This window comes from Sphingomonas trueperi, assembly GCF_040545665.1.
In the GTDB taxonomy this organism is placed as follows: Bacteria; Pseudomonadota; Alphaproteobacteria; order Sphingomonadales; family Sphingomonadaceae; genus Sphingomonas; species Sphingomonas trueperi_B.
On sequence record NZ_JBEPMH010000001.1, the window covers coordinates 961,198 to 1,405,069 of the forward strand.

At 66.7% G+C, this 443,872-nt stretch carries 441 protein-coding genes, 11 tRNA genes, 1 other RNA gene and 3 pseudogenes (2 of these 456 running past the window's edge); 228 read left to right on the forward strand and 228 right to left on the reverse strand.

All coding sequences use genetic code 11. The features are described 5' to 3' along the window. From moaA to ABIC65_RS04355, 3 genes are all read left to right on the forward strand, one after another. Window positions 1-61: the 3' end of a GTP 3',8-cyclase MoaA gene (gene moaA / locus ABIC65_RS04345; protein ID WP_354307039.1), read on the forward strand. 956 nt of this gene lie to the left of the window's left edge; the window shows 61 of its 1,017 coding nt (coding positions 957-1,017); its start codon lies off the left edge, out of view; the stop codon is at window positions 59-61. Next, window positions 58-834 carry an NAD kinase gene (locus tag ABIC65_RS04350; RefSeq protein ID WP_354307041.1) on the forward strand — a complete coding sequence of 259 codons (777 nt, stop codon included), beginning with the start codon at window positions 58-60 and terminating at the stop codon, window positions 832-834. The genes moaA and ABIC65_RS04350 overlap by 4 nt, the downstream gene beginning before the upstream one ends. Window positions 835-918: 84 nt before the next feature. Beyond that, window positions 919-993, forward strand: a tRNA-Asn gene (locus ABIC65_RS04355). Window positions 994-1,246: 253 nt separating this feature from the next. Here ABIC65_RS04355 and ABIC65_RS04360 read toward each other — a convergent pair. Both ABIC65_RS04360 and ABIC65_RS04365 read right to left on the reverse strand, forming a co-directional pair. Next, window positions 1,247-1,678 (reverse strand): hypothetical protein, encoded by a 432-nt coding sequence (locus ABIC65_RS04360; RefSeq protein ID WP_354307043.1) that lies wholly within the window; start codon window positions 1,676-1,678, stop codon window positions 1,247-1,249. Window positions 1,679-1,843: 165 nt separating this feature from the next. Then, window positions 1,844-3,949: a hypothetical protein gene (locus ABIC65_RS04365; protein ID WP_354307045.1), complete on the reverse strand. Its 2,106-nt coding sequence runs from the start codon at window positions 3,947-3,949 to the stop codon at window positions 1,844-1,846. A 280-nt stretch (window positions 3,950-4,229) separates the two neighbouring features. On the opposite strand from ABIC65_RS04365, the gene ABIC65_RS04370 reads away from it, so the two are divergent. The 3 genes from ABIC65_RS04370 to ABIC65_RS04380 all read left to right on the forward strand — a co-directional run bounded on the left by ABIC65_RS04370 (window position 4,230) and on the right by ABIC65_RS04380 (window position 6,492). After that, on the forward strand, window positions 4,230-5,246 hold the full coding sequence (locus ABIC65_RS04370) for an adenosine deaminase (RefSeq protein ID WP_354307047.1): 1,017 nt from the start codon (window positions 4,230-4,232) through the stop codon (window positions 5,244-5,246). Continuing rightward, window positions 5,246-5,761 (forward strand): phosphoribosyltransferase, encoded by a 516-nt coding sequence (locus tag ABIC65_RS04375; RefSeq protein WP_354307048.1) that lies wholly within the window; start codon window positions 5,246-5,248, stop codon window positions 5,759-5,761. Before ABIC65_RS04370 ends, ABIC65_RS04375 begins: the two co-directional genes overlap by 1 nt. A 131-nt stretch (window positions 5,762-5,892) precedes the next feature. Further along, window positions 5,893-6,492: a CC0125/CC1285 family lipoprotein gene (locus ABIC65_RS04380; protein WP_354307050.1), complete on the forward strand. Its 600-nt coding sequence runs from the start codon at window positions 5,893-5,895 to the stop codon at window positions 6,490-6,492. A gap of 228 nt (window positions 6,493-6,720) precedes the next feature. On the opposite strand, the gene secA is transcribed toward ABIC65_RS04380, so the two are convergent. Next, window positions 6,721-9,465 (reverse strand): preprotein translocase subunit SecA, encoded by a 2,745-nt coding sequence (gene secA / locus ABIC65_RS04385; RefSeq protein ID WP_354307052.1) that lies wholly within the window; start codon window positions 9,463-9,465, stop codon window positions 6,721-6,723. Between the two features lie 126 nt (window positions 9,466-9,591). Continuing rightward, complete coding sequence (locus ABIC65_RS04390) at window positions 9,592-9,852, reverse strand: hypothetical protein (RefSeq protein ID WP_354307054.1); 261 nt, start codon at window positions 9,850-9,852, stop codon at window positions 9,592-9,594. Window positions 9,853-10,112: 260 nt separating this feature from the next. Here ABIC65_RS04390 and argJ point away from each other — a divergent pair, with 260 nt between their 5' ends. Further along, a complete protein-coding gene (gene argJ / locus ABIC65_RS04395; protein WP_354307055.1) occupies window positions 10,113-11,339 on the forward strand; it encodes a bifunctional glutamate N-acetyltransferase/amino-acid acetyltransferase ArgJ in 1,227 nt (408 codons plus the stop codon). Window positions 11,340-11,344: 5 nt separating this feature from the next. Continuing rightward, entirely contained in the window at window positions 11,345-12,139 is a 795-nt protein-coding gene (locus ABIC65_RS04400) for an inositol monophosphatase family protein (protein WP_354307057.1), read from the forward strand. A gap of 49 nt (window positions 12,140-12,188) precedes the next feature. Here ABIC65_RS04400 and trxA read toward each other — a convergent pair whose 3' ends face one another. The 9 genes from trxA to ABIC65_RS04445 all read right to left on the reverse strand — a co-directional run bounded on the left by trxA (window position 12,189) and on the right by ABIC65_RS04445 (window position 26,023). Beyond that, on the reverse strand, window positions 12,189-12,509 hold the full coding sequence (trxA, locus tag ABIC65_RS04405) for a thioredoxin (RefSeq protein WP_354307059.1): 321 nt from the start codon (window positions 12,507-12,509) through the stop codon (window positions 12,189-12,191). An 84-nt stretch (window positions 12,510-12,593) separates the two neighbouring features. Further along, window positions 12,594-15,998 (reverse strand): double-strand break repair helicase AddA, encoded by a 3,405-nt coding sequence (addA, locus tag ABIC65_RS04410; RefSeq protein ID WP_354307061.1) that lies wholly within the window; start codon window positions 15,996-15,998, stop codon window positions 12,594-12,596. Between the two features lie 105 nt (window positions 15,999-16,103). Next, window positions 16,104-19,043 (reverse strand): double-strand break repair protein AddB, encoded by a 2,940-nt coding sequence (addB, locus tag ABIC65_RS04415; RefSeq protein WP_354307063.1) that lies wholly within the window; start codon window positions 19,041-19,043, stop codon window positions 16,104-16,106. A gap of 102 nt (window positions 19,044-19,145) precedes the next feature. Next, complete coding sequence (locus tag ABIC65_RS04420) at window positions 19,146-19,898, reverse strand: nucleotidyltransferase family protein (RefSeq protein WP_354307065.1); 753 nt, start codon at window positions 19,896-19,898, stop codon at window positions 19,146-19,148. Next, complete coding sequence (locus ABIC65_RS04425) at window positions 19,895-20,866, reverse strand: aminoglycoside phosphotransferase family protein (protein WP_354307779.1); 972 nt, start codon at window positions 20,864-20,866, stop codon at window positions 19,895-19,897. Before ABIC65_RS04425 ends, ABIC65_RS04420 begins: the two co-directional genes overlap by 4 nt. Beyond that, window positions 20,863-21,321 carry a tRNA (adenosine(37)-N6)-threonylcarbamoyltransferase complex ATPase subunit type 1 TsaE gene (tsaE, locus tag ABIC65_RS04430; RefSeq protein WP_354307067.1) on the reverse strand — a complete coding sequence of 153 codons (459 nt, stop codon included), beginning with the start codon at window positions 21,319-21,321 and terminating at the stop codon, window positions 20,863-20,865. Before tsaE ends, ABIC65_RS04425 begins: the two co-directional genes overlap by 4 nt. Next, on the reverse strand, window positions 21,318-23,657 hold the full coding sequence (locus ABIC65_RS04435) for a sensor histidine kinase (RefSeq protein WP_354307069.1): 2,340 nt from the start codon (window positions 23,655-23,657) through the stop codon (window positions 21,318-21,320). Before ABIC65_RS04435 ends, tsaE begins: the two co-directional genes overlap by 4 nt. 127 nt (window positions 23,658-23,784) lie before the next feature. Continuing rightward, window positions 23,785-25,203, reverse strand: a complete 1,419-nt coding sequence (ahcY, locus tag ABIC65_RS04440) for an adenosylhomocysteinase (RefSeq protein WP_354307780.1) — start codon at window positions 25,201-25,203, stop codon at window positions 23,785-23,787. A gap of 259 nt (window positions 25,204-25,462) precedes the next feature. Next, window positions 25,463-26,023, reverse strand: coding sequence for a YqgE/AlgH family protein (locus ABIC65_RS04445; RefSeq protein ID WP_354307071.1), 561 nt, complete (start codon window positions 26,021-26,023; stop codon window positions 25,463-25,465). A gap of 114 nt (window positions 26,024-26,137) precedes the next feature. On the opposite strand from ABIC65_RS04445, the gene ABIC65_RS04450 reads away from it, so the two are divergent. Both ABIC65_RS04450 and dcd read left to right on the forward strand, forming a co-directional pair. Continuing rightward, window positions 26,138-26,620, forward strand: coding sequence for a peroxiredoxin (locus tag ABIC65_RS04450; RefSeq protein ID WP_354307072.1), 483 nt, complete (start codon window positions 26,138-26,140; stop codon window positions 26,618-26,620). A 96-nt stretch (window positions 26,621-26,716) separates the two neighbouring features. After that, window positions 26,717-27,271 (forward strand): dCTP deaminase, encoded by a 555-nt coding sequence (gene dcd / locus ABIC65_RS04455; RefSeq protein ID WP_010543264.1) that lies wholly within the window; start codon window positions 26,717-26,719, stop codon window positions 27,269-27,271. 173 nt (window positions 27,272-27,444) lie between these two features. On the opposite strand, the gene ABIC65_RS04460 is transcribed toward dcd, so the two are convergent. From ABIC65_RS04460 to ABIC65_RS04475, 4 genes are all read right to left on the reverse strand, one after another. Next, window positions 27,445-28,470, reverse strand: coding sequence for an aspartate-semialdehyde dehydrogenase (locus ABIC65_RS04460; protein WP_354307074.1), 1,026 nt, complete (start codon window positions 28,468-28,470; stop codon window positions 27,445-27,447). Between the two features lie 224 nt (window positions 28,471-28,694). Further along, complete coding sequence (locus tag ABIC65_RS04465) at window positions 28,695-30,044, reverse strand: DUF418 domain-containing protein (protein ID WP_354307075.1); 1,350 nt, start codon at window positions 30,042-30,044, stop codon at window positions 28,695-28,697. A 74-nt stretch (window positions 30,045-30,118) separates the two neighbouring features. Then, window positions 30,119-31,981: a methyl-accepting chemotaxis protein gene (locus tag ABIC65_RS04470; RefSeq protein WP_354307077.1), complete on the reverse strand. Its 1,863-nt coding sequence runs from the start codon at window positions 31,979-31,981 to the stop codon at window positions 30,119-30,121. 129 nt (window positions 31,982-32,110) lie between these two features. Then, window positions 32,111-34,288, reverse strand: a complete 2,178-nt coding sequence (locus tag ABIC65_RS04475; protein WP_354307079.1) for a S9 family peptidase — start codon at window positions 34,286-34,288, stop codon at window positions 32,111-32,113. A gap of 259 nt (window positions 34,289-34,547) precedes the next feature. On the opposite strand from ABIC65_RS04475, the gene ABIC65_RS04480 reads away from it, so the two are divergent. Then, a complete protein-coding gene (locus ABIC65_RS04480) occupies window positions 34,548-34,958 on the forward strand; it encodes a hypothetical protein (protein ID WP_354307080.1) in 411 nt (136 codons plus the stop codon). Between the two features lie 22 nt (window positions 34,959-34,980). Here ABIC65_RS04480 and ABIC65_RS04485 read toward each other — a convergent pair whose 3' ends face one another. Next, a complete protein-coding gene (locus ABIC65_RS04485) occupies window positions 34,981-35,349 on the reverse strand; it encodes a GAF domain-containing protein (protein ID WP_354307081.1) in 369 nt (122 codons plus the stop codon). A 413-nt stretch (window positions 35,350-35,762) separates the two neighbouring features. On the opposite strand from ABIC65_RS04485, the gene ABIC65_RS04490 reads away from it, so the two are divergent. Next, on the forward strand, window positions 35,763-36,071 hold the full coding sequence (locus ABIC65_RS04490) for a hypothetical protein (protein WP_354307085.1): 309 nt from the start codon (window positions 35,763-35,765) through the stop codon (window positions 36,069-36,071). 170 nt (window positions 36,072-36,241) lie between these two features. Here the strand turns inward: ABIC65_RS04490 and rplS are convergent, their stop codons facing one another. The 5 genes from rplS to ABIC65_RS04515 are packed head-to-tail and all read right to left on the reverse strand — an operon-like array spanning window position 36,242 to window position 38,421. Beyond that, window positions 36,242-36,628, reverse strand: coding sequence for a 50S ribosomal protein L19 (gene rplS / locus ABIC65_RS04495; RefSeq protein WP_064309669.1), 387 nt, complete (start codon window positions 36,626-36,628; stop codon window positions 36,242-36,244). A gap of 1 nt (window position 36,629) precedes the next feature. Then, window positions 36,630-37,364: a tRNA (guanosine(37)-N1)-methyltransferase TrmD gene (gene trmD, locus ABIC65_RS04500; RefSeq protein ID WP_064309670.1), complete on the reverse strand. Its 735-nt coding sequence runs from the start codon at window positions 37,362-37,364 to the stop codon at window positions 36,630-36,632. After that, window positions 37,361-37,735 carry a type II toxin-antitoxin system VapC family toxin gene (locus ABIC65_RS04505; protein ID WP_354307087.1) on the reverse strand — a complete coding sequence of 125 codons (375 nt, stop codon included), beginning with the start codon at window positions 37,733-37,735 and terminating at the stop codon, window positions 37,361-37,363. Before ABIC65_RS04505 ends, trmD begins: the two co-directional genes overlap by 4 nt. Then, complete coding sequence (locus tag ABIC65_RS04510; protein ID WP_354307088.1) at window positions 37,728-37,997, reverse strand: AbrB/MazE/SpoVT family DNA-binding domain-containing protein; 270 nt, start codon at window positions 37,995-37,997, stop codon at window positions 37,728-37,730. The genes ABIC65_RS04505 and ABIC65_RS04510 overlap by 8 nt, the downstream gene beginning before the upstream one ends. A gap of 55 nt (window positions 37,998-38,052) precedes the next feature. Next, window positions 38,053-38,421 carry a PIN domain-containing protein gene (locus ABIC65_RS04515; protein ID WP_354307090.1) on the reverse strand — a complete coding sequence of 123 codons (369 nt, stop codon included), beginning with the start codon at window positions 38,419-38,421 and terminating at the stop codon, window positions 38,053-38,055. 56 nt (window positions 38,422-38,477) lie between these two features. Between ABIC65_RS04515 and ABIC65_RS04520 the strand changes: the two genes are divergently transcribed. Further along, window positions 38,478-39,380, forward strand: coding sequence for an NAD(P)/FAD-dependent oxidoreductase (locus ABIC65_RS04520; protein ID WP_354307092.1), 903 nt, complete (start codon window positions 38,478-38,480; stop codon window positions 39,378-39,380). On the opposite strand, the gene ABIC65_RS04525 is transcribed toward ABIC65_RS04520, so the two are convergent. From ABIC65_RS04525 to ffh, 5 genes are all read right to left on the reverse strand, one after another. Further along, a complete protein-coding gene (locus ABIC65_RS04525; protein ID WP_354307094.1) occupies window positions 39,377-40,198 on the reverse strand; it encodes a TIGR04222 domain-containing membrane protein in 822 nt (273 codons plus the stop codon). The two genes, ABIC65_RS04520 and ABIC65_RS04525, sit on opposite strands and share 4 nt — an antisense overlap. A gap of 3 nt (window positions 40,199-40,201) precedes the next feature. Next, entirely contained in the window at window positions 40,202-40,786 is a 585-nt protein-coding gene (locus tag ABIC65_RS04530; RefSeq protein ID WP_354307096.1) for a glycine-rich domain-containing protein, read from the reverse strand. Window positions 40,787-40,825: 39 nt separating this feature from the next. Then, window positions 40,826-41,326: a ribosome maturation factor RimM gene (gene rimM, locus ABIC65_RS04535; RefSeq protein WP_354307098.1), complete on the reverse strand. Its 501-nt coding sequence runs from the start codon at window positions 41,324-41,326 to the stop codon at window positions 40,826-40,828. A 63-nt stretch (window positions 41,327-41,389) separates the two neighbouring features. Then, window positions 41,390-41,776 (reverse strand): 30S ribosomal protein S16, encoded by a 387-nt coding sequence (gene rpsP, locus ABIC65_RS04540; protein WP_354307099.1) that lies wholly within the window; start codon window positions 41,774-41,776, stop codon window positions 41,390-41,392. Window positions 41,777-41,824: 48 nt separating this feature from the next. Continuing rightward, window positions 41,825-43,306: a signal recognition particle protein gene (gene ffh / locus ABIC65_RS04545; protein WP_354307100.1), complete on the reverse strand. Its 1,482-nt coding sequence runs from the start codon at window positions 43,304-43,306 to the stop codon at window positions 41,825-41,827. Between the two features lie 236 nt (window positions 43,307-43,542). On the opposite strand from ffh, the gene ABIC65_RS04550 reads away from it, so the two are divergent. Continuing rightward, a complete protein-coding gene (locus ABIC65_RS04550) occupies window positions 43,543-45,141 on the forward strand; it encodes a putative bifunctional diguanylate cyclase/phosphodiesterase (protein WP_354307102.1) in 1,599 nt (532 codons plus the stop codon). Here the strand turns inward: ABIC65_RS04550 and ABIC65_RS04555 are convergent. Then, complete coding sequence (locus ABIC65_RS04555; RefSeq protein WP_354307104.1) at window positions 45,116-45,694, reverse strand: DUF924 family protein; 579 nt, start codon at window positions 45,692-45,694, stop codon at window positions 45,116-45,118. The two genes, ABIC65_RS04550 and ABIC65_RS04555, sit on opposite strands and share 26 nt — an antisense overlap. Here ABIC65_RS04555 and mtaB point away from each other — a divergent pair. The 4 genes from mtaB to ABIC65_RS04575 are packed head-to-tail and all read left to right on the forward strand — an operon-like array spanning window position 45,694 to window position 50,233. Continuing rightward, window positions 45,694-46,920, forward strand: a complete 1,227-nt coding sequence (gene mtaB / locus ABIC65_RS04560; protein ID WP_354307105.1) for a tRNA (N(6)-L-threonylcarbamoyladenosine(37)-C(2))-methylthiotransferase MtaB — start codon at window positions 45,694-45,696, stop codon at window positions 46,918-46,920. The two genes, ABIC65_RS04555 and mtaB, sit on opposite strands and share 1 nt — an antisense overlap. After that, on the forward strand, window positions 46,917-47,852 hold the full coding sequence (gene ftsY, locus ABIC65_RS04565) for a signal recognition particle-docking protein FtsY (protein WP_354307107.1): 936 nt from the start codon (window positions 46,917-46,919) through the stop codon (window positions 47,850-47,852). The genes mtaB and ftsY overlap by 4 nt, the downstream gene beginning before the upstream one ends. Beyond that, entirely contained in the window at window positions 47,845-48,468 is a 624-nt protein-coding gene (locus ABIC65_RS04570) for a septation protein A (protein WP_354307109.1), read from the forward strand. Before ftsY ends, ABIC65_RS04570 begins: the two co-directional genes overlap by 8 nt. A gap of 7 nt (window positions 48,469-48,475) precedes the next feature. Further along, window positions 48,476-50,233 (forward strand): chloride channel protein, encoded by a 1,758-nt coding sequence (locus ABIC65_RS04575; RefSeq protein WP_354307111.1) that lies wholly within the window; start codon window positions 48,476-48,478, stop codon window positions 50,231-50,233. A 40-nt stretch (window positions 50,234-50,273) separates the two neighbouring features. On the opposite strand, the gene ABIC65_RS04580 is transcribed toward ABIC65_RS04575, so the two are convergent. From ABIC65_RS04580 to ABIC65_RS04605, 6 genes are all read right to left on the reverse strand, one after another. Continuing rightward, window positions 50,274-50,897, reverse strand: a complete 624-nt coding sequence (locus tag ABIC65_RS04580) for a superoxide dismutase (protein ID WP_354307113.1) — start codon at window positions 50,895-50,897, stop codon at window positions 50,274-50,276. Between the two features lie 102 nt (window positions 50,898-50,999). Beyond that, window positions 51,000-52,349, reverse strand: a complete 1,350-nt coding sequence (locus ABIC65_RS04585; RefSeq protein WP_354307115.1) for a family 43 glycosylhydrolase — start codon at window positions 52,347-52,349, stop codon at window positions 51,000-51,002. Beyond that, entirely contained in the window at window positions 52,346-53,884 is a 1,539-nt protein-coding gene (locus tag ABIC65_RS04590) for an alpha-N-arabinofuranosidase (protein ID WP_354307782.1), read from the reverse strand. Before ABIC65_RS04590 ends, ABIC65_RS04585 begins: the two co-directional genes overlap by 4 nt. Further along, complete coding sequence (locus tag ABIC65_RS04595) at window positions 53,884-57,135, reverse strand: glycoside hydrolase family 2 TIM barrel-domain containing protein (RefSeq protein WP_354307117.1); 3,252 nt, start codon at window positions 57,133-57,135, stop codon at window positions 53,884-53,886. Before ABIC65_RS04595 ends, ABIC65_RS04590 begins: the two co-directional genes overlap by 1 nt. Window positions 57,136-57,215: 80 nt before the next feature. Beyond that, a complete protein-coding gene (locus ABIC65_RS04600; protein ID WP_354307119.1) occupies window positions 57,216-58,721 on the reverse strand; it encodes a tryptophan halogenase family protein in 1,506 nt (501 codons plus the stop codon). 102 nt (window positions 58,722-58,823) lie between these two features. Beyond that, window positions 58,824-61,610 (reverse strand): TonB-dependent receptor, encoded by a 2,787-nt coding sequence (locus ABIC65_RS04605; protein WP_354307121.1) that lies wholly within the window; start codon window positions 61,608-61,610, stop codon window positions 58,824-58,826. Window positions 61,611-61,794: 184 nt separating this feature from the next. Here ABIC65_RS04605 and ABIC65_RS04610 point away from each other — a divergent pair, with 184 nt between their 5' ends. The 3 genes from ABIC65_RS04610 to ABIC65_RS04620 all read left to right on the forward strand — a co-directional run bounded on the left by ABIC65_RS04610 (window position 61,795) and on the right by ABIC65_RS04620 (window position 65,411). Beyond that, on the forward strand, window positions 61,795-62,502 hold the full coding sequence (locus ABIC65_RS04610; protein ID WP_436286699.1) for a FadR/GntR family transcriptional regulator: 708 nt from the start codon (window positions 61,795-61,797) through the stop codon (window positions 62,500-62,502). Between the two features lie 63 nt (window positions 62,503-62,565). Beyond that, entirely contained in the window at window positions 62,566-63,933 is a 1,368-nt protein-coding gene (locus ABIC65_RS04615) for a glycoside hydrolase family 27 protein (RefSeq protein ID WP_354307124.1), read from the forward strand. Next, entirely contained in the window at window positions 63,930-65,411 is a 1,482-nt protein-coding gene (locus ABIC65_RS04620; RefSeq protein WP_354307126.1) for a glycoside hydrolase, read from the forward strand. The genes ABIC65_RS04615 and ABIC65_RS04620 overlap by 4 nt, the downstream gene beginning before the upstream one ends. Before the next feature lie 196 nt (window positions 65,412-65,607). Here ABIC65_RS04620 and tig read toward each other — a convergent pair whose 3' ends face one another. Both tig and ABIC65_RS04630 read right to left on the reverse strand, forming a co-directional pair. Continuing rightward, the gene (gene tig, locus ABIC65_RS04625; protein ID WP_354307128.1) at window positions 65,608-67,218 is read right to left on the reverse strand and encodes a trigger factor; all 1,611 of its coding nucleotides are present in this window, start codon (window positions 67,216-67,218) and stop codon (window positions 65,608-65,610) included. A gap of 57 nt (window positions 67,219-67,275) precedes the next feature. After that, a tRNA-Leu gene (locus ABIC65_RS04630) sits at window positions 67,276-67,360 on the reverse strand. A gap of 112 nt (window positions 67,361-67,472) precedes the next feature. Here ABIC65_RS04630 and ABIC65_RS04635 point away from each other — a divergent pair. From ABIC65_RS04635 to ABIC65_RS04645, 3 genes are all read left to right on the forward strand, one after another. Further along, a complete protein-coding gene (locus ABIC65_RS04635; RefSeq protein ID WP_354307130.1) occupies window positions 67,473-67,655 on the forward strand; it encodes a hypothetical protein in 183 nt (60 codons plus the stop codon). Window positions 67,656-67,671: 16 nt separating this feature from the next. Further along, window positions 67,672-67,860: a hypothetical protein gene (locus ABIC65_RS04640; protein WP_354307132.1), complete on the forward strand. Its 189-nt coding sequence runs from the start codon at window positions 67,672-67,674 to the stop codon at window positions 67,858-67,860. Window positions 67,861-67,932: 72 nt separating this feature from the next. After that, on the forward strand, window positions 67,933-68,652 hold the full coding sequence (locus ABIC65_RS04645) for a Crp/Fnr family transcriptional regulator (RefSeq protein ID WP_354307134.1): 720 nt from the start codon (window positions 67,933-67,935) through the stop codon (window positions 68,650-68,652). 6 nt (window positions 68,653-68,658) lie between these two features. On the opposite strand, the gene ABIC65_RS04650 is transcribed toward ABIC65_RS04645, so the two are convergent. After that, window positions 68,659-69,291, reverse strand: a complete 633-nt coding sequence (locus ABIC65_RS04650; protein ID WP_354307136.1) for a peptidylprolyl isomerase — start codon at window positions 69,289-69,291, stop codon at window positions 68,659-68,661. A gap of 13 nt (window positions 69,292-69,304) precedes the next feature. Then, window positions 69,305-70,816 carry an Asp-tRNA(Asn)/Glu-tRNA(Gln) amidotransferase subunit GatB gene (gatB, locus tag ABIC65_RS04655; protein ID WP_354307138.1) on the reverse strand — a complete coding sequence of 504 codons (1,512 nt, stop codon included), beginning with the start codon at window positions 70,814-70,816 and terminating at the stop codon, window positions 69,305-69,307. A 255-nt stretch (window positions 70,817-71,071) separates the two neighbouring features. Here gatB and ABIC65_RS04660 point away from each other — a divergent pair, with 255 nt between their 5' ends. The 3 genes from ABIC65_RS04660 to ABIC65_RS04670 all read left to right on the forward strand — a co-directional run bounded on the left by ABIC65_RS04660 (window position 71,072) and on the right by ABIC65_RS04670 (window position 74,990). Then, entirely contained in the window at window positions 71,072-72,031 is a 960-nt protein-coding gene (locus tag ABIC65_RS04660; protein ID WP_354307139.1) for a glycosyltransferase family 2 protein, read from the forward strand. Window positions 72,032-72,160: 129 nt separating this feature from the next. Next, window positions 72,161-73,630 carry a hypothetical protein gene (locus ABIC65_RS04665; protein ID WP_354307140.1) on the forward strand — a complete coding sequence of 490 codons (1,470 nt, stop codon included), beginning with the start codon at window positions 72,161-72,163 and terminating at the stop codon, window positions 73,628-73,630. Between the two features lie 58 nt (window positions 73,631-73,688). Next, entirely contained in the window at window positions 73,689-74,990 is a 1,302-nt protein-coding gene (locus tag ABIC65_RS04670) for a hypothetical protein (RefSeq protein WP_354307141.1), read from the forward strand. A 59-nt stretch (window positions 74,991-75,049) separates the two neighbouring features. Here the strand turns inward: ABIC65_RS04670 and gatA are convergent, their stop codons facing one another. Together gatA and gatC are read right to left on the reverse strand one after the other, a co-directional pair. Beyond that, window positions 75,050-76,531 (reverse strand): Asp-tRNA(Asn)/Glu-tRNA(Gln) amidotransferase subunit GatA, encoded by a 1,482-nt coding sequence (gatA, locus tag ABIC65_RS04675; RefSeq protein ID WP_354307143.1) that lies wholly within the window; start codon window positions 76,529-76,531, stop codon window positions 75,050-75,052. After that, complete coding sequence (gene gatC / locus ABIC65_RS04680) at window positions 76,528-76,815, reverse strand: Asp-tRNA(Asn)/Glu-tRNA(Gln) amidotransferase subunit GatC (protein ID WP_354307144.1); 288 nt, start codon at window positions 76,813-76,815, stop codon at window positions 76,528-76,530. Before gatC ends, gatA begins: the two co-directional genes overlap by 4 nt. Before the next feature lie 148 nt (window positions 76,816-76,963). Here gatC and ABIC65_RS04685 point away from each other — a divergent pair, with 148 nt between their 5' ends. The 6 genes from ABIC65_RS04685 (at window position 76,964) to ABIC65_RS04710 (ending at window position 82,328) form a co-directional block, all read left to right on the forward strand. Continuing rightward, window positions 76,964-78,067: a DUF3089 domain-containing protein gene (locus ABIC65_RS04685; protein WP_354307146.1), complete on the forward strand. Its 1,104-nt coding sequence runs from the start codon at window positions 76,964-76,966 to the stop codon at window positions 78,065-78,067. A gap of 54 nt (window positions 78,068-78,121) precedes the next feature. After that, window positions 78,122-78,583 (forward strand): Holliday junction resolvase RuvX, encoded by a 462-nt coding sequence (gene ruvX / locus ABIC65_RS04690; RefSeq protein ID WP_354307148.1) that lies wholly within the window; start codon window positions 78,122-78,124, stop codon window positions 78,581-78,583. Between the two features lie 88 nt (window positions 78,584-78,671). Continuing rightward, a complete protein-coding gene (locus ABIC65_RS04695) occupies window positions 78,672-78,959 on the forward strand; it encodes a hypothetical protein (protein WP_354307150.1) in 288 nt (95 codons plus the stop codon). 161 nt (window positions 78,960-79,120) lie between these two features. Beyond that, window positions 79,121-80,059, forward strand: a complete 939-nt coding sequence (locus tag ABIC65_RS04700) for a flagellin (RefSeq protein WP_354307152.1) — start codon at window positions 79,121-79,123, stop codon at window positions 80,057-80,059. A 62-nt stretch (window positions 80,060-80,121) separates the two neighbouring features. Beyond that, window positions 80,122-81,111, forward strand: a complete 990-nt coding sequence (locus ABIC65_RS04705) for an aspartate carbamoyltransferase catalytic subunit (protein ID WP_354307154.1) — start codon at window positions 80,122-80,124, stop codon at window positions 81,109-81,111. Then, a complete protein-coding gene (locus tag ABIC65_RS04710; protein ID WP_354307156.1) occupies window positions 81,108-82,328 on the forward strand; it encodes a dihydroorotase in 1,221 nt (406 codons plus the stop codon). The genes ABIC65_RS04705 and ABIC65_RS04710 overlap by 4 nt, the downstream gene beginning before the upstream one ends. A gap of 4 nt (window positions 82,329-82,332) precedes the next feature. Here ABIC65_RS04710 and ABIC65_RS04715 read toward each other — a convergent pair whose 3' ends face one another. Genes ABIC65_RS04715 through ABIC65_RS04725 form a run of 3 tightly spaced genes read right to left on the reverse strand, consistent with a single transcriptional unit; the run spans window position 82,333 to window position 84,601 of the window. Then, window positions 82,333-83,565 carry an SPOR domain-containing protein gene (locus tag ABIC65_RS04715; RefSeq protein WP_354307158.1) on the reverse strand — a complete coding sequence of 411 codons (1,233 nt, stop codon included), beginning with the start codon at window positions 83,563-83,565 and terminating at the stop codon, window positions 82,333-82,335. Further along, the gene (locus tag ABIC65_RS04720) at window positions 83,562-83,882 is read right to left on the reverse strand and encodes a hypothetical protein (RefSeq protein WP_354307160.1); all 321 of its coding nucleotides are present in this window, start codon (window positions 83,880-83,882) and stop codon (window positions 83,562-83,564) included. Before ABIC65_RS04720 ends, ABIC65_RS04715 begins: the two co-directional genes overlap by 4 nt. Before the next feature lie 5 nt (window positions 83,883-83,887). Beyond that, window positions 83,888-84,601 carry a ParA family protein gene (locus tag ABIC65_RS04725; RefSeq protein ID WP_354307162.1) on the reverse strand — a complete coding sequence of 238 codons (714 nt, stop codon included), beginning with the start codon at window positions 84,599-84,601 and terminating at the stop codon, window positions 83,888-83,890. 132 nt (window positions 84,602-84,733) lie between these two features. On the opposite strand from ABIC65_RS04725, the gene ABIC65_RS04730 reads away from it, so the two are divergent. Together ABIC65_RS04730 and ABIC65_RS04735 are read left to right on the forward strand one after the other, a co-directional pair. Further along, entirely contained in the window at window positions 84,734-85,630 is an 897-nt protein-coding gene (locus ABIC65_RS04730) for an SPOR domain-containing protein (protein ID WP_354307164.1), read from the forward strand. A gap of 14 nt (window positions 85,631-85,644) precedes the next feature. Further along, window positions 85,645-86,439, forward strand: a complete 795-nt coding sequence (locus tag ABIC65_RS04735; RefSeq protein WP_354307166.1) for a MipA/OmpV family protein — start codon at window positions 85,645-85,647, stop codon at window positions 86,437-86,439. Between the two features lie 4 nt (window positions 86,440-86,443). Here ABIC65_RS04735 and serB read toward each other — a convergent pair whose 3' ends face one another. Continuing rightward, window positions 86,444-87,322, reverse strand: coding sequence for a phosphoserine phosphatase SerB (gene serB, locus ABIC65_RS04740; RefSeq protein ID WP_354307168.1), 879 nt, complete (start codon window positions 87,320-87,322; stop codon window positions 86,444-86,446). Here serB and miaA point away from each other — a divergent pair. The 10 genes from miaA (at window position 87,321) to ABIC65_RS04790 (ending at window position 96,925) form a co-directional block, all read left to right on the forward strand. Beyond that, on the forward strand, window positions 87,321-88,247 hold the full coding sequence (gene miaA / locus ABIC65_RS04745) for a tRNA (adenosine(37)-N6)-dimethylallyltransferase MiaA (protein ID WP_436286714.1): 927 nt from the start codon (window positions 87,321-87,323) through the stop codon (window positions 88,245-88,247). The two genes, serB and miaA, sit on opposite strands and share 2 nt — an antisense overlap. Window positions 88,248-88,341: 94 nt before the next feature. Then, complete coding sequence (locus tag ABIC65_RS04750) at window positions 88,342-90,087, forward strand: acetolactate synthase 3 large subunit (protein ID WP_354307171.1); 1,746 nt, start codon at window positions 88,342-88,344, stop codon at window positions 90,085-90,087. A 46-nt stretch (window positions 90,088-90,133) separates the two neighbouring features. After that, window positions 90,134-90,649 carry an acetolactate synthase small subunit gene (gene ilvN / locus ABIC65_RS04755; RefSeq protein WP_084581822.1) on the forward strand — a complete coding sequence of 172 codons (516 nt, stop codon included), beginning with the start codon at window positions 90,134-90,136 and terminating at the stop codon, window positions 90,647-90,649. A gap of 58 nt (window positions 90,650-90,707) precedes the next feature. Next, window positions 90,708-91,727: a ketol-acid reductoisomerase gene (ilvC, locus tag ABIC65_RS04760; protein ID WP_116468850.1), complete on the forward strand. Its 1,020-nt coding sequence runs from the start codon at window positions 90,708-90,710 to the stop codon at window positions 91,725-91,727. Between the two features lie 96 nt (window positions 91,728-91,823). Continuing rightward, window positions 91,824-92,423 (forward strand): YceI family protein, encoded by a 600-nt coding sequence (locus ABIC65_RS04765; RefSeq protein WP_354307174.1) that lies wholly within the window; start codon window positions 91,824-91,826, stop codon window positions 92,421-92,423. A 200-nt stretch (window positions 92,424-92,623) separates the two neighbouring features. Next, the gene (locus ABIC65_RS04770; RefSeq protein WP_354307176.1) at window positions 92,624-93,223 is read left to right on the forward strand and encodes a TMEM175 family protein; all 600 of its coding nucleotides are present in this window, start codon (window positions 92,624-92,626) and stop codon (window positions 93,221-93,223) included. Between the two features lie 76 nt (window positions 93,224-93,299). After that, window positions 93,300-93,920 (forward strand): GTP cyclohydrolase I FolE, encoded by a 621-nt coding sequence (gene folE, locus ABIC65_RS04775; RefSeq protein ID WP_354307177.1) that lies wholly within the window; start codon window positions 93,300-93,302, stop codon window positions 93,918-93,920. After that, window positions 93,920-94,693 carry an SDR family oxidoreductase gene (locus ABIC65_RS04780; RefSeq protein ID WP_354307179.1) on the forward strand — a complete coding sequence of 258 codons (774 nt, stop codon included), beginning with the start codon at window positions 93,920-93,922 and terminating at the stop codon, window positions 94,691-94,693. Before folE ends, ABIC65_RS04780 begins: the two co-directional genes overlap by 1 nt. Further along, window positions 94,686-95,051, forward strand: a complete 366-nt coding sequence (locus ABIC65_RS04785) for a dihydroneopterin aldolase (protein WP_354307181.1) — start codon at window positions 94,686-94,688, stop codon at window positions 95,049-95,051. The genes ABIC65_RS04780 and ABIC65_RS04785 overlap by 8 nt, the downstream gene beginning before the upstream one ends. A 110-nt stretch (window positions 95,052-95,161) precedes the next feature. Continuing rightward, a complete protein-coding gene (locus ABIC65_RS04790) occupies window positions 95,162-96,925 on the forward strand; it encodes a methyl-accepting chemotaxis protein (protein ID WP_436286700.1) in 1,764 nt (587 codons plus the stop codon). A 45-nt stretch (window positions 96,926-96,970) separates the two neighbouring features. Here ABIC65_RS04790 and leuA read toward each other — a convergent pair whose 3' ends face one another. Further along, a complete protein-coding gene (leuA, locus tag ABIC65_RS04795; RefSeq protein WP_354307184.1) occupies window positions 96,971-98,629 on the reverse strand; it encodes a 2-isopropylmalate synthase in 1,659 nt (552 codons plus the stop codon). Window positions 98,630-98,913: 284 nt separating this feature from the next. Here leuA and ABIC65_RS04800 point away from each other — a divergent pair, with 284 nt between their 5' ends. Together ABIC65_RS04800 and ABIC65_RS04805 are read left to right on the forward strand one after the other, a co-directional pair. Then, complete coding sequence (locus tag ABIC65_RS04800; protein ID WP_354307185.1) at window positions 98,914-99,309, forward strand: BLUF domain-containing protein; 396 nt, start codon at window positions 98,914-98,916, stop codon at window positions 99,307-99,309. Between the two features lie 261 nt (window positions 99,310-99,570). After that, on the forward strand, window positions 99,571-99,828 hold the full coding sequence (locus ABIC65_RS04805) for an SWIB/MDM2 domain-containing protein (RefSeq protein ID WP_116468858.1): 258 nt from the start codon (window positions 99,571-99,573) through the stop codon (window positions 99,826-99,828). A gap of 111 nt (window positions 99,829-99,939) precedes the next feature. On the opposite strand, the gene ABIC65_RS04810 is transcribed toward ABIC65_RS04805, so the two are convergent. Next, on the reverse strand, window positions 99,940-100,740 hold the full coding sequence (locus ABIC65_RS04810; RefSeq protein WP_354307187.1) for a universal stress protein: 801 nt from the start codon (window positions 100,738-100,740) through the stop codon (window positions 99,940-99,942). Window positions 100,741-100,819: 79 nt separating this feature from the next. After that, window positions 100,820-101,554 carry a Crp/Fnr family transcriptional regulator gene (locus ABIC65_RS04815; RefSeq protein WP_354307189.1) on the reverse strand — a complete coding sequence of 245 codons (735 nt, stop codon included), beginning with the start codon at window positions 101,552-101,554 and terminating at the stop codon, window positions 100,820-100,822. A gap of 178 nt (window positions 101,555-101,732) precedes the next feature. Between ABIC65_RS04815 and ABIC65_RS04820 the strand changes: the two genes are divergently transcribed. Beyond that, complete coding sequence (locus ABIC65_RS04820) at window positions 101,733-102,407, forward strand: OmpW/AlkL family protein (protein WP_354307191.1); 675 nt, start codon at window positions 101,733-101,735, stop codon at window positions 102,405-102,407. 107 nt (window positions 102,408-102,514) lie between these two features. Here ABIC65_RS04820 and ABIC65_RS04825 read toward each other — a convergent pair whose 3' ends face one another. Both ABIC65_RS04825 and ABIC65_RS04830 read right to left on the reverse strand, forming a co-directional pair. Continuing rightward, window positions 102,515-103,600, reverse strand: coding sequence for an acyltransferase family protein (locus tag ABIC65_RS04825; RefSeq protein WP_354307193.1), 1,086 nt, complete (start codon window positions 103,598-103,600; stop codon window positions 102,515-102,517). Between the two features lie 456 nt (window positions 103,601-104,056). After that, window positions 104,057-105,034 (reverse strand): right-handed parallel beta-helix repeat-containing protein, encoded by a 978-nt coding sequence (locus ABIC65_RS04830; RefSeq protein ID WP_354307194.1) that lies wholly within the window; start codon window positions 105,032-105,034, stop codon window positions 104,057-104,059. Window positions 105,035-105,556: 522 nt separating this feature from the next. On the opposite strand from ABIC65_RS04830, the gene ABIC65_RS04835 reads away from it, so the two are divergent. The 3 genes from ABIC65_RS04835 to ABIC65_RS04845 all read left to right on the forward strand — a co-directional run bounded on the left by ABIC65_RS04835 (window position 105,557) and on the right by ABIC65_RS04845 (window position 109,352). Continuing rightward, the gene (locus tag ABIC65_RS04835) at window positions 105,557-106,801 is read left to right on the forward strand and encodes a DUF6161 domain-containing protein (protein WP_354307195.1); all 1,245 of its coding nucleotides are present in this window, start codon (window positions 105,557-105,559) and stop codon (window positions 106,799-106,801) included. A 353-nt stretch (window positions 106,802-107,154) separates the two neighbouring features. Beyond that, entirely contained in the window at window positions 107,155-107,712 is a 558-nt protein-coding gene (locus tag ABIC65_RS04840) for a hypothetical protein (protein WP_354307196.1), read from the forward strand. A gap of 341 nt (window positions 107,713-108,053) precedes the next feature. After that, complete coding sequence (locus tag ABIC65_RS04845; protein ID WP_354307197.1) at window positions 108,054-109,352, forward strand: hypothetical protein; 1,299 nt, start codon at window positions 108,054-108,056, stop codon at window positions 109,350-109,352. Here the strand turns inward: ABIC65_RS04845 and ABIC65_RS04850 are convergent. From ABIC65_RS04850 to ABIC65_RS04885, 8 genes are all read right to left on the reverse strand, one after another. Continuing rightward, window positions 109,329-110,423, reverse strand: a complete 1,095-nt coding sequence (locus ABIC65_RS04850) for a hypothetical protein (RefSeq protein WP_354307198.1) — start codon at window positions 110,421-110,423, stop codon at window positions 109,329-109,331. The genes ABIC65_RS04845 and ABIC65_RS04850 overlap by 24 nt on opposite strands. Then, a complete protein-coding gene (locus ABIC65_RS04855; RefSeq protein ID WP_354307199.1) occupies window positions 110,416-111,066 on the reverse strand; it encodes a hypothetical protein in 651 nt (216 codons plus the stop codon). The genes ABIC65_RS04850 and ABIC65_RS04855 overlap by 8 nt, the downstream gene beginning before the upstream one ends. Next, a complete protein-coding gene (locus ABIC65_RS04860; protein ID WP_354307200.1) occupies window positions 111,066-113,039 on the reverse strand; it encodes a hypothetical protein in 1,974 nt (657 codons plus the stop codon). The genes ABIC65_RS04855 and ABIC65_RS04860 overlap by 1 nt, the downstream gene beginning before the upstream one ends. A gap of 430 nt (window positions 113,040-113,469) precedes the next feature. After that, window positions 113,470-113,546 (reverse strand) — tRNA-Arg (locus ABIC65_RS04865). Window positions 113,547-113,580: 34 nt separating this feature from the next. Next, the gene (locus tag ABIC65_RS04870) at window positions 113,581-114,018 is read right to left on the reverse strand and encodes a DUF1178 family protein (RefSeq protein ID WP_354307201.1); all 438 of its coding nucleotides are present in this window, start codon (window positions 114,016-114,018) and stop codon (window positions 113,581-113,583) included. After that, window positions 114,015-114,839 carry a carbon-nitrogen hydrolase family protein gene (locus tag ABIC65_RS04875; RefSeq protein WP_354307202.1) on the reverse strand — a complete coding sequence of 275 codons (825 nt, stop codon included), beginning with the start codon at window positions 114,837-114,839 and terminating at the stop codon, window positions 114,015-114,017. Before ABIC65_RS04875 ends, ABIC65_RS04870 begins: the two co-directional genes overlap by 4 nt. Next, window positions 114,836-115,093, reverse strand: a complete 258-nt coding sequence (grxC, locus tag ABIC65_RS04880) for a glutaredoxin 3 (protein ID WP_354307203.1) — start codon at window positions 115,091-115,093, stop codon at window positions 114,836-114,838. The genes ABIC65_RS04875 and grxC overlap by 4 nt, the downstream gene beginning before the upstream one ends. 35 nt (window positions 115,094-115,128) lie before the next feature. Then, a complete protein-coding gene (locus ABIC65_RS04885) occupies window positions 115,129-115,833 on the reverse strand; it encodes a ComF family protein (RefSeq protein WP_354307204.1) in 705 nt (234 codons plus the stop codon). A 69-nt stretch (window positions 115,834-115,902) separates the two neighbouring features. Here ABIC65_RS04885 and ABIC65_RS04890 point away from each other — a divergent pair, with 69 nt between their 5' ends. Next, complete coding sequence (locus ABIC65_RS04890) at window positions 115,903-116,730, forward strand: methyltransferase domain-containing protein (protein ID WP_354307205.1); 828 nt, start codon at window positions 115,903-115,905, stop codon at window positions 116,728-116,730. Window positions 116,731-116,747: 17 nt separating this feature from the next. Then, the gene (locus tag ABIC65_RS04895) at window positions 116,748-117,332 is read left to right on the forward strand and encodes a class I SAM-dependent methyltransferase (protein ID WP_354307206.1); all 585 of its coding nucleotides are present in this window, start codon (window positions 116,748-116,750) and stop codon (window positions 117,330-117,332) included. A gap of 224 nt (window positions 117,333-117,556) precedes the next feature. On the opposite strand, the gene ABIC65_RS04900 is transcribed toward ABIC65_RS04895, so the two are convergent. The 3 genes from ABIC65_RS04900 to ABIC65_RS04910 are packed head-to-tail and all read right to left on the reverse strand — an operon-like array spanning window position 117,557 to window position 120,227. Beyond that, on the reverse strand, window positions 117,557-118,279 hold the full coding sequence (locus ABIC65_RS04900; protein WP_354307207.1) for an NTP transferase domain-containing protein: 723 nt from the start codon (window positions 118,277-118,279) through the stop codon (window positions 117,557-117,559). Continuing rightward, a complete protein-coding gene (locus tag ABIC65_RS04905; protein ID WP_354307208.1) occupies window positions 118,276-119,373 on the reverse strand; it encodes an inositol-3-phosphate synthase in 1,098 nt (365 codons plus the stop codon). The genes ABIC65_RS04900 and ABIC65_RS04905 overlap by 4 nt, the downstream gene beginning before the upstream one ends. Continuing rightward, complete coding sequence (locus tag ABIC65_RS04910) at window positions 119,373-120,227, reverse strand: CDP-alcohol phosphatidyltransferase family protein (RefSeq protein ID WP_354307209.1); 855 nt, start codon at window positions 120,225-120,227, stop codon at window positions 119,373-119,375. The genes ABIC65_RS04905 and ABIC65_RS04910 overlap by 1 nt, the downstream gene beginning before the upstream one ends. 300 nt (window positions 120,228-120,527) lie before the next feature. Between ABIC65_RS04910 and ABIC65_RS04915 the strand changes: the two genes are divergently transcribed. Both ABIC65_RS04915 and ABIC65_RS04920 read left to right on the forward strand, forming a co-directional pair. Next, window positions 120,528-121,493 (forward strand): MlaA family lipoprotein, encoded by a 966-nt coding sequence (locus ABIC65_RS04915; protein WP_354307210.1) that lies wholly within the window; start codon window positions 120,528-120,530, stop codon window positions 121,491-121,493. Continuing rightward, window positions 121,490-122,968, forward strand: coding sequence for a lipopolysaccharide biosynthesis protein (locus ABIC65_RS04920; protein ID WP_354307211.1), 1,479 nt, complete (start codon window positions 121,490-121,492; stop codon window positions 122,966-122,968). The genes ABIC65_RS04915 and ABIC65_RS04920 overlap by 4 nt, the downstream gene beginning before the upstream one ends. A 42-nt stretch (window positions 122,969-123,010) precedes the next feature. Here ABIC65_RS04920 and ABIC65_RS04925 read toward each other — a convergent pair whose 3' ends face one another. Beyond that, a complete protein-coding gene (locus ABIC65_RS04925) occupies window positions 123,011-123,412 on the reverse strand; it encodes a (deoxy)nucleoside triphosphate pyrophosphohydrolase (protein WP_354307783.1) in 402 nt (133 codons plus the stop codon). Window positions 123,413-123,507: 95 nt separating this feature from the next. On the opposite strand from ABIC65_RS04925, the gene ABIC65_RS04930 reads away from it, so the two are divergent. The 3 genes from ABIC65_RS04930 (at window position 123,508) to ABIC65_RS04940 (ending at window position 124,235) form a co-directional block, all read left to right on the forward strand. After that, window positions 123,508-123,693: a Flp family type IVb pilin gene (locus tag ABIC65_RS04930; protein ID WP_354307784.1), complete on the forward strand. Its 186-nt coding sequence runs from the start codon at window positions 123,508-123,510 to the stop codon at window positions 123,691-123,693. Window positions 123,694-123,819: 126 nt separating this feature from the next. Then, on the forward strand, window positions 123,820-123,987 hold the full coding sequence (locus ABIC65_RS04935; protein WP_141985854.1) for a Flp family type IVb pilin: 168 nt from the start codon (window positions 123,820-123,822) through the stop codon (window positions 123,985-123,987). An 80-nt stretch (window positions 123,988-124,067) separates the two neighbouring features. Then, a complete protein-coding gene (locus ABIC65_RS04940; protein WP_354307212.1) occupies window positions 124,068-124,235 on the forward strand; it encodes a Flp family type IVb pilin in 168 nt (55 codons plus the stop codon). 61 nt (window positions 124,236-124,296) lie between these two features. Here the strand turns inward: ABIC65_RS04940 and ABIC65_RS04945 are convergent, their stop codons facing one another. The 4 genes from ABIC65_RS04945 to ABIC65_RS04960 all read right to left on the reverse strand — a co-directional run bounded on the left by ABIC65_RS04945 (window position 124,297) and on the right by ABIC65_RS04960 (window position 128,150). Then, complete coding sequence (locus tag ABIC65_RS04945) at window positions 124,297-125,244, reverse strand: acetyl-CoA carboxylase carboxyltransferase subunit alpha (protein WP_354307213.1); 948 nt, start codon at window positions 125,242-125,244, stop codon at window positions 124,297-124,299. A 74-nt stretch (window positions 125,245-125,318) separates the two neighbouring features. Further along, complete coding sequence (locus tag ABIC65_RS04950; protein ID WP_354307214.1) at window positions 125,319-126,230, reverse strand: tyrosine-type recombinase/integrase; 912 nt, start codon at window positions 126,228-126,230, stop codon at window positions 125,319-125,321. Then, a complete protein-coding gene (locus ABIC65_RS04955) occupies window positions 126,227-128,032 on the reverse strand; it encodes a hypothetical protein (RefSeq protein WP_354307215.1) in 1,806 nt (601 codons plus the stop codon). The genes ABIC65_RS04950 and ABIC65_RS04955 overlap by 4 nt, the downstream gene beginning before the upstream one ends. Beyond that, a complete protein-coding gene (locus ABIC65_RS04960) occupies window positions 128,013-128,150 on the reverse strand; it encodes a hypothetical protein (RefSeq protein ID WP_164521922.1) in 138 nt (45 codons plus the stop codon). The genes ABIC65_RS04955 and ABIC65_RS04960 overlap by 20 nt, the downstream gene beginning before the upstream one ends. A 74-nt stretch (window positions 128,151-128,224) precedes the next feature. On the opposite strand from ABIC65_RS04960, the gene ABIC65_RS04965 reads away from it, so the two are divergent. Next, window positions 128,225-128,764 carry a shikimate kinase gene (locus tag ABIC65_RS04965; protein ID WP_354307216.1) on the forward strand — a complete coding sequence of 180 codons (540 nt, stop codon included), beginning with the start codon at window positions 128,225-128,227 and terminating at the stop codon, window positions 128,762-128,764. Then, the gene (aroB, locus tag ABIC65_RS04970) at window positions 128,761-129,858 is read left to right on the forward strand and encodes a 3-dehydroquinate synthase (protein WP_354307217.1); all 1,098 of its coding nucleotides are present in this window, start codon (window positions 128,761-128,763) and stop codon (window positions 129,856-129,858) included. Before ABIC65_RS04965 ends, aroB begins: the two co-directional genes overlap by 4 nt. Window positions 129,859-129,979: 121 nt before the next feature. Here the strand turns inward: aroB and ABIC65_RS04975 are convergent, their stop codons facing one another. Beyond that, window positions 129,980-130,951, reverse strand: coding sequence for a methyltransferase (locus ABIC65_RS04975; protein WP_354307218.1), 972 nt, complete (start codon window positions 130,949-130,951; stop codon window positions 129,980-129,982). Window positions 130,952-131,069: 118 nt separating this feature from the next. Between ABIC65_RS04975 and ABIC65_RS04980 the strand changes: the two genes are divergently transcribed. From ABIC65_RS04980 to ABIC65_RS04995, 4 genes are all read left to right on the forward strand, one after another. Further along, on the forward strand, window positions 131,070-132,947 hold the full coding sequence (locus ABIC65_RS04980) for a M1 family metallopeptidase (RefSeq protein ID WP_354307219.1): 1,878 nt from the start codon (window positions 131,070-131,072) through the stop codon (window positions 132,945-132,947). A 4-nt stretch (window positions 132,948-132,951) separates the two neighbouring features. Further along, on the forward strand, window positions 132,952-133,095 hold the full coding sequence (locus ABIC65_RS04985; RefSeq protein ID WP_354307220.1) for a DUF2256 domain-containing protein: 144 nt from the start codon (window positions 132,952-132,954) through the stop codon (window positions 133,093-133,095). 363 nt (window positions 133,096-133,458) lie between these two features. Further along, complete coding sequence (locus tag ABIC65_RS04990; RefSeq protein ID WP_141985865.1) at window positions 133,459-134,229, forward strand: enoyl-CoA hydratase/isomerase family protein; 771 nt, start codon at window positions 133,459-133,461, stop codon at window positions 134,227-134,229. Between the two features lie 57 nt (window positions 134,230-134,286). Continuing rightward, window positions 134,287-135,141: an alpha/beta fold hydrolase gene (locus tag ABIC65_RS04995; RefSeq protein ID WP_354307221.1), complete on the forward strand. Its 855-nt coding sequence runs from the start codon at window positions 134,287-134,289 to the stop codon at window positions 135,139-135,141. A 115-nt stretch (window positions 135,142-135,256) separates the two neighbouring features. On the opposite strand, the gene ABIC65_RS05000 is transcribed toward ABIC65_RS04995, so the two are convergent. From ABIC65_RS05000 to ABIC65_RS05020, 5 genes are all read right to left on the reverse strand, one after another. After that, a complete protein-coding gene (locus tag ABIC65_RS05000; protein ID WP_354307222.1) occupies window positions 135,257-135,616 on the reverse strand; it encodes a hypothetical protein in 360 nt (119 codons plus the stop codon). Beyond that, window positions 135,613-135,954 (reverse strand): DUF423 domain-containing protein, encoded by a 342-nt coding sequence (locus tag ABIC65_RS05005; protein ID WP_354307223.1) that lies wholly within the window; start codon window positions 135,952-135,954, stop codon window positions 135,613-135,615. Before ABIC65_RS05005 ends, ABIC65_RS05000 begins: the two co-directional genes overlap by 4 nt. Window positions 135,955-135,969: 15 nt before the next feature. Further along, window positions 135,970-137,751 (reverse strand): cation:proton antiporter domain-containing protein, encoded by a 1,782-nt coding sequence (locus tag ABIC65_RS05010; protein ID WP_354307224.1) that lies wholly within the window; start codon window positions 137,749-137,751, stop codon window positions 135,970-135,972. Further along, on the reverse strand, window positions 137,751-138,185 hold the full coding sequence (locus ABIC65_RS05015) for an iron-sulfur cluster assembly scaffold protein (protein WP_354307225.1): 435 nt from the start codon (window positions 138,183-138,185) through the stop codon (window positions 137,751-137,753). The genes ABIC65_RS05010 and ABIC65_RS05015 overlap by 1 nt, the downstream gene beginning before the upstream one ends. Window positions 138,186-138,281: 96 nt before the next feature. After that, window positions 138,282-138,863 carry a CvpA family protein gene (locus ABIC65_RS05020; protein ID WP_354307226.1) on the reverse strand — a complete coding sequence of 194 codons (582 nt, stop codon included), beginning with the start codon at window positions 138,861-138,863 and terminating at the stop codon, window positions 138,282-138,284. A gap of 104 nt (window positions 138,864-138,967) precedes the next feature. Here ABIC65_RS05020 and radA point away from each other — a divergent pair, with 104 nt between their 5' ends. Continuing rightward, window positions 138,968-140,347, forward strand: a complete 1,380-nt coding sequence (radA, locus tag ABIC65_RS05025; protein ID WP_354307227.1) for a DNA repair protein RadA — start codon at window positions 138,968-138,970, stop codon at window positions 140,345-140,347. Window positions 140,348-140,883: 536 nt separating this feature from the next. On the opposite strand, the gene ABIC65_RS05030 is transcribed toward radA, so the two are convergent. Continuing rightward, on the reverse strand, window positions 140,884-141,348 hold the full coding sequence (locus tag ABIC65_RS05030) for a hypothetical protein (RefSeq protein WP_354307228.1): 465 nt from the start codon (window positions 141,346-141,348) through the stop codon (window positions 140,884-140,886). 6 nt (window positions 141,349-141,354) lie between these two features. Between ABIC65_RS05030 and ABIC65_RS05035 the strand changes: the two genes are divergently transcribed. Then, a complete protein-coding gene (locus ABIC65_RS05035; RefSeq protein WP_354307229.1) occupies window positions 141,355-141,978 on the forward strand; it encodes a L,D-transpeptidase family protein in 624 nt (207 codons plus the stop codon). 198 nt (window positions 141,979-142,176) lie between these two features. Here the strand turns inward: ABIC65_RS05035 and ABIC65_RS05040 are convergent, their stop codons facing one another. Both ABIC65_RS05040 and ABIC65_RS05045 read right to left on the reverse strand, forming a co-directional pair. Continuing rightward, window positions 142,177-142,563, reverse strand: a complete 387-nt coding sequence (locus tag ABIC65_RS05040; RefSeq protein WP_354307230.1) for a hypothetical protein — start codon at window positions 142,561-142,563, stop codon at window positions 142,177-142,179. A gap of 295 nt (window positions 142,564-142,858) precedes the next feature. Next, window positions 142,859-143,488 (reverse strand): CAP domain-containing protein, encoded by a 630-nt coding sequence (locus ABIC65_RS05045; RefSeq protein WP_354307231.1) that lies wholly within the window; start codon window positions 143,486-143,488, stop codon window positions 142,859-142,861. A gap of 274 nt (window positions 143,489-143,762) precedes the next feature. On the opposite strand from ABIC65_RS05045, the gene ABIC65_RS05050 reads away from it, so the two are divergent. Both ABIC65_RS05050 and ABIC65_RS05055 read left to right on the forward strand, forming a co-directional pair. Continuing rightward, complete coding sequence (locus ABIC65_RS05050) at window positions 143,763-144,263, forward strand: GNAT family N-acetyltransferase (RefSeq protein WP_354307232.1); 501 nt, start codon at window positions 143,763-143,765, stop codon at window positions 144,261-144,263. Between the two features lie 85 nt (window positions 144,264-144,348). After that, complete coding sequence (locus tag ABIC65_RS05055; protein ID WP_354307233.1) at window positions 144,349-145,839, forward strand: S10 family peptidase; 1,491 nt, start codon at window positions 144,349-144,351, stop codon at window positions 145,837-145,839. Window positions 145,840-146,019: 180 nt separating this feature from the next. On the opposite strand, the gene ABIC65_RS05060 is transcribed toward ABIC65_RS05055, so the two are convergent. Next, entirely contained in the window at window positions 146,020-146,241 is a 222-nt protein-coding gene (locus ABIC65_RS05060; protein ID WP_354307234.1) for a DUF2945 domain-containing protein, read from the reverse strand. 95 nt (window positions 146,242-146,336) lie between these two features. Here ABIC65_RS05060 and ABIC65_RS05065 point away from each other — a divergent pair, with 95 nt between their 5' ends. Together ABIC65_RS05065 and ABIC65_RS05070 are read left to right on the forward strand one after the other, a co-directional pair. After that, window positions 146,337-147,488, forward strand: coding sequence for a glycosyltransferase family 4 protein (locus ABIC65_RS05065; protein WP_354307235.1), 1,152 nt, complete (start codon window positions 146,337-146,339; stop codon window positions 147,486-147,488). Between the two features lie 202 nt (window positions 147,489-147,690). Beyond that, window positions 147,691-150,204, forward strand: coding sequence for a TonB-dependent receptor domain-containing protein (locus ABIC65_RS05070; protein WP_354307236.1), 2,514 nt, complete (start codon window positions 147,691-147,693; stop codon window positions 150,202-150,204). A 58-nt stretch (window positions 150,205-150,262) separates the two neighbouring features. Here ABIC65_RS05070 and ABIC65_RS05075 read toward each other — a convergent pair whose 3' ends face one another. From ABIC65_RS05075 to ubiM, 3 genes are all read right to left on the reverse strand, one after another. Next, complete coding sequence (locus tag ABIC65_RS05075; protein WP_093293156.1) at window positions 150,263-150,586, reverse strand: DUF2218 domain-containing protein; 324 nt, start codon at window positions 150,584-150,586, stop codon at window positions 150,263-150,265. Window positions 150,587-150,658: 72 nt separating this feature from the next. Next, window positions 150,659-151,273, reverse strand: coding sequence for a PadR family transcriptional regulator (locus ABIC65_RS05080; RefSeq protein WP_354307237.1), 615 nt, complete (start codon window positions 151,271-151,273; stop codon window positions 150,659-150,661). Between the two features lie 200 nt (window positions 151,274-151,473). Then, the gene (gene ubiM, locus ABIC65_RS05085; protein WP_354307238.1) at window positions 151,474-152,646 is read right to left on the reverse strand and encodes a 5-demethoxyubiquinol-8 5-hydroxylase UbiM; all 1,173 of its coding nucleotides are present in this window, start codon (window positions 152,644-152,646) and stop codon (window positions 151,474-151,476) included. Between the two features lie 252 nt (window positions 152,647-152,898). On the opposite strand from ubiM, the gene ABIC65_RS05090 reads away from it, so the two are divergent. From ABIC65_RS05090 to nagE, 8 genes are all read left to right on the forward strand, one after another. Next, window positions 152,899-154,218 (forward strand): replication-associated recombination protein A, encoded by a 1,320-nt coding sequence (locus ABIC65_RS05090; RefSeq protein WP_354307239.1) that lies wholly within the window; start codon window positions 152,899-152,901, stop codon window positions 154,216-154,218. Then, complete coding sequence (locus ABIC65_RS05095) at window positions 154,211-154,558, forward strand: MmcQ/YjbR family DNA-binding protein (RefSeq protein ID WP_354307240.1); 348 nt, start codon at window positions 154,211-154,213, stop codon at window positions 154,556-154,558. Before ABIC65_RS05090 ends, ABIC65_RS05095 begins: the two co-directional genes overlap by 8 nt. Beyond that, entirely contained in the window at window positions 154,501-155,415 is a 915-nt protein-coding gene (locus tag ABIC65_RS05100) for a hypothetical protein (protein ID WP_354307241.1), read from the forward strand. Before ABIC65_RS05095 ends, ABIC65_RS05100 begins: the two co-directional genes overlap by 58 nt. A 45-nt stretch (window positions 155,416-155,460) precedes the next feature. After that, a complete protein-coding gene (locus ABIC65_RS05105) occupies window positions 155,461-156,195 on the forward strand; it encodes a copper homeostasis protein CutC (RefSeq protein WP_354307242.1) in 735 nt (244 codons plus the stop codon). A 67-nt stretch (window positions 156,196-156,262) separates the two neighbouring features. Beyond that, window positions 156,263-157,312, forward strand: a complete 1,050-nt coding sequence (locus tag ABIC65_RS05110) for an SIS domain-containing protein (protein WP_354307243.1) — start codon at window positions 156,263-156,265, stop codon at window positions 157,310-157,312. After that, window positions 157,309-158,442: an N-acetylglucosamine-6-phosphate deacetylase gene (gene nagA, locus ABIC65_RS05115; RefSeq protein WP_354307244.1), complete on the forward strand. Its 1,134-nt coding sequence runs from the start codon at window positions 157,309-157,311 to the stop codon at window positions 158,440-158,442. Before ABIC65_RS05110 ends, nagA begins: the two co-directional genes overlap by 4 nt. Window positions 158,443-158,528: 86 nt before the next feature. Further along, window positions 158,529-161,009, forward strand: a complete 2,481-nt coding sequence (ptsP, locus tag ABIC65_RS05120; protein WP_354307245.1) for a phosphoenolpyruvate--protein phosphotransferase — start codon at window positions 158,529-158,531, stop codon at window positions 161,007-161,009. Further along, complete coding sequence (nagE, locus tag ABIC65_RS05125) at window positions 161,006-162,724, forward strand: N-acetylglucosamine-specific PTS transporter subunit IIBC (protein WP_354307246.1); 1,719 nt, start codon at window positions 161,006-161,008, stop codon at window positions 162,722-162,724. Before ptsP ends, nagE begins: the two co-directional genes overlap by 4 nt. A gap of 120 nt (window positions 162,725-162,844) precedes the next feature. On the opposite strand, the gene ABIC65_RS05130 is transcribed toward nagE, so the two are convergent. Further along, window positions 162,845-163,264 carry a VOC family protein gene (locus ABIC65_RS05130; protein WP_354307247.1) on the reverse strand — a complete coding sequence of 140 codons (420 nt, stop codon included), beginning with the start codon at window positions 163,262-163,264 and terminating at the stop codon, window positions 162,845-162,847. A gap of 88 nt (window positions 163,265-163,352) precedes the next feature. On the opposite strand from ABIC65_RS05130, the gene ABIC65_RS05135 reads away from it, so the two are divergent. Next, window positions 163,353-164,270, forward strand: a complete 918-nt coding sequence (locus ABIC65_RS05135; RefSeq protein WP_354307248.1) for a LysR family transcriptional regulator — start codon at window positions 163,353-163,355, stop codon at window positions 164,268-164,270. Here the strand turns inward: ABIC65_RS05135 and ABIC65_RS05140 are convergent, their stop codons facing one another. The 6 genes from ABIC65_RS05140 to ABIC65_RS05165 all read right to left on the reverse strand — a co-directional run bounded on the left by ABIC65_RS05140 (window position 164,271) and on the right by ABIC65_RS05165 (window position 171,275). Next, window positions 164,271-164,663: an STAS/SEC14 domain-containing protein gene (locus ABIC65_RS05140; RefSeq protein WP_354307249.1), complete on the reverse strand. Its 393-nt coding sequence runs from the start codon at window positions 164,661-164,663 to the stop codon at window positions 164,271-164,273. 411 nt (window positions 164,664-165,074) lie between these two features. After that, window positions 165,075-166,235, reverse strand: coding sequence for an IS30 family transposase (locus ABIC65_RS05145; RefSeq protein ID WP_354307250.1), 1,161 nt, complete (start codon window positions 166,233-166,235; stop codon window positions 165,075-165,077). Between the two features lie 84 nt (window positions 166,236-166,319). Then, window positions 166,320-166,637, reverse strand: coding sequence for a DUF6968 family protein (locus ABIC65_RS05150; protein WP_354307251.1), 318 nt, complete (start codon window positions 166,635-166,637; stop codon window positions 166,320-166,322). 90 nt (window positions 166,638-166,727) lie between these two features. Continuing rightward, entirely contained in the window at window positions 166,728-167,498 is a 771-nt protein-coding gene (locus tag ABIC65_RS05155) for a J domain-containing protein (RefSeq protein ID WP_354307252.1), read from the reverse strand. Between the two features lie 116 nt (window positions 167,499-167,614). Continuing rightward, window positions 167,615-170,500: a beta-galactosidase GalA gene (gene galA / locus ABIC65_RS05160; RefSeq protein ID WP_354307253.1), complete on the reverse strand. Its 2,886-nt coding sequence runs from the start codon at window positions 170,498-170,500 to the stop codon at window positions 167,615-167,617. Between the two features lie 37 nt (window positions 170,501-170,537). Continuing rightward, on the reverse strand, window positions 170,538-171,275 hold the full coding sequence (locus tag ABIC65_RS05165) for a GntR family transcriptional regulator (RefSeq protein ID WP_354307785.1): 738 nt from the start codon (window positions 171,273-171,275) through the stop codon (window positions 170,538-170,540). A gap of 253 nt (window positions 171,276-171,528) precedes the next feature. Between ABIC65_RS05165 and ABIC65_RS05170 the strand changes: the two genes are divergently transcribed. The 10 genes from ABIC65_RS05170 (at window position 171,529) to ABIC65_RS05215 (ending at window position 191,141) form a co-directional block, all read left to right on the forward strand. Further along, on the forward strand, window positions 171,529-173,850 hold the full coding sequence (locus ABIC65_RS05170) for a beta-N-acetylhexosaminidase (RefSeq protein ID WP_354307254.1): 2,322 nt from the start codon (window positions 171,529-171,531) through the stop codon (window positions 173,848-173,850). After that, a complete protein-coding gene (locus ABIC65_RS05175; RefSeq protein ID WP_354307255.1) occupies window positions 173,847-176,435 on the forward strand; it encodes a beta-mannosidase in 2,589 nt (862 codons plus the stop codon). Before ABIC65_RS05170 ends, ABIC65_RS05175 begins: the two co-directional genes overlap by 4 nt. Continuing rightward, a complete protein-coding gene (locus tag ABIC65_RS05180; protein WP_354307256.1) occupies window positions 176,435-178,996 on the forward strand; it encodes a glycoside hydrolase family 3 C-terminal domain-containing protein in 2,562 nt (853 codons plus the stop codon). The genes ABIC65_RS05175 and ABIC65_RS05180 overlap by 1 nt, the downstream gene beginning before the upstream one ends. An 8-nt stretch (window positions 178,997-179,004) precedes the next feature. Then, window positions 179,005-180,432, forward strand: coding sequence for a glycoside hydrolase family 125 protein (locus ABIC65_RS05185; protein ID WP_354307786.1), 1,428 nt, complete (start codon window positions 179,005-179,007; stop codon window positions 180,430-180,432). Beyond that, the gene (locus tag ABIC65_RS05190; protein WP_354307787.1) at window positions 180,432-182,753 is read left to right on the forward strand and encodes a GH92 family glycosyl hydrolase; all 2,322 of its coding nucleotides are present in this window, start codon (window positions 180,432-180,434) and stop codon (window positions 182,751-182,753) included. The genes ABIC65_RS05185 and ABIC65_RS05190 overlap by 1 nt, the downstream gene beginning before the upstream one ends. After that, window positions 182,753-184,957 carry a hypothetical protein gene (locus ABIC65_RS05195; RefSeq protein WP_354307257.1) on the forward strand — a complete coding sequence of 735 codons (2,205 nt, stop codon included), beginning with the start codon at window positions 182,753-182,755 and terminating at the stop codon, window positions 184,955-184,957. Before ABIC65_RS05190 ends, ABIC65_RS05195 begins: the two co-directional genes overlap by 1 nt. Then, window positions 184,954-186,876, forward strand: a complete 1,923-nt coding sequence (locus tag ABIC65_RS05200; protein ID WP_354307258.1) for an alpha-L-fucosidase — start codon at window positions 184,954-184,956, stop codon at window positions 186,874-186,876. The genes ABIC65_RS05195 and ABIC65_RS05200 overlap by 4 nt, the downstream gene beginning before the upstream one ends. Window positions 186,877-187,121: 245 nt before the next feature. After that, on the forward strand, window positions 187,122-188,120 hold the full coding sequence (locus ABIC65_RS05205; RefSeq protein ID WP_354307259.1) for a N(4)-(beta-N-acetylglucosaminyl)-L-asparaginase: 999 nt from the start codon (window positions 187,122-187,124) through the stop codon (window positions 188,118-188,120). A 24-nt stretch (window positions 188,121-188,144) separates the two neighbouring features. Beyond that, window positions 188,145-190,880: a TonB-dependent receptor gene (locus ABIC65_RS05210; protein WP_354307260.1), complete on the forward strand. Its 2,736-nt coding sequence runs from the start codon at window positions 188,145-188,147 to the stop codon at window positions 190,878-190,880. Window positions 190,881-191,068: 188 nt separating this feature from the next. Next, window positions 191,069-191,141 (forward strand) — tRNA-Thr (locus ABIC65_RS05215). A 17-nt stretch (window positions 191,142-191,158) separates the two neighbouring features. Here ABIC65_RS05215 and ABIC65_RS05220 read toward each other — a convergent pair. The 29 genes from ABIC65_RS05220 to ABIC65_RS05360 form a co-directional block, all read right to left on the reverse strand. Continuing rightward, window positions 191,159-191,353, reverse strand: coding sequence for a hypothetical protein (locus tag ABIC65_RS05220; RefSeq protein WP_354307261.1), 195 nt, complete (start codon window positions 191,351-191,353; stop codon window positions 191,159-191,161). After that, a complete protein-coding gene (locus ABIC65_RS05225) occupies window positions 191,350-191,709 on the reverse strand; it encodes a hypothetical protein (RefSeq protein ID WP_354307262.1) in 360 nt (119 codons plus the stop codon). Before ABIC65_RS05225 ends, ABIC65_RS05220 begins: the two co-directional genes overlap by 4 nt. Window positions 191,710-191,768: 59 nt before the next feature. After that, window positions 191,769-192,536 carry a tyrosine-type recombinase/integrase gene (locus ABIC65_RS05230; RefSeq protein WP_354307263.1) on the reverse strand — a complete coding sequence of 256 codons (768 nt, stop codon included), beginning with the start codon at window positions 192,534-192,536 and terminating at the stop codon, window positions 191,769-191,771. 38 nt (window positions 192,537-192,574) lie between these two features. Further along, complete coding sequence (locus ABIC65_RS05235) at window positions 192,575-192,895, reverse strand: helix-turn-helix domain-containing protein (RefSeq protein ID WP_354307264.1); 321 nt, start codon at window positions 192,893-192,895, stop codon at window positions 192,575-192,577. Continuing rightward, the gene (locus tag ABIC65_RS05240; RefSeq protein WP_354307265.1) at window positions 192,892-193,248 is read right to left on the reverse strand and encodes a hypothetical protein; all 357 of its coding nucleotides are present in this window, start codon (window positions 193,246-193,248) and stop codon (window positions 192,892-192,894) included. Before ABIC65_RS05240 ends, ABIC65_RS05235 begins: the two co-directional genes overlap by 4 nt. Beyond that, entirely contained in the window at window positions 193,238-193,543 is a 306-nt protein-coding gene (locus tag ABIC65_RS05245; RefSeq protein WP_354307266.1) for a hypothetical protein, read from the reverse strand. Before ABIC65_RS05245 ends, ABIC65_RS05240 begins: the two co-directional genes overlap by 11 nt. Next, on the reverse strand, window positions 193,536-193,955 hold the full coding sequence (locus ABIC65_RS05250) for a hypothetical protein (RefSeq protein WP_354307267.1): 420 nt from the start codon (window positions 193,953-193,955) through the stop codon (window positions 193,536-193,538). Before ABIC65_RS05250 ends, ABIC65_RS05245 begins: the two co-directional genes overlap by 8 nt. A 378-nt stretch (window positions 193,956-194,333) precedes the next feature. Further along, window positions 194,334-194,606, reverse strand: coding sequence for a hypothetical protein (locus ABIC65_RS05255; protein WP_354307268.1), 273 nt, complete (start codon window positions 194,604-194,606; stop codon window positions 194,334-194,336). Further along, a complete protein-coding gene (locus ABIC65_RS05260) occupies window positions 194,603-194,824 on the reverse strand; it encodes a hypothetical protein (protein ID WP_354307269.1) in 222 nt (73 codons plus the stop codon). Before ABIC65_RS05260 ends, ABIC65_RS05255 begins: the two co-directional genes overlap by 4 nt. Next, the gene (locus tag ABIC65_RS05265; protein ID WP_354307270.1) at window positions 194,821-195,153 is read right to left on the reverse strand and encodes a hypothetical protein; all 333 of its coding nucleotides are present in this window, start codon (window positions 195,151-195,153) and stop codon (window positions 194,821-194,823) included. The genes ABIC65_RS05260 and ABIC65_RS05265 overlap by 4 nt, the downstream gene beginning before the upstream one ends. Continuing rightward, window positions 195,146-195,412 carry a hypothetical protein gene (locus ABIC65_RS05270; RefSeq protein ID WP_354307271.1) on the reverse strand — a complete coding sequence of 89 codons (267 nt, stop codon included), beginning with the start codon at window positions 195,410-195,412 and terminating at the stop codon, window positions 195,146-195,148. The genes ABIC65_RS05265 and ABIC65_RS05270 overlap by 8 nt, the downstream gene beginning before the upstream one ends. Continuing rightward, on the reverse strand, window positions 195,405-195,617 hold the full coding sequence (locus ABIC65_RS05275) for a hypothetical protein (protein ID WP_354307272.1): 213 nt from the start codon (window positions 195,615-195,617) through the stop codon (window positions 195,405-195,407). Before ABIC65_RS05275 ends, ABIC65_RS05270 begins: the two co-directional genes overlap by 8 nt. A gap of 357 nt (window positions 195,618-195,974) precedes the next feature. Continuing rightward, on the reverse strand, window positions 195,975-196,874 hold the full coding sequence (locus ABIC65_RS05280) for a hypothetical protein (RefSeq protein ID WP_354307273.1): 900 nt from the start codon (window positions 196,872-196,874) through the stop codon (window positions 195,975-195,977). Next, on the reverse strand, window positions 196,867-197,067 hold the full coding sequence (locus tag ABIC65_RS05285) for a hypothetical protein (RefSeq protein WP_354307274.1): 201 nt from the start codon (window positions 197,065-197,067) through the stop codon (window positions 196,867-196,869). Before ABIC65_RS05285 ends, ABIC65_RS05280 begins: the two co-directional genes overlap by 8 nt. Further along, window positions 197,064-197,192 (reverse strand): hypothetical protein, encoded by a 129-nt coding sequence (locus ABIC65_RS05290; protein ID WP_354307275.1) that lies wholly within the window; start codon window positions 197,190-197,192, stop codon window positions 197,064-197,066. The genes ABIC65_RS05285 and ABIC65_RS05290 overlap by 4 nt, the downstream gene beginning before the upstream one ends. An 84-nt stretch (window positions 197,193-197,276) precedes the next feature. Further along, complete coding sequence (locus ABIC65_RS05295) at window positions 197,277-198,038, reverse strand: prohibitin family protein (protein WP_354307276.1); 762 nt, start codon at window positions 198,036-198,038, stop codon at window positions 197,277-197,279. Window positions 198,039-198,043: 5 nt separating this feature from the next. Then, a complete protein-coding gene (locus ABIC65_RS05300; protein WP_354307277.1) occupies window positions 198,044-198,271 on the reverse strand; it encodes a hypothetical protein in 228 nt (75 codons plus the stop codon). 1 nt (window position 198,272) lies between these two features. Beyond that, window positions 198,273-198,575: a hypothetical protein gene (locus ABIC65_RS05305; protein ID WP_354307278.1), complete on the reverse strand. Its 303-nt coding sequence runs from the start codon at window positions 198,573-198,575 to the stop codon at window positions 198,273-198,275. Next, window positions 198,575-199,462, reverse strand: coding sequence for a recombinase RecT (locus ABIC65_RS05310; RefSeq protein ID WP_354307279.1), 888 nt, complete (start codon window positions 199,460-199,462; stop codon window positions 198,575-198,577). The genes ABIC65_RS05305 and ABIC65_RS05310 overlap by 1 nt, the downstream gene beginning before the upstream one ends. Window positions 199,463-199,477: 15 nt before the next feature. Beyond that, window positions 199,478-199,750: a hypothetical protein gene (locus tag ABIC65_RS05315; RefSeq protein ID WP_354307280.1), complete on the reverse strand. Its 273-nt coding sequence runs from the start codon at window positions 199,748-199,750 to the stop codon at window positions 199,478-199,480. Continuing rightward, a complete protein-coding gene (locus tag ABIC65_RS05320) occupies window positions 199,750-200,682 on the reverse strand; it encodes a YqaJ viral recombinase family protein (protein ID WP_354307281.1) in 933 nt (310 codons plus the stop codon). Before ABIC65_RS05320 ends, ABIC65_RS05315 begins: the two co-directional genes overlap by 1 nt. Continuing rightward, window positions 200,679-200,906: a hypothetical protein gene (locus ABIC65_RS05325; protein WP_354307282.1), complete on the reverse strand. Its 228-nt coding sequence runs from the start codon at window positions 200,904-200,906 to the stop codon at window positions 200,679-200,681. The genes ABIC65_RS05320 and ABIC65_RS05325 overlap by 4 nt, the downstream gene beginning before the upstream one ends. Continuing rightward, complete coding sequence (locus tag ABIC65_RS05330) at window positions 200,903-201,127, reverse strand: hypothetical protein (RefSeq protein WP_354307283.1); 225 nt, start codon at window positions 201,125-201,127, stop codon at window positions 200,903-200,905. Before ABIC65_RS05330 ends, ABIC65_RS05325 begins: the two co-directional genes overlap by 4 nt. Then, window positions 201,124-201,249: a hypothetical protein gene (locus ABIC65_RS05335; RefSeq protein ID WP_354307284.1), complete on the reverse strand. Its 126-nt coding sequence runs from the start codon at window positions 201,247-201,249 to the stop codon at window positions 201,124-201,126. Before ABIC65_RS05335 ends, ABIC65_RS05330 begins: the two co-directional genes overlap by 4 nt. Next, window positions 201,246-201,395, reverse strand: a complete 150-nt coding sequence (locus ABIC65_RS05340; protein WP_354307285.1) for a hypothetical protein — start codon at window positions 201,393-201,395, stop codon at window positions 201,246-201,248. The genes ABIC65_RS05335 and ABIC65_RS05340 overlap by 4 nt, the downstream gene beginning before the upstream one ends. Window positions 201,396-201,421: 26 nt before the next feature. After that, window positions 201,422-201,601 (reverse strand): hypothetical protein, encoded by a 180-nt coding sequence (locus tag ABIC65_RS05345; protein WP_354307286.1) that lies wholly within the window; start codon window positions 201,599-201,601, stop codon window positions 201,422-201,424. Then, window positions 201,598-201,786, reverse strand: coding sequence for a hypothetical protein (locus tag ABIC65_RS05350; protein WP_354307287.1), 189 nt, complete (start codon window positions 201,784-201,786; stop codon window positions 201,598-201,600). Before ABIC65_RS05350 ends, ABIC65_RS05345 begins: the two co-directional genes overlap by 4 nt. Before the next feature lie 59 nt (window positions 201,787-201,845). Beyond that, window positions 201,846-202,157, reverse strand: coding sequence for a hypothetical protein (locus ABIC65_RS05355; RefSeq protein WP_354307288.1), 312 nt, complete (start codon window positions 202,155-202,157; stop codon window positions 201,846-201,848). 297 nt (window positions 202,158-202,454) lie between these two features. Next, window positions 202,455-203,159 (reverse strand): helix-turn-helix domain-containing protein, encoded by a 705-nt coding sequence (locus ABIC65_RS05360; protein ID WP_354307289.1) that lies wholly within the window; start codon window positions 203,157-203,159, stop codon window positions 202,455-202,457. Between the two features lie 347 nt (window positions 203,160-203,506). Between ABIC65_RS05360 and ABIC65_RS05365 the strand changes: the two genes are divergently transcribed. The 55 genes from ABIC65_RS05365 to ABIC65_RS05635 all read left to right on the forward strand — a co-directional run bounded on the left by ABIC65_RS05365 (window position 203,507) and on the right by ABIC65_RS05635 (window position 239,320). Beyond that, entirely contained in the window at window positions 203,507-203,674 is a 168-nt protein-coding gene (locus ABIC65_RS05365) for a hypothetical protein (RefSeq protein ID WP_354307290.1), read from the forward strand. Next, window positions 203,674-204,138 (forward strand): hypothetical protein, encoded by a 465-nt coding sequence (locus tag ABIC65_RS05370; protein ID WP_354307291.1) that lies wholly within the window; start codon window positions 203,674-203,676, stop codon window positions 204,136-204,138. Before ABIC65_RS05365 ends, ABIC65_RS05370 begins: the two co-directional genes overlap by 1 nt. Further along, entirely contained in the window at window positions 204,135-204,836 is a 702-nt protein-coding gene (locus tag ABIC65_RS05375) for a hypothetical protein (protein WP_354307292.1), read from the forward strand. Before ABIC65_RS05370 ends, ABIC65_RS05375 begins: the two co-directional genes overlap by 4 nt. Further along, a complete protein-coding gene (locus ABIC65_RS05380; protein WP_354307293.1) occupies window positions 204,833-205,126 on the forward strand; it encodes a hypothetical protein in 294 nt (97 codons plus the stop codon). The genes ABIC65_RS05375 and ABIC65_RS05380 overlap by 4 nt, the downstream gene beginning before the upstream one ends. Next, window positions 205,123-205,395 carry a hypothetical protein gene (locus tag ABIC65_RS05385; RefSeq protein WP_354307294.1) on the forward strand — a complete coding sequence of 91 codons (273 nt, stop codon included), beginning with the start codon at window positions 205,123-205,125 and terminating at the stop codon, window positions 205,393-205,395. The genes ABIC65_RS05380 and ABIC65_RS05385 overlap by 4 nt, the downstream gene beginning before the upstream one ends. Then, window positions 205,392-205,532 (forward strand): hypothetical protein, encoded by a 141-nt coding sequence (locus tag ABIC65_RS05390; protein WP_354307295.1) that lies wholly within the window; start codon window positions 205,392-205,394, stop codon window positions 205,530-205,532. The genes ABIC65_RS05385 and ABIC65_RS05390 overlap by 4 nt, the downstream gene beginning before the upstream one ends. Beyond that, a complete protein-coding gene (locus ABIC65_RS05395; protein WP_354307296.1) occupies window positions 205,529-205,888 on the forward strand; it encodes a hypothetical protein in 360 nt (119 codons plus the stop codon). Before ABIC65_RS05390 ends, ABIC65_RS05395 begins: the two co-directional genes overlap by 4 nt. After that, window positions 205,885-207,264 carry a DEAD/DEAH box helicase gene (locus tag ABIC65_RS05400; RefSeq protein ID WP_354307297.1) on the forward strand — a complete coding sequence of 460 codons (1,380 nt, stop codon included), beginning with the start codon at window positions 205,885-205,887 and terminating at the stop codon, window positions 207,262-207,264. Before ABIC65_RS05395 ends, ABIC65_RS05400 begins: the two co-directional genes overlap by 4 nt. Then, the gene (locus tag ABIC65_RS05405) at window positions 207,261-207,590 is read left to right on the forward strand and encodes a hypothetical protein (RefSeq protein WP_354307298.1); all 330 of its coding nucleotides are present in this window, start codon (window positions 207,261-207,263) and stop codon (window positions 207,588-207,590) included. The genes ABIC65_RS05400 and ABIC65_RS05405 overlap by 4 nt, the downstream gene beginning before the upstream one ends. Then, window positions 207,580-208,773 carry a virulence-associated E family protein gene (locus ABIC65_RS05410; RefSeq protein ID WP_354307299.1) on the forward strand — a complete coding sequence of 398 codons (1,194 nt, stop codon included), beginning with the start codon at window positions 207,580-207,582 and terminating at the stop codon, window positions 208,771-208,773. Before ABIC65_RS05405 ends, ABIC65_RS05410 begins: the two co-directional genes overlap by 11 nt. A 304-nt stretch (window positions 208,774-209,077) precedes the next feature. After that, a complete protein-coding gene (locus ABIC65_RS05415; RefSeq protein WP_354307300.1) occupies window positions 209,078-209,269 on the forward strand; it encodes a hypothetical protein in 192 nt (63 codons plus the stop codon). Beyond that, window positions 209,266-209,421, forward strand: a complete 156-nt coding sequence (locus tag ABIC65_RS05420; RefSeq protein ID WP_354307301.1) for a hypothetical protein — start codon at window positions 209,266-209,268, stop codon at window positions 209,419-209,421. Before ABIC65_RS05415 ends, ABIC65_RS05420 begins: the two co-directional genes overlap by 4 nt. Continuing rightward, the gene (locus ABIC65_RS05425) at window positions 209,421-209,738 is read left to right on the forward strand and encodes a hypothetical protein (RefSeq protein ID WP_354307302.1); all 318 of its coding nucleotides are present in this window, start codon (window positions 209,421-209,423) and stop codon (window positions 209,736-209,738) included. The genes ABIC65_RS05420 and ABIC65_RS05425 overlap by 1 nt, the downstream gene beginning before the upstream one ends. Beyond that, window positions 209,735-210,232 carry an HNH endonuclease gene (locus tag ABIC65_RS05430; RefSeq protein ID WP_354307303.1) on the forward strand — a complete coding sequence of 166 codons (498 nt, stop codon included), beginning with the start codon at window positions 209,735-209,737 and terminating at the stop codon, window positions 210,230-210,232. The genes ABIC65_RS05425 and ABIC65_RS05430 overlap by 4 nt, the downstream gene beginning before the upstream one ends. Beyond that, window positions 210,229-210,741, forward strand: coding sequence for a terminase small subunit (locus ABIC65_RS05435; RefSeq protein ID WP_354307304.1), 513 nt, complete (start codon window positions 210,229-210,231; stop codon window positions 210,739-210,741). The genes ABIC65_RS05430 and ABIC65_RS05435 overlap by 4 nt, the downstream gene beginning before the upstream one ends. Next, window positions 210,738-211,400: a DNA-methyltransferase gene (locus tag ABIC65_RS05440; protein WP_354307305.1), complete on the forward strand. Its 663-nt coding sequence runs from the start codon at window positions 210,738-210,740 to the stop codon at window positions 211,398-211,400. The genes ABIC65_RS05435 and ABIC65_RS05440 overlap by 4 nt, the downstream gene beginning before the upstream one ends. Then, on the forward strand, window positions 211,397-212,734 hold the full coding sequence (locus ABIC65_RS05445) for a phage terminase large subunit (RefSeq protein WP_354307306.1): 1,338 nt from the start codon (window positions 211,397-211,399) through the stop codon (window positions 212,732-212,734). The genes ABIC65_RS05440 and ABIC65_RS05445 overlap by 4 nt, the downstream gene beginning before the upstream one ends. 42 nt (window positions 212,735-212,776) lie before the next feature. After that, on the forward strand, window positions 212,777-214,201 hold the full coding sequence (locus ABIC65_RS05450) for a phage portal protein (protein ID WP_354307307.1): 1,425 nt from the start codon (window positions 212,777-212,779) through the stop codon (window positions 214,199-214,201). 3 nt (window positions 214,202-214,204) lie between these two features. Next, on the forward strand, window positions 214,205-215,059 hold the full coding sequence (locus ABIC65_RS05455) for a phage minor head protein (protein WP_354307308.1): 855 nt from the start codon (window positions 214,205-214,207) through the stop codon (window positions 215,057-215,059). Between the two features lie 362 nt (window positions 215,060-215,421). Beyond that, window positions 215,422-215,841 carry a hypothetical protein gene (locus ABIC65_RS05460; RefSeq protein ID WP_354307309.1) on the forward strand — a complete coding sequence of 140 codons (420 nt, stop codon included), beginning with the start codon at window positions 215,422-215,424 and terminating at the stop codon, window positions 215,839-215,841. 175 nt (window positions 215,842-216,016) lie between these two features. Next, window positions 216,017-216,244, forward strand: a complete 228-nt coding sequence (locus ABIC65_RS05465) for a hypothetical protein (protein ID WP_354307310.1) — start codon at window positions 216,017-216,019, stop codon at window positions 216,242-216,244. A gap of 43 nt (window positions 216,245-216,287) precedes the next feature. After that, window positions 216,288-217,397, forward strand: a complete 1,110-nt coding sequence (locus ABIC65_RS05470) for a DUF2213 domain-containing protein (protein ID WP_354307311.1) — start codon at window positions 216,288-216,290, stop codon at window positions 217,395-217,397. 12 nt (window positions 217,398-217,409) lie between these two features. Then, the gene (locus tag ABIC65_RS05475) at window positions 217,410-217,862 is read left to right on the forward strand and encodes a structural cement protein Gp24 (RefSeq protein ID WP_354307312.1); all 453 of its coding nucleotides are present in this window, start codon (window positions 217,410-217,412) and stop codon (window positions 217,860-217,862) included. Window positions 217,863-217,874: 12 nt separating this feature from the next. Next, window positions 217,875-218,840: a DUF2184 domain-containing protein gene (locus tag ABIC65_RS05480; RefSeq protein WP_354307313.1), complete on the forward strand. Its 966-nt coding sequence runs from the start codon at window positions 217,875-217,877 to the stop codon at window positions 218,838-218,840. A 15-nt stretch (window positions 218,841-218,855) separates the two neighbouring features. Next, entirely contained in the window at window positions 218,856-219,161 is a 306-nt protein-coding gene (locus tag ABIC65_RS05485; RefSeq protein WP_354307314.1) for a hypothetical protein, read from the forward strand. Window positions 219,162-219,279: 118 nt separating this feature from the next. After that, the gene (locus ABIC65_RS05490) at window positions 219,280-219,768 is read left to right on the forward strand and encodes a hypothetical protein (protein ID WP_354307315.1); all 489 of its coding nucleotides are present in this window, start codon (window positions 219,280-219,282) and stop codon (window positions 219,766-219,768) included. A gap of 578 nt (window positions 219,769-220,346) precedes the next feature. Continuing rightward, window positions 220,347-220,583: a hypothetical protein gene (locus ABIC65_RS05495; protein WP_354307316.1), complete on the forward strand. Its 237-nt coding sequence runs from the start codon at window positions 220,347-220,349 to the stop codon at window positions 220,581-220,583. A 42-nt stretch (window positions 220,584-220,625) separates the two neighbouring features. Beyond that, complete coding sequence (locus ABIC65_RS05500) at window positions 220,626-221,015, forward strand: DUF4054 domain-containing protein (protein ID WP_354307317.1); 390 nt, start codon at window positions 220,626-220,628, stop codon at window positions 221,013-221,015. Further along, window positions 221,012-221,389, forward strand: a complete 378-nt coding sequence (locus ABIC65_RS05505; RefSeq protein WP_354307318.1) for a hypothetical protein — start codon at window positions 221,012-221,014, stop codon at window positions 221,387-221,389. The genes ABIC65_RS05500 and ABIC65_RS05505 overlap by 4 nt, the downstream gene beginning before the upstream one ends. A 10-nt stretch (window positions 221,390-221,399) precedes the next feature. Continuing rightward, on the forward strand, window positions 221,400-221,804 hold the full coding sequence (locus tag ABIC65_RS05510; RefSeq protein ID WP_354307319.1) for an HK97-gp10 family putative phage morphogenesis protein: 405 nt from the start codon (window positions 221,400-221,402) through the stop codon (window positions 221,802-221,804). Continuing rightward, a complete protein-coding gene (locus ABIC65_RS05515; RefSeq protein ID WP_354307320.1) occupies window positions 221,804-222,241 on the forward strand; it encodes a DUF3168 domain-containing protein in 438 nt (145 codons plus the stop codon). Before ABIC65_RS05510 ends, ABIC65_RS05515 begins: the two co-directional genes overlap by 1 nt. Continuing rightward, window positions 222,238-222,483 (forward strand): hypothetical protein, encoded by a 246-nt coding sequence (locus ABIC65_RS05520; protein WP_354307321.1) that lies wholly within the window; start codon window positions 222,238-222,240, stop codon window positions 222,481-222,483. The genes ABIC65_RS05515 and ABIC65_RS05520 overlap by 4 nt, the downstream gene beginning before the upstream one ends. Continuing rightward, complete coding sequence (locus ABIC65_RS05525) at window positions 222,480-222,752, forward strand: hypothetical protein (protein ID WP_354307322.1); 273 nt, start codon at window positions 222,480-222,482, stop codon at window positions 222,750-222,752. The genes ABIC65_RS05520 and ABIC65_RS05525 overlap by 4 nt, the downstream gene beginning before the upstream one ends. A 47-nt stretch (window positions 222,753-222,799) precedes the next feature. Continuing rightward, window positions 222,800-223,243 (forward strand): hypothetical protein, encoded by a 444-nt coding sequence (locus tag ABIC65_RS05530; protein ID WP_354307323.1) that lies wholly within the window; start codon window positions 222,800-222,802, stop codon window positions 223,241-223,243. Next, the gene (locus tag ABIC65_RS05535; RefSeq protein WP_354307324.1) at window positions 223,240-223,737 is read left to right on the forward strand and encodes a GTA-gp10 family protein; all 498 of its coding nucleotides are present in this window, start codon (window positions 223,240-223,242) and stop codon (window positions 223,735-223,737) included. The genes ABIC65_RS05530 and ABIC65_RS05535 overlap by 4 nt, the downstream gene beginning before the upstream one ends. 120 nt (window positions 223,738-223,857) lie before the next feature. Beyond that, the gene (locus ABIC65_RS05540) at window positions 223,858-225,966 is read left to right on the forward strand and encodes a phage tail length tape measure family protein (protein ID WP_354307325.1); all 2,109 of its coding nucleotides are present in this window, start codon (window positions 223,858-223,860) and stop codon (window positions 225,964-225,966) included. A 114-nt stretch (window positions 225,967-226,080) separates the two neighbouring features. Beyond that, a tRNA-Ile gene (locus tag ABIC65_RS05545) sits at window positions 226,081-226,155 on the forward strand. Between the two features lies 1 nt (window position 226,156). Then, a tRNA-Phe gene (locus ABIC65_RS05550) sits at window positions 226,157-226,231 on the forward strand. 1 nt (window position 226,232) lies between these two features. Then, window positions 226,233-226,307, forward strand: a tRNA-Gln gene (locus ABIC65_RS05555). Between the two features lie 76 nt (window positions 226,308-226,383). Further along, window positions 226,384-226,459: transfer RNA gene (locus tag ABIC65_RS05560), tRNA-Cys, on the forward strand. Between the two features lie 50 nt (window positions 226,460-226,509). Beyond that, the gene (locus ABIC65_RS05565; RefSeq protein ID WP_354307326.1) at window positions 226,510-227,067 is read left to right on the forward strand and encodes a hypothetical protein; all 558 of its coding nucleotides are present in this window, start codon (window positions 226,510-226,512) and stop codon (window positions 227,065-227,067) included. Beyond that, window positions 227,064-227,441 (forward strand): DUF6950 family protein, encoded by a 378-nt coding sequence (locus ABIC65_RS05570; protein WP_354307327.1) that lies wholly within the window; start codon window positions 227,064-227,066, stop codon window positions 227,439-227,441. The genes ABIC65_RS05565 and ABIC65_RS05570 overlap by 4 nt, the downstream gene beginning before the upstream one ends. Then, on the forward strand, window positions 227,434-230,268 hold the full coding sequence (locus ABIC65_RS05575; RefSeq protein ID WP_354307328.1) for a hypothetical protein: 2,835 nt from the start codon (window positions 227,434-227,436) through the stop codon (window positions 230,266-230,268). The genes ABIC65_RS05570 and ABIC65_RS05575 overlap by 8 nt, the downstream gene beginning before the upstream one ends. 41 nt (window positions 230,269-230,309) lie before the next feature. Beyond that, window positions 230,310-231,002, forward strand: coding sequence for a hypothetical protein (locus ABIC65_RS05580; protein WP_354307329.1), 693 nt, complete (start codon window positions 230,310-230,312; stop codon window positions 231,000-231,002). Continuing rightward, window positions 230,992-231,339 (forward strand): hypothetical protein, encoded by a 348-nt coding sequence (locus ABIC65_RS05585; protein ID WP_354307330.1) that lies wholly within the window; start codon window positions 230,992-230,994, stop codon window positions 231,337-231,339. The genes ABIC65_RS05580 and ABIC65_RS05585 overlap by 11 nt, the downstream gene beginning before the upstream one ends. Continuing rightward, complete coding sequence (locus ABIC65_RS05590) at window positions 231,336-233,156, forward strand: glycosyl hydrolase family 28-related protein (protein ID WP_354307331.1); 1,821 nt, start codon at window positions 231,336-231,338, stop codon at window positions 233,154-233,156. Before ABIC65_RS05585 ends, ABIC65_RS05590 begins: the two co-directional genes overlap by 4 nt. 22 nt (window positions 233,157-233,178) lie before the next feature. Further along, entirely contained in the window at window positions 233,179-233,373 is a 195-nt protein-coding gene (locus ABIC65_RS05595) for a hypothetical protein (protein ID WP_354307332.1), read from the forward strand. Beyond that, window positions 233,373-233,936 carry a hypothetical protein gene (locus ABIC65_RS05600; RefSeq protein WP_354307333.1) on the forward strand — a complete coding sequence of 188 codons (564 nt, stop codon included), beginning with the start codon at window positions 233,373-233,375 and terminating at the stop codon, window positions 233,934-233,936. Before ABIC65_RS05595 ends, ABIC65_RS05600 begins: the two co-directional genes overlap by 1 nt. Continuing rightward, window positions 233,933-234,265, forward strand: a complete 333-nt coding sequence (locus ABIC65_RS05605; protein WP_354307334.1) for a hypothetical protein — start codon at window positions 233,933-233,935, stop codon at window positions 234,263-234,265. Before ABIC65_RS05600 ends, ABIC65_RS05605 begins: the two co-directional genes overlap by 4 nt. Further along, the gene (locus ABIC65_RS05610) at window positions 234,262-234,597 is read left to right on the forward strand and encodes a hypothetical protein (protein WP_354307335.1); all 336 of its coding nucleotides are present in this window, start codon (window positions 234,262-234,264) and stop codon (window positions 234,595-234,597) included. The genes ABIC65_RS05605 and ABIC65_RS05610 overlap by 4 nt, the downstream gene beginning before the upstream one ends. Continuing rightward, window positions 234,594-235,136 carry a glycoside hydrolase family 108 protein gene (locus ABIC65_RS05615; protein ID WP_354307336.1) on the forward strand — a complete coding sequence of 181 codons (543 nt, stop codon included), beginning with the start codon at window positions 234,594-234,596 and terminating at the stop codon, window positions 235,134-235,136. Before ABIC65_RS05610 ends, ABIC65_RS05615 begins: the two co-directional genes overlap by 4 nt. Continuing rightward, window positions 235,133-235,390, forward strand: coding sequence for a hypothetical protein (locus tag ABIC65_RS05620; protein WP_354307337.1), 258 nt, complete (start codon window positions 235,133-235,135; stop codon window positions 235,388-235,390). The genes ABIC65_RS05615 and ABIC65_RS05620 overlap by 4 nt, the downstream gene beginning before the upstream one ends. After that, window positions 235,387-235,755, forward strand: coding sequence for a hypothetical protein (locus ABIC65_RS05625; RefSeq protein ID WP_354307338.1), 369 nt, complete (start codon window positions 235,387-235,389; stop codon window positions 235,753-235,755). Before ABIC65_RS05620 ends, ABIC65_RS05625 begins: the two co-directional genes overlap by 4 nt. Before the next feature lie 204 nt (window positions 235,756-235,959). After that, a complete protein-coding gene (locus ABIC65_RS05630) occupies window positions 235,960-238,350 on the forward strand; it encodes a hypothetical protein (RefSeq protein WP_354307340.1) in 2,391 nt (796 codons plus the stop codon). Between the two features lie 13 nt (window positions 238,351-238,363). Continuing rightward, complete coding sequence (locus ABIC65_RS05635) at window positions 238,364-239,320, forward strand: right-handed parallel beta-helix repeat-containing protein (RefSeq protein ID WP_354307342.1); 957 nt, start codon at window positions 238,364-238,366, stop codon at window positions 239,318-239,320. Here the strand turns inward: ABIC65_RS05635 and ABIC65_RS05640 are convergent. The 5 genes and pseudogenes from ABIC65_RS05640 to ABIC65_RS05660 all read right to left on the reverse strand — a co-directional run. Further along, the gene (locus ABIC65_RS05640; RefSeq protein WP_436286701.1) at window positions 239,308-239,568 is read right to left on the reverse strand and encodes a peptide chain release factor-like protein; all 261 of its coding nucleotides are present in this window, start codon (window positions 239,566-239,568) and stop codon (window positions 239,308-239,310) included. The genes ABIC65_RS05635 and ABIC65_RS05640 overlap by 13 nt on opposite strands. Beyond that, window positions 239,558-239,836: a hypothetical protein gene (locus ABIC65_RS05645; protein ID WP_354307343.1), complete on the reverse strand. Its 279-nt coding sequence runs from the start codon at window positions 239,834-239,836 to the stop codon at window positions 239,558-239,560. The genes ABIC65_RS05640 and ABIC65_RS05645 overlap by 11 nt, the downstream gene beginning before the upstream one ends. Then, a complete protein-coding gene (locus ABIC65_RS05650; protein ID WP_354307344.1) occupies window positions 239,823-240,032 on the reverse strand; it encodes a hypothetical protein in 210 nt (69 codons plus the stop codon). The genes ABIC65_RS05645 and ABIC65_RS05650 overlap by 14 nt, the downstream gene beginning before the upstream one ends. Window positions 240,033-240,034: 2 nt before the next feature. Next, on the reverse strand, window positions 240,035-240,214 hold the full coding sequence (locus tag ABIC65_RS05655; RefSeq protein WP_354307345.1) for a hypothetical protein: 180 nt from the start codon (window positions 240,212-240,214) through the stop codon (window positions 240,035-240,037). A gap of 184 nt (window positions 240,215-240,398) precedes the next feature. Next, window positions 240,399-240,542: pseudogene (locus tag ABIC65_RS05660) on the reverse strand (ClpX C4-type zinc finger protein); the annotation flags it as partial. 2,596 nt (window positions 240,543-243,138) lie between these two features. Between ABIC65_RS05660 and ABIC65_RS05665 the strand changes: the two are divergent. From ABIC65_RS05665 to ABIC65_RS05675, 3 genes are all read left to right on the forward strand, one after another. Beyond that, the gene (locus tag ABIC65_RS05665) at window positions 243,139-243,597 is read left to right on the forward strand and encodes a hypothetical protein (protein WP_354307347.1); all 459 of its coding nucleotides are present in this window, start codon (window positions 243,139-243,141) and stop codon (window positions 243,595-243,597) included. 448 nt (window positions 243,598-244,045) lie between these two features. Continuing rightward, the gene (locus ABIC65_RS05670) at window positions 244,046-244,744 is read left to right on the forward strand and encodes a glutathione S-transferase (protein WP_354307349.1); all 699 of its coding nucleotides are present in this window, start codon (window positions 244,046-244,048) and stop codon (window positions 244,742-244,744) included. Window positions 244,745-244,904: 160 nt separating this feature from the next. After that, the gene (locus tag ABIC65_RS05675) at window positions 244,905-245,156 is read left to right on the forward strand and encodes a hypothetical protein (RefSeq protein ID WP_354307350.1); all 252 of its coding nucleotides are present in this window, start codon (window positions 244,905-244,907) and stop codon (window positions 245,154-245,156) included. Here the strand turns inward: ABIC65_RS05675 and ABIC65_RS05680 are convergent. The 3 genes from ABIC65_RS05680 to ABIC65_RS05690 all read right to left on the reverse strand — a co-directional run bounded on the left by ABIC65_RS05680 (window position 245,149) and on the right by ABIC65_RS05690 (window position 248,295). Beyond that, window positions 245,149-245,649: a DUF1543 domain-containing protein gene (locus tag ABIC65_RS05680; RefSeq protein ID WP_354307351.1), complete on the reverse strand. Its 501-nt coding sequence runs from the start codon at window positions 245,647-245,649 to the stop codon at window positions 245,149-245,151. The genes ABIC65_RS05675 and ABIC65_RS05680 overlap by 8 nt on opposite strands. 22 nt (window positions 245,650-245,671) lie before the next feature. Continuing rightward, window positions 245,672-247,315 carry an FAD/NAD(P)-binding protein gene (locus ABIC65_RS05685; RefSeq protein WP_436286715.1) on the reverse strand — a complete coding sequence of 548 codons (1,644 nt, stop codon included), beginning with the start codon at window positions 247,313-247,315 and terminating at the stop codon, window positions 245,672-245,674. A 248-nt stretch (window positions 247,316-247,563) separates the two neighbouring features. Next, a complete protein-coding gene (locus ABIC65_RS05690; protein WP_354307353.1) occupies window positions 247,564-248,295 on the reverse strand; it encodes an SDR family oxidoreductase in 732 nt (243 codons plus the stop codon). A gap of 190 nt (window positions 248,296-248,485) precedes the next feature. Between ABIC65_RS05690 and ABIC65_RS05695 the strand changes: the two genes are divergently transcribed. The 5 genes from ABIC65_RS05695 to ABIC65_RS05715 all read left to right on the forward strand — a co-directional run bounded on the left by ABIC65_RS05695 (window position 248,486) and on the right by ABIC65_RS05715 (window position 256,541). Next, the gene (locus ABIC65_RS05695) at window positions 248,486-249,379 is read left to right on the forward strand and encodes an AraC family transcriptional regulator (RefSeq protein ID WP_354307354.1); all 894 of its coding nucleotides are present in this window, start codon (window positions 248,486-248,488) and stop codon (window positions 249,377-249,379) included. 1,010 nt (window positions 249,380-250,389) lie between these two features. Beyond that, window positions 250,390-250,926: an RNA polymerase sigma factor gene (locus ABIC65_RS05700; protein WP_354307356.1), complete on the forward strand. Its 537-nt coding sequence runs from the start codon at window positions 250,390-250,392 to the stop codon at window positions 250,924-250,926. After that, entirely contained in the window at window positions 250,910-251,854 is a 945-nt protein-coding gene (locus tag ABIC65_RS05705) for a FecR family protein (RefSeq protein WP_354307358.1), read from the forward strand. Before ABIC65_RS05700 ends, ABIC65_RS05705 begins: the two co-directional genes overlap by 17 nt. 131 nt (window positions 251,855-251,985) lie before the next feature. Further along, a complete protein-coding gene (locus ABIC65_RS05710) occupies window positions 251,986-254,898 on the forward strand; it encodes a TonB-dependent receptor (protein ID WP_354307360.1) in 2,913 nt (970 codons plus the stop codon). Window positions 254,899-254,909: 11 nt separating this feature from the next. Beyond that, window positions 254,910-256,541: an FAD-dependent oxidoreductase gene (locus tag ABIC65_RS05715; RefSeq protein ID WP_354307362.1), complete on the forward strand. Its 1,632-nt coding sequence runs from the start codon at window positions 254,910-254,912 to the stop codon at window positions 256,539-256,541. A 376-nt stretch (window positions 256,542-256,917) separates the two neighbouring features. Here ABIC65_RS05715 and ABIC65_RS05720 read toward each other — a convergent pair whose 3' ends face one another. From ABIC65_RS05720 to ABIC65_RS05740, 5 genes are all read right to left on the reverse strand, one after another. Next, complete coding sequence (locus ABIC65_RS05720; RefSeq protein WP_354307364.1) at window positions 256,918-257,172, reverse strand: hypothetical protein; 255 nt, start codon at window positions 257,170-257,172, stop codon at window positions 256,918-256,920. 3 nt (window positions 257,173-257,175) lie between these two features. Continuing rightward, window positions 257,176-257,319 (reverse strand): S1/P1 nuclease, encoded by a 144-nt coding sequence (locus ABIC65_RS05725; protein WP_354307365.1) that lies wholly within the window; start codon window positions 257,317-257,319, stop codon window positions 257,176-257,178. An 88-nt stretch (window positions 257,320-257,407) separates the two neighbouring features. After that, on the reverse strand, window positions 257,408-257,896 hold the full coding sequence (locus ABIC65_RS05730; protein WP_354307366.1) for a GlcG/HbpS family heme-binding protein: 489 nt from the start codon (window positions 257,894-257,896) through the stop codon (window positions 257,408-257,410). A 94-nt stretch (window positions 257,897-257,990) separates the two neighbouring features. Next, the gene (uraH, locus tag ABIC65_RS05735) at window positions 257,991-258,383 is read right to left on the reverse strand and encodes a hydroxyisourate hydrolase (RefSeq protein ID WP_354307368.1); all 393 of its coding nucleotides are present in this window, start codon (window positions 258,381-258,383) and stop codon (window positions 257,991-257,993) included. Next, window positions 258,380-259,609 (reverse strand): amidohydrolase family protein, encoded by a 1,230-nt coding sequence (locus tag ABIC65_RS05740; RefSeq protein WP_354307370.1) that lies wholly within the window; start codon window positions 259,607-259,609, stop codon window positions 258,380-258,382. The genes uraH and ABIC65_RS05740 overlap by 4 nt, the downstream gene beginning before the upstream one ends. A 101-nt stretch (window positions 259,610-259,710) precedes the next feature. Here ABIC65_RS05740 and ABIC65_RS05745 point away from each other — a divergent pair, with 101 nt between their 5' ends. Then, window positions 259,711-260,547, forward strand: a complete 837-nt coding sequence (locus tag ABIC65_RS05745; RefSeq protein WP_354307372.1) for a LysR family transcriptional regulator — start codon at window positions 259,711-259,713, stop codon at window positions 260,545-260,547. Window positions 260,548-261,260: 713 nt separating this feature from the next. Here the strand turns inward: ABIC65_RS05745 and ABIC65_RS05750 are convergent. From ABIC65_RS05750 to kduD, 6 genes are all read right to left on the reverse strand, one after another. Beyond that, entirely contained in the window at window positions 261,261-261,638 is a 378-nt protein-coding gene (locus tag ABIC65_RS05750; RefSeq protein WP_354307374.1) for a hypothetical protein, read from the reverse strand. 166 nt (window positions 261,639-261,804) lie between these two features. Continuing rightward, window positions 261,805-263,424: a family 43 glycosylhydrolase gene (locus tag ABIC65_RS05755; protein ID WP_354307375.1), complete on the reverse strand. Its 1,620-nt coding sequence runs from the start codon at window positions 263,422-263,424 to the stop codon at window positions 261,805-261,807. Continuing rightward, window positions 263,424-264,422 carry an alpha/beta hydrolase gene (locus ABIC65_RS05760; protein WP_354307377.1) on the reverse strand — a complete coding sequence of 333 codons (999 nt, stop codon included), beginning with the start codon at window positions 264,420-264,422 and terminating at the stop codon, window positions 263,424-263,426. Before ABIC65_RS05760 ends, ABIC65_RS05755 begins: the two co-directional genes overlap by 1 nt. Before the next feature lie 23 nt (window positions 264,423-264,445). Continuing rightward, window positions 264,446-267,346 carry a TonB-dependent receptor gene (locus ABIC65_RS05765; protein WP_354307378.1) on the reverse strand — a complete coding sequence of 967 codons (2,901 nt, stop codon included), beginning with the start codon at window positions 267,344-267,346 and terminating at the stop codon, window positions 264,446-264,448. A 323-nt stretch (window positions 267,347-267,669) separates the two neighbouring features. Further along, window positions 267,670-269,223: a carboxylesterase/lipase family protein gene (locus ABIC65_RS05770; protein ID WP_436286702.1), complete on the reverse strand. Its 1,554-nt coding sequence runs from the start codon at window positions 269,221-269,223 to the stop codon at window positions 267,670-267,672. Beyond that, window positions 269,220-269,975 (reverse strand): 2-dehydro-3-deoxy-D-gluconate 5-dehydrogenase KduD, encoded by a 756-nt coding sequence (gene kduD, locus ABIC65_RS05775; RefSeq protein ID WP_354307381.1) that lies wholly within the window; start codon window positions 269,973-269,975, stop codon window positions 269,220-269,222. The genes ABIC65_RS05770 and kduD overlap by 4 nt, the downstream gene beginning before the upstream one ends. A gap of 200 nt (window positions 269,976-270,175) precedes the next feature. Between kduD and ABIC65_RS05780 the strand changes: the two are divergent. Together ABIC65_RS05780 and ABIC65_RS05785 are read left to right on the forward strand one after the other, a co-directional pair. Beyond that, a pseudogene (locus ABIC65_RS05780) lies at window positions 270,176-271,177 on the forward strand (ATP-dependent helicase C-terminal domain-containing protein); the annotation flags it as partial. A gap of 11 nt (window positions 271,178-271,188) precedes the next feature. Next, window positions 271,189-271,470 (forward strand): ETC complex I subunit, encoded by a 282-nt coding sequence (locus ABIC65_RS05785; protein ID WP_354307383.1) that lies wholly within the window; start codon window positions 271,189-271,191, stop codon window positions 271,468-271,470. Between the two features lie 9 nt (window positions 271,471-271,479). Here ABIC65_RS05785 and ABIC65_RS05790 read toward each other — a convergent pair whose 3' ends face one another. From ABIC65_RS05790 to ABIC65_RS05810, 5 genes are read right to left on the reverse strand one after another with little or no spacing between them, the layout of a single operon-like run. Next, the gene (locus ABIC65_RS05790; protein ID WP_354307385.1) at window positions 271,480-272,010 is read right to left on the reverse strand and encodes an NUDIX hydrolase; all 531 of its coding nucleotides are present in this window, start codon (window positions 272,008-272,010) and stop codon (window positions 271,480-271,482) included. 10 nt (window positions 272,011-272,020) lie between these two features. Continuing rightward, window positions 272,021-272,692 carry a TPM domain-containing protein gene (locus tag ABIC65_RS05795; RefSeq protein ID WP_354307387.1) on the reverse strand — a complete coding sequence of 224 codons (672 nt, stop codon included), beginning with the start codon at window positions 272,690-272,692 and terminating at the stop codon, window positions 272,021-272,023. A 2-nt stretch (window positions 272,693-272,694) separates the two neighbouring features. Then, window positions 272,695-273,570, reverse strand: coding sequence for a TPM domain-containing protein (locus tag ABIC65_RS05800; RefSeq protein ID WP_354307388.1), 876 nt, complete (start codon window positions 273,568-273,570; stop codon window positions 272,695-272,697). Then, window positions 273,570-274,046 carry a TPM domain-containing protein gene (locus ABIC65_RS05805; RefSeq protein WP_354307390.1) on the reverse strand — a complete coding sequence of 159 codons (477 nt, stop codon included), beginning with the start codon at window positions 274,044-274,046 and terminating at the stop codon, window positions 273,570-273,572. The genes ABIC65_RS05800 and ABIC65_RS05805 overlap by 1 nt, the downstream gene beginning before the upstream one ends. 26 nt (window positions 274,047-274,072) lie before the next feature. After that, window positions 274,073-274,663 (reverse strand): LemA family protein, encoded by a 591-nt coding sequence (locus ABIC65_RS05810; RefSeq protein ID WP_141987642.1) that lies wholly within the window; start codon window positions 274,661-274,663, stop codon window positions 274,073-274,075. A 145-nt stretch (window positions 274,664-274,808) separates the two neighbouring features. Here ABIC65_RS05810 and mscL point away from each other — a divergent pair, with 145 nt between their 5' ends. After that, window positions 274,809-275,267 carry a large conductance mechanosensitive channel protein MscL gene (gene mscL / locus ABIC65_RS05815; protein ID WP_354307392.1) on the forward strand — a complete coding sequence of 153 codons (459 nt, stop codon included), beginning with the start codon at window positions 274,809-274,811 and terminating at the stop codon, window positions 275,265-275,267. On the opposite strand, the gene ABIC65_RS05820 is transcribed toward mscL, so the two are convergent. Beyond that, a complete protein-coding gene (locus tag ABIC65_RS05820) occupies window positions 275,264-275,695 on the reverse strand; it encodes an RrF2 family transcriptional regulator (RefSeq protein WP_066721336.1) in 432 nt (143 codons plus the stop codon). The genes mscL and ABIC65_RS05820 overlap by 4 nt on opposite strands. 58 nt (window positions 275,696-275,753) lie before the next feature. Here ABIC65_RS05820 and ssrA point away from each other — a divergent pair. Next, window positions 275,754-276,099: a transfer-messenger RNA gene (ssrA, locus tag ABIC65_RS05825) on the forward strand. 49 nt (window positions 276,100-276,148) lie between these two features. On the opposite strand, the gene ABIC65_RS05830 is transcribed toward ssrA, so the two are convergent. Continuing rightward, entirely contained in the window at window positions 276,149-277,300 is a 1,152-nt protein-coding gene (locus ABIC65_RS05830) for a glycosyltransferase family 4 protein (protein ID WP_354307394.1), read from the reverse strand. Window positions 277,301-277,477: 177 nt separating this feature from the next. Between ABIC65_RS05830 and ABIC65_RS05835 the strand changes: the two genes are divergently transcribed. Beyond that, window positions 277,478-278,182 (forward strand): fatty acid desaturase CarF family protein, encoded by a 705-nt coding sequence (locus tag ABIC65_RS05835; protein ID WP_354307396.1) that lies wholly within the window; start codon window positions 277,478-277,480, stop codon window positions 278,180-278,182. Here ABIC65_RS05835 and ABIC65_RS05840 read toward each other — a convergent pair. The 6 genes from ABIC65_RS05840 to mnmA form a co-directional block, all read right to left on the reverse strand. Continuing rightward, window positions 278,179-279,432 carry a capsule biosynthesis protein gene (locus tag ABIC65_RS05840; protein WP_354307398.1) on the reverse strand — a complete coding sequence of 418 codons (1,254 nt, stop codon included), beginning with the start codon at window positions 279,430-279,432 and terminating at the stop codon, window positions 278,179-278,181. The two genes, ABIC65_RS05835 and ABIC65_RS05840, sit on opposite strands and share 4 nt — an antisense overlap. Next, window positions 279,429-281,057 (reverse strand): capsular polysaccharide export protein, LipB/KpsS family, encoded by a 1,629-nt coding sequence (locus ABIC65_RS05845; RefSeq protein WP_354307399.1) that lies wholly within the window; start codon window positions 281,055-281,057, stop codon window positions 279,429-279,431. Before ABIC65_RS05845 ends, ABIC65_RS05840 begins: the two co-directional genes overlap by 4 nt. Beyond that, a complete protein-coding gene (locus ABIC65_RS05850; protein WP_354307400.1) occupies window positions 281,057-281,881 on the reverse strand; it encodes a 3-deoxy-manno-octulosonate cytidylyltransferase in 825 nt (274 codons plus the stop codon). The genes ABIC65_RS05845 and ABIC65_RS05850 overlap by 1 nt, the downstream gene beginning before the upstream one ends. Window positions 281,882-281,883: 2 nt before the next feature. Further along, a complete protein-coding gene (locus ABIC65_RS05855) occupies window positions 281,884-282,852 on the reverse strand; it encodes a KpsF/GutQ family sugar-phosphate isomerase (protein ID WP_354307401.1) in 969 nt (322 codons plus the stop codon). 125 nt (window positions 282,853-282,977) lie between these two features. After that, the gene (locus ABIC65_RS05860; RefSeq protein ID WP_354307403.1) at window positions 282,978-283,991 is read right to left on the reverse strand and encodes a phytanoyl-CoA dioxygenase family protein; all 1,014 of its coding nucleotides are present in this window, start codon (window positions 283,989-283,991) and stop codon (window positions 282,978-282,980) included. Between the two features lie 149 nt (window positions 283,992-284,140). After that, on the reverse strand, window positions 284,141-285,250 hold the full coding sequence (mnmA, locus tag ABIC65_RS05865; protein ID WP_354307404.1) for a tRNA 2-thiouridine(34) synthase MnmA: 1,110 nt from the start codon (window positions 285,248-285,250) through the stop codon (window positions 284,141-284,143). Window positions 285,251-285,406: 156 nt separating this feature from the next. Between mnmA and ABIC65_RS05870 the strand changes: the two genes are divergently transcribed. The 3 genes from ABIC65_RS05870 to ABIC65_RS05880 all read left to right on the forward strand — a co-directional run bounded on the left by ABIC65_RS05870 (window position 285,407) and on the right by ABIC65_RS05880 (window position 286,419). Beyond that, window positions 285,407-285,634 (forward strand): hypothetical protein, encoded by a 228-nt coding sequence (locus tag ABIC65_RS05870; protein WP_354307406.1) that lies wholly within the window; start codon window positions 285,407-285,409, stop codon window positions 285,632-285,634. A gap of 105 nt (window positions 285,635-285,739) precedes the next feature. Beyond that, a complete protein-coding gene (gene sciP, locus ABIC65_RS05875; protein WP_066721323.1) occupies window positions 285,740-286,039 on the forward strand; it encodes a CtrA inhibitor SciP in 300 nt (99 codons plus the stop codon). A gap of 122 nt (window positions 286,040-286,161) precedes the next feature. Further along, entirely contained in the window at window positions 286,162-286,419 is a 258-nt protein-coding gene (locus ABIC65_RS05880) for a GlsB/YeaQ/YmgE family stress response membrane protein (RefSeq protein WP_064310489.1), read from the forward strand. Window positions 286,420-286,489: 70 nt separating this feature from the next. Here the strand turns inward: ABIC65_RS05880 and ABIC65_RS05885 are convergent, their stop codons facing one another. Further along, window positions 286,490-287,215 carry an SIMPL domain-containing protein gene (locus tag ABIC65_RS05885; RefSeq protein WP_354307408.1) on the reverse strand — a complete coding sequence of 242 codons (726 nt, stop codon included), beginning with the start codon at window positions 287,213-287,215 and terminating at the stop codon, window positions 286,490-286,492. 270 nt (window positions 287,216-287,485) lie between these two features. On the opposite strand from ABIC65_RS05885, the gene ABIC65_RS05890 reads away from it, so the two are divergent. The 3 genes from ABIC65_RS05890 (at window position 287,486) to ABIC65_RS05900 (ending at window position 293,093) form a co-directional block, all read left to right on the forward strand. Next, complete coding sequence (locus ABIC65_RS05890) at window positions 287,486-288,667, forward strand: efflux RND transporter periplasmic adaptor subunit (RefSeq protein WP_354307410.1); 1,182 nt, start codon at window positions 287,486-287,488, stop codon at window positions 288,665-288,667. 12 nt (window positions 288,668-288,679) lie between these two features. Next, window positions 288,680-291,847 (forward strand): efflux RND transporter permease subunit, encoded by a 3,168-nt coding sequence (locus ABIC65_RS05895; protein ID WP_354307412.1) that lies wholly within the window; start codon window positions 288,680-288,682, stop codon window positions 291,845-291,847. A gap of 247 nt (window positions 291,848-292,094) precedes the next feature. Continuing rightward, window positions 292,095-293,093: an LLM class flavin-dependent oxidoreductase gene (locus ABIC65_RS05900; RefSeq protein WP_354307414.1), complete on the forward strand. Its 999-nt coding sequence runs from the start codon at window positions 292,095-292,097 to the stop codon at window positions 293,091-293,093. A gap of 44 nt (window positions 293,094-293,137) precedes the next feature. Here ABIC65_RS05900 and ABIC65_RS05905 read toward each other — a convergent pair whose 3' ends face one another. The 4 genes from ABIC65_RS05905 to ABIC65_RS05920 all read right to left on the reverse strand — a co-directional run bounded on the left by ABIC65_RS05905 (window position 293,138) and on the right by ABIC65_RS05920 (window position 296,352). After that, a complete protein-coding gene (locus ABIC65_RS05905) occupies window positions 293,138-293,701 on the reverse strand; it encodes a hypothetical protein (RefSeq protein WP_354307416.1) in 564 nt (187 codons plus the stop codon). Window positions 293,702-293,867: 166 nt separating this feature from the next. Further along, window positions 293,868-295,175, reverse strand: coding sequence for a sensor histidine kinase (locus ABIC65_RS05910; protein WP_354307788.1), 1,308 nt, complete (start codon window positions 295,173-295,175; stop codon window positions 293,868-293,870). Between the two features lie 121 nt (window positions 295,176-295,296). Further along, on the reverse strand, window positions 295,297-295,965 hold the full coding sequence (locus ABIC65_RS05915; RefSeq protein ID WP_064310484.1) for a response regulator transcription factor: 669 nt from the start codon (window positions 295,963-295,965) through the stop codon (window positions 295,297-295,299). A 42-nt stretch (window positions 295,966-296,007) separates the two neighbouring features. Further along, window positions 296,008-296,352 (reverse strand): hypothetical protein, encoded by a 345-nt coding sequence (locus ABIC65_RS05920; protein WP_183049286.1) that lies wholly within the window; start codon window positions 296,350-296,352, stop codon window positions 296,008-296,010. A gap of 117 nt (window positions 296,353-296,469) precedes the next feature. Between ABIC65_RS05920 and ABIC65_RS05925 the strand changes: the two genes are divergently transcribed. Further along, window positions 296,470-298,254 (forward strand): ABC-F family ATP-binding cassette domain-containing protein, encoded by a 1,785-nt coding sequence (locus ABIC65_RS05925; protein WP_354307418.1) that lies wholly within the window; start codon window positions 296,470-296,472, stop codon window positions 298,252-298,254. Window positions 298,255-298,384: 130 nt separating this feature from the next. Here ABIC65_RS05925 and ABIC65_RS05930 read toward each other — a convergent pair whose 3' ends face one another. The 5 genes from ABIC65_RS05930 to ABIC65_RS05950 all read right to left on the reverse strand — a co-directional run bounded on the left by ABIC65_RS05930 (window position 298,385) and on the right by ABIC65_RS05950 (window position 302,446). Next, window positions 298,385-299,011 (reverse strand): PEPxxWA-CTERM sorting domain-containing protein, encoded by a 627-nt coding sequence (locus ABIC65_RS05930; protein WP_354307420.1) that lies wholly within the window; start codon window positions 299,009-299,011, stop codon window positions 298,385-298,387. A gap of 361 nt (window positions 299,012-299,372) precedes the next feature. Continuing rightward, window positions 299,373-300,182 carry a DUF815 domain-containing protein gene (locus ABIC65_RS05935; RefSeq protein ID WP_354307422.1) on the reverse strand — a complete coding sequence of 270 codons (810 nt, stop codon included), beginning with the start codon at window positions 300,180-300,182 and terminating at the stop codon, window positions 299,373-299,375. Between the two features lie 186 nt (window positions 300,183-300,368). Further along, the gene (locus ABIC65_RS05940) at window positions 300,369-301,241 is read right to left on the reverse strand and encodes an LOG family protein (protein ID WP_354307424.1); all 873 of its coding nucleotides are present in this window, start codon (window positions 301,239-301,241) and stop codon (window positions 300,369-300,371) included. 39 nt (window positions 301,242-301,280) lie between these two features. Further along, a complete protein-coding gene (locus tag ABIC65_RS05945) occupies window positions 301,281-301,976 on the reverse strand; it encodes an extensin family protein (protein ID WP_354307426.1) in 696 nt (231 codons plus the stop codon). A 68-nt stretch (window positions 301,977-302,044) separates the two neighbouring features. Then, window positions 302,045-302,446, reverse strand: a complete 402-nt coding sequence (locus ABIC65_RS05950) for an acyl-CoA thioesterase (RefSeq protein WP_354307427.1) — start codon at window positions 302,444-302,446, stop codon at window positions 302,045-302,047. Window positions 302,447-302,514: 68 nt separating this feature from the next. Here ABIC65_RS05950 and ABIC65_RS05955 point away from each other — a divergent pair, with 68 nt between their 5' ends. After that, window positions 302,515-302,721: a hypothetical protein gene (locus ABIC65_RS05955; RefSeq protein WP_354307429.1), complete on the forward strand. Its 207-nt coding sequence runs from the start codon at window positions 302,515-302,517 to the stop codon at window positions 302,719-302,721. On the opposite strand, the gene ABIC65_RS05960 is transcribed toward ABIC65_RS05955, so the two are convergent. The 4 genes from ABIC65_RS05960 to ABIC65_RS05975 form a co-directional block, all read right to left on the reverse strand. Beyond that, the gene (locus ABIC65_RS05960; RefSeq protein WP_354307431.1) at window positions 302,722-303,354 is read right to left on the reverse strand and encodes a hypothetical protein; all 633 of its coding nucleotides are present in this window, start codon (window positions 303,352-303,354) and stop codon (window positions 302,722-302,724) included. 55 nt (window positions 303,355-303,409) lie between these two features. Beyond that, window positions 303,410-303,814 (reverse strand): ExbD/TolR family protein, encoded by a 405-nt coding sequence (locus tag ABIC65_RS05965; RefSeq protein ID WP_354307432.1) that lies wholly within the window; start codon window positions 303,812-303,814, stop codon window positions 303,410-303,412. A gap of 109 nt (window positions 303,815-303,923) precedes the next feature. Next, complete coding sequence (locus ABIC65_RS05970) at window positions 303,924-304,265, reverse strand: DNA primase (RefSeq protein ID WP_354307434.1); 342 nt, start codon at window positions 304,263-304,265, stop codon at window positions 303,924-303,926. A gap of 79 nt (window positions 304,266-304,344) precedes the next feature. Then, window positions 304,345-305,580, reverse strand: coding sequence for a multidrug effflux MFS transporter (locus ABIC65_RS05975; RefSeq protein ID WP_354307436.1), 1,236 nt, complete (start codon window positions 305,578-305,580; stop codon window positions 304,345-304,347). Window positions 305,581-305,684: 104 nt separating this feature from the next. Here ABIC65_RS05975 and ABIC65_RS05980 point away from each other — a divergent pair, with 104 nt between their 5' ends. The 3 genes from ABIC65_RS05980 to ABIC65_RS05990 all read left to right on the forward strand — a co-directional run bounded on the left by ABIC65_RS05980 (window position 305,685) and on the right by ABIC65_RS05990 (window position 308,647). After that, window positions 305,685-306,170: a hypothetical protein gene (locus tag ABIC65_RS05980; protein ID WP_354307438.1), complete on the forward strand. Its 486-nt coding sequence runs from the start codon at window positions 305,685-305,687 to the stop codon at window positions 306,168-306,170. Window positions 306,171-306,269: 99 nt separating this feature from the next. Further along, window positions 306,270-307,220 carry an isopenicillin N synthase family dioxygenase gene (locus ABIC65_RS05985; RefSeq protein ID WP_354307440.1) on the forward strand — a complete coding sequence of 317 codons (951 nt, stop codon included), beginning with the start codon at window positions 306,270-306,272 and terminating at the stop codon, window positions 307,218-307,220. A gap of 134 nt (window positions 307,221-307,354) precedes the next feature. Beyond that, window positions 307,355-308,647, forward strand: coding sequence for a homoserine dehydrogenase (locus ABIC65_RS05990; protein ID WP_354307442.1), 1,293 nt, complete (start codon window positions 307,355-307,357; stop codon window positions 308,645-308,647). A gap of 16 nt (window positions 308,648-308,663) precedes the next feature. On the opposite strand, the gene ABIC65_RS05995 is transcribed toward ABIC65_RS05990, so the two are convergent. Continuing rightward, on the reverse strand, window positions 308,664-308,993 hold the full coding sequence (locus ABIC65_RS05995) for a hypothetical protein (RefSeq protein WP_354307444.1): 330 nt from the start codon (window positions 308,991-308,993) through the stop codon (window positions 308,664-308,666). A gap of 79 nt (window positions 308,994-309,072) precedes the next feature. Next, a complete protein-coding gene (locus ABIC65_RS06000; RefSeq protein WP_354307445.1) occupies window positions 309,073-309,429 on the reverse strand; it encodes a hypothetical protein in 357 nt (118 codons plus the stop codon). Between the two features lie 157 nt (window positions 309,430-309,586). Here ABIC65_RS06000 and glpX point away from each other — a divergent pair, with 157 nt between their 5' ends. Then, a complete protein-coding gene (gene glpX, locus ABIC65_RS06005; protein WP_354307447.1) occupies window positions 309,587-310,555 on the forward strand; it encodes a class II fructose-bisphosphatase in 969 nt (322 codons plus the stop codon). 81 nt (window positions 310,556-310,636) lie between these two features. Then, a complete protein-coding gene (locus tag ABIC65_RS06010; protein WP_354307449.1) occupies window positions 310,637-312,487 on the forward strand; it encodes a CocE/NonD family hydrolase in 1,851 nt (616 codons plus the stop codon). A gap of 132 nt (window positions 312,488-312,619) precedes the next feature. On the opposite strand, the gene ABIC65_RS06015 is transcribed toward ABIC65_RS06010, so the two are convergent. The 5 genes from ABIC65_RS06015 to ABIC65_RS06035 form a co-directional block, all read right to left on the reverse strand. After that, window positions 312,620-313,390 (reverse strand): ABC transporter permease, encoded by a 771-nt coding sequence (locus tag ABIC65_RS06015; protein ID WP_354307450.1) that lies wholly within the window; start codon window positions 313,388-313,390, stop codon window positions 312,620-312,622. Beyond that, the gene (locus tag ABIC65_RS06020; protein ID WP_354307452.1) at window positions 313,387-314,313 is read right to left on the reverse strand and encodes an ABC transporter ATP-binding protein; all 927 of its coding nucleotides are present in this window, start codon (window positions 314,311-314,313) and stop codon (window positions 313,387-313,389) included. The genes ABIC65_RS06015 and ABIC65_RS06020 overlap by 4 nt, the downstream gene beginning before the upstream one ends. Window positions 314,314-314,556: 243 nt before the next feature. Next, window positions 314,557-315,321 carry a DsbA family protein gene (locus ABIC65_RS06025; RefSeq protein WP_354307454.1) on the reverse strand — a complete coding sequence of 255 codons (765 nt, stop codon included), beginning with the start codon at window positions 315,319-315,321 and terminating at the stop codon, window positions 314,557-314,559. Next, window positions 315,321-316,700, reverse strand: coding sequence for a M48 family metalloprotease (locus ABIC65_RS06030; protein WP_354307456.1), 1,380 nt, complete (start codon window positions 316,698-316,700; stop codon window positions 315,321-315,323). The genes ABIC65_RS06025 and ABIC65_RS06030 overlap by 1 nt, the downstream gene beginning before the upstream one ends. 106 nt (window positions 316,701-316,806) lie before the next feature. Next, complete coding sequence (locus ABIC65_RS06035; RefSeq protein WP_354307458.1) at window positions 316,807-319,437, reverse strand: Rne/Rng family ribonuclease; 2,631 nt, start codon at window positions 319,435-319,437, stop codon at window positions 316,807-316,809. 493 nt (window positions 319,438-319,930) lie between these two features. Here ABIC65_RS06035 and ABIC65_RS06040 point away from each other — a divergent pair, with 493 nt between their 5' ends. The 7 genes from ABIC65_RS06040 to ABIC65_RS06070 all read left to right on the forward strand — a co-directional run bounded on the left by ABIC65_RS06040 (window position 319,931) and on the right by ABIC65_RS06070 (window position 329,374). After that, window positions 319,931-320,833 carry an N-acetylmuramoyl-L-alanine amidase family protein gene (locus ABIC65_RS06040; protein ID WP_354307460.1) on the forward strand — a complete coding sequence of 301 codons (903 nt, stop codon included), beginning with the start codon at window positions 319,931-319,933 and terminating at the stop codon, window positions 320,831-320,833. Between the two features lie 65 nt (window positions 320,834-320,898). Continuing rightward, window positions 320,899-323,397 (forward strand): penicillin-binding protein 1A, encoded by a 2,499-nt coding sequence (locus ABIC65_RS06045; RefSeq protein WP_354307462.1) that lies wholly within the window; start codon window positions 320,899-320,901, stop codon window positions 323,395-323,397. An 81-nt stretch (window positions 323,398-323,478) separates the two neighbouring features. After that, the gene (prfB, locus tag ABIC65_RS06050) at window positions 323,479-324,606 is read left to right on the forward strand and encodes a peptide chain release factor 2 (protein ID WP_354307464.1); all 1,128 of its coding nucleotides are present in this window, start codon (window positions 323,479-323,481) and stop codon (window positions 324,604-324,606) included. 2 nt (window positions 324,607-324,608) lie between these two features. Continuing rightward, a complete protein-coding gene (locus ABIC65_RS06055; protein WP_354307466.1) occupies window positions 324,609-325,376 on the forward strand; it encodes a class I SAM-dependent methyltransferase in 768 nt (255 codons plus the stop codon). A 173-nt stretch (window positions 325,377-325,549) separates the two neighbouring features. Then, the gene (locus ABIC65_RS06060; RefSeq protein ID WP_354307468.1) at window positions 325,550-328,447 is read left to right on the forward strand and encodes an isoleucine--tRNA ligase; all 2,898 of its coding nucleotides are present in this window, start codon (window positions 325,550-325,552) and stop codon (window positions 328,445-328,447) included. Beyond that, entirely contained in the window at window positions 328,447-328,968 is a 522-nt protein-coding gene (lspA, locus tag ABIC65_RS06065) for a signal peptidase II (RefSeq protein WP_354307470.1), read from the forward strand. Before ABIC65_RS06060 ends, lspA begins: the two co-directional genes overlap by 1 nt. Continuing rightward, entirely contained in the window at window positions 328,961-329,374 is a 414-nt protein-coding gene (locus tag ABIC65_RS06070; protein WP_294251084.1) for a DUF3035 domain-containing protein, read from the forward strand. Before lspA ends, ABIC65_RS06070 begins: the two co-directional genes overlap by 8 nt. Window positions 329,375-329,643: 269 nt before the next feature. Here the strand turns inward: ABIC65_RS06070 and ABIC65_RS06075 are convergent, their stop codons facing one another. The 4 genes from ABIC65_RS06075 to ABIC65_RS06090 form a co-directional block, all read right to left on the reverse strand. Beyond that, complete coding sequence (locus ABIC65_RS06075) at window positions 329,644-330,435, reverse strand: TorF family putative porin (RefSeq protein ID WP_354307471.1); 792 nt, start codon at window positions 330,433-330,435, stop codon at window positions 329,644-329,646. 230 nt (window positions 330,436-330,665) lie between these two features. Continuing rightward, complete coding sequence (locus tag ABIC65_RS06080; RefSeq protein ID WP_354307472.1) at window positions 330,666-331,130, reverse strand: RidA family protein; 465 nt, start codon at window positions 331,128-331,130, stop codon at window positions 330,666-330,668. A gap of 42 nt (window positions 331,131-331,172) precedes the next feature. After that, a complete protein-coding gene (locus ABIC65_RS06085; protein WP_354307474.1) occupies window positions 331,173-331,784 on the reverse strand; it encodes an HAD family hydrolase in 612 nt (203 codons plus the stop codon). After that, on the reverse strand, window positions 331,781-332,035 hold the full coding sequence (locus ABIC65_RS06090) for a DUF3572 domain-containing protein (protein ID WP_436286703.1): 255 nt from the start codon (window positions 332,033-332,035) through the stop codon (window positions 331,781-331,783). Before ABIC65_RS06090 ends, ABIC65_RS06085 begins: the two co-directional genes overlap by 4 nt. Before the next feature lie 46 nt (window positions 332,036-332,081). Here ABIC65_RS06090 and ABIC65_RS06095 point away from each other — a divergent pair, with 46 nt between their 5' ends. Beyond that, on the forward strand, window positions 332,082-332,459 hold the full coding sequence (locus tag ABIC65_RS06095) for a response regulator (protein WP_093298388.1): 378 nt from the start codon (window positions 332,082-332,084) through the stop codon (window positions 332,457-332,459). An 88-nt stretch (window positions 332,460-332,547) separates the two neighbouring features. Here the strand turns inward: ABIC65_RS06095 and rpmG are convergent, their stop codons facing one another. Then, window positions 332,548-332,715: a 50S ribosomal protein L33 gene (rpmG, locus tag ABIC65_RS06100; protein ID WP_010125625.1), complete on the reverse strand. Its 168-nt coding sequence runs from the start codon at window positions 332,713-332,715 to the stop codon at window positions 332,548-332,550. A 252-nt stretch (window positions 332,716-332,967) separates the two neighbouring features. On the opposite strand from rpmG, the gene ABIC65_RS06105 reads away from it, so the two are divergent. Then, entirely contained in the window at window positions 332,968-333,462 is a 495-nt protein-coding gene (locus ABIC65_RS06105) for a Dps family protein (RefSeq protein ID WP_125976885.1), read from the forward strand. Window positions 333,463-333,512: 50 nt separating this feature from the next. Here the strand turns inward: ABIC65_RS06105 and ABIC65_RS06110 are convergent, their stop codons facing one another. Both ABIC65_RS06110 and ABIC65_RS06115 read right to left on the reverse strand, forming a co-directional pair. Continuing rightward, a complete protein-coding gene (locus ABIC65_RS06110) occupies window positions 333,513-333,818 on the reverse strand; it encodes a hypothetical protein (RefSeq protein WP_354307478.1) in 306 nt (101 codons plus the stop codon). A gap of 79 nt (window positions 333,819-333,897) precedes the next feature. Continuing rightward, window positions 333,898-334,734: a metallophosphoesterase gene (locus tag ABIC65_RS06115; protein ID WP_354307480.1), complete on the reverse strand. Its 837-nt coding sequence runs from the start codon at window positions 334,732-334,734 to the stop codon at window positions 333,898-333,900. Window positions 334,735-334,854: 120 nt separating this feature from the next. Between ABIC65_RS06115 and ABIC65_RS06120 the strand changes: the two genes are divergently transcribed. After that, window positions 334,855-336,432 (forward strand): cisplatin damage response ATP-dependent DNA ligase, encoded by a 1,578-nt coding sequence (locus ABIC65_RS06120; protein WP_354307482.1) that lies wholly within the window; start codon window positions 334,855-334,857, stop codon window positions 336,430-336,432. 72 nt (window positions 336,433-336,504) lie between these two features. After that, complete coding sequence (locus ABIC65_RS06125) at window positions 336,505-337,293, forward strand: helix-turn-helix domain-containing protein (protein WP_354307484.1); 789 nt, start codon at window positions 336,505-336,507, stop codon at window positions 337,291-337,293. An 18-nt stretch (window positions 337,294-337,311) separates the two neighbouring features. Here the strand turns inward: ABIC65_RS06125 and ABIC65_RS06130 are convergent, their stop codons facing one another. Next, window positions 337,312-337,929, reverse strand: coding sequence for a DJ-1/PfpI family protein (locus ABIC65_RS06130; RefSeq protein ID WP_354307485.1), 618 nt, complete (start codon window positions 337,927-337,929; stop codon window positions 337,312-337,314). 85 nt (window positions 337,930-338,014) lie between these two features. Next, entirely contained in the window at window positions 338,015-338,827 is an 813-nt protein-coding gene (locus ABIC65_RS06135) for a cold-shock protein (RefSeq protein WP_354307487.1), read from the reverse strand. 346 nt (window positions 338,828-339,173) lie between these two features. Here ABIC65_RS06135 and ABIC65_RS06140 point away from each other — a divergent pair, with 346 nt between their 5' ends. The 6 genes from ABIC65_RS06140 (at window position 339,174) to ABIC65_RS06165 (ending at window position 344,297) form a co-directional block, all read left to right on the forward strand. After that, complete coding sequence (locus ABIC65_RS06140; RefSeq protein ID WP_354307789.1) at window positions 339,174-339,794, forward strand: ribonuclease D; 621 nt, start codon at window positions 339,174-339,176, stop codon at window positions 339,792-339,794. A 53-nt stretch (window positions 339,795-339,847) separates the two neighbouring features. Further along, a complete protein-coding gene (lptC, locus tag ABIC65_RS06145) occupies window positions 339,848-340,492 on the forward strand; it encodes an LPS export ABC transporter periplasmic protein LptC (protein ID WP_354307489.1) in 645 nt (214 codons plus the stop codon). Then, window positions 340,492-341,034 carry an LptA/OstA family protein gene (locus ABIC65_RS06150; protein ID WP_354307491.1) on the forward strand — a complete coding sequence of 181 codons (543 nt, stop codon included), beginning with the start codon at window positions 340,492-340,494 and terminating at the stop codon, window positions 341,032-341,034. Before lptC ends, ABIC65_RS06150 begins: the two co-directional genes overlap by 1 nt. A gap of 125 nt (window positions 341,035-341,159) precedes the next feature. Further along, window positions 341,160-341,942: an LPS export ABC transporter ATP-binding protein gene (gene lptB, locus ABIC65_RS06155; RefSeq protein ID WP_066721231.1), complete on the forward strand. Its 783-nt coding sequence runs from the start codon at window positions 341,160-341,162 to the stop codon at window positions 341,940-341,942. A gap of 4 nt (window positions 341,943-341,946) precedes the next feature. Then, window positions 341,947-343,455: an RNA polymerase factor sigma-54 gene (rpoN, locus tag ABIC65_RS06160; protein ID WP_354307493.1), complete on the forward strand. Its 1,509-nt coding sequence runs from the start codon at window positions 341,947-341,949 to the stop codon at window positions 343,453-343,455. Beyond that, window positions 343,455-344,297 carry an endonuclease/exonuclease/phosphatase family protein gene (locus ABIC65_RS06165; protein ID WP_354307495.1) on the forward strand — a complete coding sequence of 281 codons (843 nt, stop codon included), beginning with the start codon at window positions 343,455-343,457 and terminating at the stop codon, window positions 344,295-344,297. Before rpoN ends, ABIC65_RS06165 begins: the two co-directional genes overlap by 1 nt. A 6-nt stretch (window positions 344,298-344,303) precedes the next feature. Here ABIC65_RS06165 and ABIC65_RS06170 read toward each other — a convergent pair whose 3' ends face one another. From ABIC65_RS06170 to ABIC65_RS06180, 3 genes are all read right to left on the reverse strand, one after another. Further along, window positions 344,304-344,771 (reverse strand): hypothetical protein, encoded by a 468-nt coding sequence (locus ABIC65_RS06170; RefSeq protein ID WP_354307496.1) that lies wholly within the window; start codon window positions 344,769-344,771, stop codon window positions 344,304-344,306. Window positions 344,772-344,970: 199 nt separating this feature from the next. Beyond that, window positions 344,971-345,576, reverse strand: a complete 606-nt coding sequence (locus tag ABIC65_RS06175; RefSeq protein ID WP_354307498.1) for an SOUL family heme-binding protein — start codon at window positions 345,574-345,576, stop codon at window positions 344,971-344,973. Window positions 345,577-345,589: 13 nt separating this feature from the next. Next, window positions 345,590-346,585, reverse strand: a complete 996-nt coding sequence (locus ABIC65_RS06180) for a ligase-associated DNA damage response exonuclease (protein ID WP_354307500.1) — start codon at window positions 346,583-346,585, stop codon at window positions 345,590-345,592. A 93-nt stretch (window positions 346,586-346,678) separates the two neighbouring features. Between ABIC65_RS06180 and gyrB the strand changes: the two genes are divergently transcribed. Then, complete coding sequence (gene gyrB / locus ABIC65_RS06185) at window positions 346,679-349,171, forward strand: DNA topoisomerase (ATP-hydrolyzing) subunit B (RefSeq protein WP_354307502.1); 2,493 nt, start codon at window positions 346,679-346,681, stop codon at window positions 349,169-349,171. A 199-nt stretch (window positions 349,172-349,370) separates the two neighbouring features. On the opposite strand, the gene ABIC65_RS06190 is transcribed toward gyrB, so the two are convergent. Continuing rightward, window positions 349,371-349,640, reverse strand: a complete 270-nt coding sequence (locus tag ABIC65_RS06190) for a hypothetical protein (RefSeq protein WP_354307504.1) — start codon at window positions 349,638-349,640, stop codon at window positions 349,371-349,373. Further along, window positions 349,637-349,924, reverse strand: coding sequence for a DUF1488 family protein (locus ABIC65_RS06195; RefSeq protein WP_354307506.1), 288 nt, complete (start codon window positions 349,922-349,924; stop codon window positions 349,637-349,639). Before ABIC65_RS06195 ends, ABIC65_RS06190 begins: the two co-directional genes overlap by 4 nt. A 172-nt stretch (window positions 349,925-350,096) precedes the next feature. On the opposite strand from ABIC65_RS06195, the gene ABIC65_RS06200 reads away from it, so the two are divergent. Beyond that, complete coding sequence (locus tag ABIC65_RS06200) at window positions 350,097-350,831, forward strand: SDR family NAD(P)-dependent oxidoreductase (RefSeq protein ID WP_354307508.1); 735 nt, start codon at window positions 350,097-350,099, stop codon at window positions 350,829-350,831. A 37-nt stretch (window positions 350,832-350,868) separates the two neighbouring features. After that, window positions 350,869-352,131, forward strand: coding sequence for a DUF445 domain-containing protein (locus tag ABIC65_RS06205; protein WP_354307510.1), 1,263 nt, complete (start codon window positions 350,869-350,871; stop codon window positions 352,129-352,131). Window positions 352,132-352,247: 116 nt separating this feature from the next. On the opposite strand, the gene ABIC65_RS06210 is transcribed toward ABIC65_RS06205, so the two are convergent. Continuing rightward, window positions 352,248-352,466 carry a hypothetical protein gene (locus tag ABIC65_RS06210; protein WP_354307511.1) on the reverse strand — a complete coding sequence of 73 codons (219 nt, stop codon included), beginning with the start codon at window positions 352,464-352,466 and terminating at the stop codon, window positions 352,248-352,250. A 38-nt stretch (window positions 352,467-352,504) separates the two neighbouring features. Further along, window positions 352,505-353,494, reverse strand: a complete 990-nt coding sequence (locus ABIC65_RS06215) for an SDR family oxidoreductase (protein ID WP_354307513.1) — start codon at window positions 353,492-353,494, stop codon at window positions 352,505-352,507. Between the two features lie 149 nt (window positions 353,495-353,643). Here ABIC65_RS06215 and ABIC65_RS06220 point away from each other — a divergent pair, with 149 nt between their 5' ends. Further along, a complete protein-coding gene (locus tag ABIC65_RS06220; protein ID WP_354307515.1) occupies window positions 353,644-354,474 on the forward strand; it encodes an amidohydrolase family protein in 831 nt (276 codons plus the stop codon). Between the two features lie 60 nt (window positions 354,475-354,534). Further along, on the forward strand, window positions 354,535-355,542 hold the full coding sequence (locus ABIC65_RS06225) for a zinc-binding alcohol dehydrogenase family protein (RefSeq protein WP_354307517.1): 1,008 nt from the start codon (window positions 354,535-354,537) through the stop codon (window positions 355,540-355,542). Window positions 355,543-355,557: 15 nt separating this feature from the next. On the opposite strand, the gene ABIC65_RS06230 is transcribed toward ABIC65_RS06225, so the two are convergent. After that, on the reverse strand, window positions 355,558-355,902 hold the full coding sequence (locus ABIC65_RS06230) for an L-rhamnose mutarotase (RefSeq protein WP_354307519.1): 345 nt from the start codon (window positions 355,900-355,902) through the stop codon (window positions 355,558-355,560). Window positions 355,903-356,034: 132 nt separating this feature from the next. Here ABIC65_RS06230 and ABIC65_RS06235 point away from each other — a divergent pair, with 132 nt between their 5' ends. After that, window positions 356,035-357,072: a LacI family DNA-binding transcriptional regulator gene (locus tag ABIC65_RS06235; protein WP_354307521.1), complete on the forward strand. Its 1,038-nt coding sequence runs from the start codon at window positions 356,035-356,037 to the stop codon at window positions 357,070-357,072. 3 nt (window positions 357,073-357,075) lie between these two features. On the opposite strand, the gene ABIC65_RS06240 is transcribed toward ABIC65_RS06235, so the two are convergent. Further along, window positions 357,076-358,383, reverse strand: coding sequence for an ATP-binding protein (locus ABIC65_RS06240; protein ID WP_354307523.1), 1,308 nt, complete (start codon window positions 358,381-358,383; stop codon window positions 357,076-357,078). After that, entirely contained in the window at window positions 358,380-359,051 is a 672-nt protein-coding gene (locus ABIC65_RS06245) for a response regulator transcription factor (protein WP_354307525.1), read from the reverse strand. The genes ABIC65_RS06240 and ABIC65_RS06245 overlap by 4 nt, the downstream gene beginning before the upstream one ends. A 111-nt stretch (window positions 359,052-359,162) precedes the next feature. Here ABIC65_RS06245 and ABIC65_RS06250 point away from each other — a divergent pair, with 111 nt between their 5' ends. After that, window positions 359,163-359,810: a hypothetical protein gene (locus ABIC65_RS06250; protein ID WP_354307527.1), complete on the forward strand. Its 648-nt coding sequence runs from the start codon at window positions 359,163-359,165 to the stop codon at window positions 359,808-359,810. Window positions 359,811-359,957: 147 nt separating this feature from the next. On the opposite strand, the gene ABIC65_RS06255 is transcribed toward ABIC65_RS06250, so the two are convergent. After that, window positions 359,958-360,044, reverse strand: a tRNA-Leu gene (locus ABIC65_RS06255). Window positions 360,045-360,191: 147 nt separating this feature from the next. Between ABIC65_RS06255 and ABIC65_RS06260 the strand changes: the two genes are divergently transcribed. From ABIC65_RS06260 to gltB, 5 genes are all read left to right on the forward strand, one after another. Next, window positions 360,192-361,127, forward strand: coding sequence for a complex I NDUFA9 subunit family protein (locus ABIC65_RS06260; protein ID WP_354307529.1), 936 nt, complete (start codon window positions 360,192-360,194; stop codon window positions 361,125-361,127). Window positions 361,128-361,194: 67 nt separating this feature from the next. Beyond that, window positions 361,195-362,001, forward strand: a complete 807-nt coding sequence (locus tag ABIC65_RS06265) for an undecaprenyl-diphosphate phosphatase (protein WP_354307530.1) — start codon at window positions 361,195-361,197, stop codon at window positions 361,999-362,001. 122 nt (window positions 362,002-362,123) lie between these two features. Continuing rightward, window positions 362,124-363,590 (forward strand): NAD(P)-dependent oxidoreductase, encoded by a 1,467-nt coding sequence (locus ABIC65_RS06270; protein WP_354307532.1) that lies wholly within the window; start codon window positions 362,124-362,126, stop codon window positions 363,588-363,590. Further along, window positions 363,587-364,309: a DUF2059 domain-containing protein gene (locus tag ABIC65_RS06275; protein WP_354307533.1), complete on the forward strand. Its 723-nt coding sequence runs from the start codon at window positions 363,587-363,589 to the stop codon at window positions 364,307-364,309. Before ABIC65_RS06270 ends, ABIC65_RS06275 begins: the two co-directional genes overlap by 4 nt. 49 nt (window positions 364,310-364,358) lie before the next feature. Continuing rightward, window positions 364,359-368,879, forward strand: coding sequence for a glutamate synthase large subunit (gene gltB, locus ABIC65_RS06280; protein ID WP_354307534.1), 4,521 nt, complete (start codon window positions 364,359-364,361; stop codon window positions 368,877-368,879). Between the two features lie 130 nt (window positions 368,880-369,009). Here the strand turns inward: gltB and ABIC65_RS06285 are convergent, their stop codons facing one another. Continuing rightward, complete coding sequence (locus ABIC65_RS06285) at window positions 369,010-369,396, reverse strand: type II toxin-antitoxin system VapC family toxin (protein WP_354307535.1); 387 nt, start codon at window positions 369,394-369,396, stop codon at window positions 369,010-369,012. Further along, on the reverse strand, window positions 369,393-369,665 hold the full coding sequence (locus ABIC65_RS06290) for a type II toxin-antitoxin system VapB family antitoxin (protein ID WP_354307537.1): 273 nt from the start codon (window positions 369,663-369,665) through the stop codon (window positions 369,393-369,395). Before ABIC65_RS06290 ends, ABIC65_RS06285 begins: the two co-directional genes overlap by 4 nt. Before the next feature lie 100 nt (window positions 369,666-369,765). Between ABIC65_RS06290 and ABIC65_RS06295 the strand changes: the two genes are divergently transcribed. Next, window positions 369,766-370,437 (forward strand): glutathione S-transferase family protein, encoded by a 672-nt coding sequence (locus ABIC65_RS06295; RefSeq protein WP_354307539.1) that lies wholly within the window; start codon window positions 369,766-369,768, stop codon window positions 370,435-370,437. Between the two features lie 58 nt (window positions 370,438-370,495). After that, complete coding sequence (locus ABIC65_RS06300) at window positions 370,496-371,110, forward strand: YbhB/YbcL family Raf kinase inhibitor-like protein (RefSeq protein WP_354307540.1); 615 nt, start codon at window positions 370,496-370,498, stop codon at window positions 371,108-371,110. Window positions 371,111-371,128: 18 nt separating this feature from the next. On the opposite strand, the gene ABIC65_RS06305 is transcribed toward ABIC65_RS06300, so the two are convergent. From ABIC65_RS06305 to ABIC65_RS06325, 5 genes are all read right to left on the reverse strand, one after another. After that, window positions 371,129-371,986, reverse strand: a complete 858-nt coding sequence (locus tag ABIC65_RS06305) for a glucose 1-dehydrogenase (RefSeq protein WP_354307541.1) — start codon at window positions 371,984-371,986, stop codon at window positions 371,129-371,131. A gap of 98 nt (window positions 371,987-372,084) precedes the next feature. Beyond that, window positions 372,085-372,213 (reverse strand): hypothetical protein, encoded by a 129-nt coding sequence (locus ABIC65_RS06310; protein ID WP_294250972.1) that lies wholly within the window; start codon window positions 372,211-372,213, stop codon window positions 372,085-372,087. Between the two features lie 270 nt (window positions 372,214-372,483). Then, complete coding sequence (locus ABIC65_RS06315) at window positions 372,484-373,545, reverse strand: GGDEF domain-containing protein (RefSeq protein WP_354307542.1); 1,062 nt, start codon at window positions 373,543-373,545, stop codon at window positions 372,484-372,486. Window positions 373,546-373,800: 255 nt separating this feature from the next. After that, window positions 373,801-374,352 (reverse strand): peroxiredoxin, encoded by a 552-nt coding sequence (locus ABIC65_RS06320; RefSeq protein WP_354307543.1) that lies wholly within the window; start codon window positions 374,350-374,352, stop codon window positions 373,801-373,803. Between the two features lie 54 nt (window positions 374,353-374,406). Continuing rightward, window positions 374,407-375,474, reverse strand: coding sequence for a phospholipase A (locus ABIC65_RS06325; RefSeq protein ID WP_354307545.1), 1,068 nt, complete (start codon window positions 375,472-375,474; stop codon window positions 374,407-374,409). A 64-nt stretch (window positions 375,475-375,538) separates the two neighbouring features. On the opposite strand from ABIC65_RS06325, the gene hisN reads away from it, so the two are divergent. Next, a complete protein-coding gene (hisN, locus tag ABIC65_RS06330; protein WP_354307546.1) occupies window positions 375,539-376,321 on the forward strand; it encodes a histidinol-phosphatase in 783 nt (260 codons plus the stop codon). 9 nt (window positions 376,322-376,330) lie between these two features. Here the strand turns inward: hisN and ABIC65_RS06335 are convergent, their stop codons facing one another. Both ABIC65_RS06335 and ABIC65_RS06340 read right to left on the reverse strand, forming a co-directional pair. Then, window positions 376,331-377,446: an acetylxylan esterase gene (locus tag ABIC65_RS06335; RefSeq protein WP_354307548.1), complete on the reverse strand. Its 1,116-nt coding sequence runs from the start codon at window positions 377,444-377,446 to the stop codon at window positions 376,331-376,333. A 41-nt stretch (window positions 377,447-377,487) separates the two neighbouring features. After that, on the reverse strand, window positions 377,488-379,623 hold the full coding sequence (locus ABIC65_RS06340) for an AsmA family protein (protein ID WP_354307550.1): 2,136 nt from the start codon (window positions 379,621-379,623) through the stop codon (window positions 377,488-377,490). Window positions 379,624-379,775: 152 nt separating this feature from the next. Here ABIC65_RS06340 and rpmI point away from each other — a divergent pair, with 152 nt between their 5' ends. The 7 genes from rpmI (at window position 379,776) to ABIC65_RS06375 (ending at window position 385,211) form a co-directional block, all read left to right on the forward strand. Further along, the gene (gene rpmI / locus ABIC65_RS06345) at window positions 379,776-379,979 is read left to right on the forward strand and encodes a 50S ribosomal protein L35 (protein WP_066721148.1); all 204 of its coding nucleotides are present in this window, start codon (window positions 379,776-379,778) and stop codon (window positions 379,977-379,979) included. A gap of 14 nt (window positions 379,980-379,993) precedes the next feature. After that, a complete protein-coding gene (gene rplT / locus ABIC65_RS06350) occupies window positions 379,994-380,359 on the forward strand; it encodes a 50S ribosomal protein L20 (RefSeq protein WP_066721145.1) in 366 nt (121 codons plus the stop codon). A 90-nt stretch (window positions 380,360-380,449) separates the two neighbouring features. Further along, on the forward strand, window positions 380,450-381,067 hold the full coding sequence (locus ABIC65_RS06355; protein ID WP_436286716.1) for a LysE family translocator: 618 nt from the start codon (window positions 380,450-380,452) through the stop codon (window positions 381,065-381,067). Window positions 381,068-381,138: 71 nt separating this feature from the next. Next, a complete protein-coding gene (gene pheS, locus ABIC65_RS06360; protein WP_354307554.1) occupies window positions 381,139-382,230 on the forward strand; it encodes a phenylalanine--tRNA ligase subunit alpha in 1,092 nt (363 codons plus the stop codon). Beyond that, entirely contained in the window at window positions 382,227-384,650 is a 2,424-nt protein-coding gene (pheT, locus tag ABIC65_RS06365; protein WP_354307556.1) for a phenylalanine--tRNA ligase subunit beta, read from the forward strand. The genes pheS and pheT overlap by 4 nt, the downstream gene beginning before the upstream one ends. A 4-nt stretch (window positions 384,651-384,654) precedes the next feature. Next, window positions 384,655-385,071, forward strand: coding sequence for a hypothetical protein (locus ABIC65_RS06370; RefSeq protein WP_354307558.1), 417 nt, complete (start codon window positions 384,655-384,657; stop codon window positions 385,069-385,071). A 63-nt stretch (window positions 385,072-385,134) separates the two neighbouring features. Further along, window positions 385,135-385,211, forward strand: a tRNA-Arg gene (locus ABIC65_RS06375). A gap of 101 nt (window positions 385,212-385,312) precedes the next feature. Here the strand turns inward: ABIC65_RS06375 and purD are convergent. Next, window positions 385,313-386,578 (reverse strand): phosphoribosylamine--glycine ligase, encoded by a 1,266-nt coding sequence (purD, locus tag ABIC65_RS06380; RefSeq protein ID WP_354307560.1) that lies wholly within the window; start codon window positions 386,576-386,578, stop codon window positions 385,313-385,315. Here purD and xseA point away from each other — a divergent pair. The 4 genes from xseA (at window position 386,577) to ABIC65_RS06400 (ending at window position 392,428) form a co-directional block, all read left to right on the forward strand. Then, window positions 386,577-388,085, forward strand: a complete 1,509-nt coding sequence (xseA, locus tag ABIC65_RS06385; RefSeq protein ID WP_354307562.1) for an exodeoxyribonuclease VII large subunit — start codon at window positions 386,577-386,579, stop codon at window positions 388,083-388,085. The genes purD and xseA overlap by 2 nt on opposite strands. 40 nt (window positions 388,086-388,125) lie before the next feature. Then, window positions 388,126-388,326 (forward strand): DUF2093 domain-containing protein, encoded by a 201-nt coding sequence (locus ABIC65_RS06390; protein WP_066721469.1) that lies wholly within the window; start codon window positions 388,126-388,128, stop codon window positions 388,324-388,326. Then, entirely contained in the window at window positions 388,323-389,156 is an 834-nt protein-coding gene (locus ABIC65_RS06395) for a M23 family metallopeptidase (protein ID WP_354307564.1), read from the forward strand. The genes ABIC65_RS06390 and ABIC65_RS06395 overlap by 4 nt, the downstream gene beginning before the upstream one ends. A gap of 263 nt (window positions 389,157-389,419) precedes the next feature. Further along, window positions 389,420-392,428: a TonB-dependent receptor plug domain-containing protein gene (locus ABIC65_RS06400; RefSeq protein WP_354307566.1), complete on the forward strand. Its 3,009-nt coding sequence runs from the start codon at window positions 389,420-389,422 to the stop codon at window positions 392,426-392,428. Between the two features lie 76 nt (window positions 392,429-392,504). On the opposite strand, the gene clpB is transcribed toward ABIC65_RS06400, so the two are convergent. Next, window positions 392,505-395,084, reverse strand: coding sequence for an ATP-dependent chaperone ClpB (clpB, locus tag ABIC65_RS06405; RefSeq protein ID WP_354307568.1), 2,580 nt, complete (start codon window positions 395,082-395,084; stop codon window positions 392,505-392,507). 261 nt (window positions 395,085-395,345) lie between these two features. Between clpB and ABIC65_RS06410 the strand changes: the two genes are divergently transcribed. After that, a complete protein-coding gene (locus ABIC65_RS06410; protein ID WP_436286704.1) occupies window positions 395,346-397,655 on the forward strand; it encodes a TonB-dependent receptor domain-containing protein in 2,310 nt (769 codons plus the stop codon). A gap of 166 nt (window positions 397,656-397,821) precedes the next feature. Here the strand turns inward: ABIC65_RS06410 and ABIC65_RS06415 are convergent, their stop codons facing one another. Genes ABIC65_RS06415 through ABIC65_RS06425 form a run of 3 tightly spaced genes read right to left on the reverse strand, consistent with a single transcriptional unit; the run spans window position 397,822 to window position 399,271 of the window. Next, complete coding sequence (locus ABIC65_RS06415) at window positions 397,822-398,049, reverse strand: hypothetical protein (protein ID WP_010543862.1); 228 nt, start codon at window positions 398,047-398,049, stop codon at window positions 397,822-397,824. After that, window positions 398,049-398,999: an aldo/keto reductase gene (locus ABIC65_RS06420; RefSeq protein WP_354307571.1), complete on the reverse strand. Its 951-nt coding sequence runs from the start codon at window positions 398,997-398,999 to the stop codon at window positions 398,049-398,051. The genes ABIC65_RS06415 and ABIC65_RS06420 overlap by 1 nt, the downstream gene beginning before the upstream one ends. A gap of 38 nt (window positions 399,000-399,037) precedes the next feature. Beyond that, entirely contained in the window at window positions 399,038-399,271 is a 234-nt protein-coding gene (locus ABIC65_RS06425) for a hypothetical protein (RefSeq protein WP_354307573.1), read from the reverse strand. A 116-nt stretch (window positions 399,272-399,387) separates the two neighbouring features. Here ABIC65_RS06425 and ABIC65_RS06430 point away from each other — a divergent pair, with 116 nt between their 5' ends. The 4 genes from ABIC65_RS06430 to metH all read left to right on the forward strand — a co-directional run bounded on the left by ABIC65_RS06430 (window position 399,388) and on the right by metH (window position 405,171). Then, window positions 399,388-400,338: an ArsR/SmtB family transcription factor gene (locus tag ABIC65_RS06430; protein WP_354307575.1), complete on the forward strand. Its 951-nt coding sequence runs from the start codon at window positions 399,388-399,390 to the stop codon at window positions 400,336-400,338. A 14-nt stretch (window positions 400,339-400,352) separates the two neighbouring features. After that, entirely contained in the window at window positions 400,353-401,252 is a 900-nt protein-coding gene (gene metF / locus ABIC65_RS06435) for a methylenetetrahydrofolate reductase (protein ID WP_354307578.1), read from the forward strand. 127 nt (window positions 401,253-401,379) lie between these two features. Continuing rightward, complete coding sequence (locus tag ABIC65_RS06440) at window positions 401,380-402,426, forward strand: homocysteine S-methyltransferase family protein (protein WP_354307580.1); 1,047 nt, start codon at window positions 401,380-401,382, stop codon at window positions 402,424-402,426. Window positions 402,427-402,570: 144 nt separating this feature from the next. Next, window positions 402,571-405,171 carry a methionine synthase gene (gene metH / locus ABIC65_RS06445; RefSeq protein ID WP_354307582.1) on the forward strand — a complete coding sequence of 867 codons (2,601 nt, stop codon included), beginning with the start codon at window positions 402,571-402,573 and terminating at the stop codon, window positions 405,169-405,171. Between the two features lie 51 nt (window positions 405,172-405,222). On the opposite strand, the gene ABIC65_RS06450 is transcribed toward metH, so the two are convergent. The 9 genes and pseudogenes from ABIC65_RS06450 to mdh all read right to left on the reverse strand — a co-directional run bounded on the left by ABIC65_RS06450 (window position 405,223) and on the right by mdh (window position 417,431). Continuing rightward, on the reverse strand, window positions 405,223-407,172 hold the full coding sequence (locus ABIC65_RS06450; RefSeq protein WP_354307584.1) for a TonB-dependent receptor plug domain-containing protein: 1,950 nt from the start codon (window positions 407,170-407,172) through the stop codon (window positions 405,223-405,225). A gap of 243 nt (window positions 407,173-407,415) precedes the next feature. Then, window positions 407,416-408,600, reverse strand: coding sequence for an NAD(P)/FAD-dependent oxidoreductase (locus ABIC65_RS06455; RefSeq protein ID WP_354307586.1), 1,185 nt, complete (start codon window positions 408,598-408,600; stop codon window positions 407,416-407,418). Window positions 408,601-408,828: 228 nt separating this feature from the next. Further along, entirely contained in the window at window positions 408,829-410,223 is a 1,395-nt protein-coding gene (gene lpdA, locus ABIC65_RS06460) for a dihydrolipoyl dehydrogenase (protein WP_354307588.1), read from the reverse strand. Between the two features lie 172 nt (window positions 410,224-410,395). Further along, window positions 410,396-410,661, reverse strand: a pseudogene (locus ABIC65_RS06465) (GIY-YIG nuclease family protein). Window positions 410,662-410,790: 129 nt separating this feature from the next. Then, window positions 410,791-412,014, reverse strand: coding sequence for a 2-oxoglutarate dehydrogenase complex dihydrolipoyllysine-residue succinyltransferase (odhB, locus tag ABIC65_RS06470; RefSeq protein WP_354307589.1), 1,224 nt, complete (start codon window positions 412,012-412,014; stop codon window positions 410,791-410,793). A gap of 2 nt (window positions 412,015-412,016) precedes the next feature. Continuing rightward, window positions 412,017-414,947, reverse strand: coding sequence for a 2-oxoglutarate dehydrogenase E1 component (locus ABIC65_RS06475; RefSeq protein ID WP_354307790.1), 2,931 nt, complete (start codon window positions 414,945-414,947; stop codon window positions 412,017-412,019). Window positions 414,948-415,011: 64 nt separating this feature from the next. Further along, the gene (sucD, locus tag ABIC65_RS06480; RefSeq protein WP_064310390.1) at window positions 415,012-415,896 is read right to left on the reverse strand and encodes a succinate--CoA ligase subunit alpha; all 885 of its coding nucleotides are present in this window, start codon (window positions 415,894-415,896) and stop codon (window positions 415,012-415,014) included. After that, complete coding sequence (locus ABIC65_RS06485; RefSeq protein ID WP_354307591.1) at window positions 415,897-416,499, reverse strand: hypothetical protein; 603 nt, start codon at window positions 416,497-416,499, stop codon at window positions 415,897-415,899. Beyond that, entirely contained in the window at window positions 416,469-417,431 is a 963-nt protein-coding gene (gene mdh / locus ABIC65_RS06490) for a malate dehydrogenase (RefSeq protein WP_354307592.1), read from the reverse strand. Before mdh ends, ABIC65_RS06485 begins: the two co-directional genes overlap by 31 nt. Window positions 417,432-417,698: 267 nt before the next feature. Here mdh and ABIC65_RS06495 point away from each other — a divergent pair, with 267 nt between their 5' ends. Next, window positions 417,699-418,049: a hypothetical protein gene (locus ABIC65_RS06495; RefSeq protein ID WP_354307593.1), complete on the forward strand. Its 351-nt coding sequence runs from the start codon at window positions 417,699-417,701 to the stop codon at window positions 418,047-418,049. Further along, the gene (locus ABIC65_RS06500) at window positions 418,049-419,188 is read left to right on the forward strand and encodes a glutathionylspermidine synthase family protein (RefSeq protein ID WP_354307594.1); all 1,140 of its coding nucleotides are present in this window, start codon (window positions 418,049-418,051) and stop codon (window positions 419,186-419,188) included. Before ABIC65_RS06495 ends, ABIC65_RS06500 begins: the two co-directional genes overlap by 1 nt. Window positions 419,189-419,194: 6 nt before the next feature. Here ABIC65_RS06500 and ABIC65_RS06505 read toward each other — a convergent pair whose 3' ends face one another. Genes ABIC65_RS06505 through rsmI form a run of 4 tightly spaced genes read right to left on the reverse strand, consistent with a single transcriptional unit; the run spans window position 419,195 to window position 421,966 of the window. Then, window positions 419,195-419,782, reverse strand: a complete 588-nt coding sequence (locus ABIC65_RS06505; protein WP_354307595.1) for a DedA family protein — start codon at window positions 419,780-419,782, stop codon at window positions 419,195-419,197. A gap of 15 nt (window positions 419,783-419,797) precedes the next feature. Beyond that, a complete protein-coding gene (gene gshB / locus ABIC65_RS06510) occupies window positions 419,798-420,751 on the reverse strand; it encodes a glutathione synthase (RefSeq protein WP_354307597.1) in 954 nt (317 codons plus the stop codon). A gap of 31 nt (window positions 420,752-420,782) precedes the next feature. Then, a complete protein-coding gene (locus ABIC65_RS06515; protein WP_116467619.1) occupies window positions 420,783-421,136 on the reverse strand; it encodes a YraN family protein in 354 nt (117 codons plus the stop codon). Next, window positions 421,133-421,966: a 16S rRNA (cytidine(1402)-2'-O)-methyltransferase gene (gene rsmI, locus ABIC65_RS06520; RefSeq protein WP_354307598.1), complete on the reverse strand. Its 834-nt coding sequence runs from the start codon at window positions 421,964-421,966 to the stop codon at window positions 421,133-421,135. The genes ABIC65_RS06515 and rsmI overlap by 4 nt, the downstream gene beginning before the upstream one ends. Window positions 421,967-421,977: 11 nt before the next feature. Between rsmI and ABIC65_RS06525 the strand changes: the two genes are divergently transcribed. Further along, complete coding sequence (locus ABIC65_RS06525) at window positions 421,978-423,177, forward strand: penicillin-binding protein activator (RefSeq protein WP_354307600.1); 1,200 nt, start codon at window positions 421,978-421,980, stop codon at window positions 423,175-423,177. 127 nt (window positions 423,178-423,304) lie between these two features. On the opposite strand, the gene hemW is transcribed toward ABIC65_RS06525, so the two are convergent. The 6 genes from hemW to ABIC65_RS06555 form a co-directional block, all read right to left on the reverse strand. Beyond that, complete coding sequence (gene hemW / locus ABIC65_RS06530) at window positions 423,305-424,447, reverse strand: radical SAM family heme chaperone HemW (RefSeq protein ID WP_354307601.1); 1,143 nt, start codon at window positions 424,445-424,447, stop codon at window positions 423,305-423,307. Between the two features lie 11 nt (window positions 424,448-424,458). Next, a tRNA-Gly gene (locus ABIC65_RS06535) sits at window positions 424,459-424,532 on the reverse strand. Window positions 424,533-424,570: 38 nt separating this feature from the next. Then, complete coding sequence (locus ABIC65_RS06540) at window positions 424,571-426,103, reverse strand: efflux transporter outer membrane subunit (RefSeq protein ID WP_354307602.1); 1,533 nt, start codon at window positions 426,101-426,103, stop codon at window positions 424,571-424,573. Beyond that, a complete protein-coding gene (locus ABIC65_RS06545) occupies window positions 426,100-429,300 on the reverse strand; it encodes an efflux RND transporter permease subunit (protein WP_354307603.1) in 3,201 nt (1,066 codons plus the stop codon). The genes ABIC65_RS06540 and ABIC65_RS06545 overlap by 4 nt, the downstream gene beginning before the upstream one ends. 6 nt (window positions 429,301-429,306) lie before the next feature. Beyond that, window positions 429,307-430,545: an efflux RND transporter periplasmic adaptor subunit gene (locus ABIC65_RS06550; RefSeq protein WP_354307604.1), complete on the reverse strand. Its 1,239-nt coding sequence runs from the start codon at window positions 430,543-430,545 to the stop codon at window positions 429,307-429,309. A 186-nt stretch (window positions 430,546-430,731) separates the two neighbouring features. After that, complete coding sequence (locus ABIC65_RS06555; RefSeq protein ID WP_354307606.1) at window positions 430,732-431,658, reverse strand: Gfo/Idh/MocA family protein; 927 nt, start codon at window positions 431,656-431,658, stop codon at window positions 430,732-430,734. A gap of 102 nt (window positions 431,659-431,760) precedes the next feature. Here ABIC65_RS06555 and ABIC65_RS06560 point away from each other — a divergent pair, with 102 nt between their 5' ends. Then, window positions 431,761-433,557, forward strand: coding sequence for an IlvD/Edd family dehydratase (locus ABIC65_RS06560; RefSeq protein ID WP_354307607.1), 1,797 nt, complete (start codon window positions 431,761-431,763; stop codon window positions 433,555-433,557). 141 nt (window positions 433,558-433,698) lie between these two features. On the opposite strand, the gene ABIC65_RS06565 is transcribed toward ABIC65_RS06560, so the two are convergent. Then, window positions 433,699-434,079 carry a winged helix-turn-helix transcriptional regulator gene (locus ABIC65_RS06565; RefSeq protein WP_354307608.1) on the reverse strand — a complete coding sequence of 127 codons (381 nt, stop codon included), beginning with the start codon at window positions 434,077-434,079 and terminating at the stop codon, window positions 433,699-433,701. Window positions 434,080-434,178: 99 nt separating this feature from the next. Here ABIC65_RS06565 and ABIC65_RS06570 point away from each other — a divergent pair, with 99 nt between their 5' ends. Then, on the forward strand, window positions 434,179-435,240 hold the full coding sequence (locus ABIC65_RS06570) for an SDR family oxidoreductase (RefSeq protein WP_354307610.1): 1,062 nt from the start codon (window positions 434,179-434,181) through the stop codon (window positions 435,238-435,240). A 204-nt stretch (window positions 435,241-435,444) separates the two neighbouring features. Here the strand turns inward: ABIC65_RS06570 and ABIC65_RS06575 are convergent, their stop codons facing one another. Then, window positions 435,445-436,188, reverse strand: coding sequence for a FadR/GntR family transcriptional regulator (locus ABIC65_RS06575; RefSeq protein WP_354307611.1), 744 nt, complete (start codon window positions 436,186-436,188; stop codon window positions 435,445-435,447). A 192-nt stretch (window positions 436,189-436,380) separates the two neighbouring features. On the opposite strand from ABIC65_RS06575, the gene ABIC65_RS06580 reads away from it, so the two are divergent. From ABIC65_RS06580 to ABIC65_RS06590, 3 genes are read left to right on the forward strand one after another with little or no spacing between them, the layout of a single operon-like run. Further along, a complete protein-coding gene (locus ABIC65_RS06580; RefSeq protein ID WP_354307613.1) occupies window positions 436,381-438,000 on the forward strand; it encodes a sodium/sugar symporter in 1,620 nt (539 codons plus the stop codon). Continuing rightward, window positions 437,991-438,869: a 2-dehydro-3-deoxygalactonokinase gene (locus ABIC65_RS06585; RefSeq protein ID WP_354307614.1), complete on the forward strand. Its 879-nt coding sequence runs from the start codon at window positions 437,991-437,993 to the stop codon at window positions 438,867-438,869. The genes ABIC65_RS06580 and ABIC65_RS06585 overlap by 10 nt, the downstream gene beginning before the upstream one ends. Beyond that, window positions 438,866-439,489 (forward strand): 2-dehydro-3-deoxy-6-phosphogalactonate aldolase, encoded by a 624-nt coding sequence (locus ABIC65_RS06590; RefSeq protein WP_354307615.1) that lies wholly within the window; start codon window positions 438,866-438,868, stop codon window positions 439,487-439,489. Before ABIC65_RS06585 ends, ABIC65_RS06590 begins: the two co-directional genes overlap by 4 nt. A 208-nt stretch (window positions 439,490-439,697) precedes the next feature. Here the strand turns inward: ABIC65_RS06590 and ABIC65_RS06595 are convergent, their stop codons facing one another. The 3 genes from ABIC65_RS06595 to ABIC65_RS06605 form a co-directional block, all read right to left on the reverse strand. Then, window positions 439,698-440,750 (reverse strand): ribonucleotide-diphosphate reductase subunit beta, encoded by a 1,053-nt coding sequence (locus ABIC65_RS06595; RefSeq protein ID WP_354307617.1) that lies wholly within the window; start codon window positions 440,748-440,750, stop codon window positions 439,698-439,700. Window positions 440,751-440,956: 206 nt separating this feature from the next. Continuing rightward, window positions 440,957-441,178, reverse strand: a complete 222-nt coding sequence (locus ABIC65_RS06600; RefSeq protein WP_354307618.1) for a hypothetical protein — start codon at window positions 441,176-441,178, stop codon at window positions 440,957-440,959. Continuing rightward, complete coding sequence (locus ABIC65_RS06605; protein ID WP_354307620.1) at window positions 441,175-441,510, reverse strand: hypothetical protein; 336 nt, start codon at window positions 441,508-441,510, stop codon at window positions 441,175-441,177. Before ABIC65_RS06605 ends, ABIC65_RS06600 begins: the two co-directional genes overlap by 4 nt. Before the next feature lie 98 nt (window positions 441,511-441,608). Here ABIC65_RS06605 and ABIC65_RS06610 point away from each other — a divergent pair, with 98 nt between their 5' ends. Further along, window positions 441,609-441,872, forward strand: a complete 264-nt coding sequence (locus tag ABIC65_RS06610) for a DUF2171 domain-containing protein (protein WP_354307621.1) — start codon at window positions 441,609-441,611, stop codon at window positions 441,870-441,872. Window positions 441,873-442,042: 170 nt separating this feature from the next. Here the strand turns inward: ABIC65_RS06610 and ABIC65_RS06615 are convergent, their stop codons facing one another. Beyond that, the gene (locus ABIC65_RS06615; protein WP_354307622.1) at window positions 442,043-442,534 is read right to left on the reverse strand and encodes an endonuclease domain-containing protein; all 492 of its coding nucleotides are present in this window, start codon (window positions 442,532-442,534) and stop codon (window positions 442,043-442,045) included. A 9-nt stretch (window positions 442,535-442,543) separates the two neighbouring features. After that, a protein-coding gene (locus tag ABIC65_RS06620) for a ribonucleoside-diphosphate reductase subunit alpha (RefSeq protein ID WP_315380127.1) crosses the window boundary here: on the reverse strand, window positions 442,544-443,872 show its 3' portion. The gene runs 561 nt beyond the window's last position; 1,329 of the gene's 1,890 nt are visible here — the last part of the coding sequence; its start codon lies beyond the right edge, outside the window; the stop codon is at window positions 442,544-442,546.

Consider the following 443,872-nt stretch of genomic DNA (forward strand, 5'->3'; position numbering starts at 1 on the left):
CCGCATCGAGGCCGGCGCCGCGCCTGCCGTCTCGCGCCACATGAGCGTCACCGGCGGATGAGCGTGGGCAAGCCGCGCGCATTGCTCGCCTCGCCCACCGCCCCGGCGCAGACCGCGGCGGAGGAATTGCGCCAGGCCTATGACTGGGTGCCCGTCGAGGAGGCCGAGGAAGTGGTCGCGCTCGGCGGCGACGGTTTCATGCTGCAGACGCTCCACGCGATGCTCGAGCGGCGGAGGCTGCTGCCGGTGTTCGGGATGAATCTCGGCACGGTCGGCTTTCTGATGAACGACTGGGGGCTGACTGGGCTCACCGAGCGGCTGGAGCGCGCCCGGCCCTTCCGCGTCGCCCCGCTGGCGATGACCGCGACGACGGTGGAGGGCGAGACCTGCGTGCTTCCCGCGATCAACGAGGCCTCGCTGCTCCGCGAGACGCGGCAGACGGCCAAGCTCGAAGTCACCATCAACGGCCGGGTCGTGATTCCCGAGCTGGTGTGCGACGGCATCCTCGTCGCGACGCCGGCGGGATCCACCGCGTACAACTTCTCCGCCCAGGGCCCGATTCTCCCGCTCGGCTCGGCGCTGCTCGCACTCACCCCGATCAGCCCCTTCCGCCCTCGCCGCTGGCGCGGCGCGATCCTGCCCGAAAAGACCCGCATCGATATCCGCGTGCTGGAGGCCGACAAGCGCCCGGTGAGCGCGGTGGCCGACCAGCGCGAAATCCGGGAAGTCTGCAGCGTCCATGTCGAGATCGACCGCATGCGCGACCTCACGCTGCTGTTCGATCCGGAGCATGCGCTGGACGACCGGATAACGATGGAACAATTTATTGCATAAAACCCCTTGCGCGTTCCGAAAACCCGGTGCTAAAGGCGCGCCTCCCGACGCGGTGACCCACCGCCGAGGGGTTGACCAGAGTGGTCCCCGATAGCTCAGCGGTAGAGCATTCGACTGTTAATCGAATGGTCGTAGGTTCGAATCCTACTCGGGGAGCCATCTGCTGTTGTCGGGACCGGTTACGACCGGTCCCGCCCCAACTTCCAATAGCAGCATCACTGATCGATCAGGATGGCAACCGTAGTTCGGTGCGTCCTACCTCGTGAGCTGACCTGGCAGCCGCTCACCTGAATCTCGGCGTCACAGGCTGCAGCATCCCTGGCCGACAAGGATCGTCCGAACGAACGCCGATACCGAAAACAGCAAAAAGGGAGACGACCGAAGTCGCCTCCCCTCACTGGTGCCGATTGGCTCAGTCCTGCGAAGTGCTGTTCATGCGGAAGATTACGACGCTGCCATATCTCTCCGCCGAGCAGGCCGGAAGGCTCGTCCAGCGCGCCGAACCGACGGTCACGTCGCCACGATACCCAATAGTAACCGAGTAGTAGCAGGTCTGCGTAACGCCATTTTCTTTGGTGATGTTGGCCTTGAAACTGAACGACCCATAGCTGTCGGAGCCGACAGTCTTGTACGTCCCGTCCTGTTGCTTGCCGGGCTGAACTGTTCCCTCGATCCGCGGGTAATAGGATCCGCTCCAGTTGATATCGGAAATCGTGACGACATACTTTGGATCGTCATTGAAGAAGCTCGGGTACAGGTAAACGCTTTGCGCAGCTGCAGGCGCGCTCCCGAACAACGCAGCGGCCGTACCCGCGACTGCAAGAACCGACATCAGCTTCTTCATATCAACCTCCCAGTTGTTGCGTAGCATTCCTATGCTCAAAATCACGTCCGAGCGATGCCGAATATATGAAGAAAATATCCTAAGTATATGATTTTATTTGATTGTAGATTTACCATTTATTAAATGATGAATCTCCAACCTGAACTATCGGACTATCCAGAGCGATCACCCCAGTGTCGCTCGAACGGAGAGTCGAATGGTTCTGCCCAGGGGGTCGAGATTTGCGGGCAGCAACGCGAAGGGCGTAGGCCGATCCGGGAATACCACCGCCGGTCGGTCATTCATCAGGTTCTCTACCGATAGATGGACACGAATCGTCGGCTTGCCGCCCGAGCGGTCCGCACTGGCCTTGAGGTTGAAGTTCGTGTCGAGCCCGAACAGGACGGGTTGGCTGTAGGTCCCATCGCGAGCGCCGCCCTGCCCGAGGACGGTCGACGCGCTCATCCAGTCGGCCCGTAGCTGAACTCCAAAGCGCGCATTTGCGACACCGGCCTGCCCGTTGAACGAGTCGCGGCCGCCTGCGCCGGGGCCGATCTGGGCAGCGCTTAGATCCAGTACCGGTCCACCTGGGGTCAGTTGCAAGCGTTCGGAGAGACGACGAGTGTAGCTCAGGTTCAACGTCCACCGCGTGCCCATTGCCGCCCCCCCGCCTCGCCGCTGGGGATGACGAAGACCGCCGGACGCGTTCGCCGCCAGGCTAAGGCTGGCGTTGCTTTGCCGGAAGGCGTTAAGCGGCCGCACGTCGATCCGGGTGAGTGTGCCGGCGACACGGACGAAACGGTCCGGAAATGCCTGCTCTAGGAGGAGGCTCGGCGAGGGCGTGAGGATAGGGTCGTCGGTCCGATTGCGCGTGTAGTAGATGGACGCTCCATAGCTAGTCCCGCCCATCCGCTGGTTGTAGTTCACACGGAGAGCGCTGCGCCTTTGCTTCGGTATGCGCAGATCGGGATTGCCGCCCCGGACCTGGACGACACGAACCGATGCCTGGGCCAGCGGGTCGAACACGAGGACATCCGAATCGATTGTCGATGGCACCAACTCCCGGTTTGCACCCACGGCCTGGTTGCCGGTGCTCCATTCCGCGCTCAGGCCATGCAGCGGCGACCAGCCGAGCGTTTGCTCATAGCCCTGCACGGCCCCGCTGCCGGTAGCGCGGGCGAATTGCGCCTGGGTGCGGATGAACACATCGCCGACCCGTCCCCACCCCGCGCCCCTTTTCAGAAGTGGGATACTGAGACCAAGTTGCGCGTCCCTCGATCGCCGCACGCTTGCCAACGTACCGGTGCGGTCCAGGCCTTGGGAAAGCCTGTCACGGCCCAGCGAGCCGCTGGCATTATACTGCATGGAGCCGGCGGGAAGGCGCACTACCGATCCTGAGGCGGTCGCGCTGATGCTAACTGTCGTAGTAGCTGAGCTGCTGTCGACCGCGCCAATGCCGCCACGCGTGCCGCTGTCGAAGGTCGAGGTTGCCGCATTCGCCAGCAACGACCAGAAGTGATGCCCCGCAACCCCGGTCAGCGTCGCCGAGCCGCCGAAGCCCCGGCTATTGGTGCGCAGCACGCCGCGCCCCTCTTCCAGCACGCGCGCGCTGCGGTTCAAGTTGCCGTTGCCCGATAGCGAGAGTTGCTGCCGTCCGACAGGCAATGCCGCACCGGCCAGCAAGGTCAGCTGCTGCCCGGAGGGCCGGAGGCTCGCAGTCCCGTTGGGGACTCCCCCCTCGGACAGCGCGGCTGGGCTGAAGCGATCTTGATAGCGTAGCGGGCCTTGCAATCCTCCCGATAGGGTCGTGTTCAAACGCTTGTCGCCGCGCAGCAGCGTGTGCCCCACCTCCAGCCGTGCCGCTTCTCCACCACCGTCGGTGGCAAGGGTGCCGTTGGCGTTCGCCTGTAACGCGCGGAAATGCTTCTTGAGGACCACATTGACCACCGGCGCGCCACCGCCGAATCCCTGCCGCGCGCCCGCCGATGGCGGCAGGATCTCGACCTTTTCGATTGCCTCCGGCGGGAGCCTGGAAATGTCGCTGATGTCCCCCAACCGCCGGCCATTAACGAAGACGTCCCTAGCCCCGCCGGCGACGCGGCGCTGGGCAGCCGTAATCACGTCCCCCACCGTCTCAGCGGCAAACGTATCGATCTCCTCGCTGGCTATCGTTTGGAGAGGGGCATCGGGATCGGCGGGGCGCCTGCCGGTCACTACAATCTCGGAAGATGCCGGGGCAGTCTGCTCCTGCGCGAAGGCGGCATATAGTCCGACGCCCAGCATGAACGGCATCAGCGTGCGCGCCTTGAGTTCGCCTGGAACGAGAATGCCATCGGTGCTGTCGATCTTTCACGATGCAGTGCCGCAGCCCGCACAAAGGAAAACCCGAGCGATCTGCTTAGATACCTGGCATAGATTGCTGTCGTTAAAGATATTTTATGCCGCACGTTCCGGACCGGGTGCGCTGGCCCCATCGCGATGCCCCCGGGGTGCGTCAGCAGGTGCACGGAACGCAATCTACCTGTCCGGCCTTGCGCTTGCGACTCGCCGGTGCCGCTGCGATGCTGGGGCGATGGAAAATTTGGACGCTTTCATCGCCGGCCTGCCCAAGGCCGAACTCCATCTCCACATCGAAGGCAGCCTCGAGCCCGAGCAGATGTTCGAATTCGCCCGGCGCAACGGCGTGGCGATCCCCTATGACAGCGTCGAGGCGGTGCGCGCCGCCTACCAGTTCTCGAACCTGCAGGACTTTCTCGACATCTATTATGCCGGTGCCGACGTGCTGCGCACCGAGGCCGATTTCCGCGACCTGGCGCTGGCCTATTTCGAGCGCTCGGCCGCGGACGGCGTCCGCCACGCCGAGATCTTCTTCGATCCGCAGACCCACACCCATCGCGGCATCGCGATGGGTACCGTGGTCGAGGGGCTCCTCGCGGGCATGGCCGAGGCCGAGACGCGCTTCGGCATCACCTCGCAGCTGATCCTCTGCTTCCTGCGGCACCTCGACGAGGAAGATGCCTTCAAGACACTCGCCGAGGCCGAGCCCTGGCTCGATCGCATCGCCGGCGTGGGTCTCGATTCGTCCGAGCTTGGCCATCCGCCGTCAAAGTTTGCCCGCGTCTTCGCCGCCGCCGCCGAAAAGGGCCTGAAGCGCGTCGCCCATGCCGGCGAGGAAGGCCCAGCCGCCTATGTCCATGAGGCGCTGGACCTGCTGCGGGTCGACCGGCTCGACCATGGCAATCGCAGCCTCGACGACCCCGCGCTGGTCGCCCGGCTGGCGCGCTCGAGCATGACGCTCACCGTCTGCCCACTGTCCAACGTCAAGCTGTGCAATGTCGAGACGATCGACGCGCACCCGATCGACCGGATGCTCGAACTCGGCCTGCGCGCGACGGTGAATTCGGACGACCCCGCCTATTTCGGCGGCTATGTCGGCGAGAATTACCGCGCCGTCGCGTACGGCCGCGGCCTCAGCAAGCAGCAGCTCGCCACCCTCGCCCGCAACAGCTTCCTGGGTTCCTTCCTGCCCGATGAAGCGGTGGCGACCCACCTTGCGGCGATCGACGCCTGGGTGGCGGAGGCGGCGTGATGGGCGACATCCTCTTCACCCACTTCACCCATGACCAGCTGGTCGCGGGCGTCCACGCGATTGCAGGCGCCGTGATGGACTGGTCCCCCACCCTGCTGGTCGGCGTCGGTCGCGGCGGGCTGACGCCCGCGGTGTATCTCTCGCACCGGATCGGGCTGCCGCTCGTCTCGATCGACTATTCGACCCACATCGCCCAGTTCGCCGGGGAACTGGTCGGGGTGCTCGCGAAGCGGACCCGCAACGGCGAGCGGCTGCTGTTCGTCGAGGACATCAACGACAGCGGCAAGACAATCGGTGAGCTGCGCGCCGCGCTTGCCGCCGAAGACGCGGTGGCCGAGCAGGTGCGCTTCGCCGTGCTGCTCGACAATGTCCAATCGTCGCAGCGGGTGGAATATTGCGCCGAGACGATCGACCGCGCGGTGCAGAAGGACTGGTTCGTCTTCCCCTGGGAGGCGATGGCGCCGCAGACCAGCATCGATGCCGATGCCCGCGAGGTACCCGATCGGCTGGCTTGACAGCTGCCGTTCAGCAACCGTCAATCGCACTCATGCCACGCCTCATCGCGTGAACGCACGGGAGAGTTTCGCCGGCTCGCGCGTTCGAGGGGCATTCGGCGACGTTACTGTTTGGAAGTGTCGGAGGAACAATGCCAATTTCATCACAGAAGGGCCGGCGGCTGGCAGCACTCGGCCTGATGGTCGCGGGCAGCCTCTCGCTCGCATCGTGCATGACCGCCACGCCGTACCAGCCCGCTTCGGCGAACGGTTCGGTGCGCAACGGCTATTCGGACGAGCAGATCGAGGATAATCGGTTCCGGGTGAGCTTTTCGGGCAACAGCCTGACCTCGCGCGAGACGGTGGAGCGTTACCTGCTCTATCGCGCGGCCGAGCTGACGCTGCAGAGCGGCTATGACTATTTCCTGCTCGCCAATCGCGACACGGAAAAGAAGACCCAGACCTATGCGACGCCGGGCGTCGGCGGCGCCGGCTTCGGCGGCCCCTGGGGCTATTGGAACCCGTACTGGCGCTATTACAGCCCGCGCTGGGGCTGGCGCAGCTGGGATCCCTTCTGGGGCGATCCCTTCTTCGACCGCAACGTCGATATTCGCACCGTCGACCGCTATGAGGCGATGGCTGAGATCGTGATGGGCAAGGGCCCCAAGCCCGCCGACAACATCCGCGCCTTCGATGCGCGCGAGGTGAAGGAGCGGCTGGGCCCGAAAATCCAGATGCCGCAGACCCGCTGATCGCGGGCACGCGAGGAAACAGAAAGGGCGGCGTCGGGGATACCGGCGCCGCCCTTTTCTTTTGCGAGGTAGAGGCGACGCTCTCAGCCGTCATCCCGGCGAAAGCCGGGATCCATTGGGGTCTCCGGTTTGGCTCTAGCTGCCGCCGAGAGGCGACTGAATCCCGGCTTTCGCCGGGATGACAGCTGGGGGCATCCCTCCCGCAAGCGGGAGGGGAACCAACAGCCCTTACGCCACCTGGCCGTGGCAGTGCTTGTACTTCAGCCCCGAACCGCACGGGCACGGCGCGTTGCGGCTGACCACACCCTCCCATTGCGACGGATCGGTACCATAGTCGTCGCCCGCCGGCTGCGGGATGCCGAGCGGTGGCAGGCGCGTGGTGACCAGCCCCGCCGAACCGCCGTCCCAGTCGTTGGTGTTGTCCATGCCGGTCAGCGGATCGATGTGCGTCGTCAGGAAGGCCGGCAGCTCGGGGAGTTCCGGCGGCGGCGCCATGCGGAACTGGGCGAAGGCCATGGTGCGCGTCACGTCCTCGCGGATCGTGTCGAGCATCCGCTGGAACATCGAAAACGCCTCGTGCTTGTATTCGTTGATCGGCGTCTTCTGCGCATAGGCGCGCAGGTGGACCACCTGGCGCAGCGCGTCGAGCATCGCGAGATGCTCCTTCCAGTGATGGTCCAGGTTCTGGAGCAGGATCGACTTCTCGATCGAGGTCCAGGTCTCCGGCTCGAGGTCCGCGGCCTTCTCGGCGATCGCGGCATCGGCCGCTTCGCGGATACGCTCTTCCAGGATTTCCGGATCGATCGCTTCCTCGTTCTTCACCCATTCGTCGACCGGCAGGTCGAGGTTGAGCGTGTCGGCGAGACGCTCCTTGAGCCCGGCGACATTCCACTGCTCGGGATAGCTGTTCGGCGGGCAGGCCTCGCCGACGATCGCATTGACCGTCTCGTGGCGCATGTCCTCGACGACATGGCCGACGGTGTCGGCATCCATGATGTCGGCGCGCTGCTCGTAGATCACCTTGCGCTGGTCGTTCATCACGTCGTCATATTCGACGACCTGCTTGCGCACGTCATAGTTGCGCGCCTCGACCTTGCGCTGCGCGGTCTCGATCGCCTTGCTCAGCCAGCGCGACGGCGGCATCGCCTCGCCGTCCTCCAGGCTGGAGCGCATCATCCGCGAGAACAGGGTGTTCGAGCCGAAGATGCGCAGCAGGTCGTCGTCGAGGCTGAGATAGAAGCGGCTGAGGCCCGGGTCGCCCTGGCGGCCCGAGCGGCCGCGCAGCTGGTTGTCGATGCGGCGGCTTTCGTGGCGCTCGGTGCCGAGCACGAACAGGCCGCCCGCGGCCTTCACCTGCTCCTTCTCGGCGGCGACCTCGGCCTTGATCCGCTCGATCGCGGCGTCGCGCTCGGGGCCGTCGGGCAGGTCGCGCAGCTCGTCGGCGATGCGGAACTCGACATTGCCGCCCAGCTGGATGTCGGTACCGCGGCCGGCCATGTTGGTCGAGACGGTGACCATGCCCAGGCGGCCCGCCTGCGCGACGATATGCGCTTCGCTCTCATGGAAGCGCGCGTTGAGCACCTCGTGCTTCACGCCTTCACGGTGGAGGAATTCGGAGAGCAGCTCGGACTTCTCGATCGAGACGGTGCCGACCAGCACCGGCTGGCCGCGCTCGGCATGCGCCTTGATCGTCTTGGCGATGCCGGCAAACTTGTCCTCGGTTGACTTGTAGAAGGTGTCCTCCTCGTCGACGCGCTGCACCGGCAGGTTGGTCGGGATGGTGACGACGTTCATCTTGTAGATGTCGTAGAACTCGGCCGCCTCGGTAGAGGCGGTGCCGGTCATGCCGCCGAGCTTCGGGTACATGCGGAAATAGTTCTGGAAGGTGATCGAGGCGAGCGTCTGGTTCTCGGGCTCGATGTTGACGCCTTCCTTGGCTTCCACCGCCTGGTGCAGGCCGTCCGACCAGCGGCGGCCGTCCATCATGCGGCCGGTGAACTCGTCGATGATGACGATCTTGCCGTCCTTGACGATGTAATCGGTGTCGCGCTTGAACATCACGTTCGCACGGAGTGCCTGGTTCAGGTGGTGGACCACCTGGGTGTTCTCGAAATCATAGAGGTTCGCGCCGACCAGCACGCCGGCATCCTCGAGCAGCCGCTCGACCGTCTCGGTGCCTTCCTCCGTCAGCACGATCGTACGCTGCTTCTCGTCCTTCTCGTAGGTCGAGGAATCGAGCTGCTTCACCACCGCGTCGACCTTCATGTAGAGCTCGGAGCGGTCGTCGGTCGGGCCCGAGATGATCAGCGGGGTGCGCGCCTCGTCGATCAGGATCGAGTCGACCTCGTCGACGATCGCGTAGGCGAAGGGCCGCTGGACCATGCTGGCGCGATCATATTTCATGTTGTCGCGCAGATAGTCGAAGCCGAACTCGTTGTTCGTGCCGTAGGTGATGTCCGAGGCGTAGGCGTCGCGGCGCTGCTGGTCGGAGAGGTTGGGCACGATCACGCCGGTGGTGAGGCCGAGGAAGCCATAGACCTGCGCCATCCATTCGGCGTCGCGGCGGGCGAGATAGTCGTTGACGGTAATGACGTGGACGCCGTCGCCCGGCAGCGCGTTGAGATAGGTGGCGAGCGTCGCCACCAGCGTCTTGCCCTCGCCGGTGCGCATCTCGGCGATCTCGCCGCGGTGGAGCACGATGCCGCCGATCATCTGCACGTCATAGTGGCGCTGGCCGATCACCCGCCGCGCCGCCTCGCGCACCGTGGCGAAGGCCTCGGGCAGCAGGTCGTCGAGCTTGGCACCGTTGGCCAGCTGCTCGCGGAACTTGATCGTCTGCTGGGCGAGCGCGTCGTCGCTCATCGCCTGGAGCGTCGGCTCGAAGCTGGCGATCTTCTGGACGATCGGGTTGAGCGACTTGACGTAGCGATCGTTGGACGAACCGAAAAGCGACTTGGCAATACCGCCGAACATGCGAATTCCTGACCTGTTTGGATGGGATGCGCGACGGCTGCCGGACGAAGCGGAGCCATCACGGGCGCACCGCGCACGCGCGCGGCAACGAAGGGAAGAAGGGCCCGAGCGCGCGGGCCGGAAAGGCTATTCGCGCCGCTGCTCGAAGGCGAGGCGAAGCGCAGGCCGCGGTGCGGCGGCCAGATGGAACACCGGGATCGCGACGACCCGCACCAGCGCCGGGAGCACCGCCGCAGCGGCGACGATATGGCGCGAGGGGGCAACCGCCGCCTGCGCCGCTTCGGCCACGCGCACCACGGCCACGCCCTGGATCGGGCGCAGCCCACGCTCGCCCGACACGCCGGTCAGGCTCGCGAAAAGCGCAGTGAGGAGCAGCAGCAGTTCCAAGCGAAACCCTGTGGTACACGGTGGTGATGTCGCAACCGACGGGCGGCAACGCACGACACATAGGGATCGACGCACGGTTCGTCTAATCAAAAGCTAGGGCTTGGCGGGTGCATCGGTGCGGAATGAGACGGTGTGCCTTCCGTCTTCGCGATCGGGCGAGCGCCTCCTCGCAGCGGCAACAGCGGCGCCATCACCAAAAGCATTGATCTTTGCCCCCCCATGCACGAAGCACGCGCCGCATTCTAACCCGAGGCCTGCCCATGTCCACCAGCACCTCCCCGCTCGCGCTGCCCTTCCCCACTTTGCCCGCAATTCCCGGCGTGACGCCGCGCGTCGCTCGGGCACGGTACAAGAACTGGGACCGCTGCGACCTCACCTTCGTCACCCTCGACGAAGGCACCAGCGTCGCGGGGGTGCTGACCAGCAGCAAATGCCCCTCGCCCGAGGTGGAGTGGTGCCGCAAGGCACTGGTGCTCGGCAAGGCCCGCGCACTGGTGGTGAATGCGGGCAATTCCAACGCCTTTACCGGCAATCGCGGCCGCGCGGCCGTCGAAGCGATCGCCGCCCGTACCGCGCAGCATCTCGGCTGCGATCCCTCGGACGTGTTCGTCGCCTCCACCGGGGTGATCGGCGTGCCGCTGCCGATCGACAAGGCCGAGGCCGGACTCGACGCGGCCTACACCGCCGAAGTCTGCAGCTGGGAAGACGCCGCCGCGACGATCATGACCACGGACACCTTCGCCAAGGGCGCGGTGACCACCGCGGTGGTGGACGGCCGCACGGTGACGCTGGCCGGGATCATCAAGGGGTCGGGGATGATCGCGCCGGACATGGCGACGATGCTCGGCTTCATCTTCACCGATGCGGCGGTCGACCCGGTGTTCCTCCAGCACGCATTGCGCGATGCCAATGGCGCCAGCTTCTCCTGCATCACCGTCGACGGCGACACCTCGACCAGTGACACCGTGCTCGCCTTCGCCACGGGCAAGGCCGGCAATGCGCCGCTGACCGGCGACGAGGACGCGGGCGCCGACGCCTTCCGCGCCGCGCTTGCCGACCTCTGCCGCCAGCTCGCGCTGCTCGTGGTGCGCGACGGCGAAGGCGCGCAGAAGCTGATCGAGATCACCGTCGAAGGCGCCGAAAGCGACCGCAGCGCGCACCGCATCGCCATGTCGATCGCCAATTCGCCGCTGGTGAAGACCGCGATCGCCGGCGAGGACGCCAATTGGGGCCGTGTGGTGATGGCCGTCGGCAAGGCCGGCGAACCCGCAGAGCGCGACCAGCTCGCCATCCGCTTCGGCACCACCCAGGTGGCGCGCGACGGCCTCGCGGTGGAAGGCTATGACGAAGCACCGGTCGCGACGCATCTCAAGGGGCAGGAAATCGAGATCGGCGTCGATCTCGGCCTGGGCGAGGGTCGCGCGACGGTTTGGACCTGCGACCTCACCCACGGCTATATCTCGATCAACGCCGACTACCGGAGCTGACGCGCATGCATCGCCACCATGCCGCCGTCTCCGCGCTGATGCGCACCGTGGCCGAAACGGTGGTGATGCCCCGCTTCCGCAATCTCGCGGCCGAGGAGGTACTGGAGAAGACGCCCGGCGAACTGGTCACCATCGCCGATCGCGAGGCAGAGGAACGGCTGACCGAAGGGCTGGCGACGATCGACCGCGACGCAGTGATCGTCGGCGAGGAAGCATGCGCGGCGGATCCGGCGCTGATGGACCAGGCGACCGCCGCGCGTGCCTGGATCATCGATCCTATCGATGGCACCGCCAACTTCGCCGCCGGCCAGCCCCCGTTCGGGATCATGATCGCACTCGTCGAAAACGGCGTGGCGCAGGCGGGCTGGCTCTACGATCCGGTTGCCGACCGCATGTGCCATGCCGCGCTGGGCGGCGGCGCCTTCATCGGCGATGCACCGGTCCGCGCCCGCGCAAGCGGAGCAGCCAGGCCGCTGGCGGCGGTCTCAAAAGTTGGGCAGTCCGCGGAAGAACACGCCGCCCGCGCCGCGCGTTTCGGATCGGCATTCGAGCTGGTGCCGCTGCCCCGCTGCGCCGCCGAGAATTATCCTCGGCTGGTGCTGGGCCAGAACGACATCGCGGTCTTTCGGCGGACTCTCGTTTGGGATCACGCGCCGGGCGTGCTGTTTCTCACCGAAGCGGGCGGCTATGTCGGCCGCTGGGACGGCAGCCCCTATCGGATCGGCGACGAAGGTATCGGCATCGTCGCGGCATCGACGCCGGAACTCGGCAAGCGCGCGACGGAATTGCTGTTCGATTGAAGCCCGCGCTCCCCACCCGCGACAGGGTGAGGAGCCGAGCGCAACGCGATCAGATCTCGCGTTCGATCCACTGCTTGATCGCGCTCTTGGGCAGCGCGCCGACCTGCGTGGCGGCCTGCTGGCCGTTCTTGAACAGGATCATCGTCGGGATGCCGCGCACGCCGTACTTGGTCGGCGCATCGGGATTGTCGTCGATGTTGATCTTCACGATCTGTACCTGCTCCGCCAGCTCCTCGGCGAGCTCTTCGAGCGCCGGGGCGATCATGCGGCAGGGGCCGCACCATTCCGCCCAGAAATCGACGAGGACGGGCTTGTCCGCCTGCAGCACGTCGGTTTCGAATTTGGCGTCGGTGGTCGCCACAGTGGCCATGTCGGTATCTCCTGAACTTCGTGTTGGTCGGCTATCTATGATCGCCGGGGCCATTGCTCAAGCGCAGGACCCAAAGCTTTGCTCCTACCCCACGTAGCCCGGCTTGTGCGCGGCGAGAAGGGCCTCGGGCAATGCGTAGAGCACCGGACCGGCGGAATACAGCAGCGCCGCCTCCACCTCGCGGTCCGGGAAGATCACGCGCAGCGCGGCGACATAGGCCGCCATCTGGCGGAGGTGATAGGGTGGCACGTCGGCGAGCGACGCCGGCGCGCGGCGGCCGGTCTTGAAGTCGACCACGCGCACCCGTTCGGGCGCCACCACCAGCCGGTCGACTGTGCCGGAGACCACCACCCCGTCCGCTACCACCGCCGCGATCGGCGCCTCGCCCAGCGCATCGGGCCCGAACAGCTCGGCGAAGCGGGGGTCTTCGGTGACGGCCAATGCCGCATCGATCAGCGCGGTCCGCTCGGCGGCATCGGCGAGTCCCCCCGCCCCCGCCAGCCAGCGATCGGCGGCCGACCGCCGCGTCTCCGGGACGACGCCGGGCAACCGCTCGAACAGGGCGTGGAGCAGCCGCCCGCGCTCGGCAGCGGCGCGCAGCGCGGGCCCTGGCGGCGGATCGGCGACCCGGTCATCACCGAGAGACGAAGGCGCGAGCGGCCGCGGCGGGCGGGCTTCCTCCGGCGCGCGCGTGTGCAACCAGTCGGGCAGTACCGGCGCGGGTGCGGCTGTCACGCGTGCCGGTGCCGCGACCGCTCGAACCGGCGCCTGCGGGACGACGCCGTGAAACTCCCGCACACCGGCTTCGTCCAGCGGCACGCCCAGCGCATCGAGCGCGGCGGCGCTCGCGGCATACCAGCTCGCCTTGGGCGGCTCGCCCCTGGCCTGGGGACCGAGCGCGCCGGCGATCACCAGCCGCTCCTCGGCTCGGGTAGCGGCGACGTAGAACAGCCGCCAATGTTCCTGCAACTCGCGCGCATCGGCCTTTTCCAACGCCTCGGCCAGGACGCCGTCGCGCTCGGCACTGCGGGGACGAAAGATCGGGAAGGCATCCTGATCTTCCTCCGGCGCCCATTTGAGGAAGCTGCGCGGGCTGCGCGTGGGGTCCACCGTCGCGTCCGCCAGGATCACCAGCGGCGCCTGGAGGCCTTTCGATCCGTGCGCGGTCATCACCCGCACCGCCGGCTGCGGCTGCGCGGCATCGCGAACGATCTCGACATCGCCGCGATCGAACCAGTCGAGGAAGCGCTGCAGCGACGGCGTCGCCCGCGTCTCGAAGGTTAGCGCGGCGTTGAGCAGCTCCTCTATCGGGTCGCGCGCTTCCTCGCCCAGCCGCAGCAGCAGCTTGCGCCGCCCCTGCATCGGCCCGGACAATATCTCCTCGAGGAAGCGATAGGGCGTGGCGAGGTCGGCGCGGCGCAGCAGGTCGTAGAGCGGCGCCAGCTTCTCGGCGGGCTGGCGCTCGCGCAGGTGGCGCCACAGCCCGCCGCGCTCGCGCACCGCCGCCGCCATCAGCTCCTCCTGGCTCCAGCCGATCAGCGGGGATACCAGCAGCGCCGCCAGCGACAGATCGTCCTCCGGCTGGAGCGCGAAGCGGATCGCGGCGAGCAGGTCCTGCACCGCCAGCGGCGCGTTCAAGCGCAGCCGGTCGACACCCGCCACCGGCACGCCCTCGGCATAGAGCCGCGCGACGATCAGCGAGGCGAGTTCCCCGCGCCGCTTGACCAGCACCATCACGTCGCCGGGGGCGAGCATCCGCCCCTTGCTGGTGAGCGGCAGGCTGCCCACCCAGCCCTTGATCTGCCGGGCGATGCGGGCGGCGAGCGCGCGGGTGGCGTCACCGATCCACTCCTCCTCGTCCGCCTCGCTGCCGCCCTCGATCACCGGTGGCCACAATGTCACCGTACCGGGACCCGGCACTTCACTGGCGTGCGGCTCGCTGTCGCTCATCGGGCCCATGCCGGGCTCGGGGAGCAGGCCCAGCGCGGTGTCGACGAACTCCAGAACCGGGCGGGTCGAGCGGAAGCTATGAGTCAGCGACAGCGATTCCAGCTCCCGCGCTTCCACTTCATAGTCCGGGCGGAAGTTGGCCAGCCGCTTGAACCGCTCGAACGCCGCCTGGAAGAAGATCGGGTCGGTGCCCTGAAAGCCGAAGATCGCCTGCTTGTAGTCGCCCACGGTGAACAGCGTCCGCAGCCGCTCGCCGCGCGCGCCTTCGCCGGCGAAGAACTCGTCGGCCATGGCCGAGACGATCGCCCATTGCCGGGGGTTGGTGTCCTGCGCCTCGTCGATCAGGACGTGCTCGGTCACCTGGTCGAGCTTGTAGCGCACCCATTCGCCCATGCCCTCCTGGCGGAGCAGCGCGATGGTGCGGCCGATCAGATCATCGAAGTCGACCGCGCCCAGCCGGCGCTTGGCAGCGGTATAGGCACGGGCATATTCCCGCCCCGCCTCGAGCCCGCGCGCGAGCAGATCAACATATGCGGCGCGCACCCGCATCGCGAGCAATTCGCCGCAGCGGCCGTGCAGCCGCATCGCCGCTTCGGCATAGTCGGGATCCTGCGGCGCCTGCCCCTTGGCGAAGCTGCGCGGATCGCCCTTGGCGGTCGCCCAGACGAGGTGGAGATCGGCCAGCGTTTCCGCGCGTTGTTCCGGCGAGCGCGCCAGCCAGGCGGCGATGATGTCCGCCCGCTCCAGCCCGCGCACGGTGCCCCAGGCGGCGTTGGCAGAGGCGATATTGCGTAGCGTTTGCAGGTCGAAACTGTCGTCGCTGCAGCTTGTTGCGAGCGATTCCGCGATGTCGCCCGCCGGCAGGTCGAACGCCCGCCGCAGCCAGGGCTGGATGCCGCCGGGCAACGCCTCCAGCGCCTCGCCGGCGCGGGCGCATTCCTGCAGGAACCCTTCCGCCCCACCCTCGCCAAGCCGCAGGCTGAGCGCGCCGATCGCATCGATCACGCCCTCGCGGCCTTCGCGACGCGCCTCGACCAGCATCTCGGCGAGCGTCTCGTGGGCCAGCACGGCCTCCTCGCGCGCTTCCAGCGGGCGGAAGCCGGGCACCAGCCCCGCCTCGATCGGAAAGGCGGAAAGCAGCGACTGGCAGAAGCTGTGGATCGTCTGGATGCGGATGCCGCCGCCGGGCGCATCGAGCACCTTGGCGAACAGCGTTCGCGCGGCCGCCCGGCTCTCCGGCCCGATGCTCTCGCCCAGCGCCGCGAGATCGGCGGCGAGTTCCTCGTCCTTGGCGCGCACCCAATAGGCGAGCCGGCCGGTGATCCGCTCGGACATCTCGGCCGCACCCGCCTTGGTGAAGGTGAGGCACAGGATCGCCGAGGGATCGGTGCCGGCGAGCAGCAACCGCCACACGCGGGCGGCGAGCACCTGCGTCTTGCCGGTGCCGGCCGAGGCCGACAGCCAGATATGCCGCGTCGGATCGCTGGCGCGCTTCTGATTGCCCTTCAACGGGTGAAGCTTGGCGGGGCTGCGGCTCATGGGCGCGTCCTTCCTAGCCGTGCCCCTGCGAAAGCAGGGGGCCAGGAGTCGCGAGGGATGCCCGTGTGGCCCTGGGCTCCTGCGTTCGCAGGAGCACGGTAATGCTCACTCACGCCCATACCATTCATCCCGGCGCATCAGCTGGTCATATTCCGCATAGGGGGCGTACTCGGGCACCAGCTTGGCGGTAAACGGGCGCTCGGCGGTCAGCCACTCGCCCGCCGCCGCGGCGAAATGCTCGGCGGCGATGCTGACGAAATCCTCCGCCGGCACCGGTTCGCGCTTCTTCGGGTCGACCGGCGAATCGACATAGCCGAACCCGCCGCTCCTCGGATTGCGCGCCAGCGACCAATATTCGAAGGCCCGCGCAGCACCCTCGATACCCTCGAACCCGCCCCGCTCGACGATCAGGCCGAGCAGCCCGAGCTGGAGGCTGAACCCCGCCTTCACCGCGCGGGTGCTCGGCGGCTGGCCGGTCTTGTAGTCGACGATCGCGAGCGCGCCGCCCTCCAGCCGGTCCACCCGGTCGAACTTGCCGCGCAGCGTCACGCCCGCGAAGTCGATCGAGCCGTCGCGCTCGACGGCCAGCACCTTGCGCCCCTTCAGGCCCTGCTCGACCAGCTCCCCGGCGATCCAGTCGATCGCCTCGATCAGTCGCGGCTGCCACAGCGCGCGGATCAGCGGGTGGGTGCGGGTGTCCGCCAGCATCGCCTCGGCGCGAGCGCGGAGCAGGTCGGGGCGGCAATCATCCTCCTCGAACCAGCGCTGCAGCACGTCGTGCACCGCCGTCCCGCGCCACGCCGCGCTGGGATCGGCATCGACCGGATCGAGCGGCATCAGCCGCAGCATCCGACGCGCGTAGAAGGCATAGGGATCCGCCTTGAGGCGATCGACTTCGGTGACCGAGATAACCTTGGGCCGGTCCTTGGCCGGCGGCGACGGCTCGGGCCGCTTCACCGGATCGAACGCCCCCGGCGCATCGATCGCCGCCATCCATGCGGCAAGGTCGTCCGCCCGCTCCAGACCGCCAGACAGCGCCTCCAGCCGCAGCCAGAAGCGCGAGGCGATGGTCGGCGCGCTCGCGTCGCGACGCGCGCGGGTGAGCAGCACGTCCTTCGCGCCCAGCCCGATGGCGAGATCGTGCGCCGAGACGCCGATCCGCCGCTCCAGCCCCGGCAGCCCCAGCTCGGCGCGGATGCGCGGCGCGAGCCAGGGGTCGGGTGCGGGCAGGCCCGGCCAGATGCCTTCGTTGAGACCGCCCAGGATCATCAGGTCCGCGCTGTGCAGCCGCGCCTCGATCAGGCCGAGGATCGCCAACCGCGGATGGCCGCCCTGCGGCGGCCGTACCGCGACTTCGTCCATCAGCGTGCGCAGCATCGGCGCGAGGCTATCGGGCTCGGCCAGCGCAGGCCCATGCGCGGCCTCGCGTTCGAGATCGTCGAGCAGCAGCGCGGCGGCGCGACCGTCCTCGCGGCTCCACAGCATATCACCGCCCAGTGCCTGCGCAGCCTCGCGCAATGCGGCGACCAACCCGGCGAGCGGCTGCGCGCCCCGGGCGAACACCGCCTCCAGCGGCGCGAGCAGCGGTCGTGCCGTTTCCCACCAGCCCGCGGCGGTGCGGCGGAGCGCCCCTTCCCGCCCGCTCTGGTCGGCGAGATGCGCGTCGATACCGCCAAGTCCCGGCGCCGGGCGCGGCCCGCGCAACGCGAGGTCGAGCGCGCGGGCGCCGTCCAGCCAGACCGCGCGATCGTTCGGCTGCACCAGCGGGTGTTTGAGCAGGGTCAGCAGCGGCATCGGCGCGAACGCCTGTGCGGCTGCGTCGGCAAGCGCCAGCAGCAGCGTGCCCGGCGGGGTCAGCGACAGCGGCTGACCGGCGGAATCGTCCACTGCGATGTTCCAGCGCGCGCAATGCGCGGCAACCCGGCGGGCAAGCGCGCGATCGGGGGTGACCAATGCGGCGGTACGGGCGGGCGTCTCCAGCGCCTCGCGCAGCGCCAGTGCAATCGCCTGCGCCTCCTCCGCGGGGGTCGCCAGTTCGAGCGCGCGGACGCCGTCCAGTCGCCGCTCGCCGGCGGGCAGGTCGGTCCAGCGATGGGTTAGCTCGGGGGGCTGCATCGCCGAGGCGATCGCCTTGCTGCGCGCGGGCGGCGCGTCGAGCTCGCTGGCGACGCGCCATTGCTGGAACTCGCCGCGCGCCACGCCCATCCGGTCGAGCAGCAGCTTGAGGTGGAATTGCGGGTGCGTCTCGAGGGCGCGGCGGCGGCGCCCGGTAGTCGGGTCCGGCTTGTGCGGCCCGAGCGACTCCCATTCGTCGTCCCCCATTGCGGTGGCGAGCGCAGGCAGCACAACCATCCCCTCGGACAGCCCCGCCACGACCCGCAGCAGCCGCGCGATCGCGGGCGCCGCCGTGGTGATGCCGGCGGCGCAGACGAAGCCCGACGGTGCCGCGGCCGTCCACCGGGCAGAGACGCGATCGAGCAGGCGCCGTCGTCGCTCGGGCAGGTCAACGCGGCCCAGCGCCCCCAATTCCTCGGGCCAACGGGTCAGCACGATCTCGAACAGCGCGAGCGAGCGCTCCCAGTGCGCCGACAGTTCGGGGCCAAGTTCGAGGTCGCGGAGCCGCTTGGGCGCGACTTCCTCTACCAGCAGCTGGTCGAGCGTCGCGCCGAGATCGCCCGCCAGCCGCACCGCCTCGGCCGCGTCGAGCCGCGCGTCGTGCCCCTGGAGCAGCCGCGCGAGGATCATCCGACGCTGGAGCGGATCGACCGCGGGCGGCACCGGCTCGGCATCGTCGACCGTTTCGAACACCGCTTCGTCGAGTTCGGGATCGCCGATCGCCACCAGCCGGGGGAGCAGCAGCCCACCGCCGCTCTCGCGCACGAAGGCGTCCTGCATCGCGCGCTTGGCGCGGTTGTTCGGCAGCAGCACCACGCCGCGCGCCAGCCGCAGCGGGTCCGCGCCGAAGCGGCGGATCAGCCCGATCGCCAGCGCATCGGCAAAGGCCCGGTGCGGCGGGATCGTGTAGAGATGCAGGGCGTGCGACATGCGGCTCGGCAAAAGGGGAACGGAGCGCGAACCCTAGCGGGGTTGGAGCAACGAGTGCAACCTTCCCTTATCCTCCCCCGCCAGGGGGAGGATCGAAAGGGCTTACAGTTCCGCGAGCGCCAGCTCGGTCGCGTGGATCGCCTTGGGGGAGCCGACGTCGAACCACAGTCCCTGGTGGACCGCCCCCCAGAGACGCCCGGCCTCCATCGCGCGGTTCCAGAACAGGTTGGTCGAGAACGGCCCTTCCGGCCAGTCGCGGATCACGCGCGGCGACAGGATCTGGACGCCGGTGAACACGAAGGGCGCCAGCCGCCCGGGCTTGCGCCGCTCGGTGATCCGCCCGAACGCATCGAGCCGGAAGTCCCCCTGCCCGCCATGGCAGGTCGCGCGGGCGAGCGGAACCAGCAGCAGCAGCGCGTCCATCTTGGCATCGTCCCATTGCGACGCGAGCAGCCGGATGGCGTCGGTGGGGCCATCGACCCACAGATTGTCGCTGTTGACGCACAGGAAGGGTGCGTCGCCCAGCAGGTCGCGCGCCTGGACGAGACCGCCGCCGGTCTCCAGCAACTGCTTGCGCTCGTCCGAGACCAGCAGCTCCATCCCTTTCACCCGCGCGCGCAGATGCGCCTCGAGCTGGTTGGCAAGGTAATGGACGTTGACCACCGCACGCTCGATCCCGGCCGCCGCCAGGCGATTGAAGACATGGTCAATCAGCGGCTTGCCGGCCACCTCGATCAGCGGCTTGGGGCGGCTGACGGTGAGTGGGCGCATCCGCTTGCCGAGGCCGGCGGCCATCACCATCGCGGTCTTGGGCACCGGCGCCGCCGGCTGCGGGCGGAGCGAATAGATCGTCATGCCGCCACCTGCATCGGATCGCCGCGCTTTTCAGCCGGCACGTTGGCGGCGAACCAGTCCGCCACCGGCTTCAGCGCCGGATGGGCGAGGTCCCGTTCGAGATAGGCCCAGACGCGCGGGCAGAGCGCGGGGTAGCGCGGCTTGCCGTCGCGCTTCCACAGCCGGGTGAAGATGCCGAGGATCTTGGCGTTCCGCTGCGCGCCGAGGACATGATAGGCGATGTCGAACGCTTCCCCCGCGCCGGTCGCATCGTGATAGCGGGCAAGCATCGTCGCCTCGGTCGCTTGCGGCACGTCGCGGCGTGCATCCTGCAGCAGCGAGACCAGGTCATAGGCAGGGTGCCCGGCGAGTGCGTCCTGGAAGTCGAGCAGTCCCAAGCCTTCGCCACCTTCGATCAGCATCAGATTCTCGGCATGGTAGTCGCGCAGCACCGTGACGGGGCGATGACCATCGAGCAGCGGGGCCAGCACCGCATCCCAGGCGTCGCGATAGCCGGCGGCATCGACCTCGAGACCGACGGCGGGGCAATACCATTCGACGAACAGCCCCGCCTCGCGCTGGTAGACGGCGAGGTCGTAGGGCGCCTCGACGCCGGCGGGTGCGCCGTGGAGCCGAACCAGCAGGTCGACCGCCGCGCCGTAGAGGCCCAGCTCGCGCGCGGGCTCGGCATCGACGGTCTCGCGCAGCCGGATGTTGCCGAAATCCTCGAGCAGCACCAGTCCCTGTGTCAGGTCCTCGTGGAGGATGGCGGGCGCGGCAAAGCCATGGTCGGTCAGCCAGCGCGCCACGGCGAGGAACGGGCGCGGATCCTCGTGCGGCGGCGGCGCGTCCATCAGGATCGCGCTGCGGTCGCCCTCGACGACGCGAAAATAGCGGCGGAACGAGGCATCGCCGGCGACGGGGAGGATATCCGCCCCCGCCCAACCGGCGGAAGCGAGAAAAGCGGGCGCCGAGCCCGGCGGAGTCATGTCAACGGCCATCGGCCTTCCCATGCCTTCGGCACGCGCGCTGTCAAGCTACGGGTGCCGTCCGCCGCGACCGTCAGCGTCAGCCACAAGGCATCGTGCCATGCCGCTGCGGGCAGCCGCTCGGGCCATTCGACGAGCAGCAGCGCATCGTAGCGCGCGTCGTCCAGCCCCAGCTCCTCGGCCTCGTCCGGATCCTCGATCCGGTAGAGATCGACGTGCAGCACCGGCAGCCGCACTTCGGGCACGTCATAGGGCTGGACGATCGCGAAGCTCGGCGACGGTGCCTCCCCCTCCAGTCCGAGGGCGGCGAGCAGCCCGCGGGCGATGCTGGTTTTCCCCGCACCCAGGGGCCCGGACAGCGCAATGACGTCGCCCGGACCCACGACGGCCGCGAGCTTGGCACCGAGTGCCAGCGCCTCGTCCAGCGAGGCAAGCACCATCGTGTCTTCGGTCATCCGCGCGGCAACTCCACCGTGACGAGCGTCCCCTGCCCCGGCTCGGAGATCAGCTCGATCCGCCCGCCATGCGCCTCGACGAACTGCTTGGCGAGCGGCAGCCCGAGCCCCAGCGCGCGATCGCCGCCGCGCGAGGTGCCGACCTGCGCGAACCGGTCGAACGCCCGCGCCACCGCTTCCGGCGGCATGCCGGGGCCGTCGTCGCTGACGATCACCCGCGCCACCCGCGCATTGCCGTCGAGATGGAGCAGCACGCGGCCGCCCTCGGGCGTATGCGAAACCGCGTGGCGCAGCAGATGCTCGACCGTCTGCCTAATCCGCCGGGCATCGCCCTGCACCACCCCGGCGGTGCCGGCATCCTCGATCACCAGCTCGATCGCCTTGCCCTTGGCGAGCGGCGCGATCGCGTCGGCCGCGCTGGTGGCGGCGAGCTCGACGTCCACCGTCTCGCGCTCGATCGGCTGGCCTTCGCTCTGGGTGAGATCCAGCACGTCGTCGATCAGCCCGCCCAGGCGATCTACCGACATCAGGATGGCCTCGACATATTCTTTCCCGTCGGCGCTCAGCTTGCCGGCGAAGCCGCCCTGCAGCATCTCGCCGAAACCCTTGATCGAGGTGAGCGGCGTGCGCAGCTCATAGCTCATATTGGCGACGAAGGCGGTGCGGACGCGGTCGGCCGCCTCCAGCGCCTCGTTGCGGTCGCGCAGCGCCCGCTCCACGCGCTGGCGATCGGTGGTGTCGAGCATCGTCACCAGCGCATTGCCATCGGGCAGCGGCACCGCGGCGATGTCGAAATGGCGGCCATTGGCGAAGGTGATGCTGGAGCCGCGCTGCTGGCGATCCTTCGCCGCCAGCCGGATCAGGTCGCCGATGATCTCCGCCCGCGCCGCATTGACCAGCTTGCCCCCCGCCGCCTTGACGATCGTGGCGATCTGCGGGTGGCCGTCGAGGAAGCCGTCCTCGAAGCCCCAGACCTGGCGGAACTTGCGGTTCCACAGCTGCAGCCGCCCCTTGCCGAACACCGCGACCGCCTCGGCCAGGCTGTCCAGCGTGGCGGTGCGGACCTGCTGCATCTCGCCATGCTCGCGCTGGAGTTCGAGCTGCTGGGTCTGGTCCTCGAAGATCAGCAGCAGTCCGCCTTCGGGCAGCGGCTGGGCGACGACGCGCAGGTGCGTGGTACCGATGCTCCAGCTTTCCTCTACCGCATCGGGCGCGGTGAACCATTCGCGGCGCTCGGCCTTCCAGTGCGGGAAGTCGCGCACGTCGGGCAGCTTGCGCGCCTCGCGCATGCGTTCGAGCACGCGGTCGAACTCGGGGCGGTCGGCCAGCCATTCGTTCTTCATCGCGAACAAGCGGCGGAAGGGCTGGTTGCAGAACACCAGGCTGCGATCCGAGCCGAACTGCGCGACGCCGGCGGACATCCGGTCGAGCATCGCGCGCTGCGCCTCGGCGAAGCGCTTGAGGCCGCCGCGGGCGCGCTCCAGCTCCTCGATGTCGACCGCGAAGCCAGCGATGCCGCCGGTCGGCAGCGGCACGTCGTGGAGGCGGAGCATGCGCCGCGCGCCGGCGATGGTGGCGGGCATCGCCGCCGATTGCGGCTCCTGCGTGTCGCGTGCGATCGCGGCGTTGGCGAGCGGCCCGCCCAGCCCCGCCCCGTCGACCAGCTCGACCCCGCGTGAGACCACGTCCTCGGCGTCGCGGCCTTCGACGGCGCTGACATAGGCGGTGTTGACCATCAGCAGCCGCAGGTCGGGGCCGCGATACCACATCGGCATCGGCGCGGCCTCGATCAGCGCGGTCAGCGCGTCGAAGGCAGCGCGCAGCCGATCTGCCTCGCGCTCCAGCGCGCCAACCTCGGCCTGGCTGTCGGTTGCGTCGAGCACCCAGAGCAGCACGCTGCCCGGTGTCTCGACCGCTTCGGAGGCACGCTCGCCGAGGACGAGCAGCATCCGTTCGGATCCCCGAACGGGCAAGGACAGCCGGAAGGATTGCCCGGCGCGCTGCGCCGCCTCTACCTGCTCGCCGAGCAGCGCGACGTCCTCGGGATCGAGCCCCGAATCCTTCTGCGACAATCGGGCGAGCGATTCGACCGGCCCCTCCAGCCCGAGCCACGCGGCGAGGCGCGGCGACATCTCGATACGCCCATCGGCGCGAACCAGCATGGGCAGCGCCGGCGAGGTGCGGGAGAAGCGCAGTAGCCGCCGGTTCTGCTCATAGGCGGTGCGCGCCGCGGCGCGCGCGGCGAGCCCGGCATAGAGCGCCCACACCGCCGCGATCAGCACGAATGCCAGCACTGCGCCGACAATGGCCGCGCCACTCTGCGAAAGAACGATCATCGGGAAAGACGCCGGCAAGCCATCCTCTCACCCTTAAGCGATGCCGCCCCCAAACGAAAAGGGGCCCGGCAAGCGCCGAGCCCCTTCCGAGATCATTTTGATGCGATCGAACCGACCGCTGCGCTGATCAGTAGCGATAGTGATCCGGCTTGAACGGCCCTGCGACCGGCACGCCGATGTACGACGCCTGCTTCTCGCTCAGCTGCGACAGGTGCACGCCCAGCTTCTCGAGGTGGAGTGCTGCGACCTTCTCGTCGAGGTGCTTCGGCAGCACATAGACTTCGTTCTTGTAGTTCTCGCCCTTGGTCCAGAGCTCGATCTGCGCCAGCGTCTGGTTGGTGAAGCTGGCCGACATCACGAAGCTGGGGTGGCCGGTGGCGCAGCCCAGGTTCACCAGGCGGCCCTTGGCGAGCACGATGATCTGCTTGCCGTCCGGAAATTCGACAAGGTCGGTGCCCGGCTTCACTTCGGTCCACTTGTAGTTCGACAGCGCAGCGATCTGGATCTCGCTGTCGAAGTGGCCGATGTTGCAGACGATCGACATCGGCTTCATAGCCTTCATGTGATCGGCGGTGATCACGTCGGCGTTACCCGTGGCGGTCACGAAGATGTCGGCGCGCTTGACGGCCTCGTCCATCGTCACGACCTCGAAGCCCTCCATCGCCGCCTGCAGCGCGCAGATCGGATCGATTTCGGTGACCATCACGCGCGCGCCGCCGTTGCGGAGCGACTGAGCCGAGCCCTTGCCCACGTCACCGAAGCCGGCGACCACGGCAACCTTGCCGGCGAGCATCACGTCGGTGGCGCGACGGATCGCGTCGACCAGCGATTCCTTGCAGCCATAGAGGTTGTCGAACTTCGACTTGGTGACGCTGTCGTTGACGTTGATCGCCGGGAACGGCAGCTCGCCCTTCTTGGCGATCTCGTACAGGCGGTGCACGCCGGTGGTGGTCTCTTCCGAGACGCCCTTCAGGTTCTGCACGGTCTTGGTGAGGTAGCCCGGATACTTGGCGACGAACGCCTTCAGCGCGCGCTGGAACTCGACTTCCTCGTCATTCTCCGGCTCGCCCAGCGTCGCGCCGGCTTCGAGCTTGGCGCCCCACAGCGCGAACATGGTGGCGTCGCCGCCGTCGTCGAGGATGATGTTGGCGGTGGTGCCGTCACCATCGGCGCCCCAATTGAAGATGTCGCCGACATAGTCCCAATAGTCGGCCAGGCTCTCGCCCTTCACCGCGAACACCGGAACGCCGGTCGCGGCGATCGCGGCGGCAGCGTGGTCCTGCGTCGAGAAGATGTTGCAGGTCGCCCAGCGGACCTGCGCACCCAGCGCCGTGAGGGTCTCGATCAGCACGGCGGTCTGGATCGTCATGTGCAGCGAACCGGTGATGCGGGCGCCCTTGAGCGGCTGCGATGCGCCGAATTCCTTGCGGAGCGCCATTAGGCCGGGCATCTCGGTCTCGGCGATGTTGATTTCGGCGCGGCCGAAATCGGCGAGGGCGATGTCCTTGATGACATAGTCGTTGGTAGCCACGGGCTGCTTCTCCAGTTCAAGCAAATTGCAGGCGCACCGGGAGTCACCCCGGCCGCATGGCTGCGCCCCTAGCGCGTTCAGAAGGGGCGCGCAATGTTAATATAAAGATATCTTTATATGCCGTATTCGCCCTTAGGCGCGCTCCTGGACATGCCGGTCCGGCGCGCCCGGCGCCCGCGTCGGTAGACGTTGTTTGGCGCGATCGTGCGGAGAACCGCGCTGCTCGGAGGGGCCCGCCGCCACGCATCGGCGGCGCACAGCGATCGGGTTCGGTTCAGGCGGTGCCCGTGCTGCTTGCCAGCAATCGCGGATCGATGCCCGCGCCGACAAAGCCTTCCGCCCAGCGCTCGTACACCTCGGTGTCATAGAGCAGCGCCAGATCGGCCGGCGTGTTGAACCAGCCATGGCGAGTCAGCTCGGTCTCCAGCTGCCCCTCACCCCAGCCGGCATAGCCCAGCGCAACAAGCCAGCGGCTTGGCCCTTTTCCCTCGGCGATGGCGCGCAGCACGTCGATCGTGCCGGAGAGCTGCCAGCGGCCGGCGACGTCGATCGTGTCCTGCCCGCTCCAGTCGGCCGAATGGAGCACAAAGCCGCGGCGCGGTTCGACCGGGCCGCCGAAATGCACCGGTACGTCGGGCACTTCGCCGGGATCGATCTCGAACTGCTCGAGCAGGTCGTGCAGGCCCAGCCCCTCGATCGTCGCACCGATGCCGATGCCCAGTGCACCCTCGCTGTCATGGGCGCACATTGCGATCACCGCGCGCTCGAAGCGCGGGTCGCCGATGCCGGGCATCGCCAGCAGGAACTGGCCGGTAAGGGAAGGCGTCGAATCCATGCGGTCCACCATATCGTTCGCCCTCCCTACGGGCCACGCTTGAATTTGTTGCGCGGGATGCGATGGAGGCGGCGCGGCCGTGCGGCCGCAGGATTCGTACAAGGAGAGAGCAGCATGACGATCCAGACCGGCGATCGCATCCCCGACGCCACGCTCGTCAAGGTCACCGCCGAGGGTCCGGACCAGGTCCAGGCCCCTGCCTATTTCGCCGGCCGCAAGGTCGCGCTGTTCTCGGTGCCCGGTGCCTTCACCCCCACCTGCTCGGCCAAGCACCTGCCGGGCTTCGTGGAGAAGGCCGAGGCGATCAAGGCCAAGGGCGTCGACGAGATCGCCTGCACCGCGGTCAACGACTTCTTCGTGATGAAGGCCTGGGGCGAGGCAAACGGCGTGGCCGACAAGGTGACGATGCTCGCCGACGGCAACGGCGCCTTCGCCGAGGCGCTGGGCCTGACCCTCGACGGCTCGGGTTTCGGCCTGGGCAAGCGCGGCCAGCGCTTCGCGATGATCGTCGATGACGGCGTCGTCGAGCAGCTGTTCGTCGAGGCGCCCGGCGCGTTCGAGGTGAGCTCGGCGGACTATGTGCTGAGCAAGCTCTGATCTGGCCCTCCTCCTCCCTGCAGCCGCGGGGAGGAGGATGCGTTTGCGCGGCGGTCCGCTTGACGGAGGCCGCCCCGCCCCGCACTACCCGCGCCCATGTCCATTCTATCCGACCGCTGGATTCGCGAGCAGGCGCTCAACCACGGCATGATCGAGCCCTTCGTCGAGAGCCAGCGCCGCGAAGGCTGTATCAGCTACGGCCTCTCCTCCTACGGCTATGACGCGCGCGTCGCCGACGAGTTCAAGATCTTCACCAATGTCGACAGCGCGGTGGTCGATCCGAAGAATTTCGACGCGAACAGCTTCGTCGACCGCAAGACCGATGTCTGCGTGATCCCGCCCAACAGCTTCGCGCTGGCGCGCACCGTGGAGTATTTCCGCGTGCCGCGCGACACGCTGGTGATCTGCCTCGGTAAGTCCACCTATGCGCGCTGCGGGATCATCGTGAACGTGACGCCGCTTGAGCCGGAATGGGAGGGCCATGTGACGCTGGAGTTCTCCAACACCACCCCGCTCCCGGCCAAGATCTACGCCAATGAAGGCGCGTGCCAGTTCCTCTTCCTCAAGGGCGAGCAGCCCTGCGAGACGAGCTATGCCGACCGCGCGGGCAAATATATGGGCCAGCGCGGGGTGACCCTGCCGCGGCTGTAAGCTGCGCGGTCAAAGATGAAGTGTTTCCTCCCTCGCGAAGCGGGGGAGGGGGACCACTCGGCGCAGCCGAGTGGTGGAGGGGGAAGTCCCGATAGCTCACGGGCATCCCCCCTCCACCACCGCCTTCGGCGGCGGTCCCCCTCCTCCGGCTTCGCCGAGGGAGGAAACACTTTTCAGGCCTTCTGCAGGTGGCGGCGCCCCAGAAGCTCGGCGATCTGCACCGCGTTCAGTGCCGCGCCCTTGCGAAGATTGTCCGACACACACCACAGCGACAGACCGTTCTCCACGGTCGAGTCCTCGCGGACGCGGCTGACATAGGTGGCATATTCGCCGACGCTCTCGATCGGGGTGACATAGCCGCCATTCTCGCGCTTATCGACGAGCATGATACCCGGCGCCTCGCGCAGGATGTTCTGCGCTTCTTCCGCCGAAATCTCGTCCTCGAACTCGATGTTGATCGCCTCGGAATGGCCCACGAACACGGGCACGCGCACGCAGGTCGCGGTCACCTTGATCTTGGGATCGAGGATCTTCTTGGTCTCGACCACCATCTTCCACTCTTCCTTGGTCGAGCCGTCGTCGAGGAAGCTGTCGATGTGCGGGATCACGTTGAAGGCGATCTGCTTGGTGAACTTGGACGGTTCGACCTGGTCGCCGACGAAGATCGCGCGGCTCTGGTTGAACAGCTCGTCCATGCCCGCCTTGCCCGCACCCGAGACCGACTGGTAGGTCGCGACCACCACGCGCTTGATCTTGGCGGCATCGTGCAGCGGCTTGAGAGCCACCACCATCTGCGCGGTCGAGCAGTTCGGGTTGGCGATGATGTTGCGCGCCTTGTAGCCGTCGATCGCCTCGGGGTTCACCTCGGGCACGATCAGCGGCACGTCCGGGTCCATGCGGTAGAGCGAGGCATTGTCGATCACCGTGCAGCCGGCGGCGGCGAACTTCGGCGCATACTTGGCGCTGCCTTCCGAACCGATCGCGAACAGCGCCATGTCCCAGCCGGTGGGATCGAAATGCTCGATGTTCTGGACCTTGTACTGTTTGCCGGTCTCGCCATAGTCGACCATGTCGCCGGTCGAGCGCGACGACGCCAGCACGGCGAGATCGTCGATCGGGAATTCCCGCTCGGCCAGGATGTTGAGCATTTCGCGACCGACATTGCCGGTGGCGCCTGCGACGACGACACGGTAACCCATTTGTACCTCTTTCTTGCCCGCGCCGACACCTGCGGCGTGGAGGCTCTTTAGTGGGGATGGAGGGTGGAATGCACCAGCATTCCGCTGCTTCGCTGCATAAAGCGCAGCTATCGCGCCCGGATTACGGGCGCGGTGTAATTCGCGTGGATTTGGCGCGTTTTCGAAGCATCGGGGGTTCCGCTAGCAGAAACATGCTTGCGTGGCGAGCCCCTATTTGCGCAATTTCATGCCGCGACGAACGCTCCCTCCGGCGCCGTCGATCGGCGCCGCCGGAAGGGCTGCCACTGCACATAGGCGAGCGAGCGCCACGCCCACTCCATCGGCCCCATGGCGAATGCCCGCAGCCACAGATTGGCGAGCACCACCTCGACCACCAACACGGCCAGCGCCACGCCGTACAGCCCGCTCCAGCTGAGCTTGCCGAACAGCCCCGGCCCCCAGGGCGCGAACAGGATGTAGATGGCGAGGAACTGCTGGAGGAAATAGAGCGAGAAGGCGGTCCGCCCCGCCGCCTTGAACGGCGCGAGCACCGCCTGTCCCACCCCGCTGCGTACCGCGAGGTTGACCAGCGCGACATGGCCGATCGATACCAGGATCCGCGCCGGCTCCTGGGTGATCCAGGCGGTGTGGACGATCGGGACCGGCGACAGCATCTCGTGCGCCCCGATCGCGCGTGCGACCATGCCGGGCACGTAGCAGCACAGCATCAGGATCGCATAGAAGCGCGTGCTCCGCCCGCCCTGCACCACCCGCCATTTCCACAGCGCGATGCCGATCAGCATCATGCAGAAGGCCTCGGCGATCGACAGCCCCAGTTCGGGCAACATGAACTCGAAATAAAAGCCGATGTTCATCGCGGCATAGGCGAGGAAGCCGCCGGCATGGCCCTTCTTCTCCATCTCGCGGATCTTCTTGGCCATTTCGCCGCCGGTCGCGCGGCGATCGAGCAGCTTCTGCCAGTCCTTGTGCTTGGCCTGCTCGTCCTTGGTCAGCGGCTGGTGCGCCGCGACCTTCTTCTCGATCCCCGGTGCGGCGGCGACCAGCGCGGCGCGCTCGACATAGATCGGCACGCCGGTCACGACCATGCCCAGCGCGAACAGCGAACCCAGCGCCAGCAGCACGCGCGGGCCCAGCAGGCGGAACGGGAAGAGGAACAGCGCGGCGAGCGCATAGATGTGCAGGATGTCGCCGGTCCACAGGAAGACGAAGATGTCGAGCAGCCCGAAGCAGAGCAGCCACAAATTTCGTCGCCAGTAGAGATCCGCGATCGCCACGGGCCCATCGGGCCGCATCGCCCGCGCCGCGAGCACCATCAGCCCGCAGCCGAACAGAATCTCCAGCACCCCGCGCTGCGTACCTTCGAGCGCCACCTCGACAAAGGCCCAGCTCCATTGGTCGAGCGGGGTCCAGCCGATGATCTGCGGGCGGAGCAGCATCGTCACCGCCGTCTGACCTTCGAACGGAATGTTCATGAAAAAGATGCCGAGGATGGCGAGTCCGCGCAAGATGTCGAGTATGTCGATCCGCGCCTTGCCCTGTACCGGCGCAAGTTGCGCTACCGCCTCCAACGCCATGGCTCGCCCCCATCGTAAGATGAAGGCGAGCCTAGACTGTGGTTAACTGCGCGTCGAGTCCGAAGTATCGGTGCTTAGAAGCTCGCCCATTCTTCGACTTCGGCACCCGTCGAGCGCACGGTGCTGACGCTGGCGGCGTGCGCCTTGTTCGAGGCGACCGGCAACGCATGGACCTTCGAGCGGATCGGCTTGCGGCCGCTGCGGTCGCCCGCGTTGAAGCGCGAGGCCTGCTCGGTCAGCGCGTTGACTTCCGAGCTGAGGTTGCGCGCAGCGGCGGAGGTCTGCTCGACCATCGCGGCGTTCTGCTGCGTGGTCTGGTCGATGCTGTTAACCGCCGTCGCCACCTGGGTAACCGCGGTGGCCTGGACCTGGTTGTCCTGCGCCATGGTCTCGAGCAGCGAATGGACCTCGTTGACGTCACCGACGATCGCGCCGAGCGCGCTGTCCACGCGGCGGACCATGTCGACCGCCGCGTTGATGTCGGTCTGCGTCGCGGTCAGCTGGTCGCGCGCGCGGCCTGCCTCTTCCTCGGCGCGCATCGCCAGGGCGGAGACGAGGTCGGCAACCACCGCGAAACCGCGGCCCGCTTCCCCTGCCCGGCCGGCTTCCACCGCCGCGTTCATCGCGAGAACGCGGGTCTGGAACGCGATCTTGTCGAGGCCCTCGATGACGTTGTCGATGCCCTTGGCGCTTTCCGACACGCGGCTCATCGCCTGCATCGCCTCGTCCGCCACGGTGCGGCCGGAGTCGACCACGCCGATGGCCCCCGTGGCGCGTTCGACCGTCTTGGTCGAGGCAGCGGCGGTCGCCTTGATCCGCTGGTCCATCTGGCTGACTGCGGCCGAAGTCTCTTCGAGGCTGGCGGCGGCGCCTTCGGTACGGCGGGCAAGATCCTCGCTGGCCTGGGCGATTTCGGCCGAGCCGGTCGAGATCGTCTCGGCGCTCTCGATCACCGCGGTGATCAGTTCGCGCAGCGAGTTGACGGCGGCGTTGAAGTTCTGCTTCAGCCCTTCATATTCGGGATCGAAGCGGGTTTCGATCGAGGCGGTCAGGTCGCCGCTGGCGAGCTTGCCCAGGCGATCCTCGAGCGTCTCCACGACGAGCGCCTGCGCGGCATCCGCACGCTTCTTGGCATCCGCCAGCTCTTCCTGCCGCAGCGCCGCTTCCTTGAAGACGAGCACCGATTTGGCCATCGCGCCGACTTCGTCGCCGCGCTCGGTGCCGGGCACGTCGACATGGTTCTGGCCCCCGGCCAGCGCGCGCATCGTTTCCTGCAGGCCGCCCAGCGGGCCGGCGATCTGAGCGCGAGTGACGAAGATGGCGACGCCCATGCTGCCCGCGATCGCAACCAGCGCAACGCCCAGCAGCGTGAACGCAGCAGTGGCAACGCTGGCGCTCATCTCCGCGGACTGCTTCGTGGCGTCTGCAGTACGGCCGTCGTTATATGCCTTGATGGTCTTCGTGAACGTGTCGGCCAGTTCATCGGCTTTGACGAGTTGCGCCTTCGCCTCGTCATTCTTGTTCGCGAGGCCCAGCTCGACGGCCGCCGCAAGAACCTTCTGGAACTCATCCAAGCCGGCATCGATCCGCGCAAGGTCAGCCGAAGATTCCTTCTCGGCGGTGGCAACCTCACCGAGAAAGTCTTGTGCCTGCTTGTAAGCCGCAGCCTCGTCGGCCGCAGCCTTCTTGGCCTGTGCGGATGTGCCGTCATAGACAAGCGTTTTGTACGCGGAGTAGATCATCGTCTGGCTTAGCCGGTTCACCCGGATGAGCTTCGCCGTGTCCGGCATTTTCACGTCGGTCAGCTCGGAATAGCCTGCATCGATCGTTCGCATCACGCTGCCGCCATACCAGGCGACGCCCAAGGTAACGATGCCAAGTAGACCCAGCATCATCATGATCTTGAACTGAATTTTGAGATTGGCCAGGAATTGCACGCTCAGTTCCTCCTAGGCGCAGCCCGGAGGCGCGCAGATCTCCCACCTGCGCATTATAGAAGATGGAGCATGCCGCATTGCCACGGCATGCCCCCGGACTTTTACGTATCCGTGTGTGTTCTGAAGGCTTTACTTGGTCAACGCGCGATCAAGGAAGTTCAGGATAGTATTCCACAGATGCTCGCTAACGCCTGGCCCGCCGACGCGGTGGGTCTGGCCAGGATAGAGCATCATCTCGAACGGCACCTTCTGCTGCTGGAGCGCGGCGTACATTGCGGTGCCGTTCTCCAGTACGACATTGTCGTCCGACATGCCGTGGATCATCAGCAGCGGATCGGCGATCTTCGCAGCGTCGTCCAAGGTGCTGGCGGTCTTGTACGCCGCCGGCACCTGGCGCGGATCGCCCATGTAGCGCTCGGTATAATGGGTATCGTACAGTTCCCACTTGGTCACCGGCGCGCCGGATACCCCGGCGGCAAAGGTGCCCGGCGCCGCCTCCAGCATCTTCAGCGTCATGTAGCCGCCATAGGACCAGCCATAGGTGGCGACGCGCTTCGGATCGACGAAGGGCAGCGATTTGAGGTACGCCGCGCCGGCGAGCTGGTCCTGCACCTCCACGCCGCCCATCGCATGCCAGATCGCGCTTTCGAACGCGACGCCGCGATTGGCCGAGCCGCGATTGTCGATCTGGAACCAGATATAGCCGTGCTGCACCAGATATTGCTGGAGCGCGCCGCCCCAGGCGCGGCTGACCGTCTGCACATGCGGGCCGCCATAATGCTGGAAGAATACCGGGTAGCGCTTGCCGGGCTCCAGCTTCGGCGTGATCATCTCCCAGTGCAGCGCGGCGCCGTCGGGCCTCTTGATCGTGCCGAAGGTCCGCTCGCGATGGGCCGCGAGATAAGGATGGTACGGGTGATCGGCATCGCCGACCGCATTTTCCTGCACCCAGGCGATCCGCTTGCCATCGGCATCGGCGAGATAGACCTGGCGCGGCTGGTCGGGGCTGGAGCGGCTGACGATCGCACGGGTGGCGCTGGCGTCCATGCTCGCGGCGTTCCACCAGCCGCGCTCGGTCAGCCGGGTGATGGCGGCAGGCTTGCGATAGTCGATCCAGTAGAGGTGGCGCTCGAGCGGGTCGTCCTTGTTGCCCTGGAAGTAAAGACGACCGTGCTTCTGGTCGACGCTAATGCCGTCGGGCGCGACTTCCCAGGGCCCCTTGGTCAGCTGGGTGAACTTGCCCGCCTGCCAGCGATAGAGATGGCCATGGCCGTCGCGCTCGGACCACCAGATCAGGCTGCCGTCGTCGAGCGGCTTGAGTCCGTAGCTGAGGTTGATCCAGCTCTCGGGCGCCGCCGTCTCGCTGAACAGAACGCGCGATGCGCCGGTGGCAGGGTCGACCGCGAGCAGGTCGAGCCGGGTCTGCGCTCGGTTCTCGCGCTGGACGTAGAGCGTCCTGCCGTCCGCTGCCCAGTCGACACGGGCGAGATAGATGTCGCTATCGGGGCCGAGATCGACCTTCACCCGCTTCTGCCCGGTGGGATCGAGCACGTAGAGCTCGACCAGCGCATTGGCCGTGCCGGCCTTGGGGTAGCGCTGCTGGACGATGCTCGTCCCCTCGGCACCGATCGCCGCGCGAGTGACGATGCCGACGGGGGCTTCGTCGAACCGCTCGACCGCGACATGGGCGTCGTTGGGCGACCACCAATAGCCGACGCTGCGTGCCATTTCCTCCTGCGCGACGAACTCCGCCTCGCCCCAATGCACGGTGCCCGCGCCGTCGGGGGTGACCCGCATGGCCTTGCCGCTGCTCAGGTCCATGACGATCAGGTTCTGATCCTGGAGGTAGCTGGCGAACTTGCCCGCGGGGCTCAGCGCCGCGTTGAGCTTGGGACCGGCCGCGGCCGGCAGCTTGTCGACCTCCCCGTTCAGCCGCGCACGGAACAGCTCGCCGTCCAGCGGCACCAGGATCGATTTGCCGTCGGGCGCCCAGTCATAGGAGACGATGCCCTTGGTGCCACCGATGCGGGCGCGCTCGCGCTGCATCTTCTCCGCTTCAGAAAGCGCTGCGCCGGAGCCGAGCTTCTTCGAGTCGACCAGCATGCGCCACTGGCCATTGGCGGTATCCAGCGCCCAGAGGTCGTAGCGCTCGCGATCGTCGTCGCGGTTGCGCAGCAGGGTCAAATACTTGCCATCGGGGGACAATTGCACCGCGCGCGGTGCCGGGCCGTCCAGCGCGGGGCTGGCGAAAATGCGTTGCAGCGTCAGCGACTGCCCCGTCTGCGCCTGCGCCGCGACATCAGCCATGCTTACCCCCATCGCAATCGCCGCCCCCGTAACGCCCAGCATCCATTTGCGCATCCAACACTCCGCCCTTCCGGCATCCACTACCAGTCGGGGTGGTTTATCGAGCGCGGACAAACCGTAAAGAGGCAGTTGGCGTTTCGGGACAACCGTTGTCATTGGTGAGCCAACGATTGGGCACTTCCGCGAAGTCTCAAACAAGTCTTTTAGAAGCCTTGCGAAATGGAGAAGCAATTAAAGATATTCAAATTTCGGAATGAATATGCTCGACGCCATGGAAAACTATGGTAAAGTCCGAAGCACACAAGTTGCCGGAAACACGGCAGCCGCGGTGGAGCCGCGAAGCGGGGCGCGCTCGATCGATCAGGAGAAGTACCGCATGTCGGTGGACCGTCTTGGCAGGATAGGTTCAGGTGTTCCGGTAGAATGCGCTACGCGTTTGCTGGAGCAGAACTGGCCGCGTTCCACGCTTCTCACGCCGGCCGACATCGGATTGGGCGGCCGCGAGACCGCCGTTGCCGAATTTCTAGGGATGGTAGAGTCGCTCAGCGACGCCGGGTTCCTTGCCTATGAGGCACTCGTGTTCAACAGCGATGGCCCGATGCTGGTCGATGCCACGCTCACCGCACGCGGTCGCGCCATGCTGGCCAGCGAAGCCAACCAGGCGAACTGACGGCGTAAGGCCTTGTGGACCTTCAGTGGATGCTGGGCCGCGCGACGTCCATGCGGCCCGCAAGCCCTTGCAGCAGGGCGATATCCGCTGCATCGAAACGGCGCTCCGCGCGGTCGAGCACAGCCAATGCCCCGACACGTCGACCTTCACGCCACAAGGGCACAGACAATTGACTGCGATAGCCGAGCGCCATGGCTTCGAGCGGGTCGGACAATTGTCGCGCGGAATCAGCGGCCTCGACGCCATCCGCCGCCGCAAGTACGGCACGCGAGCCGGTATGCAACACTGCAACGTCGCCGCGCAGCAGCACCACCGCCGCGCGCACGATCCGGCTTTCCTCGGGCATCATCTCACCCGCGGCACACGATCCGAATCGATCATCCAATTCCAACGCTGCAATACCCCCAAGCCGACATGACGACACCCTGATGAAAACGGTTGTATCGTAAGCGACTCGCGGAGTTCCGGGCAGTACGGAGTTTTACCATCGACACATCTACCGGTGTCCGCCTCTTACGATGTTCCAGAACGAGACGACCAGATAAGTTATCAACCGGTAAATTCGTTTCGGATGCAATCCACGTCTAGGCAGATTTTGCCTAGTGGCGTAAATGCTGCGTCACAGCACGACTCCGGGAACGGAAAAAACCGATTCGGGTATGTGTGCATAGGAATGTTGCGGAACCGGCCGAGGGTCGATGGCGTGGTTCTGATAAATGCAATTTTGAGCAAGAGTTCGGTGGGTTCGCTACGGCCCCTCGGGTTGCACAAAGGCATGCGGACCATGTTGCTAAGGAGGACCTGATGTCGATGAGCGGGGAAAGTCGTGAGGCGCTGAGCGCCCTCGATTCGCGCTGCATCGTCGCGATCGCCGATGCACTGCAGCGCAGTTGGCCGGGCAGCGCCACGCTGACCCCGACGGCACTGGACCTCGGCGCATCGCTGGATCGCCATCACGCCTTCGTCGCCGCGGTACAGGGTCTCTGCGATCGTGGCCTGCTCGCCTATGAGGCGCTGCTGATCGGAATCGGCGGCCCCGAAGTGCGCGACGCGGCCCTTACCGCTCGCGGACGGGCACTCCTCCAGAACGACGGCCTCCGCGCCGCCGCCTGATCGGCCCCTTCATCAACGGCATCGAACGCGCCGCGACGGAGGCCGTCTGCGGCGCTTACTTGTTTCGACCAGCGGATCACTCGACGCGCTTGGCGCGTGATGCCAGGCATGAAAAAGGGCGTGCGAACCGCTCGGTCCGCACGCCCCTTCGCATTCTGGGAAGACCAGCCTTATTCGGCGGCCTGCGCCTCGGTGCGGGTGTCGCGGCGCTCGGCGATACGCGCCGACTTACCGGTACGACCACGCAGATAGTAGAGCTTCGCACGACGCACGACACCGCGACGCACGACCTCGATCGAATCGATGTTCGGCGAATAGAGCGGGAACACGCGCTCCACGCCTTCACCGAACGAGATCTTGCGGACGGTGAAGTTCGAACCCATGCCCTTGTTGGCGCGCGCGATGCACACGCCTTCGAAGTTCTGCACGCGGGTGCGCTCGCCTTCGACGACCTTCACACCGATGCGGACGGTATCGCCCGGGCGGAATTCCGGAATCTTCTTGGCTTCGTTGAACTTGGCAATCTGCTCGGCTTCGAGCGTCTGGATGAGGTTCATCTCAGTCAGTCCCATGTTTTCGCCGCGCGCCAGAGGGAGACTGGACCCGAACGCCCTCATGGCGTTCCCAAAGGTCTGGCCTCCTTAGCCGTGTATCGGTCTCCGCCATGGCGCGACGCCAGGCTTCGATCCTCGCATGATCCCCCGATCGCAGCACTTCGGGGATCGTGCGCCCTTCCCATTCAACAGGTCGGGTATATTGCGGATATTCGAGCAGCCCCGTTTCGAAGCTCTCGTCCATGCCGCTGGAAGCCGCGCCCATTACGCCGGGAACGAGCCGAATGCAAGCATCGAGCAGGGTCAGCGCCGCCATTTCGCCGCCCGAAAGGATATAGTCGCCGATCGAGACCTCCTCGATCTCCCGCGCCTCGAAGATGCGTTCGTCGAACCCCTCGAAGCGGCCGCAGAGCACGATCGCGCCCGGCCCTGCCGCCAGGTCCCGCACGCGGTCCTGGGTCAGCGGCCGCCCGCGCGGTGTCATGGCGAGCAGCGGGCGCCCTTCCCGCGCCACGCTGTCGATCGCCGAAGCGACCACGTCCGCACGCAGCACCATCCCCGCCCCGCCCCCGGCCGGCGTATCGTCTACCGAACGGTGCTTGTCGGTCGCGAAGTCGCGGATCTGCACCGCCTCCAGCGACCACAGTCCCTCGCGCAGTCCGCGCCCGGCAAGCGAAATGCCGAGCGGGCCGGGGAACATCTCGGGGTACAGCGTCAGGATCGTGGCAGCGAAGGTCACAGCGTCCAGTTCTCAAGCTTGAGGTCGGGGATGTCGGCGAAATCCCGTTCGTTGTTGGTGATCAGCGTCAGGCCGGCCGCCAGCGCCTGCGCCGCAATCAGCCGGTCGAGCCGGGCCCGGCGGAAGGGCAAACGCCCATACACCTCTGCGGCGGCGGCGTCGAAGGGCATCACTGGAACGTCGCGCAAAAAGGCTTGCAGCACCGCTCCCTGAGCGTCGCGAATGCCCAGCCGAACCTCCGCATAGCTGATCGCCGAAACCGCAAGGCTGCCTTTGGCTTGCGCACGAACGCGCGCGTTCAGCCGCTCCACCGAGCCTTGGAGCAGATAGATGCAAATATTGCTGTCGAGCAGAAACAGCGGGTCAGTCATCGCGCCGAAGCTTGCCCAGGTTCCAATCGAGCTCACGCTCCTCCAGCTCTCGATCTTCGTCCGCGATGAGCTTCAGATGCGGAAGTGCGCCGATCCAGCCGCCGCCGATCTTCTCCTCGTCGTCCACTGGCTCCACCGAAAAGCCGCGGCGTTCCTCCCGCAGCACCACCTCGGCGCCCTCCTTCAGGCCCAGTGCCTTGGGCAGGCGAAGCGCCAGCGAATTGCCCGACTTGAAGATTCTGGCGCGATATTCCTCGCCCATGGGCCACCTCCGTATATACGGGATGTATATACATTCACACCGAAGCGCAACGCGATCAGAACCAGTCTTCGATCCGCAGGCCCGGCACCGCGCGGAAATCACGGCCATTACGGGTGACCAGCGCCGCGCCCAAGGCGAGCGCATGCGCCGCGATCAGCCGATCATGTCGGCCGCGCGCGGCGCGCGCTGCGGGGAAAGCGCGTGCCGCCACGGCATCGAAGCCCAGCACCGGCACCTGCTCGAGCAGCGCGTCCAGCGCGGCACTGTCCTGCCCCGCTCCGTCCATCAGTTCCGCGAGGCTGATCGCCGACATCGCAATGGCCCCCGGCCCGGCCGCCGCGATCCGCCGCGCGACCGGCGCGCCGCCGCCCCGCAGCAGGCGAATGCAGACGCAGGTATCGAGCAGATAGTCGGGCGTGGCCATGCCCTGCCCTACACCGCGATGCGGAACCTGTCGCGCACCCCAAGCGCTGGCGCGCGATGGACGATTGCATCATCATCGGCGGCGGCCCGGCGGGGCTCACCGCGGCTATCTATCTCAGCCGCTATCATCTGAAGATCCGCCTGTTCGACTGCGGATCGAGCCGCGCCGCGCTGATCCCCTGCACGCACAACCATGCCGGCTATCCGGAGGGCATTTCCGGCCTCGACCTGCTCGCGGCGATGCGCGCCCAGGCCGAGAAATACGGCACCGTGCGCGAGGCGGCGAAGGTCACCAGCCTGCGCCCGATCGAAGGCGGGTTCTCCGCGAGGGTCAATGATCGCGAGGTGCGAGCCCGCTCGGTGCTGCTGGCGACCGGCGTCGTCAATCATCGCCCGCCGATGCCCGATGCACTTCACGACGTCGCGCTGGCGAAGGGCCAGATCCGCTACTGCCCGGTGTGCGACGGCTATGAAGTCACCGACAAGCGCGTCGCCGTGTACGGCACCGGCGAGCATGGCGCGCGCGAGGCGCTGTTCATCCGCAGCTTCACCCGGGACGTGACGCTGATCGCCCCCGATTGCCACGATCTGCCGCCGGAGCAAATCGCGCAACTGGAGGCCGCGGGGGTCGCCCGCGTGGAGGGCCCGGCCACCGACTGGGCACTCGAGAACGACCAGCTCCTCCTGACGGTGCCTGCGGGTCGCTTGAGCTTCGACAGCCTCTACCCCGCACTCGGCTCGCACATCCGCTCCGAGCTGGCCGTCGAGGCCGGCGCCCGCGCCGACGCCAGCGGCTGCCTGGAAGTGGACGACCACCAGCGCACCTCGCTCCCCGGTCTGTTCGCCGCCGGCGACGTCGCCAAGGGCCTCGACCAGATCAGCCACGCCATGGGCGAGGCCGGAGTCGCCGCGACGACGATCCGGAACATGTTGAACGCCGATACGCCGCTCTGGCGCTAGCTGCTGCAGCCCCCGCAGCCGCCCCCGCCGCAACCGCCGTCGCTGCTGCCGCCATCGGCGATGCTCGCGCCGCCATCGCCCCCGGCGGTGCGGAGACGGTGCAGCGCCTCCCATCCGGAGCCGATAAGGATGCTCGTCCCGAACAGCGCCACACCCAGCGCCGCCTCCGCGCCGGTGGGCGCCCGGCGGAGCCGCGTATGGCGTGCGCACGCCGCTGCGACGGCAATGCGGCCCGCACGCGTCCGTTGGTCGAGGCCGGCGAGACGCACGACCGCCACGACCACGGTCACGATCAACGCGATGGTCAGAAAGCCGACCGGCCTTCCCCGCGCCTCGCCGAACGCGAGCTTGACCAGCCCGAAGCAGGACAGCAGCACGAAGGGCGCCGCCTGGGCGATGCGCACGCGCCAGCCCTCGCCTTCGGTCATCAGCAGTCCTTGCGCCGTCAGTCGCGCGCGGATTGCCTGGCCGAGACCGGCGAGCGCCCAATCCACGCGGTGCCATTGCAGCGGCTGCGGCAAGACCCGCAAGGCAGTGACGGCCGGCGTCGCCGGGGCGTCCGCGGCGAGGACAAGATGTTGCTTCGCGTCCACCGCCAGATGGCCCGTCGCCAGCAGTTCCATGGCGACCATCTCGCTATGCCGCGGCAGGCCACCTGCGAGCACGGCCGCATCGTCCGGCGGCAGGTGCAGCGGGCGCCGCCCCTCCGGCCGCAGCGCGTGCGACAGTCGTCCGCTGGCAAGGCAGGCCAGCAGGAAAAGGGCGGCGTACAGGATCAGAAACGGCCCGCCCGAGAGATCGAAGGGTCCGAGTGCCATGGTTCATCCACTCCCTGGGAGCAACGCACCCATCCATCCGGCCGCTAGCGCCAGCCCCAAGAGCAAGGCGCCGATGGCCGCGTGCCGGCGCGGCACAATGAAGGCGTCGCGCGGGTGCACGCGGCGTGCCTTGTGGTCCTCGGTCAGCCTCCGCCGTGCGTCGGGCCACAGATCCGCGGGCGGCGAGCCGAAGACGCGCTCGTAGCTGCGCAGCGTCTCGGCATAATGCTGGAAGAAGCGATGCTGCTCGGCCGAACCGCCGGCGGTCGGGCCATGGTGGAGCGGTCGGCCCAGTATTTGCGGGCAGAAGCGTTCCCAATAGTCGCGCGTGTAGGTGAGGTGCAGGTGCCAGGCCTGATCGACCACATCCGAGGGCATGATGACACGACCGCTGGTCACCGCCAGGAAGCAGAAGCGGCGATATTCCTCCAGCACCCGCTCGGCATGCGCCGGACGCCAGCCATTCTCGCGCGCGAGCCGCACGACGAACGGCAGCGCCGCGTCCTCGGGTCCGATGGTGTAATGGGAGAGTGCCTTCCAGACCGGGTGGTCGGCATAGGGTTCATGCGGGCCCAGGGGCGCTTGCATTGATTTCCCAGTAGCAAACTGGGAAATAGCTGTCGAGCCTTACTCGACGAACGCGCTTGCCACGACGAGGCGCTCGTCGTCCCAGGCAGGCACCGCCTCGGGCCGCATCGGCACCATGAAGCGCTTGCCGTCGGGGCGTTCGATCTCGATCACGTCGCCCGCGCCATAATCGTCGATCGCGACGACGCGGCCGATCGGCGCCCCGTCCTCGCCCGTGACGGGCAGGTCGAGCAGATCGATATGGTAATATTCGCCCTCGCCCAGCGGCGGTAGGGCGGAACGCGGCACCGTCAGTTCGGTGCCGCGCAGTGCCTCGGCGGCGTTGCGGTCGGGCACTTCGGCGAAGCGGGCGATCACGCCATTGGATCCCCCGCGCACCGACTTGAGCGTCAGCTTGCCGCCGTTGAAGCTTTTATGCGCCGCCAGATCCTCGGCGAACACCTTCAGCCGCACCTCGCCCGCTACGGCGTGCGCGCCGATCACGACGGCGAGCGTCACCAGGCGATCGCCGCGGTTCGAGGGAGCGGAAGGTTCTGCCATGATGGGATGCAGCGACGCACGAGCCATCCCTCCCGCAACGATGTGCGGGAGGGATGTTCAAGCTCAGGCCTCGGTGGTCTCTTCGGCCGGGGCGGCAGCGGCTTCGGCAGCTGCCTTGGCCTTCTCGGCACGCTCCTCGGCGCGCTCCTTGGCCTTCTCGCCCGGAACCGCCTTGTTCGGGTTGTTGCGAGCCGCACGCTCCTTGACGCCGGCGGCATCGAGGAAGCGGGCAACGCGGTCGGTCGGCTGCGCGCCGACGCTCAGCCAGTACCTGGCGCGCTCGTCGTCCAGCTTCACGCGCTCGGCCGAATCCTTGGCGAGCAGCGGGTTGTAGGTGCCGATCTTCTCGATGAACTTGCCGTCGCGGGGCGCACGGGCGTCAGCAACGACGATCCGGTAGTACGGGCGCTTCTTGGAGCCGCCGCGCGACAGACGCATGGAGAGAGCCATTCTACTTCACTTCCTTCTAGAGATACGATTGAAACAAATTGAGTTAAGTTACTTCTTCTTGAGCAAATTCTCGAAGCCCGGCGGCAGCTTGGCACCGCCCGGCAGACCCGGCAGGCCCGCGCCCACCTTGTCCATCATCTCGCCCATCTCGGCGCCGCCCAGAGCGTTGCCGATGCCGCCCATGCCGCCGCCCGGGCCGCCCTTGGCGAGCATGCCCAGCATGCCCTTCAGGCCGCCCATCTTCTTCAGGCGCTTCATCGCGGTCTGCATCTCCTGATGCATCTTGATGAGCTTGTTGACGTCCTGCACGGTCAGGCCGCTGCCCTTGGCGATGCGGATCTTGCGCTTGGCGTTGAGCAGTTCGGGCTTGGCGCGCTCCTTCGGCGTCATCGAACCGATGATCGCGTCCATGCGGATCAGCACCTTGTCGCCGCCGACTTGGTCGACGGCGGCCTGCGCCTTCTTCATGCCCGGGATCATCCCCGCCAGCGCGCCGATGCCGCCCATCTTGCGCATCTGGTTCAGCTGCGCGCGCAGGTCGTTCATGTCGAACTGGCCCTTGGCGAGCCGGTTCGCCATGCGCTCGGCATCTTCCTGCTCGATCGACGCCGCGGCGCGCTCGACCAGACTGACCACGTCGCCCATGCCGAGGATGCGGCCGGCGACGCGCTTCGGGTGGAAGGGCTCGATCTGGTCGAGCTTCTCGCCCATGCCGGCGAACTTGATCGGCTGGCCAGTGACCGCGCGCATCGACAGCGCCGCACCGCCGCGCGCATCGCCGTCCATCCGGGTCAGGATCACGCCGGTCAGCGGCACCTGCGCCGAGAAGTTGCTGGCGACGTTCACCGCGTCCTGGCCGGTGAGCGAGTCGACGACGAGCAGGATTTCCTGCGGCTTGGAGATGTCGGCCACGGCCTTCATCTCGTCCATCAGCGCCTGGTCGACGTGGAGACGACCGGCGGTGTCGAGCATCACCACGTCTAAGCCCTGGAGCTTCGCCGACTGGAGCGCCCGGCGTGCGATCTCGACCGGCTGCTGGCCGGTGACGATCGGCAGCGTCGCCACTTCGGTCTGGGTGCCGAGCACCGCCAGCTGCTCCTGCGCGGCCGGACGATTGACGTCCAGCGACGCCATCATCACCTTCTTGCCCTGCTTCTTCAGCAGCTTGGCAAGCTTGGCGGTGGTGGTGGTCTTGCCCGAGCCCTGGAGGCCGACGAGCATGATCACCGCCGGCGGCGTGACGTCGATATGCAGTTCGGCGGTGTCCGCGCCGAGCATGTCGACCAGCGCGTCATGGACGATCTTGACGACCTGCTGGCCCGGCGTGACCGACCGCAGCACCTGCTGGCCGACGGCCTGCTCGGTTACCTTGTCGACGAATTCGCGGGCGACGGGCAGCGCGACGTCCGCTTCCAGCAGCGCCACGCGCACTTCGCGCATCGCGGTCCGGACATCGGCCTCGGCGAGCGCGCCACGTCCGCGCAGGCGCTCGAAGACGCCGCCCAGCCGATCGCTCAAACTCTCGAACATGATGCCCAGATCACTCCAAATCAGTCGTTGTTCCGCCAAACGCAAAACACGCCGGCGGACGAAACCTCGTCGGCCGGCGTCACCCCTTGGGGTGGCAAATGTCTCGCGTCCACGGAGGAACGGTGGGTCCCCTTAGCGAGAGTGGCGGCGGAAAGCAACCTCTACGGATTTAACCCGATCTACACGCCTTGCATGGGAAAACGCCGCTTCGTTAGTACGAGGGGCGTAGTGCGTCGATGACGCGGCAGCAGCATCAGGACCGGCAATATGCGCCGAAGGATCGCACCGCGGCGATCTTCAACGCGCTGTGCCTTGCCTCCGCGGTGCTGGCGCTAGCGATCGGCGCATGCCTGGGGTTCGACCATGTCGAACGGATCGTGCCGGGCGTCTGGCTGCTCGGCGCGCAGGCCATCAACCTCGTCCTCATTCTCCTCTGCGCGCGCCGCCTCGCCACCCGTCCCTCGCGTCGCGGTGCTGGCGAGCGCGCACAAAGCGTCGCCAGCCGCGATCCGCTGACCGGGTTCCTCCACCGCAACAGCCTGACCGAGGAAGGCGCCGCGATGTTCGCCCGCGCGCATCGCCGGAGCCAGGCAGTGGCGATGCTGGTGCTCGATCTCGACCGGTTCAAGGCGATCAACGATCTGCACGGCCACGCGATCGGCGACGCGCTGATCCGCACCGTCGCGCAGGAAGTCGCCCAGGCGTTGCCGCAGATGGCGCTGGCCGGGCGGCTGGGCGTCGACGAGTTCGCCTGCGCCTTCGCTTTCGACCCGCGCGAACCGGCGATCGTCGAGCGCATCGCCGAGCGGATCGTCACCCGCCTCGCCCAGCCCTTCGAGATGGAGGGGCATGTGCTGCACATCAGCTGCTCGCTCGGCATCGCCCGTTCCGACTTCGACTGCCCGAGCATCGACGCGCTGCTGCGCACCGCCGATATCGCGATGCACCAGGCGCAAAAGGCGGGGAAGAACCGCTTCGCCTGGTTCGATCCGGCGATGGAGCGCGCGCTGCAGGTGCGCAGCGCACTCGAAAGCGGGTTGCGCGTCGCGATCCCGCGCGAGGAAATCGCCCCCTATTTCGAGCAGCAGGTCGATCTTGCCAGCGGACGCCTGCACGGCTTCGAGGTGCTGGCCCGCTGGGAGCATCCCACCCACGGCATGATCCCGCCCGATCGGTTCATTCCGGTGGCCGAGGATGCGGGGCTGATCGGCGACCTGTCGCTGTCGATCATGCGCCAGGCCTTCCACGCCGCGCGCGACTGGGATCCTGGGCTCAGCCTGTCGGTCAACATCTCGCCGGTGCAGCTGCGCGATGCCTGGCTGGCGCAGAAGATCATCAAGGTGCTCACCGAAACCGGCTTCCCCGCCCACCGGCTGGAAGTGGAGATCACCGAAAGCGCATTGTTCGACAATCTCGCGCTCGCGCAGTCGATCGTCGGCAGCCTCAAGAACCAGGGCGTGCGGCTGGCGCTCGACGACTTCGGGACCGGCTATTCGTCGCTCGCCCATCTCCGCGCGCTGCCGTTCGACCGGATCAAGATCGACAAGAGCTTCATCCTCTCGCTCAGCCAGAGCGCGGACTCCGCCGCGATCGTCAACACCATCCTGCGGCTGGGCGAGAGCCTGAACCTGCCGATCACCGCCGAGGGCGTGGAAGACGCCGCGATCGAGGAGCGGCTGCGCGCGATCGGCTGCGCCAAGGCCCAGGGCTGGCTGTACGGCAAGCCGCTGTCGATCGCGGGCGCGCGCCGCCTGCTCGCCGAGCGGCGGCTGATCCTCCAGCCCGGACCGCGGCTGGAGGGCGGCGATGCTACCAGCCAGCTCCAGGCTGGCTGAGATAGTCGAGCTCGTCAGCCCTGGAGATGCGCCCCAGCACCTCGTTGCGTGCGGGGAAGCGGCCGAAGCGGCGAAACACCGCGGCATGATCGCGGGCATAGGCGAGCAACTCGTCGTCTTCGAGGCTCGCGAAACAGCGCAGGCTGAGCGCCTGGAGTTCCTCATCCTCGGCATGCTCGAAGGGCATGTAGAGGAATTGGCGTTGTTCCTTGGAAAGCCGCCGGTCCCAGCTGCGCTTCACAGCGAGCTTGGCGAGGTGCTGGGCGAGCGGGTCCCCGGCAAACGCCTCGGCCTGACCGCGATAGATATTACGCGAGAACTGATCGAGCAGGATGACGGCCGCGAGCAGCGTCTCGGGGTCCTCGTCCCAACCCGCCGCGTCGCTCGCCAGCACCCTATCGCGAAGGTCTCCGAACAAGTCGGCGATCTCGCGATCGAGTCCGGCGGACTTCAGGAACCATTGTTCGGGCAGCAGCGCGTCGAACCAGAAGGCCAGCACCTGGCCCGCCCGGTGTTGGACTTCTGCGGTCGGCGTCCTTAGATCGCTGGCCAATGTCCCTCTCCTCGCCTCTCATCCTTAACATGGGCTGCCGGCTGAACCTAGCCGAAGGTGAGTCGATCCGTGCGCTGCTCGACGGCAAGGACGCGATCGTGGTGAATAGCTGCGCGGTGACCAACGAAGCGGTGAAGCAGACCCGCCAGGCGATCCGCCGCGCACGCCGGGAGCGGCCCGAGGCGGAACTGGTCGTGACGGGCTGCGCCGCGCAGATCGACCCGCAAGCCTTTGCCACAATGCCCGAGGTGGATCGGGTGATCGGCAATGCCGAGAAGCTGCGGCCCGAGGCCTGGGCCTCCGAGGCCCGTGTGCAGGTGCAGGACATCCTCGCCGTGCGCGAGACCGCGCCCCACCTTGCCGCCAGCTTCTCCACCCATGCTCGCGCCTTCGTCGAGGTGCAGAATGGCTGCGACCATCGCTGCACCTTCTGCGCGATTCCCTTTGGACGCGGCAACAGCCGCTCGGTGCCCGCGGGCGCGGTGATCGACCGGATCGCGATGCTCGCCGAGGCGCATGGCGAAGTGGTGCTGACCGGCGTCGACCTCACCAGCTACGGCCATGATCTGCCGGGGGCTCCCACGCTGGGATCGCTCGTGGAGCGCATCCTGAAGCACGTGCCCAAGCTCCAGCGATTACGGCTTTCCTCGCTGGACGGGATCGAAGTCGACGACCGGCTGTTCGCGCTGCTCACCCAAGAGCCGCGCGTGATGCCGCACGTCCATCTGTCGCTCCAGGCGGGCGACGACATGATCCTCAAACGGATGAAGCGCCGCCACAGCCGCGCGCAATCGGTGGCGCTCGCCGAACGCCTCCGCGCCGCACGACCCGAAATCGCGATCGGCGCGGACCTGATCGCCGGCTTTCCGACCGAAGACGAGACGATGTTCGCCAACACGCGCGCCCTGATCGCCGATTGCGGCGTGGTGCATGCGCACATCTTCCCCTATAGCCCGCGCGCCGGCACGCCCGCCGCGCGCATGCCGCAGGTGGCACCCGCCACCGTCCGCGACCGCGCCGCCCGGCTGCGCGCGGCGGCGGCCGAGCAGCGGGCGAACTGGCTGGAAACCTTGGTCGGCAGCCGCCAGCAGGTGCTGGTCGAGCGACCGGGCGACCGCGGCCATGCAGAGAATTTCGCCGAGGTGCGGCTGACCGCCCCTCGGCAGACTGGAGAAACGGTGAACGTGACGATTGCACGCGTCGAAGACGGAGAGCTGGTCGCATGAGCGGGCCCGGCTGGCACGAAAAGCTGCTCGGCGGCTTTCGCAAGACGTCGGACCGGCTGCTCGGCAACCTCGCCGGCCTGTCGCTCGCCCGGCTGGACGAGGCGACGCTGGACGAGATCGAGGAGGCGCTGATCGCCTCCGACCTCGGCCCCGCCACCGCCGCCAAGGTGCGCGCGCGGCTCGCCGAAGGGCAGTTCGAGCGCAACCTCGAGGAACTCGGCATCCGCGTGATCGTGGCCGAGGAAGTGGCCAAGGTGCTCGAGCCGGTCGCCAAGCCGCTCGAGATCGAGGCGTTCCCGCGCCCGCAGGTGATCCTCGTCATCGGCGTCAACGGATCGGGCAAGACGACGACGATCGCCAAGCTCGCCAACCAGCTGCTCGAGCAGGATTATAGCGTGATGGTCGCCGCCGGCGACACCTTCCGCGCCGCCGCGATCGGCCAGCTCAAGACCTGGGCCGACCGGATCGGCGTGCCGATCGTCTCGGGCGCCGAGGGTGGCGACGCCGCCGGCATCGTGTTCGAGGCGGTCAAGCGCGCCACCGAGATCGGCACCGATGTGCTGATCGTCGACACCGCCGGCCGCCTGCAGAACAAGCGCGAGCTGATGGACGAGCTGGCCAAGGTCCGCCGCGTCCTCGGCCGCCTCAACCCCGCCGCGCCGCACGACGTGGTGCTGGTGCTCGATGCGACCACCGGCCAGAACGCGCTCAACCAGATCGAGGTGTTCAAGGAAGTGGCGGGCGTCACCGGCCTCGTCATGACCAAGCTCGACGGCACCGCGCGCGGCGGCGTGCTGGTCGCGGCGGCCGAGAAATACGGCCTGCCGATCCACGCGATCGGCGTCGGCGAGAAGGTCGACGATCTGCGCGGCTTCGACGCGAACGAAGTCGCCCGCATCATCGCCGGCGTGGAGGAACTGACCCATGGCTGATGCAGCCGCCCGCCCCAAGGCCTCCGCCGGCCTGCGCATGGCGCTCGACTATGGCCCGCTGATCGTGTTCTTCGCGGTCAACAGCCTCGCGCCCGGCGTCCAGCTCCAGCGCATCTTCACCGCCACGCTCGCCTTCATGATCGCGATGGCGGTGGCGATTGCGGTCTCCTGGTGGAAGACCCGCCACGTCTCGCCGATGCTGTGGATCACCGGCGTGCTGGTGCTCGTGTTCGGCGGGCTGACGCTCTATTATCACGACCAGACCTTCATCCAGGTCAAGCCGACCATCGTCTATGCGATGTTCGCGGTGATCCTCGGCTATGGCCTGATCGCCAACAAGCCGCTGCTCCAGACGATGCTCGAATCCGCCTATCCGGGCTTGAGCCCCAAGGGCTGGCGGCTGCTGACGATCAACTGGACCGTGTTCTTCGTCGCGATGGCCATCCTCAACGAAGTCATGCGCCACATGCTCGACTGGGACCGCTGGGTGACCTTCAAGACCTGGGTGGTGATCCCGCTGACGCTGGTCTTCGCGATCGCCAATATCCCGATGCTGCTGCGCCACGGCCTGCAGCTGGAAAAGCCCGAGGACGCGCCACTCCCGCCGGAAGGCTGATCCCGCCATGGGCCTGCCGCGCCACCCGGCCACCTTCCACGCGGTGCGCGCGGCCAACGGACTGCGACGGCAGATCCGATCGAACACGCTGCTGTTCCTGCTGCTGGCGATCGGTGTCGGCGCCGCGGCGAGCCTGGCTGCCATCGCGATCGGCCAGAGCGCGCGCGGGATGCAGCGCGTGCTGTTCGGGCTCGCGGTCGGCGAGCATCTCAGCGCGGCTAGCCATGTGGCGCCGCTGCGGCTGCTGGCCCTGCCGGTGGGCGGCGCGCTGTTAGGCTGCACGCTCTGGCTGCTCCGCCGCCGCAAGACGGTCGACGTGGTCGAGGCAAATGCGTTGCACGGCGGCCGCATCCCCGCACGCGATACGGCTACCGTGGTGGGCCAGACGTTGCTGTCCAACGGCTTCGGCGCCTCGGTGGGGCTGGAGGCCGCCTATGCGCAGGCGGGCGGCGGGCTTGCCTCGCTGCTCGGCCAGCGGCTCAAGCTGCGCCGGGCGGACCTGCGGACGCTGATGGCCGCCGGGGCCGGCGCGGGCCTGGGCGCGGCGTTCGGCGCACCGCTCACCGGCGCCTTCTACGCCTTCGAGATCGTGCTGGGCGCCTACACGCCCGCGATCGTCGCCCCGGTGGTGCTCGCCTCGCTGACCGCCGCGACCATCGCCCGCACGCTGGGCATCCACCCCTATGTGATCAGCGCGGGCGGGGCGCATGCGATCGGCACCGCCGACTATCTCCTCTATGCCCTGCTCGGCGTGCTCTGCGCCGGCTTCGGCATCACACTGATGCGGCTAGTGGCGCTGGTCGAGGCGGGCGTGCGCCGCAGCCCGATCCGGCCAGCCTGGGCACCGCTGATCGGCGGCATGCTGATGATCCCGCTCGCCCTGCTCTCGCCGCAGGTGTTGTCGAGCGGGCACGGCGCACTGGACATCAACCTCGCCGCCACCGCGACCCTCGCCTCGCTGGGCGTGGTGATCCTGCTTAAGCTGCTCAGCTCCGCGGTGTCGCTGGGTTTCGGCTTTCGCGGCGGGCTGTTCTTCGCCTCGCTGTTCCTCGGCGCGCTGATCGGGCGCTTCTACCAGCTGACGCTAGCCGAGATCCCCGGGCTCCACCAGCTCGCGCCCGACGATGCCGCGGTGGTCGGCATGGCGGCGCTGGCGGTGGCCGTGGTCGGCGGGCCGATGACGATGTCGCTGCTAGTGCTTGAGGTGACCCACGACTTCAGCATCACCGGCGTCACCATCGCCGCGACGCTGATCGCCAGCACCATCGTGCGCGAGATGTTCGGCTACAGCTTCTCGACCTGGCGGCTGCACCTCCGCGGCGAGACGCTGCGCAGCGGCCGGGATGTGGGCTGGGTCCGTGCCCTCACCGCCGCGCGGATGATGCGCCGCGATGTGGCGACCATCGCGGCGGATACCGACATCGCAACCTTCCGCGCGCGTTTCCCGCTGGGCTCGACCAAGCGGGTCGTGCTGCTCGACGCCAGGCAGCACTATGCCGGGATCGCCGAGACCGCCGCAGTGTGGAGCCCGTCCGCCGATCAGGCAGAGCGCGTCGGCAGCATGGCGAAATTCGTGGACAGCGCATTGTCACCCGACATGACGATCGCGGAAGTGCTGGAAGCCTTCGACGCGAGCGTGGCGGACGATCTGGCGATACTTTCGAGCGACGGGCAGGTGCTGGGGCTCATCACCGAGAGCCATGCGCGGCGGCGCTATGCAGAGAAGCTGGAGAAGGCCCAGCGCGACTTGTACGGGGAAAGTTGACCCTCCCGCCCGGCTACCGGACGGGAGGATCGACAAGGCATCAGCCCTGCTGGTCGGCGCGGCTCGCGCCTTCGCCGTCGAGGTTCTGGGCGACGAATTCCCAGTTCACCAGCTTGGTCAGGATGGTGTCGACGAACGACGGACGCGCGTTGCGATAGTCGATGTAATAGGCGTGTTCCCACACGTCGATCGTGAACAGCGGCTTCACGCCGTGCGCGACGGGCGAATCGCCGTCATGGAACGAGGTGACCTTCAGCGTATCGCCGTCCAGCACCAGCCAGCCCCAGCCGCTGGCGAAGTGACCGACCGATTCCGCCTTCAGCTTCTCGAGCAGCGCCTCGTGGCTGCCGAAGTCGCGGGTGATCATCTCGGCCAGCTTGCCGGTGGGCGCCGCATAGTCCGGCGTCAGGCACTGCCAGAAGAAGCTGTGGTTCCAGATCTGCGAGCTGTTGTTGAACAGGCCCTTGATGCCCTTGTCCTTGGCATAGGCGATCACGTCGGTGAGCTTCGCCCCTGCCAGCTCGGGAATGTCGGCAACCAGCTTGTTGCAATTGTCGACATAGGCCTTGTGGTGCTTGCCATGGTGGAAGTCGAAGGTCTCGGCCGACATGTGCGGCGCGAGCGCGTCCTTGGCGTACGGCAGTTCGGGAAGTTCGAAGGCCATGTCTTGCTCCTCTTGGGATTGGAAAGCTTGTCCGTCCGCCTAACGCATGGGAGCGCAGGGCGCCGCAACATTTTTTGTTTCGCCCCTGATCGATGCCGCCGATCAGTAGAGCTGCCACTCCCAGACGCCCGCACCGGCCGGCACGCGCAGGCGAAGATACCGGGCGGAGACGTTCAGCGGCAGCACGATCGGCGAGCCGCTGGCGCCGGGCATGGACGCGACGGACCGCCAATGCGTGCCATCGGCCGACGCTTCGATCGCTAGGTCGTAGGCGCGGTTCGTATACTCCATGCGCAGCTGCGCCTCGCGCAACGGGCGCATCTTGCCGAGATCGGCGACCAGCGCAGCACCGGGCGCCGGGCGCCACAGCGTCGCGTAATTATCGTCCCCAGCCCGATCCGCACCGTGCACCGCATCCGTCGACGCGCCCTTCAACGTGACCGGCACCCCCCGCGTGCGACGGGGCGCGAACCCCGCAACCGCGCTGCCATGGCTCGGCGTCACCTTCGCGATGGTGCCGTCCTCGCGGATCGTCAGCGGATCGACCGCGATCTGGCGGAGCGTCGCATCGTCCCCGGCGCGCGGCCAGGGCAGCGAATGGCGGTGGTAGAGGATATAGGGCTGCTGGCCGACGCGGAAGATCGCGTGATGACCGGGGCTGAACACCTGCCGCGCCTTGTCGGTGGAGAGGATCGGGCTGTCCGGCCCCTCGCGGAACGGGCCGAAGGGCGTGTCGCCGATCGCGTAGCGCACCTTGTACGTGTCTTCGGTCGTCTTGCCGTCGCTATAGATGAGGACATAGTGCCGCCCGGCCTTCACCAGGAACGGGCCCTCGAAATAGTTGGCGGGGGTGACGTCCTTGGGCTCGCCGTCGAAGCTCACCATGTCCGGCTTGAGCTTGACGACGAAGCAGTGGCCGTTGGTCCAGTTGAGCCCGGAGCCCCAGTAGAGATAGGCCGTGCCGTCGTCGTCGACGAACGCCTCGGCGTCGATCATGTGATAGGCGGGCGCGAAGTCCTTGGCGATCAGCGGCTTGCCGCCGTTCGCGTCGGCCCAGGGCCCGGCAGGCGACGGCGCGCTGCCCACCCACACCTCGGAGCCGACCGAGACATACATGTACCAGCGCCCGTTCTTCGCCTTCACGACAGAAGGCGCCCAGACCTTGGAATCCCCCGAGGTCGGGCTGGTCGCCGCCGCCTTGGTCGGCCAGGCCGGCGTGGAGAAGCTCCAGTCCCGGCCGTTGGCGGAGGTCCACATCGCCAGCCGGTCGTCGCCCCAGGGGTCGATGGTGGCGTAGAGGTACCATTTGCCGCCGTCCCGGACGATCGACGGATCGGCGAAATAGCCGGGGAGCAGCGGGTTGCCGTCGCCGGCCGCATCCCAGCGCGGCGCGGGCGCGTCGGCGGCGGCGAGCAAGCCCGCCGCCACCATCAGAAGGATCGCCTTGCTCACTTGATGTCGAGCATCACGATCGCCTTGGCCGGCACCTGCACCGTCAGGGTGCCGCCCGAAAGCGTCGCGCCGGTGAACGCGGCCGGCTTCACGACGTCGGGCGCCTTGAAGTCGTTATGCGCGTCCATCGCCGCGCCGGTGAGGATATGCCCGGACACCTGCGTGCCGGTCACGCCGTCCAGCTTGACGCTCACGCTCGCCGGCTGGTTGGGATCGACATTGACCAGGCCGACATGGACCACGCCGTCGGTACCCCGCACCGCGCTGGCGCTCACCGCACGCATCGTCCACTGGTCTTTGTTGTACCAGCGCGACGTCACGTCGACCGGCAGCACGGTGGCGTCCATGTAATCCTTGTACAGGTCGAACGCCCAATAGGTCGGCGTCTTCACCATCCTGGCGCCGTCGGTCAGCAGCATCGCTTGGAGCACATTGACCATCTGCGCGATGTTGGCGCCGCGCACGCGGTCGGCATGGGCCGCGAAGATGTTGAAGTTGAGCGCGGCGACCATCGCGTCGCGCAGGCTGTTCTGCTGGTAGAGGAAGCCGGGGTTGGTGCCCGGCTCGACATCGTACCAGGTGCCCCATTCGTCGACGAGGAGCGCGACCCGCTTCTTGGGGTCGTACTTGTCCATGATCTTGCCGTGCTCGGTCAGCAGCTCTTCCATCTTGAGCGTCTTGGAGAGCGTGCGTGCCCAGCTTTCCTCGTCGAAGCCGGTGGCGGCGCCCTTCTTCTCCCAGGGTCCGGGCACCGTGTAGTAATGCACGCCGATGCCGTCGATCTTGTCGCCGGCCTTGCGCATCATCACCTCGGTCCAGTTGTAATCGGCCGAGTTGGCGCCGCTGGCGATCTTCATCAGCCGCTCGCCCGCGGGCACCTTGAGGAAGGTGGCGTAGCGGCGGGTCTCGTCGGCGGCATATTCGGGATGCATGTCGCCGCCGCAGCCCCACAGCTCGTTGCCGATGCCGAACATCGTCAGCTTCCACGGCTTGTCGCGACCATTCGCCCGGCGCTGGTTGGCGATGGTCGATTGGGTCGGCGAGGTCATGTACTCGACCCACTCGGCCATCTCACTGGGGGCCGCGGTGCCGACATTGCCCGAGACATAGGGCTCGGCGCCCACCACCTCGGTGAAGTCCATGAACTCATTGGTGCCGACGGCATTGTCCTCGGTCACGCCGCCCCAGTTGGTGTTGACCTTGACCGGACGCTTGGCCTTCGGCCCGATGCCTTCCCGCCAGTGATATTCGTCGGCGAAGCAACCGCCCGGCCAGCGAATGACCGGCACCTTGATCGCCTTGAGCGCGTCGATCACGTCGCGGCGGAAGCCCTTCACGTTGGGGATCTTGCTGTCGGCGCCGACATAAAGGCCGCCATAGATGCCGGTGCCCAGATGCTCGGCGAACTGGCCGAACAGGCGCTTGTCATATTTCGCGCCTGGCTTGTTGCCATGCACCGTCACGGTTTCGCCGCCGGTCTGGGCCAGGGCGGGCAGCGCCGCGATGAGCGCAATCGCACTGATAAGGGTCCGCATCATTCTCTCTCCGTTGCACGCGCGGGGCGCGCCTTTGCTGGTGTAGTGCCTCCGCCCATGAAGGGCGTAAGGCGGAAGCGCAGGGTCGTTGGCACCAACTGGGTGCGGTATTTCGGGAGCGGCTTGCCGAACTCGCTCCACTGTGTGTCACCGCCGACACCCCATTGCGCGGCGTCGATCAGCAGCGTGCCCTGGGCCTTCGGCACCACGTCGGTGCTCTTCCAGGTGCCGGGTTCGTGCCGGTCGAGATCGGCATAGGGGAAGGCGAGCGCGTTCATCATCAGCGGCGTGTCGCCCTGCACCCGCAGGCCCGCGCCGCCGCCGATCAGCTCCATCCAGCGCACATCGACCTTGTTGCCGGTCTCTTGCGGGCGAATGTAATCATGGTTCTGCTCGGCGATCGCGCCGCGCCACAGCCCGATCGGGGCCGAGGTCTTGCGGTCGACATAGCTTTCGTGCGGGCCCCGGCCATACCATTCGACCGTCTTGAGGCTGCCCGGCGTGGTGAAGGCCAGCCCGATGCGGAACGGCGGCGGCAGCTGGCCCGAGACCGGCTCGAACTTGCCGTCGACCGCGACCGATCCGTCGCCCGCCATGCGGTAGACGCTGGTGAAGCGCACCGCGCCGGCGCCCATGGCGTAGGCGACGCGCACTTCGGCACCGTCCTCGCCCAGATCCTGCACCTGCACCGCGGAGACGGTGCGCGTCTCGCTCATCCCCTTCCAGGCGGCGAGCTGCTTGTCGGTGCCGATGCCGATGTCATTGTCGGTCACCGCGCGCCAGAAATGCGGGGCGCCGCCGCTGAGCAGCGTCTTGCCCCTGGCGGCATAGCGATCGACCAGACCGGTCGCGCGGTTCACCACCAGCGTCGCGCCGCCCGCCGAGAGCGTGATCGCCGCCTGCCCGTCCTGCGTCGTCACCTTGCCCTTGGGTGCAGCAACCTCGGCCATACGATAGGCCGGATCGAGCGCGAACTGCTCCCAGCCGATCACCGTGCCGCCCGGCACCAGCGGCACCGCATCGGTCTTGGCGCGCGCGCGGATCGTGACGAAATACTCGGCACCGGGCTTGCGCGTCAGGCCCGCCAGCGGCAGCGCGATCGTGCCTGCGCCGTGCGCCGCCACGTCCGGGGTCGCCAGCGTGCCGTTCGCTACCGCAACGCCGTTCTCCTGCACTTCCCAGTCGAAGGTGAAGCCGGACAGGTCGCGGAAATCGTGGCGATTGCGCACCGTCACCGTGCCGCCGGCGGCATCGAAGCCGTCGAACTGGATCGGCGCATAGACCTTGCGGAGCTCATAGAGCTGCGGGTTGGGCGTGCGATCGGACTGGAGCAGGCCGTCGCCGAACTCGATGTCGCCGCCGGGGTTGGGGCCGTACTCGCCGCCGTCACCCCAATAGCGTCGCCCGTCCTTGGTGTAGCGATACATCGACTGGTCTACCCAGTCCCAGGCAAAGCCGCCCTGCAGCTTGTTCGGGTGGGCGTAGATGGTGTCCCAATATTCCTTCAGGTTGCCGCCCGAATTGCCCATCATATGGGCGTATTCGCACTGGATCACCGGCTGCTTGAAGTTCCAGTTGGTGGCGTAATCCTCCAGCTTCACCGCCGGATCGTACATCGGCGCGTAGATGTCGGCGTAATAGTTGGGCCGGTGGTCCTGGATCCCGTCCCAGGTCCCCCAGCCAAGGTACGAAACCAGCCGGCCCGGATCGAGCGCCTTGGCCGCCGCGGCCGCAGCCTCGAAGTTCGGGCCGATGCCCGCTTCGTTGCCCAGCGACCAGAAGATCACCGAGGGATGGTTCTTGTCGCGCTGGACCATGTTGACGACGCGGGAGACATGCGCGTCCTTCCACGCCGGATCGAAGCCAATCTGGAGCTGCGAGCGGAGTTCGCCATGCTTGTTGGCGTAATCCATGTATGCATGGCTCTCGATATTCGCTTCGTCCATCACATAGAGGCCGTAGCGATCGGCGAGCTCGTACAGATACGGGTCGTTGGGATAGTGCGAGGTGCGGATCGCGTTGATGTTCGCCCGCTTCATCAGCTGGATGTCGTGCTCCATCGACGCACGGCTGACGACGTGGAAGGTCTCCGGATCATGCTCGTGGCGGTTGACGCCGCGGATCGTGATCGGCTTGCCGTTGACGCTGACCAGCCCGTTCCTGATCTCGACGGTGCGGAAACCGATGCGCTGCGGGGTGGCCTGCACGACCTTGCCCTCGGCATCGACCAGCTCGACGAGCAGCGTGTAAAGATTGGGCGTCTCGGCGGTCCAGGGGCGCACGCCCGGCACGTCGGCGGCGAGCGTCAGCTTCTGCGCGGGGCCTGCGGCAACCGCGGTCTCCCGCACCAGCACCTGCTTGTCGCTATCGAGCAGCGTCATCCGCGCGGTGAGCGGCGCGGTGCGATCGGTGAGCGTCAGCTCGGTCGCAAGCTTGCCGTCCTTGTACGCCGCGTCGAGCCCGGCATGGACGAACAGGTCGGCCACGCGCGCCTTGGGCGCCGCCGCCAGATAGACCGAGCGCTCGATACCCGAGACGCGCCAGAAATCCTGGTCCTCCAGATAGCTGCCGTCCGACCAGCGATGGATCTGGATCGCGATGGTGTTGCGCCCGGCATGGACCAGCCTGGTCACGTCGAACTCGGAGGGGAGCTTGGAATCCTCCGAATAGCCGGCTTCCACACCATTCACCCACACGCGATAGGCCGAACCCGCCGCGCCGATATGCAGGATCACGTCCTGCCCCGACCAGTTCGCCGGCAGTTGCACGTCCCGACGATAGGAGCCGACCGGGTTGGTCGCGTGCGGGATCAGCGGGCGGTTGGCCGGGAAGGGATAGGTGATGTTGTTGTAGCGCGCCTGGTCATAGCCTTCGGTCTGCCAGTCGGCCGGGACCTTGATGCGCTTCCACTTGGCGACGTCATAGTCGGGCTTCTCGAAGCCGTTCGGCACCGCGTCGGACGACGGCGAGAAGTGGAACGACCATTGGCCGTCGAGCAGCAGGTAGCGGCTCGACTTGGCGGGATCGCCCGCCAGCGCGGCGGCGCGGCTCTCGTACGGGAATTGCGTGGCGCTGGCCGGCATCTTGCCGCGCGCGAACACCGCCGGGTTTTCCCAATCGGGGCGGCGCGGATCGACCTGCACCGGCTGGACCTGCGGCGCGTCGCCGATCTTCGGCCCGTCCTGCGCCATCCCCATGCCGGAGGCGAGCGCGACACTGCCCACCGCCGCCAGCAACCCGTACTTGTTCACGCTGATTCCTCCCGCCCGTTGGGGCATACTGCAAAGGCTGATTGTTTCGGTCAAATTTCTCGGAGTAATTTTCGTGTAATTTATCGTTGCAGCGTCCCGCTCTCGTGCAGGAACGCCTCGTGCGTCCGCATGCGCGAGGCCGCCAGCCCCGTCACTTCGGCGATCCTCACCAGCCGCGCCGCCGCCTCGTCACGCGGCATGCCGTCCGCGATCGGGTCGTAGCTGCTGGGGTCGACCCCCTGGCCGTGCAGCACCGCCAGCCAGCTGGTCTTGGAGAACAGCTCGTCCGCCTCGCGATAAAGCCGGCCGCTGGCCCGGTAGATCGCGATGCGATCGGCCAGCGTGTCGGGCAGTTCCATGGTGCGCAGGCAGCGCCAATAGTCGGTGTCGTCGCGGGCGGTGGCGTGGAAGTGGAGGATCAGGAAGTCGCGGATCGTCTCGAACTCGGTCGCCATCAGCCGGTTGTAGCGGCGGATGTCGGCGGGGGTGCCGCCGCCGACCGGCAGCATCTCCAGCAGCCGCGCGATGCCCGCCTGGACGAGATGGATGCTGGTCGACTCCAGCGGTTCGAGGAAGCCGCTGGCGAGGCCCAGCGCGACGCAGTTCTTCTCCCAGAAGCGCGCGCGGCGCCCCGCCTGGAAGCGCAGCAGCCGGGGCTCGGCGAGCGGCGTGCCTTCAAGGCTGCCGAGCAGTTGCGCTTCGGCCTCGGCATCCGAGCAATGTGCGCTCGCATAGACCAGCCCGTTGCCGACGCGGTGCTGGAGCGGGATCCGCCACTGCCACCCTGCCCCCCGCGCGGTGGAGCGGGTGAAGGGCGAGCGCCCCTCCAGCCCCAGCGTGCAGGGAACCGCGACGGCGCGGTCGTTGGGCAGCCACTGCGCCCAATCCTCGAACGGCACGCCCAGCGTCTCGCCGAGCAGCAGCGAGCGGAAACCCGAACAGTCGATGTAGAAGTCGGCGGCGATGCGGGTGCCGTCCTCCAGCGCCACGCCGGCGATCGCGCCGTCCTCGCCCCGCTCGACGCTGACGATCCGGCCTTCCTGCCGCCGGACACCCCATTGCTCGGCCTTGCCGCGCAGAAAGCCGGCATAGAGCGCCGCGTCGAAATGGTAGGCATAGCCGAGATGCGTCAGCGGGTTGTTGCCGCTGGTCGCCGGGCGCTGGAACCGGCCGAGCCGCGCCGCTTCTGCACAGATCGAATAGGTCTCGAGTGGCGCCGCTTCGCCCGCCAGCCGCGCGCGCTGCCACAGGGCTTCGAACGGGATCGCGCCGAAATCGATGCCGTGGATGCCGAAGGGATGGAAGTAGCGCGTGCCCTTCGCGCGCCAGTCGACGAACTCGATGCCGAGCTTGGCCGTGCCCTTGGTCGCACGCAGGAACTCGGCCTCCTCGATGCCGAGCAGCGCGTTGAACGCCTGGATCGGCGGGATCGTCGCCTCGCCCACCCCGACCGTTCCGATCGCCTCGGATTCGACCAGCGTGATGGCGATGGCGCGGGTATCCAGCACCCGGCCCAGCGCCGCCGCCGCCATCCAGCCTGCGGTGCCGCCGCCGATGATCGCGATATGCGAAAGCGGCGCGCTCATGCCGCACGCCGCTCGCTAAAACTCGAAAGGTGGAAAGCCGTCACCCTGCGCCATGCTCCAATAGAAGAGGGCCGGAGCAGTCGCCTGCCCCGGCCGACAGGGTCAATAGGTCGCGCGCAACGACAGGCCGAAGCGCCGGTCGTTGAGTTCGTAGCGCAGCGGCGCGGCCGGCGTGCCGATGTAGATCCGGTTCATCCGGTTGTTGAGGTTCACCACGTCCGCCGAGATGGCGACCTGCTTGGTCAGGTTCACGCTGACCGAGGCATCGAGCGAGGCATAGGGCGCGGCATATTGCGGGATGCCGTTGGCACCACTGCCCTGGGTCTGGTCGAGATAGCTCGACCGCCAGCTCCACGCCACGCGCGCGGTGACCGGGCCCTTCTCGTACAGGCCGACGATATTGTAGCTGTGCTTGGACAGCTTCTCGAGCGGCAACTGCGTCGGCGCGTTCGACCCCGCCACGGCGAAGGGGTTGGACACACTCGAGTCGACATAGGTGTAGTTGGCCTGCAGGCCGAGCCCGCTCAGCGGCCCCGGCAGGAAGTCGAAGAACTGGTTGTAGCCGATCTCCGCCCCCTTCACCGTGCCGTTGCCTGAATTGACCTGCGTGTTGATGTCGTAGGTCACGCCGTTATACACGCCGGTAACGATACCGCCCGCCAGGAAGCCGTTGACCTTCTTGTAGAAAAGTCCGCCGGTGAGCGAGCTGGTAGGCCCGAAGTACCACTCTGCCGTCACGTCGAAATTGTCCGAACGGATCGGGTTGAGCAGCGGGTTACCCGAGCTGGCGCTGGGGTGGCCGGTGACCGGGTTGATCTGGTTCGGGTTGTTGAGCGTCAGGTTGGTCGAAAGCTGGTCGAAATTCGGCCGCGCCAGGCCCTTCGAATAGGCGAAGCGCATCTGAAACGTATCGGTCAGCTTGGCGCGGAGGTTAAAGCTCGGCAGCGCCTTGGTATATTCCTTGCTCACGCTGATCGGCGCCGAGGTGCCGTCATTGTTGAACTGGGTGCCGATCGAGGTCGTCTTGGTCTTTACCACCCGCACGCCGACGCCGCCGTCGAAGGCGATGCCGCCCAGTTCGAAGCCGTAATCGGCGATCGCCCAGCCGGTATAGGTCTTTTCGGTCTGGCTGTTGAGGTCGCCGGGCTTGAAGCTGTCCTGCGTCTGCGCACCGAGCAGGGCATACAGCGCCTTGGTCTGCGCCCATACGCCGTCACCCGCCGGGAAGGCCGGATAGAGGATCCCGCCCTTTACGCTGTTGCCGTCGAACCAGTTCTTGGACGGGCCGGGCATCGAAAGCTGCGGGTTCTTGCTGAGCGGCACCAGCGGGGTGCCCGCCGGCGCGCCGCAGTTCGGATCGGCGCCCAGCGCGGTGATGCAGGCGGCATGCCAGGTGCCGCGCAGATCGATACTGTTGTCGGCATAGCGGGCACCGGCACGCAGCTTCTTCAGCAGGCCGCCATCGACGTCATATTCGATGTCGCCGGCAAAGGCCCAGGTGTCGGCGTCGTTCCGCTGGAGCGAGTCAGCGATATAGGGCGTGGTGTAGTTGGCCGGGTTGTTGAGGACGCCCTGCTCCTTCACGTCCCACCGCGGGTATTTGCCGCGCAGGTCGAAATCGACGGTCAGCGGGTGCGGCGTGGTCAGCGAGGTCTGGCCGGACTGGGTGTAGAGCGACAGCACGTGGCCGTTGCGATCGGCGTTGTAATAGGACGTCAGATACTGCGCATCCAGATTGACCTTGAGCCGGTCGGTCGGCTTCCACGCCGCGTTGAGCGTGAAGTTCTTGCTCGCGCTCCACAACTGCTGATCATAGCGGCCGGTCTCGAACGCGATCGGCGACAGCGTGCCGCTGGTCGCATAGCCTTCGCTGTTGAAGGTGAAGGCAGCCCCCGGCGCCGGCGCAGTGCCATAGCTGGTGACGTTGCCGTTGCTGTCGCGGACGTTCGAGCGGTTGCTCAGATCGTAATAATAGGCCCCGGTACGGTTGAACCAATATTTGGTGACCTGCGCCTGCGCGGTGATCAGCAGCGCATCGCTCGGCTTCCACTGGATCGCGCCGGCGACGCCGAGGCGCTTGCGATCGCCGCTATCGTCATAGATTTCGGGACCATAGGGGATTTGCGCATTGGCCGGCGCGCCCGCGATCGAGCCCGGCGCCACGGTGTCGAACGGGCCAATCAGCAGGCCATCCTGGCGGTAGCGGCTCTTCGAATAGACCGCGTTGATCAGCACGCCGATCTCGCCCTCGCCCGCCTGGAAGCGGTTGCTGTACAGGCCCGACACGGCATAGCCGGGCTTGTCGACGCGGTCATAGTAATTGCCGCGGATGGTCGCGCTGATCACCTGGCCGGCCGAATCAAACGGCTTGCGGGTGCGCAGGTTCACCGCACCGCCGACGCCACCCTCGATGATGTTGGCCGGGGCGTTCTTGTAGACGTCGATGCCCGAGAGCAGTTCGGGCGGCACGCCTTCGAGGTCGAACGCACGCCCGCCCGACGCGGAATAGACCGCGCGGCCGTCGAGGAAATTCTGCACCTGGGTGAGGCCGCGCACGGTGATCGCCGGCTGGGTGCGATGGTCGAAGTCCGTCGCGCCTTCGCCGTAGCGGCGCTGGATCTGCACGCCGGTTATGCGCTGGAGCGCCTCGGTCGTGTTGGCGTCGGGCAGCTTGCCGATGTCCTGCGCCTGGACGGAATCGACGATCTGATCGGCGTTGCGCTTCAGTGCCGCCGCCGAGCGCAGGCTCTCGCGCACGCCGGTGACGACGATATCGTCTCCGCTGCCGCCAGCCGGTGCGCCGTCCTGCTGCGCATAGGCCGGCGCGACCCCGCCGGCCATCGCCAGCGCGAGCGCTGATACGCCGAGCAACGAAGTACGATGATGCATTCTCATGACAAACCTCCCCAAATCGGCTGGCCCGAGATGCCGCATCTTTCGCGCGGTGGTGGCCAGTTGTCGGACAACATATCCTGTCGTATTTGTAAGACAAGTGCTTTTCGTGCGGTGTGATTGGGGCTGGCGCAGCGTCGGAACTGCCTTCAAAATCGCGGCACAACACGGGGCCAAACCATTGATGGAACAACGAAAGCGCAACCCTGCGCATCAATCGATTGCACGCGAGATCGGCATCGCGATCGCAACCGGCCACTATCTGCCGGGCGCCATTCTTCCGGGCGAACTCGATCTCGCCGAATCACGGGGCGTGTCGCGCAGCGTCGTGCGCGAGGCACTGCGCATGCTCGCGGCGAAGGGATTGATCGAAAGCCGGCCCAAGGCGGGCACGCGGGTGCGGGCGCGGGCGGACTGGAACCTGCTCGATCCCGACCTGCTGGCCTGGATGTTCGAGGGCGAACCGCCGATGGCGTTCGTCGAAAGTCTGTTTCAACTCCGTATGATCGTCGAGCCCGCCGCCGCCGAACTGGCGGCGCGGTTGCGTTCGAGCCGGCATGTCGGCCGCCTGGGCCATGCGCTGGAGGTGATGGAGGAAGCCGGGCTGTCGAGCCCCGAAGGGCAGGCGGCGGACCAGCAGTTTCACAACATCATCCTGGAGGCGACCGCCAATGATCTGCTGATCAGCCTGTCGGGCAGCATCGGCGCGGCGGTGCGCGCAACGACGCTGTTCAAGCACCGCAAGGCCAAGCAGCTGCGCGATTCGATCCCGCTCCACCGCGACCTGTTCGCGGCGATCACGGACGGCGATCCGGCGGCCGCGCGCGCCGCCACGGTCACGCTGATTCTCCAGGCGCAGGAGGACACCGAATCTTCGCTCAAGGCGTGAGTTCCCGGCGTTGACGTCATCTCCGGCTCATTTATAGTCAGACAAAACAACAGGGAGACGCCGATGCCTCACACGATCGCACGCACGGGGGAGATCGGCCGGCGCGGCCTGCTCAAGGGCGCGGCGCTGGTCGGCGGCCTCGCCGCAGCCCCGCACGCGACTGCCGCGGCCAAGGCACCGCTGCTCGCCCCGACGCCGCCGATGGGCTGGAACAGCTGGAACAGCTTCGCCACGACGATCACCGAGGCGCAGGCGCTGGAGACCGCCGCGATCCAGGCGCGCGAGCTGCTGCCCTTCGGCTATGACGTCTTCACCATCGACATCCAGTGGTACGAGCCCGAGGCGAGCAGCTACACCTACAACGCCAAGCCGGTGCCGACGCTGGACGGCCACGGGCGGTTGCTCCCCGCCCCCAACCGCTTCCCCTCGGCCGCGAGCGGCAAGGGCTTCGCGCCGATCGCAGCGAAGGTCCATGCGCTCGGCATGAAGTTCGGCGTCCACCTGATGCGCGGCATTCCCCGGCTGGCGGTGGAGCGCAACCTGCCGGTGCTCGGCACCAACGGCATTCGGGCCGCCGACATCGCCGACACCGCGAGCATCTGCCCGTGGAACCCGGACATGTACGGCGTCGACATGCGCAAGCCCGGTGCGCAGGCCTATTATGACAGCGTCTTCGCGCTGCTCGCGTCCTGGGGCGTCGACTTCGTCAAGATGGACGACATGAGCCGCCCCTATGATGCGCATGCCCCCGAGATCGAGGCGGCGGCAAAGGCGATCCGGGCGACCGGCCGGCCGATCCTGCTGAGCCTCTCGCCGGGCGAGACCCCGGTGCCGCGCGCCGCCCATGTCGCCGCCCACGCGCAGATGTGGCGCATCTCCGACGACTTCTGGGACGACTGGAAGATGCTGGAGGCGCAGTTCACTCGGCTGGAGAATTGGAGCCCGCATACCCGCCCCGGCGCCTGGCCCGATGCCGACATGCTGCCGCTCGGCCGCCTCGCGCTCGGCCAGCGCGACACCAAGTTCACCCCCGACGAGCAGCGCACGCTGATGACGCTCTGGTCAATCGCCCGCTCGCCGCTGATCATGGGCGGCGACCTGCGCCACCTCGATGCCCCCACCCGCGCGCTGCTCACCAACCGCGAGGTGCTGGCGGTCAATCAGGCGAGCAGCGACAACCGCCCCTGGTTCGTCGCCGACGATCGCCGCGTCTGGACCGCCCGCGCGGCCACAGGCGGCCACTATGTCGCGCTGTTCAACACCGGCGACAAGCCGGGCGAGGCGGCGTTCGACCTGCGGCTGCTCGGCCTGTCGGGCAGGGTCCGGGTCCGCAACCTGTGGGAGGGCAAGGACGAAGGCCTCGGCCCGCTGAGCTTTGTCCGCACGCTGCCGCCCCATGGTTCCGTCCTCTACCGAGTGCTCCCCGCATGATCCGCACGCTTGCCCTGTCGCTGCTGCTGGCAGCCTCGCCCGCCGCGCTCGCCCAGACAAGCGCGCCGCCCCCCGCTGCCGAGCCAGCGGTCACGCTGACGCTGCGGCCCGATCTCCAGCGGCCCGGCCAGCCCTTCGAGGGCTGGGGCACGGCGCTCGCCTGGTTCGCCCACGTCACCGGCGGCTATCCCGATCCGGTGCGCGAGAAGCTCGCCGACCTGTTCTATGGGCCCCAGGGGCTCGGCTGGACGATCGCGCGCTACAATATCGGCGGCGGCGACGCGCCCGAGACGGCGCCCTATCTCCGCCCCGGCGCCGATGTCCCCGGCTTCTGGCGCCGCCCAGCGGGCGCGACCGGCACCGACTGGTGGAACCCGGCTGATCCGGCGATGTGGGACTGGTCTGCCGACGCCAACCAGCGCTGGTGGCTGGATGCGATCAAGCGCCGGGTGAAGGCGCCGATCTTCGAGGCCTTCTCCAACTCGCCGCCCTGGTTCATGACCGTCAGCGGCAAGGTCTCCGGCGCCGAGAAGGGCACCGACGACAATCTCCGCCCCGGCCAGGAGGCGCGCTTCGCCGAATATCTCGCGATCGTGGTGGACAGGCTGCAACGGGCGCACGGCATCAGCTTCCGCACGCTGTCGCCCGTCAACGAGCCGAACACCGACTATTGGTTCGCCAAGAACACCCAGGAAGGCGCCCACTGGAGCCCCGCCCGCCAGGCGATGATGATCGATGCGTCCGACCGCGCGCTCAAGGCGCACGGCCTCAAGACGGTGATTGCCGCGCCGGACGAAACCAACTCGCATCTCTTCGTGCGCGACTGGGAGGGCTATCCGGCGGCGACGCGCGCGCGGATCGGCCAGCTCAACGTCCACAGCTATGGCACCGTCCACCAGACCGCGGTGCGCGACATCGCCCGCGCGCACGGCATCCGGCTGTGGATGAGCGAGAACGATACCCCGCTCGACAAGGACCCCGAAAGCTTCGACGGTATGGCGAGCCCACTCGCCTTTGCCGAGCATGTCGCCCAGGATCTCAAGCGGCTGGAGCCGGTCGCCTGGGTGTTCTGGCAGGCGGTGGAGCGGCAGAGCAGCGACAAGGGCGACGGCACCGCGGGCGGCAGCAACTGGGGCATCGTCAAGATGGCGTACACGCCGGCGAGTGCCGAGCATCCGATCCACGTCACGCGCAAATACTGGGCGATGGCGCAGTTCAGCCGCTACATCCGGCCGGGCTATCGGCTGGTGCCGGTAGATGATGCCGACACGGTCGGCGCGGTGTCGCCGGACGGCAAGCGGCTGGTGCTGGTGCATGTCAATGGCGGCGTGGTGCCGCGGCGGCTGACCATCGGCGTGCCGGGAGCGCGCGTGGTGGAGCGGATCGTCACCGATGCTAGCCGCGATGCGGCGGCGGTGTCGGCGGAAGCGCTGGCAGAGCCCAAGGCGGTCACCACCCTGGTCGTCGCGCTGCGCTGAGCCATAAGATCCTCCCCCGGAGGGGGAGGGGGACCGCCGCCGAAGGCGGTGGTGGAGGGGTGTCCCGGCTGGATGGGCGTCCGACACACCCGCGTCGACACCCCTCCGTCGCGCTGCGCGCGCCACCTCCCCTTACAGGGGAGGATTTGGGGTAGAAACAAAAAGGGCCGGAACTTTCGTTCCGGCCCTTCTCAAATCACTCAGCGTCGGCCTTCTTCTTGGCCGCTGCCTTTTTCGGCTTCGGCGCGGCTTCCTCGCCCTCGCCTTCGGCCTTGGCTGCCTTCTTGGCGGCCGGCTTCTTCACCGGCTCGGCGTCGCCCTCGGCGGCCGGAGCTTCCTCCGCCTTGGCCTTCTTGGCAGCCGGCTTCTTGGCGGGCTTCTCTTCACCGGCCTCGTCCGAAGCGTCGGCCTTCTTGGCGGCCTTCTTCTTCGGCTTGTGGTTGTCGTGATCATGGACGTGGGTGCCCGACGAGAAGCCGTCTTCGCTCTCGATCGCGGCTTCCAGCTCTTCCTTGGTCACTTCCCGATCGGTGATCTCGGCCTTGTCGAACAGGAAGTCGACGACCTTGTCCTCGAACAGCGGCGCGCGCAGCTGGGCAGCCGCCATCGGCTCCTGCTGGACATACTGGATGAAGCGCTGGCGATCCTGCGGGCCGTACTGCTGCGCGGCCTGTGCGATCAGGCGGTTCATTTCCTGCGCGGTGACTTCGACGCCATTGGCGGTACCGATCTCGCTGAGCAGCAGGCCCAGGCGCACGCGGCGCTCGGCGATGGCACGATATTCGTCGCGCTCGCCTTCCAGCTCGGCGAGGGCCGCGGCCGGATCTTCCTCATGCTCGGTCTCATGAACGAGCTGGTGCCAGATCTGGTCGAACTCGGCTTCCACCATCGACGGCGGGACCGGGAAGTCGTGGCCGGCGGCGAGCTGGTCGAGCAGCTTGCGCTTCATGTGGGTGCGGGTCAGGCCGTTGAGCTGCTGCTCGATCTGGCCCTTCAGCAGGCCGGTCAGCTGCTCCAGGTCCTGGAGGCCGAACGCCTTCGCCATCGCGTCGTCGATCACGGTCTCGCCGGCGGTCTGCACCGCGGTGATCTTGACGTCGAAGGTCGCGCCCTTGCCGGCCAGATCCTTGGCGCCGTAATCTTCCGGGAAGGTGACGTTGAGCTGCTTCTCGTCGCCGACCTTCACGCCTTCGAGCTGCTCCTCGAAGCCCGGGATCAGGCGGCCCGAGCCGAGCTCGACGGCCATGCCCTCGCCGGTGCCGCCCTCGAAGGCGACGCCGTCGACCTTGCCGGCGAAGTCCATCACGACCTGGTCACCCTTGGTCGCCGCATGGCCCTCGGCCGCATCGTCCCAGCGCTTCTGCTGGTCGGCGAGCTGCTTGAGCTGCTCCTGCACCTCGTCTTCCTGCACCGGCACGGTCAGGCGCTCGAGCTTCAGGCCTTCGATCGACGGCGTCGGAACGTCCGGGAGCACTTCCAGCTCGACCTTCACTTCCGCGTCGCCGCCGACGGCATATTCGCCCTCGAGGCTCACCGACGGCTGCATCGCCGGGCGCAGCTTGTGATCGGCGATCAGCTTCTGGATGCCTTCCTGGATCGAGCTGTTGAGCGCGTCCTGGGTCAGCGCCTCGCCGTGCATCTTGCGGACCAGGTTGATCGGCACCTTGCCGGGGCGGAAGCCGGGCATGCGAATCTGCGGAGCGACCCGCTTGACCTCGGCATCGACCTTCGAGTCGATGTCCTGGGCGGTGATCTTCAGCGTGAAGGCGCGCTTCAGGCCCTCGTTCAACGTCTCGACAGTCTGCATTCTCACGCTTTCTAAAAGAATCGGAATTGCGGTGTACCACACATCAGCCGCGAGGACTGGTGCGGGCGAAGGGAGTCGAACCCCCACATCTTTCGATACTGGAACCTAAATCCAGCGCGTCTACCAGTTCCGCCACGCCCGCAGGGGACACCGCCGGTCGGCGGGCTCTATAGCAGTCATGGGGTTCGGGGCAAGTACGAAGCAACGATTGGGTGCCGCAAGGCGTTGGGGCTGAAACGAACAGGAGATGTCCCATGCCGGTAGAGCCCCCCATCCAGCCTACCACGCCGCCGCCCGAAGCGCCTGCGCCCAATCCCGGCCAGCCCGACGGGCCGCCGCCGGAGATCGAGCCGCCGGGCCCCGACATCGACGTGCCGGCGCCCGAGACCACGCCGAGCATCGATCCCGGCATCACCCCCGGCCAGCCGGTCGCCTGAACCAGGAGAATCTTCCATGCCGAACATCACCAACGATAATGACGATCCCCGGTCCGACATCCAGCAGGCGGTGGAAGCCCGCTCCGACGCCGCCGATGCCGCGGCGAAGGAGGGCGTGCCGCTGACCAAGGCGGTGCCGCTGGGTACCGGGGGCGAAAACGGCGCCGACGGGATCGTGAAGAACCAGGACTTCGGCCAAGACTGACGTCCACCCCCGCCATGACAGCGGCGCAGCCGGAAGGCGGCGCCGCTGTTGCATGCTGGAGAAGCCCCCACGATGATCGAATGCCACCTGCGAAAACTTCGGCTACGCGACGAGATCAGCGCTGCGGAAGAAGCGGCGCTGCGCGGCACGATCGTCGACACGGTGACGCATCCGGCCGGCCGCACCATCGTGCGCTCCGGCGAGGAGCTGAACTTTTCGACGCTGGTGCTGGACGGGTTCATCGGCCGCTACAAGGACCTCAAGAACGGCACGCGGCAGATCACCCATGTGCACGTGCCGGGGGACTTCGCCGACCTGCACGGCTTCACGCTGAAGCGGCTGGACCATGCGCTGCTCGCGCTCACGCCCTGCACGATCGCCCGCGCCTCCCACGCGCGGCTGCGCGAGATCACCGAGACGCAAGCGCATCTCACGCGGGTGATGTGGTTCTCCACCAACGTCGACGCCGCGATCCACCGCGAGTGGGAAGTCTCGCTCGGCCGCCGCTCGGCGATCCAGCGCGCTGCGCACCTGTTCTGCGAACTGCACGTCCGGCTGGGCGTGGTCGGCCATGCCGAGGCGGAGCGCTACCGGTTCCCGATCAGCCAGGCCGAGCTCGCCGAATGCCTGGGGCTCACCCCCGTGCATGTAAACCGCGTGCTGCGCGATTTGCGCGAGCGCGGGCTGGTCGAGTTCCGCAACGGGCTTGTGGCCTTCCAGGACCTGCCCGGCCTCAAGCGACTCGCCGAGTTCGATCCGGGCTATCTCTACCTGGACCCGCACCCGCTCTGAGGCGGCTCAGCCGGCGATGCGGCGGGCCGAGACGATCTTCACCGGCACCTCGGGCACCTCGCCCTTGAAGCTGCCGCCCAGCGTCTTGGTCGGCGAGATCGGTGCATCGAGGATCTTGAGCAGCACGTCCTTGCCCTCGATCACCCGCCCGAAAGCGGCGTAGCCGAGATTGTCGCCGGGCTTGCTCGGGTCCGCATCGAACGAGGGCTGGTCGCCGATCATGATGGTGAACTCGCCGCGCGCCGTGCCCGGCGCAAGCCGCGGCAGCGACAGCGTGCCGTCGAGATGCTTGATACCGGTCTCGGTGGTCGGCTCGTGCTTGATCGGCGGGAACATCTTTGCCGGGGCGTTCTGGATGCCGAACTGGACGAAGCCGAACTTCTCCGCCGGCTTGACGGTGCGGTAGAACACCACCCCGTCGAGCCGCTTGGCGTCGACATAGCGCAGGAAGTTTCGCGCGGAGACCGGCGCCTTGTCGAGATAGACTTCGACCACCATTGGCCCGGCGCTGGTCTCGATCGCGACCTTGGGATTGGCGGGCGGGGCTGCCGGTGCCGGCGCGGTCTGCGCCGAGGCGGCCAGCGGGGCCAGGCCGAGAGGAACAAGCCCCAGGGCCAGGACGACCAGTCTACGCAGCATCCCCTCGCCTCCCTTAGCTCAGCGCCTTCTTGAGCAGCTCGTTGACGACGGCCGGGTTGGCCTTGCCGCCCATCGCCTTCATCGTCTGGCCGACGAAGAAGCCGAACAGCGCTTCCTTGCCACCGCGATACTGCTCGAGCTGGTTCGGGTTCTTGGCCAGGACCTCGGCGATCACCGCCTCGATCGCGCCGGTGTCGCTGGTCTGCTTCATCCCGCGTTCTTCGACGATCTTGCCGGGCGCGTCGCCGGTCTCCAGCATGATCTCGAACACCTGCTTGCCCAGCGTGTTGGAGATGGTGCCGTCCGCGATCAGCGACAGCAGCTCGGCACCCGCCTCGGGGCTCACCGGGCTTTCCTCGATGCCCTTGCCGAGGCGGTTGAGCGCCCCGTACAGGTCCGAGAGCAGCCAGTTGGCAGCGGACCGCGCGACTTCCTGTTCGCCCTTCTTCTGGATTCGTGCGCTCTCGGCGAGCAGCGCCTCGAACCAGCGCGCCGTCTCCGCCTCGGCGGTCAGCACCGCGGCGTTGTACGGCGTCAGGCCCAGCGATTCCTCATAGCGGCGGCGCTTGGCGTCGGGCAGCTCGGGCAGGCTCTGCCGGCACTCCTCGAGGAAGCTGTCGTCGAGTTCGAGCGGCAGCAGGTCGGGATCGGGGAAGTAGCGGTAATCATGCGCGTCTTCCTTCGAGCGCATCGAGCGGGTCTCGGCGCGGTCCGGATCGAACAGGCGGGTTTCCTGGACGATGCGGCCGCCGCTCTCCAGCACCTCGACCTGGCGGCGCGCCTCGACCTCGATCGCCTGCATTACGAAGCGGACCGAGTTGACGTTCTTGGTCTCCGTCCGCGTGCCGAACGGCTCGCCCGGCCTGCGCACCGAGACGTTGACGTCGGCACGCATCGAGCCCTGGTCCATGTTGCCGTCGCAGCTGCCGACATAGCGCAGGATCGCGCGCAGCTTGGAGAGATACGCCCCGGCTTCGGCCGGGGAGCGCATGTCCGGCTTCGACACGATCTCCATCAGCGCCACGCCGGCGCGGTTGAGATCGACATAGGAGCGGTTCGGATGCTGGTCGTGGATCAGCTTGCCGGCATCCTGCTCGACATGGATGCGCTCGACGCCGATCGTCTTCACCTCGGCTTCGGGATCCTTGTCGTCCAGGCTGATGGTGACTTCACCCTCGCCCACCAGCGGGTGGAACAGCTGGCTGATCTGATAGCCCTGCGGCAGATCGGCGTAGAAATAGTTCTTGCGATCGAAGCGCGACCATTTGTTGATCACCGCACCGATCGCCATGCCGGTGCGCACCGCCTGGCGGATGCACTCGCGATTGGGCGTGGGCAGCATGCCGGGCATCGCCGCGTCGATCAGGCTCACCTGGCTGTTCGGGTCCGCGCCGAACGCCGTCGCCGCGCCGGAGAACAGCTTGGCGTTCGACGTCACCTGCGCATGGACTTCGAGGCCGATCACGACCTCCCATTCGCCGGTCTCGCCCTGGATTCGGTAGCTCGATGCAGTCTTGGTCGCCATGTGCTCTTCACAAGGTAATGGGAATATGCGTGCCTGTGCCTATCGCGCGTCGCGGCGTTCAGGTCCAGCGGGCAATTGGAACCGCAGTGCGGCAACGGCGTTTGGCGGCGGCATCGCCGCCAGCTTTACGGCAGTTCTGTGGTGGGACGAACGGTGCCCGGAAGCGGTTTGTTCGGCATTGCACAACGAAGCTCGATCCACTACCCAACCCGACAATATCTGGATTCTGGCATGCTAAATATCGGGGGTAGCTTCATGTCGCCGCAAGACACCACGGGCGCCGGACGTTTCGCCGGGCTGAAAATCGCCGTGTTGCTTCCTTGTTACAACGAAGAAGTCGCGATCGGCAGGACTGTCGCAGCCTTCAAGGCCGCGCTTCCGGAAGCGACCGTCTATGTATATGACAACAATAGCCGCGACCGGACTTGCGAAGTCGCGGCCGAGGCCGGCGCCGTCGTCCGCCAGGAGCGCATGCAGGGCAAGGGCAACGTCGTCCGCCGCATGTTCGCCGATGTCGAGGCGGACGTCTATGTCCTCTCCGACGGCGACCTGACCTATGACGCCGATGCAGCCCCTGAGTTGGTCAACCGCCTGATCGACGAGCAGCTCGACATGGTCGTCGGCGCACGCAAGTCGGAAATCGAGCTCGCCTACCGCCGCGGCCACCGCTTCGGCAACGCGATGCTGACCGGCATGCTTGCGCAACTGTTCGGCCGCAGCTTCACCGACATTCTCTCGGGCTACCGCGTCTTCTCGCGCCGCTTCGTCAAGAGCTTCCCGGTGCTTTCGGCCGGCTTCGAGATCGAGACCGAGATCAGCATCCATGCGCTCGAACTGCGTATGCCGGTGTCCGAGATCGTCACCAACTATGCCGCGCGGCCGGAGGGTTCGACGTCGAAGCTCTCCACCTATCGCGACGGCTGGCGGATTTTGCGCACGATCGTGAACCTGTTCCGCATCGAACGCCCGGTGCTGTTCTTCGGCATCCTGGGCGGCATCGCGCTGCTGCTCGCGATCATCCTGGCGATCCCGCTGGCGATCACGTACGCGCAGACCGGCCTGGTGCCGCGCTTCCCGACCGCGGTGCTCGTCACTGGCCTGTCGATCGTCGGCCTGCTGAACGTCTTCACCGGCCTCATCCTCGATACGGTGGTACGCGGCCGTCGCGAAATCCGGCGCCTCGCCTATCTGGGCGTGCCCGCACCGCGCGCCTGAACCACTCCCGTTCCGGGTGGCCGAAATGCTCCCGGAACGGAAATTTGGATGCAACGCCGGTGCTTCACGGCAATACCGGACTGATCGGCGAGGAACGCGGCCGAAGCCAATAGGGGAACAGGGTACGCCATGACGGTTGCACGATCGAAGCGAACCGATGTCCTCTTCGCCTTGGTCGCGCTGCTGCTGTTCCTGGTCCCCGCTGCGATCAACCGCAGCCCGATCCTCTATCCCGATTCGATCGGCTATTTTCAGGCCGGAAAGGCCGCGACCAGCGCTGCCCATATCCCGCTCTCCACCCGCCCGGTCGCGGTACCCGCAAAGGCCGGGCCGGCAGCGACGATGGGGATCGACACCGAGGACGGCGTGTCGGATGCCCGCTCGGTTTATTACGGCGCCGCGTTTGCGCTCAGCTGGGCGATTGCCGGCGTGTGGGCGCTGCCGATCCTGCAGGCGCTGCTCTGCGTCGTCGCGATTTATGCTGCACTGCGGCGACTGGCACCCGATGCGCCGCGCACCATGCGATGGGCCGTCGTCGCCGGAATCGGACTGGTCGGCGGCGCGGGCATCTTCGCGACGACGATCATGCCCGATGTGTTCGCCGGACTGATGATCCTCGCGGTCGCGATGATCGCGATCTACCGCCCTAACCTCACCCGCGCCGAGCTGATCGGCTGGCTGGCGCTGGGCGTGGCGGCGATCCTGTTCCATAAATCGCACCTGCTCCTCGCGCTGGGCATGCTCGGCGCGCTGTTTCTGCTCGGCCTGATCACCCGTCGGCAGCGCTGGACCAGCCTTGGCCTGATCGTGCTGATGATCGTCGTCGGCGGCCTGGGCCAGGTCGCCTTCGGGATCGCTGCACGCCATGCAGGGCTGACGGTCTACTCGCCCCCCTTCGTGATGGCGCGTCTGATCGGCGACGGCACCGCGGAGAAGTATCTGCGCGAGACCTGCCCGCAGACTCACTACGCCACCTGCCGCTTCCTGCCGCGGATGCCGATGACCGAGAATGATTTTCTGTGGAGCGGCGACGGCAGTGCGGTCAGCTTCGCCACGCTGCCCGCCGCCGAGAAGGCGAGGATCTGCGACGAGCAATGGCCGATCGTGCTGGGCACGCTGCGTAGCCACGGCTTAGAGCAGCTTGGCAAGAGCCTTATCGGCGTGTTCCGGCAGATCGCCACGGTAGGCGTCACCGAATATGGGCTGATGCCGCGCGATGCGCTGACGACCCTGCTGCACCCCGACATCCAGGCATATCAGCAGAGCGGCATCGGCCACCACACCATGCCGCTGCGGCTGATCAGCGGCCTGATGCTCGCATGCTACGCGCTGGGCGGCGTCGCGCTGGCGATCCTGGCGACGCGGCTGCGCCGCAACCCCGGCGGCTTCCAAGCGGTGCCTGCCTGGCGCACGCGGTTGTTCGAGGCTACCCTGCTGGTGGTGTTCGCAGTACTCCTGAACGGCGCGGTGTGCGGTGCGATCTCGGGGGTATTCGATCGCTACCAGGGCCGCGTCGCCTGGCTGATCCCGCTGTTCGCGCTGGCGATCCTGATCCAGGCGGGTAGCGCGCGTAGCGGCAGCCCGCAGCGCGGGCGTTGAGTTCACGACAATTCGCGTCCGGGGCGTTTGCACCCGGCGCGCACAAGGGGGAAAGATCGTGAAGCTGCCGTCGGACCGGGAACACCGCTTCGCCCTGCTGGCACCGGCCATTCTGGCGCTGGGCTTTCTCGAGCGGATCGCGATCCTCGCGGTGCGCGGTGTCTCGCACGCGCAGGGAGAAGCCGCCAATGTCGCCGTTTCCGTCGCACGCGACGGCACGATCGCAGACGTATTCGCGCGCGGCAGCGGCCTTACCGCACATCTCAATCCGCTGCTGCCCTGGCTCGCCGGCGGCATCTATACGTTGTTCGGTGTCCAGAGCGCGGCATCCGAGTGGATCCTCGCGCTGATCTCGATCAGCATCGTGCTGGGCGCAGGTGCGATCTTCTACCAGGCGGCGGCCGTCGCCGGGGTGCCGCGCGCACCGCGCCTGGGGGCTTTGGCGGTCTTCGCGCTGCTGCCGGTCACGCCCGAGCTGGAAACCACCGCGTTCCGGGTATGGGAGGGCGGCGTGGCCAGCCTGCTCGGCGCGATCCTATTGCTGCTCAGCCTTCGCGCCGATCGGGATCGCGCCCTGGGATATCGTGGCATGCTGCCGATCGCGGTGACCGCCGCGTTGATCTTCTTCATCAACCCGGCGCTGGGTCTGGCGGCCTATGCGGTGATCGGACTGTTGCTGCTGCGCACGGTCTCCCCGCGGCGCTGGATCGGCCATGTCGCCCTCCTCGCCGTCGCGCTGGCGGTGGTGCTCACGCCCTGGACGATCCGCAACTACGAAGTCTTCCACCGCATCCTGCCGTTGCGCGGCAATTTCGGGCTCGAACTCGCGATCGGCAATCACCCCGCGGCGCTGAGCGGCAACGATCGTGAAGTGTTCGTCGAGCGGCTCCGCACCGTACATCCGCTCGAGAGCCAGGCAGCGTTTGACCGGATGCAGGCGATGGGCGGTGAAATCCCCTATGCGAACGCCATGGGCGCCGAGGCCAAGGCGTGGATCCATGATCACCCCGCCGACTTCGTCCGGCTGTGCGCCAAGCATCTGGTGCAATATTACTTCCCGCCGCGCTGGCAGTGGAACATCTACAACAGCCACGTCGGCAAGGACGTGATCGTCCGCCAGGCACTGCTGTGGAGCGTCGCGGCGCTGGGCCTTATCGGCGCGTTGGCGGCGCTATTTGCATGGCGCGAACGGCTGCTCTACCTCGCCACCTTCGCGCTGGTGCCGGTGCTGCCGTACATCATTACCCAGCCGGTGCCGCGCTACCGCTATATCGTGCTGCTGCCGCTGCTCTTCCTGGCAGCGAACACGGTCTATGGACTTTATCGAAGGGTTCGGCCGGCGGCGCTCGCTACGGCCTGACGCTGCTCGATCGGCAGCAAGCGGGAGCGGCGGCCATGGCCACCGCTCCCGCCCTCATCTTACCACCAGGCGTTGGGACGCGCGGTGAAGCCCGCGCGCTGCTCGAGCGCGAGGCCGGCGTTGAGAACGCCCTGTTCGTCGAACGGCTTGCCGATGATCTGCAGCCCGAGCGGCAGACCGGCCGCATCCAGCCCACCCGGCACGCTCATCGCGGGCACGCCTGCCAGGCTCGCCGGCACGGTGAACACGTCGTTGAGATACATCGCCAGCGGATCGACCTTCTCGCCCAGCCCGAACGCCGCGCTCGGCGCGGTGGGGGTGAGCAGCAGGTCGCACTGGCTCCAGGCATTGTCGAAGTCGCGCGCGATCAGCGTGCGGACCTTCTGCGCCTGGGTGTAATAGGCGTCGTAGAAGCCTGCCGAGAGCACATAGGTGCCGATCAGGATGCGGCGCTTCACTTCGTCGCCGAAGCCGGCGGCGCGGGTGGCGGCGTACATCTCCTGCAGGTTCTGGCCCTCGGCCAGCTCGCGCAGGCCATAGCGCACGCCGTCATAGCGGGCGAGGTTCGAGGAAGCCTCGGCCGGGGCGATGATGTAATAGGCCGGCAGCGCGTACTTGGTGTGCGGCAGGCTGACCTCGACGATCTCGGCGCCCGCATCCTTCAGCCAGGCGATGCCCTGCTGCCACAGCGCCTCGATCTCGGCCGGGGTGCCGTCCATCCGATACTCGGCCGGGATGCCGACGCGCTTGCCGCGCAGATCGGCGGAAAGCCCTGCCTCCCAATGCGGCACGGGCATGTCGAGCGAGGTCGAGTCCTTCACGTCAAACCCGGCCATCGCCTCGAGCATGATCGCGCAGTCGCGCACGTCGCGGGCCATCGGACCCGCCTGGTCGAGCGAGGAAGCGAACGCCACCACGCCCCAGCGCGAACAGCGGCCATAGGTGGGCTTGATGCCCGAGATGCCGGTGAACGCAGCGGGCTGGCGGATCGAACCGCCGGTATCGGTGCCGGTTGCCGCCGGGCAGAGCCGCGCGGCGATCGCCGCCGAGCTGCCGCCCGAGGAGCCGCCGGGCGCGAGCGGCGTGTTGTCGCCCTCGCCCCGCCGCCACGGCGAGATCACGTTGCCGAAATAGCTGGTCTCGTTCGACGAGCCCATCGCGAACTGGTCGAGGTTTAGCTTGCCGAGCATGCCGGCGCCCGCTTCCCACAGCTTGTGCGAGACGGTGGACTCGTACTCCGGCTTGAAGCCTTCGAGGATGTGGCTGGCGGCGGTGGTCTGCACGCCCTTGGTGGCGAACAGGTCCTTCATGCCGATCGGCACGCCGGCCAGCGGCTTGAGCGTCTCGCCCGCGGCGCGCGCCTTGTCGGCGGCGTCGGCGGCGGCGAGCGCATGCTCGGGGGTCTTGACGATGAACGCGTTGAGCGCGTCGGCACCGGCCACGGCGGTGTTGAACGCCTCGGCCACTTCGCGCGCGGAGAATTCGCCGTCGCGCACGCCGTTGCGGATGGCGGCGACGCCCAGATCGGTCAGCGTGCTCATTCCACCACCTTCGGAACCGTGAAGAAGCCAAATTCGCCCTGCGGCGCGTTCGCCAGCACCGCCTCGCGCTGGTTGCCGTCGGTGATCACGTCGGCGCGCAGGCGCAGCGTGTTCGGGATCACGGCAGTCATCGGCGCGACATCGTGCGTGTCGACCTCGCCGAGCTGCTCGATCCAGCCGAGGATGTTGTTGAGTTCGGGCGCCAGGCGCTCGGCGTCGGCGTCGCTGATCGCGATACGCGCCAGGCTCGCGACTTTCTTCACGGTTGCGGTGTCTACGGACATGCGCTTGCGCCTATCAGCCGAGCCGCGCCCCTTCAAGCGCCTGCATCGCCCGATCGGCACTTGCGGTTGCATCCTTCGCACGCAACACTGGCCGGAACGCGATTGCGTCGCCGCCTGTTTATGCTGCATTGCACAATGGAGAGGCCGATTGGCCCGGAAGTTTCTTTATGCGGTTGCGATCCTGATCATGCTCGGCGTTGCATCCATGTTCGCCTATCGGCTCTACGGCATCCAGCTGATGCGCCAGTTCATGGTGCCTGCGGGCGACGCCGCGGACCTGCCGCCCGTTTCCCCGCGCGACTATGCGAGGGCAGAGATGTGGATCGCGCGGCCGGACAAGCCCGGCAACCCGGCGCTGTGGACGCCCGCCGGGCACACGCCCGCGGCCAATCCCCGCGCGGCTCTGTTCTTCATCCACCCCACCTCGTTCCTCGACACCAAGCAGTGGAACGCCCCGCTCGACAACCCCGACGCCAATGCCCGCGCCGAGCTGTTTCTGCGCGGCCAAGCGAGCGCGTTCAACCGAAGCGCCGCGATCTGGGCGCCGCGCTATCGCCAGGCGACCTTCGGGGCGTTCCTCACCAGCAAGGCACAGGCGCAGAAGGCGCTCGACCTTGCCTATCGCGATGTCGCAGCGGCGTTCGAGGAGTTCCTCCACGAAGCTGGCGACCGGCCGATCATTCTTGCCGGGCACAGCCAAGGTGCGCTGCATCTTTCGCGCCTGCTCGCCGAGCGAGTCGCGGGCACGCCGATCGCTAAGCGCGTGGTTGCCGCCTATGTGGTGGGGTGGCCGGTGTCACTGACCGCAGACCTGCCCAGGATGGGCCTGCCCGCCTGTAGCGGCCCCGACCAGGCCGGCTGCATCCTGTCCTGGCAGAGCTTCGCCGAGCCCGCCGACCCGGCGTTGATCATCGACACCTTCGACGCGACCAACGGCTTCACCGGCCAGCCGCGCGCGGGCACCAAGATGCTCTGCACCAACCCGCTGACAGGGAAGCCCGGCGACTCGGCCCCTGCCAGCGCCAATCTCGGTTCGCTGATCCCGGACCTGAACCTGCAGTCCGCGCATCTCGAGGCAGGCCGGGTGCCCGCCCGCTGCGACGGGCGCGGCATCCTCACCATCGGCGCGACCCCGCCGGACTTCGGCCAGTATGTGCTGCCGGGGAACAACTATCACGTATTCGACTACAGCCTGTTCTGGGCAAACGTCCGCGCCGATGCCGCGCGCCGGCTGGCGGCCTACAAGCCCTGAGGGTGGCGGCGGGGAGGCTTTGCAGCCCCGCCCCGCCTCCCCTATAGCCGCGCGGTGATCACCACCGTTCCCAGCGATTTCCGTGCAGCCCTACCGGAAGGCGGCCGCCTGATCGGCCTCGACGTCGGCACCAAGACGATCGGCACCGCACTGTGCGATGCCGGCTGGAGCTTCGCGAGCCCGGCCCAGCTGATCCGCCGCACCAAGTTCACCAAGGACAAAGCGGCGCTGGTCGAGCTTATCACCGCCCAGCAGGTTCGCGGCATGGTGATCGGCCTCCCGCTCAACCTCGACGGCACCGACAGCCCCCGCACCCAGTCGACGCGCGCTTTTGCCCGCAATCTCGAAGACTTGGGCTTTCCCATCCTGATGTGGGACGAGCGCTGGTCGACCGTCGCGGTCGAGCGCACGCTGATCGAACAGGACGCCAGTCGCGCCAAACGCGCCGAGCTGATCGACAAGATGGCCGCCGCCTATATTCTGCAAGGTGCCATCGATGCCCTGGTAAACACGTGACTTTTTCTTCACCGGGAGCCTGAAAGGCACGATCCGTTTACCCTGGTCACGATATGCTTCTCCCCAATCAACAGGGGGAAATCGAAAGATGCTGTCGATCTTGACCAACACCGGCGCTGCGGATGCGGTCCGCGCGCTCAATGCTGCGACCGCCGAGGTGCAGGTGCACCAGGAACGGATCTCGACCGGCAAGCGCGTCCACAGCACCAAGGACGACAGCGCCGACTATATCACCGCCCAGCAGTTGCACAGCGACGCCGACGGGCGCCGCGCGATCGGCAAGAGCATGGCGAATGCCGGCTCGGTGCTCGACGTCGCCAATCTGGGCGCCGAGCAGATCGGCACCTCCTCAACAGCATCCGGGAAAAGGCGCTGAGCCTGAGCGGCAACGACGCCGGCTCGAAGGACTCGATCGCCAACGACGTCAAGGCGCTGGTCGACCAGATCAACGCGATCGCCAAGAACAGCAATCTCAACGGCATCAACCTGCTCACCGGCCGCCCGGCGGCGGTCACGACGACCAAGACCACGACGACGATGTCGCCGTCCAGCTATGCCCCGCCCGCGCTGCCCACCATGGCCGCGCTGCCGCCGGGATCGACGCTGACCAGCAACGGCACCGGCAGCACGCTGCAGACCGTTACCACCGCCGCCCCCTCCTCGAATGCGGGCGACCCCGAGCTTGCCGCCAAGGCGCTCGGCACCCCGCCGGAAAATGCCAGTGCCAGCTACACCGTCGCCGGCGGTCCCCAAGCCGGCCGCATGGATGTCGCATTCAACGCATTCGGCGACGGCGACGTGATGGAGGTCTGGCAAAACGGCACCCGGATCGCCGCCACCGGGCAGCGCTATGCCGCAGGTGGCGGCGCGGTTTCGGCCGGCAAGGCGGTGAGCGGGGAGAACATCGTCAGCTTCGACTATGATCCGAGCAAGGGCGACCTCACCTTCCGGTTCAACCCGAATGGCGCCGACTCGGGCACCGCCTGGGCGGTGACCGGCGTCGCGCTCAACGACAAGACGGCGCCGATCGCCAGCACCTCTACCAGCGCCACGACGAACCAGGCCCAGGGCGCCGTACCGTTCAACTATGACGTCTCGATCGGCCGCATCGGCGAAAAGATCAGCATCGGCTCGCGTGACCTCTCCACCGCAGGCCTCGGGCTCGATTCGGTCGACTGGCTCGGCGCGCTGGGCAGCGCCATCGGCGTGGTCGACGGCGCCAAGGGTCGCGTCAACGAGGCGCTCAGCCATTTCGGCACCAAGGCGCGCTCGTTCGATATCGCCAGCATGTTCAACACCAAGCTCGGCGATGTGCTCGATATCGCGGTGGGCAACATCGTCGATGCCGATCTCGGCGTCGAATCGGCCAAGCTCCAGTCGGCGCAGATCAAGCAGCAGCTCGCCGCCAAGGCCCTGTCGATCGCCAACGATCAGCCCAAGATCCTGCTCTCGCTGTTCGACAAGAAGGCCGCATAACGCAGGCGGGGCGGAGTCGCGGCCTTGCGCCCGGCCCGCCCCCGCTCTAGGCGGCGGCTTTAATGCACACCTCCGATCATCGCCCCGGTGCCCAGATACAGGGCAGCGCCGTTTTCCCGCACCGGCACCTCACCGGCATTTCGGGACTCCAGCCCCACGAGATCATGTTCCTGCTCGACGAGGCGGAACAATGGGTGGAGGCCAACCGCAGCCGCGCCAAGAGCGACAAGCGCCTCGAAGGCCTCACCCAGATCAACGCCTTCTTCGAGAATTCGACGCGGACGCTCTTGTCGTTCGAGATCGCCGGCAAGCGGCTGGGCGCCGACGTCGTCAACATGCACGCCGCGCAGAGCAGCGTGAAGAAGGGCGAGACGCTGATCGACACCGCGGTCACGCTCAACGCGATGCGCGCCGACGTGATCGTGATCCGCCATGCCAGCTCGGGCGCGGTGCGGCTGATCGCCGACAAGGTCGACTGCCCGGTGCTCAACGCCGGCGACGGCTGGCACGAACACCCGACGCAGGCGCTGCTCGACGCGCTCACCATCCGGAGACGTCGTGGGTCGGTGGCAGGTCAACGCGTGGTGATTTGTGGCGACATCCTACACAGCCGCGTCGCCCGCTCGAACATCCTCGCGCTCACCGCGCTCGCCGCCGAGGTGCGCGTGGTCGCGCCTTCGACGCTGATGCCGCCGGCGATGGACCGGATGTTCGTCACGCCCTTCACCGATTTCGATGCCGCGCTGGACGGCGCCGACGTGGTGATGATGCTCCGCGTCCAGAACGAGCGCATGGCCGGCGGCTACATCCCTTCGACTCGCGAGTTCCACATGCGCTACGGCCTCACCCCCGAACGTCTCGCCCGGGCCAAGCCCGATGCGCTGGTGATGCACCCCGGCCCGATGAACCGGGGAGTCGAGATCGACTCGATCGTCGCCGACCATCCGGAGCGGAGCGCGATCACCGAACAGGTGGAGATGGGCGTGGCGGTGCGCATGGCCTGCCTCGACGTACTGACAAGGCGATCGCGCGGCGTGGAGGGCTGGGCATGAGCAGCATCCTCTTCCGCAACGCGCAATTGGTCTGCCCCGAGGGCGGGATCTCCGAAGGTGACCTGCTCGTCCAGGGCGACACCATCGCGGCGGTCGGCCAGGTCGATGCGCCTGCCGATGCCGAGGTGGTCGACGTCGCCGGCAAGATGCTCGCGCCGGCACTGATCGACCTCGGCGTGTTCGCGGTCGACAAGGGCGCATGCCGCTTCGGCGGGATCGCGCGTGTCGGGCTGATGCCCGACCAGTCGCCGGTGCTCGACGATCCGGGCATCGTCCGCCGCGCCGCCGTCTCGGGCAAGCCGCAGCTCTGGGTCCACCCGCTCTCCGCCGCGACGCAAGGGTTGAAGGGCGAGGATCTGGCCGAGATCGCGATCAACGCCTCGGCCGGTGCCCGCGCCATCGCCACCGGGCGGCGCTGGATCGCCAACACCGGCACGATGCGCAAGGCACTGCTCTACGCGCGCGACCTGAACCTGACGGTGGTCGCCCATGCCGAGGATGGCGGGCTGGCCGACGGCACCGTCGCGACCGCGGGCGAGACCGCCGCGCGCCTCGGCCTGCCGAGCGCGCCGTCGATCGCCGAGCCGCTCGCCATCGCCCGCGACCTGATGCTGGCCGAGGAAACCGGCGCGAAGCTCCACTTCCGCCAGGTGACGACGGCGGCAGGCTTCGACCTGATCCGCGCCGCCAAGCGCCGCGGCGTGCAGGTCACCTGCGGAATCACGCCTGCGCACCTGCTGCTGTCGGACATTGCGATCAGCGACTTCCGCACCTTCGCCCGCCTCTCGCCGCCCCTGCGCGACGAGAGCGACCGCCAAGCGGCACTTGCAGCGGTGGCGGACGGCACGATCGATGTGATCGCCTCCGGCCATGATCCGCGCGGGCCCGAGGCCAAGCGCCTGCCCTTCGCCGACGCCGAGCCCGGCATGGCCGGTGCGGAGACGCTGCTGGCGCTGTCGCTCACGCTGGTGCGCGACGAGAGACTGAGCCTCGACCGGCTGTTCGCGCTGCTCGCCGCCAATCCGGCCAAGATCCTCGGGCTGGAGAGCGGCGCGCTCAAGCCGGGCCTCCCGGCCGACCTGATCGTGCTCGATCCGGAAACGCCCTGGGTGATCGACGCGCGCAAGATGAATGCGCGCGCCGGCAACACGCCGTTCGATCGCCTGCCCACCCAGGGGCGCGTGCTGCAGCTCTACAAGGGCGGCGCGCTGGTCTGAGCGATCAGCGGGCGGCGATGCCGATGCGGGAGGCGGGCTTGTACCAGCTCGCCACCGCGTCGCCCGCCGCCATGCGCACGAAGCAGCTGCCGCCGCCGGTCTTGACCGCGCGGCACACGCCGTCGGCGTCGGTGCGGGCGAAGCCGCCGACCGAGAGGCGGTAGAGCGTCGCCGTGCCGCTCGGCACGGTGGCACCCTGCGGCTTGAGCGGGCGGAGCGCGGAGACGCGGCCGCTCAGCTTCTGCCAGGCGTCGCGCGCCACGCCGGCATTGGCGAACGCGCCGAGCTGGACGACATAGGGGCCGCTCGCCACCATGGTCGGTGCGGGCTTGGGCGGCAGCGGCTTGACCGTCTTGGGCTTGGCCATGCGGACCGGCACCGGCTTGAACACCGGCACGGGCGCGGCTGGTTCGCTGACCGGGATCGGCTCCGGCTGCGGTTCCGGCTCCGGGGAGACCGTAGGCGTCGGCGTGGGTGTCAGGGCCGCGAAATACGGCTGCCTGGCGAGCGCGAGCGCAACCGGCTGGCCGGCATCCTGCACCGCCTGCACGCCGAGGACCGCCGCGACCTGGTCATAGGCGTTGGCCGGCCGGGCAAAGCTCGCCCATTGCAGCAGCCGCGCGTTGAGCTGGTCGGGCGCGACGTCCATCGCGGCCACCGCCTTGGCCTCGCCCCAGCGACCGGCGAGCGCCAGCGCCAGCGCGAAATTCTGCCGCGTGCGTGCGGTCGCCTCGGGCGCACGCACTGCGGGCGCGAGGATTTCCAGCGCCGCGTTCGGATCGCCGGCCAGCGCGGTCGCGAGGCCAAGATCGGCGGCGGGGATGCGCGCGGCATGCGCCTGGAGCAGCGTGCGCGCCCCGCCCCAATCACCGGTGCCGATGCTGGCGAGCGCGAGGTTGAGCGCCGCGCGGCCATCCTCGGGGTTCAGCGCGAGCGCGTCGCGCAGCGCTTGTCCGGCCGAGGTGAAGCGGCCCGCGAGCAGATAGGCTTGGCCGAGCAGCGTCCGATAGTCGCCGCGCTGCGGATCGTTCGCCACCGCCTGTTCGGCGTGGGCGACGGCAGCGGCCGCCTTGTGCGCGGCGAGCGCCTTCTGCGCGGCCCGGGCTTCGCGTGCGGCCTTCTTGGCGTTGGACGCAACCGCGGCGGAGGCGGCACCGTGCACCATCACGCCGGTCGCAGCGGTGCCGCCGAGCGCGAGCAGCGCCGCGCCAATCGAGAGGAGTTTGCGGGACTTCATGCGGTTTCTCGTCCTTCGAGCGCGGCGATCCGGCGCGCGAGCGGTTCCAGCTCGGCCATGTCGGCCAGCATCGTGTCGATCGCCTCGGTCACCAGCTGCTGCGCCGAGCGGCCGGTGACCGCCGCCGCCAGCCGCAGCCGTAGCCGGCGTTCGGCATCGAGGCGCAGGGTGAAGGCGGCCTTGTCCTTGGTCGCCCGCGCGGTGCGGGCAAGCTGCTCGGCCACGGCATCGCTGTCGGCCAGCGCCAGCACCGACTTGCGCGCCAGCCCCTTGCGAGCGAGCAGCCCGGCGCTCAGCGAGGCGATCGGCTTGTCCATCGTATTCAATTCACCACCCGGCGACCGAAACCGCCTGTGGGTCGCGCGGCGGCGAACGGAGCCGCCGCCGCGGGCGCCGCGAATACGGTACGCCGGAAATTCTTCTCGAGCCGGTCCGAGACATAAGCCCAGAGGCTCTCGACCTCGGCGGCGGACTTGCTGCCGGCATCGACCTCCATCACCGTCCGCCCGTCGATCATCGATCCGGCAAAATCGGTCCGGTGGTGGAGCATGATCGGCGCGACGGTGCCGTGCTGCGATAGCGCCAGCGCCGCCTCGGCGGTGATCCTGGCATTGGCAGTCGCGGCGTTGACCACGAACAGCAGCGGCTTGTGGGCGCGTTCGCACAGCTCCACCGTGGCCCCCACCGCGCGCAGGTCGTGCGGGCTGGGCCGCGTCGGGATCACGATCAGCTCGGCGACCTGGATCACCGTGAGGATCGCGGGGGTGATCGCCGGCGGCGTATCGATCACCACCAGCTTGAAACCCTGCTGGCGCAGCAGCTCGAGATCGGCGGCGAGCCGGGCCACGCTGGTCTGGGCGAGCGCCGGCAGTTCGGCCTCGCGCTCGTTCCACCAGTCGGTCAGCGAGCCCTGCGGATCGAGGTCGACCATCGCCACCGGGCCGGCACCGCTGCGTTGCGCCTGCACCGCCAGATGGCCGGACAAGGTCGTCTTGCCCGATCCACCTTTTTGCGAAGCCAGCGCCAGAACGCGCATCTACCCTCTCGACGTCGACGGATACCCGGACTGCGTCTGCCACGGCCGCGGATAAGATCGAGTTAACGGCGCCCCTCTAAGCCGCTAAGCCACGGGCGCCGCGTCCGAACGGCCGCCAAGAGGGGATTCGCCATGCGCCTGCCTGCCGCCTTGTTGCTCCTTGCCAGCCTCGGCCTTTCCGCCCCGGCTTTCGCGCAGGACGCCGCCGTGAAGGCCGGCGTCGATGCCTATAATCGCGGCGATTATGCGGGCGCGATGCAGGCCTGGCGCCCGGCGGCGGAGAAAGGCGATCCGGACGCGCAGTATAATGTCGGCCAGATCTACAAGCTCGGCCGCGGGGTGCCGGTCGACATGGTCGAGGCGGAGAAATGGTACCGCCTCGCCGCGCTCCAGGGGCATGACCTGGGCGAGGCCAACTACGGCATGATGCTGTTCGAGAACGGCAAGCGCGAAGCCGCCGTGCCCTGGCTGGAGCGCGCCGTCGCGCATGGCGAGCCGCGCGCGCAGTATCTACTGGGCGTGATGCTGTTCAACGGCGACGGCGTCGCGAAGAACTGGGTACGCGCCTATGCGCTGATGCTCCGCGCCTCGGCCGGCGGACTCGACGCCGCGACGCGCACGCTCGCACAGATGGACCAGCATATCCCTGCCGCCGATCGCCAGCAGGCGCAGGCCCTGGCGCAACGCTACGCCAAGGAGGTGCGCACGGCCGCCGCCCCGGCTACGAAAAGCACCTCCGTACGCCAGGCTCCACCCATAGCCGCCGCGCGTCCGGCCAAGCCGACCATCTCCGCCGCCCCGCAACCCGTGCGTGCCACGGGCAGCTGGCGGCTCCAGCTCGGCGCCTTCGCCACGCCGGGCAATGCCGAGCGGCTCTGGAGCCAGGTTCGGAGCCGCTTCCCCGGTCGCCAGCCATTCTATCCCCAGTCCGGCAAACTCACGCGCTTACTCATCGGACCCTTCCCCTCACAGGCCGAGGCTGAAAAAGCCTGTGGCGCGATCAAGCCCTGCATGGCAGTGCCGCATTGACTGGGAGAAAATACATGCAACGATCCATGATGTGCGTGGGCCTGCTACTCGCCCTGGCAACGCCTGCCCATGCGCAGTCGGACGGCAGCGAGAAGGCGCCGCGCCGCTACCGCATTGCGGTGGGCGCGCAGGGGACGCCAAGCTATCCGGGCGCCGACCACGACGCGGTACGCCCGTTGTTGGACTTCTCCACCGCCCGCGGCGACGACCAGTTCGAATTCGAAGCGGCGGACGAGAACCCCAACATCGCAATCTATAATCGTCATGGACTTGAGGCTGGCATCGTGGTCGGCTTCCAGAGCGCCCGCACCGCCAAGCGCGCCGGCGCGGACCTCACCAAGGTGGGTTTCACCGTCGAGCCGGGCGTGTTCGTCGGCTACTATCTTCTCCCCAAGCTCCGCGCCTATGGCGAACTGCGCAAGGGCGCGGGCGGGCATGAGGGCGTGGTGAGCATGCTCGCGCTCGATTATGTGGAACGCGACGGCGACCGCTGGCTGGTCTCGATCGGCCCGCGCATGGGCCTTTCCGACGCAAAGTATCGGCGCGCCTATTTCGGCGTGACCCAGCGCGACGCGACCGCGGCCGGGATCCCGGTCTACCAGGTCGGCGACAATGTCGTGCACAGCGTCGGCCTTGCGTCCACCGGCATTCGCCAGCTGAGCAAGCGCTGGGGCTTGTACGGCTATCTTGCCTATGACCGGCTGACCGGCGACGCGTCGCGCTCGCCGATCACCGAACGGTTCGGCTCCAAGAACCAGTTCTCGGGCGGGCTGGCGCTCAGCTACACCTTCGGACGCGGGGTCCGCTAAGTCGTCAGGCGTTGACCCAGTCGGCGCGCGCGATGCCCTGGGCATAGAGCAGCGCCGTAAGGTCGCCATGGTCGATCCGCGCACCGGCAGCGGCGGCGACGATCGGCTTGGCGTGATAGGCGACGCCCAGCTCGGCCTTGCGGATCATCGCCAAGTCGTTGGCGCCGTCGCCCACCGCCATGGTCTGCTCCGGCGCGAGGCCCAGCTCGGCCATCGCGCCGAGCAGCGTGGTTTCCTTGGTGCTGCTGTCGACGATCGGCTTGGTGACGGTGCCGGTGAGCTTGCCGTCCGCGATCTCCAGCACATTGGCGATACGGCGGTCGAAGCCGATCTGCGTGCCGACCGGTTCGGCGAAGCGAGTGAAACCACCCGAGACGAGGATCGTGTACGCCCCCCGCGCGCGCATCGTCTGCACCAGCGCCTGGGCACCGGGCATCAGCCGCACGCGCTCTGCAAGGCACTGGTCGATCGCGGCCTCCGGCAGACCCTTGAGCAGCGCGACGCGGGCATCGAGCGCCTCGGCAAAGTCCAGCTCGCCGCGCATTGCCCGTTCGGTGACCTCGGCGATCTGCGGCTTGATGCCGGCATAGTCGGCCAGCTCGTCGATGCACTCGACGGTGATCATCGTCGAATCCATGTCGGCGACGAGCAGCTTCTTTTCGCGGTGTGCCTCTGCCTGCACGATCACGTCGGCCCCGGCGATCGCACCTTCCAGCGCGGCACGCGCAGCGTCAGGCTTTGCCGTAAACGGCAGGTCCGCCGCGATGCTCTCGTCGAGCCAGCGCCAAGCGTCCGGCGCGCAACCCGCCGCCGCGAGGCGATCCTTGGCCGCCTCCAGCTGCCCTGACGTGAGACCTTCTGCTATCAGCGTCGCAATGAACATGATTTCCCCTGGGCTGTCGCGCGTCGCGCTCATTGCAGGGCCGACGGCCAGCGGCAAGTCCGCGCTGGCGCTGGCGCTCGCCGAAAAGCACCGCGGCACCGTGATCAACGCGGATTCGATGCAGGTCTATGCCGATCTCCGCATTCTCACCGCCCGCCCCTCCGAAGAGGAAGAGGCCCGCGCCCCGCACCGGCTGTTCGGCCATATCGACGGCGCCGAGGCCTGCTCGGCCGCGCGCTGGGCCGCCGAGGCCCGCACCGCGATCGCCGAGGCGCACGCCGAGGATCGCCTGCCGATCCTGGTCGGCGGCACCGGCCTGTATCTCCGCACGCTGATCGACGGCATCGCCCCGATCCCCGAGATCGACCCCGCCATCCGCGCCGGGGTCCGCGCCCTGCCCGTCGCCGAGGCGCATGCCGCACTTGCGCTCGCCGATCCCGCCGCCGCCGCGCGGCTGCACGCGACCGACACCAGCCGCGTCGCCCGCGCCCTCGAGGTGGTCCGCGCGACCGGCCGCACGCTCGCCGAGTGGCAGGACCGCCGCGAGGGCGGCATCGGCGACCAGGTCCAACTCGCCGCGATGATCCTGCTCCCCGATCGCGCCTGGTTGGGGGAGCGGATCGACCGCCGCTTCGCCACGATGCTCGCCACCGCCGAGGAGGAGGTTTGCGCCCTGCTCGCCCGCACCGACGTTCCCGCCGACGCGCCGGTGCTGCGCGCGATCGGAGTCGAGGAAATCGGCAGGGTGCTGCGGGGCGAATGGGAGGCCGAACAGGCGCAGGAAGCGGGCGCCACCGCCACCCGCCAATATGCCAAACGCCAGTACACCTGGTTCCGCCGCCAGCCTCCCGGGGGGTGGGAGGCGACGGCGGAGACAGATACGTACGAAAATTTGATCAAGATTGAAAGGAAATTATTTCAATAGGGGTTGACGCATCATATTCGTGCGAGTAGCAGCCCCTCTCCGGCGGAGCACTTTCCGCACTGTATACCATTTTTTCGAATGCGTGGAGGCAAAGGTGACCGAGAAAAGCGGCGCAGACATCCTGATCGAGGCTTTGACCGACCTCGGGGTGGAAGTCGTGTTCGGCTATCCCGGCGGTGCTGTGCTTCCGATTTACGACGCGCTGTTCAAGCAGGATCGGATCAAGCACATCCTGGTCCGCCACGAACAGGCAGCAACGCACGCGGCCGAAGGCTATGCGCGATCGACCGGCAAGCCGGGCGTCGTCCTCGTTACCTCGGGCCCCGGCGCGACCAATGCGATCACCGGCATCACCGATGCGCTGCTCGATTCGATCCCGATGGTCGTCATCACCGGCCAGGTGCCGACGACGCTGATCGGCACCGACGCCTTTCAGGAGGCGGACACGGTCGGCATCACCCGCCACTGCACCAAGCACAATTATCTGGTGAAGCGGCCGGAACTGCTCGGCGCGACCGTCCATGAGGCATTCCATATCGCCGTCTCGGGCCGCCCGGGTCCGGTGGTGATCGACATCCCCAAGGACGTCCAGGTCGCCACCGCGCGCTACGAGGCGCCGGGCCCGATCCAGCACAAGACCTATCGCCCGACGACCGAGCCGGAAGCGGCGAAGATCCAGGAAGCGGTCGACATGCTCGCCGCGGCCGAACGCCCGGTTTTCTACACCGGCGGCGGCGTGATCAATTCGGGGCCGGAAGCCACGCGCCTGCTGCGCGAACTGGTGGCGCTGACCGGCGCGCCGGTCACCTCGACGCTGATGGGCCTGGGCGCCCTGCCCGCCTCGTCGGACCAGTGGCTGGGCATGCTCGGCATGCACGGCACCTATGAAGCCAACATGGCGATGAACCAGGCCGACCTGATCATCGCCGTCGGCTCGCGCTTCGACGATCGCGTCACCGGGCGGCTCGATGCCTTCGCGCCGAACAGCCGCAAGGTGCATATCGACATCGATCGGTCGAGCGTGAACAAGAATGTCCGCGTCGATCTGCCGATCATCGCCGATTGCGCGCGCGCGCTCGACGCGATGGTGGAGAGCTGGAAGGCGCGCGGCCATCCCAAGCCCGATCTCGCCGAGTGGTGGAGCCGCATCCAGGGCTGGCGCGCGCGCCGCTGCCTCGACTTCCCCGAGGCGGGCGAAGCGATCATGCCGCAACGCGCGATCCGTGCGCTGTACGAGGCGACCAAGCATCGCGCACCGATCATCACCACCGAGGTCGGCCAGCACCAGATGTGGGCGGCCCAGCATTTCGGCTTCGAGGCGCCCAACAAGTGGCTGACCAGCGGCGGCCTCGGCACGATGGGCTATGGCCTGCCGGCGGCGATCGGTGCGCAGCTGGGCAATCCGGACGAGCTCGTGATCGATATCGCAGGCGAAGCCTCGATCCAGATGAACATCCAGGAACTTGCGACCGCTACGCAATATCGGTTGCCGGTGAAGATCTTCATCCTCAACAACGAATATATGGGCATGGTCCGCCAGTGGCAGGAGCTGACCTACCAGTCGCGCTATTCGGAAAGCTATTCGGATGCGCTGCCCGACTTCGTGAAGCTGGCCGAGGCCTATGGCTGGAAGGGCATCCGCATCGAGAAGCGCGCGGAGTTGGAAGACGGCATCCAGGCGATGCTCGACTATGACGGCCCGGTGCTGGTCGATTGCCGCGTGGCGAAGCTGGCCAATTGCTTCCCGATGATCCCGAGCGGCGCTGCGCACACCGAGATGCTGCTCCAGGCGAGCGAAGTCTCCGGCGAGATGGACGACGAGGCCAAGGCGCTGGTTTGACCGGATTTTGGATCCTCCCGCAGGGGCAAGGATCGAAGGGGTAGAAATGCACATCAAGGAAGAAGCCATCGAGCGCCATACGCTGGCGGTCATCGTCGATAACGAGCCCGGCATCCTCGCGCGGATCGCCGGCCTGTTCACGGCGCGCGGCTACAATATCTCGTCGCTCACCGTGTCGGAGATCAGCGACGACGATCTGATCAGCCGCATCACCATCGTCACCTTCGCCTCGGCCCCGGTGATGGAGCAGATCATCGCCCAGCTCGAGCGGCTGGTGCCGGTCCACAAGGTGGTCGACCTCACCACCAAGGGCGAGCATGTCGAGCGCGAGCTGGCGCTGGTGAAGGTGGTCGGCACCGGCGATCACCGGATCGAGGCGCTGCGCCTCGCCGAGGTCTACCGTGCCCGCGTCGTCGATGCGACCATCTCCAGCTTCGTGTTCGAGGTGACCGGCACGATCGACAAGATCGACAAGTTCGTCGAGCTGATGCGCGAAGTGGGGCTGATCGAAGTCGCCCGCACCGGTATCGTCGCGATCTCGCGCGGCCGCGAGCCGGCCTGAACATTTTCCGCGCACCCGCGCACCCGCGCACCGCTATTCGAAAGGGAAGAATACCACCATGCGTGTCTATTACGATCGCGACGCCGATCTGAACCTGATCACCGACAAGAAGATCGCCATCCTCGGCTATGGCAGCCAGGGCCATGCGCACGCGCAGAACCTGCGCGATTCGGGCGTCAAGGACGTGGCGATCGCCCTCCGCCCGGGTTCGGCCTCGGCCGCCAAGGCCGAAGCCGCGGGCTTCAAGGTGCTGCCGAACAAGGAAGCGGCCGCCTGGGCCGACATCCTGATGATCCTGGCGCCCGACGAGCACCAGGCCGCGATCTGGGAGGCCGATCTCAAGGGCAACATGAAGCCGGGTTCGGCGCTCGCCTTCGCGCACGGCCTCAACGTGCATTTCGGCCTGATCGAGCCGCCGGCGGACATTGACGTGATCATGATCGCGCCCAAGGGTCCCGGCCACACCGTGCGCAGCGAATATGTCCGCGGCGGCGGCGTGCCCTGCCTGATCGCGATCCATCAGGACGCTTCGGGCAACGCGCATGACGTGGCGCTGGCCTATGCGTCGGGCGTCGGCGGCGGCCGCTCGGGCATCATCGAGACCAACTTCCGCGAAGAGTGCGAAACCGATCTGTTCGGCGAGCAGGCCGTGCTGTGCGGCGGCGCGACCGCGCTGGTCCAGGCCGGCTTCGAGACGCTGGTCGAGGCGGGCTACGCCCCCGAAATGGCCTATTTCGAGTGCCTGCACGAGCTCAAGCTGATCGTCGACCTGATGTACGAAGGCGGCATCGCCAACATGCGCTACTCGATCTCGAACACCGCCGAGTATGGCGACATCAAGACCGGCCCGCGCATCATCACCGAAGAGACCAAGAAGGAAATGAAGCGCGTGCTCGCCGACATCCAGTCGGGCCGCTTCGTCAAGGACTTCGTGCTCGACAACCGCGCCGGCCAGCCCGAGCTGAAGGCCAGCCGCATCGCCGCCAAGCGTCACCAGATCGAGCAGGTCGGCAGCGAGCTGCGCGCGATGATGCCGTGGATCGGCGCGAACAAGCTGGTCGATCAGTCGAAGAACTGATCACGGGCGGAAACCTTGGGTTGCCGGCTGCGCACTAGCTTTGCGCGGCCGGCGGCCTCATTACGGGAGCGACGCAACCACCCGAAGGGAACACTCATGCGCGCTCTCCTTGCTCTCGCTCTTTTCGCGGCCGCTCCGGTCGCCTTCGCCCAGGAACTGCCCGGCCAGGCCGACGCTTCGCGCGTTCCCGCCGGCACCTATGTCGTCGACACCGGCCACACCCAGGTCGACTTCCAGGTCAACCATTTCGGCTTCAGCCAGTTCACCGGCCAGGCCGGCGGCGCCACCGGCTCGCTGACGATCGATCCGGCCAAGCCGAACGACGCCAAGCTGGACATCACCATCCCGACCAGCGGCATCGTCACCACCGTCGCGGCGCTCGACAAGCACCTCGCTTCGCCGGACTTCTTCGATGCGGCCAAGTATCCGACGATCCGCTTCGTCTCGACCAAGGTCGTCGTGACCGGCACCAAGGCGCAGATCACCGGCGACCTGACGCTGCACGGCGTCACCAAGCCGGTCACGCTCGACACCACGCTCGTCGGCGCCGGCACCAACCCGATGATGAAGAAGCTGAACTTCGGCTTCGAGGCGACCACCACGATTCAGCGCAGCGCCTTCGGCATGGACAAGTATGTCCCCTTCGTCTCGGACGAGGTGAAGCTGCACATCAACGCGGCGTTCTCGGCCAAGTAAACCTTTCCCGTCATCCCGGCGGAAGCCGGGATCCATTCGCCACGCGGCCTCGGCTCGATCCGCGACGTACAAGCCAATGGACCCCGGCTTTCGCCGGGGTGACGGATTCGGGGTGCAGCCTATCTCTACCGACTAAACCCTTGGTTTAGTTGCCTCCGCCTCCTGCCTGCGCCACCACCGGCGCGGGCAGGAGGACGGATATGCAGGACCAGGAAGGCCGCGACGGCGCCAAGCGAGTCGAGGCGTTTTCGGATGGCGTCATCGCCATCATCGTGACCATCATGGTACTGGAGCTGCACGCACCCGAGCGGCCCGGGCTTGCCGCGCTGGCCGCGCAATGGCCCGTCTTCCTCGCCTATGCGCTCAGCTACGCCTATGTGGCGATCTACTGGGTAAACCACCACAAGCTGTTCCAGTTCGCCACCCGCGCGGGCAACGCGCTGCTCTGGTCGAACATCGTGCTGCTGTTCACCCTGTCGCTGATCCCCTTCGCCACTGCCTATCTGGGCGAGCAGCATTTCAGCGGCGAAGCCACCCTGCTCTACATGCTGGTGATGCTGCTCCCCTCCTTCGCCTATAACTGGCTGCAGCGGGTGATCCGACGCACCGGTGCGCAATCGGCGGAGGCGCAGCGCTACCATCGACGTACGCTGCGCAAAAGCATGCTTGCCTGCTGCCTCTATCTGGCGGGCCTCGCCGTAGCGATCGCCTCCCCCGCCGCCGGCCTCGCCTGCGCCGCGCTCGTCGCGCTGCTCTGGTGCCTTGCCGACGGCCCACTGGATCGGCTGTTCGAGCGCTGACCTTGGGTTGCACCTGGTGCCACTTTGCTGTTTCTGCGGTCCGAACCCGCCCTGCGCGGCGAAAGGACAGACAGACATGCACGATCATCACCATGACCCCGTAGACGGTGACATCGTCGCCCCCCCGCACAAGATCCCCGTGCCCGAGCATGTCGCCGAGGCGATCCGCACGCTGATCCGCTGGACCGGCGACGATCCCGATCGCGAGGGCCTGCTCGACACGCCCCAACGCGTCGCCCGCGCCTGGAAGGAATATTGCGCCGGCTATGGCGAGGATCCGTCGCACCACCTCTCCCGCGTGTTCGAGGAGGTCGGCGGCTATGACGAGATCGTGCTGCTGAAGGACATTCCCTTCCAGTCACATTGCGAGCACCACATGGCACCGATTACCGGCAAGGCATCGATCGCCTATCTGCCCAGGAACCACGTTGTCGGCATCTCGAAACTCGCGCGCGTCCTCCACGCCTTTGCCCGCCGCCTGCAGGTGCAGGAGCGGCTCACCGCAGAAGTGGCCGACTGCATCTGGAACCACCTCCACCCCCAGGGCGTGGCAGTGGTGATCGAGGCGCAGCATGGCTGCATGACCGGGCGCGGCGTGCGCACGCCGGGCGTCGGCATGGTGACCAGCCGGATGATGGGCGTGTTCCGCGAAGACGAGCGCAGCCGGGCCGAAGTGCTCAAGCTGATGGGTTATTGATGCCCGGGCGGGTGCTGGTCACGGGCGGCGCACGGCGGATCGGCGCGGCAATCAGCCGGGGCCTGGCCGCGCGCGGCTGGGCGGTGGCGATCCACCACCATCACTCGCCCGACGAAGCCGAGGCCTTTGCCGCCGAACTCCGCGCGAGCGGTGCGACCACCGCGGTGGTCTGCGCCGAGCTCGGCGATCCCGGCGCCCCCGCCGCCCTGGTAGAGGCATGCCGTAGCGCCTTCGGTGCCCCGCTCGACGCCGTGGTCAACAACGCGTCGCTGTTCGCCTATGATCAGGCGCCGATCGCCAATTATGCGCTGCTCGACCGGCACATGCACGTGAACCTCGCTGCCCCGGTGGGCCTCGCCATGGCGCTGGCCGCGCAGGCGGATCTCGCGGAAGGCGCCGTCGTGAACCTGCTCGACCAAAAGGTGGGCAACCTCAACCCGGACTTCTTCAGCTATACCTGCTCGAAGCTGGCGCTGCAGGGTGCCACCCACATGCTCGCGCAGAAGCTGGCGCCGCGGGTGCGGGTGAACGCGGTGTCCCCCGGCCTCACCCTGCCCAGCCTCGACCAGAGCGCGGAAGAGTTCGCCCGCACCGGCAGCCAGAACCTGCTGCGCCGCCCGGTCGACCCGGCCGACATCGCCGCCACGGTCGCGCACCTGCTGGAGTGCAGCAGCATCACCGGGCAGAATATCTATGTCGATTGCGGCCAGCATTTCCTCGCGCGCGACAGCGACGTGATGTTCGAAGGACGCGAGCACCGCCCCGATGCCTGATTATGTGATCCATCTCGAAGCGCTGGAGGTCTCGATGGGCCTCGGCATCCATCCCGAGGAACGCGCCGCCCCCCAGCGGGTCCGCATCGACGTGGCGATGACCTGCCGCTATCCCGAGGTGCCCGAGGACCGGATCGACGCAGTGGTCGATTATGACTTCCTCCGCGAGGGCATCCATGCCCTTGTCCGCTCGCGCCATTTCGAGTTGCAGGAAGTGCTGTGCGAGCAGGTCGCCGCGCTGGCGATGCGCGATCCGCGCGTTGTCGAGGTCCGCGTTCGGTCCGCCAAGCAGGACATTTACCCCGATGCCCGGGTCGGCTGCGAGCTGGTCCGTATTCTTACGAATATGCAGCAATAATCCCGATTCGGGGCAACGCGCCCCGAGCCCACCCCCTATAATCTACCGAAGGCCTTCCTTGCCGAAGGTCCGCTTGGGGGACGCGTGCGCCTGTCACCAGAGGATCGTGGATGTCGATTGCAAGTTTCGTTCGCAACAGCGCGTTAGCCATGATGGCGCTTCTGGTTGTCGGCGGCTCGCTGGCGGCCTGGCGGCTGGATCGCATCCGCATGGGCGGCGAGGTGCAGCTGCACCAGCAGGTCAATGCCGATCTGATCGCGGACATCCTGCCGCCCCCCGAATATATCATCGAGCCCTATCTCGAGGCGACGCTGATCGCGCGCAATCCGGAAACGCTGGGCACGCATGCCGAGAAGCTGGAGGGCCTCCACAACCTCTATCTGGAACGCAACAAATATTGGCAGACGGTGCAGGTGGACGAGAGCCTGCGCAACCAGCTGCTCCAGCAGGCGCACCCCGCCGCCCAGGCATTCTGGAACGAGCTCGACCAGGGCTTCCTGCCCGCCGCCCGCAAGGGCGATCGCGCGGCGATCGACGCCAGCTACGCCAAGCTGACCGGCCTGTACGACAGCCACCGCGCCGCGGTGGACAAGCTCGTCACCATGGCGCGGGCCGAGCAGCAGCGCGTCGCCGCCAGCGGCACATCCGAATTCTACCTAGCAATCGGCATCGTGCTGGTGCTGGCGCTGATCGTCGGCGGCCAGGCGGCGCATTTCTACATTACCATGTATCGCCGGGTGCTGGAGCCTGTCGGGACGCTGTCGGCGCTCACCGATCGCCTCGCCAAGGGCGAAGTGGCGACGATTCCCTATCAGGACCGTAGCGACGAGATGGGCCGCATCGCCAGCGGTCTCGAACATTACCGCGCAGCCGCGGCCGCGCAGAGCGAAGCGGATGCGCGCAAGCTCGAGGCGCAGCGCGAAGTCACCGAAGTACTCGGCAACGGCCTGCTGGCGCTGCGCGAGGGCGACCTGACCCGCACGATCGATCGCCGCTTCCCGGCCGAATATGAAGTGCTGCGCCACAACATCAACGAGGCGATCGCCTCGCTGCGCGCCCGCGTGCAGCTGGTCAGCGAAAGCGCCGACAATATCCGCAACACCTCGTCCGAGGTCGCGCACGGCTCCGAGGACCTCGCGCACCGTACCGAAAAGAGCGCGGCCAATCTAGCCCAGGCGACCGAGGCGCTGGCCAAGATCGAGGAGCGCCTGCGCGCCACGATGATCGCCGCCGACAACACGGTGAAGCGCGCCGGCGAGGCGACCACGGCACTCCGCGACGGCCGCGGCACCACCGCCCGCGCCGTGCAGGCGATGGACCGGGCGAGCGGCAGCGCCAAGAATATTGACGGCGTGATCGAGGGCCTCGACAAGATCGCCTTCCAGACGCGCGTGCTCGCGATGAACGCGGCGGTCGAGGCCGGCCGCGCCGGCGAGGCGGGCCGCGGCTTCATGGTCGTCGCCGATCTCGTCGCCGCGCTGGCCCTGCGCGCCGAGGACCAGGCCAAGCAGGCCCGCGACATGCTCAGCGAGACCCAGGCCGATATTCTCCAAGCCGCCGACGCGGTGCACGACACCGATACGGCGCTTGATACGATTTCGGGCGATGTCGAGGCGGTGCACAACCTGATCGCCGCGATTGACCATGACAACCATGCCCAGTCGGCGGCGGTGAGCCAGGTCTCGACCGCGATGAAGGGGATGGATCTGGTGACCCAGCAGAACGCGGCGATGGTCGAGGAGACCTCGGCGGCGATCCGCAACCTGTCGAGCGAGGTCAACGCCCTCGCCCAGCGCGCCGGCGCCTTCCGCTTCGAGCGCACCACCGGCACGCGCGCGGCCGCCTATAGCGGCGAGCTGGCGACGGTTCACTAATCGGAGAGGAAGCCCCTGTCCCTCCAGGGACAGGGGCTTTTGACGTCAGGCGCGGTTGGCGGCGCTGAGCACCGCGCGCACCGAGGCGGTGGCGATATCCGCATCGATGCCGACCCCGAACACCGTCCGGCCGTCCTCGGTACGGCACTCGACATAGGCGGCCGCCTGCGCATCCGCGCCGCCGCCGATCGCGTGCTCGCTATAGTCCACCACGTCGAAGCGCGGACCCGTCGAGCCCGCCAGCGCGTCGACCACGCCCGAGATCAGGCCGTTGCCGCGTCCCGAGATCGACTGCGCGGCGCCGTCTATCGAGATACGGCCGACGAACACGCGGCTGCCCGCGGCCCCCGTTTCCTCATAGTCGACCAGCGTGATCCGGTCCTTGTCACCGGGCAGGTACACCCGTTCGAACAGGCCCCAGATATCGGCGGCGTTGAGCTCGCGGCTGGTCTCGTCGGCCAGCGCCTGGACATGCTTGGAGAACTCCGCCTGCATCCGCTTGGGCAGCTTGAGACCCTTGTCCTGCTCCAGCACCCAGGCGACGCCGCCCTTGCCCGACTGCGAATTCACCCGGATCACCGCCTCGTAATCGCGGCCGAGATCCTTGGGATCGATCGGCAGATAGGGCACGTCCCAGACCTGGTCGTTGCGCGCTGCCTGCGAGGCAAAGCCCTTCTTGATCGCGTCCTGGTGGCTGCCCGAAAAGGCCGTGAACACCAGGTCCCCCGCATAAGGGTGGCGCGGGTGGACGGGGAGCTGGTTGCAATACTCCACCGTCTGGATCACCTCGTCGATGTCCGAGAAGTCCAGGCCCGGGTTCAGCCCCTGGGTGTACATGTTGAGCGCCAGCGTCACGAGATCGACATTGCCGGTGCGCTCGCCATTGCCGAACAGGCAGCCTTCGACGCGGTCGGCGCCGGCCAGCAGCCCCAGTTCGGACGCGGCGACGCCGGTGCCGCGGTCGTTATGCGTGTGCAGGCTGATCACGACGCTCTCGCGGTTGCGGATGTTGCGGCAGAACCATTCGATCTGGTCGGCATAGATGTTGGGCGTCGCCGCCTCGACCGTCGCCGGCAGGTTGAGGATCAGCGGGCGCTCGGGCGTCGGGCGCAGGATGTCCATCACCGCCTCGCAGACCTCGACCGAGAAATCGAGCTCGGCGGTGGAGAAGGTCTCCGGGCTATATTCGAAATGCCACTCGGTATCGGGCTGCTTGGCCGCCTCGTCACGCAGCACCTTGGCGCCTTCGATGGCGATCTGGCGGACTTCGTCGCGGCTCATGCCGAACACGATGCGGCGCCAGGCCGGCGAGACCGCGTTGTAGAGGTGGACGATCGCCTGCTTGGCGCCCTTCAGCGACTGGAAGCTGGTCTCGATCAGGTCGCGGCGCGACTGGGTGAGCACCTGGACGATCACGTCGTCGGGCACGTGCCCCTCGCGCACCAGCCCGGAGATGAAGTCGAACTCGGTCGCCCCCGCGCTTGGGAAGCCGACTTCGATTTCCTTCAGGCCCACCTTCACCAGCAATTCGAAGAAGCGCGTCTTCTTCTCGCCGTCCATCGGGTCGATCAGCGCCTGGTTGCCGTCGCGCATGTCGGTGGAAAGCCAGCGCGGCGCCTTGGTGATGGTGCGGCCGGGCCATTGGCGATCGGGCAGATCCACCTGGGGGAAAGGACGATATTTGACGCTGGGGTCGCGCAACATGGGCCGTGTCTCTCTTCAAGGTCTGGCCGCGCCTAGCGCAGCCGTGATGCGATAGGGAAGTTCCGGTTTGCCCTTAGGGGAGACGCGCGCGTGCGAAATCGGCCCCTAAGGGCGGATAAGTCGCAGGGTAAGGCGCAGGGCGTCGATCACGCGCTTCTGATGCCGGAATTATACGATCTTGTCCAGCTTGGACTAAATAGCTGAAATACAAGCGCGCATCGGCGATGCTAATCTGCTATTAACCAGTCTACGCCGAAAACGCGCGCTCGCAGGAGAGGATTTCCATGCTGCAGCTCGTCTATGTCAGTTCCGCAAACCCGGCCGCGCCCTGTCCTACCCAGGACATCCTGACCGTCTCCCGCCGCAATAATGCACGCGACCGGATCACCGGGCTGCTCTACGCCGATGGCGGACGCTTCCTCCAGGCGCTGGAAGGTCCCGAGGACGCGGTGGAGGCCGCCTTCGCGCGCATCCAGCGCGATCCGCGGCATCGTGCGATCGTACTGCTCTCCCGCCGGATCGTCGACCGCCGCGCATTCGGCCATTGGGAAATGGCGCATCGCGCGCCCGGCGCCGACGCCGCGGGCTTCCTGGCGGATGTCCAACGGCTTACCGCAGACGCCGCGCCGGATGTGCGCGGCACCTTCGAAGGCCTGGTCCAAACCCGAGTCTTGGCCTGACCGCGCAATATTACTACGTTTTTGCCCCAAAGTGTTGCGCCGCTGCACCACCGCAGCGCCGCAAAACAGCGGTTGGCCGCGCTTCGGTGCGGTCTGCGCTGGACAGATGCCCTTTCCCGCAGTCAAAGGCGTACAGGGGCGTGCATCACCGCACGAACCGCAGTACATCGTTGGTTGCGACAAGGGGGAGGAAGCCTCTCGATCCCGAGGCGCTGACGAAGGAATAGCCCCAATAAGGGGTACGAACAGGAGTTAGACACGATGGCCGAGACCAAAGCACGCGGTGGCATTGCCAAGCCGGTTACCCCTTCGCCCGAACTGGCGAAGATTGTGGGCACCGCCGATCTGCCGCGCAGCGAGATCGTCAGCAAGGTGTGGGAATACATTAAGAAGCACAACCTGCAGAACCCTGCGAACAAGCGCGAAATCCTGGCCGACGACACGCTGAAGCCGATCTTCGGCGGCGACAAGGCCACCATGTTCGAAATGAACAAGCACCTCGCCAAGCACGTCAAGTAAGCGCGGTCGCCGCGGCTTTTTCGAGCCGCGCGAACAGCAAAAGGGGCAGGCAGCCAGGGTTGCCTGCCCCTTTTCTTTTGTTGACGGGCAAGCGCGCGCGATTCGTCCGCGTCAGTGCGCCAGCAGCAGCGGCACCGGGCTTTCCGCCAGCATCCGCCGCGTCACGCCTCCGAACGCCGCTTCGAGGAAGCGGCTGTGGCCGAAACCGCCCATCACCAGATAGGCTGCCTTGAGCGCCTCGACGACGGCGAGGATCGCGCCACCCACCGTATCGGTCTTGGGGACCACCCGCACCTCGGGCCGGATGCCGTGCCGCGACAGATATTCCGCCGCTTCCGCCGCCGGCAGCCGCAGCGAGCCCTCGTCGACCACCAGGATCGTCACCGTGCCGGCATGCTTGAGCAGCGACACCGTCGCCTGCAGCGCCGCTTCCGCCGTACGCGAACCGTCCCACGCAACCACCGCATGGCCGTACAGGTCGAAGCCCGGCGCCTTTTCCGGCACCGCGACGATCGGCTTGCCGGTCTTCAGGATGGTATCGCAGATCAGATCGCGCATGTCGGGATAGTCGACCTTGTCGAGTTCGCGATTGAGCACCACCAGATCGGCGAGCGCGGTCGCGTCGCGCAGGCATTCGCGGGCGAAGCCGGTCGCGTCCACCCAGTCATAGGGAACGTCCTCGGCCTTGAGCCGCCCTTCCATCCGCACGCGATTGGCCGCCTCGCGGGTCTGCTCGTCGGCGAGCAATGCGGCACCGCCACCGAATTCGACATAATCGCCGACATAGGCCGGCACCATCGCGATATCGACGCAGCGCAGATGCCCCTCCAACCCGCGCGTCAAGTCGAGCGCGGCCTGGAACCGCGCCTCCTGTCCGGCGTCGTCATGCATCAGAACGAGTACATTCTTCATGGTCGCCTCCATTTCATCCGGTCTTCTTCGTGGATGAAGCGAGGCTAGGCAGATGCACTGCGCGCCGACATGCGGTTAGTTACGGAGTCTCGGCCGCCAGCACGGCGAGCGCCGCGGCATCGAGGATCACGAAGCTGCGCAGATCGGGCAGCGCGATCACGCCGTCGCGCTTCATCGCGGTGAGCTTGCGGCTGACCGTCTCGATCGTCAGCCCCAGCAGCTCGGCCATCTGCTGGCGGGTGAGCGGCAGCGCGACCGGCGCGCCGGGGCTGCACGTGCCGCGCGCCGCGAACTGCAGCAACAGGCTGGCGACACGTTCCCCGGCGGACTTGCGGCCGAGCAGCAGCATCCATTTCCGGAGCTGGTCGAGCTCGTCATAGGCGCGGGTCAGCAGTGCCTGGCCGATCTCGGGATGCGCCTCGACCAGCCCGGGCAGCGCGCTGCGCGGAAAGACGCAGAGCTCGGTCTCGGTCAGCGCGGTGACGCAATGGCTTGAGGGTCGCTCGCCGATCGCGCCGACGAAGTCCGCCGGAAAGGCCAGCCCCAGCATCTGCTCGCGGCCGTCCTCCAGCGAGGCGGACAGCTTGACCAGCCCGTGATGCAGGATGCCGACCTGCTCGGCGATATCTCCCTGCCAGATCAGCGCCTCGCCCCGCCGCAGCACCCGCTTGCGCCCGATGCGGTTGAGCGCCTCCAGCGCGCCCGCCGAGATGCCGCCGCACAAGGATGCCATCCGCACGCCGCACGCCGCGCAGCGCGCCGGCAGGTTCCATTCCGCAGCGCCCAGATCCGGCTGGTTTCGATCCATGAACATATTCGCCTCCGCGCGTGGCATGCATCGCGCGCGTGCGGCGTGTCGTTACGTATTGGTCCCAAGCCGGCCAACGGACCACCTTGGGAACATTACCTACGCGCAACGTTGCGTGTGATCAAAACCGCGGGGGAAAGTTGCGGCTACCCGGTGCCTCGTCGAACACGAGGAGAAATGAACCATGCGTACTTCGCTTTTTGTCGGTCTGGCCGCTGCCGGTCTGCTGGCCTCCACCGCGAGCGCCCAGGCACAGGACCGAGCGGGCATCGCGGCCGGCGACTGGCTGGTCCGCCTGCGCGGCATCGTCGTCGCCCCGAATGAATCATCGACCGGCATCACCCCTGCCCTGCCCACCGCCAAGGTCGGCGTCGGCGATGCGGTGATGCCCGAAGTCGACTTCACCTACATGGCAACCGACCATATCGGGGCCGAGCTCATCGTCTCCAGCACCCGCCACGACATCCAGGGCCGCGAAGCCATTTCGTCGCTCGGCAAGGTCGGTCACACCTGGGTGCTGCCGCCGACGCTGACGCTGCAATATCACTTCCTGCCCAAGGCGGCGGTGCGCCCCTATGTCGGCGCGGGCATCAACTACACCACTTTCTATTCGGCCAAGACCAGCGACTCGCTCAACAAGGCGCTCGGCCAGACCAGCCTCTCGCTCAAGGACAGCTTCGGATATGCCCTGCAAGCCGGGGTGGACATCGATTTGAACAAGAAGTTCTTCCTGAACCTCGACGTCAAGTACATCGACATGAGCACCACGGCCCGGCTCAATACCGGCGGCGCGATCAACCAGACCAGCGTCGACATCAACCCGCTGGTGTTCGGCTTCGGCGTCGGCACCCGCTTCTGATCGAGCCTTCCCCCGCTTGCGATCACTGACCCGTCCAGCGGGGGATATGACTGGGGAGCCGAGCGCTAGGGCGCTCGGCTCCCCTTCTTCGTTGCGGCGCTGCGGACTTAGGCGGCGCTCGGTCGACGCAGCAGCGTCGGACGGCGGGCCCATCGCGCGATCGCGGGGAACGAGTCCTTGAACACCAGAATGCGCTTCTCGATGACGTGCCACGAGAACACCGCGAAACACACCATCGCAAGCAAGGACAGAGCGAGGGTCTCGAAGAACTTGCCCGGACCGATCAGATGCACGACGGTCTGCTGGATCGGATAGGCGTAGAGATACAGGCCGTAGGAATAATCGCCGCCGAAGATAAGCTTCGGGCGCCACATGCGATTGCAACCGAATGCGGCGATCGCATAGGCGGCGGGGAAGCTGGCGACATATTGTGCGTTCGGGAAGTACAGCAACAAGCACGCCACCGCGAACGCGCCCAGCGCAACCACGAAGCCGCCAGGCAGCGCATGGCGGAACTGATACACCATCATGCCGGCGACGAAGCTGAGCGTCAGATTGAACTTGTCGACGTTGAACCACATCGGCGCGGCCGTCGCGACCTGATGCCAGGTGAGGATGCCCATCGCGACGATCCAGGTCACGGCGATCAGCTTAGGCCGCTTGGTGAAGCCGATCAGGAAGAGAACGCTGATCGTGATGTAGCATTCCAGCTCGGAGGGTACCGTCCACAGCGAGCTGTTGACGATCCCCGAGACCGGATTGTCGAGGAACACGCCCGGCAGACGGAAATGGATCCAGCCGATAATGTTGACCATGTACTGGAAGAATTCGCGGTGCGTGAAATAGGCTGCAAGAGACACCGTGGTCAGGATCGGCCCCAGGATCAGCGCCGAGAGCAGCACCTCCACCGTCAGGGCCGGGAAGATGCGCAGCACACGATGCCAGAGGAACACGCCAAGGTTGGGCGCGCGCTCGAGGCTCGACGAAACCAGGAACCCGCTCAGCGCGAAGAACATCGGGAGGATGACGCGGACGAGCACCATGATCGGCTGATCGACATAGGGCATCAGCGCCTCGGTCGACATCGTCACGGGAAAGGTGTGCCACAGCACCACGGCGAGCGCGAGAAACAACCGCGCATAGTCAAATCCGGTCGTCGCGCGCGCGGCGAACCGTTCCCCCAAACTTTTCATTTGTGCCTCTTCCGAAAATTGCCCCGTGCGAATCCGTTTTCCGTCCCGGGCAGCTCTGCCTCAACCTGATTTCTGTTCGAAAATCAACGAGTCCCTGTCAAATCCGACATGAATCAGTTCCAGAACGGAGCAGTCGCAACGGCAAACCGCCGGGCACCTTGAGCTACAACATGTGCTGGCGCCCGCGACGAGCGCGGGCTCTAGCATTGGGAAGGGAGCGCGATGGACGCCGGGGTCGATGGGGAAGCGGAAACACCCAACCTCCACGCAGCCTGTTCCCTCCTCGCCGCGCTTGGCATCGCGCTGATCCTCGGATTCGTGGTCACGGATATGGCTGGGCTTACATCGCATGACATGCCGAGAACCGGCTATGGCAGCCTTTTCCGAGATCGGTGAGACGGTGCGGGACGCCACCTGCCGGTAGGTTGGAGTCGCAAGCGCCGCTGCGCCCAACCGCTATTTCGCAAAGCGTCCGCCGATACGATTTCCGGCAGGCCGCATGCTCTTGTTGCTGTTGATGAAATAGGCCGGTGCCGAGTTCCCCTCGACAACCGCCGGCGCATCGACGCGGATCCAGGGCGTGAAGTTCGGGCCGGCAATCACCTCGTTACCGCGGATCGTGACGTTCTTCGGGCCGCTGTAAATGTTGATCGCGTGCCACATGGTCATGACGAAGCGGTTCCCGCTGATCTCGATATTCTCGTAGCCGCCGACCCGGTCCTCGTCACCGAAGAACACGCCTTGCGGTTCGTGGCCAGGGCTGCCGAGTATCTGGTTCTTCAGGATCCGGACGTTCTTGCAGCCGGCGGCCTGTCGCGTCGTCCAGCACTGCACGCCGTCGGGGTGGACGCCCGGGTTGGTGCGGAAATCGTGGATCCTGTTCCAGGAGATCGTGATGCCGTTTGCGCCGGGGATCTCGATGGCGTCCGAACCGATGAAACCGATGTCGTTATGGTCGATCACGACATTGCGGCCACGCTCCACCTTGATCCCGGCATTGACCTGCTGGAACCGCGAGTTGGTGACGCTGAGGCCCTCGACATTGAAGGCGCTGAGCCCGCTCAAGTCCTTGCTGACGTCGCCGCCGATCAGGCCATGCACATAGAGACTGTCGAGCGTTATACCTGAACCGTTGTTGATGCGGATCATCACCTGCGTATTGCCCTCGCCGGGCTTGGGGACATAGGAGACTTCCAGGCCCGACAAGGCGAGATTACGCGGATTGTTGATGGTCAGCCGGGTGAAGAGGGCGCGGCGCTTGAGATCCGCGCTCCTGATCGTCACCTTGGCGGCGTACCGCGCGTCGTTGAGTACGACCGATCCATAGTTGCCCGGCGCCAGCTGGATGACGTCGCCCGCCCGCGCCGTTTTCAGCGCGGACTGGAGCGCCGTCGGCGTCGCGACGGAAATGGCGGCAGCAATCAGCACGAACATGAAATCCTCCTAGGGTGCGCGGCGAATGCAATCGGAAATCGGCACCGGCGCGCGCATAAAGCAGGCCGCAGCACCAGGCGCGGCCAATTCCCCACCTGTTCTCCCAGGCATCTTCTTTCATCTGCACGTGCGCACGGGGACGCGTGCCGCTTCGCCGGAGGATGGTGGCCCGGAGAGGATTAGAACAAACGAGCTTTCTCAAACACTTATCTTGGCCACCCAGCCCCAAATCCTCTACAAACTTCCTCCGGTACAGGCTGATTTTGTCTAACCCTTTTTGCGGCTCCTCCCTCAGCGAGTCAACCGGACCGCGGGGCATGGTAGCACTGGAGCGATACGCGCTTCGTAGTCCGCTCCGCTCTTTTCGGGCCTGGGCCAACCCCCTTGCACGGTTGTGCTCGCAACCGAGTACGACCGCTTGCCGAAGGCACGAAAACGCGCTCAGCTGGGGGCAACCGCGACCTTGCGCACTGCCGTTTCCGTGCACGTGCGATATCAGTGAGCAAAAGGGGATTGGCAGCCGTGATTACCGTGGATCTGGGCGTGTTTCGAGGGGGACTGAAACGCTTTAACGACCTGAATGCCCTAGGGAAATATGCCGAATCGCAACGTGATTTGTGGGCTTCCAGTTCAGAATTGGCCCAAAACCTTGTGGAGCCAAGTGATTTTCCAGAGCTTGCCGCGCTCCTCTTGGAGCCTTGGCAGACCATCCACAAATACTCTGACCGTCTAATTAACGCATCCTTTGTCGAGGAAGCACAAAGGGAAATCAATGAGCTTGTAAGTCAAAGATCGCCCATCGCTTTCAGCTCTCCAGCTGGTAGCTCCATTAGGTCAGTCTTGCTGGACGAGGGGATCTTGCCAGCGATTGGTGCGACTAAGTTGGCGCAGGCGCTACCCGATACCGCCTCAATCCCCTTCATGAGCAGTAGCGAACAGGTTGGCGCGCGGCGATTAGAGCGTGATTTTGGAGCAGCTTATTTAAGTGATATCGCCGATAAGGGCAAAAATCTTTCGCAGTTATTAGATATGTATGAAGCTCAAACCCATGAGCTTGAGGCCAAGATGTTGGAAATCACCGGTAAAAATCAAGAGCTTATTCGAAAAATAGACGAGACCGCTGCAATTTATGAGGCGCGATTTGCACAGTTCATAGAAGATCGTTCCACTGAAACCGCACGAAGCATCGCTGATTGGAACGAAAAACATGAGGCAGCCAGGAAGTCTGTACTAGAGCGAACAAAGATAAAGAAGCCGGTCGCACTGTGGGCAGAGATCGCCAAGAAACATGAGTTCGCATATCGCATTCGAGCAGGTCTATCCGTGGCCGTAGGCTCCGGGGGTATATTTTTGGCTTTCGTTGTAGTGAAGGAGTCCTATAGATTCGCAGAGCAACTTTTCAAGGATGCCTCCACCGGGGTTAAGGGCGCGACTGCAAGCGTTCTCCGAGCCACTTGGTTACACGAGTTAATATTCACAGCCTCCGCCACACTCCTTTACCTTACGATATATTTGTGGATGACGCGGATTCTCGTTCGCATGATGCTGAGTGAGCATCACCTTGCCGTCGACGCGCGGTCCCGCGAAGCCATGGCTGATACTTATTTAGGACTGATAGCAGAGAATGAAGCAGCCGACGAGAAAGACCGCGCCATCATTTTGAACTCATTGTTCAGACCGGTTACAGACGGCCTCGTGAAAGACGACGCGCTTCCGTTAATCTCCCCAGCGAGCCTTCTGTCTAGCAAGCTGGCTGGCAGCGGCTAACTAGCCCGCCCCTCCAGCTCGACATCGGTAGTATATCGCGCCAATATTCTACTTCGTCGCGTGGGGGTCGGCGGCAGCTAGACCCTAATCGTTTCTCCGGCAGGCTAACGGCAATCGTTTATTCTCAGGATCTTACCTTGCCTAACCTCCGAGCCTCGCACGAAAAATCGCCTTAGGACCTCAAAACTTTGTCTAACTTTTTTCGTGCCAGCACCCCCGGAACACGCGGCGCGCCAAGCAGCCCGCCACCTTCGGGCTAGGTTGCGAGCGCATCATTGCAAACAAAGGTTCGGCTGGTATGAAGCGATATGGGGTATTGGGGACTCGTTAGCAAAACCGCGGCTCGGCATGCGTTGAAGGACGCCAAGCTCGACAGTGTAGCATCAGCCGTCATTGCCATTCTGGCGCAATGCTTGATCGCAGCTGCAATCTTCATTGGCTTGGGCTTTACAGAAACTGCCCTGATCACGCGCGCATTGACGGCGCTAACGCCGTTTCTGACCTTTCCAATCGCATTTCTGGTCAGGAGTATTTTGGAGCCGCGCAGGATCGACTCTGCATTACGCGATGAAATCAATTTGCTCCGAAGTCCACCACACCCATCTCGGTTTGATGACGGGCTCTATCAGCATGGCGCATTGGTGGGAATCGTCACCAATCCTCGGGAGATCACTAATGATCAAATCGAGTTCGATGCGATCGAGGAGTCTGATACATTGAAGAGGCGTGAAGCATTTTTCTTCCGAGACAAGCTTCTTTTTTTGAACGTAGTCGTCGGTTATGCTGGAACTCAAATAAGCACCACAATAACAGCCGAAGGACCGAGATCGATTACCCGTCGTGCGGTCATGACGGGCGTCAGATGCCACATCATCGGCACGGCTAGCACTGTGGCTCGGCCGCACGATTAACTTCGAATCGATCCGGCAGCGAGCATCGGTCGTCAAAACGTCCTATCTCGTCTTCGACAGCCCGGCGCGCTCAACCTCTACCAGTGCGCTAACGATAGACTGGGTCACGAGAACCACGTCCCCACGGAGGGCTTGCTGAGTTTTTGAGAGAGGGTTGCCGAGAGTGCGGCCCCCTCCAAATCACTACGCTGCGATCCTGCCCCGACGATTTCGGGTGACATGTGTTGACAATTTCGCAAAACTCGTGAGGCAGCATGGCCATTTGACGCGCCGAGGGAAAAAATGGCACGAGGATCGATCAGGCGGAATCGCGGTCTCTCTGTAGCGGCTGGGCAAGCGAAATGACGCATCTTCTGGCGGAAGATCGGACGGCTACCCTCGAAGATTGGCTTGAAGGCCGCGAGCCCGCCCATCTCTCAACGAATGCCGGTACACCACTGGTGGCGTTCCAAGCTTGGCGAGCATTCAAGGAAGCGTTCGCACCTGAATTGATTGCGCAAGCGTTCGAGGAAACTTCAGCCGCCCTCAAACGGCCGATCAGAAGGGCAATAGATCCTTTTGGAGGATCAGGGACCACTGCTTTGGCAAGTCAATTCCTTGGCGCTTTCCCTACTACGATTGAGGTCAACCCGTACCTGGCGGATTTGATAGAGGCCAAGCTTACTAGCTATAACGCGGTTGAACTACTTGACGACTATGCAGCTCTCCTGAAGCGCATAGAGGACGATCGTAGCGAGACGCTTTTCCCAGGTGCTCCGATTACCTTCGTGGCGCCGGGCAAGCAGGGTCGCTACATTTTCAGCCTCGACGTTGCTCGCCGGCTTGCCGGGGTTCGCAACGCAATCATGGCCGTGGGCAATCTGGCCCATCGCAGGCTGTTCCGGGTGCTTTTGGCGCCGGTTTCACTCGCTGTGAGCAATGTCGTGGTGAGTGGTAAGGGCCGGCGATACCGACCGCATTGGGAGGAAAGGCAAGCAAGCGCGGACGAAGTCGTCTCAATGTTCGATGCCGCATTTGTGCAGGCAGTTTATGATATTCAGCGCTTCCGCAACAGACAAAACCTCAGCTTCAAGCTGCTCCGTGGTGACGCGCGCGTTCTGACGCCGTGCGAGGGTGATTTCGACGTTGCGATATTTTCGCCGCCTTATCCGAATTCATTCGACTACACGGATGTCTACAATGTCGAACTTTGGGTCTGCGGTTATCTCGACAGCAGTGAGGCAAATCGGACGCTACGGCTCCAAACATTGCGAAGTCATGTCCAAATCAAGCGAGACTACGATGTCGGAGACATAGAATCTCAGACGCTTAAAAAGGTGGCAAGCGCTTTGAATGAAGTGCGCCCGCTATTATGGAACGCCACGATCCCGGACATGGTCACGGCTTATTTCGCTGACATGCGGACCATTATGCAGCGCCTGCATTCCTCGCTGATAAGCGGTGGGCGTGCATATCTAGTTGTGGGCGATAGCCGCTATAACGGAGTGCAAGTGCCCGTTGCGGATATCTTGGCGGAGATCGCCGGCAGCATCGGATTTCGCAAGCTCGCCGACGAGCCATTTCGTTCAATGCGCGCATCACCACAACAAGGAGGGCGGCAGGAACTTCTCGAAACGCTACTGACCTTGGAGCGCGCCTGACACCTTCTTTGCCGCCTGCTTTTCAGTACGCAACGCCTTCGATGATCGGAACAAGTACCAGCGCCACAGTAGCACTGTTTCGCTAGCAGCGTCGTCGCGTATCTCAGCAAAGCAAGCTTCGTCGCCCTCATCATTTGCACGCATGTCATAGCAGCACAACGCGGCGTTGCGAGCATGCTCTTCGTTTCGATAGGAGATGGCCTGAGTTAAACCGTCCGAAATACGCCTCTTGATATCGGAAGATCCTATCGCATTACCGGTCTCTGTTTTATCGGTAAGAGCCTTTAGTTCTAACACCCATTCGTTAACGACGATCTTTTGGCCCGCAACATCCTGCGTGTGTGCAAAGATCATTAAATCAGTGATACCGTCGTCATTCTTTCGCTCAGCTCGTACAACATGCCGGGTATAGCGCGCGCGCAAATGGTTGATGAGCTTACCCTGAATTCGCTCCTCGGGCCTATGCGCCGGCCAGCCCTTGGAAGCGTCTGTCCAGATCTGCTCTGCATGGCCTTCTCCAACTCGCTGCGGTGTTTCCAACGCCGTGCGATGCGCAGTGTCTAGGCAGGCTTTCAAATCTTCAGGTGAGATCTCAGTATAGGCGAGGAGCACCTCTTGGACATGATCCAGGTCGCCCAAACCACGGGCATAAAAGCGACCCGCAGGGACCGCACCACGCCAATCAATTACGAGCGCGGGCAGCTTTCCGAAGGCTGAGGTTTGGACCTTCTCGAAAATTACCGCCTGGTCGCTGCAATCGACATCAAGCGCGTAAGCGCCTCCCAGCGTGGCGTTCGACAGCCACACCTTTTCGGTAATCGGGTCATTGCCGGTCGCGATAAACGGGTGAAACGAACCGCCGCAGCCCTCTGCATCACTTCGCAGCGAATCGCTTTGCAGAAACACGGCAACGCCGCCGCTATCGCCCTGCGCTTGGCGCACGCGGACAAGCGCCGATACCTTGAGGACAAAGCGCTCGGCGGGCGAGGCCCCGGCATTGTCGGGAAATGGCAGCTCCCTCGATGCGGCCTCGATCTCTTCCAGGCTCATGCCGCCGAATGCGTCAGCCATGCGCCCTCCGTTTGAGGAGACGCACATACATGAGCAGCTTTTCGGCGCGGTCGAGCTTCATGCCTTCCGGCGCGAAGCGTTGGAACGCCTGAGCTGCGTTATACGACGGATTTACAGCTGCGCGCTGAGAGTGCTCGCCAAAGTCGACGATCCGCCCCTCCGCCACTGCGGGATTCGACCAAGAGGCGTCCTGAAGCGCGGCATCGTCTCGAAGTCCAGGCTTGATCTCGACAAAAGCAAACGCAAGCTCGTTCAAGAAACGCTCAACAGATTGCTCGTCCGGAAGCACAGTGATCGCGGCCAAAACGGGGCGCGCAGCCCGGGCGTTCAGCCGATAGGTCGCATCCAATCGCACCGGATTTTCAGGATCGGGCCGCAGCGCATCGACTAGAAGCAACCCTTGGCCGATACAAAGGTCAATCTCGTGCTCGAAGGCTGAGGAGCGCGGCCCCTCCCGATCCTTCAAAACAGATGTCTCGAGAGGCTCGACATCCCAGATTGGACTGAGCACGTTTGCGAGATAAGCAACCGAGTGGAGATCGCGATTCGAAATCGGAGTCGCGCCAGCGCGCTCGAGCGCAGCCATGATTTGCAGCACGCGCGCACGGATGCGAAAGTCGCTATCTAGGGGCTGCGGAACCATCACCCCGGATCGCGTTCGATAATCTCAGCGACCTTCTCAAGATAGAGTGGCTGTAGCGTTTTCAGGGCCTGAGTAGGTGTCGCTTGCTCTAGCAAATTAATGATCCGACCTGGTCGATCAGATCTTTGATAATTGGAAAGCGCGTGCGGGATGAAGCCGCCCTCCACGATATTGCAAGCAAGAAGGACGTTAGTTTGCCCAGTAGCCGAGAAACGTGCGAAGAGATCGCCAGCTCGTCCGGCGAAAACAGCATCGAGCGAACCTTCAGGACCATCAATCGCAAGAGAGCCGGCGCCCGCGCCTAACACGTCAACAAGAACCATCCGGAAAATGATATCCAGATACTCCCGTTGCGAGAGCGACACCTGTTCGGGCGTGCGTCGAACAAACTGCCCAAGCGTCGCGCCCGACGTCATCTCCACCTCAAAAGCCGGAAAGTCGAAAGACCGTCCGCCTTGTCCGATCTTTGCGGTCCGGGGTGCGTAAACTAACCGCACGCTTTCCGCAAAGAATGGCGCAGCTTGCTCAAGGAACGCGAGTTCGAGCTTCTCCCGGACCTGTTCAACTGCGGCCGAAAGCTGGGCGAGCAAATCCTCGATAGCACGTTCGGCGGCTTCTCGTTCCTGCCGAAAGGTCAGGACCTCGCCTCGGAGCGTCCTGATGCGCTCTTCCTCGCGGCTCAGGGCCAGGCTTTCTTCAGCCGGCAGGTTTTTGCGCAGCCTTCGAATTAGACCTTGCTTATCTTCGACAGCAACTCTGACGTTCGAAACTTTCTTGTGAAGAGCGTAGACTGCCTCGTTTGCTTTGGCATATTGTCCTTGGAATTCTTCAAGCTCCGCGCGGCGACTTTCCAGAAGTTGAAACGCTTCAGATGCTTTGCTTTTGAGGGCATCGCCGATGCTTTCGACATTGTCGTCTATCTTGCGTGGGTTGCCGCATACGACACAACGCCCTTGATCATGCCGATTCTGAAGTTCAGCAGCCGCTTCTGGGGCTGCTTGGTTACAGGCGATACAGATCCGCTCCGAGAGCAACTTGAGATAAAGATATTGGTCCGTGGGACTCACGCCAGCAAACGCCTGCCGGAGCACCTCAAACTTCAACTTCTCATACGCCTGCGCCGCATCGTCTACGAGCTTTTCGCTACGCTTGCGCTGCAAGTTGCAATCGCCACGAAGTATCTCGGCAGCCTCAAGTTGCTCCGTTAGAGCCAACTCATCCTTGACATGCTTGTCCAACTCACCTTGAGCCGCGGCAATACGTGCACGAGTATCATTGGCCGTCACCCGCTTATTCGATTCGCGATCTCTGCGTTGTGTAATTTTGTACAAGGTAGCGTTAAGGTTACGCGCGGCACTATCCGCAGACACGATCTCGCCTTCCAACCGTCGAAGATCTGCGGAAAGTGTTGGTGTGAGAAGGGCGCGAAACAGTTCAAATTGGGCAGCCAGATCCCATATCAGTGATTGCCGGCCTTCGAGGTAGAAGACCAAATGATCCAAAACCCGGACGACATCCTCGAACTGTGCCACGCCCATCAGGTTTGTGATGAGGGCGCGATAATCCTCTTCGGTTTCGAGGGTTCGTGAAGTTGCCGCATCAGCAATATGCGCGTGATGCAAAGCGAGCGTTCCCAATGAACGCTCGACGGTTAGCGTCTTGGCACCGAATCGGGCAACGATTTTAGCCGTAGCTCGCTCAGCGCCGCCGGCAACCCGAACAGCGAAAAAGCGATTATTTACGGCCTGCAAGTCATCACGTTCACCCGCAAATCCGGCTGAACGGGTACGGACGGGTCCAGCCAGGAGATAGCGGAGCAGCAAGAGGAGCGTGCTTTTCCCCAAGCCATTTACGCCGAGAACCAACCACGGACCCTGGCCAAGTTCGAGTTCCAGCTCACCGCTACCATCCCGCCCCGGATAGAGAGCGTAATGATGAACGCTGACCCGCTCGATGAGCGGAAATGCGATCAAATCACGGCCCTCAATAAAATCACTCGATCCCCCCGAATCGCATCGCAATTCCTTACCTATCACGTGCTCACGCTCCGGAATCTAGAAGGCGAGCTTTGACAGGGCAAGCGACTTGAATCTTCTATTGCCTTCCGATGTCTCGATCGATCAGCAATGGGTCGGCTTCCGAAAACTGCAGCCGTGGGACACGCCAAGTGGGAAGCGCGACAACGCCCCACTATCTCACTCTACGACTGGATATCCTGTAGCCGTCTTGAAAACGCAGCGGACGCCGCCGAGAGTTTGGGCACCCGACGTGAGCCGACCGATAGTTTCTTGGAACGACGCTATGGCGAAGGCAGTGCCCCACCGTGATTTGTCTAACCCCGTCGCGTAACGCTTGTCTAACCATTAGACAAAGCCAATGATAACAATGCCGTAACTATGGAGATGGTGACCCGGAGAGGATTCGAACCTCCGACCTCTCGATTAGGAATCGCTTGCTCTATCCTGCTGAGCTACCGGGCCACGCCGTCGCTCGTACCGACCCGATCGCGCGAAATCAATTGCGCGCCTCGGGAGGCACGACCGGTACCAGCAGCGGCGCGACGGGCACCCCGTCTTCGACCAGCGCCCTTGCCTCGGCGAGCGTCGCCTGGCCGTGGATCGGCGCCTCCGGTGCATCGCCCTGATGCATCGACCGCGCCTTTTCCGCAAACGCGTCGCCCACCCAGGTCGAGGTCTCGAGCTGCTTGGCTTGGAGCTGCGCGATTGCAGCCAGCGCGGCCTTGAACCCCTCCGGCGAAAGGGGAGCCTTTTCCGGAACCTGATTGCCCTTGGCTGCCACCGCCGGCGCCATCACCGCCTTGGTGATCATGACGTCGCCGCAGAACGGACAGGCGATCAGCCCCTGCGCGCGCTGCTCCTCATAGGCACCGCTCGACTTGAACCACGCCTCGAACACATGCTCGTCACTGCATTTCAGGTCGAAGACGATCACGCCGTCACCGCCTCCGGGATCGCGCGGCGATGGCGCAGCACCGGCACACGGGTCCGCACATCGTCCAGCCGCGCCCGATCGAGCTCGACAAAGCCGAGCCCCGCAGGCTCGCCCATGTCGAGCAGCACGTCGCCCCAGGGATCGATCGCCAGGCTGTGACCATAGGTGGCGCGCCCATCTTCGTGCTCCCCCGTCTGCGCCGCGGCGAGGACGAACGCCGCCGCCTCGATCGCACGGGCGCGCAGCAGCACGTGCCAGTGCGCCGCGCCGGTGGGCCGCGTGAACGCCGCCGGCACGGCGAGGATCGTCGCGCCCGCATCGCTCATCGTGCGGAACAGGTCCGGGAAACGCAGGTCGTAGCAGATGGCGAGGCCCAGCTTGCCGAGCGGCGTTTCGACCACCACCGGCCCCGCGCCCGCCGTATAGCTGTTCGATTCGCGCCAGCTCTCGCCGGTTGGCAGGTCGACATCGAACAGATGCATCTTGTCGTAGCGTGCGCGGATCGCGCCGGTTTCGTCGATCACGAAGGCGCGGTTGGCGAGCTTGCCGTCCTCGCGCAGCACCCCGAGGCTGCCCAGATGCACCCAGATGCCCTGCTTCGCGGCAGCGTCACGCACGGCGGCCAGCACCGGATCTTCGTCCTCCCGCCGGTAATGCGGAAACGCCCGCTCGCGGTTGCCGTCGACCAGGCCGGACATTTCGGGGGTGAAAAGCATCGCCGCCCCGCCCGCCTTGGCCTGCGCCACCGCTTCGACCAGCGTGGCCGCGTTCGCAGCGGGATCGATCCCGCTGGTCATCTGGAGCAGCGCGGCGCGGTTCATGCGGCGAGCAGCGGGTCCAGTCCGCCCTTGCGGTCGAGCGCGGCGAGATCGTCCGAGCCGCCGATATGCTGCCCGTCGATGAAGATCTGCGGCACCGTCGTGCGGCCCGGCGCGCGATCCAGCATCTCGGCGCGCTTGGGCCCGCCCATGGTGATGTCGTACTCCTCATATTCCGCGCCCTTGGCGGTGAGGAGCTGCTTGGCGCGCGTGCAATAGGGGCAGAACGCCTTGGTGTAGATTTCGACCTTTGCCATAATGCCTCCTGAGGTGTGCGCGGGCCCCCGGCTTGTCAATCCATGGCGTCCTCGGCGAGGACGCGTGCCCAGCAAAGAATCACAACGCGCGAGGCGCCGCCGCGTTTGAGCAGCCGGGCGCAGGCATCGCCCGTCGCACCGCTGGTATGGACGTCGTCGACCAGCAGCACTGTCCGCCCCTTCAGCTTGGCCCGCGCCTCGGGTGCGAGCGCGAAGGCACCCGCGACCACCTTGGCCCGCGCCCGCCGGCCCAGCCCCTGAAGCTTGGGCGTCGCCTTCACCCGGCGCAATAGATCGGTCTCGACCGGCAGCCCCTGCCCCCTGGCCACGCTCCGCGCGATCAGCACCGCCTGGTTGAACCCGCGCGACCAGAGCCGCCAGCGATGCAGCGGCACCGGCACCACCAGATCGGCGCCCTCGGGCACCAGCCGCGCCATCGCCCGCGCCATCGTCTCCGCCACCGCCAGCCGACCGCCATATTTGAGCTTGAGTGCCAGCCGCCGCGCGACCTCGCCATACGCCACCGCCGCGCGTACCCCGTCATGCGGCGGCGGCTGGGCGAGGCAGTCGCCGCACTGCGCCCCCGCCCCGCGATCGTATTCGAACGGCAGATGGCAGGTCGCGCACCAGGGCGGTCCCAGAAATTGCAGGCTGTCCCAGCAGCTTGCGCAGAAGCGATGATCGGCCTCGACGATCGCGCCGCAGCCCGGGCAGCGCGGCGGCAGCGCCAGGTCGAGCATGCGGAGGAAAGGCGCGCGCGGGTCCACGCCCCTCTTGTTCCAAGCCCCGCGCCGCTGCACAAGCGCGCCGTGTCCGACTCCGAAATCTTCGACCGCGCGCTGCGCCGCAAGCGCCGGGATCGCGCCGCCCGCAGCTATGAAAGCTTCCTGCGCGACCACATGCTCGACGGGCTGTACGAGCGGCTGGAGGGCGTGAAGCGCGAATTCCGCGACGTCCTCGACCTCGGCAGCGCCGACGGCAGCTTCGTCTGGCCCGGTGCCACCATCACCCGGCTGGAGGCCGGCGCGGCGTTTGCCGCTGCCAGCGGCGCGATCCATGCCGACGAGGACATGCACCCCTTCCCCGAGGCTAGCTTCGACCTGGTGCTCTCCGCCGGCGTACTCGACACGGTGAACGACGTGCCCGGCGCGCTCGCCCTGGCCCGCCGTGCGCTCAAGCCCGACGGGCTGTTCCTCGGCGCGTTCCTGGGCGCCGGCAGCCTCGCGACGCTGCGCGCCTGCCTGCTCGCCGCCGAGGCCGACCGGCCGGTGGCGCGCTTCCACCCACAGATCGACGTGCGCGCCGCCGGCGACCTGCTCTCGCGCGCCGGCTTCACCCTGCCGGTGGCCGATGTCGAGACGCTGACGGTGCGCTATGGCGGCCTGGGCGGGCTGATCCGCGACCTGCGCGGCATGGCGGCGACGAACCTGCTGCCGAACACCCCGCCGCTTCGCCGCGAGACCTTGCTCGGCACCGCCGCCGCCTTCGCCGAACGCGCCGATCCGGACGGCCGCACGCCGGAGAAATATTCGATCGTCTACCTGACCGGCTGGGCCCCCGACCCCTCGCAGCCCAAGCCCGCTCGCCCGGGCAGCGCGACCGCGTCGCTGGCCGACGCGCTCAAGCCGAAGGGCTAGGCGGTGGCGGGGCGTCGGTGACCAGCGACGACGCCTCGGCAGGCTGGGACTCGGTTGCCGACCAGTTCGCCGCGCTGCGCTCGAATATCGGTACCGACATCGTCCTCCACTGGTCCCGCCAGTTGCCGCGCGGCGGCGCGGTGCTCGACATCGGCTGCGGCACGGGGGTGCCGATCGGCACCTGCCTGGCAGCGCAGGGCTTCGCGCTGTTCGGCATCGATCCCGCCCCCCGGATGATCGCGGCCTTCCGCCGCATCCTGCCCGACGCGACCGCGGCCTGCGAGCCGGCGGAAACCAGCCGCTTCTTCGATCGCCGCTTCGACGGCGTGGTCGCGATCGGAATGCTGTTCCTGCTGCCGGAGGCGGCGCAGGCGGCGGTGATCACGCGGGTCGGCCGCGCGCTGCACCCCGGCGGCCGTTTCCTGTTCAGCGCGCCCCGCGAGCGCTGCGACTGGGAGGATAGCCTGACCGGGCGGCGTTCGCGATCGCTGGGCGAAGGGGCGTACGGTGCGCTGCTCGATGCGGCGGGGTTGAAGATGGTGGCGTGCCATCGGGACGAGGGGTGCAACGACTATTTCGACGCCGCGGTCGGCAAGGCGTAAGGTCGGCCGTCATGGATGCGCCGGCTACCGTTTTCGACCAAGACATGTCGTTCCGAATCAGGAGACGTAACGACCGCTCACGCCGAAAGCGATCCTCTGCGGCGCTGATTGCCCGGCGGCTAGCCCTCTCGATTGATCAGGAGCTTGATTGGTCGGTGCGGTCCCGCGCGGCGTGCTCGTTCCGCATTCAGCCCGACATCGCCTTTTCGCAAAGGCCGCCAATGTTACGCGCCACCCGCGCTACGCCGACTCGATGTCAGCCATGTTTCCGCAATGCGCCACGCTCGATCGTCGTCCACATCGATCCATTCGAGATCGCTGCAATCCCTGACGCCGGCGGCCCGGTCGGATGCCAAGCGCCGCATTCCTTCGGTGAGCGATGGCTTCTCCAACCCGCGGAGTGCATCGAAGAGGCCCCTGCCGACCGTGAAGACGCCCGTATCGAAGCAGTCATAGGACGTCAGGCCCTTGCCGATGCCGACCACGCGATCGCCCTCCGTCTGAACACACGTCACATCGTCCAGGTCGATCCAGTCGCTGTCGAGTCGCCGGTCGATCCCTAGCGACGCACCGCCGCCCGTCATGGTGCCGGCCATCCGCCGATAGAATTGTGGTTCGACCAGATGGTCACACATCGCGAGGATCGCCTCCGCATCGCCCAGCAGCGGTTCTGCTGCGAGCAAGGACGAACCGTTGGGATGCCGATGATCTTCCACCCGCACGGTCTCGACGAGGATCGGCCATTCGTTCGCCGCAACGTAGGATTCGATCGTCTCCGCTTCATAGCCGACGACCACGATCGTTCGCGCAAGCCCCGCCTGCGCCATGCCGAACACGGCATGGGCAAGCAGGGTTCGCCCGTCAACGCGGCAGAGCGGCTTGAGCGGGGCGACAGCGCGAAGGCGCGAGCCTTCGCCTGCCGCGAGAACAATGCCGGTGTCGATCATTCCGCCGCGACGGCAATGAACTCGTCGACCGCGCGCGCTGCCAGATCATCGGTCATCTGGAACCGCGGATGCTTGCAGAAATAGGCCGATGCCGCATCGATCGGCCCCGCCAGACCACGATCCTTTGCCAGCTTGGCGCACCGGATCATATCGATGGCGACGCCGGCACTGTTGGGGCTGTCCTCGACGGAAAGGCGCAACTCGAGGTTCATCGGCACGCCGCCGAACATCGTGCCTTCCATCCGCAGGAAGCACACCTTGTTGTCATTCTGCCACGGCACATAGTCGGAGGGGCCGATATGCACATTTTCGTCTTCCAGGCGCTCGGCCGCGACCGACTGCACCGCCTCGGTCTTCGAGATCTTCTTGGAGGCGAGACGGCGATGATTGGACATGTTCAGGAAGTCGGTGTTGCCGCCGGTGTTGAGCTGGTAGGTCCGCTCCAGCTTGACGCCCCGCTTGGCGAACAGGTCGGTCAGCACGCGATGCACGATGGTGGCACCAAGCTGCGCCTTGATGTCGTCGCCGATGATCGGCACGCCAGCCTTGGTGAAACGCTCCGCCCACACGGGGTCGCTGGCGATGAACACGGGGATGTTGTTCACGAACGCCACGCCCGCCTCGAGCGCGCATTCGGCGTAGAACTCGCTGGCGGCCTGCGAGCCTACCGGCAGATAGTTCATCAGCACATCGGTCTTGGTCTCGCGCAATGCAGCGACCACTTCCGCCTTGGTTGCTTCGCGCTCGCTCGAGAGCAGGAAGGTCCGATTGTCGTCATAGTCCGCCATATGTTCGGCGACGCCGTCGAGAACATGACCCATCTGCACCTTCGTGCCGGTAGGCGGCACGGTTTCGCAGAAGATGGCCGTGCAATTGGGCTTGGCGAAAATCGCTTCGGACACGTCCTTGCCGACCTTGCGCTGATCCACGTCCCATGCAGCAACGACACGGATATCGTTCGGCTTATAGCCGCCCAGATCCCAATGCATGAGCCCGACGGTCTCATTTGCGCCTTCGCGATAGTAGGAAAGCCCCTGCACGAGAGAGCTGGCACAGTTTCCTACACCAACAATGGCGATGTTAATGGCCGGCATTACTTCTTTATTCCTTCGATTTGTGAAAAGTGATTCATCGATACTGTTCCAAGGCGATTTTCGACCATGCGATGCTGGAATAGTCCGAAGATGAGGATGATGTTCAGCGGGACGAGTTCGAACCACCAGAACAGGCGTGGATTGCCGATGAGGCAGGCAAGGAAAATCGCATAGACCCGAACATTGGCGGACAACAGGCTCATCAGCCGCATGGGCTTGGCGGCCAGATCGCCATAGGTCGCAGCAAGGTCTGCGGGAGCGGGGTGATGCTGCAGCACGTCATCGAAGCGCGCGGCGACGCGGTCCAGCATCCCCCAGCCATAATCGTAGAGGCGAATGAACGGATTGCGGCTGGGTGCAGGAAGGGCGACCACCGCCACTGCCTTGCAGCGACGGTGAAAGCGGGCTCGTTCGCTCTCGTATAGGTTGGATTGCACCATATGGGCGACACCGGCCGCCACCGCCCATGCCCAGCCTTCCACCGTGCCGATCGACAAGGCCAGCGAAACATAGATCAGGATGAAAACGCCGTGGTCACACACGCCGTCCAGCACGCGCCCCAGGGGACTGGCGGTGCCCGTGGCACGCGCGATCATCCCGTCCAAGCCATCGGCGATAAGCCAGCCCACGGACAGCACCAAACCGCCAAGGGCAAAAGGCCAGATCTTCCACTGAGCATAGGCGAGCGCCGCGAACGTGCCCAGCGCCAGGCCGGCCAGGGACACGGCATTGGCGGAGATCCCGCGCTCGAGGAACCAGGGCAGCAGGCGGCGAGCTGCCGGATGGATGATCCACAGGTTTGTCGGATCCTCTATCCGGCGGTCTCGTGACAGATCGGTGATGGCAAGCGTCATTGAACCGTAATCTACGGGTTCAGGTGTCCTTTCAGCAAGCGATTTGCGGAGGCTTGGCGCGCGCGTCCGGGAAAGAGCTCGGGCCGATTGCACGGATGGCCTGCATCCGCGCCCTCCGTGAGGCGAATTCGCGGTGACTTTCGCCGGAGTTTGCTGATAAGGGACGCTGTATACCCACCATATACCGGTCCTTCCGACCCATCCAAACGATCGGAATGTCGGTCATAGTTGACCCATAAACGTGCCGAACGCAGCGAGACACACTGCCATGAATGCCAAATAATGGGTGGTCCCACCGTGATGGCGGCGATGCTCCTGATGAGCGGCCCTGCGCCATGCGACGCGGCAGGCACGCCTGACGAGCTGATCGCGCTGCCGATCGTTTCCGTTGTGTTGCCGGATGGGGATGCCCAGTCCACACCCCCGCCGGGGCAGGACACGGTCGCACCGACTCCGCCTGCCCCTCAGACTGCCCCTCCTGCTCCTCAGGCTACCAGCGGCGCAACCGAGCCAGCCCCGCAGGAAAGCGCGCCAGAGGATGAAATTGTCGTCAGCGCCAGGCCACGCCCACCTCGCGAGGATCCTCTTCAGGAAGTAAACCTGAAGACATATGCCGTCGTGCAGACGGCCGACAAGCTGGTCGTCGCACCGGCAGCCAAGGCCTACTCCAAAATACTCCCGTCGTTTCTCCGCGCCGGATTGCGCCACTTCTTCAATAATCTGAACGAACCGGTCGTTTTTCTCAATTTTCTCCTGCAGCACAAGATCGGAAAAGCCTTCGAGACGGTCGGGCGTTTTGGAATCAATTCCACGCTGGGCGTTGCCGGCGTCGTCGACGTGGCGAAAAAAAAACCTTTCAAGCTTCCTAAAAGGCGCAACAGCTTCGCCAACACGCTGGGCTTCTATGGCGTAAAGCCGGGACCCTTTCTTTTTCTTCCGCTCGTCGGGCCGACGACGGTGCGCGATCTTGTCGGCCTTTCGGTGGACAAGCTTTTGCTGCCGTCGACCGTTGGAAAGCCGTTCAACCGCGTCTGGTATACACTGCCTGCGACCATCATCGGAACGTTGGACGACCGAGTTCAATTCGCCGACAAGTTGCAATCGTTCCGCGATTCGCCGGACCCTTATGCGGCTTCTCGCGCCTCCTATCTCCAGTCCAGGCAGGCGGAAATCGACGCCTTGCATGTGCATGGCCATCACAAGCGCAAGCCCGAGGCGGAGTCGGACACGCCTGCAACGCCCCCGCCTTCGGACGGCGCCAAGTGACCGTTGGCGGGTCGTTGCCTGCTACACCCGACGCCCAGAGTTCTGACGGAAACCAGCGCCTCCAGCGTGGAGCGCTGGCTGTAGGCGGCGGGTTCGCGATCAAGTTCGGGGCGCGCATTTCGTTCTTGCTGGTGGCCGCCATCCTGTATGGCGCGACGCTCTATGGCGCCTACAGTGTCGCGCTCGCCGTCGTCGAGGTTTCCGTCACCATCGGCGGTGCGGGCATGAAGACGATGCTTTTCCAGATCCTGGAAAATGCGGAGCGTTCGACGTCGCCGGGTGAGCGTCTGCTCGAAACGGGCCTGATCGTCGTCGGTGCCAGCGCGCTGGTCACTATGCTGATCGTTTCCTGCATCTTGCTCTTGCCGGGGCTCGGACTGGTTGGCTGGACGCTGTTATGGATGGCGCCGCTCATCACCGGGCAAGCGTTGCTGGATCTCCTGCTCGCGGCCACACGCTGGCAGGGGCTCGTTCGCTACGAGGTGCTCTGCAGAAGCATCATCGAACCCTATGTCGCTGTGCTCGTATCGGTGGTCGCCTTCGCGTTCGGCGCCCCGCAATTCGGGCTCGTGCTCGGCTATGCCGCCGGCACGCTTGCGGCGATTGTTTTTGCGCTGTCGGCAGTGCTGCGCAGCTTTGACATGCGAGGCTTGACGATACGGCCCTCTGGTTTTCGGCACCTGTTCAGCACGATGCGGCACAATGGCTGGGTGACGGGGACGGATTGCGTCACCGCGCTTGCAGAGCGGGCAGACCTTTACATCGTCGGGTTGATGTTGGGCGATGCTCCGGCAGGCATTTATGGTGTGGCGCGACAGGTTTGCACGCCGCTTCGGCAGGTGCGGCAGTCCTTCGATGCCCTGTTGACGCCCATCGTCGCGCGGGAATTGAGACTTTCCGGTGTCGAGTCGGCGCGGCACACCATCGCCAGCGTGAGCAGGAAGATCCTGGATCTACAGCTGCCGACCTTCCTGATGATTGCCGGCATGGGAGCGGCGATACTGCACCTCCTGGGCGGCTATTATCCTGCCGCCTATGCTCCGATGCTGATCTTGTGCCTCGCCGAGATTCTGCAGGCCAGCTTCGGTATAGCCGATCTACTGTTCGCGTATCGCGCGCCGGGGCACGGGCTCGTCATCACGGTAGCAGGCACGGCGATGGGCGTGGTGGCGTCCTTCGCCCTCGCACGTTTCGGCATGGACGGCATCGCGTCGGGGCTTTTGTTGGGCTATATGGCCAGGGCCCTGCTCCGGCGGAGAATGATTCACCGGGACTTCGCCGTTTCTTCCCCACTACGACCCCTAATTCCGCTAGCCGCTGCCTTCGCCGCTGGCGGAGCAGTGATTCTGGCCGCGGTAGCCAGCCTTGATCTGACCGCAATAATGCCTGCCGTGGCCGCTACGGCCGTTGCAGCGGCTTCGTTCTTTGCAATCAGAAAGTTCGGGAATCGGATACTCCAGCCTCAACTGGTTTGACGCGCCCGCGTCGGCGCCTGCTTTCCCGTCCAGACCCGAAGCTCAGCCATCACCCCCAAGCAGCGGCGCCAGCACCTCCAGGAACGGCAAGTCCGCCGGCGGCATCGACAGGCTCCGCAGCGCCGCCAAGTCCGCCCAGGCGAGCGCGCTTGCGTGACGGGCCTCCGGTACCCCTTCCCAGCGATCCAGCCGGTAGAGCAGCAGCATCAGGTGCCGGTCGGCGAGCGGCTCGCTGGCGAAGGTGAGCGGCACCAGCGCGGCGGGATCGACGGCGACGCCCAGTTCCTCGTCCAGCTCGCGGGCGAGCGCCGCCTCGGGGCTCTCGCCCGGCTCGATCTTGCCGCCGGGGAATTCCCACAGGCCCGCCAGGGACGTTCCCTCCGGCCGCTGCTGCACCAGCACGCGCCCACCCTCGATCATCGCCGCCGCCACTACCAGCAACATCGGCCGCGTCTCGCGCCCCACCCCTGTCTCGCTAATCACTTCGCAACCAAATCCTGACAGAATTCCCGGCGTTTATTGAATGAGATTGGTTGTCGATGCGAGCCCTGATCCACGCCCTGCGCGCGCTTTCCCGTGCCGATCGCGGCGCCACCGCCGTCGAATATGGGCTGATCCTCGCGATGATCGTACTCGCGATGGTGGGCGCGCTGAGCCTGTTCGGCAATACCGCGACGTCGATGTGGAACAACGTCTCCGCGCAGGTCCAGAACGCCGGCCACTGAGCCGCGTAAACCATTCGGTAAGCACGCGATTTATCCGGTTCTTAACCCCTCTTCTCTAGGGTCGCATGGCCGCGTCGGATTCCCGACGGGCCGGTGTTTGAAGTTTCTGGGACGATGGAGACGGTTATGCTTAAGATTCGCAAGTTCATCAAGAACTCCAAGGCCGCCACGGCCATCGAGTACGGTCTGATCGCCGCGCTGATCGCCGTTGCCGCGATCGCCGCAATGAAGGGTCTGGGCACCAGCCTGAACAGCACCTTCACCAACGTCAGCTCGAACATGAAGGCTTCGTAAGCCCAGGTTCCGAGAATGCGGGGGACGGGGGCGCTGCCGGGCATCGCCGTCCTCCCGAAGTTGAAGAAGGAGGGCTTCAAATGAAGATGCTTCGCAAGCTGGTGGCGAACCGCAGGGGCGCGACCGCAATCGAATATGGCCTGATCGCCGCCCTGATCGCGGTTGCCGCTATCGCTGCGATGCAGGGGCTGGGCAGCAGCCTCAACGGCACCTTCACCAATGTCAGCTCGAACATGAAGGCGTCGTAAGGCGACGCGTTCCTGTCGGCTGAGAAAGGGGGCTGCGCATCGCGTCGGCCCCCTTTTCGATTCAGATGCGGCCCATCGCCAGGAACTTGGCGCGGCGCGCCTGGCGCAACGACTCCGGCGACATCGCCGCAAGGTCCGCCAGCGCCTTCTCGATCGCATCGCCCAGCGCCTGGACCGCCTGACCCGGTGCGCGATGCGCCCCGCCCAGCGGCTCGGGCACGATGCCGTCGATCACCTTGAGTTCCTTCAGGTGCTGCGCGGTGACCTTCATCGCCTCGGCGGCGTCGGCGGCCTTGTCGGCGGTGCGCCACAGGATCGAGGCGCAGCCTTCCGGCGAGATCACCGAATATACCGCATGCTCCATCATCAGCACCTGGTTGCCCGCGGCCAGCGCCACCGCGCCGCCCGAGCCGCCCTCGCCGAGGATCGAGGCGACCAGCGGCACGCCCAGTGCCAGGCACGCCTCGGTCGAGCGCGCGATCGCCTCGGCCTGGCCGCGCTCCTCGGCCTGCACGCCCGGGAAGGCGCCCGAGGTGTCGACCAGCGTGATCACCGGGATGCCGAAGCGATCGGCGAGCTTCATCAGGCGGATCGCCTTGCGATAGCCCTCGGGCTTGCCCATGCCGAAATTATGCTTGAGCCGGCTGGCGGTATCATCGCCCTTTTCGTGGCCGATCACCATCACCCGGCGCCCGCGGAAGCGGCCGAGCCCGCCGATGATCGCGGCGTCGTCGGCAAAGGCGCGGTCGCCGCCCAGCGGCATGAAGTCCTCGATCAGCCCGGCGACGTAATGCTTGAAGTGCGGGCGCTCGGGATGGCGGGCGACCTGCGTCTTCTGCCACGGCGTCAGCTTGGCATAGGTGTCGAGCAGCAGCTTGTCCGACTTGGCCTGGAGCGGGGCGATCTCGGCGGCGATGTCCACGTCGCCGCCCTGGGCGGCGCTGCGCAGCTCGTCGATCTTGCCCTGGAGCTCGGCGATCGGCTTCTCGAAGTCGAGGAATGTCGTCATGCGCGTCGCGCTACCGGGCGCGGCGCTTCGCGTCAACGCAGGTGCGGAAGCCCGAGCGGGTCCGATCGCGAAACCTACCGGTTTCGGTGAGGCACTTGTGCCAGCGCCTCGCCCAGCGGATGCCGCGCATTGACCAGCTCGACCAGCCGGCGGCTGTCGACATGGGTATAGATTTCGGTGGTCGCGATATCGGCATGGCCGAGCATCGCCTGGAGCGCGCGCAGGTCCGCCCCGCCCTCGAGCAGGTGCGTGGCGAAGGCGTGGCGGAGGACGTGGGGGCTGGCGCGCTCGGGCGGGATCCCCGCCATCGCGGCCAGCGCGCGGACGATCTGGTAGAGCCGCACGCGCGTGAGGTGCTTCTTGCCCGAGGGGAACAGCCAGGCGCTGTCCGGCGGCACCTGCCCCCGCCACACGGCAACCGCAGCGCGCGCGCGATCGGAGATCGGCACCAGCCGCTCGCGCCCGCCCTTGCCCTTGAGGATAAGGAACGGCCGGTCGGGGTGGATCGCATTCCGGGGAAGCGAGACAAGCTCGGTCGCGCGCAGGCCGGAGCCATAGAGCAGCTCGATCAGCGCGGCGAGCCGCAGGTCTAGCGGATCGGGCGGCACCCGCGCCTGGCGCTCGGCGATCGCGGCGAACATAGCGTCGACATCGCCGGTGCTGAGGATTTTGGGCAGCCGCCGCGCGGCGCCGGGCCGCGGGAGGGCGCTGCCGGGGTCGTCGGCGCGGTGCCCCTCCTCCGCAAGAAAGGCGAAGAAGCGCCGCAATGCCGAGGACTTGCGTGCCACCGTAGCACGCGCGAGATCGGCCCAGCCGCCGGCGAGCCGCTCGATCTCCGTGCGGCCCGCATTGGCCAAGTCACCGCCCAATGCCTCGGAAGCAAGCCGCAGGTCGGTGCCATAGGCCGCGATCGTATTCGCCGCCGCGCCAGTCTCCGCGCGGAGCATTTCGAGGAAGCGCTCGATCAGGTCGCGATCGGCGCTCACTCGGCGCGCGTGACCGCCTCCACGGCGATCATCCGGGCATAGTTGGCCATCCCCGCCGCACGCATCGCCTCGACGATGTGGTAGAGCGCCTCGGGGGTCACCTGGTCCCAGCGCGGCGACTGCATGCCCACCCCGGCGAGCAGGGCCACCATGCCGGGCTGGTTGGCAGCGCCCGCGCGGTCGATCGCCTGCGTCCAGGCGTTGACGCCGCCAATGCCGACCTTGGTCGCTTCGGCGCCGCGCTGCGCATCGCTCGCCGACAGACGCCCGAGACCTGCCAGCCCGGCGAGCAGCATCGCCGCCTTGCGCGGGCTCGCCGCACCCACATAGCGCTCAAAATCGCCGTAACCGATCGGCCCGCCCGCATCGGCGAGCGCGAGCAGCGCCCAGCCCTCGCTGCCCGGCGCGACCACGCCGCGCCATTGCAGCGCTGCCGAATCATAGCCGGCGGAGAGCATCGACGCGATCAGCCGGTCGGGCTCGGCAGCATTCTTGTTCGCGGGGATCCAGGCGGCAGCCTTGGCGGTGAGCACCAGCCGGGCATAGCGCAGCCGCGGACTATCGGGGGCATCCCACAGGCTCTTCATCGCCTGCACCCGCTCGGCGGCCGAGCCGGTATAAGCGCTGCGCAGGTCGCGCACGGTCTTCTGCAACGGATCGGGGACGTCGTTCGCCTGGTCGAGCTCGGCATAGAGATCGACCAGCGCGGCGTTGGAGAGCACGCCCGCCGCCGCCGCCAATTCGGCCGCGCCAGCGCGGTTGACCGGCGACACTGCGGGCGACAGCGCCTGCCAGTAGCGGAATTCCGGCCCCACCGTAGCGAACAGATTGTCGGGGAGATCCACCCCCGCCGCGGTCGCCATGCCGAAGCGCCAGGCGGAGAGCGCGGGTACGCCGACCCAGTCGATCGTCACCGCGCGCCGCGAATCGGCACCCATGCCGACCACCTTGGTGGCAAGCAGCGTATCAAGGTCGTTGCGCGGCTTGCCCTTTCCGGCGGCTTCGAGCCGCTGGTCCGCCTCGCTCGGCTTGCCGGCGAGTCCCGCGCAGATCGCCTGAGCCAGCGCCCAGCCACGATCGGGGATGTTGGACGCCGCATCGTCGACGATCGGGCAGACCGACGCCGGATCCCCGGTCGCCAGCGCCACCTGCATCGCTACGCGATCCAGCGCATTGGTGTAATCGTCGATGTCGACATAGCTGACGAGGCCGCGCGCGGCGGTTGCCTCGCCCATGCGGAGCAGCAGCCAGGCGCGCTCGGCGGCATAATCGGCGCCGTCGATCCCGCGCGGGGTATCGAGCGGCGACATCAGCGCGCGGCGCAGCGCGATCGATACCCAGCGCGAGGCGACCGGCGCATCGAGCCTGCGCATCAGCGTCACCTGGGTGGCACCCGCCACGTCGCCAAAGGCATCGGCCGGGAACGGCGCATTGCCCGCGGCCAGGATACCGATGCGGTTGAGCGGCCGGCGCACGCCCTTGGGCAGGTCATATTGCGAGAGATCGATCGCCGGCGCCACCGCCACGCTGGCGTTGCTCTCCTCGACGTCGAAGGCATCGGGGCCCATGTCGCCACCGACCGGCGCCATTTCACCACTCGGCGACGGCGCTGCGGCCGGCGCTGCGCTGGGCGTCGGGCTAGGGCGCGCCGAAGGCTGCGGCCGCGGCGTCGGCTGGTCGAAGCCGGGCGGCAACAGCGATTCGGGCGCTTTCTGCTGCTGGCTGAACGCCGGCACCCCGATCGCCGCGAGCAGGGCCGCGGCGATCGCGAGCCGGGACGCCCTAGTTGGCGAGGTTTTCAAGCGCGACCGCCTTCTCCATGCGCACCGGCTCCTTGACGGTGTTGCGGCCGGCAAGCGCGAACATGCCGCCTACCAGAACCACCAGAATCACGAGCAACACGACAAGCATACGCGGCATGAAAAACAGTCCATTCCTTGAGCGGTACGGGCCTTTTGCCCGAGACGGTCCCTCGCTGTATAGCCCTTCGCATAATGTTACAAACGCATGCGCAACTGAACAGCTGGACCGGCAAGCCCATCGTACTGGTGGGGCTGATGGGCGCCGGCAAAACCACGGTAGGGCGCCGCCTCGCCCAGCGCCTGCGGCTGCCCTTTGTCGATGCCGATGCGGAAATCGAATCGGCGGCGGGGATGTCGGTCTCCGACATCTTCGCCAAATTCGGCGAACCGCATTTCCGCGACGGCGAACGGCGGGTGATCGCCCGGCTGGTCGACGGCACCCCCAAGGTGATCGCCACCGGCGGCGGCGCCTTCATCAACGACGAGACGCGGGCGCTGATCCTCGACCAGGCGATTTCGATCTGGCTGGATGCCGAGCCCTCGGTGCTCGCCGATCGCGTGCGGCGGCGGGACACGCGGCCGCTGCTGCGCGGCAAGGACCCGCTGGCGACGCTGACCGAGCTCGCCAAGACGCGAAACCCGTTTTACGCGCTTGCGCAGATCCGCGTCTCCAGCGTAGCCGCACCGCACGAAACCACCGTCGAAGCGATCCTGAGGGCCCTACGCAAGTGACCACCATTCCCGTCGCCCTGGGCGCACGCAGCTATGACGTGCGCATCGAACCCGGCTTGCTCGCGCGTGCGGGTGAAATTCTCGCCCCGTTGTCGCGGGGGCGGCCCATGCCGATCATCACCGACGCCAACCTGTCGACGCATTGCCGGACGCTGGTGGCTAGCCTCGCCGCGGCGGGCGTGACGGCGCCGGTGCTGACGCTCCCCGCGGGCGAGAGCACCAAGAGTTGGGCGCAGCTCGAAGCGGTGACCGACTGGCTGCTCGAACAGGGCGTGGTGCGCAGCGACCAGGTGATCGCGCTTGGCGGCGGCGTGATCGGCGATCTGGTCGGCTTTGCGACGAGCATCCTCAAGCGCGGCTGCAACTTCGTCCAGATCCCCACCACCCTGCTCGCGCAGGTCGACAGCTCGGTGGGCGGCAAGACGGCGATCAACTCGAAGGCGGGCAAGAACCTGATCGGCGCGTTCCACCAGCCTTCGGTGGTGCTGATCGACCCGCAGGTACTCGACAGCCTGCCCCAGCGCGAGCTGCGCGCGGGCTATGCCGAAGTGGCGAAATACGGGCTGATCGACGATGCCGGGTTCTTCGCCTGGTGTGAGGGAAATGCAGCGGCGCTGTTCGCGGGCAGCGCCGAGGCGCGGGCGCTGGCGATCGGCCATTCGGTCGCAGCCAAGGCGCGAATCGTCGCCGCCGACGAGCGCGAGACCACGGGAACGCGGGCGCTGCTCAATCTCGGCCACACCTTCGGGCATGCGCTGGAGGCGGAGATGGGGTTTTCGGACAAGCTGCTTCACGGAGAGGCGGTGGCGGCGGGCATGGCCTTGGCCTTCGCCTTCTCGGCACAGCAAGGCCTGTGCCCGGCGGAGGATGCCGAGCGCGTGGCGGCGCACCTGCGTTCGGTGGGGCTCCCGGACGGGCTGGCCGCGGCAGGCGTAACGGCGAACGGCGCAACGCTGGTCGGCCACATGCTCCACGACAAGAAGATGGAGGGCAGCACCCTGCCCTTCCTGCTCGCGCGCGGGATCGGGCAGACGTACCTGGACAAGACGGTTGATCTGGCGAAGGTAGCGGCGTTTTTGGATTTGCAGCGCTGAAACGATCTCAAGCCCCTCCCCTTCAGGGGAGGGGTTGGGGTGGGGCAGTGTCTCATGGAGACCAACCTCTGTTCTGGAATCCCTCCACCCCCAACCCCTCCTCCAAGGAGGAGGGGCTTAGTTAGGTGCGCACCCGCTCGACCACCGCCGTCACCAGCGCGATGCGTTCTACATCCGCGTACGCCGCCGTCTCCAGCTCCTCGCCGAACACGTCGGGATCGATCTCCTCATACCGCAGCCGGCAGCCTTGCGCCGCAGCAAGCTGCACCAACCGATCGTGCAGCGCATCCGCCCCGCGCACGATGGCGCTGCCGGTGTAGAGCAGGAACCGCCCGCCCTGCGCCAACCGCGGCACCGCCTCGCATGCCATCGCCAGCGCCACGCCCGCGCCGTGCAGGTCGCCCCCGTCGCGATAGGCGCGGCCGGCAGGGTCGATGATATAGGGCGGGTTGGCGAGCACCAGGTCCAGCGCGCCGGCGATTCCCGTCAGATCCTCGCCCTGCACGAAGCGCGCCGCGACACCCGCCGCCTGCGCGTTCACCCGCGCCAGCCGCAGCGCCGCCGGGTTGATGTCGGTCATCACGATGTCGACCGCCTCGCAGCAATGCGCGGCGGCGATCGCCCCGGCCCCGGCGCCGGTGCCGATATCGACCAGCCTCGAGCCTTCGCGCTCCGGGCAGCGCTTCAGCTCATCGGCGATAAAGCGGGCGAAGCGATAGCTGTCGGGACCGAAGAACACGGCATGGATATCGTCGGTCGGATAGGCGGAATGTACCAGCAGGTCGGGCCCGAGCGTCGAGACGCGAACCTTGCTCCGCAACAGACCGCCTGCCCCCTCGATCAACCCGGCGGCCTCCAGCGCTCTCATCAGCGATGCGTCGAGTAGATCGCGCGCAAAGGGCAGGCTCCAGCCGAAGATGTCGCGCAGGTCAGTGGCGCGCTGCCGGTCCGCCCGGGCGAGCACGCGCGCATGGGTGGCGGGCGTCGGCGTGATGAACTGGTAGTTCCGCTGCTTGAGATAGGCGATCAGGCCCTGCAGCGCCGCCGCCTCGCCCTCCGCCGTCACCGGCCGCTCCGCCACCAGACTCTCCATGCGCATCCCCCTTTGAACCTCCCGCATCAACGTTACGGGTCCGCAGAGGGTCCGGTGGGATCCGATTGATCCATGGCAAGCGCTTGCCCCCCGCCGCCCCAAGGCCTAGCTCCGTGCCATGCGCATTCTAGCCCTGGCCCTTGCCGCTTCGACCATGCTCGTCTCCCCCGCCCTCGCCCAGCAGACCGCCCCCGCGCCGATCCTCACCACGCCCGAGGCGAAGGACGTGTGGACCTATGCGCGACCGGAGATTGCCCGCGTCACCCATGTCGCGCTCGACCTGAAGGCGGATTTCGCGACCAAGACGCTCAGTGGCACCGCGACGCTCGACATTCTCGCAGCGTCTGGCGCGAGCGAAATCGTGCTCGACGATGACGGGCTAGTGATCGCGAAAGTGACCGACGCCGCAGGCAAGCCACTGCCCTTCACGGTGGGTGCCACCAAGCCAGATCTTGGCGCGCCGCTCACCGTGCAACTGCACGGCGCGCGCAAGATCGTGATCCATTACGCCACCGCACCCGGTGCATCGGCGCTGCAATGGCTCGCCCCTGCTCTGACCGCCGGCAAGAAGAAGCCATACCTGTTCAGCCAGGGCCAGCCGATCAATAACCGCAGCTGGATCCCCACCCAGGACAGCCCCGGCATCCGCCAGACCTGGTCCGCGACGCTCACCGTGCCCGCCGATCTCGTGGCCGTGGCGAGCGGCGAGCGGATCGACGGCGCCAAGGGCGTGCCGGCAGGCAAGGGCTGGCACAAGTTCCGCTTCCGCATGGACAAGGCGGTGCCGCCCTACCTCATCGCCTTCGCGGTGGGTGACCTCGTCTTCCAGCCCGTCGGTCCGCGCGCGGGCGTGTGGACCGAGCCGAGCATGCTCGCCGCCGCCGCAAAGGAAGTCACCGATGTCGAGAAGATGATCGACGCGGCGCAGGCGCTCTACGGCCCCTATCGCTGGGGCCGCTACGATATGCTCGTCCTGCCGCCGAGCTTCCCCTATGGCGGCATGGAGAACCCCACCCTCACCTTCCTGACGCCCACCATTATCACCGGCGACAAGTCGAACGTCGACGTGGTGGCGCACGAGCTGGCGCATAGCTGGTCGGGCAACCTCGTCACCAACGCGACATGGTCGGATTCATGGCTCAACGAGGGGTTCACGACCTATTTCGAGAACCGGATCATGGAGGCCGTGTACGGCAAGGAACGCGCCGCGACCGACGCCGATCTCGAATGGGACGGCCTCCAGAAGGACATCGCCGATGCCGGCGGCATGGACGCAGCCACCACGCGGCTGCACGGCGATCCCGGCGCGACCTTCGGCCAGCTCGATTACTTCAAGGGATCGACCTTCCTGCGCACGATCGAGCGCACCGTCGGCCGTGCGCGCTGGGACGCCTATCTGCGCGGCTATTTCGACCGCCACGCCTTCCAACCGCAGACCACGGCGGGCTTCCTGGCGGACCTGCGCGCCAACCTGGTGAAGGGCGATGCCGGGCTGGAGGCCAATCTCCAGCTCGACAAATGGGCCTATGCGGCCGGGCTGCCGAACAACGCGGTGCATGTGCAATCGGCGACGCTGAAGGCGGTCGATGCCGCGCTGGCGGCGGTGAATGCCGGCGGGCCGGTCTCGGCGGTGCATCCGCAGGGCTGGGCGACGCAGCAATGGCTGCGCTTCCTCAACGGGCTGAACCGCCAGCAGACGCCGGCGCGACTGAAGGAACTGAACGAGACGCTCGGCCTATCGGCATCGAACAACGCCTATGTCCGTTCGGCCTGGGGCGAGCTGGCGATCGCCAACCGCTACGATCCGGCGGTGCCGAGCATCGAGAAGCTGGTCGGCAGCGTCGGGCGCGGCCTGCTGATCTACCCGATCTACAAGGACCTGATGGCGCAAGGCGACTGGGGCAAGCCGATCGCGCGGCGCTTCTACAAGGCCTCCAAGGCGAGCTACCACCCCACCGTCGCGGCGGGCGTGGCCAAGATCGTCGCTACGGACTGATCCCATGCCCCGCGGCGTCGCCAAGCGGGACCTGCCCACCAAGACCTGCCCGGTCTGCCAGCGCCCCTTTGCCTGGCGAAAGAAATGGGAGCGGGACTGGGAGCATGTGATCTACTGTTCGGATCGGTGCCGACGCGCGGGGAAGTAGCGGCGTCTCCGCGCCCCGCCCCTTGCGGAGCATACCCCGGCGCCGGCGACGGCGTGCACCCGGCTGTACGGTCCGCCCCGACCGATCAGCGTGCAAATTGCATCGGATTCGCGTGTCCCTCGTCCCTAAAGGGCTGAGTCTTGCACGTATCCGGCAGAATCGCGATTCGATCTGCCGCTGAGGGCCCGCTGCCCTGCAAGAATGACTTTCGACTTTTGCGCATTATCGCGGCTGACGCTCACCCGTATCTAAACGGGGCGAGGGAAGTACAGCGCCTTCGCCCATGCGAAACAACATGGTCTTCGTCTTCCATCCCCAGCTACGATCTTCGTCAATTTGTACTCATCAAATTGGAGACAGCACATGTCCGTATTCCAAAACTATCGCGATGCCTTCCCCAACGCCCGCCTCACGCGCAAGGAGAATGGCGTTCTGGAAGTGGCGCTGCATACCAATGGCGGCAAGCTTGTGTTCAACGGCCACACCCATGAGCAGTTCGTCGACCTGTTCCACCAGATCGGCGAAGACCGTGACAATCGGGTGGTGATCCTCACCGGCTCGGGCGACGCGTTCATGGACGTGATCGAACCCGACGGCTTCGATTTCTTCACGCCGCAGGGGTATGACAAGATCCTGCGCGAGGGCCGCAAGGTCCTGTCGAACATCCTCGATATCGAAGTGCCGATGATCACCGCGCTGAACGGCCCGGTTCTGCTGCACAGCGAATATGCGCTGCTCACCGACATCATCCTCGCCACGCCGGAAACCGTGTTCCAGGACAAGCCGCATTTCGAATTCGGCATCGTTCCCGGCGACGGCATGCACCTGGTGTGGCCGCACGTGATCGGCTCGGTCCGCGGGCGCTATTTCCTGCTGACCCGGCAGGTGCTAGATGCGGCGACGGCGAAGGACTGGGGCGTGGTCAACGAGATCGTCCCCGCCGACGGCCTGCTCGCCCGTGCGCACGCGATCGCCGACGGCATCGCAGCACTGCCGCCGCTGACCAGCCGCTACACCCGCATCGCGCTGACCACGCAGTTGCGCCGCCTGATCGATGAGGGGACCGCCTATGGCCTCGCGCTCGAAGGGATCAGCGCCGCCGACGTCGCCCGTTCGATGGCCGCCCAGGCCTGACCTTGCGCGCCGCCGGTCGCAAAGGGCCGGCGGCGTTCGCTGCACGAGGATCTCCACATGACCGCGATCCGCTACCGCACCGTCGATGTCGACGGGCACCTCGTCTTCTACCGCGAAGCCGGTGACCCCAGCCGGCCGACGCTGTTGCTGCTCCACGGCTTTCCATCGTCGAGCCACATGTTCCGCGACCTGATCCCGCTGCTCGCCGATCGCTTCCACCTGGTCGCCCCTGATCTACCCGGCTTCGGCCAGACCGAAATCAAGCCGCGCAATAGCTTCCGTTATGGCTTCGACGCGCTGGCCAGGGTGATCGGGCGCTTCACCGAGGTGATCGGTCTCGATCGCTATGCACTGTACATCTTCGATTACGGCGCGCCGGTCGGCCTGCGCCTCGCCATGGCGCATCCGGAGCGGATCACCGCGATCGTCTCGCAGAACGGCAACGCCTATGAAGAAGGCCTGAGCACCGGCTGGAACCCGATCCAGCGCTATTGGCGCGATCCCAGCACCGAAAACCGCGAGGCACTGCGCGAACTGCTGACGCCGGCATCGATCCGCTGGCAATATGAGCATGGCGTGCCGGACACCGGCCTGCTCTCCCCCGATGGCAGCGCACTCGACGCCTGGTACATCGGCGGGGACGAAGTCGATGAGATCCAGCTCGACCTGTTCGGCGACTATGCCAGCAATGTCGCGCTCTACCCCGCCTTCCAGGCCTATTTCCGCAAGCACCAGCCACCGTTGCTGGCGGTGTGGGGAAAGAACGATCCGTTCTTCCTGCCCGCAGGCGCCGAGGCGTATCGCCGCGACCTGCCCAACGCGGCCATCCGCTTTCTCGACACCGGCCACTTTGCGCTCGAAACGCATGCGGACGCCATCGCCCAGGAAATCCGGGCGTTCCTGCAGGACTGAGCGTCGGCATGCCGAGATCGGGAATGTCGGCACGGGAAATAGCGCGAGCCTTCAGAGCCGTCGGCCCGCGGGGCCGGCGGCTTTCCGTGGGCGGCGGCGATGCAGCGCGCGCGGCCTATTGATATCGCAGTGTTTTCCCGAACCCCGTGTTCGTCTTGGCCATCTTGATCAGCTTGCGGAGATAGGCCTTCACCTCGCGCTCGAAGCGCTGGTCGTTGCGCACCCCCGCGCGGTAGAAGTCGTCCTTCTTCAGCAACGCCTTCAACGCATCGCCCAGCCGCGCCTGATCCTCGAGCGCGTCGCTGTGCCGCAGCTGCTCGCACACCCATTCCTCGGCGGCGGCCTTGTCATACTCGTCCTCGCGGTCGCGGCCGTAGCGGTCGGCGACATCCTGGTCCGAGCGCGCGGCCTTGATCCGGCGTTCGAGCCAGAGGCGGACCTGCGCCGCATCCCAGGGCGCTTGCACATCGCTCATTTCGCCACCTTCGAGGCGAGCGCCCAGGCCAGCCAGAGCCAGCCGGCGATCAGCGCCGCCCCGCCGATCGGCGTCACCGCGCCCAGCCAGCGCGGCAGGCCCAGTGCCATCAGGTAGAGCGTACCCGCGAAGACGAGTCCGCCGCCGACGAACAGCCAAGCCGGCCCGCGCGCGCCGAGCTGCAGCGCGACCAGCGCCGCCACCGCATGCACGAGCTGATAGTGCCCGCCGGTCTTGAGCCACTCGACCGCCTGCCCCTGCGCGCCGTGCGCACCAAAGGCCCCAGCAGCCACCGCCATCGCGCCCGAGAGCGCCGCCAGCACCGCGATCCAGTTCATGCATTCGCTCCCCGATCAGCCATCACCGCGATCCTGCACCGCCGCCGCCGCGGCAGCGCCCTGGCTGAACAGTCCGTCGCGCCCGGCATAAAGGTCGCCGGTTTCCTTCTGCGCCTTCAGCCGCGCGATATCGGTTCGGCGATATTCGGCCTCGGTCCGGTCGATCTCGGCGCCATCGACGCCCACCGCGTCCATCGCGCGCCGCGCCATCACGATCGCGCTCTCCAGTACCTCGCGCACCACCCCGGCTAGCGGCGCACCCTTGAGCTTTATCACGCTGCGGCGATCATAGGCGCGCACGAAGATGCTGGCGTGCGGGAAGGCGGCATGCACGCCCTCCACCACTTCGGTATCCATCGCATCGCCGTCCTGACAGAACAGGATCAGCTCGGCGTCCCCGGCCCCGGCCTGGCGGAGCAAATCGATGCGGGTGCCGTCGCCATAATAGACCTTCATGCCGAAGCTGCCGGCCGTCTCGATCATCTCCACGTCGCGGTCGATGATCGTCACCGGGATGCCCTGCGCGATCAGCATCTGCGCAACCGTTTGGCCGAAGCGGCCATACCCGACGACCACCGCGTTGGCGCCTTCCTGGCGCGGACCGTCGGGCGTGGCACCCGCCTTGACCGGCTCGGCGCGCAGCCGCCTGGTCGCCATCATCAGGAACGGCGTGGTCGCCATCGAGACGGTGACGATCGCGCTGAACACGCTGGCGGCCTGCGGCTCGATCAGCAGCGCCTTCTGCGCCTGCGCGAACAGCACGAAGCCGAACTCACCGCCCTGTGACAAGAGCACGCCGAGCGCGAAGGCACCGCGCGGCTTCATCCCGAACAGCAGCGCCAGGCCCATGATCAGCACCGCCTTGGCCGCGATCAATGCGAGCGCCATGCCCGCGACGAAGAAGGGCCGCTCGGCGATGGCATGCAGGTCCAGCGTCATGCCGACGGCGACGAAGAACAGCCCGAGCAGGATCGCGCGGAACGGCTCGACGTCCGCTTCGATCTCGTGGCGGAACGGCGAATCCGCGAGCATCACACCGGCGATGAACGCGCCCAGTGCCGCAGACAGGCCCAGCGCCTCCATCACCGCGGCGCTGGCGATCACCGTCAGCAGCCCGGCGAAGACGAACATCTCGCGCTCGTCGAGATTGCCGATCAAGCGGAAAAGTGGACGCAGCAGGAAGCGCCCGGCCACCACCAGCCCGACGATCGCGCCGACCGTGTAGAGCCCGAGCAGCCATCCCGGCGGCCCGCCCTGGTCGGCCGGGTTGCGCGACAGCGCCGCGACGATGGTGATCAGCGGTACGATCGACAGATCCTGGAACAGCAAGATCGCGAAGGCGCGCTCGCCGAACGGGGTGCGCAGGCGGCCGGCCGATTGCAGCAGCGGAAGCACCTGCGCGGTGGACGAAAGCCCCATCGGCAGCCCCAGTGACAATGCCGCAGCCAGCGTGGAACCCGTCACCGCCCAGACGATCGCCGCAATCACGACGCCGCACAGCGCGACCTGCAGGAAGCCGAGGCCGAAGATGTCACGCCGCATCCGCCACAGCCGCGACGGGCTCAGCTCCAGCCCGACGAGGAACAGCAGGAGCGCGATGCCGAGCTCGGCAATGCCCATCTTGCCCTCGGCATCGCCGACCAGCCGCAGCACGTGCGGCCCCACCAGCGCGCCGGCGACGAGGAAGCCCAGCGTCGCACCGAGCCCGAGCCGCCGGAACAGCAGCACGAAGAACAGCGCGAAGCCGAGCATCGGCACCGCATCCGCAAGCACCGAGCCGTCCGAAACATGCTCCATCAGACCCGCGCCTCCGCTGCCTGCGCCGCAGCCTCGGCCGCGGCCTCGAAGGCGAGCCGGATCGAGGCATGGCGGCCGCGATGCGGCAGGGCGGGGACGAACAATTCCATGCCGGGCCAGTCGGGCGGCACGTCGCGCTCGCCCGCAAGCCAGGCGGTGAGCTGGTCGCGCGCGACGGCGATCTCGGCGGGGGTACGGCCGAGGACGGCGTCGCCCATCAGCGCCGCCGACGCCTGCCCCAGCGCACAGGCACGCACCAGCATGCCGACCTCGGCAACCTTGCCCGCTTCGTCGACGGCGATGTCTACCGTCACCCGGCTCCCGCATACCGGCGAGCGTTTCTCCGACGTGCCGCCGGGCTGCTCCAGCCGTTCGTGATGCGGGATCGCGGCGGCAAGGCGCAGGATTTCCATATTGTAGAGCGGGGCGTTCATGCCCTTTGATCTAGGGTAGCCTTCCCGCAGTTGCGAGCGCCAATTACCCGTCTTTCGTATGGGTTGCGCCCTTGATCCTCCCCGGCACGGGGAGGATCAGTCGTGCTTGCTGCGGCGAGGGCGGTTTGCGCTTGAAGTCGTGTCCGCATTTACGCCTGCATTATCTCCGCCGAACACCGGCTCGCCCTTCCGCCGGCGGTCGACGAAGTCGCCGATCGCGGCGCTGGTGGTGTCGAGCAGCGGATAGGTGACCGACTTGGTGATCCATTTCGGCCGGTGCGTGCGCCCGCCCTCGAAGGTGTCGAGCACCAGCATCAGCACAAGGAAGCCCATGCTGACCAGGATCAGCCCCTTGGCGACGCCGAAACCGACGCCCAGCGCACGATCGATCGGCCCGAGCACCGAGTTGCGCATCTGCCCGCCCAGCGTGTTGGCGATCAGCCGCCCGCCGAAATAGCTGATCCCGGCGAGCAGCGCGAAGGCGAGCACCGCCGCCCCGCCCTCCGTCCCGATCATCGGCGCGAGCAGCGCGGTGAAGCCGGCATGGAAGAACTTCACCGCCACCACGACGAGGATCCAGGCGAGGAACGCCAGCACCTCGGTAGTAAAGCCGCGCAGGAAGCCGAGGATGGCGGCGCCTGCGATGATGAGAAGCGTGACGATGTCGAGCCCGGTCATGCCCGCTCCATAGCAGCGTGGCGTATCGGGAAAAGGGGCGGCGTGCAGGCCGCGGAAGCGCGCCAGCCGTTCCCTTTTCGTTTCCGTCGCGCTAGAGCGTTGCCATGGCAAAACTCCAGAAGCGCTATGTGTGCCAGGCCTGCGGCTCGGTGACCTCGAAATGGGCGGGGCAATGCGCCGATTGCGCGGAGTGGAACACGCTGGTCGAGGAAGCCGGCGGCCCCGCCACGCCGTTCCAGGCCAAGCATCACCTGCAATCGGGCGGCCGGATGATCCTGCTCTCGGGCCTCGACGCCGAAGTGGCGCTGCCGGAGCGGATGCCGAGCGGCATCGCCGAGTTCGATCGCGCGCTGGGCGGCGGCTTCGTCGAGGGCTCCGCCACGCTGATCGGCGGCGATCCCGGCATCGGCAAGTCGACGCTGCTGCTCCAGGCGGCGGCGAAGATCGCCAGCCGCGGGCTTTCGGTCGCCTATGTCTCGGGCGAGGAAGCGGCCGACCAGGTGCGGCTGCGCGCGCGGCGACTCGGGCTCGGCCAGTCGCCGGTGCAGCTCGCCGCCGCGACCTCGGTACGCGACATCCTGACGACGCTGAGCATGACCACCCCGCCCGACCTGCTGATCATCGATTCGATCCAGACGATGCATTCGGACCTGATCGAAGGCGCGCCCGGCACGGTGAGCCAGGTCCGCGCCAGCGCGCAGGAGCTGATCCGCTTCGCCAAGGAACGCGGCACCGCGCTGGTAATGGTGGGGCATGTCACCAAGGACGGCTCGATCGCCGGCCCGCGCGTGCTCGAGCACATGGTCGATACCGTGCTCGCCTTCGAGGGCGAACGCAGCCATCTCTACCGCATCCTGCGCGCGGTGAAGAACCGCTTCGGCGGCACCGACGAGATCGGCGTCTTCTCGATGCAGACCGAGGGGCTGGCCGAAGTCGCCAACCCGTCCTCGCTGTTCCTCACCCAGCGCGACGAGAACGTCACCGGCACCGTCGTCTTCCCCGCGCTGGAGGGGACGCGGCCGGTGCTGGTCGAGGTGCAGGCGCTCACCGTCCGACTCGCCTCGGGCGCGACACCGCGGCGATCGGTGGTCGGCTGGGACTCGCCGCGCCTCTCGATGGTGCTTGCGGTGCTCGAGGCGCGCTGCGGTCTTAGCTTCTCGGCGTGCGAGGTCTACCTCAACATCGCCGGCGGCTACCGCGTGCAGGATCCTGCCGCCGATCTCGCGGTCGCGGCGGCGCTTGTCTCGGCGCTATCGGAGCGACCGATCCCCGCCGATGCGGTGGTGTTCGGCGAGATCGCGTTGTCCGGGGAAGTCCGTCCGGTTGCCCATGCTGCCTTGCGGATGCGCGAATCCGCCAAATTGGGCTTCGAACGCGCGCTGGCCCCCGCATCCCCAAATGCAAAGGGTGGCGAACCCCTGCCATTGCGTGTATCGGATTACAAGAATCTCAACAGCTTAGTCGATCAGCTCTTGGGGAAATAGCTCCATATCTGCATAAATGCATATTTATGCTGGTGAAGGAATTTCCATTTTGGTACACCTGCGAACAGATCAAGGGTGCGAAACGCCGTTTGGTGTTGCCGTACATGTTCAAAGGAACTATTTGGCGGCAACTTCGTTTATACCGGTTAATACTTGCCGCTCTCGCGAAAGAGTTAAGGGGGCTTTTCGCAAGCGCGAGCAACAGGGGGTGGGAGCAGTAACTTGAAAACAGGGAAGGACAGCTTTGGATCTCGGGCAGTTCGCAGGCTAAGTGCTTCTGCGGCAACCATTTCGCTACTTTCGGCAACGTCCGCCGGGATTGCGGTGCCAACGGTTGCCGCTGCAGTGCAAGAAGCCTCGAAGGCGCTTTCGGTCCTGTCGGCACGGTCGCCTGGCGTTCGCGAAGCCGGTGCGCACAGCCTGAAGGGCAAGCGCAAGTACAGCCGAGTCGCCAAGAACCCACGGGACGCGCTGACGCCCGACTCGCTGGCGAAGAACGGTGTCGCGCAGCCTAGGGCATTCGATCTCTCGGCCGATCAGGCACCGATCCCGGCATCGCTGCCGCTGCCGTCGGATGCCCCGCCGATCGACATTGCGGGGTTGCCTTCGGGCTTCGACTCGCTGTCGCCCTTTGCGGACGTCGTCCCGGCACCGGGGCCGGCCAGCTTCACCGGCAACTCGATCGTGCCCAGCGGCGGAGGGGGCGGCGGTGGCGGCGGTGCGCCGCCGCTCGGCATCGGCACGCCGACGCCAACACCCACGCCGACGGCGTCGCCAACACCGACGCCCACGCCAACACCGACACCGACGTCTTCGCCGACGCCTACACCGACGCCCACGCCGACGCCGGTCCCTACGCCGACGCCGACGCCAACGCCGCCCATCCCGACGCCCACGCCGACGCCGCCAGCAGTTCCTGAACCGGCGGAATGGTTGATGCTGGTCACTGCGTTCGGGCTTGTCGGTGCGGAGATGCGACGCCGCAATCGGAGCGAAGCCAAGGCCTGATGCGCGGTCGATCCAAGCTCGGTATCTGGATTTCGCTGGGCGCGGCCTCGTTGCTGCTCGTCACGCTGGCCGCCAAGGCGTTCGTACCCCGCTACGTGAAGCAGAATAGCGCCGCGGGCCGCCTGATCTCGCCGGCCGATACCGATCGCATTCGGTTTTCGGACGGGGATCAGCAGCAGCTGCGGCTGGGCGATGGCAGCACGCGCGTGGTGCGGAGCCTGTTGCGGGTTCCGGACCACATGCAGTTCGGCGAGTTCGCCTGGAACGATCATGGCGTTCCCCCGGGGAGGATCTGGCTGCGCATCGACCTGACGCGCCAGATCCTCTCCGTGTTTCGCGGCGAAGACGAGATCGCAACCAGCGTGATCCTCTACGGACAGGACGAGACCCCGACCCCGATCGGCAACTTCCCGATCCGGGGAATGGAAAAGAACCACCGCTCGAACACCTATGACGCGATGATGCCCTACACGCTGTGGCTGACCAGCGACGGTGTCGCGATCCATGGCAGCAATGTGCGCCAGGGGCTGGCGACGCACGGCTGCATCGGCGTGCCGCAGGACTTCGCGCAGCGGTTGTTCGGCGTGGTTAAGCGCGGCGACCTCGTGACCGTAGTGCGCTGATCTCGGCCTGCCGGGCTTAAGAGAAAAGCGCCCTCCCGATATTCGTCCGCTTCTCGCGCTGCGCGCGGGGGCCATAGCAATAGCTTTGTCGTCCAGGAGGGAGCCAAGCGCGTCAGCATCGGCGCCATCCTGAAGGGCCTGCCTCCGGGCTCATCGGTCCACGGCCTGCAAGCCGACGAAGCCCCCCCCCGTTTGCGTTCAGGCTATGCTGCCATCGAACCAAATTTCGTCAAGGTCGATCTCCGGCACATGATCGTCGCTAGCGGCTCCTTGGACGCCGCGCCTTTCGTACAACAAGCGGAGGACGCCAACCGCGGGACTGAAACACGTTTCCTGATCCCAGTTCGCGACGCCAGCATGGGCGCGGTCCACGCCCGCCCAGAATGCGGCGCGGCTGGCGGCGCTGAGGCCGCGAAGATCGAAGCCCATCAAGCCGCCGGTTCGCTGCGCCACATCCAGCAGCCATCGCGCAAGCCGGGTATCGATATCGGAAACTGCGTGGGCAATGCATTCCAATGCGCCACCCAACCCCAGGTTGGACGCATACAGATCACGTCTGTCGTCGAGCTTGATGATGCCAGCCACCGACCTCCCAACTCCAGATCGCAAGCACCCTGCCGCTCGATGCACTTCCTGAGGCGGTTCCGTGTATCGTGCCGGGCAAGCGCGGAGCACAGCGGCGTGCGCAGCAGACGCCAACGCCCGGCCAAGCCGCCACGCCGCCCCGGTCTCGACCAGCATATCGCACGGTGATCGAACAGCGTGGGTGCAGCACGAGCCGGCTCTGTCGCCGGGCCGCGTTTGCCGCACATCCCGAAGGCCCGGACCACGTCATGCGCAGGCAGCAGACCGCACCGCGCCCGCCGGCGAGCGCCGCGTCCTACCGCGCCTCGTTCTGCGCAAGCGTGGCGTAGACCGACATGCCGTTGCGGGTGCGGCTCACGTCGATCACGCACATATGGCCGTACGCGCTATGGCTGCCGCAGCCGACACCGGCATAGCGCAACTCGCGGTTGAACAGCAGTTCGCGGTGGCCGCGATCGGGCACGCCGTCGTCGATCACCAGCTGCCGCACCACCTCGTCGGCATCGGCATAGCCATAGGAGATATCCTCCCCCACCAGTCGCCCGCCGCCCCGGCGCTGGACGCGATCGCCGGGCGAGGCGCCGTCAGGCGAGAAATGGCCGCGGGTGCCAAGCGCGCCCTGCACCACGACATGGTCGCGCGCCGCGAGGCCCAGCAGCTCCGCGCGGCTCAGCGGCGGCAGTGGCGGCTGGAGTTCGAGGAACGCGATCGCCTCCTCGACCGCATCGACGCCTTCGCGCGTGATCAGCCCGCGCGGACGATCCGGCAAATACAGCGTGTTGCCACGAAAATGGGGCCGCAGCTGGCGAAGACGATCGGCATAGGCGGCCGGGTTCGCGCGAAGATAGTTGATGCGATCGAGCACCTGGTCTTCGAGACTCGGTGCTTCATTGGCCGCGCATAACAGCAGCGCGCCCGCAGACATAATAGCGCAACACAGTAAACGCACAGAAGACACAACAGACTCCGCACAAACCGGCCGCTGTCAGCCGAAAAGTGCAGTTCTTCTGTCGTGCATGGTGGAAATATCTGGTGCAGGACTATAGTTATCGAGCAAGGATAAGAGCTCGTTAACTATAGATTCTTGGCTGTTTACGGGTAAGTAGGAAGATCGTTACGGTATTTCACCGATGCGCTGGAAATAGCCGAAAATCCCGTTCCGCTGGCCTCCAGGCGCCCTGGGTGGCAGATACGGCCGCATGTCGGCTCCGATCCTCACCCAGTTCCAGCCCCGCCATCTTCCCCAGGCGCTGGCGTTGCAGGCGCAGGCCTATCCAGCCTTCCTCGTCGAGCCGGTAGCTGCGTTCGCCAGCCGGCTTCACGTCGCAGCGCCGTTCAATCTCGCGGCCGAGCGCAATGGTGCCCTCGCCGCCTATCTGCTGGCGCATGGCTGGACGCGCGAGTCGCCCCCGCCCGTGGGTGCCGTGCTCGATCCTGCGACGACCGGCGACACGCTGTATCTGCACGACCTCGCCGTCTCGGAGGCGGCACGCGGCACGGGCATCGGCCGCCTGCTGGTCGAAACAGCCTTGGCCGCGGCCATTGCAGCAGGGCTCAACCGCGCCGAACTGATCGCGATCGATGGCGCGGCGGACTATTGGCGCAGGCTGGGTTTCGCGGCAGGCAGCCCGTCCCGGGCCCTCGCCGCAAAGGTGGCGCACTATGGCCCCGCCGCGCAGTGGATGTGGCGAGCGTTGTGAGGCGCACCCGGTAGATTCGGCGCAGGGCAGCCGCTAGGCTGCGCCGGCAACCACACCGGGGGACCCGTTCTTGCGCCACAGCATTTTGATCACCGCATCGCTTGCCGCCCTGCTCCTCGCGCCCCAGGCACCCGCGCAGGACAAGAAGCCCGACGCCGCCGCCGAAAAGAGTGACGACAAGGCCGGCAAATCCGACCTGCCGCCGCTGCCGGACGACAAGACCATCGCACAGACCGCGGTGATCGGCGGCAAGCCGATCCGCTATCAGGCGACCGTCGGCAAGCTGCCGGTCTATGACGCCAAAGGCAAGAAGATCGGCGAGGTGGTCTACACCGCCTATGTCGTGCCCGGCGGCGGCGCGCAGCGGCCGGTGACCTTCGCGTTCAACGGCGGCCCCGGCGCCTCCTCGGTCTATCTCAACCTCGGCGCGGTGGGCCCGAAGCGCGTCCAGTTCGGCGACAAGGGCGATGCGCCCTCCGATGCGCCGCTGCTCGTCGACAATCCGGCCAGCTGGCTGGACATGACCGACCTCGTATTCATCGATCCGATTGGCACCGGCTTCAGCCGCAGCCTGGTCGATGAAGACGCGACCAAGAAAGCGTTCTACGCCAACGAGCCCGACATCAAGTATCTGTCGCGCATCGTCTATGACTGGCTGGTCAAGAACGAGCGGCTGCGCTCGCCCAAGTTCGTGATGGGCGAGAGCTATGGCGGCTATCGCGCCCCGCGCATTGCCTATGAGCTGCAGACCCAGCTGGGCGTGGGCGTCAACGGCATCGTGATGGTGTCGCCCTATCTCGATCCCGCCGCGACCGCAGGATCGGACGCGCTGTCGCCGCTGCCTTGGATGATCACCCTCCCCTCGATGGCGGCCGGGCATCTCGAGCGCGAAGGCAAATTGTCACCGCAGGCGATGGCCGGGGTCGAGGCCTATACCCGCGGCGGCTTCGCCACCGATCTGCTCGCGGGCCGCTCGGATCCGCAGGCGACCGCGCGGCTGAGCGACAAGGTGACCGAGCTGACCGGCCTCGACCCCAAGCTGGTCCGCCGCCTCGACGGGCGGATCGACGAAGGCACCTATCTGCGCGAGATCCACCGCGACGATAGCAAGATCGGCAGCGTGTACGACTCGAACGTCGATGCGTTCGACCCCTTCCCCAGCGCCGCCGAGCGCAAGTCCGGAGACCCGATTCTGGAAGGCATCATCGCGCCGACGACCAGCGCCATGGTGGACTTCATCACTCGCGAGGTGGGCTGGAAGACGAGCGCGCGCTACAATGCCCTGTCCTTCTCGGTGAACTCGGCCTGGGACCGCGGCACGCCCGACGACGCCCCGGTGAGCGACTTGCGCAAGGCGGTGGCGAACGATCCCAAGATGGGGGTGCTGATCGTCCATGGCTATAACGACCTGTCCTGCCCCTATTTCGGATCGCGGCTGATCATCGATCAGATGCCGCGCTTCGGCGTGGAGCAGCGGGTGAAGCTGGGCGTCTACCCCGGCGGGCACATGTTCTATTCGCGCAAGGCGAGCGCGGAGGCGTTCAAGGCCGATGCGCGGGTGCTGTATACGCGGTGATACCGACACTTAAGCCCCTCCCCTTCAGGCGCATCAGGTCAGTGCTGCCCCCCGGGCAGCACCTGAACAGCGCGGGGCGCTGTTCACCTGACGCGGGGTTTGGGGTGGGGCAGTGTCTCACCGAGACCAACTTCTGGTCTGGAATCCCTCCACCCCAACCCCTCCTCCGAGGAGGAGGGGCTATGAGGCAGCCTCCAACTCGCTCTCCAGCTTGAGCGCCCGGCCGCCATCTTCCTGCTCGACCAGATAGGCGGGATTGTCCTTGGTGCCGTTGCGGACGATCTTCTCGCCCTTGATCGTGCGCTGGACGCGCCGCTCGAAGCGCTCGGCGACCTTGCCATGCGCCTGGTGACCGCCCCAGTTCCAGCGCACCGCGGCGCCCTTCGCGAAATGCTTGCTCATGGGTCGCAGAACCGGCGGGCCGCACGGCTGTTCCGTGACGCGGGCATGACGTTCGCTTGCCGGGCCGCACGCACGCGACTATGCGAAGCGCGAACATGCAACCCTCGGATCTTCGCGTCGCGCTCTTCAGCGGCAATTACAACTATGTTCGCGATGGCGCGAACCAGGCGCTCAACAAGCTCGTCGGCTATCTGCTCGACCAGGGCGTGAAGGTCCGCATCTATTCGCCGACCACCGATACCCCCGCCTTCCCGCCCACCGGCGACCTGGTGAGCGTGCCGGCCTGGCCGGTGCCGGGCGGCCGCGCGGAGTACAAGTTCGCCACCGGCCTGCCCAAGAGCATCCGCGAGGACCTGGAAGCCTTCGCGCCCAACATGGTGCATGTCTCGGCGCCCGAATTCCTCTGCCACGGCGCGGTGCGCTGGGCGCGCAAGCACGACATCGCGACGCTCGCCTCGCTCCACACCCGGTTCGAGACCTACCCGGCCTATTACCATCTCGGCTTCGTCGCGCCGGTGATCATCAAGCTGCTGACCCGCTTCTACAACCGTGTCGACCAGGTGGTGACACCCGGCGACTCCACCGCCGATCTGATCCGCGGCTGGGGCGTGACCACGCCGATCCGCATCTGGTCGCGCGGGGTGGACCATGCGCGCTTCAACCCGGCGCGCCGCGACCTCGCCTGGCGCCGGTCGCTCGGCATCGGCGACGGGGAGTTCGCCGTCGGCTTTCTCGGCCGGCTGGTGCTGGAAAAGGGCCTCGATATCTTCGCCCAGGTCTGCAACCGGCTGGCCGAGCGCGGCGTGCCGCACAAGGTGCTGGTGATCGGCGAAGGGCCGGCGCGGCAATGGTTCGCCGAGCAGGTGCCGGGGGCGGTGTTCACCGGCTTCCAGCGCGGCGACGATCTCGCACGCGCGGTCGCCTCGATGGACGTGCTGTTCAACCCCTCGGTCACCGAGACCTTCGGCAACGTCACCTCGGAGGCGATGGCGTGCGGCGTTCCGATCGTCGCGGCGCGCGCGACCGGCGCGATCGATCTGGTCGAGGAAGGCGTCAACGGCTTCCTGGTGCCGCCGCGCGATGTCGACGCCTATGCCGGCGCGATCGCCCGGCTGATCGAGGATCCGGCGCTCGCCGCCTCGGCCGGCGCGTCCGGGCACGAAAAGGCGCAGGCCTATGTGTGGGACCGGGTGAACCAGGCGGTGCTCGACAGTTATTTCGAGATCCTCGCACGCCGCGGGCGCTGATAGGCAAGCACGCGGCTTATTGCGCGCTCCGCCGCAGCCATGTTTCCGTAGCGTCCGCCGACACGCTCGGATGCCCGGTAGCGCAAACGTTGCCAGAAGCTTGCCCCGGCACACGTAGTTGTACTTAACACACCAGTTTCAATGCCTTAACGCGCGCCGACACATTGCAACCCCAGAAACAATTGAGACAAATGGGGTTGCAATGAATACTCGCTTCCGCCTGGCGCTGGCGCTTTCTGCCGCGGCGATCGCCCTGCCTGCACATGCCCAGCAGGCGCCTGCCGCCGGTACCCCGGCCGCCCAGAAGGCCGAATCCGCCGAGGCCAAGCCGCAGAAGCAGGCCTTCACCACCGGCGTCGCCAAGGGCCGGGACCTGCTCGATTCGGCGATCTCGGCGAGCTCGATCGACGAGGAGCAGATCCAGAAGATCGGCACCCGCTCGATTGCCGAAGTGCTGGGCAACATGCCCGGCATCCGCGCGGAAACTGCGGGCACCGATGGCCTCACCGCCGTGACGATCCGCGGTCTGCCGATGGCGGCGGACGGCTCCAAGTTCCTGCAGATCCAGGAAGACGGCCTGCCCGTGCTGGAGTTCGGCGACATCCACTTCGCCTCGACCACGGCGTTCCTGCGCACCGATCTCAGCCTGTCGCAGGTCCAGGCGATCCGCGGCGGTTCGGCGTCCACCTTCGCCTCGAACTCGCCCGGCGGCCTGGTCAACTTCATCTCCAAGACCGGCGAGGAAGACGGCGGCACGCTCCAGCTTTCCTCGGGCATCGACCACGAGCTCGGCCGCGTCGATTTCAATTATGGCGGCCATCTGAGCAAGACGGTGCGATTCAACGTCGGCGGCTTCTATCGCCAGGGCGAAGGCCCGCGCGCGACCGGCTATGACGCGTTCAAGGGCGGCCAGATCAAGCTGAACGTCACCAAGACGTTCGGCAACGGCTATATCCGCCTGTACGGCAAGTATCTGGACGACCGCGAACCCAATTACGCGATGGTGCCGGTGGCGGTGCGCAGCACCAATGCCGATCCCAGCTACAGCACGATCCCGGGCTTCGATCCGCGCAAGGACACGCTCTATTCGCGCTACAAGACCTCGATCCTCGCGCTCGACGGCAACAACAACGTCCAGAATCTGGACCTGCGCGACGGCGATCGCAGCAAGGTCGCCTCAATCGGGCTGGAGGCGCAGTTCGACATCGCCGGCTGGACGTTCAGCGATCGCATGCGCTACGCCGCGATTTCGGGCACCTATAACGAGAGCAGCTCGATGGCGCTGCTGCCCGCCGCGGCGCTCGCCCCGGCCTTTGCCGGCCCCGGCGCGACGCTGCGCTACGCCACCGGCCCGAATGCCGGCAAGACGATCGCCAATCCGTCGACGCTGAACGGCAACGGCCTGCTGATGTACGGGCTGGAGATCCATTCGGACCTGGAGAAGCTCGACAACTTCACCAATGATTTCCGCGGCAGCCGCGTGTGGAACGTCGGTGAGGGCAAGCTGACCACCACCGCCGGCTTCTATGCGTCGTCGCAGGCGATGGCGCAGAATCTGGACCTGCTGACCGACGTGTTCGACATCGCCTCGGGCGGCAATTCGGCCTATGTCGACGTGCTCACCGCCGGCGGCGTGCCGGTGACCCAGGGCGGCGTGCTCAACTACGGCATCCGCGGCACCGCCGCCTATCGCCGCCGCTACGACCTCAGCTACCGCGTTTTCGCACCCTATGGCTCGGTGAACTACCAGATCGGCGCGCTCTCGGTGGGCGGCAGCCTGCGATACGACTTCGGCAAGGTCAGCGGCACGCTGTACGGTGCTGATCTCGGCGGCGGCCGCGTCGGCGTGGCCCCGGTCGACATGAACCGCGACGGCGCGATCTCGCTGCCCGAGCGCAGCGTGGCGGTGCTGCCGCTGTCGCAGCCGGGCCTGGCGGATTACAGCTACAAATACGCGTCTTACTCGATCGGCGTGAACTATCGCATCGCCGAGCCGCTATCGGTGTTCGCCCGCTACAGCCGCGGTGCCCGCGCCAGCGCCGAGCGCCTGTATTTCTCCCCGGCGGTCAACCCGACTTCTGGCGCGCTGACCGATCCGGCGATGGCCTTTGGCCCGGTCAAGCAGGCCGAAGCGGGCGTGAAGTTCCGCAAGGACGGCGTGACGCTGTTCGCCACCGGCTTCTGGGCCTCGACCACCGACAAGAACCTGCAGATCGGCGCCGACGCCAGCGGCGGCACCGTCGTGCTGCAGATCGACCGCGACTACAGCGCCAAGGGCGTCGAGCTAGAAGGCCTGTTCGAGCATGGCCCGCTCAGCCTGCGGCTGGGCGCCACCTACACCAAGGCCAAGATCGACGCGGACAAGGCCGACAAGACGCTGGTCGGCAACACCCCGCGCCACCAGCCGGACCTGATCTTCCAGGCGACCCCGCAGTTCGAGGTAAAGCGCTTCACCATCGGCACCAACGTGATCGGCACCACCAGCAGCTTCGCGCAGGACGGCAACCTGCTCAAGCAGCCGGGCTACACCATCGTCAGCCCGTTCGTGCAGGTCCGCCCGGTGAACGGCGTGCAGATCGGCCTGAACGTCTACAACGTGTTCGACAAGCTGGCCTTCGTGTCGGTCAACTCGGCGGCGATCCCGGCCTCGGGCGTCGTTACCGCGCAGACGCTGACCGGGCGCACGGTCACCGCGTCGGTCCGCTTCAGCTTCTGATCCGGACGATATGCAAGAAGGGGCGGGAACCACGCGGTTCCCGCCCCTTTTCCGTGGCTTACTGCCAGTCGAAGGTCAGCTCGCCCTCGCGGAAGGCGAAGCGGTCGAGGTGCCGGGCGACCGCACCCTTCAGCCCTTCCAGCTGCTCCGTGGAGGTAGCATCGATGCGCACCTCCAGCCCGGTCTCGGCGACGTCGAACGTCACCGCCGCATCGCCCGGGTGATTGGCGCCGCGCGCATCCTTGGGGAAGATCACGGTGCCGTTCTCGGGCGTGAACGTCACCTGCAGATTGTGCTGCCAGTGCTTGCACAGCTGCTGGAGGTAGCGGCTGGCATGTTCGGTCGGCACCAGCGCATGGCTGGTGAACGGGGCAATCGTCATTCTGCTCTCCTTGGCCGCGGCGGGGACGAGCCCCAGACGACGGCGTAACACCTCGATCCGGGGCATCGTTGCCTACAGCCGCTCGATCTTGCGCGCGGCTTCGTCGAGGATCTCGGCGATCGCGTGCAGGCGTTCGGGATCGACTTCCTCGTCGAACACGCTGGCGGCGAGCACGGTCTTGAGGTTGTGCATCGCCCGGCGCACTGGGCCGCCACTGGTGCGGGCATGGCGCTCGCCGAGATCGGCCAGCCGCTGAAACAGCGCGGCGACTTCGTCCGCGTTCTCCGCCAGATGCGCGGTCCCGGCCTCGGTAATCGCGAACTGTTTCTTGGCGCCCTCGCTCTTGTGCTCGGCGATCAGGTCCATGTCGTCGAGCATGGTCAGCGTCGGGTATACGACGCCGGGGCTCGGCGCATAGGCACCGTTGGAGCGCGCCTCGATCTCGCGGATCAGGTCGTAGCCGTGGCGCGGGGCTTCTTCGATGAGCTTGAGCAGGATCAGGCGGAGCTCGTCGCCGCCGAACATGCGCCGGCCGCGCCCGCCCGGGCCGCGCTCGCCCATGGCGAAGGCGATGTCGAAGCCGCCGGGAAAGCCCCCGCCCCAGCCGCCGCGTCCGCGGGGACCGAACTGATGGCCGTGATGATGGTGATGGTGATGATGGCCGTGACGGCCGAAGGGGGAAAACATGGTGATGTGCATCCTGTGCGAGTCTTGATGCGCACAAGATATATCTTGAAAGAGATTGCGCAAGGGGTCTTGGGGTATCTTAGCCCCTCCTCCTTGGAGGAGGGGTTGGGGGTGGAGGGATTCCAGAACGTCGGTTGGTCTCGGTGAGACCCTGCCCCACCCCAACCCCTCCCCTGAAGGGGAGGGGCTTGTGCACCCGCTCAATGCGTCAGCATCGCCCGCACCGTGGGGCGCACGAAGGGCAGCCCCGCCCCGAGCCGCAGCACCGCGTGCCGCATCGCGCGCGCCGGCAGCCGCTCGTCGGTGAACAGGCGGACCAGCATATTGGTCCCCGTATAGAGCGGCTTGCACGCCGCACGGTGGCCGTTCTCAAAGCGCCGCAGCACCGCAGGCAGCGCCGGGTCCATCCCCCGCCGCACCGCATCCCGCACCTCGGCGGCGAGCAGCGCCTGCCCGCTCAACCCGAGGTTGAAGCCATGCGCCGTCACCGGGTGCATCCCCACCGCCGCATCGCCGATCAGCGCCGCGCGCCCAGTCACGAACTGATGTGCCCAGGTGGTGACCAGCGGGTAGACGTTGCGATCGCTCACCACCTCCATCCGCCCCAGCCGCTGGCGGAAGCGCCGCGTGAGATCGCGGCCGAGCGCGGCATCGTCGAACGCCGCCACCCGCCGCGCGGCCTCCTCGGGCAGGGTCAGCACCGCGCCCGCCATGTTGCCGTTCAGCGGCAGCAGCGCGAGCGTCTGGCGATGGTCGAACCATTCGAGCGCGGTCGCGCCGTGGGGCAGTTCGTGGCGCACCCGCACCACCATCATCGAACGACCGAGCGGGTTGATGTCGGTATCGATCCCCAGCGCCTCGCGCGTCCTGGAGAGCCGCGAATCGGCCACTACCAGCAGCCGCGCCCGCACCACCTCGCCCGAGGAGAGCAGCACTTCCGCGCGGGGCCCGGTGGCGCCCGAGCGGGCATGGACCACCTCCGCGCCGGTGACCAGCCGCATGCCGGGCTGGTGCTTCACCGCATCGTACAGCGCGGCGCGGATGCGGTGGTTGGGCACCAGATAGCCGAGCTGGTCGTCCTCCCCGCCCCCCGCGGTGAAATTGAGCGCGAAGGGCGAGTCGCCGTTGAGCACCTTCGCGGCGTGCATCGGCGCGATCACGTCCGCCGGCAGCCGTCCCCAGGCGCCGAGCGATTCGAGGATGCGCTTCGACCCATGCGTGAGCGCGATCTCGCGCCCGTCGAAGCGCGGGTTCGCCAGCGCCTCCAGCGGCGCGCGCTCGAGCAGCACGATGCTGAGCCCGCTGTCTTCCAGCGAGCGCGCGAAGGCCAAGCCCGCCGGCCCTCCCCCGACGATGACGACGTCGCAGTCCATGCCCGATCCTCCAGACCTCCGCCCCGCCTCGCCCGGTGGCGATCGGGGGCCGCTTCCCCACCACCCGCCGTCATCCCGGCGGAAGCCGGGATCCAGACGCGGCACGCGTCGGCTCCTGCTGCACCGGAGAGGCGAATGGATCCCGGCTTTCGCCGGGATGACGAAGGGTTTGGGGCGGCAGCCGCTGCCAAGCCTTGCGCGCGATCAACCTCTGGGATGCAAATCGCAGCACAGCCGCCTATCTTGGCCGCAATGGCCGACCTTTTTGCGACCCACGAACAACCCGCCGCCGACACCTCCCCCGCCGGCGGCCCGCTCGCCGACCGGCTGCGCCCGCAGAAGCTCGACGAGGTGGTCGGGCAGGAGCATCTCACCGGGCCGCAGGGCGCGATCGGGCGGATGGTCGCGGCGGGCAAGCTCAGCTCGATCATCTTCTGGGGACCGCCGGGTACCGGCAAGACCACCATGTCGCGGCTGCTCGCCGATGCGGTGGGCTTGCGCTTCGTCGCGATCTCGGCGGTGTTCTCGGGCGTCGCCGACCTCAAGAAGGTGTTCGCCGAGGCGCGCGAGCATGCCCGGATCGGCAAGCGCACGCTGTTGTTCGTGGACGAGATCCACCGCTTCAATCGCGCGCAGCAGGACGGTTTCCTCCCCTATGTGGAGGACGGCACGGTCACGCTGGTGAGCGCCACGACCGAAAACCCGTCCTTCGAGCTCAACGCCGCGCTGCTCAGCCGCGCGCAGGTGCTGATCCTGCACCGCCTTGATCACGAAGCGCTGACCCAGCTGCTCGATCGCGCCGAGGCGCTGGAGGAACGCCCCCTGCCCCTCACGCCCGAGGCACGCGACGCGCTGGTGGCAAGCGCGGACGGGGACGGGCGTTTCCTGCTCAACCAGGCGGAGACGCTGTTCTCGGTGGAGTTCGAGGAACCGCTCGACCCCGCCGGGCTCTCCGCCTTCCTCCAGCGCCGGCTCGCGGTGTACGACAAGGATCGCGAGGGGCATTACAACCTGATCTCGGCGCTGCATAAATCGGTGCGCGGCTCCGATCCGCAGGCGGCGCTCTATTATCTCGCGCGGATGCTCACGGCGGGCGAGGAGCCGCTGTACCTGCTCCGCCGCCTCGTCCGCATGGCGGTGGAGGATATCGGCATGGCCGACCCCAACGCGCTGGTGCAGTGCATGGCGGCCAAGGACACCTACGACTTTCTCGGCTCGCCCGAGGGCGAACTGGCGATCGTCCAAGCATGTCTCTACCTGGCGACAGCACCCAAATCCAATGCCGCCTACAAGGCGCAGAAGGCGGCGTGGAAGGTGGCGAAGGAAACCGGCTCGCTGATGCCGCCGCAGAACATCCTCAACGCGCCGACCAAGCTGATGAAGCAGATCGGCTATGGCACCGGCTATACCTACGACCATGACGCCGAGGGTGGCTTCTCCGGGGACGATTACTGGCCGGCGGAGATGGAGCCGCAGACCTTCTACACCCCCACCGATCGCGGGCACGAGAAGCGGGTGGCGGAGAGGCTCGCCTGGTGGGCGGAGATGCGGGAAAAACGGCGCGATGGATGATTGGGAGGATGCCTGCGCCTATGCGCTGACGCTGCCGGACGTGGCGATGGCGCCCTGGTGGGGCACGCCCTGCCCCAAGATCAACGGCAAGGGGCTGATGTCGCACAGCCGCGAGCCCGGCAGCTTCGGGCTGATGGTCGAGCAGGACGAGAAGCCGCTGCTGCTCGAGACCGATCCCGAGACCTTCTGGCAGACCGATCACTATCGCAACTACCCGATGCTGCTCGTTCGGTACGGCACGCCGGCGCGCGAGCGGATCGAGCTCTATATCCAGCGCGCCTGGTGGGATCGTGCCAAGAAGGCCCAGCGCCTCGCCGCCGGTTTGGGGACGCGCCCCTGAACTTCACCGATTTCATCGCGATCGACTGGTCCGGGCAGGCGGTCGAGCGGCCCAAGGGGCTCGCGGTTGCGCATGCCCGGACCGGCAACGCCGCGCCGGTGCTGATCGACCGCCCCTGGTCACGCGCCGATATCCTCGCGTTCCTGGAAGGCCTTGCCGAAAGCGGCACGCGCGCGCTGGTCGGGCTCGATCTCTCCCCCGCCTTCCCCTTCGCCGATGCCGGCGCCTATTTCCCCGGCTGGGCGGAGAGCCCCGCCGACGCCCCGGCGCTATGGGCGCTGGTCGATCGCCTGTCGACGGCCGATCCGCACCTCGCCGCTACCAGCTTCGTCCAGCATGCGGAGGCGCGACGGCACTTCCGCCAGATGGGCGATTGCGGCGACCTCTTCCCCGGTGGGCGCGGGCGGTTCCGGGTGTGCGAGGTCGGGCAAGAGGCGATGGCATTGTCACCGTATAGTTGCTTCAACCTAGTCGGTGCCAGCCAGGTCGGCAAGTCGAGCCTCACCGGGATGCGCGTCCTCCACCGCCTGCGCGGCCGCGTCGGGCTCTGGCCCTTCGATCCGCTGCCCGCCAGCGGCCCGGTGCTGGTGGAAATCTACACCTCGCTCGCCGCGCGACTCGCGGGGATGCGCAAGGGCATCTCGAAGATCCGCGACGCCGACACGCTCGACACGATGCTCGCCGCGTTCGGCTCCGCGCCGCACGCGCCGCTGCCGCGCTATGACGACCATGCCACCGACGCGATCCTCAGCGCCGCGTGGCTGCGTGCGGCCGCCGGTCAGCCGGGACTGTGGACTCCCACCGGCCTCACACCCGATCTAGCCCGTACGGAGGGCTGGACGTTCGGCGTGCTCTGAGGAATAGGACTTTTCTAGAACCTTAGTCCCGGAGGCGAATACCTCATGCGTCGATTGCTCGAAGTCTGCGTGGAAGATGTCGCCGGGATCGACGCTGCGGTGACCGGCGGCGCGGATCGAATCGAACTGTGCGCCGCACTGGCGGTAGGCGGCCTGACCCCGCCCGACTCGCTGATCGCCGCGGCAGCAACGGCGCCGATCCCGGTGCATCTTCTCGCCCGCCCCCGCGACGGCAACTTCGTCTACACCGCCGCCGAGGCGGCGCTGGTCGCCGCCGACATCCGCGCCGCCGCCGATGCGGGACTGGCCGGGGTGGTGATCGGTGCCAGCCGCGCCGACCGCCAGCTCGACTCGGAGATGCTTGCAGCCTGGGTGTCCGTCGCGCGAAACGCCGGGCGCGGCCTCTCGCTGACGCTGCACCGCGCCTTCGATCTCTGCCCCGATCCGCTGGCGGCACTGGAAACCGCGATCACCCTCGGCTTCGATCGGATCCTCACCTCGGGCTGCACGCCCAAGGCGATCGACGGGCGCGACACCATCGCCGCCCTGGTACAGTCCGCAGGAGACCGAATCACCATATTGGCCGGCAGCGGAATCGACGCGAGCACCCTGCCGCCGATCCTGGAGACCGGCGTGCGCGAGGTCCACGCCTCGTGCCGCAGTCCGCAGGCCGGTGCCGATACCCGCGAAATCGCCTTCGGTTTCCAGGCCGGCCCGCGTCTCGCTACCGACCCCGAAAAAGTTTCTACCCTGCGTAATTTGCTCGACGCACGAAGCTAGCGCTTGAACAATACCAATATGTAACTTATCCCTGGTTCCATCATAGCCAGTGGAAGCAACGGGGACCATGATCGCTGAAATCGAAAAGCCCGCAGGTGGTCAGACGCTGATGGCGTCCGAGGCTGCCGAGGCCGGTGCCGCGGTCCGCCGCCTGCTCGACGCCAACGGCCCCGCGCTCGCCGCGCTGGCCCGCGAGCTGCGCGCCGACCCGCCTGCCTTGGTCGTCACCTGCGCCCGCGGTTCGTCGGATCACTCGGCCACCTATGGCAAATATCTGATCGAGACGATGCTCGGCGTGCCGGTCGCCTCCGCGGCGCCGTCGGTCGCGTCGGTGTTCGAGGCGCCTGTCTCCACCACCCGCGCGCTGTGCATCGCGGTGTCGCAGAGCGGTCGCAGCCCGGACCTGCTCGCCACCGTCAAGGCGTACCAGCAGGCCGGCGCCCGCGTCGTCGCCTTCGTCAACGACGAGGAATCGCCGCTCGCCGAAATGGCCGACACCACGATCGGCCTGAAAGCGGGTCCGGAACGCTCGGTCGCCGCGACCAAGTCCTATATCACCGCGCTCGCCGCCTTTGCCGCGCTGGTCGCCGAATGGGCGCAGGACGAGGCACTCGCCACCGCGCTCACCGGCCTCCCCGAGCAGCTGGAAAAGGCGCGCGATTTCAACTGGTCACCGGTCGTTGATACGCTGCGCGACGCGACCAACCTGTTCGTGATCGGCCGCGGCTACAGCTTCGCCGTCGCGCAGGAAGCGGCGCTCAAGTTCAAGGAAACCTGTAGTCTGCATGCCGAGGCGTTCAGCGCCGCCGAAGTGCGCCACGGCCCGATGGCGATCGTCGGCGACGGCTTCCCGGTGCTCGCCTTCGCGACCTCGGACACCGCCGGCGACAGCGTCCGCGAGGCCTCGGCCGAGTTCGCCGAGCGCGGCGCGCGCGTGTGCCTGGCCGATGCCAAGGCGGGTGACGCCTCGCCGCTGCCGGTGCTCGCCGGCCACCCGGCGGTGGAGCCGATCCTGATGGTCCAGAGCTTCTACCCGATGGTCAACGCACTTTCGCTAGCGCGCGGCAACAACCCCGACGCCCCGCTGTATCTCCGCAAGGTGACCGAGACTCGATGAGCAGCTTCCGTTTCGTCAACGGCCACATCGTCACCGCTGCCGGCACGCTGCCGGAAGCGGTGATCCAGGTCGACCAGGGCCGCATCGTCTCTATTTCCGCCGAGGGTAACGGCACGGACACGATCGACCTCGACGGCGGCTGGATCGTCCCCGGCTTCATCGACGTCCAGGTCAACGGCGGCGGCGGCGTGCTGTTCAACGACGCACCGACCGTCGAAGGCATCGCCGCGATCGGAGCGGCGCACGCCAAGTTCGGCACCGCCGCCTTCCTGCCGACGCTGATCAGCGACGTGCCCGAAGTGATCGCCAGGGCGCTCGATGCCACCGATGCCGCGATCGAGGCGGGCGTGCCCGGCGTTGTCGGCGTGCATATCGAAGGTCCGATCCTCAACAAGGCGCGCAAGGGCATCCACGATGCGGACAAGTTCCGCGGGCTGGACGCCGGCATGGTCGAGCTGCTCGGCCGCCCGCGCCGCGGCAAGGTGCTGGTGACGCTCGCGCCCGAGATGGTCGACCTCGCCGATGTCCGCCGCCTGGCCGATGCGGGCGTGCTGCTCGCGATTGGCCACAGTGACGCCACCTACGAGACCGCCCGCGCCGCCTTCGAGGCCGGCATGACCGGCGTTACCCACCTCTTCAACGCAATGTCGCCGCTGCTCCACCGCGCACCCGGCGTCGTCGGCGCGGCGCTGGAGAACCAGACCGCCTATTGCGGCATCATTCCCGACGGCTTCCACGTCCATGACGCCGCGCTGCGCATCGCGCTGGCGGCCCGGCCCTACGACCGCTTCCTGCTGGTCACCGATGCGATGCCGAACGTAGGATCGGACATGACCTCGTTCGACCTGCACGGCCAGCATATCCGCGTCGAAGGCGGGCGGCTGCTCGGCGTCGACGGCACGCTGGCGGGATCGACGCTCGATATGACCGGTGCGTTTCGCCACATGGTCACCCGCGTCGGCACCTCGCCCGAGGATGCCGCGATGATGGCCGCCACCAGCCCCGCCGCGTTCCTCGGCCTGTCGCACGAGCGCGGTGCACTCGCCCCCGGGCTGCGCGCCGACTGGGTGCAGATGACCCGCGACTTCCAGCCCGCCGGGTGCTGGATCGGCGCAACCCGCTTCCCCTGATCGCACGGAGACCCGCCCTGAGCACGATCGCGCCGCCCTCTTCCCATGACGACGCCTCGGCCGGGGCCCTTGCCATAGGCGCGCCGATGGCCGGCTGGCTGCTGCCGCTGGAGGAGGTTCCCGATCCCGTCTTCGCGCAGCGCATGCTGGGCGACGGCGTGGCGATCGATCCGACCGAGGGCTGCCTCTACGCGCCCTGCGACGGCGAAGTGACGGTGCTCCAGCCGACCGGCCATGCGATCACGCTGCGCGCCGGCGACGGTGTCGAGCTGCTGATGCATATCGGCATCGATACGGTGCAACTGGCCGGCGCCGGCTTCGATCCGCAGGTGAAAGTGGGCGATCAGGTGCGCAAGGGCGACGTGCTGATCCGCTTCGATCTCGATTCCGTCGTGTGCGGCGCGCCGTCGGTGGTCACGCCGGTGCTGCTGATCAGCCAGGACGGCCTCACGCTTTCGGCCAAGCGCGGTAGTGGCCTGGTCGCACCGGGCGAGCCGATCTTCACGATCGAGCGCGCCGGAGCGACTGCCGAGGCGGCCACCGACATCGTCGGCGAGACCGCGACCCGCACCGTGGTCGTGCCGCTGGCGCACGGCATCCATGCCCGGCCCGCCGCCAAGCTCCGCGAAGTGCTGGTCCCCTTCGCCGCCAAGGTGACGATCACCAAGGGCGAGCAGAGCGCCGACGCGCGCAGCCCCGTCCGCCTGATGACGCTGGGCATCAAGCTGGGCGACACGATCCGCATCACCGCCGAGGGCGGTCGCGCCGACGAAGCCGCGGCGACGCTCGCCGCGCTGATCGAGAGCGGCATGGGCGAGAAGGCCGATCCCGCATCGGCCCCAGCACCCGCCCCCGCCCCTGCGCCCGTTGCCGCCCCGGTTTCCGACGAGCCGGGCGTCCTCGCCGGCGTCACCGCCGCGCCGGGCCTGGCGATCGGCACCGCCCGCTTCTTCCGCCTGCCCGAGCTGACGATCGACCCGATCGGCAAGGGCGCCAGCCTGGAGCGCGCGCGGCTGGAGGACGGCATCGCGAAGGTGGTGCGAACGATCGAGGCCGATCTCAGCCACGCAGCCGGGCCGATGCGTTCGATCCTTTCGGCGCACCGTTCGATGCTCGACGATCCCGAACTGCTGGAAGCCGCCCGCGCCGCAGTGCTCGACGGCGCAAGCGCCGGCCAGGCCTGGCGCCAGGCGATCCGCCCGCAGGCGGCGCTGCTGCGCCAGAGCGGCGACGCGCATCTTTCCGAGCGCGCCGACGACATGGTCGATCTGGAGCGCCGCGTCGTCTCCGCGATCGAGGGCGTGCAGGATGCGCCCTTGGTCTTCCCGGCGGGCACGATCCTGCTGGCCGATGACCTGCTGCCCTCGCAGGTCACCGCCATCGACCCGGCGCAGGTCTGCGGCTTCGCAACCGTCCGCGGCGGCCCGACCTCGCACGTCGCCATTCTTGCCGCGAGCCTCGGCATCCCCGCCCTGGTCGCGATGGGATCGGCGCTGCGCACGGTGCAGGAGGGCGAGACACTGATCCTCGATGCCGGCGCGGGCACGCTGCGCGTCGGACCGAACGAGACCCAGCGCAGCGAGGCGCAGACCCGTGTCGACGCCCGCACGGCGGCGCTCGCCGCTGCCCGTGCCGCGGCGGGGGCCGAAGCCAGGCTCGCCGACGGCACACGCATCGAAGTGTTCGCCAATCTCGGCTCGGTCGGCGATGCCGAGCGCGCAGTGGCGGCGGGCGCCGAGGGCAGCGGGCTGCTGCGCACCGAATTCCTGTTCCTCGACCGCGAGACGCCCCCCAGCATCGCCGAGCAGACCGCCGAGTATCAGGCGATCGCCGACGCGCTGCAGGGCCGCCCGCTGATCGTCCGCTTGCTGGACATCGGCGGCGACAAGCCCGCGCCCTATCTTCCGATCGCGGCGGAGGAGAATCCGGCGCTCGGCCTGCGCGGCATCCGCGTCGGCCTCGCCCATCCCCAAGTGCTGGAGGATCAGCTGCGGGCGATCCTGGGCGTGCGGCCGATCGGCGTGGCTAAGATCATGCTGCCGATGATCGCCAGCGTCGGCGAGCTGCGCGCCGTCCGCGCCGTGCTCGATCGCCTGCGTGGCGAGCTCGGCATCGTCGAGAAGGTCGAGCTCGGCATCATGGTCGAGACGCCGGCCGCGGCCGCAACCGCCGACCTGCTTGCCGCCAAAGCCGATTTTCTGTCGATCGGCACCAACGACCTGACGCAATACACGCTCGCCATGGACCGCGGGAACCCGGCGGTGGCCAGCGGCATCGACGGGCTCCACCCGGCGGTGCTGCGCCTGATCGCCGATACCTGCCGGGGCGCCAGCGCAAAGGGCCGCTGGGTCGGCGTGTGCGGCGGACTTGCCTCCGATCCGCTGGCGGTGCCGATCCTGGTCGGCCTCGGCGTCACCGAGCTTTCCGCCACCGTCTCGGTGGTGCCGGAAGTGAAGGCGCTGCTTTCCACCCTCACGCTGGAGCGCGCCCGCGCCCATGCCGCTGCCGCGCTGGCCTGCGCCACCGCCGCCGATGTCCGCCGCCTTGCCCGGGAATTCACCGCATGAAGCAGATCCTCGAAACGCTCCAGCCGCTCGGCCGCGCGCTGATGCTGCCGATCGCGGTGCTGCCGGTGGCCGGCCTGCTGCTGCGGCTCGGCCAGCCCGACCTGCTCGACATCGCCTTCGTCAGCGCTGCCGGCGACGCGCTGTTCTCGCATCTCGGCCTGCTGTTCGCGATCGGCGTGGCGACCGGCTATGCCAAGGACGGCAATGGCGCGGCGGCGCTGGCCGGCATCGTCTGCTTCCTCGTCTCGACCGAGGCGGGCAAGAGCCTGCTCGCGGTGCCCGACACGGTCGGTGCGGGTCTCGACAAGGACCAGGCAGCGCTGGCGGTGGCGGCGTGGAAGGCCAAGGCGGTCGCGCGGCTCGACGTGCCGATCGGCATCGCCTCGGGCCTGATCGGCGGCGTCTTCTACAATCGCTTCTCGGCGATCAAGCTGCCGTCCTATCTCGCCTTTTTCGGTGGTCGGCGCTTCGTGCCGATCGTCAGCGGGCTGGCGGGCCTATTTATCGCCGTGATCGTCGGCGTCGGTTTCCCGCACATCAGCGCGGGCGTGGACGGACTGAGCCACGGTATTGCCGGTGCGGGCGCATTCGGCCTGTTCGCCTTCGGCGTGCTCAACCGCGTGCTGCTGGTGACCGGCCTGCACCACATCCTCAACAACGTGTTCTGGTTCGTCCAGGGGGATTACAACGGCGCGACGGGCGACCTGCGCCGCTTCTTCGCCGGCGATCCGAGTGCGGGCGCGTTCATGGCCGGCTTCTTCCCGGTCATGATGTTCGGCCTGCCCGCCGCCTGCCTCGCCATGTACCGCGCCGCGCTGCCGGAGCGCCGCAAGGCGGTGGGCGGCCTGCTGTTCAGCCTCGCGCTCACCTCGCTGCTGACCGGCGTGACCGAGCCGATCGAATACAGCTTCATGTTCCTCGCCCCCGCGCTCTACGTCGTCCATGCGGTGCTGACCGGCGTGGCGATGGTGGTGATGGACCTGCTGGGCGTGAAGCTGGGCTTCGGCTTCTCGGCCGGCCTGTTCGATTACGTCCTGAACTTCGGCAAGGCGACCAAGCCGCTGCTGCTGATCCCCGTCGGGCTGGTCTATTTCGCGCTCTATTACGGCATCTTCGCCTGGGCGATCCGCCGCTTCGATCTCAAGACCCCCGGCCGCGAAGCAGAGGCCTCCGTGGCTGCGGAAGCCGTTGGCGGCACCGCGCCGTCCAGCCGCGGCGAGGCGTTCGCCCGTGCGCTTGGCGGCTCGGCCAATCTGGTCGAGATCGGCGCCTGCACCACCCGCCTGCGGCTGATCGTCGCAGACCAGAGCGTGGTCGACGATGCCGCGCTCAAGGCGCTGGGCGCCCACGGAATCCTGCGCCCCTCGGAGCGCGCGCTGCAGGTGGTGCTCGGCCCGATCGCCGATGTGGTGGCGGTCGAGATCCGCGATGCGACCGCGCGCGGCGGCGTGACGGCACCCGCCGCACCGGCCGCCGCTCCGGCCAGCACGCCGGTGGTGGCGCTCCAGCCGGCGGCGCTGGTAGCGCTGGGCGGCGCGGCGAACGTCCGCGCGGTGAGCGCGCACGACAACCGCCTGCGCGTCGAACTCGGCAACCCGGCCGAGGTGGATGGCGACGCGCTGCTGGCACTCGGCCTGCGCGGGCTCGCCCGCCCCTCGGCCACGGTGCTCCACCTGCTGGGCGACGACGCGGTCCTCGCCAAGCTGCGCGGCTGATCCCGGGCGCGGCCGGGCGCCGCGCCCCTAGAGCATTTTCAAGTTGACCGTTTACGGTCAACGACTCGGAAAATGCGCCAATCGAAGACCTAGAGCGTCTTCGCCGAAGGTGAAAACGCTCTAGCCTGCCCGCTGATAGATTTCGATCAGCATCCCCTCGCCGTCGCGGATAAAGGCATACAGCTCCCCGCCGCTGCCGGGCACCTCGGCCGGCGGGGAGACGATCTCCACGCCCTTCGCCTCCAGATTGGCGATCATCGCCGCCATGTCCGCGACACCGATCGCGAAGTGGTTGATCCCGCCCAGCCGCAAATTGCCCATGCGCTCGCGCCGCTCCGGCAAGGGCAGAGCTGCCCCTTCCACCTGCAGCAACTCCAGTCGGAGCCCGTCCCGCCCCACGAACGCCGCCGTCGCACCGGGAAAGGCGAAGCGGTGCAGCACCCGGAAGCCGAGCTTCTCGACATACCAGTCCACGCTCGCTTCGAGGCCCTGCACCACCACGCCGACATGATCGATGCCTTGAATCAGCGGTGTCGTCATCGCGTCCAATCTCCTGTCTGCACGACGACGGATCTGCGCTGTTTGCCGGACTTTGATAATCCACCAGGAAGCGAATAGACTGATCGCCATGGCGAACAATCTCGACAGGCTGCGGCTGGACGACCTCACGATCTTCCTCGCGGTGCTGGAAGGCGGCGGCTTTCGGGCGGCCGCCAAGCGGCTCGGCCTGTCCCCGGCGAGCGTCAGCGAGAAGATCGCCCAGCTAGAGGCACAGATCGGCGCGCCGCTGCTGGTCCGCACCACCCGCAGCGTGACCGCCACCGATGCGGGTGCGGCACTCGCCACGCGCCTCTCTCCCTTGCTGGCGGAGGCCCGCGCCGCGCTGCAGGACGTCGCCGCCGCCGACAGTGCGATACGCGGGCAGCTGCGGCTCAACGTCACCGGCGCGGTGATGGTCGACATGCTGCCGCCGCTGCTCGATCGCTTCCTCCAGCTGCACCCGCAGGTGCGGGTGGAGATCGTCGTCGAGGATCGCCTGGTCGACATCGTCGCCGCGGGTTGCGACGCGGGCATCCGCTATGGCGAGCATCTCGCGCAGGACATGATCGCGGTGCCGATCGGCCTGCCCTACCAGCGCATCGCCTATGCCGCCGCACCGGCCTATCTCGCCGAGCGCGGGATCCCAACCCATCCGCGCGACCTGCTGGCGCACGACGCGATCCGACTACGTTTCTCCAGCGGCGCAATGGTGCCGTGGGAGTTCGAGCGCGGCGAGGAGACGGTGAGACTCGATCCGCCGGGCAGGCTCGTCATCGGCGTGGATGCGGCGCCTGCGGCCATCGGGCTGGCGGGCAGCGGCCGGGGCGTCATCGCGACCTTCGAGAACTGGCTCGATCCGCAGTTCCGCGCGGGCGCGCTGGTGCCGGTGCTGCCTGAATGGTGGCCGTGCTTCGACGGGCCGCGGCTCTATTTCTCCAGCCGGCTGATGACCGCGCCGCTCCGCGCCTTTGTAGACCTCGTCGCGGCGGAACGCGCGGCCCGCTGATCAGGCGGAGCGGCGCTCGCCGTCTGCGGTTTCGGACGCGTCAGCATCGAGCAACCCCGCCATCGCCTGATCGGGATCGTCGAACACGCGGAGATAGGGCTGGGTCATCACCCGCAGCACCTGCATCCGTTGCAAGGCGCTGGCGGTCACCACTGCGATGCGCGAGGCCTTTGGAAAGTCGCGAAAACTGCGCGCGAAGGAATCGAGCGTGTCGCGCGGCTGCACGGCGCTTTTGCGCATGTCCATGCGCAGCAGATAACCCGGCTTCAGCCCTTGGGCGAGAAACTGCTGCAGGCACTGGCGCGCATAGTCCGGGACCTGATCGGCCAGGAGGATGCGGTGCCAGGCGATGTCGAGCAGGCTGTGCTCGGGCTGGAAGCGGATCGTGTACATGGCCGCCGACTATGCAGCAGATGGTTTTGCAAAGGCTTAACCGGTGACAGGCTCTGGCGAGACGGAGAAGGGCGGAACCTGCCGCCGAGGTTGGTCGCAACCGACCGAAGTTGAGGAGGTTTAGGCCTGCGCGGGTGTGAGCGGGTCTGTCGATGGACGATCGGCTAGTAGCGAAGTTCACGAAGTTGCGGCTCGTGGCAATTCGGCGCGTGCCGCCCGCGGAGACTGGCCGAGGTCGCCAAGCGCATCACCTCGCGCGCAGGAAAGCGTTCCAGCAGAGTCAAATAGCGGCCGCCGCCAAGCGGCGACGCCCGAACATATAGCGAACATCATCGAGGCCGCAAGACGGCCGCTGCACTATTCAGCGGTACGGCCGATGACCGTCGCGGACGGCTGGAATTGGTGGTGGGTTCAACGGGTGGTCGCAACGCCTTCGGCGAACTTCTCAGCTGGCGTCTGGTACATCAAGGTCTTTCTGGGCCGCTCGTTAAGCTGCCTCGCGATGGTGTCGAGCTGGGCCTGGCTGAAGGCCGATAGATCGATACCGTGGGGCAGATACTGGCGCAGCAGGCGGTTGGTGTTTTCGTTGGTGCCGCGCTGCCACGGGCTTTGGGGATCGCAGAAATAGACGTCGACGTCCGTCGCCAGGGTGAAGCGCCGATGATCGGCAAGCTCCTTGCCGCGATCCCAGGTCAGCGACCGGTAGAGTTCGCGAGGCAACTTGTGGGCCTGCCGGATCTGGGCCGAGACGACGGTGGCGGTTTCCTTGTTCGCGACCTTGGCCAGGATCACGTAGCGCGACTGGCGTTCGAACAGCGTCGCAACATGGCTGTTCCGCGCGCCCGAAATGAGATCGCCCTCCCAATGTCCGGGCACGGCGCGATCCTCGACCGATGCGGGTCTTTCGCTGATCGAGATCGCATCCTTGATCCGGCCAAGCCCGTCGCGTTTCAGGCTGGCATGGCGCGAGCGCCGGATCGTGCGCTTTGCCCGCAGATGCTCGAGAAGCTCCTTCTTCAGCACGCCGCGCGCCTGGATATACAAGCTCTTGTAGATGGTCTCGTGTGACACCCGATGCCGCTCTTCGTCCGGAAAGCTGCGCCTGAGCCAGCCTGCGATCTTTTCCGGCGACCATTTGCGCCGCAGTTTAGCAGATACTGTTCGCCGCAAGGCGGGCTGGCAAGCCAGCTTGCAGGGTTTGGGGCGTCGACCACGCTCCCAGGCAGCCTGATCCGACACCGTTGCGCGATAGGCGTCCCGCCCGCCATTGCGACCGATCTCCCGGCTGATCGTCGAAGGCGCGCGCCCGAGCTGGACCGCCAGCGCCCGCATCGAACGACCGGCAACCAGACCCCGCGAAATCTCCTCCCGCTCCGCCGCGGTCAACGCCCGCACCGAGCGCCTGCGCTCTGCCGGCCGTATCCCGCCCGACGGCGACAGCACCGAGAAGATCGACGACGACTGCCGGTCGAAGCGACGACCGATCGAGCTCATCGACTCGCCACGTTGCCACCGGTCCCAGATCTCAGCCCGCTGTGCTGCCGAGTAATAGATCCGCTGCCGCTGTTTCATCGCTCACACACCTTTCTCACCTTGAGAATGATGCGTTGCGACCACCCATTGAACCCACCGTGGAAAGCGGCCGTTCCGTCTACCTCACAACCGGTTGTCTGGATCCCAATCTCGCAGGCCAGGTGTTACTGGAAGCCCAAGGCTCTGGTCATCAAGCCACGAAATGGCGCGGCAATCCATGTTTCTCGCAGCAAGTAGCTCTGAGTGGGCCAGCATCATACCGAGCAAAAGCGCCTGAACTTCGTCAACACCTCCAGCTCTCTTGCTCCTCGCGCCCTCCGGCCAATCTATTTGAACCTTACAAAAGAAGCTGCCCGCATCCTCCTCAGGTCTGTAAAAGCGACATTCTGTCGGTTGGCCGTCGATCTTGAATACTCGACGGGCGATTACATCATCAGTCATGCTGCGCCTCCGTCCGATGTGCTAGAGGGGCTCGGGCACGTCCGCAACTGGGCGTAACCTGACTCACCGCCCGGTTGCGAGACGCTCCGATCAAGCCGGGCAATCCGCCTTCCCTGCCGCGCGCGCCGCGGCGAGCGCCTGGAGGATGCGGATCGTCTGGTGTTCGGCCTGGGCCTTGAGGTGCCGCGGGGCCGAGCCCCAGAGATCGGGGTGATATTGCTTGAGCAGCGCCCGCCCCTTGGCCTCGACCTCCGCCCGGCTCGCATCCCGCGCGACTTCGAGGACGACCCACCAGGCATCTTCCACCACGACGGGCGGCGGGGCGGCGGCTTCCGCACGCTCCGACGTCTGCCGCTCCGCCTCGCGCCAGCCGAGCCGCGCCTTGCCCTCGCGCTCCAGCCGCAGCCGGTCGGCGGCGAAGATCCCCGCGACCGCGATCGTCACGCTGCCTCCGGCGACGAACAACAGCGAGGCGAATTGCAGGCTCTGCCAGGGCAGCCCGGCGAGCCCGTGCGCCTGCAGCTCGCCATAGATTGCCGCGCAGACGATCCGCAGCGCGACATAGCCGGCGCTGATCGCCATCACCCAGCGCGCGCTATAGCCGATCGCGTTGAGCATCGCCTGCTTGACCCCCGAGGCGAGCGGCCGGCGCAGGCACAGCAGCAGCGCGCCGCCCATCGCGCCGATGCAGCCGGGCAGCACCCAGGCCTTGCCGAGATTGTAGAAGGCCGCGGTCGCGCCGAGCCAGCCGACCGCCCACCACAGGAACAGCCCCCACAGCGCATTGCCGCGCGCAAAGTCATGCGCGCCAAAGGCACGCCCGACGCGCTCGCCGACCAGCCACCCGATGAGTAGATTCATGCCGTCCCCCTGGAGGGGAAGCCGTATCGGGCCTCCACCAACCAGGCGTGAACGACCATGGTTAACGGCGCGGTGAAACGCTCAGGCTCTGCCCCGATCGCCCCACCCCGATCCGCTCAGCGCGGGGTGAGGGTAACCTTACCGAGCAGCCCCGATGCTTGCCCCGCCGGTGCCTGGACGATCAGCTCGACGGTGCGCTGGCCGCTTCCCGCCGGGAAGGCAGCCTCCAGCGGTGCCGGCGCGGCATCAGTCTTCTCGGCGAGCTTCTTGCCGTCGACCCACAATTCCGCACGCCCGCCGACGCTGGCGAAGCGCAGCGTGCCGCCGCCCGCCGCGATCCGTTTCCACGGCGTGAGGCGGTTGTTGTAGACGCGCCAGCCCGGCTGCGGCTCGGCCGGGGTGGGCATCGCGCTGCGCAGGAAGGCCCAGCTGTTGTTGTCCGGCACCAGGCCTGGCTTGGGCTTGTCCGCCGTCTGCCCCGAGCGCCGCCAATCCCCCAGCACCATCAGCGGCGGGGTGACGCCGACCTGCGGGCGCGGGGCGATGTCCGCGCGGTCGATGGTCAGCAGCGCGGGCTTGAGCCCCTCGGCGCTCGCCTTGACGGTGATCTTGCCGCGGCCGGTGCCCGCCTGCACCAGGATCTGCGCGAGGCCGTTGAACAGCGAGCGGGCATTGCCCTTCTCCGGCTCGTGGCTGTTCGGGTCGCCATTGCCGACGCCGATGATGCTCGCGCCATCGAGCTTGAAGTTGGTCATCAGATTGGCGGTCGGCACGTGGCGGCCCTTGGCGTCCACCGCATCGATGGTGATCGGCTGCACGTCCTCGTCGTCGCCCGCCATTACCGTGCGTGCGGGCGTGAGCCGCAGCGCCACCGGCGTGCCGGCGGTCTCGTGCACCATTTGCGCGACGACCTTGCCGCCGCGCATCGCCTGCGCCTCCAGCCGGCCGGGCGCATAGGGCACCTGCCATTCATTGCCCTGCAGCCGATCGACCTTCTGCGTGCCTACGACCTTGCCGTTGAGCAGCAGCGTCACGCTCTCGGCATTGGAGGCAACGAAGACCTTGATATTCTGGCCTTCCTTGCCCGGCCAGGTCCAGTGCGGCGCCAGCCACACCACCGGGGCGTCGTCGATCCAGGCGGCGCTGTGGATGCCGAAGGCGGTCTTGGGGAAGCCGCACAGGTCCAGGATGCCGAAGAAGCTGGATGCGGTAGGCCATTCATAGGGCGTCGGCTCGCCATGATAGTCGAAACCGGTCCACACGAAGCCGCCGGCGATGAACTCGCGCGCGGCGATCAGCTGCCAAGCCTTGCGGTGCGTGTTGCCCCAGGGTGCAGCCTCGTCGTCGTACGAGGTGATGACGTGCTTGGCGGGATCGCTGGCAAAGGCGCCGCGCGTCTCGTAGGCGCTGGTGTCCTCGGAGCTGGTGCTGGGCCGCGTCGGGTTCAGCGCGTGCCACTTGTCGTACTCGCCCTGATAATAGTTGAACCCCATCACATCGACGACCGAGGAGACGTTCTGCGGATTGTAGAACGACCCGTTCATCGCCGAGGTGACCGGGCGGCTGTCGTCGAGCTTCCGCACCGCGGCTTCCATCCGGCGGACCATCTCGATGCCCGCCTCGGTGCCCTGCATCGGCTCTTCGTTGAACACCGACCAGAGGATCACGCTGGGATGGTTGCGGTCGCGGCGCACCATCCAGCTGAGCTGGGCGAGATAATCGGGGGCCGGGTTGAAGTGGCGGTTCTCGTCCATGACGAGGAAGCCCATCCGGTCGCACCAGTCGAGCAGCTCGGCGGTGGGCGCATTGTGCGACATGCGGATCGCGTTGCAGCCCATCGCCTTGAGCCGCTCGAGCCGCCAGCCAAGCAGCGCATCATACTGCGCCACGCCGGTGCCGGCATGGTCCTGGTGGATGCACACGCCCTTCAGCTTGACGGGCTTTTCGTTGACGAACAACCCCTTGTCGGCATCGAACCGCACGGTGCGGAAGCCGATTGGCGTGCGGCGCTCGTCGATCAGCTTGCCGTCGCGCAGCAGGCGGGTGTGGACGGTGTAGAGCGTCGGGGTCTCGACCGACCAGAGCTTAGGGCTGCCCAAGCTCAGCGTCATCGACAGCTCGGCGCGGTCGAGCACCGGCACGCTGCCCGCGGTGGTGGCGAAGGCGACGCGCTTGCCGCTGGGATCGAGCAGCTCGGCCTCGACCGCAACCGCCACCGGCGCGCGCTCGATATTGCCCGCGGTCACCGTCACCGGCACGTTCCAGCCGGCCTTCGTCTTACGCGGATCGCAATGTACCCCGTCGGTGACGATCGACACCGGCCCGCGGCGCACCAGCCAGGCATGGCGGTAGAGGCCCGCACCTTCGTACCACCAGCCTTCCATCGCCTCGGCATCGACGCGGATGGCGATGACATTGTCCTCGTCGCCGAAGCGCGCGAACGGCGTCATGTCGATGAGGATGCTGGCATAGCCCGACCAGCTGTGCGCGACGACGCTGCCGTTCACCCACACCGTGGCATTGGTGGCGACGCCGTCGAGATGCAGTTCGATCGTCTTGCCGTGATCGGCCGGATCGAGCGTCAGGCGGCGGCGGTACCAGCCGATGCCACGCTTGCGATAGCCTTGCGAAACGTTGGCGGTCTTCTCGAACGGCTGGAACGAGGCCCAGTCGTGCGGCAGGCGGACTTCGGCCCATTCGCTGTCGTCGAAATCGCGCGCGGCGGCGCCGCGGGCATTGCCGGCCTTCACGCTGCCATAGGTATCGTCATGGTCCTTGAGCGGCGCCGGCAGCACGTCGCCCTCATGGAAGCGCCAGCCGCGCTCGATGCGCGTGCGGGTGGGGTCGCCGTCGGGCAGGCGCGGCATCAATACGGTCTTGGGCGCAGGCATTGGGAAGGCATCGCTGTCCACCGCCCGCGCGGCCGCCTCGGCCTCGGGCAGCCCCAACGAGGCAAGCGCCCCCAACCCCGCGCTGCCGAGCAGCAACTGGCGACGATCCATGCAGCAATCTCCAAAAATCAGCAGGCAGGCGGGCGGCTCAGACGTCGCTGAGTTCCGCCACGAAATCATAGGCATCGCCCCGGTAATAGGAGCGGGTCACTTCGGCCGGGCGGCCATCGCGCAGGAAGGCGCGGCGCTCGATCAGCAGGCCGGCATGGCCGGGATCGACACCGAGCATCTTGGCATGCTCGCCGAGGAACGGCACCGCGCGCAGCCGCTGGAGCGCGCGCACCGGGCGGTTTCCGGCGGCTTCGAGCGCGGTGTAGAGCGAGTCCCCCACCGCATCGACCGAGGGCAGGCAGTAGCCGGCGATGGTCGAGAATTCGAGCGCCATCGGCTCGCCGTCGGCGAAGCGGATGCGCGAGAAGCGCAGCACCGCCGCCCCCGGCGACAGGCCCAGCGCCATCGCCTCCTCGGGCGTGACCTGACCGGTGGAGCGCGCAATCCAATTGCTGCTGGCGGCGCGGCCGCGCGCGGCCATGTCCTCGGTGAAGGAGGAAAGCTTGGAGAAGCTCTTCTCGACGCGCTCGGCGACGAAGGTGCCGGCGCCGCGGCGGCGGGTGAGCAGCCCTTCCTCGACCAGACCACCGATCGCCTTGCGCACGGTGATGCGCGACACGTCATATTCCACGGCGAGGTCGCGCTCCGGCGGAATCGCGTCGCCCTGGGCGAGAATCTTGCCGCTGATCGCCTCACGGATCAGTTGTTGCAGCTGCAGATAGAGCGGCGAAGGGTTGCCTTCGCGAAACCGGCCGATCTGGTCCGAAAACGTCATCATCTCTCCCCCTTGCCCGACACCGTTGCCAAGCCCCGACAACCGTATCTACGGCAGGTTTCCCGCAGCGCGTACACGCGTTCCTACGGACTTACATTGGTACGATGATACCAACAGCCTCAACGGTAGAGGTCAAGAGGCTAAATGCAAAGAACTATGTCCGTGCACGCAAGCCTGTTGCCCGATAGGATCTAAATTGGTTACACCCTTGCTCCGGCCCCGCTCGGTGGCCGCGACAATAGGGGAGTTTCCGATGCGCGCGTTCCTGAAAACGGCAAGGCATTCCGGCTGGGCGGCACTGCTGCTGTCCTCGACCGCTTTCGCCCAGACCGTGCCGCCGCTCACCCCCCTGCCCGCCAGCCTGACGCTGGGCAAGGGCAGCTTCACCGTGGCGAACGGCACCGCCATCGCCGTACCCGCCGGCGACACCGCCGCCGTGGCCGCCGCCAAGCTCCTCGCCGCCCATGTGAAGGTAGAGCGCGGCCTCACGCTGGGCGCGACCGGCACCAGCGGCGCGATCCGCTTCGAGCGCGATACCGCGATCCAGGGCGCCGAAGCCTATCGCATGACGGTCGACGCCAAGGGCGTGCGCATCGCCGCCTCGGGCGATCGCGGGCTGCTTTACGGCGCGATGACGCTCGCCCAGCTGCTCAGCCCCGATCACGGCTTCGGCAAGCCGGTGAAGCTGCCGGCGCTGAACGTCGAGGACGCGCCGCGCTTCGGTTGGCGCGGGCTGATGCTCGACATCACCCGCCACTTCCAGCCGATCGAGTTCGTCTACGGCGTGGTCGACCAGATGGCATCGGTGAAGCTCAACACGCTCCATCTCCACCTCACCGACGACCAGGGATGGCGTTTCGAGGTGAAGCGCTACCCCAAGCTTACCGAAATCGGCGGCTGGCGCACCCCGCCGAGCACCGGCGGCGCGCCCGGCCCCAAGGTCGGCGGCTTCTACACCCAGGAGCAGCTCAAGGCGCTGGTCACCTATGCCGCCGAACGCGGCGTGACCATCGTCCCCGAGATCGACCTGCCCGGCCACGCCCAGGCGCTGGTCGCCGCCTACCCGGAACTCGGCATCTTCGGCGACCATACCGAAGTGTCGCACGACTGGGGCGTGAACCCATATCTCTTCAACCCTGGCCCCAAGGGCATCGCCTTCGTCAAGGAAGTGCTCGACGAGCTGATGGCGGTGTTCCCGGGCACCTATATCCACCTCGGCGGCGACGAGGCGGTGAAGGACCAGTGGGAGCGCTCGCCCGAGGTTCAGGCGCAGATCAAGGCGCTCGGACTCAAGGACGAGAACGGGCTGCAGAGCTGGATGATCGAGCAGTTCGGCGCCTATCTCGAGCAGCATGGCCGCCGCCTGATCGGCTGGGACGAGATCCTCGAGGGCGGGCTGCCGAAGTCGGCCTCGGTGATGTCGTGGCGCGGCGAGAAGGGCGCGGTGGAAGCGGCCAATGCCGGGCATGACGTGGTGCTTTCGCCCGCGCCGACGCTCTACCTCGACAGCCTGCAGAGCGACCGCAGCGACGAGCCGCCGGGCCGCCTGTCGATCCAGACGCTGGCCGATGTCTACAAGTACGAGCCGATGCCCGCCGGTATCGACGCTGCCAAGGCGAGCCACGTGCTCGGCGCGCAGGGCAATGCGTGGAGCGAGTATCTGATCACGCCGTACCAGGTGCAGCACGTGCTGTTCCCGCGCGCGGCGGCGATCGCCGAGATCACCTGGTCGGGCAAGGACAAGCGCGACTTCACCGGCTTCGTTACGCGCCTCCAGCCGCAGATGGCGCGCTGGCGCCGATCGGGCATGGAAGTCGCCGACAGCGCCTTTGCGGTCGACTACAAGCTGCAGGGCACCCGCGGCGAGGCGCTGCGGGCGAACCAGGCCAAGGTGGCGCTGACCAGCCAGACCGGCTTCGGCACGATCCGCTATACGCTCGACGGCAAGCAGCCCACGGCGAAGTCGCCGGTCTACAAGGCGCCGCTGACGCTCAAGCCCGGCACGACGATCACCGCCGCCGCCTTCGACGCTGCAGGCCTGGCCACCGCAACCCCGCGCGCCTTCGACACCAGCCGCACCGCGCTGCTCACACGCACCAGCTCGGACATGGTGGCCTGCCCGAAGGGCGCCTTGGGCCTGCGCGTGCCGCTCAATGCCGAGGCGCAGGAGAATGCGCCGGTGTTCAACGTCAACCTGTTCGACACCTGCACGGCATACCCGGCCGCGCCGCTGGACGTTGCGACCGGCTTCACCGTCGATGTCGCCCGCACGCCGCGCAACTACGGCCTGGCGCACGACTTCAACAAGGTGCGGGCGCATTACAACGTCAGCACGTACGGCGAGCTGATCGTCCGCGCGCGCTGCATCGCCGCCGCCAAGGATCCGACGATCAAGCCGATCGTCGTCGGCACCTTCCCGCTCCCCGATCCGGCCAAGGCACCGCAGCAGTTCCGCTTCTCCGGCACACTGCCCAAGCTGAGCGGCGACGAGGATCTGTGCTTCCAGTTCACGTCCCCGCTCAGTGACCCGTTCTACACGGTCGAGAAGGTGGTGCTGACGGAGGCGTCGAAGTGAAGTCGCGCGCGCTCGCACTCCTTCCCCTGCTCGCGCTGGTCACGCCCGCCTGGGCCGATCCGCGGCAGTCGGTCTCGCTCGACGGCGCCTGGCAGGTCCGCATCGACCCCAGCGACGCCGAGGCGGCCAAGGCGCATCCGAAGGAAGCCGCCTGGTTCCCCGCCAAGGTCCCCGGCAGCGTCCAGCAGGACCTGATCGCGGCGAAGCGCGTGCCCGATCCGTACAAGGGCATCAACGAGGCGCCGATCCAATGGGCGGGCCTCACCCGCTGGCAGTTCCGCCGCACGCTGAATGTCACGCCCGAAATGCTGGCGCGTGACCATCTCGAGCTGGTGTTCGACGGGCTCGACACCTTCGCCACGGTGACGCTCAACGGACAGAAGTTGGTAGAGACCGTCAACGCCCATCGCCGCTGGCGGGTGGACGCCAAGCAGGCGCTCAAGGCGGGGGCAAACGAGCTGGTCGTCACCATCGCTTCCCCGATCAAGACGCTGCAGCCGATGGTACTGGCGGAGAAATTCCCGCTCCCCGGCGAATATGATTCCGCGTTCGGCGACGAGCCCAAGGGCAAGCAGACCTCGCCCTATATCCGCAAGCCCAAATATGATTACAGCTGGGACTGGGCGCCGCGGCTGGTCAAGATCGGTCTGTGGCGGCCGGTCCGGCTGGAAGCCTGGGACGATGCCCGCATCGACGGCTTTCGCGTCGACCAGGAAGCGCTGAACCCCGCCGAGGCGCGGCTGGTGGCACGGTGGAAGCTGCTCGGCGACCGCGCGCGCGCCGTCACCGTCCGCACCCGCATCACCGGCCCCGATGGCCAGACCGTCGAAGCGGCCCGCACGCTCACCCTCGGCGCGGGCGAGAATGCGGTCAGCGTGCCGCTCACCCTGCCCAAGCCGCAGCTCTGGTGGCCGGCGGGCTATGGCGCGCAGCCGCTCTACAAGGTCGAGGCGACGCTGGAGGAAGACGGTGCGGTCAGCGACCGCGTGTCGCAGCGCATCGGCCTGCGCACCGTCGAGCTGATCACCCAGGGCGGCGGCTTCGGCTTCCGCGTCAACGGGCTGCGCATCTTCGCCAAGGGCGCGAACCTGATCCCGTTCGACATGTTCCCCAACAACGTGTCCGAAGCGCGCATGCGCCGCATGCTCACCGATGCGCGCGACACCAACATGAACATGATCCGCGTCTGGGGCGGCGGATACTATCTCGACGACGCCTTCTACGCCGCCGCCGACGAGCTCGGCTTGATGGTGTGGCAGGACTTCATGTTCGGCGGCTCGATCACCCCGCCCGACGCGGCGTTCCGCGAGAATGTCCGCATCGAGGCGGAGCAGCAGGTCGCCCGGCTCCAGCCGCATCCGTCGATCGTCGGCTGGAACGGCGGCAACGAGATCCTGTCCGGCTGGGAAAACTGGTCCGATCGCAAGGCGTTCAAGAAGGCCATCGGCGCCGATGAGCAGGAGCGGATCGGCGCGGGCATGGCCGTGCTGTTCGATCGCACGCTGCGCGACGCGGTGCTGAAGGAAGCCCCCGGCACCACCTATTGGCCCGGTTCGCCCTCGAACGACTATACCGGCCCGGTCGATACCGACGCCACCGGCGACCGCCATTTCTGGGACGTCTGGTCGGGCTCCAAGCCGGTCGAGAATTATCTCAGCGGCTGCGCGCGGTTCATGTCGGAATATGGCTTCCAGGCGATGCCGAACCTGTCGACGATCCGCGGCTTCGCGGGCAACGGCCCGCTGGCGATCGACAGCCCGGTGCTCAAAGCGCACCAGAAGTTCCTGGCGGGCGAAGGCAATAGCCGCCTCCATCTCTATCTCGACCAGCGGCTGCGCAAGCCCGTCGACTTCGCCGATCTCGTCTACCTGACCCAGGTGAACCAGATGCAGGCGATCGGCATGGCCGCGCGCCACCACCGGGCCTGCGCGCCGATCACCATGGGCTCGCTCTACTGGCAGCTCAACGACGCCTGGCCGGCGATCAGCTGGGCGAGCATCGACTATGACGGCCAGTGGAAGCTGCTCCAGTACGAGGCGCGCCGGATGTTCGCGCCCCAGGCGATCGTCGCCGAGCACAAGGACGGCGCGACGCGGATCGTCGCCGTGTCCGACGCGACCAAGCTGATTGCTGCCGAATGGCGCGTGCGCGGTTTCACCATGGACGGCAAGCCGCTGGGCGCCAAAGCCGAGAAGTTCGACCTCTCCCCCGGCGCGCTCGAACTCGCCAATATCGCTGATGCCGACCTGTTCGGCAGCGCGGCGCCAGCCCAAAGCTATGCCGTCGCCGAGCTGTGGATCGACGGCAAGCCGGTCTCGCGCGCCATCCTGGAACGGTTCCTGCCCAAGGACATGGCCTATCCCGCCCCGCGCCTGTCGGTCCGCTGGCAGGGCAAGCAGGTGACCGTCACCGCCGGCGCCCTCGCCCGCGCGGTGATGCTCGACTTCGGCGCCACCGTCGCGCAGCCGAGCGACAACGGCTTCGATCTGCTGCCCGGCGAAAGCCGCACCCTCACCGTCACCTCCGAGGCTAGCGCCGCTGCGCTCGCCCGCGCCCTGACCCTTCGTACGCTGGGACCCCGTTGATGCCCCTTCTCCCCCTGCTTCTCCTCGCCGGCGATCCCGATCCGGTCGCCGCCGCGATCGCCAAGATGACGATCGAGCAGAAGGCCGCGCAGCTCCAGAGCACCGCGCCCGCCGACCCGGTGATCGGCCTGCCCGCCTATGACTGGTGGAACGAGGGCCTGCACGGCCTCGCCCGCGACGGCTATGCCACCGTGTTCCCGCAGGCGATCGGCCTCGCCGCGACCTGGGACGTGCCGCTGCTCCACAAGGTGGGCGACACCGTCGCCACCGAGGCGCGCGCCAAGTTCAACGCGAAGCCGGTGACCGCCGACCGCAAGATCTACGAGGGGCTGACGATCTGGTCGCCCAACATCAACATCTTCCGCGATCCGCGCTGGGGCCGCGGCCAGGAAACCTATGGCGAGGATCCCTTCCTCACCGGCCATCTCGCGATCGGCTTCATCCAGGGCCTGCAGGGTCCGGACCCGGCACACCCCAAGGTGCTCGCCACGCCCAAGCATTTCGCGGTGCACAGCGGTCCCGAAGCCGGGCGCGACGGCTTCGACGTCGATCCCAGCCCGCAGGACCTGGAATCGACCTACACCCCCGCCTTCCGCCTCGCCATCACCGAGGGCAAGGCGCAATCGCTGATGTGCGCGTACAACTCGATCCACGGCACCCCGGCCTGCGCCGCGGGCGAGCTGCTCAATGACAAGCTGCGCAAGGACTGGGGCTTTACTGGCCTCACCGTCTCGGACTGCGACGCGGTGGCGAACATCCACAGCTTCCACCATTACAGCTTGGATGCAGCGGAAGCCGCTGCGGTCGCGATCAAGGGCGGGAACGACCTGAATTGCGGCAACACCTATGCGGCGCTGCCCGAGGCGGTGAAGCGCGGGCTGGTGAGTGAGGCGGAAGTGGACGTAGCGCTGAAGCGCGCGCTCGACGCCCGCCGCGCGCTGGGCATCGCGTTCGGCGGCGCCAATCCGTGGGGCAAGATCAAGCCCAGCGAACTCGGCACCCCCGCGCGCCGCGCGCTGGCGCTGGAAGCCGCGCGCAAGGCGATCGTGCTGCTCAAGAATGACGGCGACCGCCTGCCGCTCACACCTGGCGGACGCATCGCGGTAATCGGCGCCAATGCCGACGATCTCGGCGTGCTGGAGGGCAATTATCACGGCACCGCCAAGGATCCGGTGACCCCGCTCGACGGCATCCGCCGCCAATTCGGCGCCGATCGCGTCGTATATGCGCAAGGCTCGCAGCTGGCCGAGGCGGGCGCGGTGATCATGCCCGAAACCGCCTTCCGCGCCGACGGCAAGCCGGGGCTGAAGGCCGAGTATTTCGCCTCGCCCACGGTGAGCGGCACGCCTCTCGCCACCCGGCGGGACCGACGCATCGACTTCAACTATACCCGCGCAGCACCGCTGCCGGGGTTGAACCCCACCGGCTTTGCGGTGCGCTGGAGCGGCGAGTTTACGCCCCCAGGCGCGGGCGAGTATGAGCTTGCGGTCGACATCCCCGCCTGCTGGAAGGATTGCACCACGCACGACGCGGTACGGCTGTGGGTGGATGGCAAGCTCCTCCACGACGGCCCGCTCGGCAAGGCGCGCGTGGCGGTGAAGCTCGCCAGCGACGGCCGCCCCGTGCCGTTCCGCATGGAGATCGACCATCGCAGCGAGGATGGCGGGGTCCGCCTGATGTGGCAGCCCCCGGCCGAGCCGATGCTCGCCCAGGCACTCGATGCCGCGAAGAACGCCGACACCATCGTCGCGGTGCTCGGCCTGTCGCCCGATCTCGAGGGCGAGGCGCTCAGCGTCTCGATCCCCGGCTTCGTCGGCGGTGACCGGACCGACATCGCGCTGCCCCGCCCGCAGCTCGAATTGCTGAAGGCGCTGCGCAAGACCGGCAAGCCGCTCGTCCTCGTGCTCACCAGCGGCAGCGCGGTGGCGGTCGACCCGAGCCTCGCCGACGCGATCCTGGAGGCCTGGTATCCCGGCGAAGAGGGCGGCACCGCGATCGCCGAGACGCTGGCGGGCAAGAACAACCCGTCGGGCCGCCTGCCGCTGACCTTCTACGCCTCGGTCGATGACCTGCCGGCGTTCGTCGATTACGGCATGAAGGAGCGCACCTATCGCTACTTCACCGGCAAGCCGCTCTGGGGCTTCGGCCATGGTCTGAGCTACACCAAGTTCGCCTATGGCGATGTGGCAGTGAAGGCCGCGGGCATCGGCCAGCCGGTGCAGGTCAGCACCACGCTCACCAACGCGGGCAACCGCAGCGGTGAGGAAGTGGCACAGGTCTATGTCGTGACGCCGGCTGCCGGCAAACCAGGTGGGTTCACGACGCCGGTACTCCAACGCCAGCTTGCCGGCTTCCAGCGGGCGGCCCTTGCGGCCGGCAAATCGGCCAGCCTCTCGTTCACGCTCGACCCGCGCAGCATCAGCAGCGTGGCGCGCGACGGCACCCGCCGGGTGCTTCCGGGCACCTATCGCGTGTGGATCGGCGGCGGCCAGCCGGGCGACGGCGCCGGCCAATGGGCCGAATTCACGCTGAACGGCGATGCGCAGGTGCTGCCGAAATGATCGCCAAAATGATCGATCGCCGCACCCTGCTCGGCTCGGGCCTCGCGCTCGCCGCCACGCCCGCTTTTGCTGCGGACAAGGTGGACTTCGTCAGCAAGCGCCCCGCGCCTGCCGACCGCCGCTTCGTCAGCAAGGCGGTCGAGCGCGAAATCGCGCGTGTTTCCAGCAAGATCGCCGATCCCAAGCTGCGCTGGATGTTCGGCAACTGCTACCCCAACACGCTCGACACGACGGTGAAGATGGGCACGGTCGACGGCAAGCCCGACGCCTTCGTTATCACCGGCGACATCGACGCGCTGTGGCTGCGCGACAGTTCGGCGCAGGTGCGGCCCTATCTGCACCTCGCCAAGGAAGACGCCGACCTTCGCCGCCTGTATCAAGGGCTTATTGCCCGCCAGGCGCGGTGCATCCTGCTCGATCCCTATGCCAACGCGTTCCTCGCCGATCCGCATGCGCGCACCAAGCTGACCTGGGCGCTGCACGACAAGACCGACATGAAGCCGGGCGTCGCCGAACGGAAATGGGAGATAGACAGCCTCTGCTATCCCATTCGCCTGGCGCATGATTATTGGAAAGCGACCGGCGACACGTCCCCGTTCGACGCGCAATGGGCGGAAGCCGCGCGCACGACGATCCGCACCTTCCGCGAGCAGCAGCGGAAGGACGGGCCCGGCCCCTATCGCTTCCTGCGCAGCAGCGATCGGCCGACCGAAACGCTGATGCTCGACGGCTATGGCCCGCCCAGCCGTCCGGTGGGGCTGATTCATTGCGGATTCCGCCCCTCCGACGATGCCTGCATCTATCCGTTCCTTATCCCGTCCAATCACTTCGCGGTGACCGTCCTGCGCGAACTCGCTGCGCTTGCGATGGCAGCGCGCCAGGATTCCGCACTTGCGAACGACGCGATGTCCCTCGCCGGCGAAGTCGAGGCCGCGCTCCGTGAATATGGGACGATGCGGCTGCGCGACGGGCGCGAAGTGATCGCCTACGAAGTCGATGGCTTCGGCAACGCGATCTTCATGGACGATGCCAATGTGCCGTCCCTGTCGAGCCTCGCCTATCTCCGCTGCGTCGACCGCGACGAACCGCTTTGGCGACGCACTGCAGATGCGGCGTGGAGCGAGGCGAACCCCTATTGGTCGCGCGGCAAGGTCGTTGAAGGGATCGGCGGACCGCACGTCGGGCTGGGACAGGTCTGGCCCATGTCTTTGATCATGCGTGGTTTCAGCTACGACGGCGACGTGAGAACGCTTCGCAATATCCTGCGAATGCTTAGCACTAGCGATTCTGGCACCGGCTTCATCCATGAGGCCGTGAACCAGGATGACCCTGCCAAGTTCACTCGCGACTGGTTCGCCTGGGCCAATGGCCTGTTCGGCGAGCTGCTGGTCCATCTCGCCGCGGTCCAACCCAAGCTGCTTCAGGAATCCTTGTGATCCTCTCCCGCCGCCGCCTGCTCGGCTCCAGCGCTATCGGCCTCGCCGCTTCCGCTGTCGCTCATCCCCTATCGGCGACAACGCCGCGCCGCACTGCACCAAATCTATTCATCGGCACCGGCGGCACCGGACACACCTATCCCGGGGCGACGCTGCCGTTCGGCATGGTGCAGCTGAGCCCCGATACGGGGGTCGAGCGCTGGGAGACCTGCTCGGGCTATTATCATAGCGACGGCTCGATCCTCGGCTTCTCGCACACCCATCTCTCGGGCACCGGCATCGGCGACATGCTCGATCTACTCGTTGTCCCCGCCCGGGGACCCGTGGTACTTCAGCCCGGCACCCGCGAAAAGCCCGAAACCGGCTATCGCCAACGCTATCACGACGAACATGCCGAGCCAGGCTATTACCGCGTCGCGCTCGATAACGGCGTGCGCGCGGAGCTGACCGTCACCGAACGAACCGGTTGGCATCGCTATACTTTCCCGGCCGGCGCCGGGCATATCCTGCTCGACCTGTCGCACCTGGTGCTCGACAGCTCGGACAGCCCGCCGCTGATCGCCGACGCACTGATGGAGATCGAGGCCGACGGGACGATCACCGGTCAGCGACAAGTCTTCCGATGGGCCAAGGGGCGCAAGATCTTCTTCGCGCTCCAGCTCTCGCGCCAGCCCGATCGCATCACGTTCTACGGTGATGACGATGCCGAGCAGTCCGCCGGCAGCCACAAGGTCTCTGGTCGGAGACTCAAGGCTGTCCTGCACTATGCGGATGCAGGAAAGGCCCCGATTCTCGTGCGTTGCGGCATTTCGGGGGTGGATGTCGCGGGCGCCCGCGCCAATCTGGTCACCGAGGCGAGACATTGGGACTTCGACCGCACCTGCCGCGATGCCACCGCCCGGTGGCAAACGGCCCTCGACGCGGTCAAGGTCGAGGGCGGCACGGCCGACCAGCGCACGATCCTCACCACCTCGCTCTACCACGCGCAGCTTGCGCCGACGCTGTTCTCCGATGCCGACGGCCGCTATCTCGGCATGGACGGGCAGATCCATAGCGTTCCCAAGGGCGGCGCGGCCCACAGCACCTATTCGCTATGGGACACTTATCGCGCGCTCCACCCCCTCCTCACGCTGATCGCGCCCGATCGCACCAAGTCGCTGGTCGATGACATGATCCGGCAGACGGCGCAGTCGCCCTATGGCCCGCTCGTCTGGCCGCTCCAGGGCAGGGAGACGGGTACGATGATGGGCTGGCACGGCGTGGTGCCGCTCGCCGAGGCACAGGCTAAGGGGATTGAGGCCGATTACGCCGCCGCCTGGCCGGCGATCCGCCGCCGCAGCTTCGATTTCACCGCGCCCGACAAGGACAACAGCAAGGGCCGCGATCTCTACGATCGCATGGGCTATGTGCCTGCGGACAAATGGTTCGAGAGCGTCAGCCGGACGCAGGAATATGCCTATGACGACTGGTCGTCGTCGCACCTCGCCGCCGCGATCGGCGAGAAGGGTGACGCCGAGCGGCTGCGCAAGCGCTCTGGCAATTGGCGCAACGTGATCGACGGCAGCATCGGCTTCGCGCGCCCGCGTTTCGCCGACGGCAGCTGGTGGACGCCCTATGATCCAGTCCAGCTCGGCCACATGCCCAAGCCCTGGTGGCGCGACTATACCGAGGCGAATGGCTGGCAGGCGACCTTCCTCAACCAGCACGACGTCTATGGGCTGATCCGGCACATAGGCGGCGACGGCAAGTTCGAGGCCAAGCTCGACGCGCTGTTCAACGCCCCCTCGACGCTCCCCGACAACGCGCCGCCGGACATTTCGGGGCTGGTCGGCCAGTACGCGCACGGCAACGAGCCGGATCAGCACGCCGCCTATCTCTACGCCTATGTCGGCGCGGCCTGGAAGACGCAGGCGATGGTGCGGCGGCTGTGCGTGGAGATGTACAAGAACGATCCCGACGGGATCATCGGCAACGACGATTGCGGCCAGATGAGCGCGTGGTTCGTCTTCTCGGCGCTGGGCTTCTATCCGGTCGACCCGGTCGAGGCGGCCTATGTGTTCGGCTCGCCGCTGTTCGAGCGAGCGGAGGTGACCGTCGGCAAGGGGCGCAAGCTGGTGATCGAGGCGCCGGGCAACCGCGCCGACACGCCGTACATCGCCGCGGTCACCTGGAACGGCAAGCCGTGGACCAAAAGCTGGATCGCGCACGCCGATCTGGTGAAGGGCGGGACGCTACGCTTCACCATGTCGGCTAAGCCGAACCCTGCGTTCGGGCGTGCGCTGGCCGATCGCCCGCCGTCCAACGGTCGCACGCCGGCCTGATGCTGCTCGCCGCCGCACTCCTGACGACGACGGCGCCCTGCGTCGCCGCCGGTGCCGGCGGCGCAGTGGCGGCCGACCTGCTGCGTGCGCGGCTGGAGGAACGGCACGCGCCCTGCGCGCGGGTGTTGCTCGCGCCCCAGGACAGCGTGGAAGCCGCCCTCCCCGCCTCTCGACGCGCGACATGGCGCAAGGTCGCGCCGAAGCGCCTGCCGCGCGAAGGCTTTGCCGTCCGCCGGATCGGCGACACGCTGGTCATCACGGCGCAGGGCACGCGCGGGCTCGTCTATGGCGCGGGCTGGTATCTGCGCACGGGGGCGCGGCCGCTGCGCTACGACAGTGCGCCGGCGCGGCCCGTGCGGCTCACCCAGATCGGCTATCGCGCCAAGAACAACAGCTATGATGCCTGGACGCTGGCGATGTTCCGCCGCCGGATCGAGGATTTCGCGCTGTGGGGCGCCAGCGGCGTGCAGATCATCGCGCCCGTCTCCGACGACGACGCCACCAGCCCGCTCTTCCCCGCTCCACCGCTGGAGACGCTGCGGGGGATCGGAGAGATCGCCCACCGGCTCGGCATCGACTTCGCGCTCTATTATCCCAACCTGCACGATTATGACACGCAAGCCGAGCGCGACCACGAACTAGGCCGCTTTCGCCTTCTGCTCGGGGCGTTGCCGCAGGTGGACGCGCTCTATGTCCCCGGCGGCGATCCCGGCCATGCCGCGCCCGACCGGCTGTTCCCGCTGGTCGCCGAGGAAGCCGCGGCATTGCACACGCGCAACCCGGCCGCCAGCGTGTGGATCTCCACCCAGGGCTTCGACGCGGCGGGGCTCGACGCCTTCTACGCCCAGCTCGCTCGCCGCCCGCGCTGGCTGACGGGGATCTTCGCCGGACCCCAGACCCGTGATCCTGTCTCCACCCAGCGACAACATCTTCCCGCCGGCTACCAGCTGCTCCTCTACCCCGACATCGCGCACACCATGCACGCACAGGTGCCGGTCAACCGCTGGAGTCCCGCTTTCGCGCTCACCGAGGGTCGCGAGCCGATCGACCCGCGCCCGCGCGCGATGACGGCGCTGTTCCGCCACCTCGATCCCGGCAGCAGCGGCTTCGTCACCTATTCCGAAGGGGTGAACGACGACGTGAACCAGTTCCTCTGGTTCCGCCTCGGCTGGGATCCGCAGACCACGCCCGAGGCGTTCGCGCGGGACTATGCCGCCGGCTTCATCGGCGATCCCGCCGCGGCCAAGGCGTTGTTCGCGCTCGAAGACAACTGGACCGGCGATCCCGCCGCGAACGCCGCCATCGACGCGACGCTGGCGCTGGTCGACGCCCTCAAGCCCGCCGCCTGGGCCGATTGGCGGATCGACGCGCTCCGCTACCGCGCGGTGTATGACGCGATCGTCCGCCACCGCCTGATCGCCGCCCGCGCCCGCGAATCCGCCGCCCTCGCCGCCCCCGATGCCGCAGCCGCGCGCGCAAGGCTGGCCGAAGCCGACCCCGCACCCGTACCCGCGCTCCGCACCCGCCTGTTCGCGCTGGCCGAGCGGCTGTGGCAGGGCGCGCGGCTCCAGCTCAGCGTGAAGCTGTACGGCGCCTCGAATGTCGAGCGCGGCGCCAATCTCGACCGCGTCGACGTCGACCTCAACGACCGCGTCTGGATCGAAAAGCAGCTCGCGACGCGCACCCCAGCCCAGCTCGCCGATTACGCCCGCGCAAAGGAAGGCGCGCTCTACGACGATCTCGGCGATCCCTGGAACGCGCCGCACCTCGTTCGCGGCAGCAGCGCCGTCACCGATCCGCTACGCTTCCACGGCGCGGTGGAGGGCATCGCTGACCGCACCCCAAACGACGGCTGGCGGATGTCGTGGATCAGCTATGCCGAGAGCCTCTACGACGCCCCGCTGCGGCTCCACTATGCCGGGCTCGATCCAAACCGCCGCTACCGGCTGATCGCCACCTATGCCGGCGAGGACTATTGGCTGCCGATGCGCCTCGTCGCCAATGGCAGCATCGAACTCCACCCGCCGCTCGATCGCAAGACCAACCCGATGACGGTGGACATCTCCATCCCCGCCGCCGCCACCCGCGGCGGTACGCTCGATCTCGCCTGGACGCGCCCTGCCGGCATGGGCGGCAGCGGCCGTGGCCATCAGGTCGCCGAGACCTGGCTCATTCCCGAACCCCTCTCCGGAGAACGCAAATGACGACCCTTTCCCGCCGCGCGCTCGTCGCCGCCGGCATCGCCACCCCGGCGCTCGCCCATGCCGCGACCGGCGCAGCCAACAGGACGCCCGCGCCCAAGCCCTATGGCGCGACGCCGAGCGCGCGCCAGTGGAAGTGGCATCAGCGCGAGCAATACGCCTTCATCCACTTCTCGATGAACACCTTCACCGACAAGGAATGGGGCTATGGCGACGAGGACCCCAAGACCTTCAACCCCAGCGACTTCAACGCCGACCAGATCGTCGCGGCGGCGAAGGCGGGCGGGCTCAAGGGCCTGATCCTGGTCTGCAAGCACCATGACGGCTTCTGCCTGTGGCCGACCAAGCTGACCGAGCATTGCATCCGCAACAGCCCCTACAAGCACGGCCAGGGCGACATCGTCCGCGAGATGTCGGACGCGTGCAAGCGCGCCGGGCTGCCTTTCGGCGTCTATCTCTCGCCCTGGGATCGCAACCACGCCGAGTACGGCCGCCCGGGCTATATCGCCTATTACCGCGCCCAGCTGACCGAGCTCTGCACCCAATATGGTTCGCTGTTCGAAGTGTGGTTCGACGGCGCCAATGGCGGCGACGGCTATTATGGCGGAGCGCGCGAAACGCGGAAGATCGACGCACCGGCCTATTACAACTGGCCGTCGATCGTCGCGCTGGTCCACCAGCTCCAGCCCGATGCCTGCACCTTCGACCCGCTCGGCGCCGACATTCGCTGGGTGGGCAATGAGGACGGCGTCGCTGGCGATCCCTGCTGGCCGACCATGCCCAACCATCCCTATGTCCAGAGCGAGGGCAATGGGGGCGTGCGCGGCGGCGCGCTGTGGTGGCCGGCGGAAACCGATGTCTCGATCCGTCCGGGCTGGTTCTACCATGCCGACGAGGATTCGCGGGTGAAGAGCCCCGAGCGGCTGGTGCAACTCTATGACGAGTCGGTGGGCCGGGGCACCAATCTGAACCTCAACCTGCCCCCCGATCGCCGCGGCCGCATCGCCGACCAGGACGTGAAGATCCTCAAGAGCTTCGGCGACGCGATCCGCGCCACCTTCGCGACCGACCTCGCCAAGGGCGCCGTTGCCCATGCCAGCGCCACCCGCGGCCCCGCCTTCGCGGCGTCGCGCGTGCTCGACGGCAACCGAGAGACCTATTGGACCACGCCCGACGGCACGACCACGCCAACGCTGACGCTGGACCTCAAGCCCGGCACCCGCTTCGACGTGATCCGCCTGCGCGAATATCTGCCGCTCGGCGTCCGCGTGACGCGCTTCGCGGTGGATGCCGAGATCGACGGGAAGTGGCAGCAGCTCGCCGAGAAGGAGTGCATCTCGGCCCAGCGCATCCTGCGCCTGCCCCAGCCGATCGCGCCGCGCCGGGTGCGGCTGCGCATCCTCGAGGCGCCCGCCTGCCCGGCGATCAGCGAGTTCGCGCTGTTCCGTTCGGTGGCGCCGGTGCCCGTCGCGCCGATCGTCTCGTCCGACCCGACGGTGATCGACACCCGCGCCTGGAAGATCGTGAGCGCGCCCGGCACTGGCGCCGAGAAGCTGCTCGATCGCGATCCCGGCACGATCTGGACCGTGCCCGCCCCCAAACCCGGCACGCCGGTGGAAGTGACCATCGACCTCGGCAGCGAAACCGCGCTGGCCGGCTTCAGCCTCACGCCCTCACGCCATGTGATGACCGACGCCGCCCCGCCCAAGGGCTATGCGGCCGAGGTCAGCACCGACGGCAAGACCTGGCAGCCTGCCGCCAGCGGCGAGTTCAGCAACATCGCCTATGCGCTCTCCACCCAGCGCATCGGCTTTGCGCAGGCGCGCCCGGCCCGCTACCTGCGCCTCCGCTTTGCCGAGACCGCACTGCCCGAGCCCAAGCTCGCCATCGCCGAGATTGGTGGGTTCACCGCGCCGGGCTGAGTCGATCGCGGGCCTCAGGCGGGCCGGGGCGCGGATGCCGCACTCCGGCCCGTTGCGTTTGGGCAACAACCCGTCCGAAAAACGTAACAGATGAGACCATCTGCTGCCATATATAAAACCAGTTTCTTTATTTGGTATTGTATACCGATGGGACCTATGACAGCATCCCTGCCAAGCGGTGACAGCAATGTGACGCCGCGGGCAACGAGGAGAGCGGCGCAGCGGCGCCGCGTGGGGATGCGACGATGGGACTGGATCGACGCGAGGCTTTGAAATTGGGGTTGGCCGGTGCAGCCGTGCTGCCCGCAAGCTCGGCAATGGCGCAGGCTACGGCACCGCGCGCGCTGATTGTCTCAACCTGGGACTTTGGCGCGGCCGCGAATGCCGCCGCCTATGCCCAGTGGAAGAAGACCGGCTCGCTGCTCGACGCGGTCGAGGCCGGCGGCTGGGTGCCCGAGGCAGACGCCGAGAACCACTCGGTGGGCCTGGGCGGCTATCCCGATCGCGATGGCCATGTGACGCTCGACGCGATCATCATGGACGATCGCGGCAATGTCGGCGCGGTCGCTGCACTCGAAGACATTCTCCACCCGGTCTCGGTGGCGCGCCGCGTCATGGAGAAGACCCCGCACACCTTCCTGGTGGGCGAAGGCGCGCGCCAGTTCGCGCTCGAACAGGGCTTCCCCAAGACGCGCCTGCTCACACCCGAGGCCGAGGCGGCGTGGCGCGAATGGCTTAAGACTGCCAAGTACAAGCCTGTAGCCAATATAGAAAATCAGCGCGGCTCGGCTCTCGATCACGACACGATTGGTATTGTCGCCTGTGATGCCAATGGCCGCCTTGCCGGCGCCTGCACCACTTCGGGCATGGCCTTCAAGCTGCGCGGCCGCGTCGGGGATTCGCCCCAGGCCGGGTGCGGCCTGATGGTGGAGCCCGATGTGGGTGCCGCGACGTCCACGGGCGTGGGCGAGGAAGTAACGCGGATCGCCGGTTCGGCGCGCGTCGTCTCGTCGATGCGCGCAGGCATGGATCCGATGGCCGCCTGCCGCGAGGCCGTGCTGCACATCGCCAAGTTGCGCGGCGACGCCGTGAAGGACGCGCAGGTCGCGTTCCTCGCGATCGACCGCCACGGCCGGGTCGGCGCCTATGCGCTCCAGCCGGGCTTTACCTATGCGGTTACCGATCTCGCGGGCAAGACCACGGTCCTGCCGGCACAAAACCTTCGTGGCGCGAGCCACGGCTGACACTCTGGGGAGTAAGGGAAGACTATGACGTTCAAGGTTCCTCTGCTGAATTCGGTGGCGATCGCCGCGATCGCCATCACCGGCCTGTATGCCGCGCCCGCTCTGGCGCAGGCGAGCGACGACCAGTCGGAAATCGTCGTCACCGGCATTCGCAAGAGCATCGCGGACTCGATCGAGACCAAGCGCAAGGCGAACTCGATCGTCGACGTGCTGAGCGCCGAGGACGTCGGCAAGCTGCCCGATACCAACGTCGCGGAGTCGCTGTCGCGCCTTCCCGGCATCACCGTCGATCACCAGTTCGGTGAAGGCGAGCAGCTCTCGATCGCCGGCGTCGAGCCCGCGCTCAACCGCCTGACCATCGACGGCCACTCGATCGCATCGGCCGACTGGGGCGGCAACCCCTCGGACCGTTCGAGCCGCACCTTCAACTATTCGCTGCTCTCGCCTTCGATCATCAGCCAGGCCGTCGTCTACAAGACGCCGGAAGCCCGCCTGCAGGAAGGCGCGATCGGCGCCAGCGTCGACGTCGTCACCCGCAAGCCGCTCGACCTGAAGCCCAACACGATCGCGCTGACCGGCGGCTACGAATATAACGGGCGCGTCGAAAAGGGCAGCGTTCGCGGTTCCGGGCTGTACAGCTGGCACAACGATGCCGGCACCTTCGGCATCCTGCTCGGCGCCAATTATGACAAGCAGCAGCTCGCCCGGGCCGGCGTCGCCACCTATTGGTATCGCACCGGTGCCGACCTGCTCGGCAACGCCCCTGCGACCGCAACCGTCAACGGCACCGCGATCAGCGCACTGAGCGCTGCCGACAAGGCCGCCTTCGGCACCGCGCGCTACGCCTCGATGCTCGCCCGCGAATATTTCCGTCAGCAGCGCGAGCGCATCGGCTTCAACGGCGCCGTCCAGGTGAAGCCGGCCGACAACCTCACCTTCACCGGCACGGCGATGGTGATCCGCGGCAACTACGACAACGTGTCGAACTCGATCTATACCTTCGGCTATGACGGTTCGGGCCTGACGTCCGCCACCTTCACCCCGGGCAAGGACGGCAATCCGGGCATCGTCACCTCGGCCTCGTTCGCCGGGATCACCAACGGCAAGGGCGCGACCGGCGAGCTGGACGCGAATTATCGCCGCACGCGCGTGAAGAACGACACCTATTCGGTGCTGATGGACTGGAAGCCCGGCGGCTGGGACGTGACCGGCAACGCCGGCTATACCAAGGCCAGCGGCGGCAAGAACCCCGAATATCTGCTCGACTTCCGCACCCAGCAAGGCTTCACCGCGGGCGCGAACGGCCAGAGCACCAATGTGAACTGGCAGAGCCCCGCGAACGACGCCAGCAAGTGGCTGAGCAACTACACCGCGCTCGGCGGCGAGACGATCACCCGCCCGGACGGCACCACCTTCGTCGGCCGCCAGATCGGCGGCGTTCCCACGCAGTCGGGCTTCACCGTCGACAAGGAGTGGTTCGGGGAGCTGAACGTCAAGCGCGACGTGAACTGGGGCCCGATCACCACCATCCTGTTCGGTGGTCGCTATGCCGACCACACCAACAGCAACACGACCTACAGCAACGCGGTCTATACCAACCAGAACTACACGCTGGCGGACCTGAACCCAACGCTGCGCGACCCGAGCCTGTATGACGGCCTCGGCGCCAGCGGCAATGGCCTGCCCTTCTACGGGCTCGACCAGGCTTCGATCATTTCGACGCTGAACAAGTACGGCACCTACACCGTGGATCGCGGCCTCTCGCAGAGCGACTATTGGCTGGTGAAGGAGCGGATCGGCGCCGGCTACGTCCAGGCGAACTTCGAGGTCGGCAAGTTCCGCGGTAACATCGGCGGCCGCTTCGTCCACACCGAAGACCAGTCGAACTATTATGTCTCCGGCCAGAACGCGGCGAAGCAGACCGTCTACACGCTGACCCGCTCGAACACGGACGACAACCGCTTCCTTCCCGCCGCCAACCTGATCTACCAGGCGGGCGAGAACGTCGTGCTGCGCGGCTCGGTCGCGAAGGTGATCGCGCGCGTTCGCTACAGCGATCTCGCCGGCTCGCTCTCGCTCGACGACAGCACCTCGACCGGCACCGGCGGCAATCCGGACCTGAAGCCCTATGCGGCGACCAATTTCGGTTTCTCGACCGAATGGTACTTCGCGCCGGGCAGCTATATCTCGGGTGAGCTCTTCTACCGCGACATCTCCAACTATGTCGGCAACGAAGTGGACGACGGCCCCGACGGCCAGGGCGTGCTGATCACCAACACCGCCACGGGCCAGACCCGCCGCTACTCGATCACCCGCCCGGTCAATGGCGGGAAGGCATCGGTGACCGGCTTCTCGATCTCGGGCAACGCCAACCTGATCTGGGGCTTCGGCATCCAGGCGAACTACACCTTCGCCGACGCCGACACCCAGTCTAAGAACGGCCTGCCCTATCTGTCGCGCGACACCATCACCCTCTCGCCCTATTTCGAGAAGGGCCCGTTCCAGGCGCGCGTCAGCTACAATCGCCGGTCCAAGTATTTCTACCGCTTCGGCCGCCAGCAGTCCTCGGACTACACCGCTGCCTATCGCGAGCTCGACGCGCAGATTTCGTACAATCTGAACAAGGCGATCTCGCTCACGGCATCGGCCTCGAACCTGCTGGACGAGACCTACTACCAGTACAGCTCGACGCCGGACGCGCCGACCTCGATCTACAAGAACGGCCGCGTGTTCTCGCTCAGCGCCACGCTGCGGATGTAATGTGCAGATACGGTGCCGGCCTGGCCGGCGCCGTATCCTGGACCTTCCGAGTTCCTGCGCCCGCCCGGCCCCGCCGGACGGGCGCATCTTTTCAGGCTTTCCCTAGCGCGGCCCCGCCCCCTTCCCGCTTGACCCGCTGCGGCAAACCGCGCAGATGCGGGCGCAGCCTCGCTTCGTAGCAAGCCAGGGCCGGTTTAGCTCAGCTGGTAGAGCAGCGGTTTTGTAAACCGAAGGTCGGGGGTTCGAGACCCTCAACCGGCACGCCAATTTCCGCCATTTTAGCGGACCTCCACAACATGGCTCTTGGGTTCAACTGAACCTGAGGCCGTGTTTTCTGCCCTTTCCATGCGCTTCCTCGCGCGTTCGGAAATGGCCCTGTAATCAGCGTTCATGGCGGCCACCTCAGCGCGCGCCTTTTCGATTTTAGCGATCGTGCGGGCCTCGCTTTTGGTCAGGTAATCGCGCCAGCTCATGCCGGTTCCCGATCACCAAGCGGGTGCACTTTCCCGGAACCATGGCAGCTGTCGCAGTGGGAGTTCACAGCCCACGCGCCAGCGCTGTACTCCAGCCGTCCACGCCCGCCACAAGGCTTGCAGGTAATAAGCTCGCGCTCCCACTTTAGCTTACGCTCAAGCGTCCGATTGCGCTCGATCATCGGATTTTCCGGCGTGTAGAAGGCCGTACCCTCGTTCTCCACCGCTCCCGCGATCGCACCCCCTATGTTGGCGCGCTGCTCCGCAGTCATCTGAGAAAGCAGATGGTCTAGCCCTTCATCGCTCATCGCGACCTCAAAACATTCCTGATAATAATCATCGCGGCTGTACGACATTGTGCGCCTCCTGAACGTACGCACTATATGCGCCTATTGTGTCCGCATGTCAAGCGGACTCACCACGTCAAAGCAGCGGCTGCCCCAGCGAGGTAGTCCGGGCTAAATTTGGCGTACACTCTCTCGGTCACGCGGCTGTCGGAATGCCCGAGGAAGCGGGCGATCTGCGCCATTGGGATGCCGGCCTCCGCCATCCACACGGCAGCGCTGTGGCGGAGCATGTGAGGGGTGACAGCTATCCCTGCCCGCTTGGCAGCCGCCGCGAAGCCCTTCTTGATCGACCCGACGCGCTCCCGGCCATGCTCAATCACGTAATCGGAGAGCGCCCCGGTCTTGGCATCCTTGAGCGCCGCGCGAAGCTGGTCGTTCATCGGGACGGTGGCCCGGTACTTACTGGTCTGGATGCGATCGTAGGGATTGAGGGTGATCAGCCCGCGCTCGAAGTCTACCCGATCCCATGTGAGATCCAGGAGCGCGTTGGTTCGCGCGCCCGTGCCAACCGCAAGCTGCATGAACAGCTTGATATGCACGGCCTCGGCATGGTCTAGCAGCCGGCGGAATTGCTCTTTGGTGAGGTGCCCGACCTGGTACGGCGGGATCTTCGGCATCTGGATGAACGGCGCCCGCTCGATCAGCTTCTGCTTCTCTGCCCAGTTCAGGGCGGCGCGGATCACGGCCAGCTCGTTGCGGACGGTGATGGCCTTGCAGTGCGCCCGGCGCTCTCGGTAGGCCTCTGCGGCCTTCACATCAACGCGGGAGATAGGGAGGTTGTCCCAATAGTCTGCGGCGGCTTTCCAGGCCACTTCGGCGCGGTGGTGCGACGCCATCTCGGTCTTGGCCGATAGGTACGCCCGCACTGCCTCGCCTACTGTGTGCGCTGCTCCGCCGGTTGTCCGCTTTTGCCAGAATGCACGAGCTGCGGCCTCGGCTGACGCTCGATCAGTCGTTCCAAGCGAATGTCGGTGGCGTCGTCCCTCCTCGTACCAGACGATTGCGAGCATTCCCCGGTATCGTTGCAAGCTGTAGTCTGGCACTCGAATCGCTCCACCTCATCCCCTCGGATGCGGAGCAACTTGCCTCCCAGCTTGAACGCGCGCAATTCGCCGCCGCGGATTAGGGCATACACCGTATCCGGGTGGCAGCCCCAGTGGCTGGCGAGCGACGCCACGCTGTAAACGGCGCTCATACTCCCTCCTTTCTGAGAAGGGAGAGGATGGCGTCGGCCATTGCGTACCACCGTGCCAAAAATCCGGGCCCGGACAGCGGCATTGATGCGCTATCGCCCCACCACTTATCGCGCCATTCGTCCGGGATGCGGGCTTCGTTTGCTTCCTTTTCCCCTTGCTGGATGTCGGCCCAAAACAGCGCCCTCACTATCTCCTCTCTCCCTGGTGTGGTGGAGAGGGCTTCGATGGCTTCGTCGCACATGGCAGCACGGGCCTCGCAGCTTTCGGCAAGGGCCCCGATACCGGTGCTTCTCGCCAGCAAACGGTTTGCTTCTGCCTCAGTGCGTAACCGCTCTACCAGATCATTCTTCATTAGGAGTGTCCTGCTGAACCTGCTTCTTCTGGATTGAAAAGCGCAGGGTTGTGATGTCGAAGCCGCGCGCCTCAAGCTCCTCGACAAGCGAAGGCTCTTGCTCCACACCTCCGCCGAACGTGGGCTTTAGAGGCTTGTCCTCAAGCGCCGACATAAGCAGGCGGCTTGCAGATCGCATATCGGTGCCATTACCCCATGCGTAGACGATGCTTGGATCTGCCCAGCGATCCGTGCGGCCGAACGCGACCTTAACCTCACCCGGCTTAGCGGTGAGCGTCCTGTATCGTTTACCCACGTTCACCACCTCCAGTAATGAGGGAGAGGATAGACCGCTGGATCTTGAGCGCGGTCCCGTAGCTGATGCCACTGTTCGGCTCGCGTACCGCCGCCGCATACTGGTCGCAGATCTCCGCCGCCTCCCGTATTGCTTCTTCACGGGCGGAGGTGGCAGGTTCCTCGGAAAGCGCATCACCCCAACTGCTCAGGAATGCACCATCCTGCCAGATCACCCCGATACCGCCGCACTCACGGCAGCCGCTGCCAGGCTGGCATTTGAACCGCGCATCGTATGGATAGTCCTTGGCCGAGACGCACCCGTCGCAGGATTCCTGACAGCCGGAGCATGGCGTCCAGCAGCCGCCGTCCTCCTCCATGACTTTGGCAATGCGCGCAGCCTCCCGCGCCCGCTGGTTCGTATCGTCGTTCATCGACGTACCCTTTCCTCTGGATCTAAGCCAAACCGCGTGCAGAGCTGCCATGCGTAGGTGCTGCCGAGACCGAAGCAGTCCATTACGGCGACCCAGCGTGCGGTATATCCGCGGCTGCGGTGCGCGCGGGCGTTTGTTACAGCTTGGCGCAATAGATCGCCGTCCGGGATGCTAGAAACGTGTTCCCGCCTCGTATCGTCGTTCATGACTGCTTATCCGGAATGCGGCGGCGGAACCGAAAGACGCGGAGTGGCGTGAACAGCTCAATCCGAGCGCCATATCCTCCGGCGCCAACCCCAAATAAGACTGCCGTAGTGCCGATGTGGATTGCGAGGCGGCAGTTGGCGGCCTGCATGTACCACACGTCTCGTTCGATGTTCATGACTGCACCTCGCGCCACGCTTCCGGCTGTTCGCTCATGACGCCGTCGGCATTGCTCTCCCAGCAGCAGCCGGCCGACCAGCATTTCGGGAAGCGGTCGGTCGTGGCCTGCCACTGGTCGCAAGGAACCTCGCCCTCGGTCATGCTGACGTTGCGCATCCGCTGCGCGCGGATAGCCCGGCTGCCGATCTTGACCTCGACCTCGCGGCCATAGGGCACAGTGTCGAGCGGCTGCCACTCCCGAGCCCGCTGGTTCGTATCGTCGTTCATGACTGCCGCCTCCATTCTGCGCAGGCTTGGTGATAGGCTGCACGGTTCGGATAATCCGAGCGCACTGGCCAATTGGGTCCAGTAATCGGAGCTTTCCGGACCGTGCTGGAGCCTGCGGCTTCCTGGATCTTTGCCGTGACGAAAGCATCCTCCAGCGCGCGATGTCTGGCGATAGCATTGGCCAGCGCCTTGTCCTGTTCACTGTATTTGCTGGTCATGACAGCTCGCTCCGGAATGCCTCTAGAGCGTCGCGGGCAATCTTCTGGACAAAGCCCAAGTCGTTTGCGATCGAGTAAGCTACGCCAGAAAGCCTGTTGCCCCTCGCTTCTGCCTCACGCTGGAGCAGGGCGAGTGGTGCAACGACGTTCTCCAGCGCCTCCACCAGCGGCTTTACTGCTTCTGTGCGGTGGCGGGCAAATTCTTGGACGAGCGGGTCGTTGTCCTGTTCACCGCGCTTAACCTCGGCGACCCTTTCAAACTCCGCTATGGTATTCAACGGCATCCGCCGCGCCGCCGCATCACGATCAGCCTGTGTAACCTCAGCCATTGCTTTGCTCCCTAAAAGCAGCGAGAGCAGCTTCAGCACGTTCCGCCCGGCGCTTAAATTCCATGACAAGCGCATAGTCTGCGCTGGCACCAAGAGCGCGCATTCGAAGCATTTCGAGTTTCAACGCGCGCGTTTCGTCATCTGCTTTAGTAGATTCGTCGCGCGTTTTATCGCGCTCGCTTACCGCCGTTTCGAGAAGGTCCTCAAGCGTTGCAATCACGATAAGGGCGGCCTCAAGAGTGGAAGGCGGCTTAATCATTGCTTTGCTCCTGATGGGTGGAGAGGGCGCCCTCGATCGCGGAAAGCCATTGCCGTAGCTGCCAGTCGGGCACTTCAGCCGCGAGCCAGCCCGATGTTTTGGTCTGGCTGTATCCTTTGGGCTGCTTGAGCTCTAAGTTGTGTGCTAGGGCGTGGCGGATGCTTGACGCCGCGCGCTCTAGGCTCATGGGTTCATGCTCGCTCACAAGAAATACTCCCAGATGAAGCCGAGCCGACGCCACCACCCCGACCGCTGCCGGTAGGCGTCCCACTCAGCTATTTCCGATTGGTTATCCGCAATCATGCGGAGGGCGGTGGGGGTCATTGGTCGGAGCCTGGACCGGTGGAGAGGGTGGCGCGGATCGCCGGAAGGTCGACAGCCGGGCACCAATCTGGTGTGCTCCAACTCGTATCGCCGATGCTGCGATTTTCGCGCTCTAAGCCGGGATGATCGCAGTACACGTCATGCCCGCTATCTCCTTGAACGCGATAGCTTTCGGACCGACAAAAAACACAGTCAGAGCAGCGGGCTGTTAGTGTAATGCGTGGACCAGTCTTGCGGCTCACTTCATCTCTCCTTTCGTCACGATAGCCGCGATGCGCTCCACGATCTCGGCAGGGATATCGGGATGCTCTGCCTTGGCGATGTCGAGAGGGGTGGGGTCGGGGAGGCACATGCGAGCCAGCGCTTTGCAGAGCGTGGCAACTTCCTCGGCAGTGGAGAACACCCCGCCAGCTTCCGCCGCCCAGTGCCGGGCCATTCCCTCGATGCCCTTGGCTAAATCCTCCGGGCTTTCTTCAATCGTCTCGGCATAGCCGGAGGTGTGGATCTCCTCTGCCGGTTCGGGAAGGCTGGTGGTGGGCGCGTCCTCGTGGGGGCTGTATAGGGCGACGTTCACACGACCCAGCCAGTAAGCGCGGGTTTCATCCGACCAAGCAGCAAGGGTGCCGTGGTATGCAACCTGTGCCAAAGCACGGGCGGCTTCTTCGAGCCGAGATGCCTTCGCCTCCATCGAGCCGGGAAGGCTGGTGGTGGGGCGGCGCTGGTAGCCTATGGTTTCGGCACTATCGAGCGGCTCCTCGCGCTCCCACATATAGACCTCATCTGGGTGGAAAGCGCGTAATTGGCCGTCGCCTCGTAAGGTTGCAGCGCCATCCCAATCCGCAGGCGCTTCATCCCCACCATACCAGGGCCACATGACGGGCTCGTCCGGATGCGCTTCGTTCCAAGCGATGCACTGGTACACGATGTCAGAGGCGTCGAGACGGATGGCGGTTTCTTCGGATCCGATGTCCTCACCGCAGAACGTTATGTGGCCGCAGTTATTGGGGTCTCCGTACCAAAAATTATCGCCGTCCTTTAGGAACATTACACGAGCATCATCCCGCAGCCAGCTCGGACGATCGCCGTCCCAAAGCTTGTTTTCCCGTGTGATGATGTGGCCGGGGGTGAAGTCAGTCATTGGGGGTCAACTCCGAAAGAGGGACCATCTTTAGGCCAGGCAAGCGCACGAGCTTGATCGGGCCATCGGCAAAGGCCGGAAGCATACCGACGAGCATGTCCAAGCCGGTCCGAGGAAGCAGCACGCCGCAATAGTCGCCGTCGTCCACCTTCACGACGATCTGGACGATGCTGAGTTTGACCTTCTCGCTCACGCCGCCTTCCTCTCGCTCTGCTCGACCACACGAAACGACGACTCCCGGAGCCGGCGCTGACGGATCGCCTCGACGCAGCGGGCTTCATGCTCGACGTTGCGGATGCGGATGATGTTCGCGGTCATGCTGCTATCCTTTCGCGTGGTCGGAACAAGGGGCCGCTTGTTAGGCTCGACACCCCTCTCCCGGTGGAACTCAGTGCGCGGTGTTCACTTCCCCTGGACGAACGGCATGGGAGCGGAGCCGTACATGTTCTGCGGCATCTCGCCGTTCCACTTCTCGATTGCCCGAAGCTGGACAATCGCCGGGTTCGAGCTGATCGCGACGGCCTGGACCTTGATCGCCTCAGCTTCCGAGTTCGCCGTGATGACGCGCTGCTTGGCCTGCTCTTCGACTTCGACCGTGTGGTTCTTGGCGGCGATTGCCTTCTGCGTCGCTACCTGCGCCGCTTCGACCGCGCCCTCGAACGCGTCCGAATAGTCGATGTTGGTCAGCGAGAAGTCGTTCACGATGATACCGCGCTGGGCGAATTTCTGCCGCAGCTGGTCGAGCATGATCGTCTGCATGTCGCCGCGACGAGCGACGGCATCAGGGGCATTGAACTGGCCGAACACATTCTTGACGACGGCAGCGACCACCGGCGGGATGAGCTTGTCACGCCATTCCAAGCCGACCGTGCGGCGCATATTGACGGCGCGCTGCGGATCCAGCGAGGTGGTGATGGTGAAGGTTACGGTCGCGGTCTGGAGATCCTTGGTGTAGATCGACGTGTTCGCCTTCCAAGGCTGCTCTTGAACGTCCATCTCCTCGAGCGAGGTCGTCAGCGGGTTATACCACTGAAGTCCCCCGCCCTGCAGGACCTGGTCGCCGATCTTGCCGTAGTTGTTCCACAAGCCGACCTTGCCGGCGTCGACGCTCCCGCATGCCGCAAGCGGCGCAGCGAGGATGACAAGTGCTGCAAATTTCTTCATATTGTTCATGCCTTGCGATTGCGGGCGCCACCACGGCCCCGCTTCTTGGTGGCGCGCTGAACTGCACGTTCCAGGTCGTTCAGCGCGTCCTCCGCCTCGGTCTTCACCCGGCGGTATTCGTTGTGATCGGTCGAGCCTTCGCGCCGGGCCAGATAGTAGAGCTTCACCAGCCCCCATCCGATCAGCCACAGCATCGCGAGAAGCAGGATCGCTTCGATGAAATAACCGCGCATCTCAGTGGGCCCGCTTGCTCTGCGCCGCGGCCTTGCGAGCGGCATTCGCGGCGGCGAGACGCGCGAGATTAGCGCGGTACTGCTCGGCATCGGGGCGCAGGGCGTCGCGTTCGGCGAGCACTTCGTTGAGGGCCTCGCCGAGAATATCGGCCTTGCGCCGCGACTGCTGTAGTTCAGCGGTCAGGCGATCAGCCGCATATTCCGCAGCACGGACATCGCTCCGAAGCTCCTTGATCTCCTCGGCCTGCCGCTCGGCAATTTCGCGGGCTTCGTCGCGCTCGCGCTTCGTCTTCGTGAAGAACATCAGTTGTCTCCCTGCATACGGTTGAGCATGTCATCGGGATTTGTCCCGTCCTGCTGGTCGCCATGCTGCTCGTCGGTGCGGCCCTCGCCAGCGGTCGGGTTTTCATCCGACAGGGTGCCGTCATTGGCGTCGACGATCTGCGCCTCGATCGCATCCAGGCGCGACACGGGCGCGACCGGCGTGGCGTCGATCACCGGCCGCTCTTCTACGGCCAGCGTCTCGTCCCGCGCGAACACGTCGTCCAGGTCGGTCGACATCGGCAGGCGCTTTGACAGTCGGCGCATCACGGTCTTGCGAGCCATCTCGCCCCACCACTGCACCCACGGGCCAGAGCCCTTGGCGCGGCTGACATTGCGGACCTTCTCGATCTCGCTCTTGCGCATCACCTCGAGCAGTCGCGAGCCATCCTTGAGAACGGCCACCGCATAGGCGGCGACTGCCTCGCCCGGATCCTGATCCAACGGTGCGGGCTCATGCTCGACGCTCTCGTCGAAGCCCAGCGTCCATTTGAACCGATCGTTCTCGTAGACGATCTGCGCCGAGACATAGCAGACATCGCCGGACTGGCGGATCTTCTTCAGCACGCCAGCGATCATGGGCATGGCCTGGGCCTGCTGGCCGAACATCACGATTGCGGCCTCGCGGCCATCGGGGAGCAAGCCATCCTGGGCCAGGCGGACGATCGCGCCGAACAGGCTGCGGCGCTCGGCATTCTGCAGCTGCGGGTTGTTCTGGATCGCCGTCATCGCCACCCGGGTGAACTTCTCGACGCTGACGTGAGCCGGCAGCGCGGCCTTCAGCTCGGGCGCCATGTTCTGGAGGTTCTGGCGGATGACCGCCACGGGATTTGCGCGCTGCTCCTCGCGGTGCGCGATCTGGGTCGCCATTATTGCTTCTCCTGCTCAAACATTGAAATCGCCGACGACCGCAGCGCGGAACGTCTCGTATCGGTCGCGCTCGTGCTCTAGGCGGGCGCGGCGCTCGGTCTCAGGCTCCGCGCCGAGATGGACTAGCTCGGCGTCTATCGCTGCCCGATATGCCTCCAGCCGCTCGCCGCTCATGGGGAAGGAATTCCAATAGAGCCCGCGCAGCTTCCATATGCGCCAGTTGCGATTGCGGGCCGCAGTCTGCTTTGCGCTTGGGGCTTTGAACTTGCGGAGAGGATTGCGCGCCATCAGACCTTGGCCTTCACATAGAACCGGCGGTGCGGCTTCCGCCCGGGCAGCACCTGCCCCACCATGTCCGCGGTGATGACGCGATCGGGCGAACCCGCCTGCAGCGGCACCCGGCACGAATAGCCTTCGACAATCGCCGCACTGTGCTCGCCTAGCTTCTCCAAGATCTCAGCCTTGGCGGCATCGACGCGGGCCATGGCGGCGCGCTCGGCATCCTTGGCGTCGAGATATTCCTGCAGCAGCTCTGGCATGCGGTTGTCGGTCCGCAGGTCAGCCAGCGTGTTTTTGGGGTCGCTATACAGCTCCGCCAGCGCGCCACCGTCGCGGGTGTAGTCTGGCTTCGGCGCGGTGCCGGCTTCGACACTCGCCCAGAACTCGGCGACGCGGCGCTCGATCTCGGCGAACACCTTGCCGCGAAATTCCATCTGGAACCGCTTCGGCTCGTTGCCTCCTACCAACGTGATGATGTCGCACCACTGCACACCGCACAGGCCGGCATAGGTCTGCGCCTGCAACTGATAGTTGAGCGGCGGTTCGTCTCCCCACTGCTTGGCAATCAGCCAGTCAGCGGTCTTGATCTCCAGCACGCCGACGCCGCGCTCGGGGCAGCGGACCAGCTGGTCTGGGTGGCCGCCGAGGCCCTTGCCGTTGGTGACGTGCTTCGGGGTCTCGACGCGCTCATAGCCCCAGAGCTTGCACGCGATGTCGATCACCGCTTGCTCAAGCATCACACCGCAGAAGATCCGCATGTCAGCCGGCTTGCCGTCGGCACCGATCGCGTTGAACTCGGGCGCGGCGATGTTGCCAGCCTTGCGCTGCCAGAGCTCGAAGCGGGTCAGCCACGGACTGGCGTCGAACAGGGCGGCGACTTCACCGGCGCCGACTACAGACGCGCGAAAGGCTGCGTCGGAGAGGTTCGCGGGCGCGTTCATACGACCATATCCTTCCGCCGCATCACCGTGACGACCTTGCCCTCGCGCAGGACCAGCTTGTAGCCGGTGCCGAGCCGCACGCAGTGGCACCCGAAGCGCACCGCGGTAGCGATGGCCGGCGTGTGGGCCTGAATTGCCTCGATCGCGTCGGCCAGGCTGGCGTTGCGGTCTACCCGCTCGCACCAGCGCTCGGCGGCGTGGAGGGTGACGTAGGCGGGGGTCATGCCTGCCCCCGCAACACGGCCAGCGCCGCGGCCTGGTACGCATCGGGATCGCACTCGCACCGCATTACATCCAGCGTGCACAGCGGGCACGGCGGATACAGCGACGTGTTCAGTTTGACCGCGTTCTGCGTCACCATCTCGGGCCGGTCGATCGGCGCCTGGGCGTCGCGGATATACGGGAGGAAGCGGTCGGCTGCGTCCCAGAGGTTGGCGGCACTCATGCGGTCTTCCTTCCAATCCAGAGGTCAGCACCCAGCGCCGCGCCAAGCAGCAGCGCGATGGGCCAGAACGGGGTGACGGCGGCGCCGATGGCCAGGCCGAGGGTGAGGCGGCGGGCGGTCACAGGCGGTCGCGCCAGATAGAGCGGCAGACCATCAGGCCGTTCAGCAGGATGGTGATCGCAGCAACACAGCCGAGAGCACCGTGATGCCGATCGGCCCAGTCCGCTGCCACGCTGATGAATGCGAGGGCGGTGCTGAAGATCAGCATGGCACCGACGAAATGGTCTGCGCGGGTCACAGCGCGGGCCGCCAGTGCGTAGGGCGATAGTAGACGTACATCCGTTCGTCGGGCGTGAACCACAGCGAGCCCATGCGCTTCAGCTTGCCCTCATTGCGCAGCCCATTGGCGTCGTCGATTTTGGTCTCGACGACGATGGCCTCCGGCGCGGTGCTGATCGGCTGCCACTTGCTCACAGCGCACCGCCTTCCTGGCCGGTCGCCTTGGCGCGCTCGGCAAGCATGGCGTCGGCGAGAGTGTAAGCCTGCCGCGCGATGGCTTCAGCAGGAGTGCCTGCGTCACCGCGGTCCAAGTCGCCTTTTGCGGAGATGGCGGTCAGCTGGTTGATAGCCTGCCCCGCGAAGTAATCGCGCAGGTCCATGCCATTGTGGCCCAGGTGGCGGTGATCGCGCGGGAAAGCCGGAGGATTGTTAGCGCAGGTCATGCCGCACGCTTCCGCGCACGCAGCACCGCCAGCCCGATCACATCATCGAGCTTCGCCACCCGCTTGGCGCCGGCGATGTCGCCCTGGAAATCCAGCACGTAGCGGAACGCCGCGTCCGACATGCGGGACAGCTCGTCCACGCGATCGTCGTTGCGGTCGTAGACCATCACGAAGTCGGGGGCGCTGACATCCCAGCACTGCGACAGCGGCGCCAGCTGGCGAACCATGCGCGGCGGGTTGGAAGTGATGTCCGCCAGCAGCGCTACGGCGCGCGGTTCGGTGGGCCAGTTGGGGTTGGTGTACTGCACTGCGTCAGCTCCAAGCGGCGGGGTGCCGCGTTGGAGGTATATAAACACGCTGTTTATGTGATGTCAACAGCGCCGTTTATATTTTGCCGCCGGTTCCTCCCGGCTACGTAGAAACACTTATCATCCCACAAGGCGCTATGCCGAGCGCTCTGCCTGTGCTGATCTATTGCGCATCCGTTATGGATGTACCGTATAAAAACAGTAGTTTCCTACACCGGGTCGCATCCAATATGATACGAATCACGATTTGTTCCGGGTAGGCCCCAATGGTGAAGCTGAACGCCTTTCAGGCGATGATTACCTGTCTTGCTCTGGCGGCTGATGTTGCAGCCAGGCGGCGTGCGCTGAAAACCTTGCGAGGGCTTCCAGAGACTCGTCCTCTGGAATCGCTCGATACAGCTGTTGAGCTGCAAGAAAAGCACTGGCGAGCGTGTTCGCTCGGGCCGGATCGATGCCCTCTATCTCAAGAAGATGGAGCAGGATGTCGCGCGATCCATCACCCTCGGGGCTGGTCGCGGCCTGTAACCCCAGCAAATCCTGAACTGAAATACCTAGCGCCTTAGCCATGCCGACCAACGTCGGCAGATCAGGCACGCGGTTCTTGTTCAGGTAGTTGGCAAGGCGCTGAGCCCCGCTGTCCTCGGGCCACCCCATGCCCTTGATCGCAAAAGCGCGAGCGCTGCGGTAGCCGGCCGCCTTAATGAGGGCGGCAAGGCGCGGGCCGAAGTTCGGGTCATGGTTGGCGTTCGTTCCCACGAGGGCCGTTTGCATCACCGCCGCGCTTGCAGGAATAAACGATTGGCGCTTGCTATATAAACGCGGCGTTGATACATTGGCGTCATGGGCAAGCAACTGCACCGCGACGACGCACTTATCCGGGCGATCACCCCCAAGATCGTCCGAGCCGCGTTCAATCTTTCCTACCAGTCCCTTCGGAACTGGCGGCTTCGCGGCATCCCGGAGACTGTCCGGCCAGAGTTCGCAAACCTGGCCCTGCGTCATGGCGCAGTTGTTCCCAGCGACTTCTTGAAGCCGCGCGACCAGCGGGCAGAGAATGCAGTCGATATCGAGCGTGCGGCCGCATGAGGCGCCTCCCCGCCCCCCTGCGCCCAGATCGCACACCCGTCCCCGCCGGTGTCCCCATGGCGTCCCGCACCGGCCACCTGGAGCCCCGTCGCGTATCGGCTCCAATTTCTACCCGCCCCGGTCATTCGACAGCGGACAACGCCAGCCGCTGCGAAGCCGATCCTGCGCACCTTGCCGGGTGCGTCAACGCCGTCGGGACAGCGGGTCATTGTGAAGCGGCCAAGGTTCGGAATGGCGCACCCACAACTCGAGAGGATTTCTGAATGGACGTGCTCCAAATCCTGGGCGCGGTCGCGCTCACCTGCGTCGTCGTCTCCGGCATCGCAAAAGGCATCTTCGCTCTGCACGAGGCGGTGCTCGGCTACGCGGAGGCCCGGCCCACGGACTGCGACAGCGATTGGCAATTCGGTATTCATACGGAGGGCTTGTAATGGCATCGTTTGCCAAAGTCTGTCCCGTCACGCCGCTGACCAAGGACAAGTTTCAGCAGAAACTCTCCGTTGCATGGTCGCGGCTCTGGCACAAGCACGGCAACAAGGTCCGCATCGCCGAGACGATGGGCCTGACCGACACCGCGCCGCTCGACCGCGGCCTGACCGGGGCGAACCTTCCCGGTGCGCATGTGATCTTCAACTCGCTGCTGGTCGACCCCACCGCGCTCGACGAGATCCTTGCGCACTACGGCGTCCGCGCCGTGCCGCTCGCTGCCAGCCCGGCCAATGACCTGGCCACCGCTACCGGCGTGATGGATGCCATGGTCGCGCTGGTCCGCGCGCTGGAGGACAACCACCGCGATCACCAGGAGACGCTCGACGTCGCCGACCGGATCCAGCCACACCTCGCCGCGCTTGCTGCGATCGTGAATGAGGCTGCTGTTCTGCGGGGTGCGGCATGAGCAGTCGCAAGCCCCGCCCCGCGCCGGAAGACTTCGTCGAGATGGCGAAGACGATGACGCACAAGCAGCTCGTCAAGCACTATGGATCGAGCAGCGGCACTGTCTCGCGCTGGCGGCTTGAGACCGGCGCGAAGAAGCATGCCGGTCGCGAAATGCGCGCCATCCCCGACGACTTCCGCGCCAATGCCAAGACGATGACGTGGAAGGATCTCCGCGACCATTACCACGCGTCCAACGAGGTCCTGCAGCGCTGGCGCATCCTGTCTGGCGTTCGGCTTGAGAAGGCTGCACGTCCGCTGACACCGCCGCCGGCCGGGTTCCGCCAGGCTGCAACCGTGATGCTGCGCACCCAGCTGGCGACGCACTATCATGTCAGCAAGGGCATGATCGACCGCTGGCTGCGCGAGACCGGTCTGCAGGCGCTTGGCCGCGTCCAGGCGGAAGCGCGCGTCGTTCATGCGATCGGCGCGCCAAAGCTGGCCGCCGTCCCGAACAACCGCGACATGTCCCTCGCGGGCCGCGCCGCCGACTTCCTGCAGAAGCGCGCCGCGATCTTCCGCTGCGATGCCAATGGCCGGTTTCAGCTCGGCGGCACGCATTGGAAGTGGCGCGGCAAGGCCCACACCGCTGCGGAGATCATCGCCGAGGCATGTGAGCGCGGGTTCGAGCCCGATGCCTGGAAGGAGATCGCGGCATGACGCGGGTCTGCATCACCTGCGGCTGCCGTCTCGATGGCCGCAACACCAGCGGTTATTGCAAGGCGCACCGCTGCATCGCGCACCTCCCGGCGCCTGCCGAGTTCGCGCGTATCGCCGATGGCATGACCGCGCCTGCTGCAGCCCGGATCATCGGCTGCGACGTCAACACCGTGCGCAACTGGGCCGAGATCCATGGCTTCAGCCTGGCTCGCGGGTTCGGTGGCCGGCCTGCGACCCGGAAGCCGCAGCATGTTATCCGCAACCTGGCAGCGGTGGAGGTGGCGGCGTGACCCCTGACATTGCCGAAGTCATCGGCTGGTGCGCCATGGCGTTTTATGCCGGCGTCCTCTCCTGCAACGCCATGCACAAGCGCCGGCACCGCGAGGACCTGCCGCAGTGGAAGGCGATCGTCGGCGACGCGCTGATCAATCAGATGCGCCGTGTCCAGCTGAACCACAAACTGGCTGGCGACGATGTCTGCATCACCTGCCAGCAGACCTACGACGGTACGTTCGGCCGCATGGTCGTCACCGTCGAGCGGGCGGAGGTGGACGCATGACGCGCACCCTCAACCAGATCGAGCGCGCGCTCGTCCTGCAGTCGATCGTCACCGCGCCCAGCCTGGAAATTCGCGCACGTCGCCTCGCTGCGGCGTGCTCCTACGGCATCACCGAAGCCGAGGTATCGCCGCTGTGAACGCGCCCGCCCGCATCGTGCCCGATGGCTTCATCGTGCCATTCCCGGCTGACCTCCAGGTCGCCGAGGAGTGGACCGAGGCCGAGTGCGCGCACCGGGCGGCGATCACCATCCACCTGCCGAACGAGGATGAGTGGAGCATGCGCTGCCGCGTCGCGATAGCGATGATGCGCGACCGCGCGACCGCCGGCCTGCGCCGCTGCTCGGACGCCGCTTACCCGCTGCTGTCCTATGTGGCGCGCGAGGCCACCACCGCGGTTTATGCGCCTGTTCCTCCTCGGCAGCTCGTACTCCTCCGCGCCGGCCTTACCCAGGCCCTGGAAGCGGCACGCATCATGGAGCGCGCCTCCCGATGATCATCCTTCGCGATTATCAGCAGAACCTCATTGAAGGCATCCGCGAGCGGTTCCGCACGATGGACCGCACCGTCCTGGTCCAGCTGGCCACCGGCGGCGGCAAGACTGTCACCAGCGCCTACATGGTCAAGACCTCGGCTGCGCGCGGCAAGCGTTGCTGGTGGGTGGTGCATCGCCGCGAGATCATCCTGCAGGCCAGCAAGACCTTCTGGGGCATGGAAATTCCGCACAGCCTCGTGATGGGCGGTGGCATCGCGGATCCCGATGCCATGGTTCAGGTCGGCAGCGTCCAGACGCTCGCCCGCCGGCTGGATAAACTGCCCGCACCCGACCTGATCATCTTCGACGAATGCCACCACATGGGCGCGTCGCAGTACCAGGCGATCTACGAGGCGCACCCGACCGCCCGCGTTGTCGGCCTGTCCGCAACCCCGTGGAGGCTCGACGGTCGCGGCCTGGGCACATGGTTCGACAGCATGGTCCAGGGCCCCAGCGTCGCCGATCTGATGGAGCAGGGCGCGCTCTGCGATTACAGGCTCTACGCCCCTTCCTCCGCCGACGTGTCGGGCATCGCGATGTCGGGCGGAGACTTCAAGCGCGACGACCTCGCCAAGGTGATGGACAAGCCGTCCATCGTCGGCGACGCGGTGGCGCACTATCAGAAGCTCGCCCCGGGCAAGCGCGCGATCGCCTTCGCGGTGTCCGTCGAGCACAGCCGCCACGTTGCGGCGCAGTTCCAGGCAGCCGGCATTCCTGCGGCGCATGTCGATGGCAGCATGGACAGCGGCAGCCGAGACGCGATCGTCGCCGATTTCGCTGCCGGCGCGATCCAGGTGCTGACGAATGCAGACCTGTTCGGCGAAGGGTTCGACGTGCCCGCGGTGGAGGCAGTGATCCTGCTGCGCCCGACGCAGTCGCTGTCTCTGCACCTGCAGCAGATCGGCCGCGCGCTCCGCCCAGCGGAGGGTAAGCCGCATGCGATCATCCTCGACCACGCCGGCAACGCGATGCGCCACGGTCTGCCCGACGACGAGCGTGAATGGACGCTCGACGATCGCCCGAAGAAGAAGCGCGGCGCAAAGGCCGAGGTGCCGGTCCGCCAGTGCCCCACCTGCTTTCGTGTGCATGCGCCAGCTCCCGAGTGCCCGGGCTGCGGGTACAATTACCCGACGCAGTCGCGCGAAATCGAGCAGGTCGACGGCGAGCTCCAGGTCGTCGACCTCGACGCGATCCGCGCCCGCAAGCGCGACGAGCTCAAGTCCGCCCGCACGCTGGAGCAGCTGGTCGAGCTCGGACGGCAGCGGAAGTACAAATATCCGGTCGCCTGGGCTGGGCACATCATGAAGCAGCGGCAGCAGTGGAGGGCGCAGCGGTGACCCACGCCGATCTCGTCAACAAGCTGCTGCTGGCCGTCTCGCCGCTTGGGCTCGCATGGAGCAACAACACCGGAGCGCTCAAGGTCGATGGGCGGATGATCCGCTACGGCCTCGTGGGGTCCAGCGACATTCTACTCGCTGTTCGCCCCACCGGCCGACTGTTCTGCATCGAGGCCAAGCTGGGTCGCGACGCATGGCGCAAGCATCAACAAGCATTCGCGCTCGCCGCCGAGGCTGCCGGCGCCGTCTACATCCTCGCCCGCTCCACCGATGGCACCGGTGACGACGCAGTGGCCCTGACATTGGAGACTATCCGTGGCTGCTGAGGCTATTCCTCTGAACGCCTGGCGTGGCAGGCTGCAGATTGGCGCGAAGGGCGAGCGCAAGACGCTCTACAACCTGATGCTGTACCTGCAGAACATCCCGGGCCTCGGCGAGACGATCCGCTATAACGAGCTCGCAGGAGTCGTCGAATGGCGCGGCGAGCCGCTGCGGGACGCCGACTATGTCGACATCCAGATCCTGGTCGAGAAGGCCGGTTTCCAGCCGTCCAAGACCGACATCCCGGCCGCGGTCGCGCGCCTTGCGTTCGACCACGCCTACCACCCGGTGCGGCAGTATCTGAACAATCTGAAGTGGGACGGCGTCAACCGGCTGGATCGGTTCCTGCCCATCCTGTTCGGCGCGCCCGACACGCCCTACGAGCGCGCTGTCGGCGCTCGCTGGATGATCGGCGCCGTCGCGCGTGTCTTCCAGCCTGGCTGCAAGATGGACACGATGCTGGTGCTCGAGGGTCCGCAGGGACTGAAGAAGTCGACCGCCCTGCGCACGCTGTTCGGCGCCCCCTACTTCACCGAGATGGTCAACGAGCTCCGCGACCACAAGAAGTTCGTCGAACAGATCGCCGGCAAGTGGGTCGTCGAGTTTGCCGAGCTCTCCGCGCTGCGCAAGGCTGATGTCGAGCTCGTTAAGGCCATCATCACCATGCAGGTCGACAAGACCCGCCCCAGCTATGGCCGCCACACCGTCGAATATCCGCGGCAGTGCGTGCTCGCCGCCTCCGTCAACCGCAAGGCCGGGCAAGGTTACCTGACCGACAGCACCGGCAACCGTCGTTTCTGGCCTGTCGCCTGCACCGCGATCGACCTGCCCAAGATCGAACGCAAGCGGGAGCAGCTGTGGGCTGAGGCGCTCCAGCGCTACCGCGACGGCGAGCAATGGTGGCTGACCGAGGACGAGAACCAGCTGGCCGTGCGCGAGCAGGACGACCGCATGCAGGGCGACGCCTGGGAGGACACCATTGCCGCGGCGATCGTGCCGCACTTCACCTACACGTCGTCGCAGATCCTACTCGAGATCATCAAGATGCCGATCGAGCGGCACGACCAACGCGCGAAGGACCGGGTTGCCGCGATCATGGGTGAGCTCGGATGGACGCAGACGATCGGCAAGGAGCGTCTACAGGACGGCACCCGCAAGAGCATTCGCCTGTGGAGAATGGCCAAGTGACCATGACCACGCCCCCCGCCCTGAAGCGTAGAAATTTGTGGACATCCGAAGACACTTTCGGTCCGAATCGGACCTATGTCCACAGGGGTGTCCACGCATTTTCCACACCCCGGCGTGGACACCATTTTTCGCAGTTTTCTGCGGCCTCCACCCCTCTATCTACACTGTCTACACCTTATGTATGTAAATATTATATAGAGTGGAGGGAGGGGGTATATACCCCAGTTTCAAGCCGCGATCCGTTTCAAGATGTGGGTGTAGACACCCCAAGCGTGGACACCCCCTGTCTCGGGGGGCTCCACTGATGCCCGCGAACCCCGGCTATCCCCCTCCATATGAGCTGGTCGATATCGTCTACCAGGGCGGCTGGATCGTCCGCGGTATTGAGCCGACCAAGCGACGGTGGACGCGAAACGACCCCCGCTTCCCCAACCCCAACCCCTTCGACATCGCCCGCTACCAACCAGCCGGCGCGCACACAGGAGCAGGAGCATGATGATTGCCCGGACCGTGTTCTGTTTCGAACTGGCCATGATCGCGATCAATTCGGCGTCAGGCGACGTGCCGCACACGGTTCAGTCATGCGTGGTTGCCGCGCTGATCGTCGTGAACAGCATGATCGCGGACGCCTTGCAGGATCGTCTGTGATGGCAACCCGCAAACCTGACACCGGCTGCATCCGCCCCTACCGCCCCGCCCCGCCGGATTTCGTGGAGGTCTACCTGCGCCTTGGCCAGGACCGCGCCATCGAGGAGCACTTCCGGACCAACTGGCGGTGCATCACGCGCTGGATCGAGGAATGCGGGGGTGACGAACTCCGCGCTCGTCGTGCTTCGATCACCGGGGCGAAGTTGAAGCCGCATCGTCGTGCCGGACACGCACGGCGGTATGTGCTCGGGCTGCGGTTGGGTAAGATCCCCGCGCCGTCGTTTTTTGATGCTGAACTGATGGAGGATGGACGGTGAGCGTCATCGCGAAACAGCAGCGGTTCGTTGAGCTGGTGGGTATCCATGCCAAAGGACGGGTATCCCCAGTCGATGAGGACGTGTGGTTCTGGGCTCGGAACTTCACATGGTTCGTCAGTGCGAATGGCTATGTGAGCACCCGTAGCGGCGGTCGGACAATGACCCTGCACAGGATCATCATGGGCAATCCGCAAAGTCTCGATGTCGATCATATCAGCGGCGATCGGCTCGATAACCGGCGCGCTAACCTGCGTTCGGTAACCCGGCAGCAGAACATGCAGAACATGGGGCCCAGGCCAAATGCCAGGTCTCGTTTCAAAGGTGTCGGGTTCCACAAAAAGGCAGGGCGTTGGAATGCCCGCATCACGGCCGCCGGACGGAACCTGCACCTTGGCCTGTTCGACACTGAGGAGGCGGCAGCGCGCGCATACGACGCAGCGGCTGCCAAGCACTTCGGTATCCACGCCCGTCTTAACTTCGGGAGCGCAGCATGAGCCTCACTCCAAAGCAAGAGCGCTTTGTCCAAGAATATTTGATCGACCTGAACGCGACGCAGGCGGCCATTCGGGCTGGGTATAGCGCTCAGACGGCCCATGCGATTGGGCACGAGAACCTTAGCAAACCTGAAGTTATCGATGCGATCGGCGCGGCCAAGGCGGAGCGTTCGGAACGCACTCGTATCGATGCGGCCTGGGTGCTGACCCGCCTCGCCGATGAAGCGGAAGCAGACCTGTCCGATCTGTACGACGAGGCGGGCGCGCTGAAGCCGGTTAAGGATTGGCCGATCATCTGGCGCAAGGGTCTGGTCGCCGGGATCAAGGCCGTGGAGGAGCGCGACGAGCGCGGCAATGTCGTCGGCATGGTCCGCGAGGTGAAGCTGTCCGATCGCGTCAAGCGCCTGGAGTTGATCGGCAAGCACATCGACGTGCAGGCGTTCAAGGAGAAGGTCGAACACACCGGCGGCATCGCGGTGACCGTCTCCAGCGAGGATGCGGGGCTGTGAGCCGGGTGGAGAAAATCGGCCGCGCCACGCTGTATCTCGGCGATTGCCGGGACATCCTACCCACGCTGCAGAAGGTGGACGCGGTTGTTACTGATCCTCCGTATGGAATTTCCCATTCCAGCAATTACGGAGCTTCGTGGGCTGGCACACAAATCGCGTGTGATCAGGACACGTCAGTCCGTGATGCAGTGGCAGAATGGGCGAAGGATTTACCGCGCGTGTTCTTCGGCACGTGGAAGACGCCGCCTGTGCAGAACGCTAGGGCCTGTGTTGTCTGGAGCAAAGGCCCTGCTTTTGGCATGGGGGATCTGTCACTCCCATGGAAGCCGTCGTTTGAGTTGGCCTACATTTGCGGAGATGGCTGGACTGGACGCCGGGGTGAAGGTGTTCTGACGGGACCGGTAGTAGTTTCGTGGGAAAGCGCGGGGCGATGCCACCCCCACCAAAAGCCCGATTGGCTTATGGCGCACTTCATCGAGCGCCTGCCTGAAGCCAAGACGGTCCTCGATCCCTTTATGGGCAGCGGAACCACCGGCGTCGCGGCGGTCCGGATGGGCCGCGACTTCATCGGCATTGAGCGCGAACCGAAGTATTTCGACATCGCGTGCAAGCGGATCGAAGATGCCCAGCGCCAAGGCGATTTGTTTCAGGCAGCATGACCACCCCCGCCACCCTAACCCCCCGCCAACGCGAGGCCAACCGCCTTCTCGCCAGCCCAGCCCGCAACATCATGCTCCGCGGCGGCTCGCGCTCGGGCAAGACGTTCCTTCTGTGCCGCGCGATCGTGCAGCGGGCCATCAACGCGCCCTCCAGCCGACACGCAATCTTCCGCTTCCGGTTCAACCACGCCAAGACCAGCATCTGGGCCGACACGCTGCCGAAGGTGCTGAAACTGTGCTTCCCGACGCTGCGGGTGCGCTGGGACAAGACGGATTTCTACCTCGAACTGCCAAACGGCTCGCAAATCTGGATCGCTGGCCTCGACGACAAGGAGCGGGTGGAGAAGATCCTCGGCGCCGAGTATGTGACGCTGTACTTCAACGAGAGCAGCCAAATCCCGTGGGGCTCCATCGAAATGGCGATGTCCCGCCTAGCGCAGAAGTGCGAGCTGGCCTCGGAGATCGCAGCGGCAACCGGCCGCACGCACCTGGCGCTCAAGGCCTACTTCGACTGCAACCCGCCGTCCAAACTGCACTGGAGCTACCAACTGTTCCGCGCCAAGCTGAAGCCGGGCACCAAGGAGGCGGTGCCGAACCCCGACGACTACGCCGAGATGAAGATCAACCCGTCGGACAACTCGGACAACCTGCCGGCGGAGTATTTCGAGGTGCTCGCCAGCATGTCGGCGGCCAAGCGGCTGCGCTTCGAAGCGGGGGAATGGGCAAGCGAGGTCAACGGGGCGCTGTGGGCGCTTGAGGACCGCAAAAGCGAGATTGGTGACATAATCCCAGGCATAGACACGTTTCGGCGCTCCAACCCACCTGAAATGCGCCGTGTGGTGGTCGCTGTCGATCCCTCGGGCACCAAGGGAGACGGGAACGGCGACGACGTAGGCATTGTCGCGGTTGGCCTGGGCACGGATGGGCGCGGCTACGTGCTGGAGGACGCCACCTGCAACCTTTCCCCCGATGGCTGGGCGCGACGCGTGATCGAGGTCAAGGATCGGTGGAAGGCTGACCGCATCGTCGCAGAGCGCAACTTCGGCGGGGCGATGGTCAAGGCGATCATCATGGCGGCTGACCGCAACGCGCCGTTCAAGGAGGTGGTGGCGAGCCGCGGCAAGGCGATCCGCGCGGAACCGATCGCCGCCCTGTACGAGCAGGGCAAGGTCAGCCACGTGGGCGTGTTCGCGGACCTGGAGGACCAGATGTGCAACTTCACGCCCTCCGGGTTCGTCGGCGAAGGATCGCCTGACAGGGCGGATGCGCTAGTGTGGGGGCTCAGCGAGATCATGCTGACTGGCGGCACCTACAGCCTCTCCGCCCTAACCTGACGGCGGTAACTCCCCTACCCCACCACCGCATACGCTCAACCCATGTGGATCACCGACAGCCTCAGCGCCGCCATCAGCAGCGTTCGCTCCAGGTGGGGACGCGATGCCAGCCCTGCTACGCAGGCATTCGGCTCGCAGTTGGCGATCGGCGCATACCTCACCTCCGGATTGCTCAAGAAAGTCATCGCCATCCCGGCAGCCGACCGCACGTCCAAGTGGCGCGATTGGCAGGCTGAGGCTGATGATATCGAGCTGATCGAGAAGGAGGAGAAGCGCCTCAGCCTGCGCGCCAAGGTGAAGCAAGCTGAGATCCTCCGCGGCATTGGCGGTGGTGCGCTTGTCCTGATCGCTGAAGCCGGCGGCAATCATAACCAGCCGCTCAACGCAGCCCAGATTCGCCAAGGCGGCCTAGTCGCCGTCAACGTGCTGTCTCGCTGGCAGTTGTCGGTAGCGGAGTGGGACAAGGATTTCGCCAGCCCCACTTTCGGGGAGCCGCTCATGTGGCGCGTGAACAGCGGAACGGCCAACGCGCAGGATATCCACCCGTCGCGTGTCATCGCTTTCCGTGGCGACCCACTGTCGGGCCTCCAAGCACTGGCGGACGATCAGGCATATTGGGGCGACTGCCGGCTCGACCGCGTGTGGCGGGAGGTGCAGAACGCCGACAATACCCAGGCATGGTTCGCCGCCTTGGTGAGGAAGGCCAAGCTGCTGCGGTTCGGTATCCCTGGCTTGTCCGAGCAGCTGGCAGCGCCGGGAGGCCAAGAGCGTATTGCCGCGCGCGTTGCGACTATCGCTGAGGGGGAGAACATCCTCAACGCGACGGTCTACGAGGCTGCCGCGGGCACCGATCGCCCAGGTGAAGCAGTCACCGACTACCAGGTGACATGGGCGGGCATCCCGGCGGTCATGGACGCATTCGACCAGCGCGTCGCCGCAGTCGCAGACATCCCGTTCACCCGGCTGATGGGCCGCTCGCCTGCCGGCATGAACGCGACCGGGCAGCATGACACGGACAACTGGTGGGCTGCTGTGTCCGATGGGCAGGAGAACGAACTGCGGCCCTGCATGGAGCAGTTGGATCCGTTCTTGCTGGCATCTGCCGGCGTCACAGCTACCGACGTCACGTGGAAATGGGCTGACCTGTCGACGCCTACCGAGGCCGAGACTGCGGCCACATTCAAGACTGAGATGGAGGCCGTCACCCTGCTGCAGGCGACCAATGCCATCCCGCAGGAAGCCTTCAACAAGGGGGTGCAAAACCTCATGAGCGAGCGGGAATATATGCCCGGGCTTGATGGGGCTTTGGCCGAGCTGCCCGAGGACGAGCGGTTCGGCATCATCGGCACCATGGACCCGAGCTTGGGCGACCCGAGCGCCCTTGACCCGCAACAGCAGCAAGGAGGTGATCCAGCATCTGGGCGTGCCGGCGGGACTGGTGGAAGCGGCCCCGCCGCGCGTTCCTAAACCGTGAAGTACGATCTGGCGGAGATGGCGGCGAGAGCCCAGCCGAACCGCCGCAAGCGCGTGGTGGTCTTCCGCGACACCCCGCCCCCCGCAATGCTGGCGCAATCCCTGTTCGCGCGGGTCTACAAGCCCATGCTGGAGCGGTGGAACGCGGCGATCCCCGGCATCATGGCGGAGTACGAGCGCACCCTCTCCGGGCTGACCGGAGACAGCGCCGACGACCTGCAGGCGCGGCTTGATGCTGCGTCGTCGGAGATTGAGCGGCTGTTTATCTTGCTGGATGCGTCGATCCGCGATTGGGCGCTGCAGACCGAGACCTGGCAGCGTGGGGCATGGCGTGGGGCTGTGCTGTCCGCGACGGGCGTGGATCTGCAGACGCTGATCGGGCAGGCTGACGTGCGCGAGACGCTGCAGTCCTACATCAATTGGAACGTGCAGCTGGTCCGCAATGTCAGTGCCGAGGCTGCTCAACGGATCGGCAACGCGGTGTTTGCCGGGCTCCAGAACCGCACGTCTGCCCGCGAGGTCGCCAAGCAGATCCAGGAGGGCATGGCGATGTCGCGGAGGCGCTCGCTGCTGATCGCCTCGGATCAGCTCAGCAAGGTTTCCTCAGCGCTCGCGGATGAGCGTCGCCGCGATGCAGGCCTGTCGGTGTGGAAGTGGCGGCACAGCATGAAGCTGCATCCGCGGTCAACGCATCTGGCGCGCAATGGGCACCTCTACGCCGATGATCCTGCTATGGTTGGGCGCGATGTTGACGGGGTTACTGTGGAGACGCCGCCTGAAGCGTCCGACCTTCCGGGGAGGCCGCCCTACTGCGGCTGCCGATCGCAGTCGGTGTTGATCTTCGACGATTGACAAGAGATGTTCGTTGTGGAAGCATGCCTCCATCAAATACGTGTTTCATGCCGGTGGAGGCTGTCATGTAGACTTGATCGGAAGCAGGCCTATCCTGCACACTTTACATCAAAAGGGCTCCCCGTAAGATTGTGGGAGCCCTTTTTGTTTGGTGCGCACTCGCGGTGGTGGTATGGTGCGCGGGCTGCGGCAACCATCAAAAACGCGGGCTGGCGGTCGTCGGGACTGTAGGCTTTGCGGGCAAGATGCCTTTTGGGAACCTCCCCGATCCCGAACCGGAGCGGTTGCCGCAGCAACGGCCCGACGACCGCGCCAACGGGCGCCGGGCCTGACCACAACCGCCTCGGCATAGGAAAGCGATCATGGCTGGCATCAACGTTACCGTGCAATGGACCGAAGGGAAAGTCGACTCGTTCGGGGTACGGCCTATGACCCCGCTGGAGCGCGCAAAAGCGGCAGTTAAGGGGGCGCTCGAAAAGACCGGGACGCCATACGCCGACTACGGCGAGGACTGGGAGCAGGACGATTTCGAGTTGATCGCCCGTGCCGCGATCGAGGCGATCCGGGAGCCGAGCGAGGGGATGGTAGAAGCAGGGGCTGGCGTTATCCCTTGTGCGCAAGGTGCAGAGCAAGGTCCGGAGAACACCCAAGGCGCGCGAGACTGCCACCGCGCTATGATCGGTGCGCTGCTGGAGGAGGGCGGGAAGTCTTGCGATCACGTCTTCCGGCAGGATGCGGTCATCTGCTCGAAGTGCGGCATCGCTCGGGAGGGCAAGCAATGAGCGACAGCATAATCCAAATCGCGCGCGAGATGGAGCCAGGAGATATCGTATATCAACGGGCCGTTGCGCAGGGTAAGGTAGCATTACGCAAGCGTTGGCTATCCGAGATAGCTGACGTGCCCGGAGAATTCCGCGTCCGTTATGCTGGCCAAGGCGTTCGAATGGAGCGCGTCGCATGATCCCCTGGCGCCGGATCGCGGAGCTACCCGACGCGCTCAAGGATGGGCGGGAGGTGTTGGTTTGGGATGGATGGCCATACGTGGCTAGCTTTGAGGCTGACTTCTGGCGCATCCACGATTGGATACCACTAGCCGGCCCAACTCACTTCGCTGAGATCGACCGCCCTCCTGAGGACGCGGCGACAATTACGCTGAGCAGCGACATACCCGACCTCTCCGTCTGACGGCGGTAACACCCATCCGGGACGACGAATACCGTCCCGGCTCATGTTCTATGACCGCGCACAGATCGCCGGCAGCGCCCGCATCACCAAGGACGGCTACTTCGTGGCCGATGCCCTGGTGGCGCGCGCGAACAACATTCAGGACTATCTTGCAGGCGAGTTGGGCCTAGCCGACCGCGATCCGCGCGACGTGGTGCGTGTGTTCCGTCCCGCTGACGAGGTGTTCCACAAGGATGCGCTTGCCAGCCTGGCGCATCGCCCCGTCACGCTCGACCATCCCTCTGTTCCTGTGCAGGCTTCCAACTGGAAGTCGTTCGCAGTCGGTGATGTCGGTGACGAAATCATGCGGGACGGCGAGTTCGTCCGCGTCCCTATCAAGATCATGGACTCCGGCGCGATCGACAGCATCAAGTCGGATCGGCGCGAGTTCTCGCTCGGCTACACTGCCGAGATGGTGGCCCAGGCAGGCGTTCATGACGGCCAGTCCTACGACTTCGTAGCCAAGAATTTCCGTTACAACCACTTGGCGGCCGTGTCGCGCGCTCGCGGCGGCCAGGAACTTCGCATTGTAGACGAGCGCCCCCAGGAGAAGCCCAAGATGAAGATCACGATTGGCGACGCCAAGGACGTTGACCTGAGCGACGGCGCGGCTGTTGCCCTCGCGGTCGGCGCTCTCAACACCTCGCTCGCGGATGCACAGACCAAGGTGGGCGCGCTCACCGCGGACCTGTCCACCGCGCAGACTGCCCTCCAGACCAAGGACGGCGAGATCACGGCACTGAAGCAGCAGCTGGAAGACGCCAAGGTCACCCCGGAGAAGCTGCAGCAGATGGCCGATGCCCGCGCTGACGTGATCGGCAAGGCTAAGGCGCTGGATCCGAAGGTCGTGACGGACGGCAAGACGGACGCCGAGATCCGCAAGGCTGCGGTCCTGGCCAAGCTCGGCGACAAGGCCGCCAACATGACCGATGCGGCAATCGAGGGCGCGTTCGCTGCCCTGACTGCGGACGCCAAGCCTGCGCAGCAGGGCGTGACGCCGATCCCGGCGCCCGTCGTCGCCAACGATCATCAGGCCGCATTCGAGGACGCCCACAACAAGCGCCTCGCTCGCTACGCCACCGCCTACAAGAACACGCCGGCAGTGGCGTCGTAAGGGAGAAGACACATGGCAGTCGTCCAGAACAGCTTTCCCACCACGCCGGCCCTCGGTTACCCGGGCATGGTCGCGAACGGTGAGACCAGCAACCGCCTGACCCGCACCATCGAGGACGCGGCGGGCATCGCATTCGGCAAGGCGGCTTTCCGCGGCGTCGGCGACCACGGCATCACCGCTACCCCGGCGGCCGGCACCTTCATGGGTATCAGCATTGCCACGCACGGCCTCGCGGCCTCGCTCACCGGCACGGCGGACACCTATGGCCAGTATGCGTCGGTCCCTCTCCTCAATGAGGGCGAGATCTGGGTTACGGCAGGTTCGAACACCACCGATGGCGCTGCGGTCTATGTGACCAGCGCAGGCGTGTTCACGGCCACCTCGACCAGCAACACCGCCATTCCCGCCGTCTTCGACGACACCGTCAGCTCGGGCGCGCTCGTGCGTCTGCGCGTCGCTCGCTAAGGAGAGCCTCAGATGAATTTCGTTTTCGACCAGGCCACCTTCGCAAGTGATGCTCAGCAGCAGCTCGCTTTCCTGGTGCCGCAGCTCTATCGCATCAACACCGAGATCGAGCAGAACCTGTACCCCGAGTACAACTATGCCGACTTCATGTTCGTGGACACCACGGGCACGGTCTACGATGCGGGATCGGTGTTCTACAGCGGCGACATCGCCGGCAAGGCCGAGTTCCTCTCGGGCGCCGGGTTCGATATGCCGTTCGCGGACATCTCGCGCTCGCAGTTCCTGCAGGCCAACCACTTGGCTGGTATCGGCTACGAATACAGCTGGCAGGAACTCGGCCGCGCCGCGCAGCTGGGCCAAAACCTGACCACCGACAAGGCAGACGCCGCGCGCCGTGTCGCCGAGAGCTTCATCTACGGCATCGCGATCCGCGGCTCGTCCGAGAAGAACTTCGGCGGCTTCATCAATGACAGCAACGTGCCCACCGCCAACGTCACGGCGGACGGCACCGGCTCCTCGCCGCTGTGGGCGAACAAGACCGGCGACCAGATCCTGCGCGATCTGAACTCGGCGCTCAACGCTCCGCGCACGGCGACCGCCTATACCTACATCGCCAACACGCTGGTCCTGCCGGAGTCGGCGATGGACTATCTGTCCTCGACCCCGCGCACCTCGACCTCGGACGCGACGCTGCTCGCCTATTTCCGCGAGAACAACAGCTACACCCAGCGCACCGGCCAGCCGCTCCGCATCCTGGGCTCGCGCGAACTTGAGACCGCAGGCACCGGCAGCACCCGCCGCCTGGTCGCCTATGCGAACCTCCCCGGCGTCGTGCGCTTCCACCTGCCCGGTGGCGGTCACCAGTTCCTGCCGGTCCACCAGAAGGGCTGGGGCACCTGGGAAACGCCGGGCGTGATGAACGTCGGTGGCACCGAGATCCGTCGCCCCTCGGCGATGGTCTATCGCGACGGCTTCTGATTGGAGGGCATGACCATGACGAAGATCAAGAACACCACCGCCGGTCCGAAGGGTGTTTGGGCTAACACCCCGAACGGCCTTTCGCTCGTGATGATCCAGCCCGGTGCCGAGGATGACCTCGACATGCCGGAGGCTGAGCTGGAGTCGGCGCGCGGCACCGGTAATTTCGAGGTCGACGGCGAGGGCGACAAGCCTATTGCGCTGTCGGGCAAGGACAAGGCCGAGCTGCTCGAGATCGCCGAAGCCGAGGGTGTCGAGATCGAGGACGGCGCGACCGTCGCAGACATCAAGGCGGCGATCGAGCTTCACCGCGAAGCCTGATCACCACCACGAAACACGGGGAGGGGCTGGGCAGCGATGTCCGGCCCCTTTCCGTTGACGGCGGTAACATCCGACATCGTGCGCAGTCATTTTCCGCCCGTTCTGCAGGAGGTTAAGCGTGGTCGATCAGACAGCAGGCGGCGTTCCGGTCTATCGTGACAGCACGGGCATTGTGAGGGAAACGCTCGATCCCGGCGCGAATGCTGCAGCAATGCTGCCTGGTGCCGACTTCACCCCCGCCCAAGCCGCAATGGCCCGCCTCCCCCTGCCTTTCCGCAACATCATCCGGGATCCTTTCATTCCCGCGATCGGCCAGCAGGCGAGGACCACCGCCTATCCGCAGTCGATGATCGACGCCATCCAGGCGAAAGGCTGCTCGTCCTTCCGCATCATCAACCCGAACAGCTGCGCGGTGCGGTTCCGTGGGGCTTCTGGTCCCGACGACCTGATCAAGGACGGCGAGGGCCGCATCCTGGGCCCATGGCAGACCGAGGTGTTCAGCACGCAGAACCCGACGCACCTGAGCGTGATGCCGGTTGCTCGGCCTGGACTGCCAGTGCCGACCGATCTGGCGCCTGTCGAACTGAACTATGGGATCGGCGGCTGATGGCACTCCGATCTCCAGCCTCTGGCGGCGGCATCGCAGGCGCGACCGGTCCCGCCGGGCCCAAAGGTGACACTGGAGCTGCTGGCCCTGTAGGCCCCCAAGGCCCCAAGGGTGATCCTGGGGCAACGGGCCCCCAAGGCACAGCCGGTCCAAAGGGCGATACCGGTCCCGCAGGTGCAACGGGGGCCAAGGGGGATACCGGGGCAACTGGCGCGACCGGTCCTCAAGGCGCGAAGGGAGACACTGGTGCCACCGGTACGCAAGGCCCGATTGGCCTAACCGGGGCCACGGGTGCCCAGGGTCTCAAGGGCGATACGGGAGCGACCGGGCCACAGGGTCCTATCGGGCTTACTGGTGCCACGGGCGCAACCGGCGCTACTGGCCCGCAGGGACCGAAAGGCGATACAGGCGCCACTGGCGCAACCGGCCCGGCAGGCAGCAACGCCACAGCCACTCCCCTCGGGACTGCCACCCCCAAGGCGCTCGGCACGGCGGCGGCGGGCTCTTCCACCAACGCCGCGCACGAAGACCACGTCCACCCCGCAACCGGCACCCTGCAGTTCATCGGCAACGTGACGGTGAGCCGCACGCTCCTGCTCGCCCTTAGCAGCGGCATGCAGCGCGAATATGTGGCGTTGACCGGCGTCGTTCCCGCCGATCGCCTTATGTTCGCCGCCATCGCCGCATGCTCCGCCGGCTGCGCCCCGATCAACGTCTACCCCGATACGAACCGGGTTCTATTCGAATACAATACCCCCGCCCTAGGCATCGGTGCGGTGGTGAACCTGCAGATCGCGGTCTATCGGGTGCTGTGACGGCGGTAATGCAGCCCGTCCCACAGGCATAGCGTCGCCCCCATGGCCTATGTCCAGCCCGATGCCGCCGCGCTGAAGTTGCGCTTCCCCGCCTTCGCGGCAGTCGACGACACCGTGGTCAACTACTGGCTCGACGATGCCCGCCTGACTGTCACCGACACCTGGATCGAGGCCGACCGCGCTCCGGCTGAGATGGAGCTTGCCGCCCACAACATGACCATCACCGGCGTGGGCGCGGCTACTGGCCCGGCTGCGGCGCTGGCGTCGCTCGGCGTCACCGACTTCAAGAGCGGGTCCATGTCCGCCTCCTTCGACGCCACCGCCATCCGGGAGAGCAATTCCGGCGCCTATGGCTCGACCAAGTACGGCGCCATGTTCCTGCGCCGGCTGTATCGCAACTTCGGTGGGCCGTTCCTGGCGGGCTGCGCGTGACTGACATCGCCGCAGCCTTCGCGCAGATCATGGTCGCGGCATCGGGTGCGCTTGGGGCTGGGTACTGGCCTGCCGTTGCGCGCTGGCCCGGCACTCCGGTCATGGAGAACGGGTCCATCGTCACTCCGGGAACGCCGATCGCGCTGGACTGCATGGCCCAGGTCGATGCGGCCACCGAGGCGATGCGCGGCGAGGCCAGCTACACCGATGGCGACGTGCGGATCCTAGTGCTTGCCGATACGCTGGCGGGCACCCTCGACACCGCCGCGCGGATAGAGATCACCGAGGGGCCGCACGTCGGCACGTTCATGATCGCCACCTGCCAGCGCGATCCGGCCGCGATCTACTGGGACTGCCGAGGCCGACGTGCCTAAGATCGCAGGGGTGGCGAACTTCTCAGCCAAGCTGAAGCGCATCACCAGCCCGGAGGCCAAGCGCCAGGTCGGCGCGGCTCTGTTCGCGGCCGGCGAGGAGATCGAGGTCGCCGCGGCGCTGTCGATCACAAACGGCGCCGTGTCGGGCAAGGGGCACGTGCCCAGCGCCCCGGGCGAGCCGCCGAACGCCGACACCCATGTCCTCGACCGCTCCATCGAAACCAACCAGGTCGCCCCCTTGCGCGTGGAGGTATCCGCGAATGCACCATATGCCGTCCATCTGGAGTTCGGCACGAGCAAGATGGCTCCCCGTCCGTTCATGGCGCCCGCACTGGCAGCCAAGCGCGATGATGCGGCGAAACTGGTCGCACGCGCGGTCTCGCACATTTCCAAGGGCGGGAAGGTGACCGGCTGATGGCGATCGACAGCACCCTCCCCGCGCGTCGGGCGATCATGGCGGCGATGAAGTCTGATGCGGCCTTGACCGCGATCGTGCCCGCTGCCCAGCAGTACCCTATGACCGCGACAAACCCGGTGTGGCCGTTCACCCTCTACGGCTCGCCGACGCCCGTGCCGATCCGTGCGACTTGTCTGGATGGTTCGGAGATCACGGTAGCTATCCACGGGTTCGCCAAGCCGCGCTATGTCGGCGGCGCGATGGTGGAAACTGCCGAGGATCACGCCGGCCGCATCGGTGCCGCGATCGCCCGCGCGCTGGACGGGCAGAACCTGGAGATCCCCCAAGGCCGCGCCAAGGTGCGCTGGACCGGGTCGCAGCTGCTCGTCGACGGCGCGGAGGCTGACGCTTTCCATTGCGTCGTGAACCTGCGCGTGCGATGTGTGACGGGATGAAATCGGTTTCCCTTGGCGCCTGTGCAGCGGCTCTGGTGTTGCTGTCTGGCTGTGGACCTAGCGCTGGTGAGCTTGCCGAGCGCGAATACCGCGTCGTCGACCAGCCGGGCAGCACGATGCAGGACAAGTGCCAAGCCGCGCGCAAAGTAGCGGCGGCATATCTCGGAACCGACGAGGCGAAGTACCGCAACTGGCAGATGAAGGCCGACCTCGACTGCCTGAACGCCCGCGTGGGCATGTGAGAGACGACATTGACGCCGAACTGCTGCGCGAGCTGGTCTACGCGCTGATCCGGAGGGGTGTCATTGACGACGCGACGCTTGACGAGTTGCGAGCGGGCTTCGAACGCAAGGCCCGGCATTTTCAAGGCTCCACGCGCCGGCATCGCTACGAACTGCTCGCCCATCGTGCCGCTCTACTGCCGATCGAGGCCGCCGCGGAAGACGAGGCCCAACACGCGGCATCCCAGCGCCGCGCTCGTATCCGCGCCGTCCCTGACGGCGGTAACTAGGCCCCTCACCCCCGCATAGCGTGACCGCGACTTAGCTGGAGCACGCAATGAGCTATCCCACTGAAATCGACTTTGCGGTCGTCAAGATTGGCGATGGCGCATCGCCGGAGACCTTCCCTGTCGTCTGTGGCATCCAGAACGCTGCGGTCAACCAGACCGTGCAGACCAGCGATCAGCAGAAGATCGATTGCGCCAAGCCCGGCAAGAAGCCTACCCGCACCGTTCGCGTTACCGGCTCACAGTGGGACGTGACTGGCTCCGGTGTCACCAGCGTCGAGCAGTTCCCGGCGCTGCAGGCAGCTCTCGGCAAGCGGCGCAATATCCAGATCGTCGCCCTCCGCGACGACGGCACCGATGAAGGCGAGGAGCTGGGCACGTTCGAGGGTCAGGGCGTCCTCACCGCGCTCAACATCAACATGCAGCGTGATTCCGGCACGATGGAAGTTACCATCGCCGGTGAGAACGACCTCACCTGGACCCCGGCCGCGTGACGGTTCAGACCGCGCTCGAGCTTGAGTTCGGCGACGGATCCTATCTGTTCGATCTGAAGCTGCCCCAGCTGGCCGAGCTCCAGCGGTTGCGCGAGGCTGGCATCTTCAAGATCTACGGGCGGGTGCTGCGGGGGCGGTATTTCCTTGGCGGCGAGCCTGTCGCGGTGGCCGAGGATGGCGAGGCGTTCGCCGAGGACCTCTATGAGACGATCCGGCTCGGCCTGATCGGCGGCGGGCGCGGGCTGGTGAACGGCCAGGAGATCACCGTCTCAGCCCTGCGCGCCAAGCAGCTCGTGGAGACCTATTGCCACCCGGCTCCCCTGCGCGAATGCTGGACGATCGCCGCGGCAATCCTCGGCGCGCGCGTGGAGGGCTATGAGAGCCCAAAAGTCGGGCCCGCCAAGGGGCGGGCAACCGGAAAGCGATCGAGGAAGTCGACTTCGCCGAAGTCATCGCGAACTGCGCCATCCTCGGATGCGACTGGCGCGAACTGACGTGGTGGGAATATCAGGTACGGCTCGTCAAGCATAACGAGGCGGCCGAGGGCGGAACCGGCTCGTCTGGCGGTGTGTCGGACCCGCAACGGCTGCTCAGAATGATGGCGGTGCATTGATATGGCGGTTCAAGCAGACAGCGTCGTCGTCGCCCTCATCGGCGATACCGGGAACCTCGACGCAGCGGTCAACGGCGCCGAGCGTAACTTCACGCGCGCCATGTCCAGCATCGAGCGGTCGGCGTCGTCTGCCGAGAAACAGATCGTGCAGTCGTCGCAGGCATCGGCCTACGCGGCGCGTAACCTCGGCTTCCAGATCGCCGATATCGGTACCCAGTTGTCCGGCGGGCAATCGCCGTTCCTGATCATCGCACAGCAGGGCCCGCAGGTTTCGCAGGCGCTGCAGGAGATCAGCGCATCTGGGGCCGGCCTCGGCCAGGTGCTCCGGACGGTGGCGCTGCCTGGCTTCCTGTCGATCCTCGGCATCCTTGGGCCGTTCGTCGCCCAGCTGCTCGCTGGAGCCAATGCCGCCGGCACTAAAGCCGACGCAATGAAGCAGTTGACAAGCGCCATCAACGACATGGTGAAGTCGACGGATGCTGCAATTGCCAGCGGCTCGCGCGAAATCTCCGTCAACCAGAGCGCGGCTAATGCGCTGCTGGGGCGTGCCCAGGCCACCCGGGAACTGACGAAGGCGCAGATCCAGCAGCAGATTTCAGCAGTATCAGCGGCACGGTTGACCGAGGGGCAAGGCGGCGGAAGCATTCCCGGAGCAGTTATCCCTGGACGCGGCGCTGCATCGCAGGAAGCGACGCTTGCCGCGCTGCGTCGGCAGCTGTCAGAGGCGGAAGCCGGCGAGGCACGCGCACAGCTTGCTGTCCGTAATGCCAACGCCAAAGCCATCCAGCAGCGCGTCGCAGAGCGTGCGGATCCGCGCTTGGCTGCGCAGGGCCGCTATGACCGCTCGCTCGACAATCTGAACAACCTGCGCACGGCTGGGTTGGTCGGCGACAAGCAGTATGAGCAGCAGCTCACGCAGATCACCGAGGCGCGCGACCGGGATATCAAGGCGATCGGTGATCAGGCGAAGGCTGAGCGCAGCCGCATCTCCGCTGGCAAGAAGGCCGCGCGGGAAGCTGAGGCCGAGCGCAAGAAGGAAATCCGCGACCTCGACCAGCTGCGCAACCAGCTGAACAGCGTCGAACGCCAGTATGATCCGACGGCCGCGGCTTCTCGTGAGTTCGCCGCTGACCTGGCGACGATCGGCCGGGCTATGGAGCGCGGTATCATCACGCCGGCCCGCGCCGCCGAACTCCGCGTCAAGGCGCTCGAGGCCCGCATGCAGGCATGGCTCGGTACGGTCCAGGGCACCGAGGACACGCTAGGCACCGGCCAGATCTTCGGCAACACCGCCGATCGCATCGACGAGGAAACGAAACGCCGCACCGAGCGCTCGAACCAAGCCCGTGCGCGCGCCGAGGAGAAATACCAGCGCGAGCAGCAGCGCAAGGCCGAGGAGAACATCCGCGACCTCGCCGACATCTACGAGACGCTTTTTAGTGGCGGAACGGCGAGCTTCTGGGACGACTTCAAGCGGCAGGGGCTTCGTGCGCTGGCCGTAATCGCCGCGCAGAAGACGCTCGCGCTGCTGACAGGCGTAAGCACGCCGCTCGGCGACACTCGCGGCCTGGGGTACTTCGGTGGGGCCATCGCTGGTGCGCTCGGAGGAAAGGGCGACTTCGCGTCCGGCGTGGGCCGCGGCGACGTGCTGGGTCTCGGTAGCATCTTTGGCGGAAATGGCCTTGTGGCCGGCGATGATACGCTCGGGAAAATCCTCGCGGGCCGCGACCCGTTCAAGAAGGTCGGTGGTGGAATCCTCGGCAGCTTGTTCGGCGGGCTGTTCGGCCGCGCGTCCGGCGGCTACGTCGCGCCTGGCCAGACCGTGCGGGTGAACGAGCACCGCGGCGGTGTCGAGTTGCTTCGCATGGGATCCCAGGGGGGCAGCATCATTCCGCTGGGACGAACGGATGCGGCGCGTCCGCAGATGGCAGCGCCGGTGATCAGCGCCCCGCAGTTCAACATGAAGGGCGCTGTCGTCACGCGAGAGCTGTTCGCCGAGATGCAGCGGATTTCCCAGCAGAGCGCGGCGCAAGCTTCGGCGGCAATGGGCAAGCAGGTGCTGCAGGCAGTGCCGGGGCGCGTGTCTCAGTTCCAGAACGACGGCACTTGACGGCGGTGTAACTTCGTGCCAGCTAGTCACTATGAACCGGATACGCTCCCTCCAGCAAATGTGTCGATTTACCAGCCAACGCTGGTGAAGCTGTCATTTGGCTTCACTGCGCGATGCAGTGTAGCTCAGAGGTAGAGCAAGGCGCTCATAACGCTTAGGCCGCTGGTTCAATTCCAGCCACTGCAACCACGCCGAAGTAGCTCAGTTGGTAGAGCGGCCGGTTGAAACCCGGTGGTCAGCGGTTCAATCCCGTTCTTCGGCACCATTGCCCGATCGTCTAGCAGGCAGGACACGCGGTTTTGGTCCGCGCAACCTAGGTTCGAACCCTAGTCGGGCATCCACATCAGCGAGCGCGTGGGCGCGGCACGGACTCCAAACCCGATGTCAGCAGGTTCGACTCCTGCCGCTGGTGCCAGAGCCGCCGTGGCAGAGTGGTCATCGCCGCGGATTGCAAACCCGACGCATGCCGGTTCGATTCCGGCCGGCGGCTCCAAGCACCTGACGGCGGTAATTGCCTGATGGCGGTAGCGATACCCCCGGCATGTGGCCAGCTACCGGGAAAGCTATGTCGTCTACGTGGCGTGCGACCCGCCGGCCGTTTTCTGGCTCGGGCATGGACGCCTGCCGCTCGCTGCCGATGCGGTGATCCCCTCCCCTGTCGTCGCGCTCGGCGCGGGGCGTATCATCAACATCCCCGATTTCCAGGAACTGATCAACGGTACCGCCGAGCGCCTGCAGCTGGGATTCTCCGGCGTGTCGGATGAAACCGTTCGTCTCGCGCTCGGTGAGGCATCCGAGGTGCGCGGTGCGCCCGTATGGCTGGGCCTGATCTCGTTCGATGCCAATTGGCAGCAGGATGGCCCCGTCGAGTGGCAGCAGATGTTCACCCTGCGCGAGATGTCCGTCAGCCGGCAGAACCAGGCGGGCGCCGCCGAGCAGACGATCAACATCACCGTGGCCAGCGGCGAGACGGCCCGCTCCAAGGCGCCGAACAACTTCTTCACGGATGCCGACCAGCGGCGGAAATACCCGACAGACGCCATCTTCTCTCATGTCGCGGGCATCTCGCAGGGCACCTCGCGCCGCTGGGGGCCGCGGTGAACCTCGCTGACTTCCTCCACGACGCGCCCGCCGATCGCTCGGCCTGGAACTGCTCCACCTTCCCGGCGGACTGGTGCATCGCGCTCGGCCATCCCGACTATGCCGTTGACTGGCGGCATATCGTCGACATGCCGGAATGCGAGGCAGCCGCATCCGGCGGGCTTGTTCCGCTGTGGGATCGCGGCATCGGAGACGCGCTGCCTGTCGCCACGGCGCCGTACCAGGCTGGGGACATCGCCGTTCTCGCGCGCGCAGGGCTCGAGGCGGGTGCCGTCTACACCGGCGATATGTGGGCTCTGCGCCGCCCGGGTGGCCTCGCCTTCATCACCCTTCCCGATAGCGCCGTGCTGAAGGCTTGGAGGCCGCATGTCTAAGACCCTGGGCTCCATCATCACCCTGGCGGGCGCCGTAGTCGTCAACGTCGTGCCTGGGCTCGGGCAGCTGGCCAGTGCAGCCATCCTGATCGGATCTGCAGTTGCCGGCTCCATCATCGCCGGCCTAGACCGCGGGCCAAAGCCAGAGACGCAGTCGAGCTCCATCAAGCAGCCGCGCCCGCCGCGCGTTTCGGCATACGGCGTTTCCAAGCTCGCCATGGCCTATGTGCTCTACGAGACTGGCACAAATGGCTATGCGGTCGATGTCGGCGCGGTCCACGACGGCAAGATGGACGGGGTGGTCCAGTTCTATCTCGGCGACACCAAGGTGACTGTATCGGGCAACTACGTGCAGCGCGGTGCCGATGGTCGCTACAACAACGACAACATCCGCCTCCTGTACACGGACGGCAGCGCCCCCGGCACTTGGTTCAGCGATGTCGGCGCGATCGTGCCCGACTGGACCAGCAACCACCGCGGCGACGGCGTGGTGATGCTGGCGGCCATCTACAAGAACGTGAAGCAGCAGGACTATCTCAAATATTATCCGAACGGCGCCGAGCCCGCTTCCATGGCTGCTCGGTGGCAGCGGTGCCCAGATCTCTATGCTGCTGACCCGCTGAATGAGGCGGCGTGGACCTGGACGGAGAACCCGATCCGGCAGCTGGCGCATTATGAGCTCGTCCGTGTCTGCCCGCGGCCTACCGTGCCGGCCAACGATCCTGGTTATGCGGCCCAGCTGTCCGCTCTCCGCCTGGCGTACTGGAATGCCAAGATCGCCCCGACGCTGGCCTATTGGCGTGCCGCGCAGTCGGTGTGTGACGAGCCCGTGCCGCTGAAGAGCGGGGGCTCCGAAGCGCGCTACCGCTCTTGGACCGCCCATAGCCACACCGATCCGCACAAGCAGGTCCGCGGCGCGCTGCTGGCCACATGCGACGGCTGGATGGCGCCACGGGCTGATGGGGCATTGGTCGTCTATGCCGGCAAGGTCTACACGCCCACAGTCACCATCGGCCCCGAGCATATCGCCGGGTTCGAGTGGAACGGTGTTGGCATCGACGACGACAAGGCTATCAACGAGTTCGTCTGCAGCTACATGTCGGCGGTGCATGACTATGCCAGCGTGGAGACGGACGCCTGGACCGACGAGGACGACATCGCCGAGCGTGGGCAGTTGCTGTCAACGACGCTCGACCTGCCAGTCCCATCGCATGGCCAGATCCGGCGCCTCGCCAAGCGGGAGATGGCCCGCCGCAACGCCGTCTATCGGGGCACGATCACGACGAACGTTGCCGGCCGCATCGTCCGAGGGCATCGTTTCATCAACCTGCGGCTGGCGGTAGCCGGGCGAACCTATTTTGACGGTATCGCTGAGATCACCGGCCTGACCCGCAACATCCAGAGCGGCGGCCTGACATTCACCTGGCTCGGTACGTCCACCGCTGTCGATAGCTGGAACCCGGCGACCGAGGAAGGCAATCCAGCCGCTACCGGTGATCGAGTGACGGGCGAGCCGCTCGAAACGCCTACTATCACCAGCGCGGTTGCGGCCTATGATACCGTCTCGGACAATGGCAGCGGCGTGCGCGTGACGATCACAGCGGCCGGGCTGAACCGTGAGGACGTGACCTGGTACGCGCGCTGGCGGAAGGTGGGGGATAGCGCGTGGTCGACGGATAGCTATCCCGACATTGATGCGGGCTCGTCGGTCACGCTGCTGACCGGTTTCGTGCCGACGAATAGCGCTGTCGAGGTTGAGGTAGCATATGGCACCGGCGACGGGCGCATTTCTGCATGGTCGTCAGCCGTAACCGCCAGCACGGCAACCGATGCGACCCCGCCGGATAATCCTGTCGGTATCACGCTGGTCAACTGGTCCGACTCGCTGGACCTGTCGACGGCGCCGATCCCGCGCGCGGCATCCTATCGCTGGCGGTTCTATGCCGCGGATGGCACCACGCTCGTCCGCACGATCAACACGTCCATCCCCAGCGTGTCATATACGGCTGGCCAGGCAGAGCTTGACGGCACGCGCCGGCAGTATGTCGTCAAGGTCGCTGGCGTGAATGCCGCTGGCGCCAGCGCAACAGAGGCATCAACTTCGGTGCTGACCAATGCAGCGCCATCAACGGTGACGATCGGCTCCGCCACCGGAGGTGCCTACAACGCCGAGGTGCCATTCACGCTGCTGACGGAAAGCGATGTCGCTGGCTATGCCCTCTATTACGCGACCACCAGCGGGTTTGACCCGCTCACGCAGGGCGCGTTCGTCTATAACAACGGCGCCTCTCCGGTGTACCTGCAGGGACTGGCGGCAGGGACGTTCTATGCCAAGATTGCAGCATTTGACGCATGGACGCGGCGGCCGGACCTCCTGAACTTCTCGGGAGAGACGTCCTTCACGATCACGACCGGCGGCGGCGGCACGGGCGGCGGCGGCGGCGCTGGTGGCGGCGGCTATTGCGTGACGACGGACACCTGCCTGTTGCTGGCAGATGGCACTACCAAGGAAGCCGGTGAGGTCCGGGTCGGCGACATGCTTTGGACCCAGCACGAGACGACATTCGAATGGGGTGCGTTCCCCGTCGAAGCGATCGAACTCGTCGAGGATGACGTGTTCGCGGCGGACATCGGTGAGCGCCGCACCCGCGCGACGGCAGGGCATCTGATGCTGATCAACGGCTCCTGGATACGCATGGATGCTATCGGCATACCGGCTGGCCGCGCGATGGTGGCCAAGATCACGGTGACAGACGCGCACACCTATGTCGCGAACGGTGTCCTGCACCACAACATCAAGGGAACTCCGCCGGACGATCCACCCTGACGGCGGTAACTTCCACGGAGGCGCGGCCATAGCGTCGCGCCATGCTCCCGATCTTCCCGGCCCATGTCTTTTGCCCTGAGACCGTCTCGGCGGCTGTGGTGCCCGACGTGATCAGCGGCGGCACGTCTCTGGTCGGCGAGCAGGACATCATCGAAGCGGACGGCGGCGGGCGTTGGCAGATCAGCTACGGCGGCATCGCGCTCGACACGCCCTATCAACAGCGGTTGTGGAAGGCATGGGCCGCGAAGCTCTCGGGTGGCTCGGTTCCAGTCTTGGTGCCGTTGCTGTCGGTGGCAACTGGCCCCCGCCCGATCGCGGGCAATGGCTTTGCGGCGCCCTCCGACCTCTACGTCAACGACGACTATTTCCCCACCGAGGTGCGCTTTGCCTCGCCGCACATCATCGCAACCATCACGGCTCCAGTAGCCCTGCGGGCGACGACGATGCAGATCGCGGTCAGCCAGGGCGGCCAAGTCCAGCCGGGCATGGACTTCGGCGTCGGCGTGCATGCCCAGACTGTCGAGGAAGTGCTTTCGCGATCCGGCCTCTCCGCCACCGTCAAGGTTTCTCCGCCCTCCCGCATGGCGATCAGTGCCGGCACTGCGGCGAACTTCGACTGGCCTTGTGTCGTGTGCCGCCTCGCCCCCGGCCAGAACCTCGCCGCAGCCATCACCAATGGCCTCTACGGCGACGTCGAGATCCAGTTCGTGGAGGACACGGCCTATGCCGCGTAGCTTCGACATCGAGGTGCCGCGCCAGGGAGACTGGCCTAAGGAGCTGGTGCTCACGGATATCGACGGCGCTCCGATCAACCTGACCGGGGCCACCGTCGAATGGAAATCGCGTGCCATCGCAGGAGCCGGCGCTGTCTTAGCGGCGGCAACCGTTAACATCGTCGAGCCGCTTTCCGGCCGCATCTCCGCGCGCTGGCATGGGCCAGACTTCGACGCTTTCGGACTGCCCACCGAAGCGGTCCGCGTCGCCCACGATCTCAAGCTGACCTATCCGACCGGCATCGTGGACGTGCTCCTGCGCGGTCAGCTCATTATCTATCCCGAGGTGACAGTATGACCGTCGAGCGCATCGAAGTCATCAACGCGCGCGGCGAGAGCTACCCGGATGTGCTTCGGCGCACCGGGCAGTTTGGCGTGCTGCCAACGGATACCGACGCCCAAGCGGTCAGCAAGGTAAACGCCGACGCGGCGGCTAGCGCAGCGGCCGCCGAGGCCGCAGCTGGCCCGACCTATCCGACCAAGGCTGCAGGCGTAGCAGCTACCGCAACCGGTCAGGGGTTCGCCGTCGACAACGGCGATGGAACGGTTACCGTATATCTGAAGGACGGGGCAACCAACCCGGCGCAGCGGACGCTGGCGACAACTGCATTTTTGGCGGCGGCGGCCGGCGCAGACGCGGTGGGTCTCAAGCAGACGGGCACCGGTGCAGTCTTGCGGACTGCGCAGGACAAATTCCGGGACATCTTCAACGTCAAGGACTTTGGGGCGAAGGGTGACGGTGTTACTGACGACACGGCGTCCTTCAACGCCGCGTTGCAAGCTGCTCTACTGGCCAAGAAGTCGCTTTCCATCCCCGCTGGCCAATACATGCTTTCTCAGAAGCTTACGATTTCCTCTGCAAATAGAACATCGCTTATCGGCGAAGGCCGCGGGATCTCAAAGCTGATCTGGACGTCTGGCGCGTCGACGCGCGGACTCGACATCACCTATACCGACGACAATTTCCCGCCCCGCATCACTGGGCTTTCGTTGATCACCGCTGCCAACGACGGAGCAACGGCGCTCACAATCAATGGCCCTGATTCGGCTTCGGTCACCAAGATGGGACCGACAATCGACGACCTAGAGATAAGCGGACAGACCGTTGCTACGCATTGTTGGGGCATCGGGATGCACTTCGTGACATCGTGGTACATCACCGCGTCTAACTTCGCCATAAAGGGCCGTGACGGCGCCACCTCGTTCGATATGGCGTTCGGCATCAAGCTGACGGGCTGTCAGGTTATTTACGCGAGTGAGTTCACGATCTTTCATTGCCAAATCGGGGTTTTGCAGGCGTCGACCGGGACGGTTGCGAAGGGTGAAGGCTTCTGCTTCTCGAATTTCGAGATCGTGGGCGGACTTGACGGCATGGTACTGCCTGCGGAGTTCGCGGTCCCAGGTACAAATATCGGGCCGGGGCATATCAACACCAACCGCACGGGCATCTCGCTCAAAAACCGCTATCAGACATCGATCCACGACATCCTCTTTTATAAGACGCAATTGTCGGTCGATAACTATATCGGCATCGCGCTTGATGACTGCACCTCGATCCGCATCCACGACAATGAGTTCCGCGGCATACCCGGCACGCTCGATTCGGTGGCAACGATTGGTATGCAGCTGGCTGGCACGACGCTGACCGATTACTGCTCGATCCACGACAACGGCTTCCGGGATTTCGTGGGGAGTTCTCGCGTGGGCATCGTCCTGGGGACGGGCGTCGGAAACGCGAATATTCACGACAACACCTGCGACGCGACTCTGCAGTACCCGATCCAGGTAAATTCCGATGCCGAGCCGAACAATCGGTTTTATCGAAACTTCCCGATCGCAGTTCAGAGCCTGCAGCCGAACAACATCTCGCCTTCGGTCGGTAACGATCTCTGCGGGCTGTGGAACACCGCTAACACGGCGCCGACAGCAATCATCGGCTTTGGTAATGGTTATGTGGGCCAGACCATCACAGTGCTTGTCGCTGACACGAACACCTCCTTTGTAAATGGCGCCTCTCTCGCGATGAAGGGCGGTACCAATTATACGGCTCCGTCCGGATGTGTACTGTCCTTCCGCATGGATGGCATCTGGCGCGAGGTAAGCCGCAGCATCTGACCAACAACCAAGGAGAAAAATCATGCCCGAACACCAGCACACCCCGCCGCACCATCACGAGGCCCACGTCCATCAGGACGGTGAGGATCATCGCGCCGAGCAGGATTGCCCCGGCGACGAGGACACGCTCGACGAAGGCAAGCCGGAGCTGCCGACGCTGAACTCCGGCAGCGGTGGTCATGGCGGCTCGCAGCCCCCGCCCCCGCCGGTTGACTGATGACCTCGTATTCGCTCCTGTCGATGTTGGCGTGCGTTGGCGCGATCGGAGCGGTGCGCCTGTTTCCTGAGACGCAGCGCCAAGGGGCCTTTCCGGTCGCCCTGGCGCTGCTGTTTTTCTGGCTCGTCGAGGAGTCGGCATATCCGCCGTTCGATTGGGCGAACCCGGTGCGGATCTTCTGGGCCTTCGGTTGGAAGGTGCGCAGCGAGGGATTGTGGCCCGTCTATGACGGCGCGTTGGGCGCGATCGCATTTCTCTCCGCGCTGTCGTTCTGGGGTGGTGATCGTCGCGCCTGGTGGGGCCCGGCAATATGGGCACTCTGCCTTTGGTCGATCCTGATCCACGGCGCTTATCAGGCGGCCGGCGCCTGGAGCTTCGACGAGTACGACCACCGGCTGCAGGCGCCTTTCTGGGCTCGGCTCGCCGTCTTCTATGCAATCGCAATTAAGGGGGTGGCTGACCATGTGGATAGTTGGGCTCGTGCTGCTCTTCGGGGTCGTTCTTGGGGCTGGACTCTACGTGCGGGAGCAACGTGCTCTAGGAAGGTTCGCGCACCCCGATGACGGAGAATAATCCCTTCTTCTGGCTATGGGTTGGCCTTGCTACGCTCGCTGGCGCGGTGACCTCGCTCACCCTGCGCCCGTATCGCCAGATGCAAGCTGTGGAGATCGCGCTCGCGCTCTTCGTCAGTGCCACCTTCGCCATGTTCGTGGGATCCCCGATCGCCGCGGAAGCCGCGCGTTGGTGGGGCAAGGGCACCATGGATCTGCGCGCATTCGGCCTGGTGATGTGGGTCATGGCTGCCGGCTCCCACTTCCTCATTCCAGTCGTCATCGGGAGAGCGAAAGGTCTCCTCACGAAGATTGGCGGCGGCGTGGAGACCGAGAAATGATCGCCTGGGCACTGATCAACGTAACAACGGCGCTCCTAGTAGCCGCCATTCTGGTCTTCAAGCTGGCCGCATACTACGACACATTCAACTGGGGTGAGCGGATCGGCATGACCGGCATGGCCGCCATGTGCGTCCTGCGCGTGGGTCCTATACTCGGTCGCGAGGCCCTACCAGGTCCGACGCCATTCGACGACTGGAGTGTCGCGGCTCTTCATATCTCCATGCTGATTTTCTTCAGTTCGCGGCTGTACCGCATCGTGCGGCACTGGAGGCGGAACGATCAGGCCAAGCGCGAGGCAACGGCCTATCTCGCATCGAGGGGGAAGCTATGAAATCCATCGACGACATTATAGAGGATGTGCTGCGCGCCGAGGGCGGCTATGTGAACGATGCGGCTGATCGCGGAGGGGAGACGAACTTCGGCATCACGATCGCCACTGCGCGCCAAGCTGGATATGCAGGCGCAATGCGGGATTTGCCGCGCGATTTCGCCAAGGAAGTCTACCGGAGACAGTATGTCGTCGCGCCAGGCTTCGATAAGATCGCAGGCATCTCCCTGCCAATAGCGGCCGAGCTTACCGACACCGGCGTCAACATGGGCCCGAAGGTTGCGACAACGTTCCTACAGCGCGCGCTGAACGGCCTGAACAACCAGGGCCGCGATTATGCCGACATTGCGGTGGACGGTATGGCTGGCACCGGCACTCGCGCGGCCCTCCATGCCTTTCTCGCAAAGCGCGGCGGCACCGGCGAGCAGAGGCTCTTGCGCCTGCTGAACGCGCTCCAGGGGGCCCGATACCTCGAGCTATGCGAGGGTCGGCAGGCGAACGAGAAGTTCTTGTACGGCTGGCTTGATCGGATCGCGGCATGAGTATCCTTCACGCCCTGAAGGGCATCAACGGTGAGTTCGAGGTGCAGCGCGTCCTCGGCGCTGTCGGCACGCTCACCTACATCTTCAGCGGCCCAGCCTTCATCTGGGCCGGGAAGGTAACGGCCACGTTGGACACCTTCTGCCTTGCCTATCCTGCGGGCTTGGGCGTGTGCATCGGGGCCACAGCTGGCGCCATCGCCTTGAAGGATCGTCAGGTCGCCAAAGCGAAGGTCGAGGTGGAGAGCGCGCAATGATTCCCGCTCTCGCATTGCTCAAGACGCGCACCGGCCAGATCGTTGCCGGGGTTGTAGTGGTGCTGATCATCTTCGGTGTGTGGCTGCATTTCCATGACCGCGGCGTCTTAGAAAAACACGAAGAGAATGTTGAGGCGAAGGCCGCACCTGCGCGCGCGAAGGCAGACGAGCAGCGCGGCCGGGACACCGCCACGATCGACGCCCAAACCAAGGAGGTCAAAGATGCGACTGCCTCTCTCCCGCCAGCTCGTACTTCCTATCGCCAGTGCGTTCGCGCTCGCAATATCCGGATGCAACAAAACCCTACCGCCCGGCCTCCCGAGCCTTGCCGACCTGACCCCGGCAGCGGAGCCGCTAATCCCTGAGGCGGCCTTGACAGACGAGGCAGTTTATGAGGCCTGGAACGAGGACACCCGTGCTTGGGGGCGCAGCGAGCACGCCAAGGTCAAGCGGCTGTGCCAGTTCTATCGGGACCAAGGCATTAAGCAGCTGGTCTGCGAGTGACCTGACGGCGGTAACTTTCACGGCTTGATAGCGGCACCACGGCGTGAAACTGCCGAGGAACCGCCGTGGCCCTGAACGCTCTCACCCTCTCGATTACCCAGGGCGTCGTGGGGCGGCCTTTCTTCTCCGCCGTCAATGGCCTAACCACCAGCCGCATCCAGATCGGCGAGAATGCTACGCCGGGCTTCAGCTTCGCCAATGGCGTCGTATTCCATCCCTCGCTTCCGGCTGAGTGGACCGTCTCGCTTCTCGAGTACGAGCCTGGGGTCGGTGCCGGTGTGCGAGAGAGCCGGATCAGCGGCACCGCGGCGACCAACTTCGCTCTGCGCGCGCAGGCGATCGCCGCTCTCAGCAATGGCCGGTCGCTGGTTCGCTGGCGCGTTGGCAGCACCCGGCAGAGCGACGGCAGCCGCGTCTATTCGCTTTACGTCGAGGACGACCTCGGCGCGACGACGCCGCAGACCATTGGTGGCGGGTCGCCGACGCCGACGCCTGGTCCGACACCAACGCCGACGCCGACGCCGCTCGCCTACACGATGATCTATGACTTCGACACGCTCAACGGCGCGACTGGTGCGAGCGGGGCAACCGTGTTGCTTGATACCTCGAGCCGGAAGGTGCAAGGCGCTGCGGGCCTGCGCATCCAGGCCAACGGCGTCAACGCCACGAACGTCGGCACCAATGCCTTTCTGACAACCACGTTCGATTTCTCCACCGCCAACACGGTGGCAATCTGCGTCGACTGCGGCGATTTCTACTCTAACGACTTCCTCGATATGCGCTGGAGCACGTCGCTAGGGCATGTGCTGCGTTCGGCGGCCAGTGGCGCCGCGCTCAACTCGCCCTTCACATCGAATGGCCTGGGCAAAGTGTGGACCTCGACGACGGTGGATAACTACCGCCGCCTGGTGACCTACAACGCGACCAATTACAGCACGGCCAGCAACGTAGTCACGATGGCGGTTACGGGCGGCCTTTCGGTGGGCATGTACGTGTTCGGCTCGATCATTCCAGCTGGAACCACGATCACCGCCGTCAACAATCCCAACATCACCCTGTCGAACAACCCAAATGCCACCGGCACCAGCAACGTTCCACTCACCTTCTCTCTTGCAAATGACGTACGCGGTCAGTCGATCAAGGCGCTGGGCACGGCGAGCAAGTCGATCACCTTCGGCGTCACCAACGCAGCGTCCAGTAGCTACACGCCTGATGTGGTGATCGACGCAATGGCGGCTATTCCCGATAGCTTCTTGCCCGAGGTACATTTCACCTTCGACGACGCCAATCTGACGCAATTCGACAACCGGTCGATCTTCGCCGCCTATGGCATCAAGATGAACTTCTATGTGCCTCAGGCGGTGTTGACGGCCGGCGGCAGCAGCAAGTTCACCTGGGCCAACCTCGCCACGATGAAGGCTGAAGGGCACGGGATCTTGATCGACAGCGAGGGCAACGACTACCCGATCACGAAATACCAACTCCTGTCGACGGCTATCACCACCCTCAACAACGATGCCCAGGAGATCCGCAACCGGCTAGGCTCCACGGGCCTTGGCCTTGAGCATCTGTGCTATTCCTATGGAAACATGGGCTATGTCGCCGCGCCGGTGACCTACACCTGCGCTTCGGACGGTGCTGCTGAGTCCGTGCTAACCATTACCAGCACCTCGACCCCGGCTTATTCCAACCTCGTGCCCGGTATGCGCGCTTTCGTAGGCGGGGCGATTGTCGGCATCGTTAAGGAGCTGGTGGATCAGAAGGTGGTCAAGCTCGATCGGCCGCTGACTGCGGGCAGCTATAGCGTTACCTTCTCGGCGCGCGTCTACAGCGTCACCGCCACCTGCAATGGCACCACGACGGTGACCCTCAGCAGCACGGCCAATCTATTCCAAGGTATGCACCTGCTCGCCAGCGCGGCGACCGGCCTTCAGGCGGACACGCGGATCCTCAGCGTCGATAGCGGCACGCAGATCACCGTCGACAAGACCGTGCCGTCGACCGTCACCAAGCTTGAGTTCGGCTATGTCGATGGCCAGTATTGGCCGACGAAGGTGATGAAGGCGCTCTACGACGCTGGCTATCGCACTGCCCGCCTGGTCGGCCCCAAGAACGGCGCGCTGTTCACCGGGTTCGGCCCGTCGCCCTATCAGATGCTCCAGTGGGGCCCGCTGGTCGGTGACGACAACTCGCTGACCGATACGGTGATCACGCAGCTCACGCAGAACGCGGCCGAGAAGCGCGACACGCTGCTCTATGGGCACAACATCAAGCCCGAGGACATCTACAACAACGTCGGCGGCACCTACGTGCCCGCGAACGGCATCAACCCGAACGCCCATTGGCCGAAGCTGCTCAGCGCCGTGAAGGCATTGATCGACGGCGGACAGCTCCGCGCGTCTCGTTCGATGCCCGAGTGGTGGGCTGATGTCAGCACCCGCCTGCCGCCCACCTAATTCGGAGCCCCGCATGTTCCTCGTCATCGCCGCCTCTATCGCCCTGACCTCTTGCGCCGGCCTGCAGGGTGCGCTCGACAAGGCCAAGGGAGGCGACACCATCCTTCTCCCCGCGGGCGCATGCGGCGCGGTGGCGCTGAACGATCGCCAATACGATGCGCCGGTGACGATCCGCAGCGCCGACCCCAAGCGGCGGGCGGTATTCACGCGGCTGACGCTGAACAACCCGCGCAACCTCACACTGGCGGGGATCGAGGTGACGAACGCGGACAGCAACGCCGCGGTGATGGTCCGCATCAACAACGGATCGGCGGTCACGTTCGACGACCTCTATGTGCATGGGGTGATCGACGGGAATGTCGCCAAGGACGCGAGCGGCGTGTCAGCCTTCAATGTCGACGGGTTGACGGTCAGCAACTCGCGGTTCGTCGAGATCAACGCCGGCATCAAGGCGGAGCAGAGCCGCGGCGTGACTATCCGCGGCAATGACATCGGCTTCATCGGCTCCGATGCGATCGAGATCCCCGGCTCGAATGGCGTCACCATCGCCTGGAACATGCTGCACGATTTCCGAACGAACCCCGGCGTCCATCCCGACGGCGTGCAGTGCTGGACGACGCGCCAAGTCAGCGGCTGCAAGAACGTCCGCATCTTTCGGAACGAGATCATCGGCAGCCCGGGCCACGAGCCGCAGGGCATCTTCTTCGGCGACGAGGACCGGGTCGGCGGGTACGAGAATATCGAGATCACCGGCAACCGCTTCGTCTGCACCATGTGGCACGCGATCAACATCTACAGCGGTCCGAAGAACGTCACGATCCGGTTCAACGAGGTGGTGGCTGGGCCGAACTATACCCCCTGGATACGCGTCGACGCGCCGTCCGTGCTAGAGGGGAATGTGGCGCCCGGGTATTTCATCGGCGGCAGCGTCAAGGCCTCGGTTGTGCCGGCGGGGAATTACGTGCCCTGATCTTCAGGAGGTATGATGCGGGGGCCGTCGAAGCGCGGGTGGGTAATGGCCGCCTCAATCATGCTCATGGCGATCATCTTGTTGACGTGCTGGGAGCGGCCCGTTTCGCAAAACGCCATAATGCCGGTGGCAAGATGGGTAATGCGCACGCCCTGCGGCCCTGAACCGACGTGCTGCCCGCCCTTAGGTAGCTCCGGCCAAATCTCAGCCTTGCACGGGCCTATGTCGTTTCCCGGCTCACGCTGCATCAGTGCCTCCTAGGGCTGCGTCGATCATGGCCTGCCATGTGCTATCGACGTATGGATCACGAAAACAGTCTAGGTTTGGGTGTCGCGCCATCATCTCGCGTTCGCCGACGATCCGCATCTGCCTGCTCGGCTCCCGCATTGCCGCGATGGCTGCTCGGGCATCGCGCTTGAATGCGCCACGCGTGGTTAGGCCGAGGTTTTCCCATGACATCTCATCGTTGCTTTCCGACGCCAACAACGCCCGCGCTACTCGTTCAACCATATCCATCTTCGTTCTCCTTGGTGGTGGCAAAAATGGACGAAACGGCCGCCGTAACGAAAAACGTTGCTATAAGCCAAGCACCAATTAGTATTAGCGCCCAGCCAACTGGTAAGCCGGAAACGCATATTACGCCAACTCCGCCGGCAATTAGGCAATACAGCAAGCCGCTAACGCCCAGCTCAATCAGTTCATCCCGCGTCATCTTCAGTCTCCTGTGGTGGCGTGGGCGTGGGCATCATCGATAAGCATCCCTAAGTTGATTGCCACGTCGGACGCTAGCACCTTGATGGCCTCCATGTCAGCGTCACGCTTGAGCGCTACGCCGAGGATCTCGCAGGCCTGCGACTGGCACCATGCCAGCGCAATCAGTTCATCCTTGGTCATTAGTGGTGGTCTCCTGACTGAGGTTGGGCGATGCCTCTCCGAGGCCCGCGCTGTCGCGGGGCTTCATGAATAGCTCAAGCTCAACGCCAACGACCCATCCCAGCATCCCAAGCATGCCGACGCTTGGGGTTAGCCCGTAATGGCTGGCAAACGCGCTAAGCCTTTCGTCAACTGATTTGACATCCATAGCCGGGCTGCTGTTGCGATTAACGATTGATCCACACAGCCCAACGCATTCGTCGCAGATGTACACGTCTGGACCTGCGATCAGTTTGCGCACCTCGTGTTCAGTCTTGGCGCAGAAAGAGCAGCGGTATGGCAAGCGCAAGGGATCAGCACCGACAGGCGAAGCCGCGCAAGCGGCTTCGGGCGAAGCCTGCGAGCCTGGTTCCGAAGGAATGCGCCCTAAGTCATTGTTCTGCATAACCATCACACTCCTACCAGTTATACGGAGTGGGAGGGAGGAGGAGGGGGGGGCATCCAGTGGGTGGCGTATGGCTTCGCGGCATACTGCCCAAGGACAAAACCGCCGCGTCCCTTCCAATCTTGCCGCTTGTCATCCCAATGGCTGTCTGCCCACCGGCCTTCACCTTCACCTGGGAACACGACCCAAAGATCGACCAGCGTGCCATCCTTCGGCGCCGCGTCCATATCGCTATTCCACTGTTCCATCATCCTATATCCTTATTCATGCGGCTGCTTGAAGGGAGAGAGAGGAGCGAAGGGTTTACCGTTTTCAGGAAACCTTGGCTCCTCGGCCCACCCTGAACCTTTTGAACCACAAACCGGCCAAAACCACCGGCCCAAACCGGGCGTAGAAACGCGGAAAACCGCGCATTTCCTCCATCATCGTCCCAGTGCCAGCGGTTTTGTAAACCGAAGGTCGCGGGTTCGATTCCTGCAACCGGCACCATCCACCTTTCCACAGACATCGAAGGGCATCCAAAATTGTCGGATTCCCGTGGGTTTTGGCGGTATCTGATCCACCCAAATCCGGGTCGATCCATTGGAACCCGCAGCCTTTGATCACGCCCAAGGTCAAACATCATGCCGCGATCATCGAGCCCGACAAGGTCGGCGCGATGCTATGCGCTATAGACAGTTACGCGGGCCAGCCAGCGGTTGCCTTGGCGCTTCGGATAGCTCCACACGTCTTTGTGCGTCCGGGCGAACTACGCGCTGGGGAGTGGGCGGAGTTCGACCTTTCAACAAAGGTCTGGACCATCCCCGGCGAGAAGATGAAATTGGGCCGCTTCCAAGCGTCCGGTCAGACGCTCGCCCGATTTCCGACAATACCATCAACGCCGCCCTACGCCGGCTGGGGTATGACAAGACGAAGAGGACGGGCCATGGCTTTCGCGCGATGGCCAGCAGCATTCTCAACGAGAGCAGGAAATGGCACCCCGATGCGATCGAACGGCAGTTCGCGCATGTAGAGAGAAATGACGTCCGTCGAGCCTATCTCCGCGGCGAGCATTGGGACGAGCGCGTTCGAATGATGCAATACTGGTCAGATTATCATGAGCGCTTGAAGGCAAGCCAGGACGCTAAAAGGTCGAAGCTCACATAACTTGTTGCTGACGATTAAACGGCCATATCGCTCCGAAATCAGAGGCCACAGGTTCGAATCCTGTCGGGTGCGCCATTTCTCAATGGCTTAGCTGGATCAGCAGGAAACTTGTCAAATATACGTCAAATATACCCCTTCGGACTCCTGCGTATGCGGGCGCACGCCTCGGTCCGAATCCTAGCGGTTGCCGCATTGATCTGTCAGATTCCTCAGGAAGAGTGGGGTGAGAGGCGTCAGATTAGAGGTGCCGATCTGCCCTTCGAACGCCTGCATCCGGATGCCGGGGAGCGGGATGCTGGCCCCGCGAAGACCTGTGCGGTCCTCCAGCTGCTCGGTTAAGCCTTCCGCCTTGCCAGCGCTCCGAGGGCAAGGAGGCTGGCAATTGCGATGGATGGCATGCCGATCAGCCAGAAGCGGTCATCTGCCGTCAGGTCCCAAGGCGCTCCGCTGCAACTCATCGCGCCGGGAGCGTAGCCGCAGGCTAGTTCAACGAGATACCCATAGACGAGCATCGCGCACACACCCGTCAGCCCCGCAAGCGCGAAAAGGACATTGGATAGCACTCGCATCATCCGGTCGGCCTCCTTGGGCTCACCCCCGGAGAGACCACCACCCCAGGGAGCAACGCCTCTAACCGGCCCGCAGCGACGTGCAATCGGGCCGCGGCGAGGCATGTTGAGGCAGATAGAGGCGAAATGGTCCGCCGGTCCGCGCCAGATGAGATGGCTTTTCGGCCTTGCCAAAGGCGTAGGAACCAGCTGTCTGCCCCACCTATCCCGCGACAAGGAGAAGGATGCTGTTCATTCGTGCACTCTTGGCCAGCGCAGCCGCAGTGACCTTAGGCGCTGCGACGCCGCCACATCAGAGCGCCGTTCAAGCAAGTGCGAAGCGGATGCCCCTTGTGCCACTGAGCGACGCGGACGAGCAATCGACGCAGGAGACAGGCTGCACGTTTACGTTCACCGGGGCAGGCCGCGACTATCTCCAGCTTGTTGGCAGCGAGCTCATGCTCCGAGATCAGCAGGGCTTACGCTCCTGTCGGTTGACCGAGAAAGAGGGCGAGAACTTGGAGACAGGACAGGGCACTGCTTCCTGTTCGGGGTACCGTCTGCGCATTCAGGCCACTGGCCGCTCCACATCGAGTGCGCCGACAGATAGCAGCAGCGGTCGCGCAGTTCTTACGGTGGACCACGGCGGCGTTGCCACCAGCATGCGTGGCATTTGGGGAGTCGCTTGCTGAAGCCGACGTGCCATCTTGCAAGACAGACCTCGTCTCCGAAGGCCACATGTGATCCCACTTCATCCGCATCGGATCCTGTCCGAGAGCGTTCCCTCGGCAGCCAAGGAAGTTTGGATGCGTAAGTTTTATCGCAAGCTCATGGTCGGGGTCGCGCTCGGAACGGCGTCTGTTAGCCGCCTGCAGGCACAGGACCTGCCCTCCGATGAAAGGCTTCAACGGGCATTCGGCGCGACCTACAATCGCTTGGGCCTTATTGAATATTGTGTCGCCAAGGGCTTCGCGAACACAGGCGATGTGGCGAACGCGCGGAGGACCGTGGCTGCTACCTTGAGCGGAATGACTGCCACGCCCGCCGCGCTTGCGCAGCAAGAGGTTGGCCGGCGCGGCATCATCGTTGGACCGCAGGTTATTGGGTTGATGAACCCGGCTGATCCTGCGCATCCCGAGGAGGTCCGAGAGGGCCAGATGATATCGCTCGCCGAGAATGCTCGGGTACAGAGACTGTCTGAACGCACGCTCTGCAAGCAGATGACCGAACAAGCATCCGCTGCCGTTGGAGCCGCCGAAAGATAGGTGATACCCTAGCGGCGGAGTGATCGGCGGATGTCTTGAGTTGGTCGAGATCTGTCAGCGTCGAAATGCTGCACTTTGTGTGCGTGCGGACAAGCGGTGATTGCGACAATAAGCAAAATATTGGTCGCCGGCTCCATCCAGCTTGACCGCTCGACAGAGCGGTGACCCAGTCGCGGCATCAGTCATGCAGCGTAGATCCGCCGACGGCCAATTATCTGCAACGTCGATCGTGCTAGGCTCGATTGCGTCCGCTTTCAGGTAGACCGAGCGGCCTGCTACGCGTCTTTCCTGGGGGCAGCCGTCGAGCTCTTTGAATCTGCTCCTGCGGCCAGAAAAGAACCACTGGGACGGGGCCGCCAGGACGCTCTGAGACAAGTCTCGACTCCCGGCCCAGGAACGATCTCAAGATGCAGTCATTCCTAGGGACAGGCGTTTACCGGGGACTTCGATGCGCGAATTCGACCTGTATTACTGGCCGGTGCCATTCCGTGGCCAGTTCCTTCGAGCCATTCTGGCCTTCGCCAACGCGCGGTGGACCGAGCATGATGCGGACGCGATCGCCGCATTGATGGATCGGCCTCCTGCCGAGCAACCAATCGCGTTCATGGGACCGCCGATCCTCGTCGACCGGCAACGCGACTTCGCCGTGTCGCAGATGCCGGCGATCGCCCTGTATCTCGGCGAACAGCTGCACCTGCTGCCCGCCGCGGCGGAGAGCCGCGCGCTCACCGCCAAGGTGGCGAACGACGCCAACGATGTGATCGACGAACTCACACTGGACGGCGGGCGCGAGATGTGGACGGCGGAAAAATGGGAAGCCTTCGTACCGCGATTGCAGAAGTGGATGCGAATCTTCGAAACGCTCGGCGAACGCCATGGCCTCACGGCTGATGGGGGCTTCCTTCTCGGCACGGCGGAGCCAGGCGTCGCGGACCTCGTCACCGCCACACTCTGGTCCACCATGGCCGATCGCTTCCCGAAGATTGCCAGGCTGGGCGAACAGACGGCGCCCGCAATCTGGGGTCTTGCTCGCCGGCTGCAGGAAACGCCCCGCCTCGCCGCGCTGAAGCAGAAGAGCTTGTCCGACTATGGCGACGCCTATTGCGGCGGCGAGATCGAAGCTTCGCTGCGCAAGGTCGCCGGCTGATCATGGCTCGGCAAGTGCACCAATGCGCGCGACCGTAGCTGATACGCCGACATACCCGGTCACCCCCGATGGCCGATACTTCGTCGTGCGCGGGCGGCTGTGGCGCAGGGCCAACCCCACATTGACGCCGGAGGTGCGAACGGAACTTGTCCGAGCGCTGATGGCTGCGCGGCGTGCGGTTGGGGTTGCAGGGCGAAAGCAGGACGCCGGCGGCGAGGCGAAGGCCCGAGCGGCCGTGGATCACGCCAAGCGCCAGCTCGGCGAACGCGGCCCGCCTTGGTGGGAAGACGGCGCTCCCGACTTCAACCGTCACCTTGCGCGCAACACGCCCTATGCCGACTGGTACGAGGGCTTGGAGGCCGCCCGCTCCGCCGACCATGTCGGGGAGGCGGTCGGAGCAGACCTCACTTGAGGGGCGTGTAGCGGCAGGTGAAGCGCGGCGCGGTTGCGTCGTCGGCAGGCGTCAGGTGGATGTACAGCCTCTCGCCGAGCATGCCGTCGAGGTCGAAGACGGCGTCTGCCTCGAACAGATCGTCGCGGTGCGCGTCCTTCCAGCCCTGCACGGCAGCCAGGGCGCGGGCTTTCGCCTCCCTTGCCGACTGGGCGACAACGAACATGTTCTTGTGCTGCTCGGCGAAATCGACGCCGTCATAACCGCCGAGATTGACGAACCAGAGCTTCTCGCGCGTCGTCGACGGCTTGGAGCGCAAGGTGACGGCATGGCCGTCGGCCCGGTCGATTTCCGCCCAGCAGTCAATGTGCAGCGTGCCCGGCGTACCCCACCACTCGGCGCGCAGCCTTTCGTGGGTGTCCTGGATCCGCTCCGCGACGACGAACCGGACGTCATGGACCTCGATATGCGCAGACGGATGCTCGCCGCCGATATAGATCGCGAACAGCTTCACCGCATTCCCCCTTAAAACTCTGTCATGCCGCCGCTTCCAGCGCGGCAGCGTCCGCCACCTCCGCGAGTTCCGTGCCCACGATCACGCCCATTTCGTGCGAGCTGGTAATGCCCTGAAGAAACGGATGGCGCTGCAGCAGGAACGGAATGCTGAGGCAGAACATCCGTTCCCGCGCGGGATGCGCGCTCACAGGCCGGAATTGCGCGTCCACCACGATGCCCTTGATGCCGGCGCCATCGGCCTGTTCGGCATCTTCGACCACGCCCTGCGCAAGCAGCGTCGGGAACGGAAACGCCTCGGCGCCCAACGCGTGTTGGCCGGTCGCGTCGATAAAGGCCGGGAAGTGCCGCCGCCGACCGTCGATGGTGACGACCGCGCCCGACTCCGACCGCGTATCGATGTTGCTCCCGTGCCCGAGTGCGACCACCTCCAGCCGCCCCGCTCGGTGCAGCGCCAGCATGCGTTCGATCGAGAGATGCGGCACGGTGGCGTAGGCGTCAACGAAGACCGGCTTCAGCGCGGTGTTGAAGCGCTCCAGCGCCGTTTCGTCGAGATGCGGGGCGATCAGCGCGAGCACCTCGTGCATCCGCAGGACAGCATAGCGCCACGGCACCGTATGACCGTTTTCGAAATCGATCCGGGCCCGGGCGAGATCTGCGGCGGCCCAGTCGAAGGGGTCCGCCGCCATGCGATCGGTGAAATAGCGATCCGCGAAGCTTTCCAGCGTCACGTCAGAAAGGCCGATGGCATCCGCATAGTCGGGATCCGCGGCGGCAAGCTCGTCGCAGAACAGGGCGAAGGCGCAATCGAGCAGATCCGTGCCGCCCCGTTCGATTAGAGCCGAAACCGCTTCCGGGGTGCAGCGTGCGAGTGGCTCGTAGGGAAGCGGATGATAGAAGTCGGCCTCGGGTAGCAGACCCTTGCGGGACAGCATGGTGATGGCGAAATCGTCCGCATGCGGGTCGACGCGGTAGCGCAGCGCCTCGTCTTCGGTCTCCACGAAAGCGCCGTGTCGTATCGCCAGCGTGACCGCCGCGTCGATCGCGGTCAGCGAACTGCCGAGGATGCCGACGGCTGTCGGAGGAATGCGATTCAGCGCCGTTGCCGGCCAAGGACTGAGGAAGTAGCCCGGTTTCACCTCCGGCTCCTCCGGCCATTGATGCCCGGTCGCCAGCACGACATCGTCGTGGGCCCGTTCGAACGCGGCGCCGCTTCGGGGCGATAGCGAAAGGCAGATCCGGTTTCCCTCCGCCCGGATGTCCGTGACGCGCACGCCGGTGACGACCTCCACGGTCATGCCGCGCTGGCGCGCGCTCGCGATCAGCCAATCAAATTGGTCTCGAAAATAGGCGCCTAGCGTCACCCGTGGATAGAAGGTCTGCGGGTCGATCGCATCGGGATCTACGCCCAAGCGGAGGAGCGTGGCACGCGGCTGACGTGCGAGCCATGCGCAAAGCGTCTCGCGGATCGGCGGGATCTCGACGCTGGCGATGTTGGAGAGCATCGCCGGATCGTTCCAGCCGGGGCGATAGGGCGTGCCGAGGCCTGCGTGTGACTGTGCCTCGTACACCGTGATCGCCGCCTGCCCGCGCATCGCCGCGAGGAGCGCGTGCAATGTGTAGATCGTGGTGGGGCCGGCACCGACAAAGGCTATGGACCTGTGCATCACGTCTGAAAGCTTGACGCCGCGCCACGTGCCATGCCCTTTGGTACAGGAGCGATATGCAGCGTCGCGCCACGACAACATCGGGTGCGGTCGCGTTCCTCGCCGGACCGGATGCTAGCTACATCCCCGGCACGACGCTCAACATCGATGGCGGCGCGACGGCGTAAGGCGCAGGATAGGCCCCTCCCTTCTGCGGGAGGGGCCGTTGATGCGAAGGAGAGCGGGAGCCGGACGCGCTTCCCTTCGCGTCAGATCGTCGAGCGCACCGGCCGGACGATCAGCGTGTTGACGTCCACGTCGGCCGGCTGCTCCACCGCATAGGCGATGGCGCGGGCGATCGCGTCCGGGGTGAGGGCGATGGCACGGAAATCGACCATTGCCTGCGCCGCCACCGGATCGGTGATCGTGTGGGCCAGTTCCGATTCGACCACGCCCGGCGCGATGATGGTGACGCGAATGTCGTCATGCTCCATGCGCAGCGCTTCCGAGATCGCGCGTACCGCATATTTGGTTGCGCTGTAGACGCCGCAGGTCGGCCACACGGCATAGCCGCCGATCGAGGAAATGTTGACGAACTGGCCGCTGCCCTGCCCCTTGAAGCGCGGCAGGGCAGCGGCGATCCCGTGGAGGACGCCACGAATATTGACGTCGATCATTCGGTCCCACTCGTCGACCTTGAAGCTGTCGAAGCGCGACAGCGGCATCAGGCCCGCATTGTTGACCAGAACATCGACCCGGCCAAACTCGGCTTCGGTCGCGGCGATGAACGCCTCGAAATCGGCGCGGTCGGTCACGTCGAGCGGCCGGAAGGCGACCGTGCCTCCCGCTTCGTTTAGTTCCACCGCGAGGGCGGCGAGCCGATCGGTGCGGCGTGCGCCCAGCATCAGCTTCGCGCCGCGCGCCGCCAGCAGCCGCGCTGTGCCTTCGCCGATGCCGCTGCTGGCGCCCGTGATCGCAATAACCTTGTCCTCGATAGCCATGATAGTCACTCCCGTTCAGGCGGACCGAAACTTCGATCCGATGTCCGGTAGATGGCGTGGTCCGGGTGCAGGGCGGTAGAACGGTCGTGCGTGATGATTGTACGATATTCCAGATCGCAAGTGGCCGGCTGGATCGGGTGGGGTCAGGTCTATAGAAGTCGAAGGCTTGAGTAACGGAACGAAGGCGCTGATGGCACATCAGGAACTGGCGACGCAGATTGCCCGATACGCCGAGCGCGATGGCATCATCGACACGCCCATCGCGCGACTGGCATTGGTCCGCTCAGGCCAGAGCGGTGAGCCGGTGCATATGGTGCAGCGCCCGGCGCTGTGCATCATCGCGCAAGGGGGCAAGCGGGTGCTGCTGGGCGATGCGGTCATCGACTACGGCCCCGCCAGCTATCTCGTCGCCTCGCTCGACCTGCCGATCACGGGTGCCGTGACGCAGGCGAGTGCGGACGCGCCGTATCTCTGTTTCTGCCTCTATCTCGACCCCGCCCTCCTTTCGGAGATCGCGTTGACCCTGCCGCCCCTGCCGGCAGCTGAGGACGGCGCGGGGATGACCCTACACCCGATGACACCGGAACTGATCGACGCAGCAACGCGGCTGACGGCGCTGCTCGGCGATCAGGCGACCGCGTCGCTGCTCGCGCCGCTGATCGAGCGGGAATTGCTGGTGCGGCTGATGACTGGTCCGGGCGGAGGCGCATTGCGCGCGATCGCCAGCGGTGAAAGCCGTACCGGCCAGATCGCGCAGGCGATCGCCTGGCTGAAGGCGCATTTCCGCGAGCCGTTCAGCGGGCCGCACCTTGCCGCCCTTGCCGGCATGAGCCTGTCGAGCTTTCACGACCACTTCCGCCGCGCCACCGCCATGACTCCGCTGCAATACCAGAAGCAATTGCGGCTGCAGGAAGCCCGGGCGCTGATGTTGGCGGAACGGCTCGACGCGGCGGAGGCGGGTTTCCGCGTCGGATATGATAGCCCTTCCCAATTCAGCCGCGAGTATCGTCGCCTCTTCGGCGCCCCGCCTATCCGTGACATAGGGCGGTTGAAAGTTATGCCGCAGATCGCGATCGCGATTTGAGTTGAGGCAGTGTTATGCTGTTTGTCGGCGGCGGCGCCATGTCGCAGTTGCAACAGCCGTTCCCGATAGCCGTCCTCTGCCCCTGCTGGCCAAGACTGGAACGGCTGCTTCTGGTACGTGCTGGCTCTTGTAAAAGCAGGTTCATCAGCCCGAGCCACAATCTTCCCCCGCGCTCCGGCACAGCTTTCCGTCTGGAAACCGTTCTCTGTCGGTACCTGCCATAGCCTGAGGGCTGCCATGGTCGCTTTTGGAAAGTGCACCCGCCGTGTCGAGTGTCGGTAATTAGGCGCCGCGCGATCCGATGGCGCCCTTATCAAGCCGTCTGTACATTCTGACCCGTCTTATACGCACGAAGCGCGAGCTTCCCTAGCCGACCTCTGCGCCAATTTTAGAGAGGTCAGTGCCTTGAATCGAGGCCGCGCTCTAAGTCGTGCTGCATCACTTCGCTGAGGTCGCGCGGGTCGAACCACTGCCTGCAGCTGGGACATTGCTCACGAGTCTCCGGAGCCACGTACGGGACAGAGCGACGGGTCTGGTTAATTTCAAACGCGGGGCTACGCATCGTCAGTCCTCCTCAATCCTCGGAGTATCCGCCTCTCCCATTTAGGAAGGGTCGATTGCGGCCCTCGCAAAGATGCGTATGGCGTTCGGAATCACGTGAGGGCGAACCGTAAGGGGCGCCGGCTCTAACTGCGAATTACATTCCGCCATGTCCGCCTCTGGGGAACTCGAGAGCACTCCTAACGGTGGGAGATGGGCGCCATCATGATGGTCTGCATTTCAACGTTCATCGGCAGCTTCTGTCAGCAGCAGACATTCGGCGTACCCGTTCAAACGACCGGCTTTGGTCGTGAGCTGACAGGGCCGAGTTCGAAAATCACCCACTCGGTCAAGGCTGCATCGCGTCTGCCTTTGACAGCGTTATTCTGTGCTGACGGAAAATGCGATCCCATGTCTCGAAGGAAGCGGAGAGGAGAGCAGCCACGGAACGGACGGCACTGGCGGCATGGGTGGGACGCGAGATCCTGCCCCACGAACGCGACCTTCGTGGTTGGTTGCGGTCGCGCGTCGTGGCAGCCGAGGACGTGGAGGACATCGTGCAGGAATGCTATTGCCGGCTCTCGCAGCTCTCCGACCTGTCCCACATCACCGAGCCGCGCGCCTATCTGTTCACCATGGCGCGAAACCTGGCGCACCGGCAACGACAGCGCGCCCGGGTGGTTCGAATCGAGCCCATCGCCGAAGCCGAGGGCAGCGAACTGGCGAGCGACCTGCCCCTGCCCGATCGGATCGCAGCGGGGCGTCAGGAGCTCGATCGGGTGCGCGCCGCGCTGGGTACCCTGTCCGATCGCGCGCGCAGGATCTTCCTGCTCCGCCGCGTCGACGGGCTCAGCCAGAAGGAAATCGCCGCTCGGCTCGGCGTGACCGAAATGGTGGTGGAGAATGATGCCAGCCGCAGCCTTCGTGCGATCCTGCGCGTGCTGACCGAACCGGACCAGAACGTCCCCGCGGCGGAGGAAGGAAAAGCCCATGTCCGATCGCGTTGAGCAGGCCGCGGCCGAATGGGCGCTGCGCCACCCGCTCGACGCGGCGGGCGAGGCAGCGATCGAGGCGTGGCTGGCGGAAGATCCCGTCCATGCAGGCGCCCTGCTGCGGGCGATGGCCGGGCTGAGCCTCGTCGACCAGGCGATCGCGCCGCCCGCGGATCGCGTGGCGCCAGCGCATCCGGCACCGCATGCGCGTCGCCGGTTCCTCGCCGGAGCGGCCGCTGCGCTCGCCGCCAGCGTAACCGGGCTGTTCGGGTGGCAGTATTGGCGTGCGCAGCATGTCGAGACGGCACGCGGCGAAATCCGGCGCCTGCCGCTCGCCGACGGATCAGTCGCGATGATCAACACCGACAGCGCGCTCAGCGTGACATTGGAGCGGAACATCCGCCGCATCTCGCTCGATCATGGTCAGGCCTGGTTCCAGGTTGCCAAGGATCGCGCCCGCCCCTTCGTGGTCGATGCCGGCATCGCGCTCGTGCGGGCGGTGGGGACCGCCTTCTCGGTGGAGCGGCGCGATCAGGGCGTCGAAATCGCGGTTACGGAGGGCACGGTGGCGGTATGGGCGGCGGATGCCAGCGGCGCGATGACGATCATCGAGGCAGGCCAGTTCGCGCGCTTTCATGCCGGTGCGACAGCACCCGTCGTCGGCACCGCGCCTGCCGCGATCACCCGCGCGCTGGCCTGGCGCAGCGGCGAGATCGCGCTGGAAAACGAAACCGTTTCCAACGCGGTCGGCCAGTTCAACCGTTATAACCGCCAGCAGCTCGTGATCGAGGATCAGGACCTGGCGCGCGAGCGGCTGATCGGCCTCTTCCAGATCGACAAGCCCGGTGATTTCGCCGCCACGCTTGCCACCTCATTCGACGCCCAGGTGACCATAACGCCTCAGGAAATCCGCATCGCGCGGAAAAAGCCGGAGCAGCGCTGACGGAATTGCCAAAGCGCTGGCTCGTACGGGGTGAGCGCTTCGGAACAGAAAGCGCCGACACAGGGAGAGGTTCACCCATGGTTTCCGTGCGTTCTCAAATTCTCGGCTCGGCCGCGCTTGTCGTTGTGTCCGTGGCGCCGATCGCGACCGCGACGGCCCAGACGCGCCAGTTCGACGTCTCCGCGCAGCCAGCGCGCACCGGCATTCCCCAATTCGCGCATCAGGCCGGAATTCAGATCCTCGTACCGGGGCCCTTGGCGGACAACCTCCGGGTCAATTCGGTGAAGGGATCGCTCGACGTCGCCGCGGCGCTGCGCCGGTTGCTCGACGGCACGGATCTGGTGCCGGTGCGCGCGGGCGGCGCGATCGTCCTGCGCCGCCGCGCGTCGAACGAACGGGCGTCGCTCACGCCCGCCGTCGCGCAGGCGGAACCGGCGTCGATGCAGGTGACGGCCGAGCCCGCACCGCAGGAGGCACCGGGCGCGGGCGAGGAGATCGTCGTCACCGGCATCCGGGCATCTCTGCAGCAATCGATCAATGTGAAGCGCGCCGCCGGCAACATCGTCGACGTCATCACCGCGCAGGACATCGGCAAGCTGCCGGACCAGAATGTCGCGGAGTCGATGAGCCGCATCACCGGCGTGCAGATCACCCGCCGCGAAGGCGACGGATCGAACTTCACCGTGCGCGGCATTTCGCAGAACCGGCTCGAGATCAACGGCCGCACCTTTCTCGGCCCCGGCGCCGGGGGCAGCGCCTCGCTGGAGTCGGTGAGTCCGGAGATCATCTCCAGCATCGTCGTGTCCAAATCGCCGACGGCGGACATGCCGGAGGGCGCGCTGGGCGCCACCGTCAATCTCAAGACCAAGCGGCCGCTGGAGCTTGCCGACTTCGTCGTAAGCGGCCGGCTGCAGGGGGCTTATACCGACCAGGCCGATCATCTCGGCTATCGCGGTTCGGCCCTGGTGTCGAAGACGTTCGCCGACAATTTCGGGATCCTCGCCAGCGCGGCCTATTCCAACACGCACACGCGCGGCTATTCGTTCGACACGGGCGGCTGGACCCGCACCAACAATATCGACGGCAATGGCGACGGGGTGAACGATCCCGGCCTGTACCGACCCAACCGCTACATGGCGCGGATCTACGACCGTGCCGAAGAGCGGCTCACGCTCAACAGCTCGGTCCAGTATCGACCGGGCGAGCGCTGGGAGATGATCCTCGACGGCACCTATACCCGGCTCAAGCGCAACCGGCAGAGTGCGAACTACCAGATCCTGTTCAACGACAACGACGTCGGCGCGGTCGCCGATGCCAACGGCACGGTGGTGCGCTCCACCTATACCGGGGTGACCGTCCGCCCGCTGGTCTATGACGAGCCGACCGAATTCAAGTCCACCAACATCGGCTTCTCGACCAAATATGACGGCGAGATCGTCACGGTGAAAGCCGACGCGTCCTACGCCAAGGGCATCGGCACCGATGGGGGACCCGGTGCGTCCTTCACCTATGTGGTGGTGCCCCGCGCGGGCCGCACCGCCAACGCCACGATCGACTTTTCGCGCGGCGGGGCCGTGCCCGACCTGTCGCTCGCTTCCAACTTCAACCCCAACGATCCGGCGCAGTACCAGCTCGCGTCGATCTTCGAGAACGACTTCCGTACGGACAATAAAGGCTATGACGGCCGGGTGGACTTCACCATCCGCACCGATGCCGGCCCGCTCAAAACGGTCGAAGTCGGCAGCCGCTACGAGTCGATTCAATTCTATTCCGAAGCGCCGCAGAACATCCCGACGGCGGCGAGCCTGTTGTCGCGCGGGGACAAGAATGGCGACGGGATCCTGACCGTCGATGAACTGCCCGGATTGGTCTACAACAACCAGCAAGGCAGCTTCTACCCGGGCGTGCCCGGCAATTTCCCCCGCGACATCCTCGGCGGTACCACGAGCAAGCAGGCCGCGCGCGACGCCTTCGGCCTGCCCGTGCCGCGCGCCGACACGATCCCGTTCGGGCGCGTCTCGATCAAGGACGTCCGCCAGGATACGCTGGCCTTCTATGCCAAGGGCAATTTCGAAGGCGCGCTCGGATCGCTGCCGCTCACCGGCAATGCCGGGGTTCGCTACATCACCTTCGAGCGGATCTCCTCGGGCTATCTTTCGGATACGCAGCCGACGGCGTCCAAGTCGCGCTTCGGCTATTGGCTGCCGAGCGCCAACGCCGCGCTCAGCCTCCGCCGAGACCTCACCTTCCGGGTCGCCGCGGCAAAGGTCGTTGCGCGGCCCAGCCTCAGCGACGTGGGCGTGAGCTTCGTGCCGCTCTTCGTGTCGCGGACGGGATCGCGCGGCAACCCCGGCTTGCGCCCGTTCGAAGCGACGCAATATGACGCCACCCTCGAATGGTATTTCGCACCCTCCAGCGCGCTGACGGTGGCCGGCTTCTACAAGAACGTCGACTCCTTCACGCTCAACCGTACCCAGAGCGAATTCATTCCCGGCCTGTCGGACCAGATCGACCCAAGCACGGGGCAAACCTATGGCGCATTCCAGATCACCCAGCCGGTCAACGGCGCGTCGGGCAAGATCAAGGGCGTCGAAGTCGCCTATCAGCAGTCGCTGCGTTTCTTGCCTGGCCTGCTCGGTAACCTCGGCGTGCAGGCGAACTACACCTATGTCGACAGCGAGACGCCGCTGATCGACGAGGCGACGCGCGCCAGCCTGCCGCTGCCGGGGCTGTCCAAGCACAGCTACAACCTAATCGGCTTCTATGAGGACAAGACGCTCTCCGCCCGCGTCGCCTATATCTATCGCTCCAGCTATCTGCTCGGCCAAGGCAGCGCCGCCGCCGGCGGCAGTTCCTACGCGGCGGGGCGCGGGCAGCTCGATGCCTCGGCGCAGCTCAACCTCACCCGCAGCCTGCGGCTGACGGTGGAGGCGATCAACCTCACCCGCTCGATCGATCGGCAGTATCTGCAGGACTCGCTGCGGCTGCTGACGAGTGCGCGGGAAGATCGGCGGATTTTCTTCGGCCTGGCAGCGACGTTTTGAGGAGCACCGGCATGCGATCAGTTCTCCTCGCTTCGGCGGCGCTGCTCGCCGCGTCTGCTCCGGCCATGGCGCGGCAGGCCCCGCCCCCCGCCGACATCGTCATCTATGGCTGCACCGCCGGGGGCGTGATGGCCGCGATCGAGGGCCGGCGCCTGGGGCGTAGCGTCACGCTGGTCTGCCGGGACGCCTATCTCGGCGGGATGACCACCAATGGTCTTAGCTGGTCCGATACCGGCAACCATCGTGCGATCGGCGGGCTGGCGCTCGAATTCTACCGGCGCGTGAAGCGGCATTATGACGACCCGGGCGCCTGGAACCACGCGCCGCGACCGGCACGCGCCGACAATTTCATCGACGATGGCGCGATGTGGCAGTTCGAACCCAAGGTCGCCGAGCGCATCCTGGAGGATTGGGTGCGCAGCGCCGGCGTCCGCGTCGAGCGAAGCCAGCCGCTCGACCGCGGCCGCCACGGGGTCGAGCGGCGCGGCGCGACGCTCGTCGCCTTCCGGTCGAAGGCGGGACGACGGTTCGCCGGACGCATGTTCATCGACGCAAGCTACGAGGGCGACCTGATGGCGGCCGCAGGGGTATCTTTTGCCGTGGGGCGCGAGGCGAACGCCACCTATGGCGAGACGCTGAACGGGGTCCAGCTTGGCAAGACGACCAACCATCAGTTCACGCTCGATATCGACCCGTACAGAATACCCGGGGACCCCGGCAGCGGCCTGCTGCCGCGGATCAGCGCCGAGAAGCCTGCACCTGACGGCAGCGCCGATACCAAGATCCAGGCCTATACCTATCGATTGTGCCTGACCGACGTGGCGTCCAACCGTCTGCCGCTGCCCAAGCCGGCGGGATACGACGCCAGCCAATATGCGCTGCTGCAGCGCTACATGGACGCGGGATATCGCAACTTCTTCCAGAAGTTCGATCGCATTCCGAACGGCAAGGCGGACGTGAACAATTTCGGCGCGTTCTCCACGGACAATATCGGCAGGAACTATCGCTATCCCCAGGGCAGCGACGCCGAACGCCAGGCGATCGCGGGCGAGCATGTCCGGTATCAGCAGGGCCTGTTGTGGTTCATGGCGCACGATCCGCACGTGCCGGCAGAGACCCGTGCGGAGATGGGGCGCTGGGGCCTGTGCCGCGACGAATTCACTGCCAGTGCCGGCTGGCCGCGGGAGATGTACGTCCGCGAGGCGCGGCGGATGGTTTCCGACTTCGTCATGGCGGAGCCGCAGGTGCGCGGCCTCCAGCCCACGCCGCGGCCGATCGGCATGGGCTCGTACCAGATGGACTCGCACAACACTCAGCGCATCGTCGACGCGCAGGGCCATGTGCGCAACGAGGGCAATATCGAGGTGCCCGTCGGCCACGCCTATCCCATCAGCTACGACGCTATCGTGCCGAAGCGTAAGGAGGCCCATAACCTCTTGGTTCCTGTCGCCCTGTCGGCGTCACACATCGCCTATGGCACGATCCGAATGGAACCGGTCTTCATGATCTTGGGTCAATCCGCGGCGGCTGCCGCAGATCTCGCGATCGAAGGCGAGCTGCCCGTGCAGGCAGTCCCCTATGCGCAGTTGCGGCAACGGCTGGTGGCAGAGGGCCAAATTCTGACGCTTGAAAAAGGATTATGAACGCCGACAGACACCGCACCGATTTGGCGTCCGCAGGCGACGGCCAACAGATTGATGATTGGCTGACAAGGGCAACTCTGTCCTGCAAGCGGGCTCGTCCGACGACCCGCCGCAACGATGCGAAAGACGCACAGGATAAGGTCAATTATTGAAGACCGATTACGCTTTCGGCATCGAATGGGGTTGTCAGCTATGTGGTCGAGAGCCGACACTCGTGCACGGGTCTTGAACGGCGTATTCTGGTCGACTTCTGCCGGAAGCCTGATCGACTTTTCTTGGGACAAAGGCACCGTGCGGGTACCCGGCATTCAATGGCGGGTTCGGATAGACTAGCTATTCCGAGCGCCCTGGAGACAGCCCAGCGACCGCTAACGCCTTATCCGCCACAATGTCCAAACATATCGTTCAGATAAGCCGCGAGATGCAGCCCGGATTTCGTCATCTGCGCGTGGAGCAGCGGCCGGGCATTGTAAAGATAGTCGCCATCGATGATCTTCGACTTGGGGTAGACCCGCGGATGCAACGCCCTTGCCTCTTCGACCCATGCCTCGGGATCGGGGCCAGACCAAGCGATCGCCTGCTTGCTCGTGACCCGGGCGAACAGATAGTCGGCCCACTCCGCGTAAGACATCTGCTAGCCGTCGATCAGCGTTGAATCCCATATCGTGTGCAAATTAGTCTGTTGGCCGCGCAACGTTACAATCTCATCATTGCCGCCCCGGTCGTGCGCGTTACCCGAATGCAGCGGCTGGTAATATTGACGAGATTGACACGGCACTTTCGTGTATGGCGCAGGCTAGCTTATTTGTAATTGGGGTTGCTGGCGATCGCGCCATACACAGACCGGTCGCAACTCTGCAGTTTGGTCATGAGGGTGCCGTCAATTTACTCATCACGCTCGCAATTGCCTCGGTCGCGCAGCGTTCGTCATTGGCCGATCCGCCGGAACCGGCGACGCCGATACCTCCGATCACGTCGCCATCAATGACAATCGGTACGCCACCGCCCAACAAAAGCAGTTCGGGCATTGTGAGGAGGTTACGGGACATCGGATCGGTCGCGGCGCGCGCCGCCAGCACTGTCGTGTTCGCCTTGGTCGACAAGGCGGTGAACGCCTTGCGCTGGGCGGCGAGCGTGTTGTGCGGACCGATGTCGTCGCCGCGCTGGAGCGAGACTAGATTCCCGCCGCGATCGACCACAGCCACCACGGCCTCCCGGCCTATCATGCGGCAAGACGCGAGCGCGGCCTGCGTGAGGCTGTTGGCGAGCGCCAGCGAAACGGTCTTTCGCTCCAGCGGCACCGCAAGCGTTGGTTCAGCGAACGCCGCTGGCAGGAGAAGAAGGAGGCTCAGCACAGCGGTGAGACCTTTCGCGGATAATCACTGCGCGGGGATTTCCGGCACTCGCCGCAATCAGCGCTGCTCAGCCGGCGAGGCATGCAAGCCATGTTCAGTTTCCCCGGTAGGTCGAATAGCCATAGGGACTGACGACGACAGGCACATGATAGTGCCCTGCCTTGTCGCTTACGCGGAACGTCAGCGTAATCTCCGGAAAGAATGGGCTTGCTGACGCATCGGGGTAGCCCGACATGTCGAACTGGAGCCGGTAGATTCCGGCGTCGAACAACTGGGAACCCCCAAAGCTGCGAACGCGACCGTCGGAATCGGTAATTGCGGCGCCGACCTTCTGCCAGCGGCCGTCATCGCCGCGCTTCGAGAGAGTTACGGGCACAGCCTTGCCACCAACGCCGCGGGCGAGATCGAGGACATGGGTAGAGATATCCGCAGCGGCGGAGGGGGTAGCGATGGCGCCGAGCAACAGCGCGAGAGCGATGGCTTTCATGGACGATATCCTTGCTGCGTTTGATAGTGGGGAAAGAGGGCTTCCAGTCGGCTTGGGGTCGACGGCACGATCGCGCCACGCTGGACAAGGCGACGCGCGCGCGGCGGTGCGGCGACTGCAGCCGCTGCGTTTGCCGCATCGACGATGACGAAGGTCGCTTCATCGCCGATGGCCATGCCGTAGCGATCGAGACCCACAACCGATGCGGCGTGCGTCGTGGCCATGTCCAACGCCGTGCCAAGGTCTTCGTCGCTGAAGAAGCCCGAACGGTATCCGATCATCATCGCACGGCCTAACATGTCGGCATCGCCATACGGCCACCACGCGTCGCGGACATTGTCGTTGCCGGCAAACACCCGCACGCCTGCAGCACGCAACATTTTGATCGGCGGGAATGCGCGGTTGCCGGGCGCATTGGTCATGATCGCAATGCCGGCTGCCGCCAGGATATCGGCGGTGCGGGCGGCTTGGTCGGGTGCGACATCTCCGAGCGCGTAGGCGTGGCTCACGACGACCTTGCCCTGCATCCCGATTGCGGTCGTCCATGCAGCGATACGGTGCAGTTGCACTATCCCCTGCGGGCCGGGTTCGTGGAGGTGGATGTCGATCTTCACGCCGTGGCGTTCCGCCAGACCGAACACCACGACTAGATGCGCGTCAGCATCTCCGTCGAATGCCGACGGATCCAAACCGCCAACGACGTCCGCGCCTTCGCGAAGGGCGGCATCTAGGAGATCCGCGGTCCCGGGCGAAGCGAGGATTCCGGCTTGGGGGAACGCGACGATCTCGACGTGGATCCGGTCCTTCCAGGGTTCGCACGCCGCCATCACTGCGTGAAGGGTATCGAGACCGAGCGAGGCATCGATGCCGACATGGCTGCGCATCGCGATCGTGCCGAAGCCATGTGCCTGCGCCAGCAGCGCCTCCGCACGATCGGTGATCGGCAATGCCTCTGCCAGCATCTGCTTCTCGATGTTCAGGCGCTCGCCGAGACTCGCGGCTGGGCGATGCGGGCACCAGTCACCACCGACGAAGCTTTTGTCGAGATGGATATGGCCATCGACGAACGCCGGTAGAACCAGAAGCCCTGACAGCTCAATGACAGCCGCATCGGCCGCCAGGGACGCCGGCTCGACGAAGCGACCATCCGATACCGCCAGATCGCCGATCTGGCCATCTTTGAGCACGGCATTTCGGAACAGGCGGGGTGCGACAGCGGTACGCATATTGGCGATCCTAGGATTGACGAGATTTCCTAATGGACGGGTGGCTCGACATTTACGAATGAGATATTTGCATAACGGACATTCAGGAATAGAATGCCGCCATGTTGGACCCGAGATTGCTCCGCACTTTCGTTGCGATCGCCGACGCCGCGAGCTTCACCACCGCAGCCGATCGTCTCCATTCCACCCAGTCCACGGTCAGCCAGCAACTAGGCCGCCTGGAAGCGGCGGTCGGTCAATCGCTGATCGATCGGTCGGCGAGGCCCATTTCGCCGACTGCTTCCGGCGAGCGATTGCTGGGCTATGCACGGCGGTTGCTCGCCTTGCAGAACGAGGCGGAGACGTTGCTGGCCGATCCATCAGGTACGATCACGATCCGCATCGGGGTGCCCGACGACGTCGTGACAATGTCCATGAGCCGTCAGTTCGCTCGCTTTGCCGAACGGCATCGCGAAATCCGGCTCGATGTGACGACAGGCCTCAGCCGCGATCTGACGCGACGGTTCCGTGCCGGCGAATTCGACATCGCCATCGTCAAGGAAGCGGTCGCCGATGGAGACGCCCGCGCCAGCTTTTCCGAACCTCTTGCATGGTTCGAAGCCCGCGACGTTTTCCGTGACTGGCCGGATCCCATCCCGCTCGTGACGTTTCCACCCGGCGGATTATACCGCGACCTCATGATCGACCGGATCGAGCGCGAGCGGCGGAATTGGTACATCGCATTTACCGGCAACAGCCTGGCCAGCGTCCTGTCTGCGATCGAGGCCGGACTGGGCGTATCGGTTTTGCCGATCAGCACGACGGGTGCACATGCCGTTCGCACCAGCGCCATTTTCTCCGCGGAAGCGCCACTTCTACTGTCCATCTACGCATGGGAAGCGGCCGGAGCGACCGGCGAACTCCTTGCCGCAATGATCGATGTGATATCCAAGCGCTAACAAGCATCGAGCCTCGACCCGGGGCTGTGACTGACAAACCATATGACACTGGCGTGGAGGTGAATTCTGGCGAGGAAGGTGGCGACGGTTCGTTCGGCGTCGCCAGACCTTGCGGTGGCGAAACGTGCGCTCGATAGCGTCGAGGCTCCTTGTAGTAAGGTGCGACTGAACCGGCCCGCCCAAGGTCGGTTGGCCCGGCCGGAATATCAGGGTCGCGTCCCGTCGCTTGATCAGGTTGCGGTCACGGTTGGTTTCTAGGCGCAGTCGCATGGGCGCTGTGGCGAGATAGCAGGCCATCCAGCAACGCCTCAACTTCTCGACCCATGCCGCGTCCGAACCGCAACCTGCGAGTTGCTTCTTCAGGAGAAAAGCGTCCGCCAAGTCGAACGAAGCGAGCGAACGACCGCGGCGGGCTTCGCGAGGAAGCATGCCTGAGCGCCCCCCTTCGGACCGAGCTGATAATGATCGGAGCATCGCTGCGCCGAGAAGGTCTCGTGCCGACCATGGGACGGGTTCTGGCAGAACCCGTCGTTTAGCGGCGAGCTAGCGAACTACGCAATCTGGTCGGGAGCCGCCGAACGATCGTGGGACATCTCCGACGTTGGTAATTGCCCAAGCAGATCGCGTTTGTGCTTCGAACCCGATTCACGAAAAGGGGAGTGGGGCCCGACTCCTGGGGCTCCACTTTCGCTGCGGTGCGGTAAGTACTTGCGTTAAGATGCGTATTCCAATCCGTTCGATTCCTGCAACCCCTTCCCGCAGACATACAAGAACGTCGAAATCGTCAGATTTTCGTCATTTTTGATGATATGGTAGGCATCGAAAGTCGGGTCGATCCATTGGAAACCGCGGCCCCTGACGGTATCAGCACTGCGCCGCCGGAGCAGATGCCGCCATGCCCACCGCTGCCGCCGTCCGTCGCGTTCGAGATCATGCAGGGCTGGACCGGCAGCTGCGGTGCATGTCGTCCACGGCGTACCCGTCCCCGAGGCGCGCGCCTGGCCGTGATCGGCCCGGACGGGCAGCGCGCTGCCGCTGACCCAGGCCGGATCCAGCTGCAATCCGAACGTGCGGAAACCTGCTTCCGCCACATCACGTTGGCCCCATCACAAGCCTGCCGAAGGCCGTCGCTGCGCAAGGCTGAGGAAGGGCGATCGTGGAAGAATAGAGCCTCTTCAAGTTGACCGTTTACGGTCAACGACTCGGAAAATGCGGCAATCGAAAATCTAGAGCGTCTTCGCCCAAGGTGAAAACGCTCTAGCCTTCGAATGGGGTCTGACGTTCCGGCACGTCGAGAAGCGCCTGAAAGCGGAAGTCCCGGAAGCGTGCGCGTCCCGAGCCGGCGCAGTAGAGTCCCGGGCGCAGCATCAGGAAGCCGCCGCGCACATTGTGGTGATAGCCGGATACCTCCATGCCGCGATCGAAGCGCCGCCAGCGCTGCCCTTTGTCATCGCGCGTCCAGAGCGACACGATGTGCCGGCGGTTCACCACGCGCATTCGCAAGGCGCGGCCATGCGGATTGGGCGGACGACCGCGCTCCGCCCCATATTGATGCGTCACGAAACGCTCCGCGTCGAAGCCCAGCCCGCAATAGAGCCGGTCGTCATAGAACAGTACCAGGCCCGCAGTGGCGCCGCCGTCGATCTCGATCGTGCATTCGAACTGGTACGCCTGGTCCCCGGCAGTGAGCAGCAACGGCGAGGAATTATGCGGTGCGGTGCCGCGAGCGGCGAGTTCGAGCACGCCGCCGGCGACATGCACACGCCCGGCTTCATCGGGCTCCGGCCGGAAGAAGTTCCACTTCCTTCCCAGGTCCAAGGCTTCGAACCGGTCGGAAAGCGGCTGAACATGCGGCACGGCGCTGCCGCCGCGGGGCTTGGCGATGGGTGCGGAAAGGTCGCCGCCGGTCATGCGGAACCACCCGTCGGCAGTCCAGCGAACTGGATCGAGCAGCGCCTGCCGCCCGAGCGTCCAGAAGCCGTTCTCATAGCCGTGATACACCGACCACCAGGATCCGTCCGGCGCCTCGACCAGGCTGGCATGGCCCCGGCACCACCAGCGCTCGCTTTCGTCCTGCGTGCGCACGACCGGGTTGCCCGGATCATTCTCCCACGGCCCATGGATCGATCGGGATCGGGCGACGATCACCATATGTCCCGTGGGCGGTCCCGCGGTGCCGCCCACCGCCGTGATCATGTAGAACCAGCCGCCCCGCCGCACGATCTTCGGCCCTTCGGGCGAGAAGCTCTCGACGTCCCAATCCTCGGGATAGCGCCAGGGATCATAGACATGCTCGACCGGGCCGGCGACCGACAGCCCATCCGCCGCCAGCCGCACGCGGTCGCCGCCGGAGAGGAAGAGCCAGCGCGATCCATCCTCGCCGACCGCGTGGCACGGATCGATATGCGCGTGCAGCCCGAGGTCGATCGGGTCGCTCCAGGGACCGTCGATATGGTCCGCCCAGAGCACATAGATCGTGTTGGGCGATGCCTTCACCGGCACGTACAGGAAATAGCGGCCGCCATGTTTCTCGAGACTGACCGCCCACACCGAGCCGATGTTGCGGGTCAGCGCAGCCCGGCGCGGCTGCCAGTTCACGAGATCGCGGCTGTGCCAGATCGTCAGCCCCGGATAGCTGTCGAAGCTGGAGAAGGTCATGTAATAGTCGGCGCCGTCCTTCAGGATGGCGGGATCGGGATGATCGCCGGCGAGCAGCGGGTTGAGGAAGCGCCCGTCGCCGAGATCGGGCTTCCGCTGGTCGTCGAAACCGCGGGCCCAGGCGACCTCTGGCGCCCGCCGCGCCCCCGACCCGGCGAGTGCCGGCGCCCCTGCCCCGGCCACCGCGCCCGCCAGGAGATGCCGTCGGCCGATCCGCATCACGCGAGCCCCCGCGCCTCGGCCCAGCGGCGAAACAGGTCGGGCCATGCGGCGACGGGCTTGCCGGCCGCCAGCCGAAGGCCGAAGCCGTGCCCGCCCTCCGGGAAGAGATGCGTTTCCGCTACCACGCCTGCCGCCCGCAGCGCCGCGCGCATCTCCAGCGTGTTTTCCACCGGCACGCTCGAATCGTCTTCGGCGTGGAGCAGGAAGCAGGGCGGCGTCCGTGCCGTGACGTTCCGTGCAGGCGTGTGGGCGCGTTCCAGCGCCGGGCTAGCCTGCGCGCCCAGCAGCTGCGTCCGCGACCCGGGATGTGCCGTCGGCAGCGTCATCGACTGGACCGCATAGAGCAGCGCGGCGCCGTCCGGGCGGGCAGAGAGACGGTCCGCCGCATCCACCGCGGCATAGGTCGGGGCATCGAAGCGGGTCGCGAGATCGGCGCAGAGGTGACCGCCCGCCGAGAAGCCCATCGCGACCACCCTGTCCGGCCGGATGCCATAGTGCACCGCGCGCGACCGCAGGATCCGCATCGCCCGCTGCGCATCGGAGAGCGCAACGTCCGGCCCCGCGGCCCATCCCTCGCCCGGCAGCCGGTAGAACAGCACGAAGGCGGTAAAGCCGCGCGCCGCCAGCCAGCGGCCCATCTCATAGCCTTCCTTGTCGACCACCACCCAGCGATAGCCGCCGCCGGGGAAGAGCAGTACCGCGGTCCCGTTGGGGCGTTCCGGCCGGAACACGACGAGCCTGGGACGGTTGATCCCATGGACGGCGCGGTCGGCAAGCCGCGGGTCCTTGCTCCGCTCGTCGACGGTTTCCACGAGCGGCGTGCCGGGCATCCCCGGCGCACCGTCCGGCCAAAGTTCGATCGTCTCGCGCGGATCGGCCTGACCCGGAACCTGCCTGCCGGGAACCGCGGGCGGCGCGGTCTGCCCCGCCGCGACCCCGCCGATGCCGAGGGCAAGCGTTCCGAACAAGGCGCTTCTGCGGTCGATTCCCGGCATCCCGGCCCTCCCCTTCGCGCCGCTCACATCTTGAGGCGCGCGCCAATCAGGAACGTGCGGCCGAAGTGATTATATTCATAGTTCCGATTGGCATCGAGATCGGTGTAGCGATCGCGATAGTCGTCGGTGAGGTTGGTGCCTTCGAGCGATACCTCGACGTTCGGCGTGATCTTGTAGCGGATCGAGGCATCGACGTTGAGCGAGGAATTATAGCCCTCGAAGATGTTGCCGGTGCCGGAGCCGCCATCGATATACGGCCCGCGATAGCTCACCGAACCGCGCGCGCTGAACTTCTGGTCCTCGTAATAGAGCGTACCGTTATAGGCGCGCTTCGACAGCCCATAGAGCGTCTCGGTGCGCGTCACTGCGACCAGCGCGCCTCCCGGTGCGACCGCCGGGCCACTCTGGGTATAGGCAGCATCCGAATCGATGAAGGTCGCGTTGGCGATCACGCCGAAATTCTTGAGGAACCCCGGCAGGAAGCGGAAGGCGGTCTGGAACGAGACTTCCATGCCCTTCAGCGACGCACCGGTGCCGTTGGTGATCGTGCTGATCTGCCAGATCTGCCCCTCCGGGTTCGACGCCGCGGGCGAGCTCGGCGGGATGATCGAAAGCGGCAGGCCGGTCGACGCATAGGTGCCGGAGGTGGTCACCGACACGGGGAAGCTCTCTACGTTCTTCTTGAACAGCGCGACCGAGAAGATCGATTGCGGCGCGAAATACCATTCGGCGGCAATATCATAGGAGGTCGCGCGGAACGGCTCGAGCTGCGGGTTGCCGAAGCTGATCCGGTAGTTGAACCCGTCGACAGAGCCGCCGGGGGTCAGATTGCCCAGCGTCGGACGTGTCATCACCTTCGAGACGGCGCCGCGCAGGATCACCTTCTCGGTCGGGAACAGCGCGACGTTGAGCGCCGGCAGCCAGTCGTCATAGTTGCGCTTTACCGTCACCGCCACGCCGTTGTTCAGGCCGGTGGAGGTCTGGTCGGTGCGGACATAGCGCATGCCGGCATTGGCGGCGTAGCGCAGGCCGAACAGGTCGCCCTTCACGTCAAACTCGAGATAGCCGCCCTTCACCGCCTCGACGACGTTGCGGATGTTGCCCGCGTCGATCGCCAGCGGACGGTTGTAGAGGCCGGTATATTTCGCCGACGCGTCGATATTGGGGATCAGGAAGCTGGTGGTCGTGCCCGCAGGCTGGCCGGCATTGCCGAGATTGAACGTCTCGCCCAGCCCTGCCGCCGGATAGCCATAGACCGCACCCGGCGCGAAGACCTGGCTCGATGCCGAGCAGGTCACGTTGCCCAGCACCGCGTCGCGCGCGGCTGCCGTGCTGGTCGGGCAGACCACGGCGTCGCGGGTATAGGCGACCGAGTCGAAGGAGAAGCGGCGATAGACCCCGCCCGCCTTGACCTGGAAGCCGTCGGTCACGTCCCACTCGGTGCGCAACTGCGCCGTGCGGAACTTGTTGGTGACGTTGGAAGGCCGATCGCGGATCTCGGCGAGCTGGAAGTTCGCCGGATCGGTCACGCTGGTGCCGAAGGTCAGCTTCGGCTGCCACATGTTGGTATAGTCGTAGCTGTAGTTCTGCGCGGTACGGTTGTCGAAGACGAAGGTCGTCTCGACCGGGATGTTCGCATCCGATTTGGAAATGCCGCCGAGCAGGGTGAAGCGGAGCTTGTCGGTAACGTCCTGGTCCCAGCTGCCGCCGATCTGATAGAATTCGGTCTGCGATTTGCGCAGATAATGCTCGGTGCGGACCCAGGCATCGTTGAGCGTCGCCGACACCATGTTGCCCTTGGTGTCATAGGTCGGGTTCAGCAGGTCGATCGAGCGCTCGTTGGAGCGCAGCAGCACCTCGCCCCATTTTTCCTCGCGCGTCTCCTTGAAGCGCGAATAGAGGCCGTCGATCGAGATTTTGGTGCGGTCGCTGGGCGCGAACTGGACGCTGCCGGTGATGCCCAGCCGCTCGCGATCGTGCCGCACCTCGCCATAGCGCGGGATGCGCGGGTGGAAGGCGAGCGCCGCCTGGTTGCATGCCGCGCTGGAACGATAGGTGCCGCCGCTGTTGCGTACGGGCGTCGTGCCGGTGGCGCTGTTGTAGAAGCAGGGCGTGCCGTTCACCGAGTCGAAGCGCGCCTGCGCCCAGCGCACCGTGTTGTTGCCCAGCTCGAGATTGTTGGTCTTGCTGTACGCCGCCGAAACCGAGGCGCCGAAAGTGCCGGCCTCGTTCTTCCAGGAGAGCAGACCCGCCAGGCGCGGCCGCACGTTCTTGGAGAGATCATTGTAGCTGGCCTGTGCTGATCCGACCGCAGTGAAGCCGGTCTTGCCGGCCAGCGGGTTGCCGGTGTTGAGGTCGACCACCGCGCCCAGCGAGCCCTCGTCCAGCGAGGCCTCCGCCGTCTTGTGGACGACGATCGAGGTGAACAGCTCGGACGCGAACACGTTGAAATCGAACGCGCGATCGCGGTTCGCGCTGGCGCCGTCGGTCGAGGTCGCCACCGTCTCCATGCCGTTGACCCGAACCCGGGTGAACTGCGCGCCGAGACCGCGCACGGTGATCGCCCGGCCCTCGCCCGCATCGCGCTGGATCGAGATGCCCGGGATGCGCTGCAGCGACTCCGCCAGATTCTGGTCCGGGAACTTGGCGATGTCTTCCGCGACGATCGCATCGACCGCCGCCACCGAGTCGCGCTTCACGTTGAGCGCCGCGTCGAGCGAGCGACGAAAGCCGGTGACGATGATTTCCTGATTTTGGGCCTGTCCGGCATCGATGTCGGTCGACGGCGCCGTCTGCGGGCCATCCGGTGACACCTGCGCCGCGGCCGCCATCGGCGCAGCCAGCGCCAGGATCAGCGCGCCCGCCGAAACGCCCCGCAAGTGCCGCATGCGTGCCTGTCCCGGCACCGAGAACCCCTCAGCCATCTCTCTCTCCCTTCGTCCCGCAGGACGGTCCGTTCTGAAAGCGGCGGCGCGTTTCTGCGCGCTACCATCGTCCAATCCGTGGGAAGGGCCCTTGCACGCGATGTCCGCGCGTCTGTTCGATCCTCCCCGGGGTCCACGGGTCTCCGCCCGCTGTCCCCACGCCTTTTCTGCGCGCGATGGTAACCGGTGTCAACAGGCGTTTCTCGGCGTGAATGGGGTCTTTTTTGTCTTTGGTTTGCTGCGTTGCAGACAGGACGGATCGCACCGCGGTCACGAGGCCACGATGGGTCCGCCGTTCGATCGTTCCTGCCCAGGATCGCCGGTCAGGTACCGGGCTGGATATAGGGGACGCGCGCGAACAGCTCGCGCTGCCAGCGACGCGGATCGTTCTCGACATGGCTCTGCGCGTCGAACACCATCGTCGCACGGGTCGCGAGGTCGTAGCGCGGCCAGCGCGGCGTGCCCGCAGGATTGGGGTCCCCGGTCCGGGCGAAGGCGAGGAAGCGGTCCTGCATCGCCGCGCTCGCGGCGCGCGCATCAGCGGCCGTGCCGGTCTGCGATCCCTTCGCGGCGAGGGTCCCGAACACCAGCGGGATGTCCATGGTGTGGAAGGCGCCCCGCCGCGGGTCGGTCCGCGAGGTGAAGTCCACCTGATATACGAAGGTGGGCGCACCTGCAGCGGCCCGCGCCTCGGCCTCGATCACCTGGCCGCGCCAGCTGCGGCCCGCGGTGGTGGCGGCATAGAAGATCTCGGTGGGCGACCAGTCGGGGAAATGCGCGCGATATTGCGCCACCACCCATTCGGGCAGAATGTCGATCTTGAGCTCGGGCGCCATCCGCGCCGCGAGATTGTCCCAGTCGAGCCCGCGCACCTTCTCCGAATCGGGAGAAAGGAACGCCCTGGTCTCGTCGCGGACATTGCCGAGGAGCATCGGGATCGCGTTGCCCAGCGGATTGGCGTCCGGCCAGAACGGGTGGCGCGTGAGCCACTTCATGTCGAGCACCGGCCCGAAATACAGGCCGCCGCCCAGGATCGGGTCCGTGGTGTCCAGCGCTTCCACGAGCCGCGCCACCGGCAGCTCGAGCAGCGGGGAAAGATCGCGCTCCGAGAGCTTCAGCGCCGCGAGATAGGCGCGCGCCCGCGCCGTGGCGTTGAGCGGGCCCGAGGCGGTCACCTGCTGGCCGCTCATCGTCGCGGCACGGTGGAACAGGCCCTGCGCGGCCGGCATGCCCAGCATCGTCGCGATCTTGGCCCCGCCGCCGGACTGGCCGAACACCATCACGCGCTGCGGATCCCCGCCGAACGCGGCAATATTGGCGCGCACCCATTGCAGCGCCAGGATCAGGTCCAGCTGCCCGGCATTGCCGCTATCGGCGAAGCGCGGGTCGAACCGCGCAAGATAGAGATAGCCGAGCGCGTTGAGCCGGTGGTTGACGGTGACCACCACCACGTCGCCCCGTGCGGCGAGCGCCGCGCCGTCGTTGAGCGGATCGGTGACGCTGCCGTTCGAATAGGCGCCGCCATGGATGTACAGCATCACCGGCTTGCGCGCCCGGCTGTCCGCGTCGGTGGTCCAGATGTTGAGGTAGAGACAGTCCTCGTCCTGCGGGCCATAGGGGCCGCGCTGCGGGCAGACCGGACCGAAGCGGTCGGCGGCGAAGGTCTGCCCCGGTGCCACGAAGGCACCCGGCGCGCGAAAGCGCGGAGCCGTGCCGTATCGAATGCCGCGAAACGTCCGCACGCCGCCGGAGCGGGTGCCGATGAAGTCCCCCGCCGCGGTGCGGACCACGCTGTCCGGGGCCGCCCGCGCAGCCGTCGCGGCGACCAGCGCCGCCCCCGCCCCGAGCGCCCCGCGCCGCGTCCAGCCCTGGCTCACCGCGCGAGCCATCCGCCGTCGACCGCGAGGATATGCCCCTGCACATAGGCCGCCGCATCGGAGGCAAGGAACACCGCAGCACCGGCCAGATCCTCCGGCGCCCCCCAGCGCCCCGCGGGTATCCGGTCGAGGATCGCGGCGTTGCGGGTCTCGTCCGCCTGCAGCGCGGCGGTGTTGTTGGTGGCGATATAGCCCGGCGCGATCGCGTTGACCGTCACCCCGTGCGGCGCCCATTCATTGGCCAGCAGCTTGGTGAGACCGCCTACCCCCGCCTTGGACGCGGTATAGCTCGGTACCCGGATGCCGCCCTGGAAGGTGAGCATCGACGCGATGTTGATGATCCGTCCCTTCCCTTGCGCGATCATGTGCCGCCCGGCCGCCTGGCTGAGGAAGAACACCGATTTGAGATTGGTGTCGATCACCGCGTCCCAATCCGCCTCGGTGAAGTCGACGGCGTCGGCGCGGCGGATGATGCCGGCGTTATTGACCAGGATATCCAGCCGCCCGAGCCGCGCGAGCGTCTCGTCGACCACCTCCTCGACCGGGGCAATCGTCGACAGGTCGGCGGAGACGATCTCCGCCCGTCGACCGAGTGCGGCGATCTTGGCCGCCGTTTCCTCGGCAGGCGTGCGGCCGACACAGGCGACATCCGCGCCCGCCGCCGCCAGCGCGACGGCGATCGCCTGCCCGATGCCGGTATTCGCGCCGGTGACGACGGCCACCCGGCCGGTGAGATCGAAGGGGTTGGTCATCGCGAATCCTCCTCCCCCTCCCGCTTGCGGGAGGGGGACGGGGGGTGGGCCCCCGCTATCCGTGAAGTGCGCCGCGCGCGAAGGCCGGGGGGGCCCCCCCCCCCCCCCCCCCCCCCCCCCGGGGGGGGGGGGGGGGGGGGGGGGCCCCCCGCTATCCGTGAAGTGCGCCGCGCGCGAAGGCCGGGGGCCCACCCCCCGACCCCCTCCCGCGCGCGGGAGGGGGAGCGCAAGGAGAAGAGGTCGCCCTCTGCGTCGCGCTCGCCTTCCCCGATCGCGTGGCGAAGCGGCGCGACGGCTCCGGCGAGACCTGGGCCTCGGTGGGCGGCCGCGGCTTCAAGCTGGACCCGACTTCGCCGCTCGCCCGCGCCGACTGGCTCGCCGTGGCGGAGACGCAGGGCATGGCTGCCGGCGCGCGGATCCTTTCCGCCGCGTCGATCGACGCGGCCACGGTCGAATCGCTGTTCGCCGATCGTATCGAGACGCGCCGCACCGTGACCTTCGATCCCGCCACCGGCCGAATCGAGGCACTGCGCGAACGCCGGCTCGGCGCCGTGCGGCTGTCGGGCGGCAGCGACTCGGCAGCAACCCCGGCAGAGATCGAATCGGCGCTGCTGGAGGGCGTTCGCGCGCATGGTCTTCACCTGCTCCCCTGGTCCGATACCGCGCAGGCGCTTCGCACCCGCGGCGCCTATGCGGGCATGGAAGCGCTGACCGACGAAGCGCTGCTCGCCACGCTCGACGACTGGCTCCCCGCCGCATTGGCGGGCAAGCGCCGCCTCGATGCGGTCCCGCCCGAATCGCTCACCCAGGCGCTGCAGAACCTGCTCGGTTGGGACGGGCAGAAGACGCTCGATCGCCTCGCCCCTGCGCGCTTCGAGACGCCTGCGGGCTCGTCCCATCCGATCGACTATGCCGCCGAGGCCGGCCCCACCGTGGAGGTGCGCGTCCAGGCGCTGTTCGGCCTCGCCGAGCATCCGATGATCGGCGGCAATGTGCCGCTGGTGCTCAGCCTCACCTCGCCCGCAGGCCGCCCTATCCAGACGACGCGCGACCTGCCGGGTTTCTGGAAGGGCAGCTGGGCGGCGGTCGCCAAGGAAATGCGCGGCCGCTATCCCCGTCATCCCTGGCCGGACGATCCCGCCGCGGCCTCCGCAACGCTACGGACGAAAAACGCTGATGCAAGGGCGCGCGGGGCGCGCTAAAGGGTGGCCCCATGAAGTCCGCTCGCATCTATCAGCGCGTCAAGAACGCGATGCAGTCCGGCCGCGCCCGGACCGACAACTGGGTCCTCGAGTTCGAGCCGCACACCCCCCAGCGGCCCGATCCGCTGACCGGCTGGGCCGGCGGCGGCGAGACCGCAAACCAGGTCCGCATTTCCTTCCCGACGCTGGACGCAGCGAAGGAGTATGCCGAGCGCGAAGGCTATGCCTATCACGTCGTGCCGGCGCCGCAGCGCAAGCTCAAGCTGCAGGCCTACGCCGACAATTTCCGCTGATCGCAGGGCTTAGCCGGCGCGCCCGAGCAGCGCGCCGCTGAGCACCAGCAGCATCTTCACGTCGACGGCCATGCCCTGCGCGCGGCAATCGGCGATGAACGCCGGCAGCTCAGCCATCGGCACATGGTGGACCTTGATGTCCTCGCCGTCCACGCCGCCGCCTTCGCCGATGCAGGTGAGGCCGTGGACGCGAACGAGCGTGAAGCTCTCGCTGACCATGCCCGGCGAAGCGAAATACTCGCCGAGTTCCTCGACGCGCGCGCAGGCATAGCCCGCTTCTTCCTCCAGCTCGCGCCGGGCGGCTGCCTCGGTCGTGTCGCCTTCCTCGGTATCGCCGACGAGGCCCGCCGGCAGCTCGATGCAGCGGCGGCCGAGCGGCACGCGGTACTGCTCGACCAGAATCACCCGGTCCTGCTCGTCGATCGCGACGATCACCACGGCGCGGATGCCGCCGGTGCGCCCGACATATTCCCATTTGCCCTGGCGGAACACGGTGATCCACTTGCCCGCCCAGGGGGTCTCGATCGGTTCGTCGGTCATGGGGAGGCCCTTAGAGCTCGATCAGCCGATCGGGAAGCTCGTTCACGTCGTCCGCCGCGCGCGGGAAATGCTCGGCGAGGACGATGCCGATCTGGGCGACCGCGGCCGCCATGCCCTCGGCCGGGCGACCTTCCTTCACTTCGGCGAGCAATGCCGCCATCGCCGCGCCCCATACCTCCGGCGTGACTCGCGAATGGATCGCCGAATCGGCGAGGATCTCGGCGCGGTGCTCGGCAAGGCTGAGGTAGAGCAGCACGCCGGTCGAGCCCGTCGTGCGCTTCTCGGCCGCGGTGCGGAACAGCGCGAGCGCGCGGGCATGGACCCGGCGCGTCTTGGTCGATCCCGGCGCGAGCGCGATCCTGAGCGCATCCTTGGCGAGCACCACCCGCACGACCAGGAAGGTGAGCGCGGTCACCACCAGCGCGGCGGTGAGATACCAGTGCGCCGGCACGGTCTGCGCCCACGGATCGATCAGTCGGGTGTGGAGCCATTCGATCGGCCAGGGCTGCCAGGCGAGCAGCGCCAGCACCAGCAGCATGGCGAGCACCGCCCAGTGGAGCGCGACATCGGCATAGTCGTCCGAGCGCCGAGCGAGCACCGTGACGATTTCGCCGCTGGTGCCAGACTCCGCCTGCGCCACGGCGTCCGCGACGCGCGCGCGGTCCTGATCGGTCAATCGCATCCTCACCAGCTCCCCGAAGCCCCGCCGCCGCCGAACGACCCGCCGCCGCCGGAGAAGCCGCCCCCACCACCGCCACCGCCGCCCCAGCCGCCGCCACCGCCCCAGCCGCCATGGTCGTCGTCGTCGCGGTGGCTCGCCGCCCGCCCGATTTCGTTGGCGATGGTCCAGAGCACGATCGGCAGTACCCCGCTATCGTTGTCCCGCCCGCGATAGGCTTGGCCGTCCCACGGTCCCGGCCGCCGCCGCCCGCCGAAGCGCGCGAGCATCGGCACCAGGATCACGACGAGGATGACGAACCAGAACAGCAGCCCGATCGGCAGTCCGCCGCCCTGCCGCTTGCGCGCGGACGATTTGGTCGCCGCATCCTGCGCGGCCTTGGCCTTCTGCTCGGCAGCCTCGAGCGGCTGCTTCATCTGCTCGGCAATGGCTTGCGCGCCAGCGACGATGCCGCCCGCCATGTCGCCGGCCTTGAACTTCGGCACGATGACCTGGCTGATGATCTGGTTCGACAATGCGTCGGTCATGATGGGTTCGAGACCATAGCCGACCTCGATCCGCACTTTCCTGTCTGCCGGCGCGACGATCAGGATGATGCCGTTGTTCGCCCCCTTTTGCCCGATCCCCCAAGCGCGGCCGAGCTGATAGCCATAGTCGGCGATGTCATAGCCTTGCAGGTCCGGAATCGTCGCGACCACCAGCTGGCGGCTGGAAGCCTGCTCGACCTCCGTCGAGAGCTGGGTGAGCTGCGCCACCTGCTCGGGCGAAAGCAGATGCGCGTCGTCGACCACGCGACCGGTAAGCTTGGGGAAGGTCGGGTCGGCCAGCGCCGGCAACGGCGTCAGGACGAGCAGGGCCAGAAGCAAACGCAACAGGATCATCAGCTGATCTCACGAAGAATGGAGGTGACGGCGGCATCGATGCCGCCGTTCCAGTCCCCGGCACGGAATCGGGGAATGACGTCGCGATAGAGGATCATGACCGCTTCTGCGTCGGTGAGCGCTTTCTCGAGGCCGAAGCCGACCTCGATCCGCACTTGCCGCTGGACCGGCGCGACGAGGATCACCACGCCGTCGTTATAAAACTTGCGTCCGATACCCCAGGCATTGGCGAGCCAGCGGCTATATCCGCCGATGGTCTCGCCATCGAAGCCGCAGACGGTGACCACCACGACCTGGTGGTGGGTCCTGGCTTCCGCCTCGGCGAGCCTGTGGGACAATGCCTGTGCCTGCTCGGCGGTCAGCACGTCCGCTTCGTCGACGACGTGCCCGGTCCGGGCCGGGAGTTCCGGTCCTGCATCGGCCGCGCGCGCCACCGGCGGCGCCGGCGTGATGGCGCCGCAGCCGTGCAACAGCACGGCGCTCGCAAGGAGCGCCCCGTGGATCAGTTGCCGTTCCCGAAGTTGACCGTCGGCGCCACGTCCGCGCCGGCCTTGGCCTGGAACGGGGTCATCGGCTTTGCGCCGTAGAAAATCTTGGCGCCGACCGCGTCGGGGAAGGTGCGGATGCGGGTGTTATAGTCCTGCACCGCCTGGTTGTAATCGCGGATCGAGATGGTGATCCGGTTCTCGGTGCCTTCCAGCTGGCTCATCAGCGTGGTGAAGTTGGCCTGGCTCTTGAGGTCCGGATAGGCCTCCACGCTCGCGAGCAGGCGCGAGAGCGAGCCGCCCAGCTGCTGCTGCGCCTGCTGGAACTGCTGGACCTTGTTCGCGTCGGTCAGGTCGTTTGCGGTGACCTGGATCGACGTTGCCTTGGCGCGGGCACTGATCACGTCGTTCAGGATCTTGCCCTCGGAAGCGGCGGCGCCCTTCACCGTCGCGACGAGGTTGGGCACCAGATCGGCGCGGCGCTGATACTGCGCCTGCACGTCCGCCCACTTCGCCTTGGCATTCTCCTCGGCGGTCGGCACGCTGTTGAGCCCGCAGGCCGAGAGCGACAGGGCTGCGATCGGCACGAGTGCGGTACGAAACTTCATGGGGAAGCAACCTCCAAATCCCATCAACGGGGTGTCTTATACGATGCCTACACCAGCGGGAGGAAGCGAAATCGGACGCCGGGGGTTGGCCTGCGTACGCGACTTGGGCAAGGTTGCGCCGCATCCGCTACGGGAGAGGTCGAGAATGTTGAAGGAATTCAGGTCGTTCATCGCACGTGGCAACGTGCTCGATCTCGCGGTGGGCGTGATCATCGGCGCAGCGTTCGGGACCATCACCAAGTCGCTGACCGACGACATGATCATGCCGCTGGTCGGCTGGATCTTCGGCGGGGTGGACTTTTCCGGCTATTTCCTGCGGCTCGGCGCGATTCCGGCCAGCTATACCGGCTCGCCATCCAACTATGCCGCGCTCAAGGCCGCCGGCGTGCCGCTGATCGGCTTCGGCCAGTTCATCACCGTGGTGATCAACTTCCTGATCCTGGCCTTCATCGTCTTCCTGCTGGTGCGCACGGTGAACAAGGTGCTGGCCGCCGCCGAGCGCGACAAGGCCAGCGGCGTCACCCCGCCCGCGCCAGATCCCGCCGACGTGGTGTTGCTGCGCGAGATCCGCGACGAGCTGAAGAAGCGCAACGGGGCGGCCTAGGCCGCCGCCAGTTCCTCCGCGGCGGCATCGGCGAGGCTGGTGCCGTCTAGGATGCGGGCGGTTTCGTCGCGCACCCGGGCCATCGCCCGGCGGATCGCGCAGGCGGCCTCGTCCTTGCAGTCGTTGCACGGACGATAGGCGGTGCGGCTGACGCAGGGGACCAGCGCCAGCGGCCCCTCGATCACCCGGATGATCTCGCCCAGCGAGATCAGGTGCGCGGGCCGCGCCAGGCGATAGCCGCCCATCTTGCCGCGAGTGGAGACAAGGAAGCTCGCCTCGCGCAGATCGGCGAGGATCAGCTCGAGGAATTTGCGGGGTACGTTCGCCTCGGCGGCGATGCGGTTCATCGGCACGGGCGCGCCGGCGATCGGCTGTTCTGCGAGGAAGAGCATTGCGCGGAGCGCGTAGCGGGAACGCTGCGTCAACATGATGCATTCTCCATGCCAACCGAATGGGGCGGTGTGAAGGCGATAAACCGTGCAACCTGACCTTTTCATTAAGCGCAAAGCGCCTATATGAGTCGTTGCCGGGTTCGCCCGGCTATGGCGATAAACAATGGCGTATAATAGATGCAGCGGACCCGGGGGCAGTACCCGGCGGCTCCACCATAAAGGGTGGTGTATCTGGACACCGTTTCTGACGGGGCCGAACCAGGATCGACGTGTATTGAAAAGCGCTGTCTTCGCTCGGAATGGGACCACCGCAACGGCCCATTACACAAGTGCCAACGATAACGAAGCACTCGCTATTGCGGCGTAACCCCACGGCCTAACGGCCTAAGGTTATTCTGAAATGCGCGGTCGGGCCACACCGGGCAACAGAAGTGGACTCCAGCGGCCGCCAGGGGGGCCGGGCAACAGAACCCCCTGGACCTTCCTGCGTCAGAGGGTCGCGAGCCAAGGCTCGACGGCGGCGAAATGCGACTCCCAGCTGGGCATGGTGTAGCCGCGCACGCGGGCAAGCTGCTGCGCGCGGATTTCGCCTTCCTGCAAATGGTGCGCGATCGCCGCGATCCAGCTCGCACCGTCCAACGGGTCGCAATAGATCGGCAGGTCGCCCGCCAGTTCACGGAACACCGGCAGGTCGCTCGCCACCACCGGCGTGCCGACGCCGAGCGCCTCCACCACCGGCAGGCCATAGCCTTCCGCGAAACTCGGCATCAGCAGCGCGCGGGCGCCGCGCAGATAGCCGGCGAGCGCGGTATCGCCGCAGTCTTCGATCACCTCCACATGGCCCCGCAGCAGCGGCAGCCGATCGAGCATCGCAAGCGCGGTCTGCGCTTCCCAGCCGCGCTGGCCGATGATGACCAGCTTGGGGCAGGCGGCGGCATTATGCTCGATCAGACGGCGCCACAGCTGGAGCAGCAGGACGTGGTTCTTGCGCCCCTCGATCGTTCCCAGCGTGACGAAATAGGGCCGGTCGAGCGCGATCGGCGCCGCGTCGGACGGCAGCGGATGGCCGCCAAGCAGCGCCGGCAGCATCGGCGGGCAGGGCTTGCCCTCGGCGGCGGCGAAGGCGGCAAACTCGTCGAGCGTCGCCTGGGAGTTGCCGATGATCCCGCTCGCGCTCGCCAGCGCATTGGCCATGCGGCGATGATGACGAACATCCTCGCCGATCCGGCAGAATTCGGGATGGGTGAGGGGGATCAGGTCATGGATCAGATAGACCGGCCGCACCTGTGCCCGCGCTGCCCAAGCGATGAGGCCGGTCGCGTCCAGCCCGGTATGGCCGACGTTGAGATACAGCCGGTCCTGGCCGAGCTGCCCGCCGCGCTGGGCGACCACTGCGCGCATCGCCAGCCTGGGCGCGCGGCTGCGGAATTGCGGGCCGCCCTCGCGGATGAGGTGGAAGATCGCGTCCGATAATGCGGGCGTGAGGATCTGGCGCAGGTTGCCGCGCTGGACCACGGCCTGCGCCCGGTCGGCGAACCGGTCGACATAGGCCAGGCACACCCGGTCGATCCCGGTGGGCAGTCGTCCGGTCCAGGTCCGCCAGATCAGGCGGCTGATATCGATGAGGAGATCGCGCTGCATGTTGTTCGGGGTCAGTCCGTTTTGCCGGATTGCGCGATCGGAGAAGCAAGCATGGTCACGATGCAGCGTCGCTTGCGCCTGCGCATCGGACAAATCAAGCCGTTGATGCAGGGCAAGGCAATGCGTAGGACGCACGCTAGCACCGGCCGATCATCGGTGGAGACGAGTGAGACTGTGATGGCGCGACGTATTCTGATGCCGCTGTTCCTTGCGTCGCTCGCGGCCAATCTGGTCGCGGCGTTGCTGGATCCCAGCTGGTGGGCGATTCCGGCGCTGCTCGCGGGCTGGTACGCCGCCGATCTCGCCTCGGGCCTCGTCCACATGTACATGGACTATCGCCCGACCCCGGCCGGCAAGGGCCTGGATGCGCTGTATTTCTACCCCGGCTCGCGCGAGTCCGACCATTACAAGGCGCTGTGGCGCGAGCGGATGGCGAGGGTGAGCCCGCTCGACCGGCTGGTCTATGACTTCAAGAACCACCATCCGCGCCCCGATGCGCTAGGCCGCCGCGATCTGTGGCGGCTGATCGGCAGCACGGTGATCCTGGGGGCGCTGCCCTTCTCGGTAGTGCTGAACGTGCTGGCCTATACCGGCCTGTTGCCCGGATGGGTGGCGGCGGGCGGGGTGGCGCTGATCGTCGGCGGCGCCTTCGCGCAATATTTCCACGGTTCGCTGCACCGGGAGCATAATCCGTGGATCGTGCGGGCGATGCGGCGCTGCGGCCTGCTGATGACGCCGGCGGCGCACCAGTTGCACCATGATACACTGCAGCGCGACTTCGCGACCAATTGCGGCTGGTCCAACCCGCTGGTCAACCGGCTGTTCCTTGCCGGGCGCCGCCGCGGCTGGTTCAACGATGCAGGGCTCGAGCCGACCGCCTAGATAAAGAGCGCGGTCTCGCTGATCCGCGCAATCTCTTCCGTGGGTTCACCGAGCAGCCGCTCGATGCTGTTTGCCACCAGGATCTCGGTCGCCGATTCGCTGGCAAGGCCGCCCCGCACCAGGCAATGCGCGTGCAGCACCCGGCGGAAGGCGTCGTAGAGCGCCATGTCGGGTGCCTGCGGCGCATCCCAGAACCGGTCGAGATGGCCTTGGTGGGTAACGCCCGGGATGTCGTAGATCGCCTCGCCCAGCACGATCACCGGCTTGCCCGCGGCGAGCGCCAGCGTGCCCGAAGTGCTGTTGACGCAGACCATGCCGCGCGCCTCGCGTGCCAGCCGGCTGAGGTCGCCGCCTTCGAGATGGTGGACGCGGTCTGCGATGCCGAGCGCCTTGGCGCGCTTCTGCAGGAAGGTCCGCCAGTTGTGGAAACCGCAGTCGAGCGGATGCTCCTTCACCAGCAGATGCGCCTCGGGCGGAGCGCAGTGCGCAAAGCTGTCGAGCACATAGTCCGCCGCGGTCATCATCGTGCCGAAGGGCGAATGCTCGCGGATCTGGTAGTCGCCTGTCAGCTGCAGCGGAAACAGGAAATAGGGTTTGCCGGCAACCGCCGCGAGCGTCGTCTGTGCCTGCGCGGCGCGGCGGCGGCTGAGCGCGAACTTGCGCAGCCAGCCGAAGCCCTCGACGATGATCAGCCCCTTGCGGTGCGAGCGGTAGAAGGGAAAGCGGAAGCGGCCGGTGATCACCCGGTGGTAATACCAATAGGAATCACGTGCCCGACGGTTGAAGCTGGCGGTGATCGATGGAAGGTCGGGCAGCGGCGGCAAGGTGCGGGCGCGTTCGATCAGGGCCGCGGGATCGCGCTCCAAGGTCGAGTGGCCGTTCACCCCGTCGGGCTCCAGCGTCATCCAGTCGGGCCGGATATAGCCTTCCTCATAGACATGGATCGCCACGCCGCGCAGCTTCGCCAGCTGGTGGGCCGCCAAATGCATCGGGCGGCAATCGCCGTAGAGCACCAGATCGGTGATGTCGTGCTCGCGGACGAAGCGGTCGAAGAAAATCGGCCATGCCGCCATACGGCCGCGATAGTCGATGGCGCCTTCGGGCCAATCGTAGCGGTCGCCGCCATTCAGGTTGATTCGATGCACCGCGCAGCCGCGCGCCTGGAGCTCGCGGCTCAGCTGCCAGAAGAACGGACCCGGCGGACCCTGAAGAAATAAAAAGGATCGGCGTAACGGCCGCACATGCTTCATCGCCCGGTTCCCTTGCGCGCGAAGCTGCGTCTAGCCTTACCTTGCAAGGTACGCAATCGCTCGAGCAAGGTCGGCGTAGCAGCCACATCTGCAATCATGCGCTCCACCAATAGTTCCACGGGGCAGGGCAGCCGGGTGACGGGGTCGAGGTAGCGCGGATACAGAATCAATACTGCGGCGACGAGTTCGGCGAGGCTGCGCCGCGCGGTGCGCCGGTCCGGAACTGCGGCCAGATCCCGGGTGAGGCCCCAGCCGGCATAGAAGGGAACGCCGTGGGTGAATACCTGCTTGCCGCGCAGCAGCGCCTCGAATCCCGCCAGCGAGGTGAGCACGTGGAGCGCGTCGACCATGTCGAGCAGCGCCGAGATGGGCGCCGTTCGCTCGATCCGATCGGCATGGGCCAGCGCCACCGAATCCTCGATGGCGCCCTTGCGATGACCCGCCTCGACGTCCGGGTGCGGCTTGTAGATCAGATAGGCATCGGGTTCGGCGGCACGGGCCGCGACCAGCAGGTCGAGATTGGTCTTGCCCGCGGCGCCGCACAGCACCGAGCGATCGTCCTCCACCTGACCCGTGACCAGCACATGGCGCCGTTCGCCTGCGGGGCGCGGGAGCGCGGCGCCGCCGCGGCCATATTTGCTGAGGCCCTCCGCGACGATCCGCACGATCAAAGCCTCCGCGCGAGCGAGCAGTGCGGGCGCGAAACCGCCGCGCTCGATCAGGGTCTCGAGGTCGCTCGGGGCACTGGGGTCGAAATGGACGCCGCTGCGATCCACTGCGATCGACAGCGGCGGCACGCAATTGGCGCCGAGGCCGACCGATCGCACGAAGCCATCCTCGATCTCGCCGACCGCGCCGCCCGCAGAATCGATGCGCTGCAGCATCGCCGGCGGCACGCGGGAGCGCCACAGTAGCGTCGTGCCGCCGGCCGCACCGCCGGCCCGGTAGCGCGGGCCGCGCCCGCCGTCCCACAGCAGCGCCTCCACCGTCTCGCGCTTCCAGCCGGCGACGCCGAGCACGCGGGTCACGTCGCGATTGCCGTCGATCAGCGCGCGCCATTCGCCGAGCAGCGTCAGGATCCGCTCGATTTGAGCCGGCGTACCGGTGAACGGGTCGATATAGCAGCGGCCTTCCAGCAGTTCGGCGGCGACGACGCGCTCCAGCGCTGCCGGATCGCGGCCGTCCGCCAGCGCCGCAAAGCGCCCGGTGCCGAAAAGGCGCAAGTCGCAACCCGCCAGCGCCGCAACCAGCGCGATCTCGCTGTCGGCATCGGCGAACACCGTCTTGGCACGGGCGACCAGCCACCACGGATCGGCAGGGCCTAGCTTCAACAGTCCGGCGCGGGCCGCCCCCGTCGAGGCGCCCCGCGCGCCGGCATCGGCGGGGGCGGTGGCGAGCATCGTGCGCAGCTGGGCGGACGTGCGCGGCACGAAGAGCAGGTCGCGCGCCGAGGGAAGCGCCGGCTGCGCCTGCCAGAATCCGCCGCCAACGCGAAGCGCGCGCAGCTGCGCGATTACCGCAGCCGGATCGCCCGGTGCCGCACCGGTGGCAGCCACCTCCAGCGGCGCGACGCGCGCCCGCGGAAAGGGCGGCATGCGCAGAAAGGCCGCAGCCGGCCGCGGCATCAGGCGATCCCGCGGGCCGCGAGCGTCGCTTCGATCGGGGCGAGATCGGTGGGATTGTTGAGTTCGATCGGATCCCAGCCGGGTGCGTCGAGCACGATCACGTCGATCGGTATGCCGTGGTGGAGGAAGCGCAACTGCTCCAGCCCTTCGGCGAGTTCGGCCGGGGAGGGCGGCAGCACACGGTAGCGATGCAGCGCTTCGGGCCGATAGGCATAGAGACCGAGATGGAGCAGCACGGGATTGTCGGCATCCTTCGGCGGCGCAGCCAGGAAGGGCAGGACGCGCTTGGAGAAGTACAGCGCCCGGCCCGCGGCGTCGGTCATTGCGGTCGTGCCGCCGCTCCGCCCCGCTGCCTGGTCGGCGAGCAGGTGGGTGTAGACGGTGGCCGAACAGCGCATGGCGACCGTGGCGACCGCGCATTCGGGATGCTGCTCCATCCGATCGGCCAGCGCCGCCACGAAATCGGGCGGGGTGAGCAGCGCGTCCCCCTGGAAGTTGATCACATAATCGGGGGCGATGCCCAAGGCGTCGATCGCCGCGGCGACGCGCTCCGTCCCGTTCGCGCAGGATTCGGGCGTCATCACCGGCGCTTCGCCCAGCGCCTGCACGGCTTCGGCGATCCGTGCGTCGTCGGTGGCGACGTGCAGCGGCAGATTGCGCCGCGCTGCATGGGCGGCGGCGATCGTCCGGGCGATCAGCGGCTGCGCCACCCCCGTCGCACCGCGCACCGGCGCCAGTGGCTTGCCGGGGTAGCGCCCCGAAGCGTAGCGCGCGGGGATCACGATCACGCCGCCCGGCGTGCGCACCGCTTCGTCTCCTGGCATGGTCAGGCGCCGAGCCGCAGGTCGTGGATGTGGAGCAGCCCCCAGGGGCGGCGCGATCCGGCCTTCTCCATCACGAACAACACGGTGATCTTGTTCTCCTGCATCCGGGTCACGGCTTCGTCGACGGTTGCATCCTTGGTAATGGTTACAGGATCGCGCGTCATCAGCTCGCCCGCCACCGCCAGCAGCATGCGGTCGAACGAGCGCCGCAGATCGCCGTCGGTGATCACGCCGATCAGGTCACCCGCAGCGTCCACCACGCCGGCGACGCCCTTGCCGCATGAGGTCATCTCCAGCACCACGTCGCGCGCGCTGGTATCCGCGCGCACCAACGGCAGCGGTTCGGTGCGCCGGATCAGCGCGCCGAGCGTCTGCAGGCCCCAGCCGATCTGCCCGCCCGGGTGCCAGTGCGCCAGTTCGCTGCGCGACGTGCCGCGCTTCCGCATCGCCGCGACCGCCAGTGCGTCGCCCAGTGCCAGCATCATCGTCGTCGAGGTCGTCGGTGCCACGCCTTCGGGGCAGGCCTCGGCGCATTCCGGCAGCAGGAGCGTGATCGAGGCGTTGCGTGCGAGCATCGACTGGGCGCCCGCCGTCACCGCGATGACCGGCACCGACAGCCTTTGGGCATGGGTCAGCACTGCTGCAACTTCGGGGGTTTCGCCCGAATTGGAAAGCACGATCAGCACGTCGCCGCTGCGCATCACGCCGAGATCGCCGTGCGAGGCTTCGCCGGGGTGCAGATAATAGGCGGCGCTGCCCGTCGCCGAGAGGGTGGCGGCGATCTTGCGGGCGATATGGCCGGACTTGCCCATGCCGGCGAGGATGATGCGCCCGCGCGCACCGACCAGCAGGTCGACGGACGCAGAGAAATCGGCATCCAGTCGACTGGCGAGCATCGCCAACGCCGCTGCTTCGGTACGGATAACGTCCGCGCCATGATCGATGATGGTTTGTACGCTACTGACTTCCATGCCCTTCCCCTCGTGATCTCCTCGCATACCGGTACACATCGGAAAACATCCGATCCGGCAGCTATCAATCACGTCCTTGTCCGTCTCGCACCCGGCAGGCTTTGACGCAAGACCAACCGGCTCGATCAATCATCGAGCACCAGCTTGTTGCCAGCCGGTTGCCAAGGTTGTCCGGTCCAATGCTGGAGGCGATCACGGATGCGCCACATCGCGTCTATCCGCCGTTCGGCAATTCCTGGCACGCTCAGCAGATCGGCACCGGTCCAGGGCACGAAGGGATTGCGCCGACTGAACGACCAGAGCTCGAGGCGCCGGCTCGGGCGGGTCGCGGCGACGCGCGCGTGGAAGCCGCAGGTATCGGCGACGACCAGGGTGTTGGCAGGCACCGGAAAACGCTGGGCGGGGGGCAGCCCCAAGCCCGGCAGTTCGTCCGGCGAGACGCGCAGCGACCCGCGTGCTGAGAGGAAATCGTCGCTGGTTCGCGCGGTCAGGCTGCGGGCCTGTTCCCAGTCGAGGCGGGCGGGGGTCAGCCGATGCGAGCCTGGCACATAGGAGAAGGGCCCGTCTGCCTCTTCGACATCGTTCAGGAAGAACCAGGTTTTCAACGTCGGGTGGAAGGTGTCCGCGTGGAGATTGGTCTGGGGATCGGGATCCGGGACGCCGCTGTCGGTCAGGATCGTCTGGATGTAATGTAGCGGCTCGCTGCGGAAGCTGCCGACATAGCGGCACAGCGCGCGAAACCGAGCGTCGCGCAGCAACGCCTTCACCTCGGGTATCGCCTGCAGGAAGGATGGCCCGATCGCGATGCGGCGCGTGATGGTATTGCCCTGGCGCATCTCGCGCGTCGCAAACCGCTGCGCCAGCACCGCCGCGCGCAGGGCCGCGAATGCTTCGGGCGGCAGAAAGTCGCGGACGATGACGAAGCCGTCGCGATCGAACGCTGCACGGTCGTCGTCAGGAAGGTCTGCGGTCAGGCGGCTGCGGCGGCTCCAGGCGAGCTGGTGCGCGACCTGTACACGGATGCGATGCAAACCACGGGCATTGAGCCGGCGCGATCCGATAATGGGATTGTCGCGGAACGACTTGGCGCCGGTGGCAAGTTGGGCGACCCACCAGGGGGCCGCCAGCATCGAAGGCATGCGAAAGTCTCACTCGAACGCGATGGTATGCGACCCATCCTGTTGCTGCGACGCAATCTACGCGTCCGTTCCGCCAAAACGCCGCCAGGGTCAAGCTTCAGATCTTCGCTTTCACGAAAATCACCGGAAAAAGCTTTCGCCTGAGCGGTTTAGGCGGCTAGCGCCTGCGCGCGCTCGGTCTCTGCGATCCAGCCCCCGCCGAGCACGCGGTCGCCGGCATAGAGCACCGCCGCCTGGCCCGGCGCCACACCGTACTCGGGAGTCTCGAACACTACCCGATCGCCCTCCATCCGCGCCGGCACCGGCTTGGCGAGGCTGCGCACCTTGGCGGTCATCGGCCCGGCATAGTCGCCAGCGAGCCAGTTGATATTCTCCAGCCGCGCCGCGCCCACGGCCAGCGCCCGGCGCGGGCCGACGACGACGCGCTTGGTCTCGGGCTCCAGCCGCAGGACGTAATAGGGCTCGGGCGCGCCGCCGATCTCCAGCCCGCGGCGCTGGCCGACGGTGAAATGGATCAGCCCACGATGCTCGCCGAGCCGGGCGCCGCTTTCGTCGACGATCTCGCCGCCCGCCTCGGCCTCCGGCCGCAGCTTCTTGACCAGCGTCGCATAGTCGCCGTCGGGGACGAAGCAGATGTCCTGGCTGTCGGGCTTGCCGGCGACGCCCAGCCCCAGTTCGGCGGCGAGCGCGCGAACCTCGGGCTTGGGCAGGCCGCCCAGCGGAAAGCGCAGATAGTCGAGCTGGCCCTGCGTCGTCGCGAACAGGAAATAGCTCTGGTCGCGCGCCGGATCGGCGGCGCGGTGGAGCTCGGCCCCCTCGGCGCCCACCACCCGGCGGACATAATGGCCGGTGGCGAGGCAATCGGCACCGAGGTCGCGCGCGAGCGCGAACAGATCGGTGAACTTCGGCCCCATGTTGCACTTCACGCAGGGGATCGGGGTGCGGCCGGCCATATATTCGTCGGCGAAGTCGTCGATCACCTGGGTCTGGAAGCTGCTCGCATGGTCGAAGACGTAATGCGCGATGCCGAGCTTGTCGCACACCGCGCGCGCATCACGAATGTCGCGGCCGGCGCAGCAGCTGCCGGCGCGGCCCACCACCTCGCCATGATCGTAGAGCTGGAGCGTGATGCCGATCGTCTCCGCGCCGCTGCGCGCGGCGAGCGCGGCGACGACGGAGGAGTCGACGCCGCCGGACATGGCGACGACGATGCGCCGACGGGCAAGCGGCTCGGCTAGCTGGAAATCACCGGGGTTCATGGCCGCCCAGATAGGGCAGCCCCGTACAGGATGCCACCCGGGGTCGGCGGAAACCTGCCAGACATGGAAGTTAAGCCGAGGTTTTCGGCGCCTTTACGGCCCTTTCAGCACTCGCGGTTTATACTGCGCGCTCGAAGGACGACTGGAAACGCATTGGTGGACTTGAGTTTTGCCCATCCGAACCGCGACTTGGGCACTGCGACGCTCCCGACGGGGCTCGCCGTGCTGATGGCGATGGTGACGAGCCGGCAGGCCGCCAGCTTCACCGCGCGAATCCAGACCCGGCTTTCGATGCCGCTTCCCGTGGCAGCGCTGCTCGCGCCGGCCGATGGCTGTTTCCATCGCGCCGCCGCAGCCGCGCTGCACCAGTGGGGAGAGGGGTGAAGCGAACGTTTACCTTGCCATTTTAGCCGATGTTCAAGGCAGGCCGGTAAAAGTCGTTTCACGGTTGCGTAACAGGGGCGGCCGGCCCCGAAGAGGTTTTGGTAGATGATTGAGAACCAGAAGATCCGTCCTGCCAAGGTGATCGGTCCGCTCGGCGAACCGCTGACCCTGGACAGCCTGCCGCCGCCGAACACCACCCGTTGGGTGGTGCGCCGCAAGGCCGAAGTCGTCGCCGCCGTGAACGGCGGGCTGCTGACCGTGGACGAGGTGTGCGATCGCTACGGCCTGACCGTCGAGGAATTCGCCGGCTGGCAGCGCGCGATCGATCGTTCGGGCATGCCGGGGCTGCGCGTCACCCGCATCCAGCATTATCGCTCGCTCTACGAACGCCAGCAGAAGTTCTGATTTTTTCGTCTCGCGTCCCGAAAGTTCCCTTGACAACGTAAAATATCGTTCTGGAACCAACCGACCATTCGCGGATTTCCCATTACGTCGCCCGGGTCGCCGGGCAAGTAAAGGAGGGACGAATGGTAGGCTTTATCGTTTGGCTCGTCATCGGCGGCGTCGTCGGCTGGCTTGCAAGCATCATCATGCGGACCGATGCCCAGCAGGGTATCTTCCTGAACATCGTCGTCGGCATCGTCGGCGCGTTCGTCGGCGGACTTCTGTTCGGCGGTAACATCAACAGCGGCGTGATCACCCCGATGACCTTCCTGGTCTCGCTGGTGGGTGCGGTCATCCTGCTGGCGATCGTCAACCTGGTGCGTCGCGGCGCGGTGCGTTAAGCATCCCGCTTCCACCAGACCAACAAAAAGGGCCGTCCCAGCCGGGGCGGCCCTTTTTTTCATGTCCGGATCATTTCAGCAGGAAGCGCACCGAAACGCTGGCGGTGACCTTCTGCTCTCCGGGCACGATCGCGGTATCGGCCTCGGCCATCATCGCCTTGCCGCGCATCAGCATCGGCACCGGCTGCGGCATCTGCGGCATGCCGGCCTCCGAGATCAGCAGGATGCGATCAACCTTGAGCCCCGCCGCCTGCGCGTAGAGCGTGGCGCGAGCCTTGGCCTTGGCGATCGCGTCGCGCCGCGCCTCGTCGAGCGCGCCGTCCTCGTCGGCGAGCGTGAGGTTCGGGCCCGAGATGTTGTTCGCGCCCTGCGCGACCAGCGCATCGAGGATCGTGCCGCTCTTGGCGACGTCGCGGAAGCGTACGGTCAGCTGGTTCGATGCCTGATAGCCGGTGATCACCGGCGGCTTGTTCTCCTGATAGCGATATTGCGGCGCGAGATTGACCGAACTGGTCTGCAGGTCGCGCTCGGCGATGCCGGTCTTGCGCAGCGCAGCCAGCACCGCCGCCATCCGCGCGGCGTTCTGCTGCATCGCCTCGCCGGCGGTGCCGGCGGTGGTGACCACCCCGGCCTGGATCAGCGCGAGATCGGGCACGCGGGTGCTGGTGCCCTCGGCAACGATGTCGAGCACGGTGCCGTCGGCCGGGATCGGCTGGGCGGCCGGCTGCACCTGCGCGAATGCCTGGGGCGAAGCGGCCAGCGCGAGCAGCGCGGCGAGCGGCAGAGAGCGGATCATGGGGATGTTCCTCCTGTTGTTTGTCGTCATCCTACACCGGCTTGTCGACGCCTGCACACGAACGCAGGCTGAACGAAGCGGCGACGACAAACGATTGATGTTACTTGCAAGCACCGGCAGACGCCGAACTTTATTCTTTGGTGTCACTTGCGCGCGCACATGCAACCGGGCATGCCGCCGCGCGTTGCTACACCGGCCTTGCCGCCGGTGATATATTCCTATAATACAGTGCGACGAGGGGCGCGCATGCGCTCCGAACGAGGTGGGCGCATGAATTACGAGGCAGGGATGTTGGATCGGCAGGAGCAGCTCGGGTTCGAGGGGGAACCGGCGCGGCGCGGGCGGCGGTGGCTGTGGATCGGCCTTGGCGCCTTCGTGCTGGTCGTGATCGCCGGTTTCCTGCTGATGGGGCGCTCGGCCAACAAGCCCGTTCCCGCCGCCAAGGGCGGCAAGGATCAGAGCCAGCTGCTGACCGTCACCGTCTCCGCACCGGGCCAGCAGACCGCGTCGACCATCGTGACCGGCACGGGCAGCCTCGCCGCCAAGCGCGAGATGCCGGTCGGCGTCGCGGGCGAGGGCGGCCTCGTCACCCGCGTGCTGGTCGATGCCGGCAGCTGGGTGCAGAAGGGGCAGGTGCTCGCCGTGGTCGATCGCTCGGTCCAGGCGCAGACCGCTGAATCGCTCGCCGCGCAGATCCGCGTCGCCGAGGCCGATGCCAAGCTCGCCCAGGCGAATCTCGAGCGTGCCGAGAAGCTGGTCGGAAACGGATTCATTTCCCGCGCCGATATCGACCAGAAAACCGCCGCGCGCGACCAGGCGCTCGCCCGCGTCCGCGTCGCCAAGGCGCAGTTCGCCGAGACCCAGGCGCGCAACCACCGCCTCGACATCCGCGCGCCGGAAGCGGGCCTGGTGCTCGCCCGCCAGATCGAGCCGGGGCAGATCGTCAGCTCGGGATCGGGCACGCTGTTCCGCATGGCGATGGACGGGCAGCTCGAACTGCGCACCCAGCTTTCCGAAGCCGATGTCCAGAAGCTGCATGTCGGCGCACCGGCGGAAGTGACCCCGGTCGGCAGCGCGACCAGCTTCCGGGGGCAGGTATGGCAGGTCTCGCCGGTGATCGACCCGACCAGCCGGCTCGGCATCGCCCGCATCGCCCTGCCCTATAACCCGGCGCTTCGCCCCGGCGGCTTCGCCAGCGCGCGGATCGTCGCGGGTTCGGTCACCTCGGTGATCCTGCCGCAGTCTGCGGTGCAGAGCGACCAGCTGGGCACCTATGTCTACATCCTCAATGACAAGAACGAAGCGGTGCGCCGCGACGTGAAGACCGGCGACGTTTCCGACCAGGGCGTGCGGATCGCCAGCGGGCTGACCGGCAACGAGCGCGTGGTGATGACCGCGGGCGCGTTCCTCAATCCGGGCCAGAAGGTCATTCCCCAGCTCCAGAAGAAGTAAGGGATCGGCGCGATGAGCTTTCGCAACATCTCGGCCTGGGCCATCCGCAACCCGGTCCCGCCGATCGTCCTGTTCCTGTTCCTCACCATCGCCGGGCTGGTCAGCTTCAGCCGCATGGACGTGAACAACAGCCCGGACATCGACTTCCCGATCGTGTGGATCTCGATCAGCCAGCCCGGCGCCGCGCCGAGCGAGCTGGAAACGCAGATCACCCAGAAGGTCGAGAGCGCCGTCCGCAGCCTGCAAGGCATCGACGAGATCAACTCGACCGTCTCCGAAGGCAACACCCAGACGGTGGTGCAGCTGGCGATCGGCACCCCGATCGACCGTGCGGTGGAGGACGTGCGCAGCGCGATCCAGCAGATCCGCGGCAATCTGCCCGACGGCATCCTCGAGCCGCAGGTCGGCCGTGTCGACAGCGCCAGCAGCAACGACATCGCCAGCTTCACCGTCACCGCAACCGACATGACGGTCGAGCAGCTCTCCTGGTACATCGACAATAGCGTGTCGAAGGAACTGCTGTCGATTTCCGGCATGGCGGCGGTGCAGCGCAACGGCGGCGTCAACCGCGAGGTGAGCGTAGTGCTCGATCCGGTGAAGCTGGCCAGCTATGGCCTCACCGCGAGCCAGGTGAACCAGCAGCTCCGCCAGGTGAACCTGAACGCGGCGGGCGGCCGCGCCCAGATCTCCGGCTTCGAACAGTCGCTGCGCGTCGTCGGCAACGCCAAGGACGCCTATACGCTGGGGCAGAGCCAGATCGCGACCGGTACCGGCCGTACCGTGCGCCTCGCCGACATCGCGACCGTGAAGGACGGCTATGCCGAGCGCCGCAACTTCGCGCGCTATGACGGGCATCCGGTGATCTCGTTCGACATCCAACGCGCCAAGGGCGCCTCGGACGTCACCATCTACGAGGAAACGCAGAAGAAGCTGCAGGCGCTCGAGAAGGCGAACCCCAAGGTTCATTTCGAGCTGCTCGACAACTACAGCAAATACGCCAAGGAACAGTTCGACTCCGCGATGGAGGCGATGATCGAGGGCGCGGTGCTCGCCGTCGTCGTCGTGTTCCTCTTCCTGCGCGACTGGCGCGCGACCGTGATCTCGGCACTGGCGATCCCGCTCTCGGCGATCCCCAGCTTCTGGTTCATGGACATGATGGGCTTCACGCTCAACCAGATGACGCTGCTCGCGCTCAGCCTGGTCGCGGGCGTGCTCGTCGACGACGCGATCGTGGAGATCGAGAACATCGTCCGCCACATGCGGATGGGCAAATCGGCCTATCAGGCCTCGATCGACGCGGCGGACGAGATCGGCATCGCGGTGCTCGCCACCACCATGTCGATCGTCGCGGTGTTCCTGCCGGTGGGCCTGATGCCGGGCATCTCCGGCCAGTTCTTCAAGAATTTCGGCCTCACCGTGGTCGCCGCGGTGCTGATGTCGCTGGCCGTCGCCCGCATGCTCACGCCGATGATCGCGGCCTATTTCCTCAAGGCGCACGGCCATGTCGAACATGGCGGCGGGCCGGTGATGCGGGTCTATGTCCGGCTGCTCGAATGGACGCTGATGCACCGCTGGGTGGCGATCCTCGCCTATGTGCTGTCGCTCGGCGCCACGATCGGCCTGCTCGTCGGCATGCCCCAGACCTTCCAGCCGGCGCAGGACGAGGACACGGTAACCGCGACGATCGAGATGGTGCCCGGCACCACGCTGGAGCAGACCGACCGTGTCGTCCAGCAGGTGGCAGGCATCCTGCGCACCGAGCCGGCGGTGCAGCACACCTATGCCCGCACCTCGGTGGGCAATGGCCGCGTCACCGCGACGCTTGCCGAGAAGCACACGCCCGCGCGCACCGAAACCAGCACCGAGTTCGAGAAGCGCCTGGCGCCCAAACTGCTCGCCATCCCCGACGCGCGGGTGAATTTCCGCTCGCAGTTCGGCTGGGGTTCCTCGGGCCGTGACCTGACGATCACGCTGGGCGGCGAGGATCCCGAGCTGCTCAACAAGACCGCGCTCACCCTGATGAAGCAGATGGAGGGCCTCAAGTCGGTCGTCGCGCCGCGCATCTCGGGCGATCTGCAACGGCCCGAGATCGTGATCTCGCCGCGGCTCGACCTGGCGGCCGACCTCGGCGTGACCACCGCGGCGCTGTCCAACGCGATCCGCGTCGCGACGCTGGGCGACATCGAGCAGAACAGCGCGAAATTCTCGCTGTCTGATCGCCAAATCCCGATCCGCGTCGCGCTCGACCAGGATTCGCGCACCAAGCTCGACACGCTGCAGAACATGCGCGTGCAGACCCAGACCGGCGGTTCGGTGCCGCTCTCCGCGGTGGCGGACATCCGCTTCGCCGCGGGGCCGACCAAGGTGGAGCGCCTGAACCTCCAGCGCCGCCTGGTGGTGGGCGCCGACCTCGCGATGAACCCGGCGACGGGCAAGCCCTATGTCTCGGGCGACGTGATGAAGGAGATCCACAACCTCCCCATCATGAAGCAGCTGCCGGTGGGCGTGGCCGAGATGACGGTGGGCCAGGCCAAGTGGCAGGGCGAGATGATCCAGAACTTCATCGTCGCGCTGGCCTCGGGCATCTTCCTGGTCTTCGCGGTGATGGTGCTGCTGTATCGCCGCTTCGTCTCGCCGATCGTCAACATGGGCTCGCTGCTCAACGCGCCGCTGGGCGGGCTGATCATGCTGGCGATCCTGGGGATGCCGGTGAGCCTGCCCGTCTATATCGGCATGCTGATGCTGTTCGGCATCGTCGCCAAGAACTCGATCCTGCTCGTCGACTTCGCGCTGGAGGAGATGGAGAAGGGCGTGCCCAAGATGGAGGCGATCATCGACGCCGGCCGCAAGCGCGCCCAGCCGATCGTGATGACCACGATCGCGATGGTGGCGGGCATGGTGCCGACCGCGCTCTCGCTCAACGGCGACTCGTCGTTCCGCGCGCCGATGGGCGTGGTGGTGATCGGCGGCCTGATCGTCTCGACGCTGCTCACGCTGGTGATCGTGCCCGCGCTGTTCAGCCTCGCGGTAGGCCTCGAAGGCTGGCTGGGGCCGCGGCTGTCACGGCGGCTGCTCACCTACAAGCCGGGCGACGACGGCAGCCGGGTGCTCGGGCCGGCGGGTGCGCACGGCGCGATCGACCACAAGCCCGGCGACGACGAAGTGCAGCCGGCGGAGTAAGCAGCTCGCCCTCCTCCCCGTCGGCGGGGAGGGGCGGCCGCGTAACTAAACCTTCGTCATCCCGGCGAAAGCCGGGATCCATTGGGGTCTCCGTCACGGCGCTTGCTGATGCCGAGAGGCGAATGGATCCCGGCTTTCGCCGGGATGACGGTGGATGGAGATTTTTGCCCGAGCAGCGCGCGCATGAGCGACGGCACCGGCGCCTAACCCTCTGGCAACGCTGCCCCGGCGTCCCCACATCCCTCCCATGACTGCATATTCCCTGCTCGATCTGGTGCCCGTCGTCCAAGGCGGCACCGTGGGCCAGGCGCTCGCCAACGCCGCCGACCTCGCCGCCCATGCCGAGGCGCTCGGCTTCCAGCGCTACTGGATGGCGGAGCATCACGGCATGGAGGGCATCGCCAGCGCCGCCACCGCGGTGGTGATCGCGCATGTCGGCCAGGCGACCAGCACGATCCGCATCGGCGCGGGCGGCATCATGCTCCCCAACCATTCGCCGCTGCAGGTGGCCGAGGCGTTCGGCACGCTCGACGCGCTGTTCCCCGGCCGCATCGACCTGGGGCTGGGCCGCGCGCCGGGTTCGGACCAGCGCGTCTCCGCCGCGATCCGCCGCAACCTCGAGAGCGACGGCAACGACTTCCCGCAGGACGTGATGGAGCTGCAAAGCTATTTCGCCGACGACGGCCGCACCGGCATCCGCGCGACGCCGGGTGCGGGGGCGGACGTCAAGCTGTGGATCCTCGGCTCGAGCACCTTCGGCGCGCAGCTCGCCGCCGCGCTGGGGCTGCCCTATGCCTTCGCCTCGCACTTCGCGCCGGGGCTGCTCGACGAGGCGATCGCGGTCTATCGTCGCAACTTTCGCCCGTCCGAGGCGCTGGCCAAGCCGCACGTGATGTTGGGCTTCAACGTGTTCGGTGCCGACAGCGATGAGGAGGCGGAATATCTCGCCAGCTCGCAGCAACAGGCGTTCGTCGCGATCCGCACCACCGGGCGCGGCATCCAGCTGCCGCCGCCGGTGCGCGGCTATCGCGAGAGCCTGGGGACGCAGGGCAATGCCGTGCTCGATCATGTGCTCTCGGCCTCGGCGATCGGCGGCCCCGCCAAGGTCCGTCGCGAGATCGAGGCCTTCATCGAACGCACCCAGGCCGACGAGCTGATGCTCACCAGCGCGATGTTCGACCACCAGGCCCGAAAGCGCAGCCTGGAGATCGCCGCCGAGGCGATGCGCGCGGTCGAACCTGCCTGAGGAGTCGGGGCGGCGCGTGCCCCCGCAGCGCCGCCCCCGCCCGGTCAGGCCAGGGTATCGAGGACCAGACCGGTCGACTTGGTGCTGCTGCTCTTGCTGGTGTCGCCCGACGCCGAATAGCTGGTCGTGTCCTTGGACTGGTCGCGCAGCTGCTTGAGGAATTGCGAGACCGCATCGCTCGCGGCGTCAGCGGTAGTCGTAGCGGTGGCGGCGGCGTCCGTGTCGGTGTCCGCGTCCGCGTCCTGCGCGGGCGGCGGGCCTTCCGGGCCCTTGCCGCCATGGGTGCCGTGCGGACCATGCTTGCCGCCCGCACCCTTGGCGAACATGCTCTTGAGTTCGGTCGCCTGGTCCTCGGTGAGCGTGCCGTTGTCGACCTGACCCTGGATCAGCGACTCCATCTTCGCCTTCATGTCGCCCGACGGCTTGGTGCCGACGCTCCGCTCCGACGCGAGGCTCGAATCGATCGAATCGAGCGCGGTGGACAGCGCACTCTGATCGGTCGCGCTGATCTCGCCCGAGGAAACGGCGGCGGAGATCCGGTCGTTGATGCGATCGCGCGGCGACGGCATCGTCGTCGCGGCGGTGGAAAGTGCAGCGATACTGCTCATGGTGCCCTCCAATGGGGAAAATATCCCGCGCCATATTAAACCATATAGGTTAAATGACCGTTACTGCTTCGGAAGGTTTCGGGCGGCAGCGCGCAGGCGCAGGTCAACGATCGCCCTCTGCACGGCGTGCATCACAGCGGAATTTCACGATATTGCGGCGGCGAAATCAGCCCGCGGCGGGCAGACGCAGGCGAACGAGCAGACCGCCCAGGTCCTCGCTCTCTTCCAGACTGACGGTGCCGCCATAGATTTCGGCCACGTCGCGGACGATCGCCATGCCGAGGCCGGTGCCGGGCTTGCCGGTATCGAGCCGAACGCCGCGATCGAAGATGCGGATGCGATCGGCCTCGGGGATGCCCATGCCGTCGTCCTCGACCAGGATCTCGACGAAGCCCGATTCGAGCCGTGCGGTGACGAACACGCTGCCGCCGCCGTACTTTGCCGCGTTCTCGACGAGGTTGCCGAGGATCTCGTCCAGATCCTGCCGCTCGATATGGGCGACCGCGTCCTTCACCCCGTCGACGTCGATGCGGACATTGGGGTAGAGCCGCGCCACCGCACGCTCCACCGCCTCGATCGACGGCCACACCTCGGCGCGGCTGTGCGCGCTGCCGCGCCGGCCGACGGCACGCGCGCGGGCGAGATGATGGTCGATCTGCCGCCGCATCGTCCGCGCTTCGCGGATCACGGTATCGGGCAGGTCTTCCTGCCCGGCGGCGGCGGCGTTCATGATGACGCTGAGCGGCGTCTTGAGCGCATGGGCCAGGTTGCCGGCATGGCGCCGTGCCTCCTCGGCCTGGCGATCGTTATGCTCGACCAGCGCGTTGAGTTCGTCGACCATCGGCCCGACCTCGGCCGGCATCGGTCCGCCGACCCGCTGGGTCTGGCCGGCGCGGAGCCTGGCAATCTCGCGCCGGACTTTGCGTAGCGGGCGGAGGCCGTACCAGGTCTGCAGCGCCGCCATCGCCACCAGCCCCAGCCCGAGCAGCGCGAAGCTGCGGACCAGCGTGCGGCGGACGGTCGCGATCTGCGCGTCGAGCACGTCGCGGCTCTCGGCTACCTGGAAGCGCCAGCGCACCGGTGAGCCCGGCAGCTTGAGGTCGCGCTCGGCGATCCGCAGCTTCTGATCCGGGAACTGGTTGCTGTCGTAGAAATGCATTTCGCGGTCGTTGTGGACCTGATCGACTTTGAGGCGCCGGTCCCAGAGCGAACGCGAATAGAAGGGCTCGAACCCTTGGCCGCTGATCTGCCAATAGGCCCCCGAATTGGGCTCGAGGAAGCGCTGGTCGGCAAGTTCGCGGTTCAGCACCACCTCGCCGTTCGAACCCAGTTCGGCCGAGACGATCATCGACGAGACGAGATAATCGAGCTGGTCGTCGAAATTGCGGGTGATCGCGGAGGTCAGCACCCGGTCGAGCGCATAGCCGCCGCCGACGAGCAGCAGCAGGATCCACGCTGTCGCGACGAGCAGCATGCGCCGGCTGACCGAGCCGGTGACGCGCACCGGCCGGCGTTCGCGCGGATCGGCCTCTACGGGCGCGGGCGCGGCGTCTTGTTCCTCGCCGGAGATCAGCGTCGCGTCCACCCGCCCGGCCTCAGGTGAAGCTGGCTTCGTCGAGGCTGTAGCCCAGGCCGCGGATGGTGGTGATCACGTCGGCGCCCAGCTTTTTGCGGATGCGGGTCACGAACACTTCGATCGTGTTCGAATCGCGATCGAAATCCTGGTCGTAGATATGCTCGATCAGCTCGGTGCGGCTGACCACCTTGCCCTTGTGGTGGAGCAGGTAGCTGAGCAGCTTATATTCCTGCGCGGTCAGTTTCACCGGCTCGCCCGCCTTGGTGACCTTGCCCGAGCGCGTGTCTAGCCGGATGTCGCCCGCGGTCAGCTCGGCCGAGGCATTGCCAGAAGCGCGGCGGATCAGCGCGCGCAGCCGGGCGATCAGCTCCTCGGTCTGGAACGGTTTGGCGACATAGTCGTCGGCGCCGGCATCGAGCCCCGCCACCTTGTCCGACCAGCTGTCGCGGGCGGTGAGGACCAGCACCGGCATGGTGCGGCCTTCCTTGCGCCAGCGATCGAGCACGGTCAGCCCGTCGATCTCGGGCAGGCCGAGATCGAGGATGATCGCGTCATATTGCTCGGTCGAGCCGAGGAAATGGCCTTCCTCGCCATCGGTCGCGAGGTCGACGGCATAGCCGGCGCCCTCGAGCGCGGTGCGCAGCTGGATCCCGAGATTGGGTTCGTCCTCGACGATCAGAAGTCGCATTCGCTGTCCCGTCCTTTTCTGAGTGCTCTGATTCTGTCTGCTCTAGCTGCCCATGCGGCGGAGGATCTGGCCGGTATGGCCGTCCACCTCCACCCAGATCACCGATCCATTGCGCAGGAACTTGAGCGTGTAAACGTCGTGCTCGGGATCATAGTCGAACCCGAGATATTGCGCGCCCGGCATCCGGGGAATCACGCGCCGCTCGATCTCGCGCGCGGGCAGATTCTGGCCTCGAAGCCGCCGCTCGCGCGCCGCACGCTGGCCGTCATCCTGCTCCGCGCCGATCGGGCGCGCGAGGACCGGGCTCGTGAGCGCGAGGCTCGCAAGACACGCGATCAGAACGGGTTTGACCAACATCGGCATCGGAATGGCATAGGGTCCGGGCATTGAATAGCCCCTGAACATGAACGACAGCCGCGGTTCGGCAATTGTGGCATTGGTGCATCGCCGCGGCCCATGCCTCGCCGCTTGCGGGGAGGCGCGCCGCCTCCTAGGTGCTGCACCATGGCTGCTCCGGTGCTTTCCTATGAAGGGCTGGGTCTCGTTCAGGGATCCGGCTGGCTTTTCCGCAATCTCGACCTGCATGTCGGCGAACGCGATCGGCTCGCGCTGATCGGCCGCAACGGTGCGGGCAAGACGACGCTGCTCAAGCTGATCGCCGGCGCGATCGACAGCGACGAGGGTCGCCGCACGATCGTGCCCGGCACCCGCGTGATCCTGCTCGAGCAGGAGCCGCGCATGCTCGGCTGCACCACGCTGATGGACTATGTCCTCTCCGGCGACGACGCCCCCGCCCAGCACGAGGCCGAGGCGATCGCCGACCAGCTCGGCATCGACCTGTCGCGCGAGGCGGCCACGGCCTCGGGAGGCGAGCGCCGCCGCGCCGCCATCGCCCGCGCGCTGGCGCAGGATCCGGACGTGCTGCTGCTCGACGAACCGACCAACCATCTCGATCTCGGTGCGATCGAATGGCTGGAAGACTGGATGACGCGCTACAAGGGCGCCTTCGTCGTCATCAGCCACGATCGTACTTTCCTCACCCGCCTCACGCGCCAGACGCTGTGGCTCGATCGCGGTTCCATCCGCCGCGCCGAGATCGGCTTTGGCGGGTTCGAGGCGTGGACCGAGCAGGTCTATGCCGAGGAGGAGCGCAACGCCCAGCGGCTCGACGCCAAGCTCAAGATCGAGGAGCATTGGCTGCAGCGCGGCGTCACCGGCCGCCGGCGGCGCAACCAGGGCCGCCTGTCGAAGCTGAAGGAAATGCGCGCCGAACGCGCCGCGATGACCGGCCCGCAGGGCACCGCCGCGCTCGCCACCGCTTCGGACGGCAACCAGACCAAGGTGGTGATCGACGCCAAGCACGTCACCAAGCGCTTCGGCGAGCGGACGATCATCAAGGATCTGACCTTCCGCGTCACCAAGGGCGACCGGATCGGCATCGTCGGCTCGAACGGCGCGGGCAAGTCGACGCTGCTCAAGATGCTGACCGGCGAGCTCCAGCCCGACGAAGGGACGGTGAAGCTCTCCCAGACGCTCGATGCGATCATCATCGACCAGCAGCGCAGCCTGATGGCGCCGGACAAGCGGGTGCGCGACGTGCTGGCCGACGGCGGCGACTGGATCGACGTGCAGGGCGTGCGCAAGCACGTCCATGGCTATCTCAAGGAATTCCTGTTCGATCCCAGCATCGCCGAGGCGCGGATCGGCACGCTGTCGGGCGGCGAGCGTTCGCGCCTGCTGCTCGCGCGCGAATTCGCCCGGCCGTCCAACCTGCTGGTGCTCGACGAGCCGACCAACGATCTCGACCTCGAGACGCTCGACCTGCTCCAGGAGGTGATCGCCGATTATGCCGGCACGGTGCTGATCGTCAGCCACGACCGTGACTTTCTCGATCGCACGGTGACGGTCACGCTCGGGCTCGACGGCAGCGGCACGGTCGACGTGGTGGTCGGCGGCTATGCCGATTGGGAAGCCAAGCGCCGGCCGCGCAACGAGGCGAAGAAGACGAGCAAGCCGACTGCTGCTGCGCCGGCGGTGGAAGCACCCAAGGCGCGGACAAAGCTCAGCTACAAGGACCAGCGCGACTACGAGCTGCTGCCCAAGCGCATCGAGGAGATCGACCAGACCATCGCCCGCGATGAGGCGCTGCTGGCCGATCCGGCGCTCTACACCAAGGATCCGGCGAAGTTCGCCAAGCTGAGCGAGGGCATCGCCAGGCTCCGCGACGAGAAGGATGCGGCCGAGATGCGCTGGCTGGAACTGGCGGAGATGGTGGAAGGGCTGGCGTAAAGCTCCAAAGGGGTTGGGGTGGGCCTGACAGAGCCCCGCGCCCAACCGTCATCGGCTCTCTCCCGCCCCAAAACGACGAACCCCGCCGGATCGCTCCGGCGGGGTTCGCGCTACCAGGGAGGCTGGGAGCTCAGTTCTTCGCGTAGCGGACCTTCACCGAGCGGCGCGAGGCGCGGAGCATGCCGCCCATCATGCCGAACCCGGCGATCATCAGGCCCCAGCTCGCCGGCTCCGGCACGGCCGACAGCGCGGTTGCCGAGAAGCTGGTCAGGCCATCGCCCTGCGTGGTCAGGGTCAGCAGCGCTGCCGTGTCGTCATAGCCGGCGATGCGGAACGTGCCCGATGCGACCAGCTTGAGGCTGCCGCCTGCGCTGTCCGTCGAGTAGGTGACCGACTGGATAGAGCTCAGGTCGAAGAAGATCGACGAACCGATGTCGAAGAACGACGCGACGGGGCCGCCGGCGAAGGTCGGCAGGTCCTTGATCGTGCCGCACGGCCCGACGCAGGTGATGCCCGAGAACACGCCCGATGTGCCCAGCGCGGCGAAGATGGTACCCGGCGCGCCGCCGTCGCCCATGGACGTGCCCGGGATGGCGAAGTTGTAGAAGTCGAGACCGGTGGCGGCACCCATGTTGGGCGCCCCGATCGGGCGGACGAAACCGTTGAAGCTGATTTGCCCGAGGATCTGCGCGGCCTGCGCGGGAACGGCCGCGCAGAGTAAGGCTGCCGCAGCAGCAAGCTTTGTGTGAATACGCATTGGCGCACCCTTTCCCTTGTTAACGGCGATGTGAGCGACTCGGCTCTGCGGCCGTTAACCCGACGTTAAGTTTATGAAAGGGAACAACAATAACGTTCTCAAAGATGAATATGCGAAGGTTTGCATTGTGCAGCGCCGAGCATGATGGTCCTTAACGCGGCCATATGTCTCGGAAGTTGCGACGCTGCGGGTGCAAACGATCTCCTCGGCCGAGCGGCCTAGGTGACAAACCTCCGTAACTACGCATAGATCGAAACGTCGTCGTAACGTTGCTGCACGCGCGCTAGGGCCGCTCCGCTCGTCGCGCCAACCGAACAAAGATGTACTTTTTCGGGACGGTCTCGCAAAAAATTATCGCGCTTCAGAGCCGCTTGCCCTGTCGGCCGGCGAGCTCGACCACATATTGCCAGGCGACTCTCCCGGAGCGGCTCCCGCGCCGTGTCGCCCATTGAACCGCGTCCTGCGGTTCGAAGTGGAGGCCATGCGCGTCGGCATAACCGCGCACGATCGCGACATAGGTGTCCTGGTCGACGACGTGGAAGCCGAGCGACAGGCCGAAGCGATCGGCGAGGGCGAGATCATCGTCGATGGAGTCGCGCGGGTTGATCGCGCTCGCCTGTGCGTCGATGTCGCGCGGGAGCAGGTGGCGGCGGTTGGAGGTGACCAGCAGGCGGCAATGCGCGGGCCGCGCCTCGGCACCGCCTTCGAGCAGCGAGCGCAGCGCCCGCGCATCGGCGGCGGCGTCGAAGCCGAGATCATCGAGGAAGATCGCGAAGGGCCGATCGGTGGTGGCGAGCAGCGCGAACAGCTCGGGCAGGGTCTCCAGATGCGTCGTCGCCGCCTCGACCAGAGCGAGCCGCCCGCCCTGCACCTGCACCTCGGCGACCGCGCCCTTGACCAGCGCCGACTTGCCGGTGCCGCGCGCCCCCCACAGCAGTACGTCCTGCGCGGCATGGCCGGCGGCGAGCCGCTCGAGATTGGCGAGCAGGGCGGTCCGCTGCTTCTCCACGCCCTGCAGCAGCGCGAGCGGGGTAGGGGCGAAGGCGCGCGCCGGCACGATGTCGCGCCCGCGCCACACATAGGCGGGGTGCGCCTCCAGATCGGCGGGCGGGGCAGGGGGCGGCGCCAGCCGTTCGAGCGCCTCGGCGATGCGGATCAGCGGATCGGTCATGGCGGCGCTATAGCGCAACGGGGGGCGGGTGCGAGCCCATCCATCCTCCCCTGGAAGGGGAGGTGGCACGCCCAGCGCGACCGAGGGTGTCGACGCTGGTGCGCTACCCCGCGATTGCAGCGGGGGATACCCCTCCACCGCCGCCTTGGGCGAAGGTCCCCCTCCCCCTCCGGGGGAGGATCGGGATCAGCCCGCCGTTTCCTTGTTCCGCCAGAAGTCCTGGACGATTTCCCAGCCTTCCTCGGCGGTTTCGCAGAAGCGGAACAGATTCAGGTCGCGCGGCGAGATCACGCCTTCGTCGCACAGCGCCTCGAAATTGACGACGCGGTTCCAGAACTCCTTGCCGTAGAACAGCACCGGAATCGGATCGACCTTGCCTGTCTGAATCAGCGTCAACAGCTCGAAGCTCTCGTCGAACGTGCCGAAGCCGCCGGGAAACACCGCGACCGCGCGGGCATGCAGCAGGAAGTGCATCTTGCGCAACGCGAAATAGTGGAACTGCATGCTCAGGCCCGGCGTGACATAGGGGTTGGGCGCCTGCTCGTGCGGCAGCACGATGTTGAGCCCGATCGTCTCCGCACCCACGTCACGGGCGCCGCGGTTGGCTGCTTCCATGATCGAGGGGCCGCCGCCCGAGGTGACGACGAAGTGGCGCTTGCCGGCCGCATCGAGCGGGAAGTTGCTCGCCAGCCGGCCCAGCTCGCGCGCCACGTCATAATATTTGGACTTGGCGACCAGGCTCTCGGCGATGCGCTTCTGCTGCTCGGTCTCGGCGAGCGCGAGCACCGCTTCGGCCTTGGCCGGTTCGGGGATGCGCGCCGAGCCGTAGATCACGAAGGTCGAGGCGATGTGCGCCTCGTCGAGCAGCAGCTGCGGCTTGAGCAGCTCGAGCTGGAAGCGGATCGGCCGCAGGTCCTCGCGCAGCAGGAAGTCCATGTCCTGGAAGGCGAGCCGGTAGGCGGGATGCTCGGTCTGCGGGGTGCCGGTGGCGGTGTTGGCGGCTTCGGCTTCCTGCTGGGCAGGGCGGAAGACGCGCGACGGGACTCTCGTATCGCTCATTGACCGCGGATTAGGCGCATCCGGGGCGGTTGGGAAGCCTCAGGCGCAGAACGGCCCCCGCCCCATATCGAGATGGAAATGATCGCGGTGGACGTAATTATAATTGGGGCTCAATACGGTAGCGAAACGTCTGCAGGCGGATGCGTGGATCGTCTCGAGGAACCTGCGGACGGCGGGATCCTGGTTCTGCCAGTCCTTGAGGATGGTGATCCGCCGCCCGTCGCGGAGCACGAACCCCGATACGTCGACCGCGTTGGCGCGACCATGTTCGGAAAGCTTGGTCGAGGCCTGCGGGCTGCCGACGATCGCCCGGCAGACATAGGTGCCGAACGTATCGACGCGCACGAGATCGCTGCCAAGGATCTGCCGCGCCGCGGGTGCCACGGCATATTGCACCCAGCCGGTGAAGGCGCGGGCGAGCGGGCAGCGCATGCCCTTGATGCCGCCCACCGGCACGCCGATGTCGATCAGCTGCACCGCGCCCTCGACGATGCAGCCCCCGCCATAATCGCGATCGGGCATCGCGCTGAACCGCACGCCGGCGCGGGAGAGATCGGTGAAGCATTGCTGCGTGTCGCGCGGCGTCGGCCGGTTGAGCGTGATCGGCGGGCTGCCGCGGGGGCGGACAGGGGTGGGGGCCGGGCGCTTGTCCCCGCCGCCGCTGCCGAAGATACAGGCCGAAAGCAGCAGGGGCAGGGCCAGTACCGCCAGCGGGAACACACGCGAGAACGCCATGGGCGTGCACCCTAGTCGAGTTCGGCGACGGCGCGAACCACGGTTCGTCGCGCCGACGACTCGCTTCGTCAGCGTGTCGCTTCGATGAAGCGATCGCCGAGTTCGGCCGGCACCCGCAGCAATCGGCCGGTGGCGCGGTCGAGCAACGCCCAGGTGGTCACCGCCTCCACCCGCACCTTGCCGTCTTGCCCCAGGAACCGGACATGGCGGTTGAAGCGGGCGCCGCGCGGCGGCTCGGGCACCCAGGTCTCGCCGGTCACCGTCTCGCCGGCGCGGACATTGCCGCGATAGTCGATCTCGTGGCGGGTGATCACCCAGACATAGGCAGCCTGGTCCTCGGGCGTGGCGAGGCTGTCCCAATGCGCGACCGCGATGTCCTGGATCCACGTCACCCAGACGGCATTGTTGACGTGCCCCAGCACGTCGATGTCGTCAGGGGTTGCGGTGATCTGGCGGGAGAAGCGGGGCATCACGAATCCTCGGTCGGTAACCATGGAGCGTAGCGCGGCGTTCACCCAAAGGGGAGCAGGTCCGCGCCATGCTGCCGCGCCGCCCCTCCGCCCTGTTCCGCAGCCGCTGGGCTGCATTGCTCTGGGCGGCCGGGGTGCTGTGGACCGCGGTGAGCGTCGCGGGGCTCGGCAAATCGCCAAGCCACGCCGTGCCGGTCGAAAATGCCACCGATGCGCTGGGGCAGCCGATCGACAATGAGGATCTGGCGCTGCTCCGCAACGTCATCGGCGGCTGATTATTGGGCCGGCTTGCCCGGATCATCCTGGAACTTGATCGCGCGAATGTGCCAGGCCTTTTGCTCTGCGGTCGCACCATCGATGTCGCCCGCCCGGTGCAGCGTCACCTCGCCGAGCTGGTAGAAGGGCTTGCCGGTCGCCTTGATACGCGCATAGACCTGCACCGGCACGGTGACGTAGCGCTGGCCGGCGCCCGCCTCGATCTGCCCGGGCGCGCCGACATTGGCGTGATATTCGGAATAGGAGGCGAAGCGCGCCGCGAACGCCTTGGCGTCGTCGCCCGAGGCCTTGCCGCCGTCGCTCCACAGCGCCCATGCCTGGTCGTAGCGGCCGCTTTCGATCAGCGCATAATAGGTCTGGACGACATTGGCGGCGCCCTGCGCGCTGTCGGGGGTGAACTTGGCCTCGCTCACCGGGGTGCGGTCGTCGGGCAGGCCGCCCGGCTGGCCGGGAGCGGGCGGGTTGAGCGGTTCGAGCTGCGCGTTGCCTGCCGCCTGCTCGGTCGCGGCGGGCGCGACCTGGTTGATCTCGGCGGTGCTCGCGGCGTTGGTCGTGTTGTCCGCCGCCGGGGGCAGCCCCGAGGAACAGGCAGCGAGCGAGCAGGCGGCAAGCAGGGCAGGGGTCAGGCGCATCCGGGTCTCTTCCAAAACGGGAACATGCGAACGAGCCACCGGATGCGCCGGTTCCTCAATCGGCCAGCGGCTGGTTACCGACGAAACCCAGTTTCACGATGTTGGCGCGCTTGATCGTGGCGAGGATTGCGTCGAAGCGATCGTACCGCGCCTCCGGATCGGCCTGCAGCTGGAGCACCGCCGCATCGGTGCGCAGGCCCGCCAGCTTGGCCGGCAGCGCGGCATCGTCGAGACGGATGCCGTCCCAGAACAGCGCGCCGGCCTTGTCGATCGCCAGCCGATGCGTCGCGTCGTCGGTGGCGGCGGGGCCGCCCTGCGGCAGGTCGACCGGCACCTTGTGGGTCACCATCGGCATGCTGAGGATCATCACGATCAGCAGCACCAGCATCACGTCGATGAACGGTGTGACGTTGATCGCGCCGATCGGCTGGGGCTCGGCGGTGGACACGAACTTGGGCATGACCTCTCCTCCCTCACTGCAATGGTATAACGTACCATTTCATGGCCGGGGAGCACATGCAAGGGGGATGGACGGCGCGCAGTACCGGCCGCGCGCCGTCCGCCGAGGATCAGGGCCGCAGCGCGACGTCATCCGGGTCGTCGAGTTCCTCGTCGAGATCGTCCTCGTCGACATCCTCGTCGTCGAAATCGTCCTGGATGTCGTCTTCGTCGAGGTCGTCCTCATCCTCGTCGGCGTCGTCGTCTTCCTCGCCGATCTCGTCGTCCGCCATCGACAGTTCGTCGAGATCGTCGTCGTCGTCCTCGCTGCCGCCCAGATCGGGGTTGATGTCGGTCAGCAGTGTGCCGTCGTCCGGCCCGTCGCCCGTCACCTCGAGGATTTCGGCGCGCTGGCTCTCGTCATAGCCTTCCGCGTCATACACGTCGTCGCTGGGACCCTGGGTGCCGCTCATCGCCAAACCTCATCACTGGCCCGGCGGGGATCGCCGGGGTTCGAATGCGCAACGGCGCTGGCCCCGGCTGCGTTCCGACTCAGCTCGGGCGGAACATCCGTCCGCGTTCCGTTACCGCTACTACCACGAGCGAGAGCGCACCCATCAGCAGAAAACCACTATACAGGGGGATGGTGGTGCCATCGAAGGCCTGGCCGATCGCCGCGCCGATCAGCGCGCCGGCGAGCGTCGTGACGAATCCCTGCAGGCTGGAGGCGGTCCCGGCGATCGCCCCCATCTTCTCCATCGCCATCGCGGAGAAGTTGGAGGTGGCAAGGCCGAAGCACGCCATCATCAGTGCCTGCAGCACCGCGAAACTCCACAGCGTTTCCCAACCGAGCACGGTAACGGCGAGGTGCACGCCCGCGAGGAGCGTCAGCAGGGTCAGCGCGGTGTGGGAGATCACCCGCGTGCCGAGGCGCATTACGATCCGGGAGTTGAGGAACGACCCCAGGGCCATCGTGCTCGCCACGCCGGCGAACACCACGGTCAGCAGGTCCGGGCGATGGAACACGTCGGCCATCACCTGCTGCACCGATCCGATGAAGCCGAACAGCGCGCCCGAAAGCAGGCCCGTCGCGATCGTGTAGCCCACCGCCGCGCGGTCCCGGAGCATGAGGCCGTAATCGGCGACCACGCGTGCCGGGCGGAGCGACTGGCGCGCGTCACCCGCCAGGGTCTCGGGCATGCGCAGCGCGAACCATAGCAGCACCAGCGCCGCGACGGCGCCGATGCCCCAGAAGATCGTCCGCCACGATCCGCCGGCCGAAAGGATGATCTGCCCCACCGCGGGGGCGAAGATCGGCGCGGCCATGAAGACGATGAACACCAGGCTCATCACCCGCGCCATCGCGCGGCCGGCATAGCAGTCGCGGACCAGCGCCACCGTCACCACCCGCGCGCCGGCTGCCGCCGTCCCCATCGCCACGCGCGCGACCAGCAGCAGCACGAAGCTGCCGGAAATCGCCGCGATCGCGCAGGTTACGACATAGCAGCCGAGCGCGACGAGCAGCACCGGTCGCCGCCCGAAGCGATCGGAAAGCGGCCCATAGGCGAGCTGCGCCACCGCGAACCCGATCAGGAAGGCGGTGATCACGAACTGGCGATGGTTGGCGGAATCGACACCCAGGCTGGCGCCGATCGCGGGCAGCGCCGGCAGCATCGAATCGATGCCGAGCGCGGTCAGCGCCATCAGCGCGGCGGCAAGCGGGACGAACTCGCCGAAGCGCAGCGGCGCCTGGCCGGCGGAAGCGGTGCTGAGGTGCGGGGCGTCCATCGCCCGGCCATGGCGCAAGCCTTACGCCACGTCACCCTTTTTCCCATTGACGTGAGTGCCCGCGCAACAACATTGCCAGGTGCAACCGCCGCAGGAGTATCCGCATGAATCGCCGTTTCGCACCCCTGTTGCTGCCGATCGCACTCGCCGCGTGCCATGGCAGCGCGAACATCAACTTCGACGGCAACGACAGCGACGGCAACAGCGTCATCTCCACCGATTCGAACGGCCGCATCCAGATCAAGGCGCCGGGGATCCAGGGCTCGATCACGCTGCCCAAGATGCCGCTGGACGCGAAGAATTTCGACATCGATGGGGTGACGCTCTATCCCGGTTCGACGCTGAAGAACCTCAAGGTCAACGACGGCACCGGCGACAAGGACGGCCAGGTGATCGTCGAGTTCGAGAGCCCGGCAGCACCTACAGTGGTGCGCGACTGGTTCCGCGACAACATGACCAAGCAGGGCTTCAAGGTGACGACCAAGGACGATAACCTGATCGGCACCACCGACGACGGCCAGCCGTTCGCGCTGCAGCTCAGCGCTCAGGGCGAAGCCAAGACCAAGGGGTTGATGCAGGTCGGCCGCTGATCCCGATCGGGACAGGGCGCCGGCCATTGGGAATCTTCCCAGGCTTGTGGGGCGGGTGGTGGCGGGACTAACCGCCGATTTTTGCGTTCGGAGACTGTGATGTTGGATACCCTGGCCGAAATTCCGGTGCTGTCGCTGGCGGCGCAGGCGAACGATCCGGAGGGCTTTGCCCAGGCGTTCGGCGGATCGTTCCAGCGCTTCGGCTTCGCCGTGGTGCGCGATCACGGTGTGCCGCAGGAATTGATCGAGCGCGCCTGGGCGCTGACCAAGGCGTTCTTCGAGCTGACCGAGGAAGAGAAGCGCGGCTATTACCTCCCCGGCGGCGGCGGCGCGCGCGGCTATACCCCGTTCAAGACCGAGATCGCCAAGGGCGCGACCCATGTCGACCTCAAGGAATTCTGGCATATCGGCCGCGAGCTGGCCGCCGGGCATCGCTTCGGCGAGGTGATGGCGCCGAACGTTTGGCCGGCCCAGCCCGATGGCTTCCGCGAGACCTTTATCGAGCTGTTCGCCGCCTTCGACACCGCGGGCGACAAGCTGCTCTCGGCGGTGGCCCGCTATCTGGGCCTGGCGCCCGACTGGTTCGACACCGCGGTGAAGGACGGCAATTCGGTGCTGCGCCTGCTCCACTATCCGCCGGTCGCGGCGGACGCTCCCGAGGTGCGTGCTGGCGCGCACGAGGACATCAACCTGATCACCCTGCTGCTCGGTGCCGAGGAAGCGGGCCTCGAACTGCTCGATCGCGACGGCAAGTGGCTGGCGGTGAAGCCGCCCGAAGGCGCGATGGTGATCAACGTCGGCGACATGCTGCAGCGGCTGACCAATCATGTCCTGCCCTCGACCACGCACCGCGTCGTCAATCCGCCGGCCGAGCGCCGCGGCCATTCGCGCTATTCGATGCCCTTCTTCCTGCATCCGGCGCCCGATTTCCTGATCAAGACGCTGCCGGGCTGCATCAACGCGGAGAATCCGAATCGCTATCCGGAGCCGATCACCGCGCATGACTATCTTCACGAGCGGCTCGTCGAGATCGGGCTGATCAAGAAATAAACAGCGCGTGGCGGCACTCGCCCGCGACAAAATCTGTCTTTCCTTCTAGGAAGAGAAGACGCTAGGGACGGAAGGCGGCGGTCGAGCGAAGTGCTCTGCCGCCGTCTTGCTGTAGAGTTTTAGAGGAACGAGGAATGGCGGAAGCGTTGCGCGTGGCACTGGCGGGGCTCGGTACGGTGGGCGGCGGCGTGATTCGCCTGCTCGACGCCAATGCCGAGCTGATTAGCCGCCGCGCGGGGCGCAGAATCGAGGTGGTCGCCGTTTCCGCCCGCGATCGCACCAAGGATCGCGGCATCGATCTGTCGCGCTTCGACTGGGTCGACGATCCCGTCGAACTCGCCCGGCACGCGAACGCCGATGTGGTGATCGAGCTGGTTGGCGGATCGGATGGCCCGGCGCTGGCGCTCGCCCGCGCGGCGCTCGGCGCCAACAAGAGCTTCGTCACCGCCAACAAGGCGATGATCGCGCATCATGGGCTCGAGCTCGCGGAAGCCGCGGAAACCGCGCAGGTCGCGCTCAAGTTCGAGGCGGCGGTGGCCGGCGGCGTGCCGGTGATCAAGGGCCTGCGCGAAGGCGCTGCGGCCAACGAGATCAGCCGGGTGTATGGCATCCTCAACGGCACCTGCAATTTCATCCTGTCGAAGATGGAGGCCGAGGGCCGCGACTTCGCCGAGATCCTCGCCGAGGCGCAGGCGCTGGGCTATGCCGAGGCGGACCCGACCTTCGACATCGACGGCATCGATGCCGCGCACAAGCTGTCGATCCTCGCCAGCATCGCCTTCGGCACCCAGCCGGCGTTCGGCGACCTCAAGGCCAGCGGCATCCGCCATATCCTGGCGGCCGACATCGCCGAGGCGGCGACGCTCGGCTACCGGGTGCGGTTGCTCGGCATCGCCGATGCGGGGCCGCACGGCCTGTTCCAGCGCGTCCATGCGCATCTCGTGCCGCTCGGCCATCCGCTGGCGCATGTCACCGGATCGACCAACGCGGTGGTGGCGGAAGGCAATTTCGTCGGTCGCCTGCTGTTCCAGGGCGCCGGCGCGGGCGACGGCCCGACCGCGAGCGCGGTGGTCGCCGACCTGATCGACATCGCCCGCGGCGAATTCGGCCCGCCCTACGCGATGCCGGCAGCGGCGCTCGTTTCGCAGCCCGCGGCGGACAGCGGCGAGCGGCGCGGGCGCTCCTATGTGCGGTTCACCGTGGCGGACCGCGTCGGCGTGCTGGCGGAAATCGCGGCAGCGATGCGCGACGCGGGCGTCTCGATCGAAAGCCTGATCCAGCGCGGCGTCAGCCCCGACGGCAGCGCGCTGGTCGCGATCGTCACGCACGAGGCGCCGGAGCGGAGCATCGCCCAGGCATTGGAGAAGCTGCGGGGATCGCAGAGCCTCACCGGCGAGCCGATGTGGATGCACATTCTCGACGCTTGAGCCGCGTCGCGTCGGCTCAGTAGTTCAGCTTGAGCAACTGCCGGCCGCTGCCGGGGCACACCGGCATGCCGGTGCGGTTGCAACTCGGCCCCTGCGCCGCGCGGACCATCTCGAGCTTGCGGTCGACCAACGGCTCCTGCGTGCCCGTCAGGCGAAAGTGGCTGCGCGTCTGGCGGGTCCCGCAGTCGCGCTCGATGTCGCATGCGCTGACCAGCGGCGAAAGGGCCGGGTGCGGCCGCGCTGATCGTTTGAGCGTCGCACGCACCACGCGTGGCCGCGCCACTGCCACCGCGCGCATCTTGCCGGCCATGGTGGCGCTATGGAGCGCCAATGCGATCAACAACATATGCCCTCCTGTCGTGTCCCGACAAGGCAACGCGCCGTTGCATGGCTGGTTGCGCAGTCGTGCATTCTATTCGCCGCGTTCATGGCGCGAGTTCCCGCCGCTGCACCTTGGCCGTGCCGTCCATTCCCATGGTGGCGGTGAGCCCCACCGCGCCGCATTTCACGGTAAACGCGCCTTCGCCGCAGGGCGTGATGCCCTGCTGGACGGGATCGCCGATCAGTCGGTTGAGCCGCGCCGCATCGGAGTCCTTGCCGATATTGGGGGTGACGAAGGAAACCCGATACCGGTCTGCTTCGCGACGCGAGCAGACGACGATCTCGCTCTGGTCCGCGGGCATGCGGCACGGAATTTCTGCCTGCGTCCGCGCGCGATAGTCCGCCAGCAGCGACGACACGGCATCTTGCTGGGCAACGACCAGCAGCATCAGCAGCAACATCGTGTCAATTCCCTGCTATTCCACGCAAGCATAACCTAAAACGCGCCCTGAAACACTAAAGGTCTTTGGCAAGTGGCCTGACAACGCTAGCACCGCTCGACAGGGCTGAACCGGCCCCGTATCGCGGTGCACAAATCGTAAAGGGAATCCCCAGCCGATGCCGAACGCAAGCCATGTTCTCGACCGTGTCCTGGTGCTCGAAATGGTGCGCGTCACCGAAGCGGCGGCGATTTCCGCCTCCAGCCTGGTCGGGCGGGGCGACGAGAAAGCCGCCGATGCCGCCGCGGTGGAGGCGATGCGCGAGGCGCTGAACCAGCTCTACATGGACGGCACCGTGGTGATCGGCGAGGGCGAGCGCGACGAGGCGCCGATGCTCTATATCGGCGAAAAGGTGGGATCGGCGATCGGCAAGGGCCCGAAGATCGACATCGCGCTCGATCCACTGGAAGGCACGACGATCACCGCCAAGGCCGGGCCGAACGCGCTGGCGGTGCTGGCGGTGGCGGAAGAGGGCAATCTGCTCAACGCCCCCGACGTGTACATGGACAAGATCGCGGTCGGCCCCGGCTACCCGCAGGGCGTGATCGACCTCAACAAGACCCCGACCGAGAATGTCGAGGCGATCGCCGCCGCCAAGGGCGTCAAGCCCAGCGAGATCATCGCCTGCGTGCTCGATCGCCCCCGCCACGAAAAGCTGATCGCCGAACTGCGCAGCATCGGCTGCGGCATCATGCTGATCCCGGACGGCGACGTGGCGGGCGTGATCGCCACCACCGATCCGACGACCACGATCGACGTCTATATGGGCCAGGGCGGCGCACCCGAGGGCGTGCTCGCCTGCGCGGCGCTGCGCTGCGTCGGCGGCCAGTTCCAGGGCCGTCTCGTCTTCCGCAACGACGACGAGCGCGCGCGCGCCGCCAAATGGGGCATCGAGGATCTCGACAAGGTTTATGTGCTCGAGGAACTCGCCAAGGGCGACTGCATCTTCGCGGCGACCGGCGTCACCGACGGTTCGCTGCTCGCCGGCGTGAAGCGGGTGAAGGGCAAGATGACCACCGAGAGCGTGGTGATGCGCGCCAGCTCGGGCACGGTGCGCTGGGTGAAGGGCGAGCACCGCATCGACTAACAGGTAAGCGGCGCCGCCGGCTTGATCCCGGCGGCGTCTTGCCGCACCAAGTCACCCTCGCTTTCTGGGGGATCGACGAACATGCGGCACTGGCTGGTTACGGTAGCACTCGCGGCACTTGCCGCCCCTCTCGCGGCCGCCGCGCCGCCGCAAGCCGCGCCCACCGCAACCGACGCGCCCTTCATCTTCGAAGAGGCGATGATCCCGATGCGCGACGGGGTGAAGCTCCACACCGTCATCCTGCGCCCCAAGGGCGCCACCGGCCCGCTGCCGATCCTGTTCCAGCGCAGCCCCTATGGTTCGCCCGACGCGGCGCCGGGTCGGGTGCCGGGCAGCTGGGCGCCGCTGGTGCGCGACGGCTATATCTTCGTGTTCCAGGACATGCGCGGCCGCTTCAAGTCTGAAGGCGGGCCCTTCACCCTCTCCACCGAAGTGAAGACCGGCAAGGGCGCCGTCGACGAGGCGACCGACGCCTATGACTCGATCGACTGGCTGGTGAAGAACGTCCGCCCGAACAACGGCAAGGTCGGCATGTGGGGCGTGTCGTACCCCGGCTTTACCGCCGCGGTGGCGCTCGCCAGGCCGCACCCGGCGCTCAAGGCGACCAGCCCGCAGGCGGCATGGATCGATTACTGGAAGAACGACGATCTCCACCGCTGGGGCGCGATGCGGCTCGCCTATGCCAGCGACTGGGTCAACGGGCTCCAGGCCGACAAGACGACCAACGACGGCATCACCCTGTACGATCGCTACGATACGTACGACTGGTTCCTCCACGCCGGCTCGCCCGACGATATCGAGAAGAAATATTTCAAGGGTCGGGTGCCACGCTATCGCGAGATGATCGAGCATCCCGACTATGACGAGCACTGGAAGAAGCAGGTCTGGTCGAACGCGCTCGGCAAGACGACGGTGCCGACGCTCAACGTCGCGGGCTATTGGGACCAGGAAGATCCCTGGGGCAGCTGGAAGATCTGGGAAAAGCAGCGCGCCAACGATCCGAACAAGCTGGCGCTAATGGTCGCCGGCCCCTGGGCGCACGGTAGCTGGCAGTCGCCGGCGAACAGCCTGGGGCGCATCCCCTTCGGCGTCGACAGCGGCACCCAGTTCGTCGAGCAGGTCGAGGCGCCGTTCTTCGCCTATTGGCTGCACGGCACCGGCACCAAGCCCGACTACGCGCTCAAGAGCTTCCAGTCGGGCTCGTGGCAGTGGAAGACGTACCAGCAATATCCGCTCGCCAATGCGCAGTCGACCAGCCTGTATCTGCGCGGCGACGGCTCGCTGAGCTTCACCGCGCCGGCCGCGGGGGAGGGCTGCCGCGACTATGTCAGCGATCCGGCGCGCCCGTTGCCGTTCCGCCCGCGGCCGATGTCCGCCACCTATGCCACGCCCGACTGGCGCTGGTGGGAAGCCGAGGACCAGCGCTTCGTCGACGACCGCCCCGATGTGCTCAGCTATGTCTCCGCGCCGCTGGAGAATGACCTAACCGTCACCGGCGAGGTCACCGCCAAGCTGATGGCCTCGACCAGCGGGACCGACAGCGACTTCGTCGTCAAGCTGATCGACGTGTTCCCGGAAGACTATGAGAAGGCGCCGACCGCGCTGGGCGCCTATGCCAAGGGCCTCAACGGCTATGAGCTGCCGATCGCGATGGAGATCCGGCGCGGCCGCTATCTCAAGAGCTTTGAGCAGGCGATGCCGCTGGTGCCCGACCAGGTGACCGCCTGGGACTTTCCCCTCCGCGACCACGACCATGTGTTCAAGAAGGGCCACCGGATCATGGTGCAGGTCCAGTCGAGCTGGTTCCCGGTGATCGACCGCAACCCGCAGACCTTCGTGCCGAACATCTACAAAGCGAAGCCCGAGGATTATCGCAAGGCCACGCAGCGGGTGTGTGCGGGCTCGGCGGTGGTGTTGCCGGTGGTGCGGTGATCTGATGTATTAAGCCCCTCCTCCTTGGAGGAGGGGTTGGGGTGGAGGGATTCCAGAACGCTTGTTGGTCTCGGTGAGACACTGCCCCACCCCAACCCCTCCGCTGAAGGGGAGGGGCTTAAGTGTGATCTTTTAGTTCTTCAGCCGGTACCCCGTGCGGAAGATCCACACGATCAACCCCAGGCACAGCAGCAGGAAGATGCCGGTAAAGCAGAGGCTCCAGGCGATGCCGACATCGCCATGCCCGAAGAAGCTCCAGCGGAAGCCGCTGACCAGATAGACCACCGGGTTGAACAGGCTCACCGTGTGCCAGGGCTCGGGCAGCATGTCGATCGAGTAGAAGGCACCGCCCAGAAAGGTCAGCGGCGTCACCAGCAGCGAGGGCACGATGTTGAGCTGCTCGAAGCTCTTCGCCCAGATGCCGATGATGAAGCCGAACATGCTGAACGTCACCGCGGTCAGCACCAGAAAGGCGAGCATCGCGGCGGGATGGTCGACGCGCAGCGGCACGAACAGCGCCGAGGTTGCCAGGATGATCAACCCGATCACCACCGACTTGGTCGCCGCCGCGCCGACGAACCCCACCACCAGCTCGATCGCGGAGATCGGTGCCGAGAGCAGCTCGAACACCGTGCCGGTGAACTTGGGGAAGTAGATGCCGATCGAGGCATTGGCGATGCTCTGCATCAGCAGCGACAGCATGATCAGGCCCGGCACCAGGAAACTGCCATAGTTGACGCCGTGGATTGCATCGATCCGGCTGCCGATCGCCCCGCCGAACACGACGAAATAGAGCGAGGTGGTGATCACCGGGGTCGCGATCGACTGCCACAGCGTGCGGATCGTGCGGGCCATCTCGAACTTGTAGATCGCCCAGATGCCGGGAAAATTGATGCCGTTCATGCCTGTGCCCCCACCAGGTCGACGAAGATGTCCTCCAGGCTCGACTTGGACGTGTCGAGATCCTTGAAGGCGATGTTCAGGTCGTGCAGCTTTCTGAGCAGCGACGGGATGCCGGTGCGCTCGGCCTGCGCGTCGAAGGTGTAGCGCAGCTTGTGGCCCTCGTCGGCGAGGCTCAGCTGCCATTCGCCGAGCTCGGCGGGGATGGCGGCGAGCGGCTCGACCAGGCTGAGATCCAGCTCGCGCTTGCCCAGCTTCTTCATCAGCGCGGTCTTCTCCTCGACCAGCAGCAGCTTGCCCTTGTTGATCACCCCTACCCGGTCGGCCATTTCCTCGGCCTCCTCGATATAATGGGTGGTCAGGATGACGGTGGTGCCGCGGTCGCGCAGGCGGCCGATCAGCTTCCACATGTCGCGGCGCAGCTCGACATCGACGCCGGCGGTCGGTTCGTCGAGGAACAGGATGTCGGGCTCGTGGCTGAGCGCCTTGGCGATCATCACCCGGCGCTTCATGCCGCCGGACAGCTCCATGATCTTGGCGTCGCGCTTGTCCCACAGCGAGAGGTCCTTGAGGAGCTGGTCGCAATAGGCGTGGTCCGGCGCCTTGCCGAACAGCCCGCGCGAATAGCGGGCAGCCGAGCCGACGCGCGAGAACATGTCGACCGCGATCTCCTGCGGCACCAGCCCGATCTTCGAACGCGCGGCGCGCGGCTGGCGGATCGCATCGTGCCCGTCGACCAGGATCGTGCCCGTGCTCGGCGTGACGATGCCGCAGATGATCGAGATGAGCGTGGTCTTGCCCGCGCCGTTGGGCCCGAGCAGGGCGAAGATCTCGCCCTTGTTGATGTCGAGATCGACATGGTCGAGCGCGGTATGGCCCGACGCGTAGGTCTTGGAGACCTGGCGTAGCGACAGGATGGGTTGCATGGATTGGTGGCCCCGGCCGGAAGGAGCCCGTTAGCTAGGGTGGCGTTCATCCTGGGGCAAGGTGCGCGCGCCCCGTGAAATCAAGTGTTTCCTCCCCCGCCAGGGGGAGGTGGCGCCGAAGGCGACGGAGGGGGAGGAAGCACGCCGCTATCGTTCTGGCATCCTCCCCCTCCGACCCGCTGGCGCGGGCCACCTCCCCCTGGCGGGGGAGGATACGCTGGAGTGGGTGGGGAAGAGGCGCCGCTACTTCGCCTTCCGCGCGATCGCGACGGCGTCGACCAGCGCCTGATAGTCGCGCGCGCCATAGAGGATCTGCTTGCCGACCACCCAGGCGGGGGTGCCGTTCATCGCCAGCTTGACGCCGAGCCGGTGGTTGGCGTCGATTTCCTTGGCGATCGCGTCGCTGTTGGCCAGCTTCTGCGTCGCCGCCGGATTGAGCCCGGCCTTGGCGAGCGCGTCGCTGATCGTCGCGTTGCTGGGACCACCGCTGGCGAACAGCGCATCGTGGAAGGCGCGGAACTTGCCCTGCTGCGCGGCCGCCAGCGCAAAGCGCGCCGCGACGACGCTCGCTTCGCCCAGCACCGGATATTCGCGGTAGACCACGCGGACGTTCGGATCCTTGGCGATCAGCTCGGCGAGGCCCGGCAGGCTCGCGCGGCAATAGCCGCAGGCATAGTCCATGAACACGGTGACGGTGACGTCGCCATTGGGATTGCCCGCCCAGGCGCTTGCGAAGGGCGTGGTCAGCGCGGGCAGCGCAGCAGGCACGGCAGCCTGCGCGCTATCCTGCGCCTTTACCGCCTCGGCATTTTCCTGCTGCTGGAGCTTCTCCATCATGTCGCGCAGGATCGCCGGGTTCTCCAGCAGATAGGCGTGGACGATCCGCTCCACCTGCGCCTTGTTGCCGCCGATCCCGGGCAGCATCGCCTGCAGCCCCAGTACTACCAGGCCACCGAGGACCGCGGCCAGCAGCAGTGCGCTGGCAAAAAAGAGCCTCGATCGGGTCATTACTGGAGATTGCGTCCCTTGTTGCGCTTGTCGTCCTTCATCGCCTGTTCGGAGACCATGGCGATGTCCTGCGCGCGGATCCATTCGGGCGAGCCTTGCGGCAGGCCGCCCATCGCCCGCCGCGCGCTGACCATCGCGGTGCGCGCGTCGCCGATCAGGTTGGCGCGCTCGGCGGTGGCGAGCGCGGTGCGCGGCTCGTCACCCTCGCGATCATAGACGGTGCCGAGGTTGATCCAGGCGAAGGGATTGTCGCGGTCGCGGGTGAGCGAATCGCGCAGCACCTGCTCGGCTTCCTTGAGGTTTGCCTTGTCCTCGGTCGCGACCAGCGCGTGGCCGAAGGTGCTCGCGATCAGCGGGGAGTTGTTCGAGAGCTGGGTCGCCTTGCGCAGCGGGTCGAGCGAGGCCTGGGGCTGACCCGATTCGAGCAGGATCTGGCCCTGCAGCTCGAGGAAATAGGGATCGTTGGGCGCCAGCTTGACCAGCGCCGCCGTCTCGGCCGCCGCCTGCTCGGGATAGCCCGACTGGTGATAGGCATAGGCGCGGGCATAATGCGCCGGGATCGACTGGTCGCTCGGCGGATAGAGGCGCAGCGTCTTCTTGGGATCGTTGGTATAGCCGCGCAGCTTGGCCTGGACACGCTTGAAGCGGCGCTCGAGATCGGGGTCGAGCGGCTTGGTCCAGTTGGGCGAGCCTTCCAGGTCGGCCTTCAGCGTCTGCACGCGATCCTGCGACATCGGGTGGGTCTGGGCGAACGGATCGACCTCGGGATCGGTGCTGTAATAGCCGTAGCGGTGCATCTCCTGGGTCAGCTTCTCGAAGAAGCCGAGCATGCCCTTGCCGGTGATGCCCGCGGTGTTGAGGAAGCGGACGCCTGCGGCATCGGCCGAGGATTCCTGCACGCGGCTATACGCGAGATATTTGCCGATCGCGGCGCGCTGGCCGGCCATCAGGATGCCGGTGCCGGCCTCCGCCGAGCCCGCGGCCATCGCTGCGGCGCCGAGCAGCAGGCTGAGAATCGAGATGTTGCCATAGCCGCCGTCGCGCTGGAACACCGCGTGCCCGCCGACGATATGGCCGATTTCGTGGGCGACGACGCCCTGGACCTGGTTGGCGGTATCCGCCGCGTCGATCAGGCCCGCATTGACATAGACGATCTGCCCGCCCGCGACGAAGGCGTTGATCGAGGGATCTGCGATCAGCACCACCTTGCCATTGGCAGGGTTGAGCCCGGCAGCGGTGAACAGCGGCTTGGCCATGTCGGCCAGCAGCGCCTCGGTCTCGGCATCGCGGAGCACCGATTGCGCCATCGCCGGGCGCGACGCGAACGATGCGAGGCACAGCATCGCGAGCAGCGTGGCCAATCGGTGGATGCGCGCCATGATCCTACTCCCGGGGACTCGGTTGAAGGGCTGCCCTGGCAACAACGCCCTGAACCTACACTGAAAGACCACGGCGCGACCGGGCGGGTCGCGCCGGGGAACTTGCTCAGGCGCCGAAGGTCCGCTGCCACCAACCGCGGCGGGGCTGGCCTTCGTCGGTCGATGCGTCCTCGGCGGCCGGTTCTTCGGCTGCCGGGGTCACGTCCTGTGCGGCCGGCGCCTCGAGGGCGGGCGCCTCGGGGGCCGCTTCTGCAACGGTGTCCGCCTTCTTGCGACGCGTCCGCTTGGGCTTGGCCGGGGCCTCCTCGGCAGGCGCCTCGACGGCCGCCGGCGCGGCTTCCGCCTCGACATCGGCCTTCTTGCGACGGGTGCGCTTGGGCTTGGCCGGGGCTTCCTCGGCGGGCGCCTCGACGGCTGCCGGCGCGGCTTCCGCCTCGACATCGGCCTTCTTGCGACGGGTGCGCTTGGGCTTGGCCGGGGCTTCCGCCTCGGCCTCTACCGCTGCCGGGGCTGCTTCGGCGACGGGCTCGGGCGCGGCGACGGGTGCTTCGGCCTCATCGGCCTCGCCAGCGTCCTCGGCTGCCTGCTCGGCACCCTCTTCACCGGCGCCGCGACGGCCACCGCGACGACCGCGACGGCGGCGCTTGCGGTTGCGCTCGCCTTCCTCGCGCTGCGCTGCCGTTTCCTCGGTTTCGGCAGTCGCCTCGACCTCGGCCGGCTCGGCGTCATCTGCCTCGAAGTCGCCTTCGGCGCCCTCGGTCTCGGCCTGCTCGTCCTGGCCCTCGCCTTCCTCGCGACCACGGCGGCCACGACCGCGACGACGACGGCGGCGCTTGCCGCGGCCTTCGCCGTCACGCTCGGCGCGCTCCGGACGTTCGCCACGCTCGCGCGGCTCCGCGGCTTCGGCTTCCGCCTCGGCTTCGAGCTCTTCTTCCTCTTCCTCGATCTCCTCGACGAAGTCCTCTTCCGGTTCCTCGATCAGCGGCTCGATCTTGGGCGCATAGGCCGGCGGCGGGCCCGAGGCCTCCACCGTCATGCGTGCGCCTTCCAGCTCGCCGTCCGCCTCGACCTCGACCAGGACGCCGTAGCGATCCTCGATCTCGGCCAGTTCGCCGCGCTTCTTGTTGAGCACGTAGAAGGCCGCTTCCTGGCTAGCGCGCAGCAGGATCTGCGAGCCGCGACCGCGCGCAGCTTCGTCCTCGATCATGCGCAGCGCCGATAGGCCGGCCGACGAGGCGGTGCGGACCAGGCCGGTGCCCTCGCAATGCGGGCAGGTGCGGGTGGAGGCTTCGAGCACGCCGGTGCGCAGGCGCTGGCGGCTCATTTCCATCAGGCCGAAGGGCGAGATGCGGCCGACCTGGATGCGGGCGCGATCGTTCTTCAGCGCCTCCTTCATCGCCTTCTCGACCTTACGGACGTTGGACGAATGATCCATGTCGATGAAGTCGATGACGACCAGGCCCGCCATGTCGCGCAGGCGGAGTTGGCGGGCGATTTCCTGGGCGGCCTCGAGGTTGGTCGCGGTCGCGGTCTGCTCGATATTATGCTCGCGCGTCGAGCGGCCCGAGTTGATGTCGATCGAGACCAGCGCCTCGGTCGGGTTGATCACCAGATAGCCGCCGGACTTGAGCTGCACTACCGGATGGTACATCGCCGACAGCTGCTCCTCGACGCCGGCGCGCTGGAACAGCGGCACCGCGTCGGCATATTGCCGCACCTTGCGGGCATGGCTGGGCATCAGGAGCTTCATGAAGTCCTTGGCTTGGCGATAGCCTTCCTCGCCCTCGACGATCACCTCGTCGATGTCACGGTTATAGATGTCGCGGATCGCCCGCTTCATCAGATCACTGTCGCCATAGACGAGCGCGGGCGCGGACGAGGTGAGCGTCTTCTCGCGAATCTCGTCCCACAGCCGGGCGAGATAGTCGAAGTCGCGCTTGATCTCGGTCTTGGTGCGCTGGAGGCCGGCGGTGCGGACGATGCAGCCCATCGAGGCGGGCAGCTTGAGGTCCGCCATGATGCCCTTGAGGCGCTTGCGATCGGCGGCCGAGTTGATCTTGCGCGAAATGCCGCCGCCATGCGCGGTATTCGGCATCAGCACGCAGTAACGGCCGGCGAGGCTGAGATAGGTGGTCAGCGCCGCGCCCTTGTTGCCGCGCTCTTCCTTGACGACCTGGACCAGCAGCACCTGGCGCCTACGGATGACGTCCTGGATCTTGTAGCGGCGACGCAGGTTCATGCGGCGCTGGCGCAGCGCCTCCGCCTCGTCGCCATTGCCGCCACGACCGCGACGGCGGCGGCCGCCCTGCGGCGCGTCCTCGCCTTCCGAGGCTTCCTCGTCGTCATGACCACGCTCGACCATCTCGACGCCGTCTTCATGGTCGTCGTGATCATGGTGATCGTCGTCGTCGTCCCCGTCGGCTTCGCGCAGCGCGGCTTCCTGCGCGGCATGCTCGGCCTCTTCGCGCAGCAGGGCTTCGCGATCTTCCTTGGGGATCTGGTAATAGTCGGGGTGGATTTCCGAAAAGGCGAGGAAGCCGTGGCGGTTGCCGCCGTAGTCGACGAAGGCCGCCTGCAGCGACGGTTCGACGCGGGTCACCTTCGCGAGATAGATGTTGCCCTTGAGCTGCTTGCGCTCAGCGGACTCGAAGTCAAATTCCTCGATTCGATTCCCTTTGACGACGGCCACGCGGGTTTCTTCCCGGTGGCGTGCGTCGATCAGCATACGCATGGTCATTGATGATTCTCCGGGCGCGCCGGCACAGTTCCTCGAGGGAATGGGGCGCGAGCGCGCGATACAAGAAGCGCCCCAGACGATCGGCGAGGCCGATCCGGGTGGCGCGGGTTTCAAAAACTGCTGTTGCTGCACGGGCACGAGCGGACCAGCGGTCCCCTTGCTCCACCATCGCCACGCTGCCGGCCGCGAAGGCCTGGCGATGCGGACGGTGGGGAAATTGCCTCATGCGAACGTCAACCTGAACTGTCGCGACAAAAGAAGCGTCGCGTGCCTGATCCGGCGCAGTGCCGGAAGCATATCCTGCCTAGCACCGCTATGTCGTTGCGGCAACCGGCTCGGCTTTGGAAGATTTGGTTCCCCCGGGCGCCACAAAGCATTTGGGAGGATTTCGATCCCTCGCCCTAGCAAATGGTTCTTCGCATCCGGTTAACCAAGTCCTCCGGTTCGATTTGGAGGCTGGACCGGCCGCGGGCGGGCGCGGCATAGCGAGGCCATGTCCTGGATGCTGTTCCTGATCGCCGGCTGGCTGACCGGTCTCCCCGGCTGGGCCGGGCTGGCCGAGCATGTCCGGGTCGAGCAGGACGCGCTGGTTGTGCCCCTCGAGAACGATGCGGGCCCGCGCTTCGCCTGGCGCACGGAAGATTACAGCGTCAGCCTCGCCATGCCCGAGCCGGTCGCAGCAAAGGGGGCGCCGCTGCCCCGCGTGCAGGGCGCGGCCGGGCTCCCGCTCGTGGTGCTCGATCCCGGCCATGGCGGGCGCGACCCCGGCGCGCCGGGCGTCGACGGCATCACCGAAAAGGCGCTGACGCTGGAAGCCGCGCGCGCGATCCGCGACGCGCTGCTCGCCTCGGGGCGGGTGCGGGTGGCGATGACGCGCGACGATGATTCGTACGTGCCGCTGCAGCAGCGCACCGATATCGGCCGCCGGCTGGGCGCGGCGCTGTTCCTTTCGCTGCACTGCGACAGCGCGGCCGATCCGCTGGCGGCAGGCGGTACGCTCTACACCCTGTCCGAAGTCGCCTCGGACAAGGAAGCGGCGCGGATGGCGGCGCGCGAGAATCGGGCGGACCTGCTCGCCGGCGTCGACCTGGGCAGCGAGCGCGCCGATATCGCCTCGCTGCTGATCGATCTCGCCCAGCGCCGCACCATGGCGGTGTCCGCGCGCTATGCCGACCTGCTCGCCCGCGAGATCGCACCCGCGATGCGGCTGCATGCGCGGCCGCGGCGGATGGCGGCGCTGATGGTGCTCAAGGCACCCGACATGCCCTCGGTGCTGTTCGAGCTCGGCTATGTTTCCAATGCCGAGGATGCGCAGGCGCTCGGTTCGCCGGAGGCGCGTGCACGGCTCGCCGCAGCGGTGCGCCGGGCGACCGAAATCTACCTCGCCACCCGCTGACGTGGGACAAGCGCCGGGCGCCGCTCCCTTTCTTCCGCCCGAAAAGGTGCTACACCGCGCGCCGCATGGCCGACGGCGACACTCCCCAAACCATCCGTATCGAACGCGAGCCCGGCCGCTGGGCGCGGCTGCGGCGGCGCTGGTGGTTCCGCGCGCTCGCGATCCTGGCGCTGCTCGCCGGGCTGCTGGTGTTCGCCGTGTGGCTGCTCGTCGCGCGCGACCTGCCCTCGGTCAACAAGCTGCGCAGCTACGAGCCGCAGCTGCCGAGCTATGTGCGTTCCGCCGACGGCGCGCCGATCCATGCCTATGCGCAGATGCGGCGCGTGCAGCTGAGCTACAACGAGTTCCCGCCGCTGCTGGTCCGCGCCTTCATGGCGGCCGAGGACCGCACCTTCTTCTCGCACCACGGGCTCGATTTCCCCGGGCTGGTGCGCGCGGCGGGCGAGGGCATCCTCCGTGGCAAGACCCCGCGCGGCACTTCCACGATCACCCAGCAGGTCGCCAAGAATCTCGCGGTCGGCAACGAGGCGAGCTACACCCGCAAGCTGAAGGAAGCGATCCTCGCCTGGCGGATCGAGGACACGCTGTCCAAGCCGCAGATCATGGAATTGTACCTCAACGCCATCGAGCTGGGGCGCAACTCCGGCGGCGTGGCGGCGGCGAGCGACGCCTATTTCGGCAAGCCGCTCGACAAGTTGAGTCTTGCGCAGATGGCCTATCTGGCGATCCTGCCCAAGGGCCCGGCCAATTACGATCCCGACCGCAACACCCAGCGCGCGCTCGATCGCCGCAACTGGGTGCTCGGCGAAATGCTGCGCAACGGCTTCATCAATCAGGCGCAGCATGACCAGGCGGTGGCCTCGCCGCTCGGCACCGTGCCGCGTCAGACCCCGCGCTTCGAGCGGGTCGGGGGCTATTTCGTCGAGGAAGTGCGCCGCCAGCTCGCCCGACAGTTCGGCGAGAAGCGCGAGGACGGGCCGTACAGCGTTTATGACGGCGGCCTGTGGATCCGCAGCTCGCTCGATCCGAAGCTCCAGGCCTATGCCCAGCGGGCGCTGCGCGACGGCCTGCTGCGCTACGACCGTGGCCGCGGCTGGGCGGGGCCGATCGGCAAGGTGCAGTTCGAGGGCGATGGCTGGTACTCGGCCTTCGTCTCTAAGAATATCGGCGTCGACTACGACAATTGGCGCGCGGCCGTGGTGATCGCCCGCGATGCGCGCAGCGCCCAGCTCGGCTTCGACGATGGCGACACCGGCACGCTGCCGGAACGCGCCGCGCAGATGCCGATCCGCGGCAAGGGCGGCCATGCCTTCGACGCGATCAAGGTCGGCGACATCCTCGCCGTCGCCCCCGAGGGCGGCCAATGGGCCCTGCGAAGCGTCCCCAAGGTCTCGGGTGGCATGGTGGTCGAGGATCCCTCGACCGGTCGCATCCTCGCCATGCAGGGCGGTTTCGATTCGCGCCTCCAGGCGTTCAACCGCGCCACCCAGGCGACCCGCCAGCCGGGCTCGACGATCAAGCCGATCGTCTATGCCGCCGCGCTCGAGAACGGGATGACGCCCGCCTCGATCGTGGTCGACGGCCCGTTCTGCGTCTGGCAGGGCGCGGGGCTCGGCCAGAAGTGCTTCCGCAACTTCGGCAATGCCCGCGGCGCCGGCCCGCACACGCTGCGCTGGGGCATCGAGCAGTCGCGCAACCTGATGACGGTGCAGATCGCCAATGCCACCGGCATGGACAAGGTGGTCGACACCATCCAGCGGCTGGGTGTCTCCAAGAACCGGCTGCCGCCCTACCTCTCCTATGCGCTGGGCGCGGGCGAGACGACGGTGCTGCGCATGGTCAACGCCTATTCGATCCTGGTGAACCAGGGCCGCGCGCTCAATCCCACCCTGATCGACTTCGTCCAGGATCGTCGCGGCAAGGTGATCTTCCCGGCCGGCTGGCGCGCCTGCTCGGGCTGCAACGCGCGCGACTGGGACGGCAAGGCGATGCCGCGCCCGATCGTCCGCGCGCGGCAGGTGATCGACCCGATGGTCGCATACCAGATGGTCCACATCACCGAAGGCGTGGTCCAGCGCGGTACCGCGACCGTGCTGCGCGACCTCAACCGCCCGATGATGGGCAAGACCGGCACGACGACGGGCCCGACCGATGTGTGGTTCGTCGGCGGCACCCCGCAGATGATCGGCGGCCTCTATCTCGGCTATGACACGCCGTCGAACCTCGGCGGCTATGCGCAGGGCGGCTCGATCGCCGCGCCGATCTTCAAGGAATTCGCGGTGCCGGCCTATGAGGGCATGGAGGCACTGCCGTTCACCGCGCCCCCGGGCATCCGCATGGTCCGCATCGATCGCGGCAGCGGCCGGCCGGTGCAATATGGCTGGCCGACCGACGACCCGCTGTCCTCGATCATCTGGGAGGCCTTCCGTCCCGACAGCGATCCGCGCCGCACCCGCCGCACCGCCAACACCGAAGCGGCACCCGTCGCGGCGGCCCCGGTGCAGCGCAAGGCCGATCGCCAGGGCGATAGCGACTTCTTGCAACAACAGGGCGGAATCTACTAGCGAGGCCGCCGCACCCTATATGGCATGACATCGCCGCATCGTCTGGGATGCGGCCGGCGGTTACTTCGGAAGGTTTGGAACATGCGCGCTGAAGCGCAGGCATATGTCGACAAGATCAACAGCGCGCTGGCGCTGCTCCGCCGCTCGCTCGACTGGGACCGCGCGCTGCGCCGTCTCGACGAGCTGAACGCGCGCGTCGAGGATCCGACGCTGTGGAACGACGCCAAGAAGGCGCAGGACGTGATGCGCGAGCGTCGCCGCCTCGACGAATCGATCTCCGCCACCCGTGCGATCGAGAGCGAGCTGAGCGACACCGTCGAGCTGATCGAGATGGCCGAGGCCGAGGGCGACGAGGAGATGGCGGTCGACGGTACCGAGAGCCTGCGTGCACTCGCCGAGCGTTCCGATGCCGACAAGGTCAAGGCGCTGCTGTCGGGCGAGGCCGATCCCAACGACACCTATGTCGAGATCAACGCCGGCGCCGGCGGCACCGAGTCGAACGACTGGGCCGAAATGCTCCAGCGCATGTACACGCGCTGGGCCGAGCGCCACGGCTACAAGGTCGAGCTGGTCGACTATCATGCTGGCGAACAGGCGGGCATCAAGTCGGCGACGCTGCTGTTCAAGGGCGAGAACGCCTATGGCTATGCCAAGACCGAGAGCGGCGTCCACCGCCTCGTCCGCATCAGCCCGTTCGATTCGAACGCGCGCCGCCAGACCAGCTTCGCCAGCGTCTGGGTCTATCCGGTGATTGACGACAATATCGAGATCGAGATCAACGAGAGCGAGCTGCGCATCGACACCTACCGCGCCTCGGGCGCGGGCGGCCAGCACATCAACACCACCGACTCGGCGGTGCGCATCACCCACTTGCCGACCGGCATCGTCGTGCAGTGCCAGAACCAGCGTTCGCAGCACAAGAACCGCGCCGAAGCCTTCAACCAGCTCCGCGCCCGCCTCTACGAGCGCGAGCTGGCCGAGCGCGAAGCGGTGGCCGACGCACAGAACGCCACCAAGACCGATATCGGCTGGGGCCACCAGATCCGCTCCTACGTGCTCCAGCCCTACCAGCTGGTGAAGGACCTGCGCACCGGCGTGACCTCCACCGCGCCGAGCGACGTGCTCGACGGCGATCTCGACAGCTTCATGGCCGCCGCGCTAGCACAGCGCGTGACGGGCGAGGCCGTCGCGGTGGAGGATGTCGATTGAGCTTGCGCGCGCGGCCCCTGCTGCTCGGCGTGACGCTGCTGCTGGCGGCGTGCGACGGCAGTCCGCGGGCGGTGCGCAACGAGAGCCATGACGCCTCCAACTCCGGCTTCCCGGCGGCGGACCGGCCGGTGGCGACGATCGTCTCGTCGCGCTGGTCGAGCGAGGAAGAGCGCGACCGGCTGAACGAGGCGGGCAAGGTGATGGACCTTGCCGGCATCAAGCCCGGCATGACCGTCGCCGATATCGGCGCGGGCGAGGGCTATTACACGATCCGACTCGGCCAGCGCGTCGGCGCCAAGGGGCGGGTGGTCGCCGAGGACATCGTCCCCGATTATATCAGCGGTCTGGCGACCCGCGTGGTGCGCGAGAAGCTCGACAATGTCAGCGTGCGCCTCGGCCTGCCCGCCGATCCGCGGCTGCCCGAGAACAGCTTCGATCGCGTGCTCATGGTGCACATGTACCACGAGATCGAATCGCCCTACGAATTCCTGTGGCGGCTGCGCCCGTCGCTGGCGCCGGGCGGGCAGGTGATCGTCGTGGATGCCGATCGCGCCACCGAGAATCACGGCACCCCGCCCGCGCTGCTCAAATGCGAGTTCGCGGCGGTGGGCTATGCCCAGGTCTCGATGCTGCCGATGCCGTCGGCGGGCGGCTATATGGCGGTGTTCGAGGCGCGCGGCGAGCGGCCCGAGCCGGAAACGATCCGGGCGTGCAAGTCCGGCGCGCACGCCAAGGCGGTGACGCCGAAGCCCAACGGGGCGCACGAATAGCGCACTCTTAAGCCCCTCCCCTTCAGGGGAGGGGTTGGGGTGGGGCAGTGTCTCACCAAGACCAACATCTCGTCTGGAATCCCTCCACCCCAACCCCTCCTCCAAGGAGGAGGGGCTTAAGTGCGCAAGCAGGGATGACTTCCCTGCACACACCGGCTAATCCCGCGCGACCCATGACTGACGCAACCGACACCCAGCGCGACTGGCGCGACACCGTCTTCCTGCCGAAGACCGATTTTCCGATGAAGGCCGGGCTTGCCGCCAAGGAACCCGCCATCCTCGAGCGCTGGGCGAAGATCAGGCTCTACCAGAAGCTGCGCGAGGCCCGCGCCGGCCGCGAGCGCTTCCTGCTGCACGACGGCCCGCCCTACGCCAATGGCGACATCCATATGGGCCATGCGCTCAACAAGATCCTGAAGGACATCGTCGTCCGCTCCCAGAGCCTGATGGGCAAGGACGCGCCCTACGTCCCCGGCTGGGACTGCCATGGCCTGCCGATCGAGTGGAAGGTCGAGGAAGCCTATCGCGCCAAGAAGCTCAACAAGGACGAAGTCGACCCCGTCGCTTTCCGCGCGGAATGCCGCGCCTATGCCGAGAAATGGGTGGCGGTGCAGCGCGGCCAGTTCGAGCGGCTCGGCATCCTGGGCGACTGGGACGATCCCTATCTCACCATGAAGTTCGACGCCGAGGCGCGGATCGCCGGCGAGCTGCTCAAGTTCGCCGAGAGCGGCCAGCTCTATCGCGGTGCCAAGCCGGTGATGTGGTCCCCGGTGGAGAAGACCGCGCTGGCCGAGGCCGAGGTCGAATATGAGGACATCACGTCCACGCAGATCGATGTGGCGTTCGAGATCACCGAGGCGCCGAACGCGCCCGAGCTGGTCGGCGCACATGCGGTGATCTGGACGACCACGCCGTGGACGATCCCGGTCAATCAGGCGTTGGCCTATGGGCCGGAGATCGAGTACGCGATCGTCGAGCCCATGTTCACGGGCGGCAGCGATGCCGCCCTCGATCACCTGGCTTCCCACCCGCTCTTCCAGGGCTGGTTTGCGAAGCCGCTTCTCATCGCAACAGCGCTGATCCCCGCGTTCACAAAGCGTGTGGACGCCCTTCTGAAGTCCGTCGATCTCAGTGCGTTCGGGTCGCCGCGGATTGACTTTGGTCTCGAACATGGGCCGGAAACGGTGATTGCGGGCGCCAATCTCGCCGGCACCGTCGCCCGGCACCCGATGCATGCGCTGGGCGGGTTTTTCGCCAAGCCGCGGCCGTTCCTGCCCGGCGACTTCGTTACCACCGATGCGGGTACCGGCCTCGTCCATATGGCGCCCGACCACGGCGAGGACGACTTCCTGCTGTGCAAGGCGCACGGCATCGATCCGGTGTTCGCAGTCGACGGCGCGGGCATGTACCGCGCCGACTGGCTGTGGCTCGGCGGCCAGGGATCGGTGATCAACAAGAAGTTCGTCAGCGCCGAAGGCCCGATCTGTTCGGACCTGCGCGCGGCCGGCGCACTGCTCGCCGCCTCGGACGACTTCCAGCACAGCTATCCGCACAGCTGGCGGAGCAAGGCGAAGATCATCTTCCGCGCGACCCCGCAGTGGTTCATTCCGATGGACAAGCCCACGCCCGCGCAGGGCGAAGGGTCTGCCGACAGCAACGCGCCCACGCTCCGCGGCATCGCGCTCGATGCGATCGAGCATACCCGCTGGGTGCCCGAGCGCTCGATCAACCGCATCCGCGCGATGGTGGAGGGCCGCCCGGACTGGGTGATCAGCCGCCAGCGCGCCTGGGGCGTGCCGATCGCGCTCTACGTCAACCGCGCGACCGGCGATTATCTGCGCGACCCTGCGGTCAACGCCCGCATCCTCGACGCCTTCCGCGCCGGCGGAGCCGATGCCTGGTTCCAGGCCGACCACCAGGCGCTGCTCGGCCCCGATTACCGCGCCGAAGACTATGAGGTCGTCACCGACATTCTCGACGTGTGGTTCGACAGCGGCTCGACCCACAGCTTCGTGATCGAAGCGCGCTATGGCGAGGGTGTCCGCGCCAACCTCTATCTCGAAGGCTCGGACCAGCATCGCGGCTGGTTCCAGTCGTCGCTGCTGGAGTCCGCCGGCACGCGCGGCCGGGCGCCCTATGACGCGGTGCTCACCCATGGCTTCGCGCTCGACGGCCAGGGCAAGAAGATGTCCAAGTCGCTCGGCAACGTCGTCGATCCGCTGAAGATCATCGGCGAGAGCGGCGCGGACATCCTGCGCCTCTGGGTCGCGCAGACCGATTATTTCGACGACGTGCGGATCGGCAAGGAAGTGCTGGCCGGCACCGGCGACGCCTATCGCAAGATCCGCAACACCTTCCGCTATCTGCTCGGCGCGCTCGACGGGTTCGGCGAGGCCGAGAAGGTCGCGGTGGCCGACATGCCCGAGCTGGAGCGCTATGTGCTCCACAAGCTGGCGGCGCTCGATGTGGAGCTGCGCGCGGCAGCGGAGGCGTTCGAGTTCAACCGCTATGCCCGCGCGCTCGGCGATTTCATGAACGAGGACCTCTCGGCCTTCTTCTTCGATATCCGCAAGGACTGCCTCTATTGCGATGCCGAGAGCGATCCCAAGCGCCGCGCCTATCGCACCGTGCTGGACCTGCTGTTCCACGCGCTGGTCCGCTACGCCGCACCGATCCTCGCCTTCACCGCCGAGGAAGTGTGGCAGGCGCGCTTCCCGAGCGAGGACGGCTCGGTCCACGAGCTGGAATGGCCGGTGCTGCCGGAAGGCGCCACGGTCGAGCATGACTGGACCGCGATCCGCGCGCTGCGCCAGACGGTGACCGAGGCGATCGAGCCCTATCGCCGCGAGAAGAAGGTCCGCTCCAGCCTAGAGGCCGAAGTGACGGTGCCGAGCCTGCCGATGCCGGCGGAAGAGCTCACCGAACTGTTCATCGTCTCGAAGGTCGAATCCGGTGCCGATGTCACGGTCACGCCCACCGATCGCCACAAATGCGGCCGGTGCTGGCGCCATCTTCCCGAAGTGACCGAGGATGGGGCATTGTGCGATCGTTGCGCAGGGGTGGTGTCGTGATGAAGCAGGTTCGCCTCTATGGCTTCGCCGCGGCGCTCGCCGTGTTCGTGCTCGACCAGCTAACCAAGTATATCGTCACCGGCCCGCTTGGGCTGGTGGTGCAGAATGATTCGATGACGATCACGTCGTTCTTCGACCTGCGCTTCGTCAAGAATATCGGGGTGTCGCTGGGCCTGCTCTCGGCCAACAGCCCGACGATGCGCTGGCTGCTGGTGTTGATGACCGCGTGCATCGCCATCGGTGTGTGCGTGTGGATGCTGCGCGAGAAGAAGACCGGCGACGTCGTCGCGCTCGGCCTGGTGCTGGGGGGCGCGTGCGGCAACATCCTCGATCGCAGCCGCCTCGGTTATGTCGTCGATTTCGCCGATCTGCATTTCGGCGAGTGGCGCCCCTTTTTGGTCTTCAACGTGGCCGATGCCGCGATTACCATCGGCGTGGTGATCCTGCTGCTTCGTGCCCTGCTCGTTCGCGACAAGAACCCCAAGTCGCCTGCCCCTGTGGAGAAGAAATTCAATGCGTAAGTTGATCCTCGTCGCGACCGGCGTCGCCCTCGTGGCCTCGCTCTCGGCGTGCGGCAAGAAGGGGTATGACCGGGCGCGTCCGGACGAGTTCGCGGTGGCCCGCCAGGCACCGCTGGTGATCCCGCCCGATTTCTCGCTGCGTCCGCCGCAGCCGGGTGCGGCGCGCCCGCAGGATACCAACCCGTCCGATCAGGCGCTGGAAGCCCTGTTCGGCGGCACCGCCGCGCGCAGCCAGGCGGAGACCGCGACGCTCGATCAGGCAGGCGCCGCCAGCGCCGATGCCGGCGTGCGCAGCAATGCCGGCAGCCCGTCGACCACCGTGGTCGACAAGGGCCGCACGACCCAGGACATCCTCAAGTCGCCCCAGGGTGATAACAAGGATGCGAGCGTCAAGACGCCGCAGTAACGGCGGCCGTTTAACGCATGAAAAAGCGCCGGTCCGCACATCGCGGGCCGGCGCTTTTCGTTTGGGTGGTCAACCTTCCCCGGTCATCCCGACGAAAGCCGGGATCCATTGGGGCCACCATCTGGGCTCTTGCTGACGCGCAGAGGCGACTGGATCCCGGCTTTCGCCGGGATGACGGCGTGGTGGAGATGGCGCTTCGAAACGTTGCCCGGGCAGGGCAGCTGGGAGCGGCCCCCGCCGCTCCCGTGCCCCTGCCCCAAGCCGTGCGATCAGAAGCTGACGCCGATCGATCCCAGCACGCTGCCCTTGGCGGCATCCTTGCCGGTCGGGGTGATGAACTTTACGTCGGTGCCGACATAGGAGACCCCGAGCGTCAGGTTCTTCCAGGTATAGGCCGCGCCCACCGCCCAATCGGTATATTCCTTGCGCTGGATGGGGACGAGCCAGCTGGGTCCGAACGTGTGGCCTAGGTGGCCCGTCAGGCTGATCGGGGTCTTCGGGATCGCGGCCGACAGGTCGCCGGCAAGATAGACATTGTCCTCGTTCTTCAGCGTGCCGCTCTGGCCTTGATCGAGGGAGAGCGCCTTCTGCTTCGGCGCATAGTTCACCGTCGCCTTCGCGGTTACCGGCCCGATCGCGTAGGAAACCGACGCATAGGGCTCGATGAAGTCCGACGAACTCTTGTCGCCGCTGAAGCCTGGGCGGGTGCCCGGATAGACATAGTAGAGCGCGCCCACATCGACGGTCACGCCGTTCTTGAAGCTGTGCTTGAAGCCCGCGATCAGATCGAGTTCCTGGTGCGCGGTGCCGTGGGTGGTGACGTAGTCATCGATCGAGGAGCCCCAGGCGGAGACGTAGAAGCCCGATGCATGGCTGATGGTCAGGCCGCCCTGGACGGCGAAGTTGCCGTCGGTCTGCGAGATGCCGCGGAATTTGTAGTCGCTGATCACCGTGGCGGTGCCGTTCAGCGTGATCGCCGGGGCCGGGGCCGTTTCCTGCGCGAATGCGGGCGCGGTCGTGGCGAGCAGCAGCGCGCCGAGGCTGATCGAGGAGAAGCGCATGGAATCCCTTTCAATAGAAACTAAAGGGTCCCTCACCTGCTGCAATCGGCATCGCGTTGTTCTGGGCTCTACGACCCTGCGACTTCCGATTTGCAACAAAAGATTGCCCGATCGTACGGGCTGCGCACAATAGTCTTCCGTTTAAGGGGTGGGAGTTTGTTACAAACTGTTGCTCACGGGACACAGGCGCGCTCCCCGGGCCTCCGGGCCGCAGGGAAGCGCGCCTGGCTTCAGGCGATTTCGATAATCGCGTCGACTTCCACCGCCGCACCCAGCGGCAGGGCGGCGACGCCCACCGCGCTGCGGGCGTGGCGGCCAGCCTCGCCGAACAGCGTCTGCATCAGCTCCGATGCGCCGTTGGCGACCTTGGGCTGGTCGGTGAAGTCGGCGGTCGAGTTGACGAACACGCCCAGCTTCACCACGCGCTTCACCCGGCTGAGGTCGCCATCAAGCGCCTTCTTGATCTGCGCGACCAGCATCAGGCCGCAGCGCTGCGCCGCTTCGGTGCCGAAGGCGATGTCGCGGTCCTCGCCGAGGCGGCCGGTCATCAGCGCGCCGTCCTTGAACGGCAGCTGGCCCGAGACGTGGAGCAGCCCGCCGGCTTCGACAACCGGAACATAGGCGGCGACAGGAGCGGCGGCCTCGGGAAGGGCGAGGCCGAGCTCGGCGAGCTTGCGATCGATCACAGTGGTCATTCCCGGACCCAACCACCGGGCGCGGGCAGGGTCAAGGCCTCCTCAGGCCTGGGCGAAGCGCTCCAGGATCCAGGCCTGTGCCTCGCGCCAGTCGTCGATCCGCGCATGGGCGTGCGGGGCAGGGGGCACCTTGGGCGCGAGGCTCGGCTCGGCGACCATGTGCAGGCGGAACACCTCGGGCGCATGCTTGGCGACCGATTCGTGGTGGGTGGCGAGATCGTCGACGAACACCGCGACGGAGGCGCCATGCTCCTCGACCAGCCGCGCCACGGGCGTGCCCTTGCCGCCCTGGTTGCATTGCACCCGGTGGACGATGCCGTGATCCGCCAGCTGGGTGATGCGGTGGTCGCGGCAATGGTCCTGCAGGTTGGTGAGCACGACGATGTCGGCCACCTCGGCGATCCGGGCCAGCGCGTCGCGGGCGTGCGGCACCAGCGTCTGGCGCTGCATCTCGCCGGGGAAGAAGCCGTCGAGCAGCGCCCACATTTCGGGGCCTTCCAGCGTGCTGCCGTCGCCGCGCCGCCGCATCGCGCCTTCGAATTCGCTGCCGTTGAGCGCGAAGTCGATGTCATGGGTGTCGCCCAGCCATTCGCCGAAGTGGCGGACCATGTGCAGCAGGACTTCGTCGCAATCGGTGATCAGCAGGGGTTTCACGCGGATTCCAGCTGGCGGCGGGCGTCGACCAGCGCCGCGGGGGAGAGGTCGAGCGCGTCGGCGCAGGCGATCAGATCGGGCTCGTAGGATTCGAGGAAGCCGATCGCGGCGGCGAGCAGCGCGGGTTCGCCGGCGCGGGCGCGCAGCGTCGCGGGATCGAGCCCGGTCAGGTCCAGCAGGCGACCGGCTCGGCCGGAATCACTTAGAATCCAGACGAGTGCCTGCAGCGCCACCGTTTCGGGATTTGTCACGTCGCCCGCCATCGCCTAACACCGCCCCGCAGAGTAGAGGTAGCGCGTGCCAAAAAGAGTACTCGTTGTCGAGGACAACGAATTGAACCTGAAGCTGTTCTGCGACCTGTTGCGCGCGCATGGCTATGAAGCCGAGCCCGTCCGCGACGGGCGCGAGGCCGTGCCCACCGCGCGCCGGTTCAAGCCGCACCTGGTGATCATGGACGTGCAACTGCCGCACGTCACCGGCTTCGAGCTGATCGGCCAGATGCAGGCCGATCCCGTGCTCGGCCGAATCCCGATCATGGCGGTGACCGCCTATTCGAGCCATGAGGACGAGGAGCGGATCCGCGCGGCGGGCGCCCGCTCCTATGTCGCCAAGCCGATCTCGCTGGCGCGGTTCGTCGACCAGGTCGAAAAGCTGATGGCCGCGATCGAGGAATAGACGATCGATGCAGCGAAAACGCCGGACCCGCGAGGATCCGGCGCGATGCGATCAAACAGCGCGGGCGCGGCCAGCGCGCCCGGCGGCCTTACTTGATCTTCGCTTCCTTGAAGTCGACATGCTTGCGCACGACCGGATCGTACTTGCGGAAGCTCAGCTTCTCGGTCTGCGTGCGCGGATTCTTCTTGGTGACATAGAAGAAGCCCGTATCCGCCGTGCTGACGAGCTTGATCTTTACGGTGGTCGGCTTTGCCATGACCCGGAACCCTTGATTCGTGCGAAAAGAAAAGAGCGGCGCGCTTGTGGCACACCGCTGACAGGGGGGAGCGGATGCGCGAATCGCCCGGGAAAGTCAAGTGTGTTGGCGCCGAAACGCCCGCGCGCCGCATCGACTCTATCGATCAGCTTGATCGGGTTTATCCTAGGGTATGGCTGTTTCCTCGGCGGAACCGGACCCTATATCCCGATCGTTAGGGCAACGAATCGACCGCACTTCAGGAGGACACCCATGGCCGAAAATCCCGCACTCGCGACGCCGACCGACCTCAACCGCAACGACACCAAGAGCGTTGCCGATGCCCTGAACAGCGCGCTGGCAGACTGCTTCACGCTGTATTTAAAGACCAAGAACTTCCACTGGCACGTCTCGGGCCCGCACTTCCGCGACTATCACCTGCTGCTCGACGACCAGGCCGCGCAGATCCTGGGCGTGACCGATGCGATCGCCGAGCGTGTCCGCAAGACCGGCAACACCACGCTGCGCTCGATCGGCGACATCGCGCGCCGCCAGACCATCTCGGACAACGACGCCGAGTTCGTTGCGCCGGGCGACATGCTCGCCGAACTGCGCGACGACAATCTCAAGCTGGTCGAGAGCTTCCGCGCGGTGAAGGAAGCGGCCGAAGAGGCCAAGGACAATGCCACCAGCGGTATTGTCGATGAGTGGACCGACCAGGCCGAAGAGCGCGCCTGGTTCCTGTTCGAGGCCAGCCGCAAGGGCTGAGCCGGAGATAGGCCGGCGAGCGCTGCGGGCACGCGCCGGCCTTTTGCCGCTTACTTGATTGCGGCGAGGTCGGTTTCGACCTTCTTCAGCATCTCGTCGGTCAGCGCGCCGTTCGAGAAGGGCTGCACCGCTTTCAGGCTCATCGCCTTGAACTGGTCGAGCGCCGGGTGCGACGACAGGCCGGGAATGTCGGTGTCGAGTACCGCCTTGGCCTTTTCATCGGCGAGCAGCGTCTCGATCGGCGTATCGAGGCTGAACTTGGCCGCGGCGGGGGCAGCCGGTGCGGGGGTTTGCTGCGCCATGGCGGCGGGCCTCAGCATGGCAGCGGCGATCGCGCCTGCGACAAGAAACTTCATCGGAAAAGCCCTCCCTGGACGGGCGCGACGCGCGCCCGAAGGGCAAGCTAGGGGCGAAATAAGGCAGCTTTGCGAATCCTCAGCGCACTGCGCCGTCGAAGGTCAGCAGCCAGAAATCGGGCACTGCACCGATGCGCAGCGGCACGTTGCTGGTGCCGATCCCCGCGGTGACCAGCACGTCGCGGCCGGGCTCGCGAATCAGCCCGCAGACATAGCGCAGGCCATAGTTGGACGAGGCGGTGATCGGCCCGATCAGCGGCGGCACGATCTGGCCGCAATGGGTATGTCCCGCCAGCACCAGCGGATAGCGCGCGGGGAGCGTCGGTGCGATGTCGGGGGTGTGGCTGAGCACCACGGTCGGCCCCGGCAGGGCGCGTGCGGCATGGTCGAGCGACTTTTCCCGATATTTGCCATGGTAGAGATCGTCGGCACCCGCGATCGTCAGCACCCCGCGGCGCACCGCGTCGTTGCGCAGCACGGTGATGCCCTGCGTTTTCAGCCAGGGCGGCAGATCGGTCTTGTCGAACCGTCCATAATCGTGATTGCCGAGTACCGTGACTACGCCGTAGCGCGCGCGCAGCGCGGCAAGCGGCGCGGAGGCCTCCGCTGCGTCATAGACGCGGGTCGTCACCCGCCGATGCTGCTCGACATCGCCGGCGATCAGCACCAGATCCGGCCGCAGCGCGTTGACTTGGCCGACGATGCGCGCGAGCCGCGATGGCGGCGTTTCGGGGCCGGCAACATGCAGGTCGCTGATCAGCACGACGCGCATCGGCGCCGCGCCGACGGGCCAGTCGCGCATGTGAACGGTCAGCCGCCGCACGACGGGATCCCGCATCGCCGTCCATAGTCCGAAGCCAAGGCCGCCCGCGAGCAGCAGGATCAGCACGAGCAGGGCGAAGGGAAAGCGCTTCATCGCTCTTCCGTACGCGAAAGCCCGGTGCCGTCGAACCATTCTTTGCTGCGCCTGCGAACGCTTCGACTATGCGGCGCCTCGCCCTAGCGCGACTGCGTCAGCGCCCCCATCTATCGGATCATGCGCGCTTTTGCCGACCTGCTCGACCGGCTGATCTACACCCGCTCGCGCAATGCCAAGCTCCGCCTGATCGGCGACTATCTGCGCGCGACGCCCGATCCCGATCGCGGCTGGGCGATGGCGGCGCTGACCGGCGCGCTCGACCTGCCGGCGGTGAAGCCGGCGCTGCTCCGTGCGATGATCGAATCGCGGGTCGATCCGGTGCTGTACGGCATGAGCCGCGACTTTGTCGGCGATTCGGCCGAGACCATCGCGCTGCTCTGGCCCGAGCCGCACGTGCCCCCGCCCGAAAGCGCGCCGCTTACCCTCTCGCAGGTCGTATCCACGCTAGGCGCACTCTCCCGCTCCGATGCGCCCGCAGTGCTGGCGGCGATGCTCGACCGGCTCGAATCCGACGAGCGCTATGCGCTGCTCAAGCTGGCGACCGGCGCGCTGCGCGTCGGCATCTCCGCGCGGCTGGCCAAGACCGCGCTCGCCCAGGCCTTCGGGCTCGACGTCGATGCGGTGGAGGAAGTGTGGCACGGGCTGCACCCGCCCTATGCCGTGCTGTTCGACTGGGCCGAGGGCCGCGCCGAGCAGCCGCGGGTCGAGGACGTGCCGGTGTTCCGCCCGTTCATGCTTGCGCACCCGCTCGAGGAGACCCAGGTCAGCCTCTCCGACTATGCCGCGGAATGGAAATGGGACGGCATCCGCGTCCAGCTCGTCCATGCCGGCGGCGAGACCCGGCTCTACAGCCGTGCAGGCGACGATATCACCCGAAGCTTCCCCGAAGTGGCGGCGGCGTTCGCGACGCCCGGCGTGCTCGACGGCGAACTGCTGGTGCGCGGTGAGGTGCAGGGCGGCGAGGCGGGCAGCTTCAACGCGCTCCAGCAGCGGCTGGGGCGCAAGGTCGTCTCGGCCAAGACGTTGGCCGAGTTTCCGGCCTTCGTCCGGCTCTACGACATCCTGTTCGACGGGACCGAGGATGTCCGCGAGCAGCCCTGGCACGCGCGGCGTGCGCGGCTGGAGGCGTTCGTTCCCGGCCTCGATGCCGAACGCTTCGACATTTCCGCCGTGATCGATGCCGCCGATTTCGCCGCGCTGGAGGAAATCCGCGCGGGTGCTCGCGACGCGGCAATCGAAGGGGTGATGCTCAAGCGACGCGATTCGCCCTATGTCGCCGGACGCCGGGTCGGCCTGTGGTACAAGTGGAAGCGCGATCCGCTCACCGCCGATTGCGTGCTGATGTATGCGCAGCGCGGCTCGGGCAAGCGCAGCAGCTTCTATTCGGACTTCACCTTCGGCGCCTGGACCGAGACCGGCGAGTTGCTCCCGGTCGGCAAGGCCTATTTCGGCTTCACCGACGAGGAGCTGAAATGGCTCGACCGGCATGTGCGCACCCACACCGTCAACCGCTTCGGCCCGGTGCGCGAGACCGACAAGTCGCTGGTCCTTGAAGTCGCGTTCGATTCGATCCACGAATCGAAGCGGCACAAATCGGGGCTGGCGATGCGCTTTCCTCGCATCGCCCGCATCCGCACCGACAAGCCAGCCGCCGAGGCGGATACCATCGCTGGGCTGCGGCGGATGGTGACCTGAGGGACAAATTTCTTGGGGCGCTTGGGGGACACTGGCGAGGCCCGGTCCCGCTTCGTACAAGCGGGCATGGGCATGGGGGACACATCGCCGCAGCCGCGCGACGACAACGCGCTGACCGAGCGCGAGAAGACGACGCTGCGGCTGTTGCTCGCCGGGCATGACGCCAAGTCTATCGCGCGCGAACTCGGGCTCTCCGTCCACACTGTCAACGAACGGCTGCGCGATGCGCGGCGGAAGCTGGGCGCCGCGAGCAGCCGCGAAGCGGCACGCCGGCTCGCCGAAAGCGAGGCGGCAGACCCCCAAAAACTTGGGGACGCGCCGTTGGGGGTGTCGGCGACGGCGGGATCCATGGCTTCTCCCGATCTGCCAGCTGCCTGGCCGCAACGGTTGCACCGGCTCGCCTGGCTCAGTGGAGGAATGCTCATCATGTCACTGTTCATCGCCGCCGTCGCCGCCATCGCGCTGCACGCCCCGTCCGCGCCGGTGGCGCAGCCGCCCGCCGCCGCAGCTGCCGCCGAAAACGCCCCCGCCAGCCTTGGCGCGGCGGAAGCCTGGGTAGCGCTGGTCGACCAGGGGAAGTGGCACGATAGCTGGCAGACCGCGGCCGCCATGTTCCGCGCGCAGGTTTCGGACGCGCGCTGGGCCGAAATGGTCACGCCGGTGCGCCAGCCCCTGGGCGCGGTGGTCACGCGCAAGTTCGAATCGGTCATCAAGACCAAGACGCTGCCCGGGGCGCCGGACGGCGACTATGAAGTGCTCAAGTTCCAGACCAACTTCCAGCAGCGCGCCGATTCGGTCGAGACGATCATGCTGGTGCGCGAATCCGGTGGCTGGCGCGTCGCGGGCTATTTCATCCGCTGAGCGGACGCCCGTACGCGCTCAGGCTAAGATCGCCACATCGGCGAGAAACGGCGCCACCACGCCCAATATCCGGGTGACGGTGGCGTCCTTCTCGCCGACCGGCGCGACATAGTGGATCGCCTCGCGCGCCGCAGCCAGGGAGCCGCCGCGCGCGAGTATCCAGGCGGCGAGATATTGCGAAGCCAGGCAGCCTCCTGCCGTCGCGACATTGCCGTGCGCGACGAAGGGCGCGTCGAGCACCTCGACACCCGCTTCGATCACCCAAGGCTTGGTGGTGAGATCGGTGCAGGCGGGCAGGGCGCCGATCAGCCCGAGCCTGGCGAGCAGCAGCGTGCCCGAACATTGCGCACCGATCAGCTGGCGCGAGGGATCGAGCTCGATCTGCGAAAGCATCTCGGCGTCGGCGGCGATCTCGCGCGTCTTGCTGCCGCTGCCGAGAATCACCGCATCGGCCTCCGCGGCGAAGGACAGCGGCCGCTGGCGGCGAACCGTCACGCCGTTGAGCGAGGTGACTTCCTCGGTCGGGCAGGTGATGTGTGCCGCCCAGCCCTGGCTGCGCATCCGGTTGAGGATCGTCGCCGCTACGAAGCTGTCCAGCTCGTTGAAGCCGTCGAAGGTCAGAACCGCAATCTGCACGCGCGTTTCTCCCGCAGTCATTCCCGCAAACAAAAAGGCCGGGCGTTGCCGCCCGGCCTCTTCGATCCGTCAGTACCCTTGCGGGTTACTGCTGCGGCGAAAGGTTCACCGCCGCGTACTTGCCGCGACGATCGACCTCCAGCTCGAACTCGAGCCGGTCGCCTTCGTTGAGCGTCGGCATGCCGGCGCGCTCGACGGCCGAGATGTGCACGAACGCATCGGGCTGTCCGTCATCGCGCTGGATGAAGCCGAAGCCCTTCATCGCGTTGAAGAACTTGACCGTGCCGGTCGCCTTCTCGCCGGTCAGCTGGCGCTGCGGGCCGCCACGCGGCGCACCGCGATCGCCGCCGAAGCCGCCACCCGGTGCCGCTTCGCGCGGTGCGCGCTCGACGACTTCCATCGGCTCGCCATCGATCTTCAGCGTGGTCGCCGAGATGCGGCCACCGCGATCGACGAGCGTGAAGCCGAGCGGCTGGCCTTCCGCCAGCGCGGTCAGGCCCGCCTGCTCGACGGCCGAGATGTGCACGAACACGTCTTCGCCGCCATCATCGCGAACGATGAAGCCGAAGCCCTTTTGCGCGTTGAAGAACTTCACCACGCCGGTGCCTTCGCCGATCACCTGCGGGGGCATGCCGCCGCCGCCGCCGCCGCGGAAACCACCGCCGCCACCGCCGCCGCCGAAGCCGCCACCGCCGCCGCTGCGGAAACCACCACCGCCGCCGCCACCGAAGCCGCCACCGCCGCCGCCGAAGCCGCCGCGACCACCGCCACCAAAGCCGCCGCGATCTTCGAAGCCGCCGCCGAAGCCGCCGCCGCCGAAGTTATCGTCGCCGAAACCATCGCGCTTGTCCCTGCCGCGCCCACCGCGCTCGCCGCGACGTCCTCTATCGAAACTCATGCCCTGTTCGTCTTCCCGGTTCGCCCTCAAACTACCAATCAAAACCGAGCGCCGGACGAAAAACGCAGGTCTTACGGCACTAACGTAGTGCCACAGTGGATGTCATACCCCAAAAAAATCGGGTGCGCGAACGAAAATCGCGCGCATGGCTGCTTTGCGGCAGGAAAGTGTCTGCCGCGCCACGGTAGGATCACGCACAGCATGCGAAGCGTGCCGTTTTTGCGACCGGCCGGAGGCGCGGGGCTGGTCGAAGGCGGCCGCCCTATCCTTTCGAATCGTGAATTGCAAAACCGTGCAGGCACGGCAAAGCATTGAGGTGCGGCGCCAACCCCGCTACGCGGACGCGATGACCGTCCATTTCCACGAAGAAGATCTGCCGGAAGGCGTGTTCGCACCCGGCGCCTCGATCGCCGTCGACACCGAGACGATGGGCCTGATCACCCCGCGCGATCGGCTATGCCTCGTCCAGCTGTCGGACGGATCGGGTGACGAGCATCTGGTGCGCTTCGGCCCGCTGTCCAACTATGCCGCACCCAACCTGCGCGCGGTGCTGGCCGATCCGGAGCGACTGAAGCTCTACCACTTCGCCCGATTCGATCTGGCGGCGATTCGCTTCTATCTCGGCGTCACGGCGGGGCCGGTCTATTGCACCAAGATCGCCTCGCGGCTGGTACGCACCTACACCGATCGCCACGGACTCAAGGATCTGGCGCGCGAGCTGGTCGGCGCCGATATCTCGAAGCAGCAGCAATCGTCCGACTGGGGCGGCCCGGACCTGTCCGATGCGCAGCGCGACTATGCCGCCTCCGACGTTCGCTTCCTCCACGCGATGAAGGTCGAGCTCGACAAACGACTCGAGCGCGAGGGTCGCATGGAAATGGCGCAGGCCTGTTTCGACTTCCTGCCCTGGCGCGCCGAGCTCGACATCGCCGGCTGGCCCGAGGTGGATATCTTCGCCCATGCGTGATCGTAAGGATCGAGTGGTTGTCTCGGCCGTTTCGGCTCCCCACAAGGGAGCCTATGTCTGAGATCGCCGCCCGATTGACCATACAGAACCGCGCCTGGGCCCATCCCGGGAGCGGTCATGATCGTGCGGTGCGGATCGCGCTGGTGCTGCTGCCGATCCTGATCGGTGCGCTCGCCGCGTTCCTGATCAGCGCGCCCTTGTTCATGGGCGGCGACGTCAGTTTCGTGCTCGACAAGAACAAGGTAGCGATGTCGCCCGAGCGGCTGAAGATCGTCGCCGCCGATTATCGCGGCGAGGATTCCAAGGGCCGCCAGTTCGAGCTGCACGCGGGTTCCGCGGTGCAGAAGAGCTCGGCTGAGCCGGTGGTCCAGCTCAACCAGCTCAACGCGCGGCTGAGCCTGACCGACGGGCCGGCCACGTTGGTGGCGAATCACGGGCGCTACAATCTCAATACCGATCAGATGATGATCGACGGGCCGATCCGCTTCCAGACGAGCGACGGCTATATCCTCAACACCAACGACGCGACGATCGATCTGAAGACGCGCCAGCTGGAAAGCGGCGGGGCGGTGACCGGCAACACGCCCACCGGCACGTTCCGCGCCGATCACCTGCGCGCCGATCTCGACAAAAGGCTGATCTCGCTCGAAGGCAATGCGCACTTGCGGATGACGCCGAAGCCGGCAAGGAGGCCCTGATGACCCGCGCTCTCGCCCCGCTCGCCTTCGGGCTGCCGCTGCTGCTCGCCGCCGTGCCCGCCTTCGCGCAGGCTCGCCGCGATTCGAACGCGCCGATCGATTTCGATGCGCGCAACATCCAGCTCGACGACAAGGCCAACCGCGCGATCCTGAGCGGCGGCGTCGTCATCAAGCAGTCGGACATGACGCTGCGCGCGGCGCGGGTGACCGTGGCGTATAGCGGCAGCGCGCTCAACGGCTCGCCCCAAGCCTCGCGGCTTGATGCGACGGGCGGGGTGACGGTCACCCGTCCGAACCAGACCGCGCGCTCCAGCTATGCGGTGTACGATGTCGATCGGCGGATCATCACGATGATCGGCAACGTCACGCTGCAGCAGGCGGGGTCCAACGTCGCCAATGCGGCAGGCCCGCGGTTGACGATCAACCTCGATACCAGCCGTGCCACCTTCGGCGGCGCACCGGCGGGCCCGACGACGCAGAATTCGGGCGGTCGCGTGACCGGCCGCTTCTCCGTGCCCAATCGCGACGCGTCGAAGCAGTAAGCCGGGGCAATGCCACGGTACGCCGTGCAAAGCCTTCCCTTCGCGCGCGTTATCATGCAGGAACCTTGCCAAGCGGCCGCGCGCTTGGCGGGCATCGTAACAGCATTCCCCTTGTAGGAGCCGTCATGACCGACGTCGCCATCGCCGCCCCCGAAAGCTCCGCCCCGGATCCCGTGCCACTTCCCGATCGCGGGCTCGCGGTCGTTTCGATCGCCAAGTCCTATGACAAGCGCACGGTGCTGACCGACGTCTCGGTGTCGGTCGGCCGCGGCGAGGTGATCGGCCTGCTTGGCCCCAACGGCGCGGGCAAGACGACCTGCTTCTATTCGGTAATGGGCCTGGTGAAGCCCGACAGCGGCCGCATCATGCTCGACGGCGAGGACATCACCCGCCTGCCGATGTATCGTCGCGCGATCCTCGGCCTCGGCTATCTGCCGCAGGAAACCTCGATCTTCCGCGGCCTGAGCGTCGAGAAGAACATCTCCGCCGTACTAGAGCTGGCCGAGCCGGATCGCGATGCACGCCAGGCACGGCTCGACGAATTGCTCGACGAGTTCGGGCTTACCCGGCTGCGCAACTCGGCGGCGATGGCCCTCTCGGGCGGCGAGCGTCGCCGCGCCGAAATCGCCCGCGCGCTGGCGGCCAACCCGACGATCATCCTGCTCGACGAGCCGTTCGCCGGCATCGACCCCATTTCGATCAGCGACATCCGCGATCTGGTGAAGCAGCTCAAGCAGCGCGGCATCGGCGTGCTGATCACCGACCATAACGTCCGTGAGACGCTCGAAATCGTCGATCGCGGCTATATCATCTATGACGGCCGCGTGCTGTTCGCGGGCTCGCCCGACGATCTGGTGCGCGACGAGAATGTCCGCCGCCTCTATCTCGGCGAGAGCTTCTCGCTCTGATGCGATGAGTCTCGCGCCACGCCTCGATCTGCGCCAGTCGCAATCGCTGGTGATGACGCCGCAGCTCCAGCAGGCGATCAAGCTGCTGGCGCTGTCCAACCTCGAGATCGAGACCTTCATCGCCGAGGAAGTCGAGCGCAACCCGCTGCTCGACGCGCAGGGCGGCGATGACGGCGGGCCGCCCGAGCTTGCGGACAGCGGCGACGATTTCGAGCCGCGCGACGGCCCCGCCGATGCCAGCGAACTGATCCTCGGCGGCGGCGAGGCGGCCGGCGAGGCAGCGCTCGACGTCGACCTCGCGACCGAGGCCTTCCACCATGATTCGGCCAGCGACATGATCGGCGGGCTGGACGGCAGCCTGGGCATGAACGGTGCCACCAGCGGCGGATCCGAGGACGGGCCCGATCTCGACAGCCTCGGCACCAGCGATCTCAGCCTCGCCGATCATCTGCTGGCGCAGGCGGGCTCGAGCGTCTCGGGCCCGGACCTGTTCATTGCCCAGCACCTGATCGACCAGATCGACGAGTGCGGCTATCTCACCGTGCCGCTGCGCGAGATCGCCGAGCGGCTGGGCGTGCCGCTCGCGCGGGTGGAGGCGGTGCTGGCGGTGATCCAGACCTTCGATCCCACCGGCGTCGGCGCGCGCGATCTCGCCGAATGCCTCGCGCTCCAGGCCAAGGAAGCGGATCGCTACGATCCGTGCATGGCGCGGCTGATCGACAATCTCGAGCTGGTCGCCCGCGGCGACCTCGGCCGGCTGCGGCGGATCTGCAACGTCGACGACGAGGATCTCGCCGACATGATCCGCGAACTGCGCAATTACGATCCCAAGCCCGGCTGCCGCTATGGCGGCGATCCGGTGCCGGCGGTGACGCCCGACATCTTCGTCGCGCGCCGCGGCAATGGCTGGGCGGTGGAGATTAATGCGGCGACGCTGCCGCGGCTGCTGGTCAACCGCGCCTATTATGCCGAGGTTTCGGGGGGCAAGCAGGACAAGGCGAGCAAGGCCTGGTTGACCGACATGCTCGCCAGCGCCAACTGGCTGGTCAAGGCGCTCGACCAGCGCCAGCGCACCATCATCAAGGTGGCGAGCGAGATCGTGAAGCAGCAGGAAGGCTTCTTCCTGAAAGGCGTGGCGCATCTCCGCCCGCTGACGCTGCGCCAGGTGGCCGACGCGATCGAGATGCACGAATCGACCGTCAGCCGCGTTACCAGCAACAAATATCTCAGCTGCGCGCGCGGTCTCTTCGAACTGAAATATTTCTTCACTAGCGCGATCCAGTCGGCGGATGGCGGCGAGGCGGTGTCGGCCGAGGCGGTGAAGAGCGCGATCAAGACGCTGATCGCAGCCGAGGACCCGAAGAAAATTCTTTCGGACGACACGCTCGTGGAAATGCTCAATGCGAAGGGCTTCGATATCGCCCGCCGCACGGTCGCGAAATATCGCGAGGCGATGGGCATTGGCAGCTCGGTGCAACGCCGGCGCCAGAAGGCACTCGAAGGAGCGGGTTGATGATGCGGGTTTGGGGTTTGGTGGCGGCGTTTGCCGCGATGCTGGCGTGCGGGCCGGCGATGGCACAGGGCGCGCCCGCGCTGACGGTGATGAGCCTCAACATCCGCATGCCCAGCGACGGCGACGGCGCGAACCTGTGGGAGAAGCGCCGCGACCTCACCTTAGCGACGATCCGCGCGGCGGACCCGGACCTGATCGGTACGCAGGAGCTGTTCCAGCGCCAGGGCGACGATGTGGTGAAGGCGCTGCCCCAGTATAGCTGGTTCGGCACCGACCGCTATGGTGGCCATGCCAACGAGCATATGGGCATCTTCTACCGGCGCGACCGGCTCCGAATCGTCGAGCAGGGCCAGTTCTGGCTTTCCGAGACGCCCGACAAGCCGGGCAGCATGAGCTGGGGGACCGACCTGCCGCGCATGGTCAACTGGGCCACCTTCCAGACCAAGGACGGCCGCAAGTTCCGCTTCTACGACACCCATTTCCCGCACCGCGACCAGGACGAAGGCGCGCGGGAGCAGGCGGCCAAGCTGCTGGCGGCGCGGATCGCCGCGGGGCCCAAGGACCTCCCGGTGATCCTGACCGGCGACTTCAACACGGTGGACAGCTCGGGCGCGCACCGGGTGCTGACCGCGACGCTCGCGGATGCCTGGCTCGCGCGTCCGGACCGGCAGGGCCCGGGCTTCACCTTCCACGGCTTCACCGGCAAGGGCGAGAACCGCATCGACTGGATCCTGACGCGCGGCTTCACGGTCGAGCGGATCGCGACGATCGATACGCACCGCGGCGAGGTCTACCCGAGCGACCATTATCCGGTCGTCGCGCGGGTTCGCTTCGAGCGCTGATCGGGCTCAGCCGCCGGGGCGCAGGCCGCCTTCCATCAGCATCATCGTGATGCTGCCCATGTCGGTGTACTGGAGCACGCCCGCCAGCGTGCCGACGACATTGGGGTCCTGCGCGAGATCCATCAGCGCGACGCGGCCTAGCGCGGTGAAGCTGTTCTGCAGCGCCCCGGGATCGCGCTTCATCCGGTCCATCGCCTCCGCGCGGCAGTCGCGGGTGACGAGGCGGGTAATCAGCTGACCCGCCTGCTGGCTGGCCTGGACGCGGCGGCCCTCGTCCACCTTTACCATGTCGCGCACCGCGGCGCTCTGCGCGACGGCGGCGAACACCCAGCGGATCAGCACGTCGCGATCGGCGCGGCTGGTGCGCGCGCGGAGGCACTCGCCGAACGGGTCGCGCGCCTGGGCGTGCGCGGCGGCGGGGGCTAGGAACGAGGCGAAGGCCGCAGCGGCGGCGAGGAGGGGGCGAATCGTCATCGGGCTCCAGTAGGAAAGCGCCGCGGCAAGATCACGGCAGAAGTGGAAGGCTATCGCGACCCACCCGCCGTCATCCCGGCGAAAGCCGGGATCCATTGGGGCTACCGGATCGGCTTCTGCTGTGAGCGAGAGGCGACTGGATCCCGGCTTTCGCCGGGATGACGGAGGAGGCAGCGGGCGGCTTCCCGCCACCCCCAGGTTACAGCGCGATCAGCACTTCGTTCCGACGCAGCGGGCCGGGGATGAACGGCGAGTTGTAGAAGGCATATTCCACCGCGCCGCCGTCGATGCCCTTGGCCGCCAGCCAGCTGCGCAGCTCGGCCTCGCGCTTCGCCAGCGCCGCGTCGTCGGGCGAACCCGAGAAGCGCAGCACCGCCACGCGCCGGGCGGGCCGGGTGGCCAGATCGACATTGTCCGAGGGCTTGGGCAGCGTCGCCAGCGTGAACTTGGACGGCATCACGAACTGTGTCCGCCAGCTACCGTCCTGCTTGCTGCTCAGCACCGGGGCGGTCATCGAAATCTTCTCGCCGCCGCTGCCGCCATTGTCGCCGCGGCGCTTGGCGAAGATATAGTCGGCCAACCGCGAGAAGCCGGCATTGAGCGCCGCCTCGCGTGTGCCGATCGCGCGCGTTTCCGCCACCACCAGCTCGGGATAGTCGCGGATCTCGAAGCCGCCGTCCTTTTCGACCAGCGTGAAGGGCGGCTGCTCGCTCGCCTTCTCGAACGCATAATACGCCGCCGCGCCCGCGACCACCGCGCCCCCCAGCAGGCCGCCAACCCAGGCCCAGGTCTTGCCCTTTGCCATCACCAAATCTCCCTCAATCGTCTTCGTCCTCGAACCCGGAAAGATCGAGCGCACGCGCGCGGATTTGCCGGAGCCTGCACCAATGTACCAGCGCATCCTCGCGGCCATGTGTCACCCACACTTCGCGCGGGGCCAGTTCCTCGATGGTGCGGGTCAGTTCGTCCCAATCGGCATGGTCGGAGAGGATCAGCGGCAGCTCGACATTGCGCTGCCGCGCGCGCTGGCGCACCCGCATCCAGCCGCTTGCCATCGCCGTGATCGGATCGGGCAGCCGCCGCGACCAGCGATCGTTGAGCGCGCCGGGCGGGCAGAGGATGATCCGCCCCTCCAGTTCCTTCTTTGGCAGACCCGTGGCTGGGCGGAGTTCACCCAGCGCCACGCCATGTTCGGCATAGAGGTCGCACAGCGCCTGCAGGGCGCCGTGAATATAGATCGGATCGTCGAAGCCCATGCCGCGTAGCTCGGCGATCACCCGCTGCGCCTTGCCCAGCGCATAGGCGCCGACCAGCACGCAGCGCTCGGGCTCGGTGCGCAGCGCGGACAGCAGCTTGTCGATCTCGTCGGTGGTCTCGGGGTGGCGGAACACCGGCAGGCCGAACGTCGCCTCGGTGATGAACACGTCGCACTTCACCGGCTGGAACGGCGTGCAGGTCGGGTCCGGCCGGCGCTTGTAGTCGCCCGAGACGACGATCCGCTCGCCGGCATGATCCAGCACCACCTGCGCTGAGCCCAGCACATGCCCGGCAGGCACGAACCCCACCTCGATCGGGCCGAGCGTGACGCTCTCGCCATAGTCGACGGGCCGCCCGTTCTGCGGCCCGTAGCGCGCCGCCATGATCGCCAGCGTGCCCGGCGTCGCCCATACCTCGCCATGCCCGCCGCGGGCGTGATCGGCATGGCCATGGGTGATGATCGCCCGTGCGACCGGCTTGGACGGGTCGATCCACGCATCCGCCGCCGGAAGGTAGATCCCGCTAGGATCGGGGGTGAGCCAGCTGCCGAGCGCCATGCCCGCCGATATGGGATCGCCGCCCTCGATTGCGAGGCGGGAGGGCCGCCCATTTTGCTTTCGTTTGCCCCCTTGAATCCCTATATCCTCGGCATGGCAGACACTCCCAAGACGAACGATCCCAACGCGAACGAATATGGCGCGGACTCGATCAAGGTCCTCAAGGGCCTGGATGCGGTCCGCAAGCGCCCCGGCATGTATATCGGCGACACCGACGACGGCTCGGGCCTCCACCACATGGTGTTCGAGGTTTCCGACAACGCGATCGACGAGGCGCTGGCCGGGCATTGCGACCTGATCCTGATCACGCTCAATCCGGACGGATCGGTCTCGGTCGAGGATAACGGCCGCGGCATCCCGACCGGCATCCACTCCGAAGAGGGCGTGTCCGCCGCCGAAGTGATCATGACCCAGCTCCATGCGGGGGGCAAGTTCGAGAACACCTCGGACAGCAACGCCTACAAGGTCTCGGGCGGTCTGCACGGCGTGGGCGTGTCGGTGGTGAACGCGCTCAGCGAGTGGCTCGATCTCAACATCTGGCGCGATGGCGAGGAGCATTACATGCGCTTCCGCCACGGCGACGCCGAGGCGCCCTTGAAGGTGATCGGCCCGGCGAACGGCAAGAAGGGCACGCGCGTGACCTTCCTCGCCAGCCCGGACACGTTCAAGATCACCGAGTACGACTTCGAGAAGCTCGAGCATCGCTACCGCGAACTCGCCTTCCTCAATTCGGGCGTGCGCCTGAAGCTGCGCGACGCGCGGCACGAGGAAGTGAAGGAAATCGACCTGTTCTACGAAGGCGGCATCGCGGCCTTCGTCCAGTATCTCGATCGCAACAAGGTCGCGCTGATGCCCGAGCCGGTGGCGATCAGCGGCACCCGCGACGACGTGACGATCGACGTCGCGCTGGAGTGGAACGACAGCTATTACGAAAACGTCCTCTGCTTCACCAACAACATCCCGCAGCGCGACGGCGGCACCCACCTCGCGGCGTTCCGCGCGGCGCTGACCCGCACGCTCAACAACTATGCCGACAAGTCGGGGATGCTGAAGAAGGAGAAGGTCAGCCTTACCGGCGACGACATGCGCGAGGGGCTGACCGCGATCGTCTCGGTCAAGCTGCCGGACCCCAAGTTCAGCAGCCAGACCAAGGACAAGCTGGTCTCCTCCGAAGTCCGCCAGCCGCTCGAAAGCCTGATGGCCGACAAGCTGGCCGAGTGGTTGGAAGAGAATCCCGCCGTCGCGAAGCAGATCATCCAGAAGGTGATCGACGCCGCCGCCGCGCGCGAGGCCGCCAAGCGCGCGCGCGAGCTCACCCGCCGCAAGGGCGTGATGGACATCGCCAGCCTGCCGGGCAAGCTCGCCGACTGCCAGGAGCGCGATCCCGCCAAGTCCGAACTGTTCTTCGTCGAGGGTGACTCGGCCGGCGGATCGGCCAAGCAGGGCCGCGACCGGCATTTCCAGGCGATCCTGCCGCTGCGCGGCAAGATCCTCAACGTCGAGCGCGCGCGGTTCGACCGGATGCTCGCCAGCCGCGAAATCGGCACGATCATCACCGCGCTGGGCACCGGCATCCGCGACGATTTCAACATCGAGAAGCTGCGCTACCACAAGATCGTCATCATGACCGACGCCGACGTGGACGGCGCGCACATCCGCACGCTGCTGCTGACCTTCTTCTACCGGCAGATGCCCGAGATCATCACCAACGGGCACCTCTATATCGCCCAGCCGCCGCTCTATAAGGCGACCAAGGGCCGTTCCGAGGTGTATCTGAAGGACGATGCCGCGCTCGACCAGTATCTGGTCGATGCCGGCGTGGGCGGCACGGTGCTCGACACCAATGGCAGCCAGCGTTCCGGCGAGGACCTGCGTACGCTGGTCGAGCATGCCCGCCGCATGCGCACGCTGATGCGCTACGTGCCGCGCCGCTACGATCCGATGATCATCGAATCCCTGGCGCTGGGCGGCGCGCTCGATCCCTCGGTCAGCCGAGAGCGCCATGCCGAGGAGCTGAAGACGGTCGTCCACCGGCTCGACGCCGCCGACACCGAAGCCCGGTGGAGCGCGCGCATCACCGAGGATGGCGGCTATCATTTCGAGCGGCTGTGGCGTGGGGTGACCGATCACCACATCGTCGAGGCTAACTTCCTCGTCTCCGCCGAGGCGCGCAAGCTGCACACGCTGGCGAGCGAGCAGGCGCCGGCCTATCTCACCCCGTCCAAGCTCGTCTCGAACAAGGGCCTCGCGACCGAGGTGGATGCGCCGGTGCCCGAGGACGAGGCGCCCGTCGCGGTCGGCAAGGGCGAGAGCCTGGTGTCTCGCCCGTCGCAGCTGCTCGACGCGATCCTCGCCTTCGGGCGCAAGGGCCTCGCCATCCAGCGCTACAAGGGTCTGGGCGAGATGAATGCGGAGCAGCTGTGGGAAACCACGCTCGATCCGCAGAACCGCTCGATGCTGCAGGTGGCGATCGACCAGGCCGACGTGGCCGACGCGATCTTCACCCAGCTGATGGGCGACGTGGTCGAGCCGCGCCGCGACTTCATCCAGGAGAATGCGCTCAGCGTGGCGAATCTCGACGTCTGATCGGGAGCGCGGCGGCGCAGCCTTATCCTCCCCCGGTGGGGGATCGGTCTTTTCCTCTCCCGCCTGCGGGAGAGGGAGGGAGCCGCCGACAGGCGGCGGAAGGGTGAGGGTGTGTGGGGCGAATGCGGCCCTGTCCTTCGCCCGACTCACCCTCACCCCGACCCTCTCCCGCGAGCGGGAGAGGGAGACTGAGGTCGCCTTAACCGACAAGCCGCTCCGCGAGCGCCGCGATGCCTTCGCCTTCGAAGCGATTTACTGCCGCGCCGTCGATGTGCACCGGATGGTCGAGCAGCAGCACGGCATGCGCGCGGTGGTCGGGGTCGAGGTCGCGCCATGCGCGCACCGCGTCGCCCAGGTTTGTGACCTCGGCGATGTCGCCGCCGCCGCGCACGACATTCTCCAGCGCCGCGCTCATCGTCCAGTCGATCGGCGGGTTCTTGGCGTCGTCGCCCCAGCGTGCTTCGGTCATGCCCGTGCCCCCTGGTCGAGGTCGTTTTCGCTGATCACGATGATCGGCCGGTCCGGGCCCTTGGCGAGCGCGGCGAGGGCGGCTTGCAGGATCGGTGCGCGGTAGCGGCGGAAGCTGTCCTCGGCGTCGCCGTCGGGCTGGTTGCCGCTCAGCGCCTCGAGGACGCTGTACTGCACCGCGAACTGATACGCGTCGCCATCGACCTCGCCATCGAACTCGAGCTGGCGATCGTCGAGATTGTCGAAGAGGGTGGTGTCGTCGATTTCCAGCTGTTGTGCGGGCATTGCGTTCACTCCATCGCCGGCGTTGGCCGGCTCTGGCATCGAAACTGCACGAGCTCGGTCGGGGTTCCGAGCGCGGGTCGATCCGCCCTCGCGCCGGCGACCCGCAAAAAGCTGATCCAAAGCGCTGCCACGCGCGTATAGGAAGCCAAACCCTTCTACCCCAGGAGTTGCCATGCCTACCGTACTCATCACCGGCGCCACCGCCGGGATCGGCGAAGCTTCGGTCCGTGCCTTTGCCGATGCCGGCTGGCATGTCGTGGCGACCGGCCGCCGCGCCGATCGGCTGGAAAAGCTCGCCGGCGAGCGCGTCCACACGCTCGCCTTCGACATCCGCGACGAAGCGGCACGCGACGCGGCGCTCGACAGCCTGCCCGCGCCCTTCTCGGACATCGACCTGCTGATCAACAATGCCGGCCTCGCCCTCGGTCTGGAGCCCGCGCAGAAGGCGTCGCTCGATAACTGGCGCACGATGATCGACACCAATGTCACCGCGCTGGTCTCGATCACCCACAAGCTGATGCCGGGGCTGGTCGCGCGCAAGGGCGGGATCATCAACTTGTCCTCGGTGGCGGCGACCTATCCCTATCCGGGCGGGAACGTCTACGGCGCGACCAAGGCGTTCGTCCGCCAGTTCACGCTCAACCTGCGCGCCGACCTGATCGGCACCGGGGTGCGCGTCACCTCGATCGAGCCGGGCATGGTCGAGACCGAGTTCACGCTGGTCCGCACCGGCAGCCAGGAAGCGTCGGACAAGGTCTATGCCGGCGTCAATCCGATGACCGCCGAGGACATTGCCGAGACGATGCTGTGGGTGGCGACGCTGCCGCCGCACTTCGCGGTCAACACGCTGGAGCTGATGCCGGTCAACCAGGCGAACGGCCCGTTCGCGGTCCAGCGCGAAGGCTGAGCGGAGCGCGCGGGGCCCCAGCAGCGTTGCACCGGTCATGAGCCTCACTCCCAGACTCCGCAGCGACCCTCCGCCCGCTGGCCTGCGCCGGATGCGGATGGTCGCGACCGGGCTGCTGCTGGCGATGGCGGCGCTGTTCCTCGCCGCGCGCCATTTCCAGGGGCTGCACCCCGCACTGCCCTTCGTCCGCGCCTTTGCCGAGGCGGCGATGGTCGGCGGGCTGGCCGACTGGTTCGCGGTGACCGCGCTGTTCCGCCATCCGCTGCACCTGCCGATCCCGCACACCGCGATCATCCCGCGCAACAAGGACCGCATCGCCGACACGCTCGGCCAGTTCCTCCGCGCCAATTTCCTGATCCCGCGCGTGGTGGCGCGGCGGATGCAGCGGCTGGATGTGGCGGGCGCGGCGGGGCGGTGGCTGGCGGCGCCGTCGCACGGCACCGGGCGGATCGGGGCGGGGGCGTCGCGGCTGGCGGCGAACATCCTCGAATCGCTCGACCAGGAGCGGCTGGGCGGCATGGTGAAGGGCGCGATCGCCTCGCGGCTGCGGGCGATCACGGTCGCGCCGCTGTTCGGCCAGGCGCTGGCGGCGGCGATCGCCAATGGGCGCCACCTGCCGCTGCTGGACTCGATGATCCGGGGGGCGGCGCGCATCCTGGAGGCGAACGAGCATCTCATCCGCGAGATGGTCCATGCCCGCGCCGGATCGGTGATGCGCTGGACCGGGCTCGACGAGACGCTGGCGAACAAGATCATCGAAGGCTTGAAGAAGCTGATCGACGAGATGGCGGAGAACCCGGACCATCCCGTTCGCGCCAAGATCGAGGAGGGGCTGGAGAGCCTCGCCGACCGGCTCCAGCACGATCCCGAGCTCCAGGCGAAGGTCGAGAGCTTCAAGCTCGAGATGCTGGAGAATGAAGGCTTCCAGCGCTGGGTGGAAGGGCTGTGGGAGCAGAGCCGCGGCGCGATGCTGCGCTTGGCGCGCGATCCCGAGCGTGCGCTGGGCGGCCGGATGGGCGAGGCGCTGCGCCAGTTCGGCGGCACGCTGCAATCGGACCGGAAGCTGGCGCGCACGATCAACCGCTTCGTGCGGCGCGCGGCGGTGGGCGCGGCGTCGGATTATGGCGACGGCATCGTCCGGCTGGTGTCGGATACGATCCGCGGCTGGGATGCGCAGACCGTCACCTCGCGGCTGGAAAATGCCGTGGGGCGCGACCTGCAATATATCCGGATCAACGGGACGGTGGTCGGCGGACTGGTCGGCGTGGCGATCCACGCGGTGGATGTGATGCTCCGTTAAGCCCCTCCCCTTCAGGGGAGGGGTTTGGGGTGGGGCTGTGTCTCACCGAGACCAAGGCTCGTTCTGGAATCCCTCCACCCCAACCCCTCCTCCAAGGAGGAGGGGCTAAAGGTCGGTTACGACGGATGCGCCTCGGCCTCGGCGTCGTCCCCCGCGTCGCTGGGCAATCGCTCCGCCTCGACAAACGGGTCTTCCTCCCCCGTCATCGGGATGCCGTCCGGATCGTCCCCGGCCAGCGCATCCACCCGCCCGTCGCGGGGCGGGGCGCCCTGCGCGTCGACTTCATGGGCATGGCGTTCGGTCTCGGTACGGTCGCGCGTCGGATTGGTCGTCATCGCAATTCCTCTCTCAGCGTCGAGGCGACGAATATAGCCTAGCTTGGTTCCGTCCGCGACGCGCGCCGTCCGAGCAGCGCGGCGCCGCCGAGCGCCAGCAGCGTGCCGCCCGCGAGCAGCAGCGGCAGCCGGCGGGTCACCGGCTTGCGGAAGCCGCCGTCCACCCGCGGCCGATCGCCCGGCGACTGGAAGAGGTTGCCCGGCGTCACCGCCGCCGGCCGCGCCTGCGCGAAATAGCCCTCGAACCAGCGGTCGACGATGTTGAGGCTCAGCGTCGGCGCCAGCGCGTGGCCGATCCGCGCCGCCCAGTTCTGCGCGCCGACCAGCGTCGTCGCGCGGGGATGGTCGGCGAGGCGCACCACCGCCGTTGCGACGCGCTGGGGGTCGAGCAGCGGCGTCGGCGGATGGATCGCCTTGCCGGTGTAGTTCGCGGCATGGTCGAGCGCGGGCGTGTCGACCAGCGCCGGATAGACATCGCAGATATGGATGTGCGGATGCGCGGCCATCTCGGCGCGCAGCGCTTCGGACAGGCCCTTCAGCCCGAACTTGCTCGCCGAATAGGCGGCGGCCAGCGGCGCGGCGGCGAAGCCGACCATCGAGATCATGTTGACGAACACGCCGTGTCCCTGCTGCAGGAAGATCGGCAGCACGGCATGCGCTTCGTAGAGATGGCCGAGCAGGTTCGATCGCAGTATCTGCTCGTGCGCCGCCACCGGCACGTCCTCGAACCGCCCGACCGCGCCGACGCCGACATTGGCGAACCACAGGTCGATCGTGCCGCCGAACACTTGCGCGGCCTCGGCCAGCGCTACCACCGCGGCGTTGTCGCCGATATCGGTGGGCACCACCTGCACGGCTGCGCCTTTGGCGCGCAGCGCGATGGCGAGCGCTTCCAACGGCTCGGCGTCGCGTGCGGCGAGCACCAGCCGCCAGCCGCGCTCGGCGAACAGCTCGGCGGTGGCATGGCCGATGCCGCTGGAGGCGCCGGTGAGGACGGCGGTACGCTGCGAGGTCGTCGTCGTCATCATGGGTGGTCTCCAGGCGGGCGGCGCGGACGGCGCTGCCCTCACGGACCAACCGGGTGGCGGGGCAGGGGTTGCAAGCGTGTCGAAACAAAGCCTTGCTGCGCGAGTCGGGATGCTTCCCGAGACGCGCCGCGTTCGGCTATGCAGGCGGCATGCGGATCGATGCCCATCACCATCTATGGCACTATACCCCCGACGCGTTCGGCTGGATCGAGCCCGGCAGCGCCATCGCGCGCGACTTCGATCCCGACGATCTCGCCCGCGAAATGCAGACCTCCGGTATCGATCGCGCGATCGCGGTGCAGGCCCGCCAGAGCGAGGCCGAAACCGCCTTCCTCCTCGACTGCGCGGCGCGCCAGCCGCGGATCGCAGGCGTGGTCGGTTGGATCGACCTGCGCGCGCCCGACATCGCCGACCGGATCGCCGCGCGTCCGGCGGGGCCGATCCTCGGCTATCGTCATGTCGTCCAGGACGAGCCCGATCCCGATTTCCTGCTGGGCGATGCCTTCATCGCCGGCGTGCGCGCGGTGCTCGCCGCCGGGCTCAGCTACGACGTGCTGGTCAACGCGGCGCAACTCGGCACCGTACCCGCCTTCCTCGATCGCGTCGGCGAGGGCCGGCTGATCCTCGACCATGCCGCCAAGCCCGACATCGCCGCGGGCGCCTGGCAACCCTGGGCCGACCAGATCGCCGCCGCCGCGCGCTACCCGAACCTGTTCTGCAAGGTCTCCGGCCTGATCACCGAGGCCGCGCGCGACTGGCAGCCCGGCGATTTCGAGCGCTATCTCGATCATGTCTTCGCCTGCTTCGGCGCGGATCGCATCCTGTGGGGATCGGACTGGCCGGTATGCGAGCTCGCCGGTCGCTATGCCGACACACATGATCTCGTCGCCGGCTATGTCGCCCGCCACTGCAGGGAGGCGGAAGCTTCGGTATTCGGCGTCAACGCGGCCCGCGCCCACGCACTCGCGGCGGGTGAATAAGAAAACCGACTTGCATATATGCGAACGTCCATGGCAGGGCTCCTTCAGGAGACCCATGCCATGCGTACCATCCTCTGCAACGCGCCGTTCGAACTGACCCAGATCCAGCGCGAGGCCCCAGAGCCCGGCCCCGGCGAGGTGCTGATCCGCATCCACCGCGTCGGCCTGTGCGGCACCGACTATCACATCTTCGCCGGTCGCCACCCGTTCCTCCAATATCCGCGGGTGATGGGGCATGAGCTCGGCGGCGAAGTGGTCGCACTGGGTGACGGCACTGCGCTCGCGCTCGGGCAGACGGTGGCGATCAATCCCTACCTCGCCTGCGGCCACTGCGTTGCCTGCCGCAAGGGCAAGCCCAATGCCTGCGTCAACATCCGCGTGCTCGGCGTGCACAGCGACGGCGGCATGGCCGATATGCTGGTGGTACCCGCAAGCGCGGTGATCGACGCCACGGGGCTGAGCGTCGACCAGGCGGCGATGATCGAGTTCCTTGCGATCGGCGCGCACGCCGTGTCGCGCGTGCCCAAAGACGGCGAGGGGCGGATGCTGGTAGTCGGCGCCGGCCCGATCGGCATCGCCAGCGCGCTGTTCGCGCGGCTCGACGGGTTCGACGTGACCCTGGTCGATCAGCGCGCCCAGCGGCTCGCCTTCGCCCGCGAGCAGCTCGGCCTTGACGGCGAAGTCGCTGACGAAGCCCTGGGCGAGCGCCTGTCCGCCCGCACCAACGGTGAAGGCTTCGACGTGGTGATCGACGCGACCGGCTCGCTCCCCGCGATGCGCCGCAGCCTCGATTTCGTCGGCCATGGCGGCGCGCTGCTGCTGGTCGGCGTCGCACCCGGCGATCTCAGCTTCGCCGACCCCGAATTCCACAAGCGCGAGGCGGTGCTGATCGCCAGCCGCAACGCGCTTGCGACGGATTTCCAGCGGGTGATCGCCGCGATCCGCTCGGGCGACGTGCCCACCGACAAGCTCCACACCCACAGCGTCGATGCCGACGACCTGCCCCAGCGCCTGCCCGCGCTGATCGAGGAGGCCGATCATGTGCTGAAGGCGATCGTCGCCTTCTGACGCGCTGCTCGCCGGTCAGGGCTGATCGGCGAGCGCGAAGATCTGCGCGGTCGGCACCCATTTCACGCCGGGCTCTGCAAAGGCGAGCCGGCGCTGGAAGCCGTCCATCAGCGTCTCCCAGGCCTGCACGTCGGGATCGGCGGCGTCGCGGGCGCGCTTCGCCTCGGGATCGAAGTCCGGGCCGGTTTCCATCACCATCACCAGCCGGTCGCCCGCCTGCCAGATCTCCATCGCCTCGATGCCGGCGTCGCGGATCGACCGGGTGACCGCGGCGGGCGGCCCGCCCGGGCGATGCCAGTGGCGATAGGCGGCGATCGCGTCCGGATCATCGTTCAAATCGAGCAGCAGGACGTGGCGCATCGAAAACCCTCTCCTTGGTGACGGCCTGCATAGCTGCGCCCTGCGCCGGCACAAGCCGCCACCGCATCGCGGCTTTTCCGATCCGCCCGCATCGCGTACGTCCTGCCGAATTCGGGGGGCAGGGAGAGCAGCGTGGCGAAGGCGGGCAAGCCGGTGCAGGGGGCGACGATCATCGACGTGGCGGCGAAGGCGGGCGTCTCCGCCATGACCGTCTCGCGCGTGATCAACGGCCGCAGCGGGGTGAGCGCCGCGACGCGCGAGGCGGTGGAGCAGGCGATCGCCGAGCTCAGCTATGTCCCCAATGTCGCCGCGCGCAGCCTGGTCACCTCGGCGGAGCTGCGCATCGGCGTGGTCTATTCCAACCCCAGCGCGGCCTTCATGAGCGAACTGCTCACCGGCGTGTTCGAGGAAGCTTCGACCTGGGGGGCGCGGCTGGTGTTGCTCAAGGGCGAGGGCGGGCGCCCGCCCGCCGAGGCGGAGCTGGCGCGCTTTGCCGCTTCCGGCCTGTCCGGCATCCTGCTCGCCCCGCCGCTCGGCGAGGCGCCGGTGGTGCTGCGGACGCTGAAGAATGCCGGCGTGCCGATCGCGGCGATCGGCGCCTATCACGTGCCCGGCGCCACCTGCGTCCGGATCGACGATCGCCGCGCCGCCTATGAGATGACCCGCCATCTGCTCGATCTCGGCCACCGCCGGCTCGGCTTCGTCGTCGGCAATCCCGACCAGGCGGCGAGCGCCGAGCGCCGCGCCGGGGTGGAGGATGCGATGCGCGATTTCCCCGATGCGGGCGTGCAGCTGGTGCAGGGCGATTTCAGCTATGCCTCGGGCCTGGCGGCGGGCGAGGAACTGCTCGACGGGCCCGCGCCGCCCACCGCGGTGTTCGCCAGCAACGACGACATGGCGGCGGCGATCGTCTCGGTCGCGCACCGCCGCCAGCTCGACGTGCCGCGTCAGCTCACCGTCGTCGGGTTCGACGATACCACTGCGGCGGTGACCTTGTGGCCGCCGCTCACCACCATTCACCAGCCGGTCCGCCGCCTCGCTGCCGAGGCGCTGGCGCTGGTGGCGGACGAGGCGCGCGGCGCCTCGGCCAAGACGCGGACCCGCCGCGATCGGGTGCTGGAGCATGAAATCGTCAAGCGCAGCTCCACCGCCGCGCCGCCGGAGGCTTGATCGCTAGGCGCTCGCGCCGTCGGGACAGGTAAGCCGCACGCGCAGGCCGCCGAGCGGGCTTTCTTCGAGCGCCATCGTGCCACCGTATAGCGCCACCAGATCGCGGACGATCGCGAGGCCGAACCCGTCGCCGGCAGGGCCCTCGTCGAGCCGCACGCCGGGCTGCAGCACCTGTTCACGGCGTTCGGGGGGGATCCCGGGGCCGTCGTCGTCGAACGTGAGTACGGCGCCGCCGGCCGCTGTCGCGGTGAGGATCACCGTGCTGCGGGCATGCCGCGCGGCATTGTCGAGCAGATTGCCGAGGACCTCCGCCAGGTCGTGCGCGTCGATCGCGATCCGCGCGTCTGCAGCGATTTCCAGCCGTATCGCCGTGGCGGGGTAGAGCGTGCCCAACACGCCCGCCACATCGCTCGCGACCGGCGCGATGGCGGTGCTCGCCCGCCGGTTGACCGCGGCGGCGCGGGCGCGGGCGAGGGTATGGCGGATCACGCCCTCGATCCGGCGGACCTGCGCGGCTTCGGCGGTGTCGGGCGCAACCGTGAGCGCCAGCGTCGCGACAGGGGTCTTCAGCGCATGGGCGAGGTTGGCCGCCGATTGGCGGGCAGCCGCCAGCGTGGCGGTATTGGCGGCGGCCAGCGCGTTGAGCTCGGCGGCGAGCGGCTGCAGCTCGGCCGGCTGCGCCTCGTCGACCGCCGTGCGCTCGCCGCGCCGGATCGCGCCGATCTGGGCGACCAGCGCCGCCAGCGGCCGTAGGGCGAAGCGCAGCTGCACCCATGCCGCGAGGGCGAAGATCAGCGCCAGCGCCACGATCACGCTGGCGAGCGGGACCAGCGCATCGCGAACCGGCCGACCGATCACGCGGCCGGGGGCCGCCGCAGTCAGCGTCACCGGGCCGGCGTTGCTCTCCACCACCAGCCGGCGTGCATGGATGCGGCCCTTGGCATCCTCGCCGTCGAGCGGTGCGGGGGGGAGCGCCGCGGGCGCGGCCTCGGCAGGGCCGGGGAAGGGCGTTCGCAGCGCCGGGAAATCGGCGCTGCCCAAAGTCTCGCGCGGGCCCTCGATCCGCCAGCGCCACCCCGGCCCGGCGGCGAGGGCGCCCTGGCGCGCCGCCAGCCGATCGCGATCGACGCTTCCGTCGCTTCGTACCGTGCTCGCCAGCACCGCCAGCTGCGCGTCGAGCCTTTGATCGACCCCGCCGGTCACCACCCGGTCGAGCACGCCGGCCATGGTCCAGCCGGCGAGCCCCAGCGCCACCAGCGTGACCAGCGCCGACAGCAGCATCATCCGGGTGCGCAGCGACCAGCCCGTCATGCCGGTTGCCCGCCGCAGGTCAGCCGATAGCCGCGACCGCGCACCGTCTCGATCCGCTCGGCGCCGATCTTGCGGCGCAGGCGGCCGATGATCACCTCGAGGCTGTTCGAATCGACATCGGCATCGCCTTCGTAGACGCGCTCGAGCAGCTCAAGCCGTTCGATCACCACCTCGCGCCGCAGGATCAGCTGCGACAGCACCCGCCACTCGAACGCGGTGAGCTTGAGCGGCAGCCCGTCCAGCTCGAACTGGCCGGTCTGGCTCTCGAAGGCGAGCGGGCCGCATGCGATCCGCGTCTGGGCATGGCCGGCAGCGCGGCGGACCAGCGCGCGCAGCCGCATCATCAGCTCCTCGACGCGGAACGGCTTGGTCAGATAATCGTCGGCACCCGCCTTGAACGCCGTCACCTTGTCCGCCCAGGCCTCGCGTGCGGTGAGCACCAGCACCGGCAGCGCGCGCCCGTTCGCCCGCCACGCGGCGAGGATCTCGGCGCCGGTCCTGCCGGGCAGCCCCAGGTCGAGCACCGCCGCGTCATAGGCTTCGGTCTCGCCGAGATGCTGCGCGTCGATGCCGTCGGCGGCGAGGTCGACCGCGCAATGCTCCGCGCGCAGCGCCCGCGCGATGGCGGGGCCGAGATCGGGGTCGTCTTCTACCAGCAGGATCCGCATCCGTGTCGCCTAGCTCCCCGGCTTAAACCGAAACTGAACCGCAAGGTTCAGCGGGGGTCGGGGTCGACTCGCTAGACCGGTGCCATCGAACACCCAAGAGGAGTTGATGGAATGACCGATTGGAAGAACACGCTGCCGCGCAATCGCCTGGCGGTGGCGGCAGCCGCGCTGCTGGCACTGGGTGCCGCGGGCGGCGCAGGCGCGGTGCAGCTCACCCGCCCGACCGTGGAAATGGCGCCGACGGTGCCAACCGCGGTCGCAAGGCTCGCACAGACCAGCGGCATCGTGACCGTGAAGGGCCGTGTCGCCGAAACCTATGGCGATCGCTTCGTGCTGCAGGATGGTTCTGGGCGGACGCTGGTCGATGCGGGCCGGGGTGCTGCCGACGTCCGGTCCGGCACCGCCTTGACGGTGCAGGGGCGTTACCTCGACGGCCAGCTGCACGCCTCCTACCTCGTCGACGGGCAGGGCAATGTTCAGGCCGTGGGCGCCCCTCCGCCCCCGCCGGGTGGTCCTCATGGCCCCCCGCCGCCCCCGCCCCCGGGTGGGCCGGGTGCCCCGCCGCCGCCCCCGCCTGGTGCCGGCGCCCCGCCGCCCCCGCCACCGGGCGCCGTTCCGCCTGCACCTGGTGCGGTCCCGCCACCGCCGGCAGGCGCCGACGCCCCGCCGCCCGCGGCAGGGGTTGCCCCGCCCCCCGGCGCAGCCGTCCCGCCGCCTGCGGCGCCAGCGCCGACGCCGAGCGCCTCGCCTCGCCGCTGAACCTCGCTTCGGCCCTCGCACCTCGCGGTGCGGGGGCCATCGCCTCGCGTGTGCGACGAACGCGACGTGGCGCTGCGAGCCTAAAAACTGCAGCGCCACGTCGTTGGTAGATCTAGATTTTGTTCTTCACCCTATTAGGGGAAGAAGTGGTGCCCAGAAGAGGACTCGAACCTCCACGACCTTGCGATCGCCAGCACCTGAAGCTGGTGCGTCTACCAATTCCGCCATCTGGGCACGGGGTAGGCCGGCGCCTCTAGGGTAGGATCGTCGGACCTGTCAACGACCTTTTTTCGAAAAATGTTGGACTTCGCGTCGCGCTTGCCGTTTAGCCCTTCCCACGGCATTGGGGCCGCAAGGTTCGCGCAGGCAAAGAGGCGGAAGATGAAGGACAGGCTGGTAACCCTGATCGGCGGTGGGGGCTTCCTCGGCCGCTACGTGGCGCAGGAGCTGCTCGCCGCCGGCGCGCGCGTCCGCGTCGTCGAGCGCAAGCCGCGCGATGCCTGGTTCCTCAAGACCCAGGGCAATCTGGGCCAGACCCAGCTCGTCGTCGGCGACATCACCAAGCCCGAGACGCTCGCCCGCGCCCTGCAGGGCAGCGATGCGGTGGTGAACTTCGTCGGCATCCTGGCCGGCGATTTCGACAAGGTCCATGTCCAGGGCGCGCGCAACGTCGCCGAGGCGGCGAAGGCCGCCGGGGCCGGTGCGCTCGTGCATATCTCGGCGATCGGTGCCGATGCGAACTCGCCTTCCGGCTATGGCCGCAGCAAGGCCGCGGGCGAGCAGGCCGTGCTCGGTGCCTTCCCGGGTGCGACGATCCTGCGTCCCTCGATCGTGTTCGGGCGCGAGGATGCGTTCGTGAACCGCTTCGCCGGCATGATCGCGGGCGCCCCGCTCAACATCGTGCCCGTGGTGCGCGGCGAGACCAAGTTCCAGCCGGTGTTCGTCTCGGACGTCGCGCAGGCGGTGACCGCAGCGCTCGCCGATCCGGCGGCGCATGGCGGCAAGACCTACACGCTGGGCGGACCGGACGTGCTGAGCATGTCGGCGCTGCTCCATTGGATCGCCGGCGCGATAGGCCGCAAGCCGCACTTCGTCGAACTGCCCGACTCGCTGGCAGGCCTGATTGCGTCGCTGCCCGGCACGCCGATCACGCGAGACCAGTTCGCGATGCTCCAGGCCGATAATGTCGTGCCGGCGGGTGCCGAGGGCCTCGCCGCGCTGGGCGTGCAGCCCACGCCGCTGGCGACGGTGGCGCCGAGCTGGCTGGTGCGCTTCCGCCAGGCCGGTCGCTTCAGCCGCTTCCGCGCGACCGCCTGAACCCGTTCCCCCTGCCGGGCGGCGCCTTGCGGGGGTCGCCCGGCGCGACCCTGCAAGGAGCCTTTCCATGACCACGCTGCTGGTGGCGATCCTGCTCGGCATCGTCGAAGGCGTTACCGAGTTCCTGCCGGTCTCCTCGACCGGGCACCTGATCCTCGCCAGCGAGCTGATGGGCTATGATTCGGCGCGCTGGGCGATGTTCAACGTCGTCATCCAGTTGGGCGCGATCCTTGCGGTGGTGGTGCTCTACTGGCGCACCTTCTGGGCGGTGCTCGACGGGCTGATCAAGCTCAACCCCGTATCGCTGCGCTTCGTGCGCAACCTGCTGATCGCCTTCATCCCCGCGGCGGTGATCGGCTTGGTGCTCCACAAGCATATCGAGGCGCTGCTCGGCGCACCCAAGGTGGTGGCCTGGGCGCTGATTATCGGCGGCGTGGCGATCCTGGTGATCGAGCGGCTGGTCAAGTCGGCGACGATCCACGGCATTGCCGAGATCCCGGTGGTGCGTGTGATCGGCATCGGCTTCGTCCAGTGCCTGGCGATGGTGCCCGGCGTCAGCCGCTCGGGCGCGACGATCATGGGCGCGCTGTCGCTCGGCGTCGAGCGGCGCACCGCGGCCGAGTTCAGCTTCTTCCTCGCCATCCCGACGATGCTCGGTGCCACCGCGCTCGAGCTGCTCAAGAATCGCGAGATGCTGGCGACCAGCGGCGTGGGCTGGGGCGAGATCGGCGTCGGCTTCGTCGTCGCGTTCATCGTGGCGCTCGCAGTCATCAAGTGGTTCGTCGGCATCGTGAGCAAGCATGGCTTCGCCCCCTTCGCACTCTATCGTATTGTTGCGGGAACTGCCGCGCTGATTTGGCTTTCCATGCGGTAAGGCCGTTCCGGACCTTTAGGGGCGGTATTTCTGCGCCTCCACTCCAGAAATTCGGGTTTTGAACCCATATAGGTAAGCATTGCTGTCTTTATCGTCGTGCCGCTCTCCTGTACGGGGACGGCATGGCTGACGATCCCATGCTCAAATTCGTCGGACGCCCGCAGGCGTATCCGGCCAAGCGCCCCGCCCAGCTGCGTGCGGAAGACTTTCGCGAGATCGCGGAACGCTATGCGGTGCCCGATGCGGAATCGCAGGCGGGCCGCTGCAGCCAGTGCGGCGTGCCCTATTGTTCGGTGCACTGCCCGCTCCACAACCATATCCCCGACTGGCTGCGCCTGACCGCCGAGGGGCGGCTGCGCGAGGCCTATCAGCTCTCCAACAGCACCTCGACCATGCCCGAGATCTGCGGCCGCATCTGCCCGCAGGACCGTCTGTGCGAAGGCAATTGCGTGATCGAATTCTCCGGCCACGGCGCGGTGACGATCGGCTCGGTCGAGAAGTTCATCACCGATACCGCCTGGGCCGAAGGCTGGGTGGAGCCGGTGCAGGTCGGCCGCGACCGCGGCCAGTCGGTCGGCATCATCGGGGCGGGCCCCGCGGGCCTGGCCGCCGCCGAATATCTGCGCGGCTATGGGTATGCCGTGCACGTCTATGATCGCTATGACCGCTCGGGCGGGCTGCTCACCTATGGCATCCCCGGCTTCAAGCTGGAGAAGGATGTGGTGATGCGCCGCGTCGACCGGCTGGAGCAGGCGGGCATCGTCTTCCACCGCAATTTCGAGGTCGGCCGCGACGCGACGCTGGGTGAACTCCGCCAGCGCCACGATTCGATCCTGGTCGCCACCGGCGTCTACAAGGCACGCGCTATCAAGGCGCCGGGCGTCGGCGCCAGGGGCGTGGTCGACGCGCTCGACTATCTGACCGCGTCGAACCGCAAGAATTTCGGCGATGCGGTGCCCGCCTATGACGATGGCAGCCTCAACGCGCTCGGCAAGCATGTCGTGGTCGTCGGCGGCGGAGACACCGCGATGGACTGCGTGCGCACCGCGATCCGCCAGGGCGCGGCCTCGGTGAAGTGCCTCTATCGCCGCGACCGGGCGAACATGCCGGGTTCGCAGCGCGAGGTCGCCAATGCCGAGGAGGAAGGCGTCGAGTTCGTCTGGCTCTCCGCGCCCGAGGCGTTCGAGGGAACCGAACAGGTGAGCGGCGTCCGTGCCTCCAAGATGCGCCTGGGCGCGCCGGACGCCTCGGGCCGCCGCGCGCCGGAAGTCGATCCGGGCGGGGCGCTGCAGATGCCGGCCGACCTCGTCATCAAGGCGCTCGGCTTCGAGCCCGAGGATCTGCCCAAGCTGTTCGGCGCCGAGGAACTGGGGGTCACCCGCTGGGGCACGTTGCGCACCGACGGCAAGACGATGATGACCAGCATGGACGGTGTGTTCGCCGCCGGCGACATCGTCCGCGGCGCGAGCCTCGTCGTCTGGGCGATCCGCGACGGCCGCGACGTGGCGGCGCACATGCATGCCTGGATGAAAGCGCACGCCAAGGCGCCTGCAGCCAAGATTGCGGTACGCGAGGAGAGCCTGGCATGAAGGTGATCGCCACCGCGCTGCTGCTCGCCGTCGCCAGCCCTGCGCTTGCGCAGGCCCAGTCTGCGGCGCCTGCACCCGCGGCCGCGCCCGATCCCGCGCGCCTCGCCGTCGCGCGCGAACTGGCCGACAAGCTGATTCCGCAGGGCATGTACCAGCGGATGATGGGCGAGAATTTCAATCGTATGATGGAGTCGATGGTCGGCTCCGCCGCGCAGATCCCGTTGCGCGACTTCGCGAAGATGGGCGGGATGAGCGAGGCGGACGTCGCCGCGCTCGGCCAGACCACGCTACGTGAGGTGATGGAGATCTATGATCCCTATTGGCAGGAACGCCAGCAGCGGATGATGCGCGCGATGATGGGCGAAATGGGCAAGCTGATGTCCACGCTCGAGCCCAAGGTGCGCGTCGCGCTCGCCCGAGCCTATGCGCGCGAATATACATTGCCCGAGCTGCAGGAGCTCCAGCGCTTCTTCGGGACGCCGGCGGGCAACCATTATGCACACAGCTCGATGGAGCTGATGATGGGGCCGGACATGACCCAGGCCATGGCCGAGGCGATGCCCGAGATCATGCAGCAGATGCCGGCGCTCGTGCAGGCCGCCCAGGCCGGCACCAAGGACCTGCCGCCGCCGCGCAAGGCCGAGGACCTCACGCCCGAGCAGCGCGAGAAGATCCTGAAGCTGCTCGGCAGCAAGGCCGAGCAGCCCGCTAAGAAGTAAGCACCGCGTCTCCCGAGAGGGTACGCGCGAACGAAGATCGAGGAAGACCATGGACGACATCAAGCTGGCCGCCGAGCGCGAGCGCCTTGCCCGCGAGGGCATGTACCGCCCCGAATATGAAGGCGATGCCTGCGGCGTGGGCATGGTCGCGGCGACCGACGGCCAGTCGTCGCGCCGCGTCGTCCAGTCGGCGATCGATGCGCTGAAGGCCGTTTGGCACCGCGGCGCCGTAGATGCCGACGGCAAGACCGGCGACGGCGCCGGCCTCCATGTCGATCTGCCGCTGCGCTTCTTCGACGAGCAAATCGTCGGCAGCGGCCACCGCGTGCTGCCGAACCGCCTCGCCGTCGGCATGATCTTCCTGCCGCGCACCGACCTCGGCGCGCAGGAGACCTGCCGCACCATCGTCGAGAGCGAGATCATCGAGGCGGGCTACACCATCTATGGCTGGCGCCAGGTGCCGGTCGACGTGTCGGTCATCGGCATGAAGGCACAGGCGACCCGCCCCGAGATCGAGCAGATCATGATCGCCGGCCCGCAGCCGGACGCGATGGATGCCGCCGAGTTCGAGCGCCAGCTCTACCTGATCCGCCGCCGCATCGAGAAGCGGGTGATCGCGGCCCAGGTCGGCGGCTTCTACATCTGCTCGCTGTCGTGCCGCTCGATCATCTACAAGGGCCTGTTCCTCGCGGAGTCGCTGTCCGACTTCTATCCGGACCTCAAGGATTCGCGCTTCGAGAGCCGCGTCGCGATCTTCCACCAGCGCTATTCGACCAACACTTTCCCGCAATGGTGGCTGGCGCAGCCGTTCCGCTGCCTCGCGCACAACGGCGAGATCAACACGATCCGCGGCAACCAGAACTGGATGCGCAGCCACGAGATCAAGATGGCGAGCATCGCGTTCGGCGAGCAGAGCGAGGACATTAAGCCGGTGATCCCGGCGGGCGCATCGGACACCGCCGCGCTCGATGCGGTGTTCGAGGCGATCTGCCGCTCGGGCCGCGATGCGCCCACCGCCAAGCTGATGCTGGTGCCGGAGGCTTGGCAGCAGGATGAGGACACCCCGCCGACGCACGCCGCGATGTACCAGTATCTCGCCAGCGTGATGGAGCCGTGGGACGGCCCCGCCGCGCTCGCGATGACCGATGGCCGCTGGGCGGTCGCCGGCATGGACCGCAACGCGCTGCGCCCGCTGCGCTATACCCAGACCTCGGACGGGCTGCTGATCGTCGGCTCGGAGACCGGCATGGTGCCGGTGCCGGAGGCGAATGTCGTCGCCAAGGGCCGGCTCGGGCCGGGCGAGATGATCGCGGTGGACCTCGACGAGGGCAAGCTGCTCCACGACCGGGCGATCAAGGACCAGATCGCGAGCGAGGCCGATTACGGGTCGATGGTGCAGGGCTTTCTGTCGATCGACGACCTGCCCGCAGCACCTGCGGAATCCTACTACGACCGCGCCGAGCTCTCGCGCCGGCAGGTCGCCGCCGGGCAGACGCTGGAGGACATGGAGCTGATCCTCGCGCCGATGGTCGAGACCGCCAAGGAAGCGATCGGCTCGATGGGCGATGACACGCCGCTCGCGGTGATCTCGTTCAAGTCACGACTGATCAGCCAGTTCTTCCGGCAGAATTTCAGCCAGGTCACCAACCCGCCGATCGATCCGCTGCGCGAGCGCTACGTGATGTCGCTCAAGACGCGGTTCGGCAACCTCGCCAACATCCTCGACAATGAGGGTGCGGGGAGCCCGGTGCTGGTGCTGGAGAGCCCGGTGCTCACCAATGCCGACTGGCACCGGCTGCGCGCGCATTTCGGTGCGAATGCCGCCGAGATCGATTGCACCTTCCCGGCCGACGGCGATCCCGAATCGCTCAAGCTTGCGATCAAGCGCATCCGGCACGAGGCTGAGCAGGCGGTCCGCGCCGGCTGCACCGAGCTGTTCCTCACCGACGAGCATAGTGGCCCGGACAAGGCCGCGATCGCCGGTGTGCTGGCAGCGGCGGCGGTGCACACGCACCTCGTCCGTCGCGGCCTGCGCTCCTATGCCAGCGTCAACGTCCGAACCGCCGAGTGCCTCGACACCCATTATTATGCGGTGCTGATCGGCGTCGGCGCGACGACGGTGAACGCCTATCTGGCCGAAGCCGCGATCGCCGATCGCCACGCGCGCGGCCTGTTCGGCGACATCAGCCTCGCCGACTGCCTCAAGCGTCACCGCAAGGCCATCGACGAGGGGCTGCTCAAGATTCTGTCGAAGATGGGCATCGCGGTGATCAGCTCCTATCGCGGCGGCTACAACTTCGAGGCGGTGGGTCTCAGCCGTGCGCTGGTGAACGACCTGTTCCCCGGCATGCCGGCCAAGATCTCGGGCGAAGGCTATGCCTCGCTCCACCTCTCGGCGATGATGCGCCACGATGCGGCCTATGATGCGGGCATCGCGACGCTGCCGGTGGGCGGTTTCTACCGCCAGCGTTCGGGTGGCGAGGCGCATGCCTATTCGGCGCAGCTGATGCACCAGCTGCAGACCGCAGTCTCCAACGACAGCTATTCGAGCTACCTCGCCTTCGCGCGCGGGGTGCGGGATCTGCCGCCGGTCTATCTGCGCGATCTGCTCGAGTTCAACTTCCCCGAAAGCGGCGTGCCGATCGATCAGGTCGAGGCGATCACCGAGATCCGCAAGCGCTTCGTGACGCCGGGCATGTCGCTGGGCGCGCTCAGTCCCGAGGCGCACGAGACGCTGGCGATCGCGATGAACCGGATCGGCGCGCGCGCCGTCTCGGGCGAGGGCGGCGAGGATTCGGCGCGCTACAAGCCCTATGAGAATGGCGACAACGCCAACTCGTCGATCAAGCAGGTCGCCTCGGGCCGATTCGGCGTGACGGCGGAATATCTCAACGCCTGCGACGAGATCGAGATCAAGGTGGCCCAGGGCGCCAAGCCCGGCGAGGGCGGGCAGCTGCCCGGCTTCAAGGTCACCGAGTTCATCGCCAAGCTGCGCCATGCGACCCCGGGCGTCACGTTGATCTCGCCGCCGCCGCACCACGACATCTATTCGATCGAGGATCTGGCGCAGCTGATCTACGATCTGAAGCAGATCAATCCGCGCGCGCGGGTGTGCGTGAAGCTGGTCAGCTCGGCCGGCATCGGCACCGTCGCGGCGGGCGTGGCTAAGGCACACGCCGACGTGATCCTGGTCGCCGGCCACAATGGCGGCACCGGCGCGTCGCCCTTCACCTCGATCAAGTACGCGGGCACGCCCTGGGAAATGGGCCTGTCCGAGGTCAACCAGACGCTGACGCTCAATGGGCTTCGCGGCCGCATCAAGCTGCGCACCGATGGCGGGCTGAAGACCGGGCGTGACATCGTCATCGCCGCGATCCTCGGCGCCGAGGAATTCGGCATCGGCACGCTGAGCCTGGTGGCGATGGGCTGCATCATGGTCCGCCAGTGCCATTCGAACACCTGCCCGGTGGGCGTCTGCACCCAGGACGAGAAGCTGCGCGCCAAGTTCGTCGGCACGCCCGAAAAGGTCATCAACCTGATGACCTTCATCGCCGAGGAAGTGCGCGAGATCCTCGCCAAGCTCGGCTTCAAGAGCCTCGACGAAGTGATCGGCCGCACCGAGCTGCTCCGCCAGGTCAGCCGCGGCGCCGAGCATCTCGACGATCTCGACCTCAACCCGATCCTCGCCAAGGTGGATGCGGACGATGCCGAGCGGCGCTTCAGCCTCAGCACCTTCCGCAATGACGTGCCGGACAGCCTCGACGCGCAGATGATCAAGGATGCCGCCCCGGTGTTCGCGCGCGGCGAGAAGATGCAGCTCACCTATTCGGTGCGCAACACCCACCGCGCGGTGGGCACGCGGCTCTCGTCCGAGGTGACCAACACGTTCGGCATGTCGACGCTGCAGGATGGGCACGTCCATGTCCGATTGCGCGGCTCGGCGGGGCAGTCGCTCGGCGCGTTCCTTTGCAAGGGCATCACGCTCGAGGTGTTCGGCGATGCCAACGACTATGTCGGCAAGGGTCTTTCGGGCGGCGTCATCGTCGTGCGGCCGATGGTCAGCTCGCCGATCGAATCGTGGAACAACACGATCATCGGTAACACCGTGCTCTACGGTGCCACGTCGGGCCGGCTGTTCGCCGCGGGCCAGGCGGGCGAGCGCTTCGCGGTGCGCAACTCGGGCGCGGACGTGGTGGTCGAGGGCTGCGGCGCGAACGGCTGCGAATACATGACCGGCGGCACCGCGGTGGTGCTGGGCCGGGTGGGCATGAACTTCGGCGCGGGCATGACCGGCGGCATGGCGTTCGTCTACGATATCGACGGCAGCTTCGAGCGCCACGCCAACCCGGAGAACATCACCTGGAACCGGCTCGCCTCGAGCCACTGGGAAGCCAAGCTCCGCGCGCTGGTCGAAGCGCATGCCGAGGAGACCGACAGCAAATGGTCGAAGGGCCTGCTGGAGGACTGGGACCGCGAAGTGGGCAAGTTCTGGCAGGTGGTGCCGAAGGAAATGCTCACCCGGCTGCCGCACCCGCTCAACGACACCGTCGAGGCGGTGGCGGCGGAGTGATAGGATGGAGGTGGGGATCGTTCCCCACCTTGGTCATCCCGGCGAAAGCCGGGATCCATTCGCCGGTCGCTCGCGGCAGCAGCCGAGACGGAGGCCCCAATGGATTCCGGCTTTCGCCGGAATGACGCAGTTACAGCGCGGCGACGATGTCGGTATGGCGGAAGTCGTCGCCCTTGAAGAGCAGCGGACAATCCGCCAGCGCTGCGACCGCATAGGCCATGCAGTCGCCATAGTTCAGGCGGGCGGGGCGTCCGCCGAAGCGGGTGAGCGTCTCGATCGCGATCTGCCCATGCTCTCCGGTCCAAGGCACGATCTCGATCGTCGGCAGGCGCAGCAGCCGATCGGCCGCTGGGAGAAAGGCAGGCCCCTTCTGGCGTAGCACTACCAGCCGGAACTCGAACGCGGTCGGCGCCCCGAGCAGCACATGATCAGGCGTGGCAATCGCGCGGAGAAATGCCTCGGCCTGGGCCTCGTCCTGCAGGATCGCCATCAGTGCCGAGGTATCGACCGCGATCACATGGGCAAGCCGTCCTTGTCGTACAGCATCGAGTCGGGATCGCGCGGGTCCAGCGTCGGCATCGCGGTGTAGGCTTGGCGTACTTCGCGGGCGACCTCACGATAGGCCTTCAGCCGCTGCTCCGCATCCGGATCGGCAACGGGCTCACCGCTTCGCCGCAAAGCGTCGCTGACCGCCATCCGGATCGCCGTGGTGTAGCTGACCCCCTTGGCGCGCGCGTAGCGGCGTACCAGCCGGTCGGTCTCTTCGTCCTTGATGCTGAGCGCCATTGGAGCGGCTCCGTTCTAGAATGCCCTTCAAAATATAGAATTGCCGCCATCGGCACAACGAGTCTTCCCCGCCCCATTTCCGCTGCTTATGGCTTTCCCCATGTGGCAGCTCCTTCAATTCCCGCTCTGTCCCTTCTCGCGCAAGGTCCGGCTTCTGCTGGGCGAGAAGGGCATCGCCTATGAGCCGGTGCGCGAATCGCCGTGGCAGCGGCGCGACGAGTTCCTCGATATCAACCCCACCGGCCAGACCCCGGTGATGATCGATGCCGAGCGCCACGTGACGCTGATCGACTCCACCGTGATCTGCGAGTTCTTCGAGGAGACGGTGAGCAAGAACGCGCTGCTCAACGGCTCGGCGGTCGATCGCGCCGAGATCCGCCGGCTGGTGGTGTGGTTCGACAACAATTTCTACAGCGACATCACCGCACCGCTGCTCCACGAGCGGATGATCAAGCGCATCGTCTATCGCCAGCCGCCCGACGCCAAGGTGCTGCGCGATGCGATGAAGGCTGCGGTCGGCCATCTCGATTATATCGATTACCTGCTCGACCACCGCACCTGGCTGGCCGGTGCTACGATGAGCCTTGCCGACATCACCGCGGCGGCGCAGATTTCGGTGGCCGACTATCTGGGCGGCATCGACTGGAAGAGCCACGAGCTCGCCAAGCGCTGGTATATCGGGATGAAGAGCCGCCCGAGCTTCCGCCAGCTGCTCGCCGAGCGGATGGAGGGAATCACGCCGCCGGCCGATTACGAGAAACTCGACCTGTAAAAGGCGGGATAATCGCGGGGTCCGGCGCGTTTGGCTGCCAAACGGGAGAGAGTCCGCGATGCTCGAACATATACCGCACTGGTTGGGAAGCGCGCTCAAGGGCCTGCGCGCCGGCGCCAACAAGCTGGCGATTGTCCAGCCCGAACTCGGCAGCTTCGAGGTGCTCCACCTCGCCAGTCCGGCGTTCGCGAACGGCGGCCGCTTGCCCGAACGCTTCACCGCGGACGGCGAGGGTGTGTCCCCGCCGCTGTTCTGGACGGGGGTGCCCGAAGGCACCGAATGCCTGGCCCTGATCGTCGAGGATCCGGATGCGCCGGCACCCCAGCCGCTGGTCCATGCGGTGATCTGGGGGCTGCCGGTAGACGGCGACCTGAAGGAAGGCGCGATCCGCGCCGACGGGGCTGGCGATGCCGAGGGCAAGGATGTCGGTCGCAACAGCTTCCTGGGCGAAGGCTGGCTTCCGCCCGATCCGCCGACCGGCCATGGCCCGCACAATTATGCCTTCCAGCTGTTCGCGCTCGGCGGCGGGTGCGAGATCGGCGAGAATCCCGGCCGCAGCGCGCTGGTCAAGGCGATGGCGGGGCATGTGCTCGCCGCCGGGCTGCTCACCGGCGTCTATTCGCGCGGCGAGGAAGCCCCGACGGGGCTCGTCGGCGAGACCGCGCCGGTCTGAGACCGGCGCGGGCGCCGTTCAGCCGTTGACGACGGTGCCGCCGTTCGGATGGAGCACCTGGCCCGACATGTAGCTCGAATCCTCGCAGGCGAGGAACAGGAAGGCCGGTGCGACTTCGTTGGGCTGGCCCGGCCGGCCCATCGGCACGCTCTCGCCGAAATGTTCGAGCTTTTCAGGGGAAGCGCCGCCGCTGGGGTTGAGCGGCGTCCAGATCGGGCCGGGCGCCACCGCGTTCACGCGGATGCCCTTCTCGATCAGGTTCATCGACAGGCTGCGGGTGAAGGCGGTGATGGCACCCTTGGTGGCGCTATAGTCGAGCAGCTCGGGTTCGCCCTGGTACATCGTCACCGAGGTGCAGTTGACGATCGCGGCGCCCTTCTTGAGGTGCGGCGCGGCGGCCTGGACCAGGAAGAACATCCCGAAGATGTTGGTCTGGAAGGTGCGCCGGAGCTGCTGCTCGCTGATGTCGACGATATCCTTGTCGGGGTGCTGCTCGCCGGCGTTGTTGACGAGGATGTCGATCCGGCCGAACGCGGCGATCACCTTCTGGACGGCTTCCTCGCAGAATGCCTTGTCGCCGACGTCGCCGGCGATGGTGATCGCGCGGCGCCCCTCGGCGCGAACCGCCTCCGCGGTATCCTCGGCATCCCGGTGCTCGTTCAGATAGACGATGGCGACATCGGCGCCTTCGCGGGCGTAGAGCGCGGCGACCGCGCGGCCGATCCCGCTGTCGGCGCCGGTGACGATGGCCACCTTGTCCTTCAGTCGATCCGATCCGCGATAGCGCGGCTGCCATTGCGGCTTGGGATCGAGGGAGCGCTCCTCACCGGGGAGCGCATCCTCGTGGACTCGGTCAATGATATGCTGGTCGGACATCGGCACGGCTCCTGGGATCTTGGGGAGGGGTGCCGAAAGAACCGGGCGCAGGGGGCCCAAGTTCCGGATAAAAGGGGCCGCCGGGGCGGCCGGCAGGGTCAGCCGAGGAGGCTGGAGCCCTGCAGGCCGCTGCCGAGGATCATCACCGTGGTGATGCCGAACGACGCGACGCCGATGAGAAAGCTGCGGAACATGCTGATCTTCTCCATGGGTGCGAGCGCGATCATGCGACCGGGATCACGGGCGTGGAGAACAGGACGAGCGCGGCGGTGAGCAGGACGGCGGCGCTGACGGCAACGGTCTGGTGCAGCGAAACGAGACGAGCGGTCATGGTAGATACTCCCTGTGGTTCGGCTGGCGGACCATCCGGCGGCCGATGCCAGCAGTTTTGCAGGGAGCGTGCCAACTTAGCTAAGTAACTGTAAATGCTGAAATGTGCGGATCACGTCCAGGCGAAATTGGCGCCGAATGCCAAGTTGATCGGCGAAAATTGCCATTCAGCGGCGAAAATCGCTAATATCAAAGGTGCCCATCTTTACCCGGTTGCGACCCTCGTTTTTCGCGAGGTACAAAAGCCGGTCGGCGCGGTGGAACGCCGTCTGGTGCATCTCGCCGGGTTCTACGGGCGTCAGACCGGCAGAGAAGGTGATTTCCCCTAAAGGCGCATCATTGTCGCGCAGCTTGTAGCGCTTCGTCTGCACCGTCCCACGGGCATGCTCCAGCACGGCGCGGGCCGCCTCGATGGGCACGTTGGTGAACAGGATGGCGAACTCCTCCCCGCCATAGCGCGTAACCAAATGCCCATGGCAGCATTCGCTCAGCGCGTCGGCGATCACGCGCAGCACGCGGTCTCCCACGGCGTGACCGAAGCGGTCATTGACCGACTTGAAATGGTCGATGTCACACACCGCCACGCACATGCGACCGCCGATCGCCTCCTGTGCGGCGAAGGCCTCTTCGAAGGCCCGGCGGTTGGGCAACTGGGTGAGCGGGTCGCGCCGCGCATTGTCGCGCGCTTCTTCCAGCTTCTCGCGCAGGTCGTTGGCCTCGCGCGTGGTGGTTTCCAGCTTCTCTTCGGCGACGCGGATGCGATCGAGCATGGCGGCGGTGATGCGCACGACGTCATCGCCCCCCTCCGGTGCGTCGCTGCCGGTGGACATCGCTTCGGCGCTCGCCGCCAGGTCCCGGCCGAAATCGGCGGTTTCGGCGCGCATGGCCGTGACCATGTCGGCAAAGCCTTCGACCTGCATCTGGGTGCGCGCGACCAGCCCTTCGGCACGCGCTTTCAGGTCGGCATGACACTGCTGTGGCTCGTCGGGGCCATGATCGGCGGTGAGCGTCTGGATATCGCGCGGGGTGATCCGTACCCCGCGCTCCGTGATCAACTCGACTGCGCGGGCAAGCGCGTCGTCGGGTTCGGTGAACAGCCGGTGGACGAAGGCGTAGTTGGTCGGCGTCGGTGCCAGCCTCTGGTCGAGAAGGAACGCGCCGATCCGCTCGAAGAGCGCTCGGCCTTCGTCCCCCTCCATCTCTGAACGAATGGCACGCGCGATGCGCATACGCTCCTAAACCCCCGTGCAAATCACGGCATGACGGCCGCTATGTTGCGCACAAGGAATAAGCGGAGAGTGCTAATATCTGGTTGCCGCTGGGTTCATCCTGAACGCACGCACGGCGGATCGGTTCTGGGTGCCCATACTTTATAGCAGGAATTCAGCCGCTTGGTGCGGAACGACAGGCATTTCGCACCGATGCGGAGGATTAACGCCCCCGGATCGATGCGAAGAAAGTCCCTTGGCAGCCCCGGCTGCGCGTCAGTTCCGGTGAGTCGCGCGGTACTTCTGGACCGCGGCGAGGGTGAGTCGGATATGGTCGGCCGGGTTCGGATCCGAATGGACGAACAGCACCTTGCCGTCGGGCGCGATCACATAGCTGGTGCGGCTGGTGAACTTGGCGACGGTGCCGTCCGGCTTCTTGGCGGCCACGTCATAGCCGGCAGCGACCTCCGGCGTGGCAGCGGCGACGGCGAACTTGCCCGCGCAATACTGGCTGCTGAACTGCTCGAGCTGGTCGACATTGCCGGCGGTCATGCCGATCACGGTAGCGCCCGCCTTGGTGAAATCGGGGAGCGCCTCGGCAAAGGCATGCGCCTCGGCATTGCAGCCCGAGGTGAAGGCGGCCGGGAAGAAGTAGAGCACGACCGGCCCCTTCTTGAGCGCGGCCTTGAGGTCGACGGTGATCGGCTTGCCGGCCACTGCGCCCTTGGCGGTGAACACGGGCGCTTTCGCACCGGTGGTGAGCGACGCATTCGCCGGCATCATGGCGAAGGGCAGGGCAAGGGCGGCAAGGGCGAGTTTCAGGCGCATATCAATCTCCCTCAGGTAATTGGCTTTGTGTCTACGCCACCCGGCGCGCGGCGGCTAGCGGGTGAAGGCGATGCCGATCCGCGCGTGCGTGTCGTTGACGTTGTAGCGGTCTAGCGCTTCGCCATAGCCGGTGAATGCCTGTCCGAAGAGGTAAATGCCCAAGCCCCCTCCCAGCCGGCGCAGCGGATAGGAGACGAAGGCTTCGGCCGCGCCATGCCCGGTCTTCACATTGCCGCGCGCGGTGAGGGCGAGCTTGATGCCGTCCCTCTGCGCGATCGAGGCGGCGAGCGCGGTATAGCCGTAATAGTCCTTCATGTCGTGGAAGGTACCGCTGCTGCCGACATAGAACCAGGCTTGCGGCGCGACATCGACCCGCCAGTCGCCGCCCAGGTCGAACGTCTTTTCGCCGCGGACGAAGATGCGGTTGATGTCGACAGAGTCGGTTTCGCCGCGGCCGTTCGAGTCGTGTCGCCAGCCGAGCGCCACCCGCGTCGTCTCGTCGACCGGCACGTCGGCATAGAGTTCCGGGCTGTAATTGGTCGAGCGGAACGGGCCCGAGGGCTCGTTCAGCGCCCAGAACATCGTCTGGGTATAGGCGAAGCGGAGATTGCCGAGCTGGAGCGGCGCGTCCTCGGCAAAGGGGCGGACCGCGAAGCTGACCTGCACCTTGCCGCCCGCATCGTCGGTGCCGAAGGCGCCGTAGATCGGCTCGTGCGGCTCGAACCGGGCGAGCAGCCCGCTCGAGCTGGCGGTGGAGCTCTGCACGACCATTTCCTGCTCGGGCATCTCGGCCGCCTTGTGCTGCGCAGCCGGCGGCACAGCGACGCCGGCGACGCCCACCGGCACGTAGCGCGCCTTGGCGAAGCCGTGCGCGGCGATGGTTGGCGTGGGGCCGGGGGTACGCTCCAGCATCAGCCGGGTGCCGTCGGCGGCGGTGATCTCGATCTGGCGGGGGCCGGCATCGGCGATCGGCGCCTCGCCCTCGTTGACCAGGAACACCTCGACGCCGCGCAGCGCCGCCTGTTCGGAGGCGGGTTGGGCCGGCACCGCGCGGACCTGCGCCAGCGCAGGCAGGGCGACGAAGCTCAAGCCGAGCAGGGGAAGAGCGGCGATACCACGCATAAACCGCGAAGTGGCAGGCGTTTGTGACCTTGGCGAGTCAAATTCGGCCCGGTAGGGCTGGGGCATGGCCGTTTCCCAAACCGACATCGCGCTTGCCGCCCGCCTCGCCGACGCCGCCGGCGCCGCGATCCGCCCCTATTTCCGCGCCGAACACGGCGTCGAGGCGAAGGAAGACCAGTCGCCGGTCACCCTCGCCGATCGCGCCGGCGAGGAGGCGATGCGCAAGCTGCTGATCGCCGAGCGGCCGATGGACGGCATCATCGGCGAGGAATTCGGCGTCCGCGAAGGCACCAGCGGCCGGCAGTGGGTGCTCGATCCGATCGACGGCACCCGTGCCTTCATCGCCGGGCGACCGGTGTTCGGCACGCTGATCGCGCTGGTCGACGATGGCTGGCCGGTGCTGGGCGTGATCGACCAGCCGATCATCAACGAGCGCTGGCTGGGCGTGACCGGTCGCCAGACGCTGTTCAATGGCAAGCCCGCCACCACCCGCATCTGCCGCGAGCTGAACCAGGCGATCCTCGCCACCACCTCGCCCGCGCTGTTTGACAACGGCCAGCTCCACGCCTTCGAGCATCTCGACGCCAAGGTGATGAGCACGGTGCTCGGCGGCGACTGCTATAATTATGGCTGCGTGGCGAGCGGCTGGCTCGACATCGTCGTCGAGGCAGGCCTCAAGCTGCACGACTTCGCCGCGCTGGTGCCGGTGATCGAAGGCGCGGGCGGACGGATGTGCGACTGGCAGGGCGATCCGCTCCACGCCGGCAGCAACGGCGAAGTGATTGCGGCGGGCGACCCCGCGCGGATCGACGATATCCTCGAAGCGATGGACTGCCGGGGGCACTAAGCGGCGCGGCTAGCGCCCGTCCCAGAAGCCGGGGTGCGCATCGATTTCGCGGACCAGCCAGTCGGCGATCTGTCTATGCGCTTCGAAGCCGTAATGGCCATGGCAGGCGGTCGCGCGGAACTGCCCGGTCACAAAGGGCAGGAACAGCACGTCGCGCGCGCCGGCGGCGCGGGCTGCGGCGCCGATCCGCGTCTCGGCGACGCGCAGCATCGCGGCCTGCCCCGGCGGTGCGCCGCTGGTGTCGAACCACCAGAGGACGAAGACCGCACGCGGGGTGCGGCCATGGAGCCGGGCAAGAAGCTCGCCATAGTGCGCGGCATAATCGGCGACGAACGCGTCCAGCGAGGGCCACCGCGCGTCGGGGCGGAAGCCGGCGAAATCGGCCTGCAGCTTGAGCATCACGATCTGCGGCTGCCAGCGCGGATCGCGATAAGGGGCGGGCTCGGCCGGCAGGCGGCGGGGCGATAGCTGCTCCATCGTGCCCTGCGGCGCGCTGCCGCCGAAGTTGCGGATCAGCCCGCGGCCCGAGATCGCGTTGACCTGATAGTCGGCCCCGAAATGCTGCGCAGCAAGCGCCGCAAAGGCATCGGGCGTATCGGTGGTGGCGCGGACCTGCGCCTGGGTGCAGTCGATCCGATCGGCGCGCGCGCCATAGCCCGCCATCGAGGAATCGCCGATGAACTCGATCTGCCGCCGGCGCGGCGGGGGTGCGGGCAGTCTGTTGCCGAGCGCAACGAAGAAGCCGCCGAAGCGCGCGGGCTGGGCGCTCTCGGTCACCTTGTCGAGCCGGATGCGATGGGTGCGGGGAAGCAGGCCATCGATCGTCACATCCGCCTTGCCCGGCCGGTCGATCGTCACCGGCGTCGCGCCGTCGATGCTGGCACGCCATTCGTTGATCGCGTCGTCGAAGCGCAGCACCACGCGGGGACCGCGGAACGCTGCTTCGAAATAGATGCCCGGCCATTGATGCCGATAGCCGGTGGCGGTTGCCTCGACCCGCCCGCCGACATGAACGGGCAGCCGTTCCTGCGCGTCCGTCGCGGCGGGCGTACTGGTCACCCGCTGCGGCGGCCGAACGTCGCCTACCATCGCAAGCGCCGCGGAGAGGATCAGGAAGCGAAGCATCGCGGCGATCCTGCGCCCGTCCCGCACCCCCGCGCAAGCGATCAGAAGATGCCCAGGAACTTCTTGCGCTGGCGCTTCGCTTCGCCCGCATTCGCCTTGCCGCTTTCCGACTTGGCGGTGGTGCCGCGGCCGACATCGTCGCGCGGGCGGCCCTTCGCATCGCGCTGGTTTACGGCACTGGCCCCGGACAGGACGGGCCCGCAATCGGCGGCCTTGGCGTCGCCGAAATCGACAAAGGCGAGCACGCCGGCGATCGGCGTCGCGGCCATCGCCAGACCCAGCCCCGCACCGGCGCGGCCGACCAGCTCGGGGCTGATCACGCTGATCCCCGGCTTGGCGAAATAGCCGCCGATGCCCACCGGCGACTGGCCCGAGAACAGGCTGAACCGCTTCGAATCGGCGCGAAAGGCGAGGTCGATCGTCTCGTTCTTGAAACTGAACCCGCCGCGGCCGAGCATCACGTTCTTCTGCGTGTCGATCAGGATCGGGTCCGCCGCGGCGATGCCGTCGCGCACGGTGAAGCCGATCAGCCCGCAATTGATCTGCACCGGCTCCTTCAGTTTCTGCTCGAACATCTTCTGGACGAAGGTGCCGATGTCAAACTCGGCGAGCTCGGTGTTGCGCGTCCAGAAATCGCCCTTGGGCAGGATCACCGCGATGCGGCCATTCGCGGTGCTCAGCGAGTCACGCACGCTGTTGCCGCTGCCGCTCATCTGGATACGCGCCTTGAGCATGCCGGTGGTGCCGGATTGCTCCGCGCCGAAGCCGGCGAGCAGCACGCCCATCGGCGTCGGCGACAGGCGGATATCGTAGGTGGTGAACACCGGCGTCTTGCGCGCGTCGATGCTGATGTCCGAGGTCACCGTGCCGCGCGCGAGGCTGAAGTTGAGCGGGCTCAGCTTGAGCAGCCGGTCATTGAGGTCGAGGCCCAGCTCGATGTTCGACATCGGCAGGTTGGGCGCGCGGACGGTGCGCACTTGCCACTGGACCTTTGCGTCGAAATTCTTGAGCGCATCGATCCTGAGCGGCGCGTCCGGCAGCAGCCGCGGGGTGCCGGAGACCTGCGTCACCGCCGCCTGCGCGCCCTGTGCCGCCAGCGCATTGGGGTTGTAGCCGATGAACGGCCCGGCATCGACGATGTCGAGCACATGGGTGAACAGGTCGGCCGTCAGCAGCATGCGCGGCTCGCCGAGCTTCACCGTAAACTTGCCGGCGAGATCGCTGTCGCCGAAGCGGCCCTTCATGCCGGTGAAGCGCCATTCGTCGCCCGCCCTTGTGACCACCGAGGTCAGCCGATAGGTGCGCGTATCGGGCACGGCGATGCCGGCGAGCAGGAAGACGTCGGCAAGGTTCTGCCCGCGCAGGTCCATGTGGAGCCTGGCGCCCTCCAGCACCGTCGCCCCGGGCAGCGCCCCGGCGATATCGACCTGGCTGCGCACGCCCTCGGCATGCAGCCGCAGCCGGTTCTCGCCGCCCGCCAGCGTCTTGTTGGAGGAAAGCAGGGCACCCGCCAGCGTGAACCGGGCACCGCGTGCGGTGCCGTTGCCGTCGAAGCGGATCGTGTCGGCGAATCGATTGTCCTCGGCCGCCACGGTGTCGACGCGGATCGCTGCGTCCAGCTGATGGCGGGGATCGAGGTAGCGGATCTGCGTGCCGTCGATCCGCGCGCGCTGGATCAGCGGCATGGTCAGCGGTTCGCCGCCGCCGCTGCCGAAAGTCCATGTATTCTGCTTTCCGTCGCGATCCCATTGCAGGTCGATTCGGCCATCGGTGAGGCCAAGCCACTGGAACCGCTTCTGGCTGGAAAGCAGCGAGAAGGTCGCGATTCGCGCATCGATCCGGCGTGCGGCGAAGAAGGGGCTGGTGCCCGCCCAGTCCGGATTCTCGACGCTGAGCCCCTCGGCCACGAACTTCAGGTTGAACGGCGCGAAATAGAGCTGGAAGTCGCCGGCCACGCGAACCTTGCGGTCGGCGCTGCTGCTCGCGATCGATTCGAAGGTGCCCTTGAGGAACCGCCCCTTGGTGACGAACAGCACCGCCCAGGCCAGCACCACCAGCCCGATCAGGCTGGTGGCGACGGCGATGGTAGCGGCGAGGGGCGTGCCGATCGCGCGGCCGGGCCGAGGCGGGGTAGGCGCCGGATCGGCGACAAGCAGGGGTGCGTCCGGTTCAGCCATGCGCTTCCAAATCCTCGCCGGCGCTGGGGTTCCCCGGTGGTTGCATATCGCCCAACCATCCGCTAATGGGCCGCCTTTCCGCGATCGAGGGACCGTCCGGCTAATAGGGCTGCCGCGGCTGTCTGCAATCGTCGAACCAAAAGGAGACGAAAATGCCCAAGCTCAAGACCAAGAGCGGTGTGAAGAAGCGCTTCAAGTTCACCGCCACCGGCAAGATCAAGCACGGCGTCGCTGGCAAGCGTCACCGCCTGATCTCGCACAATTCCAAGTATATCCGTACCAATCGCGGCACCTCCGTGCTGGCCGATGCAGACGTCGCGCGCGTTGTCGCGTGGGCGCCGTACGGCCTGAAGTAAGGGAGTCCTGAAAAATGGCACGAGTGAAGCGTGGTACGACCACCAAGGCGAAGCATAAGCGGATTTTGGATCAGGCGAAGGGCTATTATGGCCGTCGCAAGAACACGATCCGCATCGCGCGCCAGGCCGTCGAGAAGGCCGGCCAGTACGCCTATCGCGACCGCAAGGTAAAGAAGCGCAGCTTCCGCGCCCTGTGGATCCAGCGCATCAACGCCGGCGTCCGCGCCGAAGGCCTGACCTATTCGCAGTTCATGCACGGCCTGAAGCTGGCGGGTGTCGAACTGGACCGGAAGGTCCTGGCCGACATCGCGATGCACGAAGGTGAGGCGTTTAGCGCCATCATCGCGCAGGCGAAGGCGGCGCTGCCCCAGGCCGCCTGAGCGGACCTGCGCGCAAGCTGAACAAGGGGCGTCGAGGCTGCGGCTTCGGCGCCCTTTTTCATTCCAACCGGGAGGGACGATCCCGTGGCGATGAAGACCTGGTGGCTCTACGTCACCGCCGTGTTTTTCGTGTCGATGACGCCGGGGCCGAACATGCTCCACGTGATGGTGCAGAGCATCCGCGAAGGCGCCGCCCGCGTGCTGCCGACCACCGCGGGGCTGATGAGCGCGAATATGTTCTGCCTCATTGCCTCGGCGGCGGGGCTGGGCGCGCTGCTCAAGGCATCGCCCGGGCTGTACGACGTGCTGCGCTATGCCGGTGTCGCCTATCTGCTGTGGCTGGGCATCAAGGCCTGGCGTGCGCCGGTGGAAGAGGCGCATGCCGACGCAGCCGTGCCGGTGCGCCAGTCGGTGCGCGCGCGCTACCTGACCGGGCTCGGCACGGGGCTGTCCAACCCCAAGCTGATCGTCTTCGCCGCCGCGCTGTTCCCGCAGTTCCTCGACGTGGGACGGCCGTTCCTGCCGCAGCTGGCGATCCTCATTGCCACGTTCGCGGTGATCGAGGCCTTCTGGTTCTCGGTCTACGCGCTGGGCGGCCGCTCGCTCGCGGCGTGGTTGGCGCCCGCGCGCCGGCAGCGGATGTTCAACCGCGTTACCGGCGGCGTGTTCGTCGCCTTCGGCGCCGCGCTGCTCGGCAGCCGTGTGTAGCCGACCCTCAAACGCCTTGACCTAAGGGCCCGTCTAGGGTTCCAGCCATCTCGCACAGTGAACGGAAAACGATGACCACCGATCTCGATACCCTGCGCGGCGAGCTGCTTGCCGCGATCGATGCCGCCACCGCGCTGGATGCGCTGGAGGCGGTGCGCGTCCAGGCGCTCGGCAAGCAGGGCGCGATCACCGGCCTGCTCAAGACGCTCGGCAAGCTCACCCCCGAGGAGCGCCAGGAACAAGGTCCGCGCATCCATTCCTTGCGCGAAGCCGTCACCGAGGCGCTGGCCACCCGCAAGGCTGCCATGGAACAGGCCGCGCTAGACGCGCGCCTCGCCAGCGAGACGGTGGACATGACGCTGCCTGTCGACGGCGTCGCGCCCGGCTCGGTCCACCCGGTCAGCCAGGTGATGGACGAACTCGCGGAGATTTTCGCCGATCTGGGCTTCGCCGTCGCCACCGGCCCCGAGGTCGAGGACGACTGGCACAATTTCACCGCGCTCAACATTCCGGAGACGCATCCGGCGCGCGCGATGCACGACACCTTCTACCTCGCCGGCGAGCATGAACGGCCGATGGTGCTGCGCACGCACACCAGCCCCGTGCAGATCCGCACGATGACCAGCCAGAAACCGCCGATCCGCATCATCGCGCCGGGCCGCGTCTATCGTTCGGATTCCGATGCGACCCACACGCCGATGTTCCACCAGATCGAAGGCCTGGTGATCGACAAGGGCATCACGCTTGGCCACCTCAAGTGGACGCTGGAGACCTTCCTCAGGGCGTTCTTCGAGCGTGACGACATCGTGCTGCGCCTGCGCCCCAGCTATTTCCCCTTCACCGAGCCTTCGGCCGAAGTCGATGTCGGCTTCACCTGGAAGGACGGCAAGCGCGTGATCGGCGGCAGCGGCGACGCGCCCGGCGGCGGCTGGATGGAAGTGCTGGGTAGCGGCATGGTGCACCGGCGGGTGATCGAGGCCTGCGGGCTCGATCCGAACGAATGGCAGGGCTTCGCCTTCGGCACCGGCGTCGACCGGCTGGCGATGCTCAAATATGGGATGGACGACTTGCGCCCCTTCTTCGACGGCGATCTGCGCTGGCTCAAGCATTACGGCTTCTCGGCCCTCGACGTGCCCACGCTGAGCGGGGGAGTCGGCGCATGAAGTTCACCCTCTCGTGGCTCAAAGAGCATCTGGAGACCGAGGCCTCGCTGACCGAGATCCTCGAGGCGCTGACCCGCGTCGGCCTCGAAGTCGAGGGCGTCGAGAACCCGGCCGAGCGGCTGAACGGCTTCCGCATCGCCCGCGTGCTGACCGCCGAGCGCCACCCGCAGGCGGACAAGCTGCAGGTGCTGAGCGTCGAGACCGGCGATGGCGTGTTGCAGGTCGTCTGTGGCGCCCCGAACGCGCGTGCGGGCCTGGTCGGCGTGCTCGGGCTTCCGGGCGCGGTGGTGCCGGCCAACGGCATGCAGCTCAAGGTCTCGGCGATCCGCGGCGTAGAATCGAACGGCATGATGTGCTCGACCATGGAGCTGGAGCTCGGCGAGGATCATGACGGCATCATCGAGCTGCCGGCCGATGCGCCCGTCGGTGCCGCCTATGCGGACTATGCCGGCCTCGACGATCCTGTCATCGACGTCTCGATCACGCCGAACCGCCAGGATTGCATGGGCGTGCGCGGCATCGCGCGCGACCTTGCCGCAGCGGGGCTCGGCACGCTCAAGCCGCTCGACGCGGTGGTCGCGGGCCTGCCGGCGATCGTGCCGCAGGGCGCGGGCCCCGACGTGCGCACCGACGACGCGGTGGGCTGCCCGGCCTTCTGTGGCCAGAGCGTGCGCGGCGTGAAGAACGGGCCGTCGCCGGACTGGCTGCAGCAGCGCCTCAAGGCGGTGGGGCAGAAGCCGATTTCCGCGCTGGTCGACATCACCAACTTCGTGATGTTCGGGCTCGGCCGCCCGCTCCACGTCTACGACATGGCGAAGCTCTCGGGCGGGCTGGTCGCGCGCAAGGCCAAGGACGGCGAGACCGTCGTCGCGCTGAACGGCAAGACCTACGCGCTCACCGATTCGATGACGGTGATCGCCGACAATGTAGCCGTGCACGACATCGGCGGCATCATGGGCGGCGAGCATTCGGGCTGTTCGGACGACACCACCGACGTGCTGATCGAATGCGCCTATTTTGATCCCGAGCATATCGCCCGCACCGGCCAGAAGCTGCTGCTGACCAGCGATGCGCGCACCCGCTTCGAGCGCGGCGTCGATCCCGAATTCCTCGACGACGGGCTGGCGATCGCCACCCGGCTGGTGCTGGCGCTGTGCGGCGGCACCCCGAGCGACGTCACCCGCAGTGGCACCCCGCCCAAGGTGGGCGCGGTCGTCGGCTATGATCCCGATCTGGCGGAAACGCTAGGCGGGCTCGCGGTGCCCGCAGGCCAGCAGGTCGAGATCCTGGAAAGCCTCGGCTTCACCGTGCAGCCGCTCGACGGCAATGGCGATCCCGTGGACCTCGGCGGCGGCTTCGAGGCCTTCCGCGTCACCGCGCCGAGCTGGCGCCGCGATATCGACGGCCCGGCCGACATCGTTGAGGAAGTGATCCGCATCGCCGGCATCGACAACGTGCCCTCGGTGCCGCTGCCGCGCACCCCCGGCGTCGCGACTCCCACCGCCACGCCCGAGCAGAAGCTCGAGCGCCGGATGCGCCGCACCGCGGCCGCGCGCGGGCTCAACGAGGCGATCACCTGGAGCTTCCTCCCCGAGTCGCAGGCCGAGGTGTTCGGCGGCGGCGCCTGGACGCTCGCGAACCCGATCAGTGAGGACATGAAGGTCATGCGCCCCTCGCTGCTGCCCGGCCTGCTGGCGGCGGCGGAGCGCAACCTCAAGCGCGGCGCGACCAGCGTCCGCCTGTTCGAGGTCGGCCGCCGCTATCTCGCGGACAAGGAGCGGCTGACGCTCGGCGTGGTGCTCGCGGGCTCGAAGGCCGTGCGCGGCTGGCAGACCGGCAAGGCGCAGCCCTTCACCGCGTTCGACGCCAAGGCCGAGGCGCTGGCGCTGCTCGAAGCCGCTGGCGCGCCGGTCGCCAACCTGCAGGTGATGGGCGAGGCGGGTGCCGCCTACCATCCGGGCCAGTCGGCGACGCTGCGGCTGGGGCCCAAGACCGTGCTCGCCAGCTTCGGCATGGTCCATCCGAGCGTGCTCAAGGCGTTCGACCTCGACGGCGCGGTGGCGGCGGTGGAGATCCACCTCGATGCGTTGCCCGCGAAGAAGGCGACCGGCTTCACCCGCCCCGCCTTCACGCCCCCGGCGCTGCAGGCGGTGACGCGCGACTTCGCGTTCCTGGTGCCGACCACCCTCGCGGCGGGCGATCTCGTCCGCGCCGTGAAGGGTGCCGACAAGGGCATTATCGTCGACGCGCGGCTGTTCGACCTGTTCACCGGCCAGGGCGTGCCGGAGGGGCAGAAGTCGTTGGCCATTGAAGTCACGCTGCAACCGGGCGAAAAGAGCTTCACCGACGCGGACCTGAAGGCGGTGGCCGACAAGGTCGTCGCGGCGGCGGCGAAGCTTGGGGCAACCCTGCGAGGATGATGCGATGATCGAGCGGTTCCTACCCGGGCTCGACGCCCTTCTGGCAGAGCCGCTCGACACGCATTCGGTGTCGGTCGCCTTTCCCGGCGACATGGACCCGCACGAGCGCGAGGGTCGCTACGGCGTCTTCCTCGATGCCGAGCTGCGCATCGCGGGGCTCGGCACCTGCGGCGGCGGTACGCTGATCGAGACGCTCGACGATGCCGGGCAGTGGCGCCCGGCCTGCGCGATCCTCGACGTCGATCTCATCGATCTGGAGCGCGGCCTTGCCTTCTGCCGCGACGAGCTGGTGTCGCTGGGCTGCCCGGTGGGCACGCTGATCCAGTATGACGACCGCGAGGACCGCTGGGACGGCGCGACCTGGCACTGCAGCGAGCCGCGCTCGTTCGACGAGGACATGCTGCCCTATCGCGATAATTGAGGGGCAGATGCAAAAAGGGGTTGCGCTACCCTGGATCCTCGGTTAGGCGCCGCACCTCACCGCGCGCCCGTAGCTCAGCTGGATAGAGCATCAGACTACGAATCTGAGGGTCGGACGTTCGAATCGTTCCGGGCGCGCCAATTCCTTCCGACATCGCTGGACGACCAATCGCGCCGACAGGCGGCTGCGATCGGTTTCGCTGTCGGGAGACGGCTGCGCGTGCAGCCGCCTCCCTTGTTGGTCAGCCGCGGCTGCGCGCCAGTTCGCGCCAGCCGATGTCGCGCCGGCAGAAGCCGGTGGGGAAGTCGATCGCATCGACGCCGCGATAAGCCCCGGCCTGGGCGGTCGCGATGTCCGGCCCGATCGCGGTCACGTTGAGCACCCGGCCCCCGCTCGCCACCAGCGCATCGCCCTGGCGCCTGGTGCCGGCATGGAACACCTGCACGCCGCCGGCTTCCGCCGCCTCGATGCCTTGAATCGTGCCGCCTGTCTCGGGCATACCCGGATAGCCGCGCGCCGCCATCACCACCGTCAGCGCGGTGTCGGTGCGGAAGCGCGGGGCGGGGCGCCCGGCCAGCTCGCCGCGCGCGGTCGCGAGCAGCAGGTCGAGCAGGTCGTCCTCCAACCGCAGCATCAGCACCTGGCATTCGGGATCACCGAAGCGGGCATTATATTCGATCAGCTTGGGGCCGTGCCTGGTCAGCATCAGCCCGGCATAGAGCACGCCCGAATAGGGGATGCCCTCGGCCGCCAGCGCCGCGATGGTCGGCTGGACGATCCGCTCCATTGCCTCGCGCTCCAGCGCGGGGGTGAGCACCGGGGCGGGGCTATAGGCGCCCATGCCGCCGGTATTCGGGCCGACATCGCCTTCGCCGACGCGCTTGTGGTCCTGCGCCGATCCGAAGAGCACGGCATCGGTGCCGTCGGTGATGACGAACAGGCTGGCTTCCTCGCCGTCGAGGAATTCCTCGATCACCGCGCTCGCGCCCGCATCGGCGAAGATCGCGGTGAGGGCGCCGATCGCCTCGTCGCGCGTCATCGCGACGGTGACGCCCTTGCCGGCGGCAAGACCATCGGCCTTGACCACCACCGGCAGCCCGAACGGCTCAAGTGCCGCCAGCGCTTCGTCCAGCCCGTGGACGCGGACATAACCCGCCGTGGGGATGTTGGCGCGGGCGCAGAGATCCTTGGTGAAGCCCTTCGATCCTTCCAGCTGCGCCGGCAGGCGGTTGGGCCCGAACACCGGGATGCCGGCCTCGCGCAGCACGTCGCCCACACCCGCCACCAGCGGCGCCTCGGGGCCGACGACGACCAGCCCGATACTATTCGCCTGCGCAAAGGCGAGCACCGCCGCCGGATCGGTCGGCACGAGGTCGACGAGCGTGGCATGCGCCGCTATGCCCGGATTGCCCGGTGCGGCGAAGAGCTGCGTCAGCAGCGGCGATTGCGCGAGCTTCCAGGCGAGCGCATGTTCGCGACCCCCCGACCCCAGTAGCAGGACGTTCATGGCCGACCCCTTATTCGAGACTTCATCGGCGCGGCTCGTAGCCGAGGCGGTGCCCGGGGACAACGCGGCACCGATGAGCGTCAGCGAACTCTCCGGCCGATTGAAGCGGATGGTGGAGGGCGAGTTCGGCCATGTCCGCCTGCGCGGCGAGATTTCGGGCTGGAAGCGCGCCGCCTCGGGGCACGCTTATCTCGCGCTCAAGGACATGGACGCGGTGATTGACGGGGTGATCTGGCGCGGCGCGGCGTCGGCGCTGCCGTTCCAGCCGCAGGACGGGCTGGAGGTCATCGCCACCGGCAAGCTCACCATCTATCCCGGCCGCTCCAAATACCAGATCGTCATCGAGCGGATGGAGCTGGCGGGCGAGGGCGCGCTGATGGCGCTGCTCGAGAAGCTCAAGGCCAAGCTGGCCGGCGAGGGGCTGTTCGACGCCCGCGCCAAAAAGCCGCTGCCCTATATGCCCAGGGTGATCGGCGTGGTGACCTCCCCCACCGGGGCGGTGATCCGGGACATTCTGCATCGGCTGGAGGATCGCTTCCCCAGCCATGTGCTGGTCTGGCCGGTCAAGGTGCAGGGCGATGGCTCGGCGCAGGAAGTCGCACGTGCGGTGCGCGGGTTCGATGCGATCCAGCCCGGCGGCCCGGTGCCGCGCCCCGACCTGGTGATCGTCGCGCGCGGCGGCGGCTCGGTCGAGGATCTCTGGTCGTTCAACGAAGAGGTCGTCGTGCGCGCGGTGGCGGAATGCACGATTCCGATAATCTCGGCGGTCGGCCATGAAACCGATACGACCTTGTGCGACTTCGCCGCCGACCTGCGCGCCCCGACCCCCACCGCCGCGGCCGAGATCGCGGTGCCGGTGCTGGCGGAGGTGCGCCACGGCATCGCCACGCTGGCGCACCGCACGGAGCGCTGCGTGCGTCGCTATCATGAGCGCGCCGGCGAGCAGCTGGCGGCGCTGGTCCGCGTGCTGCCGCGCCGCGATGCGCTGCTCGGCCCCCAGCGCCAGCGGCTGGACGACGCCGCCGCGCGCCTGGGTCTGGGGCTTGAACGTCGCGTGGGCGTGGCGCGCGGCCAGCTCGATCGCGCCGGCGCCGCCCTGCGCCCGGCGGCGCTCGAACAAAGGCTGGCGACCGCGCGGCAACGGCTGGGCGGCATCGCCCTCGATCGCGCCGCCGATCGCGAGCTGGCAGCCCTCCGCCAGCGGTTCGCGCACCCGGCCGAGGCGCTGAAGCTTGCAAGCCTGGAGCGCCGCTTCACCACCGCGTCCGAACGGCTGGCGGCGATGGGGCGGCATCTCGAACTGCTCGACCCCGAACTACCGCTCAAGAAGGGCTATGCCTGGGTCGAGGGGCGCGGCACCGGCAAGGTGGTCGCCTCGGCCGAGGATGCGCGCGCAGCGCAGGCCGTGACGCTGCATTTCGCCGACGGGTCGGTGGATGCCCGGGTTGAGCGCGGCGCGGGCAAGGCCTATGCTCCGCCCAAGCCCGAGCAGCCGACGCTGCTTTAGGGCGCACCCACCACCTTCAAGAGCAGGAATGGCGCCGCCCATGCTGATGTCCAACACCGCCCGCGTCGCCAAGCTGCACTATATGGCCAACGGCTTCCGCGTTCTCTCCCCCGGCGACCATGTGCTGTGCGCGGTCACCGGCGAGCGCATCCCCGTCGACTCGCTGCGCTACTGGAGCGTGGCGCGGCAGGAAGCCTATGCCACGCCCGAGGCGGCCACCAAGGCGCTGCTCGAGGCATGATCGACCGGCGGCGCTTCGCCGCGGCGATGCTGGCGACGACGCTGGTGGCGCGGAGCGCGCGCGCGGGCGGCGATGCCTTCGCGCTCGACGGCAGCTTCGAGCAGGGCGGGATCGCGCGCGGGCAAGTGCCGCCCGGCACCACCGAGCTCCAGTTCAACGGCCAGCCGATCCCCTTCGCCGCCGATCGCCGCTTCCTGATCGCGTTCGACCGCGATGCCGCCCCCACTGCTGTGCTGGAGGGGAAGGCTCGCGATGGCCGTTCGGTCCGCGAGGACCTGCAGATCGCGCCGCGCGGCTGGAATATTTCTCGGCTGGACCAGCTCCCCAAATATCCCGTGCCTAGCGCGGAGTTCGAGGCGCGACGTCCTGCCGAACTCGCCCGGATCAAGGCCGCGCGCGCGCTTGAGACCGCCGCGCAAGGCTGGCGCCAGCGCTTCGCCTGGCCGGCCACGGGGCGCATCTCCACGCTGTTCGGGTCGCAGCGTATCTATGCGGGCGAGCCGGGTGCCTATCATTCGGGCATCGACATCGCGCTGCCCACTGGCATCCCGGTGCGCGCGCCCGCCGACGGCGTGGTGATTCTCGCCGCCGAGGCGCCGTTCATCCTTGAAGGCAATCTGCTGATGCTCGACCACGGCATGGGTCTTTCGAGCGCGTTCCTGCACTTGTCGAGGATCGACGTGCGAGAGGGGGCGATGGTGCGGCAAGGGCAACTGCTCGGGGCAGTCGGGGCGACGGGACGCGCGACCGGCCCGCATCTGCACTGGGGGTTGACGTGGCGGGGAGCACGGATCGACCCGCTGCTGGTTACGGGCCCAATGCCTGCCTGATTTTCGAGCAACATTGGTAACCGCCGTAACATATTCGATCAAACGGCAGGGGTGTAACGTAACATTGCTATGTCGATGTGGCTTTTCCGCTACACAAGGATGAAAGCCTGTAAAGAAAGCTGAATGTCCGCTTTACAGCTCGTGCGGTTAACTGCTTCCTTTCGCACAAGCTCCTTTGACCGCGCGTCGCGCGCTGAAGGAGCGGGGAGACAACCCGATCGCGTGGTCAAAGACAGCGAGACCGGGTCAAGCGAGGGAAACGCATGAAAAAGACGCAACTGAAGCTGCGTGGGGGCATTGCACTTTCTGCAGTGGTTCTCGCAGGCGCGCTGATCGCATCGCCTGCGATGGCGCAGTCGGACACGACGCCGGCACAGGCGAACGAGCCAGCTGGTGGACAGGAAATCGTCGTCACCGGCACGATTTTCAAGAACACGGTGACCCCGTCGCCCGTAACCACCATCACCACCGACAACCTCGATGCACGCGGCATCAGCACGGTCCAGGAAGGCATTCAGCGTATCGCCGCCAATAACGGCCCGGCGCTGACCAATTCCTTCTCGGCGAACGGTGCGTTCGCGGCGGGTGCGTCTGCGGTCTCGCTGCGCGGTCTGACGACCAACTCCACGCTCGTTCTGTTCGACGGCATGCGTGCGGCCTATTATCCGCTGGCAGACGACGGCACGCGCAACTTCGTCGATCTCAACACCATCCCGGACGATATCGTCGAGCGCATCGACGTGCTGCGTGACGGCGCTTCCTCGACCTACGGCGCAGACGCGATCGCGGGTGTGGTGAACATCATCACCAAGAAGAACTTCAAGGGTCTTTCCGCGCGCGGCGAAACCGGCATCTCGTCGCGCGGCGACGCGGCGCAGTACCGCGCGTCGGTGACCGCCGGCTTCGGCGATCTCGATTCGAACGGCATCAACGGCTATGTCAGCGCCTTCTATTACAAGCAGGAAATGCTGAAGAACGCCGATCGCGGCTATCCGTACAACACCGGCGATTTCTCGCGGATCTGCTTCGAAGGCCATTGCGGAAGCAACGGCAACACCAACGGCTTGCAGGCGGATGGCTACACCGGGGGCTTCGGTGCCGCGACCCCGTTTGCGGTTCGTCCGCGTAACCCAGGCACCGGCACGGCGGCCAACGGCATCACTCGCTACACCTATCTGAACGGTTGCCAAGGTCTGCCGACCTACACGCCGACGGCCGCGGAACTCGCCCTGTCGCAGAACGCTGCCGCCCCGGCTTCGGGCCCGGTCTGCGTGGAAGACAACGTCAACCGCTACGGCGTGATCACGCCGGAAATCGAGCGCTTCGGTCTTTCCGCGCGCGTCACCGCGCGCGTCGGCGACTCGGGTGAGGCGTATGCCGCGTTCAACTTCCTGCAGTCGTCGAGCTTCGTTACGGGCGCGCCCTCTACGATTCGCGCTAACGCACCGGCGCCGTTCTACTTCCCGCGGTACAGCACCTCGGCGAACGTCGCCTATTACGGCAACAACACCGTGCTGCAGCTCCCGGTGTATGTCTGCCCGCGCGGCACCATCGCGGCCTGCACGGCAGCGAACGGCACGCTGAACCCGAACAACCCGTACGCCTCGCAGGGCTACACGGCAGCTATCATCGGCCGCTTGCCGAACCTGTCGCAGCAGGATCAGAGCCGTACCCGCGCCTATCGCGCGGCACTGGGCATTCGCGGTCCGATCAACGACACGTTCAGCTACAATGTGAACGCGACGGCGATGCACATGGACCTGCTCCGCAAGAGCAACGGCTATGTGTACATCCAGCACCTGCTCGATGTGATCGCCGATGGCAGCTATAACTTCATCAATCCGTCGGCGACCAGCGCCGCGACGATGAACTACCTCTCGCCGGAAGCGCGCGCTACCTCCACGTCGGATCTGGCGCAGGTCGATGCGAGCATCACGGGAGACGTCTACCAGCTTCCGGGCGGTCCGCTGCAGGTCGCGTTCGGCGGCTCCATCCGCTACGAAGCCGTCGACTCGCCTTCGCTCAATTCGGACATCAATGGCGGCACGCAGCGCTACTTCGTGCTGAACGGCTTCGCGCTGAAGGGTAATCGCACCGTTTACTCGCTGTACGGCGAAATCAACGCCCCGATCATCAAGGAACTGACGATCAACGGCTCGGGCCGCTACGATCGTTATCCGAACGGGATCGACAACTTCTCGCCGAAGATCGGCGCGACGTTCCAGCCGATCGGCCGCTTCGTTACCCTGCGCGGTACCTATTCGCGCGGCTTCCGTATCCCCAGCTTCGGTGAGGCGAATGCGACCTTCCCGACGACTGGGTATGTCAACGCGAACAGGGCGATCTACAACGACTTCTTCCTGAAGCAATATGGCGCAAACTGCTCGCTGGCGACCTACACCTCCTGCCCGACCTATGTGACGGGCGCGAGCTACGGTGCCACGTCGCTGTCGAACCCGAACCTGAAGCCGGAAAAGTCGGAAAGCTTCACGGGAGGCATCACCCTGGATCCGATCCGTGGGCTCCGTCTCTCGTTCGAATACTACAATATTCGTAAGACCAACGTGATCACCACGGCCAATAATGGCCCGGCGATCGCGGCTTATTATGCAGGCCAGGCGGTCCCGGCCGGCTACACGATCATCCCGGATGCGCCCGACGTGAACAACCCGAATGCGCTGCCGCGTATCGCGTTCGTCCAGTCCGGGTTCATCAATGCCAACACGCTGAAGACGTCTGGTCTCGACTTCAGCGTCGATCTGAACACGCCGCTGACCGACAACATTCGCCTGATGACGAATGCGGAAGCGACCTACATCCTGAAGCTCGAGACCGTCTATCCGGATGGCACGATCGAGCGCTACGACGGCACGCTGGGTAACTACAACCTGACGGCCGGCACCGGCACGCCGAAGTGGAAGGGTACCTGGACGACCTCGCTGGAGTTCTTCAGCAAGTACACTCTCACGGGCACCGCGAATTATTTCGATGGTTATGACCTCTCCGCCATGGACCAGGGCGGCGATTACAAGGACTGCGGCCTCAATGACGGTTCGCTGCCCTGCCGTGTGAAGAGCTACATCACGTTCGATCTGAACGCGACGGCGAAGGTCAACGATCGCCTGACGCTCTACGGAACCATGCAGAACGTGTTCAATCGCATGCCTCCGATCGACACCGTGACCTACGGCGCCAACGCCTATAATGCGGTGCAGGGCGGCGAAGGCATCTACGGCCGCTACTTCAAGATGGGCGCGAAGCTCTCCTTCTGATCCATCCGATCTAGCGAACGTAAAAGAAGAGGGCCGCTCCCGTAGGAGCGGCCCTTTTTTTGTCGGAGTGCGTGGGTCAGGCTACCCGCAGCGCCAGCGCGCCATCGCCTTCGTCGACATGCACGGTCGACCCGTCCTTCACCGCGCCGCGCAGGATCAGGTCCGCGAGCGGATCCTGCAGATACTTCTGCACCGCGCGTTTCAGCGGCCGCGCGCCGTACACCGGATCATAGCCCACCCGGCCCAGCCAATCGCGGGCCGCCGGGGTGAGGTCGATCGCCACCTTGCGGTCCTTGAGCAGCTTGGCCACCCGGCCGACCTGAATGTCGACGATCGGCGCCATATGGTCCGCGCCCAGCCGGTGGAACAGGATGATCTCGTCCAGACGGTTGAGGAATTCCGGGCGGAAATGCGCCCGCACCACGTCCATCACCTGCGGCTCGACCTCCTCCACCGGATGGCCGTCGGGCAGGTTGGTGAGGAACTGGCTGCCCAGGTTGGAGGTCAGGATCACGATCGTGTTCGAGAAGTCCACCGTGCGGCCCTGGCCGTCGGTCAGGCGACCGTCGTCGAGTACCTGGAGGAGGATGTTGAACACGTCGTTGTGCGCCTTCTCCACCTCGTCGAACAGCACCACCTGATAGGGTCGGCGCCGCACCGCTTCGGTGAGCACGCCGCCTTCCTCATAGCCGACATAGCCCGGAGGCGCGCCGATCAGCCGCGCGACCGCGTGCTTCTCCATGAACTCGCTCATGTCGATGCGCACCATCGCGTTGGGATCGTCGAACAGGAATTCGGCGAGCGCCTTGGTGAGCTCGGTCTTGCCGACGCCCGTCGGCCCGAGGAACAGGAACGAGCCCAGCGGCCGGTTCGGATCCTGGAGCCCCGCACGGCTGCGGCGCACGGCGGTCGAGACCGCCTTCACCGCATCGGCCTGGCCGATCACGCGCTTGCCGAGCTGCTGCTCCATCTGCAGCAGCTTCTCGCGCTCGCCTTCCAGCATCCGCTCCATCGGGATGCCGGTCCAGCGCGCGACGACGCCGGCGATGTCGTCGGCGGTGACTTCCTCGCGCAGCATCGCGCCCTTGGTGACGTTCTGCGCCTCGTCGAGCTGGCGGGTGAGCTGCGGGATCACGCCGTAGGACAGCTCGCCGGCACGTGCGAGGTCGCCCGCGCGCTGCGCCTGGTCGAGTTCGATCCGCGCCTGGTCCAGCTGGGCTTTGATCGTCGCCTCGGCGTTGATCTTGTCCTTCTCCGCCTGCCAGCGGGTGGTCAGCTCGGCCGATTGCTGCTCGAGATTGGCGAGATCCTCTTCGAGCGTGGCCAGCCGGTCGCGCGAGGCCTCGTCAGTCTCGCGCTTCAGCGCCTCGCGCTCAATCTTGAGCTGGATGATCCGCCGGTCGAGGCTCTCGATCTCCTCGGGCTTGCTCTCCACCTCCATGCGGATGCGGCTGGCGGCCTCGTCCATCAGGTCGATCGCCTTGTCGGGCAGGAAGCGGTCGGCGATGTAGCGGTTGGAGAGCGTCGCCGCCGCGACGATCGCCGCGTCGGTGATCCGCACGCCATGGTGCAGCTCGTACTTTTCCTTGAGCCCGCGCAGGATCGAGATCGTGTCCTCGACCGTCGGCTCGCCGACGAACACCGGCTGGAACCGCCGCTGGAGCGCGGGGTCCTTCTCGACATGCTTCTGATATTCGTCGAGCGTGGTCGCGCCGATGCAGTGCAGCTCGCCGCGGGCGAGCGCGGGCTTGAGCAGGTTGCCCGCGTCCATCGCGCCCTCGGCTTTCCCTGCACCGATAAGCGTGTGCATCTCGTCGATGAACAGCACGATCTGGCCTTCCGCGCCCTTCACCTCGTCGAGCACGCCCTTAAGGCGCTCCTCGAACTCGCCGCGATACTTGGCGCCCGCGATCAGGCTGCCCATGTCGAGCGCCATCAGCGTGCGGTCCTTGAGGGTATCGGGCACGTCGCCATTGGCGATGCGCAGCGCGAGGCCCTCGGCGATCGCAGTCTTGCCGACGCCGGGCTCGCCGATCAGCACCGGATTGTTCTTGGTGCGGCGGGCGAGGATCTGGATGGTGCGACGGATTTCCTCGTCGCGGCCGATCACGGGGTCCAGCTTGCCGGCACGCGCCGCCTCGGTCAGGTCGCGGGCGAACTTCTTGAGCGCGTCGTAGCGGTCCTCGGCCGAAGAGGTGTCGGCGGTTCGACCGCCGCGCATCGAATTGATCGCGGTGTTGAGCGCCTCGGGCTTCGCGTTCGCCGCCTGCAGCGCCTTGCCGGCGGCAGTATTGAGGCTCAGCGCCAGCGCGACGAGCAGCCGCTCGACCGTGACATAGCTGTCGCCCGACTTCTGCGCGATCGTCTCGGCCTGGTCGAGCACGCGAACCAGATCGTTGTCGAGGCCGGGCGTCGACTGCGCGCCCGAGCCGCTGACGGCCGGGATCTTGGACAGCGCAAGGTCGGTCTCGCCCAGCGCGCGCTTGGCGTCGCCGCCCGCCGCCTGGATCAGGCCGCTGGCCATGCCCTGCTCATCCTCGAGCAGTGCCTTCAGAAGATGCTCCGGGCTGATCCGCTGATGGTTCATGCGGATCGCCACGGTCTGCGCCGATTGCAGAAAGCCCTTGGCGCGGTCGGTGAATTTTTCGAGGTTCATGCCTGATCCCTGTTCGACGTTGACCAGCAGATAGTGTTGCAAATGGGCAACACAAGAGGGGAGACGTGCATCATGGCTATCGTAGTGCAGGTGCGGTCGACAACGGGAAATCGGGACTTTTCCGAAGCGTAAATCCAATTGTCACGGAGCGGTCACGCAGGAGTCCCGAGAGTGAAGCGCGAACTGTCGAATGTTGCAACGCGACACCGCTAGCGGCGGCGCAGCACGGGGCGAGGGGCCTGGTGCTTTCCCAAGGGGATCATGCGCATGCGCATCCGTATGCTTGCTGCCGGCCTGCTCGCCGGTACGTCGCTCTTCACTGCCGGCGCGGCCTTCGCGCAGTCTGCGCCCAGCGCCACGCTGATCGACGACACCCAGCCGCAGAGCGGCGCCGACGACATCGTCGTGATCGGCAAGGGCGAGACCCGCCAGATCCAGACGCTGACCCAGGCCGACATTGCGCTGCTCGCGCCGGGCACCAGCCCGCTCAAGGCGATCGAGAAGCTGCCGGGCGTCAACTTCCAGGGCGCGGATCCGTTCGGCGCCTATGAATGGGCCGGCCGCATCTCGATCCGCAGCTTCAACCAGAACCAGCTGGGCTTCACGCTGGACGGGATCCCGCTCGGCGACGCGAGCTACGGCAACGTCAACGGCCTCCACATCAGCCGCGCGATCATCAGCGAGAACATCGCCGAGACCCGCGTCTCGCAGGGTTCGGGCTCGATCGATACCCAGGCGACCAACAATCTCGGCGGCACGCTCGAATTCCTGTCGAGCGATCCCAAGGAGAAGCTGGGCATCGACGTCAACGCCACCGGCGGCAGCGACAATTTCTGGCGCGTGTTCGGCCGGCTCGACTTCGGCGAGCTGACCCCCGGCGGCACCCGTGCCTATCTCTCCTACCTCCACTCGGACACCGACAAGTGGAAGGGCTGGGGGGCGCAGCGCATCAACCAGGTCAACGGCAAGATCGTCACCCCGATCACGCCGGAGCTGCGCGCGGTCGGCACCTTCGATTTCTCCGATCGTCGCGAGAACGACTATCAGGACATGTCGCTCGATATGATCAAGCGTCTCGGCACCAACTGGGACAATATCTCGAACGACTATGCCAAGGCGATCCTCGTCTCGGACATCGGCGCCAACAACGGCTATACCGGCGTCACGCCGACCAATCCGGGGGCCGGCAAGGTCTATCCGGCGCCGTTCCTCAACCCGGACGATGCCTATTACAACGCCGCGGGCCTGCGCCGCGACTATCTCGCCTCGGCGGGCCTGGAGACGACCGGCAGCGCGACGGTCCACGGCGTGCTCAAGGGCTATTTCCACAACAACCACGGCCAGGGCCTGTGGTACACGCCCTATGTCGCCTCGCCCAACGGCGTGCCGATGTCGCTGCGCACCACCGAATATGACGTCCGCCGCGGCGGCGTGTTCGGCAATATCGGCACCAAGCTCGGCTTCAACGACGTTACCGTCGGGGGCTGGTACGAGCGCAACGATTTCCGTCAGGCGCGCCGCTTCTATGCGCTGGACAGCCGGACCAATCCGGGCCGCGACAGCCTCTCGTTCCAGAGCAACCCGTTCGCCACCCAGTGGTACTGGAAATACAAGACCGACACCGTCCAGTATTACGTGCAGGACAAGATCGAGCTCGGCGCGCTGACCGCGAACCTGGGCTGGAAGGGCTTCGCCGTCACCAACCATGCGACGCCGATCGTCGCGGGCGGGCTCGCCGGCGGCCGGATCAAGGTAACCGACTGGTTCCAGCCGCATGCCGGCCTCAACTACCGGGTGACCGACAATGCCGAGCTGTTCGCCGGCTTCACCCAGGTGACCCGCGCCTTCGTGTCGGCGGCCACCAGCGGTCCGTTCGCGACGACCCAGGCGGGCTTCGACGCGCTCAACAGCGGCGCGACCAAGCTCAAGCCCGAAGCGTCGGACACCTATGAAGTGGGCGGCCGCTATCGCAGCGGCATCTTCACCGGCTCGCTCGCCGGCTATTACGTCAACTTCCGCAACCGCCTGCTGGCGGTGACGACCAGCGCCGGCATCGTCGGTAACCCGGCGATCCTGCAGAATGTCGGCGACGCGCGCTCGGTGGGCGTCGAGGCGACCGGCGACGTTCGCCTGCCGATGGGCTTCGGGCTGTTCGCCTCGTACAGCTACAACGACTCGACCTATCGCGACGACGTCGTAACGGCGAGCGGCGTCATCCCCACCAAGGGCAAGACGGTGGTGGATTCGCCCAAGCACATGCTGAAGGGCGAAGTCACCTGGTCCGGGCAGGGCTTCAATGCGCGCGTCGGCGCCAACTACATGAGCAAGCGCTACTTCACCTACACCAACGACCAGTTCGTGGACGGCCGCGTGGTGGTGGATGCGACCCTCGGCTACAAGTTCGACCTGGGCGGGCGGAAGCTGGAGCTGCAGGGCAACGTGACCAACCTGTTCGACAAGAGCTATGTGTCGACGATCGGTACCAATGGCTTCGGCAACAGCGGCGACAACCAGACGCTGATGGTCGGCGCACCGCAGCAGTTCTTCCTGACGCTGAAGGTCGGCCTCTAAGAGCTGCCGGGAGAGGAAAAAGGGGGCGGGGCACCACGGTGCTCCGCCCCTTTTCTTTCCGTCATCCCGGCGAAAGCCGGGATCCAGTCGCCTCTACGTATCAGCTAGAAGCGAGATGTAGACCTCAATGGATCCCGGCTTTCGCCGGGATGACGGTCGAAGGGGTTCAGCCCGTCACGATCGGATAGGTGATCCGCAGCTCGTCGAGCAGCTTTTCCACCGCCGCGACGTCGCCCGCCGCGCCGCTGGGCGCCAGCGACCAGTTGCAATGCGGGTGCGTCTCGGCGTCGTAGACGCGCACCTTGCCCAGCACGGTCTTCCAGCGCCGGACGGTGCCGCCATGGCGGCGGACGAGCTGGGCGACGATGCGGTCGATCAGGTCGGCTGCGGTCATCAGGCCCCGGCGGCGGTCAGGCGGTCGAGTTGGTCGCGGCTGAGTTCCACGTCCCAGGCGCCGATCAGCTCGTCGAGCTGTTCGATGCTCGTCGCGCTGGCGATCGGCGCGGTGACGCCGTCCTGTGCCGCCAGCCACGCAAGCGCGATCTGGGCGAGGCTGGCCCCGGTCTCGGCCGCCACCTCGTCCATCACCGCCAGCACCGCGCCGCCCTTGCCGGCGAGCAGCTTGGCCATGCCGCCGCCGCGCACGCTCTTCGAGAAATCGGCTTCGCTGCGATACTTGCCGGTGAGGAAGCCCGACGCGAGGCCGTAATAGGGGATCACGCCGAGATTGTGGGTGATGCACAGATCCTGCAGCTCGCCTTCGAACTTGCGGCGGCTGACGAGGTTGTATTCGGGCTCCAGCACCCGGAAGTGCGGCAGGCCTTCCTTCGCCGCGAGGTCGAGCGCCGACTTGAGCCGCATCGCGTGGAAGTTGGATGCACCCAGCGCGCGGACCTTGCCCGCGTCGATCAGCTTGCCGAACGCGGCGAGATAGTCTTCCTGCGGCACGCTCTCGTCGTCCTGGTGCGCGAAATACAGGTCGATCGTCTCGATGCCGAGCCGCTGGAGCGATGCGTCTGCCGCAGCGGCGATCCGCGCCGGCGCCAGCTTCTCGCCGCCTTCGCCCGGCAGCATGCCCACCTTGGTGGCGATCAGCACCTGGTCGCGCTTGCCGGAGGTGCGCAGCCATTCGCCGATCACGCTCTCGGATTCGCCGCCTTTGTGGCCGGAGACCCAGGCCGAATAGACGTCGGCGGTATCGATCATCACCCCGCCGCGCTCGGCGAAGCGATCGAGGATGCGGAAGCTGGCGGCCTTGTCGGCGGTCCAGCCGAACACGTTGCCGCCGAGCACGAGCGGCGAGATTTCCAGGCCCGAGGCACCGAGATGGCGAAGATGCGGCATGCGGGGTCTCCGATGGAAAGGGGAGGGCGTGGAACGCGTCAGTCGGTGATCTCGTTGCCCGCCGGGCCCGACGTGTTCGAATAGGCGCTCTCGGCATTGGCGAAGGCGGCGTCCTCGGCGGCGTTCACGTCGGCGACCGCCTCGCCCATCGTGTTGCTGTCGCCGGCCATCGCCTCATTGGCTTCGGCGGCTTCGTTCTTCGCTTGGTTGCTGCAAGCCGACAGGCCGGTGAGCGCCAGCGCGGCGAGGGGGAGGAGGAGAAGCTTGCGCATGGGACTGGGTTCCTTCACGGGGTTCGGGGCCGGGCTAGCCAGAGCCGCAAACGCACGCAACCGCGCAGCGATGCGTTGACCTGATATAAAGATATCTTTATATCTCTATCCCGCCCATGACAGAACCCCTCGCCATCTTCCGCGCGCTCGCGGATTCGACCCGGCTGCGCATCGTTGCGCTGTTGCGGGCGATGGAGCTGAGCGTCGGCGAGCTGGCGCAGGTGCTGGGGCAGAGCCAGCCGCGCGTCTCGCGCCATGTGAAGATCCTGTGCGACGCCGGGATTGCCGAGCGGCGCAAGGAAGGCAGCTGGGTATTCGTGGCGCTCGGCCGGCAGGCGGTGACCGCACCGGTGCTCGCTGCGCTCGACGCCTGGGAACTGGCGGGCGACCCCTGGGTGGTGGCCGACCAGGCGCGGCTCTCGGCGGTCCGGGCCGACCGGGCGAGTGCGGCGGAAAGCTGGTTCGAGGCCAATGCCGGCCAGTGGGACGCGATCCGCTCGCTCCATGTCGCGGAGAGCGAAGTCGAAGCCGCGATGGGCGCCGCGCTCGGCGAGGGCTCGCTCGGCACGCTGGTCGATATCGGCACCGGCACGGGGCGGATGCTCGAGCTGTTCGGGCCGCGCGCCGCGCAGGCGGTGGGGATCGATCGCTCGTCCGAAATGCTGCGGCTGGCGCGCGCCAAGCTCGCCGATCTCGGCCATGCCGAGCTGCGCCAGGCCGATCTCTATGCGCTGCCGCTGCAGGACGGGGCTGCGGATACTGCTATATTGCATCATGTGCTCCATTTCGCGCAGCAACCGGCGGCAGCGATCGGCGAGGCGGCACGCGTGCTCGGCCCCGGCGGGCGGCTGCTGATCGTCGATTTTGCGCCGCACGAGCGCGAGGAACTGCGCACCCGCGATGCGCATGCACGACTGGGTTTCTCGGACGAGCAGATGCTCGGCTGGTTCGATCGCGCCGGGCTGGCCCCGGTGCAGGTGCAGACGCTGGAAGGCGGTGCGCTGACGGTGAAATTATGGCTCGGTCGCAAGACCGGGGAGAGCGTGGAAAAGGTGAAGGCGGCATGAGTATCGTAGACCCCATGGCACCGCCCCTGTTCGCCGACGTGGCGGGCGATGTGGCGGTGAGCTTCGAATTCTTCCCGCCCAAGACCGAGAAGATGGAAGAGACGCTCTGGGCCTCGATCGAGACACTGTCGCCGCTCGGGCCGCGGTTCGTGAGCGTCACCTATGGCGCCGGCGGCACCACCCGCGAGCGCACCCATGCGACGGTCTCGAAGATCGCGCGCGAGACGCCGCTGGCCGCCGCCGCGCACCTCACCTGCGTCGAGGCGACGCGCGAGGAGATCGACCAGATCGCCGAGGAATATTGGGCGGCAGGCGTGCGGCATATCGTCGCCCTGCGCGGCGATCCGCCCCGCGCCGGCGAGAAATATCGCACCCATCCCGGTGGCTATGAGAATGCGGCGGATCTGGTCGCGGGCCTGCGCCGGCTCCACCCGTTCGAGATTTCGGTAAGCGCCTATCCCGAATGCCACCCGGACTCGCCGAGCCCCGAGGCCGATCTCGACAATCTCAAGCGCAAGATCGATGCGGGCGCCAACCGCGCGATCACCCAGTTCTTCTTCGAGGCCGAGACCTTCCTGCGTTTCCGTGATCGCGCGGCGGCCGCGGGGATCGATGCCGAGATCGTGCCGGGCATCATGCCGGTGATGAACTATGCCAGCGTGGTGAAGATGTCGGCGATGTGCGGCACCGGCGTGCCGGCCTGGATGGAGAAGCTGTTCGAGGGGCTCGACGAGCATCCCTCGGCGCGACAGCTGGTGACGGCGACGCTGACGGCCGAGCTGTGCCGCAAGCTCTATGCAGGCGGGGTGCGCCAGTTCCACTTCTACACGCTCAACCGCGCCGAGCTGAGCTACGCGATCTGCCACCTGCTCGGGCTTCGCCCGCGGCAGCAGGCGGCGGTGGCTGCGGCGTAACCCAACCTAAGCCCCTCCTCCTGGGAGGAGGGGTTGGGGGTGGAGGGATGCCAGAACGCTGGTTTTGGTGAGACCTGACCCACCCCAACCCCTCCCCTGAAGGGGAGGGGCTTTAGAGGACACAACCATGACTGCACGCGAGAAACTGCTGGCCGAAGCCGCCAAGCGCATCCTGATCACCGATGGCGCGTTCGGCACCGAGATCCAGAACTGGAAGCTCGACGAGGCCGCCTATGCCGGCACTCTGGGCCTCAGCCACGACCAGAAGGGCAACAACGACATTCTCGCGCTGACCAAGCCCGAGGTGCCCGGCTCGATCCACCGCGCCTATTTCGAGGCGGGGGCGGACATCGCCGAGACCAACACCTTCTCCGCCAACCGGATCAGCCAAGCCGATTACGGCGCCGAGCATCTGGTGCGCGAGATCAACATCGAGAGCGCCAAGCTCGCGCGCAGCATCGCCGACGAGTACGAGGCCAAGGACGGCCGCCCGCGCTTCGTCGCCGGTGCCCTCGGCCCGACCAACAAGACGCTGTCGCTGAGCCCGGACGTCAACGATCCCGGCTATCGCGAGATCGACTTCGATTACCTCAAGGACGTGTACCGCGAGCAAATCGACGCGCTGGTCGAGGGCGGCATCGACTTCGTGCTGATCGAGACGGTGTTCGACACGCTCAACGCCAAGGCCGGCATCATGGCGGCGATCGAGGCGGGCGAGGCGCTGGGCCGCGACCTCCCGATCATGCTGTCGATGACGCTGACCGACCTGTCGGGCCGCAATCTCTCCGGCCACACGGTCGAGGCATTCTGGGCGGCGGTGCGCCATGCGCGGCCGGTGACGATCGGGCTCAACTGCTCGTTCGGGGCCGAGCAGCTCCGCCCGCATGTGAAGACGCTGTCGGCGCTCTGCGACACGCTGATCATGGTCTACCCGAACGCGGGCCTGCCCAACGAACTCGGCGCCTATGACGAGATGCCGGCGACCACCGCCGGCCTCGTCAAGGAATGGGCCGATGCGGGCCAGGTGAACATCCTCGGCGGCTGCTGCGGCTCGACCCCCGCGCATATCGGCGCGATCGCCAAGGCGGTGCAGGGGCTCACCCCGCGTGCCATCCCGACGCCGGAAGTGCGGACGCGGCTCGCCGGCCTCGAACCGTTCACCATGGCGGCGTAAGTTTAGATCCTCCCCTGCAAGGGGAGGTGGCAGGCCGAAGGCCTGACGGAGGGGTGTCCCCCTCTCGATAGCGCGATACCCCTCCACCATGCTTCGCATGGTCCCCCTCCCCCTCCGGGGGAGGATCGAAGAAGAAGAAACCCGATGACCACGCCTTCCTCCACCAACTTCGTCAATATCGGCGAGCGCACCAACGTCACCGGATCGGCCCGCTTCAAGAAGCTGGTGATGGCCGGCGACTATCCCGCCGCGGTCGAAGTCGCGCGCCAGCAGGTCGAGAACGGCGCGCAGGTGATCGACGTCAACATGGACGAGGGCCTGCTCGACGCGCTCGAGGCGATGACCACCTTCCTCAAGCTGATCGCCGCCGAGCCGGACATCGCCCGCGTGCCGGTGATGATCGACAGCTCGAAATGGGACGTGATCGAGGCGGGCCTGAAGTGCGTTTCGGGCAAGCCGATCGTCAACTCGATCAGCATGAAGGAAGGCGAGGAAGCTTTCCTATACCATGCGCGCAAGTGCATGGCCTATGGTGCGGCCGTCGTCGTCATGGCGTTCGACGAGGTCGGCCAGGCGGATACGCAAGCGCGCAAGGTCGAGATCTGCGAGCGCGCCTACAAGCTGCTCACCGGGATCGGCTTCCCGCCCGAGGACATCATCTTCGATCCCAACGTGTTCGCGGTGGCGACGGGCATCGAGGAGCATAACAATTACGGCGTCGACTTCATCGAGGCGTGCCGCGAGATCAAGAAGCGTTGCCCGCACGTCCATATCTCGGGCGGCCTGTCGAACCTGTCGTTCAGCTTCCGCGGCAACGAGCCGGTGCGCCGGGCGATGCACTCGGTGTTCCTCTATTACGCGATCCCCGCGGGGATGGACATGGCGATCGTCAACGCCGGCCAGCTCGACGTCTATGACGCGATCGACCCCGAGCTGCGCCAGGCGTGCGAGGACGTGGTGCTCAACCGCGATCCCGAGGCGGGCGACCGGCTGGTGGCGCTCGCCGAGAAGTATCGCGGCACCGATGCGGTGGCGGAAAAGCAGGCGGCCGAATGGCGCAGCTGGCCGGTCGCCAAGCGGCTCGAGCATGCGCTGGTCAAGGGCATCGACGCGCATGTCGTCGAGGATACCGAGGAATGCCGCCAGATCTTCGCGCGCCCGATCGAGGTGATCGAGGGTCCGCTGATGGACGGCATGAACGTCGTCGGCGACCTGTTCGGCTCGGGCAAGATGTTCCTGCCGCAGGTGGTCAAGTCCGCCCGCGTCATGAAGAAGGCCGTCGCCCACCTTCTCCCCTATATCGAGGCGGAGAAGGAAGAAGGGGCCAAGGGCAAGGGCAAGATCGTGCTCGCGACCGTGAAGGGCGACGTGCACGACATCGGCAAGAACATCGTCGGCGTCGTGCTCCAGTGCAACGGCTTCGACGTGGTCGACCTGGGCGTGATGGTGCCCTGGTCGAACATCCTCCAGGCGGCGGTCGAGCATGATGCGGACATGATCGGCCTGTCCGGCCTGATCACGCCGAGCCTCGACGAGATGGTGACCGTCGCCGAGGAGATGCAGCGCGCGCAGATGACGATGCCGCTGCTGATCGGCGGCGCGACCACCAGCCGCGTCCACACCGCGCTGCGCATCGACCCGGCCTATACCGGCCCGGTGGTCCATGTGCTCGACGCCAGCCGCGCCGTGGGCGTGGCGACCGCGCTGGTTTCCGATACCCAGCGCGATCCGTACGTGACCAAGATCGCCGACGAGTACGAGCATGTCCGCGTCACCCGCGCCGGCAAGGGGCAGAGCGAGTTGCTGCCGCTGGAAGACGCCCGCGCCAACGCCTTCGAGGCGGACATGTCGCTCAAGCCGGGCAAGCCGCGCATGCCGGGTGTCCACACGTTCGACGACTGGGACCTCAAGGACCTGCGCGACTATATCGACTGGACGCCCTTCTTCCGTGCCTGGGAGCTGGCGGGCAACTACCCGGCGATCCTGACCGACGAGGTGGTCGGCGAAAGCGCGACTTCGCTGTTCGCCGACGCCCAGAAGATGCTCGACAAGATCATCGCCGAGCGCTGGCTCACGGCGCGCGGTGTCGCCGGGCTGTGGCCGTGCCGCCGCGAGGGCGACGACGTGATCGTGCATCTCGAAAACGAGAGCCACGTCCGCCTGCCGTTCCTGCGTCAGCAGATCGCCAAGCGCGAGGGCCGCGCCAATATGTGCCTGGCCGACTTCATCGATCATGATGGCGACTGGATCGGCGGCTTCGCGGTCTCGATCCACGGCATCGAGCCGCACCTCGCCCGCTTCAAGGCGGCGATCGACGATTATTCGGACATCCTCCTGAAGGCGCTGGCAGACCGTCTCGCCGAGGCGTTCGCCGAGCGGCTGCACAAGTTCGTCCGCACCGCGCTGTGGGGCTATGCCGAGGGCGAGCAGCTCGACAATGACGCGCTGGTCCGCGAGCAGTATCGCGGCATCCGCCCGGCGCCGGGCTATCCGGCCTGCCCCGAGCACAGCCTCAAGCCGATCCTGTTCGACCTGCTCGATGCGCACAAGCGCACCGGCATCAGCCTCACCGAAAGCTTCGCGATGCTGCCGACCGCGGCGGTCTCCGGCTTCTATTTCGGCCACCCCCAGGCCGAATATTTCGGTGTCGCCCGCGTCGGGCCGGACCAGCTCAAGGATTATGCTGCCCGCCGCGGGATCAGCGAGGAGCTGGCGACGCGCTATCTGCGGCCGAACCTCGACTGAGCTTATCGATGGCCATTCCGGCGCGTGCCGGAATGGCGTGGTCGCAGGCCCTTACAGCGTCCGCCGGAACTGCACGTACAGATACTGGCCGCGGCGCTGCGTGGCGCGCTCACGGTACAGCAGCGGTGCGACATTGCGTTCGCCGGTATAGAGATTGCGGTCATAGGTCCGCGCGGCGTTCAGCAGGTTGCCGGCGTCCACCCGGATCGCCAGCCGCTTGCTCGGCTTCCAGATGGTGTAGACCTCCAGCGCCGGTTCGACCTGCGTCGTCCGGAATTCGGCGATCCGGTAGAGCCGCGTGTCGGGCTGGCCGCAGCTCGCATAGACGCCATAGGTGAAGCGGCCGCCGAACAGATCCTGGCTGAAGCTGCCGCTGCAGGTGAACGGCTGTTCGTTGGTATAGCGCCGCCGCTCGCCGGTCAGTGGATCGGTGACGTGGCTGCGCACTACCGATGCGCTGCCGCGCAGCCGCGCATTCTTGATGCCCAGCTTGTCGAACGGGAGCGTCAGCGTGCTGCCCACCGTGTCGCGCGTGCCGTTGCCGATATTGCCGATCGCATCATACCCGCCTTCCAGCGGGATATAGTCGATGACGTGGCGCGTGGCCTCGTGCTTGGCGCTCAGCTCCAGCGCGCCCTTCCCCCAGAAGCGGTGCTCGTAGACCGCCTCCAGCGTCAGCGTCTGTTCGGGCACCAGGTCGCCATTGCCGGCGCGGACCGTGCCCAGGTTGATCTCGGTCGCGGCGACGAAATTGTTGAAGTCGAGCTGGCTGACGCTCTGCTCCGCCCGCAGCCGCACCTGGTCGCGCGCGTTCGGCCGCAGGGTCAGCTGCAGCCGTGGCTTGGGGTAGAAAAAGGAGCGCGCACGGTCGGTATCGCCGTCGGAGGCGATGCGGGACACTTCGGTGCGCATGCCCGCCTCCAGGGTGACGCGGCTCGAAGGCTGCCAGCGCGCCAGCCCGAACAGCTCGCCGCGCACTTCGCTGACGAATACCTTCTCGTCCGGCAGCGCCACGGGCACGCCCTGTTCGGCATAGGCAGTGCGGTTGTCGAGGAAGTTGTAGGCGATCTCGCCGCCGCCCTCCAGCGACAGCGCCTTGCTGGGCTTGTAGCGCAGGATCGGGCGGAAGACCGACTCGCCGTTGCGCGACTGCTGCCCGAAGGTGGAAACGAAGCCGCCTGCGTTGGTGGTGGAATCATAGCCGGTGTGGCCAAGCCGCTGCAGGGCGATCAGCTCCACCTCGCTCTTTTCGCCCAGCGATTTGGTCCAGTTGGCCCCCAGCTCACCTTTCCATTGATGGGTAATGTCGATCGCCTGGCCGCTGCTGCCCCTGCCTTCCAGTAGCGTCACCGTCAGGCTGGTCGGATAGTCGAAATAGTCGGCGCGGGCGTTGACCGTCAGCAGGCCACCGCCGACGGCGCGCTGCAGGGAGGCGCGCAGCGTGGCGGTGCGGTCGCGGTCCCACTGATCGAGGCGGTGGCGCTGCAGGAGATTCCCCGCCGCATCCTCGCGGGTGCGGATGCCGTGATTGGTATAGTTCGTACGATCGCTGAGCACCTCCAACGACACCTCGTCGCGGCGATCGCCGTCGCGCCGGGCATATTGCAGCGTCAGGTCCGGCCCGACATAGCCGTCGCGATAGATATAGCTCTGGAAGTTGATCAGTTTCTCGGTCGAGGCGGTGCGCTTTAGCACGACGTTGGCGATCACCGCGCGACCCTGCATGTCGATGCCCGGCGCGCCGCCGCGGATCAGCTCGATCCGCGCGACGCTGCCCGCGCTGATCCGGCGGAGGATCTCGCCTAGGCCGTCGGTCTTGGAGGCGGGCGGCTTGCCGTCGATCAGCACGTTGCCCGTGTTGCCGGCGATGCCGCGCGCATCGCCATTGCCGACGTCGAGCGTGAAGCCCGGCAGGCGCTGCACCATGTCCAGCGCGGTCGGCAACGCGGTATTCGCGAAGAACTCCGGCCCATAGACCAGCACCCCCGCGGCGGGCGGCACGCCGGGGATGCCTGAGGCCGGGTCAGGCTGTTGCTGTGCGAACGCGGCGACAGGGCAGGCCAGTGCGGCAGCTGCCAAAACGCACCTGACTTTCATTCGAGTCGAAATGTCCCCCCAGGCGCAACAAGATAGTTGCTCCTTCGCGCAAGTCTGGCCGAACCGGAGCAAGCTTTGCAAACGAAAACCGGGTGTTAAGCAACTTTCCAGAGTCTAACGTGCTGTTCGCGCAACAGGCGTTCAATCTTACAGTGCCTGGGCCGCGGCCCAGCCGCTCGCCCAGGCCCATTGGAAGTTATATCCGCCTAGCCAGCCGGTTACGTCCACCGCCTCGCCGATCGCGTAGAGGCCGGGGACGCGGCGCGCTTCCATGGTCTGCGAGGAAAGATCGGCGGTGCTGATCCCGCCCACGGTCACCTCGGCCTTGGCGAAGCCCTCGGTGCCGTTGGGGGTGAATCGCCAGCCCGCCAGCTGTGCCTCGGCTTGGTCCAGCAGCGCGTCGCGGCAATTGCCGAGCTCGCTGGGCAGGGCGATGCGCTCGGCCAGCGTGGTGGCGAGCCGATCGGGTAGCTGCCGGTTGAGCAGGGTGCGCAAGCCCAGGCGCGGTTCGGTCCGCTTGGCGTCGCGCAGCCAGCCCTTCGCGTGTTCGGGCAGGAAGTCGATCGCGATCTGCTCGCCATGCTTCCAGTAGGAGGAGACCTGCAGGATCGCCGGGCCGGAAAGGCCGCGATGGGTGAACAGCGCCGCTTCGCGGAAGCGCGCCTTGCCGGCGCTGGCGGCCACGGCGGTGGAGACGCCGGAGAGGTCGCGGAACAGCGCCTGGTCCGGCCCGAGGGTGAGGGGGACGAGCGCTGGGCGCGGCTCGACCACCTTGAGGCCGAAGCGGCGGGCGAGATCATAGGCGAAGCCCGTCGCGCCCAGCTTGGGGATGGCCGGGCCGCCGGTGGCGAGGACGAGGGCGGGGGCTTCGGCGATGCCCTTGCTGGTCGTCACGCGGAAGCGGCCGTCGGCGTGGTCTACGTCGGTGATGCTGGCGCCTAGTTCGATCGTCACCCCGCCCATCGCGCATTCGCCGAGCAGCATGTCGACGATCTGCCGCGCCGAACCGTCGCAGAACAGCTGGCCCAGCGTCTTCTCGTGCCAGGCGATGCCGTGGCGCTCGACCAACGCGAGGAAATCCTGCGCGGTGTAGCGGCCGAGCGCGGACTTGGCGAAATGCGGGTTGGCGGAAAGGTAGCGATCGGGCGCGGTGCCGAGATTGGTGAAGTTGCACCGCCCGCCGCCCGAGATCAGGATCTTCTTCCCGGGCGCCTCGGCATGGTCGAGCAGCAGCACCCGGCGGCCGCGCTGGCCCGCCATCGCGGCGCAGAACATCCCCGCCGCGCCGGCGCCGAGGATAATCGCGTCATGGGTGCCGAGGGAGATGGTCATGCGGGGGCGTTAGCGCGGTTCTAGGGCCCCGAACAGCGAAACGCCGCCGGGGATGCCGGCGGCGTTCTGCTTCGAGGATGTCCCCCTCACCCTTCCGCGCCGTCGGCGCTCCCTCCCTCTCCCACAAGGGGAGAGGGAGCGGGGATCGAAACTCCCTCTCCCCTTGTGGGAGAGGGAAGGGGCCCGCCGCCGCAGGCGGTGGGAAGGGTGAGGGGGACTCGTGACCCCTCAGATGTGAATCGGCTTGCCGAGCACGCCCATCGCCGCTTCCTTGATCGCCTCGGAATGCGTCGGATGGGCATGGCAGGTATACGCGATGTCCTCGGACGTCGCGCCGAACTCCATCGCCTGGGCCACCTGGGCGATCATCGTGCCGGCCGGCGCGGTGATGATCCAGGCGCCGAGCACACGATCGGTCTTGGCGTCGGCGATCACCTTCACCCAGCCGGTGGTGTCGTCGATCGCCTTGGCGCGGCTGTTGCCCGCCATCGGGAACTTGCCGACCTTTACCTCGCCCTTCTCGCGCGCCTGCTCCTCGGTGAGGCCGACGCCGGCGATTTCGGGGTGGGTATAGACGACGCTCGGGATCACCGCGTGGTTCACGATGCCGGTCAGGCCCGCGATGTTCTCGGCGACGGCAATGCCCTCGTCCTCGGCCTTGTGCGCGAGCATCGGGCCGGGGATCACGTCGCCGATCGCCCACACGCCGTCGACGGCGGTGCGGAAGCTGTGATCGGTCTCGATCTGGCCGCGCTGGTTGGTGGCGAGGCCGATCTTGTCGAGGCCCAGGCCCTCGGTGTTCGGACGGCGGCCGATCGCGACCAGCACGACATCGGCTTCCAGCGTCTCGGCGGCGCCGCCGGCGGCGGGCTCGACCGTGACGCTGGCCTTGTCGCCGTTGACGGCAACGCCGGTCACCTTGGTGGAGAGCTTGATCTCCATGCCCTGCTTCTTGAAGATCTTGGCGGCTTCCTTGCGGACTTCACCGTCCATGCCGGGGAGCAGCTGGTCGAGATACTCGACCACGGTCACCTTGGCGCCGAGGCGCTGCCAGACCGAGCCGAGCTCGAGCCCGATCACGCCGCCGCCGATCACGACCATGTTCGCCGGCACCTTCTCCAGCGCGATCGCGCCGGTCGAGTCGACGACGACCTTCTGGTCGACCGTCACGCCCGGCAGCGGGGTGACCGACGAGCCGGTGGCGATCACGATGTTCTTGGCGGTGACGGTGCGCTCGCCCACCTGCACGGTGTGCGCGTCGACAAAGGTGCCGAGGCCCTTCACCCACTCGATCTTGTTCTTCTTGAACAGGAATTCAATGCCGCCGGTCAGGCCCTTCACGGCCTTGTCCTTGTCCGCCATCATCGTCGGCAGGTCGAGTTCGACCGAACCGAGCTTGACGCCGTGCTTGGCGAGCGCGCCCGAGGCGGCCTCGTAGAACAGCTCGGACGCGTTCAGCAGCGTCTTGGAGGGGATGCAGCCGACGTTGAGGCAGGTGCCGCCCAGCGTCTCACGGGCTTCGACGCAGCCGGTCTTGAGGCCGAGCTGCGCCGCGCGGATCGCCGCGACATAGCCGCCGGGGCCGGAACCGATGATCAGGACGTCGAAATCATATTCAGCCATTTTCCGCTCCATGCGTGCGCGTGCGGGCGCTTAAACTATCGGCCGTGTCGCCCGGGGCTCTGGGCCCCTGCTTTCGCAAGGGAACGGGCGGGTCCAGCCATAACAGTGCTCCTGCGAACGCAGGAGCCCAGGGTTGCGAGGGACGTTCTTCGATCCGGCGCCATCGCGCGGCTCAGCCGAAGAGCGTCCCGTACAAATCCTTCCATTGCGGGTTGTCGCGTTCGATCAGCTCGATCTTCCACGCCCGCTTCCATTTCTTCATCTGGCGTTCACGAAGCCGCGCTCCGTCCAGATCCTCATGCGCCTCGTACCAGACAAGGTGCTTGCAGCCCTTGTCCTTGGGAAGCCCTCGATCATGCCGGTGCGATGCTGGTACGCTCTGGCGGGCAGGTCGCTGGTCGATCCGACATAGATCGTGCCGTTGCGCTTGTTCGCCATGATGTACACGCAGCCGGATTTCGTCGGGCTTCTCCTTGGTTCCGTGCTCCTGCGGAAGCAGGAGCGCAGGGCCACAAGCGATGTATTTCCCAACCCTGGGCCCCTGCTTTCGCAGGGGCACAAAGTGTATCAGAGGTCGATCAGCAGGCGGGTCGGATCCTCGATCGCGTTCTTGATCGCGACGAGGAAGGTCACCGCCTCGCGGCCGTCGACCAGGCGGTGGTCGTAGCTGAGTGCCAGGTACATCATCGGGCGGACGACGACCTGGCCGTTACGGACGACCGGACGGTCCTCGATGCGGTGCAGGCCGAGCACGGCCGACTGCGGCGGGTTGATGATCGGGGTCGACATCAGCGAGCCGAACACGCCGCCGTTGGAGATGGTGAAGGTACCGCCCTTCATCTCGTCCATCTTGAGCGTGCCGTCCTTGGCGCGCTTGCCGAAATCGCCGATCGTGCGCTCGATGCCCGCGACCGACAGGTCCTGCGCATCGCGGATCACCGGCACGACCAGGCCCTGCGGGGCCGAGACCGCGACCGAGACGTCGCAATAATCGTGATAGACGATCTCGTCGCCCTCGATCGAGCCGTTGACGCCGGGAATGTCCTTGAGCGCCATGCACGCGGCCTTCACGAAGAAGCCCATGAAGCCGAGGCGGACGCCGTGCTTCTTCTCGAACAGGTCCTTGTACTTGGCGCGCGCCTCGATCACCGCGGTCATGTCCACGTCGTTGAACGTGGTGAGCATGGCGGCGGTGTTCTGCGCTTCCTTGAGGCGCTTGGCGACGGTCTGGCGCAGGCGGGTCATCCGCACGCGCTCTTCCTTGCGGCCGCCGGTCGAAGCCGGAGCGGCGGCAGGCGCCGGCGCAGCAGCCGGGGCCGGCGCAGCGGGCTTGCTGCTGGCGGCGGCGATCACGTCGTCCTTGGTCAGGCGGCCGTCCTTGCCGGTGCCCTGCACGGTCGAGGGATCAACACCCGTTTCGAGCACCGCACGGCGCACCGACGGCGACAGCGCGGCGGCATCGGCCGACGGGGCCGGGGCAGCGGCAGGCGCCGGGGCAGGCGTCGCGGCCGGAGCAGCAGCGGCGGGGGCGGCAGCCGGCGCGGCGGCCGCACCTTCACCCGCGATGATCGCGATCACCGCACCCACTTCGACGGTGTCGCCGACCTTGACGATCTGCTCGCCCATCACGCCGGCGACCGGCGACGGGACTTCGACCGAGACCTTGTCGGTCTCGAGGCTGGCGATCGGCTCGTCGACGCGGACGGGATCGCCCGGATTCTTCAGCCATTCACCGACGGTGGCTTCGGTGATCGATTCGCCCAGTACGGGGACTTTGACTTCGGTGGCCATTCTCAACCTTTCCGGGTGCGGCGGATTTCTTCGCGGACATTATGGCCGAGCGCGTCGGCAACGAGCGCGCCCTGCTCTGCGGTGTGGCGCTTCATCAGGCCGGTGGCGGGCGAGGCCGCCGCGGCGCGACCGGCATAGCGCGGACGCTGGATCTTGCCGCCGGCGTCGATCAGGCACTGCTCGATCAGCGGCTCGACGAAGAACCAGTAGCCGTTGTTCTTCGGCTCTTCCTGGGCCCACACCACCTCTTCGAGGTTGGGCATGCGCTTCAGCCGCTCGGTCAGCGGCTCGCCCGGGAACGGGTAGAGCTGCTCGATCCGGACGATCGCGGTGTTCTGGTCGCCGGCCGCATCGCGCGCTTCCATCAGGTCGTACGCCACCTTGCCGGTGCAGAGCACGAGGCGCTTGACCTCGGTATCCGCCGGCGCGTTGGGGTCCGACAGGATCCGCTTGAAGTGGCTGTCGCCCAGGAACTCCTCGGCGCTCGACACCGCCATCTTGTGGCGGAGCAGCGACTTCGGCGTCATCTGGATCAGCGGCTTGCGGAAGTTGCGGTGCATCTGCCGGCGGAGCAGGTGGAAATAGTTCGCCGGCGTGGTGATGTTCACCACCTGCATGTTGTCCTGCGCGCAGAGCTGGAGGAAGCGCTCCGGACGTGCCGAGCTGTGCTCGGGGCCCTGGCCTTCATAGCCGTGCGGCAGCAGCATCACCAGGCCGTTGGCGCGGAGCCACTTGGACTCGCCCGACGCGATGAACTGGTCGATCATGATCTGCGCGCCGTTCACGAAGTCGCCGAACTGCGCTTCCCACAGCACCAGCGCCTTCGGATCCGCCAGCGCATAGCCGTACTCGAAGCCGAGCACGCCATATTCGCTGAGCGGCGAATCGAGCACCTCGAAACTGCCGTGCGGCACCGTGGTGAGCGGCACGTACTTGGCCTCGGTCTTCTGATCGACCCAGACGGCGTGGCGCTGCGAGAAGGTGCCGCGGCCCGAATCCTGGCCGGACAGACGCACCGCATAGCCTTCCGAGAGCAGCGAGCCGAAGGCCAGTGCCTCGCCGGTCGCCCAATCGAAATTGGTGCCCGACTTGAACATCTCGCGCTTGGCATCGAGCACGCGGCCGAGGGTCTTGTGGATCTCGAGATCCTCGGGGACCGTGGTCAGCGTGCGGCCGAGGCTGTCGAACAGCTTCTTCTCGATGCCGGTCTCGACATTGCGGCGCGAGCCCTCGCCGTCCGACGGCGCGCCCAGGCCCGACCAGCGGCCGGCGAACCAGTCCGCCTTGTTCGGCAGATAGGTCTTGCCCGCCTCGAACTCGCCTTCGAGCAGCGTGGTGAACTGGTTGGTCTTCTCGTCGATGAAGCCCTGGTCGACCACGCCCTCGGCGATCAGCTTCTGGCCATAGATGCTGCTCACACCGGGGTGCTGGCGGATCTTCTGGTACATCAGCGGCTGGGTGAAGCCGGGCTCGTCGCCTTCATTGTGGCCGAAGCGGCGATAGCACCACATGTCGATCACGATGTCGCGGTGGAATTCCTGGCGGAACTCGATCGCCACCTTGCAGGCGAAGGTCACGGCTTCGGGATCGTCGCCGTTGACGTGCAGGATCGGCGCCTGGACGCCCTTGGCGACGTCCGACGGATAGGGCGAGGAGCGCGCGAACTGCGGGCTCGTCGTGAAGCCGACCTGGTTGTTGATCACGAAGTGGATGCAGCCGCCGGTATTGTAGCCGCGGATACCGGAGAAGCCGAGCGTCTCCCACACGATGCCCTGGCCGGCAAAGGCCGCATCGCCGTGGATCAGCACCGGCAGCACCTGCTCGTGCTTTTCCAGGTCGCCGCGGATCGTCTGCAGCGCGCGCGCCTTGCCGAGCACGACCGGATCGGCCGCCTCGAGGTGCGACGGGTTGGCGACCAGCGACATATGGACGCTGATGCCGTCGAACTGGCGATCGGTGGAGGTGCCGAGGTGGTACTTCACGTCACCCGAACCGGCAACGTCGTCCGGATTGGCCGAACCGCCGCCGAACTCATGGAAGATCACCCGGAACGGCTTTTCCATGACGTTGGCGAGCATGTTCAGGCGGCCGCGATGGGCCATGCCGTACACGATCTCGCGGACGCCCTGCTGGCCGCCATACTTGATGATCGCTTCCATCGCCGGGATCATCGATTCGCCGCCGTCGAGGCCGAACCGCTTGGTGCCGACATATTTCTTGCCGAGGAATTTTTCCCACTGCTCGGCTTCGATCACCTTGGACAGGATCGCCTTCTTGCCGTCCGGCGTGAAGTTGATCTCCTTGTCCTTGCCTTCCATCCGGTCCTGGAGGAAGCGGCGCTCCTCCACATCCGCGATGTGCATGTACTCGAGGCCGACATTACCGCAGTAATTGGCCTGGAGGATCGCGACGATCTCGCGCACCGTGCCGTGCTGCAGGCCGAGCGCGCCACCGAGATAGATCGGGCGGTCGAGGTCTGCGCCCGAGAAGCCGTGATATTCCGGCGTCAGGTCGGCGGGCAGGTTCTGGCGGGCGAGGCCCAGCGGATCGAGATTGGCGGCGAGATGGCCGCGCACCCGGTAGGTGCGGATCAGCATCATCGCGCGGATCGAATCTTCCGCGGCCTTGGTCACGTCCGCCGTCGAGGCGGCGGGGGCGGCCGGCTTGGCCGGGGCGCCGCCCTTGGCGGGCTTCGGCGCGGGCTCCATCTGGGTGGGGTCGAGCCCGGCCGTCAGCGCGTCGGTTTCGGTCAGCGGCCAGTTGGCGCGCTGCCAGCTGGGGCCGGAGGCCGTGGATTCGAGACCCTCAAACCAGGCACGCCAGCTCGGTTCGACAGAGGCCGGATCGCTCTTGTAGCGCCGGTACAGGGTCTCGACGAAGCCGGGGCTCACGCCGCCGGCGATGTCGTCGAAGTCGAGGCCTTCATAGCCCATGATCATGCTTCCGTTCGTGTTAGCGCTCCCATCCCCACCTATATAGGAGCGCTACCGTTGCAGTTTAGCCCTTCAGCGCTTCCAGCAGCGTCTCGCCGAGCAGCGAGGGGCTGGGGGAAACGCGGATGCCGGCGGCTTCCATCGCCGCGATCTTGTCCTCGGCGCCGCCCTGGCCGCCCGAGACGATCGCGCCGGCATGGCCCATGCGGCGGCCCGGAGGGGCGGTGCGGCCCGCGATGAAGCCGGCCATCGGCTTCTTGCGGCCACGCTTGGCCTCGTCGATCAGGAACTGCGCCGCTTCTTCTTCGGCCGAGCCGCCGATCTCGCCGATCATGATGATCGACTGGGTGGCCTCGTCGGCCAGGAACAGCTCGAGCACGTCGATGAAGTTGGTGCCGTTGACCGGATCACCGCCGATGCCGACGGCCGTGGTCTGGCCGAGGCCCGCATTGGTGGTCTGGAACACCGCCTCATAGGTGAGGGTACCCGAGCGCGACACGACGCCCACCGAGCCCTTGGAGAAGATCGAGCCCGGCATGATGCCGATCTTGCACTCGCCCGGCGTCAGCACGCCCGGGCAGTTCGGGCCGATCAGGCGCGACTTGGAGCCGGAGAGCGCGCGCTTCACCTTGACCATGTCCAGCACCGGAATGCCTTCGGTGATCGCGACGATCAGCGGGATCTCTGCGTCGATCGCCTCAAGGATCGAGTCCGCCGCGAAGGGGGGCGGCACGTAGATCACGCTGGCGTCGGCGCCGGTCTTGTCCTTGGCTTCGGCGACCGTGTCGTACACGGGCAGGCCGATATGCGTGCTACCGCCCTTGCCGGGGGTGACGCCGCCGACCATCTGCGTGCCATAGGCAAGCGCCTGCTCGGTGTGGAACGTGCCGGTGGCACCGGTCATCCCCTGGACGATGACCTTGGTGTTCTTGTCGACGAGGATGCTCATTCAGTTCGCCTTTTCCGGGTCGCTGGGAGGAGGGGTAAAGGAGCGCAGCGCAATCCAGCCGCCGAACGTGGCGAGCGAATATTGCGTCGTTCCGAACGAAGCGGCCGTGAAGGTCGCGCGGTCGGGCTTGGATTCGGGGCGCGCGTACAGCGGCACCTTTTCCTCGCTCGGCAGCACGATCTTGCGGGCCGCGAGATAATCGTCGCCGCCGCCGATCCACAGGACCAGGCAGGATTCGGCGAGGGTGCCAGTGCCGGTGCCGGCCTTGGGTACGAACAGATAGGTGTTGCCGCCGGCGATGCGGTAGATGCTGTTGGGCACCGCGGCCGGTTCGGGGGCGGGCGCCTTCAGCGCATCGGCGGCGTTCGCGGTCGAGGAGGCGCCGATGCCGATCGCGCGCTGCGCGGGCAGCGGCAGCGTCGCATAGGTCGCCGCTTCGGACATGCCGCGAGTCAACCGGGCGCTGCCGCCCATGCACACGGCACGGAACAGCGCCACCGGCTCGGTCGGTGCCGTGGCGATCGCTTCCTGTGCGGAAGCGACGCCCGGCACCGCGACGAGCGCGGGCAGGATCAGGCGAGCGAGGAGTCGATCGACTTGCATGCCGCGACCAGTTCCTTGACCGCGTCGACCGAGACGTCGAAGTTCTGCTTCGCCGTGGCGTTCAGTTCGATCTCGACGATGCGCTCGACGCCGTCCTTGCCGATGACGATCGGCACGCCGACATACATGTTGTCGACGCCGTACTGGCCGGTGAGGTGCGCGGCGCAGGGAAGCAGGCGCTTCTTGTCCTTCAGATAGCTCTCGGCCATCGCGATCGCGCTGGTGGCGGGCGCATAGAAGGCCGAGCCGGTCTTGAGCAGCGCGACGATCTCGCCGCCGCCCGAACGGGTGCGGGCGACGATCGCGTCGATGCGCTCCTGGGTGGACCAGCCCATCTTGATCAGGTCGGGCACCGGGATGCCGGCGACGGTCGAATATTCGATCACCGGGACCATGGTGTCGCCGTGGCCGCCGAGCACGAAAGCGGTGACGTCCTCGACCGAGACCTTGAACTCTTCGGCGAGGAAGTGGCGGAAGCGTGCCGAATCGAGCACGCCGGCCATGCCGACGACCTTCTGGTGCGGCAGGCCCGAGAACTCACGGAGTGCCCACACCATCGCGTCGAGCGGGTTGGTGATGCAGATCACGAACGCGTCGGGCGCGTGCGCGGCGATGCCTTCGCCCACGGCCTTCATCACGCCCAGGTTGGTCTTGAGCAGGTCGTCGCGGCTCATGCCCGGCTTGCGCGGGATGCCGGCGGTGACGATGCAGACGTCTGCGCCCGCGATGTCCTCGTAGCTGGTCGCGCCCTTGAGGTTGGCGTCGAAGCCTTCGACCGGACCGGACTGCGCGATGTCTAGCGCCTTGCCCTGCGGGGTACCTTCAGCGATGTCGAAAAGGACGATGTCGCCCAGTTCCTTGATGGCGGCGAGGTGCGCGAGCGTACCACCGATCATGCCGGAGCCGATCAGCGCGATCTTCTTGCGGGCCATGGAATCTCCTTGGTTGGTTCCAAGCAAAGCGGTCGCGTGAACATGCGCCGCGAAAGCGAGGGCGGGATAGGCCTATAATAGCGAGGCTGCAACCCGGGATTCGGTATGGGGGCAGGAATATCTTTGCAATTCGTTCGCAGGAGCAATAAGCTTTGTTTTCCGCGGATTGCCGCGGGGTTCCGCTTTTCCGAGACAGCGGGCGGAAGCCACGGTAAAAAGCCCGCCGTTTGCGGTGCATGGGGAAATGCATCGCGGCTACCTGGGGGCATGATGCGTAGATCACCCGATTTCAGCGTGCTGCGGATTACCGCCGCGACCTCCGTGGCGTTGCTCGCGGCAGGATGCGGCGGCAGCAACGTGGCCAACCAGCCGGTGCGCTATTGTACCGATGCGGCGGGGCGGCGCATCGCCGATGTGAACTGCGGCCGCAGCGGCGGCGGTCATGGCGGCGGGCATTTCTATTATGCCGGCAAGGGTTCGACCGTGCCCGCGATCGGCGAGGCGGCACGGGGCGGATCGTTCCAGCCCGCCAGCGGCGTGCGCTATGGCGGACCAGAGGCGGTGACGCGCGGTGGATTCGGCAGGATCGGCGGGTCCTTCGGCAGCAAGGGCGGCTGATGCGCCGCACGACGGTGGCGCCGCGGGCCGACTGGCAGGCGCGGGTGGAAGCGCTCGGGCTCGTCTGGCACAGCCTCGACGGCAAGCCCTATTGGGACGAAAGCGCCTGCTACGTCTTCACCGCCGCCGAGGTTGCCGAGATCGAGGCGGTGAGTGCCGAACTGTATCGGCTCTATCTGGCGGCGGGCGAGCATGTGATCGCCGAGGGCCGCCTCGGCGAGCTCGGCATCCCGCGTCCTGCCTGGGACGCGGTGGCGGCGGCATGGGAAGCCGAGCCGCCTGCGCTCAATTTTGGCCGCTTCGACCTCGGTTATAGCGGTGAAGGGCCGCCCAAGCTGTTCGAGTTCAACTGCGACACGCCGACCAGCCTGCTCGAGGCGGCGGTGGTCCAGTGGGACTGGAAGGAGGCGGTGTTTCCTGGGCTCGACCAGTATAACGGCATCCACGAGGCGCTGGTTGCCCAATGGCGCGCGATCGCGCCGCTGCTCGGGGAAGGACCGGTCCACTTCGCGCACATGGCGGATGCCGCGGGCGAGGACAGCGTCACCATCGCCTATCTGCGCGACACGGCCGAGGCGGCGGGGCTCGCGACGCTGCCGGTGGAGATGGCGGCGATCGGCTGGAACCATGCCGCGCGCCGTTTCGTCGATGGCGCGGATCGACGGATCGAGACCGCTTTCCACCTCTACCCCTGGGAATGGCTGCTGGCCGAAGAATTCGCGCCGATGCTGGTCGAGAGCCTTGGCACCACGCGCTGGATCGAGCCGATCTGGAAGACCTTGTGGAGCAACAAGGCGATCCTCCCGGTCCTGTGGGAGCTGTTTCCCGGCCATCCCAACCTGCTGGAGGCGGGCACGCGGCCGATCGGCGGCGATCAGGTCGCCAAGCCGCTGTTCGGTCGCGAGGGTGCGAACGTCTCGATTCGCTGGGGCGACAAGGTCGTCGCGGAGAGCGAGGGCGACTATGTCGAGCAGGGCTGGATCTACCAGCGCTTTCAGCCCTTGCGCGACTTTGGCGCCGGCTATCCGGTGATCGGGTCCTGGGTGGTGGACGGCGTCGCGGTCGGCATGGGTATCCGCGAGGACGGGCTGATTACCGGCAACACCGCCCGGTTCGTGCCGCACCTGATCGATGGTTAGAGCCGGTCAGGCCGCCCGCGGTTTCCAGGTCAGCACCCGCCACACATAGAAGATCAGCATCGCGACCACGCCGATGACGATGGCCGGGGTGACGAACCGGTCGATCTCGGCGATCGCTGCCCCCAGGCCGTAGCCGACGCCGACCAGGGCGGCGTTCCACAGTGCGCTGCCGGCTGCGGTATAAAGGCAGAATTTCCAGAACGGCATGTGCATCAGCCCGGCGGGCAGCGAGATGATCGTGCGGCCGAAGGGCATGAAGCGGAACACGAAGATCGTCGGCCCGCCCCAGCGATCGAAATAGCCCTTGAACCGCTCGACATCGTGCCACTCGACGGTGAGCCAGCGGCCCCAGCGCGCGACGAAGGGCTGCAGCCGTTCATAGCCGAGCCGTCGCCCGACCTCCCACCAGAACAGGTTGCCGAGCACCGTGCCGAGCGTGCCGACCAGCACCAGCAGCACGGGATCGAAATGCCCGCGCGCCGCGCCGATTCCCGCCATCCCCATGATCGCCTCGGAGGGGACCGGAGGAATCACGTTCTCGAGCACCATCAGCAGGAAGATGCCCCAATAGCCCCAGCCGAGGATCACACCCATCGCGTCAAGCCCCGATCAGGCGCGTGCGGCCACCCGGGCCTCGATCGCATCCCAGATCATGCCCGCCGTGTCGGTGCCGTTGAACCGGTCGATCGCGACGATGCCCGTGGGCGAAGTGACGTTGATTTCGGTCAGCCATTGCCCCCCGATAACGTCGATGCCGACGAAAAGGAGCCCGCGCTTCCGGAGTTCGGGCCCCAGCACGGCGCAGATTTCCTTCTCCTTGTCGGTCAGTTCGGTCTTCGCCGCCGAGCCGCCGACCGCGAGGTTGGAACGGATCTCGCCCTCGCCCGGCAGCCGGTTGATCGCACCCGCGACCTCGCCGTCGACCAGCACGATGCGCTTGTCGCCCTTGGCGATGTCGGGGAGGAAGGCCTGCACCATGTGCGGCTCGCGATAGGCGGTGTTGAACACTTCGATCAGCGAGGAGAGGTTCGCGCCGTCGCGGCCGATCTTGAAGATCGCCTTGCCGCCATTGCCGTGCAGCGGCTTGACGACGATCTCGGCATGCTCGGCGAGGAAGGCCTTCGCTTCCTCGACCGAGCGGGTGACGAGCGTCGGCGGCATGAACTGGGCGAAATCGAGTACCCAAACCTTTTCGGGCGCGTTGCGGACCTGGGCGGGGTCGTTCACTACCAGCGTGCGATCGGCGATGCGCTCGAGCAGGTGGGTCGCGGTGATATAGCCGAGGTCGAAGGGCGGATCCTGGCGCATCAGCACCACGTCGGCCGCGTCGCCGAGATCGAGCTTCACCGGATCGCCGAAGCTGAAATGATTGCCTTCGACGCGCTGCACCGTCACCGGATGCGCCTTGGTCCACACGCGGCCGGCGCTGTAGTTCAGGTCCTCGGGGGCGTAGTGGAACAGCGTGTGCCCGCGCGTCTGGGCGGAGAGCATCAGCGCGAAGGTCGAATCGCCTGCGATGTTGATCGAATCGAGCGGGTCCATCTGCACGGCGACGGTAAGCATGCGGCCTCCTTGGGTGTCTTGCCGGGCTAGGTCACCCGATCCAGGCGTTCTCGATATGGCGAGGCAGCGTGCGCGGGGCAATGAGGATCACGTCGACGCGGATATCGTCGCCGGGCCCGGCATAGCGCGGCATCAGCAGTTCGGCGGCGGCGGCGACGCGGGCGAGCCGGCGTTCGTCGATCGCATAGTCGAGTTCGGCGGCGGACTTGCGGGTCTTCACCTCGACGAACGCGACGAGGGTGCCGCGCCTTGCCACGATGTCGACTTCGCCCGCGGGGGTGCGCACCCGCTGGTCGAGGATGCGCCAGCCGCGCAGCCACAGCCACCAGGCGGCCCGGCGCTCGCCGTCGCGGCCACGCAGCTCGGCGGCGCGGCGGTCCCTCACCCCTTCAGTTCCATCGCGCGGGCGTAGAGCGCCTTGCGGTCCAGCCCGAGCTTCTTGGCCACCTCGCCCGCTGCCTTGGAGGCGGGGAGGCGGGTGAGCGCCTCCACCAGCGCGGCCTCGCCGTCCTCCAGCGTTGCGGGCGGCGCTTCGCCGGGTGGGCCGACGACGATGACGATCTCGCCCTTGGGCGGCGCCTCGGCATAGCGGGCGGCGAGGGTGGAGAGGGTGCCGGTCACGCACTCCTCGAACTTCTTGGTGATCTCGCGCGCGACGCCCGCCTCGCGGTCGCCCAGACCCTCGGCGAGCGCCGAAAGGCAGGCGGACAGGCGCGGGCCCGATTCGTACAGCACCAGAGTCGCCTTGATCGCGGCCACTTCGGCGATCGCTTCCGCCCGCGCATGCGCCTTGCTCGGCAGGAAGCCGAGGAAGAAGAAGCGATCGGTGGGCAGTCCCGCGAGCGTCAGCGCGGCGATCGCGGCGCAGGGGCCGGGGATCGTCACCACGGTGTGCCCCGCGGCGCGGGCGTCGCGGACCAGCTTGTAGCCGGGATCGGAGATCAGCGGCGTGCCAGCGTCGGAGACCAGCGCCACCGCCTCGCTGCCCATCCGCGCGATCAGGTCCGGGCGCACCGCATCGGCATTATGGTCGTGATAGGGCTGCATCGGCCGCTTCACGCCGATATGGCGGAGCAGCCCGGCGGTCACGCGGCTGTCTTCCACTGCAACCACATCGGCTTGTGAGAGTATCATGCTGGCGCGCGGCGACAGGTCACCGAGATTGCCGATCGGAGTGGCGACGATATAGAGGCCGGGCGCAAGCGTGTTTTCCATCGGGGAGTGTCATGGCAGAGGGCAGCGGCAAATCGCAACCGGGACGCATCGCGTCCCTTCGTTTGGCCGTGACCGGTCTGGCCCTTCTGGCAAGCGCCTGCGTCGCGCCGCGCGGCGGTCCGCCGACCGCGCCGACCGCGCCGGCCGAGCGCCCGGCCGAGCGTCCGAACACGCCGATCCAGCAGGGGCTGCCGCAGGACGTCGCGCGCCACCGCGTGGCGCTGCTGGTGCCGCTGACCGGCACCAATGCCGGGCTCGGCCGCTCGCTGCAGAACGCGACGCAGCTGGCGATCCTCGACACCAACACCGATGCGATCCGCATCACCAGCTACGACACCGCCGGCCCGGGCGGGGCGGTCGCCGCGGCCGAACGCGCGGTGGCCGAGGGCAACAAGCTGATCCTCGGGCCGCTGCTCGGCGAGGACGCCCGTGCGGTCGCGCCGATCGCCCGCAAGGCGCGGGTGCCGGTGCTCAGCTTCTCCAACGATGCCAGCGCGGCGGGCAACGGCGTCTACCTGCTCGGCTATTCGCCGACGCAGTCGATCGAGCGGGTGGTGGACTATGCCAAGGGCAACGGCATCACCCAGTTCGCCGGGCTGATTCCCTCGGGCGTCTACGGCCAGCGCAGCTCGACCGCGTTCCTCCGCGCGGTGGAAAGCGCCGGCGGCAAGGTGCTGTCGATGCAGAATTACGATGCGCGGCCGGGCTCGATGAACGCGGCGATCGCCAAGCTTTCGGGCGTGCCCTACCAGGCCATCCTGATCGCGGGCAGCGCCGGTTCGGCGACGCTGGCGGTGCCGGCGATCCGCCGTTCGGGTGCGGGCAAGGCGGCGCGCGTGCTCGGCACCGAATTGTGGAACACCGATTCGGCGATCGCCAGCCGGCCGGTGCTCAACGGCTCGTGGTTCGCCAGCGTGCCCGACGGCGTGTACCGGCAATATGCGGTGAAGTACCGCAACCGCTTCGGCGCGGCGCCGTACCGGCTGTCGGCGCTCGGCTATGACGCGGTGCTGCTGACCGTGCGTATCGCGCGCGACTGGAAGAACAACACCGACTTCCCGGCCCCGATGCTGGTCGACCATGATTTCGGCGGCGTCGACGGCGCCTTCCGCTTCGGCCGCGACGGCGTCGCCGCGCGCGCGCTGGAGGTGCAAGAAGTGCGCGACGGGTCGATCGTCACCGTGTCGGCGGCGCCGGCGAGCGCGAACTAAGCGCCCGTCACTCTCCAAGGCCGTCATCCCGGCGAAAGCCGGGATCCATTGGGGTCACCGTCGCGGCTTTTGCCGATACCGAGTGGCGAATGGATCCCGGCTTTCGCCGGGATGACGTTTGCTGGGTTTAGGCCACGATCTCGCGTAGGATTGCTTCGAGCACCGGCATGCCCGCCTCGGTGACCCGCAGCCGGCTGCCCTCTCGCGCGGCCAGCCCTTGCTGCACGATACGGTCGAGCGCCCTCGTATCGATCGGCGGCGTACCATCGGCCAGCACGGCGATGCGGTCGAGATCGATACCCTCACCGATCCGCAGCCCCATCAGCAGCGCCTCGATCGCGCGATCGGCCGGGTCGAGCCGGTCTTCGCGCTCCATGCCATGGCCGTTGCGATTGAGCGCCGCGAGCCAGTTCTCCGGCTTCTTGTGGCGCAGCGTCGCGAGCCCCCCGCGGCGGCCATGCGCGCCGGGCCCGACCCCGGCATAGTCGCGGTAGCGCCAATAGGTGAGGTTGTGCCGGCTCTCCGCGCCCGGGCGGGCATGGTTGGAAATCTCATAGGCCGGCAGCCCCGCCGCGGCGGTAATCGCGCGGGTCATCTCGAACAGGTCGGCGCCGGTATCGGCATCGGGGATCGTCAACTGCCCCTTGGCCGCCAGCGTCGCGAAGCGGGTGCCGGGCTCGATGGTCAGCTGGTAGAGCGAAAGATGCTCGGTGCCGAAGCCGATCGCGCGACGCAGCTCGGCCTCCCAGGCGTCCAGCGACTGGCCCGGGCGGGCATAGATCAGGTCGAAGCTAACGCGATCGAAGGCCGACTGCGCGGTCGCCAGCGCCGCTAGGCCCTCGTCGACGCCATGCGCGCGGCCGAGAAAGATCAGCGCGTCATCGTCGAGCGCCTGCAGCCCCAGCGACACGCGGTTCACGCCTGCGCTAGCGATATCGGCGAAGCGCGCGGCCTCGACCGAGGAGGGGTTCGCCTCCAGCGTGATCTCGATGCCGTCCTCGAACGTCCAGGCCTTGGCAGCCGCGTCGATGATCGCGGCTACCGTCTCGGGGGGCATCAGCGAGGGTGTGCCGCCGCCGAAGAAGATCGAGCCCAGCCGCCGCCCCGGCAGCGCCGCCGCTTCATGCGCCAGATCGGCGAGCAGCGCATCGCGCCACCGCGCCTGGTCGACGCTTTCGCGGACATGGCTGTTGAAATCGCAATAGGGGCATTTGGACACGCAGAACGGCCAATGCACATAAATTGCGAGCGGGGTGGGATCGGCTGTCATGCTTGGTCCGGTGGAGCGGGTAGCGGGAATCGAACCCGCGTATTCAGCTTGGAAGGCTGCTGCACTACCATTGTGCTATACCCGCCCGCTTGGATTGCGCCTGCCACAAGCAGGGGCGTGCGGTCAACTGCCCGGCGTTGCCGCGGTTCCGGACGGGTCCACCGGCTGCGGCCCCTCGCGCGTCACCTCCAGCTGCGAATCGCCGCCGAGCGCGCGGTAGAGGTTCACCCGGTTGGTCGCGGCGGTGAGCTGCACCGTCACCAGCTGCTGCTGTGCCGCATAGAGCGAGCGCTGCGAGACCAGGCTCTGCAGGAAGGTGTCGATGCCCCCCCGATAGCGCGCCTCGCTCAGCCGATAGGTATCCGCCGCCGCTTCTTCCTGCAGCTGGGTCGCGCGGAGCTGGGCGTCGATCGTGCCACGCACCGCCAGCGCGTTTGCGACGTCGCGGAAGGCGGTCTGGATCGCGCGCTCGTAATTGGCGACCTGGGCCTGCTGTTGCGCTTCGGTGAACCGCAGATTGGCGCGTGCCGCCCCACCGCGGAAGATCGAATAGCTGCCGGTGCCGCCTGCCTGCCAGGTGAAGGCGTCGCCGTCGAACAGGCTGGAAAGCGCCGTGCTCGCGAAGCCGAGCACGGTGGTGAGGCTGATCCGCGGGAACAGCGCCGCGCGCGCCGCGCCGATCTGGGCGTTGGCGGCGCGTAGCTGATATTCGGCCTGCACCACATCGGGGCGGCGCAGCAGGATGCTCGAATCGAGCCCCGCCGGTACCGCGGCGATGGTCGGCGCCGCCTCCTCGATCGAGGCGGGGAGCAGCGCCGGGTCGATTTCCGATCCGGCGAGCAGGCGCAGCGCGTTAACGTCCTGCGCCAGCAGGCTCGTCTGGCGGGCGACGTCGTTCTGCGCGGTGGCGAGCGTCTGCTCGGCTTGGCGGAGATCGGTGCGCGGGGCGACGCCGCCTTCGAGGCGGGCGCGGGTGAGGCGGACGCTGTCCTCGGCGCTCTTCGCGGTCTGCTGCGCGACGGCAAGCAGGCTCGCGTCCGAGGCATAGGTGAGCCAGGCGGTGGCGATGTCGCCGACCAGCGTCAGCCGGGTCGCGCGGGCGCCGGCTTCAGTGGCGAAATAGGTGTCCTGCTGCGCGCGGGTGAGCGAGGCGAGGCGGCCGAACAGGTCGAGCTCGAAGCCGGTGATACCGACCTGGGTCGAATAGTTGGTACGGAGGCCGCCGCCGGCATTGCCGACGTTTCCGACATTCCCGCCGGTGTTGCCCGTATTGCCGGTGTTGCCAGTGCCATTGCCGAGGCCGTTGCCGACATTGTTCACGTTGCCGCGTCGCTCGGTGATGCCGAGGCTAGTATCGACCTGGGGCAGCTGCGCGCCGCGCTGGATCTGGTACTGCGCCCGCGCCGCGGCGATGTTCGCCGCCGCCACGCGCAGGTCGCGATTGTTGGCCAGCGCCTGCTCGATCAGCTTCTGCAGCCGGGCGTCGCGAAACACCTCGCGCCAGGTGAGCGCGGGGAGGGTGGCCTCGCTCGTCCGCAGGTAGGAATCGCCCACCGGCCAGCTCGGCGGGACCGGCGCCGCGGGGCGCACGTCCTTGGGCGCCATCGAGCAGCCGGCGAGCGCGACGGTGGTGAGGAGCGTCAGCGCGCGCTTCATGCCTGGGCCTCCGGGGTGTTGCGATGGCGGCGGTTGCGCAGCGCGGCCAGGCCGTCGCGCACGCCGCGGCGGACGAGCACGAAGAACAGCGGGATGTAGAAGATGGCGAGGATCGTCGCGGTGAGCATCCCGCCGATCACCGAGGTGCCGATCGCGACGCGGCTGTTGGCACCCGCGCCGGTGGAGATGGCGAGCGGCAGCACGCCGAAGATGAAGGCGAGGCTGGTCATCAGGATCGGGCGGAGGCGGATCCGTGCTGCGTCCAGCGCCGCCTCGATCACCCGCTTGCCCTGCTTCTCCGCTTGTTCGGCGAACTCGATCATCAGGATCGCGTTCTTCGCAGCCAGGCCCATGGTGGTGAGCAGGCCGATCTGCAGATAGACGTCGTTCTGCAAGCCGCGCAGCGTCACCGCGAAGATCGCGCCGACCAGGCCGAGCGGAATGACGAGCAGCACCGCGATTGGGATCGACCAGCTTTCATAGAGCGCGGCGAGGCACAGGAACACGACCAGCAGCGACACGCCGTAGAGGAGCGGCGCCTGGCCCGAGGAGAGTCGTTCCTGGTAGGACAGGCCCGCCCAGGCGACGCTGGTGCCGGGGATCTGCGCGGCGAGCTCGGCGATGCGCTTCATCGCCTCGCCCGAGCTCTTGCCCGGTGCCGCCTGGCCGCTGAACTCGAACGACTGGACGCCGTTGAACCGCGCCATCGAGGTCGGCGCCGTCGCCCAGCTGGTCGATGCGAAGGAGGTGAACGGCGCCATCTGGCCGTTGCTGCTGCGGACGAACCACTGGGCGAGGTCGCTCGGCTCCGAACGATAGGGCGCGTCGCCCTGCACATAGACGCGCTTGACGCGGCCGCGGTCGATGAAGTCGTTGACGTAGCGGCCGCCCCAGGCGGTCGACAGCGTCGAGTTCACATCGGCCTGGGACAGCCCGAGCGTGGCGAGCTTCTGCTGGTCGAGGTTGACCTTGAGCGTGGCGACGTCGGGCAGGTCGGTCAGGCGGACCGCGGCAAGCTCGGGGTCGGCCATCGCGGCGGCGAGCAGCTTGTCGCGTGCCGCCAGGAACTGCTCGCGCGGCATGCCGCTGGCATTGAGCAGCTCCATGGTGAAGCCGGTCGACTGGCCGAGGCCGCGGATCGCCGGCGGCACCAGCGCGAAGACCTGCGCATCGCGGAAGTTGCGGAAGGCGGCGGAGGCGCGATTGACGATGCCGTCGGCGCTGTTCGCCTGCCCCTTGCGATCGGACCAGTCGGCGAAGTTGAGGAAGCCCTGGCCGGTATTCTGGCCGGCGGGACCACCACCGCCGCCGCCGCCCGCGACCGAGAACATCACCGAGACGTTCTTGGCTTCCTTGGTGAGGAAGTATTTTTCCACCGCCAGCTGCACCTCGCGGGTGCGCGACATGGTGGCGCCGGCGGGCAGGCGGATCTGCAGCGAGGCCGCGCCCTGGTCTTCGGTCGGCAGGAAGCCGGTGGGCAGGCGGACGAACATCAGCACCAGCAGCGCACACACCGCGACATAGAGCAGCAGGAAGATCCACTTGCGGTCGATCACCGCCTGCACCCAGCCGGTGTAGCGCTCGACGCCGCGATCGAAGCCGTTGTTGAACTTGGTCTTGGCCGTGGTCAGCCCGCGGCCCACCCAGGGGAAGCGCCGCGCGAACCACGTGTCCTCGATATCCTTTTCCTGGCTCTTCTGCTTGAGCAGCGTGGCGGTCAGCGCCGGGCTCAGCACCAGCGCGACGAGCACCGACAGGACCATGGCGGATACGATCGTCACCGAGAACTGGCGATAGATCACGCCGGTCGACCCGCCGAAGAACGCCATCGGCAGGAACACCGCCGAGAGGACCAGCGCGATCGCGACGAGCGCCACCTGGATCTCGTCCATCGAGCGGATCGTCGCCTCGCGCGGCGTCATCTCCGGATTCTCTTCCATCAGCCGCTCGACATTCTCGACGACGACGATCGCGTCGTCGACGAGCAGGCCGATGGCGAGGACGAGGCCGAAGAGCGTGAGCGTGTTGATCGAGAAGCCGAGCGCGTAGAACACGCCGAAGGTGCCGAGCAGCACCACCGGCACCGCGATCGCCGGCACCAGCGTCGCGCGCCAGCTCTGCAGGAAGACGAACATCACGATCACGACGAGGATGATCGCCTCGATCAGCGTCTTCACGACCTCTTCGATCGAGAGCTTGATGAAGCCGGTGGTATCGTTGGCGTAGGCGTATTTGAAGCCCGGCGGGAAGCCCTTCGAGGCCGCCTCGACCTGCTGCTTGACGAGGTCGGCGGTCTTGAGCGCGTCGGCACCCGGCGACAGCGAGATGGCGAGGCCCGCACCCGGATGGCCGTTGATCCGGCTGGACGAGTTGTAATTGTCCGATCCGAGCTCGACGCGCGCCACGTCGCGCAGCTTCACCGCGGCGCCGGTCGAATCGGTCTTCACGATGATGTTGGCGAACTGCTCGGGCGTCTGCAGCCGCGACTGCGAGGTCACCGTGGCGTTGAGCATCTGCTCCTGCGGCATGGGCTGGCCGCCCAGCTCGCCGGCGGCGATTTCGGTATTCTGGTTCTGGATCGCGGTGATGATGTCGTTCGGGATCAGCCCATAGCTCGCCAGCCGCGCCGGGTTGAGCCAGATGCGCATCGCATAGGGCGCGCCGAACACGTTGGTGTCGCCCACGCCCTCGATGCGCGACAGCGGATCCTGCAGGTTGGAGGCGAGCCAGTCCGAAACGTCGAGATTGCTCTTCTGGTCGGTCGAATCATAGACGCCGACGATCATCAGGAAGTCGGGGTTCGACTTGGTAACGGTCAGGCCCTGCTGCTGCACCTGGCTGGGCAGGCGGGAGAGCGCCTGCTGCACCTTGTTCTGCACCTGCACCTGGGCGATGTCCGGGTTGGTACCCTTCTCGAAGGTCGCCGAGATCGTCACCTGGCCGCGCGAGGTGGACGAGCTGCTGAAATAGAGCAGCCCGTCGATGCCGCTCAGCTGCTGCTCGATCACCTGGGTGACGCTGTTCTGCACCGTCTCGGCCGAAGCGCCCGGATAGGTGGCGCGGATATTGACCTGCGGCGGCGCGATGTCGGGATATTGCGCGATGGGCAGCGAGAAGATCGCGGCGAGGCCCATCAGCATCACGATGATGGCGAGCACCCAGGCGAAGATCGGCCGGTCGATGAAGATGCGTGACATGGGGGCTCAGCCCGCCTTGGCCTGGCTGCCGCCCTTGGATGGGTCGCCGCCTTGCCCCTGGCCCTTCTTGGGCGGCTCGATCTTCTGCGGCGTGTTGGCGGGGACCGGCTTGATGTCGATGTCCGGCTTGAGGTTCGCCGTGCCCTGCACGATCACCTTGTCGCCCGGTGCAAGTCCTTGCGTGATCACCCAGTTCTGCCCGATCGTGCGATCGGCGACGACGGTGCGCGCCTCGGCCTTGTTGCCGGATCCGACGACATAGACGGTCGCATTGCCCTTGGGATCGCGCGATACGCCGGCCTGCGGCACCAGATAGGCCTGGGTATCGATCGCCTGCGCGAACACCGCGCGGACGAACATGCCCGGCAGCAGGATGTTCTGCGGGTTGGCGAAGCGCGCGCGCAGCGTGACCGTGCCGGTGCTTTCGTTGACGACGACTTCGGAGAACTCGACCGTGCCGGCCATCCCATAGTCGCTGCCGTCCTCCAGCTTCAGCCGCACCGCGGCGCTGGCCGGCGTGATTCCGCTTTTGGCGAGCGCCTTGCGCAGCGCGAGCATGTCGGCGCTCGACTGCTGGATGTCGACATAGATGGGGTCCAGCCGCTGGATGGTGGTCAGCGGATCGGTCTGGTTGGTGGTGACCAGCGCACCTTCGGTGACGAGGCTGCGGCCGATCCGGCCGGTGATCGGGGCCGGCACCTTGGTGAAGCGCAGGTTGATCTGCGCGGTCTGCAGCGCGGCACGCTGCTGGGCGACCTGCGCCGCGGCCTGGCGCGATGCGGCGACCGCGTCGGTATAATCCTGCTGGCTCACCGCCTGCATTGCAGCGAGCGGCTTGTAGCGATCGGCCTTGATCCGCGCGGCTTCCAGATTGGCCTGCGCGTTCTGCAGGTTGGCCTGCGCCTGCGCGACGCTCGCCTGGTAGAGGCTGGGATCGATCTGGTAGAGCGTCTGGCCCTGGTGGACGATCGTGCCCTCGGTGAAGAAGCGGCGCTGGACGATACCGGCGACCTGCGGGCGAACCTCGGAGGACTGATAGGCGGTGACGCGCCCGGCGAGCTCGGTCGTCATCGGCACGCTGCCCGGCTGCACCACGACATAGCCGACCTGCGGCGGGCCCGAGGGTCCGCGGCGGCCGCCGGCCTGCTGCTTGCCGCCACCGTCGCCGGAACTGCACGCGGCGAGAAGCAGGGCCGATGCAAACACGATCAGGCCCGAACGGCCATAGCTGGTCGGAGCGTTCAAATTTCAGAACCCGCTTAGGGGTGGCCCGAGGAATGCCGGACCACCGGTCACTGCCAAACTCGCCATTAGATGGCACGTTTCCGTGGTGCCACAAAAAGGTTGTCGCAAAATATGTCGAACGGCGTAGCGACCTGTGCGGGATGGATCGAAACTGCCGGCGCCCAGGCAAGCGGGCGCCGGCGGGGTTCAGAAGGCGAAGGTCTCGCCGATCGTGCGTTCGCCGACGAGGAAGGCATCGGCGACCAGCTGGAGCGGGCGGACGTCGACGTCGCTCTCACCCGCAGCTACCAGCTCGGCAAAGCGGGCGTAGAGGCGGGCATATTCGCGATCGGGCGCCTTCTGCTCGTCCGCGCCCGGCAGCTGGAGGATGCTGCCGCCCATGCCGAGGCGCAGCGTGCCGGCATCGGTGTCGACCTCGATGTCCCAGGTCTGCGGACCGGTCTGGAGGAAGTCGAAGTCCGCGGTCACCGCGGCGCCGCCGCTGCGCATGTGCAGCTTGGCGCGGAGCGGCGAGGCGCGGCCCTCGGGCACTTCCATCCAGGCCTGGTCGAGCAGCAGCGCGTCGGGCAGGATCTTGGTCGCGATCGACAGCGCGTTGATGCCCGGATCGAACACGCCGAAGCCGCCCGCCGCGAGGATCCATTCCTGTCCCGGGTGCCAGCGGCGGATGTCCTCGCGCCAGGTGATCCGCGCGGCGGTGATCTGCTTGCCTTCCAGCCACGCCTTGGCCGGCTCGACCCCGGCGGCCTCGCGCGAATGCCAGGTGGTGAACAGCGTCACGCCCTTAGCGCGGGCGCGCTCGGCGAGGTCGGCGATCTCGGTGAGCGTCGCGGCCGGCGGCTTTTCCAGCATCACGTTGAGGCCGGCCTCGATCGCGATGCGCGCCTGGTCGTAACGGCCTTCGGGCGGGGTGCACAGCGACACGGCGCTGAGATCGTGCCCGCCGGCGATCAGCGATTCGATGTCCTTGTGCGCGGCGACGCCGTCGACCGAGGCGTTGCGGCTGGCGGTGGCGACCAGCTCGAAACGGTCATCGCCTTCCAGCGCCGGCAGATGCTGATCGCGCGCGATCTTGCCGATGCCTACCAACCCAAGACGAATCCGCTCCGACATATCAGGCCATCCTTTTATAAGATATATATGCTTCCTATGGGCGTAGCCCGCGGTTATCAAGAGCCGCAGATACGCCTGAAACTGCGCCGTAGCGGAGGAATCATGACCGAAGAAGCTGGAACTCGTCGCGCGGCGCTGCGCTCGCGGGCGTGGTTCGACAATCCCGATAACCCCGACATGACGGCGCTCTATGTCGAGCGCTACCTCAACTTCGGGCTGAGCCTGGAGGAATTGCAGTCGGGCAAGCCGATCATCGGCATCGCCCAGACCGGCAGCGACCTCAGCCCCTGCAACCGCCATCACCTCGAACTCGCCAAGCGCGTCCGCGAGGGGATCCGCGAGGCGGGCGGCATCGCCATCGAGTTTCCGACCCATCCGATCCAGGAAACCGGCAAGCGCCCGACCGCGGGGCTCGATCGCAACCTCGCCTATCTCAGCCTGGTCGAGACGCTGTACGGCTATCCGATCGACGGCGTGGTGCTGACGATCGGCTGCGACAAGACGACCCCGGCCTGCCTGATGGCGGCGGCGACCGTGAACATCCCCGCGATCGCGCTGTCGGTCGGCCCGATGCTCAACGGCTGGTTCAAGGGCGAGCGCACCGGTTCGGGCACGATCGTGTGGAAGGCGCGCGAGATGCTCGCGGCGGGCGAGATCGATTACAAGGGCTTCATCCAGCTCGTCGCGTCGTCCGCGCCGTCGACCGGCTGGTGCAACACCATGGGCACCGCGACGACGATGAACGCGATGGCCGAGGCGCTCGGCATGTCGCTGCCCGGCTCGGCCGCGATCCCGGCGCCGTACCGCGACCGCGCCGAATGCGCCTATCGCACCGGCCTCCAGATCGTCGAGATGACGCTGGCCGATCGCAAGCCCAGCGACGTGCTGACCCGCGAGGCGTTCCTCAACGCGATCCGGGTCAACTCCGCGATCGGCGGCTCGACCAACGCGCCGATCCACTTGAACGCGATCGCCCGCCATATCGGCGTCGATCTGACGCTGGCGGACTGGGAATCGCACGGCGCCGACGTGCCGCTGCTGGTCAATTTGCAGCCGGCCGGCACCTATCTGGGCGAGGATTTCTACCGCGCTGGCGGCGTGCCCGCGGTGATGGGCGAACTATACCGCGCCGGGCTGCTCCACAATGACGCGCTGACCGTCAACGGCCGCACCATCGGCGAAAATATCGGCACCGCCGAGATCGAGGACGACGACGTGATCCGCCCGCTCGCCACGCCGCTGCGGCCGGCGGCGGGGCTGACCGTGCTCTCGGGCAATCTGTTCGATAATGCGGTGATGAAGCTCAGCGTGATCTCGGACGAGTTCCGCGCGCGCTATCTTTCCAACCCCGACGACCTTGGCGCGTTCGAAGGCACCGCCTTCGTGTTCGACGGGCCCGAGGATTATCACCACCGGATCGACGATCCCGCGCTCGGCATCGACGAGAACAGCATCCTGATCATGCGCGGGGCGGGGCCGGTCGGCTATCCGGGCGGCGCCGAAGTGGTCAACATGCGCCCGCCGGTGGCGCTGATCCAGGCGGGCGTGCATGCGCTGCCGTGCCTGGGCGACGGTCGCCAGTCGGGAACCAGCGGCAGCCCCTCGATCCTCAACGCCGCGCCCGAGGCGGCGGTGGGCGGCGGGCTCGCGCTGGTCCGCACCGGCGACCGGATCCGCATCGATCTCAACACGCGTAGCGCCAACATGCTGGTCAGCGACGAGGAACTGGCGCAACGCCGCGCGGAACTCGGCATCGATTACGTGCCCGAATCGCAGACGCCGTGGCAGGAAATCCATCGCGGGCTGGTCGGCCAGTTCGACGGCGGCGCGGTGTTCGAAAGCGCGGTGAAGTATCAGCGCATCGCGCAGACCAAGGGCCTGCCGCGCGACAGCCACTGAGCGGTCGCGGCGACTACCCTCCCTTCGTCATTCCGGCGAAAGCCGGAATCCATTGGCGCCTCCGTAGAGGCTCGTGCTGCAGCCGAGTGGCGAATGGATCCCGGCTTCCGCCGGGATGACGACTGGAGGAATGTCCCAGCCTCAGGCCCGACGGGCGGTGGGCCGGCTGCCGAGCTGGTCTAGCGCATCGGCATTGTCGCGCCCCCAGGCATAGAGCAGTTCGACCGGCTCGACGAAGCGGTCGCCCAGCGGTGTCAGCCGGTACTCCACCGCCGGCGGCACCGCGTTCTGGACGATCCGGTCGACCAGCCCCACTTCCTCCATCTCGCGCAGCGTCTGGGTCAGCATCTTCTTGGAGATGCCGGGCAGGCTGCGCAGCAGCACGCCGCTGCGCGCCGCGCCGCCATGGCGGGTGTGGAGCGTGTGGAGCACCATGCTCGTCCATTTGGTGGCGAACAGCGCCAGTACGCGGCGCGGTGCGCAATCCTCCCGCCATTCCGAATCCGCCGTGCCTGGCCGCATAGATGGGTACCTCTTGGTGCCTAGGTTCCGATTTGGTGCCGTCTAGAAGCCGCGCGTGCGGCTGCCTAGCTCGGCCTCCAACGCTTTATGGAGGCAGAAATGGCCAAGACGGCTTTGGTAGTGGGCGCAAGCGGCATCGTCGGCAGCGCAACGGCGGACCTGCTGGTGGCGCAGGGCTGGACGGTGCACGGGCTGGCGCGCCGACCCGTCGAACAGGCGGGCGTTTCGCCGATCGCGGCAGACCTCACCGATGCGGCGGCGACGGCGCAGGCACTGGCGGGCGTCAACCCCGATGCGGTGTTTATCACCACCTGGCTGCGGCAGGACAGCGAGGCGGAGAATATCCGGGTCAACTCTGCCATGGTGCGCAACCTGCTCGACGGGCTGCCCAAGCCGACGGGCCCGCGCCATGTCGCGTTGGTCACCGGGCTCAAGCACTATCTCGGGCCGTTCGAGGCGTACGGGAAGGGCAGCCTGCCGCAGACGCCGTTCCGCGAGGAGCAGGGCCGGCTCGATGTCGACAATTTCTATTACGCCCAGGAGGACGAGGTCTTCGCCGCCGCCGAGCGAGACGGCTTCAGCTGGAGTGTGCACCGCCCGCACACCGTGATCGGCAAGGCGGTCGGCAACGCGATGAACATGGGCACCACGCTCGCGGTCTATGCGACCCTGTGCCGCGAGACCGGCCGCGCGTTCCGCTTCCCGGGTTCGGCCGCGCAGTGGAGCGGGCTCACCGACATGACCGATGCGGGCCAGTTGGCCCTGCATCTGCTCTGGGCGGCGGAGACACCGGCGGCGGTCGACCAGGCGTTCAACGTCGTCAACGGCGACGTCTTCCGCTGGCAATGGATGTGGGCGCGCATCGCCGCATGGTTCGGGCTGGAGCCCGCGCCGTTCGACGGCAGTGTCCAGCCGCTCGAACAGCAGATGGCGGGCGATGCCGATCTCTGGCGCGACATCGCCGCGCGCGAAGGGCTGGCGGAGCCCGACCTCGCGCGCCTCGCCTCGCCCTGGCATACCGATGCGGATCTCGGCCGGCCGATCGAGGTGGTCACCGACATGTCGAAGAGCCGCAGACTTGGCTTCACCGCCTATCAGCCGACCGACGACGCCTTCTTCGCGCTGTTCGAGCGGCTCCGCGCGGACCGGCTGATCCCCTGAGGTTTGGCGATCTCTCTTGGTGGGGAGGGGATCGCATCTGGATGCCACCCTCACCCTCCCATCGCTGCGCGATGGGCCCCTCCCTCTCCCAAAGGGAGAGGGGTGGAAGTCCCTCTCCCTTTGGGAGAGGGAGGGAGCCGCGAAGCGGCGGAAGGGTGAGGGGGACGCGCGTTCAACGCTCTTCGAGGGGAGGGACAGGCTGGTCTACACCGCCGCTTCCGCACCCGTTGACGTCTCGATCAGCTCCACCACGTCGCCGATCAGCGTCTGCATCGCGATGCGCGCGGCGGCGGAATCCTTCCCCGCGATCGCGTCGCGTACCGCGGCATGGTCGGCCACGCTCGCGCTGCGGCCCTTGATCCGGTTGGTGAAGCGGATCGAGGTGCGCAGCGCGGTGGCCACCATGTCGCGGAACTGGGCGTAGAAGGGATTGCCCGAGGCGCGCAGCACCGCGACATGGAAGGCGATGTCCGCATCCAGCGTGTCGTCGAGCCCGCGCTCCGCCGCTTCCATCCGCGCGAGTCCGGCGGAGATCCGCTGCAGATCCTCGGGGGTGCCGAACTGCGCCGCCAGCGCCGCCGCCTCGGGCTCGATCGCGATGCGCAGCTGGCTGAACTGGCGCAACAGGTCGACCGAGAATTGCCGCTCGAGCAGCCAGCGCAGCACGTCGGTGTCGAACAGGTTCCACGACGAGGCCGGCTGCACCACCGTGCCCTGCCGCGGCCGCGCGCTCAGCAGGCCCTTGGCGGTGAGCATCTTCACCGCCTCGCGCGTCACCGAACGGCTGACGCCGTGCTGCTTGGCGAGCTCCGCTTCGGTGGGGAAGGGCTCGGTCTCGTAGCGGCCGGTGACGATCGCGCGGCCCAGCGCGTCGAGCATGCCATAGGTAAGGTTGCGGCCCAGCCCCGAACGGACCGCATCGGCAGGGAGGGAAGGAGAGGTGGACATCCTCGCAATTGCTTTCCTGTTCGTGTCCGTGCGAAGCTGCGCACGTCCGCATCGTTGCACCCATGGTACTCAAGCCGCGTTGCTGGACAACCCCGATAAATAAGATAAATGATTGGTCGAACCCTGCATTGGGGCGGGGAGGGGCAAGACGCGCGGGCCATGCCGTTCGCGCCGGCACCGGCAGGAGTGGGCATGAGTCTATCCAACATCGATCTGATCGTGGTGATCGTCTATGCGATCGGCATCTTCGGCCTCGCGCAATGGGTGAGCCGCGACAAGGCGGGCGCCACCAAGGATTCGAGCGACTATTTCCTCGCCTCGAAGAACCTGCCCTGGTGGGCGATCGGCGCCTCGCTGATCGCGGCGAACATTTCCGCCGAACAGATCGTCGGCATGTCGGGATCGGGCTATGCCATCGGCCTCGCCATCGCATCCTATGAGTGGATGGCGGCGCTGACGCTGCTGATTGTCGGCAAGTTCTTCCTGCCGATCTTCCTGCGCAACGAAATCTACACGATGCCGCAGTTCCTGGAGCAGCGCTTCGGGCCGACCATCCGGACGGTGATGGCCGTGTTCTGGCTGATCCTCTACGTGTTCGTGAACCTCACCTCGATCATCTGGCTGGGCTCGATCGCGGTCACCCAGGTGGCGGGCGTCAACCAGGACGTGGCGCTGATCGGGCTGGGCGCGTTCGCGCTGCTCTACCAGCTGCGCGGCGGCCTCAAGGCGGTGGCACTGACCGATATCGTCCAGGTGACGCTGCTGGTGCTGGGCGGCCTCGTCGTCGCGTACCTGACGCTGACCAAGATCGGCGGCGACAGCGGCGTGATCGGCGGCTTCCAGGAACTGACGCGGCGCGTGCCCGATCATTTCGACATGATCCTCTCGCCCGACAACCCGCACTACAAGGATCTGCCCGGCATCGCCGTGCTGGTCGGCGGCATGTGGATCGCCAACCTGAGCTACTGGGGCTTCAACCAGTATATCATCCAGCGTGCGCTGGCGGCGAAGAGCCTGGCGGAGGCGCAGCGCGGCGTGGTGTTCGCCGGCTTCCTCAAGCTGCTGATGCCGGTCGTCATCGTGCTGCCGGGCATCGCCGCGGTGGTGCTGGCGCCCAACCTCGCCAAGCCGGACCAGGCATACCCGACGATGATGGCGCTGCTGCCGACCGGGCTGCTCGGCCTCGTCTTCGCGGCGCTGATCGCGGCGATCATCGCGTCGACCGCGTCCAAGATCAACTCGATCGCCACCATCTTCACGCTCGACATCTACGCCAAGCTCAAGGGCGTGCAGACGCGCGCTGAAGACGGCGCCGACAAGGCTGCCTATGAAACGCATCTGGTGCGCGTCGGCCGGATCGCGGCGGTGGTCTCGATCATCATCGCAATGTTCACCGCGCGGCCGCTGCTCGGCAGCCTCGACCAGGCCTTCCAGTACATCCAGGAATTCTCCGGCTTCGTGACGCCAGGGATTACCGTCATCTTCCTACTCGGCCTGTTCTGGCCGCGCGCGACCGAGGCGGGGGCGCTGGTCGGCGCGGTCGCCTCGGTGGTGCTCAGCTTCGTCTTCTGGTTCCCGGCCAAGTGGGGCGGGATCGAGGCGCTGAACGCGATACCGTTCATCAACCGCATGGGCATCGTGTTCCTGGCGTCGTTGGCGCTGGCGGTGATCGTCTCGCTCGCGCGGCCGGCGGCAGGGGGCAGCAACCGCATCCGCATGGAAGGCGTGCGCTTCCGTACCACTGCCGGCTTCAACATCGCCGCGGCGGTGATCGTCCTCATCCTCATCGGGCTGTACGCGACATGGTGGTAAGCTTCTCGGGCGCCTTCCTCGCGGTCGACTGGGGTACGACCAACCGCCGCGTCTTCCTGATCGAGGGCGGTGAGGTCCGCCACACCGAGCGCGACGACAAGGGCGTCACCTCGGTGACCGACTTCGGCGCCGAGGCAGCGGGCATCCGTGCGCGCCACGGTGACCTGCCGCTGCTGATGGCGGGCATGGTCGGCGCCAATATCGGCTGGGCGCCGGCGCCCTATGTCGCGGCGCCCGCAGGGATCGCCGAACTGGCCGGTGGGCTGCTCTGGGTGGAGGAACGCAGCGCGATCGTGCCGGGAGTCTCGACCCTGGTGACCGGCCGACCTGACGTGATGCGCGGCGAGGAAGTCCAGCTGCTCGGCGCGGTGCGCGCGGGGCTGGCGCCCGCCGATGCGCTGCTCGTCCAGCCCGGCACGCACTGCAAATGGGTCGAGATGGCGGATGGCCGCATCGCCGATTTCACCACCGCGATGACCGGCGAGCTGTTCGCCACGCTGCGCAAGCAAGGCCTGCTTGCCGCGCAGCTCGGCGGCGAGGTGCATGTCGGCCCCGCTTTCCATGCGGGTGTGGAGGAGGGGCGCAAGCGCGACCTCGCCGCCTCGCTCTTCGGCATCCGCGCCGCCAAGATGCTGGGCGTGCGCGACGATGCCGACGCGGCGGCCTTCGCCAGCGGCCTGCTGATCGGCAGCGACGTCGCCGCGCGGCTGGCGCATGCCGGGCACGACACCGTCCATATCCTGGCCGACCCGATGCTGGGCGGCCTCTATGCCGCCGCGATCGGCGCGCATGGGCGCGAGGCGGTCATCGCCAGCAGCCATGACGCGTTCGTCGCGGGAATCCTTGCCATTGCGGAGCAGATTGCATGAACCACGTTGCCGAATTCGACGCCGCCTTCGCCCGTTGCCCGCTGATCGCGATCCTCCGGGGCGTGAAGCCCGACGAGGTCGAGGCCATCGGCGACGAACTGGTCGCGGCCGGCTTTACGCTGATCGAAGTGCCGCTGAACTCGCCGGACCCGCTGGAGAGCGTGTCGCGCCTCGCCAAGCGTTTCGCCGGCCGCGCGATCATCGGCGCGGGCACGGTGCTGCGGGTCGAGCAGGTACAGGCCGTGGCGGACGCCGGCGGCACGATGATCATCTCGCCCAACGCGAACCTCGACGTGATCCGCGCGAGCGCGGCGGCGGGGCTCGTCTCGCTGCCGGGCATCCTGACCCCGAGCGAGGCCTTCGCTGCGCTCGACGCGGGCGCGACCGCGCTCAAGCTGTTCCCGGCCGAGGCGGCGAGCCCGACGGTGCTCAAGGCGATGCGCGCGGTGCTGACCGAGGCGCGGATCCTGCCCGTGGGCGGCGTGTCGCCGGACACGATGGCGCCGTGGCAGGCTGCCGGCGCGCCGGGCTTCGGCCTGGGGTCGGCGCTCTACAAGGTGGGGATGACCGCCGAGCAGGTCGGCGCCAATGCGCGGGCGTTCGTCGCCGCGCTGGGGTAAACCCGTTCTTCTTCTAAAATCCCCCTCCCGCCTGCGGGAGGGTTAGGGGAGGGTGCGTGAGGGTAGCGGGCGATCCGCTGACATCAGTCCCCTCCACGCAACTCTCCCCTGGATACTCTGCGCTTCTTCAGCGCCAGCCCTCGCTTCCAGCACACACCCTCCCCTACCCCTCCCGCAAGCGGGGGGGGGGTAAGAAGAGGGCCCCAACTTACTCCGCCGCGATCCCCGCCTTGGCGAACATGTCGCCTTCGATCGCATCTTCGTTGGCGACCGACGTGGTCTTGGCCTGGCGGCGCTTGTCGAAGCTGTCCCACACCTCGTTCCACTGGCCGCGCGTCGCCGCCTTCGAATATTCGGTGGCGCGCGTCTCGAAGAAATTGGCGTGCTCGACGCCGTTGAGCAGCGGGGCGAGCCAGGGCAGGGGATGCTCGTCGATCATGTAGATCGGCTTCAGGCCCAGCTGGCCCAGGCGCCAGTCGGCGATGAAGCGGACATATTTCTTGATGTCCTTGGGCGTCATGCCGTTCACCGGGCCCATTTCGAACACCAGATCGATGAACGCGTCCTCGATGCGCACGGTCTTCTGGCACATGTCCAGAATGTCGTCGCGCACGCTCGGCGTCATGCAGTTCCGTTCCTTGCAGAAGGTGTGGAACAGCTTGATGATGCCTTCGCAGTGCAGGCTCTCGTCGCGGATCGACCAGGTGACGATCTGGCCCATGCCCTTCATCTTGTTGAAGCGCGGGAAGTTCATCAGCATCGCGAAGCTGGCAAACAGCTGCAGGCCCTCGGTGAAGCCGCCGAACATCGCCAGCGTCTTGGCGATATCCTCGTCGGTATCGACGCCGAAGGTGCTCAGATAGTCGTGCTTGTCCTTCATCTCCTTGTACTGGAGGAAGGCGCTGTATTCGGTCTCGGGCATGCCGATCGTGTCGAGCAGGTGGCTGTACGCCGCGATGTGCACCGTCTCCATGTTGGAGAAGGCGGTGAGCATCATCTTGATCTCGGTCGGCTTGAACACGCGGCCATATTTTTCGTGGTAGCAATCCTGCACTTCCACGTCCGCCTGGGTGAAGAAGCGGAAGATCTGGGTGAGCAGGTTGCGCTCGTGATCGGTCAGCTTCTGCGCCCAGTCGCGGCAATCCTCGCCCAGCGGCACTTCTTCCGGCAGCCAGTGGACCTGCTGCTGGCGCTTCCAATATTCATAGGCCCAGGGATATTCGAAGGGCTTGTAGGTCTTGCGGGCTTCGAGAAGCGACATCTGGGGTACTCCGGCAGGTATTCGTCAGATACGGTAGAAACGAGAAAACTAGGATCCTCCCCCGGAGGGGGAGGGGGACCGCCCGCAGGGCGGTGGAGGGGTGTCCCGGCCGGTGACGAAGGCGAGTGCCCGCAGCGGGGACACCCCTCCGTCAGGCCTGCGGCCTGCCACCTCCCCTTGCAGGGGAGGAATGTGGAAGAAGAGGCTCACGCCACCCCTCCCGCACTCGCAAAGGCCAGCGCGAAGCCGGTGAGGAACAGGCCGAGCGCGACCAGCATCATGCCGCCGATCCGCAGCGCATAGGTCGCCGGCTCGCTGGCCTCCAAGCGCAGCAGCCATCGCGCCGCCGAAGGGCGGAGGAGGACGATCAGTCCTGCCGTGCCCGATGCGATGCCGAGGCCGGCCTGGAGGGCGAGGGTACGGGTCATTGGTCGATCACGCGTCCACGAACGGTCTTCATCCCATCGCGCATGACGATGCGCTCGCGATAGACGACCTTGCGGCCACCCTGCGCGCCGATGCCGAGGAACACCACCCCGATGAAGAAGCCGAAATCATACCAGCCGCCATTGTTCGGCACCGCATAGACCGCGACCTCCGGGAAGATCAGCGACAGCCCCCAGGCGACGGGGAAGATGAAGCCATGCCACAGCCCGAGCAGGAAGCCCGGTGCCTGCGGGGCGACGGCGCTCGGCACCTGGTGCGCGCAGGCGGCCAGCAGGGTGAGGGCGGTGAAGGCGAAGAGGGCGCGGATCTTCACGCGGCTATCCCTGCGTATGGCTGACGTCCCTTGGGGCAGCGTGCATCGTTTCGCGACCGCGTGCGTTCGGTGCGCGAACCCCTAGCAGGAGAATACCCATGGCAGATCTCAGCGCGATCAAGGAACATATGGAAGTCATCGGCGCCGACGGCGTCCATGTCGGCACCGTCGACCATGTCGATGGCGACCGCATCAAGCTCACCAAGAAGGATTCTGCTGCCCAGGTCGAGGGTGCCACCGGCAGCCATGAAGGGCACCACCACTACCTCCCGGGCGGCCTGGTCGCCGAAGTCGAGGGCGACAAGGTCCGCCTCTCGGCCAACGCCGATGTCGCGGTCGAACTGTTCGAAGAAGAGGCTTGAGGGTGTGGGGTGGGGGAGGACCGTATCCCCCTCACCCTTCCCACCGCCTTCGGCGGCGGGCCCCTTCCCTCTCCCACAAGGGGAGAGGGAAAAACGACGACCTGCTCCCTCTCCCCTTGTGGGAGAGGGAGGGAGCCGCGAAGCGGCGGAAGGGTGAGGGGGACGCGGGTTCACGCTTGGCCCCCGGCATCCACATGCCGCGCAATCTCCGCGAGCACGCCGTCGAGGTTTGTCATCACCTCGTTGTTCCAGAAGCGCAGCACGCGATAACCTTCGACATTCAAAAACCGCGTGCGCACCGCGTCGCGATCCCGACGCACGGCATGCGTCGCATCGTCGACTTCGACGACCAGCTTCGCGCCATGCGAACAGAAATCGGCGTGATAGACACCCATCGGCACTTGCCTGCGAAACCTTGCGTGCGGCAGCGCGCGACGTAGCGCTGCCCATAATGTCCGTTCGACGGGGCCCGCGTCGCGGCGAAGCGCGCGCGATCGGGTAGCGGTAGTGGACGGAAGAAGCTGGCGCTTGGTGAGGCCGTCGGCATTGCCGCGGGACAGGCTTCCACCTTTCCCCCTCACCCTCCCACGCTGCTGCGCAGCGTGGGCCCCTCCCTCTCCCACAGGGGGAGAGGGATTTTCAGAGGCGCCGCGTTCCTCCATCCCGTTTCCTCACTGGCAGGCCAGGCATTCGTCGTAGTCGGTCGATTCACCCAGATCGAACTTGGGCTTCTCGATCGTGTTGTCGGCCTCGACCCCGCCCGCGAAGCCGGCGCGCTGCACCGACTTGGAGCGCAGATAGTAGAGCGACTTGATGCCCAGCTCCCAGGCGCGGAAGTGGAGCATCAGCAGGTCCCACTTTTCCACGTCCGCCGGGATGAACAGGTTGAGCGACTGCGCCTGGTCGATGAACGGCGCGCGATCGCCCGCCAGTTCGAGGATCCAGCGCTGGTCGATCTCGAAGCTGGTCTTGTAGGTGTCCTTTTCTTCCGGGGTCAGGAAGTCGAGGTGCTGGACCGAGCCGCCCTGTTCGAGGATCGAGTTCCACACCGCATCGGAATTCTTCGACTTCTCCTTGAGCAGCTTCTCCAGATACGGATTGCGCACCGAGAAGGAGCCGCTGAGCGTCTTGTGAGTGTAGATGTTGGCCGGGATCGGCTCGATGCAGGCGCTGGTGCCGCCGCAGATGATCGAGATCGACGCGGTCGGCGCGATCGCCATCTTGCAGCTGAAGCGCTCCATCACGCCCATGTCGGCCGCATCCGGGCAGGGCCCGCGCTCGACGGCGAGCGCCATCGAGGCTTCGTTCACCTGTGCGCTGACATGCTTGAAGATGCGGAGATTCCAGCTCTTCGCCATCGCGCCTTCGAACGGAATGCCGCGCGCCTGGAGGAAGCTGTGGAAGCCCATCACGCCCAAGCCCACCGAGCGCTCGCGCGCCGCCGAATAGCGGGCGCGGGCCATCTCGTCGGGCGCGCGCTCGATATAGTCGGTCAGCACATTGTCGAGGAAGCGCATCACGTCCTCGATGAACAGCTTGTCCTTGTTCCACTCGTCCCAGGTCTCGAGGTTGAGCGAGGACAGGCAGCACACCGCGGTGCGATCGTTGCCGAGATGGTCGCGGCCGGTGGGCAGCGTGATTTCCGAGCACAGGTTCGAGGTCGAGACCTTGAGGCCCAGATCGCGGTGGTGCTTCGGCATGGTCGAGTTCACGTGGTCCGAGAACACGATGTACGGCTCGCCGGTGGCGAGGCGGGTCTCGACCAGCTTCTGGAACAGCGCGCGGGCATCGACGGTCGCGCGGACCGAGCCGTCCTTCGGGCTCTTCAGCTGCCATTCGGCGCCCTCGCGCACCGCTTCCATGAACGCGTCGGGGATCAGCACGCCGTGGTGCAGGTTGAGCGCCTTGCGGTTGAAGTCGCCCGAGGGCTTGCGGATCTCGAGGAACTCCTCGATCTCGGGGTGCGAGATGTCGAGATAGCAGGCCGCCGAGCCGCGCCG

What these genes read in the sequence shown, in the direction of transcription:
- ABIC65_RS04350 (WP_354307041.1), top strand. Translation starts at nt 58, where the DNA reads ATGAGCGTGGGCAAGCCGCGCGCATTGCTCGCCTCGCCCACCGCCCCG.
- ABIC65_RS04360 (WP_354307043.1), bottom strand. Translation starts at nt 1,678, where the DNA reads ATGAAGAAGCTGATGTCGGTTCTTGCAGTCGCGGGTACGGCCGCTGCG.
- ABIC65_RS04365 (WP_354307045.1), bottom strand. Translation starts at nt 3,949, where the DNA reads ATGCCGTTCATGCTGGGCGTCGGACTATATGCCGCCTTCGCGCAGGAG.
- ABIC65_RS04370 (WP_354307047.1), top strand. Translation starts at nt 4,230, where the DNA reads ATGGAAAATTTGGACGCTTTCATCGCCGGCCTGCCCAAGGCCGAACTC.
- ABIC65_RS04375 (WP_354307048.1), top strand. Translation starts at nt 5,246, where the DNA reads ATGGGCGACATCCTCTTCACCCACTTCACCCATGACCAGCTGGTCGCG.
- ABIC65_RS04380 (WP_354307050.1), top strand. Translation starts at nt 5,893, where the DNA reads ATGCCAATTTCATCACAGAAGGGCCGGCGGCTGGCAGCACTCGGCCTG.
- secA (WP_354307052.1), bottom strand. Translation starts at nt 9,465, where the DNA reads ATGTTCGGCGGTATTGCCAAGTCGCTTTTCGGTTCGTCCAACGATCGC.
- argJ (WP_354307055.1), top strand. Translation starts at nt 10,113, where the DNA reads ATGTCCACCAGCACCTCCCCGCTCGCGCTGCCCTTCCCCACTTTGCCC.
- ABIC65_RS04400 (WP_354307057.1), top strand. Translation starts at nt 11,345, where the DNA reads ATGCATCGCCACCATGCCGCCGTCTCCGCGCTGATGCGCACCGTGGCC.
- trxA (WP_354307059.1), bottom strand. Translation starts at nt 12,509, where the DNA reads ATGGCCACTGTGGCGACCACCGACGCCAAATTCGAAACCGACGTGCTG.
- addA (WP_354307061.1), bottom strand. Translation starts at nt 15,998, where the DNA reads ATGAGCCGCAGCCCCGCCAAGCTTCACCCGTTGAAGGGCAATCAGAAG.
- addB (WP_354307063.1), bottom strand. Translation starts at nt 19,043, where the DNA reads ATGTCGCACGCCCTGCATCTCTACACGATCCCGCCGCACCGGGCCTTT.
- ABIC65_RS04420 (WP_354307065.1), bottom strand. Translation starts at nt 19,898, where the DNA reads ATGACGATCTATTCGCTCCGCCCGCAGCCGGCGGCGCCGGTGCCCAAG.
- ABIC65_RS04425 (WP_354307779.1), bottom strand. Translation starts at nt 20,866, where the DNA reads ATGACTCCGCCGGGCTCGGCGCCCGCTTTTCTCGCTTCCGCCGGTTGG.
- tsaE (WP_354307067.1), bottom strand. Translation starts at nt 21,321, where the DNA reads ATGACCGAAGACACGATGGTGCTTGCCTCGCTGGACGAGGCGCTGGCA.
- ABIC65_RS04435 (WP_354307069.1), bottom strand. Translation starts at nt 23,657, where the DNA reads ATGATCGTTCTTTCGCAGAGTGGCGCGGCCATTGTCGGCGCAGTGCTG.
- ABIC65_RS04445 (WP_354307071.1), bottom strand. Translation starts at nt 26,023, where the DNA reads ATGGATTCGACGCCTTCCCTTACCGGCCAGTTCCTGCTGGCGATGCCC.
- ABIC65_RS04450 (WP_354307072.1), top strand. Translation starts at nt 26,138, where the DNA reads ATGACGATCCAGACCGGCGATCGCATCCCCGACGCCACGCTCGTCAAG.
- dcd (WP_010543264.1), top strand. Translation starts at nt 26,717, where the DNA reads ATGTCCATTCTATCCGACCGCTGGATTCGCGAGCAGGCGCTCAACCAC.
- ABIC65_RS04460 (WP_354307074.1), bottom strand. Translation starts at nt 28,470, where the DNA reads ATGGGTTACCGTGTCGTCGTCGCAGGCGCCACCGGCAATGTCGGTCGC.
- ABIC65_RS04465 (WP_354307075.1), bottom strand. Translation starts at nt 30,044, where the DNA reads ATGGCGTTGGAGGCGGTAGCGCAACTTGCGCCGGTACAGGGCAAGGCG.
- ABIC65_RS04475 (WP_354307079.1), bottom strand. Translation starts at nt 34,288, where the DNA reads ATGGCTGATGTCGCGGCGCAGGCGCAGACGGGGCAGTCGCTGACGCTG.
- ABIC65_RS04480 (WP_354307080.1), top strand. Translation starts at nt 34,548, where the DNA reads ATGCTCGACGCCATGGAAAACTATGGTAAAGTCCGAAGCACACAAGTT.
- ABIC65_RS04490 (WP_354307085.1), top strand. Translation starts at nt 35,763, where the DNA reads ATGTCGATGAGCGGGGAAAGTCGTGAGGCGCTGAGCGCCCTCGATTCG.
- rplS (WP_064309669.1), bottom strand. Translation starts at nt 36,628, where the DNA reads ATGAACCTCATCCAGACGCTCGAAGCCGAGCAGATTGCCAAGTTCAAC.
- ABIC65_RS04505 (WP_354307087.1), bottom strand. Translation starts at nt 37,735, where the DNA reads ATGACTGACCCGCTGTTTCTGCTCGACAGCAATATTTGCATCTATCTG.
- ABIC65_RS04510 (WP_354307088.1), bottom strand. Translation starts at nt 37,997, where the DNA reads ATGGGCGAGGAATATCGCGCCAGAATCTTCAAGTCGGGCAATTCGCTG.
- ABIC65_RS04515 (WP_354307090.1), bottom strand. Translation starts at nt 38,421, where the DNA reads ATGGCCACGCCCGACTATCTGCTCGATACCTGCGTCTGCATTCGCCTG.
- ABIC65_RS04520 (WP_354307092.1), top strand. Translation starts at nt 38,478, where the DNA reads ATGGACGATTGCATCATCATCGGCGGCGGCCCGGCGGGGCTCACCGCG.
- ABIC65_RS04525 (WP_354307094.1), bottom strand. Translation starts at nt 40,198, where the DNA reads ATGGCACTCGGACCCTTCGATCTCTCGGGCGGGCCGTTTCTGATCCTG.
- ABIC65_RS04530 (WP_354307096.1), bottom strand. Translation starts at nt 40,786, where the DNA reads ATGCAAGCGCCCCTGGGCCCGCATGAACCCTATGCCGACCACCCGGTC.
- rimM (WP_354307098.1), bottom strand. Translation starts at nt 41,326, where the DNA reads ATGGCAGAACCTTCCGCTCCCTCGAACCGCGGCGATCGCCTGGTGACG.
- rpsP (WP_354307099.1), bottom strand. Translation starts at nt 41,776, where the DNA reads ATGGCTCTCTCCATGCGTCTGTCGCGCGGCGGCTCCAAGAAGCGCCCG.
- ffh (WP_354307100.1), bottom strand. Translation starts at nt 43,306, where the DNA reads ATGTTCGAGAGTTTGAGCGATCGGCTGGGCGGCGTCTTCGAGCGCCTG.
- ABIC65_RS04550 (WP_354307102.1), top strand. Translation starts at nt 43,543, where the DNA reads ATGACGCGGCAGCAGCATCAGGACCGGCAATATGCGCCGAAGGATCGC.
- mtaB (WP_354307105.1), top strand. Translation starts at nt 45,694, where the DNA reads ATGTCCCTCTCCTCGCCTCTCATCCTTAACATGGGCTGCCGGCTGAAC.
- ftsY (WP_354307107.1), top strand. Translation starts at nt 46,917, where the DNA reads ATGAGCGGGCCCGGCTGGCACGAAAAGCTGCTCGGCGGCTTTCGCAAG.
- ABIC65_RS04570 (WP_354307109.1), top strand. Translation starts at nt 47,845, where the DNA reads ATGGCTGATGCAGCCGCCCGCCCCAAGGCCTCCGCCGGCCTGCGCATG.
- ABIC65_RS04575 (WP_354307111.1), top strand. Translation starts at nt 48,476, where the DNA reads ATGGGCCTGCCGCGCCACCCGGCCACCTTCCACGCGGTGCGCGCGGCC.
- ABIC65_RS04580 (WP_354307113.1), bottom strand. Translation starts at nt 50,897, where the DNA reads ATGGCCTTCGAACTTCCCGAACTGCCGTACGCCAAGGACGCGCTCGCG.
- ABIC65_RS04590 (WP_354307782.1), bottom strand. Translation starts at nt 53,884, where the DNA reads ATGCGGACCCTTATCAGTGCGATTGCGCTCATCGCGGCGCTGCCCGCC.
- ABIC65_RS04600 (WP_354307119.1), bottom strand. Translation starts at nt 58,721, where the DNA reads ATGAGCGCGCCGCTTTCGCATATCGCGATCATCGGCGGCGGCACCGCA.
- ABIC65_RS04605 (WP_354307121.1), bottom strand. Translation starts at nt 61,610, where the DNA reads ATGCATCATCGTACTTCGTTGCTCGGCGTATCAGCGCTCGCGCTGGCG.
- ABIC65_RS04615 (WP_354307124.1), top strand. Translation starts at nt 62,566, where the DNA reads ATGCCTCACACGATCGCACGCACGGGGGAGATCGGCCGGCGCGGCCTG.
- ABIC65_RS04620 (WP_354307126.1), top strand. Translation starts at nt 63,930, where the DNA reads ATGATCCGCACGCTTGCCCTGTCGCTGCTGCTGGCAGCCTCGCCCGCC.
- tig (WP_354307128.1), bottom strand. Translation starts at nt 67,218, where the DNA reads ATGCAGACTGTCGAGACGTTGAACGAGGGCCTGAAGCGCGCCTTCACG.
- ABIC65_RS04635 (WP_354307130.1), top strand. Translation starts at nt 67,473, where the DNA reads ATGCCGGTAGAGCCCCCCATCCAGCCTACCACGCCGCCGCCCGAAGCG.
- ABIC65_RS04640 (WP_354307132.1), top strand. Translation starts at nt 67,672, where the DNA reads ATGCCGAACATCACCAACGATAATGACGATCCCCGGTCCGACATCCAG.
- ABIC65_RS04645 (WP_354307134.1), top strand. Translation starts at nt 67,933, where the DNA reads ATGATCGAATGCCACCTGCGAAAACTTCGGCTACGCGACGAGATCAGC.
- ABIC65_RS04650 (WP_354307136.1), bottom strand. Translation starts at nt 69,291, where the DNA reads ATGCTGCGTAGACTGGTCGTCCTGGCCCTGGGGCTTGTTCCTCTCGGC.
- gatB (WP_354307138.1), bottom strand. Translation starts at nt 70,816, where the DNA reads ATGGCGACCAAGACTGCATCGAGCTACCGAATCCAGGGCGAGACCGGC.
- ABIC65_RS04660 (WP_354307139.1), top strand. Translation starts at nt 71,072, where the DNA reads ATGTCGCCGCAAGACACCACGGGCGCCGGACGTTTCGCCGGGCTGAAA.
- ABIC65_RS04665 (WP_354307140.1), top strand. Translation starts at nt 72,161, where the DNA reads ATGACGGTTGCACGATCGAAGCGAACCGATGTCCTCTTCGCCTTGGTC.
- gatA (WP_354307143.1), bottom strand. Translation starts at nt 76,531, where the DNA reads ATGAGCACGCTGACCGATCTGGGCGTCGCCGCCATCCGCAACGGCGTG.
- gatC (WP_354307144.1), bottom strand. Translation starts at nt 76,815, where the DNA reads ATGTCCGTAGACACCGCAACCGTGAAGAAAGTCGCGAGCCTGGCGCGT.
- ABIC65_RS04695 (WP_354307150.1), top strand. Translation starts at nt 78,672, where the DNA reads ATGCTGTCGATCTTGACCAACACCGGCGCTGCGGATGCGGTCCGCGCG.
- ABIC65_RS04700 (WP_354307152.1), top strand. Translation starts at nt 79,121, where the DNA reads ATGTCGCCGTCCAGCTATGCCCCGCCCGCGCTGCCCACCATGGCCGCG.
- ABIC65_RS04705 (WP_354307154.1), top strand. Translation starts at nt 80,122, where the DNA reads ATGCACACCTCCGATCATCGCCCCGGTGCCCAGATACAGGGCAGCGCC.
- ABIC65_RS04710 (WP_354307156.1), top strand. Translation starts at nt 81,108, where the DNA reads ATGAGCAGCATCCTCTTCCGCAACGCGCAATTGGTCTGCCCCGAGGGC.
- ABIC65_RS04715 (WP_354307158.1), bottom strand. Translation starts at nt 83,565, where the DNA reads ATGAAGTCCCGCAAACTCCTCTCGATTGGCGCGGCGCTGCTCGCGCTC.
- ABIC65_RS04720 (WP_354307160.1), bottom strand. Translation starts at nt 83,882, where the DNA reads ATGGACAAGCCGATCGCCTCGCTGAGCGCCGGGCTGCTCGCTCGCAAG.
- ABIC65_RS04725 (WP_354307162.1), bottom strand. Translation starts at nt 84,601, where the DNA reads ATGCGCGTTCTGGCGCTGGCTTCGCAAAAAGGTGGATCGGGCAAGACG.
- ABIC65_RS04730 (WP_354307164.1), top strand. Translation starts at nt 84,734, where the DNA reads ATGCGCCTGCCTGCCGCCTTGTTGCTCCTTGCCAGCCTCGGCCTTTCC.
- ABIC65_RS04735 (WP_354307166.1), top strand. Translation starts at nt 85,645, where the DNA reads ATGCAACGATCCATGATGTGCGTGGGCCTGCTACTCGCCCTGGCAACG.
- miaA (WP_436286714.1), top strand. Translation starts at nt 87,321, where the DNA reads ATGATTTCCCCTGGGCTGTCGCGCGTCGCGCTCATTGCAGGGCCGACG.
- serB (WP_354307168.1), bottom strand. Translation starts at nt 87,322, where the DNA reads ATGTTCATTGCGACGCTGATAGCAGAAGGTCTCACGTCAGGGCAGCTG.
- ilvN (WP_084581822.1), top strand. Translation starts at nt 90,134, where the DNA reads ATGCACATCAAGGAAGAAGCCATCGAGCGCCATACGCTGGCGGTCATC.
- ilvC (WP_116468850.1), top strand. Translation starts at nt 90,708, where the DNA reads ATGCGTGTCTATTACGATCGCGACGCCGATCTGAACCTGATCACCGAC.
- ABIC65_RS04765 (WP_354307174.1), top strand. Translation starts at nt 91,824, where the DNA reads ATGCGCGCTCTCCTTGCTCTCGCTCTTTTCGCGGCCGCTCCGGTCGCC.
- ABIC65_RS04770 (WP_354307176.1), top strand. Translation starts at nt 92,624, where the DNA reads ATGCAGGACCAGGAAGGCCGCGACGGCGCCAAGCGAGTCGAGGCGTTT.
- folE (WP_354307177.1), top strand. Translation starts at nt 93,300, where the DNA reads ATGCACGATCATCACCATGACCCCGTAGACGGTGACATCGTCGCCCCC.
- ABIC65_RS04780 (WP_354307179.1), top strand. Translation starts at nt 93,920, where the DNA reads ATGCCCGGGCGGGTGCTGGTCACGGGCGGCGCACGGCGGATCGGCGCG.
- ABIC65_RS04785 (WP_354307181.1), top strand. Translation starts at nt 94,686, where the DNA reads ATGCCTGATTATGTGATCCATCTCGAAGCGCTGGAGGTCTCGATGGGC.
- ABIC65_RS04790 (WP_436286700.1), top strand. Translation starts at nt 95,162, where the DNA reads ATGTCGATTGCAAGTTTCGTTCGCAACAGCGCGTTAGCCATGATGGCG.
- leuA (WP_354307184.1), bottom strand. Translation starts at nt 98,629, where the DNA reads ATGTTGCGCGACCCCAGCGTCAAATATCGTCCTTTCCCCCAGGTGGAT.
- ABIC65_RS04800 (WP_354307185.1), top strand. Translation starts at nt 98,914, where the DNA reads ATGCTGCAGCTCGTCTATGTCAGTTCCGCAAACCCGGCCGCGCCCTGT.
- ABIC65_RS04805 (WP_116468858.1), top strand. Translation starts at nt 99,571, where the DNA reads ATGGCCGAGACCAAAGCACGCGGTGGCATTGCCAAGCCGGTTACCCCT.
- ABIC65_RS04810 (WP_354307187.1), bottom strand. Translation starts at nt 100,740, where the DNA reads ATGAAGAATGTACTCGTTCTGATGCATGACGACGCCGGACAGGAGGCG.
- ABIC65_RS04815 (WP_354307189.1), bottom strand. Translation starts at nt 101,554, where the DNA reads ATGTTCATGGATCGAAACCAGCCGGATCTGGGCGCTGCGGAATGGAAC.
- ABIC65_RS04820 (WP_354307191.1), top strand. Translation starts at nt 101,733, where the DNA reads ATGCGTACTTCGCTTTTTGTCGGTCTGGCCGCTGCCGGTCTGCTGGCC.
- ABIC65_RS04825 (WP_354307193.1), bottom strand. Translation starts at nt 103,600, where the DNA reads ATGAAAAGTTTGGGGGAACGGTTCGCCGCGCGCGCGACGACCGGATTT.
- ABIC65_RS04830 (WP_354307194.1), bottom strand. Translation starts at nt 105,034, where the DNA reads ATGTTCGTGCTGATTGCTGCCGCCATTTCCGTCGCGACGCCGACGGCG.
- ABIC65_RS04845 (WP_354307197.1), top strand. Translation starts at nt 108,054, where the DNA reads ATGACGCATCTTCTGGCGGAAGATCGGACGGCTACCCTCGAAGATTGG.
- ABIC65_RS04850 (WP_354307198.1), bottom strand. Translation starts at nt 110,423, where the DNA reads ATGGCTGACGCATTCGGCGGCATGAGCCTGGAAGAGATCGAGGCCGCA.
- ABIC65_RS04855 (WP_354307199.1), bottom strand. Translation starts at nt 111,066, where the DNA reads ATGGTTCCGCAGCCCCTAGATAGCGACTTTCGCATCCGTGCGCGCGTG.
- ABIC65_RS04875 (WP_354307202.1), bottom strand. Translation starts at nt 114,839, where the DNA reads ATGAACCGCGCCGCGCTGCTCCAGATGACCAGCGGGATCGATCCCGCT.
- grxC (WP_354307203.1), bottom strand. Translation starts at nt 115,093, where the DNA reads ATGGCAAAGGTCGAAATCTACACCAAGGCGTTCTGCCCCTATTGCACG.
- ABIC65_RS04885 (WP_354307204.1), bottom strand. Translation starts at nt 115,833, where the DNA reads ATGCTCGACCTGGCGCTGCCGCCGCGCTGCCCGGGCTGCGGCGCGATC.
- ABIC65_RS04900 (WP_354307207.1), bottom strand. Translation starts at nt 118,279, where the DNA reads ATGATCGACACCGGCATTGTTCTCGCGGCAGGCGAAGGCTCGCGCCTT.
- ABIC65_RS04905 (WP_354307208.1), bottom strand. Translation starts at nt 119,373, where the DNA reads ATGCCGGCCATTAACATCGCCATTGTTGGTGTAGGAAACTGTGCCAGC.
- ABIC65_RS04910 (WP_354307209.1), bottom strand. Translation starts at nt 120,227, where the DNA reads ATGACGCTTGCCATCACCGATCTGTCACGAGACCGCCGGATAGAGGAT.
- ABIC65_RS04915 (WP_354307210.1), top strand. Translation starts at nt 120,528, where the DNA reads ATGGCGGCGATGCTCCTGATGAGCGGCCCTGCGCCATGCGACGCGGCA.
- ABIC65_RS04925 (WP_354307783.1), bottom strand. Translation starts at nt 123,412, where the DNA reads ATGTTGCTGGTAGTGGCGGCGGCGATGATCGAGGGTGGGCGCGTGCTG.
- ABIC65_RS04930 (WP_354307784.1), top strand. Translation starts at nt 123,508, where the DNA reads ATGCGAGCCCTGATCCACGCCCTGCGCGCGCTTTCCCGTGCCGATCGC.
- ABIC65_RS04935 (WP_141985854.1), top strand. Translation starts at nt 123,820, where the DNA reads ATGCTTAAGATTCGCAAGTTCATCAAGAACTCCAAGGCCGCCACGGCC.
- ABIC65_RS04940 (WP_354307212.1), top strand. Translation starts at nt 124,068, where the DNA reads ATGAAGATGCTTCGCAAGCTGGTGGCGAACCGCAGGGGCGCGACCGCA.
- ABIC65_RS04945 (WP_354307213.1), bottom strand. Translation starts at nt 125,244, where the DNA reads ATGACGACATTCCTCGACTTCGAGAAGCCGATCGCCGAGCTCCAGGGC.
- ABIC65_RS04960 (WP_164521922.1), bottom strand. Translation starts at nt 128,150, where the DNA reads ATGCCGCGTATGCTTGTCGTGTTGCTCGTGATTCTGGTGGTTCTGGTA.
- ABIC65_RS04965 (WP_354307216.1), top strand. Translation starts at nt 128,225, where the DNA reads ATGTTACAAACGCATGCGCAACTGAACAGCTGGACCGGCAAGCCCATC.
- ABIC65_RS04975 (WP_354307218.1), bottom strand. Translation starts at nt 130,951, where the DNA reads ATGGAGAGTCTGGTGGCGGAGCGGCCGGTGACGGCGGAGGGCGAGGCG.
- ABIC65_RS04980 (WP_354307219.1), top strand. Translation starts at nt 131,070, where the DNA reads ATGCGCATTCTAGCCCTGGCCCTTGCCGCTTCGACCATGCTCGTCTCC.
- ABIC65_RS04985 (WP_354307220.1), top strand. Translation starts at nt 132,952, where the DNA reads ATGCCCCGCGGCGTCGCCAAGCGGGACCTGCCCACCAAGACCTGCCCG.
- ABIC65_RS04990 (WP_141985865.1), top strand. Translation starts at nt 133,459, where the DNA reads ATGTCCGTATTCCAAAACTATCGCGATGCCTTCCCCAACGCCCGCCTC.
- ABIC65_RS04995 (WP_354307221.1), top strand. Translation starts at nt 134,287, where the DNA reads ATGACCGCGATCCGCTACCGCACCGTCGATGTCGACGGGCACCTCGTC.
- ABIC65_RS05000 (WP_354307222.1), bottom strand. Translation starts at nt 135,616, where the DNA reads ATGAGCGATGTGCAAGCGCCCTGGGATGCGGCGCAGGTCCGCCTCTGG.
- ABIC65_RS05005 (WP_354307223.1), bottom strand. Translation starts at nt 135,954, where the DNA reads ATGAACTGGATCGCGGTGCTGGCGGCGCTCTCGGGCGCGATGGCGGTG.
- ABIC65_RS05010 (WP_354307224.1), bottom strand. Translation starts at nt 137,751, where the DNA reads ATGGAGCATGTTTCGGACGGCTCGGTGCTTGCGGATGCGGTGCCGATG.
- ABIC65_RS05015 (WP_354307225.1), bottom strand. Translation starts at nt 138,185, where the DNA reads ATGAACGCCCCGCTCTACAATATGGAAATCCTGCGCCTTGCCGCCGCG.
- ABIC65_RS05020 (WP_354307226.1), bottom strand. Translation starts at nt 138,863, where the DNA reads ATGACCGGGCTCGACATCGTCACGCTTCTCATCATCGCAGGCGCCGCC.
- radA (WP_354307227.1), top strand. Translation starts at nt 138,968, where the DNA reads ATGGCAAAACTCCAGAAGCGCTATGTGTGCCAGGCCTGCGGCTCGGTG.
- ABIC65_RS05035 (WP_354307229.1), top strand. Translation starts at nt 141,355, where the DNA reads ATGCGCGGTCGATCCAAGCTCGGTATCTGGATTTCGCTGGGCGCGGCC.
- ABIC65_RS05045 (WP_354307231.1), bottom strand. Translation starts at nt 143,488, where the DNA reads ATGTCTGCGGGCGCGCTGCTGTTATGCGCGGCCAATGAAGCACCGAGT.
- ABIC65_RS05050 (WP_354307232.1), top strand. Translation starts at nt 143,763, where the DNA reads ATGTCGGCTCCGATCCTCACCCAGTTCCAGCCCCGCCATCTTCCCCAG.
- ABIC65_RS05060 (WP_354307234.1), bottom strand. Translation starts at nt 146,241, where the DNA reads ATGAGCAAGCATTTCGCGAAGGGCGCCGCGGTGCGCTGGAACTGGGGC.
- ABIC65_RS05065 (WP_354307235.1), top strand. Translation starts at nt 146,337, where the DNA reads ATGCAACCCTCGGATCTTCGCGTCGCGCTCTTCAGCGGCAATTACAAC.
- ABIC65_RS05070 (WP_354307236.1), top strand. Translation starts at nt 147,691, where the DNA reads ATGAATACTCGCTTCCGCCTGGCGCTGGCGCTTTCTGCCGCGGCGATC.
- ABIC65_RS05075 (WP_093293156.1), bottom strand. Translation starts at nt 150,586, where the DNA reads ATGACGATTGCCCCGTTCACCAGCCATGCGCTGGTGCCGACCGAACAT.
- ABIC65_RS05080 (WP_354307237.1), bottom strand. Translation starts at nt 151,273, where the DNA reads ATGTTTTCCCCCTTCGGCCGTCACGGCCATCATCACCATCACCATCAT.
- ubiM (WP_354307238.1), bottom strand. Translation starts at nt 152,646, where the DNA reads ATGGACTGCGACGTCGTCATCGTCGGGGGAGGGCCGGCGGGCTTGGCC.
- ABIC65_RS05090 (WP_354307239.1), top strand. Translation starts at nt 152,899, where the DNA reads ATGGCCGACCTTTTTGCGACCCACGAACAACCCGCCGCCGACACCTCC.
- ABIC65_RS05095 (WP_354307240.1), top strand. Translation starts at nt 154,211, where the DNA reads ATGGATGATTGGGAGGATGCCTGCGCCTATGCGCTGACGCTGCCGGAC.
- ABIC65_RS05105 (WP_354307242.1), top strand. Translation starts at nt 155,461, where the DNA reads ATGCGTCGATTGCTCGAAGTCTGCGTGGAAGATGTCGCCGGGATCGAC.
- ABIC65_RS05110 (WP_354307243.1), top strand. Translation starts at nt 156,263, where the DNA reads ATGATCGCTGAAATCGAAAAGCCCGCAGGTGGTCAGACGCTGATGGCG.
- nagA (WP_354307244.1), top strand. Translation starts at nt 157,309, where the DNA reads ATGAGCAGCTTCCGTTTCGTCAACGGCCACATCGTCACCGCTGCCGGC.
- ptsP (WP_354307245.1), top strand. Translation starts at nt 158,529, where the DNA reads ATGGCCGGCTGGCTGCTGCCGCTGGAGGAGGTTCCCGATCCCGTCTTC.
- nagE (WP_354307246.1), top strand. Translation starts at nt 161,006, where the DNA reads ATGAAGCAGATCCTCGAAACGCTCCAGCCGCTCGGCCGCGCGCTGATG.
- ABIC65_RS05130 (WP_354307247.1), bottom strand. Translation starts at nt 163,264, where the DNA reads ATGACGACACCGCTGATTCAAGGCATCGATCATGTCGGCGTGGTGGTG.
- ABIC65_RS05135 (WP_354307248.1), top strand. Translation starts at nt 163,353, where the DNA reads ATGGCGAACAATCTCGACAGGCTGCGGCTGGACGACCTCACGATCTTC.
- ABIC65_RS05140 (WP_354307249.1), bottom strand. Translation starts at nt 164,663, where the DNA reads ATGTACACGATCCGCTTCCAGCCCGAGCACAGCCTGCTCGACATCGCC.
- ABIC65_RS05145 (WP_354307250.1), bottom strand. Translation starts at nt 166,235, where the DNA reads ATGAAACAGCGGCAGCGGATCTATTACTCGGCAGCACAGCGGGCTGAG.
- ABIC65_RS05150 (WP_354307251.1), bottom strand. Translation starts at nt 166,637, where the DNA reads ATGACTGATGATGTAATCGCCCGTCGAGTATTCAAGATCGACGGCCAA.
- ABIC65_RS05155 (WP_354307252.1), bottom strand. Translation starts at nt 167,498, where the DNA reads ATGAATCTACTCATCGGGTGGCTGGTCGGCGAGCGCGTCGGGCGTGCC.
- galA (WP_354307253.1), bottom strand. Translation starts at nt 170,500, where the DNA reads ATGGATCGTCGCCAGTTGCTGCTCGGCAGCGCGGGGTTGGGGGCGCTT.
- ABIC65_RS05165 (WP_354307785.1), bottom strand. Translation starts at nt 171,275, where the DNA reads ATGACGTTTTCGGACCAGATCGGCCGGTTTCGCGAAGGCAACCCTTCG.
- ABIC65_RS05170 (WP_354307254.1), top strand. Translation starts at nt 171,529, where the DNA reads ATGCGCGCGTTCCTGAAAACGGCAAGGCATTCCGGCTGGGCGGCACTG.
- ABIC65_RS05180 (WP_354307256.1), top strand. Translation starts at nt 176,435, where the DNA reads ATGCCCCTTCTCCCCCTGCTTCTCCTCGCCGGCGATCCCGATCCGGTC.
- ABIC65_RS05185 (WP_354307786.1), top strand. Translation starts at nt 179,005, where the DNA reads ATGATCGATCGCCGCACCCTGCTCGGCTCGGGCCTCGCGCTCGCCGCC.
- ABIC65_RS05195 (WP_354307257.1), top strand. Translation starts at nt 182,753, where the DNA reads ATGCTGCTCGCCGCCGCACTCCTGACGACGACGGCGCCCTGCGTCGCC.
- ABIC65_RS05200 (WP_354307258.1), top strand. Translation starts at nt 184,954, where the DNA reads ATGACGACCCTTTCCCGCCGCGCGCTCGTCGCCGCCGGCATCGCCACC.
- ABIC65_RS05205 (WP_354307259.1), top strand. Translation starts at nt 187,122, where the DNA reads ATGGGACTGGATCGACGCGAGGCTTTGAAATTGGGGTTGGCCGGTGCA.
- ABIC65_RS05210 (WP_354307260.1), top strand. Translation starts at nt 188,145, where the DNA reads ATGACGTTCAAGGTTCCTCTGCTGAATTCGGTGGCGATCGCCGCGATC.
- ABIC65_RS05220 (WP_354307261.1), bottom strand. Translation starts at nt 191,353, where the DNA reads ATGAGCTGGCGCGATTACCTGACCAAAAGCGAGGCCCGCACGATCGCT.
- ABIC65_RS05225 (WP_354307262.1), bottom strand. Translation starts at nt 191,709, where the DNA reads ATGTCGTACAGCCGCGATGATTATTATCAGGAATGTTTTGAGGTCGCG.
- ABIC65_RS05230 (WP_354307263.1), bottom strand. Translation starts at nt 192,536, where the DNA reads ATGGCGTCGCACCACCGCGCCGAAGTGGCCTGGAAAGCCGCCGCAGAC.
- ABIC65_RS05235 (WP_354307264.1), bottom strand. Translation starts at nt 192,895, where the DNA reads ATGAGCGCCGTTTACAGCGTGGCGTCGCTCGCCAGCCACTGGGGCTGC.
- ABIC65_RS05240 (WP_354307265.1), bottom strand. Translation starts at nt 193,248, where the DNA reads ATGAAGAATGATCTGGTAGAGCGGTTACGCACTGAGGCAGAAGCAAAC.
- ABIC65_RS05250 (WP_354307267.1), bottom strand. Translation starts at nt 193,955, where the DNA reads ATGAACGACGATACGAACCAGCGGGCGCGGGAGGCTGCGCGCATTGCC.
- ABIC65_RS05255 (WP_354307268.1), bottom strand. Translation starts at nt 194,606, where the DNA reads ATGAACGACGATACGAACCAGCGGGCTCGGGAGTGGCAGCCGCTCGAC.
- ABIC65_RS05260 (WP_354307269.1), bottom strand. Translation starts at nt 194,824, where the DNA reads ATGACCAGCAAATACAGTGAACAGGACAAGGCGCTGGCCAATGCTATC.
- ABIC65_RS05265 (WP_354307270.1), bottom strand. Translation starts at nt 195,153, where the DNA reads ATGGCTGAGGTTACACAGGCTGATCGTGATGCGGCGGCGCGGCGGATG.
- ABIC65_RS05270 (WP_354307271.1), bottom strand. Translation starts at nt 195,412, where the DNA reads ATGATTAAGCCGCCTTCCACTCTTGAGGCCGCCCTTATCGTGATTGCA.
- ABIC65_RS05280 (WP_354307273.1), bottom strand. Translation starts at nt 196,874, where the DNA reads ATGACTGACTTCACCCCCGGCCACATCATCACACGGGAAAACAAGCTT.
- ABIC65_RS05290 (WP_354307275.1), bottom strand. Translation starts at nt 197,192, where the DNA reads ATGACCGCGAACATCATCCGCATCCGCAACGTCGAGCATGAAGCCCGC.
- ABIC65_RS05295 (WP_354307276.1), bottom strand. Translation starts at nt 198,038, where the DNA reads ATGAAGAAATTTGCAGCACTTGTCATCCTCGCTGCGCCGCTTGCGGCA.
- ABIC65_RS05300 (WP_354307277.1), bottom strand. Translation starts at nt 198,271, where the DNA reads ATGCGCGGTTATTTCATCGAAGCGATCCTGCTTCTCGCGATGCTGTGG.
- ABIC65_RS05305 (WP_354307278.1), bottom strand. Translation starts at nt 198,575, where the DNA reads ATGTTCTTCACGAAGACGAAGCGCGAGCGCGACGAAGCCCGCGAAATT.
- ABIC65_RS05310 (WP_354307279.1), bottom strand. Translation starts at nt 199,462, where the DNA reads ATGGCGACCCAGATCGCGCACCGCGAGGAGCAGCGCGCAAATCCCGTG.
- ABIC65_RS05315 (WP_354307280.1), bottom strand. Translation starts at nt 199,750, where the DNA reads ATGGCGCGCAATCCTCTCCGCAAGTTCAAAGCCCCAAGCGCAAAGCAG.
- ABIC65_RS05320 (WP_354307281.1), bottom strand. Translation starts at nt 200,682, where the DNA reads ATGAACGCGCCCGCGAACCTCTCCGACGCAGCCTTTCGCGCGTCTGTA.
- ABIC65_RS05325 (WP_354307282.1), bottom strand. Translation starts at nt 200,906, where the DNA reads ATGACCCCCGCCTACGTCACCCTCCACGCCGCCGAGCGCTGGTGCGAG.
- ABIC65_RS05330 (WP_354307283.1), bottom strand. Translation starts at nt 201,127, where the DNA reads ATGAGTGCCGCCAACCTCTGGGACGCAGCCGACCGCTTCCTCCCGTAT.
- ABIC65_RS05340 (WP_354307285.1), bottom strand. Translation starts at nt 201,395, where the DNA reads ATGCTGATCTTCAGCACCGCCCTCGCATTCATCAGCGTGGCAGCGGAC.
- ABIC65_RS05350 (WP_354307287.1), bottom strand. Translation starts at nt 201,786, where the DNA reads ATGGACCTGCGCGATTACTTCGCGGGGCAGGCTATCAACCAGCTGACC.
- ABIC65_RS05360 (WP_354307289.1), bottom strand. Translation starts at nt 203,159, where the DNA reads ATGACGCAGGGCCAGGTTTGCGAACTCTGGCCGGACAGTCTCCGGGAT.
- ABIC65_RS05365 (WP_354307290.1), top strand. Translation starts at nt 203,507, where the DNA reads ATGGACGTGCTCCAAATCCTGGGCGCGGTCGCGCTCACCTGCGTCGTC.
- ABIC65_RS05370 (WP_354307291.1), top strand. Translation starts at nt 203,674, where the DNA reads ATGGCATCGTTTGCCAAAGTCTGTCCCGTCACGCCGCTGACCAAGGAC.
- ABIC65_RS05375 (WP_354307292.1), top strand. Translation starts at nt 204,135, where the DNA reads ATGAGCAGTCGCAAGCCCCGCCCCGCGCCGGAAGACTTCGTCGAGATG.
- ABIC65_RS05380 (WP_354307293.1), top strand. Translation starts at nt 204,833, where the DNA reads ATGACGCGGGTCTGCATCACCTGCGGCTGCCGTCTCGATGGCCGCAAC.
- ABIC65_RS05390 (WP_354307295.1), top strand. Translation starts at nt 205,392, where the DNA reads ATGACGCGCACCCTCAACCAGATCGAGCGCGCGCTCGTCCTGCAGTCG.
- ABIC65_RS05400 (WP_354307297.1), top strand. Translation starts at nt 205,885, where the DNA reads ATGATCATCCTTCGCGATTATCAGCAGAACCTCATTGAAGGCATCCGC.
- ABIC65_RS05415 (WP_354307300.1), top strand. Translation starts at nt 209,078, where the DNA reads ATGCCCGCGAACCCCGGCTATCCCCCTCCATATGAGCTGGTCGATATC.
- ABIC65_RS05420 (WP_354307301.1), top strand. Translation starts at nt 209,266, where the DNA reads ATGATGATTGCCCGGACCGTGTTCTGTTTCGAACTGGCCATGATCGCG.
- ABIC65_RS05425 (WP_354307302.1), top strand. Translation starts at nt 209,421, where the DNA reads ATGGCAACCCGCAAACCTGACACCGGCTGCATCCGCCCCTACCGCCCC.
- ABIC65_RS05435 (WP_354307304.1), top strand. Translation starts at nt 210,229, where the DNA reads ATGAGCCTCACTCCAAAGCAAGAGCGCTTTGTCCAAGAATATTTGATC.
- ABIC65_RS05445 (WP_354307306.1), top strand. Translation starts at nt 211,397, where the DNA reads ATGACCACCCCCGCCACCCTAACCCCCCGCCAACGCGAGGCCAACCGC.
- ABIC65_RS05450 (WP_354307307.1), top strand. Translation starts at nt 212,777, where the DNA reads ATGTGGATCACCGACAGCCTCAGCGCCGCCATCAGCAGCGTTCGCTCC.
- ABIC65_RS05460 (WP_354307309.1), top strand. Translation starts at nt 215,422, where the DNA reads ATGGCTGGCATCAACGTTACCGTGCAATGGACCGAAGGGAAAGTCGAC.
- ABIC65_RS05465 (WP_354307310.1), top strand. Translation starts at nt 216,017, where the DNA reads ATGATCCCCTGGCGCCGGATCGCGGAGCTACCCGACGCGCTCAAGGAT.
- ABIC65_RS05470 (WP_354307311.1), top strand. Translation starts at nt 216,288, where the DNA reads ATGTTCTATGACCGCGCACAGATCGCCGGCAGCGCCCGCATCACCAAG.
- ABIC65_RS05475 (WP_354307312.1), top strand. Translation starts at nt 217,410, where the DNA reads ATGGCAGTCGTCCAGAACAGCTTTCCCACCACGCCGGCCCTCGGTTAC.
- ABIC65_RS05480 (WP_354307313.1), top strand. Translation starts at nt 217,875, where the DNA reads ATGAATTTCGTTTTCGACCAGGCCACCTTCGCAAGTGATGCTCAGCAG.
- ABIC65_RS05485 (WP_354307314.1), top strand. Translation starts at nt 218,856, where the DNA reads ATGACGAAGATCAAGAACACCACCGCCGGTCCGAAGGGTGTTTGGGCT.
- ABIC65_RS05500 (WP_354307317.1), top strand. Translation starts at nt 220,626, where the DNA reads ATGGCCTATGTCCAGCCCGATGCCGCCGCGCTGAAGTTGCGCTTCCCC.
- ABIC65_RS05515 (WP_354307320.1), top strand. Translation starts at nt 221,804, where the DNA reads ATGGCGATCGACAGCACCCTCCCCGCGCGTCGGGCGATCATGGCGGCG.
- ABIC65_RS05520 (WP_354307321.1), top strand. Translation starts at nt 222,238, where the DNA reads ATGAAATCGGTTTCCCTTGGCGCCTGTGCAGCGGCTCTGGTGTTGCTG.
- ABIC65_RS05530 (WP_354307323.1), top strand. Translation starts at nt 222,800, where the DNA reads ATGAGCTATCCCACTGAAATCGACTTTGCGGTCGTCAAGATTGGCGAT.
- ABIC65_RS05540 (WP_354307325.1), top strand. Translation starts at nt 223,858, where the DNA reads ATGGCGGTTCAAGCAGACAGCGTCGTCGTCGCCCTCATCGGCGATACC.
- ABIC65_RS05575 (WP_354307328.1), top strand. Translation starts at nt 227,434, where the DNA reads ATGTCTAAGACCCTGGGCTCCATCATCACCCTGGCGGGCGCCGTAGTC.
- ABIC65_RS05580 (WP_354307329.1), top strand. Translation starts at nt 230,310, where the DNA reads ATGCTCCCGATCTTCCCGGCCCATGTCTTTTGCCCTGAGACCGTCTCG.
- ABIC65_RS05585 (WP_354307330.1), top strand. Translation starts at nt 230,992, where the DNA reads ATGCCGCGTAGCTTCGACATCGAGGTGCCGCGCCAGGGAGACTGGCCT.
- ABIC65_RS05590 (WP_354307331.1), top strand. Translation starts at nt 231,336, where the DNA reads ATGACCGTCGAGCGCATCGAAGTCATCAACGCGCGCGGCGAGAGCTAC.
- ABIC65_RS05595 (WP_354307332.1), top strand. Translation starts at nt 233,179, where the DNA reads ATGCCCGAACACCAGCACACCCCGCCGCACCATCACGAGGCCCACGTC.
- ABIC65_RS05600 (WP_354307333.1), top strand. Translation starts at nt 233,373, where the DNA reads ATGACCTCGTATTCGCTCCTGTCGATGTTGGCGTGCGTTGGCGCGATC.
- ABIC65_RS05605 (WP_354307334.1), top strand. Translation starts at nt 233,933, where the DNA reads ATGACGGAGAATAATCCCTTCTTCTGGCTATGGGTTGGCCTTGCTACG.
- ABIC65_RS05610 (WP_354307335.1), top strand. Translation starts at nt 234,262, where the DNA reads ATGATCGCCTGGGCACTGATCAACGTAACAACGGCGCTCCTAGTAGCC.
- ABIC65_RS05615 (WP_354307336.1), top strand. Translation starts at nt 234,594, where the DNA reads ATGAAATCCATCGACGACATTATAGAGGATGTGCTGCGCGCCGAGGGC.
- ABIC65_RS05620 (WP_354307337.1), top strand. Translation starts at nt 235,133, where the DNA reads ATGAGTATCCTTCACGCCCTGAAGGGCATCAACGGTGAGTTCGAGGTG.
- ABIC65_RS05625 (WP_354307338.1), top strand. Translation starts at nt 235,387, where the DNA reads ATGATTCCCGCTCTCGCATTGCTCAAGACGCGCACCGGCCAGATCGTT.
- ABIC65_RS05635 (WP_354307342.1), top strand. Translation starts at nt 238,364, where the DNA reads ATGTTCCTCGTCATCGCCGCCTCTATCGCCCTGACCTCTTGCGCCGGC.
- ABIC65_RS05640 (WP_436286701.1), bottom strand. Translation starts at nt 239,568, where the DNA reads ATGCAGCGTGAGCCGGGAAACGACATAGGCCCGTGCAAGGCTGAGATT.
- ABIC65_RS05645 (WP_354307343.1), bottom strand. Translation starts at nt 239,836, where the DNA reads ATGGATATGGTTGAACGAGTAGCGCGGGCGTTGTTGGCGTCGGAAAGC.
- ABIC65_RS05650 (WP_354307344.1), bottom strand. Translation starts at nt 240,032, where the DNA reads ATGACGCGGGATGAACTGATTGAGCTGGGCGTTAGCGGCTTGCTGTAT.
- ABIC65_RS05655 (WP_354307345.1), bottom strand. Translation starts at nt 240,214, where the DNA reads ATGACCAAGGATGAACTGATTGCGCTGGCATGGTGCCAGTCGCAGGCC.
- ABIC65_RS05665 (WP_354307347.1), top strand. Translation starts at nt 243,139, where the DNA reads ATGCGTAAGTTTTATCGCAAGCTCATGGTCGGGGTCGCGCTCGGAACG.
- ABIC65_RS05670 (WP_354307349.1), top strand. Translation starts at nt 244,046, where the DNA reads ATGCGCGAATTCGACCTGTATTACTGGCCGGTGCCATTCCGTGGCCAG.
- ABIC65_RS05675 (WP_354307350.1), top strand. Translation starts at nt 244,905, where the DNA reads ATGGCTGCGCGGCGTGCGGTTGGGGTTGCAGGGCGAAAGCAGGACGCC.
- ABIC65_RS05685 (WP_436286715.1), bottom strand. Translation starts at nt 247,315, where the DNA reads ATGCACAGGTCCATAGCCTTTGTCGGTGCCGGCCCCACCACGATCTAC.
- ABIC65_RS05690 (WP_354307353.1), bottom strand. Translation starts at nt 248,295, where the DNA reads ATGGCTATCGAGGACAAGGTTATTGCGATCACGGGCGCCAGCAGCGGC.
- ABIC65_RS05695 (WP_354307354.1), top strand. Translation starts at nt 248,486, where the DNA reads ATGGCACATCAGGAACTGGCGACGCAGATTGCCCGATACGCCGAGCGC.
- ABIC65_RS05705 (WP_354307358.1), top strand. Translation starts at nt 250,910, where the DNA reads ATGTCCGATCGCGTTGAGCAGGCCGCGGCCGAATGGGCGCTGCGCCAC.
- ABIC65_RS05715 (WP_354307362.1), top strand. Translation starts at nt 254,910, where the DNA reads ATGCGATCAGTTCTCCTCGCTTCGGCGGCGCTGCTCGCCGCGTCTGCT.
- ABIC65_RS05720 (WP_354307364.1), bottom strand. Translation starts at nt 257,172, where the DNA reads ATGTCTTACGCGGAGTGGGCCGACTATCTGTTCGCCCGGGTCACGAGC.
- uraH (WP_354307368.1), bottom strand. Translation starts at nt 258,383, where the DNA reads ATGAAAGCCATCGCTCTCGCGCTGTTGCTCGGCGCCATCGCTACCCCC.
- ABIC65_RS05740 (WP_354307370.1), bottom strand. Translation starts at nt 259,609, where the DNA reads ATGCGTACCGCTGTCGCACCCCGCCTGTTCCGAAATGCCGTGCTCAAA.
- ABIC65_RS05745 (WP_354307372.1), top strand. Translation starts at nt 259,711, where the DNA reads ATGTTGGACCCGAGATTGCTCCGCACTTTCGTTGCGATCGCCGACGCC.
- ABIC65_RS05755 (WP_354307375.1), bottom strand. Translation starts at nt 263,424, where the DNA reads ATGCGGATCGGCCGACGGCATCTCCTGGCGGGCGCGGTGGCCGGGGCA.
- ABIC65_RS05760 (WP_354307377.1), bottom strand. Translation starts at nt 264,422, where the DNA reads ATGCCGGGAATCGACCGCAGAAGCGCCTTGTTCGGAACGCTTGCCCTC.
- ABIC65_RS05765 (WP_354307378.1), bottom strand. Translation starts at nt 267,346, where the DNA reads ATGGCTGAGGGGTTCTCGGTGCCGGGACAGGCACGCATGCGGCACTTG.
- kduD (WP_354307381.1), bottom strand. Translation starts at nt 269,975, where the DNA reads ATGACCAACCCCTTCGATCTCACCGGCCGGGTGGCCGTCGTCACCGGC.
- ABIC65_RS05785 (WP_354307383.1), top strand. Translation starts at nt 271,189, where the DNA reads ATGAAGTCCGCTCGCATCTATCAGCGCGTCAAGAACGCGATGCAGTCC.
- ABIC65_RS05790 (WP_354307385.1), bottom strand. Translation starts at nt 272,010, where the DNA reads ATGACCGACGAACCGATCGAGACCCCCTGGGCGGGCAAGTGGATCACC.
- ABIC65_RS05795 (WP_354307387.1), bottom strand. Translation starts at nt 272,692, where the DNA reads ATGCGATTGACCGATCAGGACCGCGCGCGCGTCGCGGACGCCGTGGCG.
- ABIC65_RS05800 (WP_354307388.1), bottom strand. Translation starts at nt 273,570, where the DNA reads ATGATCCTGTTGCGTTTGCTTCTGGCCCTGCTCGTCCTGACGCCGTTG.
- ABIC65_RS05810 (WP_141987642.1), bottom strand. Translation starts at nt 274,663, where the DNA reads ATGAAGTTTCGTACCGCACTCGTGCCGATCGCAGCCCTGTCGCTCTCG.
- mscL (WP_354307392.1), top strand. Translation starts at nt 274,809, where the DNA reads ATGTTGAAGGAATTCAGGTCGTTCATCGCACGTGGCAACGTGCTCGAT.
- ABIC65_RS05820 (WP_066721336.1), bottom strand. Translation starts at nt 275,695, where the DNA reads ATGTTGACGCAGCGTTCCCGCTACGCGCTCCGCGCAATGCTCTTCCTC.
- ABIC65_RS05830 (WP_354307394.1), bottom strand. Translation starts at nt 277,300, where the DNA reads ATGCAGCGCGATCTCCTCATCGATATCAGCCGCCTGATCTGGCGGACC.
- ABIC65_RS05835 (WP_354307396.1), top strand. Translation starts at nt 277,478, where the DNA reads ATGGCGCGACGTATTCTGATGCCGCTGTTCCTTGCGTCGCTCGCGGCC.
- ABIC65_RS05840 (WP_354307398.1), bottom strand. Translation starts at nt 279,432, where the DNA reads ATGAAGCATGTGCGGCCGTTACGCCGATCCTTTTTATTTCTTCAGGGT.
- ABIC65_RS05845 (WP_354307399.1), bottom strand. Translation starts at nt 281,057, where the DNA reads ATGCCGCGGCCGGCTGCGGCCTTTCTGCGCATGCCGCCCTTTCCGCGG.
- ABIC65_RS05850 (WP_354307400.1), bottom strand. Translation starts at nt 281,881, where the DNA reads ATGCCAGGAGACGAAGCGGTGCGCACGCCGGGCGGCGTGATCGTGATC.
- ABIC65_RS05855 (WP_354307401.1), bottom strand. Translation starts at nt 282,852, where the DNA reads ATGGAAGTCAGTAGCGTACAAACCATCATCGATCATGGCGCGGACGTT.
- ABIC65_RS05860 (WP_354307403.1), bottom strand. Translation starts at nt 283,991, where the DNA reads ATGCCTTCGATGCTGGCGGCCCCCTGGTGGGTCGCCCAACTTGCCACC.
- mnmA (WP_354307404.1), bottom strand. Translation starts at nt 285,250, where the DNA reads ATGAACCCCGGTGATTTCCAGCTAGCCGAGCCGCTTGCCCGTCGGCGC.
- sciP (WP_066721323.1), top strand. Translation starts at nt 285,740, where the DNA reads ATGATTGAGAACCAGAAGATCCGTCCTGCCAAGGTGATCGGTCCGCTC.
- ABIC65_RS05880 (WP_064310489.1), top strand. Translation starts at nt 286,162, where the DNA reads ATGGTAGGCTTTATCGTTTGGCTCGTCATCGGCGGCGTCGTCGGCTGG.
- ABIC65_RS05885 (WP_354307408.1), bottom strand. Translation starts at nt 287,215, where the DNA reads ATGATCCGCTCTCTGCCGCTCGCCGCGCTGCTCGCGCTGGCCGCTTCG.
- ABIC65_RS05890 (WP_354307410.1), top strand. Translation starts at nt 287,486, where the DNA reads ATGAATTACGAGGCAGGGATGTTGGATCGGCAGGAGCAGCTCGGGTTC.
- ABIC65_RS05895 (WP_354307412.1), top strand. Translation starts at nt 288,680, where the DNA reads ATGAGCTTTCGCAACATCTCGGCCTGGGCCATCCGCAACCCGGTCCCG.
- ABIC65_RS05900 (WP_354307414.1), top strand. Translation starts at nt 292,095, where the DNA reads ATGACTGCATATTCCCTGCTCGATCTGGTGCCCGTCGTCCAAGGCGGC.
- ABIC65_RS05905 (WP_354307416.1), bottom strand. Translation starts at nt 293,701, where the DNA reads ATGAGCAGTATCGCTGCACTTTCCACCGCCGCGACGACGATGCCGTCG.
- ABIC65_RS05910 (WP_354307788.1), bottom strand. Translation starts at nt 295,175, where the DNA reads ATGCTGCTCGTCGCGACAGCGTGGATCCTGCTGCTGCTCGTCGGCGGC.
- ABIC65_RS05915 (WP_064310484.1), bottom strand. Translation starts at nt 295,965, where the DNA reads ATGCGACTTCTGATCGTCGAGGACGAACCCAATCTCGGGATCCAGCTG.
- ABIC65_RS05920 (WP_183049286.1), bottom strand. Translation starts at nt 296,352, where the DNA reads ATGCCCGGACCCTATGCCATTCCGATGCCGATGTTGGTCAAACCCGTT.
- ABIC65_RS05925 (WP_354307418.1), top strand. Translation starts at nt 296,470, where the DNA reads ATGGCTGCTCCGGTGCTTTCCTATGAAGGGCTGGGTCTCGTTCAGGGA.
- ABIC65_RS05930 (WP_354307420.1), bottom strand. Translation starts at nt 299,011, where the DNA reads ATGCGTATTCACACAAAGCTTGCTGCTGCGGCAGCCTTACTCTGCGCG.
- ABIC65_RS05935 (WP_354307422.1), bottom strand. Translation starts at nt 300,182, where the DNA reads ATGACCGATCCGCTGATCCGCATCGCCGAGGCGCTCGAACGGCTGGCG.
- ABIC65_RS05940 (WP_354307424.1), bottom strand. Translation starts at nt 301,241, where the DNA reads ATGAGCGATACGAGAGTCCCGTCGCGCGTCTTCCGCCCTGCCCAGCAG.
- ABIC65_RS05945 (WP_354307426.1), bottom strand. Translation starts at nt 301,976, where the DNA reads ATGGCGTTCTCGCGTGTGTTCCCGCTGGCGGTACTGGCCCTGCCCCTG.
- ABIC65_RS05950 (WP_354307427.1), bottom strand. Translation starts at nt 302,446, where the DNA reads ATGCCCCGCTTCTCCCGCCAGATCACCGCAACCCCTGACGACATCGAC.
- ABIC65_RS05955 (WP_354307429.1), top strand. Translation starts at nt 302,515, where the DNA reads ATGCTGCCGCGCCGCCCCTCCGCCCTGTTCCGCAGCCGCTGGGCTGCA.
- ABIC65_RS05960 (WP_354307431.1), bottom strand. Translation starts at nt 303,354, where the DNA reads ATGCGCCTGACCCCTGCCCTGCTTGCCGCCTGCTCGCTCGCTGCCTGT.
- ABIC65_RS05965 (WP_354307432.1), bottom strand. Translation starts at nt 303,814, where the DNA reads ATGCCCAAGTTCGTGTCCACCGCCGAGCCCCAGCCGATCGGCGCGATC.
- ABIC65_RS05970 (WP_354307434.1), bottom strand. Translation starts at nt 304,265, where the DNA reads ATGAGCGGCACCCAGGGTCCCAGCGACGACGTGTATGACGCGGAAGGC.
- ABIC65_RS05975 (WP_354307436.1), bottom strand. Translation starts at nt 305,580, where the DNA reads ATGGACGCCCCGCACCTCAGCACCGCTTCCGCCGGCCAGGCGCCGCTG.
- ABIC65_RS05980 (WP_354307438.1), top strand. Translation starts at nt 305,685, where the DNA reads ATGAATCGCCGTTTCGCACCCCTGTTGCTGCCGATCGCACTCGCCGCG.
- ABIC65_RS05985 (WP_354307440.1), top strand. Translation starts at nt 306,270, where the DNA reads ATGTTGGATACCCTGGCCGAAATTCCGGTGCTGTCGCTGGCGGCGCAG.
- ABIC65_RS05990 (WP_354307442.1), top strand. Translation starts at nt 307,355, where the DNA reads ATGGCGGAAGCGTTGCGCGTGGCACTGGCGGGGCTCGGTACGGTGGGC.
- ABIC65_RS05995 (WP_354307444.1), bottom strand. Translation starts at nt 308,993, where the DNA reads ATGTTGTTGATCGCATTGGCGCTCCATAGCGCCACCATGGCCGGCAAG.
- ABIC65_RS06000 (WP_354307445.1), bottom strand. Translation starts at nt 309,429, where the DNA reads ATGTTGCTGCTGATGCTGCTGGTCGTTGCCCAGCAAGATGCCGTGTCG.
- glpX (WP_354307447.1), top strand. Translation starts at nt 309,587, where the DNA reads ATGCCGAACGCAAGCCATGTTCTCGACCGTGTCCTGGTGCTCGAAATG.
- ABIC65_RS06010 (WP_354307449.1), top strand. Translation starts at nt 310,637, where the DNA reads ATGCGGCACTGGCTGGTTACGGTAGCACTCGCGGCACTTGCCGCCCCT.
- ABIC65_RS06015 (WP_354307450.1), bottom strand. Translation starts at nt 313,390, where the DNA reads ATGAACGGCATCAATTTTCCCGGCATCTGGGCGATCTACAAGTTCGAG.
- ABIC65_RS06020 (WP_354307452.1), bottom strand. Translation starts at nt 314,313, where the DNA reads ATGCAACCCATCCTGTCGCTACGCCAGGTCTCCAAGACCTACGCGTCG.
- ABIC65_RS06025 (WP_354307454.1), bottom strand. Translation starts at nt 315,321, where the DNA reads ATGACCCGATCGAGGCTCTTTTTTGCCAGCGCACTGCTGCTGGCCGCG.
- ABIC65_RS06030 (WP_354307456.1), bottom strand. Translation starts at nt 316,700, where the DNA reads ATGGCGCGCATCCACCGATTGGCCACGCTGCTCGCGATGCTGTGCCTC.
- ABIC65_RS06035 (WP_354307458.1), bottom strand. Translation starts at nt 319,437, where the DNA reads ATGACCATGCGTATGCTGATCGACGCACGCCACCGGGAAGAAACCCGC.
- ABIC65_RS06040 (WP_354307460.1), top strand. Translation starts at nt 319,931, where the DNA reads ATGTCCTGGATGCTGTTCCTGATCGCCGGCTGGCTGACCGGTCTCCCC.
- ABIC65_RS06045 (WP_354307462.1), top strand. Translation starts at nt 320,899, where the DNA reads ATGGCCGACGGCGACACTCCCCAAACCATCCGTATCGAACGCGAGCCC.
- prfB (WP_354307464.1), top strand. Translation starts at nt 323,479, where the DNA reads ATGCGCGCTGAAGCGCAGGCATATGTCGACAAGATCAACAGCGCGCTG.
- ABIC65_RS06060 (WP_354307468.1), top strand. Translation starts at nt 325,550, where the DNA reads ATGACTGACGCAACCGACACCCAGCGCGACTGGCGCGACACCGTCTTC.
- lspA (WP_354307470.1), top strand. Translation starts at nt 328,447, where the DNA reads ATGAAGCAGGTTCGCCTCTATGGCTTCGCCGCGGCGCTCGCCGTGTTC.
- ABIC65_RS06070 (WP_294251084.1), top strand. Translation starts at nt 328,961, where the DNA reads ATGCGTAAGTTGATCCTCGTCGCGACCGGCGTCGCCCTCGTGGCCTCG.
- ABIC65_RS06075 (WP_354307471.1), bottom strand. Translation starts at nt 330,435, where the DNA reads ATGCGCTTCTCCTCGATCAGCCTCGGCGCGCTGCTGCTCGCCACGACC.
- ABIC65_RS06080 (WP_354307472.1), bottom strand. Translation starts at nt 331,130, where the DNA reads ATGACCACTGTGATCGATCGCAAGCTCGCCGAGCTCGGCCTCGCCCTT.
- rpmG (WP_010125625.1), bottom strand. Translation starts at nt 332,715, where the DNA reads ATGGCAAAGCCGACCACCGTAAAGATCAAGCTCGTCAGCACGGCGGAT.
- ABIC65_RS06105 (WP_125976885.1), top strand. Translation starts at nt 332,968, where the DNA reads ATGGCCGAAAATCCCGCACTCGCGACGCCGACCGACCTCAACCGCAAC.
- ABIC65_RS06110 (WP_354307478.1), bottom strand. Translation starts at nt 333,818, where the DNA reads ATGAAGTTTCTTGTCGCAGGCGCGATCGCCGCTGCCATGCTGAGGCCC.
- ABIC65_RS06115 (WP_354307480.1), bottom strand. Translation starts at nt 334,734, where the DNA reads ATGAAGCGCTTTCCCTTCGCCCTGCTCGTGCTGATCCTGCTGCTCGCG.
- ABIC65_RS06120 (WP_354307482.1), top strand. Translation starts at nt 334,855, where the DNA reads ATGCGCGCTTTTGCCGACCTGCTCGACCGGCTGATCTACACCCGCTCG.
- ABIC65_RS06125 (WP_354307484.1), top strand. Translation starts at nt 336,505, where the DNA reads ATGGGGGACACATCGCCGCAGCCGCGCGACGACAACGCGCTGACCGAG.
- ABIC65_RS06135 (WP_354307487.1), bottom strand. Translation starts at nt 338,827, where the DNA reads ATGAGTTTCGATAGAGGACGTCGCGGCGAGCGCGGTGGGCGCGGCAGG.
- ABIC65_RS06140 (WP_354307789.1), top strand. Translation starts at nt 339,174, where the DNA reads ATGACCGTCCATTTCCACGAAGAAGATCTGCCGGAAGGCGTGTTCGCA.
- lptC (WP_354307489.1), top strand. Translation starts at nt 339,848, where the DNA reads ATGTCTGAGATCGCCGCCCGATTGACCATACAGAACCGCGCCTGGGCC.
- ABIC65_RS06150 (WP_354307491.1), top strand. Translation starts at nt 340,492, where the DNA reads ATGACCCGCGCTCTCGCCCCGCTCGCCTTCGGGCTGCCGCTGCTGCTC.
- lptB (WP_066721231.1), top strand. Translation starts at nt 341,160, where the DNA reads ATGACCGACGTCGCCATCGCCGCCCCCGAAAGCTCCGCCCCGGATCCC.
- rpoN (WP_354307493.1), top strand. Translation starts at nt 341,947, where the DNA reads ATGAGTCTCGCGCCACGCCTCGATCTGCGCCAGTCGCAATCGCTGGTG.
- ABIC65_RS06165 (WP_354307495.1), top strand. Translation starts at nt 343,455, where the DNA reads ATGATGCGGGTTTGGGGTTTGGTGGCGGCGTTTGCCGCGATGCTGGCG.
- ABIC65_RS06170 (WP_354307496.1), bottom strand. Translation starts at nt 344,771, where the DNA reads ATGACGATTCGCCCCCTCCTCGCCGCCGCTGCGGCCTTCGCCTCGTTC.
- ABIC65_RS06175 (WP_354307498.1), bottom strand. Translation starts at nt 345,576, where the DNA reads ATGGCAAAGGGCAAGACCTGGGCCTGGGTTGGCGGCCTGCTGGGGGGC.
- ABIC65_RS06180 (WP_354307500.1), bottom strand. Translation starts at nt 346,585, where the DNA reads ATGGCGCTCGGCAGCTGGCTCACCCCCGATCCTAGCGGGATCTACCTT.
- gyrB (WP_354307502.1), top strand. Translation starts at nt 346,679, where the DNA reads ATGGCAGACACTCCCAAGACGAACGATCCCAACGCGAACGAATATGGC.
- ABIC65_RS06190 (WP_354307504.1), bottom strand. Translation starts at nt 349,640, where the DNA reads ATGACCGAAGCACGCTGGGGCGACGACGCCAAGAACCCGCCGATCGAC.
- ABIC65_RS06195 (WP_354307506.1), bottom strand. Translation starts at nt 349,924, where the DNA reads ATGCCCGCACAACAGCTGGAAATCGACGACACCACCCTCTTCGACAAT.
- ABIC65_RS06200 (WP_354307508.1), top strand. Translation starts at nt 350,097, where the DNA reads ATGCCTACCGTACTCATCACCGGCGCCACCGCCGGGATCGGCGAAGCT.
- ABIC65_RS06205 (WP_354307510.1), top strand. Translation starts at nt 350,869, where the DNA reads ATGAGCCTCACTCCCAGACTCCGCAGCGACCCTCCGCCCGCTGGCCTG.
- ABIC65_RS06210 (WP_354307511.1), bottom strand. Translation starts at nt 352,466, where the DNA reads ATGACGACCAATCCGACGCGCGACCGTACCGAGACCGAACGCCATGCC.
- ABIC65_RS06215 (WP_354307513.1), bottom strand. Translation starts at nt 353,494, where the DNA reads ATGATGACGACGACGACCTCGCAGCGTACCGCCGTCCTCACCGGCGCC.
- ABIC65_RS06220 (WP_354307515.1), top strand. Translation starts at nt 353,644, where the DNA reads ATGCGGATCGATGCCCATCACCATCTATGGCACTATACCCCCGACGCG.
- ABIC65_RS06225 (WP_354307517.1), top strand. Translation starts at nt 354,535, where the DNA reads ATGCGTACCATCCTCTGCAACGCGCCGTTCGAACTGACCCAGATCCAG.
- ABIC65_RS06230 (WP_354307519.1), bottom strand. Translation starts at nt 355,902, where the DNA reads ATGCGCCACGTCCTGCTGCTCGATTTGAACGATGATCCGGACGCGATC.
- ABIC65_RS06240 (WP_354307523.1), bottom strand. Translation starts at nt 358,383, where the DNA reads ATGACGGGCTGGTCGCTGCGCACCCGGATGATGCTGCTGTCGGCGCTG.
- ABIC65_RS06245 (WP_354307525.1), bottom strand. Translation starts at nt 359,051, where the DNA reads ATGCGGATCCTGCTGGTAGAAGACGACCCCGATCTCGGCCCCGCCATC.
- ABIC65_RS06250 (WP_354307527.1), top strand. Translation starts at nt 359,163, where the DNA reads ATGACCGATTGGAAGAACACGCTGCCGCGCAATCGCCTGGCGGTGGCG.
- ABIC65_RS06260 (WP_354307529.1), top strand. Translation starts at nt 360,192, where the DNA reads ATGAAGGACAGGCTGGTAACCCTGATCGGCGGTGGGGGCTTCCTCGGC.
- ABIC65_RS06265 (WP_354307530.1), top strand. Translation starts at nt 361,195, where the DNA reads ATGACCACGCTGCTGGTGGCGATCCTGCTCGGCATCGTCGAAGGCGTT.
- ABIC65_RS06270 (WP_354307532.1), top strand. Translation starts at nt 362,124, where the DNA reads ATGGCTGACGATCCCATGCTCAAATTCGTCGGACGCCCGCAGGCGTAT.
- ABIC65_RS06275 (WP_354307533.1), top strand. Translation starts at nt 363,587, where the DNA reads ATGAAGGTGATCGCCACCGCGCTGCTGCTCGCCGTCGCCAGCCCTGCG.
- gltB (WP_354307534.1), top strand. Translation starts at nt 364,359, where the DNA reads ATGGACGACATCAAGCTGGCCGCCGAGCGCGAGCGCCTTGCCCGCGAG.
- ABIC65_RS06290 (WP_354307537.1), bottom strand. Translation starts at nt 369,665, where the DNA reads ATGGCGCTCAGCATCAAGGACGAAGAGACCGACCGGCTGGTACGCCGC.
- ABIC65_RS06295 (WP_354307539.1), top strand. Translation starts at nt 369,766, where the DNA reads ATGTGGCAGCTCCTTCAATTCCCGCTCTGTCCCTTCTCGCGCAAGGTC.
- ABIC65_RS06300 (WP_354307540.1), top strand. Translation starts at nt 370,496, where the DNA reads ATGCTCGAACATATACCGCACTGGTTGGGAAGCGCGCTCAAGGGCCTG.
- ABIC65_RS06305 (WP_354307541.1), bottom strand. Translation starts at nt 371,986, where the DNA reads ATGTCCGACCAGCATATCATTGACCGAGTCCACGAGGATGCGCTCCCC.
- ABIC65_RS06310 (WP_294250972.1), bottom strand. Translation starts at nt 372,213, where the DNA reads ATGATCGCGCTCGCACCCATGGAGAAGATCAGCATGTTCCGCAGCTTT.
- ABIC65_RS06315 (WP_354307542.1), bottom strand. Translation starts at nt 373,545, where the DNA reads ATGCGCATCGCGCGTGCCATTCGTTCAGAGATGGAGGGGGACGAAGGC.
- ABIC65_RS06320 (WP_354307543.1), bottom strand. Translation starts at nt 374,352, where the DNA reads ATGCGCCTGAAACTCGCCCTTGCCGCCCTTGCCCTGCCCTTCGCCATG.
- ABIC65_RS06325 (WP_354307545.1), bottom strand. Translation starts at nt 375,474, where the DNA reads ATGCGTGGTATCGCCGCTCTTCCCCTGCTCGGCTTGAGCTTCGTCGCC.
- hisN (WP_354307546.1), top strand. Translation starts at nt 375,539, where the DNA reads ATGGCCGTTTCCCAAACCGACATCGCGCTTGCCGCCCGCCTCGCCGAC.
- ABIC65_RS06335 (WP_354307548.1), bottom strand. Translation starts at nt 377,446, where the DNA reads ATGCTTCGCTTCCTGATCCTCTCCGCGGCGCTTGCGATGGTAGGCGAC.
- ABIC65_RS06340 (WP_354307550.1), bottom strand. Translation starts at nt 379,623, where the DNA reads ATGGCTGAACCGGACGCACCCCTGCTTGTCGCCGATCCGGCGCCTACC.
- rpmI (WP_066721148.1), top strand. Translation starts at nt 379,776, where the DNA reads ATGCCCAAGCTCAAGACCAAGAGCGGTGTGAAGAAGCGCTTCAAGTTC.
- rplT (WP_066721145.1), top strand. Translation starts at nt 379,994, where the DNA reads ATGGCACGAGTGAAGCGTGGTACGACCACCAAGGCGAAGCATAAGCGG.
- ABIC65_RS06355 (WP_436286716.1), top strand. Translation starts at nt 380,450, where the DNA reads ATGAAGACCTGGTGGCTCTACGTCACCGCCGTGTTTTTCGTGTCGATG.
- pheS (WP_354307554.1), top strand. Translation starts at nt 381,139, where the DNA reads ATGACCACCGATCTCGATACCCTGCGCGGCGAGCTGCTTGCCGCGATC.
- pheT (WP_354307556.1), top strand. Translation starts at nt 382,227, where the DNA reads ATGAAGTTCACCCTCTCGTGGCTCAAAGAGCATCTGGAGACCGAGGCC.
- ABIC65_RS06370 (WP_354307558.1), top strand. Translation starts at nt 384,655, where the DNA reads ATGATCGAGCGGTTCCTACCCGGGCTCGACGCCCTTCTGGCAGAGCCG.
- xseA (WP_354307562.1), top strand. Translation starts at nt 386,577, where the DNA reads ATGGCCGACCCCTTATTCGAGACTTCATCGGCGCGGCTCGTAGCCGAG.
- purD (WP_354307560.1), bottom strand. Translation starts at nt 386,578, where the DNA reads ATGAACGTCCTGCTACTGGGGTCGGGGGGTCGCGAACATGCGCTCGCC.
- ABIC65_RS06390 (WP_066721469.1), top strand. Translation starts at nt 388,126, where the DNA reads ATGCTGATGTCCAACACCGCCCGCGTCGCCAAGCTGCACTATATGGCC.
- ABIC65_RS06395 (WP_354307564.1), top strand. Translation starts at nt 388,323, where the DNA reads ATGATCGACCGGCGGCGCTTCGCCGCGGCGATGCTGGCGACGACGCTG.
- ABIC65_RS06400 (WP_354307566.1), top strand. Translation starts at nt 389,420, where the DNA reads ATGAAAAAGACGCAACTGAAGCTGCGTGGGGGCATTGCACTTTCTGCA.
- clpB (WP_354307568.1), bottom strand. Translation starts at nt 395,084, where the DNA reads ATGAACCTCGAAAAATTCACCGACCGCGCCAAGGGCTTTCTGCAATCG.
- ABIC65_RS06410 (WP_436286704.1), top strand. Translation starts at nt 395,346, where the DNA reads ATGCGCATGCGCATCCGTATGCTTGCTGCCGGCCTGCTCGCCGGTACG.
- ABIC65_RS06415 (WP_010543862.1), bottom strand. Translation starts at nt 398,049, where the DNA reads ATGACCGCAGCCGACCTGATCGACCGCATCGTCGCCCAGCTCGTCCGC.
- ABIC65_RS06420 (WP_354307571.1), bottom strand. Translation starts at nt 398,999, where the DNA reads ATGCCGCATCTTCGCCATCTCGGTGCCTCGGGCCTGGAAATCTCGCCG.
- ABIC65_RS06425 (WP_354307573.1), bottom strand. Translation starts at nt 399,271, where the DNA reads ATGCGCAAGCTTCTCCTCCTCCCCCTCGCCGCGCTGGCGCTCACCGGC.
- ABIC65_RS06430 (WP_354307575.1), top strand. Translation starts at nt 399,388, where the DNA reads ATGACAGAACCCCTCGCCATCTTCCGCGCGCTCGCGGATTCGACCCGG.
- metF (WP_354307578.1), top strand. Translation starts at nt 400,353, where the DNA reads ATGGCACCGCCCCTGTTCGCCGACGTGGCGGGCGATGTGGCGGTGAGC.
- ABIC65_RS06440 (WP_354307580.1), top strand. Translation starts at nt 401,380, where the DNA reads ATGACTGCACGCGAGAAACTGCTGGCCGAAGCCGCCAAGCGCATCCTG.
- metH (WP_354307582.1), top strand. Translation starts at nt 402,571, where the DNA reads ATGACCACGCCTTCCTCCACCAACTTCGTCAATATCGGCGAGCGCACC.
- ABIC65_RS06455 (WP_354307586.1), bottom strand. Translation starts at nt 408,600, where the DNA reads ATGACCATCTCCCTCGGCACCCATGACGCGATTATCCTCGGCGCCGGC.
- lpdA (WP_354307588.1), bottom strand. Translation starts at nt 410,223, where the DNA reads ATGGCTGAATATGATTTCGACGTCCTGATCATCGGTTCCGGCCCCGGC.
- odhB (WP_354307589.1), bottom strand. Translation starts at nt 412,014, where the DNA reads ATGGCCACCGAAGTCAAAGTCCCCGTACTGGGCGAATCGATCACCGAA.
- ABIC65_RS06475 (WP_354307790.1), bottom strand. Translation starts at nt 414,947, where the DNA reads ATGGGCTATGAAGGCCTCGACTTCGACGACATCGCCGGCGGCGTGAGC.
- sucD (WP_064310390.1), bottom strand. Translation starts at nt 415,896, where the DNA reads ATGAGCATCCTCGTCGACAAGAACACCAAGGTCATCGTCCAGGGGATG.
- ABIC65_RS06485 (WP_354307591.1), bottom strand. Translation starts at nt 416,499, where the DNA reads ATGCAAGTCGATCGACTCCTCGCTCGCCTGATCCTGCCCGCGCTCGTC.
- mdh (WP_354307592.1), bottom strand. Translation starts at nt 417,431, where the DNA reads ATGGCCCGCAAGAAGATCGCGCTGATCGGCTCCGGCATGATCGGTGGT.
- ABIC65_RS06495 (WP_354307593.1), top strand. Translation starts at nt 417,699, where the DNA reads ATGATGCGTAGATCACCCGATTTCAGCGTGCTGCGGATTACCGCCGCG.
- ABIC65_RS06500 (WP_354307594.1), top strand. Translation starts at nt 418,049, where the DNA reads ATGCGCCGCACGACGGTGGCGCCGCGGGCCGACTGGCAGGCGCGGGTG.
- ABIC65_RS06505 (WP_354307595.1), bottom strand. Translation starts at nt 419,782, where the DNA reads ATGGGTGTGATCCTCGGCTGGGGCTATTGGGGCATCTTCCTGCTGATG.
- gshB (WP_354307597.1), bottom strand. Translation starts at nt 420,751, where the DNA reads ATGCTTACCGTCGCCGTGCAGATGGACCCGCTCGATTCGATCAACATC.
- rsmI (WP_354307598.1), bottom strand. Translation starts at nt 421,966, where the DNA reads ATGGAAAACACGCTTGCGCCCGGCCTCTATATCGTCGCCACTCCGATC.
- ABIC65_RS06525 (WP_354307600.1), top strand. Translation starts at nt 421,978, where the DNA reads ATGGCAGAGGGCAGCGGCAAATCGCAACCGGGACGCATCGCGTCCCTT.
- hemW (WP_354307601.1), bottom strand. Translation starts at nt 424,447, where the DNA reads ATGACAGCCGATCCCACCCCGCTCGCAATTTATGTGCATTGGCCGTTC.
- ABIC65_RS06540 (WP_354307602.1), bottom strand. Translation starts at nt 426,103, where the DNA reads ATGAAGCGCGCGCTGACGCTCCTCACCACCGTCGCGCTCGCCGGCTGC.
- ABIC65_RS06545 (WP_354307603.1), bottom strand. Translation starts at nt 429,300, where the DNA reads ATGTCACGCATCTTCATCGACCGGCCGATCTTCGCCTGGGTGCTCGCC.
- ABIC65_RS06555 (WP_354307606.1), bottom strand. Translation starts at nt 431,658, where the DNA reads ATGTCGGAGCGGATTCGTCTTGGGTTGGTAGGCATCGGCAAGATCGCG.
- ABIC65_RS06560 (WP_354307607.1), top strand. Translation starts at nt 431,761, where the DNA reads ATGACCGAAGAAGCTGGAACTCGTCGCGCGGCGCTGCGCTCGCGGGCG.
- ABIC65_RS06565 (WP_354307608.1), bottom strand. Translation starts at nt 434,079, where the DNA reads ATGCGGCCAGGCACGGCGGATTCGGAATGGCGGGAGGATTGCGCACCG.
- ABIC65_RS06570 (WP_354307610.1), top strand. Translation starts at nt 434,179, where the DNA reads ATGGCCAAGACGGCTTTGGTAGTGGGCGCAAGCGGCATCGTCGGCAGC.
- ABIC65_RS06575 (WP_354307611.1), bottom strand. Translation starts at nt 436,188, where the DNA reads ATGTCCACCTCTCCTTCCCTCCCTGCCGATGCGGTCCGTTCGGGGCTG.
- ABIC65_RS06580 (WP_354307613.1), top strand. Translation starts at nt 436,381, where the DNA reads ATGAGTCTATCCAACATCGATCTGATCGTGGTGATCGTCTATGCGATC.
- ABIC65_RS06585 (WP_354307614.1), top strand. Translation starts at nt 437,991, where the DNA reads ATGGTGGTAAGCTTCTCGGGCGCCTTCCTCGCGGTCGACTGGGGTACG.
- ABIC65_RS06590 (WP_354307615.1), top strand. Translation starts at nt 438,866, where the DNA reads ATGAACCACGTTGCCGAATTCGACGCCGCCTTCGCCCGTTGCCCGCTG.
- ABIC65_RS06595 (WP_354307617.1), bottom strand. Translation starts at nt 440,750, where the DNA reads ATGTCGCTTCTCGAAGCCCGCAAGACCTACAAGCCCTTCGAATATCCC.
- ABIC65_RS06600 (WP_354307618.1), bottom strand. Translation starts at nt 441,178, where the DNA reads ATGACCCGTACCCTCGCCCTCCAGGCCGGCCTCGGCATCGCATCGGGC.
- ABIC65_RS06610 (WP_354307621.1), top strand. Translation starts at nt 441,609, where the DNA reads ATGGCAGATCTCAGCGCGATCAAGGAACATATGGAAGTCATCGGCGCC.
- ABIC65_RS06615 (WP_354307622.1), bottom strand. Translation starts at nt 442,534, where the DNA reads ATGGAGGAACGCGGCGCCTCTGAAAATCCCTCTCCCCCTGTGGGAGAG.